Raw genomic sequence first — 459698 nt, 5'->3', positions numbered from 1 at the left:
GATCGAGCAGATCGAGCCGGCGGCCGGACAGCATGCGCTGCCAGGCACGAGGCTTTGCGGGTTTCGGAGCGACTGAGCGGGGCGCCATGACAGGGTTTTGGCTGCTTCGCTGAAAAAAGGAAAGCGGGTACGTGGGGCAGCTCAGCCGCCGAAACAACGGACCTCACTTAGTCCTCGATCGCGCGGGCCGACACGACGTAACGCAGCGGACCGTCGATCTTGCCGTCGAGCGGCCAGCAGGTGGCAAGAACCAACCATCGGCCGGCAGCGCCGGCATCGATGCCCGATGCGTCCCAACGGACCACACGCGCACCGTCGACGACGAAACGGAAACGCCCGCCGTCGGCGCGCAGGACAGCGATCTCGTCACCCACCCGCACATCGCCGAGAAAGGCGAAATGGGTATCGCGATGGGCCGCATAGACCGCCGTTCCCGCCTCGCCCGCCGGCGGCGTTCCGGGCACGTGACCCGGCCCGAAAGCGAGCGCCTGGCCGCTGTCGCCGGCAAGCACGATGGCATCCTGGCCAAGACGCGGCACACTGATCCGGGCGACCGGCCAGGTGTCGAGCCAGGGCCAGGGCTTGACCGGCTGGCCTTCGCGGATCGACCGGACGAAGGCGTGATCCAGCAGGACCTGGGCGGTCGCCGCCTTGATGTGGATCCAGGCCGCCTGGCCGCACAAGACGAGGCCGAGGGCCAGACAGGCGAATGCCGGGCCGACGCGCAGGAGGCGCCATAAGGCGCCTCCATCGAACGAGAGAGAGCGCGCCCTCATGCCGTCACCCTGCGGCGGCGGGGCAGGAGCAACTCCATGGCGCCCAGCATCAGACAGCCGGCCCCGGCGATCAGCCTCACTCCGGCATCCGTGGCCGTGCGCGGCAAGGTGACGGAATGCCCGGACGCCTGGCTCGTCCCCACGCTCCCGGCGGTCTCGGCCGGCATGCTGGTCGACCCGACGCCGGTCGCCCGCGCGGTCGCACCGAACAGCCGGTTGAAGTCCCAGCCAGCCGGCAGGTTCAAGGGCAGGTCGTGGCGGGTCAGCGGGGCGCCGATCGGGCGCGCCGGGGTCCGGTCGACGGCCACCAGGCTGGTCTGGCTGCTGACCAGGCTGTGGGCCAGGGCAAGCTGCAGGATGCGCGCGTCGGCGGTCTCTCCGGTGATGCGGCGCAAGGAACGCTCGGCCTCGACATCGGAGATCTTGCGCCGCGCCCAGAGCTTGGACAGGCCCCGGCCCTCGATCGCCTGGTCGACCGGCAGCGCGACGCGCCAGGGCTGCCCGCCGATCCGGCCCTCGATATGGACGGTGCCGCCGAGCGCCGCGACCTTCATCGCCAGCACCACCGGTTCGCCGGAATAGAGGTCCGGCATCGAGCCCGGCGTCATGTCGGCCGTGGTTGCCTCGATCCGCGCCGTCAGGTCGGTGACGACAGGACGCTCCAGCTTGCCGAACAGCTCGCGCATGCGGGTCTCGACCTCGTTGACGGAGCCGATATGGGTGTAGGTGCCACGCCCCATTTCGGCGCCGCGGGTCATCAGGAAATTGTTCGGCGCCGAACCGATGCCGACCATGAACAGGCGCGAGCGGCCGCGCTCCCGGGCGATGGTGTCGATCAGTTGCTGATCGTTGCCGATCGCCCCGTCGGTCAGGAACACGACCTGGCGGACGCGGCTCGCATCATCGGGGCGCGGATCCTCCAGTGCCGCGCGCAGGGCCGGAACCATCTCGGTGCCGCCACGCGCCTGCAGACCCGAGACGAAATTTCGCGCGATGCCGACATGCTCGGCATCGGCGGCCACTGTGTCGGGGAACAGCTTGGTCAAGGTGTCGTCGAACCGGATCACATTGAACCGGTCGCCGGCCTTCAGCCGCGCCAGGGCGTAGAGCAGGCTCTCCTTGGCCTGGCGCATCGAGGCGCCGCTCATCGATCCGGAATTGTCGATGACGAAGACGATCTCGCGCGAAAGTTCCGGCGTGGCGGCGTTTTGCGAGGGTGGCGTCAGGAAAGCCAGCAGGTAGTCTTCGCCGCCGATGCGCTCGCGGAACAACCGGGCCTGCGGCGCGTCGAAAGGCGCGGCTGTCCAGGTCAGCTCGAAGTCGCGATCGGCCGGCACCTCCCCGTCGGTCAGCATGACGAAGCGACCGGCGCCGTCCGGCCGGTCGACCACGGCATGATAGGCGCTCTTGACCTCGCCGAGCTGGAAGCCGGGCTGCAGGTTGACCCTGATCGAGACCGGATTGACGCGGTCGTAGCGCCGCGGGTCGAGCACGGGCGCCGCCATGGCGGCCTGGTTCGGCACCGGGTCGACGCCATCGGCACCACCAGCGGGATTGTAGCGCGCGCCCATCACCAGCGGCACCCGCAGCGAATAGACGCCCGTGCTCTGGCGCACCGGCGCCTGATATTCGATCTGGACCAGGACGGTCTCGCCGGGGCCGATATTGGCGACCGCGTTGGTGAAGAGATTGGGGCGCTGCTGTTCGACCAGTCCGGCCCGGCGGCCCTGGCTCCTGGCGGCCTCGTAGACGGCGCGCGCCTCGGCCCGCGGCTTGATCTCGCCAATGATGACGCGGTCGCCGACGATCATCTTCAGGTAGTCGACGGCACCATCCTCGGGCAGCGGAAAGACATAGACCGCTTCGACCCAGCGGTCGGTGGGATTGCGGAACACCTGGGTAATGCGCCCGCGCACGGTCGGGCCGCTGACGGCCAGATGGACATCCGTGCCGAGCCGCAGCGCCTCGGTAAAGCCCGGGGCCTGGGCGTTGCGCATGAGCAGGCCGCCCGACTGCATCGCGGACGGCGTCGGTGTCTCGCCAGCCCGGCCGAGCCCGACCAGGGCCAGCAGGCCGAACAGGGCCAGCAATGTCCTCAGTACAAGCTTCGAAAGCTGTTCGAGGCGCGCGGCGAGTGGAGAGGGACAGATAGCCCCGGCGGATGGCGGCCGGCGGATGGAGCGGCTCATGATCTCAAGGTCTCCTGTAGTCCACAAGGACAGGCGACCTTCCTTTTGTGCGCATGGGCCTCCGCACGGTTAGCGTCTAGATTCAGCCTTTCCGGCCGGCGGCCGCACAGCTCGCCTTGCCCGCCACCGACGCGTGTGGCAATGTGAGGATCTGTGCGGGAATGTGCGGAAAGTGGAACCCATGCCGGCGATCGAGAGCGAGCTGACGCGCGAGCATAGCCAGAGCGTCGCGACCATCGTGCGCGGCGAACTGGCGCGCCGGCGCATGTCGCGGCAGGCGCTGGCCGACAAGGCGCGCATCAGCATCTCGACGCTGGAAAAGGCGCTGGCCGGACGGCGCCCGTTCACGCTCGCCACCACCATCCGGCTGGAGGAGGCGCTGGGCCGCTCGCTCGGCAGCGACAGCGCGCCGGCCGGGCCGCCGCCAACGGCGCTCGCACCCGAATCGCTTGGCGCCTATTCGCGCGCCGCGGCCGCCTGGCTGACCGGCGAATATCTGACGGTCCGGCCATCGCTCGAATATCCCCAGGCGATCTTCGCCTACCGCACCGACATTGCCTGGGACGAGGCGGCCTCACATCTCGTCTTCCGCGAGAAGGCGCGGCTCGATGCCGCCTTCACCCAGAAGGGATCGGTGTCGCTGCCCAACCAATCCGGCCAGATCTATCTGATCACCAATGAATCCGGCCAGTTTCGCCTGGCAATCCTGAACCGGCCGACGATCGAGGGCGAACTCTACGGCCTTTTGACCACCTTGCAGGTCGGGCTGGGCGGCCACTTGACCCCCGCCAGCCTGCCGCTGGCGCTCATTCCGATGCGCCACGCCCCTGCCGTGGCGCCCGGACGAATCCAGCCGGGCGACGCGGCTTATCCAGCCTGCCGCGAACGTCTGGAGCGCATCACGCGGCAAGGCTTTGCGCGCTTCCTGCCGGTCGCCTAGGGTCCGAGCCCAAAAACAGGCCATCGATGAGCAGCGCCGTGACCGAGCCGAACGAGAAGCCCGCGCCGTCCCGGCGGATCGACCTCATTGACCTGGCGCGTGGCGTCACCCTGCTCGCCATGTTCGTGTTTCACTTCGCCTGGGACCTGTCGCTGTTCCGTTTGATCGATGTCGATATCGCAATGGAACCGGGCTGGCGCTGGTTCGCACGCTGCATTGCAGGCTCGTTTCTTGTCCTTGTCGGTATCAGCCTGGTGCTCGCCACCCGCGACGGCATCAACGGCAAGGCCTTCCTGCGCCGGCTCGCCATGGTCGCGGGCGCCGCCGCGCTCGTCACGCTCGGCACCTGGTTCGCCTTGCCGGACTCCTTCGTCTTCTTCGGCATCCTGCACCATATCGCGCTCGCCAGCGTGCTCGCCTTGCCGTTCCTGCGCCTGCCGCCGCTGGCGATCGCCGGCGCGATCATCACCTGCTTCGCCCTGCCCGAGCTCCTGACCAGCCCGATCCTGGACGCGCGCTGGCTCGGCTGGCTCGGCCTTGGCCGGCTGCCGCTACAGACCGCCGACTACGTGCCGGTATTGCCCTGGTTCGGCTGTGTGCTGGCCGGCGTGCTGGCGGCGCGCCTGGCGCTCGCCACCGGGCTTGCCGACAGCCTGTCCCGCTGGCGCGCCGTTTCCGTGCCGGCCCGCCTCATCGCCTGGGGCGGCCGCCACAGCTTACCGATCTATCTGCTGCACCAGCCGATTTTCTTCGCCATCCTGCTGGTGGCGGCCCGGATCGCGACCTTGCCTGCCGCCGACGCCCGGCCGTTCGTCGCGGCCTGCGAGCGCAGTTGCACGGGCTCCGGTCAATCCGCCGATCTTTGCCGGCGCGCCTGCGCCTGCACGGTGCAGGGTCTGAAACGCGACCAGCTCTGGGCCAAGGTCCTGGCCGACACGCTGACCGAGGACGAACGCGACCAGATGAGCGATATCGCGCAGGCCTGTTACGGCCGGCCCTAAGGGGTCGGTCCCGGCCAAATTGCATAGCTCCCGAATTCGCCGAGCCGCTAGGTTTCCCGGTCAGTCGGGTCGGCGCGACATCGACCAGCCAAACGCGCCGGACAAATGGGGCAGCGCATGATCGATCGGGACTATGACTATATCGTCGTCGGCGCGGGCTCGGCCGGCGCGGTGCTGGCGGCGCGGCTGAGCGAAGATCCCGCCATCCGGGTGCTGCTGGTCGAGGCCGGGCGCGATTTCCGCTCCGCCGACACGCCCGAGCATATCCGGATCCCGAACCCGATGCGGGCGATCGGCGACGACGACTACCGGTGGCCCCATCTGATGGCCCGCCGGACCGAGCGGCAGGAGCCGAAACTGCTCTGGCGCGGGCGCGCCATGGGCGGCAGCTCGACCATCAACGGCCAGATCGCCATTCGCGGCGTTCCCGACGATTTCGAACGCTGGCGCCTGGCCGGTTGCGCCGGATGGGGCTGGCCGGATGTGCTCTCCTATTTCAACAAGCTGGAAACCGACGTCAATTTCGGCGACGCGCCCTATCACGGCAGCAGTGGCCCGATCCCGGTCTATCGCGCACCGGTCGCCGATTGGGGCACCGTCGATGTCGCGCTGAAACAGGCCGCCGAAGGCCTGGGCTACGGCTGGTGCGAGGATCACAACGCGCCGGAGGGAACCGGCGTATCGCCCTATGCGATCAACAGCCGGGCGGGCGTCCGCGTCTCGACCAATGACGGCTATCTGGAACCGGCCCGCGGCCGCGCCAATCTGACCATTGTCGGCAATGCCCTGGTCTCCAGGCTCCAGGTCGAGGGTAACCGGCCGCATGCCAGCGGCGTCCATATGCGCGTCGACAACCAGGATTTCAGCCCGCGCGCGACACGCGGCGTGATCCTCTCGGCCGGCGCGATCCATTCGCCGGCCATTCTCCAGCGCTCCGGCATTGGCCCGGCCGCCCTGCTGACGTCGCTCGGGCTGCCGGTGATCGCCGACCTGCCGGTCGGCGAGAACCTGCTCGACCACCCGATGATGCCGCTCTTCCTGCAGCTGAAGGAGAATGCCCGCGTCGGCACGCTGATGCATCGCCACACCAATTGCTGCCTGCGCTATTCCTCGGGCCTCGGCGGGGCTGGCGAGAACGACATGATCGTCATCGCCGGCAACCTGGTTTCGCTCGGCGGCGGCGACACCGCCCGCGGCCGCCTGGTCGTCTCGGTCTACCAGGCCTTCAGCCAGGGCCGCGTGCGGATCACCACCACCGACCCGGCCGTCGACCCTGACGTCGACGAGCGCATGCTGTCGGACGAACGCGACCTGATCCGGATGCGCGACGGCGTCCGCCGGCTGCGCGCGCTTGGGCTGCACGCAAGCGTCGGCGCCATTGCATCGCGGGTCGAATATGGCTCGACCGGCCGTTCGATCGAGGCTGAGCTCGATCCGCAAGAGCTCGACGACTGGATGTTCGACGAATGCTCGGACGCCCAGCACGCCAGCGGCACCTGCCGCATGGGCGCCGCCGACGATCCGCGCTCGGTCGTCGATCCGGACTGCCGGGTAATCGGCTGCTCCGGCCTCAGCGTCATCGACGCCTCGATCATGCCGGAGGTGGTGCGTGCCAACACCCACCTGACCACCGTCATGATCGCCGAAAAAATGGCCGACAGGCTCCGCGCGGCCGGCTGATCTCGCCGTTCAGCCCATCGCCGCCACCTCCTCGTGGCGGAAACAGCCAACCAGATGGTCATTGGTCATGCCGACGGCCTGCATGAAGGCATAGATGATGGTTGGCCCGACAAAGGTGAAACCCTTGGCCTTCAGGTCCTTGGAGATCTTGCGGGCAACCTCGTTTTCGGTCGGCACCTGCGACCGGTCGGTCAGGCGGGGTTGCGCCGGCCGGCCGTCGACGAAATTCCACAGATAGTCGGAGAAGCCCTGCCCCTTGTCGAGCATGTCGAGATAGATGCCGGCCGACTTGACCGTGCCGACGATCTTGGCGCGGTTGCGGATGATGCCGGTGTCGGCCATCAACGCCTCGATTTTCTCCGGCCCGTAATGCACGATCAGCTCTGGCCGGAAGCCGTCGAACACCTTACGGAAATGCTCGCGCTTCCTGAGGATGGTGATCCAGGACAGGCCGGCCTGGAAGCCGTCGAGGATCAGCTTCTCGAACAGCGCGCGGTCATCGCGCTCGGGCACGCCCCAGTCGGTGTCGTGATAGGCGACATAAAACGGGTCGTAACCCGGCCACCAGCAGCGCGGCTTGCCATCGGCGTGATCGGTGATGAGCATCGGGCCTCTCAGCGAATTGCTTTAGACTTAAAATATTTTTCGCCACCGGGGTTGTTCGTGGAAATTCCGGCGTAATAATGCCTTCGCATCGGCCGCGACCACGGACAAGCCCGGGGCGGCGTACGGGTGGGGAGATTTTCATGAAGCGCGTTCTGTCGACGCTGGCTGCCGGCCTGGCCTTCGCCCTGGCCGCCACCGCGTCCCAAGCCCAGGAGCCGATCCGCATCGGCGTCATCGAGACCCTGTCCGGCCCCTCCGCCGTGCTCGGCCAGCATGCCCGCGACGGCTTCCAGCTGGCGATCCGCCAGCTCGGCGGCAAGATGGGCGGCCGCGAGGTCCAGGTCATCGTGGTCGACGACGAACAGAAGCCGGATGTCGCGATCCAGCGTGTCCAGGGCCTGATCGACCGCGACAAGGTCGACTTCGTCGTCGGCCCGATCTTCTCCAACGTGCTCCAGGCGATCCAGGCGCCGGTGGTCAATTCGCGCGCCTTCCTGATCAGCGCCAATGCCGGCCCGTCGAGCTATGCCGGCAAGGCCTGCCACGAGAACATGTTCGTCACCTCCTATCAGAACGACCAGGTGCATGAGGTGCTCGGCGCCTATGCCCAGGCCCGCAACATGCGCCGGGTGTTCCTGCTGGCGCCGAACTACCAGGCCGGCCGCGACGCCATGGCTGGCTTCAAGCGGCATTTCCGCGGCGAGATCGTCGACGAGGCGTTCACCCCGCTCGGCCATCTCGACTTCGCCGCCGAACTCGCACGCATCGGCTCGTCCAGGCCCGACGGCCTGTTCACCTTCATGCCGGGCGGCATGGGCGTGAACCTGGTCCGCCAGTACCGCCAGGCCGGCCTGGTCGACCGGACGCCGTTCCTGTCGGCTTTCACGGTCGATGAATCGACGCTGCCGGCCCAGCAGGATTCGGCCATCGGCATGATCGGCGGCATGACCTGGGCGCCGAACATGGACAATCCGCAGAACAAGAAATTCGTCGCGGATTTCGAAGCGGCCTTCGGTTATGTGCCGGGCTCCTATGCCATGCAGGCCTATGACTCGGCCATGCTGATCGACAGCGCGGTGCGTGCGGTCAACGGCAACCTGACCAATCGCGACGCGGTCCGCACCGCGCTGCGCAAGGCCGATTTCGTCTCGCTGCGCGGCAATTTCCGCTTCGCCAACAACCACTACCCGATCCAGGACTTCTACACCGTGCGCGCCGCCAAGCGGCCGGACGGCAAGTTCCAGACCGAGATCGTCGAGCGGGTGTTCACCAACTACACCGACGTCTACGCCCAGGACTGCCCGATGCGGTGGTGAGGAAATCGCGGCGCCGCCTTCTTGGTGGGGCCGCGTTCGGTTTGGGACCTGCATCGTTTGAGGGCGCTTACGTCATCCCCGGCCGAGCGAGCCCGACAGGGCGAGTGAGGGGAAGGGGATCCAGGGGTTGCAGGGCAATGCGTTGGCTCCTGGACCCCCTCCCCTCGGCTTCGCCTCGGCCGGGGGTGACGTCGGTGCATCGCCGAGAGGTGGCCTGAGTGCTTGGCATCACATGGGGACCAGCCCGAAACAGCCAATGAGCCCGACCTAGCCTATGTCCTCGACGCTTCTCATCATCCAGACATTGAACGGGCTGCAGCTCGGCGTGCTGCTGTTCCTGATCGCCGCCGGCCTGACCCTGGTGTTCGGCGTGATGGACTTCATCAACCTCGCGCACGGCGTCCAATACATGCTGGGCGCCTATCTCGCGGCCATGTTCGTCGCCTGGACCGGCAACTTCTTCATTGGCCTGGTGCTGGCGCTGATCTCGGCGCTGGCCTTCGGGCTGCTGCTCGAAGTGCTGGTCATGCGCCACCTCTATGACCGCGACCACCTGGAACAGGTGCTCGCCACCTTCGGGGTCATCCTGTTCCTCAACGAAGGCGTCAAGATCGTCTGGGGGGCGGCCCCGCTGCAGGTGCCGGTGCCGGACATGCTGTCGGGCGCGGTCGCCATTGCCGACGGCGTGCTCTATCCGATCTGGCGGCTCGCCATCATCCTGTCCGGCCTTGCGGTCGCGCTCGGGCTCTACCTGGTGGTGACCAAGACCCGTGTCGGCATGCTGATCCGCGCCGGCGCCACCAATGCGCCCATGGTCTCGGCGCTCGGTGTCGACATCCGCCGCCTGTTCATGATCGTGTTCGGCTTCGGCGCCATGCTGGCGGGCTTTGCCGGCTGCATGGCCGCGCCGGTCCTGTCGGTCGAGCCCGGCATGGGCGACAACCTCCTGATCCTGGCCTTCGTGGTCATCGTCATCGGCGGCATCGGCTCGATCCGCGGCGCGTTCATCGGCGCACTGATCGTCGGCCTGACCGATACGCTGCTGCGCTCGTTCTCGGTCGATCTCCTGCGCATGACCGGGCTGTCACCGTCGGACGCCCGCACCATCGGGCCGGCGATCGCGTCCATGTCGATCTACATCCTGATGGCTGCCGTGCTGTTCTTCCGGCCGACCGGCCTGTTCCCGGCGAAGGGCTGAGCCATGACCGATGTTTCGCCCCTCGCCTCGTCCACACCCGCTCCGGCACTCGGCTGGGATTGGAAGCGCCTGGCGATCCCGCTCGTCCTGTTCGCCGGCCTCGCGGTCATGCCGCTGATCTTTCCGGGCGACCGCTACACCCTGTCGCTGATCACCCGCGCCATGATCTTCGGCATCGCCGCCCTGTCTCTGGACCTGATCCTCGGCTACGGCGCTCTGATCTCGTTCGGCCATGCCGCCTTCATGGGGCTCGGCGGTTATGCCGCGGCGATCCTGATGTTCCACGGCACCGGCGAAGCGCTGGTCGCCTTTCCCGTGGCGATCGCCACCGGCGCCCTGTTCGCCCTGGTCACCGGCGCCATCTCGCTGAAGACCCGCGGCGTCTATTTCATCATGATCACGCTGGCCTTCGCCCAGATGGCCTTCTTCACCGCCACCTCGCTGTCGGCCTATGGCGGCGACGACGGCCTGCGCATGGCCCAGCGCAATGTCGTTGCCGGCGCGCGCCTGCTGCAGAACGACACCAACTTCTATTTCGTCGTGCTTGGCCTGCTGATCGCCTGCTACCTGCTGCTCCGGACCATTGTCGGCTCGCGTTTCGGCCGCATCCTGAAAGGCGCCAAGGAAAACGAGCGGCGCATGCGGGCGCTCGGCTTCGATCCGTTCCGCTACCGGCTGACCGCCTATGTCATCGCCGGTGGCATCTGCGCGCTGTCCGGCGCCCTGTTCGCCAATCTCGGCCTGTTCGTGGCGCCCGCCTACATGACCTGGCCGCGCTCCGGCGAGCTCATCGCCATGGTGGTCTTGGGTGGCACAGGCACGCTGCATGGCGCGATCATCGGGGCCATCGGCATCATCATCGTCGAGGAATGGCTGGCCGAGATCACCCAGCACTGGAAGGCGATCTTCGGGCCGCTGGTGGTGCTGGTCGCGATCTTCGCGCGCGGCGGCATTATCCGGTTGATCGACAGGGGGACCGGCCGATGAGCAGCCCGATCCTGTCGCTCAAGGGCCTGCGCAAGGCGTTCGGGGCGCTCGTCGTCACCGACGACGTGACGCTCGATATCGGCGCCAACGAGCTCCATGCGATCATCGGCCCGAACGGCGCCGGCAAGACCACGCTGATCGGCGAGATCACCGGTGAATTGTCGCTGGACGCCGGCAGCGTCACCTTTGCCGGCGAGGACATCACCCGGCTGCCGATCCATGCCCGGGCGCTCAAGGGCCTCACCCGCTCGTTCCAGATCACCCAGGTGCTGCCGGGCTTCTCGGTGCTCGACAATGTCGCGACCGCGGCGCAGGCCCATGCCGGCTCGTCGTTCCGTTTCTTCGGCCGGGTTTCGGCCGAACGCGCCCTGAACGACCAGGCCATGGCGGCGCTCGAGCAGGTTGGCATCGGCGCCAGGGCCGGGGCGCCGGCAGCCAGCCTGTCGCATGGCGAGAAGCGCCAGCTGGAACTGGCCATGGCGCTGGTCTCGCGGCCGAAACTGTTGCTGCTCGACGAGCCGATGGCCGGCATGGGGCGCGAGGAGACCGAACGCATGGTCGAGGTGCTGCTGGCACTCAAGGCCCGCTATCCGATCGTGCTGGTCGAGCACGACATGCATGCGGTGTTCCGTCTGGCCGACCGCATCTCGGTGCTGGTCTATGGCCGTCTCATCGCCTCGGGCACGCCCGAAACCGTCAGGGCCGACCCGGCGGTGCGCGAAGCCTATCTCGGCGAGGAGGAGTTCGCATGAACGAGCCTCTCGACGCCGAAAGCCGGCTCGCCCATCAGCCGCGCGATGCCCGCCCGGAGCTCCGGCTCTGGCTCCGGCTGCTCACCTGCACCAATCTGATCGAACGGGAGATCCGCCGCCGGCTGATGGACCGTTTCGCCATCACGCTGCCGCGCTTCGACCTGCTCGCTCAGCTCGACAAGTCGCCGGAGGGCCTGACGCTCGGCGAGATTTCGCGGCGCATGATGGTGACCAACGGCAACGTCACGGGCCTGGTCGACCGGATCGTCGAGCAGGGCCATGTCGAGCGCCGCCGCGACGCCACCGACCGGCGCGCCCAGCGCATCGTCATGACCGACAAGGGTCATGCCGACTTCTCGCGCATGGCGCGCGAGCACGGCGTCTGGATGACCGAACTTCTGGGCGACCTGCAACCGGGCGAACGCGAGGTGCTGATGAGCCTGCTCGGCCGCACCAAGGCCTCGGTCGCCCGCGCCCTGGCGCAACGCGTCGAAGCGGCGGAGTAGGCCATGCTCAGCGTCACCAATCTGGAAGCCGGTTATGGCGACGTGCAGGTGCTGTTCGGTGTGTCGCTCAGCGTCGCCAATGGCGAGGTGGTGACACTGCTCGGCCGCAACGGCATGGGCAAGACCACCACGATCCGCTCGATCTTCGGCCTGTTGAAGCCGCGCGGCGGCGCCATCGATGTCGACGGCCTGGCGCTGGCCGGGCGGCCGCCCTACCGGGTGGCGCAGGCCGGTCTCGGCCTGGTACCCGAGGGCCGGCAGATCTTTCCGAACCTCAATGTCGAGGAAAACCTGGTCGCCACATCGGCCAATCGTGAGAGCAAGGCCGCAGCCTGGACGCTCGAGCGGGTCTATGAGTTCTTCCCGCGCCTGAAGGAGCGCCGCCGCAACATGGGCAATCAGCTGTCCGGCGGCGAACAGCAGATGCTCGCCATCGGCCGGGCGCTGATGACCAATCCGAAACTTCTGGTGCTGGACGAGGCGACCGAGGGCCTGGCGCCGGTCATCCGCGCCGAGATCTGGTCCTGCCTCAAGCGTTTGAAGCAGGACGGCCAATCGATCCTGGTGATCGACAAGAATGTCGATGCTCTGGTCAAACTGGCCGACCGGCACCTGATCCTTGAAAAGGGCCGGATCGTCTGGGAAGGGTCGAGCGCCGCCTTCATCGCGAGCCCCGACCTGAAGGACCGCTACCTGCACGTCTGAACGCCGCATCGAGGACCTGTCATGACCACACCGCTCGCCGCCAAGATCGCCCGCGACTACGGAACGCCGGCCGTGGTCATCGACATGGACCGGGTGGAGCGCAACATCGCGCGTGTCCAGGCGGCCTGCGATGCAGCCGGTGTCCGCAACCGGCCCCATATCAAGACGCATAAGAGCCCGGAACTCGCGAGGCTGCAGGTCGCCGCCGGCGCCAAGGGCATTACCTGCCAGAAGATCGGCGAGGCCGAGGTGATGGCGGCGGCCGGCATCGACGACATTCTGATCAGCTACAACCTGATCGGTGACGAGAAGATGGCGCGCCTCGGCGCACTGCTCGGCAAGGCCGAGGTGACGGTTGCCGCCGACAATCCGGTTGTCATCGCCGGCCTGCCACAGGCCGGTGCCATTGCCGGCCGCGACCTCGGCGTGGTGATCGAGTGCGACACCGGGCGCAAGCGCGCCGGCGTCGAGACGCCTGGCGAGGCGATCGAACTCGCCAAGTTGATCGCAGCCTCGCCCGGCATCGCCTTCAAGGGCTTCATGTTCTACCCGACCGAAGACGGCTGGGCGGTGGCGCAGCGCTTTTTCGACGAGGCGCTGGCCGGTGTCCGCGCCGCCGGCCTGGAACCGACCATCGTCTCGACCGGCGGCTCGCCCAACATGCCGAATGTCGGCAAGCTGAAGGGCGCGACCGAGCACCGCCCGGGCACCTATATCTACAACGACCGCATGCAGGTGGCGGCGGGCGTTGCCACCTGGGACGACTGCGCGTTGCAGGTCTATTCGACCGTGGTGAGCAGGGCCGCCGCCGATCGTGGCATCCTGGATGCCGGCTCCAAGACGCTGACGGCGGACCCGGGCGGCGGGCTCGAAGGCTTCGGCCTGATCCTGGACCATCCGGAAGCCAAGATCGCGCGCTTCGCCGAAGAACATGGCATGCTGGACCTGACCCGCTGCAACGAGCGGCCGAAGGTCGGCGACGTCGTGCGTATCGTGCCCAACCATGTCTGCGTCGTGGTCAACATGGTCGACGAAGTGGTGATGGTGCGCGGCGACGAGATCGTCGGCATCCTGCCGGTCGCCGCCCGCGGCAAATTGAGATGACCAGCGCTTCGCGCCACAGTCCGTTCCCACCATTCAGGAGCCGCCAATGACCCCCGAAGACAAGCTTGCCAAGATGGGCCTCGAACTGCCGGCGGTGCCAGCGCCAGCGGGCAATTACGTGCCGTGGAAACGGGTCGGCGACATCGCCTATCTGGCTGGCCAGGGCCCGCGCAAGGCCGATGGCGCCTTCGCCACCGGCAAGGTCGGCGCCGACGTCACCGTCGAGACCGCTTATGAACATGCCAAGATGGTCGGCCTGCAGATCCTCGCTTCCGCCAAGGCGGCGGCGGGCGGTGATCTCGCCAAGGTCGAATTCGTCAAGGTGCTCGGCATGGTCAATGCCGTATCCGACTTCGGCGATCATCCGCGCGTCATCAACGGCTTTTCCGACCTGATCGTCGCCGTCCTCGGCGATCGCGGCCGGCACGCCCGCTCTGCGGTCGGCATGGGCTCGCTGCCGATGGGGATCACAGTCGAGGTCGAGGCGATCATCAAGATCCACGGCTGAAATGGTCGTGACGGCCGGCCTCACCGCCAGCCGTCCATTGCGGAGGATCCGGCCATGGCGCGCGCACCGGTCTATTACGCCGACTATCTGAAGCTTGACCGGCTGCTGACATCGCAGCAGCCGGAAAGCCTGAAAGAGGGCGTCGATGCCCATGACGAGATGCTGTTCATCATCGTCCACCAGGCCTACGAACTCTGGTTCAAGCAGATCCTGCATGAGCTCGACCGGGTCGAGCGGGATTTCGGCGCCGTGCCGGTCTCCGACGACGCCATGGCGCGGATCGTCCACGACCTCGAGCGCATCCACGAGATCCTCAAGCTGACGGTCGCCCAGCTCGACGTGCTGGAGACCATGACGCCGTTCGACTTCCTGGACTTCCGTGACCTCCTGATGCCGGCCTCGGGTTTCCAGTCGCTGCAGTTCCGCGCCATCGAGACCAGGCTGGGGCTGGCCGCCGAAACCCGCGTGCCGCTCGACGACAAGGCGATCGAGGAGCGGCTGTCACCGGCAGACCGAACGGCGCTGTCGGAGGCGCGCGAGCGGCCGACCGTCTTCGTCATGCTCGACCAGTGGCTCGCCCGCACGCCGTTCCTCGACTGGGGCGGCGCAAGCTTTCGCGACGCCTATCGCCAGGCGGTCGAGAAACACCTGGCCCGCGACGCCGACTTCATACGCGCCGATAGGGCGATGCCCGAGGAAAAGCGCGAACGCGAACTGAAGGCGATCGACAAGGCGATCGCCTCCTTTGCCGCCATCTTCGCGCCCGAGGGCGACGGCGGCGGCTGGCGCCTGTCGGGGCCCGCCGTCCAGGCCGCCCTGTTCATCACGCTCTACCGCGACAAGCCGGCAGTGCAACCGGCCTTCCGGCTGCTCGCCACGCTCATGGATATCGACGAGACCATGACGCTCTGGCGCTACCGCCACGCGCTGATGGTCGAACGGATGATCGGGGTCAAGATCGGCACCGGCGGCTCATCTGGTCACGCCTATCTGCGCACCACGGCCGAACGGCATCGCGTCTTTGCCGACCTGTTCCGGCTCTCCACCTTCCTGATCCCGCGCGCCGCCGTGCCGGACCTGCCGGCCAGTGTCCAGGCGCGCCTCGGCTTCGTCTATTCGACATGAGTGCGCTCGACCTCACCGCCCATTTCTCGCGGTTCCGCGCGGCCGCGCCCGAACGCGTCAACCTGGCGGCCCACAGCCATCACGACTGGCCGGATGTGACCTTCGCGGCGCAGGAAGCCTGCTGGCAGGACGCAGCGCGGCTTGCCGGCGACAAATGGGGCAAGGTGTTCGGCGAACTGATCCCGGCGGTGCAGGCAGCGCTCGCCCGGACGCTGCATTTGCCCGACCCGGCCACCATTGCCGTTGCGCCGAACACCCATGAGTTCCTGCGCCGCATCCTGTCCTGTTTCCCGGCCGACCGCCCCGTCCGGATCCTGACCAGCGATGCTGAATTCCACACGGCGCGCCGGCAAATGGCGCGGCTCGAAGAGGACCAGCTGATCGCGGTCGAGCGTGTACCGGCCGAGCCCTTCGACAGCTTCGCCGAACGTCTCGGCAATCGGCTCGCGAGCGGTGCGCACGACCTCGTCTTCGTCAGCCAGGTGTTCTTCACCTCGGGCGCCACCTCGGGCGATATCGCCCGCCTCGCGGCGACGGTGCGCTCCGCCGCGACGCTCGTCGTGATCGACGGTTATCACGGCTTCATGGCCCGCCCGACCGATCTCTCCGATGTCGCCGGCCGCGTCTTTTATCTCGCCGGCGGTTATAAATATGCCATGGCCGGCGAAGGCTGCTGTTTCCTGCATTGCCCGCCGGGTTATGGACTGCGGCCGCGCGACACCGGCTGGTTCGCCGATTTCGGCGCGCTGGCCGCGCCGCCCGGCAAATCGGTCGGCTACCCGGAAGATGGCGGCCGGTTCCTCGGCGCGACCTTCGATCCGAGTGGCCTCTACCGGCTCGATGCGGTGTTCGACTGGCTGGCGGCGACCGGCCTGACGGCCAGCATGGTGCACGATCACGCGCGCGCGCTGATGGCGCGTTTCCTCGACGCGGTCGAAGCCATGGGCGTCGCCGGCCTGACGCGTGGCGACCTGATCACGCCCTTCGGCCCGCAGGCCGAGCACGGCAATTTCCTCACCTTCCGCACCGAACGCGCCGGCGAGATCGAACAGCGGCTGGCGGCCCTACAGGTGCATAGCGACCATCGCGGCGACCGCCTGCGCTTCGGCTTCGGCATCTGCACCAGCGCTGACGATGTCGACCGGGCGATCGAACGGATCGGCCGGGCTTTCGCCTGAGGATTATTCGGCAACCACCGCGGTCGCCTCGATCTCGATCTTGGCGGCCTTTTCGACCAGCCTGACGACCTGCACCACCGCCATGGCCGGATAATGCTGGCCGAAGATCTCGCGATAGGCCTGGCCGAGCGGTCTGAGATGGGCGAGGTATTCCTCGACATCGGTGACATACCAGGTCAGCCGCACGACGTGGTGCGGGCTGGCGCCGCCCTCGGCGAGGATCGCCCGGATGTTCTCGAAGCACTGGCGCGCCTGGGCGGCGAAATCCGGTTTGAAATTGCCCATGACATCCCAGCCGACCACGCCGCCGGTGACGATGAGGCGGCCCTTGGCGCTCATGCCGTTGGCATAACCGCGCGGCTCCGGCCAGCCCTTGGGATTGAGCGTCACCGGGCGCTCGTCCTCGTCGGCAAGCGGAAACGGGATCACGGGGGTCGTCGGTTTGGTCATGTCTTTACTCCGCCGCCGTGCGGCTTGAGGCAGCATCGCGCGCGGCGATCTCGCGCAGCGCAAAGCGCTGCAGCTTGCCGGTTTCGGTACGTGGCAATTGGTCCACGAAAGCGATCACGCGCGGGTATTTGTAAGGCGCGATCTCGGCCTTGACGAAAGCCTGCAGTTCCTCGGCCAAGACCTTGTCCGCAGCAAAGCCGGGCTTCAGCACCACATAGGCCTTGACGATGGTACCGCGTTCCTCGTCCGGCTGGCCGACGACGCCGCATTCGGCAATGGCGGGATGGCTCAGCAGGCAGGATTCCACTTCAGGGCCGGCAATATTGTAGCCGGCCGAGACGATCATGTCGTCGCTGCGCGCCTGGTACCAGAAATAGCCGTCGGCATCGACGACATAGGTGTCGCCGGTCACGTTCCAGCCGTCGATGACATAGCGGCTCTGGCGCTCGTCGGAAAGATAGCGGCAGCCGGTCGGGCCGCGCACCGCAAGCCGGCCCGGCTGGCCCGGCCCCAGTTCCTCGCCGTCCATGCCGATCACCTTGGCCTCGTAGCCCGGCACCGGCAGGCCGGTGGCTCCGGGACGGATCTTGCCCTCGGGCGCGGATATGAAGATGTGCAGCATTTCGGTGGCGCCGATGCCGTCCATCAGTTCAAGGCCGGTCGCCTGTTTCCAGGCGTCGAAGGTCGCTTTCGGCAGGGCTTCGCCAGCCGAGACGCATTTCCTGAGCGAGTGCCAGTCGTGATCGCCGAGAGCCGGGATCATCGCCCGATAGGCTGTTGGAGCGGTGAAGCAAATGGTCGGCTTGAAGGCGGCAATGGCCGGCAGGAGTTCGCCGGGCGGGGCTCTTTCCAGGAGCACGGTCGAGGCGCCGACCCGGAACGGGAACAGCACGAGGCCGCCGAGCCCGAAGGTGAAGGCCAGTGGCGGCGATCCGATGAAGCGATCATCGGCACTGGGCTTCAGGACATTCCGGCCATAAGCATCGCAGATCGCGAGGAGATCGCGATGGCCATGCATGGTGCATTTCGGCGTGCCGGTGGTGCCCGAGGTGAAACCGAACAGGCAAATGTCGGTCGCCGCCGTGTCGACCGGGGTGAAGACGGGCGATGCGCCGGCCGCGCGGCTCGAGAGCTCGCCAAAGGTGACGATGCGCTCGAGCGGAGCCGCCTGCGCGGCAGCCTTGGCCAGCTCATCGGTCAGCCGGTCGTCGCACAGCGCCAGGCCGACCTCGGCCTTGTCGATGATGACGCTGAGCTCCTTGGCGCGCAGCAACGGCATGGTTGCGACCACGATGCCGCCGGCCTTGATGACGGCCAGATAGGCCGCGACCATCATCGGATTGTTCGGCGCGCGCAGCAGCACGCGGTTTCCCGCGATCAGGCCCAAATCCTGCACCAGGACATTGGCGATGCGGTTCACCTCGACCTGCAGGTCGGCATAGGTCCAGGCGAGGCCGCCGGGCGCCAGGATGGCGATGCGGTTGCCCTTGCCCGCCGCCACATGGCTGTCGACGAAATCCGCCACGCAGTTGATCCGGCCGGGATATTTCAACTCCGGCCGGTCGAACAGGAAAACCGGTTGAAGCGCGGCCGGCGGCAGGCCGCGGGCGGCGAAATCGTCGATATGCGCTGAAACTGCGGACATCATCGATCTCCCTATTCGGCAGCTTTGGCCAGATGCGCGCGGGCTTCGCGCTCGGCCAGATGAGCACGGGCGATGACGATCTTCTGGACTTCGGTCGCGCCCTCGTAGATGCGCAGCGCCCGGATATCGCGATAGAGCTCCTCGACCTTCTCGCCCTTCTTGACGCCGAGGCCGCCGAACACCTGGATCGCCCGGTCGATCACCTTCTGGGCGTTTTCGGTCGCCACCATCTTGGCGATGGCCGCCTCCTTGGTGATCCGCGCCTTGCCCTGGTCCTTGGCCCAGGCCGCGCGGAAGATCAGCAGGGCCGAGGCTTCGAGCTCGGCGACGGAATCGGCGAGCGCCGCCTGGGTGAGCTGGAGACCGGCGAGCGGCGCGCCGAAGATCTGCCGCTTCACCGCCCGTTCGGTCGCCTCGAACAGCGCCCGGTTGCCCATGCCGAGCGCGGCGGCAGCGACGGTCGAGCGGAACACGTCGAGGGTTGCCATGGCGATGCGAAAACCGTCGCCGGGCTTGCCGAGCAGGGCACCGGCCGGCACCAGGCAATTGTCGAATTTCAGCGTCGCCAGCGGATGCGGTGCGATCACCTCGATACGTTCCGCAATGGTCAGGCCAGGCGTATCCGCCGGCACGATGAAGGCGGACAGTCCGCGCGCGCCCGGCGCCTCGCCGGTGCGGGCGAAGACGACATAACGATCGGCAATGCCGCCGTTGGAAATCCAGGTCTTCAGGCCATCGAGCCGGTAGCCCTCGGGAACCCTGGTCGCCGTGGTCGAGAGCGCCGCGACGTCGGATCCGGCGTCCGGCTCGGACAGGGCGAAGGCGGCGATCGCCCGGCCGTCGCGCACCGAGGCACAGCACGCGGCCTTCTGTTCCGGCGTGCCGAACAGCGAGATCGGCCCGGTACCCAATCCCTGCATGGCGAAGGCGAAATCAGCGAGCCCGTCGACATAACCGAGCGTTGCCCGGGTGATGCACAGCGTGCGGACATCGAGCGCCTCGCGCAGGCCGCCCTGGTCACCCGGCACGCAAGCCTTCAGAAAGCCGGCCTCGCCCATGGCTGCGACGAGCCGGCGGCAGGAGCCGTCGACATCGTGGTGGTCGACCAGTGGCGGAATGGCCGTCTCGGCCCATGCGCCGAGGCGGGCGGCATAGGCCCGGTGCTCATCGTCGAAGAACGGCAGCGCGAGAAGATCAGGGGCCAGCATGGCTCAATTCCCCTCGAAGACCGGCTTCTGCTTGGCCGCGAAGGCATCGAAGGCGCGGCGGAAATCCTGCGTGTCCATGCAGATCGCCTGGGCCATGGCCTCGGCCTCGATCGCCTCGTCCACCGACATGGTCCATTCCATGTGCAGCATGCGCTTGGTGATGCCATTGGCAAAGGTCGGGCCGGCCGAAATCTCGTCGGCCAGCGCGGTCGCCTCGGCCAGCACGGCCTCGGGCGCGGCGAGCCGGTTGAAGAAACCCCAGGCAAGCCCTTCCTCGCCGCCCATCATGCGCCCGGTATAGAGCAGTTCGGAAGCCCGCCCCTGGCCGATCAGGCGCGGCAGGATGGCACAGGCGCCCATGTCGCAGCCGGCAAGCCCGACCTTGTTGAACAGGAAGGCCACCTTGGCTTTCGCTGTGCCGATCCGCAGGTCGGAGGCCATGGCCATGATGGCGCCGGCGCCGACGCAGATGCCGTCGATCGCCGCGATGATCGGCTGCGGACAGGCACGCATCGCCTTGACCAGTTCGCCGGTCATGCGGGTGAACTGCAGGAGCCCCGGCATGTCGCGCTCGGTCAGCGGGCCGATGATCTCGAACACGTCGCCACCGGCGCAGAAATTGCCACCGGCGCCGGTCACCACCACGGTCTTGATCTCGGTGTCGAAGGCCAGTGCCCGGAACAGGTCGCCGAGTTCGGCATAGCTCTCGAAAGTCAGCGGGTTCTTCCGGTCCGGCCGGTTCAGCGTGATGGTCGCAACCTTACCCTTCACCTCCCAGAGGAAATGTGTGGCTTTCCAGTCGGTCAGGCGCTGGCGATGCGGGATGGTGTGCATGGAGGTTTCCTCAAGCAATTTCGCCGCCGGCGACCGGCAGGGCGAGGCCGGTGACGGCGGCCGCTTCGTCGGAGGCAAGCCAGAGGACGGCATGGGCCACCTCTTCCGGCTTGATCAGGCGGCCTATGGGCATGGAGCGGGTCAGATCGGCGAGCGCCGCGTCCGGCGTGCGACCGGTCTTGGCGACGATGGTCTCGATCGAGCCGGCGACGAGATCGGTCTCGGTGAAGCCCGGGCAGACCGCGTTGATGGTGACACCCGAGGTCGCAACTTCCTTGGCGAGCGCGCGGGTCAGCCCGACGACGCCGTGCTTGGCCGCGCAATAGGCCGAGACATAGGGATAGCCGGTCAGGCCGGCGGTCGACGCGATCGTGATGATCCGGCCCTGGCCGCGCGCCAGCATGGCCGGCAGGACCAGCCGGATGCCGTCGAAGACGGAGGTCAGGTTCAGCGCTATCATGCGGTCGAAATGGCCGCGCTCCAGGCGCTTGGCGGGAACCGTCTCGGCATGGCCGGCATTGTTGACGAGGATGTCGATCGGACCGGTGGCCTCGGCCGCGCGGACAGCACGTTCGAGCGCCTCCGGATCGGTGACGTCGGCAATGATGAATTCAGCCGCATCGCCCGCCGCGACGGCCTCGGCGAGGCTCGCCTCGGTCCGGCCGAGCACGATGACATGGACGCCCGCCATCGACAGGCCTCGTGCGACCGCGCGGCCGATGCCGCGGCCGCCGCCGGTGACCAGCGCACGCTTGCCGGCCATCGGACGACCTTGGGACGAGTGACCAGCGGAGCTTGGAACGACCATCGCGACCTCCCGCCTGAATGTTTTAAGCTTCAAATAAATTTGAGCAAGAGGCATGCGGCGGCTTGTCCGAATTTATTTTAGGCTTAAAGTAATTTGCACCTTGCGGATGACCGTCGGCTCCCGCGTTCGGCGCGCCTGCAGGCAACGGGATCGAGGAGGCACCCCATGCGGATCGCGGTGATCGGCGGCGGACCCGGCGGGCTCTATTTCGCCTGCCTGATGAAGAAATGGCGCCCCTCGGTCGACATCACAGTGTTCGAGCGCAACAAGGCCGACGACACCTTCGGCTTCGGCGTGGTGTTCTCCGACGCCACCCTCGACATTTTCGAACGCTACGACGCCGACAGCTACCGGGCGATCACCGAACATTTCGCCTATTGGGACGACATCGCAATCCACTTCAAGGACACGGTCCACCGGGTCGGCGGCAACGGCTTCTGCGGCTGCTCGCGACAGACCCTGTTGATCCTGCTGCAGAACCGCGCGCGCGCCCTGGGTGTCGAGCTCCGGTTCGAGACCGAGGTGGATCCGGATCTGCGGGCCTTCAGGGATTACGACCTGGTCGTTGCCGCCGACGGCATCAATTCGCGCATCCGCGAGGCGAACCGCGACCATTTCAAGCCGGACGTCGACCTGCGCCCCAACAAGTTCACCTGGATGGGCTCGACCCGGCCGCTCGACGCCTTCACCTTCTTCTTCCGCGAGACCAGCCACGGCATCTTCATTGCCCATACCTATCAATATGAGCCGGGGCGTTCGACCTGGGTGATCGAGACCGATCCCGAGACCTTTGTCCGCGCCGGCCTGGACAAGCTCGACGAAGAGGCTTCGGCGCGTTTCCTGGAAGGCGTGTTCGCCGAGGAACTGGCGGGTCACGGCCTGACCACCAACCGCTCGCTCTGGCGGCAGTTCCCGATGATCCGCACCCAGCGCTGGGTGAAGGACAATGTGGTGCTGCTCGGCGACGCCAAGGGCACCGCGCATTTCTCCATCGGCGCCGGCACCAAACTCGCCATGGAGGATTCGATCGCGCTGTTCGACGCCTTCCGCGCCAAGGGCACGGTCAAGGCAGCACTGGCGTCCTACGAGACCGACCGGCGCGAGGAGGTCGAGCGCACCCAGCACGCCGCGGACGTGTCGCTGGTCTGGTTCGAACATGTCGACCGTTTCGCCACCATGGATCCGCGCCAGTTCGCCTTCGGGCTGATGACCCGCGCCAAGGCGATCACTTATGACAACCTGCGCCTGCGCGCCCCGGACTTCATCGCGACCACCGACCGGATGTTCGCCGAGGGCGTGGCGGGCGCCGATCTCGCGGCGCCGAGACCGCCGCTGTTCCAGCCCTTGAAGCTGCGCGAACTGACGGTCGAGAACCGCGCGGTGGTCTCGCCCATGTGCATGTATTCGGCGGTCGACGGCCTGCCGATCGACTGGCACATGGTGCATTACGGCGCCCGCGCGGTCGGCGGTGCCGGCCTTGTCTATACCGAGATGACCTGCGTCGCGCCGGATGCGCGCATCACGCCCGGCTGCACCGGCCTGTGGAACGACGCGCAAGAGGCGGCCTGGAGCCGCATCGTCGATTTCACCCACACCCATTCCCGCGCGAAGATCTGCCTGCAGCTCGGCCATGCCGGCCGCAAGGGCGCCACCAAGCTGATGTGGGACGGCATGGACCGGCCGCTGCCCGACGGCGCCTGGCCGATCGTTTCGGCGTCACCCCTGCCCTATTATCCGGACAGCCAGGTGCCGGCCGAACTCGATCAAGCCGGCATGGACCGGATCGTCGCGGAGTTCGCCGCGGCGACCGAGCGCGGCATCCGCTGCGGCTTCGACATGCTCGAGCTGCATGCCGCCCACGGCTACCTCCTCGCCTCGTTCCTGTCGCCGCTGACCAACCGGCGCACCGACGACCATGGCGGATCGGTCGAGAACCGCCTCAGGTTCCCGCTCCGGGTGTTCCGCGCCATGCGTGATCTCTGGCCGCGCGAAAAGCCCATGTCGGTGCGCATCTCGGCGACCGACTGGGCCGAGGGCGGCATTTCGGAAGCCGATTCGATCGCCATCGCCCGGGCTTTCACTGAGGCCGGCGTCGATCTCGTCGACGTCTCGACCGGTCAGACCTCGCCGGCCTGCCGGCCGGTCTATGGCCGGATGTTCCAGACCCCCTTCTCGGACGCCATTCGTAACGAGGCGCATGTCGCCACGATGTGCGTCGGCAACATCACGACAGCGGATCAGATGAACACCATCCTGGCAGCCGGCCGGGCCGATCTCGTGGCGCTCGGGCGGCCACACCTCGCCGACCCCTCCTTCATGCTGAAGGCGGCGGCCTGGTATGGCGTCGACGTCCATCAGCCCGAGCAATATCAGCCGGGCAAGGACCAGGCGATGCGCAATGCGGTGAAAGACCGCGCCGACTTCGAGGCCCTGAAGGTGGCGGCCAAACCGAAGCGTCACGCCCAGGGCAGCTTCGACCAAAAGGCGGCGGCCGAGTGATCAGGCGAGATCGGCGAGCTTGAACCGGACGGCGGCCAGCTCGGTCGCCAGAGGTACCAGCAGAGACGCGGCGGTCAGCGTCTCGACGCTGCGATAGCGATCCACACCGGGATCGCGATGCACCGTCGTCTCCAGTTTCTGCGCGTCGATCACCCAGAAATCGGTGATGCCGGCCTTGGCCATCAAGGCGGCTTTGCGGCCGAGGTCGAAGCCGAGGCTTGAGTCCGACACCTCGATGACCAGAAGCGCCCGGTCCGGGCCGAGCCGCTTGGCGTCGGTGTCGCGATAGATGACGAAATCGGGTTCGACATAGGTCGTCTCCGACAATTGCAGCGTCGGCTCGATGCCGACGTCCAAATCGTCCGGAACCAACCTGATCAGGAGCTTGGTCAACCGGTTTTGAACGCGCTGATGATGATTGTTCTTCGCGTTCATCGGGACGAACTCTCCCTCGATCAGTTCGAGCCGCTCGTCCGGGCTGATAATGCCGGTTTCGACCATGCGAAAGGCATCGTCGACCGTGAATGCGCGTCGCGGCAAGCCTTCGGCGCCCTGGGTGACCATCACGTTCATCACGTCACCTCCTTGAGCCCAATTCTAGCACCCGCCGGCGAAAACTGCATCGCCGATCGCGCCCGGCGTCACACCACCACGGGCTGCGCCTTCATGCCGGCAATGCCGAAAATGCGCCGGTAACGCTCGATCTCGTCCTTCGGGCCGGTCGCCTTCAAGGGATTGTCCGACAGTTTCACCGCCGGCCGGCCATTGGCTTCGACCACCTTGCAGACCACCGAGATCGGCGCCAGCGCATCGGCATCGCCGTTCGGCATGCAGCCCTTGAAGTCGTTGGTCAGATTGGTGCCCCAGCCGTAACCGATGCGCACGCGGCCCTTGAAATGGCGGGCGGTCTGTTCGATCGAGTCGATATCCATGCCGTCGGACAGGATGACCAGCTTCTTCGTGGGGTCGCGGCCCTTGGATGACCACCAGCGGATCAGCTCTTCGGTGCCTTCGGTCGGATCCTTGGAATCGGGGCGCGCACCGGTCCAGTCAGCGACCCAATCGGGCGCATGGACCAGGAAATGCTCGGTGCCGAAGCAGTCGGGCAGGATGATCCGCATGTTCTGGTCATAGATGCGCGCCCAGTCCTCCAGCACCCGGTAGGGTGCGGCGAGCAGCTCGGCATCGGTCTGGGCAAGGGCTGCATAGACCATCGGCAATTCATGAGCATTGGTGCCGATCGCTTCGAGGCCGAGATCCATGGCGAGTTTCATGTTGGAGGTGCCGGTGAAGACCTCCGGCCCGAGCGCATCGGCCAGCGCCTCCATCATCCATTGCTGCCAGAGATAGCCATGGCGGCGGCGGGTGCCGAAATCGGAGATCTTGAGACTGCCAACCTCGTCCTTCAGCACGCGCAGGCGCTTGATCTTGTCCCAGGCCTTGGCCTTGGCATTGGCATAGAGAATGTCGAGTTCGAGTTTCGACAACGTGCGCATGATGGCGCGGGCGCGCAGCTCGTTGACGATGGCGAGCGACTGCACCTCCCACATGGTGGTGGCGGCCCAATTGCCGGCGAAGCGCAATTCATACTGGCCGTCGCGCTTGGTCAGCTCGTAGTCCGGCAACCGGAAATCCTTGAGATAGGCGAGGTAGTCGGGCCCGAAAATGCGCTCACGGCCGTAGAACGTATTGCCGGCGAGCCAGATCAGCTCGCGCTGGGTGAACTTGAGATTGCGCGCATGGTCGAGCTGCTCGCGCAGTTCCCGTTCGTCGATGTCGTCGGCGAGCCGGACCGACTTGGTGCGGTTGTTCAGCGCAAAGGTCGCGGTCACGTCCGGATAGAAGCGCCGGATGAGCTGCTGCATCGAGAACTTGTAATAATCGGAATCGAGCAGCGACCGGATGATCGGGTCGAGTTTCCACGTGTGATTGTAGACGCGGGTGGCAATGTCGACCATGGGATGCTCAGGCGCGAGGACGAAAGGGCCGGGACCATAGCAAGGCCGGGTCCGCCATGAACACTGGTCCGTTGAGCCTGATATCGCAAGGCAGCCGCGTTCCTGCCGGACAGCTGGTGCGGTTTCGGCTCAGGCCGCGGCGCGGCTGGAACCCGCTCCGGCCAGCCTCGCAGGCAGGAAAGCCGCCGCTCAGATGCCCTGGACACGGGCGCCGGCGCGCCTGGCGAACCATTCGGAGACGACGAGGGCCGCGAGCGCGACGATGACGGCGATCACCGTCAGCCGGAGCGCTGCGGCATCGCCGCCGGGCGCCTGGGTATAGGTATAGATCGCCGCCGAGATCGTCTGGGTTTCGCCTGGAATGTTGGAGACGAAGGTAATAGTGGCGCCGAACTCGCCGAGCGCCTTGGCAAAACACAGCACGATGCCGGCGAGAATGCCGGGCAAGGCCAGGGGCAAGGTCACGGTGAAGAACACGCTGAACGGTCCGGCGCCAAGGGTCGACGCGGCCTGTTCGAGCTTGACGTCGGCGGCCTCGATAGAGAGCCGGATGGCCCGGACCAGCAAGGGAAACCCCATGACCGCGCAAGCGAGCGCCGCGCCGGTCCAGCGGAACGAGAAGACGATGCCGAAATTGTCCGCGAGGAACCCGCCGACCGGCCCGCGCCGGCCCATGGTCAGAAGCAGCATGTAGCCGGTGACGACCGGCGGCAGGACCAGCGGCAGATGGATCAGGCCGTCGAGGATCGCCTTGCCCCAGAACTGCTTGCGCGCCAGCAGCCACGCCAGTGCGATCCCGAATGGCAGCGCCGCCAGCGTGGCCCAGAAGGCGACGCGCAGCGACAGCTCGATCGCCACCCATTCCTCGGTCGTCAATGCGAACATGTCACGCGCCTCATGCTGGTCCGGTCCATGTTAGACGCAGCAGCGCCCGGCTGCGAGAGCGCCGACAGGGCTGTGGACGCCGGCCGTCCGGGCCGGCTTGCCTTTTGAACCGCCGCGACAAACGGCTAGCATCGCGCGATCAACCAAGCGGAAGCACATCATGACGGTCCTCAAAGGGCGCACGGCGCTGATCACCGACGCGGACAAGACCATCGGCAGGGCGATCGCCGAGGCGCTGGCGGCAAGCGGCGCCAATGTGCTGATCCAGGGCACCGATCCAGCGAGCGCCAAGGCGGCCGCGGCCGAGATCTCCACCCGCCACAGGGTGTTCGGCCAGGGTCTTGGCGCGAACCTCGCCGATGCCGGCTCGATCGCCAGCGCCGTCGCCGCCGCGGAGCGGCCGGTCGACATTCTCGTCCACACCTCCTGCCCGCAGCATCTGGCGCCGGTCGAAGAGTTTCCCGACGCGGCCTTCGAGCACATCCTGAATGTCGGCCTGACCTCCTATTTCCGCCTGGCCAAGGCGGTCCTGCCGGGCATGCGGGCGCGCGGCTGGGGCCGGCTTCTCGTCATGTCGTCGGTGCAGGGACTGGTCGCTTCCGTCGACAAGTCGGCCTATGTCGCGGCAAAGCACGGCCTCGTCGGCTTCTCCAAGGCACTGGCGCTGGAGACCGCCGGTTCGGGCGTCACCGCCAATGCCTTCTGTCCCGGCTGGACCGGCACCGAGGGCACCCGCGCCCAGGCCGCCACGATCGGCGCCAAGCTCGGCATTTCCGCCGATCAGGCGCTGCAGCAGATGCTGGTGGAGAAGCAGCCGTCGAAGCAGTTCATCAAGGTCGAAGCGCTCGGCGCGCTGGTGGTGTTTCTGTGCTCGCCGGCCGGCGATCCGATCACCGGGGTGGCGCTGCCGGTCGATGGCGGCTGGGTCGCGCAATAACCCGCCGGACAATCATCGCGCCCGCCAGACAATCGTTGCGCGCCTCAGCCAGTTTGGCATGATCGCGATATCGCGCCCCAGAAGGTCCCCTGCCTGATGATGATCAAGACAGTCCTCCGCGCCGCCGCGCTTGTTGCCGCAACGGCGCTCGCGACCTCCGCCTCGGCGCAGCAATGGCCATCCAAGCCGGTGACGATCGTCTCCGGTTTCACCGCCGGCTCCGGCCCCGATATCGTGCTGCGCCTGGTCCAGGAGCCGCTGGAGCGCGAACTCGGCGCCACCTTCGTCTTGGAGCAGCGCGGCGGCGCCGCCGGCAACATCGCCTCGGACTTCGTCGCCAAGGCCCGCCCGGACGGCTATACGCTGCTGCTCGGCACCTCCGGCACCCATGGCATCAATGCCGCCCTCTACCGGCGGCTCGCCTTCGACGTCGAGGCCGACTTCACCCCGATCACGCCGATCCTCAACGTCTCGAACGTGCTGGCGATCAATCCGCAGGTGATCGACGCCAAGACGATCGAGGAGTTCATCGCCAAGGTGAAGGCCAATCCGGGCAAGTTCAACTTCGCCTCCACCGGCAACGGCACCGGCACCCATCTCGCCTTTGCCGAATTTAATGCCCGCGCCGGCCTGGACATGGTCCACGTCGCCTATCGCGGCGGCCCGGAGGCCCTGCAGGCGGTGGTGACCGGCGAAGCCTGCTGCATCTTCAACCAGGTCCAGTCGGTGCTCGGCCAGTACCGTGCCGGCCGCGTCCGCCTGCTCGGCGTCACCACGCCGACCCGGGTCGAGGCCGTGCCCGACATTCCGACCATCGATGAGGCCGGCCTGAAGGGTTATGAGAGTTTCATCTGGTTCGGGCTGTTCGGGCCCAAGGGGCTGGATCCGGCAATTGCCGAGCGGATCAATGCGGCGATGAAGAAGGTGCTCGAGCTCCCGCAGATCCGCACGCGTCTCGCCGAACTCGGCAATACCCCACGCTGGGAGAGCCTCGCCCAGTTTCGCGATACCGTCCGTCGCGACCGGGCTGCCTGGGCCGACGTCGTCCGTCGCTCCGGCGCCTCGGTCGACTGACGGGGGCTCCGGCCGGACCCGCCATGCAGCGCCTTGCTCCCTTCCTCAGGCGGGCCGACCTCTGGGCCGGCCTGATGTTCATCGGCTGGGGCCTGTTCGTCCTGCTGGTCGGCGCGGATTATGCGCTCGGCCGCGCCGGTCGCATCGGGCCGGGTTATGTGCCGCGCCTGCTCGGCTTTCTGCTCTGCGGCATTGGCCTGCTGCTGGCATTGCGCTCGCCCTGGACCCATGACGAGGCCGAGGCGACGGTGGCCTGGCGGCCGTTGGTCCTGATCGTCGGCTCGGTGCTGGTCTTCGCGGCGCTATTGAACACCGCCGGCATGATCGTCGCGATCATCGCCAGCGTCGGCGTCGCCAATTTCGCCGCCCCCGACAATGGCTGGCGCACCGCGCTTGTCCTCGGCCTGGTCATGTCGGCCTTTTCCTGGGCCCTGTTCGTCAGGGCGCTCGGCCTGCCGATCCCGGTATTCATGCCATGACCGGCCCAAAGCTCATGATCGGCCGGACGCCATGACCGATGTCTTCGCCAATCTGATATTCGGTTTCGGCATCGCGCTCACGCCGGAGAACCTGCTGTTCTGCCTGATCGGCACGCTGCTCGGCACCCTGGTCGGCGTCTTGCCCGGGCTCGGGCCGGTGGCGACCATCGCCATGCTGCTGCCGATCACCTTCACGCTGCCGCCGATCGCCGCCCTGATCATGCTGGCCGGCCTCTATTACGGCGCCCAATATGGCGGCTCGACCACGGCGATCCTGGTCAACATCCCCGGTGAGAGCTCCTCCGTCGTCACCTGTATCGACGGCCATGAAATGGCCAAGCAGGGCCGCGCCGGCGCGGCCTTGACCATTGCCGCGCTCGGCTCGTTCTTCGCCGGCTGTGTCGCCACCCTGGTCATCGCGGCCTTTTCCGGCCCGCTCGTCAAGATCGCCGACACCTTCCGGTCGCCCGATTATTTCGCCCTGATGGTGTTCGGGCTGGTCGCGGCGGTGGTGCTGGCGCAAGGCTCGGTGGTCCGCGCCATCGCCATGGTCGGGCTCGGCCTGTTCCTCGGCGCGGTCGGCACCGACAATGCCTCCGGCCAGACGCGCTTCACCTTCGACATTCCGGCGCTCGCCGACGGCATTGGCTTCGTGCCGGTGGCCATGGGCCTGTTCGGCATTGCCGAGATCGTCCGCAACCTCGAAAAGCATGCCGGCCGGCCCGACCGCCAGCCGCTGACCAGCCTGTGGCCGACGGCCGAGGAGACCCGCCGTTCGATCCCGGCCGTGCTGCGCGGCACGGCGCTCGGCTCGCTGCTCGGCATCCTGCCGGGTGGCGGCGCGCTGGTCGCGGCCTTCGCCTCCTATGTGCTGGAAAAGAAGGTCGCCAAAGATCCCTCGCGCTTCGGCAAGGGCGCGGTCGAAGGCGTCGCCGGACCGGAGAGTGCCAACAATGCCGGTGCGCAGACCTCGTTCATCCCGCTGCTGGCGCTCGGCATTCCGCCCAATGCCGTGATGGCCCTGATGCTCGGCGCCATGACCATCCACGGCATCGTGCCCGGACCGAAGGTGATGATCGACCGGCCCGACCTGTTCTGGGGCATGATCGCCTCCATGCTGGTCGGCAATCTCATGCTGGTCATCATCAACCTGCCGCTGATCGGGCTGTGGGTGAAGCTCTTGACCATTCCCTATCGCTGGCTCTACGCCATCATCCTGGTGTTCTGCTGCATCGGCGTCTATTCGGTGACCAATTCGACCACCGATATCGTCATCATGGCGGTGTTCGGGGTGATCGGTTACGCGCTGCCGAAGATCGGCTGCGAGCCGGCGCCGCTCATTCTCGGCTTCATCCTGGCGCCCATGCTGGAGGAGAATTTTCGCCGCTCGCTGATCCTGTCGCGCGGCGACTGGATGGTGTTCGTCGAGCGGCCGATCTCGGCGGGGCTGCTGATCACCAGCCTGGCGCTGGTGACGGTGATGCTGCTGCCGGCGATCCGCCGGACGCGCGAGGTCGCCTTCCAGGAAGAGTGATCGGCCGGCTCACCGGTCCTCCGGCGCGACGAAATAGCCTGTTGGTTTCAACTCCTCGTCGTCATGGACCAGCAGCCGCTGCCAATGCGGCTCGGCATCTTCGACGAACAGCGCGCGGACCAGCGCCTGGGCCAGCCGGTTGGCACCCGGCGCTATGCCCGGCACGTCGCCGGCAAGGGCCCCGTGGCTCATGGTCACGCCCCAGTTGAACATGTGGATATGCGCGATGCCGGCCGGCGCGGCATCGCGCGGCAAAAGCTCGAAACCCGGGCCGAGATAGGGAAAGCGCGCGGGTTCCGGATCGGCCGCCGCCTTGGCCGTGCCGACGCGATCGCGCCAGAGCAGAACGTCGTCGCGAAACGACGCGCATTCCGGCCGCTGCAGCAGGTCGACGTCGAAGCCCGTGCCGAGGATCGCGGCATCGAAACGATGCCGGCCCTTGGGCGTGACGATGGTCACCCCCGCTGTGTCGGCCTCAATGTCGGTCCAGGTCTCGTCGAAACGAATGGTGAAGCCGGCATGCTGCTCGCAGCGCAGCACCGATTCGTAAGGCGGCGGCACCTGTTCGGCGAAAATATAGGTGTAGAAGCGCCAGCGCAGTTCGTCGTCGAGCGCGGTAAAGCCGTTCAGGAAGCCCGGGAAACCGGTCCATTTCGATTTGTTGATCTGCGGCAGCATGGGCCGGCGCAGGAACATCATCACCTTGGTCGCGCCCGCCTCCAGCGCCGTTCCGGCATTGTCGAAGGCCGAAGCGCCGCCGCCGAGGACCGCCACCGAACCGCCGGCGAAACGCTGGAAGTCGATGTCATCCATCGAGTGGAAGACCCGGCCATGGGCCAGCGCACGGTCCGGCAATGACGGGTAGGCCGGCAGGCGCGGTGCGCCCGAACCGTCGCGGCCGCTGGCCATCACCACCTTGCGGGCCCAGACCGTCTCGGCGCCCGCGGGGCCAGCCAAGCTTGCCCTGACCAATCCGCCGACGGGTTCGATCGCGGTCACCGCGACGCCGTTCTCGACGGGGATGCCGACGGTCTCGCGCACCCACAGGAGGTAAGCCAGCCAGTCGAGCCGGCCGGCCTTGTGCAGGGCCTCGAAGGCCGCTTCGCCGTGCTGCGCCTCGTACCAGGCGCGAAAGGTGAGGCTGGCCACACCGAGGTCGGGGCCGTTGACATGTTTCGGCGAGCGCAAGGTCAGCATGCGCGCATAGGTGCCCCAAGGCCCCTCGCCGCCCCGTGGCGCGCGGTCGACGATGCGGATATGACGGATACCGTCGCGCATCAGCGCGAAGCCCGCCGTCTGGCCGACCATGCCGCCACCGACCACCAGCACATCGAGCACGGGCCTGCCGTCCGGTCCGTCGACCGGCAAGACCCAGTTCGCCGCCGGGAAATTGAGCCGCGCGAGATCGCGCCGCGCCTCGCGCGTCAGCGCGTCGAGGCCGATCGCGCCGGCAGCCTTCGCCACATCCTGATCCATCTGCACTCCGGAACCCGACATCATGGCCGAGCTGTCCTGCTTCTACTCACTGTCGTCACCCTGGGCCTATCTGGCAGGTCCGAAACTCCAGGACATCGTCCGCCGGCACAAGGCTCGTCTGATCCTGAAGCCCTATGACTTCCAGGCCGTAGTGCCGAAGACCGGCGGCGTGCCGCTGCGCACCCGCCCGCAACCGCGGCGCGACTATCACCAGGTCGAGCTCGACCGCTGGCGGACCTATCTCGGCATGCCCCTGGTGCTCAAGCCGAAATTCTATCCGCAGGACAATCCCAAGCCGAACTGGAACAAACATACCGGCTGGATGGTCATCGCCGCGCAGGAACGCGGCCTCGACGCCTTCCTGCTGTCGCATGCGCTGCTGCGGGCGCTGTGGGCCGAGGAGCGCGATACCTCGGAAGCGGCGGTGCGCATCGCCATCGCCGAGGAGAACGGCTTCGACGGCAAGGCCCTGGTGGCCGAGGAACAGTCGGCCAAGGTCCAGGCGCTTTACCAGCACTATTCCGATGAAGCCGAACGACTCGGCGTCTTCGGCGCGCCGACCTTCGTGGTCGACGGCGAACTGTTCTGGGGCCAGGACCGGCTCGATTTCGTCGACCGGGCGCTGGCCCGGCTCGGCTGATCAGACGGCAACCGCCTCACGCTTGAGGCCGAAGTCCCGGCCCGGGATCGAGGCGAGCAGCGCCTGGGTATAGGGGTGCTGCGGGTCGCCGAAGACTTTGCCGATCGGGCCGGCCTCGACCACCTCGCCGCTCTTCATGACGGCGACGAGATCGCAGACCTGGGCCGCGACGCGCAGGTCATGGGTGATGAAGACGATCGAGAGCCCGAGCTTCTGGCGCAGTTCCGCCAGAAGCTTCAGCACCTGCGCCTGCACCGACACGTCGAGCGCCGACACCGGCTCGTCGGCGACCAGAACGTCCGGGCGCAATGCCAGCGCCCGGGCAAGTCCGATGCGTTGCCGCTGGCCGCCGGAAAACTCATGCGGGTAGCGGTCGGTCGATGACGGATCGAGCCCGACCAGCGCGAACAGTTCCTTGGCGCGGGCCAGCGCCTCGGCGCGCGGCGTGCCATGGACGATCGGCCCCTGAGCCACCAGTTCGCCGGCCTTGCGGCGCGGATTGAGCGAAGCGAAGGGGTCCTGGAACACCATCTGGATATGGCGCGTCTCGACCCGCATTTCCTCGCGCGAGAGGCAGGCGAGGTCGCGGCCGTTGAGCACGATCTTGCCGCTGTCGGGATCGATCAGCCGGACCAGACAGCGCGCCAGCGTCGATTTGCCCGAGCCGGATTCGCCGACGATGCCGAGCGTGCCGCCACGCGGCAGCGTCAGCGACACCTCTTTGACCGCATGGGTGACCCGGGCGCCGCGACCGAAGAAACCGCCATTGCGATAGGTCTTCGAGACATTCTCGATGGTCATGATCGGTTCGGCCGAAAAGGCGCGCGCCGGCGGGGCGGCGAGCGGCGGCACGGCGGCGATCAGTTGCTTGGTATAGGCATGCTGCGGCTGGTTGAGGATGGCATCGGTCGGCCCCTCCTCGACCAGCTTGCCGTGCTGCATCACCGCGACCCGGTCGGCGATCTCGGCGACCACGCCGAAATCATGGGTGATGAACAGCACCGCCGTGCCCTTGCGCCGCTGCAGGTCGCGGATCAGCTGCAGGATCTGCGCCTGGGTGGTGACGTCGAGGGCAGTGGTCGGCTCGTCGGCGATCAGCACTTTCGGGTCGAGCGCCAGGGCCATGGCGATCATGGCGCGCTGGCGCTGGCCGCCCGACAGTTCATGCGGAAAAGCGCGTGCCGCCTGTTTCGGATCGGGGATGCGCACCTCGTCGAGCAGGTCGAGCACGCGTGCCGCGATCTCGGCTTTCGACAGCTCGGTATGGACCTTGAACATCTCGCCGATCTGGTCGCCGATATTGCGCAAGGGATTGAGCGCGGTCATCGGTTCCTGGAAGATCATGGCGATGCCGGCGCCGCGCACCCGGCGCATCTCGGCCTCGCTGACATGGGCGAGGTCGCGGTCCTCGAACAGGATGCGGCCGCCGTCTATGGCGACCCCGCCGGGCAGGAGCCGCATCACCGCATTGGCGGTCATCGACTTGCCGGACCCGGATTCGCCGACGACGCAGAGGATCTCATTGGCCGAGACCGTCAGCGTCACGTCTTTCAGCGCATGCGACCGGTCGGCGCCGGCGGGCAGGCTGACGCTGACATTGTCCAGAGTGAGGATCGGGCTCATCGGCTCTTGAGCCTCGGGTTCAGCGCATCGTTCAGGCCCTGGCCGACCAGCGACACGGCAAGCACGGTGACCAGGATGGCGACGCCGGGAATGGCCGAGACGTACCACTGCACACGCAGGACGTCGCGGCCGAGCCCGATCAGATTGCCCCAGGAGGCGACATTGGGATCGGAGAGTTTCAGGAAGGCGAGCGAACTCTCCAGCAGGATGGCGACCGCCATGACGACGCTGGCATAAACGATGACCGGCGGCAGGGCGTTGGGCAGGATCTCGCCGAAGATCAGCTTGATGTCCTTCAGGCCGAGCGTCCGGCCGGCCTGGACGAATTCGCGGTTGCGCAACGACAGGAATTCGGCACGCGTCAGCCGCGCCGGGGCCGGCCAGGACACCACGCCAATGGCAATGGTGACCGTCGTGATGGTCGAGCCGAACACCGCCACCAGGACCAGCAGCAGCAGGAAATTCGGCAGCGTCTGGAAGGCTTCCGTCACCCGCATCAGGATGTTGTCGACATGGCCGCCATAATAGCCGGCGACCGACCCGATGACGACGCCGATGGCCACCGCGATACTGGTGGCGACCAGGCCGATGAGCAGGGAAATCCTTGCGCCGTGGAAGATCTGGGCGGCGATGTCGCGCCCGGAATTGTCGGTGCCGAGCAGGAAGCGCGGGTTTTCGAACGGCCAGACCAGGGGCCGGCCGGCAAGGCTCAGGGGATCGCGTGGATAAAGCCAGCCGGCGGTCGCCGCCATGACCAGGATGACGGTGAGCAGCAAGAGCCCGATGACGGCTGGCGGGCTGCGCAGATAGTGCTTCAGGAAATCCATCGGCTCAGCCCTCCGTCGAGATGCGCGGATCGAGCCGGGCATAGAGGATGTCGACGAAAAAATTGACCAGGATCACCAGCAGCGCGGAAACGAAGATGATGCCGAGCAAGGTGTTGAGGTCGCGCTGGATCACCGATTCATAAGCCAGGCGCCCGAGCCCGGGCAGCGAGAAGACGCTCTCCACCACCACCGAGCCGCCGAGCATGGTGCCGGCCTGCAGGCCGATCAGCGTGACCATCGGCAGGAGCGCGTTGCGCAGGACGTGGCGGACCACGACGCTGGTTTCATCCAGTCCCTTGGCGCGCGCGGTCCGGACGAAATCGAGATTGAGCACTTCGAGCATCGAGGCGCGCATGATGCGCAGATAGATGGCGAGGAAGATCAGACCCAGCGTCAGCGTCGGCAGCACCAGGTGCTTGGCGATATCGATGGTCCGCCAGATACCGGTCTGAGCGACCGTGATGTCTTCGAGGCCGCCGGCCGGCAGCCATTGCAGATAGACCGAAAAGACCACGATCGCCATCAGCCCGAACCAGAAGGATGGTGTGGCGTAGAAGATCAGGCCAAGGCTGGAAATGATGGTATCGGGCCATTTGTTGACGCCGCGGGCCGCGACGACACCGAGAATGAGGCCGAAAAAGAAGGCGAAGGACAAGGAGGCGGTCATCAGGAGGATGGTCGCCGGCAAGCGCTCGGCAATGACGGTCGCCACCGGCTTGCCGTAGATCGAGGAGAAGCCGAGGTCGAAGCGCACCAGCCGCCAGAGATAGTTGCCGAGCTGGGCGGTGACCGACAGGTCGAGCCCGTAGAACCGGCGCAGTTCCTTGGCGGTGGCCGCGTCGCCGCCGCCCATCTGCGCCATCATCGCATCGACGGTGTCGCCGGGGGCGAACTGCAGCAGCAAGAAGACCCCGATCAGGATCAGGATCAGGGTGGGGATCGAGGCGGCGAGCCGCCGCCCCGCGAGACCAAGGATACGCATCAGATCAAGCCGTTCGACACAGGGCCACCCAGGATCATTCGGCCAGCCAGAGATCGTGCCAGGTCGAGGATCCCCAGCGCGGCGTGTTGGAGTGATTGCGCGCCTTGGCGTTGATCACGGTGACGAAGATCTGCTCGATCGGCATCCAGATCGGCAATTCGCCATTGGCGCGCGTGACGAAGTCGCGATAGAGCGCCTTGCGCTTGACCGGATCCACCTCGGTCGCCGCATCGTCGATGATCTTGTCGATGGTCGCGTCGGTCCAGCCCCACTGGTTGGTCCAGGGCGCGCCCTTGGGCTGGCCCGAGCGATACCAGACCGTGGTCGAGACCGCCGGGTCGTTGCGATACTGGTGCCAGCCGGTGGCGATATCGAAAGCGTGGTCGTCATAGACCTGCTTGAGGAAACCGCCGCCGTCATTGCGGACGATCTCGACGCGAACGCCGATCTCCGACAGCGACTGCTGAATGAAGGTGGCCCAGAGCGAGACGTCCTCGCCCCAGGGGGCCGGCAGCAGGCGCAGCGAGAAGCGAGCGCCGCCAGCGCCGGCCCTGAAGCCGGCCTCGTCCAGGAGCTTTGCGGCCAGCGCCTTGTCGTAAGCATATTGCGGCGTGTCGGCGCCCGGATAGAAATCGGTCGAGACCGAGGGGATCGGGCCGGTGCCCAGCTTGGCGAAGTCGCCAAGGAAATTCTCGATGAAGAACGGCACGTTGATGGCGTGGGCGATCGCCTTGCGCACCCGGATGTCGGCCAGTTCCTTGCGGCGGAAGTTGAACTCCAGCGTGTTGGTGCGGGCATTGCCCTCATTGCCCTTGGTCGAGACGATGAAGCGCGGGTCCTTGCCGAGCCGGGCCATGTCGGAGATCGTCAGGCCGGAAAACGGGCTGTAGTGCAGCTGGCCGGCTTCGAGCTGGGCGGCGGCCGCCGCCCGGTCGGTGATGACGCGCCAGACGATACGGTCGAGATAGGGCGCGTTCGGACGCCAGTAATTGGGATTGCGGTCGGCAATGATGTGCTGGCCGCGCTCGTACTGGACAAATTTGAACGGGCCGGTGCCGACCGGGGCGAGATTGACCGGATTCTGCCTGATATCGCCATTCTCGTAGAGGTGCTTGGGCGAGACATAACCGAGATCGGGAAGCGCGCGCAGCAGCAGGTTGAGCGGCATCGGGCGCTCGTAACGGAACACCGCGGTCAGCGGATCCGGCGTGTCGACCGCGGTCAGGAACAGCTGCAGCGTCGACCCATAATTGAGGATCTTCTTCCACATGTTCATGGCGGTGAACTGAACGTCGGCCGAGGTGAACGGCTTGCCGTCGTGCCAGGTCACGCCCTGGCGCAGCTTAAAGGTGATGGTCTTGCCGTCAGGGGACGATTCCCAGCTCTCGGCGAGCACGCCGACCGTCTGGCCACGGGCGTCGAGATCGACCAGCGGCTCCTGGATCTTGCCGCCGACGATATAGACGCCGGTGGAGGCCTGAAGGCTCGGGTTCAGCATGCGCTGCTCGGCGCCATAGTGAACCGAGAAGACCCCACCCTTGCGCGGCGTCTCCTGCGCGAAGGAGCGCTCCGGAAACAGGACGCTGGAGGCAATGGCGGCGCTGGTCATCAGCGCGGCGCGGCGGGTGAAGTCCATGAACGGTCTCCTGGGAGCGGCGGTATCGGGGTCAACGATGCGAGACGGGCAAGAGCCCGTCAATCGAGGATTTGCTCAAGACGACATCATGCCGCAATGAGCGGCACGATGCCCTTTTTTGTCGGCGCGTCAGCCGGCGATGAAGCTGATGATCACGCCGTTGGCGGCCTCAGCCGGGATGCTGGCCGCGTCGCCATGGGCAACCGCGCCGGGCACGGCCTTCGCCTTGGCGAGATCGTCGGTGCCGAGCACGATCGCCACGGCGCTCTCCGATGTCGCGCCCTGGCGCACCGCTTCGGGGTAACGCTTGGCCAGCACCGCCTGGTCGTAGAACAGGAAGTCGGCGCGCTTGCCGCCCGAAGGTACCCGGTAGATGCCGTCGGCCTCGGCCGACACCGGCTCGTCGATCAGCCGGCTGAGATGGGCGGCGGCAGCCTTCGGATCGGCGCTCAGGATCTCGACCCGGGCAATACGGGTGGCACCATTGGCGTGCTTCTGCAGTTCGGGAATCCAGACCGTCTCGCGGGTCAGGTGCTGGCAGGCGAAAATGCGCATGCCGCCCGGTGCTTCGACGAGCGGCCAGCGGAACACGTTGAACCGGGCTTCGCCAGTGCCGCCACCGGGCAGTTCCACCGGCCGGCCGAAATGCACCGGCCCGAGCGGCTCGAGGCCCTGGCTCTTCAGCTCGGCGGCACCAGCGGCCGCATCATCGGTGGTAAAGGCGGTGCGCTCGATGCCCTCACGCTTGGCCAGGAAATCGCGGGTCGGCTTGTTCTGATCGGTCTCGGCGAGAATGCCGAGCAGCTCCAGATAGTCGTCGCCGAACATGATGGTGTAATTGCCCGAGCCCATTTGCGGCGAATGCGTGCCGCGCGGTGAGACGGTGAAACCGAGGCGCTTCCATTGCGCCGCCGAGGCGTCGAGATCGCGGACCGTGATGACCACGTGGTCGGCGCCGAGAATATGCTTGAGCGGCATGGTTCGCCCCTTCTTCCATGAACTGACGGGGCCAAGTTCAACCGAAGCCGCCCCAATGCGCAACGGAACCCGCCCGGCAAAGCCGCGCGATCACCACCGCGCCACAGACATAGCTTGCGGGAGTGTTTTATTTCAATAGTGGTCATAAAGATAGAACAAAAAGTCCAAAAAATTCTACAAAATAAAGAATTTGTAGAATATATATCCCGATAACGCATTTCCTGGGAATAGCATCTCTCGGCGCGCCCTGCCGGAACCGGCCATGCAGCCGGCGGCCTTGTGGCCCGCCCTGCCTGCGGCTTTCATGCATCATAGTCATAAGAGCGGAATAACTTCCATGCCTCAATCCTCGCCCGTCGCACCTTCCGTCAGTTGGCCGCCGTCGCTCTGGGCGGCAACCGCGCCTCCCGGGCCGGTGCTGGCTGCGCTCGAAGGCGATGTCAGGACGGATGTGGTGGTGATCGGCGCCGGTTTCACCGGCCTGTCGACGGCGATCCACTTGCGGGAAACGGGTGTCGAGGTGACGGTGGTCGAGGCCGCCGAACCCGGCTGGGGCGCCTCGGGGCGCAATAATGGCCAGGTGATCCCGACGCTGTCAGGCCATGACCCCTCGGCCATGGTGAAGCGCCACGGCGAGGCCGGCGAGCGGTTCAACGCTGTGCTGCGCGACAGCGCCCATTACCTGTTCGACGTCGTGCGCAAATACGAGATTCCAGCCGAGGCCGAGCAGGCCGGCTGGGTCCAGCCGGTGCATTCGCCGGGCCGCATGAAGATCGCCGAAAAACGGGTGCGCGAATGGTCCGAGATCGGCGCGCCGTTGGAGCTGCTCGACCGGGCCGCGACCGCAAAGATGCTGGGCTCGGAGGCCTGGTTCGGCGGCTTCTGGAACCGCACCGGTGGCCATGTCAATCCGCTGGCGCTGGCGCGCGGCCTTGCCGAGGTGGCGCTCAGGCTCGGCGCCACCATCTATGCCCGCTCGCCGGTTGCCACCATGGCCTATGCCAATGACCGCTGGACGGTGAGGACCGCCAAGGGCACGGTGACGGCGCGTGCCCTGGTGCTGGCCACCAATGCCTATACCGGTGAGTTCGAGCCGAACCTCGCACCCGAGATCGCCCAGGAGGTGATCCCGGTGCTGTCATGGCAAATGGCGACCCGGCCGATCAGCGACAATATCGCCAAGACCATCATCCCCGACCGCCAGGCCATGTCGGACACCCATCGCGAGCTCTATTTCGCCCGCTGGGACGCGCGCAACCGGCTGGTCACCGGCGGGGCCTCCATGATGCCGGGCCCGGGCGGCACCAATCTCCGCCCGCAGGTGGCCGAGCGGCTGAAGAAGCTCTGGCCGCAGATCGGCGATGTCGAATTCGATTTCGTCTGGTCCGGTTATGTCGGCATGACCCCGGACAACCTGCTCCAGCCGCAGGTGCCGGGCTTCCCGCGCGTCCACCGGCTCGGCCCGAACGGTTATGCCTGGGCCGGCTGCAACGGCCGGGCGGTTGCGCTGTCGATCTCGCTTGGCCGGGAGCTCGCCCGCGCCACCCAGGCGGTCGCGATCGACAAGCTCGGATTGCCCTTGTCGGAGCCGACGCCGCAGCCGTTCCAGGCGATCATCCGGCGCATCGCGCCCTTCGCGCTGCCGCTCTATCGTCACCTCGACGCCAAAGAGATCTAGGGGAGGTCTGCCATGACCGAGATCAGCAAACCGCAGGGCGAGGTCAAGGTGTTCGGCCCGGATGCCGCGCCGAGCTATTGGCAGCCGGTGCCGGCCAATGGCTTCGTCCAATGCATCCTGAACCCCCAGACCATCGAGAGCGCAGCCCGCTTCGCCATGGGCACGCAGACGGTGGCGCCCCACAGCCATATCCGCGAGCATACCCATGACCGGCATGAGGAGGTGATCCATGTCACCGCGGGCCGCGGTTTCGCGCGCATCGACGGCGTCGACCAGCCGATCGAGCCGGGCTCGACCGTGTTCATCGGCCTCGACCGCAAGCACGGCTTCGTCAATCCGGAGGCCGCACCGCTGACCTTCGTCTGGTTCATGATGCCGGGCGGCCTGGAAGATTTCTTCGCTCAGATCGGCCGGCCGCGGACGCCGGGCGAACACGCGCCCGCCCCTTTCCCGCGCCCCGACAATGTCGCCGAGATCGAGCGGCGCACGGTGTTCGGCTGGACCGACCCGTCGCACAATCCCGGAGCCAAGCCATGATTGTCCAGGGCATGATTGTTGAAGAACGCGACTATCGCATCAAGACCGGCAAGACCGCCGAATTCGTCGGCCTCTACGAAGAGCACGGCCTGCCGATCCAGCTCGAGCTGCTCGGCACCTTCCACGGCTATTTCATTTCCGAGGTCGGCGACCTCAACCATGTCGTGGCGCTCTGGTCCTACCAGAGCCTGGACGACCGCCAGGCGCGGCGCGACCGCATGCAGGCCGACCCGCGCTGGAAGGATTACCTGAAGCGCGTCGAGGGCCTGATCGAAACCCAGCAGAACCGCTTTCTCAGGCCGACACGCTTCTCGCCGATCAGGTGACCGGCGATCGCACAGTTGGCTCGCTAAATTTGCGCGATCAGGACTGCGTTCCGAATAACCACTTGTGGTCCATTGGGATGAGCCATGTACTGGCGGAAAGAACACCCTGACGGCTATTTCCTCTCGGCTGGCGAAGCGCCACCGCAGAGGGGCGTCGACGGACAGTGGAAAAGAGCAGCTTGGGGAACGCGTCACGGGCCGGCGATTGTGCATTGGTCATCCGGCACTCCGACCTTTGTGGAAAATGCGGTGATGCCAGACGGGCGTCTTATCGCCGCTTCGGGATACGCAATAGATGGGACGTGGCGGACGCCCGTTGGCGAGCAAGCGCAGGCTTGGGCACGCGTATGGAGCGGTGGCGATGTTCAATGGGTTTTAGGATCGCTCACCCTGACCGCAGATCAAGCGATCTTCGTGGCCGACCGGAAACCGTGGCCACCCACACTTCATTTCCCGTCCCGTTCGGCTGCGGTCATGGCAGCCGAATTGCTTGGTTCCGAGAATCTGTGCGCCCGGATGCGAGACACACCACTGGCCGTGGCTATGTATATTACTCTATATTGCTTCGAATGGATAAAGGTCGTCGCAGACGAAAGCGCCTGGTATACGATAGATGATGCAGGGCAACTTCTATCTGACATGCGCCAATATAATGAAACATATATAGATTTTCACAGTCTCTATAACTGCGATAAGGACGAAAATTTGGACGAGTTAGATCGAAACAAGAAACTATCGGTAGATTTGCTGCGCGACATCGGATGGCACATCGTCAGCTCGCCTCGATAGGCCCGTATACGATTTCTTGTCTCGCCCTTGGACGTTTCAATCGAAACTCACTCCACACACTTCTCGTAAAGTGGCCGGCTTGAGGTGCAGTCCATTTCGGCAAGCCGGCCAGCAGGGCTCATTTGAAGCCGGTCACGGCATGCGGCACATAGGCGCTTTCGAGCTCGGCGACCTCTTCCGGGCTGAGCTTGACCGCCAGCGCCGCCACGGCGTCATCCAGATGATGCGGCTTGGTGGCGCCGACGATCGGCGCGGTGATGCCGGGCTTCTGCAGCACCCAGGCAAGGGCTACCTGCGCACGTGGCACGCCGCGCGCCCTGGCGACCTTGGTCACCGCCTCGACCACCTTGCGGTCGGCCTCGGCGGTCGCGGCATAAAGCGTCTTGCCGAACTCGTCGGTCTCCGAGCGCGCGCTGCCCTCGTCCCAATCGCGGGTCAGCCGGCCGCGGGCGAGCGGGCTCCATGGAATGACGCCAATGCCCTCCTCGCGGCAGAGCGGCAGCATTTCACGCTCCTCCTCGCGATAGAGCAGGTTCACATAGTTCTGCATGGTGGCGAAACGGGTCCAGCCGTGACGGTCGGCGAGATAGAGCGCCTTGGCGAATTGCCACGCATACATCGAGGAGGCGCCGATATAGAGCGCCTTGCCGGCCTTCACCACGTCGTGCAGCGCTTCCAGCGTCTCCTCGATCGGCGTCGCGTGGTCGAAGCGGTGGATCTGGTAGAGGTCGACATGGTCGGTGCCGAGCCGGCGCAGGCTGGCGTCGATCTCGGTCATGATCGCCTTGCGCGACAGCCCGGCGCCGTTCGGGCCCGGGCGCATGCGGTTGAAAACCTTGGTCGCGATGACGACGTCCTCGCGCCTGGCAAAATCCTTCAGTGCGCGGCCGACGACCTCCTCGCTCGAGCCGTCGGAATAGACATTGGCCGTGTCGAAGAAGTTGAAGCCGAGCTCCAGCGCCTTCTTGATGAACGGCCGGCTGTCGGCCTCGTTCATCGACCAGGGATGGTTGCCCCGTTCGGGTGCGCCATAGCTCATGCAGCCGAGGCAGAGACGGGACACCTGAAGGCCGGTCCGGCCGAGTTTCACGTAATCCATGGCAGTGCTCCTGGTCCCAGCCCCGCATGAAATAGCCGATGTGGCGGTGCGCGGGAATGGCCGCAAGACGTCGGTCAGCGATGCTTCCCCGGCTGGCCTGCCCCGTCAGGATCGGCATGCGAGCGGCGGATGCGGCGGACCAGCCAGGCCACCGCCAGGATCACCACGGGAAGTGCCGCCGCGGTCGCGACCGTCGGGTCGATCGACGTCAGGCCGGCATCCTTGGCGCCCTTGAACAGATAACCGAGCAGGCCCAGCACATAATAGGAGACGGCCGCGACCGAGAGCCCTTCGACCGTCTGCTGCAGGCGCAGCTGCATGCGGCCACGATCGGCCATCGATTGCAGCAGCGCCTTGTTCTGCTGCTCCATCTCGATATCGACACGGGTGCGCAGGAGATTGGAGGCGCGGGCGAGCTTGGTGGACAGTTCGGCCTGGCGCTCGGCGACGGTCTGGCAGGTGCGCACCGCGGGTGCGAGCCGGCGGTCGAGAAAGCCGATCCAGGTCGAAAAGCCGTCCACCGGCATTTCGCCGATGACGCCGAGCCGGGCGCGCACCAGCGCGTCATAGGCGCGAGTCGCGCCGAACCGGAAACTCGATACCGCCGCCTCGGCTTCGAGCTCGGCCGCCTGGGCGACCAGGGTCTCGAGCAGCGCCGCATTGCTGTCGAGCCCGGTCGTGGTGGTCATGCGCAAGGCGACGCGCACCAGTTCCTGTTCGATCCGCCCGACGATCGGCGCCGCGCGCTGCGCCTCGGGCAAGCCGAGCAATGCGAAACAGCGATAGGTTTCGACCTCCAGGAGCCGCTGGACCAGAGCGCCGGCGAGCGAGGCATTGAGCGCCCGGTCGATCACCAGGATGCGGGTGGCGCCACGGGCATCCTGGCGGAAATCGGTGGCGATCAGCGCCGCGCCGTCATGCACGGCGGAGACGCAGAGCGAGGCAGGATCGAACAGGACGGTCCATTCGGGATCGAGACCATCGCCCTTGACCACGGCAAGGTCGATCGCGACCAGCAAGGGACCGGGCGCGCGGAGCGCGCCGCCGAGCGGAGAGGGTTCGGCGAGCGGCCAGGAAAACGGTTCGGGCGCGGTCTGCGCCATGTCCCAGCCATAGGTCGAAAACTCGCTGTGGCGCTCCCAGCGCAGGCGCGCCGCGGGGAGGCTCGCCCGATGGAAATTGGCGTCCGGCTCCGGCCCCGCGACGCCGGCGGCGGAGCACCAGGCCGCCAGCCTCGCCCGCTCCTCGGCGACCGGCAAGGCCTGCGTGGCAAAGGCCTGGTGCAGCAAGCGTCGCGGCGTGTCGATGCCCTGGAACGGCCGGGCGTGCAGTTCCTCCAGAACCTGATGGCGCAGCGGATGCGCTTCGATATCGGGCGATGCCAAGGTCACACGCACCATCATGGGTTGGCTTTGATCCGAGCCGGCAGGACTATCCCGCCAGCGTGACGATTGGCCTTCCGGTGCATGGCGGAGGGGTGACGGATCCCGGGGCCCCTCAGACATCCATCTTGGTGTAATCGGCGACCAGATGCAGCATCGCGCGCAGGCCGATGATCAGCCCCCGCTCGTCCACCCGGAACCGCGGCGAATGATTGGGCGGCGCCTGGCCTTGCGGCACGCCCGGGCCGGTGACGCCGACAAAGAAGAAAAAGCCCGGAGAAACATCGGCGAAGAACGGAAAATCCTCGCTGGCGCTGACCCGCTCGACCTGCACCGCCTTGCCGCCGGTGACGCGCGCCAGCGTCGGCGCCGAAGCCTGGGTCAGCGCGACATTGTTGATCAGGGGCGGATAACCGGTCGGGTCCCAGATCACCTCGGCCTTGCCGCGCATGCCCTCGGCCGTGTGCTCGGCGACCTCCTTGACCCGGCGCATGATGGTCAGCCGCTGCTCGGCGTTGAAGGTGCGCAACGTGCCCTCCATTTCGGCGCGGTCGGATATGATGTTGCGCCTGACGCCACCCTTGAACACGCCGACGGTGAGGACGGCCGGGTCGGTGAAGATATTGGTCTCGCGGCTGACCACGGTCTGCAGGCTCGACACGATGGCCGCGCCGATGACGATCGGGTCGACACCGCCCCAGGGAATGGCGCCGTGGGTCTGCCGGCCCGACACCCGGATCCGGAAACTGTCAGAGCTCGCCATGGTCGGGCCGGCCCGGTAACCGATCACGCCGACCGGCGCGGCGCTGGAGACGTGCAGGCCGAACACCACGTCGGGTTTCGGATTGGCCATGGCGCCCTGCTCGACCATGACACGCGCGCCACCCACTTCGAAATTCGTCAGACCTTCCTCGGCCGGCTGGAACAACAGCTTGATCGAGCCGCGCAGCTCGCCCTTCATGCCGGCCAGGACCTCCGCCACGGCCATCAGGATGGCGACGTGGCAGTCATGGCCGCAGGCATGCATGACGCCGACCTCCTCGCCGCCCGATTGGGCGCGCGCCTTGGAGGCGAAGGGCAGGTCGACCTCTTCGGTCACCGGCAGCGCATCCATGTCGGCGCGCAGCGCCACCACCGGACCGTCGCCGCCGCCACGCAACAGCGCCACGATGCCGGTCTTGGCGACGCCCTCGCGCACCTCGTAACCGAGGCTCTTGAGATGCTTGGCGACCAGGCCTGCGGTGCGCACCTCCTGATTGCCCAGTTCCGGATTGGCATGAATGTCGCGGCGCCAGGCGATCATCCGTTCTTCGATCGCGGCGGCGGCCTGGTCGAGCCGGGCGTGGATCGGCCGCGCCGGTGCTGGCTGCAGGCCTGGCGCCTGGGCCAGGGCCTGGCCAATGCTGCCCGTGGTGCCGGCGGCGAAGGCCGCGCAGCAGGCGCAGGCGCCGGCCAGGATGCCGCGGCGGCTGAGCTCGGCACCGGGTTCGACCGCTTCCGAGACGAAGCGCTGATGAGGGCGGGTCTGCTTCCAGAAGAAACGAGCCATGGCGGCCTCCGGGGCTGTCGGATCGGGACGCAAGGCTCGCGCAGCCGGCGGCACGGCGCATCCGGATTTTCCGCTAGAACGGCGAATTTAGAGAAGGTTCTACCCTAGTCGAGGCCGAAACCTTTCTTGGCCGCGGCCAGCTCGGCCTCGTCCCAATAACCGATCAGGATGCCCGACTTGAGCTGCGCCGCCGGGCTATAGGCTTCGATCCGGTTATCCGGCATGGTGATGCGGTTGTGGTCGGTCAGCGCCCAGCCGAGCAGCCAGTCCCTGAGCCTGGCACGTTCCGCCTGGAAATCCGGATCGTCGCCGAGATCGCGGAACTCGTCCGGATCGCTCGCGAGATCGTAGAGCATCGGCCGGAAACCCGGCGCGTGGATATATTTGAACCGGCCGTCGAACAGCATGAACAGACGGCATTCGGCAGGCTCCCGCCCGAGCGTGCGGCGCACGTCCTGCATGGAATAGTCATATTCGGAAATGACGAATTGCCGCCAGCCGGCGACCGGTTGCCCAAGCAGATGTGGCATCAGCGAGCGGCCCTCGACGATGTGGCGCGGCACCTGGCCGCCGAAATAGTCGATGAAGGTCGCCGCGAGATCGATCGCCTCGACCAGCACCTCGGACACGGTGCCACGGGTCGGGTCGGCCGCCGGCGCCGGATCGACCACGATCAGCGGCACCTTGACGCTCATCTCATGGAACAGGTCCTTCTCGCCGAGCCAGTGGTCGCCGAGATAGTCGCCATGATCGGCGGTGAAGACGATCATCGTCGACGCGCTCAAGCCCTCGTCGTCGAGAAAGCGGAACAACAGACCCAGTTGATCGTCGATCTGCTTGATCAGACCCATATAGGCCGGGATCACCCTTCTCCGGACGTCCTCGCGCGAGAAGTTGCGCGACACCCGCATGTCCATGAAGGCGCCATAGACCGGGTGCGGGTTCTGCTTCTCGCCGTCGGTCCGGATCGCCGGCTGAACGTCGTCTGCCGAATACATGTCGTGATAGGGCGCCGGGGCGATGTAAGGCCAGTGCGGCTTGATATAGGACAGATGCAGGCACCACGGCCGGCCATCGGCCTTTGCCTCGCGCATGAAGTCGATGGCGCGGCGGGTCATGTAGGGCGTCTCCGAGTGCTCGTCCGGCACCCGCGCCGGCTTGTCGCCATGGGCCAGCAGCCAGCCGTTCTGCTGTTCGCCATCCGGGCCCTCGCCGGAATTGGCCCAATCCTCCCAGGGGTTGCGCGCCGGATAGCCCTGGGCTTCGAGATAGCCGTCATAACGCGGCCGCTCGGCGCCCGGGCGCGTCGGGTGCAGGCCGTCGTCGCGCTCATAGGGCTCGAAACCGCACTGGGCCGCTTCGACGCCGATGACCGAGTCCGGATCGATGCCGAGCCGGGCCATGCCCTCGTCGTCGGCCTTCATGTGGGTCTTGCCGACCAGCACATTGCGCACGCCGAGGCGCTTCAGGTGCTCGCCGAGCGTCGGTTCGCCGACGCGCAGCGGGAAGTTGTTCCAGTTGGAACCGTGCGAGCGCATGTAGCGGCCGGTATAGAAGCTCATCCGCGACGGGCCGCAGACCGGCGATTGCACATAGGCACGGTTGAAGCGGACGCCGCGGCTGGCCAGGGCATCGATGTTTGGTGTCGACAGGCTCGGATGGCCCGCGCAGCTCAGGTAATCGAACCGGAGCTGGTCGCACATGATGAACAGGACGTTTTTCGGTTTCGGCGGCTGGGCTTTGGATGGATCAGATTGGGTCATCAGGTCAGCGCGGCTTCATCAGGTCGGTCATGGTCGGCCCCCAGACACGCATTTCCTCGGCCATCTGGCGCGCCATGGCCTGCGGCGTCGAGGGGGTCACCAGAAACCCGAGCCGGACGAGGCGATCGCGCACGGCGGGCTTGGCGAGTGCCGCGGCAACGATGCCGGCATAACGCTCGACCAGCGCCGGCGAGGTTCCCGCCGGCAGGAACAGGCCATTCCAGCCGTTCGACTCGAGCCCGCTGACGCCGCTCTCGGCAAAGGTCGGGACGTCGGCGAGCGAGGGATGCCGGGCCGTGCCGGAAGCCGCGACAATGGTGATCCGTTTCGCCTGGTGCAGTTCGGAAAAGTCGGCGGCGGCGCCGAAGCCCATGGCGAGCTGGCCGCCCATCAGGTCCTGGGCGATCGGCGCGCCGCCGCGATAGGGCACCACGGTGAGCTTCAGGCCGGTGGTCTCGGCGAGCCTGATGGCAAAGAGATGCGGCAGGCTGCCGGCCGCCGGCACACCGATATTGCTGCGCTCGGGGTTGGCGCGCAGCCAGGTGACCAGGTCGGCGAAACTGGTCTTGGCGGTCATCGCGCCGGTCGCCAGGGCGATCGGAAATTCGGTGGTCTTGGCCAGCGCCACGAAATCCTTCACCGGATCGTATTTCAGGCCGGGGAAGGAGAACGGCGCGAGCGACATGGTGACGATATTGGCAACCAGAATGGTGGTGCCGTCGGGCGCCGCCGCCTTGACCACCTCGCCGGCGATGGTGCCGGCGGCGCCCGTGCGGTTCTCGACCACCACACCGACACCCAATGCCTGCTGAAACTCCTCCGCCAGGATGCGCGCCAGCACGTCCTGCGAGCCGCCGGCGGCGAAACCCGAGATGATCCGGATCGGCGACTGCGCGCCGACAGGGCCGGCGGCGAGCGCGGCGGCGCCGGCCGCGGCGGCAAGCGCCGCGCGGCGCGTCGGACGGTCATGTTCGGTCATCGACGCCTATCCCAAGGGGTTTACCGCAGTCACGACCGGCAGCCTCCCTCACCTTGCCGCCGCAGGCAAGACCGGCCCCGAGACGTGGCAGGCAGGCCACGACGCCGACCATGAGGAGGTGTCCCGCCGATGGTCGGACGCCCCGGCGGTCACTCGACCTTGATCTTCGCCGCGACGATCAGCGCGCCCCATTTGGCGATCTCGCCGGAGAGATGCCGCGCCAGGTCCTGCGGTGTCGGCCGCGCCTCCAGCAGCAGCCCCATGTCGAGCGCCTTGGCCTGTAGCGACGGGTTGGCCAGCGCCACGGACAATGTCGCGATCAGTTTGTCGATCACCGGCTGCGGCGTCCCGGCCGGCGCGAACAAGGCGTTCCAGGTATAGGCCTCGTAGCCCGGCACGGCCTCGGCCAGAGCCGGCGTGTCCGGTGTCTGCGGCAGGCGGTTCGCCATTGACGTCGCGACCAGCCGCAGGCCGCCGCCGCGCGCCGCGGCAAGGCCGGTCGCCGCGCTATCGAACAAGAAGTCGATATGGCCGCCGAGCAGGTCGCTCAGCGCGGGGCCGTTGCCGCGGTAGGGCACGTGGATCAGTTGCAGCCCGGCCATGTGGTTGAGCAATTCCTGGGCGACATGCGGCGCGCTGCCATTGCCGGCCGAGCCATAGGTCAGCTTGCCGCGGTTGGCCCGGACATAGGCGATGAACTCGGCCGGCGTGGTCACCGGCGAACGGTTGTTGACCAGCAGCACCAGAGGCGCCCGTGCCAGCAGCGCCACCGGCATGAAATCGCGGGTGGTGTCATAGGGCAGCGAAGCATAGAGCCCGACATTGACCGCATGGGCGACGGTCGTCAGCAACAGCGTCTGGCCGTCCGGCGCCGCCTTCGCGACCGCATCCGTGCCGATCACCGTGCCGCCGCCGGCTTTGTTCTCGACATAGACACGCCCGTCCATCGACGGGTTCCAGGCTTCGACAAGGAGGCGCGCGAAGGCATCGGTCGGGCCTCCCGCCGCATAGGGCACGACGAGGCGCACCGGCCCCGCCGGATAGGGTTGCGAGGCAGCGGTCGTCACGATCGTCAGCATTGCGAACAGGGCTGTTGCGGCACGGATAAGAGAGCTCGTCATGTGGCGTTCCCCAGATTTTTGTTGTGTCGTCGGCCTGCCGGCACCTTCCCGATGCCAGCCGCCCTATCGTTTGGACGTATCGTCGCCGAGGACGACGACGCCGGCGCCGGCAAGCTCGGCGATCTCGCTTGCGCGGTAGCCGAGTTCACCGAGGATGCGGCCGGTATCCGCGCCGAACATCGGCGGTGGTTTGCCGACCTGGCGCGCCATGCCGTTGAACTGGATCGGATGCGCCACCGCCTTGCAGGGACCGAGCGCCGGGTGGTCGTAGTCGAGGACGATGCCGCGTGCCGCCGTGTGCGGATGGGCCAGCATGTCGGCCAAGGTATTGAGCGGCGCACAGGGGATGCCAGCTTGTCCGAGCCGTTCCATCCAGTGCGCGGCCGATGCGCGACCGATCACGTCCTGGACCACGGCGACGGTGTCGGCGCGATGGACGACCCGATCCGGATTGGTGGCGAAACGCGGATCCCGGCCGAGGTCAGGCCGTCCCGCCGCGGTGCAGAAAATCCGCCAGAACCGGTCATTGGCGATGCCGATGAAGACCGGCTTGTCGGCAGCCTCGAACACCTGATAGGGGCACAGGGCCTCGTGCGCCGAACCGGCGCGCCGCGGCAATTGCCCGCCATGCCAGTAACTTTGGGCGACATAGCCGAGATAGGCGACGGCCGTCTCGAACAGGGAGACTTCCAGATAGCCGCCGGAACCGGTTCTCTCACGCTGCAGCAGCGCCGCGAGAATGCCTTGGGTGGCGTTCAGGCCGGTGCTCTGGTCGACCGGCGACGCCGGCAGCTTGACCGGCCCGGCCCCAGGCTCGCCATTGATGTCCATCAGCCCGGTAAAGGCCTGCAGAACCGCGTCGTAGCCAGGAGCTTTGCGCAGCGGTCCGGTCTGACCGAAACCGGAGATGCTGCAATAGACGATCTTCGGATTGATCGCCCGAATGGCCTGATAGTCGAGGCCGAGTTTCTCGGCCGTGCCCGGCGCGAAACTCTCGACCAGCACCGAGGCGCGGGCCGCGAGATTCAGCACGATGTCGCGGCCGGCCGGCGCCTTCAAGTCGACGACAATGCTGCTCTTGTTGCGGTTGACGGCCAGGAACGCCGTCCCGAGCCCGTCGCGTTGCGGTGGCCAGCGCCGCGTCTCGTCACCCCCGTCGGGTGTCTCGATCTTGACCACCTCGGCGCCGAGATCGCCAAGGTTCTGGGTGCATAGCGGCCCGGCCAGCACCTTGCTGAGATCGAGCACGAATTCGCCGGCGAGCGGCCCTGAAGCCTGTGCTCCACCCGGATCCGGTACCATCGTCACGACGGCCGCCGGCGCAGCAGGTAGCGATGCATGCCGGTCAGCACCAGCTCGCGCTTCTGGTTGTGAATGGTCGTGTTCATGACCATCACGCCGGTCGTGCGCTGCGGGATCAGCTCGGCGATCTCCAGGGCGGGATAGAGCGTGTCGCCCATCACCACCATGCGGAGAAACTTGGAGGACTGTTCGAGGAAGGCGATGAGGGCATCGGACACTTCGTGCGGAAAGCGGCCGGCGCCGGCCGCCGTGAAGCAAGCCACCTGCAGACCGTGCGCCAGCAACCCGGGCAAGCCATGGGCGCGGCAGAACTCGACGTCGTAGTGGATCGGATGGTTGTCCGCCGAGACGGTCTGGAACGCCGCGAAATTCGCATCGGTCACGGTGCGGCTGGGCAGCAGATAGCGTTCGCCGATCTGAAAGTCCTCGAACCAGCGCTGGGGCGCGACGACATGGGCGGAAGCATCGAAGGTCGGATCGACGTGAGACATGATGAGGACGTGTCCAGGATCATTGAAGCGGCATATCGGGATCTGACCGACATTTATGAACTGGATCAATCGCTAAATGAGTTGCATATTTCGATATACGGAATATGCATTGAGCCATTCGACAGAGTGCTCGGAACCAACAGATGGTGAAAAAGCGTCCTGAGACCACGCCCCGCGCTGACGCTGCGGACGCCATGCCAGACCCGGACGACAGCGGCCCGCGCTCGTCCGGAACGCTGTTGCGCGGCCTGGAAATCCTGAGGTCTTTCGAACCGGGCCAGGGCAGTCTCAGCAATGGCGATATTGCGCGCGCCACGGGCTTGCCCAAGCCAACGGTGTCACGCCTGACGAAGGCGCTCTGGGAGGCTGGCTATCTCCAATATGATGCCGGCACGGCGCGCTACGAGCTGAGGCCGACGATCCTCGGCCTGGGCTTTGCGGTGCTGAGCAATATCCCGATCCTGCCCGCGGCCCACGAGCAGATGCGGCGCCTGGCCGTGCTCTCCGGCTGCACAGTGTCGCTCGCCTACCCGGACGACACCCAAATGATCTATGTCGACCGCTGCACCGGCGACGCGACGTCCTATTTCCTCGGCATCGGTTCACGTTTCGAGACTGCCCGGACCTCCGCGGGCCGGGCCTATGTCGCGGCGCTAAGCGACGACATGCGTGGCCACCTGCTCGACCGGATGGAGCGCCACTACGGATCGGAGTGGAGCGCCCTGCGGCCGCGGATCATGGATGCGGTCGATCAGGTGAAGACCCGTGGCTTCTGCCTGGTCGACGGCGAATGGCGCCGCAACGTCCGCTCGGTCGCGGCGCCGATCGTGGCGCGCGACCGCAAGGCGATCTATGTCCTGAACTGCAGCGGCGGCTCCTATTCGGTCAGCATCGAGCGCCTGGAGCAGGAACTCGGCCCCCGCGTCGTTCACATCTGCCAGGCCCTGATGCGTCGGCCGTGAAGACCCGCCCTGCTGCGCCGCATCAAGCCGGCCGGCCTATGGACAGCCGAAGGCCTATGCCGGCGACCTAATAGGCTCGGACCGGGTGGATGAACGGCCAGGGCGAAACCTCGCTGCCGCGCGGCACCACGACCTCGATCAGGCTCGGCCGGTCGGCGGCGATGGCGGCCTGAAGCACCGGCCTCAGTTCGGCCGGCGAATGGACACGGTAGCCGTCGAGCCGGAACGCCCTGGCGAGCGCGAGGAAATCCGGATTGACCAGGTCGGCGCCGATCAGCCGGTTGCCGAAGCGCTGTTCCTGGTCGCGCCGGACATTGCCATAAGCCTCGTTGTTGAACAGCACGGTGACCAGGCCAATGCCATATTGCACCGCGGTCGCCAGTTCCTGGACGCCGAACAGAAAGCCGCCGTCGCCGGTGATCGACACGACCGGCTTGTCGGGATGCGCCACCTTGACGCCGAGCGCGGTCTGGAAGCCGAAACCGAGCGTGCCCTGGAACCCGGTCGAGACATAGCTGCGGGGGTGCCGGACCGGATAGCCGAAATAGCTGGTGAAGCCGGCCTGGCAGAGCTCCTCGACCAGCAGGCCATCGGCCGGCAGGACATCACGGATGACGGCGAGATAGTCCATCTGGGGCTGTACGACGGCGGTCTCGGTCGCAGCCGCGGCCCGGGCCCTGGCGATCCGCTCGCGGTTGTCCGCGGCGCGATGGCCGGCAAGCGCCGCGACCAGCGCCGCCGCGCCATCCGCCGCATCGGCGACAATGCCGGCATGGGGCACCAGGCGGGCCATCTCGTCCGGGTCGATGTCGATGCGGATGATGTGCGGCGGCGGCGCCGGCCGGTCGATCACCTGCATCATGTTGGCCCAGCGCATGGTCGGCATTTCCAGCCGCGTACCGATGCCGATCAGCACGTCGCATTCGGGGTAGAGCTTGAAGGCGGCATAAGACGAAATGCCGTGCTCGCCGGTTTCGTCGACGACACCGCGCCCACCGCGGAAGGCGGCGACCGGCGCACCGATCGCCTGGGCGAGCCGGGCGACCTCGGCAGCCGCATGCTGGGCACCGCTGCCGGTCATGATGACCGGGAACCTGGCGGCGCGGATCAGCGCGGCCGCCCGTGCGATCTCGTCGGCAGCGGGCGGCGGATTGGCGTCGATGACGGCCGGCCTTGCCGCCGGCACTTCCTCGGCCCCGGCCATCACGTCCCAGGCCATTTCGAGAGCGACCGGGCCGGGCCTGCCCGACTGGGCCTGCCGGAAGGCCTCGGCGACCATGTCGGGCGCATCCGCCGCCCGCTCGATACGCGCGGCCCATTTGACCACCGACCGCAGCGTGCCGAGCTGGTCGGCGATCTCGTGCAGATGGCCGCGCCGCTTGCCGATGAAGGCCGAGGGTATCTGGCCGGTGAGGCAGACGACCGGCGTACAGCAGCCCCAGGCGGTGGCGAGCGCAGCAGTGGTGTTCAGGACCCCCGGCCCCGGCACGACCGAATAGACCCCGGGCTTGCCGGTCGAGCGGCCATAACCGAAGGCCATGTAGCCGCAGGCCTGTTCGTGGCGGGCACCGACGGTGCGGATCCGGTCGCCGGCCTGGGTCAGAGCGTCAAACAGCGGATACATCTGAGCGCCGGGCAGTCCGAAGACGGTGTCGACACCATTGGCGATCAGGCCCGAGACGATCGCTTCGCCCCCTGTCATGCGGCGTGTCATGCAATGCTCCTCGGCTGCCGGTCCGACATGGCCGTCAGGCGTCTCAAAAGCGGACAGTCAGAGCTGGATGTCATCCAGCGCCGAATCGAGCGGGGCAAAGGCGGTCATCTCGCGCTCCAGGTCGCGCAGCATGTCCTGCAGCAAAGCCAGTTTCTCGGCGCCGTAGCGCCGGGTGATCTCGGCATAGATCGCCTCCGAATGGGGGCCGACGATCTCGATCAGCGCGAGACCGGCCGGTGCGATCGAGATCAGGCTGCGCCGGAGGTCGCTCGCCGGCGTGCGCCGGATGATCAATTGGCGCGCCTCGAGATCCCTGAGAATCCGCGACAGGCTGGGCGCCAGCAGGAAGGTGGAACGCACGAGATCGTTGATCTCGACCTCGCCGACCGAGGACAGCGCGCGCAGCACGCGCCATTGTTGCTCGGTAATGTCATGACCGCGCAAGGTCACGCGGAAGTGGCGCATGACCGCCTCGCGCGAACGCAACAACGACATCGGAAGCGAGCGCGAGAAATCGCGCAGGCGCACTTTGGAAGCTGCGGGCGGAATGGTGCGTGCGTTCACTGCGACCTCATGCGAAATGGCAGCCGACCGTGCCGAACGGCCCGAAATCGGCCTGGAACGTATCGCCCTTACGCGCCTCGACTGGGCGAACGAAGGATCCGGACAGGACAATCTGTCCCGGTTCGAGACATCCCTGGTTCTGGTGCAACTTGCGGACCAGCCAGGCCACGCCATGAGCGGGATGATTGAGCACGCCGGCGGCAACGCCGGTTTCCTCCACCGCTGCATTCCTGGTCAGGATCGCGGAAACCCAGCGCAAATCGACATCATTGGGGCGAAACGGCCGGCCGCCGACCACGATGCCGGCATTGGCGGCGTTGTCGGCAATGGTGTCGGCGATCTTGCGGGTGGCCTTGGTGGCGGGATCGATGCGCTCGATCCGGGTGTCGAGAATTTCCAAGGATGGCACAACATAGTCGGTGGCGTTCATCACGTCGAACAGCGAGCAGTTCGGCCCGGCGAGCCTGGTCTTCATGACGAAAGCCAGCTCCACCTCGATGCGGGTGGCGATGAAACGCTCGGTCGGCACCTCGCCGCCATCGGCGAACAGCATGTCGTCGAGCAGGAAACCCGAATCCGGCTCGTCGATGGCGAGCGCCGCCTGCATGGCCTTGGAGGTCAGGCCGATCTTGTGGCCGATGACCGAGCGGCCGTCATTGATCTTCTTGTCCACCCAGGCCGCCTGGATGGCATAGGCGTCGGCCACGGTGATGTCGGGATATTGCTGCGACAGCTGGCGGATCTGGCTGCGCGAACGTTCGGCTTCATCGAGACTGGAGGCCGCCGACTTGATCTGGAAGGCGTCGAGCATGATCAGGCCTCGTCGATGACGGTGTTGGTGAGCGTGCCGATGCCTTCGGCCGTCACCGCGACGACGTCGCCGGGCTTCAGGTAGCGCGGCGGATCGAAGCGCGCGCCGGCGCCGGTCGGCGTGCCGGTCAGGATGACGTCGCCGGGCACCAGCGTCGTGAAGGTCGAGATATAGGCGAGGAGATAGCTGAACGAGAAGATCATCCTGCTGGTGCGGTCGTCCTGGCGCAGCTCGCCATTGACCCGCGTGGTCAGGCCGATATCGGCGATCTGCGCCGGATCGGCGAAAGGCACGATCCACGGGCCGATCGCGCCGGAGCTGTCGAAATTCTTGCCCTGGGTAACGTTGAACTTGGCATGACGCACCCAGTCGCGCAGCGTGCCCTCATTGGCGAGCGTCACGGCGGCGATGTGGGAGAGCGCGTCGCGCTCGGCGATGTGCCGGCCCGCCTTGCCGATGACGATGGTCACTTCGCCTTCGTAATCGAGCTTGTCGGAGGCCTTGGGGCGCACCAGCGGCTGGCCGTGACCGGTGAACGAACGGGCAAAACGCGGAAACAGGCTCGGAAACGGCGGCGCCTCCTGGCCGTCTTTGTATTCGGCATTGCGGTCGGGATAATTGACCCCGACGCAGATGATCTTTTCCGGGTTGGTGACCGGCGGCAGCAGGGTGACCGCCTCCAGCGCATGGTCGGCCACGTGGCGATGCGCGATATCGACCAGGCGGCGAAGCGCGCCCGCCTCGATCGCGTGGCGCAGGTCGCGATATTCGCCCGCCCGCTCGGTCAGATCGACGACCCCCTTGGCGGTGACCGCGCCGAAGCGGGCCCTGCCGTCAATGCTGAAACTGACGAGTTGCCCGCGTTCGGTCATGATCGTCTCCTTCAGCTCGCGATCACGACATTGGCGGCGAAAGCGGCATCGCGCGGCGTGGTGCCGTGGAACGGCGTGCCCTCCTCGAACCATGAGCGCGGTGCCGGCGAGCCCCAGAGCGTCTGGCGGCGCGGATCGCGCAACGACCAGCGGATCGGCTCGTGGTCCGGATCCATGGTGTGATAGTCGCTGGTATAGAGCTCCAGCCGATGGCCGTCGGGATCGCGGACATAGAGGAAAAAGGCATTGGAGATGCCGTGCCGGCCGGGACCCCGTTCCATATTGGGCAAGTAGCCCGTGGTCGCCATCACGTCGCAGAGATGGATGATGTCGAGGGCGGTCGGCGTCCAGTAGCAGAAATGGTGCAGCCGGGGGCCCGCGCCATTGGTGAAGGCGAGATCGTGGACATTGCCTTTGCGGTGCATCCAGCCGGCGGCGATCCGGCCGTTCGGCCCGTCCTCCTCGGCATATTCGGTCAGGCGGAAGCCAAGTGAGGCATAAAAATCGAGCGAGGCCTGGACCTCCGGCGCGAAGACATTGAAATGGTCGAGCCGCTGCGGCCGGACGCCGCGATAGCGGTCATATTGCTGCAGCAGGATCTCGCGCTTCTCCATGGTCGCGACGAATTCCAGCGGCATGCCGGCGGGATCGGTCACATGCAGCGTGCGGCCCTGATAGGGCGCCGTGACGAAGTCGTGCTTCAGGCCGAGCTTGGCGAAATGGGCGGCGGCCTTGTCGAGGTCGGCTTCGGTGCCGAGCTTGAAACCCATGCGGCGGCAGCTCGCACCGTCGGCCTGGCGCAGCACGAGCGAATGGTGCTGGCGTTCCTCGACGCCACGCAGATAGACCGCGCTGCCGTCCGCGTCCTCGACATGCAAGCCGATCGCACCTTCATAGAAGGCGCGGCTCTTGGCCAGGTCGGTGACGTCGAGCGCCACGTGGCTGGCGCGGACGATGTTGAAGGGCGGATCAAAGATATGGGTCGGCACGGGCATGACGTGTCCTCTTAAAGGTCTTCTCACGCCCCCAGGCGCGGCACCTTGTGGCTGCCCTTGGCAAGGCAGATGTTCTTGGTTTCCATGTAGAAATCGAAGGAGTAATCGCCGCCGTCGCGGCCGATGCCCGACGACTTCATGCCGCCGAACGGGGTCGGCAGATGGCGGACGTTTTCCGAGTTCAGCCAGATCATGCCAGCCTCCAGCTCGTCGGCGACACGCAGCGCGCGTTCCATGTCGCGGGTCCAGACATAACCGGTCAGGCCATAATTGACGTCGTTGGCGATGGCGATCGCCTCCTGCTCGTCCTTGAACGGCACGACGGTCAGATAGGGTCCGAAGATCTCCTCCTGGGCAACCCGCATGGCATTGGTCGCGCCGGTCACCAGGGTCGGCTCGACATAGAAGCCGCCGCCCGGGCCGGCGAACGGCTTGCCGCCGGCGGCAATGGTGGCACCGTCCTCGCGGGCGATGTCGAAATAGGAGCAGACCTTGGAATAATGCCGCTCGTGGATCAACGGGCCGATCTCGGTCGACGGGTCGAGCGGATGGCCGACCTTCAGCGCCCGGACCCGTTCGGCGATGCGGGCCGAGAACTCGGCGGCGATGCCCTCCTGGACCAGGAGACGGCTCGACGAGGTGCAGCGCTCGCCGTTCAGCGAATAGATCATGAAGATCGCGGCATCGAGCGCACGGTCCAGGTCGGCATCGTCGAAGACGATGACCGGGTTCTTGCCGCCGAGCTCGAAATGCACCCGCTTCAGCGTTGCCGAGCCCTGCGCCATGATCGCCGAGCCGGTCGAGCTCTCGCCGACGAAGCCGATCGCCTTGATCGCCGGGTGCTGGGTCAGCGCCTTGCCGGCATCCTCGCCAAATCCGTGAACGGTGTTGAGCACGCCCTCGGGCACACCGGCCTCGGCCAGCAGGCGCGGCAGCAGGTCGGCGGTCACCGGCGACCATTCCGCCGGCTTGTGGACGACCGTGCAGCCGGCGGCGAGCGCCGGCGCGATCTTCCAGGTCGACAGCATGAACGGCGTGTTCCATGGCGTGATGACACCGACCGGTCCGATCGGCACGCGGGTCGTGACGTTCCAGTGGTCCTTGGTCGGCAGGCTCAGGCCGTCGCGCGCCTGAGGCGCACGGTCGGCGAAGAAGCGGAAATTCTCGGCGCCGCGCACCGCCGCCTTGGCCATGAAGCGATGCGCCTGGCCGGTATCGACACATTCGAGCAGGGCGATGTCGTCGGCATGGGCCTCGATCACATCGGCGACCTTGTGGAGGATGGCCCGGCGCTTGTCGGGATCGAGGTTGCGCCAGGACTTGAAGGCCTTGGCGGCCGCCTGCGCCGCCTTGTCGATATCGGCGGCATCGCCACGGGCGACTTCGGCCAGCACGGAGCGGTCGATCGGCGAGGTCGTGGTGAAGGTCTTGCCGGAGTCGGAAGCGACCCGCTTGCCGGCAATGTGATGGCCGATGCCCTCGGCCTTCAGCCGGGCCAGCAGGGTTTCGGCACGCGCCCGGTGCGCGGCGAAGGCGGCCTTGGGATCGGCGACCGGAGCTGCCATGCGCGTTCCTCGCTTGAAATGTCTGAGATCAGGCGCTTTGCTTCAGCGCATCGTGAATGGAATTGCGCTTCCAGTTGAGCTCCGGATCGATTTCACGGATCTCGCAGGACAGGGCGACGGTGGTCTTTTCGAAGGCCGGATCGAGTGCCCTGGACAGCGCCTGGAAAACATGCGCGCCGGCGCGCTTCCTGGTCTCGAGATCGCGCCCGGTGCCGATCTTCAGCGTGGCATCGAGAAAGGCGTGCGCCGGGTTGCCGTCGGCAATGACGGCGTGGTCAGCCCGATGGGCGCGCACCCGGATGCCGCCGAGCGGGAAGACGCCGGTTTCGACCGCCGCCACCCGTACCGCCTCGATCAGTGCCTCGAAATCGACGAGGCCGTCGAGATTGGCCGAATATTCGATCACGACATGCGGCATGGCGCTCCTCCCGAGAGCAATCCCTTGTCGATATCATTAACGTGTTAAATTGTTTGCGACAAGCCCGCCGCAGGCGCATGAGACAAGCCCGCCGCAGGCGCATGAGGCAAGCCCGCCGCAGGCGCATGAGGCAAGCCCGCCGCAGGCGCATGAGGCAAGCCCGCCGCAGGCGCATGAGGCAAGCCCGCCGCAGGCGCATGAGGCAAGCCCGCCGCAGGCGCATGAGGCAAGCCCGCCGCAGGCGCATGAGGCAAGCCCGCCGCAGGCGCATGAGGCAAGCCCGCCGCAGGCGCATGAGGCAAGCCCGCCGCAGGCGCATGAGGCAAGCCCGCCGCAGGCGCATGAGGCAAGCCCGCCGCAGGCGCATGAGGCAAGCCCGCCGCAGGCGCATGAGGCAAGCCCGCCGCAGGCGCATGAGGCAAGCCCGCCGCAGGCGCATGAGGCAAGCCCGCCGCAGGCGCATGAGGCAAGCCCGCCGCAGGCGCATGCCCGTGCCGGCGTCAGCGCAGCAGGCCGGCCTCGCTGAGATAGCGGGCAACGCCAGGATGGATCATGTCCGGCCGCGGCGCCGCGGCAAAGGTGTTCTCGGCGCGGGTTTCCCTGGCCTGAGCGAGCCGCGTGGCGAGCCCGCGCTCGGCCGCGTGCAGCGCTTTGGCGAAACGGTAGGCGAGCGCCTCATCGAGATTGCCGCGCGCCAGGATGACGCTCCAGGATCCGACCGACGGCAAGGCCGCGGCGATGCCAGGATAGGCGCCGGCCGGCATGGCAAGCCGTTTCAGGAAAGCATGTTTGGCGACGATCCGGTCGATCTCCTGCGCGTCGGGCACGATGAAGCGCGCGGCTTTCGGCCCCTTGGCCACCGCCTCGAAACCGGGCCAGCCAATGCCGCCACCCCAGAGCGCCTGGGCCGCGCCATCGAGCACCATTGCCGGTCCGTCGCCGGCGCGATCGAGATAGACCGGGTCGAAATCCCGATCCGGATCGAGGCCGAGGCCGTCCAGGACATAACGCGCCAGCACGACCAGGCCTGAGCCACGGGCGCCGAAGACGACACGCTTGCCGACGAGATCGCGGATCGCGGCGACCGGCGTATCGCCGCGCGCGATGAACATGCCTGATGTCGGATACATGGCGGCGGCAACCTTCACGGCGGCCGCCGGCCGGCCGATTCCGGCCATGGCCTCATAGGCCACTTCGCCGGTGACCAGGCCGAGATCGATGCGCCCGGCTTCCAGCAGCGGCACGTTCTCGGTGCTGCCCCTGGTGTTGATCGTCTCGATGGCGAGACCCGCGTCCGCCTCGGCCACGGAGGCCTGCACCGCCGCCCCGAACAGCGGGAAGCCACCGCCCGGCGTCGCGGTGCCGAGCACCAGTTTCACCGGCGCCGTCTGGGCGCCGGCGCCGGCGGCCATCACGGCCGCCCCGAACGTGCCGAGAGTGAAGGCCCGGCGGGAGGTCGATCGGTCCTGCATGACGAAGCCTCTTCGGTTGAGCCCGGTCTTGGCTCAAAAGCCATAGAGCCTGGCCGGATTGTCGACGAGAATGGCATGGCGTTGGCTGACGTCCGGAACCCAATCGATGAGGGCGTCGAACAGTTCGGTATCGTTGGGCATGGCGATCTTGGCCGCCGGATGGGGCCAGTCCGTGCCCCAGAGGATCCGATCGGGCCTGGCGGCCACCAGCGCACGGGCGAAGGGCACGACGTCGGCATAGGGCGTTTCCGTCGCGCCGGTGATTCGATAGGGCCCGGTCAGTTTCACCCAGCAGCGGCCGCCGGCGACATGATCGACGAAACGCCGCCAGGCCGGATTGGCCAGCCCCTCGCGCGTCGGCATGTAGCCCATGTGCCCGATGACGCTGTCGACGGGCAGGCGCGTCAGTTTCGGCACCAGGTCCTCGAAGGCATGGACATGAACGAGGAATTCGACATGCCAGCCGAGGTCGGCGATGCGCTTGGCGACCGCCTCGAAATCGCTCCAGCGGTCGAAAGGCATGCCGCCCCTGTCGACCAGGTTGATCCGGATGCCGGTCGCCCCGGCCCTGGCGAAAGCCTTCAGTTCGGCGTCGGTGACGTCGCGGCCGACGGCCACCACCGCACGATAGCGCTGCGGGTCGGTTGCGACCACATCGAGGATCGCCTGGTTGTCGATGCCATAGACGCTCGGCTGGGTCAGCACGGCCCGCTCGATGCCGAGCACGGCATGGAGATGCTGATAGGCCGCCAGCAGCGCATCGGGCGGCGTATAACCGCGCCGCGGCGAATAGGCATAACGTTCGACCGGCCCGAAGACATGGGCGTGGGTATCGCAGGCCTGTCTCGGCGCAGCCCGTTTCGGCGGCCGCGGCGCCGGGTCATAACCGGCGCAGACGGGAATGTCGGCTTGGCTCATCACCTGGTCCATTGACGCTTTCGATTCACTGGGGCTCGACGCCGGCCGCCTTGATCACCGCGGCCCAGCGATCGACCTCGGCACGCACCAGGGTGCGCAGATAATCCGGCGTCTGTTCTTCCGGCTTCGGCGGCAGCGAGCCGATCTCCTGGATGCGCCGGCGCACGCCCTCGTCGGCAAGCGCTGCCATCAGCGCGCGCGACAGCACATCGAGCACCGGCTTGGGCGTGTCCTTCGGCGCGAAGACGGCGTTCCAGCCAGTGAACAGATATTGCGCCAGGCCGGCCTCGCGCGCGGTCGGCACGTCGGGCGTCACGGCCAGGCGCTCGGGCTGGGCGACCAGCAATCCGCGGATGGTGCCGGCCTGGATCTGCGGCACGACGGTTGGCGCCAGGTCGCACATGGCATCGATATGGCCGGCGACCAGGTCGTTCATCGCCGGCCCCGAGCCGCGATAGGGCGTGGCGAGCGTCTTCTCCTTGGTCAGATATTCCAGGAACAGGCAGCCGAGATGCGGGGTCGAGCCGACCCCGGCATGGCCTGACGTCACCTTGCCCGGATTGGCCCTGACATAGGCGAGGAACTCCTGGAAGGTGCGGGCCGGAAATTCACGGCGCACCACGACATAACCGGGTGTGCCGGCGATGACGCCGATCGGCTCCAACTCGCGCGGGTCATAGGGTATCGCCTTGTAGAGCGACGGCGCGGCGGCATGGCTGCCGAGGCTGCCGACGGTCAGCGTATAGCCGTCGGGCGCGGCCCGCGCGCCGCGGCCACCGCCGAGCGTACCACCTGCGCCGGCGGCATTTTCGATCACCACCGACTGGCCGAGCGTGCGGCCCATATGCTCGGCGACGATACGCGCCAGCACGTCGGTCGGACCGCCCGGCGCAAAGACCACGATCATGGTCACCGGACGGGACGGAAAGGTCTGGGTCCAGGCGGACCCGGCGGAGGCCAGAAGAACGACAAGGCCCGCGGCCAAGCGACGAAACGGCATATGTTCCCCCCGAAATGCAGATCCTGGCGGATGAACCGCCGCGATAAAGTCCCGTCCGCCGGCGGGATCCGCGCCCCGCCGGTCGGACCATGCCCGTCGCGGCGCACCCATGGCGCCGCCGCTCAGACGATCCTGATCGACAGGTCCGGCAGGCGTTCGATCTTGCAGAGAATGACATCGCCCTTGACCACCGGCCCGACATTCTCCGGCGTGCCGGAATAGATGATATCGCCGGCGAACAGTTCGTTGGCCGCCGAGAGCCTGGAGATCTGTTCGGCCACCGACCAGATCATATGTTTCAGCGTGGCGTTCTGCTTGACCTGGCCGTTGACGCTGAGCGAGATCGCGCCATCGGCGAAATGGCCGATCTCACTGGCCTGGTGAATCGGCCCGATCGGCGCGGAGCGGTCGAAGCTCTTGCCGATCTCCCACGGCTTCTTCTCGTCGCCCATGGCGCGCTGCAGGTCGCGCCGGGTCATGTCGAGGCCGACGGCATAACCGAAGACGTGGTCGAGCGCCTTGTCCATCGGAATGTCGCGGCCGCCGGATTTGAGCGCCGCCACCAGCTCGACCTCGTAGTGGTAGTTGCGGGTGAGCGTCGGATAGGGATGATCGACCAGACCGTTGGCTGGCACCAGCTGGATCGCGTCGGTCGGCTTCTGGAAGAAGAATGGTGGCTCGCGGTTCGGATCGGACCCCATCTCGCGGGCGTGCGCGGCGTAGTTGCGGCCGATGCAATAGATCCGCCGGACCGGGAAGACCTCGGCCGAACCGGCGATCGGTATGGTGGTGACCGCAACCGGGAAGACCGGCCGGGCGGCGGCAGCCCCTTGCGCGGCGGCCGGTGCGACCGCGCCCGGCCCGGCGGCGAGGCCGGCAGCGGCGACAGCGGAACCGGTGACGAATGTGCGGCGTGACGATGCCATGACACCTGCCTCCTCGGTGGCTTTGTCCGATGGCGGGCAGTCAATCACGACAATCGTTTGCGTTAAACCAATTCTTGAATTGGTGCAGCGCGCAACGATATTCTCGAATCCAAGGGCCATAGATTCCGCCACATGGTCTCACACCTGGCCATGGTTCGACCAATCTGATATTGGTTTAACGATTGCAGAATTGGGCGGCAGCCACGCGACCATGAGCCAAGCCACCGAACAGGGTACGCTCACCCAGTTGCGCGCCTATCTCGCGCAGAGCGAGATGGGGCCGCAGGGCCGACTGCCGCCCGAGCGAGATCTGGCCGCCGTGCTGGACGTCTCGCGCGCCGAACTGCGCAAGGCGCTGGCGGCGCTGGAGGCCGAAGGCCAGCTCTGGCGCCATGTCGGCAAGGGCACTTTCCTCGGCGAGCGGCCGCGCTCGGCCATGGACCATGTCGCGACGCTGGCGCGGATCACCAATCCGGTCGAGGTGATGCGGGCGCGGTTCGCCGTGGAACCGGAACTGGCGAGACTTGCCGCCCTTCATGCCAGCGCCGCCGATATCGACGAACTCGCAGGTTTCATCGCGGCCAGCCGCGCCGCCCATTCCTGGCGGCAATATGAACTCGCCGATGCCCGCTTCCACCGGCAGATCGCCGAAGCCGCCGGTAATGCCGTGCTGCTGGCAGTCTATGACCTGATCAGCGATGTCAGACGTGCCGTCACCTGGACCAGACTCAGGCCGCGGGTCGAGGGCCCTGCCCCGGACCACCATTCCTTTGCCGAGCATGACGCGCTGCTGGCGGCCATCGCGGCGCGGCAGCCACAGGAGGCGGCCAGGGCCATGCAGGCGCATCTGGCCAATGTCGAGCGGCAGTTGAGCGGCGGCTGAGCCATCGGCCGGCAGGCGTCAGGGCCAGCGCACCAGAGGCGGCATGGAGGACAGGATGCTCTCGACATTGCCGCCGGTCTTCAGCCCGAAAATGGTGCCGCGATCGTAGAGCAGGTTGAACTCGACATAGCGGCCACGCCGGACCAGTTGTTCCTGGCGGTCGGCTTCGGTCCAAGGCATCGCAAAATTCACCCTGACCAGTTCGGGATAGATTTTCAGGAAGGCGCTGCCGACATCCCGGGTGAAGGCGAAATCGGCGTCGCGGTCGCCGGAATCCAGATAGTCGAAAAAGATGCCGCCGGTGCCACGTGGCTCGTTGCGGTGCTTGAGGTGGAAATAGTCGTCGCACCAGGCCTTGTAGCGGGCATAGTCGGCCACCGGATGGGGGGCGCAGGCCGTTTCCAGTGCCGCATGGAAGGCCATCGTATCCGGATCCTGCTGGTTGCGCCGGCGGTCGAGCACCGGCGTCAGGTCGGCGCCGCCGCCAAACCAGGCGCGGGTGGTCGCCACCATGCGGGTGTTCATATGCACCGCCGGGACGTTCGGATTGCGCGGATGGGCGATCAGCGAAATGCCCGAGGCCCAGAATCGCGGGTCTTCCGAGGCGCCGGGAATCTGGCCGCGAAACTCCGGCGCGAATTCGCCGTGCACGGTCGAAACGTGAACGCCGACCTTTTCGAACACCCGGCCGGTCATCATGGCCATGACGCCACCGCCACCCGCCTTGCCCGAGTGGTCGGTGCGGTCCCATGGCTTCCTGACGAAACGGCCCGGCGCCAGGTCCGCCTCAGCGGCCTCCACCGGCAGGTCATCCTCGATGGCTTCGAAAGCCGCGGTAATGTCGTCGCGCAAGGCCTCGAACCAGGCTTTCGAGCGGGCCTTGCGGTCTTCGAGGTCGGCGGGCAAGGGCGAGGGATCAGGGCGTGCGTGGTTCATGCCGGGGGTCTAATCCCGGGGCGCCTGATCTTCAAGAGCGAGGGGAAGATCTCGCGGCCGGCGCACCTGCCCGCATGGGAGAGGCGCGCCGGAGAGGTTGCCTGGTGGCCTCAGTGCCGGTGCCCGCCGGCCGGGGCGGCAGCGCCCGCCGGGCCGCCGGCGCCGATGCCGCCGACGCGGAATTCGACCTCGATGGTCCCGGCCCTCTCGAAAGTCAGGACCGCCTTGAAGGTTTCGCCTTCGGCCAAGGCCCGATGCAGGCCAATGAACATCATGTGATAGCCGCCGGGGCGCAGCTCGACCGTCTTGCCCGGTTCGATGACGAGGCCCTCGGCGAGCTTGCGCATGCTCATGACGCCATTGGCGGTGCTCATCTCGTGGACCTCCAGGCGATCGGAGACGCTGGTGCTGCCGCCGATCAGCCGGTCCGGCGTCGTGCCTGTGTTGGTGACCCTGAGATAGCCGGCGCCGACGCGCACCGCGCCGGGCGTGGCGCGCGACCAGGGCGCCTCGATGCGCAGCCCCGCCCGCTCGAACACCGGTGCCGCCGGGCCGCCCGCCGCCGCCAGTACGCGCAAGGCCGGTGCCGGTTTGCGCAGGTCCGCCGCCGCACGCCCGGTGCTCGGCGTCTCGATCCAGCGCTCCTCGCCATTGGCGCAGGTCTGGATCACCGGGAAATAGAGCGTGGTACCGTCGGCGACCGCCGGATCGACCTGCCCGACGAAAACGAACTCGTCGAAGAATTCATTGGGCAGCGAGCCACCCGACCACAGGATTTCGCTGACGCCCTCACGGATCTCGCGGCCGTGCGAAGCATAGGCCTTGGCGTAAGGCTTGACCGTCGTGGCAACCGTCCAGCCCGGTTTCGGCACCGGCTTGACCGAGAAAACGCCCTCGGGGATCTGCACCCGGATGGCGGTCGTCGCCTCGCGGCCGCAGCCATGGGGCACGGCGAGAATTCCGCGATAGGCGGTGCCGGCCGCCACTTCGCGGCGCTCGAGCGTGACATGCGCCTCGGCAGCGGTAGCCAGGCCGAGCCAGCCGAGGCCGATCAACGCAAAGGCTCTCAGCGTGCCGGTGGAGACTAGAGAGATCGTCATGGAGTTATCCTCTTCAACGAAGCGGGACATTGATCGGCGGGCGAGCCTGGCGAGGCTTCGACCAGATGTGGCGAGCAAGTCGGAAACGGCAAGCCGGGCGACGGTGTTACCGCTGCAGCGGATCGGACGTCCGGCCGGTTCTGCGCATCGCATCGGTTGGTCTCCCGTGATTGAGGCCCGACGGGCCCGCGGGCAGGACGAGGCCCGCACTCTCAGAACTGGTAGCGCACCCCGCCATAGATGCTGCGGCCGGTGCCGGGATAAAAAGTGGCTGTGCTTGCGGCGTTGTATTGCACCACCGGGCCGAAATCGCTGACGTAGCGCTTGTCGGTCAGGTTGCGCAGGTCGAGGAACAGGCTGGCGCCATTGGCGAGCTTGGCGGTGGCCTGCAGGCCGAGCAGGGCATAACCGGCGACTTTGAAGGTGTTGCGATAATCGACAAAGGCGCCCTCGGGCACGATGTCGAGCGTCGGGGTGACGGTGAAGCCTGCCGGGTGGCTATAGGTCAGCGATGTGCGCAGCACATGCTGCGGCACCCCGGGAATGCGGTTGTTGCCATAGACCGGATCGTTGGCGAAGCGGAAATCCGAATAGTTCCAGATCTGGCGGAGCGTCAGCTTGTCGTCATTGCCGGTCAGGTTGCGCACCAGATCGACGCTGGCGCCGAACTCAATGCCCTGCAGAAGCGTGTGGGGGGCGTTGAAGGTCGAAGCCGGAATGTTGGAGCCGGTGTTGAACTGCAACATCTGATTGCGGACGTCGGAGCGATAGGCGGTGACGTCCCAGGAGAAACGGTCGTAGCGGCCGCGCGTGCCGATTTCGAAGGTCCAGGCGTTCTGCGCCTTCAGCGGCACGAAGGCACCGGGCGTACTGGTCTGCTGGGTCAGGTCGGTGAAATCGGGAACGTCGGCGCTGCGGGTGACATTGGTGAAGACCTGGACGTCCCTGACCGGTTCCCAGAGCAGGCCGACGCGCGGATTGACGCCGCCATAGGTAACGCTGTCGTTGTAGCGCAGCGGCATGGCGGTGTTCAGATTGGTGGTCGCTTCATAACGCCGTTCCGACGAGAAGGCCTTGGCGCCAAAGGTCAAGGCGAACTGCGGCAGGACAAAGAAGCGGTTCTCGAACCAGGTCTCGTAATTGGACGAGACCTGCCGGCCGTTGACGGTCATCGCCCCGCGTGTGCCGCCGACATTGAGGAACTGCTGGACCGCATTGTTGCCGGCGAAAATGCGCGCGCCGACCACCAGATCATTGCGGAAGCCGCCGAGATCGAACGAGCCGGTGAAGCGCGGCGAGATGCCATAGGTCCAGCCATCCTGGTCGAGCACCTGGAAGATCGGGTGGTTGAGGTGCTTGTGGACGGCCCAGCTGGTGATGTCGATCTGGCCGACGTCGAGCCGGATCGTGGTGACATTGGCAAGCCGCTGGACATAGGTGTTGCGCGCCTGGTTGCCCGACAGCGCGCCGGCATTGGCCATGCGCGGATTGTTGATGGCCTGGCCATAGGTCAGCGAGCCGGGCAATCTCACATCGGTATAGTAGGCGCCGAAATAGAACCGCGTCTCTACCCGGTCCGAAAAGCGATAGCCGATATTGGCGTTGAGATGGCCGAGATTCTGCTGTTCGTGCTGACGCCAGCCGTCGGAATGGGTGAAGGTGCCACTGACGGCAAAATCCCAGGGGCCGACCACCCGCGACATCTCGCCATGCGCCCGCACCGTGCCAAAACTGCCGCCGTCGATGCGGAAGCTGTTCGGCGCGGTTGCGGTATAGGCTGACGGCGTGACGAAATTGATCGCACCGCCAAGCGTCGAGGCGCCGAACGGCAAGGCATTGCCGCCGCGGAACACTTCGACCGCGCGCAGCGCCAAGGGGTCGATCTGGTAGAAATCACCGGAACCGTCGGCGAGGTTGGTCGGCACGCCGTCCTGGAGGATCTCGACGCCGCGGGTGTGGAAGGCCCGCGCGATGCCCGAGCCGCGGATCGACAGGCGCACCTCCTGGCTGTAGCGGTTCTGCACGAAGACGCCGGGCGTCTCGTTCAGCGCGTCCCGGATGGTGGTGGCATAGGTGTTCTTGTAGCTCTCGGCGTCGACGAAACCGACCGAGCCGGCCGTCTGGTTCAACTGCCGCCGCTGCTCGGTTATGCCGGGCACGGTGAGCGACCCTTCGGTACGGGCGGCGTCGACGTTGATGACCGGCAACTCGATGCTGCCGGCGGCGCTTTGCGCGAAAGCCTGGGGCGAATGGAAAAGGGCGATGGCGGCTATGGCCGCCCTGGAAGACCTGGACATGGGGTGAACTGTTCGGCGCTGGATCGGATCACGGGCGCTCGGGCGGCTAGCCGGACGAGCGCGACGAATGGGTGATCAGGCGACGACAGGTGGGGCGCGGGGCGGTCTGGAGCCGGTCCAGCCAATGAAGGCATAGGCCGGCAGGATCGGATCATAGGAACGTGCCGGCGCGCGGGCCGCGACCGGTTCGGCAACATCGGTCACCATCGCATCGGCGATCGCGACCGAGGCCGGCACGGCGGTAGCGCAGAGCACGCAATGCTGGAACTGATGAACCTGCTTGCCGCCATCAGGACCATCGCCCGGCACCAAGCTCATGCCGTCCATGGTGCAGATGATGACGAGCCCGGCCTGATTGGCCTCGAGCGCATGGGCCGTCCGGTTGATGGCGCCGAGGAAGCCGGTCGCCGCGATCACATAAGCCAGCACCGCAACAAGCATGTTGCGGCCGGCCCGACAGTGATCGCCCCGAAGAAAACCCATGTTCCGACGAGTAACGCCGCAGGCGCGGCGGTGTCAATTGCCGGGCGAGGCAATGCAAAGGCCATCGCCGCCGGCGCATTGTCGCAGCTATAATGGTCTTCCCCTGAGGTCCGAGACAGGAGCCGTCACCCATGCGCGCGAAACAGGGTACCGTCGTGTCGATCAAGCCGAAGCGGCCGCCGGCCGCCGGATCGGGTATCGCGCGCCTGTCGCCGCGCCTGCGTATCGTCTTCGGCGAGGCCATGCGGCTCGGACCGGGCAAGATCGACCTGCTGGAAGCGATCGGGCGAACCGGCTCGATCTCGGCGGCCGGCCGCGAGCTCGGCATGTCCTACCGGCGCGCCTGGGTTCTGGTCGATGCCGTCAACAAGATGTTCACCCGCGCCGTGGTCACCGCGGCGGCCGGCGGATCGCAGGGCGGCGGCGCCCAGCTGACCGAATTTGGCCTCGCGCTGGTGACCGCCTATCGCCGGGTCGAGGCAAGGACGCTTGCCGCGATCCAGGAGGAACTGGCGCCGTTCGATCGGGATATTGCCCAGGACTGATTCGGGCAGGCCATGCCGCTGGCGTCAGGCCAGGATATTGATCACGGGAACGGCCACGGCGGCATCCGCCCCGGCCTCGGCTTCGCCGGCCGCGCCGACCGCCTCGGTTCCAGCAGCGGTTTCGGCGATGCGCATGGTTTCGGCGAGTTTGTCGACCTCCGCCATCATGGCCTGCCTGGCATTCTCGGCCTCGCGCGCATCGGGATCGTTGGCATTGCGGGCCCGAAGCTTGCGCACGGCCTCTTCGATCAGCCGTTTGGCTTCGTCGGCCGCCTGCTTGAACTTGTCGAGAGCCTCGCGCTCGGTTTCGTTCGAGGCCGACTTCTGGGCCAGCTTCGCCGCCGCATCCTGATAGGCCTTGGCTGCCTGCTCGCGGATCGTCGTCTTGTCGCCGGTCGCATTGCCGGCGGCGTTTTTCTCCTGCTGGCCCTGGCCGACCTGGGCGCCCTCGGCCGCTTTCGCGGCTGCAGACTGGGTTTCGACGCCGGCCTTCGGATCGGTGGCGGCGGCCTGCGCGTCGCCGGTCTTCGCCGCTCCGGCCTCGGCGGGCGCGGACGGTGCTTCCGAAGCCGCGGCTCCACTGACTGGCGGCGCGGCGCCGGCCTGGACGGCGGCGCCATATTCCCTGGCAGCTTCCCGGATCTCCTGGGCGATCTGTTTGGCTTGCCGCGCGATCGTCTTCGGGTCGCCGCCCATCATGCGCAGCATCTGCAGCTTCTTGCGTGCCAGCTCCAGTTTCTGCTGGGCGGCGGCCTTGCGCTCGCCGACCGCCGACGTCCGGACCTGGTCGAGCTTGGCGAGCACGTCGCGCGCCGATTTCTGCGCTTCCGACAATGCCTTCGATGCGCCGAACAAGGACGATGTGCCGGCCTGCTTGTCGGCCTCCGCCGATCCCAGCAGCAGCACCGACGCAGGCTGGCCGGCCGTGGCCGCCTGGGTCGCCGCGGCCTTGGAGCCGGCGGCCGCAGCCGACGACGCCTGGCTGAACGTCGCGGTGTAAAAGCTCTTCGAAATGATGCTTGTCACGGCCTGCGGCCTTCCACACCGACAGGATGAGTCGGTTCATGCCGACCATCTGAGCGTGTGAGGATTGAGGATCGGTTAACCATGATCGACGTGGAACGAGCGGCAGCCATGCGGCAAGCCGGCGGTCAATCCGCCCGTGCCGCGTGGCCACCGATCAATTTCAGGCCCGGGACGCCGCGCTCGTCGATCCCCACCGCCTTGACCAGGGCGGTGACTTCGTCGCCGACATCGAGGCCGAGGTCGTCCATCGCCAGCCGCGTCGCATAGGCGATCAGCCGCTCACCGCCGACAAGTTCGATGGTGGCGAGCGCAAAGGGACCGTCATCGACCTCCATCTTGACGATCCGCCCGGCCAGCATGGTGCGCACGCTGATCTGGCCGGGCCGGCCGACCGCAAGGGTGACATTGGTGGCCCGGACCGTGACGCGCACCGGTGCCGATGTCGGCTCGATCAGGCCGGGCACGGTGATCTCGCCGGCCGGGTGGCCAAGCACCGTGACGCCGAAATCGCGCAACTGGCGCAGCACCGTTCCGGTGACGAAGGAGACGGCGTCGAAACGTGCGGCCGTGTCGGCGAGCGAGGTCGGCGTCAGCACGTCGATCGCAGCTCCAGCGCCAACGACCCGGCCGCGATCGAGCTTGATGACCTTCGAGGCGAGCCGGGCGACCTCTTCGACCGCATGGCTGACATAGACGATGGGAATGGCGAATTCGTCGCGCAGCCGTTCGATGAAGGGCAGGATTTCCAGCTTGCGCGCGGCGTCGAGGGAGGCGAGCGGCTCGTCCATCAGCAGCAGCCGCGGCGAGGTCAGCAGCGCCCGGCCGATCGCCACCCGCTGGCGCTCGCCGCCCGACAAGGTGCCCGGCCGGCGGTCGAGCAGGTGGCCGATGCCAAGCACCTCGACCACCGGTTCCAGGCCGATCCTGCGCTCCGCCCTGGCGGTGAACCAGCGGCCATAGGTGAGGTTCGACCTGACCGACAGATGCGGGAACAGCAAGGCGTCCTGGAACACCAGGCCGATGCGGCGGGCGTGCGGCGGCATGACCACACCCGCGGCCGTGTCGACCAGCACGGTGCCGTCGACGACGATGCGCCCGGCGGTCGGCCGTTCCAGGCCGGCGATCAGGCGGATGGCCGTCGACTTGCCGGAGCCCGAGGGGCCGAACAGGGCGGTGATGCCGCGGTCGCCCTCGAAGGCCGCCGCAAACTGGAAATCGGAACGGTCGAGCCGGCAATCGAAAGCGATCATGTGCCCGCCATTCCCATCCCGACCATATCGCCTAGTCCCTCACGATCGAGAAGCCCTCGGCCTCGAAGATCCTGATCGCGGCGGGAGAACGCAAGTAGGTCATGAAGGCGCCAGCATCGGGATGGGCGGAGGACGCCGTCAGGGCAAAGGGATAGAGCACCGGCGGATGGCTGCCGGCGGGAAAGGTGTCGACCACCTTCACCCGCGCTTCGGTCCTGGCATCGGTTGCATAGACGATGCCGAAACGGGCCTCGCCGCGGGCGACCAGCGCCAGCGCCGCCCGGACATTGTCGGCGCCGGCAATGCGCGGCTGAACCTCGTTCCAGACGCCGAGCGCGGTCAGCGCCGCCTGGGCATAACGCCCGACCGGCACGGCGCGCGGGTCGCCGGTGGCGAGGCGCGAATCGCCGATCGCGGCGGCGAGCGGAAAGCCCGGCTGGATCTTCAGGTCGGTCGCCAGGCTCGCCGGCGCGATCAGCACCAGCGTGTTGGCCAGCAGCGTCTGGCGGCTGCCGGGTCGGATCAGGTTGCGCTGCTGGACCCAGTCCATCCACTCCAGGTCGGCGGAGGCGAACAGGTCGGCCGGCGCGCCCTGCTCCATCTGCCGGGCCAGCGCCGAGGAGGCGGCATAAGAAAAGGTCGCGCGCTTGCCGGTCTCTTTCTGCCATTCCGCGGCGATACCGTTGAGCGCGGTCTGCAAGCTGGCGGCGGCAAAGACCAGGACCGGGCGCGTCTCCTGGGCTGACGCCGGACGGGCACCGGAGAGGGCAAAGACGGCAAGCAAGGCAAGGACGGCGCGGCGGCCAGGGACGAACGGCATGAAGGGCTCCATCGGTGATCCACGCTATAGCTATCGGAATATAGCGCTTTGGTCGAGCCGACAGCCGCGGTTCGTGCAAGCATCGGGCAAATGCCAAGAACGTCGCGCCACGCGGCCTGCGCAAGAACGATCAAATGAGCTTCGCCCAATGCCGATACCAACGGCATCGCGCTTCGCATGAGAGCTGCCATGACCCCCGTTGAAAAAGCCCTCTGGTTCATTGAAGGCCATTTCGCCGACAGCATCGAGCTCGACGACATCGCGGCGGTGGGCGGGGTTTCCCGCTTCTACCTGACCCGCGCTTTCGTCGCCGCGACAGGTCAGTCGGCCGTGCGTTATCTGCGCGGCCGCCGCCTGAGCGAGGCCGCCCGATCGCTTGCCGACGGTGCGCCCGACATCCTGGCGGTCGCCCTCGACGCCGGTTACGGCTCTCACGAAGCCTTCACACGGGCGTTTCGCGACCTGTTCGGGCTGACGCCCGAACAGGTGCGCAGCCAACGCCATCTCGTCAATGTGCCCCTGGTGGAGCCGATCAAAATGAACGAAGCCCTCCTCGCCCATCTCGAAACACCGCGCATCGAAGACGGCAAGGCCTTGCTGATCGCCGGCCTGAACGAGCGCTACAGCTGCGACAGCAGCAGAGCCATCCCGGCCCAGTGGCAACGCTTCGGGCCGCATTTCGGCCATGTCCCGGGACAGGTCGGGCAGGTCTCCTACGGCGTCTGCTACAACAGCGACGACGACGGCAATTTCGACTATCTGTGCGGCGTCGAGGTCAGCGACGTCTCAGGCCTGCCGCAGGACCTCGCCCGCCTCCGCGTGGCGGCCCAGCGTTATGCCGTCTTCGCCCATCGCGACCACATCTCGACCATCCGCCGCACCATGCACACGATCTGGAGCAAGTGGCTGCCGGAATCGGGCCACAACGCCACGGACGCTCCGCTGTTCGAACGTTATGGCGAGGAATTCGACCCACGCACCGGCAATGGCGGGCTGGAGATCTGGATCCCGATCAAGACCTGAACGCCCGCTCCGCCCGGGGGTCGGCCGGGCCACAAGGCCGGACGGCGACGCCGAGCCGCGGCGCCGTCCAGCCATGGCCCGGCGGCCCGGCCTCAGAGGCGGGCGGTCTCGAACCAGAACCGCGTGATATTTTCGGCCAGTTCCCGGTAGCCGTCGGACGAGCGCGGCTTCACCACATAGGCATTGGCGTTGCCGCGATAGCAGGCGTCGATATCCGCCCGCTGTTCGGACGAACTGAAGATGACGGTGGCCAGTCCGCAGGTCTCGTCGTCCTGTTTGATCGCCCGCAACACGTCATGGCCGTTCATGCCGGGCATGTTCAGGTCGAGCAGGATGAGGCCGGGATTGAACGTCTTGATCTGTGCGAGCGCCGCTTCGCCGCTCTCGGCATGTCGTATTTCCACGGGAGTCGAAACTCCCTTGAATGCGTTTTCGACGAAGAACACCTCGTCGGCATCGTCATCCACAATGAGAAGACGCCTCTTGTGAAGATCCATTACTGCTCCCGGCCGCCGAACGCACGGCCATCGATGTCATCGGCGGGGGAGTGTAAGCCTGAATCGCGCGCCTTGAGAATAGCCGGTGTCGAGCCAGATCTGGCCGTCGTGGCTCTCGACGATGCGCCGGCACAGCGCCAGGCCGAGCCCCATGCCGGGATAGCGGCTCTCGTCGCGATGCAGCCGCCGGAAGATCTCGAAGATGCGCTCGCTATATTGCGGATCGATGCCGAGGCCCTTGTCCTCGACTGAGATTTCCCATTGCTGGCCAGAGGCTTGCGCCGTGATCGTGACGACCGGCGGATCATCACGGCGGTATTTGAGGGCATTGGCGATGAGGTTCTGGAACAGCGTGACCAGCAGATCCGGATCGCCCCAGAGGACCGGCCGATCGATCAGATCGATCCTGGCGCCAGCCTCCTCGACCTGCGTGTCGAGCAGGGCTGTGGCCTCGGCAATGACGCGCTCCAGCGGTACCTCTTCCGATTTGACCGTCGCATAGGCGACCTGCGTATAGACCAGCAGGCTGCGGATCTGGCGCTGCATCCGCTCGACGCTGGCCATGATCCGCCTGGCATAACCGGTGGTCTCGGCATCCTGGTTTCCGACGCGGGCCTGCAGCAGGTCGGAGAACATGTTGATGTGGCGCAGGGGCGCCTGCAGGTCGTGCGAAACGATCGCCGAGAATTGCTGGAGCGCTTCGTTGGAATGACGCAGCTTGAGTTCCCGCAATTGCCGTTCGGTGTCATCGCGCACCACCGCCATGATGTTCGGCCGATCCGGGCCGACCTGCGCCATGAAACTGTAGGTGCTCTGGACCCAGATCCAGTGGCCGTCCTTGTGGCGCAGGCGATGGATGCTCGACGCCGAAGGATTGGCCGGGCCGATCGCCCGGTTGATCGCGAGAACCCGACCGAGGTCGTCGGGGTGGATCAGGTCGTCGGGCAATTTGGTCTGCATTTCCGCGACGCTGTAGCCGAGCAGTCTCAAGCAGGACGGTGAGGCGAAGGTGACCGGCCCCGAGGCCTTGCGCAGCAAGATGACATCGGTCGAGTTGTCGGCGAGCAGACGGTGGCGCTCCTCGCTGGCGGCCAGTTCGCCGGTGCGCCGGGCCACCCGCAATTCGAGATCCTGATTGGCGCGCTCGAGTGCCTTGGCCTGTTCCTGCAGCTGGACCGAGGCGCGGGAAAAGGCAGCGCCGATGCGGTTGATTTCGCTGATCGGCGTCTGCGGCGTGGCGGCCAGTTGGCCGGTGCCGACCGCGTCGGCCGCGCCGGCGAGCGCCGAGCTTGCCTGCGAAAACCGGTGGGCGAGAAAGGTGGCGGTGCCGACCGACAGGGTGAGCAGCGCGGCGGCGAGCGCGAACAACCGCCACAGCAACGAGCGCATGGGCGCTTCCAGCGCCTGGCGGTCGACCCCGGTCGTGACGAACCAGCCGGAAAGCTCCGAGCGGTTGTAATAGGCGGAGACGGCGACGCCCTCGGGATTGACGCCGCTCCAGGCGCCCTTGGCATCGCGGATCCGCTCATAACCCGGCAAGGCACGGCCGACCGATTCCTCATGCCGGGTGGACCGGGTGATGACCCGGCCGGCGCGGTCCGCGATCGAGGCATAATAGGGCGGCTCGACCCCGCGTTCCCCGAGAAAGCGCGCAAGATAGGCCGGACTGAGCGCGGTGGTCAGGAAATACAACACCTCGCCGTCGCGAATGACGGGTACGCTGATACCGACCGCGTACTGGCCTTCGGCCTGGCGCGTATAGAGGTCGGTGATGAAGGGCTGTTTCGCTTCCAGCACCTCCTGTTGCCGCGCGGTGATCGGCTCTTTGCCCAAGGGGGCGCCCAAGGGGCGCGCCGTATCGATGACGACCTGGTTGGTCCGATCGCGCATCCGGATCGCGATGCCCTGTTCGACGAACTGGCGCGCCTGCAGATCAAAGCGCCGGAAGTCGGCATTGTCGATCGCCGGCGACGTCGCCAGGGCCTGCAGCAGGGAAATGCGCGCGGCCAGGAGCCGGTCGAGATCGGCGACGAGATCTTCGTTGCGCTGATAGGCCACCGCCTCGAAACGCTGCCATTCGGACCAGGCATAGCGATAGGTGACATAGGCCGCGAAGATCAGCGGAGGTATGGCGAGCGCCGCCGCGAAGGCGGCAAGGTAGTGCGCCAAGGACCTCGCTTTGACCGGCCCTTGCATAGACGCCCCTTCTGGTCCGATTCGCGATTGAGCCACTCAGCGCTACGACAACTTGACAGCGCGTGCCAAGCGCCCTCCTCATATCGCCGCGTGAGTCGCGGCAGCAACCTCCGCGTGCGCGACGTGGTGGTTCCGGTGCGTCTTGAATGGACGCGCCCGGTCAGTGAAAAATTAACGGCGGCATTGTTTCATGTCGCCTCCAAATCATGCATTGGCCTTGCCGGAGACGGACATGCGGCAGCTCACCCGCCTGATGATTGTTGACGACGAGTTGCATGACATCGGCTTCATGATGCAATTTTTCGAAGAAGCGCTCAGCGAATGCAGCTTCGAAACCTTCGCTTCGGCCGAACAGGCGCTGGCGCGGCTGAACTTCGAGAACGAGGGCGGCGACAATCCGGCGCTGGCCGAGGATCCCGATATCATCATCCTGGATCTGGAGCTGGGCGCGATGAACGGCTTCGATTTCCTGAAAGCCCTGCGCAAGGACGAGACGCTCCGGCAGATCCCGGTCGTGGTGATTTCCGGCGCCGACACCAAGCAGGCGATCGACAAGGCCTATGAGGCCGGCGCCAATGCCATGTTCCGCAAGCCCTCGGCGCTGCAGGACTATCGCGCGATGATCGGCGCCATCGTCGACTACTGGAAGAAGACGGCCCGCCACGCCGCCTGACCACTCGGGGCCGAGACAACCTCCGACCTTTGGGGGACACGGCTTTCCTCCCGGCCAGGGTCAGGTGATGCTAGCCTCGGAGCAAGCCGAGGGAACCGATCATGGCTGCCGCATTCCATTTCGAGCTTTGCGACCTGCCGCGCGACGAGGCGCGGGCGCTCAGGTCCAAGGTCCGCAACTTCCTGAACGATGTTTCGGCCGGTTGGACGATCGCCGACCGGGCCCGGTCGTGGACCGCTTTCGACCGCGACTTCAGCCGGCAGGTCGGCCGGCACGGCTGGATCGGCATGACCTGGCCGGCCAATTACGGCGGCCACGAGCGCAGTGCGCTCGAGCGTTATGTCGTGCTGGAGGAAATGCTGGCCGCCGGTGCGCCGGTCGCGGCGCATTGGATCGCCGACCGCCAGAGCGGCCCCTTGATCCTGCGGGTCGGCACTGACGAGCAGAAGCGCGAATTCCTGCCACGCATCGCGCGCGGCGAGCTCGCCTTCTGCATCGGCTTGAGCGAGCCCGATTCCGGCTCGGACCTCGCCTCGCTCAGGTCCAAGGCGACCCGGATCAGCGGCGGCTGGCGGCTCGACGGCGCCAAGATCTGGACCACCAACGCCCATCAATCGGACTTCATGATCGGGTTGTTCCGCACGGCGCCGGCATCCGAGACGGCGCGCCATATCGGGCTGTCGCAGTTCCTGATCGATCTGAAGTCGTCCGGCATCGAGATCCGGCCGATCGCCGATCTGACCGGCGAAAGCCATTTCAACGAGGTGCGCTTCGACGCCGTCTTTGTTCCCGACAGCATGATGGTCGGCCGCGAAGGCGACGGCTGGGCGCAGGTCAATGCCGAGCTTGCCTTCGAGCGCAGCGGCCCGGACCGCTATCTCAGCGCCTATCCGCTGGTTCCGCCGATGCTCGATGCGATCGGCAAGACCGGCTTCGAAGCGCAAGCCGCCCGTGACGTCGGCCGGCTGGTGGCACGGCTCGCTACGCTCCGCGCCATGTCGATCTCGGTCGCCGGCATGTTGCAGGCCGGCGCGACGCCGCTGCAGGAAGCCGCGCTGATCAAGGATCTCGGCGTCGATCTCGAGCAGGATACGCCGCGCCTGGTCGAGGACCTGGTCGGCCTGCCGCCGGCCTTCGACGATCCGGGCGGGCTTGCCGCGGCGACCGCCTATGTCACCCAGGTCGCGCCGACCTTCTCGCTGCGCGGCGGCACCCGCGAAATCATGCGCGGGCTGACCGCCCGCGGCCTTGGCCTGAGGTGAACGCGATGGACCTGGCGGCACTGCTCGGCGATCAGCTGGAGCGACTGTTCCTCGACCATGTCGATCGCAACTGCCTGCATGCCGCCGAGAGCGGCATCTGGCCGGCGGCGCTCTGGTCGGCGGTCGAGGACTTCGGCTTGCGCACGGCGCTGGTTCCCGAAGCGGCCGGCGGCAGCGGGCTCGGCTGGTCGGAGGCCGGCGCGATCCTGCAACGCACCGGACGCTTCGCGGCGCCAATCCCGCTCGGCGAGACGATGATCGCGGCCGCCCTGCTGGCGCGCGCCGGCATCGCGATTCCCGAGGGCGTGCTCGTGTTCGCCGATGGCCGGGCCTTGAAAGTCGATGACGGCCTCATCGAGGGCCGGCTGCCGGCGGTTGCCTGGGCCCACGCGGCAAGTCATCTGGTGGTCGCCGCGGGCCCCGACGACGACACCCGGCTGTGCCTTCTCGACCTCCGCCACGCCGAGGCACATCCCTTGAGGTCGATCGGCCGGGACGCCCGCGACGACGTGGTGCTGAGGGGCGCGAAGCCCGTCGCGACCGCGCCGATCGAGGCCGCCGCCGCGGTCGGCATCCTGGAGCTCGGCGCGCTGATGCGCGCCAGCCAGATCGCCGGCGCGCTCCGGCGGGTGATGGAACTCGCCGTCGATTATGCCAATACCCGCCAGCAGTTCGGCCGGCCGATCGGCCGGTTCCAGGCGATCCAGCAATCCCTGGCGCAACTGGCGGCGGAAGTCGCTGCGGCGGAAGTCGCCTCGGCAGCCGGCTGGCGGGCGCGCGACAAGAGCGAGGCCGGTCTGGGCAAGGCCGGGTTCGAAGCCGCCGTCGCCCGGATCCGCTGCAGCGAGGCGGCGCGGCTCGGCTGCGCGATCGCCCATCAGGTGCATGGCGCGATCGGCGTCACCGACGAACACATGCTGCATTATTTCACCCGCCGCCTCTGGCTCTGGCGACTGGAATTCGGCGCCGAGACCTGGTGGGCGGAAGAGCTCGGCGCCACGGTCCTCGAAGCCGGCGGCGACAAGCTCTGGCCCCTCCTGACGCGAGACGATCCGGCATGACCTCCTTCCTCGACATCACCCGCGACGGCGCGATCGTCACCCTCACGATGAACCGGCCGGAGGAACGCAATGCCATCTCCGACGTCGAGAGCTGCGACGAATTCGTCGACGCCTGCCGGGACATCACCGCCGATACATCGATCGCGGCGGTGATCCTGACCGGCGCCGGGGCCTCGTTCAGTGCCGGCGGCAATCTCAAGAAAATGCGCGACCGCACCGGCTTCGCGCCGAAGGAAACACCGATCGCCACCCGCAACAGCTACCGGCGCAGCGTCCAGCGCATTCCGTTGGCGCTCTACGAGCTGGAGGTGCCGACCATCGCGGCGGTCAACGGCCATGCCATTGGCGTCGGCCTCGACCTCGCCTGCATGTGCGACATCCGCATCGCCTCCGACAAGGCGGTGTTCGCCGAGAGCTTCGTCAAGCTCGGCATCATTCCAGGCGATGGCGGGGCCTGGCTCCTGCCGCGCCTGGTCGGCATGTCGAAAGCCGCCGAGATGACCTTTACCGGCGACACCCTGTCGGCCGAGGAGGCCAAGGCCTGCGGGCTGGTGTCGAAGGTGGTGCCCCATGACACGCTGATGGATCAGGCCCGGGCCATGGCCGGCCGGATCGCCGCCAATCCGATCACCGCGGTGCGCTTCAGCAAACGGCTGATGCGCGAGGGCCAGCATGTCCGGCTCGATACGCTGCTCGAACTGTCGGCGGCGTTCCAGGCGATGGCCCACGAGACCGAGGACCATCGCGAGGCGGTCGATGCCTGGCTGGAGAAGCGCAAGCCGGTCTTCACAGGGCGCTGAGGCGCTCGCTGCCGGGCACCCGCCGTGCGGCCCCGGCTGCCGCGAGATCCCACCCTTGCGGCGCGAGGCCTTTCAGGCCTCGGACGGCGGATGTATGCGTCGCCGGTCCATCGGCCGGCACATGGCCCGTGCCACCAGGGAGACCGGACATGGGCAATGCCTTCGAAAGCCCATTCAAGAGCGCACTGCTGTCGGACCAGGTGACCAATCCGAACATCAGGGTCGGCCGCTGCGGCAACCCGGCCAGGCCGATCCGCAAGCGATTTGCCGACGGCGACATCACAATGCCCCTCGACATGGCCTGGTGGGACTGGCCGCTCGACCAGATCAAGGCGGCCATGGCACTCCTTTGCGCCGGCGACATAGCGGCCCTCCACGCCCGGTGGAAAGCAGCCCATCGCGGCGATCGGTAGGCCCGGCGGCGACGCCACGCCGCCGGCGCGGCGGATGGAGACCCGATTGAACAGGAATGGAACAGTGTTTGAACGTCAAAGCATCGCCGAGATGGCGGGCTATGTGCCCGGCGCCCAGCCGGACGGGCTGGTTGTCGCCAAGCTGAACACCAACGAGAACCCGTTCCCGCCCGCGCCGGCCGTGATGGCAGCCTTGCGCGACATCCCGGCCGATGCCTTGCGCCGTTATCCCGACCCGGTGGCGCGCGGCTTTCGGCAGGCCGCTGCCGCGCTGCACGGCGTGGCGCCGGAGCACATCATCGCGACCAATGGCGGCGATGAACTGCTGCGCCTGGCCTTTACGACCTTCCTGGATCCCGGTGGCACCGTCGGCATCGCCGAGCCGAGCTATTCGCTCTATCCCGTCCTCGCGGCCATCCAGGACTGCCGCCTGTGCCGCGCGCCACTCGCAGACGACTGGTCGCTGGCGAGCGGCAGCGCCGCGGTGTGGAACGCAGCCGGCGCCCGGCTGGCGATCCTGGTGAACCCGCACGCGCCGTCGGGGCGCCTGAGTTCGGCGGCCGAACTCGCCGCCGTCGCCGCCGCCTTCCGCGGGGTCCTGCTGATCGACGAGGCCTATGTCGATTTCGTCGATCCGGCGCGCGGCCACGACACCCTCGCACTGATCCGGGACCTTCCGAACGTCCTGCTGCTGCGCACCATGAGCAAGGGGTATTCGCTGGCCGGCCTGCGGTTCGCCTATGGCATCGGCGCGGCGCCGCTGATCGCGCCGATGCTGACCAAGACCAAGGATTCCTACAATGTCGACGCGATCTCGCAGAGGCTCGCCGAGACCGCGCTCCGCCACCATGGACATGCCGCCGAAGGCTGGGCGACGATCCGTGCCGAACGCGCACGCCTGGCGCGCGAACTGGGCGCACGCGGCTTCGACTGCGCCGCGTCGGAAACCAATTTCCTGCTGGCCACCGCTGCGCACGAAACGGCCGGCGGAGCCGAGGCGCTGTATCGCGGTCTTGCCGCCCGCGGCATCTTCGTCCGCTGGTTCGATCAGGATCGCCTGCGCCACCGCCTGCGCATCACCATCGGCACGCCTGACGAGAATGATGCACTGCTGGCGGCGGTCGATGCCCTGAGCCGGCAAGCCTGATACAGCGAGCGCGCGTCAGAGACCGGCCGCCGGGCGGTCCTCATGGGCCGCGCGGCTGTCGGCCGGCGCCTCGTCGCGCCGCTCGGTCATGGCATAGTCGCGCAGCACCGCGGCAACCCGCAGGCGGTAGTCGCGGAAGATGCCGCCGCGGCCGGCGGCCTGGGTGGCGCGATGTTTGATGTGGTTGCGCCAGCCGGCGACCGCGGCTTCGTCGCGCCAGAACGACAACGACAGGAGCTTGTCCGGATCGGTCAGGCTCTGGAAGCGCTCGACCGAGACGAAGCCGTCCATGCCGTGCAGGTCGTCGCGCAGCCGGGCGGCCAGCGTCATGTAGTCGGACTTGCGGCCCTCGGCCGGCGAAACCTCGAAAATGACCGCAATCATGGCGCTATCTCTGTCCCCTGGAGAAAGGCGATCGTAGCCCGGTAGAGGTCGCCGCGGCTCTCCTCCAGATGCATGAGATGGGTGCCCCTGGCGATCTTGATGTCGCGCTTTTCCGGCGTTCCGGTCAGCGCGGCCATCAGCCAGGCCGCATCCGCATCGGTGGTCAGGCTGTCCCATTCGCCGCGCAGGATGGCGGTCGGCGCGGTGATCAGGCCCGGGTCATAGCCGAGCCTGCCGGACCAGGCCGCCATGATATCCGCCGCCGGACCATTGGGAATGCGCACCGATGGCGGGGACCGCCCGGCGCTGTGCCGGTCGGAAGCCAGATAGGCTTCGGCCCAGAGCCTGAAATGGCGGTCGAGAAGAACCGGCGGATGGCCTGCCGGCACGTCCTCGACAAAGCGCTGATATTGCTGGGCGATGGTGACCAGGCGCAGCGGATCGAGCGGTGGCGTTTCGCGGACCGTCTCGCGCCGGACGATCGGGCCGAACAGAACCAGGCGATCGACGAGATCGGGGTGCGCGGCGGCGAACCGCCCCGCGGCGATCGTGCCCCAGGAATGCGCGATGATCGAAACCCTGGCGGCCCCGGTCTCGGCCAGCACGGCGCGGACGACCCGCTCGATCTGGCCGGCCGCCTCCGGCGCGCGGCCAAGGGGTTGGCCGGGCGGCCGCGCCATCTGCGGGTCGTCGGGATAGGCCTCGGAACCGCCGAAGCCGGCGAAATCGAAGGCCCAGACCGAAAATCCGACACAGGCCAGCACGTCGGCCCAGGAGACACGGTCGAACCGGAACATGATCGAACAGGCGGACGGGAAGGTCGCGCCGTGGACATAGAGCACCGGCCGCGCCCGGTCGACCGCGGCCAATGTCTGCTCGCGCATCAGCAGGGCCGGCTGCCAGCCCGTCGTGCCGGTTGCCGCCCTGCCCGGCAGGATCATGGTTCGCTCGCAAGCCGCTTCCATTGCGCCGTCTCCTTGTCGCCGGACCGAACGCGGAGGGCTTGAACATGTTCAAGCAAACCGCCTTCTACACGACCCGGATCCTGGACGGGATCGCGGCCCGATCGGTTCGGCGCGGACCGAAGCGTCGGCGGCTCCGGCCTCAGGCCCGCTTGACCGACCAGGGATAGGGGGCCGAGCCCGCGAGGATGCCGCTCAGGCTCTTGCGATAGGCCGTCTTGATGGTGAACTGGCCGAGCGGCACGGTCGCCACCTGGTCGAGTGCCAGACGCCCCAAGGTGCCGGCCGCCTTCTTCTGCGCGGCCTCGTCGGAGGCGAACAGCCATTCCTCGGCCAGGGCTTCAGCCTGCTGATTGGTCCACCAGCCGAACCAGCCGGCCTGGCCCGGGCCGCGCACCAGAGTGGAGAGCGCCGGATTGCTCCAGCCAAACGTGCTGCCGGTGGTGTGGAAGATGCTCCAGCCGCCCTTTTCCACGGGCTCGCGGCTGTTGCGCCGCTGGATCACGGTGCCCCAGTCGCTCTCGTTCAGGTCGACATTCATGCCGATCTTGCCGAGCACGTCGGCGGTCACCTGGCCGAGCGGCCCGATATCGGGGAAATCGGTCGGGTTGATGATCACCACCTTCTGGCCGGAATAGCCCGAGGCCTTCAGCGCCTCCCTGGCTGTCTCGATGCTTTGCGGCATCAGGTCTTCCTGCTCGCCGGCATAGTTCGGCGTGCCGCGGCCCCACAGGCTCCTGCAGGTCTGCCAGATCGTGGTGTCGTCGCCCTGGCTGGCCCGCATATATTCTTCCTGCCGCACCGCCATGCGCACGGCCTGGCGCACCTTCACGTTGTCGAAGGGCGGCTGCAGATGGTTGAGCCGCATGATCGAAGTGCGGCCGGTGAGGTCGATGACCTCGCGGACGATGTCGCGATTGCGCGCCAGCATCGGCTGCAGGTCGGCGAGCGGGCGCTCCCACCAGTCGACCTCGCCGCGCATCAAGGCGTTGGCGGCGGTCGCGGGATCCGGAATGATCTGCCATTCGATGCGCGGGAAATGCGTGATCTTGCCGCCGGAATTGCGGCTCGGCGGCTCGCGGCGCGGCACATAGCCATCGAATTTCTCATAGACCGACCGGACGCCGGAATTGTACTCGGCCGCCATGAAACGATAGGGGCCGGAGCCGACGACCTCGGTGATCTGCCTGTTGCCATCGGTTTTGGCCAGCCGTTCGGGCATCATGAAGCAAGCGCCGTCGGCTTTGGCGAGCGCGTTGAGCAGCAGCGGAAAGGCGCGGGTCAGCCGGATCTCGAAGGTCCGGTCGTCGACAATGGTGAAACCCTCGGTCGCCTTGCCGAGCAAGAGGCCAAAGGTGTCGCGCTGGCACCAACGGGCGATGCTGGTGGTGCAGTCGACCGCGCGCACCGGGCTGCCGTCATGGAACTTCAGCCCTTCGCGCAGCCGGATGCGCCATTTGCGGCCATTGTCGAGCACCTCGTGGCCCTCGGCCATTTGCGGCTGGGGTTTGTAGTTCGCGTCCTCGCCATACAGCGTGTCATAGACGTAATAGCCGTGATTGCCGGTCACCGTCGCGGTGGTCCAGATCGGGTCGAGCGAGGTGAGATTGGCCTGCGGCACGAAGCGCAGCGTCGTGGCTCGCGTGTCCTGACCGAGAGCAGGCGCGGCAAAAAGCGAGGCGGCGGCACCATTGAGAAGCGTACGACGATGCATCGGGGTCACTCCGGGATACGGCGGAACCCCAGTCGAGACGATCGATGACCCCGGCGTCAACCTTTCTCAGCTCATGAAGCATCGCCAGCGGCACGATCCCCGGGACCGGTCGTGAGACAGGCACCCGGCGCGACGCGCTTTCGCGCATCGCGCCGGGTGTCGTTCCGGTCAGATGCTGGTGGCGACGATCGGCGCGGTCGCGGCGGCGACCGCATTGCGCGCCTCGGCGGGGGCATGGTCATTGCCTCGGGGCGACGCCATCGAGCAGGAAGTCGAGGCCCCTCCTGAAAGCGCCGTTCCAATCGTCGTCCAACAGCAGACGAGAGCGTTCGATCGTCGGATAGCGTTCGCTGAGTTGTGTGAGGCGAAGCTGCCCGGCGGCCCTGTCGTCGGCCGAGAGATCGAAACTTCCCCGGGTTATCGTGGCGCCCATCACATAGTTCCAGACCGACCATATCGCGACGTTCAGATCTGCGTCTGCTACGCCGGCTCCGGATAAGGTCTTGCTCAGCAGTTCCAGGCGACTGAGCATGTTCGGGCCAAGCGCCCGGCGCGGCAACAGCGCTGCCGACCAAGGATGGCGCAGCATGCTGGCACGCCAGTCCTCGAGCATATGAACGACGTCTCCGCGCCAGTCGTGCGTTTCAACTGTTTGCGGCGGCCGGCGGTATTCGAGGACTGCGTCGAGCGCCAGATCAAAGACCTCCTCCTTGTTGTCGACGTGCCAATATAGGCTCATCGCACCCGAGCCGAGGCGATCGGCCAGCCGACGCATCGTCAATCCATCGACGCCTTGGGCGTCCAGCAGTTCCAACGCGGTCGCTACGATACGTTCCAGCGAGAGAGGCGGTTCACTGCGCGACGCCTGGACTGACGGTATCGCCACATCCATCCGTCGAGATCGCTTGCCCTGGGCGCCGCTACGTTTGGCTGCCATCCGTGTTCCTCGCTGTCAGAACGTCGATTTTGGCCGGCACCACGACAAATGTCGACCCTCACCGGTTGACTCGTACAGCGTACGATGCGACTAAATCGTACGCTGTACGAGTCGGTCGTAAGATGAAGTCGGGCAACGCTCAACCATGCCGGCCGCGAGGTTGTCGCAGTCCGCCGAGCCACGAAAAAATCATGTCACGGACACTCAAGCATCTGCCTATCGGAGGGCCAATCATCATGACCGTGGGAGTTCCCACTGCGACGACAGCCAATGAGAATGATCTCAAGCTGACCATCGTCAATCCACAGAACCTCTACGACCCGACGCCGAACGGCTACAGCACGGCGGTGATCGTGCCCGGCGAAGCCAAGGTGGCTTACATTTCAGGACAGGGCGGCCAGGACAGCACGGGAGGCTTGTCGCCCGACTTCGCTGTCCAGGTGAAGCAGGCCTACGCGAATTTGCGCAGCGCCCTCGATGCACTTGGTGCGAAGCCGGATCAGGTCGCCAAGCTCACGGTGTTCGTGGTCGATCACGACATGTCCAAGCTCGAGGTGCTGACCAGGAACGTCAAGGAAATGTTCGGCGAGACACTGCCGGCGCAGACCCTGGTTCCCGTCCCCAAGCTCGCCATCGACCCCATGCTCTTCGAGGTCGAAGCCGTCGTCATGCTGAAATAGCGGCGCCGACAGATCAGCTACGATCGCCAAGTGTGAGCATGACTACCCTCGGGTACTCATGGGGACCTGTAGGAGGAGGTGGGGCTGTTCGGATTGCCGGTGTCCCACTTCACCCGCGGACCGGGTTCGGCCGCCGCCTGGTGGCGGCAGCGGCGCCCCATCCCGACAACGTCGTCGGGCCTATGTGCAAGCAATGTCCGCTCTTGGCGCAAAGCGGACCCCAGACAACGGTGGTCAGAAATCTATAGGCGCGACAACCACATGGCAGTGCCCAGTTTCATTCTGTCCAGCGCGGCGATGAACGAACCGGCGAGCGCCGTGCGGCGCGTGATCAGATGCGACATGCGATCTCACCCCAGAGTGATGCCGAAGCGGCGGCGATCGTCGCGCGCCGACGGCTCTTGATCGCGACCGGGGCGAGCGAAGCCGCGGCGGGTTTGTGGCATCGCGGAGGTCTTGTCGGGTGGAGCTTGTGGCCCCGGATTACCGGAATATCGCGCGGCGTGGCGGCGGCCGGATTGAGCTAATCGAACCCCATGAAGCCCGGGCTGTCGCTCAACGCCGGCGCGGTCCTGAGCCTGCCGATATCAGGCACCGGCCGCGCGGTGCGCGGGTCGCCTGCAAGCAGCCTTTCGAGCGCCGCCGCCACCGCCAGCACCTTGGCATCGCCGCCGCGCGGGCCGACGATCTGCAGGCCGAAGGGCATGCCGTTGCGGTCGAGACCGACGGGCAGGGAAATCGCGGGATGGCCCACCACGGTGACTGCATAGGCATTGGCGAGCCAGTGGAAGTAGCTGCGCGTCGGCTGGCCGTCGATCTCGGCCGGATAGAGCTCGGACCAGGGCCGCGGACTGAGCGTGACCGCCGGCGTCAGGATGACGTCGTAGCGCTCGAAGAAGGTCTGCCAGCGCCGGTAGAGCACGGTCTGGTGCTTCATCGCCTGGGTCGCGTCGAGGGCCGAGTAACGCAAGCCCTCCTCGACATTGGCGCGGACATTGGGACCGACCAGTTCGGGCGTGTCGCGCACCCGCTCATACATGCTCGCCATGAACGACATGGAGCGCAGCACCTCGAAGGTCTTGTCGGTGCCCGAACAGTCAGGCGTCGTATCGTCGGCGCCGGCGAAGACGTGGCGGAACAGGCCGGTCTTCTCGGCGAAGACCTCGCGAATATGCCGCTCGGTCGGGGCAAAGCCGAAATCCGGGGTCAGCGCGACGCGCAGCGCCGAGAGATCGGCTGAACCCGGTATCGCGAAGTCTTCCGGCCGGCGCACGGTCCTGCCGTGGATGGTGGTGGAGAGCGGATCGGCGGCATCGTCGGAAGCCATGGTCGACAGCAACAGGCAGAGATCCGGCACGGTGCGGGCCATCGGGCCGGAGACGCTCAAGGGGTTCCAGCCGAGCAGCCGCCTTTCGCTCGGCACCACGCCGGGCGACGGCCTGAAGCCGACAATGCCGTTGAAGGCCGCCGGATTGCGCAACGAGCCGCCGGTATCCGAGCCGGTGGCGATCGGCACCATATTGGTCGCCAGCACCACGCCGGAGCCGCCTGACGAGCCGGCCGCCGAACGTGAGGGGTCGAAGGGATTGCCGGTCGCGCCATAGACGGCGTTGCGGGTATTGGCGCCGGCACCCCATTCCGGCGTGTTGGTCTTGCCGATGACGATCGCGCCGGCCTGGCGCACCGACCTGACGATCAGCTGGTCCTCGGTCGGCACATTGTCGCGGAACAGGACGCTGCCGAAGGTGGTGCGCAAGCCTGCGGTGTTTTCGAGATCCTTGACGCCGACGGGAAGCCCGTGAAGGGCGCCGAGCGCATCGCCTCTGACGGTCGCGGCATCGGCGGCCTTCGCCGTGGCGCGGGCGCGCTCGAAATCACGCGCCACCATGGCGTTGACGGCATGGTCGACCGCCTCGATCCGGCCGATGCAGCTTTCCAGCAGTTCGCTCGCCGAGAGCTGTTTCGCGCCGATCAGCGCACGGGCTTCCACCGCACTGAGGTCACAAGGTTCCATCTCGCCGTCCGCTCCTTCGATGCCGGGACGGGAGCCTAGATGTTTGATCCCGGGCTTTGATGGTGCAATCTCGATGCAGGAATCGAGGGACGCGCTATGGGCCAGGTTCTCCACGGGAGCGCCACGACGACTGAGGCGGTCCGTCGAGCGATACAACATAGTCAAGAGAGCCTGAGGGCTCTGTCTAAGCGCTACGGGATTAACCAGAAGACGGTCGCGAAGTGGAAGAAGCGGACCTCGGTGACCGATGTGCCGACCGGGCCGAAGAACCCGACTTCGACAGTGCTGACGATTGAGGAAGAGGCCGTGATCGTCGCCTTCCGGAAGCATACTTTGCTGCCGCTCGACGACTGCCTCTATGCGCTACAGCCGACGATCCCGACGCTGACGCGGTCATCCCTGCACCGCTGCCTGCAGCGTCACGGGATCAGCCGCCTGCCCGAGGTCGAAGGCGAGAAGCCGGCGAAGACGAAGTTCAAATCCTATCCGATCGGCTTCTTCCACATCGATATCGCCGAGGTGCAGACCGCTGAGGGCAAGCTGTACCTCTATGTCGCCATCGATCGCACGAGCAAATTCGCCGTCGTACAGATCGTCAGGAAGACGGGGCGGACCTCCGCGTCAGCCTTCCTCTCGGCCTTGATCGAGGCCGTCCCCTACAAGATCCATACCGTTCTCACCGACAACGGCATCCAGTTCACCTTCCCGCCACGGTATGCCGATGGTCCGACGGCGCGCTACGTGACGCACATGTTCGGCATGCGCTGCCAGGAGAACGGCATCGAGCACCGCCTCACCAAGGTGAAGCACCCTTGGACGAACGGCCAGGTCGAGCGCATGAACCGCACCATCAAAGAAGCCACCGTCAAGCGTTACCACTACGACAGCCACCGGCAGTTCGAAGCGCATCTCGCCGACTTCGTCAGCGCCTACAATTTCGGGCGGAGGCTGAAGACCCTCAAGGGCCTCACACCCTACGAATTCATCTGCAAACTCTGGACAACAGAGCCTCAACGATTCAGGCTCGATCCACTCCATCAAATGCCGGGACTAAACACCTAGAACGGGCCGTGACCGGTGACCACATCAGCCAATGCAAGGCGCGGCTGCCGCGGGTTTCATCGGTTTCGACAACGGCGAGCCAGACGCGGCCGGATGACGCGGACCCGGCATCAGTGCCTCGGCCGCAGCCTCACAGGACGCTCTCAATATCGGTCTTGGAAAAATCGTTGCCGACATAGAGCGACCGGCAGGCATGTTCCTTCGCCGTCTCGTAGGCGAAGCAGTCACCGAAGTTGAGGCCCGCCGGATGCACGCCCTTGCCCCAATGCTCGTAGGCTTCGGCGATCCGCCGCGCCGACGCCGGCGTCACGGTCACAACCTCAAGGCCGAGGCCATCGATCAGGCTCGTCATCTCCGCAGCGACGTTCCGCCGAGCCGAAACGACAAGGGCTTCCGCTACGGTCCCGGCCGAGATCAGGATGTCATTTTCGGTTTCGAGCGCGGCGATGCAGGCGTCGGCCTCCGGCTCGTCAAGGATGATCACCATGAGCGCTGACGTATCGACGGCGATCATTCGGGCAGGCCGTCATCACCATAAAGGAAATCCTGGCTCCGCGCCGCATTCGGCCTGGCACTCGCCTTCGCCGCGCCCGCCGCCCTCGCCGCTTCGAGCACCGCCCTGCGCGCCTTCGCGTCCAGCCTTATCCTGACAGGCACAAGGCGAACGGCCGCCTGACCGTGGCGGGTCAGAATGACCTCGTCGCCGGCCTCGGCGCGGCGCACCAGTTCGGTCAGTTGTCCTTTGGCCTCCGTGACCGACATCCGCATCGGACATGTCCTTCCGGACCATCATAAGGTCCACTTTCAAAAAAAAGGTCCTGATGATGGTCCATGTCAATGACGTGCCGGAGACGGGTAGCAAATCGATTGCAGCTGCGGGCCCTCAGCCGGCCTCGAACCCGCCTTCGGTCGGATGAGGGCGCGTGCCGCAGTCTGCCCTGCTGGGCTCTGGAGCCCGGCTAGTGGGCGCAGATGCGGAAGTCGCTGCCCTCCCAGCAGGCGCCGTCGCGGGCTGAGCGACGTGCCTCGCCCCAACGCGAGTTGATGCCGTCCAGCGTCAGGCCGCGCACCTCGGCGACACCAGGCGAAACGACCGAAACGGTGACCATCGAAATGCGCGGCAGCAGGTTGCCGTGCCGGCCGCGCGCCGAGAGGACGAAAGAGCCGTCGCGTCCATCAGCCTGGAAATCGCAGGTCCGATCGAGCACCACCTTGCCCTGCTGCTCGATCCGGCAGCTGACGTCGCGGGCCACGGCTGGCGCGGCGGCGGCAAGCGAGGCGAGCACGGCTGCGAGGGCGACAAGACCTGTGGAATGTTTCATGCGAAAGGCGTCCCTAAGCGATTGTGCGAGAGCCGCAGGCTACCATTCGGGACGGCCGGGGCAACCGAAGAGCCGCCCGGAAGTCGCCGGTCAGTTCACCGCGCTGGACCCAGCACCCCGATCGGCAGCGGCAAGGGCGGCGGCGACCGCTGCGCCGGTGTTGACGGCAACCACGACCGACATGCCCGGGCGCAACTGGTCGGCGAGGTCCTGATTGCCGTCGAGTTCGATCCGGACCGGAATGCGCTGCGCCACCTTGGTGAAATTGCCGGTGGCATTGTCCGGCTTCAGCACGCTGAATTCGGATCCGGTGGCCGGCGAGATGCGGATCACATGGCCATGCAGCGTGGCATGGTCGAGCGCATCGACGGTGAAGGTCGCGGGCAGGCCGACACGCAGGTTGGCGAGCTGAGCTTCCTTGAAATTGGCGATGACCCAGACGGTCGAGGGGGTCACCGAGGAGAGCTGGCTGCCGGCCGTGACATATTGGCCGACACGCACACCGACCTCGCCCAGCCGCCCGTCGACCGGCGCGGTGACGCGGGTATTGCCGAGATTGATCTCGGCCAGCGCGACCGCCGCCTCGGCACTCTTCACGCCGGCCGCGAGCGAGGGCTTGCCGGCATCGACCAAGGCGAGGTTCTGCTCGGCGAGCTCGACATTGGCGCGGCCTTGCGCGACGCCGGCTTCGGCCTGCATCAGCGCGACCCGCACCTGGTCGCCAATGGCGGCCGAGGAAATGCCCCGGCTGACCAGCGACCCCGTGCGCTCCTGGTCATGCTGGGCCTTTTGCAACGCGGCTTCGGCGCTCTGCAACTGCGCCTTGGCCAGGTCGAGGCTCGCCTGCCGGGCGAGCCGGTTCTGGTCGAAGCTCGCCAGCGCCGATTGCTGCTGCGCCAGCGCCGCCTCGGCCTGGGCCAGTTGCTGGCGATAGATCCGGTCGTCGATGCGGGCGATGAGGTCGCCCTTTCTGACCATCATATAGTCCTGCACGGCGACCTCGGTGACATAGCCGGGGATCTGCGGGCTGAGCACTGTCACCTGCCCCTTCACATAGGCGTTGTTGGTGCTCTGCACCGCCGACTGGAACGGCGGCAACTGCCAGGCGAACAGCACCATGAGGACGCCGGCGAGGCCGACGATCAAGGCAGGCAGAGCGGTCTTCAACCGCAGGGATTTGGCGATGGACATGTGAGGTTTCTCTAGTTCGTGGGCACCAGCGCCGTCCGCCGCGAGGCGCTGATGGCGTCGAGGATCAGGTGGAAGACGAGCGCGACGATGCCGGCGAGCGCCATCGCGAAAACCAGAAGGAAGAGGTCGTTATAGGCCAGCACATTGGCTTCCTGGGTCGCCAGCCGGCCGAGCGCCGCGACCCCTTGGGCGTCGCGCAGCGCGCCGTCCTGCAGCACCCTGGAATAGTTGGTGCCGTAGCTTTGGACGCGTTGGGCCACCACCGGATCGGTCAAGGTCAAGGCGCCGGACAGGATGTTGGAGTGGAATTTCTCGCGAATGGTGACGAAGGTGCCGAGCACGGCCGAGCCGAGCAGGCCGCCAATGGTCTGCGAGCCGAGGAACAGCGCGAGGAAGCTCAGGATATAGCTCGGGCCCCGCTGCAGGGCCTTGACCAGGCCGGCCACCATCGACGGCGCGAGGAAGATCGCGCCGGCAAAGGCCATCATCGCCTGGCTCAGATAGAATTGCTCGGGACGGGTGAGATTGGTCGCCTGCGCATCCATCCAGGCAGCGGCCGCGATCAGCACCAGTGCCGCCAGGTGCAACATCGGCACCCGCTTCGGCTGGACGACCAGGCTGGTGAAGGCATAACCGGCGACGGTCGCGATCACCACGACCCAGAACAGCGGAATCATCTGGTCGTTCTGCAGGCCGAGCGTGTTGAACAGCCCGACCGCACCCACCGCCTGTTCCGACAGGAGCACACGGAACAGCATCAGCGCGCCGGTAAAGGCCAGCATCTCACGCGAGGCGAGCCAGCGCAGATCAATGATCGGATTGGCACGATTGAGTTCGACGGCGGCCAGCAGGGCCATGGCGCCGATGCCGACGGCCAGCAGCACGCCAAGCCAGGGAGCTTCGAACCACCAATAGGCACGGCCGAGCGACAGCACCAGGATCAACGCGCCGGTGCCGATGGCAAGCAGGGGGAAGCTGACGAGATCGGCCCGGTCGAACACCTTCATGCGCGGCGGATGGGTCAGCGGCAGGACAAGGATGACGCAGAGGCTCATCAGCGCCAGGCCTGATTCCAGGAGGTAGAGGCCGTGCCATTCGCCGATCTCCAGCAGTTCCGGCGAGATGACCCGCGACAAGGGCACGGCCACCTGCGCGCCGAGCATGCCGAAACAGACGCCGATCGACAGGCGTTTGGCCTCGGGCGCCTTTTCCAGCATGTAGAAGAAGGCCAGCGTGCTGAGGGGAGCCGCGACGAAACCCATCACCGCACGCACGGCGACCGCCGAGCGTAGGTCGTTGCTGACGAGATGGGCGAAGGCCACCAGGACATAGACCAGCAGGCCGATCTCGGCGAAGCGCCTGAGCCCGAACTGGGTGCGCATCTTGTAGAGCAGCATCATGCCGGTGATGTTGGTCGCCATATAGCCGGCGACCAGCCAGTTGCTTTCGATCTGGGTCATGCCGAGCGCACCCTGGATGCCGGTCAGGTTGGCCGAAACCAGATTGAGGCCGAGCCCCTGGGTCAGGCCGAGCAAGAGCGAAGCCGCGGCATAGGCGGCAAAGACCAGTCGCGAGGCCGGCGGCGCAGCCGGCGGAACCGTGGCGGCGGATGCCGCCGCCGGTACGGCAACCGACGCCGCTTTCGCGCCGACGCGATCCTGCACTGCTGTGGTCATGACACGGGCTCGGGAACGGGCGCGGCGCCGGCGGAGGCAGCGGTCAGCGCGACCAGATTGCGCGACACCAGGCCGAGCACCCGGTCGGCGATAGCGAGGTCCTCGGGATCGATGTCGCGCAGCACGTCGTCGCGCATCTGCTCGATGATGTCGACGACCTTGTCGGCCACCGGCCGGCCCTTGTCGGTCAGTGCGATGTCCTTGGCGCGCCGGTCCAGCTCGGAAGGCTGGCGGGCGATATAGCCGATCTGCTCGAGGCTATCGAACAGCCGGACGGCGGTCGAATGCTCGACCTCCAGGAAGACGGTGAGTTCGGCCTGGCTCACCGGCCGGGTGGCGGCAGCCAGATTGAGCAGGATGCGCCCGCGCGCCAGCGTCAGGTCGAGCGCCTTCAGCCGCAGATCGAAGCAGGTGCGCATGCAGCGCGAGGCCAATGCGAGGTCCCGCATGAAATCCTTGTACGGGTCCATGCCGCTTCTCCCGAAATATATGCTTTTGCACAATATGTATTAGGCATATTGTAGCTAGCTACATATACTTCAAGACGCAGCCTGTCCAGCGCGTGGCGGGATGATCACGCGGATGTGTCGAGCAATGGGAGCGGTTGGCGGGAGGGCGACAGGCTGTGTCGGATAGAGGGCGCAAGGCCCGCGCCGTCGCCCAGCACATCGGAAGATCAACACGTCGTCTTGGCCGGACTTGTCTCGGCCATCCACGTCTTGACAGCGGGCCAAGTCGTGGATGCCCGGCACAAGGCCGCTGGCTCCGTCGACAGCGTGCGGCCGAGCAAACCTCAGCCGATCGGGAGTTCGCCGAAGAGGCGCAGATCGACCGCGCGCGGCTTGGCCGCATCCGCAGGGCTGGCGGCGACGAAGGAACTCTGCCCACCGGCCAGTTCCGCCGGCAGCAGCATGACCCGGACGAAGATATTGGTGCCGCCGCTGATATTGGTGCCGATGACGGTTTCATGGCCGGTCTCGAACCAGGCGCCGCCGGCGCCGACCCGGTCGAGCTGATCACCGACCTCGGCGCGCAGCAGGCCATGTTCGAGACGGCGGATGCCCGGGCCGCGATGGCGATGGGCGGGCGTCTGGGCGCCGGCCTGCGATTCGACACGGTCGGCCCGCAGGATATGCGGGCCGTCGTCGACAATGGCGATGCGTGAGAGCACCGGCGACAGGCCGGCCTCGAAACGCAGTGGCAGCGAGCTCGGCGCGATCTCGTAGAGCCAGGCATTGCCCGAGCTCGCGATCCCGCTGCCGGCCTCGGCAAAGACGCCGTCGCCGGTCTCGACCGATCGGGTCGTGCCGCCTGACGTGACCGAGGCCCCTCCTCGTTCGGCATAGACGAAAGCAAACGAGCGCTCGGACACGGCGCAGGTCGCGCCGGCGCCGAGGTCATAGACGGTCATGCGCCAATGCTGGCCACTCATCGCTCACTCCCGTTTTTGTGCCGCCGGTGTCAGCTCAGGCCTGTTTCGCCCGCATCATCACGGCGTTCAGGATCGGGCTGCCAGGCTCGAGGAATTCGTTGAGAATATCGAAATGACCCCAGCGCGGCAGGGCATGAACCTCGGGGTTCATGCCGCTGCGATGCAGGTGATGGGCATAACGATAGGTCTGGTCGATCCACTGCCAGGGCTCCAGCCCGCCGACCAACAGCGTGGCCGGGCATTTGGCGAAAACCGGCCGGCGCTCGACGTCGCGGCGGAGCGCGATCTCTTCCGTCAGGCGGACATCGGCATTGACGGTGGTGCGCATGACCGGACGGGGATCGTAGATGCCGCTGATCAGCACCGCGCCGACGATGAAGGAGGGATCGACACCCTGGGCCGCCCAGTCATGGGCCAGCACCTCGGCGGTCAGGTGGGCACCGGCCGAATGGCCGGAAATGCTGATGCGGCGGGGGTCGCCGCCGAAACCCGGCGCCTCGCGCCTGACCCAACCCACCGCGGCAACCGCCGAGCCGGCGACGCCGTCGAGGGTCGATGCCGGGCAGAGCTCGTAATTGGCGACCACGGTGGTGATGCCGGCGGCCACCAGTTGACGGGCGACGAAGACGAAATTCTGTTTGTCCTGGGCGCGCCAATATCCGCCATGGAAGAAGATATGGACCGGCGCCGGCCCCTTGCCGTCATCGGCCGCCGGATAGACGTCGACCCGATGCAAGGGATGCTCGCCATAGGCCAGGTCGGCCCGGCACGTCAGGGTGGCCCGCGCTTCGGCGCTCGCCGCCTGGCGGCTGGCCTGGGCATCCGCGTAATTCGGGAAGGCGGCCTGCGGATTGTACTGGAATTCATGCTCTGCGGCCGAGAGGGTCGACCAGAGCGGCTGATCCGAAGTCATGTTCCTGTCCGTCCAATGAATGCGTCTGATGGGATGCGCCCGGCCAACAGACCTTGGCAAGCGCGATGAGCGCGAAGCAGCGTGAGCTGGAACGCGGACCAGCCAGTCCGCTCGAGACCAATATGATCCAAAGGCAACCAATTGCCGATCATTCGGCCCACTCCGAGGCCCGGCCGCAGGGCTTTTGAACAATCAAAGCAAATGGTGTATCCATCACTTGCGGCGGTGGAACCAAATCAGACCAAGCATGCTCGAGACCTTGCGCAAATCCCCGGAAGAGCCCAGCACGCGGGTCAAGTCCGACTCCGACAGCCAGGCGATCTACCAAAGCCTCAGGGGCTCGATCGTCGAGGGCCGGCTGCGCTCCGGCACCCGCCTGCCGACCGAGCGGGCGCTGGCGAGCCGCTTCGGCGCGGCGCGCAACACGGTGCGCAAGACGATGAACCTGCTGGTCAGCGAAGGCCTGATCATCCGTCATGTCGGGCGCGGCACCTTCGTCGCGCGGGACGTGGCGAAAGCCGCCGAAACAGCCGTCGAGATACCCGAGTTCAGCCTGGGCGAACTGCTCGAGGCGCGCCTGATGTTCGAGCCGATGCTGGCCGAACTGGTCGCCGAACGGGCGAGCGACGCCGATCTCGCCGGCCTTTCCGCCTATCTCGAGGCGCTGCGCAATGCGACGACCTGGACCGAGTTCAAGGAGGCCAAATATGCCATGCACCTGGCCATCGTCCGGGCCTCGCGCAACAGCTTCCTGATCTCGATGTTCGAAGCCATCATCGCCTCGCGGCGCAAGTCCGGCTGGGGCCGGCCCGGCAGCCATGCCTTGCCGATCAGCGCAGTCAGGGAAGTCGCCGCGCGCGACAATGCCGCGATCGTCGAGGCGCTGCGCAGCCGCGACGCGGTCGCCGCCCGCGAGGCCATCCGCAGCTATCTCCTGCGCACCTTGATGTCGGTCAGCGACAGCTGAGCCCGGCCCGGACCAGCTCATCGCTGGTCCATTCGCCGCTGCAGACCGCGGCCGACCAGCATCAGCGCCAGCGCGGTGACCAGGATCGCCAGGCCCGGAAAGGCCGACATCCAGGGCGCCAGCAGGATGTAGTCCTTGCCCTGCTGCAGGATGGCGCCCCAGTCCGGTGTTGGCGGCTGCACGCCCAGGCCCAGAAAGCCGAGCGCCGACTGGATCTGCAGCACCAGCGGAAACAACACCATGCATTGCACCAGGATCAGCGGCAGCACATTGCGCGTGACGTGGCGAAACAAGATCCAGGGTTCCGACAGGCCAATGCTGCGCGCCGCCTCGACATAGGTCAGGCCGGCCTCCGCCATGGCGCCGGAGCGGGCGATGCGGAAGAACACCGGCACATAGACCACGGTCAGGGCAAAGACCAGGTTGACCGTCTTCGGCCCGAGAATGCCGGTCACCATGACGCCGAGAATGATCGGCGGGAAGCTCAGCACGACATCGATCAGGCGGCCGAGCAGCATGTCGAGGCGGCCGCCGACAAAACCGGACACGACGCCGAAACCGCCGCCGATCAAGGCCGCGGCGAACAGCGCGCTGGCGCAGATCGACAAGGTGATCCTGGCGCCATAGGCGACGCGGGCGAGAATATCGCGGCCGACATCGTCGGTGCCGAAGGGATGCAGCGCCGACGGCGCCTCCATCGCCTTGTCGACGCTGATGGCGGTCGGCGAATGGGCGGTGAACAGGCCGGGAAACATGACGACGAGCGCGACCAGCGCGAGCAGGATCAGGCCAAGGGCGAGATCCGGCTCGCGCCGCATGCGCCTGAGGGCGAGCGCCAGGCGACCAGGCTTCGCGGCGGAGATGGCGGTTCGGGACATGGCGGTTCGGGACATGGCAGCCTCGGTCATGACGGCACCTAGCTCAACCGGACGCGCGGATCGATGATCCGGTAGAGCAGGTCGACCGCCAGATTGACCAGCATGGCGATCACCACGACGACCAGCAGGCCGGCCTGCAAGACGGGATAGTCGCGGGTCTCGATCGAGGAGAGCAGCAGCCGGCCGAGCCCCGGCAAGGCGAACAGGCTTTCGATGATGACCGCGCCGCCGAGGATCTGGATCAGGATCAGGCCCATGAAGGTGATCAAGGGAATCGCGATATTGCGCAGCACATGCTTGAAGAAAACGATGCGGGTCGGCACGCCCTTGGCGATGGCGGTGCGGACATAGTCCTGGCCGAAGGCCGAGACGACGCTCTGGCGGACGAACTGGCTATAGGCAGCGGCCTGTAGCAGGGCCAGGCTGAGGATCGGCAAGGCCATGATCGACAGGTTTTCGGCAAGCGACTCGGCCGGCGACACATACATCAGTGGCGGCGACCAGTCGAAAGCGGCGGAGACGCCGACCAGCAGCATCAGGCCGATCCAGAACACCGGAGCGGCCAGCCCGAGCAGATTGAAGGTCTGGATCAGCCGATCGAGCCAGCGGCCTTCATAGATGCCGGCGACGACACCGAGCGGCACCCCGATCGAGGTCGCAACCACCAGCGTCACGAAGGCGAGCTGCAAGGTGACACCGAGCGCCGACCAGACCATGCCGAGAACCGGTTGGCCGCGGGTCCAGCTGGTGCCGAAATCGGCGGTGACGACACGCGCGAGCCAGCCCAGATATTGCTGCCAGACCGGCTGATCGAGGCCGAAGAATTCGCGCAGCGCCTTGGCCGCGACGGGATCGCTGGTCTGGCCGAGCATCTGGCCGACGACATCGCCCGGCACGCTGCGCACCAGAAGGAAGACGACGACAGACGCCAGGACTGCAGTGACGATCGAGGCAGCCAGCCTTTTTGCGAGATAAGCGCCCATCAGTCTCTTCGGTGGTTGAAACAGGCCTTGGGGAACAGGCCTGACGCGAAGCGGCGAACCGCTTCGCGTCAGGCTTCAAGATCAGGCGAGCCAGGCCCGGGCCAGGCCGTAATACCAGCCGGTCGGGTGCTGCACGTAATTGCGCACCTTGTCGTTGCGCACGACGACATGGTCGGCCGAGAACAGCATGATGGTGGGCACGCTGGTCGCCATTACCTGCTGGTAGCGGTGATAGATCTCCCGCCGCTTGGCCGGATCGTTTTCGACGCGGCCCTCGTCGAGCAGGCGGCTCGCCTCGTCGTTCTTCCAGTTGCGGAAATCCGCGCCTTCGGGCGCCTTGTGGAAGTGCCGGTAGAACAGCAGATTCGGGTCCGGAACGGTCGCCCAGTCGTTGAAGGTGAAGCCCATCTGCTTCGACTGGAAATTCTTGACCCAGACACCGAGCTCGACGCGCTGGATGGTCAGGCGGATGCCGACCTTGCCGAGCTGTTCGCGCAGCGTCACGGCGGCCGCGTCCATCCAGTCGTAACCGATGATCGAGGTCAGCGTCAGGTCGAAACCATTGGCGTGGCCGGCCTCGGCCAGGAGCTTCCTGGCCGCCTCGATGTCGAGCTTCTGGTTCGGCAACTTGTCGAGCGGCACGCCCCAGCTGTCCTGCATGCCGGCGACCATGGTGCCGATCACCTTGCCGAGCCCGCCGATGGATGCGCGCATGATCTCGTCCTTGTCGACGGCAAGCGCGATGGCGCGGCGCACCCGCTCGTCGTCGAGCGGCTTCAGCTCGGCGCCGAGGTCGATGGCCTTCTGGTTGAACGAGGGACTGCGCTCGACCACCAGGCCGGCGACACCCTCGACCTGACGAACGTCCTGCGGGCGGGTCAAGGTGGCGATATCGACACGCTTGTTGCGCAGGCCGACCAGGAGGCTCGCGCCATTCGGCACGAAGACGAAATTGATCCGGTCGAGATAGGGTACGCCCGGCTCCCAATAGTCGGGATTGCGCACCAGGGTGGCGTTGCTGTTCGGCTTGAACTCGGCGAGCTTGAACGGGCCGGTGCCGACGCTTGCCTGGTTGAGTTTGGTCTTGGCATCCGCGGCATCGAAATAGCCTGCCGGCACCACGCCGCCATATTTGTTGCCGAGCGTCATCGGCAAGGCCGCGTTGGGGGCGGATATGGTGATCTTGACGGTGGCGTCGTCGACCGCCTCGACCGACTGGACCATGCCGAAATCGCCGGCGCCCGGCGAACCGTTCTTCGGGTCGCGGATGTAGTTGTAGCTATAGGCGACGTCCTTGGCGGTCATCGCCTGGCCGGTATGGAACTTCACGCCCTTGCGCAGACGCACCGTGTAGACGAGCCGGTCGGCCGAGAGGTCGAAACCTTCGGCGAGCAGCGGCATGGCCTGTCCGTCCGGGCTTTCATAGAACAGCCCCTGATAGATCAGCACGGTCAGGCGGATGCGGGCATCGGCGGCCTGGTGAAACGGATCGAGGCCAGGCGGTTCGACCAGCAGGCCCATGTTGAGCGTGCCGCCGGTCTTCGCGCCGGTCGGTTTCGGGCCATAAAGATCGGTCGCGCCAGCCGGACCGACGAGGGCTGCAGCGGCGGCCGTGCCGCCCAGCGCCAGGACCGCACGCCGGTCCATCAGGCCAAGACAATCGGAAAGGGACATGGTTTTTCGCCTCCAGATGGGCCGTGGTGTTGGATCTGTGTGATCCCTGAGCGGCCCGCCCGGGATCGTCGTGACGTGAATGGCCTATTCGCGGAAGGCCACGACCAGTTCGATCTCGACCGCGGCATTGCGCGGCAGCTCGGCGACGCCAACCGCCGAGCGGGCATGGCGCCCGGCCTCGCCGAAGATCTCACCGAGCAGGTCGGAGGCCGCGTCGAGCACTTTCGGCTGGTCGTTGAAGCCGGGCGCCGAGGCGACAAAACCGGTCACCTTGAGCACCCGCTCGATGCGGTCGAGCGAGCCGAGCGCCTGTTTCAGGCAGGCCAGCCCCTGCAGGATGCAGATGCGCGCCTCGCCGCGCGCCTGATCGAGCGAGACCGCCGCGCCCGCCTTGCCGTGCAGCCGCACTTCGCCGTCGACCTTGGGCATCTGGCCGGCGACATAAGCGACGCCGCGATGCAGCGTCACCGGCACATAGTTGAACGAGGGCGCCGCGGCTTCGGGCAAGGTGATGCCGAGTTCGGCGAGGCGTTGGTCAATCATGGATGTGCTCGGCTTCCGGGGACAGGAGGGCGCGGACGAGGCCGTCGAGATCATGGCGGGCGACAAAACCGGTCGCGGCGGCGAGCCGGCCACCGTCGATCAGGGGAAACAGCAAGGCGGGCTCGATGCGGTCGAGGCTGATCCGGGCGCCCGGCGCCTGCCGTTGCACCGCGGCGATCAGATCGGGCAGGCTCGCCTCGAAACCTTTGAGATTATAGACCGGCTCGAGCGGCCCCGCATGGGCCAGCACGGCCAGAACCGCGTCGGCGACATCGGCGACATGCATCAGGTCGACCGGCCGGTCGTGAAAGGTGATGCGCGCCGCCTGACCGCCGCGGGCGGCGGCGAAGACGTCGGCAATGGCGCTCGCCGCGCCCTGGTACCAGAGGCCGGGACCCAGGATCAGCGGCAGCCTGAGCCCGACGATGTCGAGGCCGTGGCGGCGGGCATGAAAGACCGAGAGCGCCTCGGCCATCGCTTTGGTCAACCCATAGGTGGTGGTTGGCGCCGAACGGTCGTCCTCGTCGACAGGGCCGTCGGCATAGTCGGAGGCCGGCCCATAAACCACGGTCGAACTGGTCCAGACGAGGCGGCGGATGCCGGCCGCGCGCGCGGCGTCGATCAGCTTGCCGTGGCCTGCCACGTTGACCGCGAAGGCGGCGTCGGCCTCCGCTTCGCCGGAGCGCATCAGACCGAGCTTGCCGACCCCATGAGCGACGCAGGAGGCCACCAGGGACGGACGGGCCTCGGCGAAGGCCGCCGCGAGCCCGGCGCGGTCCTCGATCGAGCCCTGGATCTCGTCATAGCGGCCGGCGAGATCGGCGAGCCGGTCCTCCGCCATGGCCGGCCCGAACAGCACCGGGCGAAAGCCGGCGCCGGCCAGCGCGCGAACGACATGGGACCCGACGAAGCCGCGGCCGCCGGCGACCAGCACGGTCGGGGCCGTGTCCCGGCCCGTCCTGTCAGAGCGCGAGATCGTCACGGATACAGGCTTTCCAATGATCGGGAGAGATTTCGCGCAAGGCCGGCACGACCTTGGCGCAGTCGGCCAGGGCGAAGGGGCAGCGGGTGCGGAAGACGCAGCCGGACGGCGGCGCGCTCGGGCTCGGGATTTCGCCCGACAGCATGATCCGCTTGGCGGCGCGCGCCGCGCCCGGCGCCGCATGCATGAGCGCCGCGGTATAGGGATGGGCCGGCCGCGCGAACAGTTCGGTGCTCGGCGCGAGCTCCATGACGCGGCCGAGATAGAGCACCATGACCCGATCGGAAATGACCTCGACCACCGACAGGTCGTGGCTGATGAACATCAGCGTCAGCGACAGGTCGCGCTGCAGGTCCTGCAGCAGGTTGAGCACCTCCGCCTGGATCGACACGTCGAGTGCCGAGACCGGCTCGTCGGCGACGATGAAGCTCGGATTGGAGGCCAAGGCGCGAGCAATCGCCACGCGCTGGCGCTGGCCGCCGGAAAAGGCGCGCGGGTAGCGGCCGAGATGCTCGCGGGTCAGGCCAACCCGCTCGAGCAGCTTGCCGGCTTCGGCAAGTGCTTCCGCCTTGCCGAGGCCGCGATGCAGCCGGATCGGCTCGACCAGCGCATCGCCGACGGTCATGCGCTGGTTCAGGCTGGCGAAGGGATCCTGGAAGACCATCTGCATGTGCCGGCGGAAGCGCCTGAGCTCCCGTGGCGCCAAGGCCCCGATATCCTGGCCGGCATAGGTTACCGTGCCGGCGGCCGGTTCGAGCAGGCGCAGAACCAGGCGGCCAATGGTCGATTTGCCGGATCCGGATTCACCGACGACACCCAGCACCTTGCCCTTGTCGAGCGTGAAGGACACGTCCTGGACGGCGCGCACCGCCGGGCTCGCGCCGAAATGTTTGGTCAGCCCCTCGACCGCCAGCAAGGGCTGGTCCGGGTTCGGCTCGGTGGCCTGGGCAATAGCGGCGCTGGTCATGACGCGAGCTCGCGCCAGCGGAAGCAGCGTGCGACATGGTCGGCGCCGACCGTCTCGAGCACCGGCAAGGTCGCGGCGCATTCCGCCACCGCCAGGCTGCAGCGCGGATGGAAGCGGCAGCCGGCGGGCGGATCGAGCGGGTTCGGCAAGACACCGGGGATCGGCACCAGCCGCGCGCCGTGGCCGGCACCATGCGGCGTGCAGGCGAGCAGCGCCTTGGTATAGGGGTGGCGCGGATGGGCCAGCACGGCGCTCGCCGGCCCCTGCTCGACAATCTGGCTGGCATACATGACGGCGACCTGGTCGGCGATTTCTTCGACCAGTTTCAGGTCGTGGGTGACGAAGATCAGCGCCATGCCGCGCTCGCGCTGCAGGCGCTTCAACAGCATGATGATCTGCGCCTGGATGGTGACGTCGAGCGCCGTGGTCGGCTCGTCGGCGATCAGCAGGACCGGGTCGCAGGCGAGTGCGATGGCGATCATCACGCGCTGGCGCATGCCGCCCGAGAGCTGATGGGGAAAGGCGTCGACGCGCCGGTCCGGGTCGGTGATGCCGACGTCGCGCAACAGGTCGACCGCCATTTGCCGCGCCTTGCGCCGGTCGACCCGCTTGTGGATGCGGATCGGCTCGGCGATCTGGTCGCCGATCGGAAACACCGGATTGAGGCTCGACATCGGATCCTGGAAGATCATCGCGATGTCGCGGCCACGGATGCGCGCCATCTCGGCATCCGACACGCCGATGAGGTCGACCGGTTCGCCGTCGCGCGCCTGGAACCGGATGCTGCCGCCCTCGACCCGGCCGCGTGCACCTCCAGAAGATTGGCGGCCGAGCAGCCGCATGACGGTGAGGCCGGTGACCGATTTGCCCGAACCGGATTCGCCGACGATCGCCAATGTCTCGCCATGGGCGACCGACAGGGTCACGCCATTGACGGCTTTGACGATGCCGGCATCGGTATGGAACCAGGTCTTGAGATCGTCGATCTCGAGAACCGGCCGGCGACCGGCAGCGGCCTTGGGGCTGACGTCAGCGGAGAGCATGGCGCTCCACCGCATCCCAGTCGACCTCGATGCCGAGGCCCGGCGCGTCGGGCACCACGATGACGCCGTCGACGGGCTTCAGCGGGTTCTTCAGGATCGAGTCGCGCAAGGGGTTGGTGCCGAGATCATATTCGACCAGCGTCGGCCGCGGCACATTGTTGGTGTGCGGATAGACCGGCAGGGAGGCGACGAAATGGACGGCGGCGGCAAGCCCGACGCCGCTGCCCCAGACATGCGGCGACAGGCGCAGGTGATCCATCATGGCGAGCTGGGCGATCTGTTTGCCCTGCCAGAAGCCGCCGCAGAGCGACAGGTCCGGCTGGATCACGTCGACAGCGCGCCGGTCGATCAGCCGCTTGAAATCGAAGGCGGTGTAGAGCGCCTCGCCGGTGGCGATCGGCACCTGGCTCCAGCGCTGCAGGATCTCGTAACCGGAGACGTCCTGCGGGCTGAGCGGCTCCTCGACCCAGCCGATCTTGTAAGGCGCGAGCCGGGTGATGCTCTCGCGCGCCAGGTCCAGCGTATAGTTGGAATTGATGTCGACCATGATGTCGACATCCGGGCCCAGCATGCGCCGGGCGGTCGCCACGCGCTCTTCGTCGGAGGCCGGAGAGACGCCGATCTTGATCTTCACCGCGCGATGGCCGCCCTTGGCCATGGCCTCGATCTGCGGCTCGAAATCGCGGGCGCTGTTCTCGGTGAGGTAGCCGCCCGAGGCGTAGATATGAACCTTGTCGGCCTGCTTTCCGCCGATCAGGCGGTGGACCGGCTGTCCCAGCATCTTGCCGGCGGCATCCTTGGCCGCCATGTCGATGCCGGAAATGCACCAGGTCAGCGGACCCTGGACGCCAAAATGATAGTGGCGGGCGAGCATCAGCGAATAGGCGTGCTCGATGTCGAGCACATGGGTCCCGACAAGATAGCCCTTGAGCAGCGGCAGATAGGCGAGATTGACCTGCGGCATGCCCCAGGCCTCGCCAATGCCCTCGGTGCCGTCGGCGAGTTTCAGCCGGACCAATGTGGTGGCGCGCGCGGTCGCCAGCGACTTGGACATGCCATAGGCGCCGCCGCCAGGAAGCTGCGCCTGCAGCGGGACGAAAGAAATATCCTGGATCACCATGCGCGCCTCCACCGGCGTGCCGCCCATGTGGCGGCCAATGCCGGATCAATTGAGGCCAATAGTGAGCCAATTCAAAAACGAGCACAAGACCGTCAGGGCTATTTCCACCTATGCGCGGCGCCGCACGCAGGAGAAACCGTCCAGCTGAACCACGGTGGCGGATCAGGCCCAGGTGCCGGTGCGCTCGGTGGTCGGCGCGAAACTGTTGAACGACCAGCGCAGCGGCAAGGCCATGGGCCGGAACCAGCCGGCGGTGACGTGGAAGTGCCAGAGCCGTTCGGCACCGGCGATCCGGCCGATATCGTCGCCGGCCCAGACGATCTCGGTCCGGCCCTGCAATTGCAGCAGGTCGCCGCGGTCGAAATCGACGAAGAGCAAGGCGGCGCGCGGCTCGACCAACAGATTGCCCAGCGTGTTGAAATAGCGATTGCCGCTGAAATCGGGAATGGTCAGCCGGTCCGCGTCGATGTGGACGAAGCCCGGCCGGCCGCCGCGATGGGAGATATCGACGCCGCCGGCGGCATCGATACCGGGCCCGGAACTGCTCGCCACGAACAGGGTGTCGGCGCCCGCGATCATGGCGCGCGCCGCAGCCCCGAGTGTTGCCAGCCGTTCGACAGGCCCAGGTGCCGCGACGGCCTGCCTGAGATCGCGCGTCTGGATATATTGCGGGCAATTGCCGAAGCTCTGCCGGATGTCGACGGTCATGCCGGCCGCGTCGCTTGCCGTGATGACGCCGTTCGCCCGGTTGCGCCGGCGGGTTTCGAGATCGAGCCCGAGCAGGCCGGCGGCGGCGCCCGCGCCGATCAGGCCGGCCGCCGGATCTTGCGCATCCGGCACGGCAGCGATGTGCAAGGTTCGCGGATCCGGGCTTGCGACGAAACCGGGCGCGCCGGTCAGCATGGTGGCCATGGGCCAGCCCGCGGCGTTGAGCACGCCGAGGAACAGGTAGGGCAAGTGGCCGAAGAAGATGCGGTGCTGGTCCGGCATGAAGTCCCGAATACCGGCGCCGCGCGAGCCGACGCCGGCAAGCTCCTGGGCCTTCACTTCACCGGCATGAAAAGGCGAGATGTCCATGACATGCCTCACGCGACCTGGGGTAAAGGCGAACGCGGCATGGCCTTGAAATGCGGCAAGGCCTCGACGCGGGCAAGCCAGGCCCGCACCGCCGGATAGGGATCGAGTGGGATGCCGCCTTCGGGCGCATGGGCCACGTAGGAATAACAGGCGAGATCGGCGATGGTTGGATGATCGGCGGCAAGATAGGATCGGCCGGCCAGATGCCCGTCCATGAAAGCCAGCAGCCGCGCGGCGATCTCGGCCGCCCGGACCGGGTCGCCGGGCATGCCCCAGAGCAGCGCCATCCGGGCGGTCGCGGGGCCATACATCACTTCGCCTGCGGCGATCGACAGCCAGCGCTGCACCTGCGCGGCGGCAACCGGTTGTTTCGGCAGCCAGGCACTGTCAGGGGCATAGCGACCGGCCAGATAGACCATGATGGCGTTGCTGTCGGCGAGCGTCAGATCGCCATCCTGCAGCACCGGGATCTGGCCGAGCGGGTTGAGCGCGCGGAATTCCGCGGAGCGGCGCACATCGGCGGATGCCGTGACATAGCGATAGGGCAGACCGAAGGTCAGCAGGAGCAGCTCGACGCGGTGGGCGTGGCCGGACAGCGGCGTGCCATAAAGCGTGATGGTCGGTTCGGACATCGGGGCGGCTCCTCCAGGGGCTAACGAGGACCGCAGAATGACTGTTGCGTCTTTCGAATAGAATTCTAAAAAATGGAAAGTCAAAATTTCAGTTTTCGGAATGATCGATGGACCGTCTCGACGAGCTGACCGTCTTCGTCACCATTATCGACACCGGCAGCCTGATCGCGGCGGCGCGCCGGCTCAGGCGCTCGGCACCGGCGGTCACCAGGGCCCTGAACGGGCTGGAGGAACGCGCCGGCGTCCGGCTGGTCGAACGGACCACCCGGCGCCTGACGCCGACCGATGCCGGCCGCAACCTCGCCGACCATGCGCGGCGGCTGATCGGCGATTACGAGACGGCGATCGGCGGCGTCGCGGCCACCGAGGCGCGCGGCCTGCTCAGGGTCACCGCGCCGCGGGTGTTCGGCCGGCGGCATGTCGCGCCTGTCATCACCGACTTTCTCGACCAGCATCCGCTGGTCCAGGCCGAGCTCCTGCTGAACGACCGCAATGTCGACCTGATCGAAGAAGACGTGCATGTCGCGGTCAGGATCGGCCAGCTCGCCGATTCCAGCCTGGTGGTGCGGCGCGTCGGCGAGGTCCGGCGCACCCTGGTGGCCAGTCCCGACTATCTGGCACGGCGCGGCATGCCGCGACAGCCGGCCGATCTCAGCCGGCACGAAACGATCACCGGGCTGATCATGGCGCAGGAATGGCGTTTCGGAGCGACCAATCGGGGCCCGGTGGCGCGGCTGTCGCCCCGGTTTTCCGGCAATGACGTCGACGCCAACCTGATGGCGATCCGCACCGGGCGCGGCATTGGCCGGGTGCTGTCCTATCAGGTCGCCGAGGAGATCGCGGAGGGGTCGCTGATCCGCTTGCTGCCGGAGTTCGAGCCGCCGGCTCTGCCGGTCCACCTGGTGGTGCCGAGCAGCCGCAACATGGCGCCCAAGGTCCGCGCCTTCCTCGATCACGCCGCCGCGGCGCTGGAGCGGTTGAGCGTGATCCGGCCGGAGCGATCCACCGGCGGCGGCAAAAGTTGACGGTCGCCCGGCGCCATCAGGCCGCCTGATCGGGCGCGACGATGACAGGCGCATCCTCGGCCCAGCTCAGCGATACCGCGAGGCCGTTCGCCAGGGGAAAACCGATGCGCCAGGTCTGCTCCTCGACACGCAACGCACCGAGAGGCGTGGCGACGACGAGCTGGGTGCTGTTGCCGTGATAGGTGTAGTCGGCGATCGTCCCGCGGATGCGGTTCGGGCCCTCCGCATCGCCGAGGCCAACGGTGAGCTTTTCAGGTCTGAGGCTCACCGCGATTTTTGTGCCGGCGGCCTGGCCGGCCGGGTTGCTGGAAATGAGGGTGGTGCCGGCGGCGGCCAGGGCGATGCGACCATCACCCTCGCCACCCTTGATTTCGGCCTCGACGATATTGCTACGACCGACGAAGTTTGCGACGAACACGGTCCGCGGCCGCTCATAGACGTCGAGCGGCGTGCCGACCTGGACGATCCTGCCGTGATTGACCACGGCGATCAGGGTCGACATGGACAGAGCCTCGTCCTGGTCGTGAGTGACGTTGATGAAGGTTGCCCCGAGCCGGCGATGCAGGCTCTTCAGCTCCTCCTGCAACTGGCCGCGCAACTGCTTGTCGAGTGCGCTCAAGGGTTCGTCGAGCAGGATCAGCGGCGGCGAGAACACCAGGGCGCGGGCGAGCGCCACCCGCTGCTGCTGGCCGCCGGAAAGCTGCGCCGGCCTGCGCGCCGCATGCTGGCCGAGCTGGACGGTGTCGAGCGCGGCGGCGACCAGCCGGTCGATCTCGGCACGCGGCAGCCGGCGCACCTCCAGGGGAAAGGCGATGTTCTCGGCGACCGTCATGTGCGGGAACAAGGCATAACCCTGGAACACCACGCCCAGGTCGCGCTTTTCCGGCGGCAGGCCGCCGATCTCGCGTCCCTCCAGCCGGATCGAACCGGCGCTCGGCGTGACGAAGCCGGCAATGGCCATCAGCAGGGTCGTCTTGCCCGACCCGGAGGGCCCGAGCAAGGTGAGGAATTCGCCACGTGGAATGGCCAGCGACATGTCGTCGATGGCTGCGATGTCGCCATAGCGCTTCGACAGGCGATCGACGGCGAGGAAGGCTTGGCTCTGGTCGGTCACGATGGTTCTTTCGGACATGGATCCCAGCCTGGCGCCTCAGACCTTGCGGAGGGTCAGGCGGATGGCGACGGCGACGAGGGTGGCGAGGATCATCACGGCGGAGACGGCGGCGACCGCCGGATCGACACGTTCGGTCAGGCTGTTCCAGATGACGATCGGCAAGGTGACGACCTTGCGGCTGGTCAGGAACAGCACCGCGACCACTTCGTCCCATGAGGTGACGAAGGAAAAGGCCGCGCCGGACAGGATGCCGGGGGCGATGTTCGGCACGACGATGCGCCGCAGCACGGTGACAGGCGACGCGCCGAGGCTGCGAGCCGCCTGTTCCAGGCGCCGGTCGAAGCCGCTGAGCGATGTCGAGACGGTGATCAGCACAAGCGGAATGCAGATGACCGTATGGGCGACCACCACGCCCATCAGCGTGTCGAGCCAGTTGAGGTCGATCCAGGTCCGGTAAAAGGCCAATGCATGGACGATCGGCGGCACGATCAGCGGCGCCAGGATCATCACGCGCAGATAGCGGGTCAGCCGGGAGTTCAGCCGCCACAAGCCGATGGCGCAGAGCGTGCCGAGCAGGGTCGCCAGCACCGTGGTGAGGGTGGCGATCGCCAGGCTGGTCAGGATGCTCTGCGACCAGCGCAGATCGGTGACGAGCTTCGCATAGTGCTGGAACGAGATGCCGTTGGTCGGCATGGACAGATAGCGCTCCGGTGTCAGCGAGACCGGAAACACCACGGCGAGCGGCGCCAGCAGAAAGATCAGGCCGAGCCAACCGAAGCCGAGGACGACGAGCCGGCTCAGCCGTGGACGGGCGGCGGCCTCCATCACTCGTCCCCCTTGCCGACCAGGCTGTCCCAGTCGGCGAAGCGGCCGACCGCGAAGATCACCGCGAAGACAGTGAGCAGAAGCACCGAGGCGAGCATGGTGGCGGTGCCCCATTCCAGCGTCTCATGCACCTGCACGCTGATATATTCGGCGACCATCATCACCCGGCCGCCGCCAAGAATGGCGGGCGTCACATAGAAGCCGAGCGAGAACACGAAGGTGAGGATGAAGGACGAGAACAGGCCCGGCACGGTGAGCGGAAAGAACACCCGGCGAAACACGGTCAGGCCGTTGGCGCCGAGACTGCGGGCGGCGTTCAGCACGCGCGGATCGATGGTCCGCATGCCTGCATAGAGCGGCAGGATGCCGAAAGGCAGCATGTAGTGGACCATGCCGATGATGACGCCGGTCTCGTTGCGTACCAGGCTGAGCGGCGCGCCGATCAGACCGAGCGAGACCAGGGCATTGTTCAGGACGCCGTTGCCGCGCAGCACCGAGACCCAGGCGAAGGCGCGGATCAGCACCGACAGCCAGAGCGGCAGCAGCACCAGCACGAACATGATCGCGCGCATCCGTGGCGCGGCGAGCGTCAGCGCCGCCGCCATGACATAGGACACGACGAGGGTAATGGCGGTGGTGATGACGCAGATGCGCAGGGTCGTCCAGATCACCCGGCCAAGGACATCGGAGGTGAACAGCTGGCTGTAATTGGCCAACGCTCCCGGTTCCTCGGTGAAGCTCAGTCCAAGGATGCGCAGGAGCGGGAGGAGATAGAGCAGGACGATCATGAGCACGGCCGGAGCGATCATGACGAGCGCCAGGCGCGTGCGGTGGTCGAGGCTGCCAGTCATGCCCGATAGGCCGTCTTGCCGCCGACGATGGTGCGGCTGACCTTGATATGCGGGATGCGCTCGACGTCGACGCCGAAAATGTCCTCGTCGAGAATGACGAGATCACCGAGCTTGCCGACTTCGATGCTGCCTTTCAGGGCTTCTTCGCGGCCGGCATAGGCGCCGTCGAGCGTATAGGCCTTCACCGCGTCCCAGACGCTGATCGCCTCCGCGGCCCCGAGGCTTTGCCCGGTATCGGTCTTGCGTGCGACCAGGGCGTAGATGCCGCGCAAGGGATTGGGGTGGCAGATCGGCGCGTCGGAATGGGCCGGCGCTACCACGCCCAGCTCCTTCCAGGACCGGTGCGGCCACATGTCCTGCATCGCAGCCTCGCCGCGCACCCGGATATAGCCGTCGCCGAGATCGTAGAGGAAGGCGGCGGCCGATGACGGGATGACGTTCAACCGGCGCATGCGCTCGCGGATCGCGGGCGTGGCGTAACAGGTGTGCTCGACCCGCATGCGGCTGTCGGAGTTGGGATAGGCATGAAGCGCCGCCTCGAAGGCGTCGAGCACATAGTCGATGCCACGGTCGCCGATGCCGTCGGCGAAAACCGCAAGGCCGGCCGCCGTCGCATCCATCACGCGTTTGGCGAAGTCCTCGCTCGAATAGAGCAGCATGCCGGTATTGTGCTCGGGCTCGCCCAGCACCTTGGCGCCGACATAGGGCTCGTAATAGGCCGCGGTCCGCCCGGTGGTCGAGCAATCAGGGCACCATTCGACGCCAATGATGCGCACCCATTCGTCGCCGAGGCCGGACCGGATACCAGCGCGAATATAGGATTCGACCAGGCCGTTTTCCTTGCCGCTGACCATGATGCCGACCCTCAACGGCAACTCGCCGGCCGCCCGCATGTCCTGGTAGGCGCGGATGCCGTTCGACTGGGTCAGCGAATTGTGGATCGAGGTGATGCCATAGCTCAGGAACTCGGCGAAGACCTGCTTCAGACCCTTGGTGAAGTCGCCGACGGTGTAATCCTTGCTGATCTCGTCGACCACCACATAGGCGGCGTTCTCGCGCAGCAAGCCGGTCGGCCGGCCGGTCGCCGGATCGCGATCGATCCGGCCGAAGGGCGGATCCTCCACGGCCTCGGCAAGACCTGAGCGGACCAATGCGGCGTTGTTGACGACACCATTGTGATGGTCGGTGCGGTAGATGAAGACCGGGCGCCCGTTGCCGACCCGATCGAGCTCGTCGATGGTCGGGAAGCCGCCGAGCTTGTTGTCGTCATAACGAAAACCAACGAACCAGGCGTCCGGCGGCAGGTCGGGTGTCGCTGCCGCGATCTTCGCCAGCACGTCGTCCTTGGATCCGACCCTGGGCCAGGAAAAATCGGCCCAACGATGCACGCGCGCGCCATAGACGTCGGCATGGCAGTGGCTCTCGATGAAGCCCGGCAGCACGGTGCGTCCGCCGGCATCGATGATCTCGGTATCGGGGCCGGCGAAGGCCGCCACCTCGGCGGCACTGCCGACGGCAACAATACGGCCGCCGGAGATCGCCACCGCCTCGCAGAACGGCATGGCGGCATCGATCGTCGCGACCTTGGCGCGGGTGACGATGGTATCGGCGGGCCGGGTCATCAGCATGGCTTCATGAAAGCAGGACATGAACCGCCGGCCCGACCGGACCGGCGGCGGTTCGATTAAGCGGCGCTCAGGACGCCATGAGGTCGAGGAAGCGCTTGGTGACGGGGATGATGTTGGCGCCGTACCAATCGGCGTTCTGCAACACCATCAGCTTGCGGTTGTCAGGATGTCCCGGGTTCTTCTTGCCCAGGGCCTCGCCATAGGTGCCGTCGGCGGCCGGGTTGGCCGGGCCGTTGCCGAGCAGTTCCAAGAGCTTCACCTGCGCCTGCGGGTCCTGCATCGCGGCGAGGAACTGCATGGCGACCTTGCCCGCCGGATTGTTCTTCGGCACCGACATGACGCCCGGCTGCAGCATACCCTGGTTGAAGGTGTAGCGGAACCGGCCGCCCGATTCCTCCTGCAGCAGGTTGGCGCGGGTATGCCAGAGCTGGCCCATGGTGACCTCACCATCGCGGAACAGCTGCTGGCTGCTGGCACCGGTATCCCACAGCACCAGGTGATCCTTGATCGCGGCGATCTTCTTCAGAGCCCGGTCGACGTCGAGCGGATAGAGCTTGTCGAGCGGCACGCCGTCGGCGAGCAGCGCCGCTTCCAATGCGCCGGCCATGTATTTGTAGAGCACGCGCTTGCCGGGGAATGTCCTGACGTCCCAGAAGTCGGCCCAACTCTGCGGCGTCTTGCCGCCGAAGGCCCTGGAGTCGAAGGTCAGGACCGAACCATAGACGAAGACGGTGGCGCCCCAGCGGTAGTCCATGCCAGGCAGCGCCTTTGCCCGGTCGACCACGGCATAATCGATCTCGTCGACCACGCCGGCAGCACCGAGCGAAGCCTGGGTACCGACGCCGCCGTCGATGATGTCCCAGGTGACGTTGCGCGCCTGGACCATGGCGCGAACCCGGCCGGGCGACGGCCCGGTGCCGTCCATCACCACCTTGACGCCGGTCCTGGCAGTGAACGGTTCGCCCCAGACCTTCTGATAGGCCGCCTCGGCGTCACCACCCCACATGGCGAAGACGATCTCTTTCGCCGCAGTCTGCGCCTTGGCCGGGTCGATGCCGGCGCCGATGCCGGCGGCGGTGAACAAGGCGCCCAGTTGCAGCAACTGACGCCGGTCGATGGCGCCGGCCCTCGCCCGCTCCACCGCCACCTGCAACGCGTCGCCGAGATAGTCGATCCTGCCCGTCATCATTCCCTCCTGCCGAATGATCTTCGCCGGCGTCCGAATGCCCAGCGTGACCGCTCTATTTCTATCTGACATGTCAGTTTGCAATTGATTGCCGAAGCCGAAAGCCTTGTCAATCACAGGTATTTCGGCATTCCTGCCAGTGTCAGCGATGATGCGGTAATCACTGCACTTTTCAATCCGCCAATTGACATGTTAGTCATGCGAGGCGATGAGACGGTCGATGAGGCGCGGACCACCGCTGGCGCGCCGCGTCTTCGGGGAGATCCATGGCGAGCCTGACCACTGCCCCTCCGCGCCGGCGCGGGACCATGGCGAACCCCAAGACCATGGCGAACCCCAAGACCATGACGAACCCCAAGACCGTGACGAACCCAAAGACCATGGCGGCCGAGGCCTATGCCCGGCTCGAGGAGATGATCATCCTCGGCAAGCTGGTGCCGGCGACGCGCTTGTCCGAGCAGATGCTGGCGCAGGCGCTGGGGCTTGGCCGCACGCCAATCCGCGAAGCCTTGCAGAAGCTGCGCGAGAACCACCTGGTCGACATCCTGCCCCGCTCCGGCGTGTTCGTGACCAAGGTCGATTTTCGCAGCCAGCTGCTGGTCATGGAGGTGCGTCACGATCTCGAACGGCTGGTCGCCCGCAGGGCCGCCCGCCGCGCCAACACCGCCGAACGGCAGAAGTTCCTGCAGCTTGCTGCCGCCATGCGCCTTGCCGGCGAGACCCGCGACAAGCTGGCCTTGATGGCGGTGGATCGGCAGTTCAAGGAATTATCGCTACAGGCGGCCGCCAACAAATATCTGACCGCCGCGCTGGCGCCGATCCACGCCCATTCACGCCGCTTCTATTTCACCCATCTCGAAACGACGAACGTGCCGATCGCGCTGTCGCATGCCGAGGCGATCGAGGCGATCGGTCGCGGCGACGAGGCCGCGGCGGTGGCCGCGACCGAGGCCTTCCTGGAAGCGATGGAGGCCTTCACCAAGGCGGTCATCACCGCCGAACTGGCCGAGGTTTGAGGGGGCTGGCCGCGGGTGGCCTCAGGCCCCCGCGCCCCAGTTCGGGTCGTTCATGACGTCGTCCTGGTTCTCGCCGAGCGCCGGCGAGGCATGGGCGCCATAAAGCCGCTCGCCATTGATGACGATCGGCTGGCGCACGCTCGGCAAGGTGCCGGCCCGGGTCTCGGGCGCCGGCAGGTCGACACGCATGCCGCGGGCGACGACCTGCGGATCCCTGAACACTTCCGGCACGGTGTTGATCGGACCGACCGGCACGCCGGCCGCCTCGAGCTTCTCGATCAGGTCGGCCTTGGCGAACAGAACCGTGCGCGCGATCAGGAGCGGCATCAGCAGGTCGCGGTTGTTGACCCGCTGCTCGTTGTCGACGAAGCGCGGATCGGTGACCAGTTCCGGCACGCCGAGCACTTCGCAGGTCCGGCGATATTGGCCGTCATTGCCGGTCGCCAGGATGATGTGGCCATCGCTGACCGGCACCACCTGATAGGGCACCAGATTGGCGTGGGCATTGCCCATGCGCTTGGGATCGACGCCCGCGATCATGTGGTTCATCGAATGGTTCTGCAGCAGCGCCACCTGGGTATCGAGCAGTGCCATGTCGATATGGCTGCCCTGGCCGGTGGCGTCGCGCTGGCGCAGCGCCGCCAGGATGCCGACGGTGGAATAGACGCCGGTGAAGATGTCGGCATAGGCGACGCCGACCTTCTGCGGTTCGCCCTGCGGGTCGCCGGTCAGCGACATGATGCCGCCCATGCCCTGGATGATGAAGTCATAACCCGGGCGCGGCGCATAGGGCCCGGTCTGGCCGAAGCCGGTGATCGAGCAATAGACGATGCGCGGGTTGACCGCCTTGAGGCTCGGATAGTCGAGGCCATATTTGACCAGGCCACCAACCTTGAAGTTCTCGATCACCACGTCGGCATGTTTGGCGAAGCGCCGGATGGTCGCCTGGTCGTCGGCACTGTTGAAGTCGAGTGCGATCGAGCGTTTGCCGCGATTGGTCGAGTGATAATAGGCCGAGCCGTGATAACCGCCGTCCTTGTCCTCGACAAAGGGCGGCCCCCATTCGCGGGTGTCGTCGCCGACGCCCGCCCGTTCCACCTTGACCACATCGGCGCCGAGATCGGCGAGCAATTGCCCGCACCACGGACCGGCCAGCACGCGCGCCAGTTCGAGCACGCGCAGGCCGGCAAGAGGTTTCGTCGTCATTCCCGGCTTGCTCCCGATGCGGTTGGTTTTCGTTGCTGGCCCAGAAGAATGCTGGGCTCAGAAGAATACTGGGCTCAGAAGAATGCCTGCAGACCGGTGATCGCGCGACCGAGGATCAGCGCATGAACGTCATGCGTTCCCTCATAGGTGTTGACCGTCTCCAGGTTCTGGGCGTGGCGCATCACGTGATATTCGATCTGGATGCCGTTGCCGCCATGCATGTCGCGGGCCTGGCGGGCGATGTCGAGCGCCTTGCCGCAATTGTTGCGCTTGACGATCGAGATCATTTCCGGCGCCGCCCTGCCCTCGTCGAACAGCCGGCCGACGCGGAGCGACGCCTGCAGGCCGAGCGAGATCTCGGTCTGCATGTCGGCGAGCTTCTTCTGGAACAGCTGGGTCTGGGCCAGCGGCTTGTTGAACTGCTTGCGGTCCAGGCCATATTGGCGGGCCCGGTGGAAGCAGTCCTCGGCAGCCCCCAGCGCGCCCCAGGAAATGCCGTAGCGGGCGCGGTTGAGGCAGCCGAACGGCCCCTTCAGGCCGGAGACGTTGGGCAACAGGTTCTCTTCCGGCACGATGACGCCGTCCATCACCACTTCGCCGGTGATCGACGCGCGCAGCGACAGCTTGCCACCAACCTTCGGCGCGGTCAGGCCCTTCATGCCCTTTTCCAGCACGAAGCCGCGGATCTTGTTGTCGTGGGCCGCCGACTTCGCCCAGATGACGAAGACATCGGCGATCGGCGAGTTGGAGATCCACATCTTCGAGCCGGTCAGGCGGTAGCCGTCGGCGACCTGCTCGGCGCGGGTCTTCATGCCGGCCGGATCCGAACCGGCATCGGGTTCGGTCAGGCCGAAGCAGCCGACCCATTCGCCGGATGCGAGCTTCGGCAGATATTTCTTGCGCTGCTCTTCCGAGCCATAGGCATAGATCGGGTACATCACCAGCGAGGACTGCACGCTCATCATCGAGCGATAGCCGGAATCGACCCGCTCGATCTCGCGCGCCACCAGGCCGTAGCTGACATAATTGGCGCCGGCGCCACCATATTCTTCCGGCACTGTCGGCCCGAGGAAACCCATCTCGCCCATCTCGTTGAAGATCGAGCGGTCGGTCTTTTCCTCCAGATACATCTCGGAGACCCGCGGCATCAGCTTTTCCTGCGCATAAGCGCGGGCGGCGTCGCGGATCAGTCGCTCGTCCTCGGTCAACTGGTCGTTGAGCAGGAAGGCATCGTCCCAGGAGAACTCGGCGAGATCAGGACGGTCCTTGGCTTTCAGCTGAGCGGCCATGAAACATTCTCCTTGGTTGTGCGCTCCAGGCCGCGCCTTTGCGCACTTGCCATCGAGCCTGCGGTTCTTCCCATTCGGATGGCGCTCCATACAGCTGGACGGCGCCGGCGAAAAGCGACATGTTCGACAAAGATCATTCCAAACAGGAATGGATATGCTCCGACGCAGTTTCCTCCCCGGGGTCGGCAATCTCCTGGCCTTCGAGGCCGCAGCCCGCCATGGCAGCATATCGCGCGCGGCGGAAGAACTGCATCTGACGCAGAGCGCGGTATCGCGCCAGATCCTGCACCTGGAAGCGACCTTGGGGGTAGCGCTGTTTCACCGGGTGCGCCGGCGCATCGTGCTGACCGATGCCGGCCGCATCTATGCGAGCGACCTTCGCCAGGCGCTCACCGGCGTGTCGGATGCAACCCACAAGATGATGGCCTATGCCGGCGCCGGCGGCGTGCTCGACCTCGCCGTCCTGCCGACCTTCGCGGCCCGCTGGCTGATCCCCCGGCTGTCAGGCTTTCTCAGCGACAATCCTGACGTGATCGTCAATTGCACGGCGCGCGTCGCGCCCTTCGACTTCGGCCAGGAACCATTCGACGCCGCGATCCATGTCGGCCGGCCGGACTGGGCCGGCGCCGTCTGCGAGCACCTGATGATCGAGGAGAGCGTACCGGTGTGCAGCCCCGGCTATCGCGCCGCGCACACGATCGAAGCGCCTGGCGACCTCACCCGCACCAGCCTGTTGCAGCAGATGACCCGGCCGACCGCCTGGGCGGAATGGTTCGAGCAGGCCGGCGTCGAGGCGCCCCAGGCGCTGCGCGGCCATCGCTTCGAGCAATTTTCCATGGTTGCCGAGGCCGCGGTCGCCGGCCTCGGCGTGGCGCTGGTGCCGCATATCCTGGTCGAGGCGGATCTTGCCTCCGGCCGGCTCGACGTGCTGTTCCCGCAGACGCTGATCTCGACCAAGGCCTATTATTTCGTCTGCCCCGAGCACAAGGCCGAGGCACCGCTGGTCAGGGCGTTCCGCGACTGGATCGTCGGGCAAGCGAAAGAGGCCGGCACGAGTGAGCCCGCCAGCCTCCCTGTTTGAGACGGCCGGACAGCACGGCGCGGCCCTGCACAGGGATCGTGCCGCTGCCGCACCCTCGGACCCTCAGGGGGAAAGCCTCCGCGCTCTCCTGAGAGCCCTAAGGCCAACGTCTCGCCAGGGAAATTTCGCTCCACCTGCACCGGACCATGGCCCTTGTCTTTGCGGGTCACTTTTCTTGAAATGTCCGGCAAATTACCGTACACTATAGGGAGGAGAAAAAGGATGCGCCAGAACTCTACCCGTTCCACCCGGCTTGAAGCACGGGTATCGCCGGACGCCCTCGCCGTCCTCAAGCGTGCCGCCGAAATACAAGGGCGCAGCCTCAGTGACTTCGTCGTCGCCGCGGCCCAAGAGGCGGCGCAGAAGACGATTGCTGAGACACAGATCATCCGGCTTTCGGTTGATGACCAGCGCGCGCTTGCGCAAGCGCTGCTCAATCCGCCCGAACCCACCGCTGCTTTGCGCCGTGCCCGCGACGCCCATCATCGCCTGGTGCTGGAATCGCGGTGACGGCATCGTTCATTATCCGATCCCTCGCACCCGAGCACGATCGCTTGGCTTTCTCCTGCGGCGTCGATGCGCTTGACCGCTACCTGCAAAATCAGGCCAGCCAGGATGTGCGCCGTCACATCTCAAACTGCTTTGTCGCCTCTCCGGCAGAGGGTGCCATCATCGCCGGGTATTATACGCTCGCAGCCGCCAGCATTCCGGTGCTCGACCTCCCCGAGGCCGAGACCAAACGCCTGCCGCGCTATCCTGTGCTCCCGGCAGCCCTGATCGGCAGGCTCGCCGTCGATCGCCAATATCGCGGACGAGACCTCGGCGCGGCGCTTCTGTTCGATGCGATCCAGCGCGCGGTGCGGGCCGAGGCCGCGGTGTTCACGATGGTGGTCGATGCCAAGGATGAAAGCGCTGCGGCCTTCTACCGGCATTTTGGCTTCATGCCCTTCGCCAGCCGACCGATGAGCCTGTTCCTGCCCATCGCCACCGCAATGAAGCTTCTCGGCTGATCGGTCATCCAAAGGCGGTGCGAAGACCCCATGGCGACATTCACCCAATCCCAGCTGCAAGCCATCGCCGACGCGCTCGGCGACACGCGCGACGGCCTTAGCGGAAGCGAGATCGGCCACCTGCTTGCCAGCTCCAAAATCAATGACACGGATCCAGCCCTGACCAAGCGGCATCGTCTCTACAATGCGTTCGCCCATGATCAGAACACACGGCAAGATCGGATGCATGTGATCGCGTTTATCCGCAAGGCGATGAAGCCCGAGCGGTTCGCGCGGGAATCCGAACGGTTCGAGCCGATGCGGCTCAATCTTAACCGGGCCTTGGCCTTTGCTGGCCTCGCCATTGATGCAACCGGCCAGCTTGAAACCGTCGAACAAGCGAGAACATTGTCTGATGCCGCCCGGCGCGCGCGGGAGCTTCGCGCCGATCTGATCAGCCGTGGCGTCCATCCCGATGTGTTGCGGTTCTGCAAACAGGAACTGCTAGCGGACAATTATTTTCATGCTGTGCTGGAGGCAGTCAAAAGCGTCGCGGACAAAATCCGAGCCCGCACGGGCCTGACCGATGACGGCAGTGGGCTTGCTGATCGGGCCTTCGGCGGGCCGGCCCCGATGCTGGCCATCAACACGCTGAGTTCGGAGAGCGAACACAGTGAACAAAAGGGCTTTGTCAATCTTCTGAAAGGGATATTTGGCATGTTCCGCAATCCCACTGCCCATGCCGCCCGCATCCATTGGCAGATGTCCAAGGAGGATGCGGAAGATTTGTTTTCACTGGTGTCATTGATACATCGACGCATAGACGCGGCCACTATGCCTCCGCGCCCATAAAAACGGGATACACCACCAACTACTGCGAGATTTGTGATGAAAAAGACGATTGGTGGTGTGACTTACGATACGGACATCGCGACTGAAATCGCATCCGGAAGCCATCGACACGAATTGTCGCAGGCATGGTGGCGACTCTACCGCACGCCGAGTGGCGCGTATTTCGAGGTGGCAGCCGACCACGATGGTGTCGTCAATGAATTCCAGCCAGTGGCTGACGAGCGGGCTCGCAAATTTCTGGAGGTCAACGCCAACCACCTTGTGGAAGAGCATTTCGGTCCGATGAGGGAACCTAAGCGGGCGCGCTTTGCACGGCGCACGGTGAACGCCGCTATCAACGTTCTCGACAAGGACAACAAGTTCACCCACGCCGAAATCAGCTCGTTCCTCATCGATCTAGACCGGGAGATCTACGATGCCATCCGCGAAAAGGGGATCAGCATCAAGGCACGCCTGAATGATCTAAAGAAATTTGTGGACGATCATCCCGGCTACGTTGTCGACGGAGAGCTGTTCGCCGACATCATCGTCGAAAAGGCCGTTGCTTCCCTGCCGCCCGACGAGATACCGCGCCCCTGGTCAACGCCGGATGCTCCATCCCCTGTTATTGAGAGTTTCAAGCGCGCCCTGGAAAGCGACGGCTTCGTTGTTACAGATCGCGTGCTGCGCCGCTCATCGCCGGTCGACCTTGGATTGCCAGAGACGGAATCGGAATTGATCCGGCTGCTGTCGAAACACGGCTTCACGACCGCAAAGGGCCATCTCGAGCAAGCGTTCGAGAGTCATGCGAGAGGCCTCTGGGCATCTGCCAACAGCCAGATCAGATCATTTCTCGAAAGCCTATTCGATGAAATGGCGACGAGGATCGACCCAGCAGCGACGACGCGGAAACCAGGGCGCGAGCGTCGCGCGCATCTGGCCAATGTGACGTCACCAATCTTCGATCGGTCGTTGAATGAATGGGGTGACAATGGCGTCGGGTTTATCAATGGCCTGATGGCACGACTTCATCCGCACGGTTCTCACCCTGGACTATCCGACCAACAGGATAGCAGTTTTCGATTGCACGTCGTGTTGCTGACCGCCCATCTCGCCCTCAAGCGGTTCGACGCGAGACGGTAAACTGCAAGCCATCGCCGACGCGCTCGGCAACACAGGTGACGGCCTTGGCGGAAGCGAGATCGGCCATCTGTTTGCCAGCGTTGAAATCAACGATACCGATCCAACCTTGACCAAGCGAGCACAAGGCCAAGGCGCCGCGGGTCAAGGCCTTCCGCGACTGAATCGCCAGGGCAGCGAAAGAGGTCGGCACGCCGGGGAATGACGGCGTCTACGCCGCCTGAAATAGCTCACGGAGGAACCCTCGGAACTAGCCCGCTGCCCCACCGGCGCAAAAAGGAACGGCTCCCGCTTCATTCGAAACGGGAGCCGCTCTGGTCTATCCGGACGGCAAGAGCCGCCCTGTCAGATCACTGGTGGCCGAACATCGACTTGACCTCGAGGAAATCCTCGAAGCCATAGCGGCCCCATTCGCGGCCGTTGCCGGACTGCTTGTAGCCGCCGAAGGGCGCGGCCAGATCGCCGCCGGCGCCGTTGATATGGACCATGCCGGCACGGATGCGGCGGGCCACCTTGCGGGCGTGGTCGAGATCGCCCGAGGTGACGTAGCTCGACAGGCCGTAGACCGTATCGTTGGCGATCTCGATCGCCTCTTCTTCCGAGGAATAGGGCAGGATCGACAGCACCGGCCCGAAGATTTCCTCGCGCGCGATGGTCATCGAATTGGTCACATCGGCAAAGATGGTCGGGCGGATATAATAGCCCTTGTTGAGGCCCGACGGGCGGCCGGGACCGCCGGTGACCAGGCGGGCGCCCTCGGCGATGCCCTGCTCGATCAGCTTCTGGATCTTGGCGAACTGAACGTCGCTGGCGACCGGTCCAATGGTGGTGCCTTCGGCGCGGGGATCGCCGACCACCGTCTGCTCGGCGACGCCGCGGGCAATGGCGATCACCTCTTCCTGGCGGTCGGCCGGCACCAGCATGCGGGTCGGCGCGTTGCAGGACTGGCCGCTATTGCCGAAGCACGAGCGGGCGCCATGGGTGACGGCGCGGGCGAAGTCGGCATCGCCCAGGATGATGTTCGGCGACTTGCCGCCGAGCTCCTGCGCCACGCGCTTGACCGTGTCGGCGGCCGCCTTGGCGACCAGGATGCCGGCGCGGGTCGAGCCGGTGAACGACACCATGTCGATATCGGGATGGCTCGACAGGCGATGACCGACGGTGGCGCCGTCGCCATTGACCATGTTGTAGACGCCGGCAGGCACGCCAGCCTCATGCATGATCTCGGTGAAGACCAGGCCGGACACGGGCGCGATCTCGCTGGGCTTCAGCACCATGGTGCAGCCGGTGGCGAGCGCAGGGCCGACCTTGCAGCCGACCTGGTTCATCGGCCAGTTCCACGGAGTGATCAGGCCAACCACGCCGACCGGCTCGCGGGTCACCATGGTCTTGTTGATCATCTCGTCGAATTCATAGGTCTTCAGCACTTCCAGCGCCTGGACGAGATGGCCGAGACCGGCGCCGACATGGGCGGTTTTGGCCAGCGACATGGGCGCGCCCATTTCGCGCGAAATGGCTTCGGCCATGTCGCCGGAGCGCTTCTTATAGACCTCGACGACACGCTCGAGCAGCTCAATGCGCTCCTTGCGGCTGGTGCGCGAGAATGAGGCGAAGGCCTTCTTGGCGGCGGCGATCGCCTTGTCGGCGTCCTCAACCGTGCCCAGCGTGATCTTGGTGAAGGCCTCTTCGGTGGCCGGATCGAACACGTCGAGCGTCACGTTGCTGATCGGGGCAACCCAGGCGCCATCGATATAGAATTCGAGATTGTGCTGCGACATGGTGCGTTTCCTTGGGATGTCGAGGAAGTTTAAGGTCTTGGAAGCGTTAAGTCTCTTGGGAGCTTCAAGTCTCTTGGAAGCTCGGATTGCTCAAAATTTTATACAGCGGCAAAGCGATTGCAAATTCATTCGGCGCGAGGCCCACGCTCTAAAGATACGGCGGCGTGCAGGCGCTGACCACCTCGCACGGCTCACTGCCGACATTCCGAAACCGGTGAGGTGTCTGGCTGTCGAACAGATAGGCCTCGCCCGCCTTCAAGACACGGACCGACTGGCCGACGGTGATCTCGAGCAGGCCGGAAATGACCACGCCGCCCTCCTTCGAGGCATGGGCGAGCATGGCCTTTCCGGTATCGGCGCCGGGCTCGTAGATTTCGTGCAGGATCTGCAGGTTATGAGCCCTTGCATCGCCCACCTGCTTGAAGGTGATGCGCCCCTTCTTGCTTTTCATCGCACCGGGAATGATCGACGTCAGATCGATCAACTCCGCCTTCTCGAAGAAAACCTTGTCCTGCTGTGGCGCCTCGGCACTGAAGAAGTCGACAAAATTGACCGCGAGACCATCGAGGATCTTGCGCAGCGAAGCGACCGACGGGCTCGACTTGTTCTGCTCCACCGTGGCGATCAGCCCATGCGGTACGCCGGCCCGCGTCGCCAGCTCGCGTTGCGACAAGCCTGCCGCGGCCCGTAGCTCCCGCAGTCGCGCGCCGACGTCGAAATCCATAACCGTTTCCCTGAAGCCGGATGCACCGGGCACCCCATTGACCCGCAGCATAGTTGCCGTGCATTTTGCTGTCTGCTCAAAATTTTGAGCAGCAGCTAATCACGGCGACGACGCTCGCTTTTGACGCGTGAGGGAGATGACCATGAGCACAGCAGACCTTGCAACCCGCCAGAGCCAGGCCGTGCCGCGCGGCGTCGCGACCAAGGGCGTCTATGCGGTGCGCGCCGAGAACGCCACGCTGTGGGACGCCGACGGCAAGAGCTATATCGATTTCGCCGCCGGCATCGCGGTGGTCAATACCGGTCACCGCCACCCCGCGATCATCGAGGCGGTGAAAACCCAGCTCGACGCCTTCACCCATACCTGCTTCCACGTCGCGCCTTATGAGAGCTATATCGCGCTCGCCGAGCGCCTGAACGCCGCCACCCCCGGCACCCATGCCAAGAAGACCATGCTGGTCACCACCGGCGCGGAAGCGGTGGAGAACGCCATCAAGGCCGCCCGGCATTTCACCGGCCGCTCGGCGGTCGTCGCCTTCAACGGCGCCTTCCACGGCCGCACGATGATGGGCATGGCGCTCACCGGCAAGGTGTCGCCCTACAAGAAGGGCTTCGGGCCGTTCCCGGCCGAGGTGTTCCACGTCGCCTTCCCGAAGACCTATCACGGCATCGACACCGCCCAGGCGCTGGCCAATCTGAAGCAGCTGTTCCTGGCCGACGTCGATCCGGCCCGGGTCGCGGCCATCATCATCGAGCCGGTACAGGGCGAAGGCGGCTTCTATGTCGCGCCCGCCGAGTTCCTGAAGGAATTGCGCAAGGTCTGCGACGAGCACGGCATCCTGTTGATCCTGGACGAGATCCAGACCGGCATTGCGCGCACCGGCAAGATGTTCGCCGCCGAGCATGCCGGCGTCGTGCCCGACCTCGTCACCATGGCCAAGGGTCTTGGCGGCGGCTTCCCGCTCGCCGCCGTCACCGGCCGCGCCGAAATCATGGATGCGGCCCAGCCGGGCGGCCTTGGCGGCACCTATGGCGGCAACCCGGTGGGTGTCGCCGCGGCCCATGCCGTGCTCGACGTGATCGAAAAGGAAGACCTGTGCGCCAAGGCGGCGGCGCTCGGCGACATGATGATCGACCGGCTGAAGGAAATGGCCAAGCGCAATTCCTTCTCCTGCATCGGCGACGTGCGCGGCCTCGGCGCCATGGTGGCTTTCGAGCTGGTCAAGGATCGCGAGACCCGCGAGCCGGATGCGGCGCTGACCTCGGCGCTGATCGCCAAGGCCGAGGAGAGCGGCCTGATCCTCTTGTCCTGCGGACCGGACGCCAATGTCGTCCGTCTGCTCGCGCCCCTGACCACGCCGATCGAGCAGGCCAGGAAGGGCATGGACATCCTGGAAGCCTCGCTCGCCGCCGTCGTGAAGAACTGATCCCCCAGAGCTTCCGCGCCCAAAAATCAGGCCGCATCCGGTACCCCGGATGCGGCCTTTTCGTGCCGGATCGAATGCTGCGGGACGGGCGTCAGCCGCCGATGTCCTCGGCATGGACGAGCGACTTCTTGTAGGTCTCCGGGATCATCAGCACGACCAGGAAGACCACCGCCGAGACAACAGCCATATAGATCGCCGGGGCGATCTTCGAGCCCGATTGCAGGATCAGCCAGGTGCCGAGGAAAGGCGCCGTGCCGCCAAAAATCGTATAGGCGAGATTGTAGCTGATCGCCGCGGCACTGAAGCGGGTGCGGGTCGGGAACAGTTCCAAAAGCGCGATGCCGACCGGTCCCCAGAACAGGCCGCAGCCAATGGCAAGCAGGCTCTGGCCGGCGATGGCGGTGACCAGGCTGCCCTGCGCCGCCAGCAGATAGGCGGGAATGCAGACCGCGGCATTGATCGCAAGACCGATCAGCAGGATCGGCTTGCGGCCGAAACGATCGGACAGGGCGCCGCCGGCGATCATCGCCAGGAAGGCGACGAACAGCGCGACACTGTTGGAGATCAGCGCCGAATTGCTGTCGAGACGGACGGTGGCGATCAGATAGCTGACGAAATAGCCGGCCAGCGTATAGAAGCCGAGGCTCGAGAAGGCGGCCAGTGCGAAGGAGAAACCCATCGCCTTCTTCTGGTCGCGCACGGCATCGCTGATCGGCGTCGCGGCGACACGCTTGGCCGCCTGGGTCGCCTTGAAAGCCGGCGATTCATCGACCTGCCGGCGGATATAGAGACCGACCAGCGCGAGCGGCCCGCCGATCAGGAAGGGAATGCGCCAGCCCCAGGAGGCATAGGCATCGCCGGTCAGCACATTGGTCAGCAGCAGCACCAGAAGGGCAGCGGCGATCGGCGGCAGGTTGGCGAAGGAATAGGTGAAGGCGACATAGAGGCCGCGGCGCTCGCCGGGCGCATGCTCGGCGACGAAGGCATTGGAACCGACCGTCTCACCGGCGGCCGAGAGACCCTGGACCAGCCGGCAGACCACCAGCAGGATCGGCGCGAGAATGCCGACCTGGGCATAGGTCGGCAACAGGCCGATGGCGATGGTCGCCGCGCCCATCATCAAGATGACGAAGGACAGCACGCGGCGGCGGCCGATGCGGTCGCCGAGGCTGCCGAAAATGAAACCGCCGAGCGGGCGCATGACGAAGCCGACCGCATAGACGGCAAAAGTCGACAGCAGCGCCGCGGTCGGGTCGGAATTCGGGAAGAACAGCTTGGCGATGATCGCCGCCGAATAGGCGTAGACGACGAAATCGTACCATTCGACGAACTGGCCGAGCGCGGCCGACGTCAGGACCCGGCGCAGCGCGCTCTTGTCATGGACCTCGGGCACGGCGCCCGCCACGGCCGTTGCGCTTGACTGTGCACTCATAGGACGTCCTCCGAGACAGACCGGTTCAGAACCGGCATTCTTGACATGTTGAAATCCGGCCGGCCGGGATCGGCCGGCCGCTATTGCTTCTGCACCACGGCATAGCGCCGGTGCCGCAGGCTCGGCAGCAGCTCGCGAACGGCATTGAGCCGGCCGGCGGTGAGGGTTGCGATCGCCAGCCCTTCGCCGCCGACCGCGGTGGCCGCCGCCAGCCCGGAGGGATCGACGATCATGCTCAAGCCCACCGACAGGGGCGCCGGCTGGCAGGACGCCGCGACGTAGCAGGTGTTCTCGATGGCGCGCGCCTTCAAAAGGGTTTCCCAATGCAGCTCCTTCAAAGGACCTGCGACCCAGCCGGACGCGACCAGCAGCACATTGGCGCCGCGGTCGATCAGCAGGCGGGCCATTTCCGGGAAGCGGATGTCGTAACAATTGAGCAGGCCGAAGCGAAAGCCGGCGAGATCGAAGGTCGTCAGTTCACCGAAGCCCTGCTGCAGCGGCGCGTGCGCGTTCTTGTCGGACTCGCGATAGTGGAAGGCGTCGTACAGGTGGAGCTTCTCGTAGCGTCCGAGGCTCTCGCCCTTGGCGTCGGCGACGATCAGGCTATTGCGCGCCAGCGGCCCGCCGCTGTCGCCATACGTGCCGGCAACGATCGCTATGCCATGACGCCGGGCGATGGCGTGCACTTCGGCCTCGAAACGGCCGCCGTCGCTGCGGGCAATTTCGGCGATCCGTGCCGCGGGAGCCGTGAAGTCATACATCGAGGCTTCCGGAAACACGGCGATGGCCGCCCCCCGGGCGGCGGCGGCGCCCGCCAGCCGCTCAATGCCGGCGAGATTGGCCGAGACGTCGGCCGTGCCGGCAAACTGGGCGACCGCCACGGTGACCGCGGCGTCGGGCAGGCGTTCTGGCGTATCACTCATCGGGCATTCTCCGGGATGGCTGCACGTCCCGCGCGCCCGTTTGGGATCGGCTTGACCTCGGACACCAAGAGGCACGCGCGGCAGCGCGGGACCGCCACCGGAGATCCGGCGACACCCGTCGCTTGGGCTAATGGTTTGACAACAGAATTTTCGGCGAGTCTAAGATCAATCATGTCATGATTGATAATCCGTAGGCATCAATGTCCCACCTTCCCGACCTCGCCAGGCTTCGCTATTTCGTCGCCGTCGCCGAAGCGCTCAGCTTTCGCGAGGCCGCCGGCCGGCTCAACGTGGCGCAGCCGGCGGTCAGCCGCGCCGTGCAGCAATTGGAAGCGGAGATCGGTTTCAAGCTGTTCGAGCGCACGACACGCCGGGTGGCGCTGACGCCGGCCGGCGCCGTGCTGGCGCGCGACGCGAGCGAGGCGCTGCAGCAATTGCAACGCGCCGTCAGGGATGCCGGACAGGTCGCCGCGGGTGACGCCGGCGAACTCATCATCGGCTATTCGGCCCAGGCCACCCACGGGCCCATGGCGGAGATCATCATCCGCTTCCGCAGCGCCTATCCGAGCGCCCAGGTCAGCCTCTATTCCTTGTCCTCGCAGGAACAGCTGCCGGCGATCGACAACGGCACGATCGATCTCGGCTTTCTCCTGTCGGCCGCCTGCAAGCCGCCGCTGCGCCACGTGGTGGTGGCGCGCCAGCGCTTCGTCATGCTGGTGTCGCGGCAAAGCCCGCTGGCCGGCCGAGCTTCGATCAGCCTCGGCGAACTCGCCGCCACGCCCTTCGTCATCGGCACGCCGAAGCGCTGGTCGAGCTTCCGCGCACTGATCACCAATGTCTGCCTCGGCGCCGGCTTCGTGCCCGATATTGCCGAAGAGGCCGACGACGTGCCGGTGCTGTTGCAGCTCGTCTCGCTCGGCCGTGGCGTGACGCTCTATGGCTCGGCCATCGCGCCCATGCTGCAGCCCGACATCGTCGCCGTGCCGATCAGCGACCCGCATGCCAGTTTCGATATCAGCATCGCCTGGCACGAGGGCCGCCAGACGCGGCTGGCGAGGGAGTTCGCCGCCTTCGCCCAGGCGATGAGCGCGGCCTAGCTCATTCCGCCGCCTGCTTCGGCTCGCCGATGCGCTTCGGCTCGACAATGAAGCCGCCGGACTGGCGCGCCCAGAGCTCGGCATAAAGCCCGCCCCTGGCGATCAGCGCCTCATGCGTGCCCTCCTCGACGATGCGGCCCTGGTCGAGCACCACCAGCCGGTCCATGATCTGCAAGGTCGACAGGCGGTGGGCGATGGCGATCACCGTCTTGCCGGCCATCAGGTCGGCGAGATTGTCCTGGATCGCCGCCTCGACCTCGCTGTCGAGCGCCGCCGTCGCCTCGTCCAGCACCAGGATCGGCGCATCCTTCAAGATGACCCGGGCAATGGCGATGCGCTGGCGCTGGCCGCCGGAAAGCTTGACGCCACGCTCACCGACATAGGCGTCATAACCGGTGCGGCCATTGGCATCCTCCAGCCCCGCGATGAAGCGCGCGGCCTGGGCCTTCTCGGCGGCGGCGGCGACCATCGCCTCGGTGGCGCCGCGCCGGCCGTAGAGGATGTTGTCGCGGATCGACCGGTGCAAGAGCGAGGTGTCCTGGGTGACCACCGAGATGGCGCCGCGCAGGCTCTCCTGGGTGACACCGCGCACGTCCTGGCCGTCGATCGTGATGGTGCCCTGCTCGGCATCGTGGAAGCGCAGGAGCAGGCTCACCAGCGTCGACTTGCCGGCGCCCGAACGCCCGACCAGCCCGACCTTCTCGCCCGGACGGACGACCAGCGTCAGGTCGTCGATGACAGGCATGTCCTGCCGGCCGTAACCGAAACTGACCTCGTTGAAGCGGATCTCGCCCTCGGTCATCGCCAGCGGCTTGGCGTCCGGCTCGTCCTGCATGGTCAGCGGTTTCGAGATCGACAGCATGCTCTCCTGGACCATGCCGACATTCTCGAAAATGCCCTGGATCTCGAAGGCCACCCAGCCGGACATGGCAATGATCTGCGAGGTCAGCGGCAGCACCATGGCCAACGTTGCGATGTCGACCCGGCCGAGCTGCCAGAGATAGACCGCGACCGCGCCGGTGCCGGTCAGGAGAAGCGCGTTGAGAGCCGTCAGCAGGAAGATGAAAAGCGTGTTCATCCGCTGCTGCGCGAAGAAGGCGTCGGTCAGCTCCTGCATGCTGTCGCGGACATAACGGTCTTCGTCGTCGGACTTGGCGAACAGCTTGACGGTGAGGATGTTGGTATAGCTGTCGACCACCTTGCCGGTGACCGCCGAACGCTTGGCGGAGGCCTCGCGCGACAATTCGCGCTGGCGCGGAATAGTGAAGATCAGCAGCGCCAGATAGAAGCCGACCCAGATGATCATCGGCATGGCGAGACGCCAGTCCTGCATCAGCATCAATCCGACCGCGCCGAGGCCGTAGAAGATGATGTGCAGCACCGAGCGGATCAGCGCGACCAGGGTTTCCCTGACCGAGGGGCCGGCCTGCATGACCCGGTTGGCAATGCGGCCGGCAAAATCGTTCTGGAAAAAGCCGAGGGATTGCCGGGCTACGTGGAAATGGCTCTGCCAGCGGATCAGCGTGTTGAACGGCGGGACGATCGCCTGGTTGGAGATCAGCCGGTGCAGCAGCGTCACGGCCGGGCGGATCACCAGCATGACCACGAGCATCATGGCGAGCGTCGGCCAGGCGGTCTCGATCAGCGCCTCGCGCGGCGTATGGGCGAGCAGGCCGACCAACTGGCCAATGAAATAGGGCACCGATGTTTCCAAGAGCGCCAGCACCAGGCTGACCACGAAAAAGGCGGCGAAGACGCCCTTCGCCTGCTTGGTGAAATACCAATAGAACGCCAGGAGGCTGGCCGGCGGGTCTCCGGGCGGCGGCGCGGCGGTCGGGTCGATACGGCTTTCGAAATAGCGAAACATTGAAAAAAACCCGGTCGGAAATGCGTCGCGGCAGCGCGAAACACGCTGCGGAACGGCCGCGACTCGTTGAACGAAGAGGGATGGGCGGGGATTGTGACGCGGATAGGGTCAGGAGTCGATCGCACTGCGGCGCCTTGACCGCCAATGGCTTGCGCCCGACGATCCCGTCCCGGGGAGAAACGCCATGACAATGACCAGACGCCAGGCGCTCAGCGGCATGACCGCGGCCATGCTCGCTTCAGGACCATGGCTGGTGCGCCGCGCCCTGGCGCAAGACGCTCGGCCGCCGGTGATCTTCGTGCACGGCAATGGCGACCATGCCGCGCTCTGGCTGACGACGCTCTGGCGGTTCGAGAGCAATGGCTGGCCGCGCGACCGGCTGACCGCGTTCAACTTCACCGATCCGCTGTCGCGCAATGACGACGCCGTGCCCATGGCCGGCCGCTCGGGCACCGAGGACCAGCTGCGGGAACTGACCGCCGTGATCGCCGAGGTCAGGGCCCGCACCGGCGCGGCCAGGGTTGCCCTGGTCGGCAGTTCACGCGGCGGCTATGCCATCCGCAACGTCGTGGTCGAGGCCGGCGGCGGGGCCCAGGTGAGCCATGCGGTGCTGTGCGGCACACCCAATCGCGGGGTGTTCGACTGGGACGCCAATCCGGGCAGCGAATACAATGGCCGCGGACCCTTCCTGAAGCGGTTGAACGGCCGCGACAGCGATGTCGTGCCCGAGACCGCCTTCCTGACGCTGCGCAGCGCCGGCAACGACAAATTTGCCCAGCCGGACGGCCGCCTTCTGGGGCGGCCGGGCGTGCCGACCGGCATCACGACGGAGGGGCCGTCGTTGCGCGGCGCCAGCAATATCGCGCTCGGCCCGCTGGATCACCGCGAGGTGGCGTTCCACCCGCGCGCCTTTCGCGAAATCTACCGGTTCATCGCCGGCGCCGAACCGCAAACCATTGCCGTGGCGGCGCAAGCGCAGGTCACGCTCGACGGGCTGGTGACCGGCAATCCGGCCGGCGTGCCGTCGAACCGGCCGGTCGCCGGCGCCGGCGTCGAGATCTATCGGGTCGCCGCCGATACCGGCGAACGGCAGGGCCAGGCGCTGCTCAGCAAGACCTCCGGCGCCGATGGCCGCTGGGGGCCGCTCACGGTGGCGCCGACGGACTGCCTGGAATTTGTCCTGACGGTTGCCGATCATCCGGTCAGCCACACCTATCGGTCGCCCTTTCCGCGCTCCTCCGATGTCGTGCATCTGCGGCCGGCCCGGCCCTTCGCCGATGCCGACAAGGCCGCCGGCGCCATCGTCCAGATGACCCGCCCGCGCGGCTATTTCGGCATCCCGCGCGACGTCGTGCTGATCGACGGCAAGGAGCCGGCCGACGTGACGCGCGGCGTGCCGAACGATGCGGCGGCGACGCTCAGGCTCGCCACATCGGAGATCGGCCGGCCGGTGGTCGGCCTGTTCAACGAGGAGCGCATCGTGGCCCGCGCCTGGCCGGCTTCGGAGAACCGCATCGCGGTCGCCGAACTGACCTGGTGACGGTCCCGTTACAGGAACGTGTTGGCATCGACGAGACACTTCTCTGGGAGGCGAAGCGAACCGACCGGCTGCCGGCACATCTTCGACGTCATCCCCGGCCGAGCGAAGCGAGGGGAAGGGGATCCAGGGGCGGCTTGGGCGAACCGCGGCGCTGCAATATTCCCGACCCAAATGAAGCCGAGAGCGCGGGTGAAACGGCTCCTGGATCCCCTTCCCCTCCCTCGCTTCGCTCCGTCGGCCGGGGATGACGTAGAGGATGTGCTGGCAGTCGCTCTGCCCGTCGTCACGACCTCCCCTTTGCGCAACCTCGTTCAGTGAACGCCCTCGCTTGAGCTTCGATGGGCAACGAACCGAGCCGATGCAACGCATGATGTCATTCTCCGGACAGTGGTCGAGCGGGGAAGGCCGCCACTGCCATTGCCGGCCTGTTTGGAAGAACGCTCTTTTCTGAAAACCCCTTATTGATCAACGGGTAAAACCTGCTCTTCTGGACATCGGACGAACAGCTGGCGGCCCTGCGCGCGGCCGGCCTGACCGCTGACGAGGGATCTGCGATGCCACCCCGCGACACCTTCCATCGCTTCAAGGATCTGGCCCTGACGGGGCTTGCCTTCGCGCTGGTGCTTTATGCCGTCACCACCCGCCCGGAGGTCCCGGCCGGACCGCAAGTCACCACCGTGGCGGCGAGCGTGACCCGGTAGGCCCGGGTTGGCCACCCCGCCCCACACAACAGGAACTCAAGCCATGACGACCACCAGACACAAACCGGAAACCCTTGCCCTTCATGCGGGATGGCGCGCCGACAGCGCTACCGGCGCGGTCGCGGTGCCGATCTACCAGACCACCTCCTATCAGTTCCGCGACACCGAACATGCGGCCAACCTGTTCGCGCTGAAGGAGCTCGGCAATATCTATACCCGCATCGGCAACCCGACGACCGATGTGCTCGAACAGCGCGTCGCGGCGCTGGAAGGCGGTGTTGCGGCGCTGGCGCTGGCGTCCGGCCAGGCGGCGTCCGCCATCGCCATCCAGAACCTGGCGCGGGTCGGCGACAACATCGTCTCCTCCACCGATCTCTATGGCGGCACCTGGAACCTGTTCGCCAACACCTTGCGCGACCAGGGCATCGAAGTGCGCTTCGTCGATCCGGTCGATCCGGAAGCCTTCCGCAAGGCGACCGACGCGCGCACCCGCGCCTATTATGCCGAGACCCTGCCCAATCCGAAGCTGACCGTGTTCCCGATCGCCGAGGTCGCCGCCATCGGCCGCGAGTTCGGCATTCCCCTGATCGTCGACAATACCGCCGCGCCCTTGCTGGCCCGCCCTTTCGACCATGGTGCTGCCGTCGTGGTCTATTCCAGCACCAAATATCTCGGCGGCCACGGCACCTCGATCGGCGGCCTGATCGTCGATGGCGGCAATTTCGACTGGGAGAAATTCCCCGAGCGGCAGCCGGCACTCAACACGCCGGACCCGAGCTATCATGGTGCGGTCTGGACCGAAGCGGTGAAACCGCTCGGCCCGATCGCCTATATCATCAAGGCCCGCACCACCCTGCTGCGCGACCTCGGCGCGGCGCTGTCGCCGTTTAATGCCTTCCAGACCTTGCAAGGCATCGAGACGCTCGCCTTGCGCATCGAGCGCCATGTCCAGAACGCCGCCGCCGTCGCCGCGTGGCTGGCCAAGCGATCGGAAGTCGTCAGGGTCATTCACCCCTCGCAACAGACCGGCGCGGCGCGCGAGCGTGCCGACACCTATCTGAAGGGCGGTTATGGCGGGCTGGTCGGCTTCGAGCTCGCCGCCGGCAAGGATGCCGGGCGGCGCTTCATCGATGCCCTGCAGCTGTTCTACCACGTCGCCAATATCGGCGATGCGCGCAGCCTGGCCATTCACCCGGCGAGCACCACCCACTCGCAATTGTCGGCCGAGGAACAGCACGCCACCGGCGTGTCGGACAGCTATGTCCGCCTGTCGGTCGGCCTCGAACATATGGACGACATCCTGGCCGATCTCGACCAGGCCCTGGTTGCCGCCGGCGGCCTCGCCAAGGCCGCCTGAACCGTCAGCTCGCGGGCGAGGCCACCAAGTCCGGCTTCGTCCGCGCAGTTGGTTCTTCCACAGCGAGCGGTGCCGCCGACAGGCAAAGCTCGCGCACCGGACCGAGACCGAGTGGTCGGCGATGGGCGACGATGACAAATGTCGTCTCCGGCAATTCCCCGCGCAGCCATTGCATCAGGTTGCGTTCGGCGCCTTCGTCGAGCGCGCTGGTCGGCTCGTCGAGAAAGGCCCAGGCCGGACATTCGACCACGAGCCGGATCAAGGCGAGCCGCTGGCGCTCACCGCCGGAAAGACCGGCAAGCGCCGCGCCCGCTTCGGCATCAGCAATATCGACCAGACGCCCGAGCCCGACCGCCCGCAGCCACTCCGCAACCTGTTCGCGCGGCACCGTCTCGGCCGCCGCCGGATAGACCGTAGCCGCTGCGATGCCGCCAAGCGGGAAATAGGGCAGTTGCGGCAGGAAACTGGCAGCCTCGAGCGGACGCTCGATCCGGCCTTGGCCATGACGCCAGAGCCCGGCAATGGCGCGCAGCAGCGTGGTCTTGCCGAAGCCGGAGGGCGCCTGAAGCCAAATCGTCTCTCCTGGCCGGAGGACGACATCGTCAAGTGCCTGAATCGGGCGGCCGCCGGGCGACGAGAGCTGCAGACCGGCCAGCTTGAGCGTGCCGTCAGCGGAAGGCTCGATCCTGACATCGCTGGTGCCGGCCCTGGCCTCCATGGTCGCCGCGACAAAATGGTCGAGCCGCGCTGACGCCGAAGCCAGTTCGGCGAGATCGCGGTAGGAGAAGATGAACCAGGACAGGGTGGTCACCACGTTCTGGAAGGCCGAGCCGATCTGCATCAGCCCGCCAAAGGTCAGCTTGCCGGCCAGGAAGGCGGGCAGAGCCAGGAATAGCGGAATGCGCAACACCGTCTGCATGTAGGGCCGGGTGAACATGCCCAGGATCAATTCGCGCCGAATGAGCTGACGCCAATTGTCGGCTATGGCTTCGAAGCCATTCTTGAAGATGCGCCGCTCGGTCGCCTCGCCGCCGGCGAGCGCCACGGCTTCGCCGGTCTGGCGGAAGCGGGCCAGCCCGAAACGAAAATCCGCCTCGGTCTTTTGCTGCTCGACATTCAGTGCCAGCAACGGCTTACCAAGCCAATGGGTTATGCCACTGGAAATGGCGACATAGGCTGGTGCGGCCCAGACCATATAGCGCGGGATCGATATCTCGGCTCCGAACAGCGTAAAGGTCAATGCGAAGGTCGAAAGCGACCACAGAATGGCGACGAACGACACCAACGCCACGATATTGGTGATCAGTTCCAGCGCTTCGGTCGTCAGGCGAAAGACGAAGATGCGGCAATCCTCGGCAATGCGCTGGTCCGGATTGTCGAGCCCGAATTCGGTACGGGCGCGCAGGTGCCAGAACGCCTTGCCCGCCAGCCAGTGATCCAGCATGGCGTCGGTCAATGTCCGGCGCCAGCGGATCTGCAGGAGCTTGCGGATATAGGTCCCGCTCAGATTGAGGGCGGCGCTGATGGCGATCAGAATGAAGAACACGCCGATCTGGCGGATGGCCTCGTCGACATCCAGCTTCTGCAGGGCATTGAAGAAGTCGGCGGTCCAGCGGATCAGCCTGACTGAGATATGGACGCCGACAAGACCGAGGCCGAAGACAACAGCAAAATAGACGATCCCGAGCCGGCCTCCCGGTCGCCATGCGCAGAGGACGCAGAGGCGCCAGATCTGACCAAGGCTGGCAAGCATGGAAACCTCGCTGCAAGAGACCGTCGGGAACCGGCGCTAGGCGCCGGCAAAAGCCGAGCCTGGACCGCTGAGCACCAGGCCAAGCGCCGAGCCGTCGGCCGCTTCGGCATGGAATGCGATCGCGCCGTCCGATGCATCGCGACGCCAATGGGCGACCGCGTGATCTTTCAGGTGCAGGTGGAAGTCCGGCTGGATGATGTTGAGAAAACCCATGGCCGGCTTCACCTCGCCAATGATGCCGGTCCAGGTCTGTTCCAGCCCGGTGCAACGAAACAGCACGGTCACCGCTTCGCCGCCGGCGCGCGCGGCTTCGAGCAAATTCGCGCCCGGATCGTCGCCAGCCGGCGCGGGCCCCGGCTCCACGGCCGTCTGACGCGCTTTTTCGGGCAGGACCGTGCCGGCGCCGAGGCCCTCGATGGCCTTGTCGAAGGGCTCCAGGCCGTCAAGGCAGATCAGGCTGAAAGCGGTTTCGCCGGCCGCGTCCAGCAATTCGAGCCGCGGCAGCACGCGGTCCTTCATCCGGCCGGAGCGGTCGGCAACCACGCTGACGATCACGGCGAGATCGATCAGCGCGTCATGGGCCTCGCCCGACAGGCGGAGCGTGCCGGCCTCATGCCGGACCGCCGCGACCGGACCGATCCGCTCATGGGTGGCGCCGCCGGCCGAAGCCGCGAGCATGACCCGGCCCATGGCGCCAACCGTCGCGACAGCATCGGCGACGGTGCCGGGCAGGATTTCTCGAATGGGTTTGGTGGCGGTCATGCGGGGCCCTCGCGGATTGGCTGAAAGAAAAGCGGGGCGCCCGCATCGGGGCGCCCCAGTTTGCGTGGCGCGTGGCTCAAACGCGCCGCCGCCGATGCTGAGGTCAGAAGTCGGCGGTCGCAGAAAGCTTGAAGGTCCGGCCCGGCGCGACCTGCAGTTCGAGCGGGTTGGTCTGGGCCACCGCGGCGGATGCCGGCGTGTTGGTGTAATTGCCGTAGAGGTTCTGGAAATAGCGGGTGTCGAAGATGTTCTGGACACCGGCGCGCAGCGTCAGGTTGGCGGTCGGGCGCCAGTTGATGAAGCTGTCGAACACCGCATAGCCGCCGGGCTTGTAGATGTTCGGCGCGCTGGTGCGGCCGATCGGCGCGCCAAAGCTCGCCAGCACCTCGCCGTCGATATTCCACTCGCGCTTGAACCAGCGCAGCCCGACAGTGGCGGTCAGTGGCATGATCGCATCAAAGGCAACCTTGGCCGATGTCGGCGTCGCCCGCTGTTCGCCGAACTGATAGGACAGGCCGCCATTGAGGATCAGGTCGTCGGTGATCCGGTATTGGGCCGAGGCTTCGACACCGTAGATCGTCACCGCCGAGACATTGGTGTTGGTGAGGTCGATCGAACCGGGCGACGGCGGCTGGAAGGCCAGGATGAAGTCCTTGTAGGTCGTGTAGAAGGCCCCCACCGAGAACCAGCCGCGTTCGAACCGGCCGCGGAAACCAGCCTCGTAGGACCTGGCCGATTCAGGCCGAAGATTGGGATTGGGAACAAGGCTGCCGCCGCCGCCGGCGCCGCCCGGCAGGGACAGGTAGAGCTGCTGCGCCGTCGGCATCTTGAAGCCTTCGGCATAACGCGCATAGACCGAATAGATATCGGTCAGCTTGAACACCGAGCCGAGCTGCGGGATGAAACGGCTCGACGAAATCTGCCGCGGCTCGACGCCCGGCACCGGCCTGTAGTTGACATCAGGCCGGGGATCGATGGTGTAATTGGCCCAGCGAAGGCCCGGCGTGATGGTCCAGCGGCCGTCGAACAGCTGGATCTCGTCCTGGAGATAGAGATCCGCCCGCGTCGTATTGGCATTGGCGAAATTGAAACCCGAACCCCTGGTGACCGAAATGAGGTTGCCGGTGGTGGCGTTGATCACCGTGTCCTGGCGGAAATAGTCGGTCTTGGTGGTGTCGCCCTGGAAGCCATAGGTCAGGATGTGCTGGGCCGGGCCGAGGTTGAAGCGGGAGGTCAGCTGAACCTCGCCCTGCAGGAAGTTCTCCTGATAGTTCAGGATCGCATTGGTACGCCGCTGCTGGTTGGTGTTCAGGTTCAGCTGATAGCGGTTGCTGTCGAGCATGCGGCTCTGCGGCGAATAGGAGACGTTCCAGCGCACCGCGTCGATCCAGCCCCAGTGCGGGGTCCAGTCATGGGCAATGGCAAAGTTCTGCCGGCCCAGGACCTGGTTGCGCAGATATTGGCCGTTGCGGTGGGGGGCGCCGGACACCGAAACGGTCTGACCAAAGTCATAACGCTGGTCGACCGTCGTATTGCGGTTGAAGGCTTCCGCGACAAGGCGCACTTCGTGATTGTCCGCCGGCCGCCAGATCAGCTTGGCAAAGCCGTTCCAGGTGCTGGAATTGAGCGGATCGAGTTCGTTGCAGGCGAGCGCGCGGATCGCTGGGCAGCCCCAGATCCCGCCATTGGCCTGCGCCGTCGACAGGCTCGCGGCCTGGGCACTTCTCTGGCTGAGCACGAAGATGCCCTGCAGGACCGGGCTGAACTGGATGGCGGTCATGCCGGTCTTGACGAAGGCCTGGTCCAGGCTGTCGTAAGAGGTTTGCAGCCGCACCGCCCAGGGCCTGCCCTTGCCGCGCAGCAGGTCGTCGGGATCGAGGGTACGGAAAGCGACGATGCCGCCGAGCGCGTCGGCGCCCCACAGCACCGAACCCGGCCCGCGCATGATCTCGACCGATCTCATATAGGGCAGGTCGACGAGGTCACGGGTGCCGTCGGTGATGCGCTCCATGACGCGGGCGCCATCAACACGGATCTGCACGCGGTTGCCGGTGACGCCACGAATGGTGAAGCCGCCGAGATTGTGCCAGGGATCGGTGCCTGTCGTGACCCGGTCGACGCTGACACCCGGTTCGTAGCGGACCAGGTCCTGGATGTCGCGGGTGGCCCGGTCATCCATCTGCTGGCGCGAGATGACCGAGATATTGGCCGGCACATCGAACCGCTGACGCTCCTCGCGGGTGGCGGTGACCGTGATCTCGTCGGCCGAAGACACATTGGCTGCCCTCGCCGCCTCGGTCTCGGCGCGCGACGGCGCGGTCGCCTGAGCGAGAGCTGCCGCCGTCGCCAGTGCCAGAAACAAAATGGAAACCGACGCGCACAGCGTCGCAGTGCCGGATCGTGTCATCGCCCCGAAGCCCCTTGGCCAGATTGTGTGATGGCTGGCTGGCTTGAGGCGGACGGCGTTCAGCTGGCTGGCATGGCGGCGGGGTGGAAAGCATCAGCCCCGTCCAATGCCGGAGCTCTAGAAAAATTGAGTTTATCTGTCAACAATATGTCTCAATTCTGAGCATACGGACTATGCGAATTTGAGCATCAGCAGTTTGTAATGATTTTCATCTGATTTTTCCGCCACTTATCCAAGACGTGGCCGGCCTGCGAGGACGCGGCACAATTCCCCAGAGTCTACATGACATTCCCTGGCCGACCGTGGCCGCACAGGCCTCGCCAGGGCCCATCGACCGGTCCGTTGTCAGGACGGCGCATCGACCTGCGATACGGAAAAGCGGGACAGAATGCCGCAGGCCAAGGCCATTGGTCGTCCGCAGGACCGCGCGTCAGACAAAAAGACCATCGTGGAACCGGCGCTGCTGGCGTACTGTTCCGCGGTTTTCGACGGCATAAGCCAGATCCAGCCGTGCCGCGGCTCGCCCAACGGGCGCCCTCCCCGATTTGACCGATCCCATAGAGACAGCCATGACCGAGACCCGCATCGAAACCGATACGTTTGGCCCCATCGACGTTGCCGCCGACCGCTACTGGGGCGCGCAGACCCAACGATCCCTGCACTTCTTCGATATCGGATCCGAGAAGCAGCCGAAGCCGGTGATCAAGGCGCTCGGCATCATCAAGCGCGCCGCCGCGGAGGCCAACATGGCGCTCGGCCGGCTCGATCCGGCGATCGGGGCCGCCATCGTCGCGGTCGCCGACGAGGTTATTGCCGGCAAGCTCGACGAGCATTTCCCGCTGTCGGTCTGGCAGACCGGCTCCGGCACCCAGACCAACATGAACGCCAATGAGGTCATCTCGAACCGGGCGATCGAGACGCTCGGCGGGGTCATGGGCTCGAAAAAGCCGGTGCATCCGAACGACCACGTCAATATGAGCCAGTCGTCGAACGACACCTATCCGACCGCCATGCATGTCGCCGGCGCAATGGAGATCACCGGCGCGCTCTTGCCGGCGCTGAAGCACCTGCATCAGGCGCTCGACGGCAAAGCCAAGGCCTGGACGGATATCCTGAAGATCGGCCGGACCCACACCCAGGATGCGACGCCGTTGACGCTCGGCCAGGAGTTCTCCGGTTACGCCCGCCAGGTCGAGCTCGGCGTCGAGCGGCTGGAGCAATCGCTGCCCCGCCTGATGGAACTCGCCCAGGGCGGCACGGCGGTCGGCACCGGCCTCAATGCCCCGGTCGGTTTCGCCGAGGCGGTGGCCGATCGCATCGCCCAGCTCACCGGCCTCGCCTTCCGCACCGCGCCGAACAAGTTCGAGGCGCTCGCCGCCCATGACGCCATGGTGTTCAGCCACGGCGCGATGAACACGGTCGCCGCCTCGCTGTTCAAGATCGCCAACGACATCCGTTTCCTCGGCTCCGGCCCGCGGGCCGGCCTCGGCGAGCTCGCCTTGCCGGAAAACGAGCCGGGATCCTCGATCATGCCCGGCAAGGTCAACCCGACCCAGTGCGAAGCCCTGACGATGGTGGCGACCCAGGTGTTCGGCAACCAGACCACCATTGGGCTTGCCGGCTCGCAGGGCCATTTCGAGCTGAACGTGTTCAATCCGGTGATGGCCAATGCCTTCCTGCAGTCGGTCCGGCTCCTGTCAGATGCCGCCCGCTCGTTCGCCGACCACTGCATTGCCGGCCTCGAGCCGCGCCGCGACAACCTGAAGCTCGGCGTCGAGCGCTCGCTGATGCTGGTCACCGCGCTGGCGCCAAAGATCGGTTATGACGCCGCCGCCAAGATCGCCAAGACCGCCCACAAGAACGGCACCACCCTGCGCGAGGAGGCGGTCGGCGGCGGTTATGTCACCGATGCCGAATTCGACGCGCTGGTGCGGCCGGAAAAGATGATCGGCCCGTCCTGAACCGCGCCCGGCCGGGGCGCGACGACACCCGCATGCAAACGGGGCCGGTGGTGCGCCGGCCCCGTTTGGGTGTCTCCGGCCGGCCCAAGAGACAAGGCCCGCCGGACTGTTCGCATGGCGCCGCGGCAGCGATCTACGATTCCGACGATGGGCGACGGCCGCATGGCAAAATTTCAGCCGCTCATCCCACCGAGCAGGAGGCGGCTCCGCGCGTTTCGGTTTGCACGGGCGCGGCATCGCTGTCGGCCGCGGCTTGATAGGTGGTCAGGACATAACTGCCCCGGTAGGAGGCTTCCTCAATGGCTCTCGTCTCGATCACGATCCGAAGAAACCCATAACGCCCGGCCGGACGCTCCCAATAAAGTTCGAGCTTGAGCTCTTCGCGGCTCAGCCAGCTTTGCATGACCTGGCCTGCACCGAGGGTCAGTTTGCGGAAATCGGTCGGGGCGGACGGCTGAAGGAGCTGGAGTTCGCCACCGAATTCGAACAGCCCGCCGCCCGCCCCGTTCAGCCCGCTCGAAACCTCGAGCTTCAGGTCCCGGTCGTCAACCGTGCAACTCAGACCGCTCATCGCGCGGCTTTGCCCGCCACCGAGAAGCAGGACCACCAGAATGGCGAGGATGTGCATTGCGACCTCGGCGTTGCGGAACCGATGACGTCACCCGGACCGGCCAGCCGGCCGACGACCCGGAGAAAGATGACGACGATCTTGATAGCACAATGCCCAGGTCGCTCGACGAGCGCCGCCACCGATCAGGCTCGCAAGCGTCGAGATATCAAATGAGCCGGCAGTTCCCGGCCAGGACCGGAACCGATGCCACCGGACCGGCGGGGCTGCGGCCGGTCGGCTGGACCGGCGAGCCACCTGTTTTCAAACAGGTGAACCCACCGGCCCGGGCGCTCAATGGTCAGGGACGAACCGCGGTCACTTCGATCTCGACCAGCCAGCCCGGATTGACCAGGCCGGCAACCTGCATGACCGAACGCGACGGCAGGTTCGGCTGCGCCGGCGTGCCGAAGAACTGGGTGTAGCCCTCCATGAAGCCGGCGAAGTCCATGCGGTTTTCCTTGGTCGGGTCGCCGACCAGGAAGACCTGCATCTTGATGACGTCCTTCATCTGCAGGTTGAGCCGCTGCAGTGTCCGCTCGATCGCCTGCAGCACGGTCACGGTCTGGGCCTTGGTGTCGCCGAAGGCGGCCAGGCTGTTGCGCGGCGCCTGCTCGTTGGTCACCGTCGGCACCATGCCGCTGACATAGACCGTGGTGCGGCCGGCCGGCACCTCGACCGCCGCGGCGATCGGAAAGGTCGAGCCGGGCGTGCGATGGCGGGTGACATCCTGGGCACTGGCGACGCCGGCGGCGGCGATCAGCGAAGCGGCAAGCGTCAGAACGAAACTCGTCTTGCGGAACATGGATTACTCCTTTTCATGGAATCAAACGCGGGCATGGCCGTTTCAGGCCCATGCCCCATCGTGGTCGATAGACCGGCTGGGCCAGAAGCCCACCCGGCCCGGCCGCGCCTATTGGCGCGCGGCCTTGACGTCGTCGGCGCTGACCTGGTCGGTATAGCGGTTGCCGAAATTGCTCCTGATATAATTGACCACCGCGGCGACCTGGCCGTCGTTGAGCTGATTGGCGAAACCCGGCATCGCCTTTTGCCCGTTGACGACCAGATAGACCGGATAGCCCCCGGCCTCGAGCTTGGCATTGTTGGCCAGCGACGGATAGGCACCGGCGCCGATGGCGCCACGGCCTTCGGGCATGTGGCAGCCCGCGCAGACATAACGATAGATCGATTCGCCGTCCTGATAGGCGAAGCGGGCGGGGCTCGAGAACAGCGCCGAGGACTGCGACAGGGCGGCGGTTGCCCCGGCGACCAGCACGGCGGCGGTGAGGCCGATCTTCAGCGACGTTTGGAATGACGGGATCATGGTGAAACCCTCTGGAACCATTAGGGAAATGACGAAGGATCAGCGGGCCACGACACGCTTGTGCAAGCGCGAGATGGCATCCAGCGCGGAGAGCACCGAGCCTTCCTGCCAGGCCGGCAGGTAGGAAGCGTGCTCGCCGGCCAGCATGATCCGCCCGTCCATGGCGCAGAGATTGTTGTAGTGCTGCTTGCGCGCAGCATCGGTCCACACGGCGTAGCAGCCGAGCGTCGCCGGCTCACGGTGCCAGCCCACCGAAATGCCGTTCTCGAACTCCTTCTGATATTGCTGAGGATGGATCTGGGCGCCGAACTCGACCGCCTTCTTCAACCGCTCGGCCGGCGGCAGTGCGGTCCATTCATAGGCATTGGCGCCGAACGTATAGGCTGCGAGCAACACGCCCTTGCCGGTCCTGAAAAAGTTCGACGAGGGGTACTGGATCATCGCGATCGGCAGGTTGGTATAGCTGATGCCGCCGTAGATCTGCTCGTCCTCTTCCCAGAACCGGCGCTTGAACTGCAGGCCGATCTTGATCGACGCGGCATAGGGCGGCGCGTCGATCGCCGCTTTCATCGCCGAGCCGACATTGATGTCGATCTGCGACAACACCGAAAGCGGGATGGTGCACAGGCAATAGTCGGCGGTTGCCGTCTGCGGCCGGCCGCCCTTCTTGGCATCGACATAGGTGACGGTAACGCCGCGATTGTCCTGCTTGATGGTGGTGACCTTGGCGTTGAACTTGATCAGCCGGCCGACCTCGCGTTGGAACGCCTTGGCGATCATGTCCATGCCGCCGACCGGCTGGAAGATCGCCGACTGGAATTCATAGACACCGCCGGTCTGCATGCGGTTCCACAGCCTGGACTTCACCACGTCCTTGAAGCTGAACGGCTCGGAGTTGACGGGCTCGCCGCTCAGGCCGCCGCCCGGATCGCGGTCATAACCGCGGCGGTCGCTGGTCAGGCCGTTCTTGGCATATTTGTAATTCGCGTCGAGAGCACCCCATTGGCGCAGCGCCGCAAGCAGGACCTCCTTGTCCTCCTTGGTCACCGCCTCTTCCAGCTTGTCCTGGTTGACCGCCTTGGACAGCAGTTCGGTGACGCCGCCCTGGAAATCGGAATAGATGTGCCGGAAGCGCTGCGGCTTGCCGCCGAAAGCGTCCTTGTTGTGCATATAGGCGTTGTAATTGACCTGGACGAAGGGCTCCATGGCGACGCCGAGCCGCTTGCAATAATCCAGGATCGCGTGGTGATTGTAGGGGATGCGCCACGGGCCGGGATTGATGTAGTTGCCGCGCTCGAATTCGCATTTCTGCTCGATGCCGCCGAGCTCGGTGAACTTGTCGCCGCCGCGCAGCGTCCAGTTCCGGCCGCCGGCGCGCTCGTGATATTCGAGCACCTGGACCTTGTAGCCGGCCTTGCGCAGCTCCAGCGCGGCAACCAGCCCGGCGAGGCCGGCGCCGAGGATCAGCACGGAGGCGCCCTTGGGATCGCCGTCGAGCTTGATCGGCCCGGTATAGGTCGATTCAGCCGCATGCCCGAGGCTGGTCATCGCCTGGTACATCGCGGCGCCGCCGGCGGCAGTCCCGATCAGGTTCAGCAGGTTGCGCCTGCTCATCGGTGACATCTCTGATTCGGACATCGTTTCGCTCCCAGCTCTCATAAAGGGCCAAGGCCGGCGCGCCGTCTCGCGCGGCGCACCGATCCATCGACCGAGGTGACGATTAGAGATCAAAGCCCAGCGGCCGTCAGCCAGTTTGGTATGATTCTTTGTTATGCGCGACGTGAAGGAAGTTCATACCGGAGCAGCCGGATCGATTGAGCGGCCGGACGGCAAGCCGGATCGCCGCATCGCGCTTTATCCTGCCCTGCCGCCGCCGCAACTATTCAAGTCAAATCAAGCGCTTCCTGACATGCCGGCCAATGTGTTCCGCGGATCTGCCTCCTCCGCCGGCGACCATGAGGCATCGTGACGGTGCGCCGCGAGCGCGTCGGCTTGGTTCAGGATTTGCCGTATTGCTCGATGGCGGCGACAAGCGACCCGGGCAGTTCCACGTCGCCCGTATCAGGACTTCGGCCGGGAATATGAATTCCCTGGGCGGCGAGGCGCTCGATCTGCGACGCCAGCCGTGCCGAAAATCCGGGTGCGAAGACATCGGCTTTCAGCCCGACGATGAACAGTCCGACGCCTGGCGATCGGCTCCCAGCCGCGAAGGACGGGGCGTCACAGGACCAATTCGCGCCGGTCAGCCCTGCCGCGAGAATTTCGACCATCAGCGCGATATTGGCGCCCCGCGCGCCGCCGAAGGCGAGAAGCAGGCCCTTGACGGCCTCGCGCGCATCGGTGGTGGGCTGGCCGTTCCGGTCGACCGCCCAGCCTTCGGGAATCGCCTCGCCATTGTCCGCCGCGCACCTGACGTTGACGAAGGCTGTCGCGCTCGAGGCCTGATCGACAACCAAGGGACGCCCGTTCTCGACCGGAGCGGCAAAGGACAGGGGGTTGGTGCCATAGACCGGCGCGCGGCTCGCGCCCGCTGTCATCAAGGCCGGTCCATTGGAGGCGGCAAGCGCGACCAGTCCGGCATTGGCGAGGCGCCGCGTGTAATAGCCCAATTCGCCTGCCGTATAGCTGTTCTCCTGCGCAAAGACCGTCATGCCATAGAGGTCCGCGCGGGCGCGCAATTCGTCGAACGCCAGATCGAAACCGAGCTGGGCGATGCCGCCCTTGGCATCGACCCGGATGATCGCGGGAGTCGGAAAGCCGATATCGGGTTCAGCCCCGCCCGCGATACGACCTGCGACGAAGCCTTCGAGATAGTCGAGAAGATGCGCGAATCCGACCGCGCCGCGTCCGGAGAGTTCCGCCGCGACCGTCGCATCCGCCAATGATGCCGCGGCGGCATGGCTCGCCCCGGCACCCATCGCGGCGCGCCACGCCAGTTGCCGTGCACGCTCCTTGGAATATCGCATGGCCTGGTTCCGAACCCGCTGCTCAAACCACCCGGTTGTCCGGGTTCCGGCCGGCGGCGAGCGCGGCAAAACCGTCGATCAGCGTCCGGCCCATGGCGCGCCGGCTCTCGACCGTCGAGCTGCCGATATGTGGCAGCAGGAAAGCATTGCCGAGGTTGAGATAACGCGGGTCGAGCTTCGGTTCGTTGGTGAAGACATCGAGGCCCGCCGCCCTGACATGGCCGCTCTGCAAGGCGGCGATCAGCGCATCGTCGTCGATCACGGGGCCGCGGGCGATATTGACGACGATGGCGCCCGGCTTCATCGCCGCGATCCGCTCGGCATCGAGGAAACCGCGCGTCGCCTCCGTCAGCGGACAGGCAATCGCCAGCGCATCGATCGCGCCGAGAAACTCGACGGCATCGGCGTGGTGGACCGCGCCCTTGGCGAGGTCCGGCGGCAACGCCGAGCGGTTGTGGTAGCAGATCGTCATGCCGAAGGCCCGGGCGCGCTCGGCGATGCCGCGGCCGATCCGCCCCATGCCGAGAATGCCGAGGGTCTTGCCTGATAGCTCGACCCCGATCAGCTGGGTCGGCGTCCAGCCCTGCCAGGCACCGGAGCGGACCAGATCGATGCTCTCGGTGGCGCGCCGGGCCGCCCCCAGCAGCAGGAGCAACGCGGTCTCGGCCACTGCGTCGGTCAGCACGTCAGGCGTGTGCAGCACGGCGATGCCACGCTTGCGGGCGGCCGCCAGGTCAATATGGTCGAGCCCGACCGAATAGGTCGCGATCGCCTTGACCGAGGCCGGCAGGGCCTCGATGAGCGCGGCATCCGCCGGCGTCATGGCCAGCAGCAGCAGGGCGTCGCGGCCGTCCAGACGGGCGACGAGCTCGGCGACGGGACGCTGCCTGGCATCGGGCATGAAGTCGACGTCGAGCGCGCTGGCGAGGTCGCGTTCGACCGCTTCGGGCAATTGGCAGGCGACCAGGACGGAATAGGGTTTCATGATCGGTCTCGTGTTGATTTCAGCGCCGCCGGCGCAGGTGATCGGCGGTAATGGCGTCGAGGCTCGCCGTGCCGAGCAGCGCCATGGCAATGTCGATCTCGGCGGCCAGCAGCTTGATGGCATGGTCGACGCCAGCCTCGCCGGCGCTGGCCAGTCCCCACAGGAACGGGCGTCCGATGCTGCAGCCGACGGCGCCGAGCGCGCGGGCGGTGAGGATGTCGGTGCCGCGGCGCACGCCGCTGTCGACGATCAGCTGGGCCCTTTCGCCGACGGCTTCGGCAATGTCGGGCAGCGCGGTGATCGGTGCCGGCACGTGGTCGAGCTGGCGGCCGCCGTGATTGGACACGATCACCGCGTCGGCGCCGATGTCGACCGCCATGCGGGCATCGTCGGGATGCAGGATGCCCTTGATCGCCACCGGTCCCTTCCAGAGCCGTCGCAACCGCGCGATGTCGTCCCAGGTCACCGACGGATCGAACAGCGTGCTGACATGCTGGGCGATATTGGTGAAGCCCGAGGCATTGTCGGTCTTGAAATTGCCGAAGGTCGGCGGCGCGCGCATCACCCCCAACAGCCAGCCGGGCCGGCGCGCCAGATCCAGCATGTTCGACAGGCGCGGCTTCAACGGCATGGTGAAACCGTTGCGGACGTCGCGCTCGCGTCGGCCGGTGAGCGGCAGGTCGACGGTGATGCACAACACCCGGTAGCCGGCAGCGGCGGCGCGGGCGACCAGTTGATCGGTCAGGCCGCGGTCGCGCATGACATAGAGCTGGAACCAGAGGTCGGTGTCGGGCGCGGCCTCGGCGACCTGTTCGAGCGCGGCGACCGAATTGGTCGAGAGGCAGAACGGGATGCCCCGGTTGCCGGCGGCGCGCGCCGCGGCGATCTCGCCATGCGGCCAGAAGAAGCCGGTGAGCCCGGTCGGTGACAACATCAGGGGCAATTTGGCGGCGCGGCCGAGGAAGTCGGCGCCGAGATCGCGCCGGCTGACATCGACGCCGACCCGCGGCATCAGCTGCCAGTCGCCGAAGGCCGCCTGATTGTCGGCGAGCGTCGTCTCGTCGCCGGCCGCGCCATCGATGAAGTCGAACACCGCTTTCGGCAGCCGCCGCCGGGCGAGCACGCGCAGATCGGCGATGGACGCCGCCTTCGCCAGGGATCGGGCCGATGCACCCCACATGGCAGCGCTCCTCGGAACAGGTGGCTTCGGCGGATCGCCGCCCGAAGCCGGTCCTCCCGTTCTAGGGCCGGCACCTGCGCCGGGCGACCCGCCGAAATGCATTGCGCCTATCTGTCGGGACGAACTTGCGATCGGGACTTGCCGCTGGCCTTGTCGGCCGACATCGGCTAATCGGGCCGGCCGCTCTCCGGCCTCAGGATGCGTCCGCCTTGTCCGCCCGCCCGCAAGATATTTCGATCGGCGTCGATTTCGGCACCAGCAATACCGTCGTCGCCATCGCCACGCCGGATGGCCGGGCCGAGGTCATCAGTTTCGACCATGGCAGCCAGCGCCTCAGCGGCTTCGTCACCGCGTTGTGCTTCTGGGAAGAACGCAAGGGCACCGGCGTCCCGCGCCTTCGGATCGAAGGCGGTCCCTGGGCGATCGACCAGTTGCTCGCCGGCACGTCGGCCCATCGCTTCATCCAGTCGTTCAAGACCTTTGCGGCCAGCGCCAGCTTCCAGGAGACCCGGATCTTCCGCGCCCGCTACCGGTTCGAGGATCTGCTCTCGGCTTTCCTCGACACCCTCGTCAGCCACGGCAATGGCGGCCTCGACTTCCAGGGCGCCCGGCTGGTCATCGGCCGGCCGGTGAAATTCGCCGGCAGCCATCCCAATGACGGGCTGGCGATGGAGCGTTATGCCACCGCCTTCGGCAAGCTCGGCGCGGCGACGACCACCTATGTCTACGAGCCGGTCGGTGCCGCCTTCTTCTATGCCAGCAAGCTCGACCATGATGCGACCGTGCTGGTCGCCGATTTCGGCGGCGGCACCAGCGATTTCTCGGTCATGCGTTTCGAGCGTTCGGGCGGCGCCCTGCGCGCCGAACCGCTCGGTCATGCCGGCGTCGGCATTGCCGGCGACACCTTCGACTATCGCATCGTCGACCGGGTGGTCTCGCCCCGGCTCGGCAAGGGCTCGAGCTACCGTTCCTTCGACAAGCTGCTGACCATCCCGAGCCACTATTACGCCAACCTGGCGCGCTGGCATCAGCTCGCCATGATGAAGACCAACGGCGACCTCAAGGGCCTGCAGGATCTCGCCAAAGTGGCGCTCGAGCCGGGCCAGTTGCACAAGTTCATCGATGTCGTCGATTACGATCTCGGGCTGGCGCTCTACCGCGCCGTATCGGCCGCCAAGATGACGCTCTCGACCGCGGAAACCGCAGCCTTCCGTTTCGTCGAATATGACGTCGACATTCAGGCGACCATCACCCGGCGCGATTTCGAGGCCTGGATCGCGCCCGACGTGGCACGCATCGCCGAGACGGTCGACGAGGTGCTGGCGCGTTCGGGCGTCGGCGAGAGCGCGATCGAGCGGGTGTTCCTGACCGGCGGCACCTCCTTCGTGCCGGCGATCCGCAAGCTGTTCGTCCAGCGCTTCGGCGAGGAGCGACTGACCAATACCGACCAGTTCGAATCGATCGCCTATGGCCTGGCACTGATCGGCCAGGATCCGGATGCCGAACGCTGGGCAGTCAGGCGCGCGGCCTGAGCCTCGTCAGACGCTTGCCATCATCCTGCCGGCAATGACAGGAAGCGGCGCAGGACGTTGTCGAGAATGCGCGACACGTCGTTGTCGTCGCCGTTGTGGCTAAGGCTGCCGATGAAGGTGATCGAGCCGCTGGCGAAAAACGCGCCTTCGCCGGGCGGCGTGCCAAGCACCATATGCGCCTCCACGCCAGGACTGGTGGTCAGCGCCAGGGTGTGGGTCAGGATCTCCTCGGGCGCCAGCTGGAAGCTCGGGCCGTGGCCGGCCGAGCGCGCCACGACCACGGTTCCCGCGGGGGTGCCGAGCGGCTCGGAAACCTGGTCGAGCTCGAACCCGGCCGCGCCGCCGCCGAACAGGCCGTAATCGCCCAAGATGTCACCGCCGACACCCTCGAACAGCCAGGACATCGCCGGGTCGCGCGACTCGGCTGTCCGCCGGTAATAGGAGCCCTCATAAAGCCCCTGGATGGCGAAACCGATGCCAGCCAGCATTTGCGGCGGCCTGTCGTTGCGACGCCAGAGGCCGCCATAGGCGCCGTCGAGCTGCTGGTAATATTCGCCGACCCGGCAGGCCCAGGCGCGGATGCCGCTTTCGGCCCGCCGGATCTCGATCATATGGGGCAGGTCGCCGCGCCGGCCGATGCGCCAATAGAAACCGTTGCCGCCGAGATAGGCGAAATGGCCGCCGGCCTCGCGGTAGTCCTGCAGCGCGTTCAGCGAGCGCTCCGTGTGATATTCCGGGTGGCTGCCGGTGACGACGACCTGGTAGCCGGCGATCGCCGCGACGCCGTCATCGTCGAGATCCTCGTCGGTGACGATGTCGAAATCGTAGCCCTTGCGGTGCAGCCAGGCGACGAGATGGGTGTCGGCGGGAAAATGCCTGAGGCCCGAACCGCGTTGATCGTCGAAGGTCAGATAGCCCGGCCGCATGGTCATGATCGGGCGCAGCCGGGACGACAGCGAAACGCCCGATCCATCGGAATGGTAGTTATAGGTCGACAGCGCGAAGTCGGGCACCTCGTCGGAATTCCAGGGATAGGCGCCCCAGGCTGCAGCCCGCGCTTTCAAGCCGCCCTCGAAGTTGCCGCGCGCGTGATTGGCATAAGCGAGATAGGTGAAGGTCGAGGCCAGCACCGCGATCGGCTTTTTCGGTCCGTCGCGCGCCGGCAGGACGAAGAAGGGAATGGTGTCCCTGCCCTGCGCGTTCTGCACCTCGAGCGCGTAGATGCCGCTCTCGAGATCAGGCGGAATGGCGAAGCTGGCACCCGGCTCCCATTGGCAGTCGGCGAGGTCGTCGTCGTGGAAATGAATGGCGCCATAATGCGCCGGCGCATGGCGCCAGCAGAGTTCGCTGCCGTCCCAGTTCGAGCCCCTGACCGCCCGGGTCGGGACGTTGACCAGGACACCGTCGCCATGGCCAAGCCGCTCGGGAAATCTCTGCTCGTCGATCGCGCCTGAAAAGTCCCACAAGGCCAGGGCATCCTCAACCGGCACGCCCAAGGCGCCGCCGGTCTCGGCGAGCCGTGGTTCCAGGCCGCGCCGAAGCGCCGGACGCTCGATCTGGCCGTTGAAGCTCGCCGTCGGCTTGCCGGCCCAGATCGCCGCGAAGGCCACCTGCGTCCATTGGGACATGCCAACCTCACCGGCCAGTTGCAGCACCTGGCGGCGAACCTCCCGCATGCCGCGGCGCTGGTCGAGCCGGGCGAGCTCGACAACGACGGCGGAGCGGCCATGGCTGAAGCCGAGGCCGAGCGAATGCCAGGCGCCGATATCGAGCTCGAGCCCGGTGACCGTGCGGCTCTCCTCGCCCTGCCGGCGCAGCACGAGCACCAGGCGGCGGCCTTCGAGCGCGACCGCAAGGACCGACCGGCCGGCCTCATCCTGCAAGCTGGCGATCGCGCGCAGATCCGTGTCGAGCCGGGTCGGCCGGAGATTGAGGATGAGAACCATGGCGCCGGCATCGCCAAGCGCCGGCAAGGGAGCGCGCGCGCAGGACCCGATCGGCACGGACTGGGCCTTGCCGTCATGGCGGCCTTCGACGGCGCTCGGCACCGCGTCCATCCGCAGACCCGGGCCGGCCGGATTGGGATCACCACAGATCACCCGGACAAGACGGGCATCGAAGGGCAGGCCATCCGCCGAACTGATGTGGAAATTGATCGTGTCGCCGGGGCGCCCGCGCAGGGGGTCGCAATAGCCGATAATGGGGGGCAGCATGGGGTTTCCAAAACGTCGAGCGCCGGCGCAGGTCGCGCCGCGCGCTTAGTGAATGGCGAGATAGCGTTCGATCCGCGCGGGCGCCCGGCGCCCTTCTTCAGCGGTCAGGATGTCGACCACCGTGCCGTTTTCCATGACGATCACCCGGTCGGCGATCTGAAGGGCGAAAGCGAGGTTCTGTTCGACCAGGATGATCGAGATCGCCTCGTCGCGGAGCTCGGTCAGGACCCGGGCGACCGACTTGACCACGACCGGCGCGAGCCCCTGCGAGGGTTCGTCGAGCAGCAGCAGCCGGGGCGCCGGCGCCAGCCCGCGGCCGATCACCATCATCTGCTGCTGGCCGCCGGAGAGCTGGGCGCCGCGCCGCCGCGTCAATCCCTGCAATTCGGGAAACCAGCCGAGAAACCGCTCCAGCGTGTAGGGCGAGCCGGCGCGATAGCCGAGCATGATGTTTTCCTCGACCGTCAGCAGCGAGAACGCGTCGCGGGTTTCCGGCACATAACCAATGCCCTGGCGGGCGATCCGGTGCGGCTTCTGCCCGCTGATCAGGCGCCCGTCGAAACGAACCGAGCCCTGGCCTGGAACATTGAAGCCCATGATGGTGCGCAAGGTCGTGGTCTTGCCGGCGCCGTTGCGCCCGAGAATGGCGACCACTTCGCGCGGGCCGATCGAAAAACTGACGTCGAACAAGGCCTGGCTGCGGCCATAAAAGGCGTCGACGCCGGCGACCTCGAGCAGCGGGGTTTCAACCTCCAAAGTAGGCCTCCTGCACGGTCTTGTTGCCCTGGATCTCGGCGGGCGACCCGTGCGCGATCACGGCTCCGCGGTTCATCACCGAGATCTCGTCGGAAATCTCCATGACCACGCCCATGTTGTGCTCGATCATGACGATGGTGAATTCGCCCTTCAGCGCAGCGATCACGCGCTTCACCTTTTCGGTTTCCTGCCGGGACAATCCTGCGGTCGGCTCGTCGAGCAGGATGATCCGGGGCTCGGAGGCAAGCGTCACGGCGATTTCCAGAAGCCGCTGATCGCCATAGGACAGTTCCTTGGTCGGCACGTCGGCGAAAGACATGAGCCCGAGGCGGCGCAGATAGGTATCGGCATGGTCGCGCACGGCGGCGTCGCGATCGGCGCGGCGCCAGAACACCAGCGCGCCGCCGGCCAGCGCCCGATAGGACGCGACCCAGACATTCTCGCGCGCGGTCATGTCGAGATAGACGCTGGAGATCTGATAGGACCGCGACAGCCCCCGGCGGGCGATCTGGTGCGGCTTCAGCCCGGTGACGTCGGCACCTTCGAGCCGGACGGTGCCGGTATCCGGGGTCAGGTCCTTGGTCAGCAGGTTGAACAACGTCGTCTTGCCGGCGCCGTTGGGGCCGAGAATGCTGTGCAGCCGACCCTCGGCGAAGGCCATCGAGACGTTCTGCACCGCGACATTGCCGCCAAAGGCCTTGAGCAGGGCTTCGGCCGACAGAATGATCCGTTTCGCAGCGGCAGTCATGACCGGCTCCGTAGGCGCGTGACCCAATGGCGTGCCTTCTCGACGAGGTCGAGCACGCCGCCCGGCAGGAACAGCATGACGACGATCACGAACAGGCCGAGCAGCAGCGGCCAGCGTGCCCAGACGAGACTGAACAGGCCCTGGAGCCAGATGAAGATGGCCGCGCCGATGACCGGGCCGAGCATGGAGCGGGTGCCGCCGATCAGCACCATGAACACCACATAGGCCGACGCCACCCAGTGCACGGAGTCGATCGGCATGATCCGGTAGAGCATGCCGAACAGGGCGCCGGCGATGCCGGCGATCGCGCCGGCCATGACGAAGGCGATCAACTGCGCCGTATGCACGGGATAGCCGAGCGAAGCGGTGCGGCGCGGATTGAGCCGCGCAGCCGTCAGCACCATGCCGAGCGGACTGTCGACGACCCGGCGCAACGCGACCATTCCGGCCAGGAAGATGCAGGCCGACAGCCAATAGAAGGCCAGGTGATTGTCGAAGCTCAGCTGACCGATGACAGGCAGGTCGAGCGGCATGCGCTTGATGCCGGCGAGGCCATCCTCGCCGCCGGTCACCGAGTGCCAGGAATAGGAGATGTAATAGACCAGCTGGTTGAAGGCGAAGGTCAGCATCATGAAATAGATGCCGGTACGCCGGATGCTGAAGGCGCCGATGACCAGGGCGAGCAGGCCGGCTGCGAGTGCTGCCGCCAGCAGCATGACCGGCAGCGGCGCGAGGCCGCGCGCGGCAAGATAGCCGGCGGCATAACCCCCGACCCCGAAGAAGGCGGCCTGGCCGAAGGAGTAGAGGCCGGCCGTGCCGATCAGCAGATTGGTCGACATGGCGAAGAGGCCGAAAATGACGATCTCGGTGGCAATGTTCACCGGGATCGCGAAGGGCAGCAGCGCCACGGCGGCGACCAGCGCCAGGGTGGGAACAAGGCCGGATTGTCGGCGCGGCGCTTCGATCGCCGCGACGGCACTGCCGTCGGCGACCGCCACGGCGGATTCGGGTTCGGAAGCCATGGATCAGCGCTCGCCTAGGAGGCCTTGCGGCCGGATGAGGAGGATCGCGATCATCGCGACATAGATGATCACGGTGCTGGCGGAGGGCGCGATGACCGTCATCAGGCTTTGCACCACGCCGACCAGGACGCCGGCGACGATGGCGCCGTAGAGCGAACCGAGCCCGCCGATCACCAGCACGACGAAGGCAAGCGCCGTCATGTCGCCGCCCATGGTGGAGGTGGCACCCATCAAGGGCAAAGCCAGCGCGCCGGCAAGCCCGGCAAGGCCCGTGCCCAGCGCCATGCCGAAGGCCAGCAGCAGGTCGACATTGATGCCGAGCGCCTGGGCCATGTGGGGCTTGTCGATGCCGGCCCGGATGAAGGCGCCGAGCCTGGTCCGCTCGATCAGCAGCCAGACGGCGGAAATGACCAGCGCGGAAAAGACGCTGGCGAAGATGATGTAGCGCGGCACCAGGGTGAAGCCGAGATCGATGGCACCGGACAGGAGCGGCGGCGGCGCGGCGCTCAGCCCGATGGTGCCCCAGCCGATCAGCAGGCACTGTTCGATGACCAGCGCCACGCCGAACAGAATGATCAGTTGCGGCAGGTAGTCACCGTCCTTCACCCGGCGCAGGACAAGACGATCGAAGAACAGCCCGACCGCGGCACTGCCGATCGCGGCGAGCGTCAACGCCAGCAGGAAGGGCACGCCCGCCTTGATCGCCGAATAGCAGAGATAGGCGCCGAGCGCGTAGAAGGCGCCATGAGCGAAATTGGGGATGTTCAACAGCCCCTTGATGATCGACAGGCCGAACGCCATCAGCGCATAGATCATGCCGATGGCGATGCCGTTGACCAATTGGGCGAGAATGAGCCAGGTCATCAGAAGCTTCCCGTTGCGCTGCCAGGGTCGGCCTTGGATCAGAGCGGCGGCATCGCCTTGCAGGCATTGAGGGCTGCGGGCTGCGTCTGGGTGCTGGTGGCGACGATCTCGGCGAAGTCGGTGGCATCCTTCATCTCGGCCGCGGCCTTGCAGCGCACGACGAAATAGGGCCGCACCGTCTGGTGCGTCGCCGGATCGACCGACATGGGACCCAGCACGCCGTCCCAGCGCATGGTTTCGAGCGCCGTGACGACGGCGCCGACCTCGGCCGATTTGGCCTGTTCCATCGCCAGCAGCAGCGAGCGGACCGCATCATAACCATAGGCTGCGGCATAACCCGGCGCGCCCCGGTGGCGCTGCTGGTAAAGCTTCACGAACTCCTGGTTCGCCGGCGTATCGATGGCGGGATAGTAGTTCTGGCCGAGGATCATGCCGGCCCGCATCTCCGGGGCGAGTTCCGGCAGTTGATCCACTTCGAGGGTCCAGGGGCCGACGACCGCGATCCGGCCGGCACCAAAGCTGGAGAACTGGCGAATGGCGGTCACGGCGTCGGCGCCGGCGGTGTTGAGGAACAGGATATCCGGCCGGGCGGTCACCACCTTGGTGAGATAAGAGGTGAACTGGCGTTCGCCGAGCGGGTGATTGTCATTGCCGACCAGTTCGAAACCGAGTTCGGCCGCCACCACCTGGGTGTATTTCAGCAGGGCATGGCCGAAGACGTAGTCGGCGCTCAGGCTGTAGATCTTCTTCTTGTCGGGATGGGCCTTCCTGACATGTTCGAGGGTGGCGCGCACCGCGGTGTAGGGATGCGCCGACCATTGAAAGGTGTAGCGACCGCAACGCGAGCCGGTGAAATCCTCCGACCCTCCGGCGGCATATTGCAGGAGCTTCTCGCGCTGGGCGACTTCGGATTCGGCGAGGCCGACGGCGCTCGAATAGGCGCCGAGGAAGAAGCGCATGCCGTCGCTGCTGGCCGCCTCCTGGACCCGCCGGACGCCGACGGCGGGCTTGCCCTCGTCGTCACGGGTGATCAGCCTGACCGGCTGCCCCAGGACCTGCCCGCCGCGCGCCGCGACCGCCAGTGCCGCGCCCTGGCCGATCAGCTCGCCGGCAAAGGCGAATGTGCCGGTGCTCGGCGTGACCAGACCAATGGTGACCGGCCGGGCACCGCCGGACTGTCCCCAGGCCATCTGGAGTGGCGCCGCTGCCAGCAGCGAACCGGTGGATGCCAGCAGTGCTCTGCGTGAAATCGTCGACGACATGCCTCTTCCCCTCTTTTTGATCGTGTCGCCGGGTGCGACGGCGGGCGTGCCAAGGCGTGTCCGCCAAGCCCTGGGCTTGCGGCGCTGCCCTTGATGCGACATCCCTTTCGCCAGGCCCCGTTTGATTTTCTCTGGTCAGGCAAATACAATACGCACCGTTGCGTATGTCAATAAGGAAAATGATTGTGACCCAAGTCGCTTCCGTCAGGACCGGCCGGCCGCGCGACCAGGCGGTCAACCGCGCAATCCTCGATGCCGCCCGCGACCTGATCGCGGAGCAGGGTTATGGAAGCTTCTCGATCGAGGCGGTGGCGGCCCGGGCAGCAGTCGCCAAACAGTCGATCTACCGGCGCTGGGCATCCAAGGGCGCGCTCCTGATCGACCTCTACATGGACGGGCTGGAAAGCGCCCGTCCGCTGCCGGGCACCGGCTTCGGACCGGACTTCAAGGCGCTGATGAGCCAGACGGTCCAGCGCCAGCGGGACATGGCTTATGCCAATGTGCTGAAGGGCCTGATGATCGAGGCGCAGAGCGATGCCGATCTCAGGCAATTGTTCATCGCCAAGATCGTCGCGCCGCGCCGCGAAACGCTGCGCCGCGTCCTGCTTCAGGCGAAGGATAAGGGCGAGCTGCCGGCTGGCCTCGATGTCGAAATGATGCTCGACCTGACCTTCGGCGCGGTCTGGTTCAACATGATCGCGACGGTGGAGGGCATCCAGAGCGATTTCCCGGAACGGGCGCTCGGCGTCTTCGAAACCTTGATGGCTGCGCGAAGCGGCGCCTGACGCCCGACGGCTTCAACGAGCGGATGCTCGCCAAAGCATGACGGTTCGCGACGGAAACGCCCGCACTTTGCACACAGGTCGGCCGTCCTTCGAGGCTCGCTGCGCTCGCACCTCACCCCGAAGCGATCACGCTCTAACGGCCGCCTCCCAACGCGATATGGCCGATGCCCTTGCGGGCGACCTCGTCGATCGCCTCGTCGTAACCGGCATCGGCATAACGCATGACGCCGAGCGAGGTGTCATTGGTCAGCGACAGGTCGAGCCGCTCCTCGGCCTCCGGCGTGCCGTCGGCGATCAGGGTGACGCCGGCGCTGGTCATGTAGCCGGCATAACCGCCGCCGCCCGAATGGATGGCGACGAGATCGGCCTTGGACGAACAGAGCATCATGGCGTCGATGAGCGGCCAGTCGGCGATCGCATCCGAACCGTCCTTCATGTTCTCGGTCATGATGTTGGGATGGGCCATGGCGCCGGCATCGAGATGGTCGCGGGTGAAGGCGATGGGACCGGCGAGTTCGCCCGAGGCGACCAGCCTGTTGACGGCGAGCGCCAGCGCGGTGCGTTCGCCATGGCCGAGCCAGGCGATGCGTGCCGGCAGCCCCTCGAAAGGCACATGTTCACGTGCGAGCCTGATCCAGTTGGTGACGATCCGGTTGTCCGGGAACATCTCCAGGAGCAGGTCGTCGATGCGCGCGATGTCGGCGCTGTCATTCGATAGCGCGATCCAGCGGAATGGCCCGATGGCGCGGGCGAATAGCGGCCTGAGGAAAGCCTCGGTGAAGATCGGGATGTCGAAGGCCCTGCCGACGCCGCCCTCTTTCGCTTGGGTGCGGATCAGGTTGCCATTGTCGAAGACGATGGCGCCCTTGGCCTGGAAACCGAGCATGGCTTCGACATGCCTGACGATCGAGGCGCGGCTTTCGGCCATCAGCGCCTTCGGGTCGGAGGTGCGCATGGCGCGCGCCTCGGCGAGCGTCCGGGTCGCCGGCACATAGCCATAGACAAGGTCATGGGCCGAGGTCTGGTCGGTGACGACATCGGGCACGATGCCGCGCGCCAGGATGTCCGGATAGATCTCGGCGGCATTGCCTGAGAGACCGACCGACAGCGGCCGACGGGCGGCCACGGCTTCGGCGATCATCGCCAGCGCCTCGTCGAGGTTCGCCGCGCGGCGTTCGAGATAGCCGATATCCAGGCGCTTGGTGATCCGCTCCGGATCGACATCGACGACCAGCGTCGCGGCGCCGGCCATCCGGCCGGCCAGTGGCTGGGCGCCGCCCATGCCGCCGAGCCCGGCGGTCAGCACGAAGCGGCCCTTCAGGTCGCCGCCGAAATGACGCTCGGCAATGCGCATGAAGATCTCGTAGGTGCCCTGAATGACCCCCTGCGAGCCGATATATTGCCAGTCGCCGGCGGTCAGCCCGCCCCAGCAGATCAGCCCCTTGTCCTGCAGCGCGTAGAAGGTCTCGGCCTTGGCCCATTGGCCGACAATGTTGCAATTGGCCATGATCACGATCGGCGCTTCGCGGTGCGTCCGGACGATGCCGATCGGCTTGCCGGACTGGACCAGCAGCGTCTGGTCCTCGCCCATGGTCTTCAACGCGCGGACGATGGCGTCGTGCGAGGGCCAGTCGCGCGCGGCCCGGCCGAGTGCTGCGTAGACGATGAGATTGTCCGGATCCTCGCCGACCGCCAGCACGTTTTCCAGCAGGCGCAAGAGCCCCTCCTGGCGCCAGCCCTTGCAGCGCAGATCATTGCCCGAGGCGACCTGAAAATCGTCCCTCATGCGACATGGTCCAGGGCATAGTCGACCAGCGGAATGCCCAGCGCCTTCTCGACATAGGGGTAGACGCTCCGGTCGGTGGCGCTCGAGCTCAAGGGGATGCGGGTCTTGGCAATGTGCAGCACCAGGAGCTCCATGCCCTCCTTGATATGGCCCGCGGAGATCGGCCGGCCTTCGGTGTCGAGGGTGGCGATCACATCCGGGTAGGTCGAAGTGCGCGCGCCGGTCTCGTCCTCGGTCGCCATATATTCGTTCATGACGTGCAGCTTGCAGGCCTTGCCGCCGGCGCTCAGCGTGATCGTGCCAATGTCGAAGGCGTCATTGGTATAAACCAGGTTCTTGGCGCTGACCTTGCCCCGGAACAGGATCGAGCCCTGGGCCGTCTCGCAGATCGCGTCGATGACGGCAGCGCCGCCCTTCGGTTCGGCCTTGATGATCGCAGCCCCCAGTTCAAGCGCCCGCGAAATACCGCCGAGCGCTGCATTCTCACGCACATAGGAGGCGCGCAGCGGATTGCGGCAGGACGCGATGAAACCGCCGGCCATGTCGCCGGCGGTGCGCAGGATCGGCGAGACCTTGGCGGTCGCGCCGCGCACCACCAGCTCGATATATTGGTTGTTGGCGCGGTTGCCGCCGACCGCGGTCTGGATCACCTGTTCGGGCGAGCCGGCCATGCCGATCGAACCCATGTCGCCGGTCGGATGCGCCCTGATGTCGCCGACCGCATCGATCACCTTGGTGCCGAGGATCGCCCCCGGAAGCCAGGCGTTGAGTGTCGAGGACATGCCGTTCTGGCCGATCATCAGGCCGTAGATCGGCGCGCCCAGCGCCTCCTGCAACAGCTTCACCGCATTGACATAGTCGACGCCGAGCATCTGCCAGTCGGTATTGTCGCCGGGCGCGCCGATCGCCGCGGCGGTGGCGATCCAGGCATCGTCGGGCACCTCGTCCATGGCGACGAGTTCCGGCGCGCCGGCATTGACCGCGGCGGTGCCGAGCATGATGCCATGACGGACCCAGCCGCCGCCGCCGGCCGCGAAGATCGATCCGCCCTTCACCGCCGCATCGACATCGGCTGCCTTCAGAATGCGTCCCATGGCTCAGTGTTCCTCTCGTCTGACTGATTTGCGGCCGGCGACGTTCCTGCTAGGGATCGTCCCCGCCCCGTTTCGCTCAACCGGAGAAAGACCACCCGCGCCGGGCGCCGCTTGATGCGGACCAGGGTCTGGGGTGGGCCGTCCTGATGGCGCTGGAAATCCACTCGCTCGTCTATTTCGTCCGCACGCTGCAGTGCCGCTCGATGAAGCAGGCGGCGGCCGATCTCGGCGTGCGCACCTCGACCGTCAGCCGCGCCTTGAGCGTGCTGGAATATGAACTGGCGACCCGGCTGATCGTGCGCCGGCCGGATGGCATCGTCGCCTCCTTCGAAGGCGAACAGCTGCAGCGGACCGCGATCCTGATTCTGAACTGGACCGCCGGATTGCCCGCGATCGTCGGCGGCGAGACGCGTGCCGCAACCCCCGACGACGGCGTGCCCATCGGGCTCGCCACGCTTGCCATGCTGCTCGCCGCGCCGGTCTCGCTCAGGACCCTGTCGCATTTTGCGCTGGCCGCGGAAGAGCGCAGCATTTCCGGCGCCGCGCGCCGGCTCGCCATCACCCAGCCAACCCTTGGCCGGCGCATCGGCGACCTCGAACGCTTCCTCGGCGTCGCGCTGTTCGACCGCGGCCGCGCCGGGTCCAGCCCGACCGCCGCGGCGCTCCGGCTGCATGCCTCGGTCGCCGAGATCGAGGCGCTGGCCAGCGCCATCATGAGGCGCGCCGATATCGGCTTCCTGCACCAGGTGCGCGACATCCGGCTCGGCTCGGTGATGCCGGCCGGCGTCGACAGCAGCCTGGCCGTGCTGCTGGCCCGGATCATCGAGGACTATACCAAGCGCGACCGCAACCGCTTCGTCTCGGTCAGCACCGGGCCGGCGCAGCTCCTGATGGAACAGTTGCTCGCCGGCGCGCTCGACGCCGCAATCGTCGATATTCCGGAAGTGCCGGAACAGTTCATGCGGCTCGAGATCGCCCGCCGGCCGCTTCATGTCATGGCGCCGGCGGCGGCCTATCGGGATGGCGACGCCGCCGCCGATCTGATCGAACGGCTGCCGCTCGCCCTGCCGATGACCGGCACCGGCCTCAGGCGCGCCATCGACCAGTTGCTGGGGGCCGGCCTGCATGCGCCGCGCCGGACCATCGAATGCGGCTCGATCCCCGTGCTGATGCGCCTGGTGATCAATGGCACCTGCTGCACGATCATCCCCGAGGGCTCGCTGCCGCACACCGATCCCAGGGTCCGCGCCCTGCCGCTGCCCGGCGCCGGCCTGATCACCAGCCTGATCTGGACCCCGGCGAAACAGGCGAGCGCCCAGGTCCAGCTGATCCGCGAACTGGTTCAGGAACGGCCTTTCGCCTGACATGAGCGGCGCTCGACGCGGCGGGGTCGGAGCTGATCTCATCGGTCACCGCGCGATCTTGTGCTCGACCCGCGCGATCAGGCGCACCACCGGCCAGAGCAGGACCAGGTAGATCAGGGCGGCGAGCACGAGCGGCGAGGTGTTGTAGGTGAGCGAGCGGGCGAGATCGGCCGAATAGAGCAGTTCCGGCACCGCGACGATGCTGGCGAGCGAGGTCAGCTTCACCAGTTCCATCGTATTGGACAACAAGTCGGGCAGCACGTTGCGCACCGCCTGGGGCAAGGTCACGTGGATGAAGGTCTGCGCGGCGCTGAGCCCGGTCGAGCGGGCGGCCTCGATCTGGCCAGCGGGTACGCTTTCGACGCCGGCCCGGTAGATCTCGCCGTAATAGCTCGAGGCGTTGAGCAGGAAGGCGACGCAGATCGAGCCGGTCGGCCCGAGCCGGATGCCGGCGAAAGGCAGGCCGGAATGGATGAAGATCAACAGGACGAGTGGCGGAAAGGCGCGCCAGAAATCGATGAAGACGATCGCGGTCCAGCGGATCGCCCGGTATTTGCTGGTGGCGAGCAGCATGGTGCCGATGCCGCTCAGAAGCCCGATCGGGATGAGCAGCAGGCACAGCAGCAGCGTGGTGACGAGGCCCTTGAAGATCAGCGGCGCCACTTTCAGCATGATCTCGATGTTGAAGAATTCGCTGATGAAAATATCCATCAGGCGCGCCTCCAGCCATAACGGCGCTCGAGCCAGCGCGAGGCGACGACCAGCGGGAAGAACACCACGATGTAGAGCGCAGCCCCGATCATCAGCGGCGTGGCATTGCCGGAGAAGGCCTGAGCCGACATCGAGCGGCCGAGGATCTCGCTGACCCCGATGGCGCTGCCGAGCGCGGTGTTCTTGGTGATCGAAATGGTCTTGTTGGTGAGCGGCGGAATGGCCAGGCGCACCGCCTGCGGCAGCACCACCGAGCCAAGGGTCTGGCCGAAGGTCAGGCCGGTCGAGCGCGCCGCCATCCATTGCCCTGATGGAACCGAGGTGATGCCGGCCCAGAACACCTCCTCGGCGAAGGCCGCCAGCACGGCGGCGAGCGACAGCCAGAGCACGATGAAATTCGGCAGCACGATGCCGATATTGGGCAGGCCGAAATAGATCAGCAGGATCAGCACCAGCGGCGGCAAGGCGCGGAAGATGTCGACGAAGACGATGATGGCGAAGGTCAGGGGGCGCTTGCCGAGGGACCGCAGCACGGCAAGGCCAAGGCCAGCGGTTATGCCCGTGACGATCACCGCGATGCCGATCAGGACGGTGACCGCAACCCCGCCGAGGATCGCCGGGAAATAGCGCGCGGCAATCTCCGGATCGAAAAATGTCGCGAGGAACCTGTCCCAATCAGATGGCACGTCGATCGTCTCTCTTCGTCCTGGAGCGCCGCGATCCGGCACGGCCCATGGGCCGCCGCGCTAGTGTCGGACTTCCCGCAGAAAGCGCTGGGTGCGCTCCTGTTGCGGCTTGGCGAAAATGGCCTCGGCCGTGCCCTCTTCGACGACCAGGCCCTGGTCGAGAAACAGCACCCGGTCGGCGGCATCGCGGGCAAAGCGCATCTCGTGGCTGGCGATCACCATGGTCATGCCGGCGTCGCGCAGGTCGCGGACCACGGCCAGCACGCTGCCGACCAGTTCCGGGTCGAGCGCCGAGGTCGGCTCGTCCATCAGGATGATCTTCGGCTCGAGCGCCAGCGCGCGGGCAATCGCCACGCGCTGCTGCTGGCCGCCCGACAACTCGCTCGGATAGGCGCCGGCCTTTTCGGCCAGGCCGACCCGGTCGAGCTGGGCGAGCGCCAGGGCATCGGCCTCGGCGCGCGACTTGCCGACCACCTTGCGCAGGGCCAGCGTGACGTTGCCGAGCGCGGTCAGGTGCGGATAGAGGTTGAAGCTCTGGAACACCATGCCGACCTGCCGGCGCATCAGATTGACATTGGTGTGCGGCGACAGGAGGTCGACACCGTCGATCACGATGCTGCCACCGGTCGGCTCCTCCAGCCGGTTGCAGCAGCGCAACAGCGTGCTCTTGCCCGACCCCGACGGGCCGATCAGGAAGACCAGTTCGGTGGGGGCGACCACGAGGTCGACCCCCTTCAGCACCTCATTGGCTCCGAAGGCCTTGCGGACGCCGCGCGCCTCGAGCAACGGACCGAGGTCCGGGAGCGGCTGATCGTTCAGCATGGCGGGTCGAAGGGCCGGTCGTCATGACCGGTCATGCCGGGAACACCGACGCCCGGATAGATGGTGGTGGTGGCCGAACCCGGCACCGGATCGACGCCGAACCACTTCTTGTACATGGCGGCCAGCGTGCCGTCCTTCTTCATGCATTGCAGCGCGCCTTCGAGCGTCGCCCGCAGTTCGGTGCTGCCGTTGCGCAGCGGCATCGACCAGACGAGGCCGGTGCGCTCGAGCCATGAGTTCTTCAGCCGGGCATTGTTCTTGACCACCCAGGCGGTGACGGTGGCCGCCGAGACATTGGCATAGGCGCGCCCGGACAGGACTGCCTGCACCGCATCGGTGCTGGTGGCGAAGGCTTCCGCCGTCCAGCCGATCCTGGGCGCCAGGTCCTGCACCCATTTCTCGTAGATCGAGCCGCGCTGCACCGCGATGACCTGGCCCTTGAGCTGGGCAAGATCGGTGATATCGGGTTTGTCCCTGAGCGTCAGGAACCGGTAGTCGGCGTCGACGAAGCCCTCCATGAACAGCATCTGCTGTGAGCGCTCGGGTGTCACCGTCACCACCGCAGTGAGGAAATCATAGGTGCCGGCCTGCAGCGCCGGGATCAGCCCGGCGAACTGGGTGCCCTCGACCTGGATCGGCCGGCGGATCCGCCGCGAGATCTCCTCGACCACGTCAATATTGAAGCCTTCGAGGCCACCGGACAGTTTGGGCATGGCATGGGGGGCGAAAGTGGCATCGATCGCCGAGCGCAGCGGCGGCTGCTGGGCGTGGGCGGCGGTCATTCCGGCGACAAGGCCGGCGACCAGCGCAAGGCTCGATCTCAACATGGTCTTCTCCTCGAGGCTCCACGGTCCTGCCGGGCACTGAGATAATTCTAGTCTTTCTATAAATTTACAAAGCCGCAATTCCACCAGGCGATGCGAAAACTGCAACAGGCCATGCGTGTGACGCGTCAAGATGCGGGCCGGCGCTCGAGCCTTGCCGCCTGGCCACATGGTCCCGGTGCACCGACCAGCACGCCGGACATGTTGCGATGCAAACGAATAATCCAGAATTCCGCTGACTTTTCGAGACACGCTCGAGGCTCGCCACCGGATGCGATGATGCGCAACTGATGGGCACATTCCGATAGCGGCGCGCCGCCATCGAACGCGCCGCCGCGACATCAGCGCGTGACGCGACGAAGCCGCCGCTTGCATCGCTCGGGCCGATAGCGCTAGACAGCGCAGGGCATCAGTCTACTAAATTTATCATCTTTGAAAGAAGATGGTTTCTTGAGCAGGTGTTGCACAGATCATGATCTCCTTTCGCCCCGAAAGAGAGACGACTTTTCGCATGGCGATGACCCGCGCCGCCGGGTCGTCGCGCCGGGCCGGGACCAGAGCGCAGGGATCAGGGCGTGCTGACGAAGAAGGGCAAATATGGCCTCAAGGCCATGATTCATCTGGCGAACCGTCCGTCGGGCGAGACCGCATTGGTCGCCGATATCGCAACCGCCAATGCGATCCCCAAGAAATTCCTCGACGCCATCCTCGGCGAATTGCGCACCGCCGGATTTTTGCACAGCAAGAAGGGCCGGGGCGGCGGCTATCGCCTGTCGCGTCCGGCCGAAGACATCCTGGTCGGCGAGCTGATCCGGACGCTCGACGGCTCGCTGGCGCCGATCGCCTGCGCCAGCCGTTCGGCCTATCAGCGCTGCGACGATTGCCCGGATGAGAATGCCTGCGCCACCCGCCTGCTGATGGTCCAGGTCGGCGACGCGATCGCCGGCGTGGTCGACGCCCTGTCGCTCGCCGAGCTGCGCGACCTGGTGCGCGACCCGTTCGATTCCTTCGTCTATCACATCTGACGTCCGGAACGGTCCGCCTCCGGTCTGGTACCCCGGCCGCCAGCTGACTATGCTCGGACGGCTATGGATACCATGCTGTTCCGCGATATCGCCGATATCAGCTTCCGCCAGTTGCGGGTGCTGCATGTGCTGATGCTCGAGAAGAGCCTGACGCGGGCGGCGACCCTGCTCGGCACCACCCAGCCGGCGATCAGCAAGGTGCTGGCGAAGCTCCGGCTCGAATTCAACGATCCGCTGTTCGTCCGCGTCGGTGCCACCATGCAGCCGACACCCAAGGCCTTGCTGCTGGCCGAGCCGCTGCGCCAATTGCTGGCCCAGGCCGAAGCGCTGGGGCGGGCGCCGGTCAACTTCGATCCGACGTCCTCCTTCAGGCAATATCGGCTGCTGGTCAGCGATGTCGGCCAGCTGCGCTTCCTGCCGCCGCTGATGAATGCGCTGGTCACCGAGGGGCCGCATGTCCAGTTGGTCGCGCTGCCGCTCGATATCAGGCAGTTCCAGGCCCAGCTCGAGACCGGCGTGGCGGATATCGCGCTCGGCGCCTTTCCGCGCGCCACCCAAGGCTTGCGGCGCCAGCGGCTCTACAGCGAAGGCTATCTGAGCGTCGCGCGCGCCGACCATCCACGGCTTGCGCAATTGACCGGCCGGGCCGGCTTTCTCGCCGAGCGGCATATCATCGTCGCGGCCTCCTATACCGGGCACGGCGCCCATGTCATGGCCGAGCAAGCCCTGACCACCGAGATCCCGGCCGACCGGATCGTGCTGAGCGTGCCGAGCTTCGTCGGCGCCGCGCTTGCCGCCGCGCGCAGCCAGGCGATCGCCACGCTGCCGGGCCGGCTCGCGCAGGGGTTCGGACGCGAAATCGGTCTCGTCGCCTTCCGCCCGCCGCTCGTCTTGCCGAAGATCGAGATCGCTCAATATTGGCATGAGCGCTATCACCGCGACGCCGGCCACCAATGGTTGCGCGCCCTGGTACACCGGACCTTCGGCGGTCCTGCGCGCGCCGACTGACGGCCGAGATCATTCCGATCGGTTATGCAGATCATGCCGCCGGCGGCATGGCACCAGCTGGGCGCGGCGCGCTAGACTCACATCTTGAACGCGGCACCCGCGCGCGCCCCGAGGATATCGACGTGATCACCGACTATCAGCCGATCCCCCTGCCCGACTACCGGGAAATGCCCCTCGAGGAGATGCGGCGGCGCGCTGCCGAATTCTACGACATGGTCCGGCAGCGCCACACGGTGCGCGATTTCTCGCCGCGTCCGGTGCCGCGCGACCTGATCGACACCTGCCTGCGCGCCGCCGGCACGGCGCCGAACGGCGCCAATCACCAGCCCTGGCACTTCTGCGTCATCGGCGACCCGGGCGTGAAGCGGCGGATCCGCGAAGCGGCCGAAGAAGAGGAGGAGCGGTTTTATGCCGGCAAGGCCGGCGAGGAATGGCTCGCCGCGCTGAAGCCGCTCGGCACCGATCCGCACAAGCCGTTCCTGGAGACCGCGCCCTGGCTGATCTGCATCTTCGGCGCGCGCAAGAGCCCGAGCGCCGACGGCGTGTTGCGCAAGAACTACTACGTGCCGGAATCGGTCAACATCGCCACGGGCATCCTGTTGACCGCGCTGCATTATGCCGGCTTGACGACCCTCACCCACACGCCGAACCCGATGGGTTTCCTGAATGAGATCTGCGGCCGGCCGGAGACCGAGAAGCCCTATATCCTGATGGTCGTCGGCTATCCCGCCGATGACGCCACCATCCCCGCCCATGCGATCGAGAAGAAGCCGCTGAATGAGATCGCATCCTATCTGTGACGCCGCTCCCAAGCTGAACGAGGCGCGGCGCCGGACCTGACAGCCCAAGGGGGAACCGGCATGGAAAGCGCGACCGACCGCTACACGGATCTGATCGATGTCATGAGGCGGCGGCGCAGCGTGCGCCGCTTCGAGCCCGGCCAGACGGTCGATCGCGCCGTGCTGCTCAAGATCGCCGAGGCCGGGCGATGGGCACCGACCGGCGCCAACTCGCAATGTTTCGACATTGTCGTCGTCGACGACCCCAAGGTGCGCGACGCCGTGCTCGATGTGTTCATCGACCAGTCGAACCGGCTGATCGACCACGTCAAAGGTTTTCCGGCGGTCAAGAAGACCTATCTGGCCAATACCGTCGCCATCGTCATCGTGCTGGCCGACGAGCGCTGGAAACAGGCCTTTCCACAGGCCACCACCGCTGCCTGGGAACGCGAATATCACGAGAACAACGAGCGCATCCTGATCGCCTCGATCGGCGCGGCGGTGCAGAACATCCAGCTGGCGGTGACCGCCGTCGGGCTCACCTCGGCCTGGCTGTCGGGCGGCGGCGAGGACACCACCAACGAAGACCTGCGGCGGGTGCTGGGTTTCCCGGAGGGCCTGCGCGCCGTCGGCACGATCCCGATCGGCGTGCCGGAAAAGGACCTGGCGTCGCGCTACCGCCGGCCGCTCGACCAGGTCGTCCATTGGAACGGCTACGACCCGGAGAAATTCCGGCCCCAGGCCATGCTCGACTATTACGTCCAGGAGGTCAGGCAGTTCGCCATGTATCGCGGCGAAGAGGATGCCGGCCACTGGGAGGATGCCGACAAGCGGCTGGGTCCGTGGAAAGAGGCCTTCACCGGACCGCGGCCCAATCCTGGCGGCAAGATCGGCTGACCGGGTCTCGAACGGGCCGGCCCATGCCCACGTTCGACCTGGCCATCACGGCCGTTTGCCGATCAGCCTTCGGCGAACCAAAAAGAGCCCGACGACAGCGATCGAGCCGGCGACCAAGGTCGCCGCCAGGCCGGAGCTGAGGCTCGCCAGGAGCCTCAGGCCCAGGGCCTCGATGGCTGCGGTGATCCAGTCGAACAGCACCTGGCCGGCAAAGCCCGGCAGCGGAATGCCGAAGATGCCTGACGTCATGACCAGACGCGGGACGCCAGAAGCGGCCGCCGGCTGAGCAGGAAGTCCTCGACCGCTTCGGTCAAGCCGGTGCATTCGGCATCACCGATCTCGAGGCTGAGCGCCATCATGGCGCGGCGCGCCAGATAGATGCCGCGGTCGAGCATGTCGAAAAAGAACAATTCCTTCAGCCGCGGGTCCCCGGCCGCGGCATCAGCCGGGGTCAGCACCGGAACGGCGGAAAAATGCGCGGTGATCAGCGAGCCGATGCCGGTGAACTCGAGCGCCGCGCCGTGCTTGCGGCAGAGCCGGTTCAGCTGCGTGCGCAGATCGTCGCCACGCTGGTTGAGCGCCAGGACGGCGGATGGCGTGAAGATCTCGGTCATGCCGGCATGGCCGGCGGCCATGGTCAGCACGTTGTTGTTGAAGGTGCCGGCATGCTGCAAGGCGTTCGGCCGGCGTGGATCGTAAAGCGCCATCAGGTCCTCGCGCCCGCCAAAGGCGCCGAACGACATGCCGCCGCCGACATATTTGCCGAGCGTCGTCAGGTCCGGCAGGATGTCGAGCGCCTGCTGCAGCCCACCCGGCGACAACCGCGAGGTCATCACCTCGTCGAAGATCAGCAGGGCACCATGGCGGGTCGCGCCGGCGCGCAGCGCGCCGAGGAATGACCGGTCGCCGGCAATGCAGCCGCCGGAGCCGAGCATCGGCTCGACCAGGATGGCGGCGAGCTCCGGCCCATGGATCGCGAGCAGGCGTTCGGTCTCGGCGACATCGTTATAGCGGCCGATCACCAGATCGTAAGGCGCATTGAGCGGGCTGGCGCCGCCGCCGAAACTCAGCAGGCCGCCATGATAACCGCCCTTGAAGACCAGCACCTTGGAGCGGCCGGTCGCAACCACGGCGGTGGCAACCGCCATCAGGTTTGCCTCCGTGCCGGAATTGGTGAAGCGGACAAGCTCGACCGAGGGAAAGCGATCGCAGACCACCCGGGCAAGCTTCGCCTCCAGGAGGTTGTGCCCGGCGAGATTGATGCCGGCGTCGAGCGCCTTGTCGATCGCGGCGCGGATCACCGGATGCGAATGACCGAACAGCCCCGCGGTGTATTCGCCGAGGAAATCGACATAGTCATGGCCGTCGGCGTCGCGGACACGGCAGCCCCTGCCCTCGGCGATGACCAGCGGAAACGGCGCGTAGAACAGGACCGAGCGGGTATTGCCGCCCGGCATGACGGCGCAGGCCGCCTCATGCTGTTTCAGGCTTTCCGGGTTGCGCGCGACGAAGCGCTCGCGGACATCGGCGAGTGCCGCGTCGATATCGATATTGACTGTCGCCGATAGCGCCTGCTGGCTGGTCATGACGAGGCATCCCGGGTTTTCAGATGAAGGTCAGAAGACGTTTCGGATTGCCGATCAGGATGGCGTCGATCTCGGCCTGGCTGAAGCCGCGGGCGCGCATCATCGGCACGACATTGGTGTAGATGTGGCCATAGCCATGGCCGCCGAACTGGGTCAGCCGGGTCCGGTAGCAGATGTCGTGGCTGATCACGACGCGGGCGAGATGGCCCCGGTCGATCAGCGCGCGGATCAGCTTGAGCCGGCCGGCATCATTGGGCATGTCGATGTCGGAGAGCGGGTAATAGCTCTGCTCCTGGCCGAACAGGTCGAACTCCAGCACGCAGCCGCTGTCGGCGAGGCGCAGCAGCCGGCCTTCGTCGAAGATCGTCCGGTCGATGTGGCTGATCACCACCCGCTCGATGTCGCCGCCCTCGGCACGGATGAAATCGGCGACCTCCTGCGGCTGGTCGTGATGGCGGCCGGGATGGACATTGATGGCAGCCCCGGTTTCGGCCTGTGCCGCGAGCGCGCCGCGCATGACCCGCTTCTCGAGTGCCGTCCAGGGCGCCTGACAGCCGATCTCGCCAATGATGCCGGCGCGCACCGCGGTGCCCCAGGCGCCGCCAAAGACCTGCCCGATCATTTCCGCGGCGAAGCTCTCGGGCGTGCGCGTCTCGTTCGCCCGGTCCTGGTATTCGTCGACATAGTGGCCGCAGCCCATGACGATATGGCTGCCGGTGCGGCGCGCCACCTCGGCGAGGCCTTCCGGATCGGGCTTCAGACCGCCGCAGGTGAGCTCGACCACGGTGCGGCCACCGGCCGCGCGCATCTCGGCAATCTCGGCGACCGCCGTGTCGCGGCAGCGCAGCACCAGGTTGCCCGGCACTTTCAGGCGGCCGTAATTGATCCGGTAGCAATTGCAGAGGTCGATCTCCGGGCCCTGGTTGGGATCGTCGGCCATGACCTTGGTCCGGATGTCCCAGATCAGATGTTCATGCATCAAGGTCGGCCCGAGCTCGCCCGGATCGACCGGTCCGAGCACCGTCTGCGCCTTGCCACGAAGCTGGTCCCTTGTGACCCCGGCCATGTGTCTCTCCCTTTTGCGGAATGATCGGCGTTTCGCCGTCAGGCGGTCGGCGGCAGCCTGCGGAAATAGGCCGAGGACGCATCGCCCTGGTGGGCGGTGCCGTAGATCCGGCCGTCGGGAAAATATTCGGCATTGTGCTGGACGATCGAGGCCGCCTCGGCGCCGGCCTCGTCGGCGATGAAGGCGAGCGTCAGGTCGATGCCGGCCGAGACGCCGGCGGAGGTCCAGATATTGCCGTCGCGGACAAAACGCTCCTCCACGACGGTCACCTCGGGCAGAGCCCGCAGACCGGCCAGCAGCTTCCAATGGGTGGTCGCCCGTCGGCCTTTCAACAGCCCGGCCGCCTCCAGGATCAGCGCGCCGGTGCAGACCGACAGCACGTGGCGGCAGGATCTGGCCTGGGCCGCGACGAAGCCGACGAGCCGCGGGTTGCGCGCTTCTTCGAGGGCCGCGAAACCGCCGGGCACCAGCAGGTAGTCGAGCGCCGGGCAAGCTTCGAACGACAGGTCGGCCGCAATCTTCAGACCCTTGGCGCAGGCGGTCGCGCCGCCTGTCTCGCTCACCGTCAGGCATTCCGGTCCCTTGGCGTAACTCCGCCACATCGTCGCCATTTCCCAGGGGCCGACCAGGTCGAGTTCCTCGACGCCGGGATAGACAAGGAAACCGAAGCGCATGGCGTTCATCCCCAGTGGGACCTGATGGTCAATTGCTGAGCCGGCAGCCGGCCTCTTCGGCAGTCCGGAAGACCTGTTCGGCCGGCAGCGTCGCCAGCACCTCCTGCACGTCGAACGGGCCGGTCGAGGCCCGGGGAGACTTGACCCGCAAGATATACATCGGGTTCAGCACGCGGCCGTCCTGACGGATACGCACGTCTGCATTGTTGAAGTCGTTGACCGGCAGTTCCTTCATCTTGGCATTGACGGTGCGGGCCTCCACCGTGCCGGCCGCCTGGACTGCGCGCAGATAATGCAGCACGGCCGAATAGGTCGCGGCATGGACCATGTTGGGGATCTTGCCCGGCAGCCTGGCATTGAACCGCCGGGTCCAGGCGCGGGTTTCCTCGGTGCGGTCCCAGTAGAAGGATTCGCTGGCGACCAGACCTTCGGCCGCGGCGAGCCCGATGCCGACCACGTCGTTGGACAACAGGCTGAGGCCGGCGAGGCGCTGGCCGCCGGCGCCGCCAACGAGCCCGAATTCGCCGGCCTGCTTGATGGCGTTGATCAGGTCCTGGCCGGCGAGCGCCAGGGCGATGACGCCGGCGCGCGAACCCTGCGCCTGCAACAGGAAGGACGAGAAGTCGGCGGTCCCGAGCGGCGCCCGGACACTGCCGGCCACCCGGCCGCCGGCGGCCGCGACGACCCGGCCGGTGTCGCGCTCCAGGGCATGGCCGAAGGCATAGTCGGCGGTGATGAAGAACCACGATCCGACACCGACGCCGCGGCTCAGATAGACGCCGGTCGCGACCGCCTGGGCATGGGTGTCATAAGCCCATTGGGTCGAGACGGCCGAACATTCCTTGCCGGCGAAATCCGGATTGCCGGCGCCAACGACCAGGAAACTGCGCCCGGCCTGGCGCGCGGCATTGAGCACCGCGAAGGCGGTGGTCGAATTGCCGCCGCCGACGATCACCTCGGCACGGTCGACATCGAACCAGCGCCGGGCATTGGCCGAGGCGATGTCCGGCCGGTTCTGGTCATCGGCGGAGCGGATGACGATCGGCCGGCCGAGCACCTGGCCGCCGAAATCCGCCACGGCCAGTTCGGCCGCCAGCACCTGGCCGGGGCCGGTGACGTCGATATAGGGACCGCTCTGGTCGCCGCTGACCCCGATGATGAAGGGCTGCGGCGCCTGCGCCCGGGCTGTTGCGAACGGCACGATCGCGGCCGCCGCGGCAAGCAGAACCCCAATGCGACGCGAAAACCGGACAGCTCGTTCGACCCGATGCATCGGCCCCTCCCCTTTTTGATTGCCTCTCTTGTACATCGTACAATTAAGTCTTGTCCAGTGTACAGGACGGAGTTTCGGATGCACCCGGAGGTGTTGCCGCGGATGGCGATTTGCTGGTCGGCCTGATAAGCACGCGAGACGGGCGATCGGCAGCGCCCGCAAATGGCGGAGTGTCCTGATGGCCCCTGGTCGCGCCGGCGCGGCGACGGCGAGAACCCGTGCTAAGGCCGCGAAAGCGCGCCCTGACCCGCCGGGCCTCAGCCGCGAGCAAATCGTCGAGACCGCGCTCCGGTTGATTGACGAGGCCGGCCTCGACGGCTTCAGCCTGCGCGAGGTGGCTCGCCTGCTCGGCGTCTATCCGACCGCGCTCTATTGGCATTTGCCCGGCGGCCGCAACACGTTGCTGGCGGAGGCTGCGGCGGCAGCGCTCGGCGATGTCGCCCAGCCGTTCCGCACCGGCGACGACTGGGCCGAATGGATCCGCGGCCTGTTCCAGCGCTACCGCGACAATCTCAGGCGCCACCCCAATGTCGCGCCGCTGCTCGGCGCGCAGCTCGTCTCCAATGCCGGGGTCAATCCGCAACTGGTCGAGCAGGTTCTGGCGGCCCTGGAAGCCGCGGGTTTTGCCGGCGACAGACTTGTCGACGCCTATAACGCGGTCATCGCCGCCATGCTCGGTTATGTCACGCTCGAGCTCGCCCCCAAGCCGAGCGATGACCCGACCGGCTGGGCGAGCGCGTTCGAAGGCAAGATCCGTTCGCTGTCGCCCAGCGACTACCCGCGGCTGACCGGCAATCTCGACAGGCTCGCCAACCGCGCCTTCATCGTGCGCTGGCAAGGCGGCGTCGAGGTGCCGCTCACCTCAGGCTTCGATTTCTATGTCGAAGCCTTCATTGCCGGATTGCGTGCGCAGATCCCGGACTAGTCGTTCGGGCGCTTCCCGACCTCAGATCGGAACTTGGATCAGGAACGGCCCGGGACGCGCGAGGCTCGCCTTGAACAGATCGATCAGTTCCTCGAGCGTATCGGCGCGCGCGGCTTCCACGCCCATGCCCTCGGCAAGCTTGACCCAGTCGAGATCGGGCCGGCCGATGTCGAGCATGTCGAGCGCGATGCGGCCGGGATTGAGCGCGCCGACATTCCTCAGCTCGATATCGAGGCTCTGATAGGCGTTGTTGGCGAAGATGATGGTGGTGATGTTCAGGTTCTCGCGGGCATGGGTCCACAGTGCCTGCAACGTGTACATGCCGCTGCCGTCGGCCTGCAGCGCAACCACCCGGCGGTCGGGACAGGCCACCGCCGCGCCGGTGGCCATGGGCAGGCCAATGCCGATCGAACCGCCGGTCAAGGCCAGCCAGTCATGCGGCGGGCAGCCGGCGGTCTGGGCATAGGTGGTGCCGGCGGAGTTGATCGCCTCGTCGACGATGATGGCGTTTTCCGGCAGCAGCGCGCCGATGACGGCGCCAACCGTATCAGGCGTGATCGCACCGGTCGGCAGGGACGGCCGCCCGGCCTGCTGGATGACGGCGCCGCCGAGCGGCGCCTTGACCGCTTCGGCGAGCCGCGTCAGCGCGTCCTCGATATCGTCCTGCGGTTCGGCCAGCACATGCTCGGCGCAGCCCTCGGGCATGACCAGGCTCGGCGTGTCCGGATAGGCGAAGAAGGCGACCGGCGTCTTGGCGCCAACCAAGATGACATGGCGATAGCGCTCGAGCTGGGTCAGCGCCTGCTTGATCGGATAGAAGATCCGGCTGACCGGCGAGCGGCCGGCGCCGCGCTCGACCCGGCCGTTGGAGGTCGGCGCGATCAAATGGGCGCCGGTCGCCTGGCCGATGGCGCTGGCGATCTTCAGCGGGTTCGCCCGCAAGGCCCGGCCGCCGACCAAAAGCAGCACCGGCTCGCCGGAGCGCAGCGCCTCGACGGCCTCCAGCACGGCGCTGTCGGAAACCTTGGACCGGTCCGGGGCCTTGGCCACCGGGGCCGGGCCGTCGGCGAGGTTCCAGGCGGTATCGGCCGGCAGGATCAGGGTGGCGATCTGGCCTGGCGACGTCAGCGCGGCGGTGATCGCCTCGGCGCCGTCGCCGGCCACCGAACGGGCATCCATCGAGGTCTTGACCCAGCCCGACATCGGGCGAGCGACGCCTTCGACATCGGCGGTCAGCGGCGCGTCATATTGGCGGTGATGGGTGGCATGTTCGCCGACGATATTGACGATCGGCGTATTGGCCTTGCGGGCATTGTGCAGGTTGGCCAGCGCATTGCCGAGACCGGGGCCGAGATGCAGCAGCGTCGCAGCCGGCTTATCGGCCATCCGGCCATAACCATCGGCCGCGCCGGAGACGACGCCCTCGAACAGGGACAGCACGCAGCGCATGCCGCCGACGCGGTCGAGCGCGGCGACGAAATGCATCTCCGAGGTACCGGGGTTGGCGAAACAGGTATCGACCCCGCCCGCGATCAGCGTTCTCACCAGGCTCTCGGCGCCGTTCATGTCATCTCCTGCCGTCTGTTGTCGGTGCGCGCTCGCAAAGGCCGGGCTCGAACAGCCCGGCCCCCGCCGCGACTCACAAGGGGTCGCGAATGAGCGGCGAGGTGGAGCAATGAATGCCGCCGCCGCCGAGTGCAACCTTGTCATAGGCGACGACCCGGGTGGTGATGCCGGCTCGAGCGAATTTCTCCATGGTCCGCGGCGAGATGCCAACCGGCACGATGACATGGCCCGGGCGCACGGCAAGGCAGTTGATCACCCAGTTCTGATCATCGGGACAAACCTCGATCTGACGGATCTTCAACTCCTTCAGCTTCTCCAGGAACCAGAACGGCAGCAGCGTCGGGTTCACGAAGGCGGTGTCGCGGTCGATCATCACGAACATGCCGTCGATATGCAGGCGGTAGCCGGTGAGATGGACGCGCAGCAGCTCGACGCCTTGGGTGCGCAGCACCTCCTCGAGCTGGCGTGCGCCCTCCTCGTCGACCCGGCTCGACAGGCCGACAACCGCCACCTTGGGCGTGATGAAGGCAAAGCTGCCGCCTTCCATCAGCCCGGTGCCGGAAATGGTCCGGAGGATCGGCATGCCGAGCTTGGCCAGCGTCCGGCTGACCGGCAGTTCCTCGCCACGCCGGATCGGCGGCCCGAGGCGGGTGACGATGGCGCCGCCGTCGACGGCGATGACGCTGTCGCGGGTATAGACGGTCTTCATCTTGCCCGGCGCGCATTGGTCGACATAGACGACCTCGGCCCCCTCCTCGCGCAGCGCGGCCGAGAGAGCATCGTGCTGGGCCTGCTGGGCCGCCAGATCCGGGATCGTGTCACCACGCCAGTACCAGCCCTGCTCGGGATCGCCGAAGGCGCCGATGTCGGGCAGCCGCTTGTTGGCTTCGACAATGTTCAGTTCGGCGCCCGGACGGTGCATCAGCACCATGCGGATCTGGCCGACATCGTTGTTGCAGCCCCAGCGGCGGCCCCAGACGCCGACCTGTTCGGATTCGGTCTCGAAGGCCGGCTCGGCGCGCGAGGGGAAGGCCTTGATCAGCATGTTGTAGCGATATTCGGGTTCGGAAATGATCGACATGGATGTCTCTCCCTCAAGGGCGATATTCGGTGTGTGGCTGGTTATCGGGGGCTCACGGCGCGGCGGTCGGAATGGTCCATTCCAGGCCGCGGGCGGTTTCGACATATTCGGGCCAGCGGTAGTGAACCGGCGCCTGGAAATCCCCAGGCAGCAGCGGCGCCACCCATTTCGAGCCGCCGACGCCGCCGCCAGTGCGCTCGCGGAACTCGGCCTGGGCCTTGGCGAGCGACTGACCATCGGTCAAAAGGTCGAGAATGGTGGCGGCAATGACTTTGGCCGCGGTCAGCCACATCGGGTCGATGCAGGCAGGCACGCCGCCCATGGCGTAGCGGGTCCAGTCGGGATAGCGATAGCCGGGATTGGGCGCGCGCAAGGTCGGGCGGCCGACATAGAGGCGCACGGTCGGCGCATGCCACGTGTAGTCGACATAGTCGTCGGCTGCGAGATTGGTCTGCCAGGGCGGCAGTTGCTCGCGAAACGCCGTCTCGCCGTCCCAGGGGGCGGTGAGTTGCTGGATCTCCGGCGTGAACGGATCGGCCATCGGCGCAAGACCGAGGCCAGCCTGGATCTCGCGGCCGAAGGCCTTGGCCTCGTCGCCCCATTCGGGCGCGCCGATCGCCGCGAAATTGCGCCAGGCGACCTCGGCCATGGCGTGGTTGGCCAGGCCCGCCCGGGTGCGGGTGATCCAGGCGGCGGTCACCTTGCTGTGGGTCATGGCGGCGCAATGCTCGGCATTGCGGTCGAGCACCTCGAACACCCGCTCGCACATGTCGAGGGTGGGCGCGCGCAGCGAATACTGGATCTGGCCGAGGCCCGGCGCGATATTGTCGGCCGCCGCCTGGCCGGCATGCAGGATGAACTCGTTCAGGCTCCAGCTGCCATGGTGCGGCAGCATGGATTCCTTCATGTATTTCGACGAGGTGTACATCAGGCAGACGGCGTCGATGGCGCCCGGCGCGCGGGCCGCCGAATGGCTGTGGGTGACGCCGGTCACCGCCCCGGAATTCTGCCAGGTCTCCGGGTTCTCGCATTCGAAGGTGTAGATGCGGCTCCAGTAGGGCGCGCTGTGGGTGTCCCAGAAACAGCTGTTGGCGAGCCTCGGAAACGAGTGCGGGTGGAAGCTGATCGCCGCGTCCAGGTCGTCGTAATAGCCCTTGGCGGCATGGACCGGCTTCGAGCCGCACATCTTCTCGGCCGGCTCGCCGAGGAATTTCAGGCGGCCCTTGATGCCGCGCTGCTGCATCACCTGCTTGGCGGCGAGGAAACCGGTAAACGACCCCATGCCGAGCGCCGAATGGGGATCGGTATGGCCGGCGGCGTGGCGGTTCACGCCGACGCGCGGCTGGCGCCGCGGCACCGGATCCTGCGAGGTGCCGGGCACCGCGTCATATTCGGCATAACCGCCGATCGTCGGCCCCTCGCCGTTCGACCAGGTCGCGCAAAAGGCGGTCGGCATGCCGCCGGATCCGACCTCGACCTCGAAACCTTCGGCGCGCAGGCGTTCGACATACCAGGCCGCCGACTTGTACTCGCGCCAGGACGGCTCGTGGAAATCCCAGATGGTCATGTGGTCGCGGGACAGCCGCGGGCTGTTCTCGTCGATCCAGTCGAGGGCGAGAACCTTGTCGGGGCCGAAGGCGTCGCGTCGGGTCATGAAACTCGTTCCGTCTGGCGCGTGCGACCGCACGCATGTCTGGAAAGGGCGGGCGCGGAGCGTCCGCGTGGCTGGAAGAGGGGCGGACGCCTGGCGTCCTGATGTCGAGCGGCTCAGCGGGCGCGGCGCGCCCGGATCGCGATGTCGATGAACAGGAGGCCAAGCGTGATCAGCACCAGCACGGCGGCGACCGCCGCCATGGTCGGGTCGAGATGTTCGTTGATGCCGTCCCACATGCGGCGCGGCAGCGTGAAGACGCCGCGGCCGGCGATGAACAGCACGATCACCAGTTCGTCCCAGCTGTGAATGAAGGCGAAGATCACCCCGGAGATGACGCCCGGCAGGATGTTCGGAATGATCACCAGGCGCAGCGTCTGGGCCATGCTGGCGCCGAGATTGAGGGCTGCCTGTTCGAGCCTCGGGTCGAAACCGGCCAGCGCCGTCGACACGGTGATGACGACATAGGGAATGCCGGTCACCGCATGGGCGATGATCACGCCGGTATAGGTGTCGATCAGCCGGAGATCGATCCAGAACTGATAGATGCCGAGCGCATAGACGATGGTCGGCACCATGATCGGCATCAGCATGACCAGCCGGATGATGTTGCTGGCGCGGTTGCTCAGGCGCCAGCAGCCGATGGCGCAGAGCGTGCCGGCAACCGCCGCGATGGCGGTCGAGGCGACCGCGATGATCAGGCTGTGCAGGATGCTGGAGAGCCAGGCCTGGCTGGTGACGAGATTGCCGTAATATTGCAGCGACACGCCGTCCCGCGGCAGCGACAGATAGGGCCGGTCGGTCACCGACACCGCGAAGACGATCGATATCGGCAGGACCAGGAAGCAAATGATGGCCCAGGCCATCGAGCGGGTCATCAGCGAGGTCGAGCCGAAGCCGGAACTGGTCATGGCTCAGCCCGCCCCGAACAGTTTGCGCAGGTCGACGATGCGACTGAGCACCGCCAGCAAGCCGCCGATGACGATCAGCAGCGTGGCGGCCAGCATGGTGCCGACGCCCCAGCGGACGATCTCGAGGATCTGCACCTTGATATATTCGGCGATCATCAAGGTCTTGCCGCCGCCGAGAATGGCCGGCGTGACGAAGAAGCCGAGCGAGAAGATGAAGACCAGGATGCCGGCGCCGACGACGCCGGGCGTCGACAAAGGCAGGAACACCTTGCGGAAGGCGACGCCACGGGTGGCGCCGAGCCCGCGGGCGGCGGCGATGCAACGCTGATCGATGTCGCGCATATTGGCGTAGATCGGCAGGATGCCGAAGGGCAGCATGTAATGGACCATGCCGATCATCACGCCGGTCTCGTTCCAGATCAGGCTGAGCGGCGTGTCGATGAGGCCGGTCGAGATCAGCGTGTTGTTGATCAGGCCTTCGCGCCTGAGCAGCACGAACCAGGCGAAGGCGCGCACCAGCACCGAGATCCACAAGGGCACCAGCACGCCGAGGAACATCCAGCGCTGCACCCGCTCGCTCGAATGAACCAGCACGTAGGACACGACATAGGCCAGCACGAGGGTGATCAGCGTGGTGATGATGCTGATCCGCGCGGTGGTCATGAGCATGCGCTGGATCGAGGCGCTGGTCGCCAGCAGGGCGAAATTGTCGATGCCCGGCTGCGGCTCCGTGACGCTCATCCAGAGCACCCTGGAGATCGGGTAGAGATAGAACACCACCATCATGGCGAGAGCCGGCATGATCAGCAGCCAGTAGCGTCCGGTGGCGCTGAAATGCAGGCCGCGCGGCAGCGACGGCATCGGCCTAGCGGCAGGGGCGGTCATCGGTTTGATATCCAGGCATTCGGGCGTGGCGAGGCTTGATGGTGAGGCCTGGGCGGCGCGGCCCCGAAAGGACCACGCCGCCGGCGCGCCGGCTCAGGACGAGATGAAGTCGAGATAGGCCTGGAAGGTCTTCGAGTGGTTCTCGATGTACCAGGCGGCGTTGATCTTGGCCTGGACCGCCGCATTGGCGGGATCGGCCGGGTTCATCGCCCGCTGGGCTGCCGGCACCAGGGCCTGCGCCGCCGGGTTGGACGGACCGTTGCCCATGGCGGCCAGCAGCTTCACCTGGCCCTCGGGCTGCTGCATCGAGGCGATGGCGCGAAACGCCTCGGCGCCGGCCGGATTGCCCTTCGGCACGACCCAGAGGCCGGGCTGCAGCAGGCCGTCCTTGAAGGTGAAGGCGATGCGGTTATTGGTCTCGCCCTTCAGGATATTGGCGCGGGTGTGCCACAGCAGGCCCATGACGCATTCGCCGTCGCGCATCAGGCTCTGGCTCTCGGCGCCGCTGTTCCAGTACAGCACTTCCTTCTTGATCGTGGCGAGCTTGGCGAAGGCGCGTCGGGTGTCGAGCGGATAGAGTTTGTCGAGCGGCACGCCATCGGCGAGCAGGCACAGTTCGAGCATGGCCTGCGAGTCCTTGCGCATCATGCGCCGGCCCGGATATTTCTTCAGGTCGAAGAAATCGGCGAGCGTCGGCGTCTCCTTGACCTTGGCCGTGTCCCAGGCGAGCACCGACGAGAACATGTAGTTCACCACACCGTTCTCATAGGCGAATTCGGCCGGCACCTTGGTCTTGTCGACGATGCTGTAGTCGATCTTCTCAAGCGCATTGCGCGGCCCGAGCTCGGCGAGCGTGGTGATACCGCCATCGCAGATGTCCCAGGTGACGTTGCGCGACTGCACCATGGTCAGGATCTTGCCGTTCAGCGGGCCGCTGCCGTCGAGCACGATCCGGCCGCCCTGGGCTGCGAAAGGCTGCACATAGGCCTCATCGAAGGCCTTCATGGCGGCGCCGCCATAGTTGACCAGGACGACCTCCTTGCGCGCCTGGGCGAACGCGCTTGCCGAGCCGAGCACGGCCGGGGCCGTGATGAGGCCGGCACCGGCCTTGAGGAGGTTGCGCCTGGAGAGAGCGGAGATCGCGTTGTGTTTGGTCATGGCAAGGTTCCCGTCTGTTTGTCTTGGTTTTGATGCGATGCGTGATGTTCAGGCGTCGTCGACCAGCGTGCCGGCGCCGCGGTCCCAGCCAATGGTCACCGGCTGGCCGGCCGCCGGCGGCTCGCCGTATTTCCAGGTCGGGATCACCACCGCGATGGCGCCGAATTCCAGCGTGTCGACGACCAGGCGGAACTGCGACCCGAAATAGTTCCATTCCGAGACGATGCCCTTGAGGGCGTTGTCGTGCGGGCGACCACCGGTGGCGACCGTGATCTTCTCCGGCCGGAGCGCGATCACCACCTCCTGGCCGATCGGCGGGCGCTCGCCCGCGGCGCTCGCCTGGGCGATCCTGACGCCCTGGCGGGTCAGCACGAAGCCTTCCGCCGTGTGGGTTTCGACCGTGCCCCGGAGGAAATTGCTCTTGCCCAGGAAGTCGGCGACGAAGCTCGTTGCCGGCCGGTCATAGAGCGCGCCCGGCGCCCCCTGCTGGACCACCTTGCCGTCGCGCATGACGACGATCCGGTCCGACATGGACAGGGCTTCGTCCTGATCGTGGGTGACATAGATGAAGGTCAGGCCAACCCGTTTGTGCAGGCGCTTCAGTTCCTCCTGCAGCTCGGCCCTCAGCTTCTTGTCGAGGGCGCTCAAGGGTTCGTCGAGCAGCAGCAGGTGGGGCGTGAACACCATGGCGCGGGCGAGCGCCACACGCTGCTGCTGGCCACCGGAGAGCTGGCTTGGATAACGGTCGGCGCGCGAGGCCAATTGCACCAGGTCGAGCGCGGCATCGACCTTGTCCTTGATCTCGGCAACAGGCCTTTTGCGCACCTTCAAGGGGAAGGCGACATTGTCGTAGACCGACATGTGCGGGAACAGGGCGTAACCCTGGAACACCATGCCGAAATTGCGCCGCTCCGGCGGCAGGTGGGCGATGCTGCGCTGGTCGAGCAGGATGTCGCCGCGATCGGGTTGAACGAAGCCGGCGATCGACATCAGAAGCGTGGTCTTGCCCGAGCCGGATGGCCCGAGAAGGGTCAGAAACTCGCCGCGCTTGACCTCCAGGGATACGTTGTCGAGCGCGGTAAATCCTCCGTAGAACTTACTCAGGCTGTCGATATTTAAATCATGGCCAATCTGAACAGCCGACGTCACTCTATTTATACCCCGCTGTCGCCACTTTTAATTTGCCGCTATCTTGAAGCGCGCCCGCGGGACGCCCGCGAAACGCTCGATAGTCTTGTTCAATTTTGAAAAGTGTGACCGACGGCCTGGAGCGCAACAATCATCTAATTTGCACATGAATGGTGTTTTTTTTGAACGATTGGCGGGGCCGGGCGGAGCAAATATTGCCCGACGGCTTATGGCCGGGACCAACGCAAAGCGCCCGACCGCGACAGCCGAACCTCGAGGGTTCGGGTCGCGATCGGGCGCTTCCGGATAGTCCAGGTCGGCCGACGGGCGCCCGCCGGCCGCTGAGATCAGGAGGCGAGCGCGGCCTCGAGGATATCGAGCCCCTCGTCGACCACCGTGTCCTCCGCGGTCAGCGGCGTCAGAATGCGGATGGTATTGGCATTGGTGCCGCAGGACAGCAGGATCAAGCCGTTCTCATGGGCGAACTGAACGACACGCCGGGTCGCCTCGGCGTCGGGTTCGGCGCCGCCACGATCCCTAACGATGTCGAAAGCGACCATGGCGCCAAGTCCCCGGATGTCGGCGATCGGCATCAGGCCGTTGCGCATGCGCAGGCTTTCGAGCCGCGTCTTGAGCCGCGCGCCGAGCGCCACCGCCCGATCGAGCAGCTTCTCTTCGGCGAAGATGTCGAGCACCGCCAGCGCCGCGGCACAGGCCAGCGGATTGCCGGCATAGGTACCGCCGAGACCGCCCGGGTCGGCCGCGTCCATGATCGCCGCGCGGCCGATGACACCGGACAGGGGAAAGCCGCCGGCCAGGCTCTTGGCGACGCAGATCAGATCCGGCGTGACGTCGTAATGCTCCATGGCGAACATCTTGGCGGTGCGGCCGAACCCGGTCTGCACCTCGTCGGCCACCAGCACGATGCCGTTCTCGTCGCACAGCCGGCGCAGCGCCCGCATCAGTTCCGGCGGCGCCTGGTGGAATCCGCCCTCGCCCTGGACCGGCTCGATGATGATGGCGGCGACCCGGGACGGATCGACATCGGCCTTGAAGATATAGCCGAGATATTTGAGCGAATCCTCGACGCTGACGCCGAATTGCGGCACCGGGAACGGCACGTGCCAGACATCGGGCAGCGAGGGGCCAAGGCCTTTCTTGTAGGGCACCACCTTGCCGGTCATGGCCGAGGCCATGATGGTGCGGCCGTGGAAGGCGCCGGTGAAGGCGATGACGCCCGAGCGGCCGGTGGCGGCGCGGGCGATCTTGACGGCGTTTTCGGTCGCCTCGGCCCCGGTGGTGAAGAAGGCCGTCTTCAACGGTCCCTGGATCGGCGCCAGCGCGTTCAGCCGCTCGGCCAGCGCGATATAGGGTTCGTACATCAGCACCTGAAAACAGGTGTGGGTGAAGCGCTGCATCTGCTCGCTGACCGCCGCCAGGATCTTCGGGTGGCAATGGCCGGTATTGAGCACGGCGATGCCGCCGGCGAAATCGACATAGCGCTTGCCTTCGACGTCCCAGACCTCGGCATTGCGCGCGCGCTGGGCCGAGATCGGCGTGACATGGCTGACGCCGCGGATCACGGCATCCTGGCGACGGGACAGCAGTTCGGCATTGGTCGGCATGGGATATCCATTTCAGGCGATGGGCTTGAAACGCTAGGTGCCGCTTCGGCGCCGGACAATCAGCTTATTCGGCACGCATTGGTGCATCAGATGCACCGGTCGCCGCGCCGCCCTGGAGCGCCTCTTTCAGCCAGCGGCGCAACAGCACCAGCTCCGGATCGGCCCAGCGCCTGGCCGCCGCGACGAAATAATAGCCGCCGAGACTGACCGCATGGGGGCTGAGATCGACCAGCCGGCCCGAGGCGAGATCGTCCTCCACCAGCAGCGTATTGGCGAGCGCGACACCCTGCCCCTGGCGCGCCGCCTCGATGGTCAGGTGGGCATGCCAGAGGCGCGGCCCGCGCAGGATCGGCAGGTCGGTGACCCCGGCATATTCGAACCATTGCTCCCAATAGAGCGTCGAGGCTTCGTGAATCAGCGGCAGCTTGAGGAAGTCGGATGCCTGGGTGACCGCCGGAAACCGCGAGCGGAAGGCAGGGCTCGCCACCGCGTGGACACCGGGAGCTGCGATCAGCTCGGTCCTGACATTGGGATGGGTGATCAGCATGTTCATGTGAATCACCTCGGCATCGGCCTCGCCGCGGGCGAAATCCGGGCGCGACAGGGTCGGCTGCAGCAGGATGTCGTAATTCGGCAGGCGGCTCTGCAACAGCGGCAAGCGGGCGAGCAGACGCTGATTGGCGATGCCGGGAATGCACCAGATCGTCAGGCTGCGCCGGCTCGACGGGCGGATGTCCTCATTGGCCTGGCGCATGATGTCGAAGGCGCGGCTGATCTGGGCATGGAAGGCTTCGCCCGCGGTGGTCAGCAGCAGGCCCCGACCATGAGCCTCGACCAGCGCGACATTGAGATCGAGCTGAAGGTTGCGAATATGCCGGGAGACGACCGTCGGGCTGACCGCCAGCTCATCGCTTGCCGCCTTGATGCTGCCGGTGCGGCCGACGGCCTCGAAAGCTCTCAGCGCATTGAGCGATGGAAGGCGCATCGACCTGCGGGCTCCTGACAAGACGACCTCTGGCCGCATGACCTAGCCCGATTTTCGCGCGCCGGCCATGGCCTGCATGACCGCGCAGTCCCGGGACGGCTCGGCATGGCAGGACGCCGGCGCTTTTCGGCACCCCACCGCGTCATGAAATTGAGACATTGGATCTGCTAGCCAATGATTTTGATCGGTGGTTGGTGGATTTGATACCGCGCATGACGGCTGACAGGTCGATCGTCAGGGTGTTGTTCGTTCTCTCGGTTGCGCAGGTGATCGGCTGGGGAACGGTCGGCCTTCCCGCCATTGTCGGCCGGCACATGGCCGCCGACCTGCACATGGACCTGGCCGCGGTCTTCGGCGGCAGTTCGATCCTCTACGTGACCATGGGGTTATGCGCGCCGCTCCTGGCCAGGGCCTTCGCCCGGTTCGGAGCCCGCCTGGTGATGATGGCGGGGACGCTTGCCGCAGTGCCGGGCTTCGTCCTGTTGGCGCTGGCTCATGAGCCGATCGCCTATTTCAGCGCCTGGGCGATCCTTGGCGTGGCGGGCAGCGCGACCCTGTCCACGGCCGCCTATATCATGCTCAACGAGATCGCCGGCCAGAAGGCGAAGGGCGCGATTGGCGGCCTCATGCTGGTCACGGGATTGTCGAGCAGCATCTTCTGGCCGCTCACCTCGGTTCTTTCAGACATCGCCGGCTGGCGCGCAACCTGCCTCGTCTTTGCCGGCCTGATGGCTCTGGTCTGCCTGCCGTTCTACGCTTTCGGCTTGCCGCGCCGGGCAGCACCGGCAGGCAGCGGCGGGGCCGCGCCAAGCCCGGCTGCCGAGGCTGCCCGGCCGGTGAGACGCGGCACGTTCTACCTGATGGTCTCGGCGATCGCCTTGAACAGCTTCGTCACCTTCGGCTTTGCCGCCGTGATGATCGAACTTCTCAAGGCCGCGGGTCTCCCGCCGGTCGAGGCCATTGCCTTCGGCTCGGCCTTGGGCGTCATCCAGGTCAGCGCCCGCGCCATCGACTTCCTTGGCGGCGGACGCTGGGACGGGGTCACCACCGGACTGATGGCTGGATTGGCGCTTCCCGCCGCCATGGTGCTCTTGCTGGCGGGAGGCGGAGCCTATTGGTCGATCGCGGCCTTCATTATCCTCTATGGACTGGGCAGTGGCGCTCTCGCCGTCGCGCGCGCGACCATACCCTTGGTGTTCTACGACCAGGCGGCCTATGCGAAAGCTTCCTCGCACATCGCCTTGCCGCTGAACCTGATGTCCGCGCTCGCGCCACCGGTCCTCGTGGGTCTGCTGACGCGTTCCGGCACCCAGGCGCTGCTCGGCCTTGCCATCGCATGCTCATGCGGCGCCTGGCTCATCCTGTTTCTGCTCGCCCGCCGCCGCCCGGCATCCGACGCTGTTGCCACGGGCTGACAAGCCTTGCAGGCTAGGCGCTGATCGAAGCGCCGCGTCTTGACCGCGCTGCGCGACAGGAGAAGACGGTGTTGTTGCCACACTTTGAAACGGATCGTCTTCTGGTCTGGCCTCGCTCGATGCGGGATTTCGAGGCTTGCCTGGCCATGGATCGGGATCCGGCGGTGACGAAATATGTCGCGGGGCCCTGGAACGACGCCGCGCAGCACGAGCGCTTCCTGCGCGAGCGGATCGAGACGTCGTACGATGCCGGCCTGGGATATTGGTCGATCTTCGCCAGGCAGCAACCCGAGCAGTTTCTCGGGTGGATCCTCCTCGTCCCTTACGACGGGGTCGGGCCGGAGATCGAGATCGGCTGGCGGCTGAACCGGCACGCATGGGGCAAGGGTTATGCAACCGAGGCGGCCCGCCCGATCGTCGACCATGCGTTCCGAACGGTCGGGCTCGGCCGGATCGTCGCCGACATCGACCCGGGCAATTCGGCCTCGATCCACGTCGCCGAAAAGATCGGGTTGAAATTCACCGGTGACGGCAAACACGACGGCCTTGCCTGCAAATGCTACGCGCTGACGAGGGACGATTTCAGCGCAGCGGATGCGCAAGAGCCCGGACGATCGCCATCGTGATGACCGGGTGCCTGTTCGCCGCACCCCCGTACGGACGATAAAAAAGACCGCAGCATGGCGCGCTTGACCCTCCACCTGGTGGAGCCTGTAGGACGTCGCCATGACCGAAAAACTGCACACGATCGGCGAGCTTTCCAAGCTCAGCGGCCTGTCCGTCCGGCGGATCCGCTTCTATTCCGACAAGGGCCTGCTGCCGCCGGCGACCAGGACCTTCAGCAATTATCGGATCTATTCCGAAACCGACGTCGCACGGCTCGACCTGATCCGGACATTAAGAGATGCCGGCGTCAGCCTCGACATCATCCGGAAGATCCTGTCGCGGCGGCTTTCGCTGGCCGATGTCCTGACCATGCGGCTTCAGGCGCTGGAGGCCGAAATCGCCGCGCAGCGCCGTGTCGCCGCCGTGCTACGGGCGACGCTGCGTGCACCCCATCCCAGCCCATCCGACCTCAGGAGGTTATGGACCGTGACGACCCTTTCCAACGCCCAATTCCGCACCATGATCGAGCGCTTCTACGACCAGGTCGCCGAAGGCGCCCGCATGGACGACGACTGGAAACGGCAGATGATCGCCGCCGGCACGCCGGAACTGCCTGACGACCCGACATCCGAACAGATCGACGCCTGGACCGAGCTGACGGCGATCATCACCGACCAAAACTTCATCGCCGAGATGCGCACCGAGGCCGCCGGCTTCTGGAACGACGAATTCGATCCGGCAGCCTATGCCGAGGCGGCGAACCGGATCATGGCCAAGGTGCGGAAGGCGATCGAAGACGGCGTGCAGCCCTCGTCTTCGACCGGCCTCGCGATCGCGCGGGACTGGCTCGAAAGTTCGGCCAAGGCGATGAAGCGCGTGCCGGACGCGAGCTTCCTGGAATGGCACCGCGCGCAATATCGCAAGCACCATTCCCGCTCCACCCGCTATCAGGAACTGCTCGCCATCCTGCGGGGCGACGCCCGCAACCCATCCGGGGCGGAGTGGTCCTGGATCAACGAGGCCATGAAGCCGCTGCTGGCTGACGCGGTCTGACCGGTCGAACGGCGGGGAGCAGCGCCCTGCCGAAGGCCGGCCAAGCGCGCGCCCCGACGGCCTCAGGCCGCGCCGCGATCCATGCGATAGGCGCTGGGGTCGATATCGGTCGGCCGGCCGGACAGAAGGTCAGCCATCAACCGGCCAGAGCCGCAGGCCATGGTCCAGCCGAGCGTGCCGTGGCCGGTGTTCAGATGGAGATTGGCATAACGCGTGCCGCCGATGATCGGCGTGCCATCCGGCGTCATCGGCCTGAGGCCGGTCCAGAACTTGGCGCCCTCGATCTTGCCGCCGCGCGGGAACAGGTCGCCGACCGAATGTTCCAGCGTCGCACGCCGGCCGGCATGCAGCGTCAGGTCATAACCGCCGAGCTCAGCCGTGCCGCCGACCCGGATGCGGTCGCCGAGCCGGGTGATCGCGACCTTGTAGGTCTCGTCCATGACGGTCGAGACCGGCGCCGCCTCGGCCTCGGTGACCGGCAGGGTGAGCGAATAGCCCTTGACCGGATAGACCGGGATGCCAATGCCGAGCGGCCGCAACATCAGCGGCGAATAGCTGCCGAGCGCGAGGATGTAGTTGTCGCCCGTGATCAAACCCGCGCTGGTCTCGACGCCGGTAATGCGGGCGCCATCGGCGGCGAGCCGGTCGATGCGGATATCCTGGCGGAATGTGACGCCGAGCGCGGCGGCCTTGGCGGCCAGCGCCTGCGTGAACATGTGGCAGTCGCCGGTCTCGTCATGCGGCAGGCGCAGGCCACCGGCGAATTTTTCCTGGACCAGCCCGAGCGCCGGTTCAGCCGCCACGCAACCGGCGCGGTCCAGGAGCTCGTGGCCGACGCCGAACTCCTTGAGCACCGCGATATCACCACCGGTGCCGTCGAGATCCTTTTGCGTGCGGAACAGCTGCAGCGTGCCTTGGCTCCGGTGGTCATAGGTTATGCCGGTCTCGGCGCGCAGCGCCATCAGGCAGTCGCGGCTATATTCGGCGAGCGCGACCATGCGGCCCTTGTTGAGCCGATAGCGCGCCGCCGTGCAATTGCCGAGCATGCGCAGCATCCAGATCCACATGGCCGGATCGAGCTTCGGCCGGACCACCAGCGGCCCGTATTTCATGGTCAGCCATTTCACCGCCTTGGCCGGCACGCCGGGTCCGGCCCAGGGCGAGGAATAACCGGGCGAGACCTCGCCGGCATTGGCGAAGCTGGTTTCCAGCGCCACGCCGGGCTGCCGGTCGACGACCACCACCTCGTGGCCAGCCCGTGCCAGGTAATAGGCGCTGGTGACCCCGATCACGCCACTGCCGAGAATGACCGTCTTCATATCGTGTCTCTGATTGCCAGCCGATGCCCCTGATGCGCCGGACAATATGAGTTGAAGCGTCGAATGTGCTTGATATCGGCAACGGTTTGTTCGAATTCATTGACCTTGACGCAATGATATTCGACGATCCGGCAGATCATGTCACACGCCCTCGATGCCACCGATCACCGCATCATCCTGCTCCTGCGCGCCGACGGACGGATGACCAATGCCGACCTGGCCGCGGCCGTCGGGCTCTCGGCCTCGGCCTGTCTCCGGCGGGTCAAGATGCTGGAGACGAGCGGCATCATCAGCGGCTACACGGCGCTGATCGATCAGCGCCTGTCGGAGAACATGGCCGTGGTGATCGCCCATATCACGCTGGAGCGGCAGACCGAGGATTATCTCGCCCGGTTCGAGGCGGCGATCCGCAAATGCCCCGAGGTGCGCAAATGCGACCTGATGACCGGCGCGTCTGACTATCTCGTGCGGGTCGAGATCACCCATGCCGCTGACTATGAGCGGGTGCACAAGGATGTGCTGTCGCGCCTGCCGGGTGTCTCGCGCATCCAGTCGAGCTTCGCCATTCGCAGCGTGATCTGAAATCCGCGCTATCGGTCAGCCGAGCCGCACGACATGGCCTTCACGGGGATCGCCGCCATTGCCGTTGAGCGCGGCGATCACGGCCTGCGCCGCCGCGAAGCTCCCGGCCTCGACCAGCGTCAGCCAGGGATGAGCTTTGTCGGAGATCCGGGCGATAAAGCGTTGCTGCGCTGCGTTGAAGCGCTCGTTGACCACCGCCGGGCCCCAGTCGGCATTGCGCTTCTTGATCTGCACCGGGGCGAAATAGAATTGCGGCGCCGGCCCCGGCAGATCCTGGTCCCTGAGGAATTCGGTATTGGCGGCCGAACCGGCATAACAGTCATAGACCAGCGCTGGACCGAGATGATGGTGGATGCGGCTCCTGAGCGTTACGTCGCCGGAGAAATCGACATAGAGCGTCGGGACGGCGGTATCGAGCTTCGCGATGTCGTCGTAGCGGGCAACCGCATCGTAGCAGCCAAGGCTCTGCACGAAGCCTTCGTTGCGCGCCGAGGTCAGGCCCAGACGTTCGATGCCCCGGCCCTCACCGCTCGCCAGGCAGAAGGCCGTGCCATAGGCGGTCTTGCTCGAAGCGCTTGATATGACCAGGCGCCGGGCACCAAAAAAACCGCTGTCCTCGAGAAAATCGACCAGCATGAAGGAGGTGATGAACAAGGGCCGGATCAGCGCCTGGTAACTTTCCAAGGCCACGGCATGGACCGGGTCCTGGCTGCAGCGGCCATATTGATTATAGGCCGAGGTCAGCGCCTTGCGGTGCGCGCTGCCGTCATAAAAGCCGCGACTGGTGACCCGCTCGGCCTGCATGCGGACATGGCTGGCGATCGGGTAATAGCCGTAGAAGCGTTCGCCGACATCGACCCCCTCGACGCCGGAGGACAGCACCTCGGCGAACCCCCAGGCCGGCATGTGGCCCCAGTCCGCCCGGCCGGTCGGGAAGAACCCCCAATAGCCCATGGCATCACCAAAAGCGGCATAGGTGATGTTGTTGGTGGTCAGCGCCAGGCGGTCGATCTCGAGCACGACTTCCCCCGGGGCGGCGGCGGCGCTTTCTTCGCGCGTGGCGATCAGCGAGCGGCCGAGGTCCTGCTTGTCGGTCAACAGAAGCGTGACGGTCAGGCGGTCGGTCATGCTAGCCTCCAGGCGCTGGTTGCGGGTCGTGATGGAACCTAGCAATTCGCCGCTGCGCTTGAGTTCGGTTTCCAGATGTCGCGCCACCAAGAGCCAAAAGCCCTGCCGAAACCGCTGAAACGGCCGTCACAGGCGCGCGCCAAATTCACCGTGCAGGCGCTCTACGACGCCTTTGTTCGGATTTGGCGGCGCGATGGCCCAAAGGCTGCCAATACCAAGGCGGTGGCGGCCGAAGCCGGCTTCGCCGTCGGCACGGTCTATGACTATTTCCCGAACCGGGAGGCGCTGTTCTCAGGCTATGTCCGCCACAGCCTGGAACTCTTGCTCGCCCGCATCGACGCGCAGGTGATCGCCGCCGGTGGCCTTGCCTGGGACGAGCGCCTCGCCCGGCTCGTCCGCATCACCGCCTGCGTCGATCGCGACGCCGCCTATTTCGACGCGGCCATGCTGGCGCGGGAGCATGAGGTCGCCGAGCCGAAACATCATCGCCGGTTCTTCGACGAACTGACCGCCAAATGGACCGAGGCCGTCAGGTCCTGGTCCGATCTCACGCCGCAGCCGCCGGATCTGACCATCCGCGCGCTCTGCGTCGCCACCTGGGGGGCGCGGCGTTACGTGCTGCTGGTCGGCCCACCCGCCGAGGCGCTCGGCGACTGGGTCACCGAACTGGAGCGCGTCGCCCGGCAGGCCCTGCGAACACCACCCGATTAGAGGCGCTGGCCGCCGCTCGCGTCGATGCTCTGGCCGGTCACCCAGGCGCCATCGGCGGATGCAAGGAAACCGACGACGCCGGCAACGTCCTCGGGCTGGCCAACCCGGCCGAGCGCAATGGTGCGGGCGATTTCGACGCTGGTCGCGGGATCGCGCGCGCCCGGGTTCATGTCGGTGGCGGTCGCGCCCGGCAGCACCGCGTTGACGGTGATGCCGCGTGCGCCCAGTTCGACCGCGAGCAGGCGGGTCAGGGCTTCGAGGCCGGCCTTGGCCGGCGCATAGGCCGCCATTTCCGGATAGGCCGCGCGGGTGCCCATCGACGACAGGTTGATGATCCGGCCGCCGTCGCGCAGATGCGGCAGCAAGGTCCGGATCAGGAAGAACGGCGCCTTCAGGTTGACCGTCAGGATCCGGTCGAAATCGGCCTCGCTGACATCGGCGATCCGGGCCCGCCGGCCGATGCCGGCATTGTTGACCAGGATGTCGAACCCGGGGCCGCCGAAACGTGCGGTCAATTGGCGGCCGAAGGTTTCCGCGAGCCCGGCCGGACCGTCGGGACTGCCGAGGTCCGCCTGCACCGCGAAAGCCGAGCCGCCAGCCGCGGCAATGGCCGCCACCGTTGCCGCCGCTTCGGTTTCGCCAGACTTGTAGTGGACGGCCACCGCCACGCCGTCACGGGCAAGCCTGAGCGCAATGGCGCGTCCGATGCCGCGGCTCGCGCCGGTCACCAGCGCAACGGGTTTGATCGGGCGGGTCATGGGCTCAGCGTGACCAGGCCTGGCTCGCTTCGAGCGCCCGCGCGCGTTCGATCAGCGCCTTGCGGTCGATCTTGTTGGTGCCGGCCCAGGGCAGGTCGGCGAGGAACTCGACCCGCCGCGGATGCTGGTAGGCCGGCCCGTTGTCGATGGTGAAACGCTTGATCTCGTCGACCGCGATCGCGCCCTCGGTCCGCCGCACGATGAAAGCGACCGGCACCTGACCACGCTCCTCGTCGGGCAGCGGCACGACCGCCGCCTGCTGCACCTGCGGATGGCGTTCGAGCAGCTTCTCGACCTCGCCCGGATAGATGTTCTCGCCCGAGCAGACGAACATGTCGTCGGCTCGCCCGACGAAATAATAGAAGCCGTTCTCGTCGCGCCGGAATACGTCGCCGGAGCGATACCAGCCGGTCTCCAGGACCTTGGCGCTCTGCGCCGGCAGGTTGAGATAGCCTGGCGTCACCGCGGGATTGCGCATCAGCAGCACGCCCTCGTCGTCATTGGCACCGTCAACCAGGCGGACCTCGCCGCCAACCAGGGGATAACCGACCGCAAGCGGCGGCTGGGCAAGACCGTCAGGGTGCGGACCGAACACCGCCGGGCCGGCCTCGGTGGTGCCGAAGCCATTGGTCACCGGGATGCCGGGGAAGGCCGCGCGGATGCGCTCGATCAGGCCGAGCGTCAGCGGCGCCGAGCCGAGGCGGATGCGCTTGAGACGTGAGAAGTCGCGGCCGGCCAGCGCCTTTTCGTCCTTGACGACACGCGCCAGCATGGTCGGCACCGCCATCACATTGGTCACCTGATAGCGCTCCAACGCGTCGATATAGGAGGGTGTGTCGAAGCCCGGCAGGTAGACCACCGAACTGTTGGTGGCGAAGACGCTCTTCGACTGGAACAGGCCGTTCATGTGGAACAGGGGTTGCGCGATGATCGAGCGGTCGATCTCCGGCACGGTTGCCGCGGTCAGCGTCGCCAAGGCCCAGAGCTGGCCTGAATGGCTGAGCGGCACACCCTTGGGGCGGCCGGTGGAACCGGAGGTATAGAGGATCTGGCCGATCTCGTCGGGACCAGCCGGCACCGTTTCGAAGGCGCCGGGCACGACACGGGCGGCAAAGCCCTCCGGGCCGGCCTCGTCGAAATCGACCACCGGCACGGCAGCCGGCACGAGATGCCGGCGCGGCGCGTCGGTGAAGGCGAAAACGATGCGCGAATCCTCGAAGATGTAGTCGATGGTCTCGCGCGGCAGCTTGGTATTGACCGGCACGGCAACGAAGCCGGCGCGCATGATGCCGAAATAGCTGATGATATATTCGGCCCGGTTGAGCGCCAGGATCGCGACGGCGGCGCCGCGCGGCAGGCCGGCCTCGGTCAGCAGCCGGGCAACGCCATTGGCATGGGCATCGATTTGGCGGTGGGTCCATTGGCGCGGTGCGTGCTGATCCCCGAGGTCGATCACCGCGACCCGGTCGAGATCGCGTGAACGGTCGATGAGATCCCCGAGATTGATCCAGCGTGACATGGTGGCGAAGTCCTTGGCTGATGGGTCAGGCGTCGAGGGGCTCGGCGGCGCGCCGGACCGGGCTCTGGATCGGCCTGGCGATGTCGAAATGGCAGGCGACGGAACGGCCCGGACCGCGGCGTTCGAGACGCGGCGCACGTTCGCGGCAGACGGCCTGGGCCAGCGGGCAGCGCGTGTGGAAGGCGCAGCCCGTCGGCGGATCGAGCGGGCTCGGCAATTCGCCCTCGAGGATCTGGCGACGGCGCGTGCGGGCGAGCCTGGGGTCGCCGACCGGCGCGGCCTCGATCAAGGCGCGGGTATAGGGATGGGCCGGTGCCGCGAAGATTTCGGCCGCCGGCCCGCTCTCGACGATGCGGCCGAGATACATGACCAGGAGCCGGTCGGCGATGTGCTCGACCACCGAGAGGTCATGGGAGATGAACAGGTAGGAGACGCCGAACTCGCGCTGCAGATCCTGCAGGAGATTGATCACCTGGGCGCGCACCGACACGTCGAGCGCCGAGACCGGTTCGTCGCAGATCAGCACCTTGGGATTGAGCACGAGCGCGCGGGCAATGCCGATGCGCTGGCGCTGGCCGCCGGAGAATTCGTGCGGATAACGGCTCGCGGCATCCTTGGGCAGGCCGACCTTGGCCATGACGGTTTCGACCCGCTCGCGGATCTCGGCGCGCGGCCGGCCGGCGACGACCAGCGGCTGGGCAATGATCTTGCCGACCGGATGGCGCGGGTTGAGCGAGCTGTAGGGATCCTGGAAGATCATCTGTACGCGTGGCCGCAGAGGCTTCAGCGCGCCTGCGGTCAGCGTGGTGATGGCCGTACCCTCGACCGAGACCGTGCCGGCGGCGATCGGCACCAGCCGCATGATCGCCTTGCCGAGCGTCGACTTGCCGCAACCGGACTCGCCGACGAGGCCAACCGTCTCACCGGGATTGACCTCGAGGCTGACCTCGCTGACCGCCTGCACCAGGCCGCGCGCGCTCGGAAAGGCGACGCTCAGTTCACGCACCGACAAGAGCGACATGGCGCTGATCCTCCATCTCGGCCGCGAAGCAGGCGACGCCTCGGCCCTCCCCGTGATCGACGAGGCGCGGCTGTTCGGTCCTGCAGCGGTCCATCGCCAGTGAGCAACGATTGGCGAACGCACAGCCGGCCGGCAGCGCGTCGAGGCCCGGCACGCTGCCCGGGATCTCGACCAGCCGGCCGCGCTTCAGCCGCGTCGCCGAGGGTGTCGCGCCGATCAGGCCGCGCGTATAGGGATGCAGGGGCCGCTCGAAAATATCGTCGACCGGCGCTTCCTCGACCTTGCGGCCGGCATACATGACGATGACCCGGTCGGCGGTTTCGGCAACCACGCCGAGGTCGTGGGTGATGATGATGAGCGCCATGCCGGTGGCGGCCTGCAGGTCTTTCATCAGCCGCAGGATCTGCGCCTGGATGGTGACGTCGAGCGCCGTGGTCGGCTCGTCGGCGATCAGCACGTTCGGCCGACTGGCAATCGCCATGGCGATCATCACGCGCTGGCTCATGCCGCCGGAGAGCTGATGCGGATAGTCGTCGAGCCGCCGCTCCGGATCGGGGATGCCGACCTGGCGCAGGAGCTCGAGCGCCCGCACCGTCGCATCCGCGGCGCTCATCGATCGATGACGGCGGATCGCCTCGACGAGCTGGCGGCGCACCGACACGACAGGGTTGAGCGAGGTCATCGGGTCCTGGAAGACCATGGCGATCTCGCGGCCCCTGACGTCGCGCATCGCACGTTCGGACAGCTGCACCAGGTCGCGCCCGCCGAGCGCCACCGAGCCGCCCGCGATACGCGCCGGCGGCTCCGGCAGCAGCCGCATCAGGGCCAGCGCGGTCAGCGACTTGCCGCAGCCGGATTCACCAACCAGTGCCACGGTTTCGCCGGCATCGACAGCGAGCGAAAAGCCGTCGACCGCCTTCAGCCGGCCGCGCCGGGTGACCAGTTCGACCGCGAGGTCGGTAACCGCGAGAGCCGGTGCCATCACCGGTCCCTCAGCTTCGGATTGAGCGCGTCGTTGAGCCCGTCGCCGATCAGGTTCAGCGCCAGCACGGTGAGCATGATGGCAAGCCCGGGCACCGCGCAAATGTACCAGGAGGTGCGGATCAAGGTGCGGCCATCGCCGATCAGCCCGCCCCAGCTCGCCACATTGGGATCGCCCAGGCCAAGGAAGGAGATCGAGGATTCGAACAGGATGGCGCTGGCGATCACCAGCGACGACAGGATGATCACCGGCGGCAAGGCATTGGGCAGGATCTCGCCGACGATGATCCGCCAGTCGCTCATGCCCATGGCCCGGCAGGCCTGGATGAACTCGCGGTCGCGCAAGGACAGGAACTCGGCGCGGGTCAGCCGGGCGATCGGCGTCCACGTGACGATGCCGACAGCCAGGGTGATATTGCCGATGGACTGACCGAGGATCGAGACGATGGTCAGGATGAAGATGATGTTCGGCACCGTCTGGAACAGCTCGGCGAAGCGCATCAGCACCTCGTCCGCCCAGCCGCCGAAATAGGCCGCCGTCGCGCCGATGGCGACGCCGATGCAGGTGGCCGTCAGGCTGGCGAACAGGCCGATCATCAAGGTCGTGCGCGCGCCGTGGGCGACCATGGCGGCGATGTCGCGGCCGAGCGAATCCGTGCCGAGCGGAAAGCGCGGATTGAGGAAAGGCCAGATCTCCGGCCGGCCGACGATGCGCAGCGGATTGCGCGGAAACAGGCTTGGCGCAATCACGGCGAAGACGATGACGGCGAGGATGACGAGGAGGCCGACAAGGGCTGCGCGATTGCGGCCGAAACGCCTGACGAAATCGATGAAGGGAGCCATGATATCTGCTCGCTATCGGGCGCGAATGCGCGGATCGAGCTTGAAATAGGCGAGGTCGACCGCGGCATTGGCGAGCGCGACGATCAGCGAGGACAACACCATGACGCCGAGCACCACGGGGTAGTTGCGGCTCATTACGCTGTCGAGCATCAGGCTGCCGATGCCCGGCCAGCTGAACACCGCCTCGATGACGACGCTGCCGCCGACCACCGTGCCGAGCTGCAGGCCGAGCAAGGTCACCACCGGCAGGAGCGCGTTACGCAGGACATGCTTGATGACAACGCCGGCGCTCGACAGGCCCTTGGCGCGGGCGGTGCGGACGAACTCCAGGCGGAACACCTCGAGCATGGCGGCGCGCATGACGCGGGCATACATGGCGGCATAGAACAGCCCGAGCGACACCGCCGGCAGCAGCAGGTGGCGGCCGACATCCAGCGTGTCGGCCATGACACCGCCAGGGCCGCCAATGGTGCGCATGCCGCCGACCGGCAGCCAGCCGAGCTTCACCGCGAACAGCACGGTCATCATGATGCCGAGCCAGAAGGTCGGGGCGGCGAAAAAGAACACGGCGCCGAGCGAGATCAGGTTGTCCCAGACGGTGTTGACCTTGACCGCGGCGATGACACCGGCGGTGACGCCGACGATCAGCGCGATGGCGATGCTCGCCAGCATCAGGATCACGGTGGCCGGCAGGTGATGCAGGATCACATCCAGCACCGGTGCGTTCTGCCGGTAGGAGAAGCCGAAATCCAGCGTCAGCACCGACCAGATATATTTGCCGAGCTGGACGATCGCCGGCTGGTCCATGCCGTAGAGCACGCGCAACCGTTCGATCAGCACGGGATCGCTGACCTGCTGCTCGGCGGTCATCACGTCGAGGAAGCTGCCCGGCGCGAGCTGGATCAGCGCGAAGTTCAGGACGATGACGCCGAGCAGAAGCGGCACGATCTGGGCAAGACGCCGGAGCAGGATACGTTGCATGGCCTGTCTCCCGCCTCAGCGGTCGAGCCAGACATTGCCCCAGCTCTCGCCCATGAAATCGGCGAACTGGGAGTGGCCGCGGACATCGGCGCTGGCGACCGTCACCGACTCGATCTCGACCAGCGATGTCCAGGGCACGTCGGTGGCGATCACCACCTGCAATTCATGGGCGAGCGCCACACGTTTCTTCGGGTCGATCTCGACCGACAGCCTGGCGACGATGTCGTCGACCTTGGGGTTGGAATAGCCATTGGCGTTGCGGAACGCCGCCCCCTTGAGGATGCCGTCCGAGGTGGTGAACTGGGTCCATTGCGGCACCAGCTCGACCGCGCCGGAATTGTTCGACAGCGCGATATCGTAGTCGTAGTCGGTATAGATGCGCTTCAGCGAGGTCGCCCGGTCGGGGATTGCCAGATCGACCGTGATGTCGATGTCCTCGAGCGCCTGTTTGACATATTGGCCGAGCTTGACGTTCTCCTCGAACCAGCCGGCAGCCACGACATTGAGCTTGAATCGGCTGCCGTTCCGGACCGGGAAACCGGCGGCATCGAGCAGTTGCCCGGCCTTCCTGACGTCGAACGGATAGACCGGGACATCCTTGTTGAAGAACAGCTTGTTGCTGCTCGGGATCGGCCCGGCGGCCGGCTTGGCCAGGCCGAAAAAGATCGTCTCGGCGATGAAGCTGCGGTCGATGGCGTGGTTGATCGCGCGGCGCACCTCGGCGCGCTTGACGATGTCGCGGCGCGAATTGAACTCGATGGTCGAGACCCAGGCCGAATTGTCATAACCCTTGGTGGTGGAATCAAAACGCCCGGTGGCATCGAGGCGCTTGATGTCGGGAGCCGGCGTCGGGTTGAACACGCCGATGTCGAGCTGGCCGGCCTCGAAGGCCGCCGAGCGCGAGGCCGGATCGCGCCACCAGCGGATCACCAGCCGATCGAGATAGGGCAGTTGCGGGTCCCAGTAGCGTTCGTTGCGGCTGAACTCGACATGGCTGCCGCGAACCCATTCCTTGACCTTGAACGGACCGGTGCCGACCGGAGCGTTGTTGACCGGGTTGGTCAGGATGTCGCGGCCGTCATAAAGGTGCCTGGGGATGACGAGGCCCGACTTGCCGGCCAGGATCGACTTCAGGAAGAAGTCCGGAACGGCCGCGTCGAAGGCCAGGCGCACCGTGGTGGCGTCGACCGCCTCGGCGCCGACCAGCGCCTTCAGCGCCACGCCGGCCGAGATCGTCTTCCAGTAGTTCAATGCGTTGAACACCACGTCGTCGGCGGTGAACGGCTTGCCGTCATGCCAGGTGACATTGGGGCGCAGCTTGATGATGTAGCTCATGAAGTCTTCGGCCGCCGTGACCTCGAGCGCCAGCACCGGCTCGAAACCGAGATCGTTGTTCAGGCGCAACAGCCGCTCATGCACCTTGGTCGAGGTGAAATAGGGGCTGGAGCCGCCGCCCGGCGGCACGAACAGCGATTGCGGCTCGAAACCGCCCCAGGTGGCGGTCAAGGTGCCGCCGCGCTTCGGCGTGGCGCCGGCACCCTGGCCGAAGGCCAGGCTGTGACCGCCGATCACGGAGGCCAGGACGCCGCCGGCGGTGCCGGCGAGCAGATTGCGGCGGGAGAGGCTGGACATCGGGGCACCTTTCAACTCGGTCTGAACATGCGGCTTGCGGCCAGGCGCCGACGCGCCGGGCCGTCTTTCCCGTCAGGTCTTGTCCTGGGTCGCGTAGCTCGCCCGGCCGATGGCCAAGAGCGTGCCACGCTCGTCGAACACGTCGACATCGGAAACCCCGACGCTGCGGCCGTTGCGGCGTACCTTCGCGGTCACGATCAGCGCGGTGTTCACGGCGGGGCGGAGATAGTCGACGCGGAAATTAATGGTCGGCAGGCCGCGGCCGATCAGCATGATCAGGGCGAAATCGCCGACCGTGTCGATGACCGAAGCGATCGGGCCGCCATGCCATTGGCCGGTGCCGGCGCCGCGTTCCAGCTCGGGGCGGAACGGCGCGCGAATGGTGATCTCCTCGCGGGCCGCATCGGCCGAGACCACCTTCAGGCCCAGAAAGGCGCTGAACGGCGAGGCGTCGAGCTTGGCCTGCAGCTGTTCGATGGAGAGGGGGGAATTCGAACGGGCCGTGGTCACGGATACTGCCTCGGCGGTCATGGCGTCACCACGACCTTGCCGATGACCTCGCGGTCCTCGATGACGCGCAGTGCCTCCGCCGCCTGGTCGAGCGGATAGGTCTTGTCGACCAGGGCCTTCAGCTTGCCCGAACCAATGAGGTCGAAGAGTTCGCCGATATCCTTCGGCTCCCAGCCATTGGAGCCGAGGATCTGCAGCTCGAAGGTCCAGATGAAACGGATGTCCTCGGTCGGCGCGAAACCGGCGGTGGCGCCGCAGGTGAGCAGGCGGCCGCCGAGGCGCAGCGCGCGCAGCGATTTCACCCAGGTGTCGCCGCCGGTGAAATTGACCACGACGTCAACGCCACCGCTCTTGTCGTGGCGCCGCCGTTGTGGCTTGCCGTGGCGTTCGTGCACGACTTTGAGGAAATCCTCGTCGCGGTAGAGGATGATCTCGTCGGCGCCGAGCTCCAGCAGCCGGTCGGCTTTTTCCTGTGAGCCGGCGGCGGCGATGACATAGGCGCCGGCCAGCTTGGCGAGCTGCACGCAGCAGACACCGACACCGCCGCTGGCACCGAGGATCAGCACCTTCTCACCGGCCGAGACCTTGCCGATGGTGGTCATCATGCGCAACGCCGTGCCATAGGCGACCGGCAGTGCGGCTGCCTGTTCGAACGACACATTTTCGGGAATGCGGATCAGCTGATGGGCGCGCGCGCGGCAATATTCGGCGAGCCCGCCATTGACCGTCTCGCCCATCAGGCCGCCTTCGACCCGGTTGATCGGGTCGACCAGCACCCGGTCGCCGATGTTCCAGCCGGTGACGCCAGGGCCGATCTCGGCGATCTCGCCAACCACATCAAGGCCAATGATGACCGGCAGCGGGATCTTGATGCCCGGCATGCCGCGGCGGGTGAAGACATCGTGGTAGTTGAGGGAGCTCGCCCGGACCCGCAGCACCACGTCGCCCTCGCCGGCCGTCGGGGTCGGAAAATCCGGCTCCAGGCGAAGCTGGTCGAGGCCGCCATGTTCTCGCAAAACCACTGCACGCATATCGAGACGCTTTCCCTGTCATCGCTGCCGCCCCGGACCGGGCCGTCGCCGATGGCGCGGACAAGCGCTCCCCGTTCCGGAGCCCACGGGCTTCCGGTGCGGATCGTCGACTTGTCCTTGCGCATCGATCGACGAAGCCGAGGCCGCATCGGCCTTTCCGGAACGTCCAATAGAAGCCACCGCAGCGGCCGGAAAAGCCTGTCACCGGCCCTCTGCGGAGTGTCCTAAGTGTTCCGCCGAGGGTCCGCTATGTCAACCGGAATGTTCTTTTTGAAGAACGATACGATCGTAGTGAATTGAACTCCCAGCAGACTCAAGCAGAGAAGCCGAATCCTCGAATGATCAAAATTGGCCGATAACTTTGCAAAATTCACGAATTTGAGATGCCTATCGCTTCCCAACATGTCGATGAATCGACATTTCGATCAACATTGTCTCTCCGATCAGACATTTGAAGACCAAATCTCTCCGCAAGATCGTTCTTTAAAACGTACATTCTCTCGCGGCCGACACAACCGCCAGCCGTCGTTCGTGGCTCGCTCCGCGACGCCCGTCAGAGGCATGGTCAGGTCGATGCACGCGCCGCCAAGGCGAAGCCCAGATCGACCCGGCGCTCGACGGCAGGCGCGCCCTTCAGCCGGCCGACGATGATCTCGGCCGCGCGCCGCCCGATGGCCTCGCGGGGAATATCCAAACCGGTCAACGGCGGATCGAGAATCCGGCCGATCTCGTGATCGTCGAAACTGGCGATGGCGAGGTCGCCGGGAACCGCCAGGCCGCGCTTCATGGCCTCGATCGCCAGCGCCACCGCCAGGACGTCGCCGGCGCCGAGGATCGCGTCGAAGACCGGCCTCGCCGCCAGGATCCGGTCCATCAGCGCCGCGGCATCGGCGTAGCCGCCGGCCGCCTCGAAAACCGCGTCCGGGGCGGCGGCGAGGCCCGCCGCGGCAAGCGCCGAGCGGAAGCCGTCATGGCGGCGGCGCGCACGGCTGGAGCGGGCGAGCGGCAAGGTGACGAAGGCAATGTTGCGGCGGCCCCGGTCCAGGAGGTGGCGGGTCAGGACCGCCGTCGCATCATGGTTCGAAAAACTGACCACGGTATCGACGGGCGCATCGACGAGATCGCCGGTTTCGATGACGATCACGCCGGCCTGCCTGATCAGCCGCAGCAGACCGGCCTCATGGCTGGTTTCGTGCAGCACGAGCGCCGCCGGGCGCTGCCGCAACAGTTCGCGCACCACCCGCGTTTCCTCCGTGGACGAATAGGCGGCTTCCGCGACCGACAGAACGAAGCCGTGCCTGGACAATTCGCCCGACAGCCCACGCAGGATCGCGGTGTAAAGATTGTCGGTCAGCGACGGCACCACGGCCGCCACCACGTTCGAAGCCCGGCGCTTGAGCGCCGCCGCGATGCCGTCGGGGATATAGGCAATGTCGGCTGCCACCTGCTCGATGCGGCTGCGGGTTTCCGCCGCGACGCTGTCAGGGTCGCTGAACACGCGCGACACCGTCATGACCGAGACGCCGGCGCGCCGCGCGACCTCGGTCATGGTCGATTTCCGTGACACCCCGTCGCGACCTTGGTTGACATCGTCCATTTCACCGATATTCTCCTATGTGAACGTTAACATCAAGAGTCAAGACGGCAAACGCCAGCCTTTCCCACCGCTTTGACGGTATTTTCGGGCCAGGCACCACCGATCGGGACCGCGGAGGAAAATCGATGATCTCACGCCGTTGCCTCATGGCCGCGCTTGCCGCGACACCAGCGCTCGCCCGCCGCGCCAGGGCCGCCACCTGGCCGGAACGGCCGGTCAGGATCCTGATCCCCTTCGCACCGGGCGGTGCCGCCGATACGCTCGCCCGCATCCTGTCGGAGAGCTTCAAGGAGGAGGCGAACGGCCAGCCGCTGGTCGTCGAGAACCGGCCGGGCGCCGGCGGCACGCTGGCCGCGGCCAGCACCGCGCAGGCGGCCGGCGACGGCCATACCCTGCTGATGGGCGACATTGGCGCCAATGCGGTTGCCGGGGCGCTGTTTCCGACCTTGCCCTATGCCATCGACAAGGCCTTCGTGCATGTCATTCATCTCGCCAACCTGCCGATGGCGATGATCGCCCATCCCTCGGTCGGCGGCGGCACCCTGCAAGGATTGATCGCGGCGGCCAGAGAGAAGCCCGGCGGACTGAACTATGCCTCGGCTGGCCCGGGCGGCGCCTCGCATCTGATGATGGAACTGTTCAACCGGCTGGCCGGGGTGCAGATCCAGCACATCCCCTATCGCGGCGGCGGCCCGGTCCTGCAGGCCGTGCTGACCAACGAGGTCCAGGTCGCCTTCTCGACGGTGTCGACCACCCGGCCCTTCATCGAATCGGGCGGCGTGCGCGCCATTGGCGTCGGTGGGCGCAACGTCGTGCCGATGCTGCCGACGGTCCGGCCGGTGGCCGAGACCGTGGCCGGCTTCGAGGCCGAGACCTGGCATGGCATCCATGCCCCCGCGGCGGTGCCGCCCGACGTGGCGGCTCAAATCAACCGGGTGTTCAACGCCTTGCTCAGGCGCCCGGAGGTGCTTGCCCGGATGGAACAGCAATCGGCGATCGCGGTCGGCGGCAGCTCAGACGCCTATGCCGCTTTCGTGCGCGGCGAGATCGACAAATGGAGCCGGGTGGTGCGGGATGCCGGTATCAGGATGACCAATTGACCCCGTCGCAGCCGCTGGTCATCACGGCCGCGCTGACCGGTGGGGCCCCGCGCAAAGGCCCGGCCCATCCGGTGACGCCGGAGGCGGTAATGGCCGACGCCATCGCCGCCTGGCGGGCGGGTGCCGCCATCGTCCACCTTCATGCCCGCACCGCCGATGGCGGCACGACCATGGCGCCCGCGGCCTATCGCTCGATGGTCACGGCCATTCGCCATGGCGGATGCGAAGCCGTGATCGATCTCAGCGCCGGCGACGATGGCGGCAAGGCCGATCACGCGGCGCGGCTCGCGGTGATCGAGAGCGGCGGCGAACTGGTGACGCTGGCTTGCGGTCCGTTTAACCTCGGCGGGCGGCTCTACGACAACAGTCCGGGATTTGTCGATCGCATGGCGCAGGCCATTGCAGCGACGGCTTCAAAGCCGATCCTCGAGGTGTTCGACACCGGCCAGATGGCGACGCTCAACCGGCTTCTTGCCGAGGGCGCGCTGGTTCCGCCCGTCATGGTCGAATTCGTCATGGGCGTGCCGGGCGGCATGCCCGTCGACTTGAAGCTGCTGCCGGTCCTGATCGAGCGGTTGCCCGCGGGCGCGCTCTGGTCGATCTCGATCCAGACGCATGATCCTGTGGCCTTCCGGGCGATCCAGCGACAGGTGATCCTGCATGGTGGCCATGTCCGCACGGGCCTCGAGGATCACGTCTTCGATGCCAAGGGCGGTCCAGTCGCCGGCAACGCCGCACTGGTCGCCGAGGCCGTGGTTGTCGCCCGTAGCCTTGGACGAGAGATCGCAACAGCCGACCAGGCGCGGCGGTTGCTGGGCTTGCCCGCCTTGCCATCCGTCGACGTTCAGCCGCGGCATGGCTCCGGAGCCAATCGCGATCGCGGTGCTTGAGCCGGTTGCGACGACGGCCACCGCCGTCGCCTATCGGGACCGGGAGCTCGACATGTCCCGCGGGCTCAGCGCCAGCGACAGCAAGGCACCGACAATCGCCAGGCATGAGATCTGGATCAGGCCGGCGCTGACCCAGCCCGCCTTGTTGGCGATGAAGCCGATGAGGTAGCCGGCAAAGGCGCCCGAACCATAGAGGCTGGTGACGAAGATGCCGGTGGCGCGGCCGGCCTGATCCGGCACGACCGACTTCACGTGGTAGCCGGCGAGATTGACATAGATCGTGCCGCTGACGACGAAACCCCAGACGAAGGAGAGACAGGCCTGCGCGGCAAAGGCGGTGGCGCCCTGGAAGATGAAATAGCCGAGCGCTGCCGCCGACAGGAAGGCGAAACCGAGCACCAGGCGGGGCGAGAACCGGTCGCCGAGCCAACCGCCGATGAGGGAGGCCAGCACACCGAGCCCGTAAATGCTCATGACGCTGCCGGTATCGGCCGGCGAATAATGCAGCTGCTCGCGCAGGAAGGTCGGATACATGCCGAGATAGCCATAGATGATCAGGCCGCCGATCAGGCTGAGCAAGGTCAACAGCACGGTGTTGCGGTTGTTGAGGCCCGACGCGCCACCTTCGCCCGCCAGGCTCTGCCGATTGTTGACCACTTCGGTCAGCGACGGCCGGACCGCGATCCAGATCGCCGCCATGGCGACAAAACCGATCAGACCGAAACCGATGATCGGTCCGCGCCAAGTGCCTTGCGCGCTGAGCAGCACCGCCGCGGCGATCGGGCCAATGATGGCGCCGACGCCGAAGGACGCATTGATCGCGCCGACCGCAACGGCGCGGTAGCGGACGAAATAGCTGGTGGCGACCGCAATCAGCGCGGTCAGCTGCATGGCTTCGCCGATGCCGGTGGCGGCACGATAGACCAGCATGTCGGCCATGCCGCCGGCATAGGCCGTCAGAACGGTGCCGACCGAGAAGATGGCGATGCCGATCTGCAGCACGGCCTTGCGCGAATAGCGCGCCAGGAGATAGCCGGTGGGCCAGCCGGCGACCGCCATGCCCAAAGTGAAGATGGTCGACAACAGCCCGGTATCGGCGAGCGAGAAGCCGTATTCCTTGCGGACATCGGCGGCCAGCAGGGGGAAGATCTGCCGGTCCATGGCGTTGATGACATAAGACGCCAGCAGGATGCCGAACATCGCGAGCATGGCGAGCCGGGTGTCGGTTTCGGCGTGTGCGCGCCCTGGCGCTCCGGCCGTGGTTGCGTCGTTCATGATAGCCTACCTCAGCCGCTTGAACGGCCGTCCCTGGTCTCAGTGGGTTTTGCTGGGTTCATCCCGTTCGGGCGGCCGCGTCTTGAGGCGCGGTCCGCATCTTGATATCCGGCGCCGCCGGTCAGCCGGCGCGCGCGGCCCGGTACCAGTCGACGATCTCCTCGCCGGTCTGGAACAGCACGCCGGGCCTGAGCGCGATATGTTCCAGCGCCTCGCGGAAATAGCGCAGGCGATGCGGCGCGCCCATGATGTAGGGATGGACGACCAGCGCCATGACGCGGGCCGAGTCGCGGGCGTCGGCATAAAGCTGTTCGAACTGGTCGATCGCCCGGTCGCGATATTCTGAGGCCTTGTGGTGCTGGATCAGCATCATCGCGACGTCGTTGCATTCCTGGGTATAGGGCACGTTGACGATCGGCCCGGAGCGGGTCTTCAACTCGACCGGCTGGTCGTCCAGCACCCAGTCGCAGACATAGTCATAACCCTGTTCGACCAGGATATCGGGCGTCTCCCAGGTCTCGGTCAGGCCCGGCCCGAGCCAGCCGCGCGGCGGCCGGCCGGCATAGGCGCGGATCGCTTCGGTGGTCTTGGCGATATCCTCGCGCTCGTCGGCGACCTTCTGCATGTTCTTCTGGGTGAAGCCGTGGCCAACGAATTCCCAGCCACGGTCGCGGGCGGCCCGCGCGATCGGCTCATAGGTGCCGATGGCCGAGCCGTTGATCGCCAGAACGGCGCGGATGTTCAGCGTGTCGAACACCTCGAGCATGCGCCAGAAACCGACCCGGTTGCCATATTCGTGCCAGGCCCAATTGGGGATATCAGGGCTCGGCGAGCCGCCGGCCGGCGGCGTCAGCACGGTGCGCGGCATCGGCTCGCGGGCGTTCCATTCCTCGATATTGACGATGACCCAGACAGCGAGACGGGCATCGCCCGGGAGCTTCAGCGTCGGCCGCTCGGCAATGGCGGAATAGGCAATGCGTTCGGTCGGCAGCATGATCAGTCCTCCCGTTCGGTGATGGTGATGGCGAGCCGCCCGAGCCCGGCGATCACACCTTCCAGCCGGTCGCCCGGCAGCACCGGGCCGACACCGGCCGGTGTTCCCGTGAAGATCAGGTCACCGGCGACGAGCGCGTAGTGGCGCGACAGGTTCGCGACGATTTCGGCGACGTTCCAGATCATCTGGCCGATATCGCCGGTCTGGCGCGTCTCGCCGTTGACGCTGAGCGAGATGGCGCCGGCGGTGATGTGGCCGACGCTGTCGGCCGGATGAATCGGGCCGCAGGGCGCCGAACTGTCGAAAGACTTGCCGACCTCCCAGGGCAGGCGCAGATCGCGCGCCTCGCGCTGGCGGTCGCGACGGGTCAGGTCGATGCCGATGGCATAACCGAAGACATGGTCGAGCGCCCGCTCGACCGGGATGTTGCGACCGCCGCGTCCGATCGCCGCGACCAGTTCGATCTCGTGCTGGAAATCATCGGTGAAAGCCGGATAGGGCACGGCGCCGCCGTCCTCGACGATCGCGTCGGCCGGCTTCTGGAAGAAGAACGGCGGATCACGCTCGTCGCCCTCCTTCATCTCCCTGATGTGCTCGACATAATTGCGGCCGACGCAATAGAGCCGCCTGACCGCGAAGGCGGCCTCCGAACATGTCACCGAAACAAGCACCGGATCCGGGGCGACGATATACGCCTGCTGACTGGCTTGCACGATCCGATCCTCCCTTGACGAGTGTCCTATGGCCGCTTGAACGCGCAGCCGCCGGCTCATTGAGCGGGGAGAATGTGCGCACAGTTTCCTCCTGTCAACGACAAAGTGTGTACAATTATTCAGCGGCCATGATTACTCCCTCAGCAAAGGCCGACACTGGAAAGGCCCCTTCCCTTGACCGCCGCGCGCCTCCGGCTCAGAACGGCGGGAAACCAAGTGCACACAGATGGAGCAATCGAGGCTGATGGCCAAAGCCAGCCGCACAGACACCGGCCCGCGCGCCACCACTCGCTCCGGCAGCCTGGCCGAGCGCCTGCGCCAGGCCTTGCTCGACGGCCTGTTCGCGCCGGCGAGCCGCCTCAACGAAGTGCATCTGAGCCGGACCCTGTCGGTGTCGCGCACGCCCTTGCGCGCGGCGCTGCAGATGCTCGCCGGCGAGGGCCTGCTGCACTACACGCCGAACAAGGGTTTCACGGTTCCCGAGCAGTCGCTCTCCTCGATCGTCGACGCCTATGAAATGCGCGCTCTCGCCGAGGGCCTGGCCGCCCGTCTCGCCGCCGAACGAGGCCTGAGCGAGACGGCCCGGGCGGCGCTCGACGCTTCCTTGACCGCGGGCGATGCGGCGCTGGCCGACACTGCCGATCCATCAAAGCGCCGCGCGGCCTATGCCGATGCCAACGAGATCTTCCACGGCACCATTCACGAGGCCGCGGGATCGAGCCTGGTCAAGGACGTGGTGCGCCTCTGCCAGCGCGTGCCGCAGGCCTCCGCCCATAACATCGTCGCCTTCGACCTCGACGACATGCGCCAGCGCCACGCCCTGCATCACCGGATCTATGAGGCGATCATCTGCCGCGAGCCGCGCGAGGCCGAGGCGCTGATGCGCCAGCACGTGCTGTCGGTCAAACTCTCCATGGCGCGCGCCTTCGGCCGGCGCGGCCCGGCGGAGATGGCGACACCCGAGACCGAACGCGCCGCAGCCGATACGCTCGCCGCCGCCCTGCGCGAGCCCAGGGTCTGAGCGGCGGTGAGCGCCGGTTGCAGGGCAGCGAGGCCGGACGCGGGCCGGGCCATCAATGATCGACCGATGGCGAGACCTTGACGAGCAGGAGGCCGGCGAGCAGCACCGCCGTGGCGATCACATACAGAGCGAGGTTGGTGCTGTGCGTCGCGTCCCTGATCAGGCCAACCATGTAGGGGCTGACGAAGCCGGCGAGATTGCCGACCGAATTGATGATGGCAAGACCGCCGGCCGCCGCAAAGCCGCCGAGGAACGACGAAGGCAGCGACCAGAACAGGGCAAGCGCCGTGATCGTGCCCATGGTGGCGAAGGTCAGGCAGGTGATGGCGATGCCGGTATGGGTCGAGAAGGCGGCCGATCCGACAAGGCCGACGACGCCGAGGAGAATGGGCAGCGCGACATGCAGCCGGCGCTTGCCGGTCGCATCGGCCGAGCGCCCCATGGCGACCATGAACAGCGCGGCCGCGAGGTAGGGAATGGCGGTCACCAGGCCAACCATCGTGTCGGAGCCAAAACCCGAACCCTTGACGATCGTCGGCAGCCAGAAGGCGACCCCGTAGACGCCCATCTGGATGCCGAAATAGATCAGCGAGAGCAACCAGATACGCGGGTCGGTGGCCGCCGCCATGGCCGAATGAGAATCCTGGCGCTGCGCCTCGGCGGCGAGGTCCTGTTCGATGCAATCGATCTCGGGGCGGGTGAGCCATGCCGCCTGCGCCGGACGGTCGGTGAGCACGAAGAACAGAACGACGCCTAGCGCGCATGACGGCAAGGCCTCGACCACGAACAGCCATTGCCAGGCCGCGAAGCCCTGGACCCCTTGAAAGGTATCGAGAATGAGCCCGGAAAGCGGGCTGCCGATCAAGCCGGAGACCGGGATCGCCGCCATGAACATCGACACGATCCGGCCACGCCGCTCGGCCGGGTACCAGTAGGTCAGGTAGAGAATGATGCCGGGGAAGAAGCCGGCTTCGGCGACGCCGAGCAGGAACCGCAGGATGTAGAACATCGCCGGCGTGGTGACGAAGGCCATGGCGGCCGAAATCAGGCCCCAGCTGACCATGATGCGCGCGATCCAGCGGCGGGCGCCGACCCGGTGCATGACCAGATTGCTCGGCACCTCGAAGAAAAAATAGCCGAGAAAGAAGATGCCGGCGCCAAGGCCATAGACCGCCTCGCTGAACTGCAGGTCGGCCAGCATGTGCAGCTTCGCGAAACCGACATTGACGCGGTCGAGATAGGCGAAAAAATAGCAGACGAACAGGAAAGGCAGGATGCGGAGCGTGGCCTTGCGGTAGCCGCTCGATCGGACCGCGTCGACTTCGGACGTATCGGCGATCGCGATCGCACTGTGAAATGCCATGGTGGTCTCCTCCCGATGATTTGCCTTTTCTCAGTTTTTTGGCGCGGTCTCGGCCCCCACCGCGCGGGCGCGTCATTCGGCGACCGCTATCGGCAGCGCCTTGAGATTGTTGGTGATTGTTCGCCCCCGAGGCCGTTGCGACAGGGGCGGGCTGGCGGCCGAGCCGGCATCACGCGCGATGCTGGCCTCTTGCGGCGATATCGGCCTGCCGCGGCCCGACCTCGGCTGCCGGTTCAGCCTGTGGTCACGACAGCCCGCAGCCGGCTGGCGGCTGGCCGACCTCGTGGTTGGCGAGCAGTTCCAGCACGCGCACCATTGCCGAATGGTCCCAGGCGCCGCCACCGCGCGCGGCCGCAGCGTTGAACAGCTGCTGGCAGGTCGCGGTGTTCGGCAGCGTGATCTGAAGGGCTCGCGCGCCTTCGAGCGCCAGATTGAGATCCTTCTGATGGAGTTCGATCCGAAAGCCGGGGTCGAACTTCCGTTCGATCATCCGCTCACCGTGGAGTTCGAGAATCCGCGACGCCGCGAACCCGCCCATCAGCGCCTGGCGGACCCGAGCGGCATCGGCGCCCGCCTTGGACGCGAACAGAAGCGCCTCGCCGACGGCCTCGATCGTCAGGGCGACGATGATCTGGTTGGCGACCTTGGTGGTTTGCCCATCGCCATTGCCACCGACCAGGGTGACGTTCTTGCCGAGGCGCTCGAACAGCGGACGTACCGTGTCGAACGCGGCCTGCGGACCACCGACCATGATGGTGAGGCTTGCCGCCCTGGCGCCGACCTCGCCGCCGGATACCGGCGCATCGAGATAGTCGCAGCCGAGCCGATTGACCCGTGCTGCGAACCCCTTGGTCGCGAGCGGCGAGATCGAGCTCATATCGATCACGATCTTGCCCGGCGAAAGCCCGGCTGCGACGCCGTTCGGGCCGAACAGCGCCGTCTCGACATGGGGCGTGTCGGGCACCATGACGATCACCACATCGGCGCGACGGGCAGCGTCTTCCGCGCTTGCCGCCGGTTTCGCCCCGCGCTCCAGCAGGTCGGCCGGGAGCGCGGCAATATCGAAGGCCCAAAGCTCATGCCCGGCGTCGAGAAGATGGCCGGCCATGGGACGCCCCATGATGCCGAGCCCGATGAAGGCGATCTTCATGGGATCCCCCGCACCGTCTAGAGGCGAGCGCTGGGGCGCGTGCCGGACGCCATGCCGACCGCCACCACGATCTCGTCGGCCAGCGGCGCATCCGGAATGAAGATCGGGATGGTGTGATAATAGTTCTGGTTCTTGGCGTCGTCCTTGTGTGCCATCGGCAATTCCAGCGTCACGCCCGCCGGCGCGACCTTCTGGTTGCCGACCATCCAGGCCGATCCATTGATCGCGCGACGGCACGGATCGCCGAACAGGACGGTGTGGATCACGGCGTTGGCATGTTCGTACTCGCCGGCCAGACCAACGGCCGCCGCCTTGCCGAAAGCCTGCACCTGATCGCCGCCGCCCATGATGGCGACGGCCTGGCCTGCCAGGATCTCGCCAAGCTGCGGCGCGACCTCGGCCACTATCGGCTTGAGGTCCTGGACAAACCCCATGCCCGCCCAGGGGTTCTTGATCACCGCGGCGACGATGACATGCCTGAAGGGCCGGGCGAGCGGGCGCTGGTCGATCAGGATCTCTTCCTGAAACGCACAGATCTTGCGAATTGTCAGTGGCATGGCCGTCTCTCCCGTCGCTGCGTCTCATTTGTTGTCCTTGATAGTGGACAAATCGTCCACTCATGTCAACACATCTGGAAGACGCGATCTGGCCAGCGGTGGACGAAGCGCCTAGACTCTCCACGCCTGCCCGCGCTTTCGCCGGGCCAAGAGGTGCGGCAATGACCAACCAGCTGGGAATGCGGGCGAAGGAACTGCGGGACGCCCGGCGCTGGTCGTTGCGCGAGGCCGCCGAAAGGACCGGCGTCAGCAAGTCGATGCTGTCGAAGATCGAACGCGGCGTGACGTCGCCGACCGCCACGGTTCTCGGCCGCCTGGCCGAAGGCCTGGGCATCAGCATCTCGCAGCTGGTCGGCGGAGACCGGCAGCAGGGCGACGTCATTCTCGCGCCGCTTGGCGAGCAGCCGGTCTTTCGGGTGCCGACCACCGGATTTGAGCGACGGTCCCTGTCACCTCTCGCCCACAATGGCGGCAGCGTCGACTTCGTCGCCAACACCTTGCCACCGTTGCAGAGCTCGGGGACCTTTCCGCCTCACCGCCCCGGCGTCGAGGAAACGCTTGTTGTTGCCTCCGGGCGCCTAAGGCTCCATCTGGCCGACACGCAATACGACCTCGCCGCGGGCGATGCGGTCTTCTATCGCGCCCAGGTGCCGCATCGGTTCGACAATCCATCGGACCAGGACACGGCGGTTTTTTACATTGTCGTCAACAATGCCGGTCGTGGCTGACCCGCCTTCTTGCACTTAGTGGACAATGGACTCTATAGTGGACAATCGGTCTGGCGACCTCACGGCGATGCCAGGCTTAGGGTTGGCCAGAGGACAGCATGCAAATCCTCATCCTGGGCGCCGGTGGCATCGGCGGTTATTTTGGCGGGCGCCTGGCGGCGGCCAGCACCGATGTCACGTTCCTGGTCCGACGCCGCCGCGCCGTCGAACTGGCACGCGACGGGCTGGTGATCCGCAGCCCGTGCGGCGACCTGCGGATGCCGGTGAAAGCCGTCGAACGGGCCACGCGGCCGTTCGACCTCGTCGTGCTGGCCTGCAAGGCCTATGACCTCGAGGCGGCAGATGAAGCGGTTGCACCCGCTGTCGGTCCGAAGACGGTCATTCTTCCGCTCCTCAACGGCCTGCGCCACCTCGCCTTTCTCGATGCCCGGTTTGCCTCGTCGCAGGTTCTCGGCGGGCTTTGCCATATCGGCGTCACGGTCAACCAGGCTGGTGAAATCGAACATCTGAACGAGCTTCACGAGCTCACCCTCGGGGCGCGCGCAGAGGCGCAGGCAGGCGCCGCCGACGCGATCCATGCCGCCCTGGCGCGTGGCGGCGTTGGACCGCGGAACAGCGCGACGATCTCGCAGGACATGTGGGAGAAGTTCGTGTTTCTGGCGAGCTATGCCGGGATCACCTGCTGCATGCGCGCGCCCATCGGCGCCGTTGCCAGGACCGACGACGGCGCCGCCCTCACCATTGCGCTTCTGGAGGAATGCGCGGCGGTCGCCGGCGCCGCCGGCTTCCGGCCCCGCCCCGATTTCATGGCCCGCGCGCGGGCAAGCCTCACCGACAGATCGTCCAACGGCACCTCGTCCATGCTGCGCGACATATGGCGCGGCGCCCCGACCGAACACGACCATATCCTCGGCGACCTGCTTTCCAGAGCCGCGGAGTTCGGGCTCGCGACACCGATCCTCCGCATCGTCCGCGCCCATCTGCAAGCTTACGCGGCGACGCCGGCCATTTCACACGTGGCGCCGTCGTACAGCTGAACCTGCGAGCTGCCCATGTCCTTGCCGACCGCCGTTGCCATCCGCCATGTCGCCTTCGAGGACCTCGGAAGCCTCGCGCTTCCGATCGAGCGGGCCGGCTACAAGATCCACTATTACGACGTCGGCCTGCAGGATCTCTGGACGCTGGATCCGATCAAGACCGAGCTTCTGGTCGTGCTCGGTGGCCCGATCGGCGCCTATCAGGACGAGCAATACCCGTTTCTGAAGGACGAGATCGGAATTCTCCAGGAGCGGCTCGCGGCGGGCCGTCCGACCCTCGGCCTCGGCCTCGGCGCGCAGCTCATGGCACGGGCGCTGGGCGCACGGGTCTACCCGGCGCCGCAAAAGGAGATCGGCTGGTCACCCATCATGCTGAGCGAGGCCGGCCGGCCGAGCGCGATCCGTCACCTCGGCGATGCGCCCGTCCTGCATTGGCATGGCGACACTTTCGACCTGCCGCCGGAATGCGAGCTCATCGCATCGACCGGGATCTGCCGGAACCAGGGCTTCATGAAGGGGCCGAACATCCTGGGGCTGCAGTTCCATCCGGAGGCTGTGCATGCTGGTTTCGAACGGTGGCTGGTTGGCCACGCCAGCGAGTTGTCGCAGGCCGAGATCGACCCGAAGGCGCTCAGAGCTCAGGCAGCGCGACACGCGGCCGGCCTCCAGGTCCGTGCGCGCGACATGATGGACGAGTGGCTGCAGGGCCTCGGGTGAGACCGGCGTCTGCTGGTTGGACGATGGCAGGTTCAGGCCGTCGGTCGGTTCGTTTCAAACCTTGCCGGATATTGCGTCCGGTTGCGGCGCTCTGGGCCAGCTGACCGGAAACGCTAGTCGAGAAGAGCCAGCAAATATTGGCCATATGCGCTTTTCGACAGGGCCTGGCCAAGCTCGGCGAACTGATCCCTGGTGATATAGCCGAGCTGGTAGGCGATCTCCTCAGGGCAGGAAATGCGGAAGCCCTGGCGCTTCTCCAGGGCGCGGACGAATTCGCTGGCCTCGAGCAGGCTGTCCGGCGTCCCGGTGTCGAGCCAGGCAAAGCCGCGGCCAAGGCGCTCGACACGCAAATCGCCGCGCGCCAGATAGGCGCTGTTGATGTCGGTGATCTCCAGTTCGCCCCGCGCCGAAGGCCTGATCGACCGGGCGATATCGACGACTTCGGCGTCGTAGAAATAGAGCCCGGTGACCGCCCAGTTCGACTTCGGCTTGATCGGCTTTTCCTCGATCGACAAGGCCGTCCCGGCCGCATCGAACGCCACCACGCCATAACGTTCGGGATCGGTGACATGGTAGGCGAAAACCGTGGCGCCCGTCGTTCGCTTCGCGGCGTCGGTCAGGATGATCGGCAGGCCATGGCCGTAATAGATGTTGTCGCCAAGGATCAGGGCCGAGGGACTGTCCTTGACGAAATCGGCGCCGATGAGGAAAGCCTGCGCCAGGCCCTCCGGCCGCGGCTGCTCGGCATAGGACAGATCGAGGCCCCAGCGGTGGCCGTCGCCGAGCAGGCGCCTGAACGCCGGCAGATCCTGTGGCGTCGAAATGATCAGGATCTCGCGGATGCCGGCAAGCATGAGCGTGGTCAAGGGATAATAGACCATCGGCTTGTCGTAGACCGGCAGGAGCTGTTTCGACGACACCATGGTCATGGGGTGCAGGCGCGTGCCGCTGCCGCCGGCGAGAATGATACCCTTCAATTCACTGCTCCGATCGTCTGGCCAGCTGGTGTTCCCGCGAGGATTCGCGGCACGCAACGTGCGACCGCGTCAGGGACGTGCGGCAGGGAAATTCCGAAGAGTTCCGCGACCTTGCCGCAGTCCAGCCGCGAATTCAGCGGGCGGCGGGCCGGCCTCGGGTAGTCGCTGGTCGAAATGGCGCTGACCGGCACCGATGGCCCACCGTGGCGCGCCGAGACGGCGAAGATCTCGCGGGCAAAACCGCACCAGCTCATCGCGGGCGATGCGGCGAGATGGCAGACGCCGGCAAAAGCATCTTGCCAACCCTCGCGGCCAAGCCTCGCGGCGATCGTCAGGAGCGCGTCGGCAACGTCCGACCCATAACTCGGCATTCCCCATTGATCGTCGACAACCCGCAGCGCCGGCTGCTCCGCGCCGAGCCGGAGCATGGATTTCGCGAAGTTCGAACCGAAGGTCGAATAGAGCCATGAGGTGCGGATGATGAGGTGCCGGGCATTGACCCGCGCCACCGCCCGCTCGCCGGCGAGTTTCGACCGTCCATAGACATTCACGGGATTGACCGGATCGCCTTCGCGATAGGGTCTTTGGCTCGTGCCATCGAAGACGTAGTCGGTCGACAGATGCAGCACCGGCAGATCCAGCCGTGCCGCGGCCGCGGCCACGGCGGCGGCTCCGTCGCGGTTGACCGCGAAGGCAAGCCCGGCATTGGTCTCCGCGTCGTCGACCGCGGTATAGGCCGCGGGATTGATCACCAGATCGGGCGCCCGGCGCTCGAACAGGCCGGCCAGGTCGTCCGATCGCGTCAGATCCAGGTCCGGGCGCCCAAGCGTGACGATCTCGATGCCGGCATGGGCCGGCGCACGCTCGGTCAACGACCGCGCCACCTGCCCTTCCCTGCCGATCACCACGATACGCATGACATCAAGCCTTCAGCGCTGCACCAGGCCGAGCCGTTCGCCGGCATAGGCGTCACGCCGCAACGGCTCCCACCAGTCGCGCCGATCCAGATACCAGCGCACCGTCTTGGCAAGGCCGGTCTCGAAGGTCTCCTGGGCGCGCCAGCCCAGCTCGGCCTCGATCTTCGACGCGTCGATGGCATATCTGTGGTCGTGCCCGGGCCGGTCCTCGACAAAAGCGATCAGATCGGCATGCGGAAACCGCTTCGGCGTGAGCTCGTCCAGGATCGCGCAAACCTGCGTGACGACATCGATGTTCCGGCGCTCGCTGCGCCCCCCGATATTGTATCTCTCGCCGAGGCGGCCGCGCGTCAGGATCTGCACCAGGGCGCGCGCGTGATCGTCGACGTAGAGCCAGTCCCGCACGTTCAACCCCGCCCCGTAGACCGGCAGGGGCTTGGCCTCGATGGCATTCAAGATCGTCAGCGGGATGAGCTTTTCCGGGAAGTGATAGGGCCCGTAATTGTTCGAGCAATTCGACACGATCACCGGCAGGCCATAGGTGCGATGCCAGGCCATGGCCAAATGGTCGGATGCCGCCTTGCTGGCCGAATAGGGCGAGCTCGGGTCGTAAGGCATCGCCTCGGTGAACAGCCCGGCAGCACCCAGCGAGCCATAGACCTCGTCGGTCGAGACATGCAGAAAGCGGAACTGCGCGCGCTTGTCCGACGGCGCCTTGTCCAGAAACGCCCGCACGGCCTCGAGCAATGTGAACGTGCCGACAATATTGCTCTTGACGAAGGCGCCGGCCGCCGAGATCGACCGGTCGACATGGCTCTCGGCCGCCAGATGCATGACCGCGTCAGGTGCATAGCTGCGGAACAGCCGATCCAGGCCGTCGCGGTCGCAAATGTCGAGCCGCTCGAAGGCGTAGAGCGGATCGTCCGCAACCGGCTCCAGGGACGCAAGGTTCGCCGCATAGCTCAGGTTGTCGACATTGACGACGCCGATACCGAGATCCTTGATCAGGTGCCGACAGACCGCCGATCCGATGAAGCCGGCACCACCGGTGACGAGGACGCGCATTCCCGAAACCCCTCAAGGTCTGGCCGATGGACCGCTATAGCTGAACACATCGCCGAGTTCGGCAAGGCACGGATGGGTCCGGTCTCTGGCCGACAGGATTGGTTGATGATCCCCGGTCGGCCAGCCGATCCCGAGCGCCGGATCATCAAAGGCCAAACCCGCATCACAGTCCGGGGCGTAGTAGTCGGTTACCTTGTAACTGATCTCGGTATCGGTCTCGAGCGTGCAATAGCCATGGGCAAATCCCGCGGGAATCCATATCTGCAAGCCGTTTTCCGCCGAGATCTCGGCCGAGACATGTTTGCCATAGGTCGGCGATCCCGAGCGAATGTCGACCGCGACATCAAGGATGCGCCCGCGGGTGCAGCGCACCAGCTTGCCCTGGGCGTGCGGCGGCCGTTGAAAGTGCAGGCCGCGAATGACGCCCTTGTCACGCGACAAGGCATGATTGTCCTGAACGAAGGTGACGTCGGCAACGGCCGAGCGAAACAGGCGATCGACAAAGGCCTCGGAGAAATAGCCCCTGGCATCGGCCAGCCGCCGCGGCCTGATGACGCCCACATCCGGAATGGCCAGCCACTGAACCTCCATCGACGACCTCATTCCTGATGCCTGCGCCGCCAGCGTGGAACGGCAAGATGCGCGCGCGCTGTGGTATACCTCAAGCCCTGGCCTCAAACGTGCGCACGGATGAGGGCAACTCCGGGCCGGCCGAACGATGCCGGACTGCGAGAGCGGCCTCGAGAGCGTCGGCGATCGCGCCCTCGTTCAAGGTCGTGCGCGCCCAAGCGAGGGCGGCTTGCGACGTATCCTGCCACAATGCCTGATCGTCATAGAGCGCTTCGAGCTTCTTCAGGAAGTCGGCATCATCCTCGGCCACCAGGGTGTGCGCGAGAGCGGCGGGAAGCGGAATGCCCTCCGCGGCGATCGGGCTCATCAGGCAGGGCAGCCCATGCGCAAGCGACAGGAGCACCTTGCCCTTGATGCCGGCGCCGAAGCGCAGCGGCGCCACCATCAGCCGTTTCTGATCCAGATATCCGGCGATGTCCTTCACATAGCCGACAAGCTTCACATGAGGCGGCACGGGACGGAGCTCGAGCAGGTCGCTGTGGGACCCGACAATGTCGAACCCGCCGTGCCGGATCGCTTCCGCCGCGCCGGGCCAGATCGCCTGGCAGAAATGGTTCACCGCGTCGATGTTCGGGGCATGGCGGAAACTGCCGAGGAAACAAACCCCCTGGCGACGATCGAAGGCGATCTCCGGCTCGCGGCCCGCGACATCCCACAAGACGACGGCGACACGCGCGGCCGGCACATGTTTGGCCAGATAGTCGCGTTCCCAATCGGAATGGGTGATGGTGACATCGGCCGCGCGAACGCTGGCCAGTTCCTCCTCGCGCATCGTCTTGACCGCGAGTTCGTCGCCCGGCTCGGCTGCGGCCGCGTGAGAACGCTCGGTCCTGATGTGGTGAAGATCGGCGACGCTGAACAGCACCCGTGCGCCCGGATTGGCTGTCCTGGCCAGTTCCAGCACCTGCTTGGCGACATGGTAGCGATGGACATAGACGACATCGAACTGATTGCGCCGGGATTGCAGGAACTGGTCGATATTGTCGATGCCGTCATGGGCTTCGATGCCGCGGGCACGCAGCAGGCGGGCGCGCAGCTCCTCGGTCTTGGATCGCTGGGTCGCCAGGAATTCGACATGGTAGCCGAGCCGCCGGAAGGCACGCACGTGGCTGAAAACGGCCGCCGATCCCGCGTCTTCGTCAGGGGACGGAAAATGTTCGTCGAGAAACAGGGCGGCACGGGCCGCCCCGTCATCGCGGGCTTCGCCGACCTTGGGCAAGGCCTGGTTCCAGCGACCGAGGAATCGCGAGCGTCCGCGGCTCTTCGACGACAGGCCAACGAGCGGGCCGGCCAGCACGGCGTCGGACGCGCCTTGGACCAGGACCTTGCCGCCCGCCGCCCGCAAGGCGAAACTCAGGTTGGACATGGTATAATCGAACAACATGTCGGCGGCTTCGAAGCCGCCGTGTTCGGCAAATGTCTGGCGGTCGATCATCAACGCATTGAGCGCCACGTCATCGGCCTCCCGCAGGATCCGGAAGCGCATCAGCGCCGCGTCCATGCCCTGGCCGATGGGTGATTTGTTGCCGAGCGGATCGATCGACAGGCCGCTGGCGCGCAGCCGCCGATCGGCATCGATCAGTCGCGGAGCGACCAGGCTCGCCGGTCCCTCCCGCTCGAGCGTATCGAGCAGGATCTGCAAGGCATCCGGCCCGAGTTCACGCAGACCGGTCGCGAAGAACAGGGTCGTTCCGCGCGCTGTCCGCGCACCATCGGCGTAGGCCGCCATGATGCCGCCCGGCTTGGCGATCCGCACCACGCGCGCGCCGCCGCGCACCAGGAATGGCAGGAGCGTCGTTTCGACCGCGCCGGTATTGTCGACCAGAACGATCTCGAAGGCACAGCTCTTCGAGGTCTGAACGATCGATCGGATGAGCGCGTAATCGTCGCCCAGCCTGCCGCTCGAGGCGATGATGATCGAGACGCGCGGCGCGGCGTGAACCGGGACATGGATCGGTTTCAAGCCGGTCGCCAACTGCTCGGCGGAACGGCGGAGCCGGTCCGGCAAGGTCGACAGATCGATGTCGCCGAGCGCGGTGCTTCGGTTCAGCGTATCGAACTTGTCGATTGCCGTCAGGACCCGGGCCATCAGATTGGTCGATAGGCCGAGCAGGGGCTCCAATTGCTCAGGCGTCTCGGCCGCCGCGATGGTGGCGTCCACCTGCGCGTCGATCCATTGGGCAAAGGCTTCATCGAAGGCCGGGTCGGCCCGGTACAGATATTTCGGCGAGCCACCGATATCGAGACCGGTGTCGGCAAAACGCACGCTGATGCGATGGACCGGCATCGGGAACAGCGACGTGGGCAATTGAAGCCAAAAGCCATAACGGCCATCGCCGAGGCCGGCGCCGGCAAGGTCGGTTCGCATCTTGTCGGCGACAAACCGCGCGACACGCTGCTCGCCATCGTAAAGTTCGAGAATGAGGCGCCGCTCGGTGTCGCTGTCGTCGCGCGCCCAGCCCGAGATCCGTTCGGTCCCGACATAATCGAGATGACCTGTCAGCATGACGTGTCCAAGCTGGTTTCCCGGCGGCTCATGCGACAATCGACGCTGCCCGGCCCAGCCCGTTGATCGAGCCGGGAGAGGACCACGCCGCGACCCGGCCACCGGCGCGCGTGAGGCGCGACGATCAAGCCGTCACCTTTCGCGCATGCCGGCCGTCCACCGATCCAGGATCGGCCGGAGCAGATAGTTCATCACGGTCCGCTCACCGGTCGGAATGATGACATCGGCGACCATGCCGGCGCTGAGACGCCGCGATATCGACTCCGGGATGGTCGACTTGTCGACAATGACCTCGGCCGCAAAATAGGGGTCCTTCACGCCGTCATCCATGATCCGGTCGCGCGACAGGGCCCTGACCTCGCCGCGGACGATCTGGGTGCCGACATAGTGGAATGCCGGAAATTTCACCTCGGCATGCATGCCCTCGCTGACCCGGTCGGCATCGTTGGGTTGCACGCGTGCCCTGACGACCAGCACGTCGCCCGCGGGCACGACGTCGAGGATCGGATCGCCCGGCCGGACGACGCCGCCCGCCGTGAAGATCCTGAGCTGCTGAACGGTCCCGTCGATCGGCGCGCGGATGTCGGTGCGCCTTTGGCTGTCGGCGCTCAGCAGGATCTGCTGGCGGGTGTCGCTGAGCTGTCGGCGGACGTCGGCGAGCTGGCCCGAGGTTTCCTCGCGATGTGCGCGCATGACCTGTTGGCGGCGCAAATCGGATTCCGACAGGCGCTCCTTGAGCTTGGCGGTCTGAATGACACCGGTCGAGATGGTGCCGAGAAGCCGCAGCCGCTCGCGTTCCATCGGCGCGATACGGGTCGTGGGAACAAGCTGGCGCGCGAACAAGGGTCTCAGCTGCGCCAGTTCGGCGTCGACCTGTTCCAGCGTGGCGCGCGCCGTCTCCGTCTCCGAGGTGACCTGTTCCATCTCGCGGCGGGCCTGCTCCATCTGAGCCTCGGCAATCTGGACATTGCCGGAAAGCGCACGCCGGCGGCTCTCGAACAGCCGCCTCTGATCCTCGATCACCGGCTTCACGGCCGCGTCGTTCTGCCTGGCCAGGACATCCGGCGGGAACTCGAAGCTATCCTTGCCTTCGAACTCAGCCAGCAACCGCGCCTCCTGGGCACCGAAGATCGCGAGCTGATTGCCGAACAGGTCGCCCTGGGCCGAGACGCGCGTCGGGTCGAGCTTCAGCAGGACCTGCCCCGCCTTCACCCGGTCGCCATCGCGCACCAGGATGTCCTGGACGATGCCGCCTTCCAGATGCTGAACGGTCCTGCGATAGGACTCGCTCGCGACCACGCCATTGGCGATCGCCGCGCCGTCGAGCCGTGCGAAGCTCGCCCACAGCGCGAAGCTGCCGAACGCGCCGATCACAATGGCGTAACCGATGCGGACGGAGCGCCGCCAATCGGTCGATGGACGCATCTCCGCGTCGGCAGGGGTCTGTCCGAGATCAATGATGGACATGGTCGCCTTCCGTGACATCACGCAGCAGTCGAGCCCGACTGGCTGCTTGCGCTGTTCTGTTGGCCGATCTGCCGAACAGGCTGCCCCAGCGAGAGACGGCTCACGACCGCGTCTCGGGGGCCAAAAGCATGAACCGTACCGCTGTTCATCACCAGGACATGGTCGCAGTAGCTCAGCATGTTCAAACGATGCGTCACGAGAATGACGATCGCGCCGCGATCGCGCAGGATCTCCAGCGTCTCCGCCAGACCTTTCTCGCCGATCGCATCGAGATTGGAATTCGGCTCGTCGAGAACGACGAGCTGAGGATCGCCGTAGACGGCGCGCGCCAGCGCCACGCGCTGCCGCTGTCCTCCAGACAGGGTATGGCCATTCGGGCCGATCTTGGTGTTGAGCCCGTCCGGCAGTTTCGACACGATGTCCTGGATGCCGGCGATCTTCACCGCCTCGATGATCTTCCGGTCCGTCTCGCCGCCGAGCGGATCGAAGCGCGCAATGTTCTCCGCGAGCGTTCCGGGCAAGAGCACGACGTCCTGGGGAACATAGCCGATATGACGGCCGAGCTGGTCCTGATCCCAGTGGGTCAGGTCATGTCCGTCGAGCGTTATCGTGCCTTTCCTGACACTCCACGCGCCGACGAGGACCTTTGCCAATGACGATTTGCCGGCCCCACTCGATCCCACGACCGCGGTGATCGACCCCGGGTTCACGACAAACGAGACATCGGTCAGGATGATATTGTCCCGGTCCGACGGGGTCGCGACAATGCGCGACACCTGCAGCGGACCGTCCGGCACCGGCAGCGTGACCTTGACCCGGGACGGCCCCGCCTCACGGAGCAGGCGATCGATCCGGTCGATCGACATCTGGGCGCTCCAGAAGCTCCGCCAGTTGTTCGCGATGGCGTCGACCGGCTGGATCGCCCGACCGACGACCATGACGGCTGCAAAGACAACGCCAGGGCCAACCTGTTCGGCGAGGAACAGCAGGACCCCGACGCAGAGCATGATCGGCGTATAGAGGTGCCGGATATATTTGAGCAATGATGAGGGCAGCGTGGCCCGGTGGGTCGCGGCCTCCTGCCAGCCGAGCGCGCCGCGCACCTGATCGCGCCAGCGGCCGGTGAGCGAAGGCATCATGCCCATGGCACGCGATGCCTCCGACGAGGCCATCACCGACCGGGCAAATTCATTGGCACGGGTCGAGGCCGTCAGCGACCGCTTGATCTCGTGACGCGCCGCGCGTTGCGTCCAGAACGACAAGCCGACGACGACGACGCTCAAGGCCAGCAGCGCCGCGCCCATGACGGGGTGGAACAGGAAAACGGCCAGAATGATCAGCGGAACGAAACACAGGTCCATGAACTGGACCGGCAGGCTGCCGGAGACAAAGTCTCTGATAATGTTGAGATCCTGGATCACCATCGTCCGGGCGTCGGCGCTGAGGACCTTGGTTTGCCTGTTCACCGCGTCGAAAGCGCGCGTGCTGATGCTCTCGTCCAGCGAGTTTGCCATCTCGCCGAGGACGCGTGTGCGGATGTGCTCAAGCGCCGTCCAGATGACCGTCAGGGCAGCGACGATCATGGTCAGGAACAGCAAAGTCGACATGTTGCGACTCTGCATCACCCGTTCGAACACCTGGTACATGTAGATCGAAGGGATCAGAAAAAGAATCGTGATGATAGAGCTGAAGAAAAATAGCGCAGCAATCGCCGAGCGAAACTTTGGCAGTTCCTGCCTCAGGAAATGATCATCAGATAAAAAACTCAAGCGATCTGATCCTTAACTCACGAGCGGGATGCGACGTCGTGGCCAAGTGGGCTCTTATGATCGCGCCAAATGCGATCAAGAGCTACCACACGCCCCTGCCCCGATCAAACACCGGGTGCGTTTCGGGACTTCTGCCGGAAGAATGAGGCCAAGATTGGGGCGACGGTCTTAAAGAGTTGCCTGAAAATGTCCGCAGATTTGAACTGCAGGGCTCCGTCGCGGCAACCAAAACGGTGTGGATGCTGGATTCCTCGGGCCAGAAGCAAGCCGCGAAAGGCGCAGCATCATGGGTCGCAAGAAGGTCCCGGAATGCTGCCTTGCGGCTCGAAATTGCCGGGAGCCTGCGGTCGACGCGGCTTTTCCAACGATCGTCCTCGCCCATCCGGACGTCGCCGCGCCGGCGGTCGAAAGCCGACCCGGCCGACCGGCTGTCAACCCCTTTCGGAGGCCGATCCGGTGACCGGGATCGGCCTTCTCCGCCAGCCTTGGATGGACAACCTTCGCTGCAGTGCCATAATGCGGGCACTGGAAATGTTGTCCTGCGGTCGGGTCGGCCTTTACAAATCCGACACGCAGCGATGAGAAAAGCAGCAGGGTCGAATGGGCATAAAAACTCCACAGAGTTTTCAGCCAATCGTGTTTTTTGCCGTCACAAGCAAACCCTGACGCCCCTCGAACGGCCACTTCTGGCGTGTTCCCAAGGAATAGAGCTAATGGACCGACTGAATTCCCGTTGGCTTAGACAATACGAAGCCATCGACTTATTGCGAGAATTTCGCAACAAAGAAGTTCTTTATCTTCCCAACTCGGGGAATGCCGGCGACTCACTGATTTCGACTGCGACGATGCAATTCTTTCGCCGACTAAATATATCTTACCAGGCGATCACTCTCGACGCGAATGTCGACGGTAAAACCGTCATTCTCGGTGGCGGGGGGAATTTCATTCCGCTCTACGCGACGATCAAGAATGCGTTTCTGCGGTTCGCCGGCCGGGCCAAGAGAATAGTCCTTCTGCCGCACACCATCCGCGGCAACGAGGACGTCATCTCCGACCTTCCCGCCGATGTCCTGCTGATCTGCCGGGAGATCCCGAGCTACGATCACGTGATCAGCGTCAACCCGAAATGCGAGACCGCATTGGCGCATGACATGGCCTTTCACCTTGATCCCGACGAATTGCTGGTGAACGATCCGGATGCCGATGAATTCCAGAAGGTCTTCTTGACCAAGCTCGCAGATGCGGGCGTCACGCCGTCGGCATTTTCGAAACGGGCCGAAATGCGATTTTTCCGCACGGATGGCGAATCCACCGGCAAACATGGATCGAGCGACCTGGACATATCGTCGCTGTTCGAGTTCGGGGTCTGGCCGCGCAATTCGGAGAAGTCGTCCTGGTGCTTTCTGGAGGCGATCCGGATTTCGCAAGCCGTCGCCACGGATCGTCTGCATGTCGGCATCGGCTCGGCGATGCTGGGCAAGCCGTGCAAGCTCCACGACAACTCATACGGGAAAAACCGGGAGGTGTTCCGGCACAGCCTGCGCCGGTGGAGTTCGGTCTCTTTTGTTGAATGATTGGAGAGACTGATGTCTGTCCACTGCATCATGATTCTCGCCCACCGCGCGCCCCGGCTGTTCAAGCGGCTCAGCGATCGCCTGGCGAAAGATTTCACCGTCATCGCGCATCTGGATGCGTCCGCTGACCGTCAGGAATTCGCCGGCTCCGCCGATGTCTTCCTGCTGCCCCAGTCGCATCGCATCCGCTGGGGCTCCTACGCCATGATCGCGGCGGCGCTGGACATGCTCAAGCACGGCCTGACCATCGAGAAGGCGGAAACCTTCACGCTGATTTCCGGCGACACCTATCCGGTGTGCTCGCCGCGGAAGCTCGCCGAAATTCTCGATCAGCGAGTCGACTGCATCGATTCCGATCTCGTGGCGCCAAGCTCGGAAACCGCCCAGCGCATCAAGAACACCTATCTGCCCGACACCCAGATCGGCGAGCTTCGGCCGGGCATGCACTTCCTGCATCGTTATCTCGACAGCGACATCACCGGCCTGGTGGCCGATGCCGAGCGCTCCCGGTTGGCCCGACCGCAGTTTCTGGCCGACTACCGCTACGCCAAGGGCGCGCAATGGTGGTCGCTGACGCGCGGGACGGTCGAGAAGATCATGGCCCTCGTCGATGAGGATCCGAGGCTTGTCGAAGCCCTGCGCTTCTCGGCCATTCCCGACGAGGCCTTCTTTCAGACGGCGATCGCCAAGCTCGGGCTGCATGAGGCGATCCGGCCCAGCCTGGTCTTCGCCAAGTGGGATACGGTCCCGGCCCCGCACACCTTCGAACGGGTGGAAGACATCGAATTTCTGAAAGGCCAGAAGCGTCCGTTCGCCCGCAAATTCAGCGAAGCGTCGGACGGCTTGATTCAAAGGATTGAGGAGGAACTTTGGTAGTCAGACTTCTTCTCGTTTTCGCATTCGTTTTTTGCTTTTTTGCCGCCCCAAGGCCTGTCGCGGCCGAGCAGGGGCTGGTCGTCGGCGTCAACCGGGTGAACCTGAACGGGCTGCCGCGGGCCGAACGAGAGAAAATCATTCGGCAAATGGTCAGCAACGGCGTCCGGGTCGCGCGGCTGAACATCGTCCGGCCGACGGCCGACGGGATCGAGACGCTCCGGATCGCGCGCGAAAACGGGCTCGGCGTGATGCTGAACGTCGGCATCCTCGCGCCCGACTATATGCGCGCCGAGGCAACCCTTCGGCCGGCGGCGCGGCGGTTCACCGCGCGCCCGCGGCTTTCCGAAGTCGACCTTGCCAGGTTCGAAGAGCGCTTCTCCTGGCTTTGGCAGGAGATCGAGAAGACCGGCGTCTCGCTCGTCGCCATCGAGTTCAGCAATGAATTGAACTGGGCCGACTTCAACGGCGATCTCGCCGTCGGGGAACGCGGCACGGTCTATGACGGCGGGTCGATCGCCCGCATGCCCGGGCTTCAGGGCTTCGAACGCGGCCTCGACAACTATATCGCAATCCTCAAGGTCGCACGCCGGCTGCGCGACGCAAGCACGGTTTTCCGCACTGTCCCGATCATCTCCGCCGGCACCGCCGACATCCCCGCCGAATGGGCGGGTCGTTCGGGCGGCGATGCCGTCGAGGCGTCGGTCTTCCTCGCCGCACTCAGGCGCCGCGGGCTGTTCGACCTGATCGACGGCGTCGGTCTCCATCTCTATCCGGCCGGCGACAGGTGGCAATCGCAGGTCCGGCGGCAAATGGAGGTCTGCGGCGACGCAAGAGCCGCCCAGGCGCCGTGCTGGATTACCGAATGGGGTGTGCCCAACACCGATGCCACATGCCCGTCAAACGACCAGGCGCGGGCCGAACGTATCAGGGCGATCGAGGCGGAGTTTCTGGCCTATTCCAATTCGGGGCGCGTCAAGGCCCTGATTTATTACGACTGGGACAGCGACAGACGGTTCAGCATCTGGCGCTGCGATCAACTCACACCGTCGGGCAAGATCGTGCTGGACTAAGGCGGCAGGCGATCGAAGGGGCGCCTCACCGCGGCAATCCGACCCTGGCCTCGGCCCGGACAATGGCTGCGGCGGTTGAGGCGGTTGCCGGTTTGGCGTATCCCTGAGGTCAAAGATCCACACGTGTTAGGGATGGAAACTTGGACGGCGTAACCGAGACGACACGATGCGTTCTCCACGTGGGCTGCGGTGCTCCGGGCATCGAGCGCCTTCACCCGGTGTTCCGAGCCGCGGGCCGGTGGCAAGAGGTGCGCCTCGACGTCGATCCACGCGTCGCGCCCGATATCGTCTGCTCGACCACCGATATGCAGCGCGCCGTCCAGGACGCCAGCTTCGATGCCTTGTGGTCGTCGCACAATATCGAACACCTCTACGACCACGAGGTGACCCTGGCGTTCGCCGAATTCCGCCGCGTACTGAAGCGCTCCGGTTTCGCCCTGATCCGCTGCCCCGATCTGCAGGCGATCATCGAGGCCGCCCGCACGGATGGCCTCGAGTCCGTGGCCTATGTAGCGCCCGCAGGCCCCGTGACCCCGCTCGACATGCTCTACGGGTTCCGTCCGTCGATCGCGCGCGGCAACGAATTCATGGCGCACAAGACCGGCTTTACCGACCTCAGGCTCGGCCGGTTGCTGATCGAGGCAGGCTTCGCCGAAGTGAGAACCAAACGCGCCCTGTTCGACCTCTGGGCCGTCGCCATTGTCGATCCCGGCCGGACCGACAGCGTCCTGGCGCAGCTCTCCACCAGCGGGATCGAATTCGACGGGGCATGATCGCATTGGAGGCCGTGCATGTCCGCTAGCTCGCGCGCCTCCTTTTCAGGCATCAGCGGACAGGCAACCCTGGCGCCGGCCGACTTGCTCGCGCTGGTCCGGGACGCATTCAGGCGGGCGGATTACCGAACCGCCTGGCTCCTCAGCGACAAGCTGGCGCGGTCCGGCGGCGGAGCCGATCCGCTCCCCTTCGTGCTCCGCGCATCGGCGCTGGCGCGCCTGGGGCGGGCCGAGCTGAGCCAGCGCGATCTCGAGCGGGCCGCCTTCATCGATCCGTTCGACCGGCTCACCAATGACGCCATTGTGGCATCCGGCGAGCCGGCGCAACGCAACAAGGCCTTTCGCCGGTCGATCGACGCAGCCGATCGGGCGCCGCCCGGTGCCGTGCTCAACGGCCTGGCGCGGCTGGGCAAATCGATCCTCGTGCGATGCGACGCCGACGACAGCGGTTTCTCGATTTCCGGGCTCTCGCACCATCCGGTATCGGTTTCCCTCATCGGCCGGTCCGAACAGGCCGAGTTCGCGCTTGAACTGCAAGTCGATGAGCCGGCTCATGATCAACATTCGTTCTCGGGCGTGCAACATGTCCCGTGGCGTGGCGAACAGGCTGCCGTTTCGCTGAGTTGCGGCAACGACCTGGTCTTCGTCCATCCGCCGACGGTTCATCGCCCCAACACCGCGACCTTCCGGACCAGGCCCTCGGATGCGGCCCCGGGGCCATCCGATCCCGGACTGCTGGTGGTCGTCCCGGTCTATGATGATTTCGAGGCGACGCGCGCCTGCTTCGAGTCACTGCTGGCGAACCTGCCGGTCGCGGACCCGGTCCGGATCATCGCGGTCGACGACACGACCCCGGATCGGCGAATTGCCGATCTGCTCGACGACCTCGCCGGATCAGGCCGGATCGAACTGATCAGGAACGTCATCAATCTGGGCTTCGCGGCAAGCGTCAATCGGGCACTCGACGCCCGGCGGGCATCGGAAGACGTGCTGTTGCTCAACGCCGATACGATCGTTCCGCCGCGGGCGATCGCCAGGCTCCGTGACATCGCCGAGGCCAACGCCCGGATCGGCACCGTCACGCCGCTCTCGAACAATGGCGAGGATACCAGCGTCCCCTGCCGGTTCCGCTCGAGCCCGCTTGGATCGAATGCGGATGTCGCCCGACTGAACGAGCTCGCCTGGCAGGCCAATCGGCGCGCCACGATTACGATGCCGAACGGCGTCGGCTTTTGCATGCTGATCAGCGCGCGGCTGCTCGCCCATCAGCCGGAACTGCCGACCGCCTTCGGCCGGGGCTATTTCGAGGATGTCGCCTATTGCCTGGCGGCGCAGCGGCTCGGCTTCGACAATGTCTGCGCTGCCGGCGTCTATGTCGGCCATAGCGGCTCCCGCTCGTTCCTCGACGACAAGCGCTCGCTGGTGCGGCGCAATCTCGACCGGCTCAAGCAGCAGTTCCCGGATTACGAAGCCGCAACGGACCGGTTTTTCCGGACCGACCCGCTCGCCCGCTTCGCCGCGCGCCTGGAAGAGGCCTGGCTCCGCCAGCGCTCACCTTTCACGCTCGTCCTGTCGTCGGCCGAGCCGGATCGCCAGATCACCGCTCTGGTCACCGCTGGCCTCGGCCGGGCTGCCGCCGACGTGGTGTTTGCCCGGCTCGAGGCCTCGGCCGATGGCCCCCTCCTGTCCATCCGCGGCGCCGATCGGCACATGCCGCAGAACCTGGCCGTGCCGATCGCCAGCGATCACGCCGATCCCCTGGCGCGGCTGCTTTTCGAACGGGCCGCTTCGACCCTGGTCATCGATCCGCATCGCCTGCCGCCGGTCGCCATGGAGCTGATCCGGCGAACCGCCGGAGACAAGGCCGCCCTGTTCCTCAGCCATGCCAGCGACACGACACTGCCGGCAGCGTGGGCGGATCGGTTCAGCCGGCGCTACGTGACGACCGGGCGGCTGGCAGCCCATTTCCAGCGGATCGGTGTCGACGTCGCGCTGATCGGCGATCCGTCTCGCCACGCCCCCGCCCCGCGGCGCGTGGCCCGCACCGACATGCTGTACGTGCTGACCGAGCCGGCCGGCGAACCCGTCGAGAACCTGGTTCGGACGATCGGCGGCCGTCTCGCCGCCATGACGGGGGCCGCGCCCTTCACGATCGCCGTGCTTGCCGAACCAAGACCTGAGCGCGCAGACCAGCATGTCGCGTGGTCAGGTCCGATGGAACGCGCCGAGCTCCCCGATTGGCTCGCACTCGCCGGTCAAGGCCCTTGCCTCTTCGCATCGCGGCGATATGGCGTTTCCGACGAGCGCATCGACCTCTGGTCGGCGGCGGGAATACCCGTGGCGTATTTCGACCCGGACATCGAACAGCTTGGCAATGACGGATCACGGCTGGCGCTGCCCGCCGGCATGACCGACGGCGATGCCGCGGCAGCCTTGATCCGCTGGATGGCCGGCCTAGCCCATCCCACCGGCGCGCTGGGCCTCGTCCGGCGGCAACAGGCCGATCGTGTCGAGAACGGTGTTTGACAGAACATATTCCTGGAGCAGCCCGACATGGGCCGGCCAGATGACGCTCTCGAAATCATAATGCTTGCGAACCGTTTCGGCAGCCGCTGATCGCATCTGGGCGTAGCGCTGGGGATTGCCGAGCGCCTCGACGACGGCCGCAGCGATCTCGTCAATGCCGAAGAAGGGCACCAGGACGCCATTGACCCCGTCCTGGATGATTTCGGTCACCGGCGGCGTATCCGATCCGATGATCAGGCAGCCCAGCGCCATCGCCTCCAGCATCGACCAGGACAACACGAAAGGATAGGTCAGATAGACATGGGCGGACGAGACCTTCAGCAGCCGAAGGTATTTCTCGTAAGGCAGATGACCGAGGAAATGGACGCGGCTCAGATCGAGCTCGGCGCCGACTTCGGCAACCATCGCCTGGCGCCAGTTGGCATGCGCTTCCGGCTTGATCCCGTAGGAAATATTGTCCTGGCCGACAATGCAGATCCGGGCTTTCGGCCGTGCCCGCAGGATCGCCGGCAAGGCGCGCATGAAGATGTGAAAACCGCGATAGGGCTCGAGGCTGCGGGCAACGAAGGTGACGATCTCGTCGCCTGGCCTGACCGCCTCGCCATTGATCTGGGTGATGCCCTGCGCACCCAGCGTGGTCAGGCGCGCGACATCGAGCCCGTCATGGACAACATGGATCTTCGGGTGGAACTCCTTGGGGAATACGGTGCGCTGCCAATGGGTCGGCGCGATCGACAGGTCGGCATCGACGAGCGACAGCAGCGTCGCGGCATTGCGCAGCGAAATGCGCACCTCGCCGTCGACGCCGAACGAGGGGAATTCCTTGTCGAAACCGACATCGGCGCCGAACGGCCAATAATAGAATTCCGAGTAGGAGCAGATCGTCGCGCCCGGAAACAGCGAGCGCAGCGGCAGCGACTCGCCCCACCCCGGATGGACATAGATGAGCTTGGGGTGAAAGCCGGACACCTTGAGCGCATTGGCCGCATAGATCACCTGCTCGCCGCGCCGGGCCTCGATTTCGAAGCGGCGGGCGAATGCGTGAACCGAGCTGAGCTCGCGGCCCGAAAAATTGTACTTCTGCAATTCGACGCCGGGCATGCCCGGGGCCGCCGACATGCCGATCGCCTTGACCCGGATGTTCGGATAGGACGCGAATTTCTTGGCGATATGGCGGAACTGCGCAGGGAAATTGTTGTGAACGAACAGAATGTCGATGTCGTTCATGATGAGCCCGGGGTGCTGCGCACATAATCGTCAAATGAGAACAACGGACTGTCGTCAAGCCCGACCGGCTGATCGAGCGGGTCGACGACGCCATGCTCGTAGAGCTTCTGCCTGACACCGCCGACGGTGGCCGCGAACAGATTGTCGGCGCTCTTCAGCGTATCCCGGTTCAGCCAGCGGCGCGAAAAGGTGACGGCGGTCGCCAGTTCGAGCGGGCAGCAGGCATCGGATGTCAGCGCCATCAGGCGATGGGACGACAGGGCCAGCATTCCATCAAGGCTTATCGTGTGAAGCTGGCCAAACGGGCCCGGAGGCAGGTTGGCCAGCGGCACCAGGAGATCGGCTGCCATCAGCACCTTGGCCGCATTGCGCAATCGCGCGCCACTTCTGGCCAGCCGGTCGATCATCGAGAGGATCGCCGCGTAGGACTGGGTCGGTCCGCCCTTGTGGCCGAAAATGGCCTGGCGCAGCTTCGGGTCGGCTCCCTGTTCCGCCAGCGCCGGACAGATCTCGACGGCGTCGGCGGTCATCGCGGCGCCGTTTCTGAACGGCAGGCTGCGCAAGGCCAGCGGGGCATAGGGCGGCCGCCAGCGTCCATCCTCGGTCAGCAGCCGATGCGCGACAAGCTGCGCGTGCAATATGGCGACCGCACGCGGGCCGCTCTCATGCATTTCGATGGCGATCGGGCAGAAGTGCGAGAGCGCCAGGAATTCGGTATCGGCGACCGGCAGCACCCCGAGCCGATCGAGCCAGGGAAAACTGACAAGCCGGTGCCAGCTCGACAGCCCGGCATGCTTCAACGGAACGAAGCGCAACTCGTCGGACTGGCTGGCGGCGGTCGTCATGGCAGTTCGACGGCCGCCGCGCGCGGCTCGGACGCGGCCTCGAACGCTTTCTGAACATCGCGGCGGGCCGCCGTCAGCAGCGCGCTCATGCGAAACAGCGAGAGCCTGTGTCCGGCCACCAGCAAGGCCGCCTCGACGCCGTGTTCGACGATCAGCGCATGAAATGCCGGATCGTCGAGCCTGGCGGTCGCCACGATCAGAAGCTTGTCGAAGCTCGCCCGTTTGTCGTGCCCCAGATCCAGATCGATGGCCCATGGTTCGAGCATGCCGTTGTCGAACAGGGCGCGCGAGAACGAGGTCGTCTTCGGCAGCCCGCTTGCCACGTTGATCGCGATCTTCGCGCGCATGAGCGCGGCCGGCGTGAACTTGCCCTCGGCGGTCAGCAGGGGCGCACCAATATCGGTCGGAGTGTCCGAGATCGTGCGGTCGGCAAGCACCTGCCGTTGCTCGATGCTTTCGCGATTGGGCACCACCAATGGAAAGGCCTGAAAGACGAAAGGCAGGCACTCCTCGCGAAAGCTCGCGTCGCCCGGATAGCCCCGCCCGCCCGGAAGCAAGCTGCGGAAGACGACAAGCACCGGCTCGTCGCCATCGTCCAGGGCCCAGCAGACCGGGAACCAGCGCGCGAGATCCTGCGCCTCGGCCAGGACGATCGGAGCGAGCTGAGCCTCCCGGACAATCTTGTAGGCCTGGTGCGCGAAGATCCGGTGATGACCCCAGGTCGCATCGACTGGCGTCGGCGTCTCGTAAAGGTTGTGCAGAATCGACATCGATCAGCCTGCACCAAAGTCAGCAGTCATAGACTGTACCAATAAATGAAAGAGAGGTCCAAATGGACCCCTCTCCCAAGTTTGCGTTCGGGGAAAACGATACCCCGGATGATCAATGCGTGGTCTTGAAGACGATTTGCTCGACGTCGAAGATCTTGAGCGTATCGCCGTTGTTGAAGGTGATCTCGGTCGAGGAACCAGACACGACCAATCCGCCTTCTGCGATATCGCTCTCGAGATGATCGATGTAGATGGTATCGCTGCCCGAGCCACCGAAGATGGTGTCGTGACCGAGAATACCGCCTTCGGTGTTGCTGTAGAAGTTGTCGTTACCAGAGCCACCAAGCAGCGAATCATTGCCGCTGAAGCCCGTGATCACGTCAGCACCGGAACCGCCATCGATGACATTGTCGCCGCCGCCACCAATGAGAGTGTCGTCGCCGGCGCCGCCGAAGATGGTGTCGTTGCCCGAACCACCGAGCACCGAGTCGTTGCCGCTGCCGGCATCGACGCTGTTGTCGCCGCCGCCAGTGGTGATGCTGTCGTCGCCCGAGCCACCGCTGATGGTGTCATTGCCCGAACCGCCGAGCACCGAGTCATCGCCGCTTCCGGCCTCGACGCTGTTGTCGCCCGACCCCGTCTCGATGGAGTCGTTGCCCGAGCCGCCGCTGACGGTATCGTCGCCGGCGCCGCCGAGCAGCGTGTCATTGCCGCTGCCACCCGCGATCAGGTCGTCGCCGTCGCCGGTCGAGACCCAATCGTTTCCTGCACCGGCATCGACGGTGTCATTGCCTGAGCCGGAAATGACCGTATCGGCCCCGGCCCCAGTGTTGACCACGTTCTCGCCGTCACCGGCGACGATGTAGTCAGCGCTCGCGCCATGGCTGGTGATGACGTCATCGCCTGCACCGGTCGCCACAACCGTGGAGCCCGATACGGTGATGTTCGCTTCGACGTTATTGGTGGTTTCAAAGATGACGTACTTGTTGTCGCCGGTGATATTGACCGGCCCAGTCGGATCACCTTCGTAAAGAAGGAATTCCTCGTCATCCGACTGAGAGGGATCGCCGATGAAAAGGCTTTCCCCACGGCCAAGTTCGCCCGCCGTACTTCCGGCAGCAAATACGCCGCCGTCTTCCAGACCCTTCAGGATGGCATCAACATCAGCTTCAGAAAACGTCCCGGTTGAACTCAATTTTTCATTCAACTGGGGTTGGGTGTAGTCGTAAGTTGCCATATTGGCACTCCCTTTTTGACCAAGCGGTTACGCTCACCTGACCCTAATTGCCCCGCAGACGTGAGGCCCTAAATACCCGAACGCGCCCGGCAGAACCGGCCGCAATAGTCCCTGAGACGTCTCCCTGGTTTGCACCCCCTGTGACCAGCTTGGGCGGCGGAACCGCCACCGGCCGGATCGAGGGCACTTGCACACCTGATTGACCGATCGCCCGCAGCGCGAGGCGAAGGCCAACCAGAGGTTCGTTTCCGGTCGGACCCGAGAGCTCGATCGAGTTGCCGAGTCTCGATACGACCGGTGCGGCAAGAAACAGCGCGTCGACTGACAGCTGAAAGGCCGAAGCGGCTCGGCCGATCAACGAAAAGGTCAGCGTCGTCAGCGGCGCCGCGCGACCGCGGCTGCCGATGAAGGTGCCCGACGACGACACCGGAAAGTTGACCGGCAATTTGCTCCTGGCGGAGCCGGAGACCATGATGTCCAGGTCGGGAGCCAGACGGCCCAGGCGGATCTCGATGCCCTCGATCGACATCGGAACCTGCGGCCCGCAAATCCATTCACCGCTGCCGACCAGAATGTCGCCGCGCCGCGAAACATGAGCCAGGACCTGAAGATCGGCGATGGCGTCCGACGAAACGACGACGGGCGCCGCCGGCGGCCGGCGGTCGTCCGGCTGCGTGATGGCCGCGGTCATCCGTTCGATATGAACTTCGGCGTCCAGGCTGCCGCCGATCTGGCTCGGCACCACTTCCAGGGAGATCGTGGTGTCGCGCTGGGCCCGCACGACGGTCGCGGCACCTGGCTTGGCCAGCGTCTGCTCGGCCCGTTCGGTCAGGTCGATCAGCTCCGCGCCGGAGCCGCGCGGCACCGTCAGGACAAGACTGGGCGCAGCCCGGCCACCCTTCGAGGCAGCGTAGCGGACGATGACGATACCGCGCGGAATGCGCAGGTCGCGCCGCTCTCCCCCAGTATTTTGACTAGCACGCGAGACAAGCACTGACGCCCCCATCATTATTGTTGCGCCAAGATTGGCAATACATCGCCAATATCAAGGCGTATCAAAACATGACTACTTCGAGGATCGAAGGCAATTAATCTTTACGTGTATTTACTTTTTCCCCGCCTATTAATGAACGCGAGCCTTCGATTTGGTTACTACTTGAATCGAAAGCTCGCGTTATCAGTTTATTAAGCAATTATAGACTTCACGCCGCCGAAGCGACATTTGCGGCGAGCCGCTCGCGAATCCGCTGGAGTCCGGGACCGCTGTCGACCAGCTCGAAGCGCCGCAGGCGCGACGCAGCCGGTTCGGGCTCGCCGTAGAGCGCGGCATATTCGGCATAGTTGGCGAACATGCGCCGGTTGCCCTGGTCGACGAAGCTCTCGGTCGCCGCACCATTGGTCATGATGACCTGCGGCTCGTCGAACTCCAGATGGAAGTACTCGACCACGTCGAAGTCCCGGACCTGACGGATGGCATTGCCGTCAGCCAGCAGGCCTGCGGGAACCAGCGTGCTGTCGATCAGCACCGCATGCTCCGGGGAGACCATCAGGTCCCGCTCCGGGCCATGCCGGCCGAGCGCGCCGGCCGTGATGAGCACCGGGGTAATCTTGTCATTGGCTTCGAGGAAGCTGCGCGAATAGGCCCGCTTGCCGATCCACTTCACCTTGGCGCCGGCGCCGTCGACGGTGATCACCTCATCGCCGATCGCGATCGTTTCGACCGCGACCTCGCCGCTGGGAGTGCGGACAAGCGTGCCCCGCACCAGACAGGCAACCTCGATCCGGCTCGCCACCTGCTGCACGGTCGCGTCCTTGACGAGAATGGACCCGCTGCCGGTGGTGATCAGGACGTCCTCGCCGTCCTGCGAGATCGAATAGGACGTCAGATCCGACAGCTCGATCCGATCATTGTTCTGGAAGTCGAGAATCGTGTCGCCACCAAACTGACCACCAAAGACGAAGCGATCCCGGCCGGCGCCGCCTTCGAGGGCGTCGTCACCGCTGCCGCCGTTCAGGATATCCGCGCCGGAGCCACCGGACAGGAAGTCATCGCCGGCACCGCCGGAGAGCGTGTCGCGGCCAGCGCCGCCATGCAGTTCGTCGTCGCCGGCGCCACCCGAAAGCAGGTCGCGACCGGCATCCCCATAAAGCTCGTCGTCGCCTTCACCACCCGAAAGCGTGTCGCGGCCGGAACCGCCGTGAAGCTCGTCGTCGCCGGCATCGCCGTTGAGGGTGTCAGCCCCCGCACGACCGCGAATGGTATCGTCGCCTTCACCGCCGTTGATGATATCGACCCCCGGCGTGCCTATCAGGTCGTCGTCACCGCTCGTACCTATCGCCATTGCACAGACTCCTTATGTGCGATGCAAAAAATGGTATGGGCGCACCGATCTCGGTACCTGACAAAAGGCTAACAAACCCATCCAGTACTGTAAAGAGGAGTCATTGTGATCAATTATGTCCAGACTGCGACAACTTTAGTCAAATATGGGATGAGCCAAGTCTAGATTGTCTGTACGCGACAAATCCGCTCAATTTGATTGCCTAATATTTTGACTATCTTTCCATTTTACTTTCTCTGATGTCATAATTTCGTTACAAACAGCACGAATAGCCAGAACACATGATTGTTCGTTATTTGATATGAAATATTCTCTATTTCATTATGGGATTAACGTCTGATCTATCACTACTCTACCTGTAACAAGCCTATTTTATAGCCTTAATATTAATTTCCGGATCCCATTAGCTCAATTTTAAAGGCATAACTACTCGAGTTGCCTTAGGGTCTGGTGGTATTATTATGCTGCGCCGCACCCTGGTTATCAAAGCCAAAAAAGATCCCACCTGCGGAAGACGGCATAATTTTCTGCGCGTTTCCATGCGATCGCCCCGTTGGTGTTCCGGCTATTTGTCAGATCGGACAACCGGGGATTCCTGTTCCACGTTTGTCAGCATTGCGGAGCCAACCATTTCCGTGAGGGCCCGGTTTTCGGCTTGGCCGCGCAGGTGATGCGGCGCAAAAAAATCAGGTCCCGGTCAGACAGCCACATGACGACCTGATAAATAAGCCGGCTACGGATATGGATCCGGCGGAATTGCAGCTTGAAGCAAGACCGCTGATTTCGGCGCCAGGCGCTTCCAAGTGCCGGACTCCACCGGGGCGTCGGCGAGGCGCGCATTTTCGGGCGGATGACCCGAAGCTTGCGGCACGCTGACAGGCTTGACGGTCGGGTCCGCCGTGCCTGCCGCGCCCGGCCCTAAGGCCGGGCCTTGGGAAACCACTTGTCCATCTGCGCCAGGAACGGCGCACAACTCTTCGTCCACTCCGCTTCGGACGCCCGGGCGATGGCCCGCTCGGCCATCGGTGCAAGCCGCCCGGGGTCGCCAGCCAGGCCGCCGACGCGCTCGAGAAATGCCTCGACCACCGTCTCGTCCGGGCCATCGGGGATGACGAAACCGTCAACCCCGTCGTCGATCAGTTCGGCCACCGCGCCGACATCGGTCGCGACCGGAATGCAGCCGAAGCGCTGGGCCTCGATGATGGCAAGCGGCGCCCCCTCCCAGCGCGACGTCATGATCAGCATGTCGGCATCCCGATAGACGTCACAGAGCTTCTGCGGATCGTAGATCGGGTCCTCGACGGCGATGCCGAGCGCGCTGAAGGCGCTTTTCCAGCGTTGCCGGCCATTGGCATTGATGAGTTCCGAGCCGATCAGGCGCCAGGATATGGCGAGGCCGCGCTCCTGGCCGGCCTTGGCCAGCGCCAGCAGGCGCTCGACGCCCTTCTGCGCGTCGAGCCGGCCGGCAAACAGCGCCTTGACCGGCCGATCGGGCTTCAGCGCACGCCGGCGCCGGGCAAGTTCCGACTGGGCCTTGTAGTCGGGCGGCGTGTAGGCGCCGGCATTGGGAATGTGGATGACCTTTTCGTCGGGAACACCCATCCCGTGAAACCAGTCCTTCAGCGCCTGCGAGCAGGTCAGGATCATGTCATGGGCATGTTCGAAGCCGAGCGTCAGATAGGGGTGGCCGACCGAGCGGCCGAAATAGGTCTGATCGATGACATGGACATGGGAGACGGTCTTGACCCCGCGCCGGCGGATCGTGCCCAGGATCGCGTTGAGCGGCGCCACCTGGCAGTTGATGAGGACATCGAGCGAGCCGAGGAAACCAAGCACCTTCTTGGCGCGCGCCGCGTCGTCCCATTCCATCCTCAGCTCATGGCCCATGAACGGCCGCGACCCGCCCCAGAGATTGTAGCCGGGCTCATTGAAGAAATTGATGCTCTTGAAGACGCTCGCCTGGCCCTTGTAGGTCTTCACATTCGGCTTGCCGAAACAATAGAGATGGACGTCGCAACCCCAGTCCTTCAGGACCTTCGCGACCGCAAAGGCCACTCGCTCGACCCCGCCATAAGCGGCGATCGGCAGGGCGATGCCGACTTGCGGCCGGTCGGCCGAACGGATCATCGGCAAGAGGCTCTCGGCGCCGAGATGCGCCTCGATCAGCGCCGGCCGCTCCTTGACGGTCGGGTAATAGGCTTCGCGCCAGCTCCACCGCGGTTGATCGGCCAGCGACAGACCGAGATCGTCGGCGACTTCGATGGTGGCCAGCACGGCCAGCGGCAGCGGCAGGAAATATTTCGCCAGGAACTGCTCGGCGATGGGAACACGCACCGTCATCTCGATCACCGTCGGCGACGGGCGCCGCTCGGACAGCGAGCCGACCCAGTCACGCGACGGATCGGTGACGCATTGCTTGAGAATGGCCTGCGAACAGGCCCAGCCGTGGACCCGCCGCGGCATCTCGTGGGCCTCGCCGATCTCCTTGAACTCGATGGAGATTTCATCGGGCGAGGAGACGAAACGCAAGCAGAGGAAATTGGCCTGCGGCAGCGCTTTCTCGATGTTGTGGAACAATGTCCAGACCAGGCTCGTCCGCTTGAGCGCGTCGAGCAGTTCCTTGCGCAGCCAGATCACCGTCTGCGGCGTGCCGTAGCTGTCGGGTTCGAAGAGCCCGCGATACAACGAGGCGATCGCCAGGTCATGGGACATGACGGGATGGTCGACGGTCGGATCGGTGAAGGCCGCGGCTTGATCGGTGGGCGGCGAGATGCACAGGAATCGCGGCGATTCCTGGTGTTCGAGCGTCATCAGGGCGCTGGTCGAGAACAGGCCCGGATGTTTCTTGAACATGTATTGCTTGATGCCGGAAATGTCGCGGGCGGTGTCGCTCACCATGCTCTCGCCGCGCATCCGGTACTCGAACCCGAAATGCGGATTGTTGAGGCCGGTGAAGCCATGGTCGAGGCACTGGAGCCAGAACTCCCAGTCCTCGCAGCCCTGTTTCATCCCCTCGTCATAACGGACGCCCGCGTCGAAGACGGCGCGCGAGACCAGGCTGCCCGCCTCACAGATATTGTCGAACAGGCAATGCACCAGCTTGGAATAGGATCCGGTGTAATTGCCGTTCCATTCCGCGCCGAACTTGTCGACATTCGGGTAGATCCAGCCGACGCCGTTGTCGGGATCGAGCAGCGCCAGGCACGAGGCCAGCGTCGTCGGGCTGACCCGGTTGTCGGCGTCGAGGAAATAGATCGCCCGCAAGGACGGAAAATGGGTCAGGGCATGGTCGATGCCGTGATTGCGCGCGGAGCTCAGGCCGCCATTGACCTTGCGCAGGTAGACGACGTTGTCATAGGCCATCGCCAAGCTCGAGCCCATCACCGCCGTCTCGACGAAGGGACAGCCGTCATCGACGATGATCGTCACGATCGGAAAATCGGCCTGCTGCGCCTGGATCGACTGCACCGCCTCGGCCAGGAAAACCGAATGTTTGAAGACCGGGATGACGACGGCGATGACCGGCCCGGCGCCGCGCCTTTCCGGCAGCGCGTCAACCGTGCCGCTGATCATGGAATCCGGGATGTTCAGGCTGTCCAAAGTCGCACCTCTGGTTCCGTCTCGAAAAATCAGGCGAGCTCGACGCGCAGCCGCATGAACTTCGCCCAGGCGAAATCGGCCGACATCTGATCGGGCATGCGGGTCGCCAGCAGCAGCGACGCGCCTTCCGGGCCGATTGGCGGATCAAGCGGCAGCGTGATGCTCAGCTGCCGCCCCGGCCCGACGAAGGTCCAGTCCGAGATATGCAGCGACGACGACGCGAACTGCTCCGCGCCCACCATATGCATGTCGACGCGGTCGACCGGCGCGGACCCGACGACGCCCAGGCGGAAGCCGACGGTCTGCGCCGCCGGATTGTCGACCATGATGTCGGCCATGATCTTGATGGCGCCGGGCGGAATGCAATGTTCGCAGAATGCGATCGTCGGTTCGTCGCGGCGCGGATGCACAAGAACCGCGCCTTGCGCCTCGATCAGCCGTACCAGGTCGAAATCCTGATCTTCGGCGCCTTTCGGCCGTACCAGCCGCGGCGACTGCAGCTGTGACAGCGGAATGGCCTGCCGGTTGAGGCGCGGCGGTGGCGGCCGCGTTCCGCCGACCACCTCATCGGGCAGGAATGACAGCTCATCGTGTTTCAGCTCGACACCGGGAAGCGCGATGAAGACACGCAGCGCCAGGGAGCGCGCAACCGTCGGTTCGCCGGTGCTCGCCGACAGCTGGTAGAGCGGCAGCGGGTTGACCGGTCCAAGCGACAGCTTCGCCCGGCCGGCATCGCCGTCGCACCAGATCATCAGGTGTGCGCTTTTCGGCAGGCCGCCAAAGGTCCGCTGCAGGCCAAGCGTCATCCAGCCGCGCTGCAGGAAGGCCACCGGGATGCGCCAGGACCCGATCGACCTGTTCAACTCGGGAATGAAGATCTCGGCGACGAAATGGCCCGATGCCGCCGGGTCGGCCTCGGCCACGTGAACCGCGACCGCGCCCAGCGTCTTGGTCGAGACAGGCAGGTATTGGCGACGCTTCGAACGTGCCGAGGTCGGCTTGAACTCGCCCAGTGCAAGCGCCTGCTCCGGTTCGCAGACGAAGGCCTCTTCGAGCATCGGCACGACGCGTTCGGCGAGATAGCGCTCGACGCCCGAGAAACTCTCCTGCAAGGCGTCATGGTGCCGGCGCAGTTCCAAGAGATCGCGCGTCTGCTGTCCGATCAGCTTGGACTGCAGCAAGATGAACTGTTCGAGGCAGTGCGCGACCCCCAGCATCATCGATTCCCACGAGGGCAAATCCTCGAGGATCACGATGTCCGGAATGATCGCCGCCTTGGCTGCGACGAGGCGTTCCTGAATATGCTCCAGCGTCACCGCATCGGCCTCCGACCAGCCGACAAGAGCGACGCAAGGCGTGTTCAGGGCCGATTGGAGCGCGAACGGCTGCCGTTTCGAATCAATGAGCTCATGATCGGCATTGACGAAAATCGGGTCGAAAAGACTGTCAGCCCCGTTCGTGACGATCTGGTCGACACGTGCAGTCGTGATCACCGCCAGTCGCAACATGCTACCCCACTATCGATGCTGGCGCCGGGCCTGTTCGGGCCAGAAGCCGGTGCTGCGTTGTTCAGCATTTCTCGTGCCAGTCTCGGCGCCATCGACATCCCCCAGGGTTGGGCTTTCGACGAAAGACGACGATTGCGGGGGCGTTTCGGCACGCATGACGCCCCTCGGGGAACACGACCTATCATTCGCTCATTACATTTTTTTGCTCAGGCAAATGCGCTCCAAACCGTCTGGGACGGCGATATGAGGGCACGTGTCGGGTGATGGTTGGCGGAGGCGCCGCTGCGAAAGGAACTCGCGACAGGCGACGCCGAACATCGACCATCTCTGGACATCTTTCAAGCATTTCCAGTGCGACGTCGAAGACATGCGGCGAGATAGATGGAAACTCGCCTCATTCGCGTTCTATCAATTTGATAATATAGGATTTTCCCAAGATTAGAGAAAATCCATCTTGATCCAATACAACTCAATTGCGCCACTTTTGTGAGCAGCGCGCCGCCATATGCCTCAACGACGGGCAAGAGAGCGACTTGCGCGGCCGCAACCTCCGGTATTTGCTGGAATGTGCCGCGCCCTTCGCAGGTCGGAATGCGACCTGTTTCGGCGCATTTTCGCCTGCCGTCAGCGCGACGACCGTTCATGCCTGAAAGAACGCGATGACGCCGGACGCGGCTCAGCCGGTGAACAGGTTCTGTGCCATGAAGTCGACGAAGACCCTGAGCTTCGGCGACAGGTAGCGGCTCGACGGCCACAGCATCCGGAACGTGCCGGCATGGTGCAGGCAATCGTCGAGCACGGTGACAAGCGTGCCGTCGTCGAGCTGGCGACGAATCGCGAAGTCCGGCAGGCAGGCGATGCCGAGCCCCTGCTCGGCCATGGCGATCAGCGGCTCGATCGTGTTCACCACCGCTGTCGTCGGCAGGTCGATCTCGATGTCCTTGGCCCCGCGGCGCAGCGGCCAGCGCTCGAACTTGCCGGTGGTCGGGTAACGATGCAGCAGACAGGCGTGAGACCTGAGGTCGTCGGGTTTCCGCGGCACGCCGCGCGACGCGAAATAGCCGGGCGAACCGACGAGCTTGAGCCGGAAGGTGCCCAGGGCGCGGGTCATCAGGCGCAAATCGCTGACCTCGCCCGCGCGCACCACGGCATCGAAGCCTTCGTCGATGACGTCGACAAGCCGGTCGGTGAAGTCGAGATCGAGCTCGATCTCGGGATAGGCCCGCATGAAGGCGCTCAGCGCCGGCATCATCAGCATGCTGGCCAACGGCAGACTGACGCGCAGCCTGCCGCGCGGCGCGCCCTGCGTCTGCGCCAGCTCCAGCTCGGCCGCCTCGATCTCCAAGACGATGCGCCGGCAGCGATCGAGGAAACATGCGCCTTCCGGCGTCAGCGTGATCGTGCGCGTCGAGCGATGGAACAGCCGGACGCCGAGCCGTTGCTCCAGCCGCGCAACCGCCTTGCCGACGGCCGAGGACGATATGCCGAGCTGCCGTCCCGCCGCCGTGAAGCTGCGGGTTTCGGCGGCCTGAACGAAGGCGTTGAGCGAGCCGAGGCTGTCCATTCACGACATCTCTATTCCGGACAGATCTGTCCGATGTGTGAGGAACTGTAGCGCAATTCTCCCTAATTTCGAGACGCCTTATCGTGCCTGCCGTCGACGCCGCCGGAATGACATCGCCCCCCTGGGGCATGGCTTCCCCCCCGGCCCGCGGCGTTCAACTCCTTTGGCAGGCAGCTTTCATGACCTCAACGACCACGACCGACGGCGGCGCGAAGGCCTGCAAGAACCGGCACTGTTCGGCGGATCCAGCGCGGGCAAACCGCCTTCCCTTGGCCGGCTTGCTCGCCTTGGCGATGGCGAGCTTCATCACCGTGCTCACCGAGGCGCTGCCGGCAGGCCTGCTGCCGCAAATGAGCACCGGTCTTGGCCTATCGGAGGCGCTGATCGGCCAGCTTGTCACGGTCTACGCCCTTGGCACCCTGGTCTCGGCCATCCCGCTGACCGCGGCAACACGGGGCTGGCGGCGGCGCCCGCTGCTCATCATCGCGATCGGCGGCTTCGCGATCGTGAATACGGTGACCGCGGTATCGACCAGCTATGCCCTGACCCTTGGCGCCAGGTTCCTTGCCGGCGTGTTCGCCGGGCTCCTGTGGGCGCTCGTCGCCGGTTATGCCGGCCGCATGGTGCCGGACCATCTCAAGGGCCGCGCCATCGCGGTTGCCATGGTCGGCATCCCGCTCGCCCTGTCGCTCGGCATTCCCGCCGGCACCTTCCTCGGCGCTGCCGTCGGCTGGCGCGTCACCTTCGGCATCATGAGCGGCCTCACCCTCATCCTGATCGGCTGGGTTCTCACCACGGTTCCCGACTTTCCCGGCCAGGCGGCGGACAAGCGCCTGCCGATCGGCAAGGTGTTCAGGTTGCCGGGCATCCGCCCGGTGCTGTTCGTCACGCTGGCCTTCGTGCTCGCGCACAACATTCTCTACACCTATATCGCGCCCTTCCTGGTTCCGGCCGGCCTCACCGACAGGGTCGACATCGTCCTGCTGATCTTCGGCGTCGCGGCACTGGCCGCCATCTGGATCGTCGGGATCCTGATCGACCGCTGGCTGCGCGAACTGGTGCTGGTCAGCACTGCCCTGTTCGCATTCGCCGCGCTGGCGCTTGGCCTCGGCGGCGCGGCTCCGGCCGCCCTCTATGTCGCTGTCGGTGTCTGGGGTCTTGGTTACGGCGGCGCGGCAACGCTGTTCCAGACGGCCTCCGCCAAGACCGCGGGCGACGCCGCCGATGTCGCGCAATCGATGATCGTCACCGTCTGGAACATCGCGATCGCCGGCGGCGGGCTGATCGGCGGCATCCTCTTGGAAACCCTGGGTGTCCGGTCATTCCCCTGGGCGCTCGTCGCCCTGCTGGCCGCGACACTGATGGTCGCGTGGTCGGCGAGGACTCACGGGTTTCCGGGCGAAGATCCCGGATGACGATCCGGTCAGGATAGACGGCCTCGGGGGCGAAGGCGCCTCCCCGATCGGCCTGCCATGCGGCTTCGCCTATCGCCTCCGCATGGCCTCCGCCAAAGCCGCTCCGAAGGCACCGGCTCCATCCTGCCCGGTCGGCGTCGGCGAACGCTTATGGCCGCCGGCGCGCGCCTTGGCTTCGGGTTGCCGGGCCGGGACCCCGCCGTCATCCTTTCGCATCGTCAGCGAAATTCGCTTGCGCGGCACGTCGACCTCGATGACCCGCACCTGAACCACGTCGCCTGCCTTGACGATATCGGACGGGTCCTTCACGAAACGGTCGGCGATCTGGGAGACGTGAACCAGGCCATCCTGGTGCACGCCGACATCCACGAAGGCACCGAAGGCCGCGACGTTGGTCACCGTCCCTTCCAACACCATGCCGGGCCTCAGATCGCCTATTTCGTTCACGCCATCAGCGAAGGTCGCCGTCTTGAAGCCCGGGCGCGGATCGCGTCCCGGTTTTTCGAGCTCGGCGATAATGTCCTTGACCGTCGGCAGGCCGAAAGACTCGTCCACGAACTTCCGCGGGTCGAGCCCTTTGAGCGCGGCCTTGTCGCCGATCAGGGAGCGCACGTCGCGACCGCAGGCTGCGACGATGCGCCGAACCACGGGATAGGCTTCCGGATGGACCGCCGAGGCATCCAGCGGCTCCGTGCCATCAGGCACCCTCAGGAAACCGGCGCAGAGCTGGAAGGTTTTCTCGCCGAGGCGGGGCACTTTCATGATCTGTTTGCGCGAGGCGAAGGGACCATTGGCGTCACGGTGGGCAACCACCGCTTCCGCGATATGGGCGCCGAGGCCTGAGACCCGGGCAAGCAGCGGCGCCGAGGCCGTGTTCAAATCGACGCCGACGGCGTTCACGGCATCCTCGACGACGGCGTCGAGCGTCTTGGCGAGGCGGTACTGGTCGACATCGTGCTGGTACTGGCCGACGCCGATCGACTTCGGGTCGATCTTCACGAGTTCGGCCAGCGGATCCTGAAGCCGCCTGGCGATCGACACCGCGCCCCGGAGCGATACGTCGACATCAGGCATCTCGGCCGATGCGACCGCCGATGCCGAGTAGATCGAGGCCCCGGCCTCGCTGACGACGACCTTGATCGGTCGCGGCTCCGGCATGTTGCCGATGACATCAGCCGTCAGCCTGTCGGTCTCCCGGCTCGCCGTGCCGTTGCCGATGGCGACGAGCTGGACGCCGTGCTTGGCGATCAGCGAGCGCAGCGTGTGGATCGCCCCGTGAACATCATTCCTCGGCTGGAACGGGTAAACGGTGGCGGTTTCGAGCAGGCGGCCGGTGCCGTCGACCACGGCGACCTTGACGCCCGTCCGTATGCCGGGATCCAGGCCCATGGTCGCCCGGGCTCCGGCGGGCGCTGCCAGCAGAAGGTCCTTGAGGTTGCGTGCAAAGACCTTGATGGCCTCCTCTTCGGCGCGCTCGCGCGCGTCGTTCATGAGTTCGCCGGTCAGCTGGTTGGACAGTTTCACGCGCCATGCCCACCGGGCAGCCGCTGCGAGAAATTCGCCCGCCTTGCCTGCCTGCACGACCCCGTTGGTTTCCGCGACGATCGCCTCGGATCGCTTCACCAGCGAAGGGTCGTCGGCATCGACCTCGAGGTCGACGGTGATGACGCCCTCGTTGCGTGCCCTGAGCATCGCCAGGACACGATGGCTCGGTGCCTTGGACCAGGCCTCCGAATGGTCGAAATAGTCGGAAAACTTCGCGCCTTCCGCCTCCTTGCCGGCGACAACCTTCGCCCGCAACACGCCGGTCCGTCGCATATGCTCGCGCAGCTGGCCGACGGTGACGGCGTTTTCGGCAAAGGTCTCGGCGACGATGTCGCGAGCCCCGTCGAGAGCCGCCTTCACGTCCGGGACCTTTTCTCCGAGATAGGCCGCCGCGATCACCGCCGGGTCCACGTCCCGGTCGGCGAGGATGCGTTCCGCCAGCGGCCCGAGACCGTTCTCGCGGGCAATTTCCGCCCGGGTGCGACGCTTCGGCCGGAACGGCAGGTAGAGGTCCTCGAGTTCCGCCTTCGTCGCCACCTTGAGGAATTTGGCCTCCAGGTCCGGTGTCAGCTTGCCCTGTTCGGAAACCGACTTGATGACCGCCTCGCGGCGCGTCTCGAGGTCGCGCAGATAGGTCAGCCGCTCATCGAGCGTGCGCAGCTGGATGTCGTCGAGACCGCCTGTCGCCTCCTTGCGGTAGCGCGCGATGAACGGGACCGTCGCACCGTCGTCGAGCAGCGCGATCGTCGCCATCACCTGCTCGGCGCGGCAGGCGATCTCGGCGGCGATGATGGCGGGGATGGCTTGGCGCGACATACGATTCTCCTAAAACTTCGTCCCCCGGTGATGCCATGGCCGACAGGGCTGAGCCAATGGCCCGACCCGGCGGCCCCCTGGGCGCTGTGCGCTCCTGCGTCACCACGGCTGTGTCCGAAAGCCGGGGATCGAGTGCCCGGCCAGGGCATGGCGTCAGCTCGTTCAAGTGATGAGACGGCCTTGGCTGGGTCGCTAGGATTCGAACCTAGATAGCGGGTACCAAAAACCCGAGTCCTACCATTAGACGACGACCCAGTGGGCGAAGCAGGCTTCGCGGCGCGGACCATAGCGATGCCGGATCGATCGTTCAACGGCCTCTTGCGATTGTCTGTGGGCGAAGCGCGGCCAGGCCGCGGCGTGACCGGCGCAAAGACGGCAAATGTCGGAAATCCGACAGTCTTTCCCGGCTGTTCGAAAGGGTGGACGGCGCTCCCGAACCTGCACTAGCTTCCCAAGCGACAAGGCGCTGAAAACAGCGCTGCAAATGCCGTGGAGATACGCTCATGTTGGGCCTGATGCAGGACTGGCCGCTTCTGATCCATAAGGTCATCGACCATGCCGGGCGCTACCACGCGGGCCGCAAGGTCATTTCCCGCTCGGTCGAGGGGCCGATCGTCGAGACCACTTACGCCGACATCCGCACCAATGCGCTGAGGGTCGCCAAGCGCCTGACCAAGGACGGCGTCAAGCTCGGCGACCGCATCGGCACGGTCGCCTGGAACACCTGGCGGCACCTGGAAGCCTGGTATGGCATCACCGGCATCGGCGCGGTCTATCACACGCTCAACCCGCGGCTGTTCCCGGAACAGATCGCCTGGATCGCCAATCATGCCGGCGACCGCATGATCATGACCGACCTGACCTTCGTACCGCTGCTGGAGAAGCTGCAGGAGCACCTGCCGCTGGTCGAAAAATTCATCGTGCTGACCGATGCCGAGCACATGCCGCAGACCACGCTGCGCAATGCCGTGGCTTATGAGAGCTGGATCAGCGAGGTCGATGCCGATTTCACCTGGGCCGCGTTCGACGAGAACACCGCCGCCGGCATGTGCTACACCTCGGGCACCACGGGAAACCCCAAGGGGGTGGTCTATTCCCATCGGTCCAACGTGCTGCACTCGATGTGCGTCAACAATGCCGACATGTTCGGGCTCGCCTCGCGCGACGTGATGATGCCGGTCGTGCCGATGTTCCACGCCAATGGCTGGTCGCTCGCCTTCACCGCGCCGATGTCGGGCACCACCATGGTCATGCCCGGCCCGAAGATGGACGGCGCCAGCATCTACGAATTGCTCGACACCTATAAGGTAAGCCATTCCGCTGCGGTGCCGACGGTGTGGCTGATGCTGCTGCAGCAGCTCGAAGCCAATGACCAGAAGCTGCCGCACCTGAAGAAGGTGGTCATCGGCGGCTCGGCCTGTCCGCGCGCGGTGACCGAGAAGTTCCGCGACGTCTATGACGTCGAGGTGCTGCATGCCTGGGGCATGACCGAGATGAGCCCGCTCGGCACGGTCTGTTCGCTGAAACCCGAATACCAGGGGCTGACCGGCGACGCCTGGCTCGACGTCAAGGAGACAACCGGACATCCGCCGTTCGGCGTCGAGATGAAGATCGTCGACGACAGCGGCAAGGAACTCGCCCGCGACGGCCATGTCTTCGGCCGCCTCGTTGTCCGCGGCCCCGCGGTCGCGCGCGAATATTACCGTGGCGAGGGTGGCACCATCCTCGACGAGAACGGCTTCTTCGACACCGGCGACGTCTCGACCATCGACCCCTACGGCTATATGCGCATCGTCGACCGGTCGAAGGACGTGATCAAATCGGGCGGCGAATGGATCTCCTCGATCGACATCGAAAACATCGCGGTCGGCCACCCCGACGTCGCGGAAGCCGCGGTGATCGGCATCGTCCATCCGAAATGGGACGAGCGGCCGCTCCTGGTGATCGTGCCGAAAGCCGGCCGGTCGCCGACCCGCGATAGCCTGCTCGCCTATATGGAAGGCAAGATCGCCAAATGGTGGCTGCCCGATGACGTCGTGCTGGTCGACGAGATCCCGCACACCGCCACCGGGAAGATCCAGAAGACGACGCTGCGCGACCGGTTCAAGGACTACAGGCTGCCGACGGCCTGATCGAACGATCGGATCGCACGATCGGATCGAAACTTGCAGCTTCCCCCAGTGGCCGCCCGGCAATGGCTCTTATATGATCGCCCCCAGCGTGTAGCCGGAGAATGACATGACGGATGCCGTGCAAGGTCCCTGGGGTCAGCGGTCGACCGCCGGCGCCGTGGCCGCCGCCGAGACGGCGGCCTCCGGCCGTGTACCGATCATGCCCCGCGCACCGGGATCGCAAAGCGGCGAGCCGGTCCGGATCGGCTTCTCCGGCCTTGCCGGCGAACTGTTCGGCCTGCTGGTCAAGGGCTTCTTCCTGCAGCTGATCACGCTCGGCATCTACCGGTTCTGGCTGACCACCGATATCAGGCGTTTCTACTGGTCGCACACATCAGTCGGTACCGAGGCCTTCGCCTATACCGGCACCGGCATGCAATTGCTCAAAGGCTTCCTGTTCGCGCTCGCCATCCTGGTGCCGCTGCAGGCGGCCGGCTTCTTCCTGGCGCTCGGACTGCCCCAGGCCCAATGGGTGGTGTCGATCGGCCTGACCTTCATCCTGCTGTTCCTCGGCCAATATGCCGTCTACGCCAGCCGGCGCTATCGCCTGACCCGCAGCTCCTGGCGCGGTTTGAGGCTGCGCATGACCGGTTCGGCCTGGCGCTATGCCGCCAAGGGCTTCGGCTTGTTCGTGCTGGTCATTCTCAGCCTCGGCATCGCCTATCCCTGGGCCGCCGCTGTGCTCGAGCGGATCAAGATGCGCGAGACCTTCTATGGCGATGCACCAGGCGACTTCACGGGAACGCCTGGCGAATTGCTGCGCGGCCTCGCGGTGGTCTGGGCGATCGGCTTTGGACTGCCGCTCATCCTGATCGGCGCGACCGTCGCCTCGATCCCCTGGGATATCTGGGCCAATGTGCTCCGCGGTGTCCTTGCCGACCAATATATCCCCACCGGGTCGGAAGGCCTGGCGATCGGGGCGGTGATCACCGCCCTGTCCTCGTCGATCTTCATCCCGATCCTCCTGTACCCTGCCTTCCAGGCGGTCACTTTCCGCTGGCGAATGAACGGCACGCGCATCGGCGGCGCCGCGCTCGTGTCGGATTTCAGGATCGGCAGTGCCTACCGGGTCTATGCGCTCGGAGCGCTGGCGATGGCCGGACTTGGCATCGTTGCATCGATCTTCGTCGGCGTGGCCGCGGGTGGCCTGTTCTTCGCCAGCATGGCCGGCGGTGGTGGCCGGGCCGGCGGCGTCCTCATCCTAGTCCTGATCGTGTTTGGCTATCTCATCCTGCTCGGCGGCTTCTGGATCGCCAAGCAGTTGCTCATCGGCCTGCCGCTCTACCGGGCCAAGATGGCCTCGCTGTCGGTCACTAACCTGGCGTCCCTCGACAGCGTCCGTGCGCGCAATGTCGAGGCGTCGGCGATGGGTGAAGGCCTTGGCGACGCCGTCGATTTCGGCATTGGGCTCTGACCCATGCCAAGTGTGGCCGCAACCTATTACGATGGTCTGACGGCGAAACGGCATGCCGTCGAGGTCTCGCTGCATCCCGACGGGCTCGCCATCTTTTCCGCCGAGGGCCGGCTCGTGTCGAGCTGGCCCTATCAGTCGATCCGGCGGATCGAGGGCCATGCCGGCGCCGGCCTCGCGGTGACCTTGCTGCCGCAGCCCGGCTCGACGGCCGAGCCGCTGCTCGAAATTCCCGACATGGCCTTCGCCGCGGACCTTGCCGGGCGTGCGCCCTTGACCCTGACCAAGGGTCTGCGCGAGCGGCGCGAACGCCGCGCCGTGGTGTTCTGGGCGATCGCCGCGATCATTTCGCTGCTGGGCCTTGCCTTTTACGGCCTGCCGGCGATCGCCGGCCGGCTCGCGCCGCTGGTGCCGGCGGCGGCCGAAATTCGCCTCGGCGCGGCCATGGACCCGGAGATCCGCAAGACCTTCGGCGGTGACAACGGCATCCGCACCTGCATCGGCGCGGAAGGCCAGCAGGCACTGGCCAACCTGGTCGGACGGTTCGAGGAGGCCGCCGGCCTGCACGTGCCGCTCAAGGTGGTCGTCCTGAACCATCGGCTGGTCAATGCCTTCGCGCTGCCCGGCGGCTATGTCTACATGTTCAACGGCCTGCTGCAGAAGGCCCGCTCGCCCGACGAGTTCGCCGGCGTGCTGGCCCACGAAATCGGCCATGTGAAGCTGCGCCACGGCCTGCGCTCGGTGATCCAGGCCGGCGGCCTCGGTTTTCTGCTCGGCACGGTGTTCGGCGATTTCGCCGGCGGCACCGCCATCATCCTCGCCTCGCGTTCGCTGATGCAGAGCGCTTTTTCACGCGATTCGGAGCGGCAGGCCGATCATTTCGCCGTCGACCTCATGCTGAAAGCCGGCGGCGATCCGCTGGGGCTCGCCCGCTTCTTCATCAATGCCGGGGTCGCCGATCCCGGCGGCCTGTCCTGGATCGCCAGCCACCCGGCCAATGCCGAGCGCGAACAGGCGATCCGCGATGCCCTGACGGGCGCGGCCGCCAGCAGGCCCGCCCTGACGCCGGAACAATGGACAGCCTTGCGGGCGATCTGCCAGAAGACAGATTAGTCACTCGGATCGGACAGCATGCGCCGCCGCGCCTTTGTCGAGCCTACCTCGCGCCTCGCCGTCTGGAGCCTGCGCTTCGTCGTCCTGGGTCTGGCGGTCGCCGTGGTGGCCGTGCTGGCCGCGCGATCGGACTGGCTCGACGGGGGCCAGGCCGTGGTGGCGCTCGGCGCCGGCCTCGGCATCGTCGCCCTTGGCGTCGCCTCGGCGCTGATCGCGGGCACCGCCATCTGGTTTTCGGGCTATCGCGGCGGCCGTTATGCCGCCTTCGCCGTGGTGCTGGGCGCGGCGCTGCTGGCCTATCCGGCCGTGCTCGGCGTCATCGGGCTGCGCCAGCCCGCCATCAACGACATCACCACCGATCCGGAGAACCCGCCGGCCTTCGACATCGTCGCCTCGGCCCGGCCGCCCGGCGCCAATCCCTCGGCCTATCAGCCGGCGCTGGCGGCGCAGCAGCGCGAACTCTATCCGGAGATCCGTCCGCTCGACGTCGATCTCGCGCCAGACGAGGTCAACGAATTGCTGTCCGACCTGGTCGACGGCCAGAAATGGCGCGTCCTCGACCAGGTCGACTATCGCGGCGCGGCACGTGACGGACGGATCGAGATGGTCACCCGCTCGCTGATCATGGGCTTTCGCGACGACATCGTCATTCGCGTCCGCACCGTCAACGGCCGGGCCAGGATCGACATGCGCTCGGCCGCGCGCTACGGGCGGCAGGATTTCGGGGTCAATGCGCGCCGCGTCGTCGCGGCGCTCGACGAGATGCGCGCCGCCGCCCGGCGCGTCCAGAGATAACAAGGGATCGAGACGACCATGACGCTCAAGGCTGCGACCGTGCCGCTGCATGAGGATGAAGTGATCGAGGGCATCCGGCGCTGGGTCGTCACCGAGAGCCCGAGCCATGACGCCGGCGGGGTCGAAGCGGTGCTGGACGAGGTCGAGAAAGACTTCGAGGGCCTGCCTGTCACCATCGACCGCCGCGTCGGGACCGGCGGTTATGCCGGCGTGCTGAAAGTCTCCAGTGCCGAACCGTCGAACGAGAAGCCGATCCTGGTGCTGACCCATGTCGACACCGTGCATCCCAAGGGCACGCTGACCGGCCGCCTGCCGTTCCGGCGCGAGGGCGACAAGCTCTACGGCCCCGGCCTCTACGACATGAAGGGCGGGGCCTATCTGGCCGTCGCCGGCTACCGCGCGCTGATCCGCGCCGGTGTCGCGACCGCCCGTCCGATCACCTTCCTGTTCACCCCGGACGAGGAGGTCGGCAGCCCGACCTCGCGCGGCATCATCGAGGAAGAAGCGCGCAAGGCGGCCTATGTGCTGGTCACCGAGCCTGCCCGCGACGGCGGCCGGATCGTCACCGCCCGCAAGGGCGTCGCCCGTTTCGTCCTGACCACCCATGGCCGGCCGGCCCATGCCGGCGCACGGCATCAGGACGGCCGCAGCGCTATCAGAGAAATGGCCCATCAGATCCTGGCGGTCGAGGGCATGACCAATTATGCCCGCGGCATCACCACCACCGTCGGCCTGATCAAAGGCGGCTCGGCCGCCAATGTCACGCCCGAGACCTGCACGGCGGAGATCGACCTGCGCGTACCGGACCCGGAAATCGGCGCCGAAATGGTCGCCCGCATCCGCGGCCTTGCCGCGGTGACACCTGATGTCACCGTCCACGTCGAGGGCGACCTCAACCGGCCGCCTTACCCGAAGACCGCGCTGATCACCGAGATGCTGGCGCGCGCCCAAGGGGTTGCCCGCTCGATCGGCTTCGACCTCGAGGATTGCCCGATGACCGGCGGCGGCTCGGACGGCAATTTCACCGCCGCGCTCGGCGTGCCGACCCTGGACGGCCTCGGTATCGACGGGGCCGGCGCCCATACGCTGGACGAACATGGGCTGGTGTCGTCGATCGTGCCGCGCGCCCGCCTGCTTGCCGGGCTGATGGAAACGCTCCGCTAACCCGGTTGGCGCTAATTTGCCCTCGGGGATCACCATCATCCGGGGGCAAGACATGGCGGAGTTCTGCAGCAATTGCCGGCTGTTCCATGAATCGCGCAGCGCCAATGCCGGCCTCTGCCGGGCGCATCCGCCGCGCGCCCAGGCCGATGGCAGTGCGATCTGGCCGAGCGTCAACCGCAACGACTGGTGCGGCGAATACCGGCAGATCCCGCCGCCGGAAAATCCCGGCCTGCGCAAGATGGTGATCTGAGCAAAGAGGCAGGTCGGCGGACGGCCGGATCGCGCGTGACGACAGCGCAGCCGGAACCCGGTCGCTTCTGTTCGCCCAATCTGAGGTGAAGTTCTGTTCTGCGAGCGGCCCGACCAGTCAATCCCTCGGGATCGCTGGTCGGAGTGGCAGGATTTGAACCTGCGACCCCCACGTCCCGAACGTGGTGCGCTACCAGACTGCGCTACACTCCGCCTCGCGAACAGGCTGGGTGTATAGCGACGCCCGAAGAGGGACGCAACCCCATCCGACACGCTTCCCACACTCTCGACGGCAGGGCCCCTGCTCCGCTAAATCTGATCCATGAGTTCGACCCGCTTCGACGCCATAGCCTTCGCCGGCGGCGGCAACCGCTGCTACTGGCAAGGTGGCTTCTGGGAAGCCTTCAACGCGGTGCACCCGCAAGATCCCGGCATGGTTGTCGGGGTCTCGGCCGGCGCATTCCAGGCCTGCTTCTCGCTGATCGGCGAGGGCGAGCGGGTACGCCGCATCGTCCTGGAGGCCTGCGCCACGATCGAAAAGGAAGTGGTCTGGAGCGAACTGGCCAAGGGGCGCTCGCCGTTCATCGTCGGTAGCCTCTACCGCGACCTCTTGACCCAGACCTTCGGCGCGCTCGAACTGGCGGCGCTGAAAGCGGCGCCGGAAATCCTGATCCAGGTCACCCATCCGCCGCGCCTGATGCCGTCGATCGTCGCCGCCTATGCCGCGATCGGCGCCTATCAGGTCGAGAAGGCGTTGACCGGCGCGGCCTATTCGAAGGCTGGCCGGCATGTCGGCCTGACCCCCACCTGGATTTCCACCCATGCGGTCGAAACGCCCGAGGAACTCATCGAGGCCCTGATGGGCACGGCCTCGGTGCCGCCCTTCATGCCGATCGGCCAGGTCAATGGCCGGCCGGCGCTGGATGGCGGGCTGGTCGACAACCCGCCGGTCGAGAAGATCGGCACGGTGGAGCGGCATGGTGGCCGCACGCTGGTCTTGACGACGCGTGCCGGCAAGCCGCTTCCCGAGGCCGCCGGACGCACCGTGGTCAGGCCGAGCGTGCCGATCATCACCAGCCGTTTCGCGGTGACCGACGCCGAGGCGATCAAAGGGGCTTATGAACTCGGCCTGCGCGACGGCGAGGCCTTTGCCGCGTCGTTCCGCTGAGCCGGCCCGCGGCCGTGTCAGGCGGTGGGTTCAGGCTTTCGGCAAGCCGTCGAGCCAGCCGCCGAGCTCCATGATCGAGGCCAGCACGATATCGGCATGGTCGGCAAAGCCTTCCGGCACCAGCGGCCCGGAGGTGACGCCGACCGCGACGATGCCGGCGGCGCGGGCCGCATGCATGTCGTGCAGGCTGTCGCCGACCAGCGCGACCTCGTGCGGTTTCATCTGATAGGCATCGAGGAAAGCGGTGATCTGGCCGGCCCCCGGCTTGCGGCCATGGCCGGAATCCCAGCCGACGATATAGTCGAAATGGTGGTCGATCTTCAGTGCCGCGGTCTGGTGGCGGGCGCCGTTCTCCGAATCATTGGTGACCACGCCCAGCACATAGCCGCGGGCCTTCATGTCATCCATGACCGCCACGGGATCGCCGATCGGCGCCAGCGCCACGATGCCCTCCTGGATGAACAGGCGGTCCATCTCATTGGTCACGGCTGAGGAGAAGGGCACGCCGATCGCCTCGGCCCAAAGCGGGCCGTAGTCGCCGGAGGAACCGGCGACCAGCGGCGAGGTCGGGCGGAAGCGCAGCAGCGCCTCGTCGTAATGGCTCACCGCCATCAGCCGTTCGATCTTGGCGCGGTCGCCGCCGGCCATCTGGCTCATCACGCGAAACGCCGCCGGACCCCAGGTCTTGTCGAAATCGACGAAGGTGCCGTCTTTGTCGAATAGAATGGCGCGCAGGGTCATCACGTCTCTCGGGGCTTCGAAGGCAAAGATCGCAGGCCCTAGCTGCGCCGTGTGACATGACTGCGACCGGGCGTCCAGACGGGTCTCTTGCGCCATCCGGACTTGCCACCGGCGGCCTCGGGGCTTAAGCCCCGCGTCAAAGACGGAGCGGCGGCCATGCGCTACATCTCGACCCGGGGCGAAGCCCCGATCCTGAACTTTCCCGACGCCCTGCTGGCGGGCCTGGCGCGCGACGGCGGGCTTTATGTGCCGGAAACCTGGCCGGTGCTGTCGCCCGAGGCGATCGCCGAGCTCTCCGGCAAGCCTTACGCCGAGGTCGCCAAGATCGTGCTGGCGCCCTTCGTCGACGGCGCGATCGAGACCCAGGCCTTCCATACAATGATCGACGAGGCCTATGCGACGTTCCGCCATCCGGCGGTGACACCGCTGGTGCAATTGTCCTCGTCGGAATGGGTGCTGGAACTGTTCCACGGGCCGACGCTCGCCTTCAAGGACTGCGCCATGCAGCTCCTCGGCCGGCTGATGGACCATGTGCTGAAGGCCCGCGGCCAGCGCGCCACCATTGTCGGGGCGACCTCGGGCGATACCGGCGGCGCCGCGGTGGAGGCCTTCAAGGGGCTGGACCAGGTCGATGTGGTCATCCTGTTCCCGGACGGCCGCGTCTCCGACGTGCAGCGGCGGATGATGACCACGGTCGACGCGCCGAACGTCCATGCTCTGGCGATCGACGGCACTTTCGACGATTGCCAGGCGATCGTGAAAGGCATGTTCAACAACCACCGCTTCCGCGACGAGGTGAAGCTGTCGGGCGTCAATTCGATCAACTGGGCGCGCATCGTCGCCCAGGTGGTCTATTATTTCGTCGCGGGCGCGGCCCTCGGCGCGCCACGCGGCGCGGCGCGTTTCGTGGTGCCGACCGGCAATTTCGGCGACGTTTTCGCCGGCTACGTCGCCAAGCGCATGGGCCTGCCGATCAGCGAGCTGGTGGTCGCCACCAATGTCAACGACATCCTGGAGCGGACCATCCGCACCGGCCGCTATGAGGTGACCGGCGTGGTCGCCACCTCGTCGCCGTCGATGGATATCCAGGTCTCCTCCAATTTCGAGCGGCTGTTGTTCGATGCCCACGGCCGGGATGCCGCGACCGTGCGCCGGCTGATGGCTGGCCTTGCCCAGTCGAAGAGCTTCGGCATCGACAATGACGCGCTGGCCACCATCCGCGCCGAATTCTCGGCGGCGCGCGCCGACGAGACCGAGGTGCCGGCGACGATCAAGACCGTGCTCGCCGAGGCGGGCTATCTGATCGACCCGCACACCGCGGTTGCCGTCGCTTCGGCACGCAAGACCGCCCATGATCCGGCCATCCCGACCGTCGTGCTGTCGACCGCCCATCCGGCCAAGTTCCCCGATGCGGTGGAGGCGGCCTGCGGCGTCCGCCCGGCGCTGCCGGCCTGGCTCGGCAACCTGATGGAACGGCAGGAGCGGATGACCGTGCTGCCGGCCGACCAGGCGGCGGTCGAGAGCTATGTCCGCGACAAGACGCGGGTCACCGCCGCCAAGGCGAGCGGCTGAGCCGCCGCTGCCTAAATCTTGGTGTGAACAACTCCCATTTTCTGCATACGCCCGGCCCTCCCTTTCTGCTGCAATACGACGGCTGAAGCTGGGGAATGGGCATGCGAGCGCCAACGTGCGGGCAAGCACGCGGTTTTTTTGTTGCGGTCACGGTGCTGCTGGCAACCGCCGGCAGCGCCGATGCGCAGATCGTTCTGCCGGAAATTTCGGTGACGGATGCGCGTGGGCCAGCGGGAGCGGCGCCCTCGTCGGAACTTCAGGCGCCGGGTTCGGCCTCCGAAGGCGTCGTGACCGGTGTCGAGGCCAATGACCGCCCGGTAACCCGGCCGGCCGAGGTGCTGGAGGCGGTGCCCGGCCTGATCGTCACGCAGCACAGCGGCGAAGGCAAAGCCAACCAATATTTCCTGCGCGGCTTCAACCTCGACCATGGCACCGATATCGCCATCCATCTCGACGGCATGCCGATCAACATGCGCAGCCACGGTCACGGCCAGGGTTATGCCGATCTCAATTTCATGATCCCGGAGCTGCTTGGCGGCGTCTGGTATCGCAAGGGTCCTTATTTCGCCGAAGAAGGCGATTTCTCCTCCGCCGGCTCGGTGCGGCTGAACTATGTCGACCGGCTCGACAAGGCGCTGATCCAGACCACGCTCGGCAGTTTCGGTTACTGGCGCTCGCTCGCCGCGGCCTCCCGGCCGGTCGGCGACGGACACATCATCGGCGCCGCCGAGATGACCTTCTATAACGGCCCCTGGGATGTCGCCGATGCCTTGCGCAAATTCTCGGGCTTCCTGCGCTACAGCCAGGGCACCGACCGCGACGGCTTCGCGCTGACCGCCATGGCCTATCAGAACAACTGGACCTCGACCGATCAGGTGCCGCTGCGCGCGGTCCAGGCGGGCCTGATCAACCGCTACGGTTCGCTCGACCCGACCGATGGCGGCAATGCCAGCCGGTTCAGCCTGTCCGGTCGCTGGAGCCGGCTCGACGAGGCGAGCGCCTCGCGCATCGAATTCTACGGCATCCGTTCCTCGCTCAACCTCTGGAACAATTTCACCTATTTTCTCGACAATCCGGTCAATGGCGACCAGTTCCGCCAGACCGACCAGCGGACCCTGTTCGGTTTCAACGCCAGCCACAGCTTTTTCGGCCGGCTCGCCGGCTTGCCGATGGAGACCAAGATTGGCGCCCAGGGCCGTCATGACGATATCCGCGTCGGCCTGAGCCGGACCGAAGCGCGCGCGCCTCTGTCGGTGGTGCGCGACGACCGCGTGCGGGAATCAAGCCTTTCCGCCTTCATCGAAAACACCGTGCGCTGGACCCCCTGGCTGCGCACCACGCTCGGACTGCGCACCGACTGGTATGCCGCCTCGGTTGCCAGCGACATCGCGGTCAATTCCGGGGCGACGCAAGCCGCCGTGACCAGCCCGAAATTCGGCCTGGTGCTCGGTCCTTTCGCGCGTACCGAATTGTTCTTCAATGCCGGCCACGGCTTCCATTCGAACGACGCCCGCGGCACCACCATCCGCGTCGATCCCAATGACAGGGTCACGCCGGTCGACCGGGTACCCCTGCTGGTCAAGTCGAGAGGCGCCGAGGTTGGCCTGCGCACCCGCCCGATCGACGGGCTGGAGACGACGCTCGCCGTCTTCGTGCTGGATTTCGCCTCGGAGAACCTGTTTGTCGGCGATGCCGGTACCACCGAAGCGAGCCGGCCGAGCCGGCGCGTCGGCCTCGAATGGACCAATCACTGGAAGGCCACGCCCTGGCTCTCCCTCGATATCGATGTCGCCTATACCCGGACGCGCTTCACCAATGTCGACCCGGCCGGCCGCTATGTGCCGGGCGCGCCGGCGCTGGTCGCCTCCGCCGGCTTCACCCTTGGCCATGCGACCGGCTGGTTCGGCGGGGCACGGCTACGCTATTTCGGGCCGCGTCCCCTGATCGAGGACAACAGCGCGCGCTCGCCTTCGACCGCGCTGGTCAATGCCCGCATCGGCTACCGTTTCGACAATGGCATCCGGGTCCAGCTCGACGCCCTGAACCTGCTGAACACGCCGGCGAGCCAGATCGACTATTTCTACACTTCACGGCTGCCCGGCGAGCCGGCGACCGGCGTCGCCGACCGGCACCTCCATCCGGTCGAGCCGCGCGCCTTGAGGCTGACCGTGGCGGGGCAGTTTTGAGTGGCGAGTAGCGCGTAAACCCTCGCCCGCTTGCGGGAGAGGGTTCACGCGCCCCACTCGCCATTCGCTACTCGCCCGACTCACAGCCCCAGATAGGCCTTGCGCACGCCGTCATCGGCCAGCAGTTCCTCGCCGGTGCCCGACAGCGTCACACGGCCGTTTTCCAGCACATAGGCGCGGCTCGCCAGCTTCAGCGATACCGCAACGTTCTGCTCGACCAGCACGCAGGTGAGCCCGCCGGCGGCCAGATCGCGAATGGTGCGCAGCACCTCCTGGACAACAGCCGGAGCAAGACCGAGCGAGGGTTCGTCGAACATGACGAGTTCCGGCTCGCCCATCAGGCAGCGGCCAATGGCCAGCATCTGCTGCTCACCGCCCGACAGGGTGCCGGCGGCCTGGCCGTGGCGCTCCTTGAGCCGTGGAAACAGCGCATAGACACGGTCGAGGTTGCGCGCGCGATGCGGCTTGGCACGCGGGATCATCGCACCCATGGCGAGGTTCTCGGCGACCGACAGGCTCGGAAACACCTGGCGGCCTTCGGCGACCTGGCCAATGCCGAGATCGCAGACCTCGTGGCTCGGCAATCCCGTGATGTCCCGGTCCTTGAAGCGGATGGTGCCGGAGGCCGGCGGCAGCATGCCGGCAATGGTGCGGATGAGCGAGGTCTTGCCGGCGCCATTGGCGCCGACGATCGCCACGATGGCGCGATCCGGCACCTCCAGCGAGACGCCATCGAGTGCCTGGGCATCGCCGTAGAAGACGTCGACCTCATGAACCAGCAGCATCAGAGCGCCTCCGCCCCGAGATAGCTTTCCAGGACCTTGGGATGCCGCGTCACTTCCGCCGGCGTCCCCTGGGCAATGGTCGCCCCGTGGTGCAGCACATGGATGCGCTGGGCGAGAGTCATGACCGCACGCATGACGTGTTCGATCAGCACGATGGTGACGCCCGAGCGGTTGATGTCCTTCAGGATGGCGACGATGCGGTCGACCTCGGTCGGCCGCAAGCCGGCCATCACCTCGTCGAGCAGCAGCAGGCGCGGCGCGGTGGCCAGCGCGCGGGCGCATTCCAGCCGCTTGCGGTCGGGCAAGGTCAGGGATTTGGCCTTGGCGGCGCGCTTGTCGAACAGGTCGAGTTTGCGCAGCACGTCGTCGGCCGCGCGCCTGGCGGTCTCGACATCGGGCGCCCGCATCATTGCGCCAATGGTGGCGTTCTCGATGACCGTGAGTTCCGGGAAGGGCCGGACGATCTGGAAGGTGCGGGCGAGGCCGCGCCGGCAGAGCTCGTGCGGCGGCACGCCATCGGCCCGCTCGCCGGCGAAACGGATGGAACCACTGTCGGGCTTCATGACGCCGGCGATCAGATTGAACAGGGTGGTCTTGCCGGCGCCGTTCGGGCCGATCACCGCGAAGATCTCGCCCTCGTTCACCGTCATCGTAACGTTGTCGACGGCGGTCAGCCCGCGAAACCGCTTGGTGACCCCCTGGACTTCGAGCAGCGCGGTCACTGGCGCTCCTCCGGAATGCCGAGCTTCTTCTTCAGCCAGGGCCAGACGCCATTCGGCGAGAACCACATGATGGCCATCAGGGCTGCGCCATAGAACACCAGGTTGACACCCGGGATCGAACGTCCGGCGATCTTCTCGACCAGCGCGATCAGGGTCTGGCCGAGCGGGGTCAGAATGAAAGCGCCGAGGATCGGGCCGAACAACGTGCCGAGGCCGCCGATGATCGGCGCCAGGATCACCTCGATCGAGCGCGCCATGTCGAAGGTCTGGCTCGGGAAAAGATTGTTCTGGTAGAAGGCGTAGCAGACGCCGGCGACCGCCGTCATGGCGGCTGAAATGACCACCGCCGCCATCTTGGCGCGGAACACGTTGATGCCGAGCGCGCGGGCGGCTTCGGCATCCTCGCGCACCGCCAGCCAGGACAGGCCGAGCTTGGAACGGCGCAGCAAGGCGCAGATGATGAAGGCGAGCGCCATCATGGCGAGCGCGACATAATAGAACAGCAGCGGCCCGCCACGCAGGTTCCAGGCTGATCCGCCGCCCGCCGTGACCGGCATGAAGAAACCGGCGGCGCCGCCGACGAAGCTCCAGTTGTCGAAGCCGATGCGGGCGACCTCGGCGAAGGCGATGGTCAGCAGCGCGAAATAGACACCCTCGATGCCGAAGCGGAAGCCGAGCCAGCCGATCGCCATGCCGAAGACGACGGCGACCGCCATGGCCGGCAGGATGGCAATGGCTGGCGAGATGCCGAACTTGACCCACAGGATGGCGCCGACATAACCGCCGAGGCCGACATAAAGCGCGTGGCCAAGCGACAATTGTCCGCAGAAGCCCATCATGATGTTCCAGGCCTGGCCGACGGTGGCGAACCAGAAGATCAGGAAGAACACCGAGAGCAGATAGCGGTCGAGCACGGCGGGGGCGACGGCGAGGATCGCGACGAGACCAATGAGCAGGACCAGCGCGCGGCGCGGCGTCTCGTCGACCAGGCGGGCAAGCGTCGAGAAGGGGTTCAGGTTCATGCGCGCTTGCCCATCAGCCCTTGCGGGCGCAAAGCCAGGACCAGCACCAGCAGGCCGAAGGACACCATGCTCTTCATCGACGGCGCGATCACCACGGAAGCCAAGGCCTCGACGATGCCGATCAGCAGTCCGCCGACCAGCGCGCCGACCATCGAGCCCATGCCGCCGATGATGACGATGGTGAAGGCAAGCAGCGTCAGGCCCGGCGCGATCATCGGGGTGGCATCGGTCAGCGTCACCATCAGCGCGCCGGCGCAGCCGACACAGGCGAGCCCGAGGCCGAAGGTCAACGCATAGAGCTTTTTCACATCCAGGCCGACAACGGCGGCACCGACCAGATTGTCGGCGCAGGCGCGGATCGCGACACCGGTCGTGGTGAAGCGGAAGAAGCCGAACAGCAGGCCCGAGACGGCAAGGGCGGCGATTGCCGCATAGGCGCGGACCTTGTCGACGATGATCGGTCCGACGAACCAGCTGTCGAAGGAATAAGGCAGGTTGGCGTGGCGCGCGTCGGGCCCGAAGATCATCAGGAGACCGTTGACCAGCATGATGGCGAGACCGACCAGCAGGATGAACTGCTCATGGTCGGGACGGCCGACAAAGGGATTGATCAGGGTGCGCTGCAGGCCGTAGCCGAGCACGAAGAAGGCCGCGGCAATCAGGAACATGCTGATGAAAGGATCGAGGCCAAGCGCGTGAAACAGCACGAAGGCCGCATACATCGCCACCACGGCAAATTCGCCATGGGCGAAATTGACAACCCGGACCACGCCGAAGATGACCGACAGGCCAAGCGCCATCAGGCCATAGACGAGGCCTGTGAGGATGCCCTGGACGAGCACGTTTCCATAAAGCGACCAGAGCATGGGCTGGGGTTCGGGGGGACCAAGGGAAGATGACGATCAGGCTGCTAGGCCCAGGGAGTTAGCGCGCCGGACCGGCTTCGGCAACCCGCAGGCGCGGGTGAGGCCGGTGGAAATCCGCGACATTGGTGGTTCGCGCGCCAGGAACGGCTCGGGGCAGGCCCTGAGGGCCCGCCCCGTCCGGATCAGCTGCGACCCTGCCAGCTCGGCATCGGCAGCACCGGTTCGGCCAGCGCCACGTCCTTCGGCAGCACGACGGTCGGCACCCGCTTCTGGTTCTGCACCAAGGCCGAACCGATATTCGGGTTCTGCCCCTTGGCGTCGAACTGGATCGGACCGCCGATCATCACATGTTCGGCGAGGTTGGTTGCGCGCACTGCTTCCATCAGCTTGGCGCCCTCGGTGGTGCCGGCCCGCTTGAACGCATCGGCGGCGATCAGCAGGGCCTCGAAGGTGAAGCCGGCATTGAAGCTGTCGACCGCGAAGCGGTTGTTCGGGCTCGCCTTGGCGAAGGATTTCTCGAAGGCCTGCGACATTGCCGACTTCGGATTGACCCAGGGCAGGCCGAACAGGACGAAGTCCGACAGGGGCCCGAGCGCCTGGTAGAATTCTTCGTCGTAGAAGCCGGGCGAACCGGGCGAGATGATCGCCTTCGGCTCGAAGCGCTGGCGCACCATGTCGCGCACCAGCTTGATGGCGTCGGAGGCGCGCGTCACGCACATGATCAGGTCGGGATTGATCGAGCGGATGCGGGTTACCTCGACCGCCAGGTCCTGGGCGCGCGGATCATAGGCAATGGATTCGACCAGCTTGATCGGCAGGTTGACGCGCGGATAGATCGCGTCCATCGCGCCGCGCTGGGCGGTGCCGAACGTGTCGTTGGCGTGCAGGAAGACGGCGGTCTCCAGCTTGACGTTCTTGGCGTCCATCACGTCCTTGATCAGACGCAGGCCGTTGGTGACCAGCTGGCCGCCGGTCTGGAAATTGCGCACCAGATATTTGTAGCCCTGCTCGGTGATCTGCGGGGCAGCGGCGATATTGATGACGAAGGGCACCTGACGCTGCTCGGTGACCTGGGCGATCGCCAGCGTATGGCCGGAATCGAAGGCGCCGGTCAGCACGTGGCAACCATCATTGATGGCGCGCTCGGCCTGGGTGCGGGCGACGTCGGCATTCGACTCGGTGTCGATATGGACGAGCTCGACCTTGTAGCCGAGATCGGCGAGCACGGCGGGGGCCGCCAGCGCGCCGCGATGCATGCTCTGGCCGGCCTGGGCGAAGAAACCCGAACGCGGCAGCAGCACGCCGATCTTGAGGGTCTGCGCCTGCGCCTTGACGACCGCGGGCGCCGCCAGAACCGCGCCGGCCCCGGCCAGAACCGTGCGGCGGGTGAAAGTCAGTTTCGAGCTCATAGGTCTCATCCTCCCAATACAGCTGTCAGGCTTGGCATCTGTCAGGCTCGGCCTGCCGCACGCCGGTTCAGCCCCAAACCCTGCGTGCCGTTTCCATCATCACGTCGATCTTACGCCATTGCTCGGCTTCCGAAAGCGCGTTGCCGCCAATGCCGGAGGCGAAGCCGCATTGCGGCGACAGCGCCACCTGATCGAGATCGATATAGCGCGCCGCCTCGTCCAGTCGACGGCGAAGTTCATCCACCGTCTCGACCTTGCCGGTCTTGGTGGTGATCAGGCCGAGGACGGCGACCGTGCCCTTGGCGACGAAGCGCAGCGGCTCGAAGCCGCCTGCCCGCTCGGTGTCGTATTCCAAGAGCAGCCGGTCGTAGTTCAGGCCGCCGAACACCGCCTCGGCGATCGCATCATATTTGCCCTCGCGGTGCCACATGCTGGCGCGATTGCCCCGGCAGATATGCAGGCCGAACACCGCCCGGCCGGCAAGACCGGCGATCACCTGGTTGTCGGCTTCGATGGCGCGCCGCAGGTTGGCCAAGGGATCCTCGCCGTGCGCCGCCATGCGCTCGAGCGTCGCCGGGTCGACATAGCCGGTGAAGCTCGGCTCATCGATCTGGACATAGGCTGCGCCGGCGTCGACGAGGCCGGTCACCATGGCCTTCTGGATCGCCACGACATCGGCAAGAAAGCCATCGGCATCGGCATAATGCGGCGCCGAACCCTCGATGTCGCACATCTGGCAAACCCGGTCCGGCCCCATCAGGGTCACCTTGGCCGGCGTCTTGGTCGTCTTCCTGACGAATTCGAGCTCGGTGAGCGGAAAGCTCCGTTCAAGCTTCAGCCGCGATGTCGCCGGGGTCCGAAAGGACAGCACCGCATCGGCGCCCTTGGCGTTGTGGTGCTCGTCCTGGCCGAGATTGTCAGGGCTCTTCAGAAACTGCGCCCAGGAGCCGGACCACAGGTCCCAGCCGGAGACATCGGAAAAACTCACCTGCCAATTGAGCCGGCGAAACTCGCCGTCGGTAACGAAGGGCAGGCCATGGGCCTCCTGACGGGCGAGGCTCCCGGCAATCGCCTGGTCCTGCGCCGCGACGAGCTCATCCCTGGACAGCTGGCCCCTGGCGTGGCGCAGGAACGCCGCCTTCAGATCCTCCGGCCGCAGGAACGAGCCGACCTGGTCGACACGCGCCTGCCTGAGCGCCGCAATTGCCGTCATGTCCCCAGGCTCCCCGTAGCGTTCTTGTTCTTTGCCTTGCTCTTGGGGCGTAAGTCTCAGCAGAGCGGCCGGGATCAGGCAAGCGCGGTTTTGGCGGGGGAGACCGGCTGATAGCGGCGTCCGCCACCGGAGCGGTCAGACGGTCTTGTGCTCGAAGCGGCAGATGTCGTTGATGATACATTTCGGGCAGAGGGGCTTGGCCGCCTTGCAGACATAACGCCCGTGCAGGATCAGCCAGTGATGGGCATGCCGCCGATAGGCGTCGGGAACCACCTTCTCCAGCCCCAGCTCGACGGCGAGCGGGGTCTTGCCCGGGGCAAGCCCGGTGCGGTTGGCGACCCGGAACAGGTGGGTGTCGACGGCGATGGTGGGAATGCCGAAGGCGATGTTGAGCACGACATTGGCGGTCTTGCGCCCGACGCCCGGCAGGGTTTCAAGCGCTGCCCGATCGGCCGGCACCTCGCCGCCATAGTCGGCGATCAGCTTGTTCGACAGCGCAATGACGTTCTTGGCCTTGTTGCGGTAGAGGCCAATGGTCTTGATGAAGGAGATCAGTTTCTCCTCGCCGAGCGCAACCATCTTTTCCGGCGTGTCGGCAACCTGGAACAGCGGCCGGGTGGCCTTGTTGACGCCGACGTCGGTCGCCTGTGCCGACAGCGCCACGGCGACCAGCAAGGTATAGGCGTTGAGGCTTTCGAGCTCGCCCTTCGGTTCCGGTTCGACGGCATGGAAACGGAAGAAGATCGCCTGTACCTCGGCCGGTGTCAGGCCGTCGCGCTTCCGGCGCTTGGCCGCGGCCTTGGCCGCCGCCATGTTGGCAACGGCCTTGTTCGGGCGCTTGCGCGTTGCGAGCAACCCAGCGGGTTCGGAACTGTGAGTGGAACGCTTGGCCATGGCCGTCCTATAATGCGGCGCCATGACAACCGGCAACCCAACAACCGGCAACCCAACAACCGGCAACCCGATGTCAGGCAGCGCGGCCGGCCAGGGGCTCCCCGACGACGAGCCGCCGCTGTTCGCCGCGATCCTGACGCCGCATCGTTCGCTCGGCCGCACCGGCTTCATTGCCGTGATGATTGCGGTTGCCGGTCTCAACCTGGCGGCCGCCGCGGTGTTTTCGGTGGTTGGCGCCTGGCCGGTCTTGCCCTTCCTCGGCATCGACGTCGCGCTCGTCTATCTGGCGTTCCGGGCGAACTACCGCCACGCCCGCGCCTTCGAGGAGGTGGTCGTCACGCCGACCGAGATCCGCGTGCGCAAGGTGGCCTATCACGGCCGCTCGCGCGAGTGGCGCTTCAACACCGCCTGGACGCGGCTGACCGAGGTGGTCGACGACGGCGACGGGCGGGTCATGAGCCTGACACTCGATTCCGGCCGGCACAAACTCGACATCGCGACCTTCCTGCCGCCGATCGAGCGGGAAGGTTTCGGCAAGGCGCTGCGCCAGGCGCTGGCCGAGGCCAAACGCGGGCCAACCCGGACGACCTTTACGTGATGGCCCGGCGTCAGGGCCTGATATCCCATTCCACGAAGGATCCCAGTCATGTCGAGTTCGGTTGAACGGGTGAAGGCGGCCTTGGCGAGCCATGGCCATGACGGCGAATTGCGCCGGTTTCCCGACAGCACGCGCACTGCCGCCGACGCAGCCGCGGCAATCGGCTGCACGGTGGCGCAGATCGCCAAGTCGATCGTGCTCAGGACCGGCGACCAGCCCGTGCTGGTGGTCGCCTCCGGTATCAACCGGGTCGATCCCGCCAAGGTTGCAGCCCTGGTCGGCGGGCGGGTCAAGCGAGCCGACGCCGACTGGGTGCGTGCGGTCACCGGCTTTGCCATTGGCGGCGTCTCGCCGGTCGGCCATCTGACGCAGCCCTTGGTGCTGATCGATCAGGATCTGGGCGCACTCGACCCGATCTGGGCCGCAGCCGGAGCGCCCAACGAAGTGTTCCGCACCGGTTTTGCCGATCTCGTCAGGATCAGCGGCGGACGGGTCGAGGATATCAGGGAATGAAACCAACTCCGGAGCGCGGCTTCATCCGCGCTCCGGCTTCCGGTTCATCCGGTCAGCCGAGCCCGCCGACGCAGACATATTTGACGTCGAGATAGTCCTCGATGCCATATTTCGAGCCTTCCTTGCCCATGCCGGATTCCTTGACGCCGCCGAACGGCGCGACCTCGGTGGTGATCAGGCCCTCATTGATGCCGACCATGCCGTATTTGAGGTTCTCCGCCACGCGGAAGGCGCGTGCCAGGTCGCGGGTGTAGAAATAGGAGGCCAGGCCGAACTCGGTATCGTTGGCCATGCGGACCGCCTGATCCTCGGTGTCGAATTTGAAGACCGGCGACAGCGGCCCGAAGGTCTCGTCCCTGGCGACCAGCATGTCCGGCGTCATGCCGGTCAGCACGGTCGGTTCGAAGAACGACCCGCCGAGCCGGTGGCGATGGCCGCCGGTGACGATCTTGGCGCCTTTGCCGAGCGCGTCCTTGATGTGCTCCTCGACCTTTTCGACCGCCTTCTCGTCGATCAGCGGCCCCTGCTGCACGCCGGGCTCCAGGCCGTTGCCGACCTTGAGGGCCTCGGACGCCGCGGCGAGCTTGGCGACGAAGCTGTCATGAATGCCGGCCTGCACCAGGAAACGATTGGTGCAGACGCAGGTCTGGCCGGAATTGCGGTATTTGGCGATCAGCGCGCCTTCAACCGCACGATCGACATCGGCATCGTCGAAAACGATGAAGGGCGCATTGCCGCCGAGCTCCATCGACACCTTCTTCAGCGTCTTGGCGGACTGCTCGACCAGCTTCTTGCCGATCGGCGTCGAGCCGGTGAAGGTGATCTTGCGCACCGCCGGATTGTCCATCAGCTCGCCGCCAATGGCGCTGGCCGACCCGGTCAGCACGTTGACGACGCCGGCGGGGATGCCGGCCTGCTCGCACAGCTCGCCCCAGGCGAGGCCCGAATAGGGCGTCTGCGATGCCGGCTTGATGACGATGGTGCAGCCGGCGGCGAGCGCCGGACCGAGCTTGCGGGCGATCATCGAGGAGGGAAAGTTCCACGGCGTGATGGCGCCGACGACACCGACCGGCTCCTTGGTGACCAGGATCCGGCGGCCGGCCCAGGGCGAGGGAATGACGTCGCCATAGATGCGCTGCGCCTCTTCGGCGAACCAGCGGACATAGGCCGCGGAAAAATTGACCTCGCCCTTGGCTTCGGCCAGCGACTTGCCCTGCTCGCGGGTCAACAGCGTGCCGAGCGCATCGGCATTCTGCTCGATGATATTGGCCAGCCGATGCAGGATCTGGGCGCGATCCTTGGCGGTCCGGGCACGCCAGGCCGGCAGCGCCGCTTCCGCTGCGGCAATCGCGCGCGCGGTCTCGGCCTTGCCGCAGGCCGGCACGGTGCCGAGCGTTTCGCCGGTGGCTGGGTCGCGAACGGTCAAGGTCTTGTCGTCGTCGGCGCCGATCCACTGGCCGTCGACATAGGCCGCCTCATGCTGGAACGCGAGTGTCCTGGTCATTCCTGGTCTCCTTTTCAGTCATTCTTGCCCATTCCGCCGGTCACGCCCAGCCGTCCTGGACGTTTCGATGCCTCGGGGCTGCGATGTCGGCACGAGAACGCGCGGGCATGGATACTCTTGGTCGACGGCGACCACCGGTCACGACGGTGCGACCACCGGCCTAACCCGGCAACCGTTCACTTATGACTTTAACAGCCTTCGCGCGAGAACGGTTCCGTCATGGCGCACCCGCCGGGCCGCGCCGCGCGCTCGCCTCGGCCGGTCGGCCGATTGCGCCCCGGCCGAACCGAACGGCATCTTCCGGTCGATGCATCAAACAAAAGGCCAGGGAGACCGTCCCATGATCGACCACGTCTCGATATCAGTCCATGATCTCGACCGGGCTGCCGCATTTTATGATCGCGTGCTGGCGCCGCTCGGGCTGACACGCCTGGTCACGCGCGAGCGCTCGGTCGGTTTCGGCAAGCGCTATCCGGAGTTCTGGCTGAACCGCCGCGAGGCCTATGCCGCGCCGGCGGGCGATCCCGGCGCCCATGTCTGCCTGCGCGCGAGCGACGAAGCGGCGGTGCGCGCCTTCCATGCCGCAGCCATCAGCCATGGCGGCAGCGACTTCGGACTGCCCGGGCCGCGCCAGGCGGCAATGACAACCTATTTCGGTGCCTTCATCCTGGATGCCGACCGCAACAAGATCGAAGCGGTCACGTTTCCCGCAGCAACCTAGGGACGCTCGGCGGGATGACGGCATTGCCGGTCCGAGACGAAATAGAGCCGACAAGAGGAAACGGGTGGTTGCGGCGGCCGGCAGGCACCACATTGACCGCAAGAGAGACACCCGGAGCCCGTCATGCTCAACGTCGTTCAACTGGAAAAACACGGCATCCCGATCCGCCTCACCGAGGCGGCGGATGACTACGAGGTGGTGCGCCGCACGCTCGCCTTCATCACCGATCATTGGCGGCGCCAGCCAAGCGTCGAGGAAATGGCCGAACATGTCGGCCTGTCGTCAGGCCATTTGCATCATCTGTTCCGGCGCTGGGCCGGGCTGACGCCCAAGGACTTTCTGCAGGCGATCACGCTCGATGCCGCGCGCGCTCTGCTGCGCGACGAGGCGACCGTGCTCGATGCGGCCTATGAGGTCGGCTATTCCGGACCGGGCCGGCTGCACGATCTGTTCGTCACCCACGAAGCGATGACGCCAGGCGACTACAAGACCGGCGGCGCCGGCATCGCCATGGCCTATGGCTTCCACCCCTCGCCGTTCGGCCGCGCCGTGGTCATCGCCACCGACCGGGGGTTGGCCGGCCTCGGTTTCTGCGATGCCGGCGGCGAACCCTCGGCGCTTTCAGACATGACCAGCCGCTGGCCGCGCGCCAGCTTCCGCGAGGACCAGGGCGCCACCGCGCCCTTCGCCGAGCGGATCTTCGACCCGCAAGCCTGGGCCTCAGACCAGCCGCTCAGGGTGGTGCTGATCGGTTCCGATTTCGAGGTGCGCGTCTGGGAAACTTTGCTGCGCATACCCATGGGCAAGGCGACGACCTATTCGACCATTGCCGGCCATATCGGCAAGCCGAAAGCGGCTCGTGCCGTCGGCGCCGCTGTCGGCAAGAATCCGATCTCCTTCGTCGTGCCCTGCCACCGGGTGCTCGGCCGCTCCGGCGCGCTGACCGGTTATCATTGGGGGCTGACGCGCAAGCAGGCCATGCTCGGCTGGGAAGCCGGCAAGATGAGCTGAAGCCACGTGGGCCGGCACCGCTCCGGTCGCGCCGCAAAACACGCTATGCTGTTGTTATATCGGACTATCCTCACCCGCCCCGGTATCCAGGCCCGGTGAACATGCTCTAGAAGAGCAGCATGGACGCAACATTGCCCGCCGCTGTTCCGGCCCCTGCCGTCACCCATCGCCGTGTACTTGCCATCGCGGTGCCGATGATCTTCGCCCATGTGACGACGCCGCTGCTGGGCATCGTCAGCGCGACCGCCATCGGCCAGCTCGGCGAGGCGCGCCTGCTCGCCGCCGTGGCGCTTGGCGCGGTGGTGTTCGATTTCCTGTTCTGGGCCTTCGTCTTCCTGCGCATGAGCACGATCGGCCTGACCGCCCAGGCCCTCGGCGCCCATGACGACACCGAGCGGCGCGCGGTGATCGCCCGTGCCCTGGTCATGGCTCTGCTCTGCGGCGGCGCGCTGGTGCTGCTGCAGCGGCCGATCTCGTTCGCGGCATTCCAGCTGATGGGCGCCTCGACGGCGGTCAACGAGGTCGCCGAGCAATATTTCGCCGTGCGGATCTGGTCGGCGCCCGCCGTCTTCGTGAACTACGCCGTGCTCGGCTGGCTGATCGGCCAGGCGCGCACGGTGACCGGCCTGGTGCTGCAGGTCGCCATCAATCTGGTCAACATGGCTTTGACCCTGCTGCTCGTCACCGTGCTCGGGCTTGGCGTGACCGGAGCTGCGACGGCCAATGCGCTCGCCGAACTCTCCGGCGCCGTCGTCGGGCTTATCGTGGTGCTGAAACTGCTCGGCGGCCGCTTCGGCGTGGCGCGCTCCGTCGTGTTCGACAAGGCCAAGCTGATCCGCACCATCGCGATCAACCGCGACATCATGATCCGCACCGCGGCGCTGGTCACCGGCTTCGCCTTCTTCACCCGCCAGGGCGCGGTCGGCGGCGACACCGTGCTGGCCGCCAATGCCATCCTGATGAACCTGGTCGGCGTCGTCGCTTTCTTCCTCGACGGCTTTGCCACCGCCGCCGAGCAGCTCGGCGGCCAGGCGGTCGGGGCCAGGAACCAGACCGCCTTTCGCCGCGCGGTGGCGCTGTCGGCGATCTGGGCGGTCGCCTTCGGCACCGGCGCCTCGGCGCTGTTTTATCTCGGTGGCCCGCTCGCCATCGACGTCATCACCAGCGCCGAGGCGGTGCGCACCGAGGCCCGGCAGTACCTGGTCTTCGCGGCGCTGACACCGTTCACCGGGGTCATGGCCTTCCTGTTCGACGGCGTGTTCATCGGCGCGACCTGGACCACCGCCATGCGCAATTGCATGGTGGCGGCCTTCGCCACCTTCATCGCCGCCTGGTGGCTGCTGTCGGGCTATGGCAATACCGGCCTGTGGATCGCCTTCCTGGTGTTCCAGGCTTGCCGCGGGCTCTATCAGTGGCTCGCCTATCCCGGCATGGTTCGCCGGACCTTCGCAGCGGTGCCGCGCTAGCCGAGCCGCCAGTCGTCCGCCCGGCTGCCAATCACCGCCGCGATCGAGCCAAGCCCTTCGCGCTTCAGGTGCTGGACCAGCCCGGCCTTGATGTCTTCGACCAGGCTCAGGCCCTTGAACACCAGCGCCGAATAGAGCTGCACGACGGTCGCACCGGCCGCGATCTTGGCGAACGCATCCTCCGCCGAGGCGATGCCGCCGACGCCGACCAGGGGGAACTGGCCTTCGACCCGCCGATAGGTCTCGGCCAGCATGCGGGTCGAGCGATCGAACAGCGGCGCACCGGAGAGGCCGCCGGCTTCCTTGGCGGTGGCCTGATCGATCAGGCTCGCCGGCCGCTCGATCGTGGTGTTCGAGACAATCATGCCGTCGACCCGGCGCGTTCGACAGACCTCGACCATGTCGTCGAGCCCGGCGAGCGACAGATCCGGCGCGATCTTGACCAGTACCGGCTTGCCGGCTGCGACCCTGTCGCGGGCATCGAGCGAGCGGGCCAGCACCTCGTCGAGGAAAGAGGCCTGCTGCAGGTCGCGCAAGCCCGGCGTATTGGGCGAGGAGACATTGACCGACAGGTAGGACGCGTGCGGCGCGAGCTTTTCGACCAGCCGGCCGTAATCGGCGATCCGGTCGGCGGTGTCCTTGTTCGGGCCGATATTGACGCCGACGATGCCGGGGCGGCCCTGGCGGCGCCGGAGCCTTTCGGCCACCGCATCGACGCCGTCCGAATTCAGGCCATAACGGTTGATGACGGCCTGGTCCGGCACCAGCCGGAACAGCCGCGGTTTCGGATTGCCGACCTGCGGCTCCGGCGTGACGCCGCCGACCTCGACGAAACCGAAACCGAGCCGAAGACAGGCGTCCGGCACTTCAGCATGTTTGTCGAAACCCGCGGCCAGGCCCACCGGGTTGGAAAAGTCGAAACCGAAGGCCTGGACGGCCAGACGCCGGTCGTCGGCGCCGCAACGTGGCACCGGCAAGGTCTTCAGCGCCGTCACAGCCAGTTGGTGGCCGGTCTCCGGATCGGTGGCGAGCAGAAAGGGCTGGGCGAGGCGGGAGGCGAGCGAGAGCAGCGTCATGCGCTTCCTTTGGCATTGGCAGCCGGCCGAGAGCAAGACCCGCCCCGACGTTCGTCCCCGGCTTGGCCCACCACCAGATGGATTTCGACCAGCACCTATAGGGATCGAGCCTCAGAGCCGAACGAGTTTGGCCTCTTTCGGCCAGACCAGCGAACGCACCGCCTGGCCCAGGTCCTCGATCAGGTCCTCGGGATCCTCGAGCCCGACCGACAGGCGCAGCAGGCCGTCGGAAATGCCCATCTCGGCACGCTCGGCCGGTGTGAACCGGTCATGCGTGGTGGTCGGCGGATGGGTGATCAGGCTCTTGGCATCGCCGAGATTGTTGGAGATGCGGATGATCTGCAGCGCATTGGCAACCCGGAAGGCGCCCTGTTTGCCGCCCTCGACCTCGAAGGCGACGAGGGTCGAGCCACCGCGCATCTGGCGCTTGGCGAGCTCATATTGCGGATGGTCCGGCCGGCCGGGATAGATCACCCTGTTAACGCCCGGCAACTCCGCCAGGGCGTCGGCGACCTTGGCCGCATTGGCGGTCTGGCGCTCGACCCGCACGTGCAGGGTTTCCAGGCCCTTGAGCATGACCCAGGCATTGAACGGGCTCATCGCCGGGCCGGTCTGGCGCAGGTACTGGTAGATGTAGTCGGCGATGAACTGCTTCGACGCGAGGATGACGCCGCCCATGCAGCGGCCCTGGCCATCGACATGTTTGGTGGTCGAATAGATCACGCAGTCGGCACCGAGCTGTAGCGGGCTCTGCAGCAGCGGCGTGGCGAAAACGTTGTCGACCACCGTGCGGATGCCGGTCTTCTTGCCGATCGTACAGATCGCCGCGATGTCATAGACCTCGAGCGTCGGGTTGGTCGGGCTTTCCAGGAAGAACACCTTGGTGTTCGGTTTCACCGCGGCCTGCCACTGCGCCAGGTCGGCGCCGTCGACCAGCGTCGAGGTGACGCCGAAGCGCGGCAGCAGCGTCTCGATGATGAAGCGGTTGGAGCCGAACAGCGCCTTGGCCGCGACCACGTGGTCGCCGGCCGAAAGCTGGCCGAACAGCACGGCGTTGACCGCCGCCATGCCGGTGGCCGTCGCCTTGGCGGCTTCGGCGCCCTCCAGGAGCGCCATGCGCTCCTCGAACATGGACACGGTCGGATTGGAAAAGCGGGCGTAGATGAAACCCGGCTCGGTGCCCTTGAAGCGGGCCTCGGCCTCTTCGGCCGTGGCGTAGACATGGCCCTGGGTCAGGAACAGGGCCTCCGAGGTCTCGCCAAATTCCGAGCGCAACGTGCCGCCGTGAACCAGGCGGGTCGCGGGGCGGGCGGATGCAGGATCGAACGGCTTTTTCATCACGGCTTCCTTCGGCCTACCTGTGACAGCCCCCGGCCAGGGAGCCGCTAAGGGGACTTGTCCCCTTAAAAAACAAAACCCGGCCCAGCAAAAGCCAGGGCCGGGTTGATCCCGCACGCCCGGCCTTTTAGCGAAGTGTTTAACGTGGTCCGCAAGCCGACCGGCCAAATCTCCACGTGGTCAAGCGTGGTAAGCAGGGCGGATTGACGCGTCAAGTATTTTGTTCGTTTTGACGAACGATTCGTTCGTCGGGGATTTGGTGCATGGATCAGGACACGACGGCGGGCATCCTGCCGGCCCAGACCATCGAGGCGCTGGTGGCGTCCGGAGCGATCAGAATCGCCCGGCCGCTGGACGCTGATCAGGTCCAGCCGGCTTCGCTCGATCTGAGATTGGGCACGCGGGCTTATCGCATCCGGGCGAGCTTCCTGCCCGGCCCCAACACGACGGTGGTCGACCGCCTGCAGTCGCTGGCGCTGCACGAGATCGACCTGACCCGCGGCGCGGTGCTCGAGACCGGCTGTGTCTATCTGGTCGAACTGCTGGAGGCTGTCGCGCTGAAGGACGGCATATCGGCGACCGCCAATCCGAAGAGCTCGACCGGCCGGCTCGACGTCTTCACCCGCGTCATCCTCGACCGGGCCCAGGCCTTCGACACCATCCCCGCGGATTACGAAGGCCCGCTCTATCTCGAGGTGTCGCCGCAGACCTTCTCGGTGCTGGTGCGGACGGGATCGCGACTGTCGCAGATCCGCTTCCGGCGCGGCCACGCCGAACTGACGATCGACGAGATCCACGCGCTGCAGGCGACCGAGCGGCTGGTCGACACGGCGCAGCCGATCGTCGGCCCCGGTGGCATCGCGGTGTCGATCGACCTGATGGGCGAGGCCTGGGGCGGCCTGCTCGGTTATCGCGCCAAGCGCCATTCCAGCGTCATCGACGTCGATAAGAAGGCCGCGGCCGACGTGCTCGACTTCTGGGAACCGATCCAGGCGCGCGGCAAGGGCGAGATGATCCTCGACCCGGACGAGTTCTATATTCTCGCCTCCAAGGAAGCGGTGGTGGTGCCGCCGGCCTATGCCGCCGAAATGGTGCCGTTCGATCCGCTGGTCGGTGAGTTCCGCGCTCATTATGCCGGCTTTTTCGATCCTGGATTCGGTCATGCCGCGGCCGGCGGCCGCGGCGCCCGTGCCGTGCTCGAGGTGCGCTCGCGCGAGGTGCCGTTCATCCTGGAGCACGGCCAGATCGTCGCGCGCCTGGTCTATGAGCGAATGACCGCGACGCCGCGCAGCCTCTATGGCGAACTCGGCTCGAACTATCAGGCCCAGGGCCTGAAGCTGTCCAAGCACTTCCGCTGAGGCCGCGTCGGCGGCGATGCATCGGCGGCCGCCACCCGTGCCAAGGAGGATGCCGTGAAGTTCGTCACACACAACCCGACGGCCGGAATCTACCCGGCGACATCGGACTATGTTCATGCGCTCGAAGTCCAGGCGCCCCATCGCCTGCTGTTCGTCGCGGGCACCATGGGCCTCGACGCCGAGGGCGCCGCGGGCAAAACCCTCGACGAACAGCTCGAGCTGATCTGGTCGAATATCCGGACCATCCTGGCCAGCGCCGACATGGCGGTCGACAATATCGTGCGGCTGACCAGCTATCTGCGTGACCCTGATTATGCCGAGGCCAATGGCGCGGCGCGGGTCAAGGCGCTCGGCGGACGGCGCATTCCGACCACCGCGATCGTCGCGCAGACCCTGGTCAGCGACTGGCTGGTCGAGATCGAAGTGATCGCCGCCGCCTGATCGCCGCAGCCCGACCGCGGCGATCTCCCCTGACGGCAAGGTCGCCTGGCCCCGGGGTCAGGCTCCGGCCAGCTCGCGCTCGACCAGGCGCGCGAAAAAGCTCGCGCCGATCGGCAACAGGTCGTCGTTGAAATCGTAGCGGCCGTTATGCACCGACACGCGCCCGCGCTCCGCGCCGGCCTGGCCGAACAGCAGGAAGGCGCCCGGCGCCTCCTGCAGCATGTAGGAAAAATCCTCGCCGGCGGTCAGCGAAGGGAAATCGCCCCTGATCAATTCCGGACCAACGATGTCCGTGGCCGCAGCGGCCGCGACGGCCGCCTCTTCCGAGGTGTTGATGGTCGGCGGGTAGGAGCGCTTGTAGTCGAGCGTCACGCCGAGGCCGTGGGCCGCGGCCGTGCCCTCCACCACCTGGTGGAACAGGTCGTCCATGCGCTTGCGCGTCGCCGGTTTCAGCGTGCGGATGGTGCCGCGCAGCTCGACGGTCTCGGGAATGACGATATCGGACGTGCCGGCATGGATCTGCGCCACGCTCAGCACCGCCGTATCATGCGGGTCGACCCGCCTGCTGATCAGCGACTGCAGGGCGCCATAGAGCTGCATTGCGCCGGGCAGCGGATCGAGGCCGGCATGGGGCTGCGCGCCATGGCTGCTTTTGCCCCGCAGGATGATGCTGAAATAGTCGACCGCGGCCAGCACGGTCCCCTCGCGCACGGCGACCGTGCCGAGCGGCAGGTCGGGCAGATTGTGGATGCCGTAGACGGCATCGCAGGGGAAGCGCCGGAACAGGCCGTCCTTGACCATTTCGGCGGCGCCGGTGAGCCCTTCTTCGGCCGGCTGGAAAATGAAATTGACCGTGCCGGAAAAATTGCGCGTCTCGGCGAGATATTTCGCCGCGCCGAGCAGCATGGTGGTGTGGCCGTCATGGCCGCAGGCATGCATGACGCCGTCATGGGTGCTGCAGTGCTCGAAATCGTTCTGTTCCGACATCGGCAGGGCATCCATGTCGGCGCGCAAGCCGAGGCTGCGATTGCCGGGCCGGCCGCGCAGCACGCCGACCACGCCGGTGCGGCCGATGCCGCGATGGACCTCCAGGCCCCAGGCTTCCAGCTTTTCGGCGACGATGCCGCTGGTGCGCACCTCCTGGAAGCCGATCTCGGGATGGGCGTGGAAATCACGGCGCCATTCGGTCATCTCGGGCGTCAGCGCGGCAAGGGCATCAATGGTCGGCATGGGACGAGCTCCGGCAAATGTCGCGCGAAGTCTGGTCCGGCCGCCGCCGAAAGCCAATCCCCGGTGCGCGAATGCCACCTGCGCGAATGCCACCTGCGCGAATGCCACCTGCGCGATGCCACCAGGCGTGCCCTATTGCGGACGCGAGGACAGCGCCAGCCGCGCGCCGAAACCAATCAGCAGCATGGCAAAAGCCCATCGCTGCAGCGTTTGCGCCAGAGGATAACGCGACAGCCAGCGCCCGATGGCCGCACCGGCCAAGGCAAGGACGATATCGAAAGCCAGGCCGATACCGACCAGGATGGTTCCCAGCAGCAGGAACTGCCCGGCAACCGCGCCCTGGTCCGGCCGAATGAATTGCGGCAGCAGCACCGAGCAGAACAGCAGCGCCTTGGGATTGGTGATGTTGGTCAAGAGGCCCCGTCGCAAGGCGATCCGATAGGATGGCGCCGCCCGGCCGGCTCCGGGCCGGGCCTCCGGCGGCAGGAGGGACGACGCGCCGAGCATGGCGATGCCGAGCCAGATGAGATAGGCCGCGCCCGCGAGACGAACCACTTCGAAGGTCCAGGGCGAGGTCCTGAGCAGGGCTGCCAGCCCGAGCGCAGCCAGCGCCACGTGTGCGGCGCGCGCCAGCGCCAGTCCGGCGGCAGTCGCCAGCGCCTGCCCGCGGCCACGCAAGGCGCCGGTTTCCAGAAGCAGGACCATGTCGGGCCCGGGCACCAGATAAGCAATGGCGAGCGCCCCGACGAAAATCCCGAGATCGGCCATGACACCTCCGATATCCCGGTTCTCGGGTAAGGCGATGCTAGCCCCGGACGCGGCGGCAGGTCCTTGCGAGTTACGCCTCGAACAGGCACCAATTTGGCGTACTGTGCCAATCTCGACATCGAAGCCAGGTCGATCATGCCAAAATTGAAGCTGGACGCCATAGACCGGCGCATTCTCGCGGCGTTGCAGCGCGACGCCCGGCTGACCAATGTGCAACTCGCCGAAGAGATCGGCCTGTCGCCGTCGCCTTGCCTGCGCCGGGTGCGCCTGCTGGAGGAAGCCGGCGTGATCAGCGGCTATCACGCAACCCTGCATCGCGGCGAGCTCGGCCTCGGACTGACCGTGTTTGTCGGCATCAAGGTCGAGCGCCATCGCGACGAGACGGCCGCCGCCTTCCGCGAGGCGGTCAAGGCGCTGCCCGAGGTCATCTCCTGTCACCTGGTTTCGGGCGAGGCGGATTTCCTGCTGCAGGTGGTCGTCCCCGATCTCGCCGGTTATGAGCAATTCCTGATGGGCGCCCTGCTCAAGCTGCCCGGGGTGAGCGATATCCGCAGCAATTTCGCGATCCAGACGGTCAAGGCGGAGGGACCGCTGCCGCTTGACCATTTGCCGGAGCCTCATCTGCCGGGGCCTCATCTGCCGGGGCCTCATCTGCCGGGGCCTCCTGGGCCCAAGCTCCCCGCCGCGCGGCGCGGCTGAGCCGTTCAGCCCGGTATTCGCCCCACCGGCACGGGCACACGACGCCCGTCGATCTCGGTGATGGCGCAACGCAAACGGAAGACATCCGCCAGCAGCCGGTCGGTCAGCACGGTGGCAGGCGGCCCATCCGCGACGATCCGGCCGGCATCCATCACGACAATGCGGTCGGCAAAGCGCGCGGCAAGGGTCAGGTCGTGCAGGACGGCCACGACAATACCGCCGGCAACCCCAACCGCGCGCAGCAGCTCGAGCACGCCGAGCTGCTGTGCCGGATCGAGCGCCGCCGTCGGTTCGTCGGCCAGGATGACCTGCGTTTCGGTCGCCAGCACCCGCGCCAGCATGACGCGCGCCCGTTCGCCGCCGGACAATGCGGTGACCGGCCGGTCGGCGAAAGCGCCGAGATCGAGCCGGTCGAGCGCCCGCGCGACCGCTTGGGCATCGGCGGCGGTCGGCCGGCCGAACGGATCGCCGTGGGGCAGTCGGCCCAGTGCCACCGCATCGCGCACCGGCAGGGCCCAGGCAACCTCGGCGCGTTGCGGCAGGTAGGCGAGGCGCCGGGCACGCGCCTCGGCCGGCAGGCGGGCGAGGTCGGTGCCGCCGAGCCTGATCACGCCGTCCGACCGCGTGAGGCCGGCAATCGCCTTGAGCAGACTGGTCTTGCCGACGCCGTTCGGGCCGACAATGGCCAGGAAGGTGCCGGCCGGGACCACCAGCGACACGGCCTCGACGACCGCCTTGCGGCCGAGCCGGACACCGACATTTTCGAGCACGAGGCCGCTCATTGGCCGGCCTCCAGGCGCCGCTCGCCGAAGATCCGCCAGAGCAGGAAGGGCACGCCGATCAGCGCGGTGATCACCCCGGTCTTGATCTCGGTGGTGGCGGGAATGAGCCGCGCCAGAATGTCGGCGGCAGTCAGCAGGGCCGCGCCGGCGAGCGCCGCCGGCAACAGAATTCGCCCGGGATCGGCGTTTACGGCGCGCCGGACCAGATGTGGCGCGACCAGGCCAACGAAACCGATGGCGCCGGCGACCGACACCGCCGCCCCGACGCCCAGCGCCAGACCAAAGGTGACGGCGATACGGGCCCGGCCGAGATGGGCACCAAGGCTCGCCGCCACTTCCTCGCCGAATGTCAGCGCCCGATAGACCTTGGCCTGGGAGGCCAGCAGGACCGCGCCGGCGGCCATGAACGGGCCGGCGATCGCAATGTGGACGAAGGAGCGGTCTTCGAGCGAACCGAGCAGCCAGAAGGCGATTTCAAGGGCCGCGAAGGGATTGGGCGCGAGATTGAGCACGAGCGCGGTGCCGGCGCCGAACAGGCTGGCCAGCGCTATTCCCGCCAGCAGCAGAACGGTGAGGCTGGCATGCGGGCCGGCCACCAGCAGCAAGGCTGCGACGGAAACGAAGGCGCCGGTCATGCCGGCGACCGGCAGCCAGAACGACAGGGCCGACGCGCCGCCCAGCGCGAGCATCGCGGCCGAGGCGAAGGCAGCGGCCGAAGGCGCGCCGAACAGGGTCGGCTCGGCCAGGGGATTGCGCACCAGCCCCTGCAATGCCGCGCCGGCAAGACCCAGTGTGGCGCCGATCATCAGCGCCAGCAGGGTGCGCGGCAGACGGATCTCGGTGACGATGATCGCTGCCGTCGTGTCGCCACCGATGAGACCCGAGACCACGTCGACCGGCGACAGCGGCACCGGGCCCGCCAGAAGCGACAGGCCGGCGAGCACCAGGCAGATCGGGACGAGAATGGCTGTCACGCGCGGTTCCGGGGGCGGCCTGGGGTGCGTCCTCGATAGGGCTGGCCCCTAGACGCGCCGGAATGTCAGATAGCACGGGTTCCGGCCCTCGCGCAGGGCCTTGGCCTCATAGCGGGTGGATTCCCAGCCGACCCATGGCGTCGTCCAGTCGCGGGCCTTTTCGGCGGCGAAGGCGAAGGACGGCGAGCGCATCAGGCGCGCGAGCGTCCATTCGGCATAATGGTCGATATCGGTGGCGAAGCGGAATTCCCCGCCTGGCTTCAACAGGCGCGCGATCGCCGCGACCGTCGTGTCGGAGACGAAGCGGCGCTTGTGATGGCGGCTCTTCGGCCAGGGATCGGGATAGAGCAGATAGACCAGTTCGAGGGAGGCTTCCGGCAGCCAGGCCAGCACCTCGGCGCCGTCACCGGTGTAGAGGCGGACATTGCCGATCGCCTTGCGCTCGATCTCGGCCAACATCTTGGCCATGCCGTTGACGAAGGGCTCGACGCCGATGAAGCCGAGACGTGGAAAAGCCAGCGCCTCGCGGACCAGATGTTCGCCGCCGCCGAAACCGATCTCCAGCACGACGCCCTCGACCGGCGCGGCGAACAGGACCTCGGGCGTGGCGGGAGCGGCGAGATCGACCGCCAGACGTGGCAGCAGCGTGTCGATCAGGTCGGTCTGATGGGCGCGCAAGCCCTTGCCTTTGCGCCGCCCGAAGAACGAGCCCTGCCCCGCCAGTCGTTTCTCGTCGCTTGTCATCGGTGGTCCGGGCGTTCCTGGCCCGGATTTCTCACACCGGCCATCGCGGCGCGACCGCAACGGCGGCCGTAGCACGTGTGAGAAATCCGGGCTGGATATGACGAAGGGGGCCTGGAGGCCCCCTTCGCTCAAAACGGATGAGGCGTCGCCCGATCAGGCGAGCGCTTCCTTCAGCTTGGCCACCAGGTCGGTCTTCTCCCAGGAGAAGGAACCGTCGCGGCCGGGCTTGCGGCCGAAATGGCCATAGGCCGAGGTCTTGGCATAGATCGCCTTGTTGAGGCCGAGATGCTCGCGGATGCCGCGCGGCGACAGGTCGAGAACCTCGCCCAGCACCTTCTCGAGCCGCGCCTCGTCAACGCCGTTCCGGCCGGTGCCGTGCAGGTCGACATAGATCGACAGCGGCTTGGCCACGCCGATGGCGTAGGACAGCTGAATGGTGCAGCGGTCGGCAATCTTGGCGGCGACGACGTTCTTGGCGAGATAGCGCGCGGCATAGGCGGCCGAGCGGTCGACCTTGGTCGGATCCTTGCCGGAGAAGGCACCGCCGCCATGGGGCGCGGCGCCACCATAGGTGTCGACGATGATCTTGCGGCCGGTCAGGCCGGCGTCGCCATCCGGGCCGCCGATGACAAACTTGCCGGTCGGATTGACGTGCCAGACGGTGTCCTTGGTGATCCAGCCTTCCGGCAGGGTCGCCCGGATATAGGGCTCGACGATCTTGCGCACGTCGGCCGAGGTCAGCGTCTCGTCGAGATGCTGGGTCGACAGGACGATCTGCGTGACGCCGACCGGCTTGCCGTCCTCATATTGCACGGTGACCTGGCTCTTGGCGTCCGGGCCGAGCTTGGCGGCCGGTCCCTCACCCTTCTTGCGGGCAATGGTCAGGTCTTCGAGGATCTTGTGGGCGTAGTAGATCGGCGCCGGCAGCAGTTCCGGCGTCTCGCGGCTGGCGTAACCGAACATGATGCCCTGGTCGCCGGCACCGACGTCCTTGTTGCCGGTCTCATCGACGCCTTGGGCGATGTCGGCGGACTGGGGATGCAGCAGGACGTCGATCTTGGCCTTCTTCCAGTGGAAGCCCTCCTGCTCGTAGCCGATGCTCTTGATCGCCTTGCGCGCGGCCGATTTGACCTTCGACTTGATTTGCTTCTCGGTCAGGTTGGTGCGCACTTCGCCGGCGATGACGACCCGGTTGGTGGTGGCGAGCGTCTCGGCGGCCACACGGACCTGGGACGCCGGCAGACCAGCCTTGGCGGCTTCCTTGAAGAACAGATCGACGATCTCGTCGGAGATGCGATCGCAAACCTTGTCCGGATGACCTTCGGACACGGACTCCGACGTGAAGAGATAGGAACTGCGGGACACTAAACGTCCTCCAGAGGCAATGTCCCGCGCAAGCGGGACGAGGCGCCGTCGCATCGGTGGCGCCGTGAACCGGGATCCTTCGATCGCACCGCCGATGAAGCGCGACCGCTCGGGCAATGCACATGGCATCACGTCCCGAGCGGGCGAGGTTCTGGCAATAGCTTGTCCGACGGTCAAGCCCGAAAACGTCAAAAAGGCCGTTTCGTTCGCAAAAAAGAACGGAAGATGCGTTCCGAGCCTTCCGGCGAAGGCTGCCGCCTCGGGTTTTGAGCCGTCATTCAGCCCGTCATTGCGCGACCTGGTCCTCGCCGGCGATCGCATTGATCAGGTCGACGACCTTGCGGCGAACCTTGGCATCCTTGATTCGGATGAAGGCGCGGTTGAGGGCAAGGCCTTCGCTGGTCGACAGGAAATCGGCGACATAGGAGGCACCGCCGGTGACTTCCTGGAAGCCGCCGTCCGGGCCAGGCTCGCCGGAAGGCGCACCCTCGAAGAAGAACGACACCGGAACCGACAGGATCGCCGAGATCTGCTGCAGGCGACTGGCTCCGATTCGATTGGTCCCCTTCTCGTATTTCTGAACCTGCTGGAATGTCAGGCTGAGCCGCTCGCCGAGCTTCTCCTGACTCATCCCAAGCATCATGCGACGCATGCGAACGCGGCTGCCGACATGCTTGTCGATCGGGTTCGGTGCCTTCTTGATCATACGATGTACTCCGTACCCCCATCACCCATGCTGGACACGCCGCCGATCCCCGGCGTGGATTTTATGCACGCGGACCTGATGCGAGAGGGATGATGATACCACTTGCCCCAGTGGTGACCAATCACAACCTCCACTATCCACAATCGCGTTATGGCCAATTATCCGTGGCCGTACAAGGCGCCCAGAAACATCTCGTACAGACACCAATCGATCAAATTCTCCCGGTTCTGCCCCGCCGCCGCAGCACAACCAGCAATAACCCGATCCAGGCGACCCAGAGCGGCACGTGGCCGGCACGCGCAAACACCGTCCGCGGCAAGGCGGCCGGCAATTCGGCGTCAAGGGCATCGCGGGTCCCGAGCGGCAGCGACCTCGTGATCCGGCCGAGCGGATCGATCACCGCCGATATGCCGTTATTGGCGGCCCGCACCACCGGCAAGCCTTCCTCGATGGCGCGAACCACCGTCTGGTGCAGGTGCTGGTAGGGCCCGGGGGTGAAGCCGAACCAGGCGTCATTGGTGACATTGAGCAGCCAGCCGGGCCGACGGTCGGGCGCCGTCACCTCGCCGGGAAAGATGATCTCGTAACAGATGAGAATGCCGACCGGCGGGGCACCGGGCAGATTGATCGTGTGGCGACGGTCGCCTGCCGAAAAGCCGCCCTGCACGCGCGTGATCGCCTCCAGCCCCATGGCCTCCAGCCGGTCGTGGAACGGCAGGTATTCGCCGAACGGGACCAGATGGACCTTGTCATAGGTATTGGTGATCGCACCTTGATGGTCGATGACATAAGCCGAGTTGAACACACGGGGCAGGCGCCGGCCGGGCAGCGGGGTGTCGGCGCGGGCGGCGCCGGTGATCAGCGTCGTGCCCTCGGGGATCAGATTGGCGATGCGGGTCAGCGCCTCGGGATCGTACATCAGGAAAAACGGAAAGGCCGATTCCGGCCAGATCAGATGCGTGACATCCTTGATGCCCATGCGCTCCGGCGAGGATGCCTTGTCCGAAAGCTCGGCATAACGCGTGAGAATCCAGTCGCGCGCCTCGGCGCGGAAACGGTCATCCTGGGGGATGCCCGGCTGGACGATGCGCAGCTTGACGCCGTCCACCATGGTGACCGGGGTCGTCGAGACGCGCCAGCCGCCATAAAGCGCCAGGCACATCAGCGCCAGCACCGCACCGGCCGGCACGGCGACCCGCCGCGAGCCCTCGTCCGGATCGTCGCCGAGCATGCACGGGCTGGCAAAGACCAGGACCGCAACCAGGGTCAGGCCGTGGATCCCGACGAGTGCGGCCGCCTGGGCAAGCCAGAGATACTGGGTCAGCGCCGAGCCATAGGGGTTCCATGGAAAGCCCGTCAGCACCGTGCCGCGCAGATATTCGGCGGCGCCGAGACCAAGACCGAGCGCCAGGATGCGCCCGGCGCCCGGCCGCCAGATCAGCCGCGCGAAGGCGGTGCCAAGCGCCGTGAACAGTGCGAGCCCGGCCGGCAGCGCCATGACGGCCGCCGGCATGAGCCAGGCAAAACGATCGGCCTCGACCAGAAAGGCCGAGCCGATCCACCACAGGCCGGCAAGATGATAACCGAAGCCGAACCACCAGCCGGTGCGGCCGGCGGCCAACAGGGTGCGCCAGCGGCCGCCCGCCGCCGAGGCGCCGTCGAGCAGCCAGACGAGCACCGGAAAGCTGATCGCCAGGACCGGAAAGATCCCGAACGGCGGCATGGCCAGCGCGCCGAGCGCACCGGCGCCGAAGGCCAGCGCCGCGCGCTGCCAGCCCCAGGCCAGAATGATCGCGCGGGCGGCGTGCTGGATCATCCGGGCGAGCGGCCTGGCGACGACGGTCGCGATTCGGCAAGGCTTGACGACATGCCACCCGTGTCGACCAGTGCGGCGCGGCGGTCAAGCACCGCGCCCAAGCTAGGTCGTGCACTCTTAATGGATGGCGTCACGATGGGGCCAAAATGGTCGAGGGCCGAGAAACACTGGTAATTTGGAGAAGTGCGCAGCCCGATGTCGTCCATCGGGCAAGCGCTTCGACGCGGCCATCGACCATTTTCGCCCCACCGCGAAGCGGCGCGGTCCTTTTGGCCGGCTGGTGCGTCGACTTACCCCGGCAAACCAATTGGTTTGCCTTGAGCAAGCCGAGAGGCTTGCGCCGGCAAGCCTCCTGCCATCCGGCCAAAAATCCTCGCGTCGTGACGCCATCCATGATGAGTGCACGACCTAGTGCCCCTCACGGAGCACCTCCGGATCAGGTGGCTCTCTCGCCGCCCCGCGGCTCGGCGGCCGGCGTCGGCGTCGGCTCACTGGCCGGCAGTTGGGCGGTCGGCGACGGGGAGGCCGGCAATTGGGTCGCCTGGGCCGGCAGCCGGTCGAGCGCCGGCACCGGAAGCTCCGCGAGCGCCGCCGGAGCCTCGACCAGCGGTGCCACTTCTTCCTCTTCGTCCTTGCGCCGGGTCAACCGTGCCGGCTTGGCGATCAGGCCGCGGCCGCGGGTGATCTTGACGCGCTTGACCCTGCGCGGGTCGGCATCGACCACCTCGAACTCGAAGTCGCCGCGTCCGGCCACCACTTCACCACGAACCGGCACATGGCCAGCAAGCACGGTCAGGTAGCCGCCGAGCGTATCGACCTCGTCGCTGACCTCCTCGCCGGGATCGAAATCCGGGCCGAGGCTGTCGCGAACCTCCTCGAGGGTTGCCCGCGCATCGGCGATATAGGCGCCGTCGGCGATGACCGCGATGGTCTTGCCGTCGTCGACGTCATGTTCGTCCTCGATGTCGCCGACAATGCTCTCGACAATATCCTCCATGGCGATCAGCCCGTCGGTGCCGCCATATTCGTCGACCACCAGGGCCAGCTGGATGCGGGTCGCCTGCATGCGGGCAAGCAGATCGATCGCCGGCATCGAGGGCGGCACGAACAGGATCGGCCTGATCAGCCGGCTCGACGACAGCGCCACGGCAAGGTCGACGGCGCCGAGATCGAGGGCCCCGGATTTGGCTTCCGCCTTGGCTTCGCCGCGGGTTCCGGAGCGGCGCTTGCGCGAGGCCTTCTTCGCCTCGTTGAACAGGTGGGTCACCAGGTCCTTGATGTGAACCATGCCGACCGGGTCGTCCAGCGTGTCGTCGAACACCACCAGGCGGGTATGGCCGGCGTCCTCGAAAGCCTGCATCAGGGCGCCGAGCGACATGTCCTTCTGGACCGCGACGATATCGGCGCGCGGCTGGGCCAGATCGCCAACCCCGCTCTCGCGCAGTTCCAGGATGTTCTTGAGCATCGAGCGCTCTTCCGGCGTGAAGCCGGCGGAGGCGGGCGCATTTTCCTCGAGCACTTCTTCGAGGTTGCGGCGGATCGAGGCGTTCTGCCTGAGGCCGAGCCGATGGCGCAGGCGGTCGATCCAGCGCTCATGGCGTTCCGCGGACTTGTCGGTCTCGGCGGGCGCGGTATTTGGCAGTGTTGGGCTTGCGGCTTCCGCCGCGGTGGTTCGGTATCGACTGTCGCTAGGGTCAGGCATGGGGTCCATCGGGCATGATGCGCCCGGTCGCGTGGGGGTCCTTGATGCCAAGGCTGGCAAGGACTTCGGTCTCGATGCGTTCCATCGTCACGGCTTCGGCTTCAGTCTCGTGATCATAACCCAAAAGATGCAACAGCCCATGGATCGTCAAGTGGGTCAGGTGGTCGCTGACCGCAATATCCTCGTCGGCGGCTTCCTTGACCAGCGTTTCATAAGCAATGATCACGTCGCCGAGCATCGGGCCGTGGGTCGCCGGGAAGGACAGCACATTGGTCGGCTTGTCCTTGGCGCGATAGTCCCGATTGAGCCTTTTCACCTCGGCGTCATCGGCCAGCGCCACCGACAATTCGGCATCCGGGGGCGGCTTGACCTCCGGATGCGCGACGGCAGCGGCCACCGCCCGATGTACCGTCTCTTCGGCATCGGCCAGGCCCTTCCACAGGTCGGAAAGCAGCGCGATGTCGGTCTGGACCGGGGCTTCCTGAAGCGGGTCGTAGCTCATTCCTGGCGCATGCGCTGCGGCATATGAGGCGCCTTGTGCTCGCCGGCACGGGTTGCCGCTTCATAAGCCTTGACGATCCGGCCGACCAGTTCGTGACGGACCACGTCGTCCTCGGTGAAATAGGCCTGGGCAATGCCCGGAACGCCATCGAGCAGGTCGAGCGCCTCGGTCAGGCCGGATTTCATGCCGGGCGGCAAGTCCACTTGCGTCGGGTCGCCGGTGATGATCATGCGCGAATTCTCGCCAAGCCGGGTCAGAAACATCTTCATCTGCATCGAGGTGGTGTTTTGAGCCTCGTCCAGGATCACCACGGCATTGGTCAGGGTGCGGCCGCGCATGAAGGCGAGCGGCGCGATCTCGATCATGGTCGACTGAATGCCGCGTTCGACCCGCGGCGCGTCCATCAGATCGTAGAGCGCATCATAGATCGGCCGGAGATAGGGGTCGACCTTCTCCTTCATATCGCCAGGCAGGAAGCCGAGCCGCTCGCCGGCTTCGACCGCCGGCCGGGTCAGGATCAGCCGATCGACCAGCCCCTTGTCGAGCAGGGCAACCGCCTGGGCGACCGCCAGCCAGGTCTTGCCGGTACCGGCCGGGCCGATGCCGAAGACCATTTCATTGCGCTTCAAGGCCCGGATATAGGCATCCTGCGCCGGCGTGCGGGCGCGCACCGTGCGCTTGCGCGTGACGATTTCCTCGTGACCGATCCTCGGTTCGCCATCCGCCTCGAACAGCGAGCCCTGGGAGGTGGTCATGCGGATCGCGCCGTCGACGTCACCGAGCGTGATGTCGTGACCGGCCTTGAGCCGTCCATAAAGGTTCTCGAGCACGCTTTTCGCCTGCTCGCCCAGTTCGGGCGGGCCTGCCAGGGTGACGTGATTGCCGCGCGCGGTGGCCTGGATCCTCAGGCGCTTCTCGAGGAAGGCGAGATTCTGATCGTATTGGCCGAACAGGCGGCTGGCGAGACGGTTGTCGTCGAAAGCCAGCGTGATTTCAGCTTCATCTTGGGAGTCGTGCGTCGAAAGCCAGGGAATGTTTTGGCCGCTATCCGGCCCGAAGCCACCCGCACCAGGATTTTTCAAACCATCGATCCTTCCTTTGAAAGGTTCACTCCGCCGCCTGCACTGCCTTCATATGGAGAGCATTTTCGAGAACGCCATTAAGCGAGTTTGTCTGCGTGCCGATGATTCGGACAGCTGCGATTGTCCCGGCAAGTGACGACGGTGCGATGACCTGCACCGGCGACAGGTAAGGCGAGCGTCCGACCATCTGGCCGGGATTGCGGCCGGGCTTCTCGAAGAGAACGTCGATGACCTGGCCAACCAGGCTGTCCTGGAAGGCCCGCTGCTGCGCGGTGACCAGGGCCTGCAGGGCATGAAGCCGCTCGGTCATCAGCGCATCAGGCAGCTGGCCCTCGATGGTCGCGGCCGGCGTGCCCGGCCTTGGCGAATATTTGAACGAATAGGCCGCGGCGAAACCGACCCGGCGGATCAAATCCATGGTGTCGGCAAAATCGGCATCGGTCTCGCCGGGAAAACCGACGATGAAATCGGACGACAGCGCCACGTCGGAGCGGGCGGCGCGCACCTTGTCGATGATGCGGAAATAGTCGTCGCGGGTATGCTTGCGGTTCATCGCGGCGAGCATGCGGTCCGAACCGGACTGCACCGGCAGATGCAGATAAGGCATCAGTTCGGGCAGATCGCGATGCGCCGCGATCAGGTCGTCGGTCATCTCGCTGGGATGGCTGGTGGTATAGCGCAGCCGCGCGATGCCAGGCACCTCGACCAGCCGGCGCAACAGCCGCGGCAAGGTCCATTCCGAGCCGTCGGGGCTCTCGCCGTGATAGGCGTTGACGTTCTGGCCGAGCAGCGAGACCTCACGCACGCCGGCCAGCGCCAGCTTCTCGACCTCGGCGATCACCTGCGCCACGGGCCTAGATGTTTGATCCCGGGCTTTGATGGTGCAATCTCGATGCAGGAATCGAGGGACGCGCTATGGGCCAGGTTCTCCACGGGAGCGCCACGACGACTGAGGCGGTCCGTCGAGCGATACAACATAGTCAAGAGAGCCTGAGGGCTCTGTCTAAGCGCTACGGGATTAACCAGAAGACGGTCGCGAAGTGGAAGAAGCGGACCTCGGTGACCGATGTGCCGACCGGGCCGAAGAACCCGACTTCGACAGTGCTGACGATTGAGGAAGAGGCCGTGATCGTCGCCTTCCGGAAGCATACTTTGCTGCCGCTCGACGACTGCCTCTATGCGCTACAGCCGACGATCCCGACGCTGACGCGGTCATCCCTGCACCGCTGCCTGCAGCGTCACGGGATCAGCCGCCTGCCCGAGGTCGAAGGCGAGAAGCCGGCGAAGACGAAGTTCAAATCCTATCCGATCGGCTTCTTCCACATCGATATCGCCGAGGTGCAGACCGCTGAGGGCAAGCTGTACCTCTATGTCGCCATCGATCGCACGAGCAAATTCGCCGTCGTACAGATCGTCAGGAAGACGGGGCGGACCTCCGCGTCAGCCTTCCTCTCGGCCTTGATCGAGGCCGTCCCCTACAAGATCCATACCGTTCTCACCGACAACGGCATCCAGTTCACCTTCCCGCCACGGTATGCCGATGGTCCGACGGCGCGCTACGTGACGCACATGTTCGGCATGCGCTGCCAGGAGAACGGCATCGAGCACCGCCTCACCAAGGTGAAGCACCCTTGGACGAACGGCCAGGTCGAGCGCATGAACCGCACCATCAAAGAAGCCACCGTCAAGCGTTACCACTACGACAGCCACCGGCAGTTCGAAGCGCATCTCGCCGACTTCGTCAGCGCCTACAATTTCGGGCGGAGGCTGAAGACCCTCAAGGGCCTCACACCCTACGAATTCATCTGCAAACTCTGGACAACAGAGCCTCAACGATTCAGGCTCGATCCACTCCATCAAATGCCGGGACTAAACACCTAGAGACCTCGGCGCCGCGCGTATAGGGCACCACGCAGAAGGTGCAGAACTTGTCGCAGCCTTCCTGAACGGTGACGAAGGCCGAAATGCCGCGAGCCCGGGTCTTCGCATGGGCCGCGTCGGGCAGATGGCGGAACTTGTCCTCGACCGGGAATTCGGTATCGACCACGCCGGGTTTGACGGCGGCACGCGCCACCAGGTCCGGCAAGCGGTGATAGCTCTGCGGCCCGACCACCAGGTCGACGGTGCGGGCGCGGCGAACGATCTCCTCGCCTTCGGCCTGGGCGACGCAGCCGGCAACGCCGATCAGCACCTGGCGGCCCTGGACCTTGGCCTCCTCCTTGAGTGCGCGCATGCGGCCGAGTTCGGAATAGACCTTTTCGGCGGCCTTTTCGCGGATATGGCAGGTGTTGAGCAGGATGAGGTCGGCCTCCTCCGGGCTCGCCACCTCGCGATAGCCCTCGGCACCCATGACATCGGCCATGCGTTGGCTGTCATAGACATTCATCTGGCAGCCGTAAGATTTGACGAAGACGGTCTTCGGGCCAGCCGGCCGAATGGCGTCCTCGGTCATCTCACGAACAGGGCTTGGCGTCGTCTCGCTCATCACATGCTCTTCGATCAAGAGCGGCGATATAGCGGATTTCCGGCTCGACCGGGAGTGCTTCCTTGCGCTCCCGGTCGCGGGCCTGCCGGCGCCCGCGGCCGAGGAGGCCGCGGTCGTTCAATCGACGTCCGCCATTCAATAGATCTGGGCGGTCGGCCGGACCACGATCTCGTTGACGTCGACATCGCCGGGCTCGGCAATGGCATAAGCCACCGCGCGCGCGATGGCGTCGGCGGGCAAGAGGTCGCGGCGGTAGTCCTCGATCGCCGCCCGCCGCAGTTCCGGATCCGAGATCGTGTTGGCGAGCTCGGACCGGGTTGCCCCTGGCGCCACCAGCGTGACGCGCACCGCCGGCCCGACCTCCTGGCGCAGCCCCTCGGAGATAGCCCTGACCGCATATTTGGTGCCGGAATAGATCGCCGCGGTCGACACGATGCGCCGATCGGCAATCGAGCTGATGTTGACGAAATGGCCGGAACCCTGGGCGGTGAAGACCGGCAGGGCGGCCGCGATGCCATGCAGCACGCCCTTCAGATTGACGTCGATCATCCGATCCCATTCGTCGACCTTGAGATCGCCGATCAGCGACAGCGGCATCAGGCCGGCATTGTTGACCAGCACATCAAGGCGGCCGAAACGCTCGAGCGCGAAGCCGATGAAGGCTTTCATGTTGGCACGAGACGTCACGTCGAGTGCGGTGAACGCCGCGCCACCGTCGGCGGCGGCGATTTCGGCGCCAAGCCTTTCCAGGCGATCGGTGCGACGGGCACCCAGCACCACGCGGGCACCCTGGGCGGCGAGCCGCCGGGCAATGGCCTCGCCGATGCCGCTGGAGGCGCCGGTCACGGCCACGACTTTTCCGTTCATGTCCTGCATGAGATCAGTCCAGGCTTTTTGAGGGGGAACGAGGTCCGGTCGAGGCCGCGCTTCGGCCTACCACGTCATTCGCGGCGGAATTCGTCGCCGCCGACGCTCAGCACGCCATTGCTGATGATGCCTGACGCGGTAAAGCCGGAATCGTCGACGAAATGGAGCTGCGGCCCCCTCACCTCATAGCGGCCGCGATAGGCGCTGCGGCGCTGGCCGCGCGCCTCGTCGTAGCGGCCGTCGGCCAAGAGCTCGAGGCGGATGAAGCCATTGGCAGTCACCCACATGCCAACGACCGTCTGGCCGGTGGGCGCCGCGCTGCGTGTGGCCGCAGGAGCCGGGACAGTCTCAGCGATCGCCAGTTCAGGACCGGCCGACATCAAGCTGGCGACGCTCGCCGCGAACATGGAGTTGAATCGGGTGGATGTGCTGGTCATCGGGAACCTCCTTGGCGCGGCGGGATGCCGCCGACGCCCGGACGCTAGGCGTTGACGAAGAAGGACACGAGCGCATAGATGTCAGGTAAAGAATGAGCCTGGATCATCCATGAGCTTTGATGGACGGCTGCTCAGCGGCATTGGCGTCCTGGCGGCGGTGGTCGAAGCCGGCAGCTTCGTGCGCGCCGCCGACACGCTCGGCCTCACCCAGTCAGGCGTCAGCCGGGCCATCGCCCGGCTCGAGCAGCGCATCGGCATCCGCCTGCTGCACCGCACCGCCCGCGCGGTCTCGCTGACCGACGAAGGCCGCCGCTTCTATGACGAGGTTGCGCCACTGCTGCAGGGCATCGAGAGCGCCGCGACGATCGCGGCAGGTGCCGGGGCGGAGGTGCGCGGCCGGCTGCGCGTCAATGTCGACCCGCCGTTCGGGCACTACCTGCTGACACCTCGGCTGCCGGAATTCCTCACCCGCTATCCCGAACTCTCGGTCGACCTGTTCGTGCGCGATCATCTTGGCGACTTCGTCGGCGAAGGCTTCGATATCGCGATCCGTTTCGGCGAGCCGGAGCCGTCGGGCCTCACCTGCCGCCTGTTGATGCGAGCCAAGGTCCTGACCTGTGCCGCACCTGACTACGTCGCACGCAATGGCAAGCCGGAGCACCCGCGCGAGCTCGTCGACCATGACTGCCTGCTGATCCGCGATCCGACCACCGGCCGGCCGTTCGGCTGGGAATTGCGCCGGGGCGAGGATATCGTTCCGGTGGCGGTGCGCGGACGCCTGATGGTCAATGACAGCGAGAGCCTGATCGCCTCCTGCCTCGGCGGCCAGGGCATCGCCCAGCCGCTCGACTTCATGGTGCGGGACAAGCTGGCCGACGGGCGTCTGGTGCAGCTGCTGCCCGACTGGTCCGACGAGACCTTTCCAGCCTACCTGTTCCACCGCGCGCAGGGGCTGCCGACCGCCAAATTGCGCGCTTTCATCGATTTCGTGACGCGGATCGTCTGAGCCGATCCGGCAGCGCGGCAGGCCGCCCTCACCTCAGCCGCGGGTTCAGGGCGTCCCTCAGCCAGTCGCCGAGCAGATTGACCGACAGCACCAGCGCGGCGAGCGCAATGCCGGGGAAGATCACCACCCACCATTCGCCGGAGAACAGGAATTCATTGCCGATTTGGATCAGCGTGCCGAGCGACGGCGTGGTCGGCGGCAGGCCAACGCCGAGAAACGACAGCGTCGCCTCGGTGATGACCGCCAGCGCCAGGTTGATGGTGGCAATGACCAGGACCGGCCCGGTGACATTGGGCAGCACGTGGCGGAACAGGATGGTCGGTTTCGACAGGCCGATCAGCCGGGCCGCCTGGACATATTCCTTGTTGCGCTCGACCAGCGTCGAGCCGCGCACGGTGCGGGCATATTGCACCCAGAACGACAGGCCGATGGAGATCACCAGAACCCAGAAGATCAGCACGTCGGAGCGCCGGCCGCCGACCAGGGCGTGCATGGTGCCGTCGATGAGGAGCGCGGTGAGGATCGCCGGGAAGGTCAGCTGCACGTCGGCGATGCGCATGATGACGCTGTCGGCGGTGCCGCCGAAATAGCCGGCGATCAACCCCAGAACGATGCCGATGGTGGCCGCCAGCAGCACGCCGAGAAAACCGATGACGATCGACACCCGCATGCCGAACAGCACGGAGGAGAAGACGCAGCGGCCCTGCTGATCGGTGCCCAGCGGAAACCGCCATTCGCCGTCGGCCGCCCAGAATGGCGGCTTGGAGCCGTCGAGCAGGCTGAGCGTTTCCGGGTTGAACGGGTCGTTGGGGGCGATCCAGGGCGCCAGCAGCGCGGTGACGATCAGCAGCAACGCGATAAAGGCTGCCAGCATGGTCACCCAGGAGCGGGTGAACGAGTGGAAAATGTCGGAATCGAAAAAGCGCGCGGCGAGCGACCGCTTGGCCGGAACGCGCGGCTGACCGTTCAGCGACTTGGCGTCTTCAGGAATGACGGACATGGGCCAGCCTCACGACGCCCGCCCGGCGATCCGGATACGCGGATCGACGGCGACATAAAGGAGATCGACGATCAGGTTGATCAGCACGAACAGGGTCGCGACCAGCAGGAGATAGGCCGACATGATGGGGATATCGACGTTCTGCACGGCCTGCAGGAACATCAGCCCCATGCCCGGCCATTGGAACACCGTCTCGGTGATGATGGCGAAGGCGATGATCGAACCGATCTGCAGGCCGGTAATGGTGATGACCGGGATCAGCGTGTTCTTCAGCGCGTGGCCGAAATTCACCGCCCGGTTGGTCAGGCCGCGGGCGCGGGCGAACTTGATATAGTCGGTGCGCAGCACTTCCATCATCTCGGAGCGCACCAGGCGCATGATCAGCGTCATCTGGAACAGGCCGAGCGTGATCGCCGGCAGCACCAGCGAGCTCCAGCCCTGGACGGTCAGGAAGCCGGTGGTCCACCAGCCGAGATCGACGACCCCCTGGCGGCCGAAGGATTTCAGCACGCCAAGCGTCACCGGGAAGATGAAGATGAGCAGGATGCCGATCAGGAAGGTCGGCAAGGAAATGCCGATCAGCGACACGGTCTGAAACAGTTTCGACAGCCAGGAATGCGGCCTCAAGCCCGAATAGACACCCATGGGAATGCCGGCGAACAGGGCGAACAGGGCCGAGACCAGCGCCAATTCCATGGTCGCGGGGAACCGCTCGCCGATCAGCTTGGAGACCTTCTGCTTGTTCTGGTAGCTGGTGCCGAAGTCGAATTTTGCGGCGTTCCAGACGAAGCGGACGAATTGCACCGGTATCGGATCGTCGAGCCCGAGCTGGCGGCGAATCTCGGCGCGCTGCTCGACCGTCGTATCCTGGCCGACCATCTGGTTGACGGGATCGCCGACGAAACGGAACAGCGAGAAGGCGATCAGCGAAACGGTCAGCAGGACGACGACGGCCTGTGCGAGCCGGCGCAGGATGAAGGCGAGCATAACATCCCTCTAAGTCATGGGGAGCGGCTGATGCCGCTCCCCTTGAAGGTCCAGACTGGCCGGGCGAGGGAACGTCCGGCCGGACGGGATCAGCGCTTGGTCACCCAGTGGAACAGGAACTGGTTGTCGGCGCGCTGCGCGAGCTCGACATTCTTGGCGACACCCCAGGCCAGCGTCTGCTGGTGCAGCGGGATGTGGCTGACCTCGTCGGTGATGATCCGATAGGCCTCGGCGATCAGCGCGGTGCGCTTGGCGATGTCCGCCTCGACCAGGATCTGGTCGGTGAGGGCATCGACGCGCGGGTTGCAATAGCCGCCGAGATTGGTGGCGCCTGCGCCGCCCGAACCGGTGTCGTCGCGGCAGCGGACCAGGTTCTGCAGCACGTTCCAGGAATCGAACGAGCCGGGGGTCCAGCCGAGCAGGTAGAACGAGGTGTTGTAACCACCCGACGCCAGGACCTTGGCGAAGAACTGCGCGCGCGGCACGGCCTGAAGATTGATCTTCACGCCGATGCGGGCGAGCATCGCCACCACGGCCTGACAGATCGCGCCGTCATTGACATAGCGATCGTTCGGGCAATCGAGGGTCACCTCGAAGCGGGTATTGTCGGCGCCGCGCGGATAGCCGGCTTCGTCGAGCAACCGGTTGGCGCCGGCCAGATCGACGGCTGGACGCTGGAACTCGCCGGCGCGTTCGAACAGCAGCGGCGAGATCAAGAGCGGCGTCGGCGCCGCGGCGCCACGCATCACCTGGCGGCGGATCGCCTCGATATCGATGGCCTGGTAGAAGGCGCGGCGCACGCGCACATCCTTGAAGGGGTTCTTGCCCTTCACCGACGAGCCGGTGAGCTCGTCACGCCGCTGATCGAGCTGCATGAAGATGGTGCGCAGTTCCGGGGCTTCCATGACCCGGGCATTGGGGCTCGCGTTGATGCGCGGAATGTCCTGCAGCGGCACGGGATCGATGACGTCGACCTCGCCGGAGAGCAGCGCCGCCACACGGGTCGGCGCCGAGGTGATCGGCGTGAAGATCACCTCCTGCAGGTTATGCTCGACCTTGCCCCACCAGGCCGGGTTCTTCACGAACAGCGTGCGTACGCCGATCTGGTGCTGGGTGATCCTGAACGGGCCGGTGCCATTGGCGTTCAGCACGGCATAGCCGGGCGTGGTCGCGGCCGGCGCGCTCGGAGCCACGGCGTTGTTCGCCTCGGCCCACTTCTTCGACATGATGTACCAGGTGTCCCACTCGTAGTGCAGGATCGGGTTCGGCGACTTCAGCTTGAAATCGACGGTATAGGGGTCGACCGCCACCACCTGGATGCCGGCATCGATGCGCGAGCGCAGGTCCGACGTGTCGGCCCGGACGCGGTTGGCCGAGAACACCACGTCTTCCGAGGTGAGATCCTCGCCGTTGTGGAACTTCACGCCGCGGCGCAAATGGAAGCGCCAGGTCAGGCCGTTGTCGAGAATTTCCCAACGCTCGGCCAGACCCGGAATGATCTTCAGGTCGCGGTCGCGCTTGGTGAGGCCCTCATAGACATTGCCCTGCAGGGCAAGCGTGGTGGTCTCGTTGATGCCGTAGGGATCGAGCGTGTTCAGGTTGCCTTGGAACGCATAGCGCAGCGTCTGGGCGTTCGCACTGGCGGCCCCCAACGCAAGGGCCAAAGCGCCGGCGAAAAGCGCAAGCTTCAGTTTCATCATGTCTCCCCTCTGTCGAGGTATCCCGCGGCCACGCTTTGTTGAATTGAGAGATTTCCCTGGCCGGCCGGGCGCTACCTTAGACAGGACATCGCCAGTCGGGGAAGAGGGCTTGTGCGCAAAGCCTAGCCTTGCTCACACATCGGGCAAAATCGGGAAATTCTGCTCAAAACAGGCTCGAATTGAGTCATTTCATACGGTTTTTCGGCGCGCGCGCGCCGATCGTTCAGCGGCTCTCGCCGGTGGTAGAAGAAAATTCTCGCCCCGCCGCCCAATCGTCGGCCCATTTGTGCAGGGGCAGGACCAGGGTCAGCAAGGCGGCGCCGTCGGCACTGAGCCGGTAACCGTCGTCGCCGTGATCGACGATGCCGGCCGCACGCAGCTCCTTCAGGCGTCCGTTCAGGACGCTCGGATTGGTCTCGGCCGCGGCCTGCAGCGCCCGAAAGGTCATCGGCCGTTCGGCCAGCGACAGCTCCCAGAGCAGTCTCAACGCCATGCGCCGGCCCAGGAGATCGAGCAGGACCATGATCGGGCGTCCGGAACGCGAACCACGTACGGCCCGCCCGGGATACGGCGTCATGTGCTACACTTTCCATAGCGCGTGAAATGATCTATTGCTATTCAATCCATAGCACGGAGCCGACCGATGTCACGCATGTCGCCCGCCGAGCCGCCCTATCCAGACGATGTCCAGGCGCGGTTGAGCCGGATCATGCCACCGGGCGTGCCACCGCTCCGTCTGTTCACCACGCTGGCGCGCGACCCGCGGCTGTTCGAGCGGTTCATGAGCGCCGGCCTCATCGACCACGGCAACCTGACCCTGCGCCAGCGTGAGATCGTCATCGACCGGGTCACCGCGATCAGCGGCTCGGAATATGAGTGGGGCGTGCATGTCGCCCTGTTCGCCGCGCGCGCCGGGCTGTCGGAGGCCCAGACCCGCGCCACCGTCCGCTCCGGTCCCGACGATCCGGTCTGGAGCGACGAGGACCGCCTGCTGATCGGCGTCGTCGACGCGCTGCACCGGGACTGCGACATCGATGACGCCACCTGGCAGGAGCTCAAGGCGCGTTTTGCCGACGAGGCGATCCTGGAGATCCTGATGCTGGCCGGCTTCTATCGCATGGTGAGCTATCTCACCAATGCGCTACGCCTGGCGCCCGAGGCTTTCGCGCCGCGGTTTCCGGCCTGAGCCGACAGCTGGAGGTCGACGCTATTGGGGGTCGAGCGGGGTGGTGCCGGACGGCGTGCCATCGGCGGCCAAAGTGATCTTCTGAACCCGCGCTTCGGCGTCGCGCAGCAGCGCCTCGCAGCGCTTCTTCAAGGCTTCGCCACGCTCATAGATGGCGATCGAATCCTCCAGCGGCACATTGCCGCCTTCGAGCTTCTGGACGATGGATTCAAGCTCTGCCAGCGCCTTCTCGAACGGAAGCGCCGCCACGTCGGCATGTTTCTCGGCCATGGAATGCCCTCCGGTCGCAGGTGGTGATGCGTCACGAAAAAACGGTCTTGGGGAATCGAAGCGCTTCCCTCTTAGCGCATCCGCGCGCCTTCGTGCATCCGCCGACGAAAAGCCCGCGGCCAGCGGGCAGGAGCCGGCCGCGCCGCTAGCGCTGTTCGGCCGCGATGCGCAGGCCAAGACCGACGAGCAGGACACCGGTCACCGCTTCGACGGTGCGGCGGACCCCCGGAAGACGCAGGACGTCGCCGAGCCTCGCGACCAGCGCCGCATAAAGGGCAAGCCAGAGGAAGGTCATCAGCGCGAAGACAAGACCGAGAAACAGCAGCGCCGAGAAGGTCTCGCCGCCGGCCGGGACGAATTGCGGCAACAGGCTGGAGAAGAAGACCGCCATCTTCGGATTGCCGAGATCACTGACCAGGCCTTGCCGGCATGCGGCCGAGGGCGTGATCCGGCGCTGCGGTGGCTGTCGGGGGCCGCCCTGTCCGGGCGCAAGCGGCGACGGTCGGAAGGCCTCGCGCAGCGCCTGGATACCGAGCCAGACGAGATAGGCGGCACCGGCATATTTGACCGCCAGAAACAGCGGCTCGGAAGCAACCAGGACGGCCACCATGCCGGCGCTGGCGGCCAGCGCCCAGACCACCTGGCCGGCGGCAATACCAAGCGCCGTCGACACGCCGGCGGCGCGACCGCCGAACAGGGTGTTGCGCAGGGCGACCGCGGTATCCGGCCCGGGCACGACAATGACGACGATCGAGACCAGCATGAAGGACAGAAGATCGGGCATGTGGTGCGCCCCCTGTTGGCGAGCCGTGCCCTTGGCGCGGCCATGCGTTGCCGACGGCTTCAGCCGCGCATCAGCGCCATGACATGGGCCGCGACCGAGCGGCCGAGCCCCTCGAGGTCATAGCCACCCTCCAGCATGGAAACGATGCGGCCGCCGGCGGTCTGGTCGGCAATCGCCATGATCTCCCTGGTCGCCCAGCCGAAATCCGCCTCGGTCAGATTGAGATTGGCCAGCGGGTCGCGCTGATGGGCGTCGAAGCCGGCCGAAATGATCACCAGATCCGGGCTGAAGCCGCGCATGCGCGGCAAGATCGCCTGCTCGAAAGCCTGGCGGAATTCATCGCCACCATCGCCGGCCGACAGCGGCGCGTTGACGACCTGGTCATAGGCGCCGGTCTCGCGGGCAGCACCCGTGCCGGGATAGAGCGGCATTTCATGGGTCGACAGATACATCACGCTCGGATCGGACCAGAAAATGTCCTGGGTACCATTGCCGTGATGGACGTCGAAATCGACAATGGCGACCCGCTCGACGCCGTAAACCGCGCGGGCGTGGCGCGCCGCGATGGCGGCATTGTTGAACAGGCAGAAGCCCATGGCCGTGGTGGTCTCGGCGTGGTGGCCCGGCGGGCGGGTCGCGACGAAAGCGTTCGACACCTTGCCGGCCATCACCTCGTCAACCGCGAAGACGCCGCCGCCGGCGGCGCGCAGCGCCGCCTCGTAGGAGCCCGGCGACAAGGTCGTGTCGGCGTCGAGATGAACAAAATCCACCAGCGGCGTGGCATTTTCGATGCGCTCGATGAATTCGGGCGGATGAACGCGGGTGATCGCCTCGACGGTCGCCAGCGGCGCCTCGTCCCGCGCGAGATCGGCGAACCGCTCGTGCTCCAGCACATGGGTGATCATCCTGAGACGATCGGGACGCTCGGGATGGCCATAGGGGGTGAGGTGGTCAAGGCATTTGGGATGCGACAGCACGAGCGTGGTCAATTGAAGCCATTCCTTCCCTGCCTCGGCCGGCCATTTGGCGGCGCCTGGAACGTTACAAGGTCCTTGGCGGCCCCAAGTTCCCTGCTGGTCTGGTTCGGCGGCCCGCTGGACGATCCTTGCCGACCATGAATATCCCATGGTTCCGATCTTGGCACCCCAATGCCACGACCGTGATTGCAAAGACGGTGATTATTCGCGAAACCGCGCGACATGGCTATTCCGCAAGGCCCGACCCTATGTCAGGCTCGCCGCAGTTCAGCCCGTCCCGCAGGGGATTGTCATGATCCGTGCCCTGATCCTCGCCGCCGCAGTGACCCTGGCCATGACGGCCTCGGCCGATCCCCAGGCACGGCCCGGCAGCGAGGAGGTCGACCTGCAACTGGTGCTGGCGGTCGATATTTCCTATTCGATGGATCCGGAAGAGCAACGCCTGCAGCGCGACGGCTACCTCCAGGCGATCGTCGCGCCGGAGGTCATGGATGCGATCAAGCGCGGCTTGATCGGCAAGATCGCCGTCACCTATCTGGAATGGGCCGGCGCTTTCGACCAGCAGGTGGTGGTCGGCTGGCGGATCATCGACGGTCCGGCAAGTGCTCAGGCTTTCGCTGCCGAACTGCAGTCCAAGCCGATCCGGCGCGCCTTCCGCACCTCCATTTCCGGCGCGATCAATGCGAGCGCGGCGCTGTTCGACACCTCGGGCCTGCGCTCGCAGCGGCGGGTCATCGACGTCTCCGGCGACGGCGCCAACAACAATGGCCCGCTGGTCGAGCCGGCGCGCGATGCGGCGCTGTCGCGCGGCATCACCATCAACGGCCTGCCGATCATGCTGAAGCGGCCGGACGCGCGCACCATGGATCTGGACAATCTCGACGCCTATTACCACGACTGCGTCATCGGCGGTCCCGGTGCCTTCGTCATCCCGATCAAGGATCCGGACGAATTCGTTCCGGCCACCCGGCGCAAGCTGATCCTGGAGGTCGCCGGCCTGCCGCCGCAATGGATCCTGCCAACCGGCGCGACGATCGCGCCGGCGCAAAGCGAGCGGATCGATTGCCTGATCGGCGAACGCATGTGGCGCGAGCGCTGGGATCGCAACTAGAATACCGACGCCGCGCACCGCGCAGCCCATGCCCGCCGGAGACGGACACAGATGTCGCTCGAACTCTACCTCGCCTATCTGCTCGCCTGCCTGGTGATCGTGCTGGTGCCCGGACCGACGGTCACGCTGATCATCGCCAACGGCCTGAAGCACGGCACCCGCGCGGGGCTCGCCAATGTCGCCGGCACCCAGCTCGGCCTCGCCATCATGATCGCGGTCGCCGGCATCGGCCTGAATTCGGTCATCGCCGCCATGGGTCACTGGTTCGAATGGGTCCGGCTCGCCGGCGCCGCCTATCTCATCTGGCTCGGCTGGAAGATGATCCGCAGCGCCAGGACCGACGGCGCGACGGGTGCCGCGCCGGCGGCGCCGCGCGGCGGCTTCTTCCTGCAGGGCCTGCTGGTCGCCCTCTCCAATCCGAAGACCCTGGTGTTCTTCGGCGCCTTCTTTCCGCAATTCATCGATCCGGCGCGGCCGCACGGCCTGCAGATCGCGATCATGGGCCTCACCGCCATGGCCTGTGCGGCGGTGTCCGACAGCGCCTATGCGATCATCTGCGGACGGACCAGCCGCAGCCTGTCGCAGGCGAGCATCCGGCTCATGTCGCGGATCAGCGGCGGCTTCCTGATCGGCGGCGGCGTCTGGCTCGCGGTGTCGCGGACGCGCTGAGAGATTTCGCTGGGCTGTCCCGCATGCCGTCCTCTTGCGTCGGCTGCGGCTTCGGGCTTGTCTTCGCCCCCGAATTGAGGAGGACACAATGGATTTCGGCCTTTCGAACAAGAAAGCCCTGGTGCTGGCGTCGAGCCGGGGCCTGGGCCTGGGCATCGCCGAGGCGCTTGCCGCCGAAGGCGTGACCGTCATGCTGGTCGGCCGCACCGCCGACCGCATCAAGGCCAATGCCGAGCAGATCACCGCGCGCGGCAAGGGCAAGGCCTATGGCATTGCCGCCGATCTCGGTGCGCCCGGCGCGGTGGCGGAGATCGTGGCGATCGCCGAGAAGACCCTCGGCCAGATCGACATTCTGGTGAACAATACCGGCGGCCCGCCGGCCAAGCCGGCGACCGAGGTCGCCGATGATGAATGGCTCAAATATTTCAAGACCATGGTGGAACCGGTCTTCGCCATGACCGCGGCGCTTCTGCCCGGCATGCGCCAGCGCAAATGGGGCCGCGTCCTGACCGTCGCCTCGTCAGGCGTCGAGCAGCCGATCCCCAATCTCGCCCTGTCCAATGCCTTGCGCGCGTCGATCGTCGGCTGGTCGAAGACCCTGTCGGCCGAAGTCGCCAAGGACGGCGTGACGGTCAACATGATCCTGCCAGGCCGCATCGCCACCGACCGCATCAAGGAGCTCGATGCGGCGAATTCCCAACGCTCGGGCAAGTCGCTGGCCGATATCGAGGCGGCCTCGATCGCCACCATTCCCGCCGGCCGGCTCGGCTCGGCCGAGGAGTTCGGCTCGACCGCGGCCTTCCTCTGCTCGGAGCAGGCGGGCTACATCACGGGGTCGAAGATCCGCGTCGACGGCGGAGCCACCCGCAACGTCTGACGTCACGTCGGCGCGTGGGGCAAGACGCCGGGCGTGAAGCATTCGATATCGTTGTCACAGGCGAAACAGGAGGCTTGGCCATGTCGTTTTCTCCCACGCCCGACCCGGTGCTCGGCGACAAGCTCGCCTGCGACGCCATCGAAATGGTGATCGTGCCGCGCACCCACGATCTCGGCGGCTTCACCGTGCGGCGCGCGCTGCCCTTCGCCAAGCGCCGCATGGTCGGGCCGTTCATCTTCTTCGACCATATGGGGCCGGCGGTGTTCCGCGACGGCAACGGCATCGATGTCCGGCCGCACCCCCATATCGGACTTGCCACCGTCACCTATCTGTTCGCCGGCCAGATCCAGCATCGGGACAGTCTCGGCACCTATGTGCCGATCAATCCGGGCGAGGTGAACCTGATGACCGCCGGGCGCGGCATCGTGCATTCCGAACGCACCGATCCGGCGCTGAAAGCCAAGGGCCACGAGCTGCATGGCATCCAGAGCTGGCTCGCCCTGCCGCGCGATCAGGAAGAAGGCGCACCCGGTTTCGACCATGTCGACCGCGCGGCACTGCCGGTGATCGAAGCCGAAGGCAAGTCGATCCGCGTCGTGCTCGGCTCGCTCTATGGCAAGACCGCACCGGTGCCGACCACCTGGGACACGGTTTATGCCGACATCGTGCTGGAACCGGGCGCCAAGCTGCCGATCGATCCGGAGATCGAGGAACGCGCGATCTATGTCGTCTCCGGCGAGATCGACGTGCAGGGCGATATTTTCGGCGAGGGCAAGATGCTGGTGCTGCGCCCGGCCGACCGCATCACGCTGACCGCGGTCTCGGCCGCGCGGCTGATCCTGTGCGGCGGCGCGGTCATGGATGGCCCCCGCTTCATCTGGTGGAACTTCGTCTCATCCTCGAAGGAACGTATTGAGCAGGCCAAGGACAATTGGCGCCAGCGGCGTTTCGACGTCGTGCCGGGCGACGAGCAGGACTACATTCCGCTGCCGGACTAGACGTTCGCGCGGGTCGGCTTCTTCGTCCCGAAGCCGAAAATCTGGGCTTGCTCATGATTTAGCCATGCCTGCGCCAATCGGTCGCCCTGGCTCCATTGCATTGCACGCCTTAAGTCGGTGGTGTAACCCTCGACCCTTGGCGTGGGGTATCGTCCGCGCTGTGTTGGATCATCCTCGTCCTCGCATGGTTGCCGCGGCAAACGGCTTCCGACCCTTCCGGGCCATGCGCCAGCCGGTGAAATCGTGACAGATCGCCCAGCAACGCCTCTCCTCGACACCATCCGGATCCCCGAAGATCTGCGCAAGATCCCCGAATATCAGGTGAAGCAGGTCGCCGACGAATTGCGGGCGGAGACCATCGCGGCGGTTTCGGTCACCGGCGGCCATCTCGGCGCCGGTCTCGGCGTGGTCGAGCTGACCACTGCGTTGCATTATGTTTTCGACACCCCGCGTGACCGGGTGATCTGGGATGTCGGCCACCAGGCCTACCCGCACAAGATTCTGACCGGCCGGCGCGACCGTATCCGCACGCTGCGCCAGGCCAATGGCCTGTCGGGTTTCACCAAGCGGGCCGAAAGCGAATTCGACCCGTTCGGCGCCGCCCATTCGTCGACCTCGATCTCGGCCGGCCTCGGCATGGCGGTGGCGCGCGACCTGAAGGGCGCCAAGAACCACGTCATCGCGGTCATCGGCGACGGCGCCATGTCGGCCGGCATGGCCTATGAAGCGATGAACAATGCCGGCGCCCGCGGCGAGCGGCTGATCGTCATCCTGAACGACAACGACATGTCGATCGCCCCGCCGGTTGGCGCCATGTCGGCCTATCTGGCAAGGCTCGCCTCGGGCAAGACCTATCTGAAGCTGCGCGATATCGGCAAGCAACTGTCGAAGCGGCTCGGGGCCACCCTCGACCGCACGGTCACCCGCGCCGTCGAGCATGCCCGCGGCTTCGTCACCGGCGGCACTCTGTTCGAAGAGCTCGGCTTCTATTACGTCGGACCGATCGACGGGCACAATCTCGACCACCTGCTGCCGGTGCTCAAGAATGTCCGCGACGCCGATTTCGGCCCGATCCTGGTTCATGTCGTGACCCAGAAGGGCAAGGGTTATGCGCCGGCGGAAGAGACCGCCGACAAGCTTCACGCGGTGGCCAAGTTCGACGTGATCACCGGCACCCAGGTGAAGGCCAAGGCCAATGCGCCGTCCTACACGAAGGTGTTCGGCGAAAGCCTGATCAAGGAAGCCGCGAAGGACGACAAGATCATCGCGATCACCGCGGCCATGCCGACCGGCACCGGCCTCGACCTGTTCGAAAAGGCGTTTCCCGCCCGCACCTTCGACGTCGGCATCGCCGAACAGCATGCCGTGACTTTCGCCGCCGGACTTGCCAGCGAAGGCTTCAAGCCGTTCTGCGCGATCTATTCCACCTTCCTGCAGCGCGCCTATGACCAGGTCGTCCACGACGTGGCGATCCAGGGCTTGCCGGTGCGCTTCCCGATCGACCGCGCCGGCCTGGTCGGCGCCGACGGGCCGACCCATGCCGGCGCTTTCGACGTCGCCTATCTCGGCTGCCTGCCCGGCTTCGTGGTGATGGCGGCCAGCGACGAAGCCGAGCTGGTCCATATGGTGGCGACCGCGGCGGCTTATGACGAAGGCCCGATCGCGTTCCGCTATCCGCGCGGCGAGGGCGTGGGCGTCGACATGCCGGCGCACGGCGTGCCGCTCGAGATCGGCAAGGGCCGCATCGTCAAGGAGGGCACGCGGGTGGCGCTGCTGTCGTTCGGCACCCGGCTTGCCGAATGCCTGAGGGCAGCCGAAGAGCTCGGCGCGCTGGGTCTGTCCACGACGGTTGCCGATGCCCGCTTCGCCAAGCCGCTCGATGTCGACCTGGTGACCCGGCTCGCCCGCGATCACGAGGTGCTTGTCACCGTCGAGGAAGGTTCGATCGGCGGTTTCGGCTCCTATGTGCTGCATGCGCTGGCCGATGCCGGCCTGCTCGACGGCGGCTGCAAGGTGCGCCCGATGGTGCTGCCTGACGTCTATCTCGACCACGACAAGCCGGAAGCCATGTATGCCCGCGCCGGCCTCGACGCCCGCGGCATCGTGACCAAGGTGTTCGAGGCGCTCGGCCGCGACGCGCTTGATGTCCAGGCGGTGCCGGGCGCACTCAGCGCGTGAACGCCGCCGGCAAGCTGACCCCCGGCGAGGCGACAGGAGCTGCGCCGGCGACACCGGTGCACCAGGGTGCCAAACGCCGCGCCGATATCCTGCTGGTCGAGCGTGGCCTGTTCGAGAGCCGTGCCAAGGCGCAAGCCGCGATCGCCGCGGGCCTCGTCAGCGCCGACGGCCGGCCGGTCAAGAAGGCGTCCGACGAGATCGGCCTCACCGCCGCGCTGTCGGCCACCGCCGAGCACCCCTGGGTGTCGCGCGGCGGCGTCAAGCTTGCCCATGGGCTCGACGTTTTCGGCATCAGCCCGGAAGGCCGGGTCTGCCTCGACATCGGCGCCTCCACCGGCGGCTTCACCCAGGTGTTGCTGGAGCGTGGCGCAGCCCAAGTCACCGCGGTCGATACCGGGCGCGACCAGTTGCACAAGAGCCTGCGCGGCCGGCCTGATGTGACGGCGCTGGAGGCGACTGATATCCGCAATCTGGAGCCGCTCGATCCGATGCCGGATCTCGGCGTGGTCGATGTCAGTTTCATTTCGCTGACCCTGGTCCTGCCCGCCATCACGGCCCTGCTGGCGCCGTCAGCCGACCTGGTCGCGCTGATCAAGCCGCAATTCGAGGTTGGCCGTGGGCTGGTCGGCAAGAACGGCCTGGTGCGTGATGCCGCCGCGCGCGACGGTGCCGTCGAGAAGATCAAGACCGCCACCGCGGCGCTGGGCTGGACGGTCACAAGGGTGATCGACAGCCCGATCGCCGGCGGCGAAGGCAACCGGGAATTCCTCATGCATGCGTTGCGGGGCTCAAGGCCATGACCGAGCGGCTGACCATTTCGCATGTCGGCCACCGTGGCGATGGCGTTGCCGGCCACCGGTTCGTGCCGTTCACGCTGGCCGGCGAAGTGGTGGAAGTCGAAGGTCGTGATGAACGCGCCCTGCCCTCGGCCATCCTGGTGCCGAGCGCCGAGCGGATCCAGCCGGAATGCCGCTATTTCGGCAGCTGCGGCGGCTGCGCGCTGCAACATTGGGCGCCTGCCTCCTATCTCGCCTGGAAGCGCGACCTGGTGGCGGCGGCGCTGCGCCCGCACGGGCTGCAGGCCGATATCGCCGAGACCATCGACGCCCATGGCGCGGGCCGCCGACGGGTGACCTTTCACGCCCGGCGCGGCCAGGGAACGAACCTCGTCGTCGGCTTTGCCGCGGCGCGCAGCCACGCGCTCATCGCGATCGACGCCTGCCCGATCCTCGACCCGAAGCTCGACCGCGCTCTCGCCGCCGCCCGCGCCGTGGCCCGGGTGCTCGAATCCGCCACCAAACCGCTCGACATCCAGATCACCGCCACCGACAGTGGCCTCGACATGGAACTGCGCGGCGCCGGCAAGCTCAGCGAGCGCCAGCGCCTCGAACTCCTGGCCGCCGGCAATGCCCAGGGCCTGGCACGCCTGACCAATCACGGCGACCTGGTGATGCAGCGCGAGCCACCGTCGATCCAGATCGACGCGATCCGGGTGCAATTGCCGCCAGGCGTCTTCCTCCAGGCGACCACCAAGGGCGAAGAGGTGCTGTCGCGCCTGGTGCTCGACGGCGTCGGCAAGGCCAAGAAGGCCGCCGACCTGTTCTGCGGTGTCGGCCCCTTCGCACTCCGGCTGGCGACCCAGACCCGCGTCCATGCCGTCGACGCCGACGGGCAAGCGATCGCGGCGCTCGCCGCGGCGGTGCGCGGCGCTTCAGGCCTGAAACCGATCGTCGCCGAGACACGTGACCTGTTCCGCCGGCCGATGATGGCCGCCGACCTGAAGGGCCTGGACGCGGTGGTGTTCGATCCGCCGCGCGCCGGCGCCGAGACCCAGGCGAAGATCCTGGCCAAGGCCGATATCGGCCGCATCGTCGCGGTCTCCTGCAATCCCGCCACTTTCGCGCGCGATGCGGCGACCCTGATCGCCGGCGGCTGGAAACTCGAGACCGTCACGCCGGTCGACCAGTTCCGCTGGTCGGCCCATGTCGAGCTGGTCGCGACCTTTTCGCGTTAAGGCCCGGTCGCCGGGGCGGGAAGCGCGATGCCGCGCTGCACGGCGGGGCGTCCGGCGATGTCGGCATGCCAACGGGCGAGGTTTCCATATTCGTCGAAGCGGAAGCCGCAGATGTCGGCGATATGGGTCCAGCCGAAGGTGGCGATATCGGCGATCGAATAGTCGTCGCCGGCGAGATAGCGCCGGTCCGAGAGCCGCGCGTCGAGCGTTGCGAAGGCTTCAGCGGTCAGCCGGCGGTAGCGCGCGATCGCTATGGGCATCGGCGTCTTCTCGAACAGCTCGAAATGCACACGCTGGCCAAGGATCGGCCCGACGCTTGCGGCATGGAACTGCAGCCATTGGATCGCCTCCCAGCGGACCTTCTTCCCGGCTGGCAGCAGCCGCCCGGTCTTGTCGGCGAGGTAGAGCAGGATCGCCGCGGATTCAAACAGCGTGATGCCGGTGTCCGGGTCGGTGATGACGGGGATGCGGCCATGGGGGTTGAGCGCCAGGAAAGCGGGCTGGCGATGGTCGCCCGCGTCGATCCTGACGTGATGAATCGTGTAAGCTAGGCCCAGTTCCTCGAGCGCGATGGTTGCCTTGAAACCGTTGGGCGAAGTGTCGGTATAGAGCTGGATCATGACATCGCCTCGCTGGTGCGCGTGGCGAGCGCCGGTTCGCCGGGTTCGACCGGTTCGGAGGGCTGGTCGCTCAGCGTGAAGACGAGCAGTCCGGCCAGCATCGACAGGCTGAAGGCACCGATCCAGAGCCAGCCATAAGATCCGCCGGCGTCGAACAACAGCCCGCCGGCCAGCGCGCCGCCAAGCGCATGGCCACTCGAAATGAGGCCCATGGCGAGACCGAGCCGCCTGACGCCGAAATGGCTCGCCGCCAGGCCGACCGTGACCGGTATGGTCGAATAATCGACCAGGCCGAACAGCACGGCAAAGACATAGAGCAGCCGGATGTCCGGGGCGACATAGGCGAGCAGGATGAAGCTCGCGGCGCGCGCCAGATAGATCGCGGCAAGCAGCGTCGGCCGGTGCAGGCGATCGGACAGGAAGCCGGCGAGCACCATGCCGCCCAGGTTGACCGCGGAGAGCACGCCATAGGCGGTGGCGCTCGGCAGCGGCGGAAAGCCGCAGAACGCGGCATAGGGCAAGAGATGCGTCTCGATCACCCCCGTGGTGGTGAAGCCGCAGATCAGAAAGCTCCAGAACAGCACGTGGAAGGCTGGCACCCGCAAGAGCGCGGCAATACCGTCGAGCAGGGAGCCGTCCGGCTGCGAAGGCGCGCCGGGCGCGGACGACGGGCGCGGTCTCGGCAACAGGATGAGGGCACAGGCCGCCAGAACCAGCGCGAGGACGGCGAGTGCGCCGAAGCCGTAGCGCCAGCTTGCCGTCTGCATCAGGATCGCAACCGCCGGCACGACGAGCAACTGCCCGGCTGTCGCGCCCGACGTGCCGATGCCGGTCGCCAGCCCACGGCCGGCCTCGAAGCTCTTGGCGATGGCTGCCGCGACGATATTGGTGCCGACCGCGGTGAAGCCGGCCGCGGCAAACAGGCCGAAGCCGATCGCGAAGATCGCAAGCGATGACGTCAGCGAGACCAGGCCGGCGCCAATGGCAATGGCGACAAGCCCGCCCGACACGAGCAGGCGCGGGCCGCTCTGGTCGATGATCCTGCCGGCAAAAGGCGCCGCGCAGGCCATGACCAGCAAGGCCAGTGCGCCAACACCCGACAGCAGCGAGCGCGACCAGCCGAGCTCGGTTTCGATCACCGGCATCGCCAGCCCGAGCACCGCCCGCACGGAAAACGAAACGGCCAGGGCGGCGAAACCGACAACCACCAGAAGCCAGGGACCCGCGACCGTCGATTCACCCCGAGGGATCGGGCGAGAGCTTGAGTTTGGACTTGGCTGCATTGATCCGTCTCGCTATCTTGCAGGAGAATTGCTAAACTCTCTCCGGCGCATGAATAGCGCTTTAGCTCCGCTGCGATAAACGATCCATTCTGCTTTCAAAGTATAGGCAGGCTAAATTCTTATGGGCTCCGTCCTGCCATTGCTGGCGCTCCGCGCCTTTGCCGAAACCGGCCGGCACGGCAGCATCAAGCTCGCCGCCGACGCGATGGGCGTCACATCGGGCGCGGTCAGCCAGCAGATCCGCCAGTTGGAGGAACGCGTCGGCGTCGCGCTGTTCAGCCGGACGCGTTACGGCATGCTGCTCACCGAGGCCGGAGCCAAGATCCACCCGCCATTGCTGAGGGCCTTCGATCAGATCGCCCTGACGCTTGGCGCGCTCGAGACCATCAAGGCTCGCCAGACGCTGACCGTCACCACGGCTCCGTCCTTTGCCGCGTCTTGGCTGGTGCCGCGGCTCGGCCGGTTCAGCGACGAGCACCCGGAATTCGAAGTTCGTGTCGAGGCGACCAACCAACTGGTCAACCTCCGCGACGGCCGGGTCGATGTCGCGATCCGGCACGGACTCGGCCATTATCCCGGCCTCAACGCGATACCGCTGATGGCGCCTGAGCTGGTCCCGGTCGGCAGTGCGCGCCTGCTCGCCGGCGGGCCGCCGATCCATGACCCGGTGGATTGCCTGGCCTATCCGCTATTGCAGGACCGCGATCGCGCCGACTGGCCGCTGTGGCTGAAAGCGCTCGGTGTCGAAGGCGATCCGAGGGCCGAGCGCGGCCCGAGCTTCGACGATGATTTCCTGCTGATCCGCGCCGCCGAGGCCGGACAGGGCCTGGCGCTGGTCCGCGACATCTATGCCCATGACGAAATCGCCGCGGGCCGTCTCGTCCTGGCGCTCGACCGGTCCTGGCCGACCCAGTTCGCCTATTACATCGTCAGCTTGCCCGAGGTCGCCAATCGGCCTGTGGTCGCGGCCTTCAGCAACTGGCTGTTGCGCGAGGCACAAAAGCCGGACGGGTCGGGCGGCATTTAGGCCGATGGATCAGCGCGGCGCAGCGGCACGAACCAGCCGGTCGCGAATGGCCTCGCCGAGGCCCTCGTGCGGGATCGGCATGACCGCGATGCGGCCGGCGCCGGCGCTGTCGAGCTGGCGCAGATGACCGAAGAGATTGGCGGCCGCCTCGGCGAGATCGCCTGACGGCGACAGGTTCAGCATGACGGTCGCACCATCGGGAACCCGGGCGCCGAAGGCGAGCAAGGCTTCGCCCGGCTCGACCACCTGAGCGTCGAGCCTGACGCCGGCCTTCGGCGCGTAATGCGACGCGAGCATGCCCGGCGCGATGGTCTTTTCTTGACGGTGGACCGCCAGCGGCCGACCGATGACGGCCTCGATCGCAGCGCGCGACACACCGCCCGGACGGAGCAGGACGGTGACACCGTCGAGACAGGCGACAATGGTCGATTCCACCCCCACCTCGGTCGGACCGGCATCGACCACCGCATCGATCCGGCCGTCGAGATCGGCCAGCACATGATCGGCGTCGGTCGGGCTGACATGGCCTGACAGGTTGGCCGAAGGACCGGCAATCGGCCGGCCGGCGGCCTGGAGCAGCGCATGAGCCACCGGATGGTCGGGCACCCGAAGCCCCACCGTATCGAGGCCGGCGCGCGCCAGGTCGGAAATCGGACAGCCGGCCGCGACCGGCACGACCAGTGTCAAAGGTCCCGGCCAGAATGCCCTGGCGAGGTCTTCGGCGTGCTGGTCGAAACGGCCGAGCGCCAGGGCATCGGCAATTTCGGCAACATGCGCAATCAGCGGATTGAAGCTCGGTCGGCCCTTGGCTTCGTAGATGCCGGCGACCGCGCGGCCGTCGGTTGCATCGGCACCGAGGCCATAGACCGTCTCGGTCGGGAAGGCGACGAGGCCGCCGGCGCGCAACAGCCGGCCAGCTTCGGCAAGGCCGGTGGCATCGGGGCTGAGACGGCGGGTCGGGCGAGCGATCATGGCGCGGCGCTTAGCACGACCCGCGGCCAAGACCAAAATGCCGCAATCGGATTCTCTCGTCCGGTGGATGCATTCCGTTGACGTAAACGTCAGACACTCCTATCCCTCGTTCGGCCAGCCTCGCCATCGTGCCGTTGCACGACCGTGGGTGCTCCGCCATGGTGCGGGCATTCTCTCGGCCGGAGGCGTCTGGACCTTGGATCGGCCGTGCGGAGGAGCACCATGACTTATCGCGCGCCCGTCACCGATATCGCCAGCACGCTGAAACATGTCGCCGGCCTGGACCAGGCCCTGGCCGATGGCCTCTATGGCGAACTGACCGCGGATCTGGTCGACGCGGTGCTGGAAGAGGCCGGCAAATTCGCCGCCGAGCGGATCGCGCCGCTCAACACCGTCGGCGACAAGCTCGGCACGCCGTTCAAGGACGGCAAGGTGACCATGCCGCCGGGCTGGAAAGAGACTTATTCCGACTGGGCGGCGGCCGGCTGGAACGGCCTAATGGCCGATGCCGAATTCGGCGGCCAGGCCCTGCCCTGCGTCATCAATGCCGCTTGCCTGGAAATGTGGAACGCCGCCTGCAGTTCCTTCGGCCTCGGCCCGCTCTTGACGCAAGGCGCCATCGAGGCGATCGCGGCACATGCTTCCGATCAGCTCAAGACCATCTATCTGCCGAAGATGATCTCGGGCGAATGGACCGGCACGATGAACCTGACCGAACCCTCGGCGGGTTCGGACCTGGCGGCGCTGCGCACCAAGGCCGAACGGGCCGGCGACGGCACCTACCGGATCACCGGCAACAAGATCTTCATTACCTATGGCGAGCACGACCTGACCGAAAACATCGTGCATCTCGTGCTGGCGCGGCTGCCCGATGCGCCCGCCGGCACCAAGGGCATCTCGCTGTTCATCGTGCCGAAATTCCTGGTCAATGCCGACGGTTCGATCGGCCAACGCAACGACGTGCGCTGCCATTCGATCGAGCACAAGCTCGGCGTCCACGGTTCGCCGACCTGCACCATGGTCTATGGCGATGACGGCGGCGCCATCGGCTATCTGGTCGGCGAGGAGAATCGCGGCCTCGCGGCGATGTTCACCATGATGAACAATGCCCGGCTCGCGGTCGCCCTGCAGGGCGTGGCGATCGCCGAGCGGGCGACCCAGCAGGCCATGGCCTATGCCGCCGAACGGCGCCAAGGCCGCGCGCCCGGTTATGCCGGCGAGGGCATGAGCCCGATCATCCTGCACCCGGATGTCAAGCGCATGCTCTTGACCATGCGCGGCTATACCCAGGGCGCACGCGCCATCTGCTACATGCTGGCGGCCGAGATCGACCGGGCTCATCTCGGCAAGACCGAGGCCGAACGCCAGGCCGGCCAGGCCCGCGCCTCGCTGCTGACCCCGATCGCCAAGGCGTTTTCGACCGATATCGGCAACGAGGTGGCATCCCTCGGCGTGCAGGTCCATGGCGGCATGGGCTTCGTCGAGGAGACCGGCGCTGCCCAGCACATGCGCGACGCGCGCATCTTCGCGATCTACGAGGGCACCAACGGCATCCAGGCGATCGACCTGGTCACCCGCAAGGTCGCGCTCGAAGGCGGCGCTCTGGTCGCCGGCGAAATCAGCCGGATGCGTGTGGTGGCCGCCAAGGTGGCCGGCACCAATTCGGCCGATTTCGGCCGTACGGCGGCAAGGCTGACCGAGGCGATCGACAGCCTGGAGCGGGCAACCGGCCATCTGCTGGCGGCGCTGAAATCCAATCCGGCCGATGCGCTGGCCGGCGCCACACCCTATGCACGGCTGTTCGGGCTGGCGCTCGGCGGCACGGCGCTCGCCGAAAAGGCGCTGGCCCAGCGCGACAATGGCGCCGCGGAAGCGCTTGGCGCCGAGGCCACCGGCACCGCCCGGTTCTTCGCCGAGAACCTGGCGACCGCAGCGCCCGGCCTGGAGGTCAGCGTCACCTCCGGCGCCGACAGCATCAATGCAATTCAGCTGCAGCTCGCCGGCTGACCGATCAAGACGAAGCGCGGCCGAACCCGCCGCAGTGCCTGCCCCAAGGATCGCGCGAAGGACCGTTTGAAATGACCGACCACATCAGCATCACCAGGCATGACAAGGGTGTCGTGCTGGTTCGCATGAACCGGCTCGACAAGAAGAACGCGCTGACCGGCGACATGTACGACACGATGCGTGAGGTGATCGAGAACGCTGCCGCCCAGGGCACCCGCGCGGTGGTGTTCGCCGGCGGACCGGGCGTCTTCACCTCGGGCAATGACATCGGCGATTTCATCGCCCGTTCGGGCGGCGGCTCGGATGCGTCGCCGGCCTTCCAGTTCATCAAGGCCCTGGCGACCGTCGAAGTGCCGATGATCGCGGCGATCGATGGCATCGCGGTTGGGGTCGGCACCACCATGGTGCTGCATATGGACCTGGCCTATGCGAGCCCGCGAGCGCTGTTCCGCATGCCCTTCGTCGATCTCGGCCTGGTGCCGGAGGCCGCCTCGTCGCTGCTGCTGCCGCAGCTTGCCGGCCTGAAGAAGGCGACCGAATACCTGATGCTCGGCGAAGGCTTCGGCGCGGCGGAAGCCGTGCGCATCGGCATGATCAACGCCGAGCTGCCCGAAGCAGACGTCGAGGCCAAGGCGCTGGAGGCTGCAACCAAGCTCGCCTCCAAGCCGCCCCAGGCGCTGGCCCATACCCGCCGCCTGCTGCGCGGAGGTGCCGCGGCGCTGCGCGAGCGCATGGACGAGGAGGGCCGGCTGTTCAGCCAGCAATTGGCCTCGGACGAGGCCAAGCAGGCGTTCATGGCCTTCATGACCCGCAAATGAGCCAATAGGCGCAAGACCGGGCCGCGGCGCGCGTTAGAAACTTTCGTCAGCAAGGGAGGACATCATGACCCTCAAGGGCAAGACGCTTTTCATCACCGGCGCGTCGCGCGGCATCGGCCTCGCCATCGCGTTGCGGGCAGCGCGGGACGGCGCCAATATCGTGGTCGCCGCCAAGACCGAGACGGCCCATCCGAAACTGCCGGGCACGATCTATTCAGCTGCGGAAGAGCTCGAGGCCGCCGGCGGCGATGCGCTGCCCCTGGTGGTCGATGTCCGCGACGAGGAGAGCGTCGCGAGCGCCATGGCCAAGACCGTCGAGCGTTTCGGCGGCCTCGACATCGTCGTCAACAATGCCTCCGCGATCAATCTCGCGCCGGTCGAAAAGCTCGACATGAAGCGCTTTGACCTGATGCACCAGGTCAATGCCCGCGGCACCTATCTCGTCTCGAAATACGCCATTCCGCATTTGAAGACGAGCGCGGCAGCCGGCCGCAACCCGCATATCCTGGCGCTGTCGCCGCCGCTCGACATGAACGTCAAATGGTTCGCCGGATCGACCGGCTATTCGATGGCCAAGTTCGGCATGAGCCTGGTCATCCTCGGCCTGTCGGGCGAATTGAAGGGCGAGGTCGGCGTCAACGCGCTGTGGCCGCGCACCACCATCGCGACGTCGGCGGTCAAGAACCTGCTCGGCGGCGACAACCTGATGAGCATGAGCCGCTCGCCGGAGATTCTCGCCGACGCGGCCCATGTCATCTTCAACAAGCCGGCCAATTTCACCGGCCACTTCCTGATCGACGACACCTTCCTCGCCGGCGAAGGCGTCACAGATTTCGATCATTACCGTGTCGACCCGAGCCAGTCGCTGGCCCCCGACTTCTTCGTGCCGGAGGCGATCAAGCCGCCGGCGAGTGCCAGCTACGGCCCCTTGACGGCGAAACCCGCCAATCCCTGACGCCGGCGCCTTTACAAGTGGCGCGTTCGGGACCGTCATGGCCGGCGGATCCCGACGGAGGAACGCGTCATGAGCAAGACTGTGACAAGCATCGTCCTGGCCGCGGCGATGGCGCTGGTTCCGCCGGCCCTTGCCCAGGACCTCGCCCGCCCCAATCCGGTCCTGCGTGAGATCATCGAGGGGATGCCGCGCGGCGAGAAGCAGGAGGTCCACGTCATGACGGCGCACTTCCTGCCCGGCCAGAGCACGGTGTTCCACACCCACCGCTTTCCGGTCACCGTCTATATCATGGAGGGCAATTTCACCCTGGAACTGGAGGGCCGGCCGACCATAGTCGTCCGGGCCGGCCAGTCCTTCGTGGAGCCACCGCATGTCAAGATGACCGGCCATAACCGCAGCGCGACCGAGCCGCTGCGGTTGGTTGTCTTTTATGTCGGCGACCCTGGAACGCCGTTCCTCGATCCGGCCCACTGAGACGGGCGGAACATCGCCCTCAGGCGTCGAGCATCTCGGTCGACTTGATCTCGATGCCGAAGCCGCCGAGACCGACATAGTGACGGTTCCTGAAGGCGAGCAGCGAGATCGTGTGGACCCCGAGGTCGCGCAGGATCTGGGCGCCGAGACCGATCTCGCGCCACTGTTCGTCGCGCATCTTGGCCGAGCCGTGGCTCTCGTGAACATCGGGCTGCGGCGCGGAAGCCGCCAGCGACTGACTGGGCACGCCGGCCGTACCGTCGCGCAGGTAGATCAGCACGCCGCCTTTTTCGGCAAGCCGCTTCACCGCGCAATCGATCACCGGGTTCTTGCCGAAGACGTCGCGCAGCACGGTCTCGCGGTGCAGGCGGACCAGCGTCGGACCATTGTCCTCGACCTCGCCGAACACGATGGCGAGGTGCTCGACCTTGTCGTAAGGCGTGCGATAGGCGATGCCCCGCGCCGGCCCGTAAGGCGTCTCGATCGGGAATTCGCCGGCCCGCTCGACCAGCCGGTCGCGCGCCTGGCGGTATTTGATCAGGTCGGCGACCGAGACGGTCACGAGGCCGTGCTTCTCGGCGAAGGCCGCCACCTGCGGTCCGCGGGTGACCGTGCCGTCGTCATTGACCAGTTCACAGATGACGCCGACCGGCGGCAAGCCGGCGAGCTTGCAGAGATCCACCGCCGCCTCGGTATGGCCGGAGCGCATCAGCACTCCGCCATCCTTGGCGATCAGCGGGAAGATGTGGCCGGGGCGGACGAAATCGACCGCGCCGGCATTGGGATTGGCCAGCCCGCGCACCGTTGCGGTGCGGTCGTCGGCGGAAATGCCGGTTGTGGTGCCGTGACGATAGTCGACCGACACGGTGAAAGCGGTGCCGTGCGGGCTGTCGTTCGACGACACCATCGGATCGAGCCGGAGACGGCGTGCCTCCTCGACCGACAAGGGCGTGCAGACGATGCCCGAGGTGTGGCGGACGATGAAGGCCATCTGCTCCGGCGTGCAGAGCGACGCCGCGACGATCAGGTCGCCTTCGTTCTCGCGGTCGTCGTCATCGGTGACCACGACGATCTGGCCCTTGGCGAAGGCATCAAGGGCCGCCTTCACGCGCTCGGTGGCTTCCAGCATGGCTCTTTCCTCATCGCGTGGCCCTTTCAGGCCAATGAAATCATTGGGGGTGACGGCGCCGCCGGTCAGTCCGGCAATGCGCTCGGCCGTGTCGCGCGACATCCAGGGCGCCTCGCCATTGCACAGCGCGGTGATCGTGCCCGGCGAGACGCCGAGGCTTTTCGCGAAAGCAAGCCGGGTGATGCCGGCACGGGTGAGCCAGATGTCGAGCTTCATGAGGAGAAGATGGGCGTCGCAGGACTTTCAGTCAAACTGAAAATCAAAAATACCAGACCTGCATTTCAGCGAGGGTGAATATCACCCGTTCTGGCCGCGATGGCGCAGATAGTGGTCGGCGATGACGCAGGCAACCATCGCCTCGCCGACCGGCACGGCGCGAATGCCGACACAGGGGTCATGGCGGCCCTTGGTCAGGATGTCGGCCTCGGCGCCATGTTTGTCGATGGTCAGGCGGGGATTGAGGATCGACGAGGTCGGCTTGACCGCGAAGCGCGCGACGATCGGCTGGCCGGTCGAAATGCCGCCCAGGATGCCGCCGGCATTGTTGGCGAGGAACAGCGGCTTGCCGTCATTGCCCATGCGCATCTCGTCGGCGTTTTCTTCACCCGAGAGCGAGGCGGCGGCGAAACCCGCGCCGATCTCGACGCCCTTCACGGCATTGATGCCCATCAGGGCCGCGGCGATCTCGGCATCGAGCTTGGCATAGATCGGCGCGCCCAGGCCTGCCGGCACGCCTTCGGCGACGATTTCCAGCACGGCGCCGATCGACGAACCGGATTTGCGGATGCCGTCGAGATAGCTCTCGTAAAAGGCCGCCTTGTCCTTGTCCGGGCAGAAGAACGGGTTGTTGCCGATCTCGTCCCAGTCCCACTTGTCCCGGTCGATGGCATGCGGCCCCATCTGGACCAGCGCGCCACGGACGTCGAGGCCGGGCACGATCTTGCGCGCAATGGCGCCGGCGGCAACCCGCGCCGCGGTTTCGCGGGCCGACGAGCGACCGCCGCCGCGATAGTCGCGGATGCCGTATTTCATTTCATAGGTGAAATCGGCATGACCCGGACGGAACTTGTCCTTGATCTCGGAATAGTCCTTCGAGCGCTGGTCGGTGTTCTCGATCAACAGCGCGATCGGCGTGCCGGTGGTCACCTGGACACCGTCGTCATCGATCATCACGCCGGACAGGATCTTGACCTCGTCGGGCTCGCGGCGCTGGGTGGTGAAGCGCGACTGGCCCGGCCGGCGACGATCGAGATCGGCCTGGATGTCCTCCGCCGTGATCGGGATCCGCGGCGGGCAGCCATCGACCACGCAGCCAAGCGCCACCCCGTGGCTCTCGCCGAAGGTGGTGACGCGGAACAGGTGGCCGAAAGTGTTGTGCGACATGGCGGTTGGTTAGGCGCAAGCCCAGACAGGGTCAAGTGCCGGGTCAAGCGGGACGCGGCATCGGGCTTCATATCGACCGGCGATCCTGGCACCTCCGCTTCCGGCACCTGGGGCCAGCGCCGACGGCCGCGCGACCGAGTTCGCAGCCCACGCCCGGCGGCTCTGTCCTATTGCCGCGATGCGGAACGCGGTGACGAATGGTGATGCCCGATCATCCATCGGCCATCACGCCTGACGATGAGCATGGTGAAGCGCGACGGGCGCGGAACGTCTTTTTCCGCCGCTCGCGCAAAATTATAGAAGCCCGTGCCCAGGACCGCGTCCTCGCCCAGAACTATGGTGCGCCTTTCGACAATTGCGTTCTTGCGGCCGCTGCCCGGAAGATCCTGGAAATACGTCCGGATCTCCTCCGTTCCCTCCGAGATCATCGGACTTGTCGTGCCAAGGAGAATGGCATCCGGAGCATAGAGACCCACCAGCGCGTCACGATCATTGGCGCTGTAGGTCGCCACCCACCGGTCGATCACCGCATTGGCCTCCTCGGCGGGCCCGGCGCCGGCGGCCCCTCCGGCCAGGGCGAACGACAGGCACAAGGCATGGACAAACAGCTTCATGACCACCTCCTTCGTTTGAGACGTGGCCCAATGTACACCGAAGCGGCGGTCCGATGCCAAGCCGAGCTGAAAGCGCCGGCTGAACGAGAATCAGACGGGAATGGTGGTCTCCAGCCGGCCGCCGACCCTCAGCGGCGCGACCCTGGTCGCCAGGCCGTTGGCGCCGAGATCGACCAGGATGCCCGACAAGGTGGCAGGGCCGCTGGCCGGCTCGAACTTGCCGCCCGGGGTCTTCTCACGCATGCGGCGCAACGGCTCGGCCTTGTCCATGCCGATCACCGAATCGTAGTCGCCGCACATGCCGACATCGGTCATGAAGGCGGTGCCGCCCGGCAGGACCCGGTGGTCGGCGGTCGGCACATGGGTATGGGTGCCGACGACCAGCGAGGCGCGGCCGTCGAAGATGTGGCCGAAGGCCTGTTTCTCGCTGGTCGCCTCGGCGTGAATATCGATGACGACGGCATCGGCGACCCGGCCGAGAGGGGCTGCCTCGATCTCGCGCTCGACCGCCGCGAAGGGGTCGTCCATGGCATCCATGAACACCCGGCCCATGGCATTGACGACGAGCACATGCGCGCCCTTGCGGGTTTCGATCAGGGCGGCGCCGCGCCCCGGCGTGCCGGCGGGATAGTTGACCGGTCGCACCAGCCGCGGCGCCCGGTCGATGAAGACCAGCGCCTCGCGCTGGTCCCAGGAATGATTGCCGAGCGTCACGCAGTCGCCGCCGGCGTCCAGCAGTTCCTGGTAGATCGCCTCGGTGATGCCGAAGCCGTGGGCGGCGTTCTCGCCATTGATGACGACGCAGTCGATCTTCAGATCGGCGACGAGGCCGGGCAGCTTTTCGGTGACGACGACCCGGCCCGACTTGCCGACAACGTCGCCGAGGAACAAGAGGCGCATCACGGGGCCCTGAATCCGGTCTCGGTCAAAATGGCGTCGAGCCCGCGATCATGCGGCTCGGCTGGCACCACTTCGACTTCCTGGATGGAAAATGCAACCCCGATGGCCAGCCGGCGGCCGGTCTCGTCGAGCCGCGCCAGCGCCTTGTCGTAATGGCCCTTGCCATAACCGATACGGTGAAAGGCGCGATCGAAGGCGGAAAGCGGCGTCAGCAGGATGTCGGGTTCGACCTCCGGCGCGTCCAGGCCCGGGCCATAGGTGCCGAAACCCATCGGCACAAGGGGGGCGCCGCGCTCCAGCACCCGGAAGGTCATCGGCGCGGTCCTGTTGTCGAAGGCCGGCAGGGCAAGCCGCGCGCCGGCAATGCGAAGCCGGTCCATCAGCGGCCTGACGTCGATTTCCGACTGGATCGGCAGGAAGCCCGAAACAATTTTGCCGGCAACGGCAATCCGGTCGAGCGGGAAAAGCTCCGCGATCGCCAGCGCCGCCTCGATGCGCGCCTCGGGAGAGAGAGCGTCGCGGCGGCCGAGCGCCGCCTCGCGCAAGGCGGATTTGGACAAATGCAGCATCGGCCCGCGACGCGAGGATCCAAGAGAACAAGTAGAGCCGCTTCGCCGTTGAACGCTCGATCCCGGGAACCTACCTAAGTAGGTGGGCGCCATATATCCCAGTCCAGGGACCGGGTCAGGGACAGCTCCCGTTGAGATCGATAAGGCCCCGGGGAATTGTGGTCCTGACGGGCGTCGCAGCTCTGTCACGAAGATAGGCGCTCGCGGCGTGAAGCGGAAGGGCCTTGAGGCGCTATTCAGCACTGCCATCCCGCCCCGTCTGTTGACCGCGCGGCAAAGCCCGGCCCTAGTAAAAGCCAGCCACGTCCCGCAGCCGAGCCGAACTCGCCAGACCGAAACAGCCATGCCGCTTCCCGAGCCCTTCGCCGCCGCCCCGCCGCTCCCGCCGGCCTTGATCGAACGCTTCGCCGGGATCGTCGGCCAGCGTTATGCCGTGACCGATCCGGACGATCAGGCGCCCTATCTGAAGGACTGGCGCGAGCTTTATGTCGCGCGCACGCCGCTGGTGCTCAGGCCCGGCTCGACCGACGAGGTCTCGGCGATCCTGAAACTTGCCAATGAGACCGGCACCAGGCTTGTGCCGCAAGGCGGCGGCACCGGCCTCGTCGGCGGCCACCTGCCCTATGAGGACGGCGGCGAGATCATCGTCTCGCTCAACCGGATGAAGGCGATCCGCGCGGTCGACCCGGCCGGCAATACGCTGATCGTCGAGGCGGGCGTGACGCTGCAGGAAGCGCAGGACGCAGCCGCAGCCGTCAACCGCCTGTTCCCGCTCAATATCGGCTCGAAGGGCTCCTGCACGATCGGCGGCAATCTGGCGACCAATGCCGGCGGCACTCAAGCCGTCGCCTATGGGCTGGCCCGCGACCTGGTGCTCGGTCTCGAAGTCGTGCTCGCCGACGGGCGGATCTGGCATGGCCTGCGCACGCTGAAGAAAGACAATACCGGCTACGACCTGAAACACCTGTTCGTCGGCGCGGAAGGCACGCTCGGCATCATCACGGCGGCGGCGCTGAAACTGTCGCCCGCGCCGCGCGCGATCGAGGCCGCCTGGGTCGGCGTCGCGTCACCCACGGCTGCGCTCGAACTGCTGACGCGAGCCCAGGAGCGCGCCGGGCCGGCGGTCAGCGGCTTCGAGCTGATGCCACGCAACCTGTTCGAATTCGTGCTGAAACATATGCCGGGCACACGCGATCCCTTGGCCGCCCCCGCGCCCTGGTACTGCCTGGTCGAGCTGTCTTCGGCCGCCGCCGCGGGCCTGCGCGACACGCTGGAGGACGTGCTGGCGGCCGGCTACGAGGACGGCCTCGTCGAGGATGCGGCGATCGCCGAAAGCGTCGACCAGCGCAATTCATTCTGGCGCTGGCGCGAGGGCATGAGCGAGATGCAGAAGCCGGAAGGCGGCTCGATCAAGCACGACGTTTCGGTGCCGGTGGCATCGGCGCCGGCCTTCATCGCGGAGGCGACGGCAGCCTGCGAGAAACTGATCCCCGGCTGCCGCGTGGTGCCTTTCGGCCATCTCGGCGACGGCAATATTCACTTTAACATCAGCCAGCCCGTCGGTGCCGACAAAGCGGCGTTCCTCGGCCAGTGGGAGGCCGTGAACAAACTCGTGCACGGCATCGTCGCTCAATTCGGCGGCTCGATCTCGGCCGAGCACGGCATTGGCCGGATGAAGCGCTACCTGCTGCCCGGTGTGAAGGATCCGGTGGAGCTGGAGCTGATGCGCAGCCTGAAGGCCCTGCTCGATCCGAACGGCATCCTGAACCCGGGCAAGGTGTTGTAGGCGGAGGTCTGGGACCGCCGCGCCGTGATCATGACCGGTTGATCTTGGTGCAAACACGTCGTGGATATCAGGGACAAGCCCGGAGAGGATGATGTGTCGACCTCACGGTGAGCTGGGCCACGGCGCGGGTCCTGCGCCCATCTCCAGGGAGCAACCCTCGTCCTGGCCGGACTTGTCCCGGCCATCCACGACTTGATTATCGCGACCGGATGAATGCGTGGATGCCCGGGACAAGCCCGGGCAAGACGAAGTGGCGCGAGCACGACGACGTGGTGCCAGGCCGCCATCGCCCCGCTCTCCCCGTCCTGGCCGGGCTTGTCCCGGCCACCCACGACTTCAGCCCAATTGCTTACACAGAACCCGCGAAAAGCGTCGCCGCTCCGATCCGGTCAAAGAGCCATAATCACTGTGCAGCGGGACTAGAACAGGCTGCCCTGCCCTTCATCCCCAGGCGGCGCCTTAGGCTTGGCGGCGGGCTTCGGCGCCTTCGCCGGTCGCGGGGCGGCGTCCTCGTCACCCGCCTCGTCCTGGACCTCTGGCCCGTCATTGGTCACCTTGTTGACCGCCGTGCCGATGCGGCGAAGCTCCAGCTCGCCTTGCAAGGGTGCTTTCAGCAGCGCCTCGGCCCGGTCCGGCGAGGTTGCCGGGTCGAGCCACTCGTCCCACGACGTCGGATCGAGGATGATCGGCTGGCGCGGATGGATCGTCTGCAAGGACCCGCTCGCCTCGGTGGTCATCAGCGCCGCGGTATCGATCTCCGACCCGTCGGGCGAAGCCCAGGTTTCCCACAGGGCCGGAAAGGCAAAGGGGGCGCCGTCGGCCCGGCGGATCAGATAGGGCGTCGAAACCCGGCCGTCGCGGCGCCATTCGTAGAAGCCATCGACCGGCATCAGCCCGCGCCGGCGCTGGAAGGCGGCGCGGAACGACGGTTTTTCGCGCGCGGTCTCGGCGCGGATATTGATGACCAGCGGAAATTCGTTGGGTTCCTTGACCCAGCCCGGCAGAAAACCCCAGCGCATCAGCACGAAACGCCGGCGTCCCTCGATGATGGTGACCACCGGCACCGGCTGGGTCGGCGCGATATTGAAGCGCGGCGGGAAATTCGGCTGGTCGACATAACCGAACTGCTCCCTGAGCAATTCCGGCATGGTGGTAATGGCGAAGCGGCCGCACATGGCTCAGGCCGATCCGACGGCCAGGCGCGCCCGCCGCGCACGACGCTCGCCGGTTCCGCTGGCATTGCTGACGATTTTGGCGTTCGAGAGCTTCGCCCCAGGCATCGGCTTAAACCTTCCTTCACCATGGTCGTGGCTGATAGAGGAGCCCAGAAGGACACACATTAGCCGATGCTTGCAGCCGATCTCCAGGACGCGCACCTCATGCCGACGCCCGAGCGTCTGCGCGCGGCCAATATCCACCCCGAGACGAAGCTGGCAACCGACTACCTGAACCATTTCAACGAAGCGATCATGCTGCTCGAGCTGATCCCGTCCATGCCCGACTGCATGGACGACGTGATCGGCTGGACGCCACTGACCTACGAACAGCATTTCCTGCAGTCGAGCTATCGCGACAAGGAGCTGGTGCTGCAGGTCTATCAGCACGCGCCGGCCGCCGTGCTCCGCCGCTTCCACGCCGTCATCGACCAGATGGACCAGTTGATGACGGCGGCCATCGACAGTCTGAAGGCCGTCGGCGCCGGCCCCGCCGCCGCGATCATCGCCGAGGAGGCGGGCTTCATCCTGAAGCCGCTCGCCGCGCGCGCGGTGGGCGTGATGAACGCCGTCGTCGACGAGGATGAGGACCAGATGGCGCCGGCCTCGGCCCAGGATGCCATCGACGCCCTGATGACGCGCTGATAGCGTCCGGCCGCCCAACTCCTTCGGATGGCCATGACCGATCGCTCCTATCCGCCCCGCCCCATCCTGGCCGTCTCGACGGCGGTGATTCGCGGCGACCGGATGCTGGTCGCGCAGCGCGCCAACCCGCCGGGACGCGGGCTCTACAGCCTGCCCGGCGGCCTGGTCGAAATCGGCGAGACGCTGGCCGAAGCGGCCGCCCGCGAATTGATGGAGGAGGTCTCGGTGCTGGCCGCGCCGGTCGGCCTGTGCAGCGCCCGCGACATCATCACGCGCGATGCCGACGGCCGGGTGGAACGGCACTTCGTCGTGGTCAGCTACGCCGCACGCTGGCTCTCCGGTGAAGGCGAGCCTTCGCCCGAAGCGTCCGACATCCGCTGGGTCAGCCTTGCCGAGATCGGCCGCCTGGCCACCACCGACGGGCTCGCGGATGTGGCGCGCGCGGCCTTTGCGCTCGCCGCCGCCGGCGGCCTCGCCGCGCCGGCCTGACCGTCAACCCTGTCGCGCGCCCGATGTTGCGGTGCCTGCCCGGCTGGCGCATATCTTCAAGATGATCCGCCGCGCGCTTTTCGCCCTGATGCTCGGTCTCGCCTTGCCGACGGCGGCTGCGGCGCAGCGCGCGGCAACGCCACCGCCGCCGCCTCCGGCCGTGCCCGAGGCGTTGCTCCAGGCGCCCTATGAGCCGCAATTGCTGCGGCTGGCCGAGATCATGGGGGCGCTGCACTACCTGCGCACCCTTTGCACCGCGCCGGATACCGGCGCCTGGCGCCGCGAGATGCAGGCCTTGCTCGACGCCGAGGCCGGCAGCGGCGAGCGGCGCGAACGGCTGACGCTCCGATTCAACCGCGGTTATGCCGGGTTCGAGCAGACCCATCGCAGTTGCACACCGGCGGCCCAGGTCGCGACCAGGCGTTATCTGGACGAGGGTCAGCGCATCGTCGCCGATATCACCAGCAGGTTCGTGAATTAGAGTGTTTCCCGCTCGACTTGGACAAAACGGTCGAAGTTGAGCGGGAAACATGCGGTGCTGCGTGTCATTTTGGGATCACAGAAGATTAATTCACGGATGTTAACCTTCCGGTGAGAATTGGCTGCCCTTGGCGACAGCCCATGCTAGTGTCCCGTCATGGGGCAAATCAGGCCCGCCGGTCCCCCATCAGGACATGACGATGCAGTTTGCTCCCGCGATATCCGCACGTGCAGCCGAAGCCGAAGACCAGCGGCAGGCGGCGATGAGCTATGTGTCGGAGGCCTTCGCCGAGGCACGGCTCGACGGTCTCGACGTCGACTGCATCGCACAGGCCGCCGTCTTCGCCTCTTTCGTCGAGATGGTGGCGACCTATGGCGAAGAAGCTGCCGCCGTCTTCGCCGAGCGATTGGCCGAGCGCGTGCGCGCCGGCGAGTTCACGGTGGACCGCTCAGCGCACTGACCGGTCAAGCGGCTGCGGGGGCTGGCCTGTTGAACCCACGGACTGTCGCAATCCTTGGTGCCGTCGTTTCGATCACCGTGCTCGGCGTCGCGGTCGGCCAGATCATGCCGACCGACCGGGCGCGCCTGCCGGCCGAGGTCCAGCAGCCGCGACTGTCCAGCACCAGCACGCCGCTCAGATCGACGATTCGCGATGTGACGCCGCGTGCCGGCGATCCTGAACCCCGGACACCTGCTCCGGCCACGACCGCCACGCCGGCGCCCGCGCCGCCGGCGCAGCGCCGCACGCCGCCACCGGTTTCCGTCGAATTGCTGCCCGACAATGAAGATCTGCGCGAACGCGTCGGCCATACCCGCGAGAAGCTCATCCTCGCGGCCCGCTCCGGCAATATCGAACGCCTGGCGGTGGTATTCCAGATGAACGAAACCACGCCGGTGTTCAGCCGCGGCAGCGAACGCGACCCGGTCGCCTTCTGGAAACAGGCCTCGGGCGATGGCGAAGGCCACGAGATCCTGGCCATCCTGCTGAACATTCTCGATCTGCCGGCGGCGGTGATCAACAAGGGCACGCCGCAGGAAATGACGGTCTGGCCCTATCTTGCCCATGTGCCGCTTGACCGGCTGACGCCGCAACAATCGGTCGACCTCTACCGGCTGATGACGGCCCAGGACGTGCGCGATATGCGGGTGCTGAACGCCTGGGTGTTCTGGCGGCTCGGCATCGGCCCTGATGGCACGCTGCACTATTTCCTGGCCGGGGAGTGATCGGGCCGGCCTGTGCCGACCCCCTGGCTTGAACCCATCACCCCGCCCCTTAGACTTTGCCGACGCTCGATTCGCGCGCAAACGAGGGAGGATGCCGATGGCTGGGACGTTCGTATTGTCGAAGGGAGCAAGTGGTCAGTTCCACTTCGTGCTCAAGGCCGGCAATGGTCAGACCATTCTGAGCAGTGAGCACTATACCACCAAGGCCGCCGCCGAGAACGGCATCGCCTCGGTCAGGACCAACGCTCCCCTGGACGCGCGCTATGAGCGCAAGGACGCCAAGAGCGGCCAGCCGATGTTCAACCTGAAGGCTGCCAACAGCCAGGTGATCGGCACCAGTGAAACCTATTCCTCGGTCGCCGCCCGCGATGCAGGGATCGACAGCGTGAAGGCCAACGCGCCGAAGGCGACGCTCGACGACAAGACCTGATGGTCGGCGCCGGGCGGCCTCGGCCGCTCAGGCGCCAGTCCGCCGGAACGCCAGGACGCTCCACGTCACGGCGCGGCGGCTGAGCATGTCGCCGCGGCTGCCGCGATGGATATCGGTGAGCCGATTCGCGACGGCAAGCGCCGCGGTCTCATCCGCCGAAACGTCGAACATGCGCCGGCCCGGTGGCACCGGCCCGTGGCGCAGCGTCATGAACACCAGACCGTGCGGCGCCATCACGCTTGCCAGCGCCGCCATCGCGGCCTCCCGTTCGGCCGCATCGAGATGCATCCACACCGCGGTCAGGAAGGCGAGGTCGTAGCGCTCGGCCCGCGCCCGGACACGGGCAAGCTCGGGCAAGCCGTCGTCCAGCCATTCGATCCTGGGATCCGGGTGCAGCCTGCGGGCCTCGGCAAGGAGTTCGGCTGTCGGTTCGACCGCCAGCACCCGGTGGCCGCGCGCCGCCAGCGCCGCCGCGTCGCGGCCGGTCCCAGCCCCGATATCGATGGCACGGACGGGCTCGGCGGGGAGAAGATGCAGAATGTCGTGATGCACCTGGTCGAAGGTAATGCTCTCATATTGCGCGGTCAGCGCCGCCGCGTTCTCGGCATAACCATCGGTCGAGCGCCGCTGGCCGCTCACCGCGGCCCGCCGGCGTCCTGGAACCGCACGGCCTCGCCACCTGACGGCGTCACCAGGTCGCCCTCCCACATCACCCGCCGGCCGCGAATGACCGTGCCGACCGGCCAGCCGGTGACCTCAAGGCCGTCATAAGGCGTCCACTGGCTCTTCGAGGCGATCCAGGAATTGCCGATCCTGGCCTTCCGCTTCAGATCGACAATGGTCAGGTCGGCATCATAACCGGCGGCGATCCGGCCCTTGCCGGCGATCGCGAAGATGCGCGACGGGCCGTGGCTCGACAGATCGACAAACCGTTCCAGCGTCAGCCGCCCGGCATTCACGTGGTCGAGCATGATCGGCACCAGGGTCTGCACGCCGGTCATGCCGGAAGGCGAAGCCGGATAGGTCTTGGCCTTCTCTTCCAGCGTGTGCGGCGCATGGTCGGAGCCGAGCACGTCGACAATGCCCTGGCCGATGCCATGCCAGATACGGTCGCGGTGGCGGGCTTCGCGCACCGGCGGGTTCATCTGGGCGAGCGTACCGAGCCGCTCGTAGCAGTCGGGCGCCACCAGGGTCAGGTGATGGGGTGTCGCCTCGCAGGTCGCGACATCCTTGTGGCCCCGGAGAAAGTCGATTTCCTCGGCCGTCGAAATATGCAGCACGTGGATCTTGGCGTTGAAGCGCTTGGCGATGCCGACCAGCCGTTCGGTGCAGGTCAGCGCCGCGATCTCGTCGCGCCAGACCGGATGGGAGCGCGCGTCGCCCTCGATGCGCAGGTCCTTGCGGTCGCGCAGCCGGTATTCATCCTCGGAATGGAAGGCGGCGCGCCGGCGGGTGTGCTGGAGGATCGAGGCGACACCCTCGTCGTCCTCGACCAGCAGCGAGCCGGTGGACGATCCCATGAACACCTTGATGCCGGCGGCCCCCGGCAGGCGCTCCAGCTCGGCCACCTCGCCGGCATTGCCATGGGTGGCACCGACCCAGAAGGCGAAATCGCAATGCATCCGCTGGGCCGCGCGCGCGACCTTGTCGGCGAGCGCCGCTTCGGTGGTGGTCTGCGGATCGGTATTGGGCATTTCGAATACCGCGGTGACGCCGCCCATGACGGCGGCGCGCGAACCGGTCTCGAGGTCTTCCTTGTGGCTCGGTCCCGGTTCACGGAAATGCACTTGGCTGTCGATGACGCCGGGCAGGATATGCAGGCCGGTGCAGTCGACCAGCTCGCCGGCAGAGGCCCGCGACAGGTCGCCGATCGCGGCGATCCGGCCGCCGGTCACGCCGATATCGCGCTCACCGCGGCCATCCTGATTGACCACCGTGCCGCTGCGGTAGATCACGTCGAAGGTCTGGGACATGGCTGCTATCTCCGGCATGGTGACGACGGCACCCTTGGAGCGGCGTGCCGACACGCTTATGTCGGAGATCGAACAAGGTGCCAAGTCGTGCGAAACGCTCGCGCGCAACTGGCCGTGCGGGAGCCTCAGGAATGCATTCGGCCTTTCTGCCCGACCGGGGCGTGGTGAAGCTGACCGGCGACGACGCCGTGAAACTGCTGCAAGGATTGGTGACCTGCGACGTCGACACGGTCGGCGAGGGCAGCGCCGGCTTCGGCGCCCTTTTGACGCCGCAAGGCAAGATCGTCGCCGACTTCTTCATCATCAGGGCGCCGGCGGCCGCGGCCGGCGGACTGATCCTCGACGCGCCGCGGGCGCTGACCGGCGACCTGGTCAAGAAGCTCAATTTCTACAAGCTGCGCGCCAAGGTGACGATCGAAGACCGGTCCGACAGCCTCGATGTCACCGCCGTCTGGGGGACCGATGTGGCGCCCGGCGACGGCACGCTCGCCGCCCGCGATCCGCGCCACCCCAAGCTCGGCTGGCGGGTCATCGGGCCCTGGCCGTCCGGCGGCGAAGCCAATGCCGCAGCCTATCACGCCCATCGCATCGCGCTCGGCATTCCCGAAGGCGGCAAGGATTTCGCTTATGGCGACGCCTTCCCGCATGAGGTCGACATGGACCAGTTGTCGGGCGTCGCCTTCGACAAGGGCTGTTTCATCGGCCAGGAGGTGGTCAGCCGCATGCAGCATCGCGGCACCGCGCGCACCCGTGTCGTGCCGGTCAGGTTCGACGGGCCCGCACCCGAGGCCGGCCTCGAGGTGACCGCCGGCGACAAGCTGATCGGCCATATGGGCTCGGCAACCGAAGGCCGCGGCCTCGCCAAGCTGCGGCTCGACCGAATCGAGGATGCGCTTGCCGCGGGCCTGGCCATCACCGCCGGCGGCATCGTGCTGACCCCGGTCAAGCCGGACTGGGCGCGCTTCGCCTGGCCGGGCGAGACGGCACTGGCCTAAGATCTACAAGAAGCTCTGCGGGTCGACATCGATTTCGAGCCGGACATTGCCGCGCGGCGCCTCGACCGAGGAGAGCCAGGCGCGCAGCCAGCCGGACATGTCGAAGGCCCGTGCTGAACGCGCCAGCAGGCGGACGCGGTGGCGACCACGCACCAGGGCGAGAGGCGCCTCGGCCGGGCCCAGGAGCCGTACATCCGTGCCGACAGGCGCCGCCCGCATGATGGTGCGGGCATAACCGAAGGCGTCGGCCTGGGCCTCGGCCGAGACGACCAGCGCCGCCAGCCGGCCATAGGGCGGCAGTTGCGCCTCTTCGCGCATGGCGATCTCGGCGGCGTAGAAGGCCTCGCGGTCGCCCTTGACGATGGCGTCGATGATCGGATGGGCCGGCTGGTGGGTCTGGATCAGCGCGCGCGAACCGTCCTTGGCCCGGCCGGCCCGGCCGACCACCTGCTGCAACAGTTGGAACGTCCGCTCGCCGGCCCGCGGGTCGCCATTGGACAGGCCAAGATCGGCATCGATGACGCCGACCAAAGCCAGATGCGGGAAATTGTGGCCCTTGGCGACCAGTTGCGTGCCGATGACGATGTCGGCCTCGCCCTTGGCGACGGCCTCGATCTCCTGGCGGATCCGCTCGATGCCGCCGGCCATGTCGGAGGAGAGCACCAGAAGGCGGGCTTCCGGGAACAGCGTGGCGCATTCTTCCGCCAGCCGTTCGACGCCGGGCCCGCAGGCAACAAAACTGTCGACCGCCTCGCATTTGGGGCAATGCTCCAGCGGCGGCATGGAGAAACCGCAATGGTGGCAGACCAGCCGCCGGCGGAAGCGATGGTCGACCAGCCAGGCGGTGCAGTTCGGGCATTGCACACGCTCGCCGCAGGCCCGGCAAAGCGTCAGCGGCGCATAGCCGCGCCGGTTGAGGAAGAGAAGCGACTGTTCCTTGGCGGCAAGGGTGTCGCGGACCGCCAGCTCGAGCGCCGGCGAGATCCAGCGTCCATGCGGCGCACCTCTGGTCTTCAGGTCGACGGTCGCGATCTTGGGCATTTCGCGCCCGCCGAAACGTTCGGGCAGGATCAGCCGCCGATAGCGACCCTTGTCGGCATTGACCCTGGATTCGACCGAAGGCGTTGCCGAGGCGAGCACCACCGGCGCATCGTGCAAGCGGGCACGCACCACCGCCATGTCGCGGGCATGGTAGTGGACGCCGTCATCCTGCTTGTAGGCCTGCTCGTGTTCCTCATCGACGACGACCAGGCCAAGCGCCTTGAACGGCAGGAACAGCGCCGAGCGCGCGCCGATGACCACCTTGACCTCGCCGGCCGCGACCCCGGTCCAGACCCGGGCGCGCCTGGTCGCACCGATACCGGAATGCCAGGCCGCCGGCCGGTGGCCGAAGCGCTGGGCGAAACGGTCGAGAAACTGGGTGGTGAGCGCGATTTCCGGCACCAGGATGAGCGTCTGCTTGTCCTGCCTGAGCGCCTCGGCCACCGCCTCGAAATAGACCTCGGTCTTGCCCGAGCCGGTGACGCCGTCGAGCAGGAAGACCTGGAAACCGCCGGCCGCCACGGCGTCCTCGATGGCCAGCGCCGCGTCTTTCTGGGCGGTGTTGAGGCTGGCCACCGCATAGGCCGGATCGAGCGGCAGGGCGACAGCCTCGGGGGCGAGCGTGATCGCTTCCAGCGCGCCGTCGTCGACCAGGCCATCGATGACGCCGACCGAGACGCCGGCCTCGCGCGCCGCCTCGCTTTTGCCCCGCGCCAGCCCATCGGCCATCAGGGCCAGGACCTTGGCGCGCGACGGCGTCGGCCGGCTCGCCGGCTGGCCGGTGGCGCGCACGCCGATGCGCGGCCGGGGCGGCGCAAGGGCGTCGGGATCGCGCATCGCCATGCGCAGCACCATGCCGCGCGGCGCGAGCGTATAGTCGGCGATCCAGTCGACCAGGCGACGGATCTCATGCGGCACCGGCGGAACGTCATGGCGGGCCGCGATGTCCTTCAGCCGGTTGTGCGATACCCCGCCGGGCTCGTCGCGCAGACGCCAGACCGCGCCGACCGCCGTGCGGTTGCCGAGCGGCACGGCCACGAGATCGCCGGGCCCGACTGCAAGATCCGCGGGGATGCGGTAGCTGTAGGGGCGATCGACGGCGACGGGAATCAGGACATCGGCATAGCGCGGCGCGGACATGGCAAAGGCCTAGCCCGGATTCCGCGCACGGGCTATCCCGCGCCGCCGCGCGAGCGAATGGCTGCTGCCCGGAACCAGCGTTTCCAGTTTGGAATGATTCGCTACTTGGCGAAAAACGTCAGCACTTCTGCCACTTGCGGGACTCTTTCGAACGCCTCTAAATTCATATCAAGTCGTTGAAATCATGAGGTTTTCACGCTAGACAATGGGTGCCCTCGACGCTCCGCGGCATTTCTCGCGCGAGGCAGGGGCGGAGACACGCAGTGATCGTTTGCCATTGCAATGTGTTCAGCGACCACGACGTGAGAGCGTGTCTCGGTGACGGCCCGGAATGTCCGCGTGCGGTGGGCGAGGTCTATAGCTGCCTCGGCTGCAGCCCGAATTGCGGGCGTTGCGCGCGCACCATCCTGGCGATCATGCGCGAAGCCGGTGTCGACCAGGGCTGCACGACCTGCCCGGTCGGCCAATGCGCGCATCACGAGGCGCCGCACCTCGTCGCGGCCGAATAGGCCCTTTCCCTCCGAACCTCCTGACGGTCCACCTACCCGCTCCGCTTCGGGCCACGCCTGTGCCGTCGTCGGCGATGCGCTGACACGCGTCAGCGGCCGTGCTCAGTCTTGCGCTCTTGTCTGGAATAATTATAAACTGGCTCGGCAATCAGGCATGGCTGGCGCAATCAGCACAAGGACGAGGCTCATGAAGGGCGACAAGAAGGTCATCGAATATCTGAACAAGGGCCTGCGCAGCGAGCTGACCGCCGTCAGTCAGTACTGGCTGCACTACCGCATGCTCGACAATTGGGGCTTCAAGGAGCTGGCCAAGACCTGGCGCAAGGAATCCATCGAGGAGATGGTCCATGCCGACAAGTTCATCGACCGGATCCTGTTTCTCGAGGGCCATCCGAACCTGCAGGTGCTCGATCCGCTGGAGATCGGCCAGGACATCAAGGAGGTCATCGGCTGCGACCTGAAGGCCGAGATCGGTGCCCGCAAGCTCTACCAGGAGGCCGCCGCCTATTGCGAGACGGTCAAGGACTACCCTTCGCGCGACCTGTTCATCGCGCTGATGACCGATGAGGAAGGCCATATCGACTTCCTGGAGACCCAGCTCGACGTGATCAAGACGGTCGGCATCCAGCTCTATGCCCAGAAACATATCGGCGAACTCGATCACTGATCGGCCGGCGTTCACCGGGCATGAACCGGTCCGTGGCATGGTCAACGCATGTCCGACTTCGATGCGCCCGCTGATCTTTTGATGCCCGGCGCCGCGGCCGATACGGTCGCGGCGGTCGGGCGCTGGCTGCGTTATCTCGGCACCGAAAAACGCCTGTCGCCGAAGACGCTGGAAGCCTATGGCCGCGATGCCAGGGTGTTCCTGGGCTTCCTGTCCGGCCATCTCGGCGAAACGGTGTCGCTGACGGCGCTCGGCGCCATCGCGCCGCGCGACGTGCGCGCCTTCATGGCGAAACGCCGCGCCGACAAGCTCGATCCAGCCTCGATCAGCCGGGCACTCGCCGCGATCCGCTCGTTCACCCGCTTCCTGGAGCGTGACGGCGAAGGCCGGATGGCCGCCTTTGCCGCGATCCGCTCGCCCAAGGTCGCGCGCCGGCTGCCGCGGCCGCTGGCCATGCCGGCCGCGCGCCGGGTCGCTTCCGCCGCCGCCCGCGACCATGACGATGCCGCGCCCTGGGTGATCGCACGCGACGCTGCCGTGCTCGGCCTGCTCTACGGCTCGGGCCTGCGCATCTCGGAAGCGCTCGGGCTGAAGCAGGGCGACGCGCCGCCGCCCGGCGCCAACGGCCAGGTGACGGTCACCGGCAAGGGCGAGAAGGTGCGCCAGGTGCCGGTCATCGCCAAGGTCGCCGATGCCATCGCGGACTATCGGAAAATCTGTCCGTGGAGCCTCGGCGCTGATGACCCGCTGTTCGTCGGGGTCAAGGGCGGCCCGCTGTCGCCGCGGATCATCCAGCTGACCATGGAGCGGCTGCGCGGCGCTCTCGGCCTGCCCGACAGCGCGACGCCGCATGCGCTGCGCCATTCCTTCGCCACCCACCTGCTCGGCCGGGGCGGCGACCTGCGCTCGATCCAGGAACTGCTCGGCCACGCCTCGCTGTCGACGACCCAGATCTATACCGAGGTCGATACCGCGGCACTGCTCAAGGTCTATGAGAGCGCCCACCCGCGGGCGTGACGGGCAAGGACGCGGCAAGGCCCATGCGCCGCTGCGGCGCCGCTGGACATCAACCAGGGCCGGTTCGGTTCAGGGCTAACCGGCAATCGCTTCCTCCAGGATATCGAGGGCGCGATGCATCTCGGCCTCGGTGACGATCAGCGGCGGCGTCAGGGTCAGCACATTGCCCATGGTCGTCTTGAACGACAGTCCGCGATCGAGCGCCCGGTACATCACCTGCTCGGCGAGATCGAAGGCCGGCTCCTTGGTCGTCCGGCTCTTGACCAGTTCAATGCCGAGGAGCAGGCCGCGGCCGCGCACGTCGCCAATGGCCGGCAGACGCCGCTTCATGTCGTGCAGGCGTGCCAGGGCGACCGCTCCGACACGGGCGGCGTTCTCGACCAGCCCTTCCTCCTCGATGATCTCGATCGTGGTGAGCGCGGCGCGCGCCGTCACCGGGTTCTTCTCGTGGGTGTAATGGCCGAAGGCGTAGGCGCCGCCGACGTCGAGTTCGGGCCGCGCGATGACGGCGGCGATCGGCAGGATGCCGCCGCCGAGCCCCTTGCCGAGCACCAGGATGTCGGGCACGACGCCGTCGTGCTCGCAGGCGAACATGCGGCCGGTCTTGCCGAGGCCGGTCGGGATCTCGTCGAAGATCAGCAGCACGCCGTGCCGGTCGCAGGCTTCGCGGACCGCACGCCAATAACCCGGCGGCGGCAGATAGGGCACCGCGCGCGCCGGCTCGGCGATCACCGCCGCGACGTCGCCCTCACGCGACAGCACATAGTCCACCATGGTCGCGCAGGCCATGTGGCAGCGGTCGAGATCAGGCTGTCCGTCGCCGTCGACGGGATGGCCGTAAGGGCAGCGATAGCAGCCGAACGGCGCCACGTGCTGCGCACCGGCGAGGAGCGGCGCCGCCGGACCGGACCGGAACAGCGCCTCGCCCGACAGGCTCGCCGCCCCGAAGCCCGCGCCATGGAAGGCATCCCAGAACGACAGGGTCTTGAACCGCCCGGTGGCGGCGCGCGCCACCTTGACGGCAACCTCGACGGCATCCGATCCGCCGGTCGTGAACAGCACCTTCGAGAGGTTGCCGGGTGCGATGGCCGCAAGCTTTTCCGCCAGCAGCACGGCCGGCTCGCAGGCGTAGCGCCGCGGCGCGAAGGGCAGGTCGTCCATCTGCTTTGTGATGGCCGCCTTCAATCGCGGATGGCCATAACCGATGTGATGGACGTTGTTGCCGTGAAAATCCATGTAGCGCCGGCCGGCGACGTCCTGAATGTACAGTCCCTCCGCCTTGGCGATCGCATTCAGGCACGGGGTCGACACCGATTGGTGCAGGAAATGGCGCGCATCCTCGGCCAGGACCCGTTGCGTCGGAGCATCGAGAGACCGCGCCTGCCAGGCGCGGCGCCGGTCGGTCAGATTGGTGTCGCTTTCCGATTGCGCGACCGAAGCCGAACCGGAACCGTGGCGGGGGAGCATCAGCGTCGCCTCCAGACCTGAAGGCGCGCAAGCAGCGTCCTTTCGACCAGAATGTGCAGCCCGCGCACCAGGATGGCGGTGAACAGAATGCAGGTCGCCATTGCCGCCGCGGCTGCGATGGCGCCGGCCTCGTCCATATGCACGATCGCAACGGAGGCGAGCTTGCTGTCGCCGCCATAGAGAAAGATGACCGCCGAGACCGTGGTCAGCGCGTTGACGAACATGAAGACCGCGATGTCGAGGATCGCCGGCATCGAGATCGGCACCATGACGCGCCGGAACGTCACCCAGAACGGCACCTTCAGCGCCGCCGACACCGCCTCGAATTCCGGATCGATCTGCTTCAGGGCCGTGGTCGCGGTGATATGGCCGGTCGTATAAAAATGCGCGATGCAGTTGATCACCAGGATCGTCAGCGTGCCGTAGAGCACGTTGAGCGGGTTCCACGACGCGTTGAAAAAGAACACATAACCCAGGCCCAGGACCAGGCCGGGAACCGCCATCGGAAGCAGCGCCAGGAAACTGGCGACCTGCCGGCCGATCGGCGCGACTTTCAGCTTCTCGACCACATAGGCGCCGGTGAACACCAGGACCGTGCCGATCACCGCCACCGCCGCCGACATGACGACCGAATTGAAATAGGGCTGCCAGCCGGTCGGCTCGAAATTGGCGAAGTCGTAATTCGCCGTCGTGAGCGACAGGTTGTAGGGCCAGTAGCGGATGAACGACGCCCAGACCGCGACGCCATAAAGCGCCAGCACCAGCCCGCCGACAACGAGGCAGTAGAGCGTCAGCAGGGCGTCGCGACCGAAACGGCGGCGCGGCTCGAAGGGCACCGCGCGCGCCGAGAGCAAGGCCACTTGCCGCTTCTGCGCGGCCCGCTCGACCAGAAAGGCGATCACCGCCGGGATCAGCAGGATCATGCCGACGACCGCGCCCATCTCGAAATCCTGCTGGCCGACGACCTGCTTGTAGGCGTCGGTGGCGAGCACCGCGAAATTGCCGCCGATCACCTTGGCGATGCCGAAATCGGTGACCGAGAGGGTGAACACCACGAACAGGGCCGAGATCAGCCCATAGCGGGCGCCGGGCAAGGTCACCGTGCGAAACACCCGGGCACGCGAGGTGCCGAGTGCCTCGGCGGCCTCATAGAGCCGCCCGTCGGCGATCGACAAGGCGGTCACCATGATCAGGACGCTATAAGGCAGGCAATAGAACACCTGGCCGGCGACGATACCGATCGGTCCGTAGATCGAGCCGCCGACGAGCCACCCCTTCAAAAGGCCCTGGTTGCCGAACACATAGATCAGCGCCAGAGCCGAGAGCAGCGACGGCGCGAAGATCGGCAGGAGCGCCAGCGCGTAGAACAGCGGCTTCAGCCGCATGCAGCTGCGGGTCAGCGCATAGGCATAGACAAACCCCAACGGCACGACGATCACGGTGGTCAACGCGGCGATCATGACGCTGTTCAACAGCGAAACGAACAGGGTCGGCGTCGAGACATAGCGCAGGTAATTCGCCAGCCCGATGAAGCCGCCATCGGCGTTCTGAAAGCTCTTGGACAGCAGCGCCCATAACGGCAGCGCGATGATGAGCGCCAGGATCGCGCAGAGACCCCAGACCAGCACCGTTGCGACCAGGCTCTCGCGCCCCTGTGTCGCTCTATGCCGGGCCGGAGCACCGGCACGCAATGTCGCGGTAGCGGCGCTCATGCCCGAGCTCCCCTGTCCTCGCGGGGAAACACCCGCAAGGACTCCGGCGGGAAGGCGACGAAGCGTGTCTGGCCCGCGGCGATCTCGAGATCGCGCATGGCATTGGTGGAGAAATCGGCCGAGATCGGAATGCCGGGCGACGCCAGCGGTGCCAGTTCGGCGCGGCAGAACGCACCGAGAAAAGCCAGCCGTCCGACCCTTGCCTCGAACCGGTTCGGCGTTGCCGCATCGATGCTGCGGGTGCGGACATCCTCGGGGCGCATCGCCAGGCGCACCGCCGTGCCGGGGCGATAGTCCTGGCAGTGCGCCACGTCGAGTTCGAGCTCGCCGACCTTGACCTTGCCCGGCCCCGTCACGATTGCGTCGAGGAAGGTCATGTGGCCAACAAAATCGGCGACGAAAGCGGTCGCGGGATGGCTGTAGATCTCGAAGGGCGTGCCGATCTGCTCGATGACGCCCTGGTTCATCACCACGATGCGGTCGGCCATGGTCAGCGCCTCCTCCTGGTCGTGGGTCACCATGATGGTGGTGACCCCGAGCTGGCGCTGGATGCCGCGGATCTCGTCGCGCAGGCGCATCCTCACCCGGGCATCGAGCGCGGAGAGCGGCTCGTCGAGCAGGAGCAGGCTCGGCACGGTGGCCAGCGCCCGGGCAAGCGCGACACGCTGCTGCTGGCCGCCGGAGAGCTGCACCGGATATTTGAGCCCCTGCTCGGGCAGGCCGACGAGCGCCAGGAGTTCGGCGACCCGTGCTGCGATCTGGGCCTTTGGCTGCCGCCGGTTGACCAGCCCGTAGCCGATATTGTCGGCAATGGTCAGATTGGGAAACAGCGCATAGGACTGGAAGACGATGCCGAAGTCGCGCTCCGAAGGCGGAGCCTCAGACACGTCGCGGCCCGCCAGAGTGATCGAGCCGGCATTCTGCCGTTCGAGCCCGGCAATGGCGCGCAGCAGGGTCGTCTTGCCGCAACCGGAGGGCCCGAGAAAACAGACGAACTCGCCGCGCGCAACGTCGAGATCGACGGTGTCGAGCGCGGTGAAGCTGCCGAAGCGCTTGACCAGCCCACGAATGCTGAGAAAGGGCGCTGTCGACGTTGCCAAGGGATCATCACGAAGCATAGGCGCACCTCACGCTCGTCGTGTCACCGGACGGACGAGCCGCGAGGCGCGGCCCGCCCAACCGCTTCTTTGCTCAGTTGCGCGCCGCCGCCTTGGCCTCGTAACGGCGCGACCACTCGGCGAGGACGCGCGTGCGGTTCGAGGCCATCCAGCCGAAATCATTGGCGAACATGCGGGCTTCCGCATTGGCCGGATAATTCGCCGGCGCGCTGGTGATGCCGGGATAGGCTACCACCGCATAAGATCGCGCATAGAGCTCATTGGCACCCTTGGTCGCGACCCAGTCCATGATGCGGCGCGCCGCATCCGTCTGCGCCTGGGGACGGCCACGGACGATCGCCGCGGCCTCCATGTCCCAGCCGGTGCCTTCGGCGGGAACCACGACCTCGATCGGCGCGCCCTGCGTGCGTTCACGCGCGCCGCGCATGTCGAGCGAGATGCCGGCGATACGCTCGCCACGCGCCGCCTGGACACAGGGCGCCGAGCCGGAATGGGTGTAGGTCGCGACGTTCTCGTGCAACTGGTCCATGAAGCGCCAGCCGGCCTCTTCACCCATCAGCTGCAGCCACATGGCGACCATCAGATAGCCGGTGCCGGACGAGGCCGGATGCGGCATGACGATCTGGCCGCGCAGGGCGGGCACGGTGAGATCGCGCCAGGTCGCCGGCACCGCCACATTGGCTTTGCGCGCCTCGACCGTGTTGAAGCAAATGACACCGAGGAAGGCATCCATGCCGGTCCAGGTGACCGGCACGGCCTGATCGCGGAACGCCGGCTTCAAGGCCTCGACGCCGCGCGGCGTATAGGCTTCGAGCAGATTGGCCTGTTCGAACATCAAGAGGCTCGAAGCCGCCAGCCCCATGACCATGTCGGCCTGCGGCCGTTCGCGCTCGGCCAGAAAGCGCGCCGTGATGACGCCGGTCGAGTCGCGCAACCAGGCGACGTCGACACCCGGCACCGCCGCCTCGATCGCCTGCTTGAACGGCGCGAGCTGTTCGTTCTCGAGCGCGGTGTAGATGGTGACACGGGTCTTCTGGGCCGCCGCCGGCGCCGCGGTTCCAAACACCATGGCGAGCACGAAGCCCACCGCCAATAGAGCTTTCATAGACGTTCCCCTCCCGAGAATTAAGTTCTGCCGCTCATGCACGTCCCCTTCCCGCCCCCGCTTCTCGTGACAATTCGAGCGGGATGTGACGGGCAGATGTCAGACCGGCCAGGGCAGTGAATAGGTCCGGACGTGGGTGAAGCCCTTCATCGCCTCGACCACCCCCTCCTTTTCGCCGAGCCCTGAATCCTTGATGCCGCCGAAGGGCGACATTTCGGTGCGGTAGCCTGGAACTTCCCATACATTAACCGTGCCAACCTCGAGCTCGGTGACGAAACGCGTGATGTGGTCGAGCCGGTTGGTGCAGACGCCGGATGACAGCCCGTAGGCGGTCGAATTGGAGATCCTGATGACCTCGCCGATGTCGTCGGGGCACCGGATCATCGGGATGACCGGACCGAAGGTCTCCTCGCGGACGAGCTCGCAATCATAGGGAACGTGGTCGACCACGGTCGGCGGATACAAAGCCCCCTGCCGGTCATTGCCGTGCAAGAGCCTGGCGCCCTTCGCCACGGCGTCGATGACGCGTGCCTCGAACAGTTTGGCGGAACGCTCGTTGATCACCGTTCCGACATCGACCTCGGGATCGGCCGGATTGCCACATTTCAGCTTCTTCGCCTTGTCCAGCACCAGGGCCGAGAATGCGTCGGCGACGCTCTCGACCACCAGGATGCGTTTCACCGCGGTGCAGCGCTGGCCGGAATTCTTGGTCGCCCCCTGGACGGCGAGCTCGGCCGCCTTGTCGAGGTCGGCATCCTCCATGACGATCAGCGGATCATTGCCGCCGAGTTCGAGCACGACACGGCGATAGCCGGCCTTGTCGGCAATATATTTGCCGACGCGCACCGAGCCGGTGAAAGTGATCAGATCGGCGTCCGGATCGGTGATCATGGCATCGCCCATGGTCGAGGGATTGCCGGTGACGACCGACAGCATCTCGGGCGGCAGGCCAGCCTCGTAGAGGACATCGGCCAGTGCCAGCGCGGTCAGCGGGGTCAGTTCGGTCGGCTTGAGGACGAGGCGGTTGTTGGTGGCGATCGCCGGGGCGAGCTTGTGGCTCACCATGTTGAGCGGATGATTGAACGGCGTGATCGCCGAGATAACCCCGAGCAGCGGCGTGCGCATGGTGAAGATACGTCGCGCCTTGCCGTTCGGACTGATGTCGCAGGCGAAAGCCTCGCCATCGTCCTTGATGGTGAGCTGGCCGGCGAAGGACCACACGTCATAGGCCCGCGAGGCCTCATAAAGCGCGTCCTTCCAGCACAGGCCGGTTTCGGCGCTAATCAGGCGGGCGAACTCCTCCTTGCGGTCGCGCAGCAGCTCGGCCGTGCGTTGCAGGATGCGCTGGCGCTCGAAGCGGGAGAGTGCGGAACGGAAAGCCCGGGCCTTGGCGAAGGCTTCACGCACGTGTTCGGGGCGGGCCGCCGGCACGGTGCCGACGATCTCGCCGCTATAGGGATTGCGCACCTCGATGGTCTCGCCGGTGTCGGCCAGCCGGCCGGCGATGCGCATCGTCTCGTGACGGGGCTCGAGCTTGACGGGAGCGTTCATGACGGCCTCTCAAGCAGTGACGCGGTTGAGCGCGACGTCGAACACGTCGAAATTGCGCAATGTGGACCCGGCCGACGGCTCGACCTTGCGGTTGGCGATCATCGGCACGGTCTGCTCGGTCAGGCCGCCATGGGAGCGCAGCGGTTCGGTCAGTCCGGAGAGATCGTGCCGCTCGCGCGAGGTGCCGATGACCTTGTGCCGTCCGGAGATCACCACGAGGTCGCCGATGCGATCGGCCGGCAGTTCGAAGGTCCGGCACGCCTCGTCAGAGGCAACCACGAGATCGACACCCGCGAGACCGGCGATGCGGCCGATCAGGTCCGGTACGTCGACATCGCCGTGGATGTAGACCGTGGCAAACGAGCCGAGCGCACCGTGATGGACGACATAGGGATCGGTGATCGGCAGAATGACCCGCGCGGCCCCGGCGCCGAGCCAGGCATCGAGGTGCTCCTGCAGATAGATGACGTCGGGCGTGCCGTCGGCCAGGTGCTTGTCGTTCATGCCGTGGTCGGCGGTCAGCACGACGACCGCGCCGGCGGCATCGAGGGCGCCGACATAGCGGTCCATCATGGCATAGAAGCCATTGGCGAAGTCCGAGCCGGGACCGGCCTTGTGCTGCACATAGTCGGTGGTCGACAGGTACATGACGTCAGGGCGGAAGCTCGTCATCAGCTTGACGCCGGCCGCCATGACGAATTCGGACAGGTCGGACGAATAGACGTCCGGCACCGGCATGCCGACCAGCCCGAGGACATCGGTGATGCCGTTGTCGGCAAGCGTCACCTTGTCGGCCTTCTCCGAGGAGAAACCGACGGCCCGGCCGGTCGCCATGTCGAGATCCTTGGCGAGCAGCGCGCGCAGCTTGTCCTTGGCGGTGACGACGGCGACCTTGGCGCCGGCGTCGTGAAAGGCCTTCATGATGGTTGGCGCGCGGAGGAAACGCGCCTCGTTCATCATCACCTCGACGCCCGCGTCGCGGTCGTAGAAATAATTGCCCGCGATGCCATGCACCGCCGGTGGCCGGCCGGTGATGATCGACATGTTGTTCGGATTGGTGAAGCTCGGGATCACCGATTTCGCGGTGAGGTGCGCACCGTTACGCATGAGCCGGTCGAAATTCGGTGCGAGACCCGCGGCGATCGCCGCCTCGATATAGCCGGGCTCCGAGCCGTCGATGCAGACGACCACGGTCGGCGTGCGCGGGAACCGGTAGGTGCGGCCATTGCAGTCGACGGTCACGGGAGTTTGCATGTTCATGACGGTCTCCTCACGCGGCCTTGTGGGCGGCGACCGATGCGACGCCGAGTTCGTGCAGAACCTCGCGAATGGCGTCCAGGGCGAGCCGCATATGGCTTCGGTCGAGCCGCCCGATGCAGCCGATGCGGAAAGAGTCGGCCACCGTCAGCTTGCCGGGATAGATCACGAAACCGCGGTCTTTCAGCTTGTCGTAGAAGGTCTGGAAGACGAAGCGGCGATCGGCCGGCATCCGGAAGGTGACGATGATCGGCGCCTGCAGCGCGTCGGGCAGCAAGGTCTCGAAGCCCATGGCGCGCATGCCGTCGATCAGTTCCTGACAGTTGCCGGCGTAGCGGCCGCCGCGACCCGGCTGTCCGCCTTCGGCAAAAAACTCGGTCAGCGCCTGGTGGAAGGCGACGATGACATGGATCGGCGGCGTGAAGCGGTATTGTCCGGTCTTTTCGAGAACCCTCGACTGGTCGAGCAGATCGAGCGTCAAGGTCGTCGCATTGCCGTCGGTCGCCACCAGCGCGGCCCGGCGGCAGATCACGAAGCCCAGCCCCGGCACGCCCTCGATGCATTTGTTGGAGGAGGCCGCGACGGCATCGGCATGGGCCGCGGGCGCATCGAGCGGCAGGGCTCCGAAGGCCGACATCGAATCGACCAGATAGCCCTTGGCGTATTTTGCCGCGAGCGCGCCGATCTCGTGCACCGGGTTGAGGATGCCCGAAGTGGTCTCGCAATGAACCACGAAGATATGGGTGATGCCGGGATCGGCCTTCAGCACCTGTTCGATGCGATCGAGATCCGGTGGCGTGTCCTCGGCCGTCTCGCAGACGACCGTGCGCCGCTTGGCGATCTCCAGGATGCGCCGCGCACGCTGGCCATAAGCGCCGTTGATGACGAGCAGGCAGCAGCCGCCGGCCGGCACGAAACTCGTCAGCATGGCTTCGACCGCAAAGGTGCCCGAGCCCTGCACCGGCACCGTGACATAGTCCGCGCCGCCGTTGACGATGGCCGGCAGCCGCTCCAGAACCTCCCGGTTGATCCGGAGGAACGCCGCGTCGCGGGAGCCCCAGTCATGGACCATGGCGGCCTTGACGCTCTTCGACGTCGTGAGCGGCCCAGGCGTCAGCAGCAACGGGTCGCCCGTCTCGGATCTGGCCACCGTCATCTCGTCCGGCATTTCCATCCTCCTGCGCTTCGCTTTGATTTCGAAGAACGGTAATGACGGGGCGGCCCGATTGACTAGTCTATCGTTTGAATGGACACTATTGATCCTGTCTATGATAGTACGATGAACCTGACGCAGCTTCGTGCCTTTCACCTGGTCGCCGCAGCCGGCAGCTTCACGCTGGCGGCGCGCACCGCGGGCGTCTCGCAGCCGACCTTGTCGAGCCAGGTGCGGGCGCTCGAACAGGCTTATGGCGTCAACCTGTTCGACCGGAAAGGACGCGGCGCGCGGCTGACGCCCATGGGCCAGTCATTGCACCGCGTCACGGCGCAGCTCTTCGTGCTGGAGGAGGAAGCCCGTATCCTGCTTGCCGGCACCAAATGGGCGGTGCGCGGGCACCTGCGCGTCGCCGCCGACAGCGCCTATCACGTCATGCCGGTTCTGGCCGCCATGCGCGACCGGCATCGGGGTTTGAGTTTTCAGCTGCGCATCGGCAATTCGGTCGATGTCCTGAACCTGCTGCTCGGCTTCGAGGTCGATGTCGCGGTCACCGCTCATCCGGTCTCCGATCCGCGCCTGGTGGCAAACCCGTTGCGCCGCGACCGGCTGGTCGTCTTCGTGCCCAAGGACCACCCCTGGGCCGACCGCGGCGTCCTGGCCATCGAGGATCTGGCCGGCAGCGATCTCGTCGTCCGCGAACGCGGATCGATCACCCGCGAGGTGTTCGAGGCACGGCTGGCCCAGGCCGGTGTCCGGCCGAAGGCATTGTTCGAGGTGCAGACCCGCGAAGCCGTGCGCGAGGCGGTCGCGTCGAATTTCGGCATAGGCGTGGTGTTCCTGAGCGAGTTCGGCGTCGATCCGCGGTTTCGCGCCCTGTTCGTCGAAGGGCCGGGACTGGATGTCGCGGAATATGCGGTCACCCTGATCGAGCGCCGCCCGCTGTCGCTGGTCTCGCTGTTCTTCGATACCGCCGCGGCGCTCGCGGCCGATAATCACTGGCTCGACGAGCCGCGGCCGCCACCGCGGATCGCCCGCGAACCATAGATGATCTCGATAGGTGCCATAGTGGAGCTCAGCTTGTTGCTATGAAACGCCAGCCATAGCCTCGGCACTCGACGCGACCGGAACGCGTCAGATGGCAGGAGGCGGCGGCATGGCGTCAGGTCCAACCGAACTGGCGATGACGCTGGTCGGCAGTGTCGCCCTGCTGCTCTGGGGCGTCAGGCAGGTGCGTGTCGGCGTCACCGGAGCCTTCGGGACCGAGCTTCGCCGCTTGCTCGCTGCAGCCTCGCGCCGCCGTTGGCGCGCCTTCCTGATGGGGGGCTTCGTCAGCGGGCTCTTGCAGTCGGCGACCGCGACCGCGCTGCTGGTCGGCGCCTTCGCCGGCCAGAAGCTGGTCGCCCTGCCGCTCGCCTTGACCATGATGCTCGGCGCCGATGTCGGATCGACGCTCGCAGCCCAACTTCTCGCCTTCGACGTCAAGGCGCTGTGGGCGGTCCTGGTCGCGACCGGCGTCGGCCTTGCGATGGCAACCGACGCCGGCCGGACGCGTGGGCTGGCGCGGATCGCCTTTGGCATCGGCGTGATGCTGCTGTCGCTACGCGAGATCAGCGCGGCCGCCACGGTGCTGCAGCATTCCGAGCTGTTTCGCGGCGCGCTGGAAGCGCTGGCCAGTGCCCCGACGCTCGCCGTCGTGGTGATGGCGCTGGCCACCTGGGCGGTGCATTCGAGCCTCGCGATGATCCTGTTCACCATGTCGCTGGCCCATTCCGGCGCGGTGCCGCCGACGCTTGCCCTCGCCCTGGTGCTCGGCGCCAACCTGGGTGGCGCAGCGGCGCCGTTCCTCGCGCTGTCGGGATCGCCGGCGGCGGCGCGGCGGGTGCCGCTCGGCAATCTCCTGATGCGCGGCCTGGCGGTCGCGGCGGTGCTGCCTTGGCTCGGCCCTCTCTCGACCCTGACGGAATGGCTCGGCGGCGGCGACCCGGCACGGCTGGTGGCCAATGCGCACACGCTGTTCAACGTTGTTGTCGCCGGCGTTTTCCTGCCGCTGTGCGGGCCGGTCGCCAGCCTCATCGAACGCATCCTGCCCGAGCCGCCGGCCGATAACGACCCGGGGGTCGCCCGTCACCTCGATCCGAACCTGGTGATGTCGCCGCCGGAGGCGCTGGCCTGCGCCATGCGCGAGGCGCTCGAACTCGGCAATCACGTCAGTGCCATGGTGCGCCGCATCCCGGAGGCGATGACCGCAAGCGACGTCAGGGTGGTGCGCGAGATCGAGAAACTCGACGACATTGCCGACCGGCTGTTCGAGAGCCTGAAACTCTATCTGGTCAAGGCGTCGCGCGCCGAGATGACCGAAGAGGAGGGCCGGCGCGCGATGGAGATCGTCAGCTTCGCCACCCATCTCGAGCATATCGGCGATATCATCGACAAGAACCTGATGGAGCTCGCCGCCAAGCGCGCCCGCAAGGGCCTGGCCTTCTCGCAGGAAGGGCGTGATGAGCTTCTGTCGCTGCACGCCATCGTCATGGCCAATATGGCGCTGGCGATGAACGTCTTCGCCACCCGCGACGTCGACATGGCCCGACGCCTGGTCGCCGAGAAATCGGCCATCCGGGTGGCCGAGCGCCATGCCACCAAGAGCCACTATGCCCGGCTGCGGGCGGGACGGCTCGAATCGATGGAAACCAGCGCGATCCATCTCGATGTGGTGCGCGATCTGAAACGCATTCACGGACACCTGGCCTCGACCGCCTATCCGATCCTCGAGGCGGCCGGCGAGCTCTCCGACTCGCGCCTCAAGGCGCAGGACGAGAAACCGCCGGTACCGGCCGTCAGCGGCGCCCGAGCGCCCGCCTGATCGCCCCCGAGGCTCAGGCGCGGCCGGCAGCGCCTTCCATCTGGGCGGCGCGTTCGCGCTGGATGCGGCGGAACCGCATGAGCAGCTTGAAGGCGCGGCCGGAACGGCCGCCGCGAACCAGCCGGGTATAGGCCTGCAAACGCCTCTTCACCGGGTCGATATGACCGTGAGCCCAGATCACCCAGCGGTTCCAGGTGTCGTAGAGCCTGACGAACAGCGGGATCTGCAGGAGCTTCGGCTTGCAGGCCTCGAACAGGAAGGCCTCGAGGCCGACGCCGACCACCTTGGCGAGCAGGAAGACGCCGCAGCCGAGAATGACGTGGCCATGGGCGATCAGCGACAGGCCGGCCAGCTTGAACGGGATCAGCAGCAGCACCGGAATGACGAAGACGCCGAGCGTCGCATAGGGCGGCAGCCGCGTGAGCCCGTCATGAATGGCCTGCTTGAGCGCGGCGAAAGGCAAGGCGGCGATGACCCGCCGGATCGCCGGGCCGATGCGCTCCCACAGCCAGGTCTCGACCAGGATGATGATCGCGGCAATGACGATGAACGGGCGGAGAAGGCGGCGCATGAACGCTCCACGGCGAGGCGACCGCACTATTCCGCATGGTCAATGTGGCTGGACGACGGCGCGCAAATGGTCCGGCCACGCCGACTGTTTCAGCCTGGAGACCAGACCCCGCCGGTCGACAGGAGGTGGTCGACACGCCCCTCTTTCAGCGCGCGCAAGGCTTCCTCCGGCCGGTTGATGATCGGCTCCTCGTGGACATTGAACGAGGTGTTGATCAGGGCGGGTATGCCGGTCATCCGCTCATAGGCGTGCAGCACGTCGTAATAGACCGGGTTCTGCTCGCGATGGATGATCTGTGGCCGCGCGGTGCCGTCGACATGGACGCAGGCCGGGATGCGGTCGCGCCATTCCGGCTTCACGTCGCAGGTCACCGTCATGAAATTGGCGGTGTGGATGAGCGATTCCGGCAAAAGGAACAGGTCGCGCGCCCGTTCGGCCCGAACCACCGGCGCGAAGGGCATGAAGTCGGTGCGGTCGAGCCGCTTGTTCAGCCAGTCATTGATCGAGCGGTCGACGGCACTCGCCATGATCGAGCGGGCGCCGAGCGCGCGCGGCCCATATTCCATGCGGCCGAGATAAGTGCCGACGATCTGGCCGGCGGTGATCAGGGCGGCGGCCTCCTCGATCGGATCGACGACCGGCCGGCGGGTCGCGCCACCGCCGGTGAAACAGGCCTCCACGGCGTCTTCATAGTCGCGGCCGCGATAGACCGTGGTGAGCCGTTCGCGCTGCTTCAGCCAGGTCTCGAGGCCGTCGCGGGCGAGCAGATATTCCAGCACGCCGCCATCGGCCTCGCCCTGGTCGGACATGGCCGGATAGACGAAGACCTCGTCGAGATCGAAACGCTCGGCGATCCGCTGGGTCAGCTTCACATTGGCGAAAACGCCGCCCGACAGTCCGAGGTGGCTGACCGGGTGGCGCTTCAGGAGCTTGCCGAGCGCCTCGAGGCAAACGGTTTCAAGGGTCTGCTGGACGCTTGCCGCCATGTCCTCGCGAGAGGCTTTGCCGGCGAGCGACCTGACCAGCATGCGCACTCGCCAGCGCGGCAGGCGGCAATGAATCTGGCCGTCGTCGGAGACCTGGTAGAGCGCGGTCAGCCGCTCGGCATGTACCGGCTTGCCGTAGGCCGCGAGCCCGAGAACCTTGCCCTCGTGGCGCAGTGCCTTGAAGCCGAGCGCTTCGGTGACATAGGCGTAGAGCTTGCCGAGGCTGTCGCCCGGCCGCTGCGGCACCGGCTTTTTCAGGGTATCGGCCTCGCCGCCGAACAGGTCGGCCAGCTTGCCGTCCTTCAGCAGCCGCGCCGAATAGAAGATGTCGTCGCCGCCGCCGTCGGAGGTATAGATCAGCGCCTCGTCCACCGGCATGTGGCTGAGCGTCGCCAGCGCATGGGCCTTGTGGTGGTTGTAGAAGAACGGCGTGGCGCCCGTCGGCAGGCCATGGTTGCGGCTGAAGCGCTCGACATCGACGATTTCGGCGAGCGACGCCGCCTTGCCGGCACGCAAGGGCGCGATCGGATCGACCTTGCGCCGCGGCAGCAGCCCGCCGAACGGATGGAAGGCCCGGTGCACCTCGCCGGCCGGATAACGCATGCGCGGATAGCAGACGACGTCGATCGCTTCCGCCGTCAGGCCAGCCTGGCCCAGGCATTCCGCCATGGCCTCGGCCGGAAAACGGTAGCCGTCGGTCTTGATCCGGGTAGCCCGTTCCAGCGCGACCGAAGCGATGACCTTGTAGTCGTCGTAAAGCGCCGCGCAGGCATCATGCGATTGGTAGAAGCCTAGAATGATCACGCGGCAATCCGTTTCCCGACGGCGAAGGCGTCGACCATGGCTGGGCACCGGTCCGCCGCGGCCTCGCGCACGGCGGCGAACCGGAATGGCGATCCGCTCAACGAGCAGGCCTCGAGAGACGCAAGGCTCAATACACCCGGGCTTTGGGCTCGATATATTGGATGTCGTTGGTCATCGTATAGGTGTGGACCGGCCGATAATCGATGGTCACCGACCTGGCGTTGTCGTCGGCGAAAGCCAGGGTGTGCTTCATCCAGTCCTTGTCGTTGCGCTCGGCGAAATCCTCGCGGGCATGCGCGCCCCGGCTTTCCTGGCGGTTCGCGGCCGAGTCCATGGTGACCACGGCCTGGCTGATCAGGTTGTCGAACTCGAGGGTCTCGATCAGGTCGGAATTCCAGATCAGCGAGCGATCGGTCGTCTTGATGTCGCTCGACCCCTGCCAGACCTCGTGGATCAGCTTCTGGCCCTCTTCGAGCACCTCGCCGGTGCGGAACACCGCGCAGTTCGACTGCATGATGCCCTGCATCTTGGCGCGCAGCTGGGCGGTCGGCGTGCCGCCCGAGGCGTTGCGGAACTTGTCGAGCCGCGACAGGGCAAGCTCGGAGGCTTCCTTCGGCAGATCCTGGTGCTTTTCGCCGGCAACCACCGTCTCGGCGGCGCGCAGGCCGGCGGCCCGGCCGAACACCACGAGGTCGATCAGCGAATTGGAGCCGAGCCGGTTGGCGCCGTGCACCGAGACGCAGGCCGCCTCGCCGATCGCCATCAGGCCGGGGACGATGGCATCCGGGTCGCCGCCCTTCTTGGTATAGACCTCGCCGTGATAGTTCGTCGGTATGCCGCCCATGTTGTAGTGGACCGTCGGGATGACCGGGATCGGCTCCTTGGTCACATCGACGCCGGCGAAGATCTTGGCGCTTTCCGAAATGCCCGGCAGGCGCTCGTGCAGGATCTTCGGGTCGAGATGGTCGAGATGCAGGTAGATGTGGTCCTTGTTCTTGCCCACCCCCCTGCCCTCGCGGATCTCCATGGTCATCGAACGCGAGACGACGTCGCGTGAGGCCAGGTCCTTGGCGGAGGGCGCATAACGCTCCATGAAGCGCTCGCCCTCGGAATTGGTCAGGTAGCCGCCCTCGCCGCGCGACCCCTCGGTGATCAGGCAGCCGGAACCATAGATGCCGGTCGGATGGAACTGGACGAATTCCATGTCCTGCAGCGGCAGGCCGGCGCGCAGCACCATGGCATTGCCGTCGCCGGTGCAGGTATGGGCCGAGGTCGCCGAGAAATAGGCGCGGCCGTAACCGCCGGTCGCCATGATGGTCTGGCGGCCGCGGAAGCGATGCAGCGTGCCGTCATCCATCTTCAGCGCGACCACGCCGAGGCAGCGGCCGTCCTCGGACATCATCAGGTCGATGGCGAAATATTCGATGAAGAACTCGGCATTGTTGCGCAACGCCTGGCCGTAAAGCGTGTGCAGGATGGCATGGCCGGTGCGGTCGGCGGCGGCGCAGGTGCGCTGCGCGGTGCCCTTGCCGTAATGGGTGGTCATGCCGCCGAACGGCCGCTGGTAGATCTTGCCGGCCTCGGTGCGCGAGAACGGCACGCCCCAATGCTCGAGCTCATAGACCGCCGCCGGCGCATTGCGCACGAGATATTCGATGGCGTCCTGGTCGCCCAGCCAGTCGGAACCCTTGACCGTATCGTACATGTGCCAGCGCCAGTCGTCCTCGCCCATATTGCCGAGCGAGGCCGAAATGCCGCCCTGGGCCGCCACCGTGTGCGAGCGGGTCGGGAACACCTTGGAGATGCAGGCGGTCTTCAGACCGGCTTGGGCGCAGCCGACGACGGCGCGCAGGCCGGCACCGCCGGCGCCGACGATGACGACGTCATAGGTGTGGTCGGTGATGTCGTAGGCGCGGCCATTGACGGCGGGTCCGGCGGCTTGAGCCATGGCACGGTGCTCCTGGTAGGCGGCTGTCGCGGCGCGGTCGAGGCGCCGGATATCGATCGGGTCGGCTCGGGCGTCAGACGCCGAACGACAGTTTCAGGATCGCGAAGATCGAGGCGAGCGCCACGATCACCGAGAAGAAGGTGTTGAGCAGCAAGAGCACGATGCGCGTGCCCTCGGCCGGGACATAGTCCTCGATGATCATCTGCATGCCCAAACGCATGTGATAGGTCGCCGAGATGACGAAGAGCAGCAGCGGAATGGCCACGATCGGCGAACCGAGCGTCGCCTTGACCGCCGAATAATTGCTGCCGGCGGTCGAGATGATCAGGCCGACCACGAACAGCGACAGCGGGATGTTGGCGACGGCGGTCACCCGCTGCATCCAGAAATGCTCGGTGCCGGACCTGGCCGAGCCAAGGCCGCGGACGCTGCCGAGCGGGGTGCGCATGGAGGATTTCGGTTCCGACATGATGTTTCCTCAGACCCCGCCGCGCACGGCATAGGCGACGATCCAGGTCAGGATCGTCAGCGCCACCGAGCCGATGACATTGGCGCGCACCAGCCATTCGCGCTCCTGCGGCCCGAAACCGCGGCCGGTGTCCCAGATGAAATGCCTGATACCGCCGAGCATGTGGTGGAACAGCGCCCAGGTATAACCGAACAGCACGAGCCGGCCGATGAACGAGCCGGCGAACCACTGGAAGGTGGCATAGGCGCTCGGGCCGGAAGCCGCCGCCACCAGCCACCAGACCATCAGCAGGGTGCCGAAGAACAGCGCCGCGCCGGTAATGCGGTGGACGATGGACATCATCATCGTCAGCATCGGCCGGTAAATCTGCAGGTGCGGGGATAGCGGGCGGACGGTTGTCGGCTTCACATCGGCCATTGTCGGCAGGTCCTCATGGCTGGCCGGATGGGACCGGCCGCCGGAAATCACGCGTCTGTTTACGAAACCCCGGGGCCCGACGCAACGGAGGCGGTGTCCGACGAAGGGGGTAGAACTGTTTTCAATTAGTCAAAGCGCCCCTGCGGCACAATGACTTGCGGGCTTTTCCGCCGCCCGCTAATGGCTCGGGCCCATGGCCGATACGCTGTCCCGCTACCATGCACTCGTCGAAGCCGGTGAGATTTCCTTCGACGCAGCGCAGGCAGCGGTGGCGAAGCGGCTCAACCGACTGAACGAAGAACTCGCCGATTTCCGCCTGTCCCGGCGCAAATCCTCGGCGCTGGCCTGGCTGTTCTCCCGCGGCGAGAAGCGCGAACCGGTCACCGGCCTCTACATCTGGGGCGAGGTCGGCCGCGGCAAGACCATGCTGATGGACCTGTTCATGGCGGCAAGCCCGGTGCGCCGCAAGCGCCGCGCCCATTTCCATGAATTCATGGCCGATGTGCACGAACGGATCCACGCCTATCGCCAGAAGCTGAAGAGCGGCGAGGTCAAGGGCGACGATCCGATCGCGCCGGTGGCGATGGAGCTTGCCGAGGAGGCCTGGCTGCTCTGTTTCGACGAGTTCTCGGTGACCGACATCGCCGACGCCATGATCCTCGGGCGGCTGTTCACGAAACTGTTCGAGGAAGGCGTTGTGGTGGTCGCCACCTCCAACGTGGTGCCCGACCAGCTCTACAAGGACGGTCTCAACCGGGCCCTGTTCCTGCCCTTCATCAAGCTGCTGCAGGAGCGGATGGCGGTGGTGAAGCTCGAATCACGCACCGATTTCCGCCTGGAAAAGCTTGCCGGGCGGCCGGTCTGGACCGTGCCGCTGGGGGCCGGCGGCGACCAGGCCATGGACGAGGCCTGGGCGCGACTGACCGGCGGCGCCGAGGGCGAGCCGAGCGAACTGATCGTCAAGGGCCGCCATGTCGCGGTGCCGCGCCAGGCCCGCGGCCTCGCCCGTTTCAGTTTCGCCGAGCTCTGCGAAAGACCGCTCGGGGCGTCGGACTATCTGGCGATCGCGCACGCCTATCACACCGTGCTGATCGACCGCATCCCGGTGATGCGCGGGCTCGGCATGCGCAACGAGGCCAAGCGCTTCATCACCCTGATCGACGCGCTCTACGACAACAGCGTCAAGCTGGTGGCGAGCGCCGGCGCCGAACCGACCGGCCTCTATCTGTCCGACGAAGGCGTCGAAGTCTTCGAATTCAACCGGACCGCCTCGCGGCTGATCGAGATGCGGTCGGAGGACTATCTGGCCGCGCCGCATGAACGCCGCGTCGAGCCCTCCGCCGATACCGGCGGCATCGTGGAGACCTGACGGCAGGGCCGACGGCTTCCCCGGACGCGGCGGGAAAAGCCGGCTAGTTGTTTGATCCCGGGCTTTGATGGTGCAATCTCGATGCAGGAATCGAGGGACGCGCTATGGGCCAGGTTCTCCACGGGAGCGCCACGACGACTGAGGCGGTCCGTCGAGCGATACAACATAGTCAAGAGAGCCTGAGGGCTCTGTCTAAGCGCTACGGGATTAACCAGAAGACGGTCGCGAAGTGGAAGAAGCGGACCTCGGTGACCGATGTGCCGACCGGGCCGAAGAACCCGACTTCGACAGTGCTGACGATTGAGGAAGAGGCCGTGATCGTCGCCTTCCGGAAGCATACTTTGCTGCCGCTCGACGACTGCCTCTATGCGCTACAGCCGACGATCCCGACGCTGACGCGGTCATCCCTGCACCGCTGCCTGCAGCGTCACGGGATCAGCCGCCTGCCCGAGGTCGAAGGCGAGAAGCCGGCGAAGACGAAGTTCAAATCCTATCCGATCGGCTTCTTCCACATCGATATCGCCGAGGTGCAGACCGCTGAGGGCAAGCTGTACCTCTATGTCGCCATCGATCGCACGAGCAAATTCGCCGTCGTACAGATCGTCAGGAAGACGGGGCGGACCTCCGCGTCAGCCTTCCTCTCGGCCTTGATCGAGGCCGTCCCCTACAAGATCCATACCGTTCTCACCGACAACGGCATCCAGTTCACCTTCCCGCCACGGTATGCCGATGGTCCGACGGCGCGCTACGTGACGCACATGTTCGGCATGCGCTGCCAGGAGAACGGCATCGAGCACCGCCTCACCAAGGTGAAGCACCCTTGGACTAACGGCCAGGTCGAGCGCATGAACCGCACCATCAAAGAAGCCACCGTCAAGCGTTACCACTACGACAGCCACCGGCAGTTCGAAGCGCATCTCGCCGACTTCGTCAGCGCCTACAATTTCGGGCGGAGGCTGAAGACCCTCAAGGGCCTCACACCCTACGAATTCATCTGCAAACTCTGGACAACAGAGCCTCAACGATTCAGGCTCGATCCACTCCATCAAATGCCGGGACTAAACAGCTAGTCTTGCCGGCGGTTGATCACCAAACCGCCTGCCAGAGGTCCAGACGATGGTCATCGCATTGATCCGATATTCCAGGGCGGTCCATGGCGCGCCGCGCTGAAACCTACCGGCCGCCGGCCGCCCCGCCCCTGGAAGACCGGGTCCAGGCGCGCCTCGTCGCGATTGCCGCCGAGCATATCCGCCGCTTCGGGCCGGAGCGCGTCACGGTGGTGGCGGTCGCCCGGGAGGCCGGCATGAGCCACGCCAATGTCTATCGCTTCTTCCCGTCCAAGGCCGGCCTGGTGGAAGCGGTGGTGGTCGCCTGGACCCGTTCGGTCGAGATGGCGCTCGGCGACATCGCCAACGCGCCGGACCCGGCCGACGACAAGCTGGAACGGTTTCTGACCGCCTGGGCCAAGGCGCAACGCGACGGCCTCGATCGCGACCCGGCGATCTATGGCGCCTATGCGACCTTCTGGGAGGGTCGGCGCGACACCATCACCGCCCATCGCGCGCGGCTGCGCTCGTTCCTCTCGGCGATCGTCGACGAAGGGCTGGAACCGGGCCCGTTCCGGATCAGGGACGAGGAAAAGGCGGTCGCCTTCGTCGCCGACGCCATGCAACGCTTCATTCACCCGGCCCTGGTGATGGAAACCCGCGACCTCACCCGCGCGCAGGTCGAGGCCCGGCTTTCGGTGATGGCGCGTGTCGTCATCCGCACGCTGGTCTCCGGCGGCGTCTGAGATCGGCCGGCGGAGGCCGGCTGCTAAGCAATTCCCACGATATTCATGTCATTTTGGCTGCCATAGGTTCACCTGACGTCCGGACGTCGCGTGCCCTGCCACGCCGTGCCGGACGATCGGGGGGAACCGTCATGTGCGAGACCTGCGTCACGATGCGGCGGACGCGCCGGCATGTGTTGGTTCACGGCGCGCTCGGGATCATGGCCACGCTCGGCGGCCTGGGGGCCATCGGAACGGCCGCGGCCTCCGACACCCCTCCGACCCATCTCGGCCCCGACCAGGCTCTGGAGCAGCTGAAGGCGGGCAACCGGCGTTTCGTCGCCGATCCGCAGGCCTGTGTCTCCGACATGGCCAAGCGCCGGCGCGAGCTGGTCGCCGGCCAGGCGCCATGGGCAACCCTGGTCAGTTGCGCCGATAGCCGGGTGCCGCCCGAACTGGTCTTCGGTGGCTTGAGCCTTGGCGAGCTGTTCGTCATCCGCAATGCCGGCAACACGGTCGATACGGTGGCCATGGGCACGCTGGAATATGGTGCGGCGGTGCTGAAATCGCCCTTGATCGTGGTGCTCGGCCATGAGCGCTGCGGCGCGGTGGCGGCGGCCTGTGACGTCGTCGCCAAGAATGCCACCTTCCCCGGCGCCATCGGGCCGATGATCGAGCCGATCGTGCCGGCGGCGATCGCCGCGCGCGGACGCGACGGCGATTTCGTCGACAATACCGTCCGCGAGAATGTCCGCAGGACCGTCGCCCGGCTGAAGCTCGCCGGGCCGCTTATCGCCGACATGGCCAAGACAGGCAAACTGCGGGTCGTCGGGGCCCGTTACGACCTGAAGAGCGGCGAAGTGGAATTCTTCGCCTGACCATGGCAGCGTCGGGATATCGGGAAAATCAGCGACCCTGCGCCGCGGCCGGCGCGTCGGCTGGCGATCTCTGACAATTTACAAATTTTGAAATTTGTAATAGTCGGATCAGCGCAACCCAAGCGCGGGAGGACCGGCGTCACGGTTTTTTGAGCACCAGGAGGCGTCCCGGGCGTCCATCGGGCGGCAGCCGTTGCATCGCACCAAATCATTGCCACGTTTGGCCTTTCTCATCGCCTTCGCGGCTTGCCGCAAACCCCTTGGCCGGCCGTCCAGGCCACCATAAATCATCCTGAAGCACAGCTTGAAACCGGGCCGCGATTGTGGATATCGAAGCGGCTATGCGGGACCTCCCGCCCCGGTAACCAGCCCCACCGAAAGACCTCCCCATGGCGCGCAAGAAAATCGCACTGATCGGCTCCGGCCAGATCGGCGGCACCCTGGCACTTCTCGCCGGCATCAAGGAACTTGGCGACATCGTCATGTTCGACATTGCCGAAGGCACGGCCAAGGGCAAGGCGCTCGACATCGCGCAGGCCTCCGCCGTCGAGGGCTTCGATGCGAAGCTGTCCGGCACCGGCACCTATGAGGCGATCGAAGGCGCCGATGTCTGCATCGTCACGGCCGGCGTGCCGCGCAAGCCCGGCATGAGCCGCGACGACCTCCTTGGCATCAATCTCAAGGTCATGGAGCAGGTTGGCGCCGGCATCAAGAAATACGCCCCCAACGCCTTCGTCGTCTGCATCACCAATCCGCTCGACGCCATGGTCTGGGCGCTGCAGAAGTTCTCCGGCCTGCCGGCGGACAAGGTGGTCGGCATGGCCGGCGTGCTCGATTCCTCGCGCTTCGCGCTGTTCCTGGCCGAAGCCACCGGCGTCTCGATCGAGGACATCCATGCCTGGACGCTCGGCGGCCATGGCGACGACATGGTGCCGATGGTGCGCCACTCGACGGTTGGCGGCGTGCCGCTGAACCAGGTGGTCAAGTCCGGCTGGCTCAACCAGGACAAGCTCGACGCCATCGTCGAGCGCACCCGCAAGGGCGGCGGCGAGATCGTCGCGCTGCTCGGCAATGGCTCGGCCTTCTATGCGCCGGCCGCTTCCGCCATCGCGATGGCCGAGAGCTATCTGAAGGACAAGAAGCGCGTCCTGCCGGCGGCGGCCTATCTCACCGGCCAATATGGCGTGAAGGACATGTATGTCGGCGTGCCCGTGCTGATCGGTTCGACCGGCGTCGAAAAGATCATCGAGTTCGACCTCGACAAGTCCGAGCAGGACATGTTCGCCAAGTCGGTCGCTTCGGTGAAGGGCCTGGTCGACGCCTGCAAGACCATCGCCCCTGATCTCGCAAAGTAATCGGCGGCCTCAACAACGCGCGAAGGCGGCGGCCCCGGACGGCCGCCGTCTCCAGCCCCTCGAAACCTGAAGCGGCCAGACCGCCAAGCGAGAGATGCGATGAACATCCATGAATACCAGGCGAAAGCGCTTCTGAAGGAGTTCGGGGCGCCGGTCTCCAACGGCATTGCCATCTTCAAGCCGTCGGAAGCCAAGGATGCGGCAAAGAAGCTCGGCGGCCCGCTCTGGGTGGTGAAGTCCCAGATCCACGCCGGCGGCCGCGGCAAGGGCAAGTTCAAGGAAAAGGCGGCTGGTGAAAAGGGCGGCGTCAGGCTCGCCAAGTCGATCGACGAGGTGGCCGAGTTCGCCAAGCAGATGCTCGGCTCGACGCTCGTCACGATCCAGACCGGCCCGGCCGGCAAGCAGGTCAACCGCCTCTATGTCGAGGACGGTTCCGACATCGCCAAGGAATTCTACCTCTCCATGCTGGTCGATCGCGAGACCGGCCGCACCGCTTTCGTCGTATCGACCGAGGGCGGCATGGATATCGAGGAGGTCGCGCATGCGACCCCTGAAAAGATCAAGACCTTCTCGGTCGACCCGGCCACCGGCTTCATGCCGCATCACGGCCGCACCATCGCCAAGACGCTCGGCCTGACCGGCGACCTCGCCAAACAGGCCGAAGCGGTTGCCGCCATCCTCTACAAGGCCTTCGTCGCCAAGGACATGGCGATGCTGGAGATCAATCCGCTCATCGTCACCAAGGACAACAAGATCAAGGTGCTCGACGCCAAGGTGTCGTTCGATTCGAACGCGCTGTACCGGCATCCCGACGTGGTCGCGCTGCGCGACGAGACGGAAGAGGACGCCAAGGAGATCGAGGCGTCGAAATATGACCTGGCCTATATCGCGCTCGACGGCACGATCGGCTGCATGGTCAACGGCGCGGGTCTGGCCATGGCCACCCTCGACATCATCAAGCTCTATGGCGAGGAGCCGGCGAACTTCCTGGATGTCGGCGGCGGCGCCAGCGAGGAGAAGGTCACCGCGGCGTTCAAGATCATCACCGCCGATCCGCAGGTGAAGGGCATCCTGGTCAATATCTTCGGCGGCATCATGAAATGCGACGTCATCGCGCGCGGCGTCATCGCCGCGGTGAAGACGGTTGGCCTGGAAGTGCCGCTGGTGGTGCGGCTCGAAGGCACCAATGTCGAGGAAGGCAAGCAGATCATCCGGTCCTCCGGCCTCAACGTCATCCCGGCCGACGACCTTGATGACGCCGCCCAGAAGATCGTCGCCGCGGTGAATGGCCAAGGCGCCAAGGGCCAAGGCGCCAAGGACAAGGGCGCGTCCGGCAAGAAGGCCGCCGCCAAGGCCCCGGCGGCCAAGGCTCCGGTGGCCAAGGCTCCTGCGGCCAAGGCCCCCGTCGCGAAGGCTTCGGCCGGCAAGCCCGCCGGCAAGGCAACCGCGGCGAAAGGCGGGTCGCAGACGGTGGCCAATAGCCCCGGCAAGTCGGCCGCCAAGACCTCCGTCGTGGTCCCGAAGGTTGCCGGACCGGCAAGCTCGACAAAGTCGGCGGTCAAGGGTGCCACCCCGGCCAAGGGCGCGGCGAAAGCCGCTGCCGCGGCCAAGACCGTGTCGACCAAATCGGGCAGCGCGTCGCCGAAGAAGAAATCGGCCGCCAAAGCCAAGAAGTAAGGCGATGACCACGCGAACCGGCAGGCGAAGGAGACTGGCATGATCACGACGCTGCTCGCCCTCGCCGGCCTCGCCCTGTTCGCGTGGGGCATCGTCATCTTCGTGGCTTTCGGCCTTGCCGGCAAAATCTTCACGAGGCTGCAGGCGACCAGTGCCTATACGGCGGTCACACAGAGCAAGACGCTCAAGACCGGCGAGGCTGCCATCAGCGGCGCGATCGACACGATACCCTATGCCATCGTGCGCCGGATGGTGCGCAACGTGGTGCCGGATGGACCAGATGTCACCGGCGCCGTGGTCAGCGGCGCCATAGCCGGCCGCCGCAGCGACGGCGGCAAGCTCGCCGGTCTCGGCCTGGTCGTGTTCGCCGCGGCGTTCTTCGTCGGCCCCTGGCTGCAAAATCTCATCGCGCGTGGCTGAGCGTCACCGCAAAGGAGCAATGAATGTCCATTCTCATCACTAAGAAGACGAAGGTCATCACCCAGGGCTTCACCGGCAAGAATGGCACGTTCCATTCCGAGCAGGCGATCGCCTATGGCACCAAGATGGTCGGCGGCGTTGCTCCGGGCAAAGGCGGCCAGATCCATCTCAATCTGCCGGTGTTCGATACGGTGGCCGAGGCGCGCGACAAGACCGGCGCCGACGCTTCGGTGGTCTATGTGCCGCCGCCGGGCGCCGCGGATGCCATCTGCGAGGCGATCGATGCCGAGATCCCGCTGATCATCTGCATCACCGAGGGCATTCCGGTGCAGGACATGATCAAGGTCAAGCGCGCGCTGGAAGGCTCGAAATCGCGGCTGATCGGCCCGAACTGCCCGGGTGTCGTCACCGCCGGCGAATCGAAGATCGGCATCATGCCGGCCAATATCTTCAAGAAGGGCAATGTCGGCATCGTCTCGCGCTCGGGCACGCTGACCTATGAAGCGGTGTTCCAGACCACCCAGGAAGGCCTCGGCCAGACCACCGCGGTCGGCATCGGCGGCGATCCGGTCAAGGGCACCGAATTCATCGACATGCTGGAAATGTTCCTGGCCGATCCGAAGACCGAGTCGATCGTGATGATCGGCGAGATCGGCGGCTCGGCGGAGGAAGATGCCGCCCAGTTCATCCGGGACGAGGCCAAGCGCGGCCGCAAGAAGCCGATGGTCGGCTTCATCGCCGGCCGCACCGCGCCTCCCGGCCGCCGCATGGGCCATGCCGGTGCGATCATCTCGGGCGGCAAGGGCGGCGCCGACGACAAGATCGCCGCCATGGAGGCCGCCGGCATCCGCGTCTCGCCGTCACCGGCGAGGCTCGGCAAGACGCTGGTCGACCTTCTGAAGAAAAAGCGCTGAGGCGCTCCGAACGAACAAGAAATCGGCCAGCTTCCGGCCGATTTCCACCACCGAAGAAGACGCCATAAGGCGTTCGATTGAAGTGCGGACCGACCACGCCGCCCGCGATCCAGAACGCTGCAGGAACCGATCATGGCACGCCAAGACGAGACCATCGCGCTCACCTCATTCCTCTATGGCGGCAACGCCGCCTATATCGAGGACCTCTACGCCCGCTACGAAGCAAACCCCGCCTCCGTCGATGCGGAATGGCAGGCTTTCTTCAAGTCGCTGGGCGACGATGCCGGCGATGTCGCCAAGAATGCCGAAGGCCCGTCCTGGGCCAAGCCGAACTGGCCGATCGCTGCCAATGGCGAGCTGATCTCGGCGCTCGACGGCAATTGGGCGGCGATCGAAAAGGTCATCGGCGACAAGCTGAAGGCGCGGGCCGCCGATACGGCCGCGCCGAAGGGCGCGCCGGTCGCCGAGACCGACATCCAGCAGGCGACGCGCGATTCAGTGCGCGCACTGATGCTGATCCGCGCCTATCGCGCCCGCGGCCATCTGCACGCCAATCTCGATCCGCTCGGCCTCGATCCGCCGAAGACCCATGAGGAGCTCGACCCGCGCTCCTATGGCTTCACCGAAGCCGACTACGACCGCAAGATCTTCATCGACAAGGTGCTGGGTCTGGAATTCGCGTCCTTGCGCGAAATGGTCGGCATTCTCGAGCGCACCTATTGCCAGACGCTCGGCGTCGAGTTCATGCACATTACCGATCCGGCCCAGAAGGCCTGGATCCAGGAACGCATCGAAGGTCCGGACAAGGAAATCGCCTTCACCAAGGAGGGCAAGCGCGCCATTCTGCAGAAGCTGGTGGAGGCCGAGGGCTTCGAGAAGTTCCTCGACCTGCGCTACACCGGCACCAAGCGCTTTGGCCTCGACGGCGGCGAATCGATGATCCCGGCGCTCGAGCAGATCATCAAGCGCGGCGGCAATCTCGGCGTGAAGGAGATCGTGATCGGCATGGCCCATCGCGGCCGCCTGAACACGCTGACCCAGGTGATGGCGAAGCCCCATCGCGCATTGTTCCACGAGTTCAAGGGCGGTTCCTACGCGCCGGACGACGTGGAAGGCTCGGGCGACGTGAAATACCACCTCGGCGCCTCGTCCGACCGCGAATTCGACGGCAACAAGGTGCATCTGTCGCTGACCCCCAATCCGTCGCATCTGGAAATCGTCAACCCGGTGGTGCTCGGCAAGGTGCGCGCCAAGCAGGACCAGCACGGCTGCCCGCCGGAGGACCGCACCGCGGTGATGCCGCTGCTGATCCACGGCGACGCCTCGTTCGCCGGCCAGGGCGTGGTGGCCGAATGTTTCGGCCTGTCCGGCCTGAAGGGCCACCGCACCGGCGGCTCGATCCATTTCATCATCAACAACCAGATCGGCTTCACCACCTATCCACGCTACAGCCGGTCCTCGCCCTATCCGTCCGACGTCGCGAAGATGGTCGAAGCGCCGATCTTCCACGTCAACGGCGACGATCCGGAAGCGGTCGTCTTCGCCGCCAAGGTGGCGACCGAGTTCCGGCAGAAGTTCCAGAAGCCTGTCGTCATCGACATGTGGTGCTACCGCCGCTTCGGCCACAACGAGGGTGACGAGCCGGCCTTCACCCAGCCGCTGATGTACAAGAAGATCAGAGGCCTGAAGTCGTCGCTCGACCTCTACGGCGCCAAGCTGGTGGGCGAAGGCGTGGTGACGGAGGCCGAATTCGACGCGATGAAGGCCGACTGGCGCACGCGGCTCGACGGCGAATACGAAGCCGGCCAGTCCTACAAGCCGAACAAGGCCGATTGGCTCGACGGCCGCTGGCAAGGTCTCAAGGCACCGGGTTCCACCGACGACGATCCGCGCCGCGGCGCGAGCGGCGTCGACCACGCCCGCCTCGTCGAGATCGGCAAGGCGATCACCAAGATCCCCGAGAAGTTCACTGCGCACCGGACGATCCAGCGGTTCATGGACAACCGCCGCAAGATGATCGAAACCGGCGAGGGCATCGACTGGGCGACCGGCGAGGCGCTGGCCTTCGGCACTCTGGTGGCCGACGGCCACCGCGTCCGGCTGTCCGGCCAGGACAGCGAACGCGGCACCTTCTCGCAGCGCCATTCGGTGCTGATCGACCAGGAGACCGAGGCTCGCTACACGCCGCTGAACAATATCGGCGGCGGCCAGGCCAAATACGAGGTCATCAATTCGATGCTCTCGGAAGAGGCCGTGCTCGGCTACGAATACGGCTACACGCTCGCCGAACCGAATGCGCTGGTCGCCTGGGAAGGCCAGTTCGGCGATTTCGCCAATGGCGCGCAGGTCGTCTTCGACCAGTTCATCTCATCGGCCGAACGCAAGTGGCTGCGCCTCTCCGGGCTCGTCTGCCTCTTGCCGCACGGCTATGAGGGCCAGGGCCCCGAGCATTCCTCGGCCCGGCTCGAGCGCTTCCTGCAAATGTGCGCCGAAGACAATATGCAGGTGGCGAACTGCTCGACGCCGGCGAACTATTTCCACATCCTGCGCCGGCAGCTGAAGCGCGACATCCGCAAGCCCTTGATCCTGATGACGCCGAAATCGCTGCTGCGCCACAAGCGCGCGGTGTCGAAACTCTCCGAGTTCGAGACCGGCACCTCGTTCCACCGCGTGCTGTGGGACGACGCGGAGGTTCTGCCGAACCAGGAGATCAAGCTTGTCGAGGACAAGAAGATCCGCCGCGTCGTGCTGTGCTCGGGCAAGGTCTATTACGATCTCTACGAAGACCGCATCAAGCGCGGCATCGACGACGTCTATCTGATGCGCGTCGAGCAGCTCTATCCGTTCCCCCTGAAGGCGCTGGCCCACGAGATCGGCCGCTTCAAGAACGCGGATGTGATCTGGTGCCAGGAGGAGCCGAAGAACATGGGCTCCTGGAGCTTCGTCGAGCCCTATCTGGAATGGGTGCTCGGTACCGCCGGCTCCAAATCCAAGCGCGCCCGCTATGTCGGTCGCCCGGCCTCGGCGGCCACCGCCACCGGCCTGATGTCGCGCCACGCAGCCCAGCTCCAGGCCTTCCTGGACGAGGCCTTTTCCTGATCCCGCCCGGCCATCGGGCCGGGTCTGAACATTCTCGTTGAGGACGATATTCCATGGCCACCGAAATCCGCGTTCCAACGCTCGGCGAATCGGTCACCGAAGCGACCGTCGCCAAGTGGTTCAAGAAGCCCGGCGAAGCCGTGAAGCAGGACGAACCACTGGTCGAGCTGGAAACCGACAAGGTGACCCTCGAGGTCAATGCGCCGGCCTCGGGCACTCTGACCGAAATCGTCGCCGATTCCGGCACCACCGTCGGCGTCCAGGCCCTGCTCGGCCAGATCGCCGAGGGTGCCGCGGCGGCGGCGCCCGCGCCCAAGGCCGCCGCCCCTGCCCCGGCCGCCACCGCCGCTCCTGCGCCAGCTCCCGCCGCTGCGCCCCATCCGGCCCGCAGCGTCGACAACGGCCCGGCGGTCGCGCGCATCGCCGCCGAAAGCGGTGTCAGCCCGTCGGCCGCCACCGCCACCGGCAAGGACGGCCGGGTGACCAAGGGCGACATGCTGGCGGCGATCGCCGCCGGCGTCTCGGCGCCCGCCCCGGCCAGCCCGGTGCCGGCCGCCGCGCGTCCCGCTTCACCGGCCGCCGATGCGCCGCGCGAAGAGCGCGTGCGCATGACCAAGCTGCGCCAGACCATCGCGCGCCGGCTGAAGGAAGCCCAGAACAACGCCGCCATGCTGACCACGTTCAACGAGGTCGACATGTCGCAGCTGATGGCGCTGCGCAGCCAGTACAAGGACCTGTTCGAGAAGAAGCACGGCACCAAGCTCGGCTTCATGGGCTTCTTCGTGCGCGCCTGCGTGCAGGCGCTGAAGGACATCCCGGCGGTCAATGCCGAGATCGACGGCACCGACATCATCTACAAGAACTTCTGCCACATCGGCGTGGCCGTCGGCACCGACAAGGGCCTGGTGGTTCCGGTGGTGCGCGACGCCGACCAGATGGGCATCGCCCAGATCGAGAAGACCATTGCCGATTTCGGCCGGCGGGCCCGCGACGGCCAGTTGAAGATCGACGAGATGCAGGGCGGCACCTTCACCATCTCGAATGGCGGGGTCTACGGCTCGCTGATGTCGACGCCGATCCTCAACGCGCCGCAATCCGGCATCCTGGGCATGCACAAGATCCAGGAACGGCCGGTGGTGGTCGCCGGCAAGATCGAGATCCGGCCGATGATGTATCTGGCGGTGTCCTATGACCACCGTATCGTCGACGGCAAGGAGGCGGTGACCTTCCTCGTCCGTATCAAGGAAAGCCTGGAAGATCCGGCGCGCCTGGTGATGGATCTCTAAGCCGGCAACCAGCGGAGACGACGTCATGGCCGAGAGCCCATCCTTCGCGCCGATCGAGGTCTACCTCACGGTTTCGGGTGGGCTCGAGGCGATCGCCTTCTACGAAAAGGCGTTTGGCGCGACCCCGGCGTTTCAGCAAATGGCGGAGGACGGCAAGCGCCTGCTCCACGCCACGCTCAGCGTCTTCGGCGCGCAGATCATGCTGTCCGATCACTTCCCGGAACATGGCAACGACGTCGCGGCGCCGCCGATGCTCGGCGGCACCACCGTCACGGTTCACGTCAACCTGAACAGCCCGGCCGAGGTCGATGCGGCGATGGCACGCGCCGCGCGTGCCGGCGCGACCGTCACCATGCCGGCCTCCGATACGTTCTGGGACATGCGTTACGGCCGGCTCAAGGATCCGTTCGGCCATTCCTGGTCGCTCGGCGCGCCGCTGCCGTCCAAGACGGAAGGACGGTTCGAGTGAGAGCCCTTGTTGTTGCCGCCGTGGCGATGGCCGGTCTCTCGGCCTGCGCCATTCCGCCCTATGACGATTTCCGCGCCGGACCAGGCGCCTGCCTGGTGGTCGGCTCGTCCGGCTTCATGTTCGACCGCAATTGCACGCGCTTCGAACTGGCCTGGCTGCCCGGCGCCCAGCGGCTGACGGTCGGCCAGCGCGGGCCCGACGACATCGAAATCCTGGAGGTGTCGGGCCGGCATCGGCTGATCACGGTCAGGCGTATTCGCGAGGGCTATTATTGCGCGCTCGCCCGCGACTATCCGCGCCCGCGCGTGACCCGCGATTGCCGCACCACCGATCCGGTCCATCCGCCCATCTCGGTGCGTGGCTAGACGCCCGGCGCGACGCCCTGGTTCTTTTCATCCCGATCTTCGAAAGCGAGCAGCTGATGTCCAAGGGAGTCGTCATCGTCACCGGCGCCGGCAGGGGCATCGGCCGCTCCTGCGCCATCATGGCGGCCGCGCGCGGCCATGCCGTGGTGGTCAATTATGCGTCCAACGCAGCGGCTGCCGATGAGGTGGTCGCGGCCATTACCGGTGCCGGCGGGCAGGCTGTCGCGGTCAAGGGCGACGTTGCCGTCGAACAGGACGTGCTGGCGATTTTCGCCGCGGCCGACAAGCTCGGGACATTGGCCGGCCTGATCAACAATGCCGGCGTCGTCGACCAGAAATCGCGGGTCGACCAATTCTCCGCCGCGCGGCTGACCCGCATGATGGCGATCAACGTGGTCGGCTCGATCCTGTGCGCCCGCGAGGCGGTACGCCGGATGTCGACCGCCCATGGCGGCAAGGGCGGCACCATCGTCAACATGGGCTCGGTCGCCTCGGTGCTCGGCTCACCCAATGAATTCGTCGACTATGCCGCCTCCAAGGGCGCGATCGACAGCTTCACCATTGGCCTTGCCAAGGAGGTCGCGGCCGAAGGCATCCGCGTCAACGCGGTGCGCCCGGGCCTGATCGATACCGAGATCCATGCCAGCGCCGGCGTGCCCGACCGGGTCGAGCGGTTTCGCGATCTGATCCCGATGAAGCGCGGCGGCTCCGCCGACGAGGTCGCCGCCGCCGTGCTCTGGCTGATGTCGGACGAGGCCTCCTACACGACCGGAACCACCATCACGGTGTCGGGCGGACGCTGACGGCGCCGCCTCACCCCCCACCCGGAGACTGACATTCATGTCCTACGACCTCATCGTCATCGGCACCGGCCCCGGCGGCTATGTCTGCGCCATCCGCGCCGCCCAGCTCGGCCTCAAGGTCGCGGTGGTCGAGAAGCGCAAGACCCATGGCGGCACCTGCCTGAATATCGGCTGCATTCCGTCGAAGGCACTGCTGCATGCCTCGGAACTGTTCAATGAAGCCGGTCACGGTTTCGCGGCCTTCGGCATCGAGGTGCCGAAGCCGAAACTGAACCTGAAGCAGATGATGACGCACAAGCAGGAGACGGTCGACGCCAACGTCAACGGCGTCGCCTTCCTGTTCAAGAAGAACAAGATCGAGAGCTTCACCGGCACCGGCACGATCCTGGGCGCCGGCAAGGTTCAGGTGACCGCCGATGACGGCAAGACCCAGGTTCTGGAGACCAAGAACATCGTCATCGCCACCGGGTCCGAAGTGACCCCGCTGCCCGGCGTCGCCATCGACGAAAAGCAGATCGTCTCGTCGGAAGGCGCGCTCGAGCTCGACAAGGTACCGGGCAAGCTGGTGGTAATCGGCGCGGGCGTGATCGGCCTCGAGCTCGGCTCGGTCTGGCGGCGTCTCGGCAGCGAGGTTCATGTCGTCGAATATCTCGATCGTGTGCTGCCCGGCACCGATGCGGAAGTCGCCAAGCAGTTCCAGCGCCTGATGGGCAAGCAGGGCATCACCTTCCAGCTCGCCTCCAAGGTGACCGGCGCCAAGGCCTCGAAGAAGGGCGTGTCGCTCACCGTCGAGCCGGCGGCCGGCGGCAACGCCCAGACCATCGAGGCCGATGTCGTGCTGGTGGCGATCGGCCGGCGGCCGTTCACCGAAAATCTCGGCCTCGAGGCGGCCGGCGTCGCGCTCGAGCGCGGCCGGGTCGTCATCGACAACCATTTTGCCAGCAATGTGCCGGGCATCTATGCCATCGGCGACGTGGTGCGTGGCCCCATGCTCGCCCACAAGGCCGAGGACGAGGGCATCGCGGTCGCCGAAATCCTCGCCGGCAAGGCCGGCCATGTGAACTATGACTGCATTCCGGGCGTCGTCTACACTTGGCCGGAGGTCGCGACCGTCGGCCAGTCGGAAGAGGATCTGAAGGCGGCCGGCATCAGCTACAATGTCGGCAAGTTCCCGTTCACCGCCAATGGCCGCGCACGGGCGAACCGCTCGACCGATGGTTTCGTCAAGGTGCTCGCCGATGCCGCGACCGATAAGGTGCTGGGCGTCCATATCCTGGGCGCGGGTGCCGGCGAGATGATCCACGAGGCCGTCGTGCTGATGGAGTTCGGCGGATCTTCCGAAGACCTCGCGCGTTCGACCCATGCCCATCCGACCATGTCGGAGGCGGTCAAGGAGGCGGCTCTCGCCGTCGACAAGCGCGCCATCCATACCTGACGGCTGCCGAGCCCAAAATGCAAAGGCCCCGGTCTCAGGACCGGGGCTTTTTTGTCGGCGGATCCATCGGACGCCAAGAACCCCGGCTCGCGCCAGGGTTCCAGGCATATCAGGAGTTTGAAGGGCGATCCGGTTCTGCGATCAGTCGCAGACGCGAACGCGGCGCAGAGCCGGGCCATAGGGGGTGTCGACCCAGCGGCGAGCGGTATAGCAGTCGCCGTAGTCGTAGACCGGCGCGGCATAGGCGCGGGATCCGGCAATGGCGAGGGCAGCACCGCCAACCACCGCACCGGCGGCGACGGCGCCCCAGGGGAAGTAGCGGGCCTCTGCCTTCGGCGCGGCGGCGACGGACAGGGTGACGGCGGCGACGGCGGCGAGAGCGAGGGTCTTGAAGCGGGTCATGGTCGGTCTCCTTGAGAGGTTGCGGAGCGTCCAGCCGCTCCGGTTATCCATGGGTCGCGGTGGCTCCAAAAAAGGTTCGACACGCCATCGAATATTTCAGCCCGATCCCGATGGAGCGATTTGTGCCGCGTTTGGCGGTTCGTCGATATCGGGGGGCACAACGAAAAGCGGCGGGTTGCCCCGCCGCTTCTTGTCTTGGTCCAGAACGAACCTGGACCTGAGGGAACCCGGTCCGCGGCGAAGATGTCAGCGCTGACCACGCTCGCAGATCGGACCCAAGTAGCGATGATAATAGACCACGCAGCCCTCGGCGGTGGCAGCCGTCACGCCGGACCCGCGGGCGCGGCTCGGCGGGATGTTGACCTGGCTGATGGTCGGCTCCAGCGCCAGGAAGCCGGCGTTGCCGTCACCGCCGCCACCACCGCCGCCACCGCCGCCGCGAGCTTCGGCCAGGCCGGAGAAGGAGGCGGCGAGTGCAAGCGCGAGCGCGCCGGCGAGGAGAGTCGAATTGGAACGCGATTTCAACATGTTGGTATCTCCGTTTCAGGGGCGGTCACCGTCGCGGAATGGCGAAGCGGTCCGATGAACATGGGTGGTGGTGGCCGGCAAAAGGGTTCACCGAAAAATCTCGTCCTTGGCGATTCTCGGACGAATTCTTGCCGCCCGAACCGGAAGGTGCCGATGACGGTTGGGGCGAACCAACGTCGATCGCGTGCCGTGTGCCAGCACTCCTGGCCGCGGCCCGAACCGGGGCCGGCCGTGCACAGGCCGCAACAAGAAAGGCGGCGGATCGCTCCGCCGCCCATCTCAGTCTGGCTGCCTGCATTCAGCGGCGGCCGACACGCTCGCAGCGATAGGCAATGCCGTGAACATTGTAGTGGCACGCCATTTCGGTGGCGGCTGGCGCCAGCGCGGGACCGCGACCACGACCGTTCTGATTTGACACGGCGCTGATGCCATCGACGACAAAGCCGGCATTGCCGTCTCCGCCGCTGCCGCCGCCCGCGCCGCCGCCACCACCGCCGCCATTCTGCGCCTGCGCGATGCCGGAAAAAGCGATGCCGAGCCCGACCGCGAACGCGCCGGCCAGGGCCATCGATGTGAAACGAGACTTCGACATGGTGTGTTCCCTTCCTGATTGAGGCGTAACCGGGCTGGATCGCCGGGCAGGGCCATGACCATTGGTCGCTCCTGGCTCGGAACTGGTTCATCGCCGGCAGCGGGAGATCGGTCCCCACGCGACCGAAGCCGGCTCAGCATTGGCCCGACAGCCGGTGATCGCGATGGCGGGGCCGTATCGCGGATGGCCGCGCCGGCAAGGACGGGACTGACACGGCAAGCCGCAAGCTTCGGCGCGGCGCGGCCCCGTCGTGGCGCGCAAGCCACCGGCTATTCGCCGCCGGTTCATCCAGTTCCATGGGATTTTCGTAAAACTATCGAGGCCAGCAACGTGAAAGCAGACATGCATCAGCAAAGCAATCTCAAGGCGACGGAAAGCCGAACGGCCCCGTAGCGGCGCCTGACCTTTCCTCCCAGCAACGAATGCCGGGCGTCGCCGAACCCAGACAGGGAGTTCGTCATGTCCAAGTCTCGTCTTACGTCATTCGCACTCGCCAGCGCGCTTGCTCTGGCGCTCGGTGTCGGTGTCAGCGTCGGCGCCAGCCTTCTGTTCTCCAGCTACTCAGATGCCGTAGCCGCCGGCGGCGGCAGCGGCGGTGGTGGCAGCGGCGGTGGTGGTGGCGGCGGTGGTAGCGGCGGCGGCGGTAGTGGCGGCGGTGGTGGTAGCGGCGGCGGCGGAAGCGGCGGCGGCGGCGGAAGCGGCGGCGGTGGTAGCGGCGGCGGCGGTAGCGGCGGCGGTGGTAGCGGCGGCGGTGGTAGCGGCGGCGGCGGAAGCGGCGGCGGCGGAAGCGGCGGCGGTGGTAGCGGCGGCGGCGGAAGCGGCGGCGGCGGTGGTAGCGGCGGCGGCGGTAGTGGCGGCGGTGGTAGCGGCGGCGGCGGCGGTGGTAGCGGCGGCGGTGGTAGCGGCGGCGGAAGCGGCGGCGGCGGAAGCGGCGGCGGCGGAAGCGGCGGCGGCGGAAGCGGCGGCGGCGGTGGCAGCGGCGGCGGAAGCGGCGGCGGCGGCGGCGGCGGCGGAAGCGGCGGCGGTGGTAGCGGCGGCGGCGGAAGCGGCGGCGGTGGTAGCGGCGGCGGCGGCGGTGGTAGCGGCGGCGGCGGCGGAAGCGGCGGTGGCGGCAGCGGCGGCGGTGGCAGCGGCGGCGGCGGCAGCGGCGGTGGCGGCAGCGGCGGCGGTGGCAGCGGCGGCGGCGGCGGCGGTGGCAGCGGCGGCGGTGGCAGCGGCGGCGGCGGCGGCGGTGGCAGCGGCGGTGGCGGCAGCAGCGGTGGCGGCAGCAGCGGCGGTGGCAGCAGCGGTGGCGGCAGCGGTGGCGGCAGCAGCGGTGGCGGCAGCAGCGGCGGTGGCAGCAGCGGCGGCGGCAGCAGCGGTGGCGGCAGCAGCGGCGGCGGCAGCAGCGGTGGCGGCAGCAGCGGTGGCGGCAGCAGCGGCGGCGGCAGCAGCGGTGGCGGCAGCAGCGGTGGCGGCAGCAGCGGTGGCGGCAGCAGCGGTGGCGGCAGCAGCGGCGGCGGCAGCAGCGGTGGCGGCAGCAGCAGCGGTGGCGGCAGCAGCGGTGGCGGCAGCAGCGGCGGCGGCAGCAGCGGTGGCGGCGCAGGCCCGGGCGGCGGTGCCGCGGGTGGCGGCGGTGGCGGTGGTGGTGGTGGCGGCGGTGATGGTGCGGGCGCAGGCGGCGGCAATGCCGGCTTCCTCGTGCCGGACCTGCCTCGCTACATCAACTGCCAGTACAACGTCCACGGCGTCGCCTATGGGTGCCAGCGCGCGCCGCGTCGTTGATCGGACAGTGCGGCCATGATCAGGGCGGCGGGGAAACCCGCCGCCTTTTCTCGATCTCCTTGCCGAGGTCCGCCTCAAGAACGACCACGATCGCCATGCCTGCCGTGAGGTCGGCGAGTGCGGTCGGCGCCGACATCAATCCGACCGACCCACGAGGGCGAGCCGCGGCGCGATCCGCCGCCCACCTATTTCACCGATCCGCGTCAGACGCGGCGGACCCCCCAGAACACCGAAAACGGCGACCTGATGAAGTCTGTGAGATCGTCCCGATAGGCCGCCGGCTGATAATATTGGCAAGCGGGAATGAAGGGCACGGAGCTAAAGGCCTCGCGCTGGATATCGTCGCTGATCTCTCTGCGCTCGGCTTCCGAACGGGCCTCCAGCCAGCGTCCGCGCAAGACCTCGCGATCCGCGGATGTCGGCCAGCCGACCCAGCCGGCGCGACCATTCGCCGACAGCGGATTGCTGAGCGGCGTGGCGATCGGCAATCCGCTCCACTGCACGGGAAAACAGCTCCAGCCTCCCTGGCCGACCGGCTCCTGCTTGTTTCGCCGCGCGATCATCGTGGCGAGGTCCATCGTCTCGGCGCGAACGTTGAGACCAATCCGCTTGAACACGTCCCCGGCGACCTGGGAAATGGCGCTCAACGGCGCGACATCGCTCGGCTCCATCAAAACCACCGGCTCGCCGGCGTAACCGGACTCGGCGACCATTTGCCTGGCGCGAGCGAGATTGCGCGGGCTGGTCAGGGCCTCCATTCCGACCGTCGTCGCCGAGGGAGAGCCCAGCGGAAAATAGCCGACACCGCTCCGGCCGAGCTCCTTCTGGTCACCGACAATGGCTTGGACGAAATCGGTCTGGTCGATAGCCGGGAGCAAGGCCCGGCGCAGCTTCTCATTGTTGAAGGGCGCTTGCAGCTGATTGAAGATCAGCATGTAGACCGTGCCCATCGGATCGAAATTGTCGACCTTGACGCCGCGCGCCCGTTTCAACGATGGAACGAGATCGAGCAGCGGCTGCTCCACCCAATCCACCTCACCGGTTCTGAGCGCCGCGGCGGCCGTGGCGGGATCCGGCTGGATCGACCAGAGCACGCGATCGAAATGGGCGACCTTGCCGCCGGCATAACAATCGGCGGCTTCCTGCCGGGGAGCGTATGTCTCGAAGCGCGCATATTCCGCCTTCACACCGGACACCCATTGATCCGCCAGGAACCGATAGGGACCGCTGCCGGTGAATTCCGTGATCGCCCGGTTCGATGGGGTCGCCGCCATCCGCTCGGGCATCATGAAGCAGGCCGACGTGCCGGCGAGCGCATAGAGCAGCGGCGGGAACGGCCGCTTCAGCCGCAGTTGAAAGCGGCGGTCGTCCAGCGCGCTGATCTCGTTCAACCGCGCCCACAACAACTGGCCGAACGGGTTGCGCTCGGCCCAGCGCTTGATCGACATCACGCAATCGGCCGCTCTGACCGGCGTATTGTCGTGAAACATCAGCCCGTCGCGCAAGGTGAACGTCCAGGTCAGCTCATCGCTGGACAATTCGCTGCCGGCGCACATCTGCGGACGGGGTGTCAGGGACTTGTCCACGCCGTACAGCGTGTCCCAGATCATGAAGCCGTTGATCGTCGCCATCGTCGCCGTGCTCCACACCGGATCCGGGTGGGCGAGGTTGGCCTGCGGCACGAAACGCAATGTCCGGGCCGCGGCGGGCTGCACCAGAGCCGGCCGCGACAAGAGCGACATGGCGCCGCCGGCGGCCGCGCCCACGAGAAGGTCCCTGCGCTTCATTCCTGGCTCCCTCGGTTGGACGCCCTGCCGTTCAGCCGGCGTCGAGCGGATGGATCGGACGGGTGACCCGCCGAAAATCGAACTTGCCGTAGTCGAGGCTGGCGAAGCCGGTGCCGTTGCATTCGAGCACCGCCTTGGCGATGGCGCCGAAGGTCGGCCGGTACTGGATCTTCGACTTGATGATCAGATAGCGTTCGGCTGTCGGCTCGATGCCGACGAAACGGAACATCGCCAGGTCGAGCGGTTCGCAACGGCCTTCGCTGACGACCAGCTTCATGCGGCCAGTATCGAGAACGACGGTTCGGCCGAGATTGATCACCGAGCCGGTGAAGACCGGGCCGCGCACCGTGAACTGCCCATCCGAGATGACGCGAACGATCCCGGTCAGCAGCAGCGGCCCGGACGAACCGCCGATGGCCGAGAAGTCGGTCTTGCCGCCGACGGCCAGCTCGACGGTCGCGCCGACGCCAGCCTCGATCATCAGCGCGACGGCCTCGGGGTCGGCGATCGGACCGGCGGCGATGCCGTCGAGACCTTGGTTCAACGCCTCGGCGATCACATCCATCGAATCCTGCGTGCCGCCGGAGTTGCAGTTGTCGGCATGGTCGACGAGCAGCACGGGCCCGTCCGCGATCCTGGCGGCACGGCCGATCGTCGATGCCAGCGGTTCGAAGGCGACCTGGAAATCATCCCTGCGGGCCCAGGCCGCCTTGCGGATCCGATCGCAGATCGCTTGCGCCAGATCCACATCGTCATTGGTCATCGCGATCACCGACATGCCGGTATCGGGGCAGTCCGCCAGCGGAAATCCGCCGAAGACGCTGACCGCCAGCGCGCCGGCCTCTTCAGCCTGCCTGGCCATCGCCATCAGCTCGGCCATGGCGCCGTCATCGGTCGCCATGCGCAGCATGTTCGGCATCATCCGGCAATGCGCATAAGCGAGCTTCGGGCGGATCTCGCCACGCATCGATGCAAGCAGCGTTTCGGCGGCGCGGCGGCCGGTTTCGACGATGTCGATATGCGGGTAGGTCTTGTAGCCGACCAGCGTCGTGCAGTTCTCGATCGTTCCGGCCGAGATGTTGCCGTGCAGATCCAGTGCGACCGCGATCGGCAGGTCGGGCGCGATGGCACGCACCCGCGCCAGCAATTCTCCCTCGCCGTCGCCAAGATGGCTCGTCACCATGGCGCCGTGCAGCTCCAGGAACACCGCGTCACAGCCCTGCCGGACCGCGCGACAGAGCGCCTCCGCCATGGCTTCAAAGGCCTCGGCATCAACCGCGCGGGACGGCTGCGCATTGCCCGCCACCGCCATGACCACCTCGGCCCCGGCCTGTTCGGCGGCGGCGAGCATGCCGGTCATCGACCGGCGCCCGGCCCTGACCCATTGATAGGCCTCGTCGCCGAAGCGCGGTCCCTGCGGGCCGAAATGCTTGAGCCCGGTGGATAGCGGCGAGAATGTATTGGTCTCGTGGGCGATGACCGCGGCGACGATTTTCATGAGCCAGGTCCTGCATGGGCCAAGGCGGCCGAGGCCTGAGCGGTGCCATCTTTTGCGCTGCGCTCGGCGCGCGGGACCGCGACGGCCGCACCCCGATCAACGGAGAGACCGACGCAGGCCCCGACATCGGGCGCACCGCCATAACCATTGATCGCCGGAAGCTCGACGAGCACGACTGTTCGCTGTGGTGTCCGCACCAGGCAATGCAGCACGTTGCCGACATAGGATCGTTCGATCACGGTGCCGGAGAGCCGCGCGGACCCTGGATCCGACAGGCGAATGCGATGCGGCCTGACGGCCACGTGCACGGCCTGGCCCACGCCGATCGCAGCGGTTGTGCGAACCGGCTCCTCACCGCCTTCCCAGGCCACGGTGATCGCCTCGCCTTGGGCGATGCCGGCCGTGCCGGGGAAGAAATTGCTGCGGCCGAAGAAATCGGCGACGAAATGGCTGACCGGGCTTTCGAACAGCGCTTCCGGGGTGCCGCGCTGCACGATGCGCCCGCGCTCGAAGATCGCGATACTGTCCGACATGGTCAGCGCTTCCTCCTGATCGTGCGTCACGTAGAGGAACGACACGCCGAGGTCGCGGTGCAGGCTGCGCAGCTCCCATTGCAGCTCGGAGCGAAGTTTGCGGTCGAGCGCGCTGAGCGGCTCGTCGAGCAGCAGGACTTTGGGCTTGTAGACGAGCGCACGGGCAAGCGCGACGCGTTGCTGCTGGCCGCCGGAGAGCGCGCGCGGCTTGCGCTCGGCATAGGGCAGCAGTTGCACGCGATCGAGCGCCGCCTTGACCCTCTCCTCGCGCTCGGCCCGGCCGACGCCACGCGCTTCCAGCGGAAAGGCTACGTTCTCAGCCACGCTCATATGCGGAAACAGCGCATAACCCTGGAACACGACGCCGAAGCCGCGGCGTTCCGGCGGCTCCCGGGCGATGTCGGTGCCACCGATGCGAATCGAACCGGAATCGACCCTGACGAAACCGGCTATGGCCATCAGCGTGGTGGTCTTGCCCGAACCCGACGGACCAAGCAGGGTCAGGAACTCTCCCGCGGCCACCTTGAAGCCGACCTTGTCGAGGGCTGCCACCGAACCATAACGCTTGCTGAGCTCGACAACTTCCAGATCATCCCGATCAGACATGGGTTCAGCATCAGACATGGGTTCAGCCCTTTTCGCCGTCACGGCCGAACAGCTGCACGAGCAGCAATCCGGCGACGGTCACGACGATCATCAGCGTCGCCGCGGCAGCAATGGCCGGATCGACATTCTCATTGATGCCGTCCCAGATGGCGCGCGGCAGCAGATAGACGTTCCGGCTGGTGATGAAGAGAAGCACCACCACCTCGTCCCAGGACGCGATGAAGGCGAAGACCGCGCCGGACAGCACGCCCGGCAAGGCGGCGGGGAACAATACGCGCCGCAGCACCATGCCGGTGCCGGCGCCCAGTGAACGCGCCGCCTGCTCGAGCCTGGCGTCGAAGGCCGCGAGTGCCGATGAGACGGTGACGAAGACCAGCGGAATGCCGCTGACGCCGTGGGCCAGGATGACACCGGCATAGGTGTCGATGAGCCCGAGCGGAATGAACACCCGGTACCAGGCCAAGCCGGCGACGACGCCCGGCACGATCATCGGCAGCAGAAGCAACAGCCGCAGGCGGCCGGCGATCTCTGGCACGAGGTTCCGGCAACCGATGGCGGCGAGCGTCCCGATGACCACCGAACAGGCCGTCGAAGCGATGGCGACGGCAAGGCTGCGCACCATGCTGTCGCGCCAGACCGGCTCGCTCAACAGTGTCCGCCAGTGATCGAAGGACACGGTCTCCTGCGGCAGCGCGAGCCAGGTGGTGTCGGTCAACGACACCGGCACGACGATCAAGGCCGGCAGCACCAGAAAGGCCAGCACGCCAATGGCCAGGATGCGGCTTGTCTGAAACCACGCGGACGGTGAAACGGTCATTTCACACCGAACAGTTTTTCGGCCGGCACCAGCCGCGAGACGATGGCGAGCGACAGGATCACCAGGACCAGAAGGCTGGTGGCCAAGGCCGTCGCGATGCCCCAGTTCAGCGTCTCGCTGATGCCGAATTCGATATATTGCGCGACCATCACCACCTTGCCGCCGCCGAGCAGCGCCGGCGTCACAAGGAAACCAAGCGAGAGAATGAAGACCAGGATGGTCGCGCCGACGATGCCGGGAACCGACAGCGGCAGGAAGACACGCAGGAAGGTCCGGACCGGTCCGGCGCCGCAGGCGCGCGCGGCTGCCCCCAGCCGGCCGTCGATGCCGAGCATGGTCGAGAGCATCGGCAGCACCGCATAGGGCACCATGTAGTGCACCATGCCGATGAGCACGCCGATCTCGTTGCGCAGGAGTGCGAGCGGCTTGTCGATCACGCCGAGCGCCATCAGGGCCGAATTGACCATGCCCTCGCGCTGCAGCAGCACGACCCAGGCGAAGGCGCGGACCAGAACCGACAGCCAGAACGGCATCAACACCGCCAAGAGAAGCCATTTGCGGAGGTTCGGCGGTGAATGGGCGATCACATAGGCGACGAGATAGCCGAGCAGGATGGTGATCAGCGTCGTCGTTGCCGCCATGCGCAACGTCGTCGCAGCGATCGAGCGGAACAACGGCTCGGTCACCAGCTCGATATAGTTGCCGAAGCCCGCGACAGGTTCGACGAAGGACAGCCTGAGCACGTTCGCGACCGGCAAGGCGAAGCACAGGGCGATTGCGATCAGTGCCGGCAGGACCAGCGCCCAGGACGTGGCGAAGCGGTTCTCACCCATGGGCCACCGGGACCCGTTCACGAGCGGCGCCCTGGCGGTCGAACACGACCTTGCCCGCGACAATAGTCATCTCGGCGCGCGCCACGCCGATGGCCTCGTCCGGGCAGGACAGCAGATCCGTGTCGACCACCGTCACATCGGCGAGCCGGCCAGGCGCAAGACTGCCGAGGACATCGCCAAGTCCCGCCGCGATGGCCGGATTGACCGTATAGGTGCGCAGGGCGTCGACCCGCCCGAGCGCCTGGTCGGCGGCGATGACCGCGCCGGACGCGGTCCGGCGCGTGACGAGCGCCGCAATGGTGGTGAAGGGGTTGCGCCCGCAGACCGGTGCATCGCTATGGGCGCAGACGAGCGCGCCGCGCGCCATCATCGAGCGATGCGGCCAGAGCCAGGCCATGTCGCTGACCGGCCGCTGGCGCAGGTAGCTGTCGCCGAGATCATGCAGGAAGGCGGCTGCCGAGGAGACCGTGGCGCCGGTCCTGGCAAAGCGCTCCTGGGTCGCCGGCGGCATGCAGCAGCAATGCTCGACGCGCGGGCGTGGTCCAGCGACACCGGCCGCGTCGCTCGCCTCGATGGCGTCGAGCGCCAGGTCGATGCCGCGGTCACCATTGCCGGTGAGGCAGAATTGCAAGCCGGCGGCACGCACGGCGCGCGCCCGGTCGGCCATGTCGGCGGCGGCATAATTGACGAAGCCGCGGGTCTCTCCGGTGTCGCCAGCCATCGGACGATAGGGCTGATAATAGGCTGCCGTCCGCCCACCCGTGCTGCCGTCGAAACCGAATTCGACGCCGAGCATCCGCAGATGCTCATCGCCCGAGCCAAAGCGCTCGCCGGATGCCAGCAGGCGATCCAGCAATTGCTCGTCACGGCCATCGGCCATGATGGCGACCCGTAGCGGCAGCGCCCCGTCGGTGTGAAGCCGGCGGTAGGCCGTGATGGCGTCGGCGGCGGTCAGGGCATTGTGGATACCGGTAATGCCGTTTGCCGCAATGTCGGCCATGACGGCGGGAAAGCCGGCGAGGAAATCGTCGACGCCTTGGCCGCTATTGCCGATACGGACGAAATGCTGGGTCAGTCGGCCGCGCACCACGCCGCTCGCCAGTCCCGCGGCGTCGGTGTCGACCTGGTCGGAGCCGTCGTGACCGGCGGCCGGGTCGATGCCGGCGGCGGCGAAGGCCGCGGTGTTGGCCACGCCGACATGGGCGTCCCGCCTGAGCAGGAAGACCGGGCGGCCGGGAGCCGCCGCATCGAGCATCGCCCGGTCCGGGTGACGGCCGCCGAGCGCATTCTCGTCATAACGATAACCGAGGAACCAGCGCCCACGGGGGGCGGTTTGATCAAAACGGCTGATCTGGCCGAGCAGCGTGTCGAGATCGCCATGGAGGTCCGCGAGATTCTGCCAGCGGCCATGTTTCGCCGCTTCGCCGTCGGGGTGACAATGGCTGTCGACCAGGCCCGGCAAGGCGAAACAGCCCTTGAGATCGACAGCCTGGCGGGCGCGCGCCGCATAGGGGGCGAGCTCCGCATCGGAGCCGACGGCGAGGATGCGACCGCCGGCCACGGCGATCGCCTGGGCGAACGGACGTGCATCGTCGAAGGTCGCGATGCGGCCGCCATGCAGGACGAGGTCGACGGAGCGCGACATCAGCCGGTAATGACCTTGATGTAATCGTTGTAGACACGATCCTGATTTTCGGCGTGCCAATCGGCATCGGCCAGGATCTGCACGGCCATGTTGGCGTCGTCGGTCGGATTGTCGGGTTTCAGATCCGCCGGGACCAGGGCGGAAGCGGCCGGATTGGCCGGCCCGTTGCCCATCAGGCGCAGCAGCTCGACCTGGGATTCCGGCGACTGGGTCGCGGCGATGAAATCGAACGCAACCTTGCCGGCCGGATTGCCCTTCGGCACCAGCCAGCCGGCCGGGATCAGCACGCCTTGGTTCCAGGTGAAATCGATGCGGCTGCCGCGCTCGCGGCGAAGCACCACCGAGCGGGTGTGCCAGATCATGCCCATCGAGGCCTCGCCCTGGCGCATGAGCTGCTGGCTTTCGGCGCCCGACTTCCAGAACACCGTATTGGCCTTGATCTCGCGGATCTTGTCGAGTGCGCGACGCTCGTCGATCGGATAGATTTGGGCCCAATCCGCGGCGACGCCATCGGCCATCAGCGCCCCCTCGAGCGCGCCGAGAATGCGGTCCGGCAAGGTTCGAGTGCCGGGGAAATCCTTGACGTTCCAGAAATCGGCCCAGGTCTTCGGCGGATTGTCGCCGTAACGGCGGCGGTCATAGGTCAGCACGAAGCTGTACAGGAAGTGCGATACGCCCCACTCGTTGTAGAAGCCAGGCCGGACCTTGGCCTTGTCGACACGCGACCAGTCGATCGGTTCGAGATAGCCCCGGCGGCCGAGATTGAGGGCGGCAGCCAGATTGGCGTCGCAGACGTCCCAGACGACATTGCGGCTTTCGACCATGGTCCTGATCTTGCCGAAGCTTGGGCCGCCACCGTCGAATTCGACCTTGATGCCCGACTGACGCTCGAACGGAATGCCCCAGGCCGTCGGCTGATGGCGCAGGGCATCGCCGCCCCAATTGCAGACGACCAGGCGCCGGGTCTGCGCGACCGCCGGTCCGGCGCTGACCAGCCCCATCGCCGCGAGCACGCCAAGAAGCTGGCGTCGCTGGACCGGCCGGTTCGCGGTACGATCCAGGGCCGACTCAATCGCGTCGCGGAGAAAACTCGTGTCGTTCATCACCAGGCTCGCAAGCGTGAATTTTCACAACGATAACCTTTTGTCGATTTTGCGCAATAGCTCTAGCCTTTGATTATGAACGAACCCGACGACGCGCCGCTTAATCCGCGCCTGACCCTGGCGCAGCTCGACGCCTTGCGCGCCGTCGTCTCGACCCGTGGGGTGAGCGAGGCGGCACGGCTGCTGAATGTCTCGCAGCCAGCCGTCAGCAAGCTGCTCCGGCAGGCCGAGCGGAGCCTTGGCCTGACGCTGCTTCAACGGGACGGCAACCGCGTCACCCTGACGCGCGAGGCCGAGCTGCTGCAATGGGAGGTGGAGAGGCTGTTCGGCACCTATGACTCGATCCAGCGGCTCGCAGCCTCGCTACGGGGCGAGACCGACCTGACGATTTCAGTCGCAGCCATTCCGACGCAGGCAACGCGCTTCGCCATTCCGGCCATCAAGGCTTTCCGCACCGAGCACCCCGATGTCAGGATCAAGCTCGATGTCGTTGCCAACCAGCCGATCATCGACGCGGTCACCTCCGGTCGCGCGGAATTCGGCCTGGTCCATTCGATCGCCGTCACGCCGGAGCTGAAGACAGAGGATCTCGGCGAGCAGCGGGTCCTTTGCATCGCGGCGCGCGATCATCGCTTCGCGGCGCTCGCATCGATCGGCCGGGGCGATTTCATTGGCGAAACCTTCGTCTCCTATGGCCCGAATACGACATTCGGGCGCTGGCTGAGCGCCGCCTTCACGCGCGCCGGCAACGACATCAAGGTGGATGTCGAAATTACCGCCTCGCCGACCTTGATCGAGGCCGTTGAAGCGGGGGTTGGCGTCGGCCTGATCGAAGAGGCGGCGTTGAATGTCCGCTCGCGCGATCATCTGACGGTTCGACCGCTCAGCGCCCCCTTGGCGTTTCGCTCGCGGATCCTGCGCATGCCCGGAAGGGCACTGTCGCGTCCGGCCGAGCTGCTGCTCGAAGAGTATCGGAAGATCGTCGGGGCCGGCATGTGGCGGCAGGATGTGCCATGAGACCAGACAGATGAGACCGGACAGATGAGACCGGACAGCCCCCGTCGACGGGCAGGCGGCCCAGGCACCTCGAGCCGCCATCGGTCGTCGCCCGGGCTTCTCGCACCGCCCGCCTGAGACGCCAAGAACCCCGGCGCGAGCCAGGGTTCCAGGCATTTCAGGAGATCGAAGCAGGCAGGCGGTCCGGCGATTACTCGCAGACACGGACACGGCGCAGCGCCGGGCCATAAGGCGTATCGACCCAGCGACGGACCGTATAGCAGTCGCCGTAGCCATAGACCGGCTCGGCATGGGCGCGCGACCCGGCGATGGCGAGGGCGGCGCCGCCGACGATCGCACCGGCGGCAACGGCGCCCCAGGGGAAGTAGCGTGCTTCCGCCTTCGGGGCGGTGGCGAGCGACAGGGTGGTTGCGGCGACGGCCGCGATGGCAAGGGTCTTGAAGCGGGTCATGGCGGGTCTCCGTGAAGGCTGCCGGCTGGCTCGATTGCCCCGGTTATTCATGGGTCGTGCCACGGCGCGAAAAGGTTCGAGCCCGTGCCAAATCTTTTGCACGGGCTCGAATTTTGACCTCAACGGCAATACGGGTGCCGGTTATTTGCCGAGCTTCGGATCCACCGTGGCCTGCTGCGGCGGCGCCACCGGAGACGGCGCCTGGGCCGTCTCGGGCGCCGGCGTCGGCGCGACCGCCATCGGCGCCGGCGCTTCGACCGGCGGAGGATTCTGTGCCGCGTTGAGCGCTGGCACCGGATCGGCAAGACCCGCGCCGAGCTGCGGGTCCGGTGTCGCGCCGCGTCGTGCCGTCTCGCGCAGGATCTGGCGGAGCGCCGTCGGATCGAGATTGGGCGAGCGCTCGAGGATCAGCGCCGCGATGCCGCTGACATGGGCCGCGGCAACCGAAGTTCCGGACGAAATCTGATAGCCGCCTTGGGGCGCTGGCAGCAGCACCTCGACACCGGGCGCCGCGACCGCCACATGCGCGCCACGCGTCGCCGCGTCGAAGATATGGCCACCCTGGTCGACCGCCGTCACGGCGATCACATTGGGGTCGGCAGCCGGGAACGAGACCGGTGCATTCGGCCCCTCATTGCCCATGGCGGCGATCATCGCGATGCGGCGCTCGGCGGCGATCTGGATGGCGCGGGTCATCATCGGGTCGCGCGGACCGGCAAAGCTCATATTGATGACGCGGGCACCCTCGCGGATCGACCATTCCATCGCCTTGAGAATGTGAAAGCTCGTGCCGGAGGCACCGGCCGCCTGGCCGGGCGCGAAAGCGCGGGCGGCAAGAATATCGGCGCGCGGCGACACGCCGGTCAGCTGGGCATGGGCAATGATCGCGCCTGCCATGCCGGTGCCGTGCTCGTGGGCCTGGAACGGCCCGCCGACGGCATCGAAACGCTTGGTGATCCGGCCGACGATTTCCGGGTGGTTCTGATCGATGCCGGAATCGATCACCGCGATCGACACCCGCTCGCCGCGTGACAGAAGATGGGCTTCCGGCAGCCGCAGCGTATCGACGACATATTGCAGCGACGCGCCGCCGGCCGCCGTGGTCGTCGAACTCTGCAGCCGATAGACATAGTTCGGCCGCTCGAACAGATAGTTCGGCTGGACATAGGCGACGCGCGCATCACGCGTCATGGCGCGGATGGCGGCCGGGACATCCTGCCTGTTCGGCACCCGGTAGCGATGCACCGAAGTGCCGAGCAGCTCGGAGCGCTCCTCGCCGAGCAGCCTCAGATTGAAGCGCCGCACCACCTGCTGGATCTCGGCCGCCGGCGCGTTGGGGCGCATCACGAACAGCACTTCGCCAGCCATGTAGCGCCGCTCGGTCGGCGGCGGCAGGCCCGGCGGGCTATCGACGATCACTTCGCGGTCGCCGGCGCGCGCCGCCTGGATCAAGGCAATGGCTGCGGGAACGCCGATTGCCGCGGCCGCCGCCGCGGCGGCGAAACCGGCGCCACCGCCGCCGCCAAATCCACCAGCTCCGGGCGGCAAGCCACCGCCGCCTCCCCCACCACCGCCGCCGGGCGGCAGGTTGCCGCCGGGCGGCAGGTTGCCGCCGGTGCGGCCACCAACGCTGATATTCGGGCCGCGGCCGGGAATGCGGCCCGGCACGTCGAGACGGCCGCCGGGGCGCCCGGGAATCTCGGTGACCCGACCACCACGGCCGGGGATCTCGGTCACCCGGCCACCACGACCGGGGATCTCGGTCACCCGCCCACCACGGCCGGGGATCTCGGTCATCCGGCCGCCACGGCCGGGGATCTCGGTCATCCGGCCACCACGGCCGGGGATCTCCGTCATCCGGCCACCACGGCCGGGAATCTCGCCGAACCGGCCCTGGCCACGTCCGATCGCCATGTCGGGATTGCGGCCGAAGCGTTCCATGCCGCCCGGCATCCGCTGGCCCTGAATCCCGCGCATGTTCGGAATCCGGTTGGGCATGTTCATATTGGGGACACGGCTCGGCCGGCTGATGCTCGGCCGGCGGTCGAGGTTGCCAATACCGGGAATTCCGATGCCGCCAAGGCCGCCAATGCCGAACTGCGCTTCGGCCGGGCGTGAATCGAGCACGACCAGGCTGGTTGTGCCAAGGAACAGCGCGACGAGCCCGGCAAGAGCCTTCACGCCGCCGCGCGTCGCCTTTGTCCGATCAGGGCCTTGGACCGTCATGGCTGCGTCCTCTCAACCAACATTCGGATCGTGCCAATAGGCTGCGAATGTTTCTGTTTGAATGCGCAGATGTCTTTGATGCGATACAGCGACAAGCGACCGATTGTCACACACATGACGACAGTATCACACTGGCGATTACATCGAGGGGCCGGCGAAGCGCACCACGTCGGCGCGTCCCCGGAGGGTCGCCAGGGCCTGGTCGACCTGGGCCTGCGGCATGCCACGCGCGCCAACCCGGACCCGGTAGAAACCGCCCGGGCGCGGGCCATCGACGATCGTGCCACGCACCTGTTCGAGAAGCTTGGTCATCTCGGCGGCGCTCGCCTGGGCGGTGAAGCCGATCAGCACGAAGGTGCCGTCGGACTGGCCCGACGCGGCGGTCTCATGCGAAGCGGTCTGGAAATTCGCGCCGCCGCCAATGAAACCCGAGCCGATCACACCGGCCTGAACCACCAGGGCAATGGCGGCTGCGCCGGCGGCATAGGCGAGCGTGCGCGGCGCCAACTGGCTGAGCTTCGCGCCGAACCAATCGGCAAAGCCAGCCTTGGCGCGGGCGGTGACATGAGCAAGCCTGGCGGGTTCGGCCTCGACGCGCTTCATCAACGCGTCGAGCACCCGCGGCGAGGGCGTCGGCATCCGGTCGATCAGGGTAAGCGTTGCGTCCTGATCTTCCCGGACGATCTCGAGTTCGTCGCGCAGCGAAGGGTCGATGGCGAGCGCCGCCTCGACGCGCGCCTTGTCGGCGGCGTCGAGCTTGCCCGAAACATACCAGGGCAGCAGCTCGGAAAGGGCTCGCCGTTCGGATGCATTCATGGGATCGCGCGTCGTCATGGCCAACCTCGATCGACTCCGGCGCTTTGCATAAGCTCCTGGAGTCTTTTGCGCGCATAGAACATGCGCGTCTTGACGGTGTTTTCCGGTATCCCGACGATCTCGGCCACTTCGGAGATGGATTTCTCCTGGTAGTAGACGAGATCGACGATCTCCCGGTGCTCATTCGAAAGGGCTTCGATGCAGCGACGGATCGCCTGCGCCTTGTCCACTTTCTGAGCCACCGTTTCGGGCGTGTCCGCCTCGTCGGCTATGGCGCCGGCCTGCTCCTCGTCGAGGGACGCTTCGGTCGGCCGTCGCAAACTCGACAAAGCCTTGAAACGTGCCATTCCGAGGATCCAGGTCGAGACGCTGGAGCGCCCCTCGAACCTGTCAGCCTGCCGCCATACGTCGAGGAACACTTCGCCAATAAGATCCTCGGCATGCCCCTCGTCCTTGATGAACCGGAGAATGAACCGGAACACGCGGACGTGGTGGCGGGCATAGAGGGCCCTGAAGGCAAGACGATCGCCCTTGGCAACCCGGTTTATGAGGTCCTGGTCGCTGTCAGACTGCATCGTCGGTCCCGAGCCGGTGGGCTCGCATGATCAGTCGCGGCGAGGCATGAAAAGGTTCAAAGGCCATGTTGAAGAATCTACCCATCCCGATCAGCGAAGGCCACGTGTAACATGACCGAACGGAGGGCGAGGTCAACCGCAAGACCGGCAAGACGATCCGGACAGGATTGCCGGCGTGGAATGCTCAGGTCGGGATCAGCGCCCAATAGTCCAGATCGAGGATAACGGCGGGATCGTAATCCTCGCCCACGCGCAACGGATAGGCAGCGCAGGGCTGGTCCTTGGTGGCGATGGTACGGATGCGCAGCGCGCCGACATCGTCGCGGCCCGGCAGTTCCTGCACGTCGGTTATTTCCGACCAGGCGAACACGGTATTGCCGGCAAACAGCGGCGCGACGTGGCGGCCGCCATTGATCGCCGCCACGTGGAAGGCATTGGCCAGGCCGTTGAACGACAGCGCCCGGGCGATCGAAATGACGTGACCGCCATAGATCAGCCGGCGGCCGAACCGGCCCTGGCCTTCGGTGAACTGATTGAAATGCACCTTCGCGGTATTCTGGTAGAGCCGGGTGGCCATCATATGCTCGGCCTCTTCGACCGTCATGCCATCGGCATGGTCGATCTTCTCGCCGATGGCATAGTCGCGGAAGCGGTGGCGCTGGCCGGCGAGCCCGGTGTCATAGGCTTCGGGATCGATGATCGGACAGGCATCGCCGATGGCATCCGGATCCAGCGCCTTGGGCAGCGCCGGAATGAGTTCGGTCGGCACCGGCGCATCCTCGGCGCGCTTGCGCACCATGACCCAGCGCACATAGTCGACCACCTCGACGCCATGCTGGTTGGTGCCGATGGAGCGGACATAGACGACGCCGGTCTTGCGGTTGGAATTCTCCTTCAGTCCGATCACCTCGGACACGGTGGACAAGGTGTCGCCGGGGTAGACCGGGCTCAGGAACCGGCAGCCGGCATAACCGAGATTGGCCACCGCGTTCAGCGACACATCCGGCACGGTCTTGCCGAACACGATGTGGAAAACCAGGAGGTCATCGAGCGGGCTGCGCGGATAGCCGATCGCGCGGGCGAAGGCGTCGGACGACTGGACGGCGAAGCGCGAGCCATAAAGCGCGGTATGAAGGGCGACATCGCCCGAGGTCACCGTGCGCGGCGTGGCGTGACGCAGCTTGTCGCCAAGGCGGAAGTCCTCGAAGAAGCGGCCCGGATTGGTCTTTGGCATGACTGGTTCCCCACAACTCCTCCCGGTTATGCCGTGGTGCGTCGCAAAATCCAACCGGACGAACGGCGGGTGACGCCGCCTCGCCATCCCATGTCGGCGTGTTCACAAACCCTCAAGCCTTAGGTAATGATCGCGCCGCCGCGGCCGGGACGTGTGATATCACGCCTGGCTCCCCCAGATCGGCCGACGTGCGAGAAGGTGCCCATGGCTGCGACGTCAATCCCCGGCCGGCCGAAACTGATCCTGGCCTCCGGTTCGCCGCGCCGCCTGGCGCTGCTGCAGCAGGCCGGCATCGAACCGGACAAGCTGGTCCCGGCCGAAATCGACGAAACGCCGGTGCCGCGGGAAAGCCCGCGCAAGCTGGCGCTGCGCCTGGCACGCGACAAGGCCTCGGAAGCGACGCGGCGGATCCGCGACGACGAGGACTGGCAAGGCGCGGTTCTGCTCGCGGCCGACACGGTGGTCTGCGTCGGCCGGCGCATCCTGCCCAAGGCCGAGACGGTGGACGAGGCCGCCGCCTGCATCCGGTTGCTGTCTGGCCGCTCGCACCGCGTCTATACCGGCCTGTGCCTGGTCGACCAGCATGAGCGCACCCGTGCGCGGCTGGTCGAGACACGCGTCCGGTTCAAGCGGCTCGGCCGCGACGAGATCGATGCCTATCTGGCCTCGGGCGAATGGCGCGGCAAGGCCGGCGGTTATGCTATCCAGGGGATTGCCGGCGCCTTTGTGGTGTCGCTGATCGGCTCCTATACCAATGTTGTCGGCCTGCCGCTGACGGAAGCGGTCGGCCTGATCGCCGGCACCGGTTATCCCGTGACGTTCGGCTGGATCAACCAGACTTGAGGACGTTCAGGTGAACCCGGTGAACGACAATGACCTTCCCGTCGACCCGCAGCGCCCCTGCCCGATCTGCGGCAAGCCGGCGCTGGTCAAGTTCAAGCCGTTCTGCTCGAAGCGCTGCGCCGATGTCGATCTGCACCGGTGGCTGAGCGGCAGCTACGTCATCCCCGCGACCGAAGACGACGACGAGGACGGCGACAGCACGCCGGCGCCCGGCGGCGACGAGGATGAGCGCTGAGCGATGGGCGCGCGGCTGGCCGCGAGCGGCAGCGGCCGGCCGATTGATCGGGGAGTTTGCGCTGGATGGACGGAACCGTCGCGCTGCGGGCGTTTCGCGCCGACGACGAAGGCCAGGTCGATCGCCTGGCGGTCGCGGCGTTCCAGCAATATAGCGGGCTGTTCTCGGACTGGCCGGCCATGGCGGCGGGACTGGCCTGTTCGGCCGAACTGGCGACCAAAGCCGAGATCATCATTGCCGAGACCGGCGGGCGGATCGCCGGATCCGTCGGCTATTGCGGCCCGGACCGGCCGAAAGCCGTCTATTTCGACCAGGCCTGGCCGATCATCCGCATGCTGGTGGTCGACCCGGCTATGCGCGGCAAGGGTCTCGGCCGGCTCCTGAGCGAGGCCTGCATGGTCAAGGCACGACGCGACCGGTCGACGGTGATCGCCCTGCACACCAGCCCGATCATGACGGTTGCCCTGCCGATGTATCAAAGAATGGGCTTCGAATGGCTGCGCGACGTGCCGCCGATCCATGGCGTGCCCTATGCAGTTTACCTCAAGCAACTCGCTTGACGCCTTTCCTGCCCTCGTCTACGGTCCGCGCCTGTTTTCTGCAGGAGACGCGCGTGTCGCGAGCTATCCTTATTGTATCCGGGGCGCCATCGACGGACGTGTGAAACTCACACGGCAGCCGAACGGTGGCGCTCAATCCAAGGTCCCTTACGGGGCCTTTTTTGTTGCCTTCAACACGACAACCAGACCAACGAAAGCCTTAGAGGATCACCCCCATGTCCCGCGAGATGACCGGCGCTGAAATGGTCGTGCAAGCCCTGATCGATCAGGGTGTCGACACGCTCTTTGGCTATCCCGGCGGCGCCGTCCTGCCGATCTATGATGCGATCTTCCAGCAGAACGACGTCAAGCACATCCTGGTTCGTCACGAACAGGGCGCGGTTCATGCGGCGGAAGGTTATGCCCGCTCGTCAGGCAAGGTCGGCGCGGTGCTGGTCACCTCGGGGCCGGGCGCCACCAATGCGGTGACCGGCCTGACCGACGCCTTGATGGATTCGATCCCGCTGGTCTGCTTCACCGGCCAGGTGGCAACCCATCTGATCGGCTCGGACGCCTTCCAGGAGGCCGATACCGTCGGCATCACCCGCCACTGCACCAAGCACAACTACCTGGTCCGGTCGATCGAGGAACTGCCGCGCATCCTGCACGAGGCCTTCTACGTCGCCCAGAACGGCCGGCCCGGCCCGGTGGTCGTCGACATCCCCAAGGACATCCAGTTCAAGACCGGCAAATATGAGCGGCCGCGCGACAACCAGCACAAGACCTATCGGCCGCAGATCAAAGGCGATCTCGGCAAGATCCGCTCCGCCGTCGAGATGATCGCCAAGGCCAAGCGGCCGGTCTTCTATACCGGCGGCGGCGTGATCAATGCCGGGCCGCATGCGGCCGCCCTGCTGCGCGAACTGGTGCGCGCCACCGGCTATCCCGTCACCTCGACGCTGATGGGGCTCGGCGCCTATCCGGCGAACGACAAGCAGTGGCTCGGCATGCTCGGCATGCACGGCACCTACGAGGCCAACCTTGCCATGCATGGCTGCGACCTGATGGTGAATATCGGCGCCCGTTTCGACGACCGCATCACCGGCCGGCTCGACGCCTTCTCGCCGGGGTCGAAGAAGATCCATATCGATATCGATCCCTCGTCGATCAACAAGAACGTCAAGGTCGATCTCGGCATCGTCGGCGATTGCGGCCATGTGCTGGAAGACATGGTGCGGCTGTGGAAAGAGGTCGGCGGCCAGGTCGACAAGCCGGCGCTGAAGGACTGGTGGGGCCAGATCGATGGTTGGCGTGAGCGGAAATCGCTGTCTTATCGGAACTCCGACACGATCATCAAACCGCAATATGCGCTTGAGCGGCTCTATGCGCTGACCAAGCACCGCAACCCCTATTTCACCACCGAGGTCGGCCAGCACCAGATGTGGGCCGCGCAATATCTGCATTTCAACGAACCGAACCACTGGATGACCTCGGGTGGCCTCGGCACCATGGGTTATGGCCTGCCGGCCGCGGTCGGCGCCCAGCTGGCCCATCCGAAAGACCTGGTGGTCTGCGTTGCCGGCGAAGCATCAGTACTGATGAACATGCAGGAGATGTCGACCGCGGCGCAGTATCGCCTGCCGGTGAAGATCTTCATCCTGAACAACGAATATATGGGCATGGTGCGCCAGTGGCAGGAGCTACTGCATGGCGGACGTTATTCGGAGAGCTATTCGGAAGCGCTGCCGGATTTCGTCAAGCTCGCCGAGGCCTATCACGCCAAGGGCATCCGCTGCGACGATCCGAAGAAGCTCGACGCCGCCATCCAGGAGATGCTCGATCATCCCGGCGCCGTCATCTTCGACTGCCGGGTGGCCAAGGACGAGAACTGCTTCCCGATGATCCCGTCGGGCAAGGCGCATAACGAGATGATCCTCGGCGATACGGACGAGGATATCGGCAGCGTCATCGACGCCAAGGGCAGGCAACTGGTGTGAGAGCAATTCGCCGGCAGCGTCAGGCGGGTCGATCCGATCCGCCTGAGCCCGGCGCAACCCGACACTGATGGGCCTGCCGCCGGTTCCCCGGAACAGCGACAGGCTCAAGGCGCCTGCCCCTCCTCATTCCGCTAGAAACGGCAAATCATGGCCCAATCGCAATCCCCCTACTTCCTGACCGACGTCGTCGACGCCACGCGCCGCCACACCCTGGCCGTGCTGGTCGACAACGAGCCCGGCGTGCTTGCCCGCATCGCCGGCATGTTCTCCGGCCGCGGCTACAATATCGAGAGCCTGACCGTCTCGGAGACCGAGCACGAGGCCCATGTCTCGCGTATCACCATCGTCACGACCGGCAGCGAGAAGGTGATCGAGCAGATCAAGGCCCAGCTCGACCGCCTGGTTCCGGTGCATCGCGTGGTCGACCTGACCGTCCAGGGCGAAACGCTCGAGCGCGAACTGGTGCTGATCAAGGTGCGCGGCAAGGGCGACAGCCGGGTCGAGGCGCTTCGGCTCGCCGGCGCCTTCGGTGCGCATACGCTCGACGCGACCCTCAATTCCTTCGTGTTCGAGCTGACCGGCACGACCGAGGAGGTCGAGCGCTTCATCCGCCTGATGGGCACGGTCGGGCTGGTCGAGGTGTCGCGCACCGGCATCGCCGCCATGAGCCGCGGTCCGGACGGCATGCAGGATGCGGCCTTGCCCGAAGGTGCCCAGGGTCGTTGAATGCGCCCCCTTTCACAGTCCCTCTGAGAAGGCGTCCATGCCGACCCACCTCTCCGTCAACGTCAACGCGATCGCGCAATTGCGCAACCGGCGCAACCTGCCCTGGCCGAGCGTCGTCGGCCTGTCGCGCATCGCCATGCAGGCCGGCGCCTATGGCATCACCGTGCATCCGAGGCCGGACGAGCGCCATATCCGCCGCACCGACGTGTTCGACCTCTCCGACATGTTGCGCAAGGAGTTCCCGGCGGCCGAGTTCAACATCGAGGGCTATCCGAGCGAGGATTTCCTCGAGCTCTGCGAAAAGGCCAAGCCGGCCCAGGTGACGCTGGTGCCCGACGACCCGGCGCAGGCGACCTCGGACCATGGCTGGGACGTGGCCAAGGACAGCGCCCTGCTGACGCGTGTCTGTTCCCGCCTCAAGGCGCGCGGCTTTCGCGTGTCGCTGTTCCTCGACGCCGACCCGGCCCTGGTCGCCGGCGCCAAGGCGGTCGGCGCCGATCGCATCGAGCTCTATACCGGCCCCTATGGCAGTGCCTTCGCCGAGCATGAGGCGGCCGCCGAACGCGAGAAGCTGAAGCGGACGGCGCAAGCCGCCGAAGCGGTCGGGCTCGGCGTCAATGCCGGGCACGACCTGACCCTCGACAATCTGCCGCCGCTGATCGCCGCGATCCCGTCGATCGCCGAGGTCTCGATCGGCCACGGCCTGGTCGCCGAGGCGCTCATCCGCGGCATGACCGAAACGGTGAAGCTCTACCGTCGCGCCTGCGGCGACAAGGGATGAACCTATGCAGGGGATTAACCTATGCAGGCCTGGCCTTGTGCCGGGAATGATCTTGCGCCAAGAAGCGGCGCGCCATTCATGATCTGATCGTCGCGCTGCCGCGCAAGGACGGATTGTTTCGTGACCCAAGGATCGGGACCTGAGCCCGAAGACCAAGAAGGAAGCCTGGATATGCGTGTCTATTACGATCGCGACGCCGATCTCAACCTGATCAAGTCGAAGAAGGTTTGCATTGTCGGCTATGGCAGCCAGGGCCACGCCCATGCGCTCAACCTGCGCGATTCCGGCGTCAAGGACGTCGCCATCGCATTGAAGGCCGGTTCGGCGACGCGCGCCAAGGCCGAAGCGGCCGGCTTCCAGGTGATGACGCCGGCCGAAGCCGCCAAGTGGGCCGACATCATGATGATGCTGACGCCCGACGAGCTGCAGGCCGACATCTATCGCGACGATCTGCACGGCAATATGAAGCCGGGCGCGGCGATCATGTTCGCCCACGGCCTGAACATCCATTTCAACCTGATCGAGGCCCGCAAGGATCTCGACGTGCTGATGGTCGCGCCGAAGGGCCCGGGCCACACGGTGCGCTCGGAATACCAGCGCGGCGGCGGCGTGCCGACCCTGATCGCGATCCATCAGGACGCCTCGGGCAATGCCCATGACCTTGGCCTGTCCTATGCCTCGGCCAATGGCGGCGGCCGCGCCGGCATCATCGAGACGACCTTCAAGGAAGAGTGCGAGACCGATCTGTTCGGCGAGCAGGTGGTGCTCTGCGGCGGCCTGGTCGAGCTGATCAAGGCTGGCTACGAGACGCTGACCGAGGCCGGTTATGCTCCGGAAATGGCCTATTTCGAGTGCCTCCATGAGGTCAAGCTGATCGTCGACCTCATCTATGAGGGCGGCATCGCCAACATGAACTACTCGATCTCCAACACCGCCGAGTACGGGGAATATGTCACCGGACCGCGCATCATCACCGCCGAGACCAAGGCCGAGATGAAGCGCGTGCTGACCGACATTCAGTCCGGCAAGTTCACCCGCGACTGGATGCTCGAGAACAAGGTCAACCAGACCTCGTTCAAGGCGACCCGTGCGCGCATGGCCGCTCATCCGATCGAAGAGGTCGGCGCCAAGCTGCGCGACATGATGCCCTGGATCAAGGCCAAGGCGCTGGTCGACAAGACCAAGAACTGAGCGCTATCGTCATTCGGTTTTCGGGGCGGCGCAGGCCGCCCCGAAGTCCCGATCTCGACCGGACGGACCTGATCGTCGCGGCATGCGGTGGTGCTCGGCACTGGCGCGCATCTATGAGTTGACCTGCGGTAATATCCAGCTATTGAACAGTATCGGAGTACCAGTCTGGGGATGACTGGAACTTGAGGATGTTCATGTCGCAGTCGAGCCTCCGCGTCGTCTCGGGCCTGCCCTTCGTCAGGGAAAAGCTGACCCAGCTCTACGTCGCCCGCGTGCGCGGCGACATGGCCGCGTTCGCGGCGGGCTTTGCGGTCGACGGCGTCTTCCACCTGCTCGGCGATCCTCGGCTGGTGCCGGAAGCAGGCCCTCGCTGCGGCCGCGCGGCGATCCAGGCGGTGCTCGAAAGCCTGTTCCGCAACTATCAATATATTGACGGGCTGCTGGTCGACATGATCGTCGATCTGAATGCGGCGGTGGTCCGCCGTCATGTGACGCTGCGCAGCCCCGCCACCGGCGCCATCGCCGAATTCGAGGTGGCCGAGCACCTGCGCCTCAGAGATGGCGAGATCGTCGAACTGGTCCAGTTCATGGACACCGCGTCGATGGCGGTGCTGGCCGGAAGGATCTGACATGCGGATCGCGTCGGCCGGCCCTCGCATCGACCCGGCCGCCCAGCGCGCCGCGCTGCGCGAGGCGATCGGCGCCTTCTACACGGCACGCCAGGCTGGCGACGTCGCAAGCTTCGCCCATTATTTCGCGCCCGATGCCCGCCTGTTCGTGCTCGGCAATCCCGTGCTCAATCCGGGATCGGGAATGCGGCTCGGCCGCCCCGATATCGTCAGCTACCTCCGCCACATCCACGCCACCAACGACTATCTCGACTTCACCCTGGTCAGCGTGGTCGCCGAGGGCGACACGATCGCGGTCTGGTGGCGCGCCCGCATCAAGGCGCGCTCCAACAACGGCGAAGGGACATTCGACAATCTTGATCAGATGCGCATCCGCAACGGCCAGATCATCGAGCTGGCGCAGTTTTTCGACACCGGCGCTTTTGCGATCATGAAGGGCCGGATCCCGCTGCCCTGAGCCCCTTGCCGTGAGCCCTTATTTCATGAGCCGGCTGACGGCCGGCTCATGAAAAAGGGGCGGCTTGCGCCGCCCCTCGATCGAAGCCGGGACAATGGGTGTTCGGCTCAGAAGCGAATGCGCGAGCGGATCGCATCCTTGGCCGTCTGGTTGAGCGAAGTTCCGGCCATGCGGCGCTCGAAGTCCTCCCAGTTGAGGAAGCGGCCCTTGGCGCGTTCGGCCAGGATCGCCTGGGCGCGCGCCGCGCCGATCTGCGGCAGGCCATCGAGTTCAGCCTGGGTCGCCGTGTTCAGGTTGACCGCGCCAGCCTGGGTCTGAGCCGGGCGGGCAGCGGTCGCCGCGCCGCCGGTGGCCGCCGGCGCAGCCGCCGCAGGCGCGGCGGGCCGGGCCGGTTGAGCGGTTGTCGGAGCGGTCGTCGGAGCGGTGGGCGCGGTGGCGGCGGGACGCGCCGGCTGCGTGGTGGCAGGCGCGGTGGCGGCCGGTGCTGCCGGACGGGCGGGCTGGGCCGTGGCCGGTGCAGCAGGCTGCTGGTTCTGGTTGGCCGCCGGCCGGCGCGTGCCAGGCGCGGTGGTGTCAGGCGCGCTTGCGCCTGGTGTTGCAGGGACCGTTGGCGCGGGCTGGGCCTGTGCCAGAGCCTGGCCGACCAGAAGGGTGGAGACCGCGGCAGCGGTGAGAAAGCGCGACAGGATCATGACGAACCCATTCGATAGCCCGGCGCTTGTCTCCCTTAAGCTCGATCGCGGCGGCCGGGCGTGCCGCGATGAAGCAATGCCGTATCGGATCGATCCGGCAAGATCATCAAGCCCCTGCACAATGACGCGCCCGTGAGCGGTTTGCATCTTTTTTGCGGCTGGGGATGAACGCCGGCTGAATTTGCGCTTTTTCGGCTTTTTCAGCCGGTTCCGAGGCTGTTCGACGCCGGAACCTGATGGCTCGCTTCAACGATCGGAATTGGCACCGGCCAGGGGCCGTGGCTAAGCTGCCGCAGCGGAGCCAGCCTCATGAACATTCTCTCCATCCAGTCCTGGGTCGCCTATGGCCATGTCGGCAATGCCTCGGCGATGTTTCCGATGCAGCGCCTCGGGCACGAGGTCTGGGGCATCCACACCGTGCAGTTCTCCAACCATACCGGCTACGGCGCCTGGAAGGGCCGGGTGTTCGACGCGCCGATGATCGAGGAACTGGTCGACGGCATCGCCGAGCGCGGCGTGCTGGCGCGCTGCGACGGCGTGCTCTCGGGCTATATGGGCTCGGCCGATATCGGCACCGGCATCCTGAGCGCGGTCGGCCGGGTACGCGCCGCCAATACCAAGGCGCTCTATTGCTGCGACCCGGTCATCGGCGATGTCGGCCGCGGCGTGTTCGTCCGGCCGGGCATTCCCGAATTCATGCGCGACCAGGCCTTGCCGGCAGCCGATATCGTCACGCCGAACCAGTTCGAGCTGGAATATCTCGCCGGTCGGACAGTCATGACGCTCGCCGATGCGATTGCCGCCGTCGACGTCGTCCATGCCAAGGGACCGGCGATCGTCCTGGTCACCAGCCTGGTCACCGAGGATACCCCTGATGATGCCATCGACCTGCTCGCTTCCGGACCGGCCGGACGGTTCCGCGTCCGCACGCCGAAGCTCGGCCTGTCGATCAATGGCGCGGGCGACGCGATCGCCGCCCTGTTCTTCGTGCACGCGGCGACCTCCGATGATATCGCCTTTGCCCTGTCGCGCGCCGCTTCCTCGACTTATGGGTTGTTGAAGCGGACCGACGAAGCCGGCTCGCGCGAGATTCTGACCGTCGCGGCGCAGGACGAGTTCGTCAACCCGAGCCGCCTGTTCACACCCGAACAACTCAGCTGAGGCTCCGATGGCCCGTCGCTACCACACGCTCGACGTGTTCACCCACAAGGCGCTGACCGGCAACCCGCTGGCCGTCGTGCATGATGCCGAAGGCCTCGACACCGAGGCCATGCTGGCGATCGCGCGCGAGTTCAACCTGTCGGAAACGGTGTTCGTCCTGCCGGTCGCGACAGCCCGGCACCGCGCCGATATCCGCATCTTCACGCCCGGCGGGGAACTGCCCTTCGCCGGCCACCCGACGGTCGGCACGGCGATCATCCTGGCGAGCCTCGACGGCCTGGCGCCGGGCGCCGAGACGGCCTTCCTCATCGGCGAAAAGGCCGGGCCGGTTGCCTGCCGCGTGAGCCACCACGACGACGGACGCTTCGAGGCCACGTTCGACGCGCCGCGTCTGCCGGTGGCGCTCGACCGCACCCCCGATACCACACAGCTCGCCGGCATATTGGGCCTGGACGCCCGCGACATCGGCTTTGCCGCCCATGTGCCGAGCCGCTTCGGCGCGCCGGTCTCGTTCTGTCATGTGCCGGTGCGCTCGCGCGCGGCGATCGACGCCATCCGCGTCGACACCCGCTGGTTCGCCGAAACCTTTGCCGCCATCCGCGAGGACCACCCGGCGATCTTCGCCTATACGCCCGACACGGTCGATCCCAGGGCTGCCTTCTATGCCCGCATGTTCGCGCCTGGGCTCGGCATCGCCGAAGATCCGGCGACCGGCTCGGCGGCGGCCGCCTTCGCCGGCGTGCTGGCCCGCTTCGAGCGGCTGACCGACGGCCGGCATGCCTTTCCGATCGAGCAGGGTTTCGCCATGGGCCGGCCGAGCCGGATCGAGCTTGGGCTGAGCACGCGCGCCGGCGCGGTCACCCGCGTCAGCATTGGCGGCGGCGCGGTGATCACGGGTGAAGGCCGGCTGCTGTTTTGAACGGCGGATCAAGAAAAACCCGCCGGACAAGGTCCGGCGGGTTTGTTGATTTGGCTGAATTCGGATCAGTAGACGCGACGGCAGCGGCGATAGCCGTAATCGTCGATCCAGCAACGGCGCCGCGGCGTCGTCTCGGCGCCGATCACGGCACCGGCAACACCACCGACAGCTGCACCCGCAAGCGCGCCACCACCCGTGCCGGTGGCCAGGCCGCCGATCAGAGCACCCGCGCCCGCGCCAATGGCGGCGCCGCCGGCGGCACGCTCTTCGCGCTCGGTGCAAGCGCCGAGCGTCAGTGCCAAAGCTCCGACGAGAACCAATTTCTTCAACATTGCTAACCCTCCTAAGTGCCCCTACCCGTCTAGACCATAGGTGATCCGACGAGGCCTTGCCAAGTCTTGCCCCGGCTGACCGTAGTGCAAGCCTAACCGGGTGTTGCATCTGCGCACGGGTGCGGCTCGTTGTGAGCCCGCCGCCCGCGCGCTAGACAAGGCCCCGTCGAGGGCCATGCCGTGACCGCACCATTCCGATTCATCCGCACCCTGGAGACCGAGGTCTCCCCAGCCCGATGGACCTACGCCGAAACGCATGCCGAGGCGATTCGTTCCGCCTGGCGGCGATGGACTGCCGACCAGCCGGCCATGTTCAATGGGCGGGTTCTGCTTCTGGTCGAAGGCGCCGCCGAGGGTGATCTGTTTCGGGGCCGTTACATCGCCGTCGATTTCGCCGAATTCCTGCATTTCATGCGCCTGGGCCAAGCCGACGGGTCGACCCGCAACGCCTTTGCCCTCGCCGGACTGACCAGCGCCGACGATTGCCTGCTGATGGGCGTGATGGCGGCCCACACGGCCAATGCCGGCAAGATCTACTTTCCCGGCGGCACGCCCGATCTCAGCGACGTGGTCGACGGCCGGGTCGATCTCGAGGGCAGCCTCCGGCGCGAATTGACCGAGGAGACCGGCCTCGGCCTCGATGAAGTGACCATCGAGGCGGGCTTCTGGCTCTACGAGGACGACAAGCGCCTGGCTTTCCTGAAGGTGGTGCGCTCGGGCCTCGACGCCGAACCCTTGCGGGCCTTGATCCTCGATCGCATAGGTCGCGACGAAAAACCCGAACTGGCCGACATTCACGTGGTGCGGAGCCGGGCCGATCTGCGTCCCGATCTTATGCCGGCTTTCCAGTTGGCCTATGCCGAATGGTGGCTGGCCCGGCGCGGCGCCGGACGGACCGGCTGATCCCGGCTCAATGGCCGAGCGCCAGGCGCAACGCCAGCCGCGGCGGCAGCCCGGCGGCCATGATCTTCGCCGCGGCCGCGGCGTGATCATAGGCCAGGCGATGCTGCGTCAGACTGTGCTCGCCAAGGTCGAGGATCGAATAGGCCGCGGCGGGATTGCCATCGCGCGGCTGGCCGACCGAGCCGATCACCACCTGGTATCGCGGCCCCGGGTCGAGCCGGATCGGGGTGCCCGCGGCCGGAACCAGGCCCTGGCAGCGGCCATCCGCCTCGAGCCGGAACACCACGGGCATATGGGTGTGACCTGAAAAGACCTGGGCTGCATCGGTCGCCGCCAGGCTGAGCTCTGCGCCGCGATCCGAGGTGATATAGGGCCAATCGCCCGGCTCATCGGCACCGGCATGGACATAAAGCCGCTCACCGTCGCGATGGGTCAGGGGCAAGCCGGCCAGGAAGCTCCGATGCGCGTCGGAGAGCTGCCCGCATGTCCAGACCACCGCGGCCATGGCGTCATGGTTCATGGTCGGAGCAAGCCGCTCGATCGCCTGGTCATGATTGCCCTTGACCACCACCGCGCCGCGCGCCGCCAGTGCTGCGACCGTCTCGGTGCAGAAGGCCGGATCGGCGCCATATCCGACAATGTCGCCCAGTACCACGAAACGGTCCGGCGCCTGGCTCCGCGCATGGGCAAGGCAGGTTTCGAGCGCTTCCCGGTTGCCGTGAATGTCCGACAGGAAGGCGATCCGCACCGGCTGTCCTCCGGCGGCAGGATCGGACGGTGCCGCCAGACTGCATGTCACAGGACCTTCCGTGCCACGGCAAGCCCGAATTTCAGTCAGCCGATTCGCGGCGTGCCGAGATCGGGATCAGTCAAGAGAATGATCGGGATCGCGGAAGACCGCGATCGGGATCACGGAAGACCGCGATCGGGATCACGGAAGACCGCGATCGGGATCACGGATAGCCGTAGCGCGACTTCACCGTGCGCAGCGCCGAACGCGCCTCGCCGTCGCGGCCACCGGCGCAGGCCTGCTCCGGCCCGCGCAGATCGGCGATGACCCGGCCATGGACCTCGCGGTTGACGTGGCCGGTCTGCAGGTCATTGTCCATCACGGCCCGGAAGCGAGCGATCTCGCCGGAACAGCCCGCACCTTCAGGCAGGCGGAAGTCGGAGCGCGTGACATATTGTGGCGCCGCCGCCGGTTGAGCCGCCGGGGCCTCTGCCGCGGTGTTGCAGCCGGCCAGGACCAGGGCACCGCAAAGTGCGAGCGCGGAACGGAAAAGCGTCATGACAGCCTCTTGCCGGTGGAATCGGGCACCGACTATTTAGGCCGACATGACGCCTTGGTGGAAGCGGTGATCGCGTCGGATCAGAGCGGCTTCAGGCCGCGCTCGATCTCGGCCCGGCGCGGCTCCAGGAAGGGCGGCAGCGCCAGCTTTTCGCCGAGCACGGCCATTGGCTCGTCGACATCGAAACCCGGACCGTCGGTGGCGATCTCGAACAGGATGCCGTTGGGTTCGCGGAAATACAGGCTCTCGAAATAATAGCGGTCGACCGGACCGGAATTCGGCACACGCATGTCCTTGAGACGGTCGACCCAGGCCCGGTATTGGGTGGCGTCGGGCGTCCGGAACGCGACGTGATGGACCGAGCCGGCACCCTGGCGCGCCTGCGGCAGGCCGGGCTCGACAGCCACGTGATATTCCGCCGCCGGGCCGCCCTCGCCCATCTCGAAGACATGCACCTCCGGTCCGGTCTCGCCGAGGCGATAGCTGCGCGCCCGGCCCATGCCGAGCACACGGGTCAGCACCAGTTCGGTCGGCCCGAGATCAGGCACGCTCGCGATGATCGGGCCAAGGCCACGGATCTGCCGCTCGGCCGGAACCGAGCTTGCGTCCCAGGCATGGGCCTCGCCGGCGCCGCCATCGTCGATCAGCGCCAGGCGCTGACCTTCCGGATCCTCGAAATCAAGGGTCAGGCGGCCGTCGCGGACGACCGGCTCCTGGTGCCTGACGCCATGCCTGGCGAAATGCCCGGCCCACCAGCGAATGGTGTCCGCGCCGGCGACACGCAGCGAGGTGCGGATGATCGAATTGGTGCCGCGGCGCTCGGGCGCGACCGGCCATTCGAAAAAGGTGACGTCCGAGCCGGGGCTGGCGAGACCGTCGCCATAGAACAGATGATAGGCCGAGACGTCGTCCTGGTTCACGGTGCGCTTGACCAGGCGCATGCCGAGCAGGCCCGAATAGAAGGCGTGGTTGGCCGGAGCATCGGCCGAGACGGCGGTGAGGTGATGGATGCCGGTGAGTTGCATGATGGATCCGTTCCAAGTGCTGGAGAACGGGACAGCGGCGCTCAAAGCCAAGCCGTCATCCCGATGGCCGTCGATCGGCCCTCGCTTCGTTGGACCAGAGATCGGAGCGGGCTTGCCCCGCTGCAAGGGCTCGAGCCGGCCGGCGCGCGGCGACCCGTGCAAGCGCCGTTTGCATTGCCGCCCGGAGCCGGTCCCCGCTCATTCGTGGCCGGAGCGCTCCACCGGGGGCGTGCCGTGGGTGTGGAACGAGGCAACCGTCTGCAAGCCCCAGGCCTGGCCCTTGCGGCGCTCGGCCTCGGTCCAGACGATCGGCTTCCAATCAGGCGCCAGCATCAGCCGCGCGCCGGCATTGGCGATCTCGACGCGGTTGCCGCCGGGCTCATAGACATAAAGGAAGAAGGTCTGCTGCACCGCGTGCTTGTGTGGGCCGGTCTCGATGAACACGCCATGCTCGAGGAAGACATCCGCGGCGCGAAGCACGTCCTCGCGGCTGTCGACGGCATAGGTCACATGGTGAAACCGGCCGGCGACGCCGGCATGGTCGGCGGTGAAGGCGATGTCGTAGGTCTTGTTGGTGGCGGTCAGCCAGGCGCCGGCCTCGGTGCCGTCGTCGAGCACGATCTGTTCGGTCGTGCGCATGCCGAGGCCCCGTTCGAGAAAACGCCTGGTCGCGGCGACGTCGAGCACCAGCAGGTTGAGGTGGTCGATGCGCCGGGCATTGACGCCGCGCGCCGGATAGCGCTGCGCCTGGTTCTTCAGCGCCGGGCGCAAATGGTCCGGCGCGTCATACCAGCGGGTGTCGTAATAGAGCTCGAACACATGTCCGTCGGGCCCGCGCGCACGAAAGGCCGCGCCGTGGCCGAGATCGCCCTCGGTCCAGCCGAGCCCGGCGCCCATGGCGGTCAATTCGGCGACGCGCCGGTCGAGCGCCTGCCGGCTGAAGGTCCGGAAGGCGACATGGCCGACGCCCGAGGTCGCGGCTTCCGTCAGCTTCAGCGTGTGGAATTCATAATCGTCCCAGCCGCGCAGGTAGACGCTGGCGCCGTCGCGCCCGCTCTCCTGCATGCCCATGACGTCGACGAAGAAAGCGAGGCTCTCGTCGGGTCTCGGGGTGAACATCTCGACATGGCCGAGATGGGCGAGATCCCGGCAAGGTTCGGCTTCGACCATCCCGACCTCCATCTGGCGCCTGTCCCGTCTGTTCACGCCTGGTCACGCGGCGATATCCGGCCGCCGGACAGCCATCAGTCACCGGCGCGACGGGCCAAATCAAATCCGTTGTTCGGCAGCATTGGTCGAAATCATGCATGAGCGAGGATCCGAAATGCCGTCAAACTTCTCATTTGCCTGCGGCCCGGCGGACAGGCGTCAATGCGGCTGATGACTGTCAGCGCCTCTCGTCCGGTTCACCGGCCACAACCGAGCCTCGCGGACCAAACCTAAAGTCGTAGACAGTTGTGCGATAATCGCTCTATCGTCTGAATACCGCACTTGACCGAGGCATGGCGCGACGACGATCATCAAGAAAACGCCGAGAACTGCGCCAGGGAGGACATATCATGCTGAACAGACGCCAGACGCTTGCCGGTCTCAGCGCCGCCGCTGTCACCGGATTCGGCACCAGGGCCGAGGCGCAGGAGGTCACCAAGATCGGCCTCATCCTGCCGATGACCGGGCAGTCGGCATCGACCGGCCGGCAGATCGAGGCCGCCGCCAAGCTCTATATCGCGCAGAAGGGCGCGACCGTCGCCGGCCGCCGGATCGAGCTCCTGGTGCGCGACGATACCGGCGCCGCCGACATCACCCGCCGCATCGCCCAGGAGCTGATCGTCAACGAGAAGGTGGCGGTTCTCGCCGGTTTCGGACTGACGCCGCTCGCCTTTGCGGCTGCCCCGCTCGCCACCCAGTCGAAGACGCCCATGGTCGTCATGGCCGCGGCGACCTCGGCGATCACCGAGCAGTCGCCGTTCATCGTGCGCACCAGCTTCACGCTGCCCCAGGCGACCCAGCCGATCGCCGACTGGGCCAGCCAGAACGGCATCAAGAAGGTGATCAGCCTGGTCACCGATTATGCCCCGGGCATCGACGCCGAAAGGGCGTTCAAGGAACGCTTCACCAAGGCCGGCGGCGAGCTGCTCGCCGAGCTGCGCGTGCCGCTGCGCAATCCGGACTTCGCGCCGTTCCTGCAGCGCGTCGCCGATGCCAAGCCGGACGCGCTGTTCGTCTTCGTGCCCTCGGGCATTGGCGGCCAGTTCGTCAAGCAGTTCATCGAGCGCGGCCTCGACAAGGCCGGCGTCAGGCTGATCGGCACCGGCGACGTGACCGACGACGATCTGCTCAACGACATGGGCGACGCGATCCTCGGCGTGGTCACCAGCCACCACTATTCGGCCGCCCACCCCTCGCCCGAGAACAAGGCTTTCGTGCAGGCCTTCCGTGCCGCCAATCCGAACATGCGGCCGAACTTCATGGCGATCGGCGGTTATGACGGCATGCATCTGATCTATGAGGCCTTGAAGAAGGCCGGCGGGGCCGCCGACGGCACGGCTTTGCTCGGTGCGATGCAGGGCATGAGCTGGGTCAGTCCGCGCGGACCGGTCACCATCGAGGCGCGCACCCGCGACATCACCCAGAACATCTATGTCCGGCGCGTCGAGAAGGTCGACGGCCAGCTCTACAATGTCGAGTTCGCAACCTTCGAGGCCGTGCCGGATCCGATCAAGGGTCGCTGAGCCATCATCGCCGCGACCGGGGCGGTCCTGCCGCCCCGGCCCGTTCCCGGGTTCCGCCACCGAGACGCGCCGACATGCTCACCATCCTGTTCGACGGCATCGCCTATGGCATGCTCCTGTTCGTCCTGGCCTGCGGCCTGGCCGTGACATTGGGGCTGATGAACTTCGTCAACCTGGCGCACGGCGCCTTCGCCATGGCCGGCGGTTATGTCACCGTCGTGCTGATGCAGCGCTATGGCGTGCCGTTTCTCGCCTGCCTGCCGCTGGCCTTCCTGGCGGCGGCGGCGCTGGGCGCGGTCGCCGAGCGCCTGCTCTACCGGCACATGTATGGCCGTAGCCACCTCGACCAGGTGCTGTTCTCGATCGGACTGGTGTTCATGGCGGTCGCGGCGGCCGACTATGTCATGGGCTCGTCGCCGCAGAACGTCCGGCTGCCCTCCTATCTGCTCGGCCGCTACGAGGTCTTCGGCATCGGCATCGGCGTCTACCGGCTGTTCCTGATCGGGGTGTGCGGCGCGCTGACCATCGCCTTGCAACTGATCCTGGCCAGGACCCGTTTCGGCTCGCGGCTGCGCGCCGCCGTCGATGATCCCAGGGTCGCGCGCGGCATGGGCATCGACGTCAATGCCATCTTCGCCGTGACCTTTGCCTTCGGATCGGGATTGGCCGGTCTCGGCGGCGCGCTCGGCGCGGAGATCCTCGGCCTCGATCCGACCTTCCCGCTGAAATTCATGCTCTATTTCCTGATCGTGGTGACGGTTGGCGGCACGTCGTCGATGACCGGGCCGTTCGTCGCCGCCCTCTTGCTCGGCTTCGCCGACGTCGCCGGCAAATATTACATCCCGCAGGCCGGGGCCTTCATCATCTATGCCGTGATGATCGCCGTGCTGATGCTCAGGCCGAACGGGCTGTTCGCCCGCGGCGTGACCCGATGAGCCGGCCATGCTGAAACTCTTCGGCCGCCGCTCCGACACGCCGGTTACTCCGGCCGGCTTCCTGAACAGCCAGGCGGCCTGGACGGCGCCGGAAATCCTGTTCTGGCTGCTGGCGCTCGCCATGCTGGCGATCGCGCCCAATCGCGCGGCCCTGCTCAACGAAATCGCGATCCTTGGCCTGTTCGCCCTGTCGATCGACCTGATCCTCGGCTATGCCGGCATCGTTTCGCTCGGCCAGGCCGCCTTTTTCGGCTTCGGCGCCTATGTCGCCGGCCTGTTGGCCAAGACGGTGGTTGCCGAGCCGGTCACCGGGCTCGTCGTCGCCATGCTGGCCGCCGGCCTGCTTGGCTTCGCCACCAGTTTCCTGATCATCCGCGGCACCGACCTGACCCGCCTGATGGTGACGCTCGGCGTCGCCCTGCTGCTCTATGAAGTGGCCAACAAGCTGGAATGGGTCACCGGCGGAACCGACGGCCTGCTCGGCATCGTGATGGGGCCGATCCTCGGCCTGTTCGCCTTCGACTTCCTCGGGCGGACCGCCTACCTCTACAGCCTGACCGTGCTGTTCGTCCTGTTCCTGCTGGCGCGCCGGATCGTGCATTCGCCGTTCGGCCTGTCGCTCAGGGCGGTCAAGGACAACCGGCTGCGCGCCGCTTCGATCGGCATTTCACCGGCCCGGCGACTGGTGATGGTCTATACGCTGTCGGCTGCCTATGCCGGCGCTGCCGGCGCGCTGCTGGCACAGACCACCGCCTTCGTCTCCCTGGAGGTTCTCGACTTCGGCAAATCGGCCGACGGTCTCCTGGTGCTGGTCATCGGCGGTTCCGGCTATCTCTATGGCGGGCTGATCGGCGCCGTCGCCTTCAAGCTGATGAAGGACTTCCTGTCCGGCATCACGCCGGCCTATTGGCTGTTCTGGATGGGCCTCTTCCTGGTCATCCTGGTGCTGATCGGCCGCGACCGGATCAGCCATCGGTTGAAGCTGCTGGCCCAGCGGGTGAAGCCATGACGCCGGCGCTGGAGACCCGCAACCTGGTGCGCCGGTTCGGCGGTCTGGTCGCCACCAACGACGTGTCGCTGTCGATTGCCCCGGGTACCCGCCATGCGCTGATCGGGCCGAACGGCGCCGGCAAGACCACGTTGATCAACCTGGTCACCGGCGTGCTGGTGCCGAGCTCGGGCTCGATCCGGCTGGAGGGCACCGATATCACCAGGCTGGCCCAGCACAAGCGGGTGGCGCGCGGGCTGGCCCGCACCTTCCAGATCAACCAGCTGTTCAACGACCTGACGCCGCTCGAGACGATCGGGCTGGCGATCTCCGAATATCAAGGCACCGGTGGCGAATGGTGGCGGCTCACCGGCTCCAAGCAGGCGGTGCTCGACGAGGCCGCCGACCTGCTCGAGACCTTCAAGCTCGCCGACGTCATGTATGCGCGCACCATGACGCTGCCTTACGGCAAGCGGCGGCTCCTGGAAATCGCCACGGCGCTCGCCTGCCGCCCACGCGTGCTGCTGCTCGACGAACCGGCCGCCGGCGTGCCGGAGGGCGAACGCCACGAGATCATCGATATCGTGGCCAGCCTGCCGCGCGAGGTCACCGTGGTCTTGATCGAACACGACATGGACCTGGTCTTCCGCTTCGCCGAACGCATTACCGTGCTGGTCCAGGGCGCGGTGTTCACCGAGGGCACGGTCGAAGAGATCCAGGCCGACCCGCGGGTGCGCGAGGTCTATCTCGGCGAGGCTTCGGAATGACCGAATTGCTCGTCCTCGACAATGTCGTGTCCGGTTATGGCGAGGCGATCGTCCTGAACCGCTTGTCGCTGCGCCTCGACCAGGGCCAGTCGCTCGCCCTGCTTGGCCGCAACGGCACCGGCAAGACCACGCTGATCGAAACCATCGCGGGCTTGACCACCTTCAGGAGCGGCACGATCCGGCTTGCCGGCCGTGATATCGCGGCAGTGCGGCCGGAACGACGCGCCGCGCTCGGGCTCGGCTGGGTGCCGCAGGAGCGCGGCATCTTCAAATCCCTGACGGTGGAAGAAAACCTCACCGCGGTCGCGATCGCAGGCGCCTGGACGCCCGACCGGGCCTTCGCCATGTTTCCACGGCTGAAGGAGCGCCGCGGCAATCTCGGCAATCAATTGTCCGGCGGCGAACAGCAGATGCTGGCGGTCGCCCGTTCGCTGGTGCTCAACCCCAAGCTGCTGCTGCTCGACGAGCCCCTGGAAGGCCTCGCTCCGATCATTGTCGACGAGCTGCTTGGCGCCATCAGGCGTATCGTCCGCGAGGAAGGCATGGCGGCCATCGTGGTGGAGCAGAAAGCGCGTAAGATCCTGCCGCTGACCGACAAGGCCGCCATTCTCGACCGCGGCGCGGTCGTGTGGGACGGCGACAGCGAGGCGCTGCTGGCCGATGCCGCAGCGCTTGACCGCCATCTCGGCGTTGCCGATCGTGGCGCAGGCAAACCGCTGGACAAAGCGCAATTCGAGGGAGATCCGTCATGACCAGCACCGTCGCCATCCCGGGCAAGACCGGGCCGTTCCGCGCCGACCAGGTCGGTTCGCTGCTGCGCTCGCAACCCTTGAAGGAGGCCCGCGCGGCAAAAGCCGCCGGCAAGATCGACGCCGCCGGCCTGAAGGCTGTCGAAGACAGCGAGATCAAAAAGCTGATCGCCAAACAGGAAGCGGTCGGCCTCAGCGGCATCACCGACGGTGAATATCGCCGCTCCTGGTGGCATTACGACTTCCTCTGGCAGCTCGATGGCGTCGAACGCATCGAGCTCGACCACGGCATCCAGTTCGCCGGCGTCGAGACCAAGGCGGAAGCGCCGCGGGTCGTCGGCAAGATCGGCTTCACCACCCATCCTTTCGTCGAGCACTTCAAGTTTCTGAAGGCGAACACGAAAGAGACGCCGAAGATGACCATTCCGTCGCCGTCCATGCTGCATTATCGCGGCGGCCGGAAGCTCATCAACATGGGTCTCTACCCCAATATGGACGACTATTACCGGGATCTCGGCCAGGCTTATAAGGGCGCGGTCCATGCCTTCTACGATGCCGGCTGCCGCTACCTGCAGCTCGACGACGTCAGCTTCGCCTATCTCTGCGATCCCGAGCAGAAGAAGATGCTGGCCGATCGCGGCGACGACCCCGATCATCAAGGCGTCATCTATGCCGGCATGGTCGAGGAAGCGATCAAGGACCGGCCGCGGGACATGACGATTACCATGCATCTGTGCCGTGGCAATTTCCGCTCGACCTTCGTCGCCTCCGGCGGCTACGAGCCGATCGCCGAACTCCTGTTCAACGCCATGCCGGTCGACGCCTATTTCATGGAATGGGACACGGAGCGCGCCGGTGGCTTCGAGCCGTTGCGCTTCCTGCCCAAGGGCAAGGCCGTCGTGCTCGGTCTGGTCACCTCGAAGAGCGGCGTCCTGGAAAAGAAGGACGATATCCGGCGGCGGATCGAGGAAGCCTCGCGTTATGCCCCGATCGAACAGCTCTGCCTGTCGGCCCAGTGCGGCTTCGCCTCGACGGAGGAAGGCAATGTGCTGGCCGAGGACGAGCAGTGGAAGAAGCTGGAAATGATCGTCGACGTGGCGCGCGAAACCTGGGGCTGAACGCCTCTGGAATATCGCGCGCCGCCATATGAAAACGGGCGCCGTTCTGCGCCCGTTGGTTCATGCCGGGATCGGCTCGCGCTTTTTGGCCGCGGCCAGCACCGCCATGCGGGCGGCCACCGAAGGCGGATCGGTCGACAGCGCCAGCGCTTCGGACGGCGGCAGCGTCTCGACGTGGTGGCAGGCCACCGTCGCGCCATCGGGGAAGGTGCGCGCCGCGGGCGACTCGGTCTTGCAGAGATCGGTCGCATAGGGGCAGCGGGTGTGGAAGGTGCAGCCAGGCGGCGGCTTCACCGGGCTCGGCACGTCGCCGGTCAGCAGCGAGCGCTGGTCGCGCGCGCCTGGACGCGGCACCGGCGCCGCCGCCAGCAGCGCGCGGGTATAGGGATGTTTCGGTGCCGAATAGAGCACCGCCTTGTCGGCGATCTCGACGATGCGGCCGAGATACATGACGGCCACCCGATCGGCGATGTGGCGCACCACCGCCAGGTCGTGGGCGATAAACAGGTAGCTCATGCCGAAGCGGGCCTGCAGGTCCTGCAGCAGATTGACCACCTGAGCCTGAATCGACACGTCGAGCGCCGAGACCGGCTCGTCGCAGACGATCAGGTCGGGCTGGGTGGCGAGTGCCCGGGCAACCCCGATGCGCTGGCGCTGGCCGCCGGAAAACTCGTGCGGGAAGCGCTCGGCATAGGCCGCCGCCAGGCCGACAATCGCCAGCAGTTCCTTGACCTTGGCGTCAACGGTCTGCTTGTCGGCCATGCCGTGCAGCAGCAGCGGTTCGGCCAGGATGTCGCCAATGGTCATGCGCGGATTGAGCGAGGCGAACGGGTCCTGGAAGACGATCTGCATGCGCCGGCGCAGCGTCCTGAGCTCGCGCTTCGACAGGCTGGAGATCTCCACCCCGTCAATGGTCACCCGCCCGCCGGTCGGATCGAGCAGGCGCAGCACCAGCCGGCCGGTGGTCGACTTGCCGCAGCCGCTTTCGCCGACCAGCGCCAGCGTTTCGCCCCGGTTGAGCGTGAACGACACGCCGTCGACCGCTTTCACCGCGCCGGTCTTGCGCGAGAAGAAGCCGCCGCCGAGCGGAAAATGCTTGGTGAGATTTTCGACGATCAGCAGGGGCGCCGTCATGCCGCGACCTCATCAATGGGGGCTTTCCAGCAGGCGACCTGATGGCCGGCTCCCAGATCGCGCAGCGGTGGCATTTCGTTCAGGCAGCGATCGGTCGCCAGCGTGCAGCGCGGCGCGAAGCGGCAGCCGACCGGCATGGTCTCCGGCGTCGGCACCATGCCCTCGATGGTCTGCAGGCGGTCCTGGTCGGCATCGAGCCTCGGCACCGAACCGAGCAGGCCGAGCGTATAGGGATGCTGGGCATCGTCGAACAGCGCCGCCACCGGCGCCCGCTCGACCACCTTGCCGGCATACATGACGACGACGTCATCGGCCATTTCGGCGACCACGCCGAGATCGTGGGTGATCAGGATGATCGCCGTGCCGAGACGCCCCTTCAGGTCGCGCATCAGATCGAGGATCTGCGCCTGGATGGTCACGTCGAGTGCGGTGGTCGGCTCGTCGGCGATCAGCACCTGCGGCTCGCAGGCGAGCGCAATGGCGATCATCACGCGCTGGCGCATGCCACCCGACATTTCGTGCGGGAAGGCGTCGACCCGGGTTTCCGGGCTGGGGATGCGGACCAGGCGGAGCATTTCGATCGCATGGGCCCGCGCCGCTTTCGCCGACAGGCCGCGATGCTTGATCAGGCCTTCGACGATCTGGTCGCCAACCCGGTAGACCGGATTGAGCGAGGTCATCGGCTCCTGGAAGATCATGGCGATCTTGGCGCCGCGGATCTCCTCCATCTCGGCGCGGGTCTTGGTCAGCAGGTCCTCGCCCTCGAACAGGATCTGGCCGCCGGCGCGAATGCCCGGCGGTTCCGGCACGAGGCCCATGATCGACAGCGAGGTGACGCTCTTGCCGCAGCCGCTCTCGCCGACGACCGCCAGCGTCCGGCCGCGCTCGACCGAAAAGCTGACGCCGTCGACCGCGCGGAAGAAGCCGCGCTCGGTGCGGAAATGCGTCGCGAGATCACGGACGTCGAGCACGACGTCCGTGGCCGGATTGACGGCGCCAGCTGTGCTGCCGCCTGTCACGATGGTCTGGGCCGTCGCCACGAAATCAGGCCCCCTTGCCCGGCGGGAACATCAGCGGCGAGATCTTCAGATGATCACGCTTGGCCCAGTCGAGCGCCTTGACGCCACGTTCGGCGTTGCGCTGGGCTTCCTCGAGTTTTGCCGCTGCGCCTTCGTGATCCATGGTCAACACCTTGCCGCCATCGACCACCTTCACGCCGTCGACGAAGACCGTGCGGATCGCCCGTTCGGCCGCGGCATAGATCATCGAGCGGACCGGGTCGCGCACCGGACGCATCGCCGGATGGGTAACGTCGACCAGCACGATATCGGCCTTGGCGCCGACCGCAATGCGGCCGATGTCCTTGCGGCCGAGCGCCTTGGCGCCGCCAAGCGTCGCGGCGTTGAACACATCGGATGAGCGCAGGTCATAACAATCCTCGCCGACGACACGCGACATGATCGCGACGTGGCGCATCTCCTCGATCATGTTGTGCGGATAGGTGTCCGTGCCGATCGCCATGTTGATGCCGCGGCGGACATATTCGCCGAAGGTCTGCAGCGTGATGCCGCGGCGCTGGAACACGGTCGGGCAATGGGCGACCGTCGTGTTGGTGTCGACCAGATCCTGCAGGTCGTCGCGGCGCGGCCAGTGGGTCGAGGTGTGGTGGTCGAGGAAGATGCCGTGGCCGATCAGCGAGCGGTCGGACAGCACGCCGAGCGAGCCGAGCCATTCGATCGGCGTCATGCCGTGGCGGCGGGTGATCTCGTGGAATTCGACCACCGACTGGGCGGCGTGGATCTGGAAGGGCAGCTTGCGGCGCTTGGCCTCCTGGAAGCTTTCCTTGATCAGGCCGGGCGTGCAGGTATCGATCTGGCTCGGCGAGACCATGCCGGACATGCGCCCCGAGGGGTGCTTGGCCGCGGCGTCGAGCACGGCCATGGCGGCGGCCATCGGCTTGGCGCCCTCGTCCTTGTCCCACTCGTATTCGACGACATAGCCGTTCTTGGTGAACCAGCGGCCAGAGCGGTACATCGGCGACAAGACGCCGCGCAAACCGGAAGCGGCGAAGTGGTCGAGCCAGCCATCCCAGGCAACCGACATGTCGACCAGGGTGGTGACGCCCGAGAGCAGCAGTTCGGAATAGGCGACGGTGGCCGAAGCGGGGATGGCGCTCGGATCGGGCGCGCCGCCGGCATCGGCCCGGAACAGCGGCATGAACTCGTAGAGCGACGACTGGTAGAGCTTGGTCGAGCCGAGCTCGTCGTTCCAGCCCTTGGTCATCGGCTCGGAGCCGGGATGGGAATGGACGTTGACCAGGCCCGGCATGACCAGCAGGCCCGAACCGTCGATCGTGGTGGTCGCCTTGCCGGCAAAACCCGGACCGACATGAATGATCTTGTCGCCCTCAAAGGCGACGTCGGCGTCGCGCAGGTAGGTGTGCTTGCGGCCGTCATAAGCGACGACCCAGGCGGCAGACTTCACGAGCGTGACGGACATGACGGTCTCTTCTGTTGGCAGGCTTTGGCTTTGCAGCCCTTCGAGATGCACGGTCTTGCAACGGTCGAGAGGCCGCCGGGCGTGGTGACGCCCGGCGGCCGAAGTTGCCTGGGATCAGCGCACGAAGCGCAGATCGAGACCCTTGTAGAAACCCGAGCCGTAGATGTTGTGGGCCTTGAACGGCGCCAGCCGGTTGGTCGCCGCGATCTTCATCGGCTCGTGATAGAGCGGGATCCACACCGCCGCCTCGTGAACCTGGCGCAGCACCTGGCCATAGGCCGCCGCGCGATCGGCATCGGCGATAGCCGCCGACCCGGTCTGCAGCAGCCGGTCGGTATCGGCGTTGCGCCAGTTCATCCGGTTCGGCGTCGGGATATTGGTCGAGCGAAAATAGAGGTTCAGCGCGTCGCCGGCGGTGATGTAGGGATAGGACATGCCGAACAGGTCGAATTCCTGCGTGCCCATCTTGCCCCAGGCAACGGTCGCATCGAACAGCTGAATGCGCAGGTCGACGCCGATCTTGCGCAGGTCGCCCTGCACCGTCTCCATCAGCTTCTGCCAGGTCGAGCCGGTGAAGCCGTAAACCAGCGGCGACAGGCGCTGGCCGTTCTTCGAGCGGAAGCCGTCGGCGCCGCGCACCCAGCCGGCAGCGTCGAGGATGCGATTGGCCTCGGCGACATTGGTGCGGATCAGGATGGGATCATTGCGCTTGTCCCAGTCGGTCGCGGCCTGGTGGATGTAGGAATAGGCCGGCTCGGTCTCGCCGAAGTTCAGGTCGCGCGAGATCGCTTCCTGGTCGACGGCCATGACGATGGCACGCCGCACGGCCGGATCGTCGACGCCGGCCTTGTCGACCTTGAAGCCGATGAAATAGGTCCAGAAGGCGGCCGGGTTCTCGACCACGCGCAGGTTCCGGTTGGCGCGGATCTGGGCAAGGCCGGAATAGGGCACATATTGGGTTGCCTGGCTCTGGCCGGTCAGCACCGCGGCAAGCCGGGTGTTTTCCTCGGGCACGATGCGCCAGACGATTTCCTGGATATGCGCCGGGCCCCGGTTCTCGTAGATCGGCGGGCCCCAGCGATAGGCGTCGTGGCGACGCATGCGCATATCGTTGCGCGGACGCCAGTCAACCCAGCAATAGGGACCGGTGCCGTTGAAGCCGCGCACGCCATAGTCGGCGCCGAGCGCCTCGACATTGGCCTTGTCGATGACGACGGCGAAGCTCTGGGTCAGCTGGTAGAGCAGTTCGGAGAACGGCGCCTTCAGGCGGTACTCGACCGTCGTCGCGTCGATGGCGACGATGTCGTCGACCGGGCCGGCGCGCCAGCTGACCGGCGAGCGGGTGGCCGGATCGATCCAGCGCTTGATCGAATAGACGACGTCGGCGGCCGTCAACTTCTTGCCGTCGCAGAACTGCACGTCGCTGCGCAGCTTGAAGGTATAGACCTTGCCGTCGGCCGAAACGCTCCAGCTTTCGGCGAGGCCCGGCTTGATCGAGACCATGTCATGGTCGAGCGACACCAGCGTGTCGGCCAGCATGAACAGCACTTCGGAGGCTGAACGGGCGGTCGAGCGATGCGGGTCGTAACGGTCGCTGTCGACCTCGCGCACGATGGTCAGGCTGTTCTGCTGCTGCGCAACGGCAGGCGCGGCGATCGTCAGGGCGCCGGCGACGGCCGTTGCCCAGAGAGTCAATCGTCGGGTGGTCATCGTGTCTCTCCTCTGAAACCGGAATTTTCTCTGCTTGGGGTCAGCCGTTCCTGAGCCTGGGATCGAGCAGGTCGCGCAGCGCATCGCCCAGCACATTGGCGCAGAGCACCAGGACGACGATCACCAGGCTCGGGATCACGGCGATATGCGGCGCCAGGAACAGCTCGTTGCGGCCGGCCGAGGCCATGGTGCCAAGCTCCGCCATCGGCGGTTGAGCACCAAGACCGAGGAAGGACAGCGCCGAACCGAGCAGGATCACCTGGCCGAAGCGCAACGTGAGATAGACGAACACCGAGGAGATGCAGTTGAGCGCCAGATAGCGCGTCAGCAGCGTCGCGTCGGACAATCCGATGGAACGACCGGCTTCGATGAAATCCTGCCCCATGACCACCAGCGCCGAGCCGCGCGTGACGCGGGCAACCGTCGGAATGGTGGCGACCGACAGCGCGACGACCACCGCGGTCATGCCGGGACCGACGGCGGCGGCGAAAGCCAGGCCGAGCAGGATCGCCGGGAAGGACAGGAGGATGTCGGACAATTGCATCAGCCAGCCGTCCAGGCGCTTGTAGAAGGCCGCGAACAGGCCGACGAGCAAGCCGATGGAACCGCCGATGATGGTGGAGGTGAGCCCCATGAACAGCGTCGCCTGAGTGCCGAAGAGGATGCGCGACAAGAGGCAGCGGCCGAGGCCGTCGGTGCCGAGCAGGAACTTCCATTGGCCACGCGCTTCCCAGACCGGCGGCAGCATGCGCAGGCGCGTATTGGTCAGGTAGGGGTCGTTGGGGGCAAGCCAGGGCGCCAGCAGCGCGGCGGCCACGATCAGCGCCAGGATGATGGCCGCGGCCAGCGCAAGCCGGTCACGAAACAGCCGGCGCAAAGCCGAATTGCGGCGCGGCGCAGTGGTGGAAACGACGGGAGCCACTGCGGTCATCGCTTACCAACCCTCGGATCGAGCACGCCATAGAGCAGATCGACGATCAGGTTGATCACGATGAAGGAGACCGCGAGGACCAGGATCGAGCCCTGGGCCATCGGCAGGTCACGCGACAGGATCGCGCCGACCGCCAGCCGCCCGACGCCGGGCCAGGAGAAGATCGTTTCGGTGACGACGGCACCGCCGAGCAGGAAGCCCGCCTGCAGGCCGATCAGGGTGACCACCGGGATCAATGCGTTGCGCAGCACGTGGTGAATGATGACCACCCGTTCCGTCAGGCCCTTGGCGCGGGCCGTGCGCACATAATCGGCGTTCAACACCTCCAATGCGGCGGTGCGCGTCATGCGCGCCACCGGACCGATGAAGGTCAGGCCGAGGGTGAGCGCCGGCAGCGCGATATGCGACAGGCCCTGGAGCGTCCACAGCGGTCCTTCGCGGCCGAGGAACGGGAACAGTTCCCAGTGATAGCCGAGCCACATGATCAGCATCAGGCCAATGAAGAAGACCGGCGTCGAGACGCCGGTGACCGAAATAGCGATGATCAGCCGATCGAGGAGCTTGCCGCGATAGACCGCGGCCACGGTGCCGAGCGCGATGCCGATCGGCACCGACCAGATGAGGCAGGCGACGACCAGTTCGGCGGTCGGGCCGATGGCATCGGCGAGCTCGGAGATGACCGGCGTGTTGTTGATCATGGAATAGCCGAGATCGCCTTGCAGCACGCGCCCGATATAGAGCCCGAACTGCACCACGAGCGGCCGGTTGAGGCCCATTTCCTGGCGGATCTGTTCGAGCACTTCGGGGGTCGCCTGCGGTCCGCCGATGACCATGGCGACATCGCCGGGCACCAGTTGCAGCAGCATGAAACCGAGCAAAAGCACGCCGAACAGGACCGGGACCGACAGAATGACCCGCTGGAGGATGTGGGCACCCATGGACGTCAAGCTCTCCACTCGCCGGTTGCGTCATGCACGCAGGCGCCGCCGAGAAGGGTCAGGTCGCAGCGTGTCTCGCCCAGGATCTGTTCGGGCGTCGCCGCGAGCAGGTCACGGGAAAACACGGCGATGTCCGCGGCCTGGCCGGGACGCAAGGTGCCGCGATGGTCCTCGCACTTGTTCACATAGGCGCCGAACTCGGTATAGGCCTGAATGACCCGCTCGATCGAGATCTTTTCCGTTGCCCCGACGACGGTCCCGCGCGACGTCTTGCGGGTCAGCATCTGATAGATGTTCGGATAGATATTGGCATCGCATACCGGCGCGTCGGTCGAAGCCGCCGGCTTGAAGCCCATGTCGATCCAGGTCTTCATGGGGTAGCTGGTTTCCGGCCGCTGGTCGGGCATGACCGACCGGTAGAGATCGCCGAAATCATACAGAAAGACCGGCTGCGGCACCGGCTCGATGCCGGCGCGGCGCATGCGGCGCATCTGTTCCGGCGTGTTGAAGCCGCAATGCTCGATGCGGTGACGCCGGTCGGCGTCGGGATATTTGGCCAGCGCCTTCTCCATCGAGACCAGCGTCTGTTCGATGGCCGCGTCGCCAATGGCATGGACGGCGAGCTGGTAGCCCTTGGCGTGGACCTCTATGGTCGCCTCTTCCATCTCCTTGTCGGTGAGGCAGAAGATGCCGTGGGTTTCCTCCTCGCCGGCATAGACCTCGGACATGGCCGCGGTCTTGCCGCCGGCCGAACCGTCGGTGAAGATCTTCACCGGCCCGACCCGCAGCATGTCGTCGCCGGCGCCGGTGATAAGGCCTTCGGCGTAACATTGGTCGAGAATGCCGTCGGGGCTCGCCAGCAGGCACTGGGTGACCCGGATCGGCTGGCGGCCGGTGCGCACGGCATTGCGATAGGCCGGAATCTCGCGGTATTTCGAGCGGATGCCAACGGCGGCATCCATCGTGCTGGTGATGCCGAACGAGTTCATATAGCGCGCGCCACGCTCGATCGCGGCCACCAGGTCCTCGTCGCTCGGATCCGGCAGCACGGCCTTGACCGGCGCCCGGCCGTTCTCGGCCATCAGGCCGGTCAGTTCGCCATTGACCTGCTCGATCGCGCCGCCGGCCGGCACCGGCGTCGACCTGGTGACGCCGGCGAGCTTCAGCGCCAGCGAGTTGACCACCGCGAGATGGCCGCAGGCGCGGACCAGATAGACCGGATTGTCGGGTGCCGCGGCATCGAGCTCGGTCCGGTGCGGATGGCGCTTCACATCCAGCTCGAACTGGTCGTAGCCGCGCGCCATGATCCATTCGCCGGGCTTCTTGCGCGCCGCCTCAGCCCTGATCAGGCCAAGCAGATCGTCGAGCGTGCGGGCATTGTGCGGCCGCGCGTCGATTTCGGCCATGCCGAGCCCGAGCGGCAAGAGATGGGCGTGAGCTTCGAACAGGCCAGGGGTGGCGAGACGGCCGCGGAGCTCGACGACGCGGGTCTTCGGGCCGATCAGCGGCTCCATGTCGGACGACGAGCCGACGGCCAGGACCTTGCCGGACCACAGCGCCACGGCCTCGGCCACCGGCGCGCCATAGGCCACGAAAACCCGGCCGCCACGCAGCACCACGTCGGCCTTGGGAAGAATCGGCATCAGCAACTCCACGGATAGGGCGCGCACAGTGTCATGTGCAGATTTTCGGCAGCAAGGGGGGCTGGCGCCGGTCTCCCCCTCGTATTGCACGAGGCGGGACCGAAATCCGGTACTCCAATTTCCACCCCTCAAGAAATAAAACGATCGTATTGAAGCTCGATACAAAACAGTTCTTCCCTGACGCGTCAAGGTGGCGCCACGGACCATCCCCAGTGTGGCGTGCGTCGCTGCGACCAGCCGGCGCGAGACGATTGCTCGCCTCAGCCGGCCTTCAGGACGGCCTTTGAGGTTTCTGCCGGATTTCGCCTCGCCGTCAGCGCAGCCAACGCCAACGGGCGTAGCCAAATCCGGTCGAAACTCACCCTGCCCGCCTTGGCTGTCACCGTGTTCCGTCAGCACTGGGAACGTGAGGCGCGGAGTTTTTGCTCGATGTCGTTTTCAGTCCTGAAGCCCGCCCGCCTGGCACTGGCGGCGTGAGGTCGCCGGTCCCTGTCCGGGGAAGCCATGTCGCTACGCGACAGATCTCTCAAGGCTGGTTCGACGGCCGCAAGCGCGCCATGCAGTAGGCGTCGGCAAAAACGCCATTTCGAAATGTCGCGGCCTTGTGCGTACCCTCGATTTCAAACCCGAATTTTTTGTAGAGAGCAATGGCTCTTTCGTTGTCGGTAAATACGGTCATCTCAATTCGGTGTATATTCAACCAATTGTCCGAAGTATCGATGATGGCGGCGAGCAGGCGAGACCCTATGCCATTTCCCGCAAAATCTTCGTGCACGGCGATCCAAAATTCGGCGGCGTGCGCACGCCGTCCGTAAAAGGGGCGCAGGGCCGCCGCACCCACAACCCGACTGTTCAATTCTGCCGAAAGATGCAGGTCACGCGGAGACCGGGGCTCCGACCATTTCTTGACCGCTTCGAACGATTCGTAAGGCAGCGCGAGCGTTCCGGAGCGGAAAGCCGGCTGATTGTAGATTTCGAATAGCTCCGGCGCATCCTCGGCGCGCATGGCCCGAATCTTCAGATCCATTTCATTCCCCAGATTTCATTGCAGACGTTTTCGCTTCGCGAGAGCAACGCGCCTCGCCGTTCGGCACGGCGGCATACTCCAGGCGGAATTCTGCCTAGGACCACACGAAATCGAGCGTTTCGCGAAACGCGAAGCGCTCGACATGGCGCGTGACGACATCGCGCAGACCGGAAAGCTTGTCGGCGTCCTCGGCCGCCAGGTCGATCGTCAAGGCCTCGGCGTCGGCGGCGAGCCGCGTTTCGCCGAGGGGCAGCATGATCCGGCCGGCCGTTGTCGTGAATCCGGTCTCGAATTTATGTGCCCAGTGCTTGCATAGCTGTTGAAGGATGCGGCTGGCATTGGGGGTGCTGATCACAGCGCGGCTTTGGAGCATGAAAGCTTCCTCAGTTATCGTGAGACGATTCCCGACATGAACGGCAGTCCGCGTCCGCGGGCCCCGACAACACCTGGTCACCCCGCGACACCGATGCGGAAGGCCATATCGTCGTGGCGTTTGGCGGCGATGTTGCGGACCTTGGACAGGTCGGCCGGCAGGATGGAGAAGCAGGCATCGCCGAACCATTCGAGTGAGGCCTCGGCATTCGGACGCAGGCTCTCCAGGAACGGACCATAGTCGAGCGTGCCCTCGAGCAGGCTCGTCATGCCGTCGCGCCGCCCGGACGCGGCATAGACGTTGGCGGGCTCGAAGACGGCGAGGTCGGACCGATCCCGCACGTTCTTGAGGTGATAGTAGTCGATATGATCAGCGAGGCGGTCATGGGCGGCCAGCAGATCGTCGCCGCCTTCCCAGACATGGAGCGCGTCGAAGTTGACCTTGAGGGCCGGGTGGTCGACCTCTTCGAGCAGGCGCAGGAGCGAAGCGGTGTTGTCGGCCAGGGTGCCGGGATGCGTCTCCACCAGGAGCCGCAGGCCGTGGTTGGCGAGATAGCCGGCCGCCATCCGCAGGCCGCTCACGACATGCGCGCGCTCCTCGGGCGAGGTCACGGCACTCCCCTTCGTGCCGGCGAAAGTGCGCAGCCGCGGAGCCCGCCAGTTGCGCGCCAGCCGGCAGAAGTCCGCCATGCGCTCGGTCAGGCTATCGCGCGGCGCGTCCAGCGGCAGGTAGTCGCTCAGCATGGGCACGCGCAGGCCATGGGCGGCGAGCCACTCGGCGTGATAGCCGCCGCTGAGATTGCGCGCGTGGACGCCCCAGAGCTCGATGCCGTCGAAGCCACTGCCGCGGGCGAACCGCGCGATCTCGCCGATCGACAGGAGGTGATGCCGGAAGCTGATGGTGCAGAGCGAGATTCTCATGCGGAGAGCCTTTCGTGGGCGCGCCCCGCTTGGCGGAGGCTCGGGCTCATGGTTCGCCAGGCCTCGAAGGCTGCGGCGAGCTGCCGCTTGATCGAGAACTCCGCCGCGTCGAGCTCGTCGAGCTTCTTGAGAACCGGAGCGACCAGTGCCGCATCCCCGGTCTTGGCGAGCTTCAAGATGGCGTAGTGCAAGGCCGTCAGGCCGTTCACCAGCATCTCGATCTCGTCGCAGATGCGTTGAAATTCGCTATCCGGCCAGCGCAGGGCCCGCCAGAAGAAGGCGAAGCCGTGCTCGTAGGCCCATTTGCGAATGGTGATGACAGGCAGTTCGCGCAGCGCCTCGCCGACATCGCCAAGGGCAAGGCCGCCCTGTCCCTCGGCATGGGCCGTGACGATGGCACGCGCCGCATCGATCAGGGGATTGGCGTTGGGGCGGAAACAGGCCGTGAAGAAGGCGGCGAGATCCGCGTCAACAGGCGCATGGGCGATCGAGGGATCGAACCGGTAGCCGCCGGCGACGCTGGGCTGGCGGATCGCGTTCAGCAGCTTGTCGCGCTCGATCAAACCTTCCCAACGGAAGTCGGGGTCGAGCACCTGCCAGACGGCGGGATCTTCGGTGAGTTCCAGCAACAGATAGTGCGGGAAAGGGTTCTGGTTAAACTTGTTCTCGCGCTCCGGCAGATGGAACATGTCGAGCATCACCATCACGCATTCGTCCGGCGTGCGGCGCTCGAGGATTTCGAGGAGGGTTGCGACGTTCTCGTCCTTGGAGCGGGAATGGTCGTACCAGGCCGAAAGCGGCACGCCGTAGAGCCGCTCGAACCAGTAGCGGAACGACTCGTGGTCCATGGCGTCCGAGTGGTAGGCGAGCCGGAATCCGTCGGTGATCGCAAACTCGGCATCCCAGATCAGGAAGTAGAAGGGGCGATGGTCTATGCCGCGCGTCTTCAGCCCGGCGCAGACGCAGCTGACGAAGCAATGGATCTTCAGATCGTAGGGCATTTCGCCATGGACGCCTTCCGACGGCGTCTCGGGCCCGGTGGCCTCGGCCGCCGGCTGCTCCCGTTCTGCGTCCGGCGCGAGGATCGCCGCGAGATCGGCGACGGTGGAAAGATCCTGGCGGCTGAACGCCTCTTCCGATACGGGCAGACCAAGGTTCATCTCCAGCGCCAGGATCAGCTGAAGGAGCTGGACGGAATCGATGTAGAGGTCCTCGTTCAGTCGTGCCTGCGGGCCGAAGAGGTCGAGATGGGGATGACGCATCTCCTCGCGCAGGACAGTGCCGACGGCCTCGATGATGCCCTCGCGGGTCATGCCACGACCTCCGCCAGCAATCCGTTGCGATAACGCTCGGCGACCTCGCGGCGTGAGATCTTGCCGTTGGCCTGGCGCGGGATCGCCCTCACCTGCACCGCCTCGCCGGGCACCTGATGACCGGCGAGCCAGCGGCGGCACCAATCCTGCAGCGCGCGCGGCGGCACCGGCGCCTCGGCGCTGAACAGGAGCGTCACCCGCTCGCCCGCGAAGGGATCGGACCGGGCGAAGGCCACGGCGTCGGTGACGCCGGGCATCGCCATCACGACGTCCTCCACCTCGCCGGGATAGACGTTGAGGCCCGACACGTTGATCGTGTCGTCCATGCGCGAGACGAAGATCAGCATGCCGTCGGGGCGCGCATAGCCGAGATCGGCCGTACGAACCTGCCCGGCTTCACTCTCGACGACGATTTCGGCCGGCCGTTCGGCGCTCTCCCCGGCCAGGACGCGATGGTGAGGCAGGGAACGGCCAATGGCGTCGGGCTGACGCAGGTCCGGGTTCACCGCGATGCAGCCGACCTCCGAGCAGCCATATTGCTGGAAGAAGTGGACGACGCGGCTGCGGATGGCGTCGAACCAGGGTCCGGGCAGGAGTGTGCCGGAGGTCATCGCGGCGTGCATGCGCTCGCCTTCGGGGAGCAGCCGGGCGAGCGTGTGCAGCATGGCCGGCGAGGTATAGAGCAGCGGACGATCGATCTCGCGCAGGCGCCGGAGCAAATATTTCGGATTGGTGTGGTCCAGCACCACCGGCGGCTGGCTGCGACGCAGGCCGACGAACAGCCCGCAGATCAGCCCGTAGGAATGGGTGATCGGGCAGGCTATGACGGGCGTCATCCCCTCCGGCTCGGTGAAGGCCGAGACATAGCTTTCGACCTCGCGTTCCACGGCGCTCCAATTGCGCGCGATGCATTTGGGATCGCCCGTGGTGCCGGAGCTCATCTGGAGCAGCTGCCCTTCACCGGGAACCGGAGGGGCGGCTCCCGTCAGGATCTCGCCGTCAAGATCGTCCAGGAACAGACGGTGGCAGCCGGCGCGCTCGGCGAGCCGTCGCGCGCCATCATCGGGCAGCGCCGGATGGATCGGCAGGAGCGTCACGCCGAGCTGGCGCGCCGCGAGAATGAAGGCAAGGCATTCAGTGGTGTCGCGCAAGCGCGCGGCGACGCGCTCGCCTCTGCCGCCCTGCAGGCGAGCTCGCGTCCCGACACGCCGGATGGCGGCATCCATCTCCGCCGCAGTCATCATCTGCTCGTCGATCTCGATCATGACGTCTCCCGAAGGCTGTTCAGGGGGAAGGAAGGCGTTGGCCACGAGGCGGCTGCACCGCGCCTCGTCCAGTCCGAGCTTTCGCGACAGAAGCGCCTCGACCCGCAGTTGAGGCGCATCGATGCGAAGCCGGGCCAGCCGGTTTTCCAGGCCGTGCTCCGTCGCATGGCGCAGCAGGCGGCGGCCGAGCCGGCGCCAGAAGTCCGTCTCGTCCAGCCCATGCAGCCGATGCAGGAGGTGGGTGGTCTCGGAAAGGCTGAAGACGAACAGGCTGTCGGTCACCAGCTCGGCCAACACGGAGGCCGAACGCATGGCGTGGAAACGATCGTCCACCGGGCCGCCATGGGCGGGGTCGATGGCGGCGAAATCCGGCACCCGCGCGGGGTCGGATACGAAGTCCGGCGCGTATTCGGCACTTTCGTGGAAGTCGCGGAGGATCACCCGCTCCGGCCATCCGCCGCGATGGACGAGGATCATGTTCTGGCCATGCGCCTCGAGAGCGACGCCATGGGCCACCAGGAGGTGCCAGACCGGCAGCACCGCGACCTCCACGAGGCGGTCGAGCCAGGCCTGGAGCCCGTGGCGCGTGAGCCAGGGGGAGACGAAGGCTGCGCCGTCCGCCTCCCGCATCATCAGCGCGTTGAAGGGGACCGCAGCCTCGCCCGGGGCCAGTCTCGGCGCCTCGCGCCAGAGCGCGCCGAGTTGTCCCGCCAGCGGCCCGGCAGGGTCGACGAGCGCGGACGCATATTCACGCAGGATGTCCATCCGGCAGCGGCCGCGCAACAGCGGGTCGCCCGCGACAAGCCCCGCCAGCCATTCCGAAAGCGCCGGCCCCGTCAGCACGAAATGCGGGTCGAGGTTTCGCAGGCTCGACGTGCTGACGAGGCTCATGGCGAGCTTCACGCTGCTGGCGTGCGGGTCATCGAGATTGTGCAGCGTGCGCAGGGACTGGCTGGCAAAGTAGCGCGCGCCGGCGGCGCCGAGCGCGACGGCACGACGCTCGGCCAGCCAGGGCCGCAGCGGCCCCTCCCGGAGACGCTGCATCTGCCAGGGATGGACGGGCAGGAGAGCGTGGGTCTCGAAGGAAAGGCCTGCTTCGCCGAGGCGGCGCGCCAGGAGGTCCCGTTCCTCGCCGAGCTCCGCCCGCCAGAATTCGACCTCGCCGCTCGGCAGCGAGACCGAGATCGCGTCCCGGCGGACGGCCAGCCATTGCAGCCGAAACGGCTTGGCGCATTCCGGCCCATAGCGGCGGTGATCCGCCAGGCTGAAGCCGGTACGCGCCTTGAAACAGGGATGGTAGGGATGGCCTTCCCAGAGCGCGGAGTCGAGCTGGGCAAAGGGAAGAGCGCGGCGGTCCGGCGGAACAAGGGTCTTCGCGTTCCAACGGCAGAGTTCGACCGTCTGCCGGAGCTCCGCCAGCAATTGCGCCCTGCGCTCCGGCGTGGCGGGAAGGGCCTTCGCGAAGCCGGTGAGATCGGCGGCGCGCCAGGATCCGTCCGGCTCCGCCATCTCGATCGTCGAAGGTTCGAGGCGGAGGCGGCCGAAGGGACCAGTCGCACCGGTGGCACGGAAGCGGCGCGTCCCGATGCGCCATTCCAACGGCCCGGGACCATCTGCGCACGCGGCGTCGAGATCGGCCATGCCCTCGAAGAGGGCCGCCTCCGCCAGTTGCCGCAGGACGCGTTCCTCCGGCCGGTGCACGGTTTCAAGAGGCAAGGGCACGGTTGGCCTCGCCGCAAGCCCGCGCCCGGACGTCGAGCGGATTCGGCATGTCCATGTAGTTGTCGGTTCCGTCGCCCGAGGCCAACTCGTCGCGATCCGACAGGCGGACGCGCAAATTGGCCTTGGTGCAGATCGTCGGCCCGTCCAGAATCGAGCGAGCGAAGGCCCGGCCCGCGCCCGTCATGCGGCCCGCCATCGCCTCCAGCCGGCGGGCCAGGTCGTCGATGAGGATCTCTTCCCGGACCAGCCCGTCATGGCCCATGCGAGACACCACGGAGAAGATCTGGTTGACCACGAGATAATAGGCGAGGCGGCGGCGGATCTCGCCGTCCGCGAAGTAGAGCGAGGCGAGGTTGGCCGTCTCGGGGGCCTCACGCAGAAGCTGAGGCCGGGCGGCCTCGGAGAGGTAGAAGCCCTGGTTGTCGCGGTAGAACCCCCGGCGCGGCCAACCGTCGGCGACGTCGAGCAGCGCGTTCTGCTGATGCGCCTCGAGCGCGATGCCGTACTCGTCATAAAGCGAGACGAGCGGCTCGAGCATGCAGTCGAGATAGAGGCCGAACCATATCCGCGCGGCGCGCGAAACCGCGTCCGCATTGCCGGGGCAGACACGGCGCAGGAGCGTCTCGAGCCGGGAACGCCTGCCCGGAACGGGCTCGGCGGTCAGCGCCGCGACGGTTGCGACGCCGCGCTCGGCGCCGTCGCGGAAGGGATTCTCGCGCAGCACCGTCTCAAAGCCACTTTCCTCGCGGCCGGGACAGCGCAGTGTGAGATAGGCCGGGTCAAAGAGGATCCGGAAGGCCGGATGGCGCGATCCGAAGCGGCTGCGCCCGAGCAGCCGCGCCATTGCAACGCCCGCCTCGAGTTCGGCGATCCGGTTCACGCGCAGCGAATTCGTGATGGTGACGGGAAGGGAGAATTTCGCCATCCAGGGACTGTCCGGCGCATAGACGGTCCGCAGTGACGAGGTGGCGGTGAAGCGGGGGCCCGCCGCGCCGAGGCGCCGAACGAGGCCCGCATCCACCATCGCCGCGACATGCGGTTCCAGCATCAGCGCGTCGGCCTGGAGCGGATGCATCGGGAGAGCGATCTCGCCGGGATGCAGCGGCAGCCGCGTGGCGTCGGATCCGAGGAGCTCCTGCGCGATCTCGAGCGCCGAACGGGGCACTGCCGAGCCGTGGCGGACGATGCCGGCATCGACGGCGAACACGGCGAGCTGGAACGCGCCCTCCTCTTCGGGAGCGTAGACGCGCGCTTGCCAGGCAGTGAGGCCCTGCCGGCTCTTGGGCGTCGGGTGCAGCCAATGGCCGAAAACGAGGGAGCGCTCGGCACCAATGAAGCTCGTATCCTCGCCTGTCTCCCGCGCGGCGAGATCGAGTTGGCGAGCCGTCTCGCGATAGCTGTCGAGAATTCGCCCCAGCAGTTCCAGCTCGTGCTCGCGCGCGCCGTCGCCGCCGCCGGCGTCCACCCGGGCATAGGCCTCGCCGAGGAGTTCCTGAATCGCCCGCATCGGCGCGAGGCGGCGCCAGCGCGGTTCGTGGAGATGGCGGGTCCACAGACGACCGAAGCCGTGCGGGCCGCACAACGAAGGAGACAGGATCTCGGCGCGGATCACAGCGCGCTGCCTGCGCAGGTTCCATTCCACGCAAGCTGCGGGAGGGCCGTCCGGCAAGGCGTGATGGACCCGGATGCCGGGATCGATCTCACGCAGATAGCCGTTGGCGAAACTGCGGAAGGCTGCCGCCTCGGCAACCTGTTGGGACGATGGTGGCATGACGACCGAACCTCGTTCGCACTTTGGTCGCGGCCGGATTTGCCGCGAGACGCTGCAGCTAGAGCAAAGAGGCCTGCCCCGTGGCCCGTCCGCGGCGGGCCAATGTTGCGCCGGCGCGCCTCAACGGCATGGACCGGACGAGCGGCGGAAGCGCTCTGCGACCAGCGGAGCCGGCCCGTCCGCGCGCCATATCGAGACGCCATCCTTCAGGGAAAAAATGCATGAACGCCTTCCAACTCGCAATTTGGAATCGTACAGTTTAGATTTGATATAAAGTACTGATATTACTCATATTTTTGCGTATTCGAGGCCGCTTGTCAATCGTTGGAGATCCGGCCGAGCGGTCCTTTATCCCGCCAGATTGACCCGGCAGCGACCCGTTGACCGGGGCGTGATCAACAGATCGTGCGATCATGTCGGCCATTGCCGGGCACTCCTGTCCTCATCCAGCCCGTCGACGATGATCTGCAAGGTGCCGGCCGAGCACGGCTCCACCCGGGCGACAATGCCGTAGACGTCGGCGAGCAATCGTGGCGTCAGCACGGCCTGCGGCGCTCCCTCGGCAACGAGTGCGCCGCGACCGAGCACGGCCACCCGATCAGCCCAACGCGCCGCGAGCGCGAGATCGTGCAGGACCGCGACCACGATGACCCCGCCATCGGCGAGATCGCGGACGATCCGCATCACCTGCACCTGATGGCGGAGATCAAGCGCGCTCGTCGGCTCGTCCAGCAGCAGGATGACCGGTTCCCGTATGATGGCCTGAGCAAGGCTGACGAGCTGGCGTTGCCCGCCCGAGAGAGCATCGAGTGGCTCGAGCGCCAACTCTCCGATGCTGAGCCGCTCCAGGACGGCCATGGCCTGCCGCCGTGTCTCCACCCGCGACCGGGCGGAACCGTCGAACGCACTGACCGCGAGCGCCGCGATCACCGCTTCCAAGACGTTCAGCCGTGCGTCGGCCGGAAGGCTCTGGGGCATGAAGCCGACATAGCGCGCCCGCTCGCGCCTGACGGCACCGGCAAGTTCGACCAGGCCGATCCGTATCGAGCCGGTGACGGGCAAGAGGCCTGCGAGACCGCGCAGCAAGGTCGACTTGCCGGCGGCGTTCGGACCGACAATGGCGGTCACGCTGCCCGGCGCGATCGGCGCGAGACTGAAGCCCTCGACGACCGGCCGTCCGGGATAGCCGACGCTCAGATCGCCGATCACGAGTGCTTCCGGAGCGTTCGTCATCTGCGCCGCTGCCGCATGATGCCGACGCTCAGATCGCCGATCACGAGTGCTTCCGGAGCGTTCGTCATCTGCGCCGCTGCCGCATGATCAGGATGAAGAAGACCGGCAGTCCGACCAGCGATGTGACGATCCCCACCGGCAGCAGCGCGCCGGTGACGACCAGCTTGCTGGCGACCGAGGCAAACGACATGACCACGGCACCCGTCAACGCTGCAGTCGGCAGGAAGAAGCGGTGGTCCTCGCCGATCAGCATGCGGGCAATATGAGGCCCGACGAGCCCGACGAAACCGATTGTGCCGACGAAGGCGACGGCCGTCGCGGCGAGCAGGCTCGACCGCAGCAGCGACAGGAAGCGCAGGCGCGCAACGTCGATGCCGTAGCTCGCCGCCCGGTCGTTGCCCAGGCGCAGCGCGTTCAGGCTGCTGGAAGCGGCGAACGAGCAGGGAACGATGATTGCAACCACCGAGGCCAGGATCGCGATCGCCGTCCAATCGGCACGCGCGAGGCTGCCCATCGTCCAGAAGGCGAGTTCCTGGAGCGCTTCCGCCGATCCAAGGAACTGCACCAGGGCGAGCAGCGCGTTGAAGGCAAAGACGAGCCCGACCCCGAAGAGCACCAGCAGATAGGGCCCGCCCTCGCTCCGGCGCGCCAACGCCTGGAGCAGGAGCACCGATCCGAAGGCGAACAGAAAGGCGTTGCCCGCCACGGCGAGGCCGGCAGGCAGATAGGGCAGGCTCAAGCCGAGCACGATCGTCGGCGCCGCGCCAACGGACGCGGCCGCCGAGACGCCGAGGGTGAAGGGGCTGGCGAGCGGATTGTCGAGGATGGTCTGCATCTCTGCGCCGGCGAGCGAGAGCGCGATCCCGACGAGGATCGCCATCACGGCGATCGGCAGGCGGACGTGCCAGACGATAACCTCGGCCGCGCGGCCAGCCTCGGGAGCCCCGGTCAGGGCGGCCCAGGTCTGGCTGAACGGCAGCCCGGAAGGACCGGTCGTCAGGTCGAGGAAGAGGCCCATGACGGCAGCAGCCAACAGGGCGACGACAATGAGTACCCGTTTGCGGAGCTGGGCCGCATAGAGCGTCAGCAGACGCTCGCCGGCTTCGGAAAGCGCGATGTGCGACGGCGGCGGGCTCACAGCTACCCCGCCATGACGGGTAGCACCGCCGAGAATTGTCCGGGCCGCGTCATGCGCTGGTTCCGTCATGCGTGCGCGCCGCGCGCGCAGACTGCGGCGGCGCGCAATCCCGAGGGGCGAGACCCGTGGGGGCAGCACGTGCGGCAGCCCTGCGGATCGAATTCGACATCGGGAAGCGCCGCATGGGTCCCGGTCATTTGCGGCTCACCCAGTAGGCCCCGTCGAGCGGGAACGGCTGGAACCGGCTGTGGAAGTCGGCGAGCAGGCCGTCGGGGTCGAGATCTGCGAAAAGCGCGGGATGCAGCCATTTCGCGAAGGCCTGAACCGCGGCGACATTAAAGGGCGAATTGTAAAAGTGATGCCAGATGGCGTGCGCCCGCCCTTCCCTGATGGCGGGGAGGTCGGCAATGCCCGGCCGGGCGAGCGAGGCGGCAAGGCGCGTACGGGCCGCCGCCTCGGTGACACCAGCGCCCAAGGCCAGCCACGATGCCTCGTCACGCAGGCCGCTGCCGATCGCAGTGCCGATATAGACGTCAGGCGGATTGGCGATGAGCCATTCGAGGCTGACCACGCCGGCCTCGCCGGGCAGGATGGCGTCGGCCACGTTGACGCCGCCGGCGGCGGTGACGAAGCGCCCCATCATGCCGCGGGTCATGGTCTCGCAGCAGCCTCTGCCGAGACCCACGCGGCTCTCGACGAAGACGCGGGTCAGGGTCGGTTTTTCGCGCGCGAGGCGCTCGGTGACGGTCGCGAGGGCCGCGCGCCAGGCCGACAGGAATTCGGCAGCCCGGGCCTCCTGGCCGAGAACCTTGCCGAGCAGTTCGAGCGAACGCGGCGTGTTGACGAGCGGATCGCTGCGGAAATCGATGAAGACGATGACGACGCCGGCGGCCTCGAGGGCGCGGATCACCTCCGTCGACCGTGTTCCCGGTCCATGACCGCCGAGGCCGAAGATCGCCACCTGGGGCCGGGCGGCGATGGCCTGCTCGACGCTGAAGCTGTCGCGCGCGCTGCGGCCGATGCGCTGGACCTTGTCGATATCAGGAAAGCGGGCGCGGTAACGGGCATAGTTGGCCGGGTCGATGTCCTCGTAGTCGCCCAACATCCCGACGAGACGGCCGATCGGGTTCTCCCGGTCGAGGATCGCGAGCGTGGGGATGTAGCGCCCCTCGCCGATGATGATGCGCTCGACCCGATCAGGGATCTGAAGCCGCCGCCCCGCGAGGTCGACGACCTCCGCCGCCGAAGCCACTGCCGGCACGGCGGCGAGCAACAGCACCGCAGCAACGCGGCGAAGGCAGCTCATGGCCATACCGACGAGCCGACGGTTCGAAACGGACGTGTCGGTCTCGATGCGATCAAGCGGATTTCTGGTGAGCATCGTCATCGGCCAGGATTCCGGAACTGAACAGGAGTTCGAAACGAAGCAAGAATTCGAAGCTGAAGGAGGGCGCCGGACTGTTGGAAGCAACGGCCCGGCAACACGCGAACCGGCAGGTCAGAAGTCGAAGGTTGTCGAGACCATGAATGTGCGCGGGGCGCCCACGCTCAAGAAGCCTCTGGAGGCCGTGGCCCAATAGGACGTGTTCAAGACGTTCTCGACGGCAACCCTGATGGTCACGTCCTTGCCCGCCGGCCTTTGGAAGACGTAGCGCAGGCCGGCGTCGAAACGGGTCCAGGCCGGGATCGATTGCGTATTGGCCTGGTCGTAGAATTGTTTGCCCGAATAGATGACGCGGCCGGTCAGGGTGAGGCCCGGCGCCAGCCATGACGGCACATCGTATTCGCCGTAGAGGTTGACCGCGACGGCGGGGACACCGGGAGCGGTGTTTCCGTTGAACCGGCCCCCCAGCGTATTGGCCAGTTCCGCATTGATGAACGTCACGCCGCCCAGCAGCCGCACGCCGGGCATGGGCTCGCCGAACACAACGAGTTCGGCGCCGCGGTTGCGCTGCAGGCCGCTGACGGAAAACAGGTTGGTGGCAGGATCGGTGAAGGCGTTCGGCTGCCGGATCTCGAACAGCGAAGCCGTGAACGCGACCGTGCCGAGATCGTATTTGACGCCGATCTCCGTCTGCTTGTTGACGGTGGGGGCGAAGACCGTATTGGCATTGGCTGCCGTCGGCGGAGCGGTCGGTCCTTCGGTGAGAGCCTCGACATAGTTGCCGTAAATCGAGAGACGCTCGAACGGACGGAACACGACGGCGACGGCGGGGGTAAACTTGCCCTCCTGGTAGCTGGTCGCCAACGCGCCGAGCGTCGGCCCCGGACGGGTGACATAGCTCCGCAGATCGATCGACTGATAACGCCCGCCCAGCGTCAGCTGGAGGCGGTCTCCGCCCAGGGACAAGGTGTCTGAGATCGCCACGCTGCGCGCGGTGAGCTGCGTGAACAGAGGCAGTTGATTGGAGCGAGGCAACGCCATCGTCGGGAACGAGCCCCGCGGCAGGTAGATCGGATTGTAGATGTTGGTGACCCAGCTCGGCAGGGCGATCGGATTGAAACCGCCGCGGAAGTTCCGGTTGTCCGCCTGGACGGCCGAGACGTTCAACTGATGACCGATAAAGCCGGTTTCGAACTGGGCGCGCAAACCCACCTCTCCGGTCAATCCCTGAATTTCCTGGGGCTGAATGGCCAGCGTATTGGTCGCCTGCCCGGTCGCGCTCGTGATCCGATAAGATGACTGGAGGAAGTCCTCGTAGTAGCGGCTGACGCCGCCCGCGGCGTAGACCGTCACCTGCGGCAGGAGGTCGTACTCGACCCGGCCCGCGGCCATGTTGTACCGGCTGTCGATGTATTCGAGCGGGCTCGCTGTGTTGAGGCTGTTGTTCGGCGCTCTGGGAATAGGGATATTCGGCGCAATTGAATTGAACAGCGACGTCGGCGCCCGGACATCCTGCCTGGTATGGGTCAGATCCAGCGACGCGCGGAACCGCTCGCCGCGATAGTCGAGGCCCAGCGCGACGACGCCGACTTCGATGGCATTGTTGTCCAACGGCGTCGCGCCGCCGCGATAGGAGGTGTTCAGGCGCACACCCCACTCGTTGGACGGGCCGAAGCGGCGGCCGAGGTCAATATGCGTTCCGAATTGCCCCCGGCTGGCGAACGATGTCGTGACCCGCGTCAGCGGCTCGTCGGTGGCGCGCTTGGGGACAAGGTTGATCGTGCCGCCGATACGAGCGAGGCCGCCGCTGAGAAAGGCACTGGGCCCTTTCAGGATTTCGACGCGCTCGATCCCTTCGGTGAAGCTGCGGCGCGGATTGGCGATGTAGAACAAGCTGTCGAAGGCGGTGTCGAGAGCAACGACCGAGAAGCCGCGAATGAAAAACGCATCGCGCTCGCTGAACGGCGAAACGTCGTTGCGCACCGACGGGTCATTCTGCACGACGTCGGCAATCGTCCTGGCCTGCTGGTCTGCAATCAGTTTTCCCGTGTAACCCGTCACGTTGAACGGCGTCGTCAGGAACGAGCGATTGCCCAGCATGCCGAGGCGCGCGCCCGTTCCGACCTGGCCGCCCGCATAGGGCGCCGGCGGCTGCCCGATCGTGCCTGTCGGCGGCAGTGAAGGCGCGGTCTGGGCCTGCACCTCGATGGGAGGAAGCTCCACGGGGGCAGAAGAAGACGATGTTTGTGCAAGCACGTTGTCGCTGAGCGACAGAAGCAGAATGGCCGCAATCGGATAAGTCTTTCGGGAACGTGCTGGGGCCATGGCGATCTCCTGTCGGCACGGCCTACTATCATGGCGCTTGACCTAGAAACAATCATGCAAACCGAACTAATTGGCAAATATCATGGATTATTTTGCCCCTGCGACAACGTTTCACTTTATAATTATTATACTTTCAGAGTGGCAGCATCGATCTTATATCTTCACTGTTTTCAAGAATTCTAAACTGTACTCGCCAACCGCCGATAGATTGTATTATTATTGGCAAAATGTGGTTTTTGGAACGACTATAACTTAACGAAGACAGTCTGAAGCGGTCACTCCGCTGGCCCAGCCGCCTGTGCGTTCCAAAGCAATCGCGCAGTTGCAAAACGTCGAATGAGCGGTGGCCGATGGCGCGCCGGACAGCCCACGAGCTGGACAGGATTTTTGACCAGCCGGGATCGCAGGCCGCCGTGCCTGACCGCAGCACGGCAATTGGCATCGCTCACAGGCAGGCATAGAGTTCCACGCACGCATTCCGCGATCCGGCCTCTCCGTCCACAACCCGTCGAGACTGCACAAAGCCATGCGTCATCATGTCCGATCGGCCCTCGGCCTCGCCGCCGGCCTCGTCGTCGGCAGCTTCGCGCCCGCCTTCGCCCAGACCGCCCCGACATTTCCGAACGCCGCCGACAGCGATCCGAACCGGCTCGGCATCATGCGCGGCTTTCCACCGCCGGCCGACCGGACCGTCCGTTTCGACAACGGCAGCGGCTATCGCTTCCCGGCGCTCCGCTGGGCCTTCAGCAATATGCGGCAACTGGTGCCGACGTCGGCGGTCTGGCGCGGCGACGGCCCGCTCGTCGCCCTGCCGCGCGACGAGCGCGATCTTGGCGGCATCCGCCTGACCACCATGGACGGCAAGGCGATGACCTTCGCCGAGGCGCTGGCCGGAACCTATGCGGACGGCATCCTGGTCCTGCACCGCGGCAAGGTCGTCTATGAGCGCTATTTCGGCGCGCTCGAGGCCCACCGGCCGCATATCGGAATGTCGCTGACCAAATCTTTTGTCGGCACGCTGGCCGCGACGCTTGCCGCGCAAGGCAAGCTCGACCCTGCGGCGCTGGTCACCCGCTATGTCCCGGAGCTTGCCAGCACCGCCTATGCCGATGCCACGGTGCGCCAGGTCATGGATATGACCATCGGCGTCCGATATTCCGAAAACTATGCCGATCCCAATGCCGAGGTGTGGAACTATGCCCGCGCCGGCGGCATGCTGCCGGCCGGCCCGACCTATCAAGGACCCAGGTCGTTCTATGACTTCCTCACCCAATTGCGGAAGGAGGGCGAGCACGGCCAGGCCTTCGCCTACAAGACGGTCAATGCCGAGGTGCTCGCCTGGATCATCAGGCGGGTCGGCGATCAATCAATGGCCGATCTCTTGTCCGGCATGATCTGGTCGAAGCTCGGGGCGGAAAGCGACGCCTTCTTCATGGTCGACAGCATCGGCACCGAATCAGGCGGCGGCGGCCTCAACACGACGCTGCGCGACCTCGCCCGCTTCGGCGAAATGATGCGCAATCGCGGCCGTTTCAACGGCCAGCAGATCATTCCGGCCGCCGTGGTCGAGGATATCGAGCGCGGCGCCGACCGGGCTCATTTCGCCACCGCCGGCTATGCCACGCTGCCGGGCTGGTCGTATCGCAACATGTGGTGGGTCAGCCACAATGAGCATGGCGCCTATATGGCGCGCGGTATTCACGGGCAGAGCATCTATGTCGATCCGCGCGCCGAAATGGTGATCGTGCGTTTTGCCTCACACCCCGCAGCGGCCAATCCGGTCAATGATCCGATCACCCTGCCAGCCTATATGGCGGTCGCCAAAGCACTCATCCAACCCTAATGTGGCGGTTCATCCCGATTGCGCCGAATGCCCTGATCGCAACCGGGCTCACGCTGTTCAGGAGGACGTTCGAGCGCATTGCAAGGCCTTCATTCCGGCGGCTGAACAAAAGGTTTCAGCCGGATTTCAGTCCGGTCGCTTTGCCACGGTAAAGCCACGTCCGGGCGAAATCCTGCAGAAACCGACCCCGCCTAATTCATGTTGACTAGGCGCCCCGCCTTGGGATGGGACGCGAGAGTGGAGATTCCTCGTCGATGTCGTTTTTCCCCCTGATGCCCGCCCGTTTCGCCCTGGCGGTCGCCTGTGTCGCGCTGCTGCCGATATCCGGCGCCGACGCCCAGCAACGCCAGCGACCCGCGGCGCGCTCGCCCGAGGTCACCTTCCACAATCGCTCCGACACCGTCATGCAGAACCTGTTCGTGACGCCGACCGACGAGGCGTCCTGGGGTGAAGACCGCCTCGGCAGCGACACGGTCAATGCCGGCAGGCGCCACCGCTTCCGGCTGAGCACGGCACAGCAGTGCCGCTTCGACGTGCGTGCGGTTTATTCCGAAGGACGCGAGGAGACGCGCTTCGGCGTCGATCTCTGCCAGCGCCCCGAGGTGAGCCTCGACGGCCGCACCGAAACGACCGCCCAGGACCTGCAGCGCGCCGGCCCGGTCGCCTTGTTCGTGGTGCGCAACCGCACCGGCAATACCCTGCAGACGCTCAAGCTGACTTCGCCCAGCGGCGATGACAGCGATGACATCCTGGGTGCCGCCGTGCTGGCCGACGGGGCGAGCTATACCGGCCGCTTCGTCCGCCAGGACGGCTGCACCTACGACCTGACCGCCACATTCGAGGAACGCGACGAGCAGACCATCCCGCGCCGCAACCTGTGCACGACCCGTGAAGTCGTGTTTCAGGGCAGTGACCGGAACACCGCTCCGAGCGGCACGCCAGGCGCGCCCGGCGCCGCGCAGGAGCAGCTGCAGGTCGAGATCTTCAACCGCGGCGGCATCACCATCCAGACGTTGAATGTCCGTGAGGCGCGGGCCAATTCCTGGGGGCGCGACCGGCTGGGCAGCGAAGTGATCGCCGCGCGCAATTCGTTCACCTTGCGCATGCCGCGCGGACGCGGCTGTCAATATGACGTGCGCATCACCTTCGACAACAACAGGGAAGAGGTGCGCTCGAACGTCAATCTGTGCGAGACGCGCGAACTCGCCTTCACCGGGCCTGCGCTTGCGCCAGGCCGCGGCACGCGCAAGACCGCGCCGAGCCAGGGCGAGGCGACGCCACGCCTGTCGCAGGTCGCGATCCTCAACGAGGGCACCAACCCGATCGAATCCCTGTTCATTTCCTCGTCAAAGGTCAGCACCTGGGGCGAGGACCGCCTTGGCGCCAGCCGGATCGCACCGGGCGACCGGTTTTCGACACAGGTCGAACGTGACGACCAGTGCAATTACGACTTCCGCATCGTCTATCAGGGCGGCCGCGAGGAGCGGCGCATGCGGCAGAACATCTGTGACCGCCGCGAGGTGGCATTCGGCGGGCCCAATGCCTTCCGGATCGACGGCGGCGGCCCCGAGGGCGGCCGGCGCCTGGTGTTCGTCAACCAGGGCCGCACCGATGTGCGCGAGCTCTATCTGACCCCGGTCACCGACACCCATTGGGGTGACGACCGGCTCGGCTCGGAAACCCTGCCGCGGCGCTTCCGGCTGGAATTGCGGGTGCCGAACGAGGGTGGCTGCCGCTGGGACGTGAAGCTCGTCTATGAAGGCGGCCAGACGCTCGAACAGCGCGACCAGGATCTCTGTGCCAAGGCCGAGCTTTCGGTCGGCCGGCCGCCGCGGATCGGCAATCTCGCCTCCACCGGCACCGGCTTCTATGTCTCGACATCAGGCCATGTGCTGACCAACCAGCACGTCGTCGACGGCTGCGGCACCGTGGCGATCTCGCGGCCGGACGGCAAGCGCACGACGCTGCGCATGATCGCGCAGGACGAAGGCGCCGATCTCGCCCTGCTGCAGGAGGAAGGCGCCACCACGCCGGCCCTGTCGCTGCGCGCCGGCAGCCAGACGCCGATCCGCGCCGGCGAACGGGTCGTGCTGGTCGGCTATCCCGCCCGCTCGCAGCTTGGTGGCGTCAATGTCACCGAGGGGCTGATCAGCGGCCTGCGCGGCGCGCTCGGCGACCAGAGCCGGTTCCAGTACAGCGCGCCGACCCAACCCGGCAATTCCGGCGGGCCGGTGCTAGACGAGTTCGGCCATGTCGTCGGCGTGGTGGTGTCGCAGATCGACAAGATCTCCGGCGAGCGGACGGCGCAGAACATCAATTTCGGCATCAAGCTCGACCTGGTCCGCACCTTCCTCGAGGCCAACCGGGTGACCCCGACCGAAGACACCGCCAGCCAGACCCTGCGGGCTGCCGACATCCTTCAGAACGCCAACCAGTCGGTTCTGCCGCTCGACTGCCTGGAGTGACGATTTAGGATCGAGATTGCACGACCACGCGGGGCGGCTCGGATCAAACGGGCCGCCCCGCCGCTTTTTGAGGCGGCGGGGTCGGTCGAAGGCGGCATTGCCCCGCCGGGTGGCATGGTCTCGCAATGCGCCGACAGGGCCGGATCGCCGGCCAGGCGCATGATCTCGACACGCGAGAGATGGTTTGGGTCATCCTGCAGGTGCGGGCGCTAAAGCGGAAAGAGCGGCGCCGGCAGGATCATCAGCGTCTTCACGGCCAGCGCCTGCCGCGCAAGCGCGCCGCGATGAACACGGCCACGATCGCCACGATGATCCCGACGGTCCCGTCGATCAGCCAATGATGGTCGAGATAGACGCTCGCGATCACCATCAGCACCAGATAGATCACGTGGATCGGCCGGGTGAGCCAGGTCGCCGAGCGCCAGGCGGTCAGGAGGCCGAGCGCCGGGAAGACGCAATGCAATGACGGCATGGCGCCGAAAGAATTCGGATTGCGGCTGTAAAACCCCTCGAAATAGTGGATGCCCAGCAACTGGTCGACGCGCAGCAGGGCCGCGGCACTCGGTGCGGCCGTGGGATCGATCACGCAGCCATGGGCACGAATATACCAGGGCGGCGCCGCCGGAATGGCCATCCAGATGGCAAAGCCGATGACATGGGCAATCGCGAAGGCCCAGAGATAGTGGTGCATCCGCTCGCGGTCTTTGACGAACAGAAAGATCGAATAGAGCGCCGCGATATAGATGAACAAGGCATAAGGCAGCGCGAACAGCACGTCGAAGAACGGCGCGTGGTGGACGTTGAAGAAGTCCGGCAGCGTGGTGTCGGGGCCGACGCCGAACAGTTTCAGTTCCAGCGCCCGCATCTCGCAGCCCCAGACCCGGCCGGGGCGCACGAAGACCGGCGTGACGAAGCGCATCAGGTCATAAGCGAGCGCCACCAGCAGCGCCGGAAAGGCGGCGGCGACCAGAAGTTTGGTCTTCTCGACCGCAAATCCCAGGCCGGCAAAGGCCAGCGCCGCCAGCACGTGCTCGGGCCGGAGCGCTCCGATCGAAGCCATGAAGGCCGCGTGCAGCGCCGGGATCAGCGGCACGAACCAGAACCGGCCCCACAGGCCGTAGATATGCCGCCAGGCAGTGACCATCAGGCGCGACCGCCGCCGGCATCGATGACATGGCGCGCCACCCGCAGCGCATCGGCGGCGGCGAGCGCGCTCAAGAGCGCGATCAGCGCGACGCCACCGAGCGCCAGCCAGGGTACCAGGCTGCCCAGAAACAACGACAGCACCAGCAGGATCATGCGATCGCCGCGGCGCATCCACAGCGGCGGCAAGGCAACCTTGAGACCCTCGCAGCGCGCCCGGACGTAAGACACGGTATAGGCGGCGAGCAGCGCCAGCGCCGGCAGCACGGCCAGCCAGCCGCTGTTCGAATAGAGAATGGTCAGGCCAAGAAGCGGGGCCGCGTCGGAGACCCGGTCGACGGTCGAATCGAGCAGGGCGCCGAACCGCGTGGCGGTACCCGTCAACCGCGCCAGCGGCCCGTCGAGCAGGTCGAAGGCGCCGCTGACCAGCAGCAGCACGCCGGCCCAGCCGAGCAGGCCATTGGCGGCCGCGATGCCGGAGGCAACCGCGGGCAGCAGCGACATCAGCGTCAGCGTATTCGGCGTCACGCCGGTGCGCGCCAGCCGGCTGGCGATCCGGCTGAGGCCCGCGGTGAACGACGCGCTGCGGCCGATATCCTGGACGGAAACGCCCTGCTCGAGACTGCCGAGCAGGCGCGCGGCCCAATTGCGCATCATGAACTTGCCTCCCCGTTCCGTCGACCAGGTGCTATCTAGCGTCTCCCTGCCCGAAAAATCAGCCCAGGTGAAGATGCGCGACGACCGGAATAGCAGACGAGCGGCAAGACCATGACGCTCGCCAACACGTTCATGCGGTTCCGCCGGATGTCGCCGCTCAGGCTGGTGCGCGACATCGCGCGGGCGCGCCGGCTGATGCTGAGCGAGCCCGGCCGGCGCCCGCCGGCGCCGCGGCCGGAGCGCCTGGTGGTGTCGCTGACCACCGTTCCGGAGCGCATGGACCGGCTCCAGCCGGTGTTGCGCAGCCTGATCGACCAGACCGTACCGGCCGATCGCATCATCGTCTGGCGCCCGGCCGTGTCGCGCCGCTCGGGTCTCGCCTATCCCGACCCCGGCCCGCTGCCCGACGGCGTCGAGGTGCTCGCCTCGACCGACGAGGGCCCGGCGACCAAACTCCTGCCGGCGCTCGTCGCCGAGCCCGGGGCGGCGGTGGTGGTGGTCGACGACGACGTCATCTATCCCGTCGATTTTCTCGAGCAATTGCTCGCCGGCCACCGGGCGCATCCGAAGGCCGCCATCGGCTGGCGCGGCTGGCGCATCGTCGACGGCGTCCATGCCAAGCGCTTTCCCCATATTTTCGCGACCGGCGTCGCGGCGCCGACCCCGGTCGACATCCTGCTCGGCACCTGGGGTTACCTGGTGCCTCCAGGCGCCTTCGACGCGAGTGTCCATGCCTTTGACGGCCATCCGCCCGCGGTCCGTTTCGTCGATGATGTCTGGTTTTCCGGCCACCTCGCCAAACGCGGCATTGCGCGCCTGGTGATCCCGGCCAAGGGCCTGCCGATCGAGACCCGGGCCTCGAGCCTGGCGGCGCTCACCGACGGCCCGAACAAGTCCGGCGGCAATGACCGCACGGCCATCGAGATCTTCGCCAAATGGTGGTGAAACTCCTCGGCATGGCCGTGGTGGCCGCTTCGCCCGGGCCGTGCTAAGAGCCCAGCCGATGTCGACAACCACCACCAAACCCCTTCGCGTCGCCCTGACGGTCGACATGGAACCCGATTGCCCGCCCTTCCTGTGGACCTGGCGGGGCGTGACCGAGGGCGCGCCGCGGCTGCTCGACCTGTTCGAGCGGCAGGCGATCCCGGTGACCTGGTTCACCACGGGCGATACGGCAAGGCTTCATCCGCAATCGGTCGAGGCGATCGTCAAGGCCGGCCATGAGCTCGGCTGCCACGGCATCAGCCACCAGCGCTTCGACTGGATGTCGCGCGAGAGCGCCGCCCACGAGATCGTCGAATCGACCCGGCGCCTGCGCGAGTTTGCTCCGGTCACCTCGTTCCGCGCGCCCTATCTGCGCTTTCCCGGCCATTATCTCGATCTGCTGGAGGCCGAAGGCTTCGCCCTCGATTCCTCGCAGGCCAAGTACAAACGCGACGTGCCCGGCGTCGAAAATGCCCGCAACCTGGTGCGCGTGCCGGCCTCGATCACCTCCAGCGCGCTGCGCATCCCGAAAATCATCCGCGAATTCTTCCTCGGCCGGCTGGCCGATCCGGTGGTGCTTTTCGTCCACCCCTGGGAGTTCGTCGATTTCACCCGGACGACGCTGCGCTACGACTGCCGCTTCCGCACCGGCCAGCCGGCGCTCGATGCGCTCGGTTCGGTGATCGGCTTCTTCAAGGCGCGCGGCGCCGAATTCACCACCATGCGCGACCTCGGCGTCGCCGGGGCGACCGCAGATCAGGCCGCAGCCGGCAATACGGCCGCCAAGGCGGGCGCGATGACGGACGCCAGGCGGTGACCAGTTCGGACACGCCGCAGCGGCGCAATCCCCTCGCCTCGCCGCGCTTCTGGTGGATCGTCGGCTGGCTGGTGCTGGCGGGCTTCCTTGTCGTCGCCGCCATGACGCTGCCCTGGACCGACGTGATCGCCGCACTTAAGGGCGCGCGCTGGGAATGGGCCCTGATCAGCTTCGTGATCGTCGTCGCCGGCTGGCCGCTGTGGATCGTCGAATGGTGGTTGCTGGCACCCGCCGCCCACCGGCCGAGCCTGCCGCGCATGGCGCAGGTCACCGCCTTGACCGGCACGGCCAATAATTCGGTGCCGATCGCCGGCGTGGTCGCCGCCGTCGGCTTCCTGATGGTGCGTGGCGGCCTGCCGGCCAGCGCCGCCATGTCGCTTTATGCGGTCGATCAGTTGCTGACCGGCATCGTCAAGGTCGGCACCCTGGCGCTGGCCGCGACGCTGCTGCCGCTGCCGGACTGGATGCGGACGGCCATGCTGACGCTTGCCGGCGTCATCGCCGCCTTCGTGCTGGTCATGCTGGTTGCCGCCCGCAGCGGCAATCTGGTGCGGACCGTCAGCCGGACATTCGGCCCGAAAGCGGCAAAGATCGCCAAGCTCGCCGCGGATTTCCTCGATCACCTGGAGCCGCTCAGGCAGCCGCTGCTCGGCCTTGCCGTGATGCTGCTGGCGATCGCCAAAAAAGCTGTGGAAATCGCGGCGGTGGTTGCGGTTCAGGTCGCGGTCGGCATCGAACCGTCATTCTCGGCCGCAGTCCTGGTGGTCGCCGCACTCGGGCTTGCGACGCTGGCGCCGGTTTCACCCGGCAATCTCGGGGTCTACGAGGCCGCGGTCATCTTCTGCTATCAATATCTCGGCGTTCCCCTGCCGCTGGCGGTGGCGGCGGCGGTGCTGCAGCACGCCGTTTTCTTCGCCTCGTCCTTTGTCGGCATCGGCTATCTCGCGCTGACGCTGCCGCGCGGCGATTCAGCGGCCAGAACCTCGTGAACCGGGTCCGGCCGCCCGGTCAGACGGCCGCATCCCGGATCGCCGCGCGATATTCGGCGAGATAACGCGGCCCGACGCTGGTCCAGTCGACACCCTCTGGGCTTGCCTCGGCGCCTTGCGCCAGGCGTCCGCGCAGGGCCGGATCGACGATCAGGCTCCTGATCTGGCGGCTCAGTTCGGCATCGTCGCCGGCCAGCAGCGAATCCCCGTCATGTCTTAGAAAATCGCGCGCGCCGGAGGCCTTCAGCGTAACCACCGGCAGGCCGGCGGCGCGCGCCTCCAGCGCCGCGATGCCGAAGGCTTCCAGCCGCGACGCCAGCGCGAACACGTCGGAACGGTGCAGGATGTCGCGGATTTCGGGTCGCCCGCGGCTCCCCAGAAAGCGGATCTGGCCCGACAATCCGCGGCGCTCGACGATACGTTCCAGGGCCGGCCGCTCGCCGCCGTCGCCGATCACGGTCAGTTCGGCGGCGCCCGCGGCCAAGCCGGTCATGGCATCGGCGAAGGCAGCGATCAGCGCACGGGCGCGCTTGCGCTTTTCCAGGCGCATGACGGTGACGAAGGCGACCGGCCGGGTCGCCGCACGATCCGGCCTGATGGCACCGGCCGGCCGGCGCCACCAGGCCAGATCGATACCGTTCGGAATGACCGCGATGTCATGGTCTCCGACCAGCGGGCGCATGGCCTCGGCAGTGACCGAGGAGACGCCGACATAGCGGACCGGCCAGCCTGAATAGCCGAGCGTCCGGTCGAGCAGCTTCAAGGGCAGGTCGTAATAGCGCAGCACCGAATGGAAGGTCGCGACCGCCGGAATGCGGTGTGCCGCCGCGAAACGCAGGGCGTCGTGGGCAATCGGCGTGATGATGCCGAAATGGGCGTGGATCACGTCATAGCCGCCGGCCCGGATCGACCCGTGCAGGGCCTTGAACACGCCCGGCGTCACCGCGATGCCGGCGCCGATCAGGCGTGGCCCCGGCAAGCGGATGACCTTGATGCCGTCGACCGCGTCGGGTCCGGGAACGCCGGTGATCACCTCGACCAGGTGGCCTTCGGCCATCAGTTCCAGCGCCAGGTCGCGCGTCTGCAGTTCGATGCCGCCGAGGCGCGGCAGGAACCAGTCGCCGACGAGCGCGATCTTCATGGCTCGCCGGTGGTCCGGCGGGATCGTCGATGTCACCTGCCCGCTCATGCGTATCCGTGTCCGGTGAACCAGGTCCAGGCGTCGCGCATGGCGATCTCGGCCGGGCGCGGCCGATAACCGAGATCGCGGGCGGCCAGCGCGCTCGACAAATGATGCGGCAAGGCGACGATCGCCGCACTGGCCGAATTCAGCGCCGGCTCGCGGCCGCTGACCGCCCCGATGAGATCGCCGGCCCGGCCGGCGGCCGCCACGAGCCAGGCCGGTGCTGTCGCGATCCGCGGCGTCCGCCCGGCGGCCCGGCGGATCAGCCGAAAGGCCTCGGCATAACTCAAGGCTTCGCCGCTAAGGACATAGCGGCTGCCGGACACGGCGCGTTCGGCCGCGGCGAGCACACCGTCGGCGACATCGGCGGCGTGACAGAAATCATTGCCGCCAGGCGGCGCCAGCGCGAATGGCGCGCGGGCAACCTCCAGGATCAGGCGTCCCGAGGAGGGTTTCCAGTCCCAGGGGCCGAGGAGAAAACCCGGATGGACGATCACCGCGTCGAGCCCCAGCGCAACCTCCGCCAGTACTGCGTCCTCCGCCTCGCGCTTGGAGATCGAATAGGCGGTGGCCGGCTCGCGGCCGCTGGAGCGGGTCTCATCGCCAGGCGCGGCCCGGCTGCCCCAGGCCAGCGTGTCGACGGTTGAAACGAAAACCAGACGGACGCCCGCGGCCCGGCAAGCGGCGGCAAGACGCGCCGTCGGCACGACATTGTCCACACGAAAAGCCTCCAGATCCCGCCGGCCGATGGCGACGCGCGCGCCGGCGTGGATGACACAGCGCGCGCCGGCCACCAGCGGTTCCAGCGCATCGCCGGCCAGGTCGGCGCGAATTATGCGCACCGCCAGCCCGTCGAGCGGCCTTGTCGCACTCTTGTCACGCAGCAGGGCTGTGGCCTGGAGGCCACGGCCGAGCGCCCGACGCACCAAAGTGTTGCCCAGAAGGCCGGTAGCTCCAGTGACGATCAGCACGCTAACTCTTTTAATGACAGGACAATGAAGTATAAGGAGGCCGCGCGGTCGGTGGTTTTCGGCCAGAGCGCCTGGAGATTTTTCGTGTCACGACCCGTCATTCGAGTTGCCATCGTTGGCGTCGGCAATTGCGCTTCATCCTTCGTTCAAGGGCTCAACTTTTACAAGGACGCCAAGCTCGGTGAGTCGATCCCGGGATTGATGAACGTCGAAGTGGGCCCCTACCACATCCGCGACATCGAGGTCGTGGCGGCCTTCGACATCGACGCGCGCAAGGTCGGGCAGGACCTCAGCGACGCCATCGCGGCAGAACCGAACAACACCTTCAAATTCGCCCGCGTGCCGGAGACCGGCGTCATCGTGCAGCGCGGACCGACGCTCGACGGCGTCGGCATGCATCTGCTCGAAATCGTGCACGAGTCGTCGCAGCCGCCGGTGGACGTGGCCGCCGCGCTGAAGGCGGCCGGCGCCGAGGTGATCATTTCCTACCTGCCGGTCGGATCGCAGAAGGCCAGCGAATATTATGCCGAGCAGGCGCTTGCCGCCGGCTGCGGCCTGATCAATTGCGTGCCGGTGTTCATCGCCTCCGACCCGGTCTGGAGCAAGCGTTTCACCGACAAGGGCCTGCCGATCGTCGGCGACGACATCAAGAGCCAGGTCGGCGCGACCATCCTGCATCGCGTGCTGGCCAGGCTCTACGAGGATCGCGGCGTCAAGATCGAGCGCACCTACCAGCTGAATTTCGGCGGCAATACCGATTTCCTCAACATGCTGGAACGCGACCGGTTGAAGTCGAAGAAGATTTCCAAGACGCAGGCGGTCAACAGCCAGATCGACGTGCCGCTGGCGGCCGACCGCATCCATATCGGGCCGAGCGATTTCGTGCCGTTCCTGGATGACCGGAAGATCGCCTATATCCGGCTCGAAGGCACCGGCTTCGGCGGCGTGCCGCTGAACGCCGAGGTCAAGCTCGAGGTCTGGGATTCGCCGAATTCCGCCGGGGTCGTCATCGATGCGGTACGTTGCGCCAAGATCGCGCTCGACCGCAAGATGGGCGGACCGATCATCGGGCCGTCGAGCTATTTCATGAAATCGCCGCCCAAGCAGTTCACCGACCCGGAAGCCCGGGACCTGACGGTCTCGTTCATCGCGGGGACCTGACCGCCAGGCGCGCTTCCGGTTCGCTGGCAAGCGGCCGGAGTGAGCCGGGCTCGCGCGTGAGGGGCCATGCGCCGCCATATCGGACGGTAACGGCATGCTGGTGGCACGCAGGATTGCCAAAGCCCATGATGGCCGGCCCGTCGTCCTCGGGGTCGACCTGGCGCTTCGGCGCGGCGAGGTGGTCGGACTGCTCGGCCCGAACGGCGCCGGCAAGACCACGACGTTTGGCATGATCGCCGGCCTGGTGGTGCCCGATTCCGGCATCGTGACGCTTGATGGCGTCGACATGACGCGGTTTCCGCTGTTCACCCGCGCAAGGCTGGGGCTGGGTTATCTGCCCCAGGAGCCGTCGATCTTTCGCGGCAGCAGCGTCGACGACAATATCCTGATCGTGCTTGAATCGCTCATCGCCGACCGGCCGGCTCGGATCGCGCGGCTCGACGCGCTTCTGGACGAATTCGGTCTCACCGATATCAGGCGGTCGCGCGCCGGGTCGCTGTCGGGAGGCGAACGGCGGCGGCTGGAGATCGCCCGGACGCTGGCCAGCGATCCGGCCTTCATCCTGCTCGACGAGCCGTTTGCCGGCGTCGATCCGATCGCGGTCACCGAGATGCGCCTGGTGGTCCGCCGGCTGACCGCCCGTGGCATCGGCGTGCTGGTCACCGATCACAATGTGCGCGAGACGCTGAGCCTGGTCGATCGCGCCTATATTATCGACGGCGGGCGGATTCTGGCTGCCGGCCCGGTCGACAGGATCGTCCGGGATCCGCGTGTCCAGGACGCCTATCTCGGCGAAGGTTTTGCGCTCTGACACGGCAGCGCAACGAAAGCGCCTTGGTCGCAACACAGTCCCTTAATCAAACTTGTGTGTAATCCCTCTGTCTTTCCCCGGGGTTCCACATGCAATTGCTTGACGGAATTACCCTTGCCGTAACACTCGCCTGTGGCCTGCTGGCCGTGCGCGTGCTGTCGGGCATCGGCTGACGGCTGCCCGGACGTCCCCACTGACCGGTTCAGCATGGGCCCGCCATGCGAGCGGCGGCTGAACCGCACCAAGCCGGTCAAGCGACCGGGCTCGTGCAAGGTCGCTCGAGATTTGCCATTTCGCGCGCGAGGGCGGCCCGGCGACCTGATTGCCGCAACGGTGCGCGCTTCTCGCTGCGACGTTCCGCGACCTCGATCGTGTCCTGGGCAATGGATATCGTGAGGCTCCGGTTTGGCAGGCCACTTTGGTCCATGCGGGCAATCCTGAAACCGCAGGCGCGCTTTGCAAGACGCTTTCGACGGCGTTCAGCCACGACCACGATGATGTTCTGGCTGGATATGTCGATGGTTTGTCGGCGAGCTCAACCAAATGACCTCCATTCTTGGGCGAACATCGAGCTGAATGGGGAATGGGAACAACAATGGACGGAAACCTGAAATCGTCTGATCCTCTATCGATAACCATTGCGCCGTACTCGGGGCGGCCCATCAGAGTTTCCTCCGGCGATTTCATCCGCATCACGGACCGACAAGGTCAGCAGGTCTCCGATCTCTGGGCCTTTGTGGTCGGGGATACCTTGGATTGGCTGAGCACGTCCCAGACGCGGGATATCAATGAAAGCCTGTTTCCCGCTGTCGGACAGAGCTTCTACAGCGACAAGGGCCGCCCTCTGCTCACCCTCGTCGAAGACGGATCCCCTGGCCCCCATGACATGCTGTTCCCGGCGTGCAACAGCGCCTTGTTCGAACGTGTCGGGCGACCCGGCCATCCAAACTGCAGGGACAATCTGCTGCTTGCGATGCAGGAAGAAGGCATATCGCTTCCCTTCGTTCCCGATCCTGTCGACTTCTTCCAGAACTCCCTGCCATCGGCGGATGGCAGGCTGAACGTTTTTGCGTCGATCAACCCGCCCGGCGGTTTTGTCGTGTTGCGCACGGAATGTGATCTTCTGCTGGTCGTTACCGCCTGTTCCGTCGACTTCCACCCCACCAACGGGGATCGTTGTACCGAGATCGACGTCACGGTTTCTCCGAGCCACGGTCACCGATAGGCGCGGACCTCAAGACGAGGCGATTTTCCGGTGAAAAATGGGGACTGAGGTACGTGTCACCGTAATGGCAGGACGGAAAAGCGCAGCTGACGTAACCTTCTCCCACGGGGAGAAGGTGGCGCCGTCAGGCGCCGGATGAGGGGACGTCCATCTGCGGATCGGGCGGCATGCTGCGCGAGCATCGGTGCGAATTCTGGACGCGACGACCCCTCACCGCCCGCCGACGCTGCGCAACCCGAAACGTCCCACACAGGCACCCTCCCATTGGGAGAGGGTTGATTCACCTGCGTTTTTTCGAGCGGTGTGTGTGTCAACGGCGGGGGCGACGTCGCTCTCAGAGCGCGTCGCTGGCCTCACCACTCATACCTGAGCCCGGCATTGGCCCTGACCGCCTGATGGCGTGTGCCGAGCTCGCCTTCGAGCGTGGACGAGAGCCTGAAGCCGCCGGCGAGCCTGAGCTCGGCGCCGACCGAGGCAAGCGCGGTGTGCATCGACGGCCGGGCGCCGAACACGGTGAAGCCGGAATTGCTCAGGGTCTGGAACTGCGCGTCGATCGAGCGCTCGGTATTGGCCTGAAAAGCCCAGGCAAGACGGCCATAGGTGATCAGGTCGACGGTGTCGGAGACCCGCACCTGGCCGTCGAGGCGCAGACCGAGTTCGGTGCGCACCGTCGCCATGCTCTTCGACGCGAAGCTCAGACCGAAGGCGCCGCCGGCCGGGCTCGACGTCTCGCTGTAGCCGGGCGCGGAATAGCCAATGGCCTCGAGCGCGGCATAGGGCGTCCAGCCAAACGCGCGCTGGCCGAACCGCCAGCCGGTCTCCAGCCGGCCGCCATAGGTCTGTGCCGTGACCCGCGACGAATAGATCTCGGGACCCGCGATATTGACGTTGCGTTTGATGTCGAAGCCGTTCCAGCCATAAGCGACCGCCGCCGAGACGTAAGCATTGCCGAAGCGGGTCGAGCCGTAGAGGCCGATCTGGAACAGGTCGCCGGTGCCGCCACCGCGGCCGCCGAGGCCGTAGCTGGTGCCGCCGCCGGCCAGCGCGAATCCAACAAGCGTATCGGCCGAAAGGCGCTTGTCGGCGCCGGCGGCCACGCCGTAGAGGCCGCCCGAGGTGGCCGCGGAGCCGGTGGCTGCATCGCCCTGGGTACGGCCCGACTGACCGAAGGCCTTGGTCCAGAGGCTCCAGCCCTGTTCCACCCTTGCCGCCGGTGTCACTCGGCCCGCATTCAGATCGGCCATCTGGATCAGCGACGGTCCGGCGCCCGAGGCGCTGGCGCCGCGGCTGCCGACCATCGGGTCGAGCATCAGGTTGAGGAACAGGCTCGACGCATTCAAGGCGGCGGTCTGCGTGCCGGTCGCCGCCTCGCCGGAGAGCGTCGCCAGGCTCGCCGCCATCTGGGTCGGGGATTGCAGGTAGACAGCCATGAAGGCCGTCGGATTGGCCCCATGCGCGGCCGCCCGGTCGATGCCGCCGGCGACATTGGCCAGATTGGTCGGCGTGCCCGCCGGCAGGAGCGGCGCGAGCGCGTTGGCTTGCAGCGTCAGCACGGCGTCGGTCGCGCCATAGCTCAGCACGGTGGTGATCGCCGGGCCGAACGTGCCGGTGACGGCGACCGGGTTGAAGCTCCCCGAGAGCCCGCCGGCAGCCGACAGAAGCGTGTATTGCGTGCCGAAGGAAAAGCCCGAGCCGACCGCCACCAGTTGCAGTCCGCCGGCAAGGCTCGCGCTGCCCGTGACATTGACCCGGTCGGCGGCCGCGGCCGACACTTCGATGACGGTGGTGCTGCCGGCGGCGAGCGTCGCATTGCCGCTGACGGTGATCGTGCCGATCGAATTGCCCGGCGACAGCGTGCCGTTCAGGATGAGATTGCCGACCGCACCGTGGCCGCCGAGCAGCGCGCCGGACTGCACGGTGACGCCAGAGGTGATCGAGCCGTCGACGATGAGCCCGCCGGCACCGACCAGGGTCGGGCCGCCATAGGTGCTCGTTCCCGACAGCGTCAGCGTGCCGGCGCCGGTCTTGGTGAGGCCGCCGGTGCCCGTGATGGCGCCGGAAAAAGGCGTGCTGCTGTTGTCGCCGCCCGCCGTCAGCGTCGCCGCGCCGAGCGTGACACTGCCGGCACCGGTGAGCGAGCCGATGGTCTGGTTGAAGCCGGCGAGACCCAGGGTGGCGCCCGACGCGACGGTGACGGCGCTAGAGGCTAAGAACGCATTGGCGGAGCCGGCCCGCAAGGTGCCGGCATCGACCAGGGTCGCGCCGAAATAGCCGTTGGCACCAGACAGCGTCAGCGTGCCGGCGCCGGTCTTGGTGAGGCCGCCGGTGCCCGTGATGGCGCCGGAGAAGGCCGTGCTGCTGTTGTCGCCGCCCGCCGTCAGCGTCGCCGCGCCGAGCGTCACGCTGCCGACGCCGGCGAGCGAGCCGATAGTCTGGTTGAAGCCGTTGAGATCGAGGATTGCTCCCGACGCGACGGTGACGGCGCTGGAGGCTGAGAATGCATTGGCGGCGCCAGCCCGCAAGGTGCCGGCATCGACCAGGGTCGCGCCGAAATAGCCGTTGGCGCCCGACAGCGTCAGCGCGCCGGTGCCGGTCTTGGTGAGGCCGCCGGTGCCCGTGATGGCACCGGAAAAGGGCGTGCTGCTGTTGTCGCCGCCCGCCGTCAGCGTCGCCGTGCCGAGCGTCACGGTGCCGGCGCCGGCGAGCGAGCCGATGGTCTGGTTGAAGCCGTTGAGATCGAGGATGGCTCCCGACGCGACCGTGAAGGCGCTGGCGGCCGAGAACGCATTGGCGGCGCCGGCCCGCAAGGTGCCGGCATCGACCAGGGTCGCGCCGAAATAACCGTTGGCGCCCGACAGCGTCAGCGTGCCGGCGCCGGTCTTGGTGAGGCCGCCGGTGCCGGTGATGGTACCGGAAAAAGGCGTGCTGCTGTTGTCGCCGCCCACCGTCAGCGTCGCCGCGCCGAGCGTTACGCTGCCGGCGCCGGCGAGCGAGCCGATGGTCTGGTTGAAGCCGTTGAGATCGAGGATTGCTCCCGACGCGACCGTGAAGGCGCTGGAGGCCGAGAACACATTGGCGGCGCCGGCCTGCCAGGTGCCGACATAGACCAGGGTCGCGCCGAGATAGCTGCTGGCGCCCGACAGCGTCAGCGTGCCCGCCCCCACCTTGATGAGTCCGCCGGGACCGGTGATCGTGCCCGCCATCGTCGCGCTGTTGCCGGCGGTGTCGATGGCGCCGCCTTGGGCGGTCAGCACCATCGGCGTGGTGATGGTGCCGAGGCCGGCGGCGGCGAGGACAAGCGTACCGCCGGTGAATGTGGCGGTGCCGTCGAAACAACCGAAGGCGCCGGCGCTCTTGGCATGGAAGGCAGCGCCCATGCCGAGCATGCCGCTGCCATTGCCGCACATGCCGAGGCCGCCGGGGTCGGCGCCGGTGGCGTAGCTGCCGATGGCCGTGAGCATGCCGGTGCCGGCGGCGATGGTGAAGGCGGTCACGTTATCGGCGTCGCCGTTGCTCACATAGAGGGTCGCGCCGTCAGGACTGATCGTGATGCCGTTGGCCCGCGGCCCGCTGGCGACCGAGCCGAGCAGCGCGAAGATGTGCGCATTGTAAATGCTGACGGTGCCGGCAGCCCGATTGGCGACGTAGAAGTAATTGCCGTCCGGGCTGACGACCACCCCGTCCGGGCCGTTGCCCGCCGGGACCGTCGCGAGCACCGTATTGCTGAACGTGTCGATGACCGACACGGTGTTGCTGGTGAAATTCGTCACGTAGAGGCGCGGGCCGGCTGGATTCAACGCGGCGAATAACGGCTGGGTGCCGACGGCGATGGTTTTGGTCACCGTGTTCATCGTGAGGTCGATGGCGCTGATCGTATTGCCGACTTGGTTCACGGCATAGGCGTGTCCGCCATCGGCACTGATGACGACGCCGCGCGGGCTGTTGCCGACGCCGATGGTGGCCGTGTTGGTCAATTGGCCGGTGGCCGGGTCGATGCTGTACACCCCCAGGCTGTTGCTGTTCCAGCTGACGACGACCAGGCGCGAGCCGTCGGCGCTGATGCTGAGGCCGGACGGGGCGGCACCGGTGGCGATGGTCTGGACCACCGTCTGGGTCGCCGTGTCGATGACGCTGATGCTGTTCTGGTTGGTCACATAGGCGAAGGCCTGGTCGGGGCGAACCCAGGCATTCCCCGAGGAGGATCCCGTGCCGACCGTCGCCGTCGCGGTCAGGCTGCCGTCGGCATTGGTGGTGAAGGCCGACGTCGTGCCGTCGATGATGTTCGGCGCGTAGAGCAGCAAGCCGGCCTCTGCCCTGGCCCTGTCGCTCGTGCCGGCGGCCAAGGCCGCGGTGACGAACAGCGCCGCCGCGGCCTGGCGCAACGCGCGCGGCGCCTGACCGTGCAGATCAAGATGGTTACGCATGAATCCCCCGCGCCCCGCCCTAGCCCTTACCGATAGAGGGCGGTCTGCCGCTGCGGAAGGGACGGCCGGGCGGGAATGCAGCCGCACCGCGGAGAATCCACGACTGGTGCTTGTATTTTTCGGCCGGTGCGACTTCTGGGCCACAACCGGGCCGGTCTTAGCGCGCCGGTCTTGGCGCGCCGGTCTTGGCGCGCCGGTGCGAGGGCGCTTATCGCGCGTCGCCGAGGCGAGCCGGCCGAGGTTTCCGGGCCCATGCCGCCGGGTGGCGCCGGGCGCATTCGTTTTCGGTGGCGGCCACGTCGTGCTGTCTTTGCTTCAGGCGCAGGTCGTCGCGACGGGATGGGTCAGCAACGAGGCTTTCCTGGCGGGCTACGGGCTGGCCCAGGCGGTACCGGGGCCGCTCTTCACCTTCGCCGCTTATCTCGGGACGGTGATGGGACCGCAGCCGAACGGCGCGGCCGGCGCGGCCATCGCGCTCGTCACCCTGCTGCCGGGCATGCTGCTGGTCTATGGCATGCTGCCGTTCTGGGACGCGCTGCGCACCCGCCCCACCGCCCAGGCCGCCATGCGCGGCGCCAACGCCGCCGTCGTCGGCATTCTCGGCGCAGCCCTCCACGATCCGGTCTGGACCAGTGCCGTCCTGTCGCCCCGCGATTTCGCCCTGGCGCTCACCGGCTTCCTGTTCCTGACCGTCTGGAAGATGCCGCCCTGGATCGTGGTCGTGCTGCTGGCCGGTGCCGGCACCCTGTCGCGGCTCGTCTGAAGATCGTCGGGCGGCGGATGCGGGCTGCTCCATTGTCCGGGACCGACCGGCGCGGATGAAGCCCGTTCGCGGAAGGCCTTGGCCAGGCCGGCACGCGCTCTATCCTGGACAAGGTCGATCCAGCGATCGGGTGCTCGACATGGCGCCCGGGCTATCTCGGAGGTGAACGAAGTGTTTCCCGCAAGTTCCATGCCCGACCGAGACTGGTGGGCCGCGCTCTGGCCGGATCCTGAGGCGACGCTGCGACGCCTGGGGGTGCGGCCCGACATGAGCGTGCTCGATCTCTGCTGCGGCGACGGCTATTTCACCGCGCCGCTCGCCAAGATCGTCGGCGGGCGGATCGACGCCCTGGATTTGGATCCCGCGATGATCGAGCGGGCCAAGGCTGAAGCGGCCCGCCAGGGTGTCTCGATCCGGCGCTGGATCTGCGCTGACGCGCGGGATGTCGCTGGGCTCGTCGCCGAGCCGGTGGATTATGTCCTGATGGCCAATACTTTTCATGGCGTACCGGATCAACCCGGCCTCGCGCAGGCAGTCAAGGCCGTGCTCAAACCGAGCGGCCTCTTCGTCGTGGTCAATTGGCATCCGCAGGCCCGGGAGCAAACAACGGTATTGGGCCAGCCGCGCGGCCCGAAAACCGCAATGCGGATGTCACCCGAAACCCTCGGGGCCGTCATCGAACCCGTCGGGTTTCGGGCGGTCCGGCTGGTCGATCTGCCACCCTATCATTATGGCGCCGTCTTCGAGCGCCCGGCATGAGACGCTGACTATCGCTCGGACCGTGTGGCCTTCACGAAGCTGGCCAGGATCATGGTCCAGCCGCCGTCGGATTCGAATATCGTGCGCGCCGCCTCGGCGGCATCGCCCATATTCTCCAGGCGGCGATGCTCCAGGTCGACCCGCGTGCCGCCCTTGCCGTCGGGCGTGAACCTGACTTCGACCTCGGTCAGCAGGTCTGGATCAAAGCGCCAATCCGGCCGAATGCGCCAGGCCAGCAGGAGGCGCGATGGCGGCTCCCAGGCGAGAACGTCGCCCCAAGGGCATTCCGCGCCGTCCTCTCCGATCTCGTACCAACGCCCGCCGACCCTCGGTTCGATGACGGCTGACGCCATCGGCGTCGCCCCGATCTTGTGGGATCGTGGCCACCACCGGCCGAACGAGGCCGTGAAGATTTCGAAGGCCTTGTCAGGCGACGCTTCAACGGTCACCGAGCGTCGAACCGCGGCTGGTATGATCGCAATGCTCATGGTTTCTCCTCCGTGTTCCCGTCGACCGCCATCTTGAAATTGTTCAGCGCCGTGTCCCACATCCGATCAAGCCAGGCGCGCATCTGGCCGAGGCCGTGAGGATCGAGGTGATAGATATTCCGGGTGCCGTTCGGCTCCGACGTCACCAGGCGCGCATCACGCAGGACCTTGAGGTGCTGCGAGACCGCCGATTGCGTCACCGGAAGGCAGCGGGTGATCTCGGCGACCGATCGCGGCCGCGCGACGACCAGTTCGAAGATCGCCCTGCGCGTGGTGTCCGACAGCGCGACCATGGCGGCAATATCATTAGTCATTACTAATGATAAGCACATACTAATGATCTAGTCAATCGCTTGAAGGGCGCGTTGCCGCAGGTGCGAGCCGGCCCGCTATCGACCGGGAATCGGGACCCTTTGCGTGCGGCTTCCGCTTGGCGACCGCGAACTCGACGCGGCGATGCCGGCTTGCGGTGTCATGTTCGCAAGCCGACCAGACGTCAGACGCGCTGCGTCACACGCGACCACGGATGTCCGGTCAGACGACCCGGTAGATATTCCAGCGGGAAGACCCGGAGACGACATGGGGCTCGAGGTCCTTGCCCCATTGCTTATGGGCGTCGTTCTTGCCGATCGCTTCAAAGAAGGTTTCGAGCTGAGCGAGATTTTCCACGGTGTGATTGACCTCGACCGTTGCTTCACGCGCACCGATCGAACCGGTCAGGATCTTGATGTCCATCTTGTCGATGCCGGCCGTTGAACCGATGTCGCGCTCCCAGCGGTGAAGCATGTCGATGACCGTCTGCTTCTGTCCGAATTTGGCGTCGATCTGCCACCTTGCGATCAGCATGGGTCGCCTCCCTCAACGATTGTGAGACCTCAAAATTCTCAAGCCGGCCCGCGAATGGACGGACCGGACCGAGGTATACGCGGTCGGGGGCCTTGCGGTTCATCCGCTGTTGACGCGCCCGGGACATGCCGCCCGCCGGAGCCGGCAACTACCTATGCTGCCAGACCTTCACAGCCGATATCAGCAGGATGGCCGCGAGCGCCGGTAGCAATACGCCGCTGGGCACCACCCCAAGCAACCGGCCGCCGATGAAGGTCCCGACGATCGAGCCAACCGCCATGATGAGCAGGAACACCCGGTTCCTGCCTAGCACGGCGAAGCTCTGATCCCGGCTGTATCGCGCAAACCCGACCAGCATCGTCGGGAGGCTCACTGCCAGCGACAGGCTGCCGGCGAGCTTGATGTCGATGCCGAACAACAGCACCAGCGTTGGAATCAGAAGTTCCCCTCCTGCCACCCCGAGCAGAGAGGCCACCACGCCGATGACGAAGCCCGCAAAGACGCCCGCGACAGCCTGTGTCACGCCGCTGAAAGGTGGGGTGACCGCCGCCGCCTCATGGCCAAACCACAACACGAAGGCGATCATGACCAACAACGCTGCGATCACCCGGTAGAGCGTTTCCGAACCGAGCCGGGTGGCCCAGCCGGCCCCGAGCCACGCGCCGGCCAGCGTACCGGCCAATAGGTTGATGATGACAGGCCAATGTGCGGCGATGTCAGAGAACGGGACGGTTCCGGCTCTGAACGGGAGGGCGGAAGCCACGACGACGAGGCTCATTGCTTTGTTTAGAATGACCGCTTCCAGGGCAGCGAACCGGAACATCCCGATCAGCAGCGGCAGGCGAAACTCGGCTCCCCCGAGCCCGATCAGGCCACCAAGCGCGCCAATGACGGCTCCCCCACCAAAGGCTGCCGGGCGGCTGCGAGTCGTGTCGGCAGGGGCTGAGGCATCCATGGTCGTTATATTCATGTGGATAGAGCGCTAGTCAATATTGATCGCGCAATGCGGCAATCCGTGCCCGGATAAGGCGACCAACTCTTCCATTGATGGGTTTCCATTTGCGCCTCATGGACCGGCCAGCCCTATCAAGAGCTGGAGGCCGTCGCGGAGTGGTTGGCCTCCTCGTGGCGGACGGTTGCGAAATCCCTCACCGGGCGGCCTGGCCTGTCAGGACCCCTGCGTTGTCGTTCGGAAGCCGCCACCCCTTGATCAGGCCGTAGATCGCCGGGATCACGATCAGCGTCAGCACGGTCGACGACACCATGCCGCCGATCATCGGCACGGCGATGCGCTGCATGACTTCCGAGCCGGCGCCGGTGCTCCACATGATCGGAAGCAGCCCGGCAATGATGGCGACGACGGTCATCATCTTGGGCCGCAACCGCTCGACCGCGCCGAGCATGATGGCCTCGTGCAGGTCCGCGCGCGTGAAGCTACGTCCCGCCGCCAGCCGTCTCGCCCTCACCTCCTCCAGCGCATGGTTGAGATAGATCAGCATGACGACGCCGGTCTCGGCCGCGACCCCTGCGAGCGCAATGAAACCGACAATGACGGCAACCGAGAGGTTGAAGCCCAGCGCCCACATCAGCCACACGCCGCCGACCACCGCGAAGGGCAAGGACAGCATGACGATCAGCGTTTCGGCGAGCGAGCGGAAGTTCAGGTAGAGCAGCAGGAAGATGATCATCAGCGTGACCGGCACGACCACCTTGAGACGCGCCGCCGCCCGTTCCAGATATTCGTATTGCCCGCTCCACAGGACATAGGCACCGGCCGGGAACTGGATGCCGGCCTGCACGGCGGCTTGTGCATTGGCGACATAGCCGCCGAGATCGCGGTCGCGGATATCGACATAGACATAGACCGCGAGCTGGCCGTTCTCGGTGCGGATCGAGGTCGGGCCGCGCGACAGCGACACGCTGGCGACCTCGCCGAGCGGCACGGCGCCGCCCGCCGGCATGGGCACCAGCACGTCGCGGGCGATCGCCTGGGGATCGCTGCGCAGGTCGCGCGGGTAGCGCACATTGACGCCGTAGCGCTGGCGGCCTTCGACCGTGGTCGTCACGGTCTGTCCGCCGAGCGCGGTCGCCACCACGTCCTGAACATCCTGGATCATCATGCCGTAACGGGCAAGCGACGCCCGGTCGGGCACGATGTCGAGGTAATAGCCGCCGATGACGCGCTCGGCATAGGCTGACGACGTGCCCGGCACCGCCTTCAGGACCCGCTCGATCTGACGCGCGAGCGCGTCGATCTCAGTCAGGTCGGTGCCGATGACCTTGACGCCGACCGGCGTCCGGATGCCGGTGGAGAGCATGTCGATGCGGGCCTTGATCGGCATGGTCCAGACATTGGACACGCCGGGGAATTGCAGCGACCGGTCCATCTCGGCGATCAGGCCGTCGAGGGTCAGCCCTGCCCGCCATTCCGGCTTCGGCTTGAGATTGATGATGGTCTCGAACATCTCGGTCGGGGCCGGATCGGTGGCGGTCGAGGCGCGCCCGGCCTTGCCATAGACCGACGCCACTTCCGGGAACGACCGGATGATCCGGTCCTGGGTCTGCAGCAGTTCGGCGGCCTTGGTGATCGACAGGCCGGGCAGCGTCGTCGGCATGTAGAGCAGCGTGCCCTCGTCGAGATTGGGCATGAACTCCGAGCCGAGCTGGCGGGCCGGCCAGGCGGTCGCCGCCAGCACGGCGAGCGACAGCACGATGACCAGCGTCCTGGCCTTGAGCACGCCCCTGATCAGCGGCCGGTAAAGCCAGATCAGCACGCGGTTCATCGGGTTGCGGTGCTCCGGCATGATCTTGCCGCGCACGAAGATGATCATCAGCGCCGGCACCAGGGTGATGGAGAGAAGTGCCGCCGCCGCCATGGCGAAGGTCTTGGTGAAGGCGAGCGGGCTGAACAGCCGCCCCTCCTGCGCTTCCAGCGTGAAGATCGGCACGAAGGACACCGTGATCACCAGGAGCGAGAAGAACAGCGCCGGGCCGACCTCGCAGGCCGCCCTGATCAGAACATCGACGCGCGAGCTTCCGGGTTCGGCCCGCTCCAGATGTTTGTGAGCGTTCTCGATCATGACGATGGCCGCATCGACCATGGCGCCGATGGCAATGGCGATGCCGCCGAGGCTCATGATGTTGGAGCCGAGACCGAGCAGCTTCATGGCGCCGAAGGCCATGAGCACGCCGACGGGCAGCATCAGGATCGCAACCAAGGCGCTGCGCACATGCATGAGGAACAGAATGCAGACCAGCGCCACCACCACGCTTTCCTCGAACAGCGTGGTCTTGAGCGTCTCGATCGCGGCATTGATCAGGGTCGAGCGATCATAGACCGGCACGATCGCAAGCGACGCCGGCAGGCTGCTGGCAAGTTCGGCGAAACGCCGCTTCACATTGTTGATAACGTCGAGCGCATTGACGCCGAAGCGCTGCAGGACGATGCCACTGGCCACCTCGCCCTCGCCGTTGAGTTCGGTGATGCCGCGCCGTTCGTCCGGGCCGAGTTCCACCCGCGCCACGTCGCCGAGGCGCACCGGCGTGCCGCCGGCCGTCTTGAGCACGACCTCGCCGAGATCCTCGACGCCTCGCAGATAGCCGCGGCCCCTGATGACATGTTCGAACTCGGAGAGTTCCACCGTCCGCCCGCCGACATCGGCATTGCTGGCACGGATGGCCTCGCGAACCCGCTGCATGGTGATGCCGAGATCGCGCATGCGCTGCGGATCCAGCACGACGTTATATTGCCGGACGAAGCCGCCGACGCTGGCGACCTCGGCGACCCCTTCGGCCCGGGCGAGCCCGAACCGGAGGTTCCAGTCCTGGATGCTGCGCGTCTCGGCGAGGTTCAGCTCCCCGGAGGTCAGCGCATATTGATAGACCCAGCCAACCCCGGTCGCGTCGGGCCCGAGCGTCGGCGTGACGCCGGTGGGCAGCCGCCCCGCCGCCGCGTTGAGGAATTCGAGCACGCGCGAGCGCGCCCAATAGATGTCGGTGCCGTCCTCGAAGATGACATAGACGAAGGACAGGCCGAAAAACGAGAAGCCGCGCACCACCTTGGAGCGCGGCACCGTCAGCATGGCCGTGGTCAAGGGATAGGTGACCTGATCCTCGACCACTTGGGGGCCCTGGCCTGAATATTCGGTGTAGACGATCACCTGGGTATCGGAGAGATCGGGGATGGCGTCGAGCGGCAGATGGCGCAGGGCGTAAAGGCCGCCCGCCACCGCGAAGACGGTGCCGATCATGACCAGCATCAGATTGCGCGCCGACCAGGCGATGATGCGGGCGATCATGGCCGGGCTCCCGCCTCGGTGAAGCCTCGGAGCGCAGCTCTCAGATTGCTCTCCGCGTCGATCAGGAAAGTGGCCGCGATCACCACCGGTTCATCGACCGCGACACCCCCGCGGATCTCGACATAGCCGCCGCCACGCGCGCCAAGCTTCACCTCGCGCGGCTCGAAACGGCCGTCACCCCGGTCGACGAAGACAACCTGGCGGCTGCCGCTGTCGATCACCGCGCTTTCCGGAATGGCCGGCACCGGCTGCTGGCTGCCGATATCGACCTCGGCGTCGACATACATCTCGGGCAGCAGGGCGGCATCGGCATTCGGCAGTTCGATCCGCAGCCTCACCGTGCGGGTCTCGCGGTTGATCTGCGGATAGATGACGGCGATCCTGCCGTCGAAGGCGCGGCCGGGATGACCGCGCGCCCTGACGGTCACCGGCAGACCGGTCCTGAGACTGCCGAGATCGCGCTCGGCGACATCGATCAGCGTCCAGACCAGCGAGATGTCGGCGAGCCGGAACAGCACGTCGCCGGGCTGTACGCGGGTTCCCTCGATGGCGTTTCGTTCGAGCACGATGCCGTCGCGCGGCGCCGCCCAGGCAATGGTCAGCGGCGCGACGCGCGTCCGCTCGATGGTCGTGATGACCGCTTCGGGAACATCGAGGTTCATCAGCCTCTGGCGCGAGCCGCGCCCGGGACCCGGTGTCGCACGGATATCGGAACGGACCTCGCCCGGCATCGGCATCTGGGCGGCATAGTCCGCCGCCGCCGCCGAGATCGCCGGACTGTAGATCTCCATCAGCGGCTGGCCCTTGCGCACCCGGCTGCCGGTCGTCACGTCCTCGACCTTCTGGACCCAGCCCTCGGTGCGCAACGAGATGACCGCGATCCGGCGTTCGTCGAGCTGGATCGTGCCCGGCGCACGGATGACCGTGCGGATGACCCGCAAGGCGGCCGGTTCGGTCTTGACGCCGGTGCGCTGGATCCGTCCGGGCGTCAGCCGGATCGCGCCGCCATCGCCGTCGTCGTCGCCTTCATGGACGGCGATATAATCCATGCCCATGGAGTCCTTCTTCGGCACCGGCGAGGTGTCGGGCAAGCCCATTGGATTGCGGTAATAGAGCACCCTGCGGCTGGCTGCCCTCGCTGCGGGCGCGGGCTCTGTCGCCGGCACGTCCGCGGCCGGTTCGAAGCTGAGATCTTGCCCGGCGCGCACAGGCCTGAACTCACGCCCATCCGCGGTCTTTTTCGGCGTCAGCGAATAGAATGGCCGGCCGTCGGGATCCTGGTAATAGATTACCGTGCGACCGACCTCGGCCGCCGCGGGCGTGATGATGCCGGAGGTTTGAGCAGGCCAGAGGTTCGGCCAGGCCGACACGAACCCGCCGGCCCCCGCCACCCCGAGGGTGGCGAAGGCGGCAACGACCCAAGGGGCGCGGCTCATCGCTCGGCCCGGATGATCAGTTTGTTCTCGACCGTGCCGGTCTCGCCCTGGACCTTGGCGCCGAGCGACAAGAGCCAGCCGCCGGCCATGCTGACATTGGCCCTGAACCGGTAGGTTCCGGGTTCTCCGCCCGGCACCGGCGTGACCGGGGTCGCCATCTCCTGCATGCCATCAGGCGCCATGTCGAGGCGGGTCGCGAAGATCACCGCATCGGGCACCGGCCGGCCGGTCGTCTTGTTGATCAGCCGGACCGAGATGACGGTATTGGGCCCGGTCCTGACAGTCGGTTCAACCAGCTGAAACTCGTAATCCTTCACATCGGCATGGGCGAGATTGGCCGTGCCGGTCAGGGTAAGGCCAATGAGCGCCGCCGCAAGGGCGCGCCTGTGCTTGAACGTCATCATGGTGAGATATCCTCAAAAGCTTGGTCGGCCGTCGGAGACGGCATGGGCCGTCGCCGCGCGGCGCGAGCCGAACGGCGTCGAGCCGGCGCGTTACGCCGGCAGGCCCAAGCTTCGAGGAGGTCGTGGCGGCGGCGGGTAGCCGAGCCCGTCTTTGTTGAGGTCGCTGCGGGGAACACCGGCTTCGGACAGATGCCAGGTTGGGAGCGAGACGCTCAGCGCCGTCGGCATGCCCTGAACGACCTTGGCCATGCAAAGGCCGATCAGCGGGCATTTCCGGCAGTCGTTCGGCAAGGGCGACGGCGGACAACAGGGCATGTCCTCCGCCATTCCGATCATCGTGTCGGACTGCATCGCAACGGCAGCCGCAGGCGTGCCGATCGGCGCGAGAGTAAGTCCCACGACGACAAAGGCCGCCAGCAGCCGGCGAAAGATGCAAAGTTTACTCACGCTGGGAATCTCTCACAGGC

At 66.4% G+C, this 459698-nt stretch carries 419 protein-coding genes, 2 tRNA genes, 1 other RNA gene, 5 pseudogenes and 1 riboswitch (1 of these 428 running past the window's edge); of the genes and pseudogenes, 164 read left to right on the top strand and 263 right to left on the bottom strand.

Annotation, left to right across the window (positions count from 1 at the left end; genetic code table 11):
• From E8M01_RS20745 to E8M01_RS20735, 3 genes are all read right to left on the bottom strand, one after another.
• Positions 1–88, bottom strand: partial view of an HD domain-containing protein gene (locus E8M01_RS20745; RefSeq protein WP_136961884.1) — the 5' portion only. It extends 542 nt beyond the left edge of the window; the window shows 88 of its 630 coding nt (coding positions 1–88); its start codon is at positions 86–88; its stop codon lies off the left edge, out of view.
• A 79-nt stretch (positions 89–167) separates the two neighbouring features.
• Complete coding sequence (locus E8M01_RS20740; protein WP_136961883.1) at positions 168–776, bottom strand: class GN sortase; 609 nt, start codon at positions 774–776, stop codon at positions 168–170.
• The gene (locus E8M01_RS20735) at positions 773–2965 is read right to left on the bottom strand and encodes a marine proteobacterial sortase target protein (RefSeq protein ID WP_136961882.1); all 2193 of its coding nucleotides are present in this window, start codon (positions 2963–2965) and stop codon (positions 773–775) included. The genes E8M01_RS20740 and E8M01_RS20735 overlap by 4 nt, the downstream gene beginning before the upstream one ends.
• A gap of 181 nt (positions 2966–3146) precedes the next feature.
• On the opposite strand from E8M01_RS20735, the gene E8M01_RS20730 reads away from it, so the two are divergent.
• The 3 genes from E8M01_RS20730 to E8M01_RS20720 all read left to right on the top strand — a co-directional run bounded on the left by E8M01_RS20730 (position 3147) and on the right by E8M01_RS20720 (position 6586).
• On the top strand, positions 3147–3905 hold the full coding sequence (locus E8M01_RS20730) for a helix-turn-helix domain-containing protein (protein WP_136961881.1): 759 nt from the start codon (positions 3147–3149) through the stop codon (positions 3903–3905).
• A 38-nt stretch (positions 3906–3943) separates the two neighbouring features.
• The gene (locus tag E8M01_RS20725) at positions 3944–4906 is read left to right on the top strand and encodes an acetyltransferase domain-containing protein (RefSeq protein WP_170181997.1); all 963 of its coding nucleotides are present in this window, start codon (positions 3944–3946) and stop codon (positions 4904–4906) included.
• Positions 4907–5023: 117 nt separating this feature from the next.
• Entirely contained in the window at positions 5024–6586 is a 1563-nt protein-coding gene (locus E8M01_RS20720) for a GMC family oxidoreductase (RefSeq protein WP_136961879.1), read from the top strand.
• A 9-nt stretch (positions 6587–6595) separates the two neighbouring features.
• Here E8M01_RS20720 and E8M01_RS20715 read toward each other — a convergent pair whose 3' ends face one another.
• The gene (locus E8M01_RS20715) at positions 6596–7192 is read right to left on the bottom strand and encodes a DNA-3-methyladenine glycosylase I (RefSeq protein ID WP_136961878.1); all 597 of its coding nucleotides are present in this window, start codon (positions 7190–7192) and stop codon (positions 6596–6598) included.
• 140 nt (positions 7193–7332) lie between these two features.
• Between E8M01_RS20715 and E8M01_RS20710 the strand changes: the two genes are divergently transcribed.
• The 10 genes from E8M01_RS20710 to E8M01_RS20665 all read left to right on the top strand — a co-directional run bounded on the left by E8M01_RS20710 (position 7333) and on the right by E8M01_RS20665 (position 16571).
• Entirely contained in the window at positions 7333–8508 is a 1176-nt protein-coding gene (locus E8M01_RS20710; RefSeq protein WP_136961877.1) for an ABC transporter substrate-binding protein, read from the top strand.
• 274 nt (positions 8509–8782) lie between these two features.
• A complete protein-coding gene (locus tag E8M01_RS20705; RefSeq protein ID WP_136961876.1) occupies positions 8783–9706 on the top strand; it encodes a branched-chain amino acid ABC transporter permease in 924 nt (307 codons plus the stop codon).
• A 3-nt stretch (positions 9707–9709) separates the two neighbouring features.
• A complete protein-coding gene (locus tag E8M01_RS20700) occupies positions 9710–10693 on the top strand; it encodes a branched-chain amino acid ABC transporter permease (RefSeq protein WP_136961875.1) in 984 nt (327 codons plus the stop codon).
• Positions 10690–11445: an ABC transporter ATP-binding protein gene (locus tag E8M01_RS20695; protein ID WP_136961874.1), complete on the top strand. Its 756-nt coding sequence runs from the start codon at positions 10690–10692 to the stop codon at positions 11443–11445. Before E8M01_RS20700 ends, E8M01_RS20695 begins: the two co-directional genes overlap by 4 nt.
• Complete coding sequence (locus tag E8M01_RS20690; RefSeq protein WP_136961873.1) at positions 11442–11951, top strand: MarR family winged helix-turn-helix transcriptional regulator; 510 nt, start codon at positions 11442–11444, stop codon at positions 11949–11951. The genes E8M01_RS20695 and E8M01_RS20690 overlap by 4 nt, the downstream gene beginning before the upstream one ends.
• Before the next feature lie 3 nt (positions 11952–11954).
• Positions 11955–12656: an ABC transporter ATP-binding protein gene (locus E8M01_RS20685; RefSeq protein WP_136961872.1), complete on the top strand. Its 702-nt coding sequence runs from the start codon at positions 11955–11957 to the stop codon at positions 12654–12656.
• A gap of 21 nt (positions 12657–12677) precedes the next feature.
• Positions 12678–13760, top strand: a complete 1083-nt coding sequence (locus E8M01_RS20680) for a D-TA family PLP-dependent enzyme (RefSeq protein WP_136961871.1) — start codon at positions 12678–12680, stop codon at positions 13758–13760.
• 46 nt (positions 13761–13806) lie between these two features.
• Complete coding sequence (locus E8M01_RS20675) at positions 13807–14268, top strand: RidA family protein (RefSeq protein WP_136961870.1); 462 nt, start codon at positions 13807–13809, stop codon at positions 14266–14268.
• Between the two features lie 54 nt (positions 14269–14322).
• Positions 14323–15393 (top strand): tryptophan 2,3-dioxygenase family protein, encoded by a 1071-nt coding sequence (locus E8M01_RS20670; protein ID WP_136961869.1) that lies wholly within the window; start codon positions 14323–14325, stop codon positions 15391–15393.
• Complete coding sequence (locus E8M01_RS20665; RefSeq protein ID WP_136961868.1) at positions 15390–16571, top strand: aminotransferase class V-fold PLP-dependent enzyme; 1182 nt, start codon at positions 15390–15392, stop codon at positions 16569–16571. Before E8M01_RS20670 ends, E8M01_RS20665 begins: the two co-directional genes overlap by 4 nt.
• A gap of 3 nt (positions 16572–16574) precedes the next feature.
• Here the strand turns inward: E8M01_RS20665 and E8M01_RS20660 are convergent, their stop codons facing one another.
• Genes E8M01_RS20660 through E8M01_RS20640 form a run of 5 tightly spaced genes read right to left on the bottom strand, consistent with a single transcriptional unit; the run spans position 16575 to position 21471 of the window.
• Entirely contained in the window at positions 16575–17021 is a 447-nt protein-coding gene (locus tag E8M01_RS20660) for a RidA family protein (protein WP_136961867.1), read from the bottom strand.
• Positions 17022–17025: 4 nt separating this feature from the next.
• Positions 17026–18666, bottom strand: a complete 1641-nt coding sequence (locus tag E8M01_RS20655; RefSeq protein ID WP_136961866.1) for an AMP-binding protein — start codon at positions 18664–18666, stop codon at positions 17026–17028.
• Positions 18667–18677: 11 nt separating this feature from the next.
• Positions 18678–19874 carry an acyl-CoA dehydrogenase family protein gene (locus tag E8M01_RS20650; protein ID WP_136961865.1) on the bottom strand — a complete coding sequence of 399 codons (1197 nt, stop codon included), beginning with the start codon at positions 19872–19874 and terminating at the stop codon, positions 18678–18680.
• Positions 19875–19877: 3 nt separating this feature from the next.
• Positions 19878–20708 carry an enoyl-CoA hydratase family protein gene (locus tag E8M01_RS20645; protein WP_136961864.1) on the bottom strand — a complete coding sequence of 277 codons (831 nt, stop codon included), beginning with the start codon at positions 20706–20708 and terminating at the stop codon, positions 19878–19880.
• 10 nt (positions 20709–20718) lie between these two features.
• Positions 20719–21471 carry an SDR family NAD(P)-dependent oxidoreductase gene (locus E8M01_RS20640; RefSeq protein WP_211596660.1) on the bottom strand — a complete coding sequence of 251 codons (753 nt, stop codon included), beginning with the start codon at positions 21469–21471 and terminating at the stop codon, positions 20719–20721.
• 210 nt (positions 21472–21681) lie between these two features.
• Here E8M01_RS20640 and E8M01_RS20635 point away from each other — a divergent pair, with 210 nt between their 5' ends.
• Positions 21682–24015: a bifunctional salicylyl-CoA 5-hydroxylase/oxidoreductase gene (locus tag E8M01_RS20635; protein ID WP_136961862.1), complete on the top strand. Its 2334-nt coding sequence runs from the start codon at positions 21682–21684 to the stop codon at positions 24013–24015.
• On the opposite strand, the gene E8M01_RS20630 is transcribed toward E8M01_RS20635, so the two are convergent.
• The 3 genes from E8M01_RS20630 to modB form a co-directional block, all read right to left on the bottom strand.
• On the bottom strand, positions 24016–24588 hold the full coding sequence (locus tag E8M01_RS20630; protein WP_136961861.1) for a Uma2 family endonuclease: 573 nt from the start codon (positions 24586–24588) through the stop codon (positions 24016–24018).
• Between the two features lie 68 nt (positions 24589–24656).
• Positions 24657–25973 (bottom strand): nicotinate phosphoribosyltransferase, encoded by a 1317-nt coding sequence (pncB, locus tag E8M01_RS20625; RefSeq protein ID WP_136961860.1) that lies wholly within the window; start codon positions 25971–25973, stop codon positions 24657–24659.
• Positions 25974–26162: 189 nt separating this feature from the next.
• A complete protein-coding gene (modB, locus tag E8M01_RS20620) occupies positions 26163–26858 on the bottom strand; it encodes a molybdate ABC transporter permease subunit (RefSeq protein WP_136961859.1) in 696 nt (231 codons plus the stop codon).
• Between the two features lie 160 nt (positions 26859–27018).
• Here modB and E8M01_RS20615 point away from each other — a divergent pair, with 160 nt between their 5' ends.
• From E8M01_RS20615 to E8M01_RS20600, 4 genes are all read left to right on the top strand, one after another.
• Positions 27019–27795 carry an SDR family oxidoreductase gene (locus E8M01_RS20615; RefSeq protein ID WP_136961858.1) on the top strand — a complete coding sequence of 259 codons (777 nt, stop codon included), beginning with the start codon at positions 27019–27021 and terminating at the stop codon, positions 27793–27795.
• Positions 27796–27891: 96 nt separating this feature from the next.
• Positions 27892–28869 carry a Bug family tripartite tricarboxylate transporter substrate binding protein gene (locus E8M01_RS20610; protein ID WP_136961857.1) on the top strand — a complete coding sequence of 326 codons (978 nt, stop codon included), beginning with the start codon at positions 27892–27894 and terminating at the stop codon, positions 28867–28869.
• Positions 28870–28892: 23 nt separating this feature from the next.
• Positions 28893–29348, top strand: coding sequence for a tripartite tricarboxylate transporter TctB family protein (locus E8M01_RS20605; protein WP_136961856.1), 456 nt, complete (start codon positions 28893–28895; stop codon positions 29346–29348).
• A gap of 31 nt (positions 29349–29379) precedes the next feature.
• Positions 29380–30882, top strand: a complete 1503-nt coding sequence (locus E8M01_RS20600; protein WP_136961855.1) for a tripartite tricarboxylate transporter permease — start codon at positions 29380–29382, stop codon at positions 30880–30882.
• Between the two features lie 9 nt (positions 30883–30891).
• Here E8M01_RS20600 and E8M01_RS20595 read toward each other — a convergent pair whose 3' ends face one another.
• Positions 30892–32358 carry an NAD(P)-binding domain-containing protein gene (locus E8M01_RS20595; protein WP_170181996.1) on the bottom strand — a complete coding sequence of 489 codons (1467 nt, stop codon included), beginning with the start codon at positions 32356–32358 and terminating at the stop codon, positions 30892–30894.
• A gap of 22 nt (positions 32359–32380) precedes the next feature.
• Here E8M01_RS20595 and E8M01_RS20590 point away from each other — a divergent pair, with 22 nt between their 5' ends.
• Positions 32381–32998, top strand: coding sequence for a 2-hydroxychromene-2-carboxylate isomerase (locus E8M01_RS20590; RefSeq protein WP_136961853.1), 618 nt, complete (start codon positions 32381–32383; stop codon positions 32996–32998).
• On the opposite strand, the gene E8M01_RS20585 is transcribed toward E8M01_RS20590, so the two are convergent.
• From E8M01_RS20585 to E8M01_RS20565, 5 genes are all read right to left on the bottom strand, one after another.
• Positions 32999–34621 (bottom strand): ABC transporter ATP-binding protein, encoded by a 1623-nt coding sequence (locus E8M01_RS20585; protein ID WP_136961852.1) that lies wholly within the window; start codon positions 34619–34621, stop codon positions 32999–33001.
• The gene (locus E8M01_RS20580) at positions 34618–35448 is read right to left on the bottom strand and encodes an ABC transporter permease (protein WP_136961851.1); all 831 of its coding nucleotides are present in this window, start codon (positions 35446–35448) and stop codon (positions 34618–34620) included. The genes E8M01_RS20585 and E8M01_RS20580 overlap by 4 nt, the downstream gene beginning before the upstream one ends.
• A 4-nt stretch (positions 35449–35452) precedes the next feature.
• A complete protein-coding gene (locus tag E8M01_RS20575; RefSeq protein ID WP_136961850.1) occupies positions 35453–36430 on the bottom strand; it encodes an ABC transporter permease in 978 nt (325 codons plus the stop codon).
• A 34-nt stretch (positions 36431–36464) separates the two neighbouring features.
• On the bottom strand, positions 36465–38066 hold the full coding sequence (locus tag E8M01_RS20570) for an ABC transporter substrate-binding protein (protein WP_136961849.1): 1602 nt from the start codon (positions 38064–38066) through the stop codon (positions 36465–36467).
• A 129-nt stretch (positions 38067–38195) separates the two neighbouring features.
• Positions 38196–39044, bottom strand: a complete 849-nt coding sequence (locus E8M01_RS20565; protein WP_136961848.1) for a VOC family protein — start codon at positions 39042–39044, stop codon at positions 38196–38198.
• A 337-nt stretch (positions 39045–39381) separates the two neighbouring features.
• Between E8M01_RS20565 and E8M01_RS20560 the strand changes: the two genes are divergently transcribed.
• From E8M01_RS20560 to E8M01_RS20545, 4 genes are all read left to right on the top strand, one after another.
• A complete protein-coding gene (locus E8M01_RS20560) occupies positions 39382–40722 on the top strand; it encodes an NAD(P)/FAD-dependent oxidoreductase (protein ID WP_136961847.1) in 1341 nt (446 codons plus the stop codon).
• A gap of 12 nt (positions 40723–40734) precedes the next feature.
• Positions 40735–41259: a cupin domain-containing protein gene (locus tag E8M01_RS20555; protein ID WP_136961846.1), complete on the top strand. Its 525-nt coding sequence runs from the start codon at positions 40735–40737 to the stop codon at positions 41257–41259.
• An 11-nt stretch (positions 41260–41270) separates the two neighbouring features.
• Complete coding sequence (locus tag E8M01_RS20550) at positions 41271–41585, top strand: NIPSNAP family protein (protein WP_136961845.1); 315 nt, start codon at positions 41271–41273, stop codon at positions 41583–41585.
• Between the two features lie 84 nt (positions 41586–41669).
• Complete coding sequence (locus tag E8M01_RS20545; RefSeq protein WP_136961844.1) at positions 41670–42374, top strand: hypothetical protein; 705 nt, start codon at positions 41670–41672, stop codon at positions 42372–42374.
• A 118-nt stretch (positions 42375–42492) separates the two neighbouring features.
• Here E8M01_RS20545 and E8M01_RS20540 read toward each other — a convergent pair whose 3' ends face one another.
• The 8 genes from E8M01_RS20540 to E8M01_RS20505 all read right to left on the bottom strand — a co-directional run bounded on the left by E8M01_RS20540 (position 42493) and on the right by E8M01_RS20505 (position 52060).
• Complete coding sequence (locus E8M01_RS20540) at positions 42493–43473, bottom strand: aldo/keto reductase (protein WP_136961843.1); 981 nt, start codon at positions 43471–43473, stop codon at positions 42493–42495.
• Positions 43474–43547: 74 nt separating this feature from the next.
• The gene (locus E8M01_RS20535; protein WP_425467745.1) at positions 43548–44873 is read right to left on the bottom strand and encodes a DUF3422 family protein; all 1326 of its coding nucleotides are present in this window, start codon (positions 44871–44873) and stop codon (positions 43548–43550) included.
• Between the two features lie 97 nt (positions 44874–44970).
• Positions 44971–46404 (bottom strand): amidohydrolase, encoded by a 1434-nt coding sequence (locus E8M01_RS20530; RefSeq protein ID WP_136961841.1) that lies wholly within the window; start codon positions 46402–46404, stop codon positions 44971–44973.
• A gap of 104 nt (positions 46405–46508) precedes the next feature.
• Positions 46509–48167 (bottom strand): alkaline phosphatase family protein, encoded by a 1659-nt coding sequence (locus E8M01_RS20525; RefSeq protein ID WP_136961840.1) that lies wholly within the window; start codon positions 48165–48167, stop codon positions 46509–46511.
• A 4-nt stretch (positions 48168–48171) separates the two neighbouring features.
• Complete coding sequence (locus E8M01_RS20520) at positions 48172–49146, bottom strand: tripartite tricarboxylate transporter substrate-binding protein (protein ID WP_136961839.1); 975 nt, start codon at positions 49144–49146, stop codon at positions 48172–48174.
• Positions 49147–49295: 149 nt separating this feature from the next.
• Complete coding sequence (locus tag E8M01_RS20515; protein WP_136961838.1) at positions 49296–50267, bottom strand: tripartite tricarboxylate transporter substrate binding protein; 972 nt, start codon at positions 50265–50267, stop codon at positions 49296–49298.
• Between the two features lie 63 nt (positions 50268–50330).
• Positions 50331–51569: a CaiB/BaiF CoA transferase family protein gene (locus E8M01_RS20510; protein WP_136964736.1), complete on the bottom strand. Its 1239-nt coding sequence runs from the start codon at positions 51567–51569 to the stop codon at positions 50331–50333.
• Between the two features lie 2 nt (positions 51570–51571).
• The gene (locus tag E8M01_RS20505; protein ID WP_136961837.1) at positions 51572–52060 is read right to left on the bottom strand and encodes a MaoC family dehydratase; all 489 of its coding nucleotides are present in this window, start codon (positions 52058–52060) and stop codon (positions 51572–51574) included.
• A 194-nt stretch (positions 52061–52254) separates the two neighbouring features.
• On the opposite strand from E8M01_RS20505, the gene E8M01_RS20500 reads away from it, so the two are divergent.
• Positions 52255–53022: an IclR family transcriptional regulator gene (locus E8M01_RS20500; protein ID WP_170181995.1), complete on the top strand. Its 768-nt coding sequence runs from the start codon at positions 52255–52257 to the stop codon at positions 53020–53022.
• Between the two features lie 67 nt (positions 53023–53089).
• On the opposite strand, the gene E8M01_RS20495 is transcribed toward E8M01_RS20500, so the two are convergent.
• The 11 genes from E8M01_RS20495 to E8M01_RS20440 form a co-directional block, all read right to left on the bottom strand.
• Positions 53090–54736: a thiamine pyrophosphate-dependent enzyme gene (locus tag E8M01_RS20495; protein WP_136961835.1), complete on the bottom strand. Its 1647-nt coding sequence runs from the start codon at positions 54734–54736 to the stop codon at positions 53090–53092.
• Between the two features lie 57 nt (positions 54737–54793).
• Positions 54794–55318 carry a homoprotocatechuate degradation operon regulator HpaR gene (gene hpaR, locus E8M01_RS20490; RefSeq protein ID WP_425467744.1) on the bottom strand — a complete coding sequence of 175 codons (525 nt, stop codon included), beginning with the start codon at positions 55316–55318 and terminating at the stop codon, positions 54794–54796.
• A complete protein-coding gene (gene hpaH / locus E8M01_RS20485) occupies positions 55308–56111 on the bottom strand; it encodes a 2-oxo-hept-4-ene-1,7-dioate hydratase (protein WP_136961834.1) in 804 nt (267 codons plus the stop codon). The genes hpaR and hpaH overlap by 11 nt, the downstream gene beginning before the upstream one ends.
• 2 nt (positions 56112–56113) lie before the next feature.
• On the bottom strand, positions 56114–56983 hold the full coding sequence (locus E8M01_RS20480) for a fumarylacetoacetate hydrolase family protein (RefSeq protein WP_136961833.1): 870 nt from the start codon (positions 56981–56983) through the stop codon (positions 56114–56116).
• Between the two features lie 11 nt (positions 56984–56994).
• On the bottom strand, positions 56995–57978 hold the full coding sequence (gene hpaD / locus E8M01_RS20475) for a 3,4-dihydroxyphenylacetate 2,3-dioxygenase (RefSeq protein ID WP_136961832.1): 984 nt from the start codon (positions 57976–57978) through the stop codon (positions 56995–56997).
• A 23-nt stretch (positions 57979–58001) separates the two neighbouring features.
• Entirely contained in the window at positions 58002–59543 is a 1542-nt protein-coding gene (gene hpaE / locus E8M01_RS20470) for a 5-carboxymethyl-2-hydroxymuconate semialdehyde dehydrogenase (RefSeq protein ID WP_136961831.1), read from the bottom strand.
• Positions 59544–59571: 28 nt separating this feature from the next.
• Positions 59572–59961 (bottom strand): 5-carboxymethyl-2-hydroxymuconate Delta-isomerase, encoded by a 390-nt coding sequence (locus tag E8M01_RS20465; protein ID WP_136961830.1) that lies wholly within the window; start codon positions 59959–59961, stop codon positions 59572–59574.
• Positions 59962–60461: 500 nt separating this feature from the next.
• Positions 60462–61433 (bottom strand): TAXI family TRAP transporter solute-binding subunit, encoded by a 972-nt coding sequence (locus tag E8M01_RS20455; protein WP_136961828.1) that lies wholly within the window; start codon positions 61431–61433, stop codon positions 60462–60464.
• 33 nt (positions 61434–61466) lie between these two features.
• Positions 61467–62351 carry an amidohydrolase family protein gene (locus tag E8M01_RS20450; RefSeq protein ID WP_170181994.1) on the bottom strand — a complete coding sequence of 295 codons (885 nt, stop codon included), beginning with the start codon at positions 62349–62351 and terminating at the stop codon, positions 61467–61469.
• A 25-nt stretch (positions 62352–62376) separates the two neighbouring features.
• Positions 62377–63351 carry a tripartite tricarboxylate transporter substrate-binding protein gene (locus tag E8M01_RS20445; RefSeq protein ID WP_136961826.1) on the bottom strand — a complete coding sequence of 325 codons (975 nt, stop codon included), beginning with the start codon at positions 63349–63351 and terminating at the stop codon, positions 62377–62379.
• Between the two features lie 122 nt (positions 63352–63473).
• On the bottom strand, positions 63474–64277 hold the full coding sequence (locus tag E8M01_RS20440) for a fumarylacetoacetate hydrolase family protein (protein ID WP_136961825.1): 804 nt from the start codon (positions 64275–64277) through the stop codon (positions 63474–63476).
• A gap of 211 nt (positions 64278–64488) precedes the next feature.
• Between E8M01_RS20440 and E8M01_RS20435 the strand changes: the two genes are divergently transcribed.
• Positions 64489–65160 carry a FadR/GntR family transcriptional regulator gene (locus E8M01_RS20435; protein ID WP_136961824.1) on the top strand — a complete coding sequence of 224 codons (672 nt, stop codon included), beginning with the start codon at positions 64489–64491 and terminating at the stop codon, positions 65158–65160.
• Between the two features lie 18 nt (positions 65161–65178).
• Here E8M01_RS20435 and hemF read toward each other — a convergent pair whose 3' ends face one another.
• From hemF to E8M01_RS20415, 4 genes are all read right to left on the bottom strand, one after another.
• Positions 65179–66096, bottom strand: coding sequence for an oxygen-dependent coproporphyrinogen oxidase (hemF, locus tag E8M01_RS20430; RefSeq protein ID WP_136961823.1), 918 nt, complete (start codon positions 66094–66096; stop codon positions 65179–65181).
• 110 nt (positions 66097–66206) lie between these two features.
• On the bottom strand, positions 66207–67196 hold the full coding sequence (locus E8M01_RS20425; protein ID WP_136961822.1) for a DUF1775 domain-containing protein: 990 nt from the start codon (positions 67194–67196) through the stop codon (positions 66207–66209).
• A 212-nt stretch (positions 67197–67408) separates the two neighbouring features.
• Positions 67409–69493 (bottom strand): TonB-dependent receptor family protein, encoded by a 2085-nt coding sequence (locus tag E8M01_RS20420; RefSeq protein ID WP_136961821.1) that lies wholly within the window; start codon positions 69491–69493, stop codon positions 67409–67411.
• Between the two features lie 75 nt (positions 69494–69568).
• A complete protein-coding gene (locus tag E8M01_RS20415; protein WP_170181993.1) occupies positions 69569–69934 on the bottom strand; it encodes a DUF2946 family protein in 366 nt (121 codons plus the stop codon).
• Positions 69935–70107: 173 nt separating this feature from the next.
• Here E8M01_RS20415 and E8M01_RS20410 point away from each other — a divergent pair, with 173 nt between their 5' ends.
• Positions 70108–70521 carry a winged helix-turn-helix domain-containing protein gene (locus E8M01_RS20410; protein WP_136961819.1) on the top strand — a complete coding sequence of 138 codons (414 nt, stop codon included), beginning with the start codon at positions 70108–70110 and terminating at the stop codon, positions 70519–70521.
• Between the two features lie 24 nt (positions 70522–70545).
• Here the strand turns inward: E8M01_RS20410 and E8M01_RS20405 are convergent, their stop codons facing one another.
• From E8M01_RS20405 to modA, 3 genes are all read right to left on the bottom strand, one after another.
• Complete coding sequence (locus E8M01_RS20405; RefSeq protein ID WP_136961818.1) at positions 70546–71547, bottom strand: hypothetical protein; 1002 nt, start codon at positions 71545–71547, stop codon at positions 70546–70548.
• A 125-nt stretch (positions 71548–71672) separates the two neighbouring features.
• Positions 71673–72797 (bottom strand): molybdenum ABC transporter ATP-binding protein, encoded by a 1125-nt coding sequence (modC, locus tag E8M01_RS20400; RefSeq protein ID WP_136961817.1) that lies wholly within the window; start codon positions 72795–72797, stop codon positions 71673–71675.
• A gap of 31 nt (positions 72798–72828) precedes the next feature.
• The gene (gene modA / locus E8M01_RS20395; protein WP_136961816.1) at positions 72829–73617 is read right to left on the bottom strand and encodes a molybdate ABC transporter substrate-binding protein; all 789 of its coding nucleotides are present in this window, start codon (positions 73615–73617) and stop codon (positions 72829–72831) included.
• Between the two features lie 189 nt (positions 73618–73806).
• On the opposite strand from modA, the gene E8M01_RS20390 reads away from it, so the two are divergent.
• A complete protein-coding gene (locus E8M01_RS20390) occupies positions 73807–74640 on the top strand; it encodes an AraC family transcriptional regulator (RefSeq protein ID WP_136961815.1) in 834 nt (277 codons plus the stop codon).
• Between the two features lie 92 nt (positions 74641–74732).
• On the opposite strand, the gene E8M01_RS20385 is transcribed toward E8M01_RS20390, so the two are convergent.
• Complete coding sequence (locus E8M01_RS20385) at positions 74733–75137, bottom strand: response regulator (protein WP_136961814.1); 405 nt, start codon at positions 75135–75137, stop codon at positions 74733–74735.
• A 36-nt stretch (positions 75138–75173) separates the two neighbouring features.
• Positions 75174–77306 (bottom strand): sensor histidine kinase, encoded by a 2133-nt coding sequence (locus tag E8M01_RS20380; RefSeq protein WP_170181992.1) that lies wholly within the window; start codon positions 77304–77306, stop codon positions 75174–75176.
• Positions 77307–77565: 259 nt separating this feature from the next.
• Here E8M01_RS20380 and E8M01_RS20375 point away from each other — a divergent pair, with 259 nt between their 5' ends.
• From E8M01_RS20375 to E8M01_RS20350, 6 genes and pseudogenes are all read left to right on the top strand, one after another.
• Entirely contained in the window at positions 77566–78006 is a 441-nt protein-coding gene (locus tag E8M01_RS20375) for a response regulator (protein WP_170181991.1), read from the top strand.
• A gap of 101 nt (positions 78007–78107) precedes the next feature.
• Positions 78108–79268 carry an acyl-CoA dehydrogenase family protein gene (locus E8M01_RS20370; RefSeq protein WP_136961811.1) on the top strand — a complete coding sequence of 387 codons (1161 nt, stop codon included), beginning with the start codon at positions 78108–78110 and terminating at the stop codon, positions 79266–79268.
• Positions 79269–79273: 5 nt separating this feature from the next.
• The gene (locus E8M01_RS20365; protein WP_136961810.1) at positions 79274–80329 is read left to right on the top strand and encodes an acyl-CoA dehydrogenase family protein; all 1056 of its coding nucleotides are present in this window, start codon (positions 79274–79276) and stop codon (positions 80327–80329) included.
• Positions 80326–81129, top strand: coding sequence for a crotonase/enoyl-CoA hydratase family protein (locus tag E8M01_RS20360; protein ID WP_136961809.1), 804 nt, complete (start codon positions 80326–80328; stop codon positions 81127–81129). The genes E8M01_RS20365 and E8M01_RS20360 overlap by 4 nt, the downstream gene beginning before the upstream one ends.
• A gap of 233 nt (positions 81130–81362) precedes the next feature.
• Positions 81363–81542: pseudogene (locus E8M01_RS20355) on the top strand (type B chloramphenicol O-acetyltransferase); the annotation flags it as partial.
• Positions 81543–81606: 64 nt separating this feature from the next.
• Entirely contained in the window at positions 81607–82689 is a 1083-nt protein-coding gene (locus E8M01_RS20350; RefSeq protein WP_215908778.1) for a pyridoxal phosphate-dependent aminotransferase, read from the top strand.
• Between the two features lie 15 nt (positions 82690–82704).
• Here the strand turns inward: E8M01_RS20350 and E8M01_RS20345 are convergent, their stop codons facing one another.
• From E8M01_RS20345 to E8M01_RS20330, 4 genes are all read right to left on the bottom strand, one after another.
• Entirely contained in the window at positions 82705–83073 is a 369-nt protein-coding gene (locus tag E8M01_RS20345; RefSeq protein ID WP_136961806.1) for an antibiotic biosynthesis monooxygenase family protein, read from the bottom strand.
• Positions 83070–84014, bottom strand: coding sequence for an alpha/beta fold hydrolase (locus E8M01_RS20340; protein ID WP_170181990.1), 945 nt, complete (start codon positions 84012–84014; stop codon positions 83070–83072). The genes E8M01_RS20345 and E8M01_RS20340 overlap by 4 nt, the downstream gene beginning before the upstream one ends.
• 163 nt (positions 84015–84177) lie before the next feature.
• Positions 84178–85749, bottom strand: coding sequence for an ABC transporter substrate-binding protein (locus E8M01_RS20335; RefSeq protein ID WP_136961804.1), 1572 nt, complete (start codon positions 85747–85749; stop codon positions 84178–84180).
• 238 nt (positions 85750–85987) lie between these two features.
• Positions 85988–86686: a TetR/AcrR family transcriptional regulator gene (locus E8M01_RS20330; protein ID WP_136961803.1), complete on the bottom strand. Its 699-nt coding sequence runs from the start codon at positions 86684–86686 to the stop codon at positions 85988–85990.
• Between the two features lie 191 nt (positions 86687–86877).
• Here E8M01_RS20330 and E8M01_RS20325 point away from each other — a divergent pair, with 191 nt between their 5' ends.
• On the top strand, positions 86878–87366 hold the full coding sequence (locus E8M01_RS20325; RefSeq protein ID WP_136961802.1) for a RidA family protein: 489 nt from the start codon (positions 86878–86880) through the stop codon (positions 87364–87366).
• A gap of 523 nt (positions 87367–87889) precedes the next feature.
• On the opposite strand, the gene E8M01_RS20320 is transcribed toward E8M01_RS20325, so the two are convergent.
• On the bottom strand, positions 87890–89380 hold the full coding sequence (locus E8M01_RS20320) for an amidase (RefSeq protein ID WP_136961801.1): 1491 nt from the start codon (positions 89378–89380) through the stop codon (positions 87890–87892).
• Between the two features lie 96 nt (positions 89381–89476).
• On the opposite strand from E8M01_RS20320, the gene E8M01_RS20315 reads away from it, so the two are divergent.
• Entirely contained in the window at positions 89477–90442 is a 966-nt protein-coding gene (locus tag E8M01_RS20315) for an IS481 family transposase (RefSeq protein WP_136958885.1), read from the top strand.
• Positions 90443–90572: 130 nt separating this feature from the next.
• Here the strand turns inward: E8M01_RS20315 and E8M01_RS20310 are convergent, their stop codons facing one another.
• From E8M01_RS20310 to E8M01_RS20275, 8 genes are all read right to left on the bottom strand, one after another.
• The gene (locus E8M01_RS20310; protein ID WP_136961800.1) at positions 90573–90956 is read right to left on the bottom strand and encodes a type II toxin-antitoxin system VapC family toxin; all 384 of its coding nucleotides are present in this window, start codon (positions 90954–90956) and stop codon (positions 90573–90575) included.
• Positions 90953–91210 (bottom strand): type II toxin-antitoxin system Phd/YefM family antitoxin, encoded by a 258-nt coding sequence (locus E8M01_RS20305; protein ID WP_136961799.1) that lies wholly within the window; start codon positions 91208–91210, stop codon positions 90953–90955. Before E8M01_RS20305 ends, E8M01_RS20310 begins: the two co-directional genes overlap by 4 nt.
• Positions 91211–91401: 191 nt before the next feature.
• Entirely contained in the window at positions 91402–91764 is a 363-nt protein-coding gene (locus E8M01_RS20300) for a hypothetical protein (RefSeq protein ID WP_136961798.1), read from the bottom strand.
• Between the two features lie 90 nt (positions 91765–91854).
• Complete coding sequence (locus tag E8M01_RS20295; protein ID WP_136961797.1) at positions 91855–92955, bottom strand: HlyD family secretion protein; 1101 nt, start codon at positions 92953–92955, stop codon at positions 91855–91857.
• Positions 92956–92966: 11 nt separating this feature from the next.
• The gene (locus E8M01_RS20290) at positions 92967–94631 is read right to left on the bottom strand and encodes an efflux MFS transporter permease (protein ID WP_136961796.1); all 1665 of its coding nucleotides are present in this window, start codon (positions 94629–94631) and stop codon (positions 92967–92969) included.
• The gene (locus E8M01_RS20285) at positions 94628–95101 is read right to left on the bottom strand and encodes a MarR family winged helix-turn-helix transcriptional regulator (RefSeq protein ID WP_136961795.1); all 474 of its coding nucleotides are present in this window, start codon (positions 95099–95101) and stop codon (positions 94628–94630) included. The genes E8M01_RS20290 and E8M01_RS20285 overlap by 4 nt, the downstream gene beginning before the upstream one ends.
• A 323-nt stretch (positions 95102–95424) precedes the next feature.
• Entirely contained in the window at positions 95425–96063 is a 639-nt protein-coding gene (locus E8M01_RS20280) for a hypothetical protein (RefSeq protein ID WP_136961794.1), read from the bottom strand.
• Positions 96064–96097: 34 nt separating this feature from the next.
• Positions 96098–96976: an alpha/beta hydrolase gene (locus tag E8M01_RS20275; protein WP_136961793.1), complete on the bottom strand. Its 879-nt coding sequence runs from the start codon at positions 96974–96976 to the stop codon at positions 96098–96100.
• A gap of 247 nt (positions 96977–97223) precedes the next feature.
• Between E8M01_RS20275 and E8M01_RS20270 the strand changes: the two genes are divergently transcribed.
• Positions 97224–97943, top strand: coding sequence for a FadR/GntR family transcriptional regulator (locus E8M01_RS20270; RefSeq protein ID WP_136961792.1), 720 nt, complete (start codon positions 97224–97226; stop codon positions 97941–97943).
• A gap of 17 nt (positions 97944–97960) precedes the next feature.
• On the opposite strand, the gene E8M01_RS20265 is transcribed toward E8M01_RS20270, so the two are convergent.
• The 10 genes from E8M01_RS20265 to E8M01_RS20220 all read right to left on the bottom strand — a co-directional run bounded on the left by E8M01_RS20265 (position 97961) and on the right by E8M01_RS20220 (position 107842).
• Positions 97961–98836 (bottom strand): ABC transporter permease, encoded by an 876-nt coding sequence (locus E8M01_RS20265; RefSeq protein WP_246088369.1) that lies wholly within the window; start codon positions 98834–98836, stop codon positions 97961–97963.
• Positions 98837–98859: 23 nt separating this feature from the next.
• On the bottom strand, positions 98860–99804 hold the full coding sequence (locus E8M01_RS20260; RefSeq protein ID WP_136961791.1) for an ABC transporter permease: 945 nt from the start codon (positions 99802–99804) through the stop codon (positions 98860–98862).
• 81 nt (positions 99805–99885) lie between these two features.
• Positions 99886–101478 carry an ABC transporter substrate-binding protein gene (locus E8M01_RS20255; RefSeq protein WP_215908777.1) on the bottom strand — a complete coding sequence of 531 codons (1593 nt, stop codon included), beginning with the start codon at positions 101476–101478 and terminating at the stop codon, positions 99886–99888.
• Between the two features lie 84 nt (positions 101479–101562).
• Entirely contained in the window at positions 101563–102021 is a 459-nt protein-coding gene (locus E8M01_RS20250) for a RidA family protein (RefSeq protein WP_136961790.1), read from the bottom strand.
• The gene (locus E8M01_RS20245) at positions 102014–103003 is read right to left on the bottom strand and encodes an NAD-dependent epimerase/dehydratase family protein (protein ID WP_170181989.1); all 990 of its coding nucleotides are present in this window, start codon (positions 103001–103003) and stop codon (positions 102014–102016) included. The genes E8M01_RS20250 and E8M01_RS20245 overlap by 8 nt, the downstream gene beginning before the upstream one ends.
• Positions 102984–103970, bottom strand: coding sequence for an ABC transporter ATP-binding protein (locus E8M01_RS20240; RefSeq protein ID WP_136961788.1), 987 nt, complete (start codon positions 103968–103970; stop codon positions 102984–102986). The genes E8M01_RS20245 and E8M01_RS20240 overlap by 20 nt, the downstream gene beginning before the upstream one ends.
• Positions 103967–105013: an ABC transporter ATP-binding protein gene (locus tag E8M01_RS20235; protein ID WP_136961787.1), complete on the bottom strand. Its 1047-nt coding sequence runs from the start codon at positions 105011–105013 to the stop codon at positions 103967–103969. The genes E8M01_RS20240 and E8M01_RS20235 overlap by 4 nt, the downstream gene beginning before the upstream one ends.
• Positions 105000–106133: a mandelate racemase/muconate lactonizing enzyme family protein gene (locus E8M01_RS20230; protein WP_136961786.1), complete on the bottom strand. Its 1134-nt coding sequence runs from the start codon at positions 106131–106133 to the stop codon at positions 105000–105002. Before E8M01_RS20230 ends, E8M01_RS20235 begins: the two co-directional genes overlap by 14 nt.
• 162 nt (positions 106134–106295) lie before the next feature.
• Positions 106296–107210 (bottom strand): pyridoxamine 5'-phosphate oxidase family protein, encoded by a 915-nt coding sequence (locus E8M01_RS20225; RefSeq protein ID WP_136961785.1) that lies wholly within the window; start codon positions 107208–107210, stop codon positions 106296–106298.
• 8 nt (positions 107211–107218) lie between these two features.
• On the bottom strand, positions 107219–107842 hold the full coding sequence (locus tag E8M01_RS20220; RefSeq protein WP_136961784.1) for a glutathione S-transferase family protein: 624 nt from the start codon (positions 107840–107842) through the stop codon (positions 107219–107221).
• A 107-nt stretch (positions 107843–107949) separates the two neighbouring features.
• Between E8M01_RS20220 and E8M01_RS20215 the strand changes: the two genes are divergently transcribed.
• Positions 107950–108867 (top strand): LysR family transcriptional regulator, encoded by a 918-nt coding sequence (locus E8M01_RS20215; RefSeq protein ID WP_136961783.1) that lies wholly within the window; start codon positions 107950–107952, stop codon positions 108865–108867.
• Between the two features lie 16 nt (positions 108868–108883).
• On the opposite strand, the gene E8M01_RS20210 is transcribed toward E8M01_RS20215, so the two are convergent.
• Genes E8M01_RS20210 through E8M01_RS20190 form a run of 5 tightly spaced genes read right to left on the bottom strand, consistent with a single transcriptional unit; the run spans position 108884 to position 114471 of the window.
• Complete coding sequence (locus E8M01_RS20210; protein ID WP_136961782.1) at positions 108884–109999, bottom strand: ABC transporter ATP-binding protein; 1116 nt, start codon at positions 109997–109999, stop codon at positions 108884–108886.
• 18 nt (positions 110000–110017) lie between these two features.
• The gene (locus tag E8M01_RS20205; protein WP_136961781.1) at positions 110018–110806 is read right to left on the bottom strand and encodes an ABC transporter permease; all 789 of its coding nucleotides are present in this window, start codon (positions 110804–110806) and stop codon (positions 110018–110020) included.
• Positions 110806–111657, bottom strand: coding sequence for an ABC transporter permease (locus E8M01_RS20200; protein ID WP_136961780.1), 852 nt, complete (start codon positions 111655–111657; stop codon positions 110806–110808). Before E8M01_RS20200 ends, E8M01_RS20205 begins: the two co-directional genes overlap by 1 nt.
• Entirely contained in the window at positions 111654–113306 is a 1653-nt protein-coding gene (locus E8M01_RS20195) for an amidohydrolase (protein WP_215908776.1), read from the bottom strand. The genes E8M01_RS20200 and E8M01_RS20195 overlap by 4 nt, the downstream gene beginning before the upstream one ends.
• Before the next feature lie 46 nt (positions 113307–113352).
• Positions 113353–114471: an ABC transporter substrate-binding protein gene (locus E8M01_RS20190; RefSeq protein WP_170181988.1), complete on the bottom strand. Its 1119-nt coding sequence runs from the start codon at positions 114469–114471 to the stop codon at positions 113353–113355.
• Between the two features lie 308 nt (positions 114472–114779).
• On the opposite strand from E8M01_RS20190, the gene E8M01_RS20185 reads away from it, so the two are divergent.
• Positions 114780–115487 carry a GntR family transcriptional regulator gene (locus tag E8M01_RS20185; RefSeq protein ID WP_170181987.1) on the top strand — a complete coding sequence of 236 codons (708 nt, stop codon included), beginning with the start codon at positions 114780–114782 and terminating at the stop codon, positions 115485–115487.
• A gap of 21 nt (positions 115488–115508) precedes the next feature.
• Here the strand turns inward: E8M01_RS20185 and E8M01_RS20180 are convergent, their stop codons facing one another.
• Both E8M01_RS20180 and E8M01_RS20175 read right to left on the bottom strand, forming a co-directional pair.
• Positions 115509–116693 carry a CaiB/BaiF CoA transferase family protein gene (locus E8M01_RS20180; RefSeq protein WP_136961777.1) on the bottom strand — a complete coding sequence of 395 codons (1185 nt, stop codon included), beginning with the start codon at positions 116691–116693 and terminating at the stop codon, positions 115509–115511.
• Between the two features lie 74 nt (positions 116694–116767).
• The gene (locus tag E8M01_RS20175) at positions 116768–117982 is read right to left on the bottom strand and encodes an acyl-CoA dehydrogenase (RefSeq protein ID WP_136961776.1); all 1215 of its coding nucleotides are present in this window, start codon (positions 117980–117982) and stop codon (positions 116768–116770) included.
• 154 nt (positions 117983–118136) lie between these two features.
• On the opposite strand from E8M01_RS20175, the gene gcvA reads away from it, so the two are divergent.
• From gcvA to E8M01_RS20150, 5 genes are all read left to right on the top strand, one after another.
• Positions 118137–119063, top strand: a complete 927-nt coding sequence (gcvA, locus tag E8M01_RS20170; RefSeq protein ID WP_136961775.1) for a transcriptional regulator GcvA — start codon at positions 118137–118139, stop codon at positions 119061–119063.
• Positions 119064–119285: 222 nt separating this feature from the next.
• Positions 119286–119573 carry a type II toxin-antitoxin system TacA family antitoxin gene (locus tag E8M01_RS20165; RefSeq protein ID WP_136961774.1) on the top strand — a complete coding sequence of 96 codons (288 nt, stop codon included), beginning with the start codon at positions 119286–119288 and terminating at the stop codon, positions 119571–119573.
• Positions 119570–120073: a GNAT family N-acetyltransferase gene (locus tag E8M01_RS20160; RefSeq protein WP_136961773.1), complete on the top strand. Its 504-nt coding sequence runs from the start codon at positions 119570–119572 to the stop codon at positions 120071–120073. The genes E8M01_RS20165 and E8M01_RS20160 overlap by 4 nt, the downstream gene beginning before the upstream one ends.
• Before the next feature lie 30 nt (positions 120074–120103).
• Positions 120104–120904: a TIGR02391 family protein gene (locus tag E8M01_RS20155; protein WP_136961772.1), complete on the top strand. Its 801-nt coding sequence runs from the start codon at positions 120104–120106 to the stop codon at positions 120902–120904.
• 36 nt (positions 120905–120940) lie between these two features.
• On the top strand, positions 120941–122026 hold the full coding sequence (locus E8M01_RS20150) for a hypothetical protein (RefSeq protein ID WP_136961771.1): 1086 nt from the start codon (positions 120941–120943) through the stop codon (positions 122024–122026).
• Between the two features lie 347 nt (positions 122027–122373).
• Here E8M01_RS20150 and E8M01_RS20145 read toward each other — a convergent pair whose 3' ends face one another.
• Both E8M01_RS20145 and E8M01_RS20140 read right to left on the bottom strand, forming a co-directional pair.
• Entirely contained in the window at positions 122374–123801 is a 1428-nt protein-coding gene (locus E8M01_RS20145; RefSeq protein WP_136961770.1) for an aldehyde dehydrogenase family protein, read from the bottom strand.
• 148 nt (positions 123802–123949) lie between these two features.
• Positions 123950–124525, bottom strand: a complete 576-nt coding sequence (locus tag E8M01_RS20140; RefSeq protein WP_136961769.1) for a cupin domain-containing protein — start codon at positions 124523–124525, stop codon at positions 123950–123952.
• 142 nt (positions 124526–124667) lie between these two features.
• Here E8M01_RS20140 and gabT (E8M01_RS20135) point away from each other — a divergent pair, with 142 nt between their 5' ends.
• Positions 124668–125951 (top strand): 4-aminobutyrate--2-oxoglutarate transaminase, encoded by a 1284-nt coding sequence (gene gabT / locus E8M01_RS20135; protein WP_215908774.1) that lies wholly within the window; start codon positions 124668–124670, stop codon positions 125949–125951.
• A 91-nt stretch (positions 125952–126042) separates the two neighbouring features.
• Here gabT (E8M01_RS20135) and E8M01_RS20130 read toward each other — a convergent pair whose 3' ends face one another.
• Positions 126043–127383 carry an MFS transporter gene (locus E8M01_RS20130; protein ID WP_136961767.1) on the bottom strand — a complete coding sequence of 447 codons (1341 nt, stop codon included), beginning with the start codon at positions 127381–127383 and terminating at the stop codon, positions 126043–126045.
• 80 nt (positions 127384–127463) lie between these two features.
• Positions 127464–128306, bottom strand: coding sequence for a nitrilase-related carbon-nitrogen hydrolase (locus E8M01_RS20125; RefSeq protein WP_136961766.1), 843 nt, complete (start codon positions 128304–128306; stop codon positions 127464–127466).
• A gap of 200 nt (positions 128307–128506) precedes the next feature.
• Here E8M01_RS20125 and E8M01_RS20120 point away from each other — a divergent pair, with 200 nt between their 5' ends.
• Positions 128507–129403 (top strand): LysR family transcriptional regulator, encoded by an 897-nt coding sequence (locus tag E8M01_RS20120; RefSeq protein WP_136961765.1) that lies wholly within the window; start codon positions 128507–128509, stop codon positions 129401–129403.
• A 1-nt stretch (position 129404) separates the two neighbouring features.
• Here the strand turns inward: E8M01_RS20120 and E8M01_RS20115 are convergent, their stop codons facing one another.
• Positions 129405–131270: an ABC transporter ATP-binding protein gene (locus tag E8M01_RS20115; protein ID WP_136961764.1), complete on the bottom strand. Its 1866-nt coding sequence runs from the start codon at positions 131268–131270 to the stop codon at positions 129405–129407.
• A 184-nt stretch (positions 131271–131454) separates the two neighbouring features.
• Here E8M01_RS20115 and E8M01_RS20110 point away from each other — a divergent pair, with 184 nt between their 5' ends.
• The 3 genes from E8M01_RS20110 (at position 131455) to E8M01_RS20105 (ending at position 134868) form a co-directional block, all read left to right on the top strand.
• Positions 131455–132810 carry a hydrolase gene (locus tag E8M01_RS20110; RefSeq protein ID WP_136961763.1) on the top strand — a complete coding sequence of 452 codons (1356 nt, stop codon included), beginning with the start codon at positions 131455–131457 and terminating at the stop codon, positions 132808–132810.
• Positions 132811–133364: 554 nt separating this feature from the next.
• A complete protein-coding gene (locus E8M01_RS35115; protein ID WP_170181986.1) occupies positions 133365–133511 on the top strand; it encodes a hypothetical protein in 147 nt (48 codons plus the stop codon).
• 43 nt (positions 133512–133554) lie between these two features.
• Positions 133555–134868, top strand: a complete 1314-nt coding sequence (locus E8M01_RS20105) for an O-acetylhomoserine aminocarboxypropyltransferase/cysteine synthase family protein (RefSeq protein WP_136961762.1) — start codon at positions 133555–133557, stop codon at positions 134866–134868.
• 4 nt (positions 134869–134872) lie between these two features.
• Here the strand turns inward: E8M01_RS20105 and E8M01_RS20100 are convergent, their stop codons facing one another.
• The 3 genes from E8M01_RS20100 to E8M01_RS20090 all read right to left on the bottom strand — a co-directional run bounded on the left by E8M01_RS20100 (position 134873) and on the right by E8M01_RS20090 (position 139745).
• Positions 134873–136621 carry an ABC transporter ATP-binding protein/permease gene (locus E8M01_RS20100; RefSeq protein WP_136961761.1) on the bottom strand — a complete coding sequence of 583 codons (1749 nt, stop codon included), beginning with the start codon at positions 136619–136621 and terminating at the stop codon, positions 134873–134875.
• A gap of 36 nt (positions 136622–136657) precedes the next feature.
• Positions 136658–137383: a ChuX/HutX family heme-like substrate-binding protein gene (locus E8M01_RS20095; protein ID WP_136961760.1), complete on the bottom strand. Its 726-nt coding sequence runs from the start codon at positions 137381–137383 to the stop codon at positions 136658–136660.
• A gap of 103 nt (positions 137384–137486) precedes the next feature.
• The gene (locus tag E8M01_RS20090) at positions 137487–139745 is read right to left on the bottom strand and encodes a TonB-dependent receptor (RefSeq protein WP_170181985.1); all 2259 of its coding nucleotides are present in this window, start codon (positions 139743–139745) and stop codon (positions 137487–137489) included.
• Positions 139746–140359: 614 nt separating this feature from the next.
• Between E8M01_RS20090 and fumC the strand changes: the two genes are divergently transcribed.
• Positions 140360–141751 carry a class II fumarate hydratase gene (gene fumC / locus E8M01_RS20085; protein WP_136961758.1) on the top strand — a complete coding sequence of 464 codons (1392 nt, stop codon included), beginning with the start codon at positions 140360–140362 and terminating at the stop codon, positions 141749–141751.
• 181 nt (positions 141752–141932) lie between these two features.
• Here fumC and E8M01_RS20080 read toward each other — a convergent pair whose 3' ends face one another.
• The 4 genes from E8M01_RS20080 to E8M01_RS20065 form a co-directional block, all read right to left on the bottom strand.
• Complete coding sequence (locus tag E8M01_RS20080) at positions 141933–142379, bottom strand: hypothetical protein (RefSeq protein ID WP_136961757.1); 447 nt, start codon at positions 142377–142379, stop codon at positions 141933–141935.
• A 280-nt stretch (positions 142380–142659) separates the two neighbouring features.
• Entirely contained in the window at positions 142660–143163 is a 504-nt protein-coding gene (locus E8M01_RS20075; protein WP_136961756.1) for a RidA family protein, read from the bottom strand.
• A 108-nt stretch (positions 143164–143271) separates the two neighbouring features.
• Positions 143272–143682 carry a c-type cytochrome gene (locus tag E8M01_RS20070; RefSeq protein WP_136961755.1) on the bottom strand — a complete coding sequence of 137 codons (411 nt, stop codon included), beginning with the start codon at positions 143680–143682 and terminating at the stop codon, positions 143272–143274.
• Between the two features lie 39 nt (positions 143683–143721).
• Positions 143722–145296 carry a flavin monoamine oxidase family protein gene (locus E8M01_RS20065; RefSeq protein WP_136961754.1) on the bottom strand — a complete coding sequence of 525 codons (1575 nt, stop codon included), beginning with the start codon at positions 145294–145296 and terminating at the stop codon, positions 143722–143724.
• Between the two features lie 157 nt (positions 145297–145453).
• Here E8M01_RS20065 and E8M01_RS20060 point away from each other — a divergent pair, with 157 nt between their 5' ends.
• Entirely contained in the window at positions 145454–145651 is a 198-nt protein-coding gene (locus E8M01_RS20060; RefSeq protein ID WP_136961753.1) for a hypothetical protein, read from the top strand.
• A gap of 28 nt (positions 145652–145679) precedes the next feature.
• Here the strand turns inward: E8M01_RS20060 and E8M01_RS20055 are convergent, their stop codons facing one another.
• The 3 genes from E8M01_RS20055 to E8M01_RS20045 are packed head-to-tail and all read right to left on the bottom strand — an operon-like array spanning position 145680 to position 148813.
• A complete protein-coding gene (locus tag E8M01_RS20055) occupies positions 145680–146648 on the bottom strand; it encodes an Ldh family oxidoreductase (RefSeq protein WP_136961752.1) in 969 nt (322 codons plus the stop codon).
• A 22-nt stretch (positions 146649–146670) separates the two neighbouring features.
• Complete coding sequence (locus E8M01_RS20050) at positions 146671–147633, bottom strand: 2-hydroxyacid dehydrogenase (RefSeq protein ID WP_136961751.1); 963 nt, start codon at positions 147631–147633, stop codon at positions 146671–146673.
• Between the two features lie 19 nt (positions 147634–147652).
• A complete protein-coding gene (locus E8M01_RS20045) occupies positions 147653–148813 on the bottom strand; it encodes an alpha-hydroxy acid oxidase (RefSeq protein WP_170181984.1) in 1161 nt (386 codons plus the stop codon).
• Between the two features lie 209 nt (positions 148814–149022).
• On the opposite strand from E8M01_RS20045, the gene E8M01_RS20040 reads away from it, so the two are divergent.
• Positions 149023–150345, top strand: a complete 1323-nt coding sequence (locus E8M01_RS20040; RefSeq protein ID WP_136961749.1) for an Hsp70 family protein — start codon at positions 149023–149025, stop codon at positions 150343–150345.
• Positions 150346–150365: 20 nt separating this feature from the next.
• On the opposite strand, the gene E8M01_RS20035 is transcribed toward E8M01_RS20040, so the two are convergent.
• Genes E8M01_RS20035 through E8M01_RS20010 form a run of 6 tightly spaced genes read right to left on the bottom strand, consistent with a single transcriptional unit; the run spans position 150366 to position 157210 of the window.
• Complete coding sequence (locus E8M01_RS20035) at positions 150366–152558, bottom strand: N,N-dimethylformamidase beta subunit family domain-containing protein (RefSeq protein WP_136961748.1); 2193 nt, start codon at positions 152556–152558, stop codon at positions 150366–150368.
• Positions 152559–152603: 45 nt separating this feature from the next.
• The gene (locus tag E8M01_RS20030) at positions 152604–153314 is read right to left on the bottom strand and encodes an ABC transporter ATP-binding protein (RefSeq protein ID WP_136961747.1); all 711 of its coding nucleotides are present in this window, start codon (positions 153312–153314) and stop codon (positions 152604–152606) included.
• A complete protein-coding gene (locus E8M01_RS20025) occupies positions 153304–154062 on the bottom strand; it encodes an ABC transporter ATP-binding protein (RefSeq protein WP_136961746.1) in 759 nt (252 codons plus the stop codon). The genes E8M01_RS20030 and E8M01_RS20025 overlap by 11 nt, the downstream gene beginning before the upstream one ends.
• Positions 154059–155084, bottom strand: a complete 1026-nt coding sequence (locus E8M01_RS20020) for a branched-chain amino acid ABC transporter permease (protein WP_136961745.1) — start codon at positions 155082–155084, stop codon at positions 154059–154061. The genes E8M01_RS20025 and E8M01_RS20020 overlap by 4 nt, the downstream gene beginning before the upstream one ends.
• A 3-nt stretch (positions 155085–155087) precedes the next feature.
• Positions 155088–155948 (bottom strand): branched-chain amino acid ABC transporter permease, encoded by an 861-nt coding sequence (locus tag E8M01_RS20015; protein ID WP_136961744.1) that lies wholly within the window; start codon positions 155946–155948, stop codon positions 155088–155090.
• 38 nt (positions 155949–155986) lie between these two features.
• A complete protein-coding gene (locus E8M01_RS20010) occupies positions 155987–157210 on the bottom strand; it encodes an ABC transporter substrate-binding protein (RefSeq protein WP_136961743.1) in 1224 nt (407 codons plus the stop codon).
• Between the two features lie 185 nt (positions 157211–157395).
• Here E8M01_RS20010 and E8M01_RS20005 point away from each other — a divergent pair, with 185 nt between their 5' ends.
• Entirely contained in the window at positions 157396–157995 is a 600-nt protein-coding gene (locus tag E8M01_RS20005; protein WP_170181983.1) for a TetR/AcrR family transcriptional regulator, read from the top strand.
• 133 nt (positions 157996–158128) lie between these two features.
• Here the strand turns inward: E8M01_RS20005 and E8M01_RS20000 are convergent, their stop codons facing one another.
• Together E8M01_RS20000 and E8M01_RS19995 are read right to left on the bottom strand one after the other, a co-directional pair.
• Positions 158129–159781: a thiourocanate hydratase gene (locus tag E8M01_RS20000; protein WP_136961741.1), complete on the bottom strand. Its 1653-nt coding sequence runs from the start codon at positions 159779–159781 to the stop codon at positions 158129–158131.
• A complete protein-coding gene (locus E8M01_RS19995; RefSeq protein WP_136961740.1) occupies positions 159778–160875 on the bottom strand; it encodes a thiohydantoin desulfurase in 1098 nt (365 codons plus the stop codon). The genes E8M01_RS20000 and E8M01_RS19995 overlap by 4 nt, the downstream gene beginning before the upstream one ends.
• Before the next feature lie 146 nt (positions 160876–161021).
• Between E8M01_RS19995 and E8M01_RS19990 the strand changes: the two genes are divergently transcribed.
• Positions 161022–162239 carry a LysR family transcriptional regulator gene (locus E8M01_RS19990; protein ID WP_136961739.1) on the top strand — a complete coding sequence of 406 codons (1218 nt, stop codon included), beginning with the start codon at positions 161022–161024 and terminating at the stop codon, positions 162237–162239.
• Positions 162240–162284: 45 nt separating this feature from the next.
• On the opposite strand, the gene E8M01_RS19985 is transcribed toward E8M01_RS19990, so the two are convergent.
• From E8M01_RS19985 to E8M01_RS19970, 4 genes are read right to left on the bottom strand one after another with little or no spacing between them, the layout of a single operon-like run.
• On the bottom strand, positions 162285–162950 hold the full coding sequence (locus tag E8M01_RS19985; protein WP_136961738.1) for an amino acid ABC transporter permease: 666 nt from the start codon (positions 162948–162950) through the stop codon (positions 162285–162287).
• Positions 162950–163636 carry an amino acid ABC transporter permease gene (locus E8M01_RS19980; RefSeq protein ID WP_136961737.1) on the bottom strand — a complete coding sequence of 229 codons (687 nt, stop codon included), beginning with the start codon at positions 163634–163636 and terminating at the stop codon, positions 162950–162952. Before E8M01_RS19980 ends, E8M01_RS19985 begins: the two co-directional genes overlap by 1 nt.
• Positions 163637–163696: 60 nt before the next feature.
• Positions 163697–164458, bottom strand: coding sequence for an amino acid ABC transporter ATP-binding protein (locus tag E8M01_RS19975; RefSeq protein WP_136961736.1), 762 nt, complete (start codon positions 164456–164458; stop codon positions 163697–163699).
• Complete coding sequence (locus tag E8M01_RS19970; RefSeq protein WP_215908773.1) at positions 164452–165285, bottom strand: transporter substrate-binding domain-containing protein; 834 nt, start codon at positions 165283–165285, stop codon at positions 164452–164454. Before E8M01_RS19970 ends, E8M01_RS19975 begins: the two co-directional genes overlap by 7 nt.
• A gap of 572 nt (positions 165286–165857) precedes the next feature.
• On the opposite strand from E8M01_RS19970, the gene E8M01_RS19965 reads away from it, so the two are divergent.
• From E8M01_RS19965 to E8M01_RS19950, 4 genes are all read left to right on the top strand, one after another.
• Entirely contained in the window at positions 165858–166307 is a 450-nt protein-coding gene (locus E8M01_RS19965) for an RrF2 family transcriptional regulator (RefSeq protein WP_136961735.1), read from the top strand.
• Positions 166308–166379: 72 nt separating this feature from the next.
• Positions 166380–167315: a LysR family transcriptional regulator gene (locus E8M01_RS19960; RefSeq protein WP_170181982.1), complete on the top strand. Its 936-nt coding sequence runs from the start codon at positions 166380–166382 to the stop codon at positions 167313–167315.
• Between the two features lie 122 nt (positions 167316–167437).
• Complete coding sequence (locus tag E8M01_RS19955) at positions 167438–168115, top strand: nitroreductase family protein (RefSeq protein ID WP_425467671.1); 678 nt, start codon at positions 167438–167440, stop codon at positions 168113–168115.
• A 60-nt stretch (positions 168116–168175) separates the two neighbouring features.
• Complete coding sequence (locus E8M01_RS19950) at positions 168176–168991, top strand: nitroreductase family protein (protein WP_136961732.1); 816 nt, start codon at positions 168176–168178, stop codon at positions 168989–168991.
• A gap of 45 nt (positions 168992–169036) precedes the next feature.
• Here the strand turns inward: E8M01_RS19950 and E8M01_RS19945 are convergent, their stop codons facing one another.
• The 5 genes from E8M01_RS19945 to E8M01_RS19925 are packed head-to-tail and all read right to left on the bottom strand — an operon-like array spanning position 169037 to position 173590.
• A complete protein-coding gene (locus E8M01_RS19945; RefSeq protein ID WP_136961731.1) occupies positions 169037–169240 on the bottom strand; it encodes a hypothetical protein in 204 nt (67 codons plus the stop codon).
• A complete protein-coding gene (locus E8M01_RS19940; protein ID WP_136961730.1) occupies positions 169237–170577 on the bottom strand; it encodes an aspartate aminotransferase family protein in 1341 nt (446 codons plus the stop codon). The genes E8M01_RS19945 and E8M01_RS19940 overlap by 4 nt, the downstream gene beginning before the upstream one ends.
• A 19-nt stretch (positions 170578–170596) precedes the next feature.
• Positions 170597–171643 (bottom strand): phosphotriesterase family protein, encoded by a 1047-nt coding sequence (locus E8M01_RS19935; protein WP_136961729.1) that lies wholly within the window; start codon positions 171641–171643, stop codon positions 170597–170599.
• A 38-nt stretch (positions 171644–171681) separates the two neighbouring features.
• Entirely contained in the window at positions 171682–172317 is a 636-nt protein-coding gene (locus E8M01_RS19930) for a DJ-1/PfpI family protein (protein WP_136961728.1), read from the bottom strand.
• Between the two features lie 28 nt (positions 172318–172345).
• Positions 172346–173590, bottom strand: coding sequence for an ABC transporter substrate-binding protein (locus E8M01_RS19925; RefSeq protein WP_136961727.1), 1245 nt, complete (start codon positions 173588–173590; stop codon positions 172346–172348).
• Between the two features lie 178 nt (positions 173591–173768).
• On the opposite strand from E8M01_RS19925, the gene E8M01_RS19920 reads away from it, so the two are divergent.
• Positions 173769–174515 (top strand): TetR/AcrR family transcriptional regulator, encoded by a 747-nt coding sequence (locus E8M01_RS19920; protein WP_136961726.1) that lies wholly within the window; start codon positions 173769–173771, stop codon positions 174513–174515.
• A gap of 21 nt (positions 174516–174536) precedes the next feature.
• Here E8M01_RS19920 and E8M01_RS19915 read toward each other — a convergent pair whose 3' ends face one another.
• From E8M01_RS19915 to E8M01_RS19875, 9 genes are all read right to left on the bottom strand, one after another.
• Positions 174537–176081 (bottom strand): acetolactate synthase large subunit, encoded by a 1545-nt coding sequence (locus tag E8M01_RS19915; RefSeq protein WP_136961725.1) that lies wholly within the window; start codon positions 176079–176081, stop codon positions 174537–174539.
• A gap of 73 nt (positions 176082–176154) precedes the next feature.
• Positions 176155–177162: a dimethylarginine dimethylaminohydrolase family protein gene (locus E8M01_RS19910; protein WP_136961724.1), complete on the bottom strand. Its 1008-nt coding sequence runs from the start codon at positions 177160–177162 to the stop codon at positions 176155–176157.
• A gap of 52 nt (positions 177163–177214) precedes the next feature.
• Entirely contained in the window at positions 177215–178816 is a 1602-nt protein-coding gene (locus E8M01_RS19905) for a zinc-binding metallopeptidase family protein (protein ID WP_136961723.1), read from the bottom strand.
• Positions 178817–178929: 113 nt separating this feature from the next.
• Positions 178930–179724 carry an ABC transporter permease gene (locus tag E8M01_RS19900; RefSeq protein ID WP_136961722.1) on the bottom strand — a complete coding sequence of 265 codons (795 nt, stop codon included), beginning with the start codon at positions 179722–179724 and terminating at the stop codon, positions 178930–178932.
• A 3-nt stretch (positions 179725–179727) separates the two neighbouring features.
• The gene (locus tag E8M01_RS19895; protein ID WP_215908772.1) at positions 179728–180609 is read right to left on the bottom strand and encodes an ABC transporter permease; all 882 of its coding nucleotides are present in this window, start codon (positions 180607–180609) and stop codon (positions 179728–179730) included.
• Positions 180610–180702: 93 nt separating this feature from the next.
• A complete protein-coding gene (locus E8M01_RS19890; protein ID WP_136961721.1) occupies positions 180703–181767 on the bottom strand; it encodes an ABC transporter substrate-binding protein in 1065 nt (354 codons plus the stop codon).
• Between the two features lie 48 nt (positions 181768–181815).
• Positions 181816–182916, bottom strand: a complete 1101-nt coding sequence (locus E8M01_RS19885; RefSeq protein ID WP_136961720.1) for an ABC transporter ATP-binding protein — start codon at positions 182914–182916, stop codon at positions 181816–181818.
• A 326-nt stretch (positions 182917–183242) separates the two neighbouring features.
• Positions 183243–184520 carry a 4-aminobutyrate--2-oxoglutarate transaminase gene (gene gabT / locus E8M01_RS19880; protein ID WP_136961719.1) on the bottom strand — a complete coding sequence of 426 codons (1278 nt, stop codon included), beginning with the start codon at positions 184518–184520 and terminating at the stop codon, positions 183243–183245.
• Positions 184521–184584: 64 nt separating this feature from the next.
• Positions 184585–185505: a LysR substrate-binding domain-containing protein gene (locus tag E8M01_RS19875; protein ID WP_136961718.1), complete on the bottom strand. Its 921-nt coding sequence runs from the start codon at positions 185503–185505 to the stop codon at positions 184585–184587.
• A 212-nt stretch (positions 185506–185717) separates the two neighbouring features.
• On the opposite strand from E8M01_RS19875, the gene E8M01_RS19870 reads away from it, so the two are divergent.
• The 3 genes from E8M01_RS19870 to E8M01_RS19860 all read left to right on the top strand — a co-directional run bounded on the left by E8M01_RS19870 (position 185718) and on the right by E8M01_RS19860 (position 188579).
• The gene (locus E8M01_RS19870; RefSeq protein ID WP_136961717.1) at positions 185718–186920 is read left to right on the top strand and encodes an MFS transporter; all 1203 of its coding nucleotides are present in this window, start codon (positions 185718–185720) and stop codon (positions 186918–186920) included.
• A gap of 68 nt (positions 186921–186988) precedes the next feature.
• Positions 186989–187546, top strand: coding sequence for a GNAT family N-acetyltransferase (locus E8M01_RS19865; RefSeq protein WP_246088368.1), 558 nt, complete (start codon positions 186989–186991; stop codon positions 187544–187546).
• Between the two features lie 100 nt (positions 187547–187646).
• Positions 187647–188579 (top strand): helix-turn-helix domain-containing protein, encoded by a 933-nt coding sequence (locus E8M01_RS19860; protein ID WP_136961716.1) that lies wholly within the window; start codon positions 187647–187649, stop codon positions 188577–188579.
• Between the two features lie 62 nt (positions 188580–188641).
• Here E8M01_RS19860 and E8M01_RS19855 read toward each other — a convergent pair whose 3' ends face one another.
• A complete protein-coding gene (locus tag E8M01_RS19855) occupies positions 188642–189898 on the bottom strand; it encodes a D-amino acid dehydrogenase (RefSeq protein ID WP_136961715.1) in 1257 nt (418 codons plus the stop codon).
• Between the two features lie 138 nt (positions 189899–190036).
• Between E8M01_RS19855 and E8M01_RS19850 the strand changes: the two genes are divergently transcribed.
• Positions 190037–190480, top strand: a complete 444-nt coding sequence (locus E8M01_RS19850; RefSeq protein ID WP_136961714.1) for an Lrp/AsnC family transcriptional regulator — start codon at positions 190037–190039, stop codon at positions 190478–190480.
• A 15-nt stretch (positions 190481–190495) separates the two neighbouring features.
• On the opposite strand, the gene E8M01_RS19845 is transcribed toward E8M01_RS19850, so the two are convergent.
• Complete coding sequence (locus tag E8M01_RS19845) at positions 190496–191608, bottom strand: DUF2855 family protein (protein WP_136961713.1); 1113 nt, start codon at positions 191606–191608, stop codon at positions 190496–190498.
• Between the two features lie 75 nt (positions 191609–191683).
• On the opposite strand from E8M01_RS19845, the gene E8M01_RS19840 reads away from it, so the two are divergent.
• Positions 191684–192319 carry a TetR/AcrR family transcriptional regulator gene (locus tag E8M01_RS19840; RefSeq protein ID WP_136961712.1) on the top strand — a complete coding sequence of 212 codons (636 nt, stop codon included), beginning with the start codon at positions 191684–191686 and terminating at the stop codon, positions 192317–192319.
• Here E8M01_RS19840 and E8M01_RS19835 read toward each other — a convergent pair.
• The 10 genes from E8M01_RS19835 to E8M01_RS19790 form a co-directional block, all read right to left on the bottom strand.
• Positions 192316–193077: an SDR family oxidoreductase gene (locus E8M01_RS19835; RefSeq protein ID WP_136961711.1), complete on the bottom strand. Its 762-nt coding sequence runs from the start codon at positions 193075–193077 to the stop codon at positions 192316–192318. The two genes, E8M01_RS19840 and E8M01_RS19835, sit on opposite strands and share 4 nt — an antisense overlap.
• Before the next feature lie 4 nt (positions 193078–193081).
• Entirely contained in the window at positions 193082–194596 is a 1515-nt protein-coding gene (locus tag E8M01_RS19830; RefSeq protein ID WP_136961710.1) for a class I adenylate-forming enzyme family protein, read from the bottom strand.
• A 25-nt stretch (positions 194597–194621) separates the two neighbouring features.
• Positions 194622–195617 carry an ABC transporter ATP-binding protein gene (locus E8M01_RS19825; RefSeq protein WP_136961709.1) on the bottom strand — a complete coding sequence of 332 codons (996 nt, stop codon included), beginning with the start codon at positions 195615–195617 and terminating at the stop codon, positions 194622–194624.
• Positions 195595–196599, bottom strand: coding sequence for an ABC transporter ATP-binding protein (locus E8M01_RS19820; protein WP_136961708.1), 1005 nt, complete (start codon positions 196597–196599; stop codon positions 195595–195597). The genes E8M01_RS19825 and E8M01_RS19820 overlap by 23 nt, the downstream gene beginning before the upstream one ends.
• Positions 196599–197441, bottom strand: coding sequence for an ABC transporter permease (locus E8M01_RS19815; RefSeq protein ID WP_136961707.1), 843 nt, complete (start codon positions 197439–197441; stop codon positions 196599–196601). The genes E8M01_RS19820 and E8M01_RS19815 overlap by 1 nt, the downstream gene beginning before the upstream one ends.
• Positions 197442–197453: 12 nt before the next feature.
• Positions 197454–198422, bottom strand: a complete 969-nt coding sequence (locus tag E8M01_RS19810; RefSeq protein ID WP_136961706.1) for an ABC transporter permease — start codon at positions 198420–198422, stop codon at positions 197454–197456.
• A gap of 15 nt (positions 198423–198437) precedes the next feature.
• Positions 198438–200054 carry an ABC transporter substrate-binding protein gene (locus E8M01_RS19805; protein WP_136961705.1) on the bottom strand — a complete coding sequence of 539 codons (1617 nt, stop codon included), beginning with the start codon at positions 200052–200054 and terminating at the stop codon, positions 198438–198440.
• Between the two features lie 72 nt (positions 200055–200126).
• Positions 200127–200564, bottom strand: coding sequence for a PaaI family thioesterase (locus E8M01_RS19800; RefSeq protein ID WP_246088367.1), 438 nt, complete (start codon positions 200562–200564; stop codon positions 200127–200129).
• Between the two features lie 17 nt (positions 200565–200581).
• The gene (locus tag E8M01_RS19795; protein WP_136961703.1) at positions 200582–201595 is read right to left on the bottom strand and encodes a quinone oxidoreductase family protein; all 1014 of its coding nucleotides are present in this window, start codon (positions 201593–201595) and stop codon (positions 200582–200584) included.
• Positions 201596–202160: 565 nt separating this feature from the next.
• Complete coding sequence (locus tag E8M01_RS19790) at positions 202161–203144, bottom strand: LacI family DNA-binding transcriptional regulator (RefSeq protein ID WP_170181981.1); 984 nt, start codon at positions 203142–203144, stop codon at positions 202161–202163.
• Positions 203145–203317: 173 nt separating this feature from the next.
• Here E8M01_RS19790 and E8M01_RS19785 point away from each other — a divergent pair, with 173 nt between their 5' ends.
• Together E8M01_RS19785 and E8M01_RS19780 are read left to right on the top strand one after the other, a co-directional pair.
• Positions 203318–204292: a Bug family tripartite tricarboxylate transporter substrate binding protein gene (locus E8M01_RS19785; RefSeq protein ID WP_136961701.1), complete on the top strand. Its 975-nt coding sequence runs from the start codon at positions 203318–203320 to the stop codon at positions 204290–204292.
• Complete coding sequence (locus tag E8M01_RS19780) at positions 204289–205182, top strand: beta-keto acid cleavage family enzyme (protein ID WP_170181980.1); 894 nt, start codon at positions 204289–204291, stop codon at positions 205180–205182. Before E8M01_RS19785 ends, E8M01_RS19780 begins: the two co-directional genes overlap by 4 nt.
• Before the next feature lie 30 nt (positions 205183–205212).
• Here the strand turns inward: E8M01_RS19780 and E8M01_RS19775 are convergent, their stop codons facing one another.
• The 3 genes from E8M01_RS19775 to E8M01_RS19765 form a co-directional block, all read right to left on the bottom strand.
• Positions 205213–206457 carry an MFS transporter gene (locus tag E8M01_RS19775; RefSeq protein WP_136961699.1) on the bottom strand — a complete coding sequence of 415 codons (1245 nt, stop codon included), beginning with the start codon at positions 206455–206457 and terminating at the stop codon, positions 205213–205215.
• A 121-nt stretch (positions 206458–206578) separates the two neighbouring features.
• The gene (locus E8M01_RS19770; protein WP_136961698.1) at positions 206579–207451 is read right to left on the bottom strand and encodes a polysaccharide deacetylase family protein; all 873 of its coding nucleotides are present in this window, start codon (positions 207449–207451) and stop codon (positions 206579–206581) included.
• Positions 207452–207453: 2 nt separating this feature from the next.
• The gene (locus E8M01_RS19765; protein WP_246088366.1) at positions 207454–208164 is read right to left on the bottom strand and encodes a fumarylacetoacetate hydrolase family protein; all 711 of its coding nucleotides are present in this window, start codon (positions 208162–208164) and stop codon (positions 207454–207456) included.
• Positions 208165–208408: 244 nt separating this feature from the next.
• Here E8M01_RS19765 and E8M01_RS19760 point away from each other — a divergent pair, with 244 nt between their 5' ends.
• Positions 208409–209185, top strand: coding sequence for a GntR family transcriptional regulator (locus E8M01_RS19760; RefSeq protein ID WP_170181979.1), 777 nt, complete (start codon positions 208409–208411; stop codon positions 209183–209185).
• Positions 209186–209237: 52 nt separating this feature from the next.
• On the opposite strand, the gene E8M01_RS19755 is transcribed toward E8M01_RS19760, so the two are convergent.
• The 3 genes from E8M01_RS19755 to E8M01_RS19745 form a co-directional block, all read right to left on the bottom strand.
• Positions 209238–210548: an MFS transporter gene (locus tag E8M01_RS19755; protein WP_136961695.1), complete on the bottom strand. Its 1311-nt coding sequence runs from the start codon at positions 210546–210548 to the stop codon at positions 209238–209240.
• Between the two features lie 244 nt (positions 210549–210792).
• Positions 210793–211698 carry a 2-hydroxy-3-oxopropionate reductase gene (locus E8M01_RS19750; RefSeq protein WP_136961694.1) on the bottom strand — a complete coding sequence of 302 codons (906 nt, stop codon included), beginning with the start codon at positions 211696–211698 and terminating at the stop codon, positions 210793–210795.
• Between the two features lie 17 nt (positions 211699–211715).
• Positions 211716–212255 (bottom strand): amino acid synthesis family protein, encoded by a 540-nt coding sequence (locus tag E8M01_RS19745; protein WP_136961693.1) that lies wholly within the window; start codon positions 212253–212255, stop codon positions 211716–211718.
• Positions 212256–212317: 62 nt separating this feature from the next.
• On the opposite strand from E8M01_RS19745, the gene E8M01_RS19740 reads away from it, so the two are divergent.
• From E8M01_RS19740 to E8M01_RS19730, 3 genes are all read left to right on the top strand, one after another.
• Positions 212318–212983 (top strand): helix-turn-helix domain-containing protein, encoded by a 666-nt coding sequence (locus tag E8M01_RS19740; protein ID WP_246088365.1) that lies wholly within the window; start codon positions 212318–212320, stop codon positions 212981–212983.
• 98 nt (positions 212984–213081) lie between these two features.
• Positions 213082–214020 carry a ketopantoate reductase family protein gene (locus E8M01_RS19735; protein WP_136961692.1) on the top strand — a complete coding sequence of 313 codons (939 nt, stop codon included), beginning with the start codon at positions 213082–213084 and terminating at the stop codon, positions 214018–214020.
• A gap of 15 nt (positions 214021–214035) precedes the next feature.
• The gene (locus tag E8M01_RS19730; protein WP_136961691.1) at positions 214036–214737 is read left to right on the top strand and encodes a glutamine amidotransferase; all 702 of its coding nucleotides are present in this window, start codon (positions 214036–214038) and stop codon (positions 214735–214737) included.
• A gap of 113 nt (positions 214738–214850) precedes the next feature.
• On the opposite strand, the gene rfbA is transcribed toward E8M01_RS19730, so the two are convergent.
• From rfbA to E8M01_RS19695, 7 genes are all read right to left on the bottom strand, one after another.
• Complete coding sequence (rfbA, locus tag E8M01_RS19725; RefSeq protein ID WP_136961690.1) at positions 214851–215714, bottom strand: glucose-1-phosphate thymidylyltransferase RfbA; 864 nt, start codon at positions 215712–215714, stop codon at positions 214851–214853.
• Positions 215711–216631, bottom strand: a complete 921-nt coding sequence (gene rfbD / locus E8M01_RS19720) for a dTDP-4-dehydrorhamnose reductase (protein ID WP_136961689.1) — start codon at positions 216629–216631, stop codon at positions 215711–215713. The genes rfbA and rfbD overlap by 4 nt, the downstream gene beginning before the upstream one ends.
• A 12-nt stretch (positions 216632–216643) precedes the next feature.
• Positions 216644–217696, bottom strand: coding sequence for a dTDP-glucose 4,6-dehydratase (gene rfbB, locus E8M01_RS19715; protein ID WP_136961688.1), 1053 nt, complete (start codon positions 217694–217696; stop codon positions 216644–216646).
• Between the two features lie 12 nt (positions 217697–217708).
• Positions 217709–218287 carry a dTDP-4-dehydrorhamnose 3,5-epimerase gene (gene rfbC / locus E8M01_RS19710; protein WP_136964727.1) on the bottom strand — a complete coding sequence of 193 codons (579 nt, stop codon included), beginning with the start codon at positions 218285–218287 and terminating at the stop codon, positions 217709–217711.
• 70 nt (positions 218288–218357) lie between these two features.
• Positions 218358–220832 carry a glycosyltransferase gene (locus E8M01_RS19705; RefSeq protein WP_136961687.1) on the bottom strand — a complete coding sequence of 825 codons (2475 nt, stop codon included), beginning with the start codon at positions 220830–220832 and terminating at the stop codon, positions 218358–218360.
• Between the two features lie 132 nt (positions 220833–220964).
• Positions 220965–222299 carry an HlyD family type I secretion periplasmic adaptor subunit gene (locus E8M01_RS19700; RefSeq protein ID WP_170181978.1) on the bottom strand — a complete coding sequence of 445 codons (1335 nt, stop codon included), beginning with the start codon at positions 222297–222299 and terminating at the stop codon, positions 220965–220967.
• A gap of 17 nt (positions 222300–222316) precedes the next feature.
• A complete protein-coding gene (locus E8M01_RS19695) occupies positions 222317–224068 on the bottom strand; it encodes a type I secretion system permease/ATPase (protein ID WP_136961685.1) in 1752 nt (583 codons plus the stop codon).
• 713 nt (positions 224069–224781) lie between these two features.
• On the opposite strand from E8M01_RS19695, the gene E8M01_RS35110 reads away from it, so the two are divergent.
• The 5 genes from E8M01_RS35110 to E8M01_RS19670 all read left to right on the top strand — a co-directional run bounded on the left by E8M01_RS35110 (position 224782) and on the right by E8M01_RS19670 (position 230887).
• Positions 224782–225642: a polysaccharide pyruvyl transferase family protein gene (locus E8M01_RS35110; RefSeq protein WP_170181977.1), complete on the top strand. Its 861-nt coding sequence runs from the start codon at positions 224782–224784 to the stop codon at positions 225640–225642.
• A 12-nt stretch (positions 225643–225654) separates the two neighbouring features.
• Entirely contained in the window at positions 225655–226518 is an 864-nt protein-coding gene (locus E8M01_RS19685; protein ID WP_136961683.1) for a beta-1,6-N-acetylglucosaminyltransferase, read from the top strand.
• Between the two features lie 146 nt (positions 226519–226664).
• Positions 226665–227588: a hypothetical protein gene (locus E8M01_RS19680; protein ID WP_136961682.1), complete on the top strand. Its 924-nt coding sequence runs from the start codon at positions 226665–226667 to the stop codon at positions 227586–227588.
• A gap of 179 nt (positions 227589–227767) precedes the next feature.
• Positions 227768–228361: a class I SAM-dependent methyltransferase gene (locus E8M01_RS19675; RefSeq protein ID WP_342778714.1), complete on the top strand. Its 594-nt coding sequence runs from the start codon at positions 227768–227770 to the stop codon at positions 228359–228361.
• 18 nt (positions 228362–228379) lie between these two features.
• Complete coding sequence (locus tag E8M01_RS19670; protein ID WP_136961680.1) at positions 228380–230887, top strand: glycosyltransferase family 2 protein; 2508 nt, start codon at positions 228380–228382, stop codon at positions 230885–230887.
• Here E8M01_RS19670 and E8M01_RS19665 read toward each other — a convergent pair.
• The 8 genes from E8M01_RS19665 to E8M01_RS19630 form a co-directional block, all read right to left on the bottom strand.
• Positions 230816–232114: a glycosyltransferase gene (locus E8M01_RS19665; RefSeq protein WP_246088364.1), complete on the bottom strand. Its 1299-nt coding sequence runs from the start codon at positions 232112–232114 to the stop codon at positions 230816–230818. The genes E8M01_RS19670 and E8M01_RS19665 overlap by 72 nt on opposite strands.
• Positions 232111–232959: a SapC family protein gene (locus E8M01_RS19660; protein WP_170181976.1), complete on the bottom strand. Its 849-nt coding sequence runs from the start codon at positions 232957–232959 to the stop codon at positions 232111–232113. The genes E8M01_RS19665 and E8M01_RS19660 overlap by 4 nt, the downstream gene beginning before the upstream one ends.
• Positions 232956–233729 carry a SapC family protein gene (locus E8M01_RS19655; RefSeq protein ID WP_136961678.1) on the bottom strand — a complete coding sequence of 258 codons (774 nt, stop codon included), beginning with the start codon at positions 233727–233729 and terminating at the stop codon, positions 232956–232958. Before E8M01_RS19655 ends, E8M01_RS19660 begins: the two co-directional genes overlap by 4 nt.
• A gap of 112 nt (positions 233730–233841) precedes the next feature.
• Positions 233842–234966, bottom strand: a complete 1125-nt coding sequence (locus tag E8M01_RS19650; protein ID WP_136961677.1) for a calcium-binding protein — start codon at positions 234964–234966, stop codon at positions 233842–233844.
• A gap of 43 nt (positions 234967–235009) precedes the next feature.
• On the bottom strand, positions 235010–235960 hold the full coding sequence (locus E8M01_RS19645) for a hypothetical protein (RefSeq protein ID WP_136961676.1): 951 nt from the start codon (positions 235958–235960) through the stop codon (positions 235010–235012).
• 208 nt (positions 235961–236168) lie between these two features.
• Entirely contained in the window at positions 236169–237308 is a 1140-nt protein-coding gene (locus E8M01_RS19640) for a Hint domain-containing protein (RefSeq protein ID WP_136961675.1), read from the bottom strand.
• Between the two features lie 918 nt (positions 237309–238226).
• A complete protein-coding gene (locus tag E8M01_RS19635; protein ID WP_136961674.1) occupies positions 238227–240908 on the bottom strand; it encodes a glycosyltransferase in 2682 nt (893 codons plus the stop codon).
• Positions 240909–240937: 29 nt separating this feature from the next.
• The gene (locus E8M01_RS19630) at positions 240938–242224 is read right to left on the bottom strand and encodes a DUF6212 domain-containing protein (RefSeq protein ID WP_136961673.1); all 1287 of its coding nucleotides are present in this window, start codon (positions 242222–242224) and stop codon (positions 240938–240940) included.
• On the opposite strand from E8M01_RS19630, the gene E8M01_RS19625 reads away from it, so the two are divergent.
• On the top strand, positions 242210–242680 hold the full coding sequence (locus E8M01_RS19625) for a hypothetical protein (RefSeq protein WP_136961672.1): 471 nt from the start codon (positions 242210–242212) through the stop codon (positions 242678–242680). The genes E8M01_RS19630 and E8M01_RS19625 overlap by 15 nt on opposite strands.
• 412 nt (positions 242681–243092) lie before the next feature.
• Here E8M01_RS19625 and E8M01_RS19620 read toward each other — a convergent pair whose 3' ends face one another.
• Positions 243093–243980 (bottom strand): LysR family transcriptional regulator, encoded by an 888-nt coding sequence (locus E8M01_RS19620; RefSeq protein WP_136961671.1) that lies wholly within the window; start codon positions 243978–243980, stop codon positions 243093–243095.
• A gap of 179 nt (positions 243981–244159) precedes the next feature.
• Here E8M01_RS19620 and E8M01_RS19615 point away from each other — a divergent pair, with 179 nt between their 5' ends.
• Entirely contained in the window at positions 244160–245395 is a 1236-nt protein-coding gene (locus tag E8M01_RS19615) for an MFS transporter (RefSeq protein ID WP_136961670.1), read from the top strand.
• Positions 245396–245464: 69 nt separating this feature from the next.
• On the opposite strand, the gene E8M01_RS19610 is transcribed toward E8M01_RS19615, so the two are convergent.
• On the bottom strand, positions 245465–247756 hold the full coding sequence (locus E8M01_RS19610; RefSeq protein WP_136961669.1) for a Tex family protein: 2292 nt from the start codon (positions 247754–247756) through the stop codon (positions 245465–245467).
• A gap of 181 nt (positions 247757–247937) precedes the next feature.
• A tRNA-Gln gene (locus E8M01_RS19605) sits at positions 247938–248011 on the bottom strand.
• Between the two features lie 248 nt (positions 248012–248259).
• On the opposite strand from E8M01_RS19605, the gene E8M01_RS19600 reads away from it, so the two are divergent.
• The 6 genes from E8M01_RS19600 (at position 248260) to E8M01_RS19575 (ending at position 254660) form a co-directional block, all read left to right on the top strand.
• A complete protein-coding gene (locus E8M01_RS19600) occupies positions 248260–249888 on the top strand; it encodes a long-chain-fatty-acid--CoA ligase (protein WP_136961668.1) in 1629 nt (542 codons plus the stop codon).
• A 106-nt stretch (positions 249889–249994) separates the two neighbouring features.
• Positions 249995–251341 (top strand): DUF898 family protein, encoded by a 1347-nt coding sequence (locus E8M01_RS19595; RefSeq protein ID WP_136961667.1) that lies wholly within the window; start codon positions 249995–249997, stop codon positions 251339–251341.
• A gap of 3 nt (positions 251342–251344) precedes the next feature.
• A complete protein-coding gene (locus tag E8M01_RS19590; protein ID WP_136961666.1) occupies positions 251345–252451 on the top strand; it encodes a M48 family metallopeptidase in 1107 nt (368 codons plus the stop codon).
• 18 nt (positions 252452–252469) lie between these two features.
• Entirely contained in the window at positions 252470–253246 is a 777-nt protein-coding gene (locus E8M01_RS19585; RefSeq protein ID WP_136961665.1) for a DUF1499 domain-containing protein, read from the top strand.
• Between the two features lie 18 nt (positions 253247–253264).
• Complete coding sequence (locus E8M01_RS19580; RefSeq protein ID WP_136961664.1) at positions 253265–254410, top strand: M20 family metallopeptidase; 1146 nt, start codon at positions 253265–253267, stop codon at positions 254408–254410.
• Between the two features lie 52 nt (positions 254411–254462).
• Positions 254463–254660 carry a hypothetical protein gene (locus tag E8M01_RS19575; RefSeq protein WP_136961663.1) on the top strand — a complete coding sequence of 66 codons (198 nt, stop codon included), beginning with the start codon at positions 254463–254465 and terminating at the stop codon, positions 254658–254660.
• 135 nt (positions 254661–254795) lie between these two features.
• Here the strand turns inward: E8M01_RS19575 and E8M01_RS19570 are convergent.
• Positions 254796–254872 (bottom strand) — tRNA-Pro (locus E8M01_RS19570).
• 109 nt (positions 254873–254981) lie between these two features.
• On the opposite strand from E8M01_RS19570, the gene E8M01_RS19565 reads away from it, so the two are divergent.
• Positions 254982–255827: a patatin-like phospholipase family protein gene (locus E8M01_RS19565; protein ID WP_136961662.1), complete on the top strand. Its 846-nt coding sequence runs from the start codon at positions 254982–254984 to the stop codon at positions 255825–255827.
• 30 nt (positions 255828–255857) lie between these two features.
• On the opposite strand, the gene E8M01_RS19560 is transcribed toward E8M01_RS19565, so the two are convergent.
• The gene (locus E8M01_RS19560; protein WP_136961661.1) at positions 255858–256568 is read right to left on the bottom strand and encodes an HAD family hydrolase; all 711 of its coding nucleotides are present in this window, start codon (positions 256566–256568) and stop codon (positions 255858–255860) included.
• Between the two features lie 156 nt (positions 256569–256724).
• Here E8M01_RS19560 and thrC point away from each other — a divergent pair, with 156 nt between their 5' ends.
• Positions 256725–258140, top strand: a complete 1416-nt coding sequence (gene thrC / locus E8M01_RS19555) for a threonine synthase (protein ID WP_136961660.1) — start codon at positions 256725–256727, stop codon at positions 258138–258140.
• A 101-nt stretch (positions 258141–258241) separates the two neighbouring features.
• Positions 258242–260326, top strand: a complete 2085-nt coding sequence (locus tag E8M01_RS19550) for a TonB-dependent receptor (protein WP_246088363.1) — start codon at positions 258242–258244, stop codon at positions 260324–260326.
• A gap of 80 nt (positions 260327–260406) precedes the next feature.
• Here the strand turns inward: E8M01_RS19550 and E8M01_RS19545 are convergent, their stop codons facing one another.
• The 7 genes from E8M01_RS19545 to nth all read right to left on the bottom strand — a co-directional run bounded on the left by E8M01_RS19545 (position 260407) and on the right by nth (position 267237).
• Positions 260407–261111 carry an ABC transporter ATP-binding protein gene (locus tag E8M01_RS19545; protein ID WP_136961658.1) on the bottom strand — a complete coding sequence of 235 codons (705 nt, stop codon included), beginning with the start codon at positions 261109–261111 and terminating at the stop codon, positions 260407–260409.
• Entirely contained in the window at positions 261111–261833 is a 723-nt protein-coding gene (locus tag E8M01_RS19540; protein WP_136961657.1) for an ABC transporter ATP-binding protein, read from the bottom strand. The genes E8M01_RS19545 and E8M01_RS19540 overlap by 1 nt, the downstream gene beginning before the upstream one ends.
• Positions 261830–262855: a branched-chain amino acid ABC transporter permease gene (locus E8M01_RS19535; RefSeq protein ID WP_136961656.1), complete on the bottom strand. Its 1026-nt coding sequence runs from the start codon at positions 262853–262855 to the stop codon at positions 261830–261832. Before E8M01_RS19535 ends, E8M01_RS19540 begins: the two co-directional genes overlap by 4 nt.
• Positions 262852–263721 (bottom strand): branched-chain amino acid ABC transporter permease, encoded by an 870-nt coding sequence (locus tag E8M01_RS19530; protein ID WP_136961655.1) that lies wholly within the window; start codon positions 263719–263721, stop codon positions 262852–262854. Before E8M01_RS19530 ends, E8M01_RS19535 begins: the two co-directional genes overlap by 4 nt.
• A 182-nt stretch (positions 263722–263903) precedes the next feature.
• A complete protein-coding gene (locus tag E8M01_RS19525; protein ID WP_215908770.1) occupies positions 263904–265130 on the bottom strand; it encodes an ABC transporter substrate-binding protein in 1227 nt (408 codons plus the stop codon).
• 67 nt (positions 265131–265197) lie between these two features.
• Positions 265198–266343 carry a uroporphyrinogen decarboxylase/cobalamine-independent methonine synthase family protein gene (locus tag E8M01_RS19520; RefSeq protein WP_136961653.1) on the bottom strand — a complete coding sequence of 382 codons (1146 nt, stop codon included), beginning with the start codon at positions 266341–266343 and terminating at the stop codon, positions 265198–265200.
• A gap of 135 nt (positions 266344–266478) precedes the next feature.
• Positions 266479–267237, bottom strand: coding sequence for an endonuclease III (gene nth, locus E8M01_RS19515; RefSeq protein ID WP_136961652.1), 759 nt, complete (start codon positions 267235–267237; stop codon positions 266479–266481).
• A 70-nt stretch (positions 267238–267307) separates the two neighbouring features.
• Between nth and E8M01_RS19510 the strand changes: the two genes are divergently transcribed.
• Both E8M01_RS19510 and E8M01_RS19505 read left to right on the top strand, forming a co-directional pair.
• Entirely contained in the window at positions 267308–267835 is a 528-nt protein-coding gene (locus tag E8M01_RS19510) for a DUF2244 domain-containing protein (RefSeq protein WP_170181975.1), read from the top strand.
• A 48-nt stretch (positions 267836–267883) separates the two neighbouring features.
• On the top strand, positions 267884–268348 hold the full coding sequence (locus tag E8M01_RS19505; RefSeq protein WP_136961650.1) for a YbaK/EbsC family protein: 465 nt from the start codon (positions 267884–267886) through the stop codon (positions 268346–268348).
• Between the two features lie 52 nt (positions 268349–268400).
• Here E8M01_RS19505 and E8M01_RS19500 read toward each other — a convergent pair whose 3' ends face one another.
• Positions 268401–269852, bottom strand: a complete 1452-nt coding sequence (locus E8M01_RS19500) for an NAD-dependent succinate-semialdehyde dehydrogenase (RefSeq protein ID WP_136961649.1) — start codon at positions 269850–269852, stop codon at positions 268401–268403.
• Positions 269853–270192: 340 nt separating this feature from the next.
• Between E8M01_RS19500 and E8M01_RS19495 the strand changes: the two genes are divergently transcribed.
• The 3 genes from E8M01_RS19495 to E8M01_RS19485 all read left to right on the top strand — a co-directional run bounded on the left by E8M01_RS19495 (position 270193) and on the right by E8M01_RS19485 (position 273050).
• On the top strand, positions 270193–270573 hold the full coding sequence (locus E8M01_RS19495) for a VOC family protein (protein ID WP_136961648.1): 381 nt from the start codon (positions 270193–270195) through the stop codon (positions 270571–270573).
• 123 nt (positions 270574–270696) lie between these two features.
• Positions 270697–271584 (top strand): bifunctional helix-turn-helix domain-containing protein/methylated-DNA--[protein]-cysteine S-methyltransferase, encoded by an 888-nt coding sequence (locus tag E8M01_RS19490; RefSeq protein ID WP_136961647.1) that lies wholly within the window; start codon positions 270697–270699, stop codon positions 271582–271584.
• A 119-nt stretch (positions 271585–271703) separates the two neighbouring features.
• A complete protein-coding gene (locus E8M01_RS19485) occupies positions 271704–273050 on the top strand; it encodes an MATE family efflux transporter (protein ID WP_136961646.1) in 1347 nt (448 codons plus the stop codon).
• Here the strand turns inward: E8M01_RS19485 and E8M01_RS19480 are convergent.
• On the bottom strand, positions 273047–274120 hold the full coding sequence (locus tag E8M01_RS19480; protein WP_425467743.1) for a quinone-dependent dihydroorotate dehydrogenase: 1074 nt from the start codon (positions 274118–274120) through the stop codon (positions 273047–273049). The two genes, E8M01_RS19485 and E8M01_RS19480, sit on opposite strands and share 4 nt — an antisense overlap.
• 117 nt (positions 274121–274237) lie before the next feature.
• Complete coding sequence (locus E8M01_RS19475; protein ID WP_136961644.1) at positions 274238–275464, bottom strand: O-succinylhomoserine sulfhydrylase; 1227 nt, start codon at positions 275462–275464, stop codon at positions 274238–274240.
• Between the two features lie 107 nt (positions 275465–275571).
• Positions 275572–275650: riboswitch (SAM riboswitch) on the bottom strand.
• 77 nt (positions 275651–275727) lie between these two features.
• Here E8M01_RS19475 and E8M01_RS19470 point away from each other — a divergent pair.
• Both E8M01_RS19470 and E8M01_RS19465 read left to right on the top strand, forming a co-directional pair.
• A complete protein-coding gene (locus E8M01_RS19470) occupies positions 275728–276822 on the top strand; it encodes a 2'-deoxycytidine 5'-triphosphate deaminase (protein ID WP_136961643.1) in 1095 nt (364 codons plus the stop codon).
• Between the two features lie 54 nt (positions 276823–276876).
• The gene (locus tag E8M01_RS19465) at positions 276877–277263 is read left to right on the top strand and encodes a RidA family protein (RefSeq protein WP_136961642.1); all 387 of its coding nucleotides are present in this window, start codon (positions 276877–276879) and stop codon (positions 277261–277263) included.
• Positions 277264–277320: 57 nt separating this feature from the next.
• On the opposite strand, the gene E8M01_RS19460 is transcribed toward E8M01_RS19465, so the two are convergent.
• Positions 277321–278493, bottom strand: coding sequence for a M20 aminoacylase family protein (locus E8M01_RS19460; protein ID WP_136961641.1), 1173 nt, complete (start codon positions 278491–278493; stop codon positions 277321–277323).
• A gap of 132 nt (positions 278494–278625) precedes the next feature.
• On the bottom strand, positions 278626–279261 hold the full coding sequence (locus tag E8M01_RS19455; RefSeq protein ID WP_136961640.1) for a LysE family translocator: 636 nt from the start codon (positions 279259–279261) through the stop codon (positions 278626–278628).
• Positions 279262–279396: 135 nt separating this feature from the next.
• Between E8M01_RS19455 and E8M01_RS19450 the strand changes: the two genes are divergently transcribed.
• Positions 279397–279960, top strand: a complete 564-nt coding sequence (locus E8M01_RS19450) for an Lrp/AsnC family transcriptional regulator (RefSeq protein WP_136961639.1) — start codon at positions 279397–279399, stop codon at positions 279958–279960.
• A 5-nt stretch (positions 279961–279965) separates the two neighbouring features.
• Here E8M01_RS19450 and E8M01_RS19445 read toward each other — a convergent pair whose 3' ends face one another.
• The 10 genes and pseudogenes from E8M01_RS19445 to E8M01_RS19400 form a co-directional block, all read right to left on the bottom strand.
• Positions 279966–280742, bottom strand: coding sequence for an ABC transporter ATP-binding protein (locus E8M01_RS19445; RefSeq protein ID WP_136961638.1), 777 nt, complete (start codon positions 280740–280742; stop codon positions 279966–279968).
• Positions 280739–281716, bottom strand: coding sequence for a FecCD family ABC transporter permease (locus tag E8M01_RS19440; RefSeq protein ID WP_136961637.1), 978 nt, complete (start codon positions 281714–281716; stop codon positions 280739–280741). Before E8M01_RS19440 ends, E8M01_RS19445 begins: the two co-directional genes overlap by 4 nt.
• Before the next feature lie 48 nt (positions 281717–281764).
• The gene (trmB, locus tag E8M01_RS19435; RefSeq protein ID WP_136961636.1) at positions 281765–282460 is read right to left on the bottom strand and encodes a tRNA (guanosine(46)-N7)-methyltransferase TrmB; all 696 of its coding nucleotides are present in this window, start codon (positions 282458–282460) and stop codon (positions 281765–281767) included.
• 153 nt (positions 282461–282613) lie between these two features.
• The gene (gene metK / locus E8M01_RS19430; protein ID WP_136961635.1) at positions 282614–283825 is read right to left on the bottom strand and encodes a methionine adenosyltransferase; all 1212 of its coding nucleotides are present in this window, start codon (positions 283823–283825) and stop codon (positions 282614–282616) included.
• A 286-nt stretch (positions 283826–284111) separates the two neighbouring features.
• On the bottom strand, positions 284112–284531 hold the full coding sequence (locus E8M01_RS19425; protein WP_136961634.1) for a helix-turn-helix domain-containing protein: 420 nt from the start codon (positions 284529–284531) through the stop codon (positions 284112–284114).
• Between the two features lie 211 nt (positions 284532–284742).
• Positions 284743–286347 (bottom strand): apolipoprotein N-acyltransferase, encoded by a 1605-nt coding sequence (lnt, locus tag E8M01_RS19420; RefSeq protein ID WP_136961633.1) that lies wholly within the window; start codon positions 286345–286347, stop codon positions 284743–284745.
• Positions 286348–286783: 436 nt separating this feature from the next.
• The gene (locus E8M01_RS19415; RefSeq protein ID WP_246088362.1) at positions 286784–288049 is read right to left on the bottom strand and encodes a hemolysin family protein; all 1266 of its coding nucleotides are present in this window, start codon (positions 288047–288049) and stop codon (positions 286784–286786) included.
• The gene (ybeY, locus tag E8M01_RS19410; RefSeq protein ID WP_136961631.1) at positions 288042–288551 is read right to left on the bottom strand and encodes an rRNA maturation RNase YbeY; all 510 of its coding nucleotides are present in this window, start codon (positions 288549–288551) and stop codon (positions 288042–288044) included. Before ybeY ends, E8M01_RS19415 begins: the two co-directional genes overlap by 8 nt.
• Positions 288548–289633, bottom strand: coding sequence for a PhoH family protein (locus E8M01_RS19405; protein WP_136961630.1), 1086 nt, complete (start codon positions 289631–289633; stop codon positions 288548–288550). Before E8M01_RS19405 ends, ybeY begins: the two co-directional genes overlap by 4 nt.
• A gap of 25 nt (positions 289634–289658) precedes the next feature.
• Positions 289659–290498: pseudogene (locus E8M01_RS19400) on the bottom strand (MiaB/RimO family radical SAM methylthiotransferase); the annotation flags it as partial.
• Positions 290499–290548: 50 nt separating this feature from the next.
• Between E8M01_RS19400 and E8M01_RS19395 the strand changes: the two are divergent.
• Positions 290549–291514, top strand: coding sequence for an IS481 family transposase (locus E8M01_RS19395; protein ID WP_136958885.1), 966 nt, complete (start codon positions 290549–290551; stop codon positions 291512–291514).
• Here E8M01_RS19395 and E8M01_RS19390 read toward each other — a convergent pair.
• The 3 genes and pseudogenes from E8M01_RS19390 to E8M01_RS19380 form a co-directional block, all read right to left on the bottom strand.
• Positions 291510–292118, bottom strand: a pseudogene (locus E8M01_RS19390) (tRNA (N6-isopentenyl adenosine(37)-C2)-methylthiotransferase MiaB); the annotation flags it as partial. The gene E8M01_RS19395 and the pseudogene E8M01_RS19390 overlap by 5 nt on opposite strands.
• A 135-nt stretch (positions 292119–292253) precedes the next feature.
• The gene (locus E8M01_RS19385; RefSeq protein ID WP_136961627.1) at positions 292254–292994 is read right to left on the bottom strand and encodes an SDR family oxidoreductase; all 741 of its coding nucleotides are present in this window, start codon (positions 292992–292994) and stop codon (positions 292254–292256) included.
• A gap of 65 nt (positions 292995–293059) precedes the next feature.
• Positions 293060–293422 carry an Atu4866 domain-containing protein gene (locus E8M01_RS19380; protein ID WP_136961626.1) on the bottom strand — a complete coding sequence of 121 codons (363 nt, stop codon included), beginning with the start codon at positions 293420–293422 and terminating at the stop codon, positions 293060–293062.
• A gap of 109 nt (positions 293423–293531) precedes the next feature.
• Here E8M01_RS19380 and E8M01_RS19375 point away from each other — a divergent pair, with 109 nt between their 5' ends.
• Positions 293532–294428 (top strand): LysR family transcriptional regulator, encoded by an 897-nt coding sequence (locus E8M01_RS19375; protein ID WP_136961625.1) that lies wholly within the window; start codon positions 293532–293534, stop codon positions 294426–294428.
• Positions 294429–294456: 28 nt separating this feature from the next.
• Here the strand turns inward: E8M01_RS19375 and E8M01_RS19370 are convergent, their stop codons facing one another.
• The 4 genes from E8M01_RS19370 to E8M01_RS19355 all read right to left on the bottom strand — a co-directional run bounded on the left by E8M01_RS19370 (position 294457) and on the right by E8M01_RS19355 (position 298638).
• Positions 294457–295428, bottom strand: a complete 972-nt coding sequence (locus E8M01_RS19370) for an ABC transporter permease (RefSeq protein WP_136961624.1) — start codon at positions 295426–295428, stop codon at positions 294457–294459.
• Between the two features lie 9 nt (positions 295429–295437).
• Entirely contained in the window at positions 295438–296415 is a 978-nt protein-coding gene (locus E8M01_RS19365; protein WP_136961623.1) for an ABC transporter permease, read from the bottom strand.
• Positions 296416–296504: 89 nt separating this feature from the next.
• Entirely contained in the window at positions 296505–298112 is a 1608-nt protein-coding gene (locus E8M01_RS19360) for an ABC transporter substrate-binding protein (RefSeq protein ID WP_170181974.1), read from the bottom strand.
• 226 nt (positions 298113–298338) lie between these two features.
• Positions 298339–298638 (bottom strand): winged helix-turn-helix transcriptional regulator, encoded by a 300-nt coding sequence (locus E8M01_RS19355; RefSeq protein WP_246088361.1) that lies wholly within the window; start codon positions 298636–298638, stop codon positions 298339–298341.
• Positions 298639–298758: 120 nt separating this feature from the next.
• On the opposite strand from E8M01_RS19355, the gene E8M01_RS19350 reads away from it, so the two are divergent.
• Complete coding sequence (locus tag E8M01_RS19350; RefSeq protein WP_136961620.1) at positions 298759–299301, top strand: carboxymuconolactone decarboxylase family protein; 543 nt, start codon at positions 298759–298761, stop codon at positions 299299–299301.
• A gap of 21 nt (positions 299302–299322) precedes the next feature.
• On the opposite strand, the gene E8M01_RS19345 is transcribed toward E8M01_RS19350, so the two are convergent.
• The 3 genes from E8M01_RS19345 to E8M01_RS19335 all read right to left on the bottom strand — a co-directional run bounded on the left by E8M01_RS19345 (position 299323) and on the right by E8M01_RS19335 (position 301344).
• The gene (locus tag E8M01_RS19345) at positions 299323–299571 is read right to left on the bottom strand and encodes an exodeoxyribonuclease VII small subunit (protein ID WP_136961619.1); all 249 of its coding nucleotides are present in this window, start codon (positions 299569–299571) and stop codon (positions 299323–299325) included.
• Between the two features lie 145 nt (positions 299572–299716).
• On the bottom strand, positions 299717–300355 hold the full coding sequence (locus E8M01_RS19340) for a LysE family translocator (RefSeq protein WP_136961618.1): 639 nt from the start codon (positions 300353–300355) through the stop codon (positions 299717–299719).
• Positions 300356–300414: 59 nt separating this feature from the next.
• On the bottom strand, positions 300415–301344 hold the full coding sequence (locus tag E8M01_RS19335) for a histone deacetylase family protein (protein ID WP_136961617.1): 930 nt from the start codon (positions 301342–301344) through the stop codon (positions 300415–300417).
• Positions 301345–301624: 280 nt separating this feature from the next.
• Between E8M01_RS19335 and E8M01_RS19330 the strand changes: the two genes are divergently transcribed.
• From E8M01_RS19330 to E8M01_RS19300, 7 genes are all read left to right on the top strand, one after another.
• Positions 301625–302443, top strand: coding sequence for a DUF1194 domain-containing protein (locus tag E8M01_RS19330; RefSeq protein WP_136961616.1), 819 nt, complete (start codon positions 301625–301627; stop codon positions 302441–302443).
• A gap of 51 nt (positions 302444–302494) precedes the next feature.
• The gene (locus E8M01_RS19325; RefSeq protein ID WP_136961615.1) at positions 302495–303112 is read left to right on the top strand and encodes a LysE family translocator; all 618 of its coding nucleotides are present in this window, start codon (positions 302495–302497) and stop codon (positions 303110–303112) included.
• Positions 303113–303200: 88 nt separating this feature from the next.
• A complete protein-coding gene (locus E8M01_RS19320) occupies positions 303201–303989 on the top strand; it encodes an SDR family oxidoreductase (protein ID WP_136961614.1) in 789 nt (262 codons plus the stop codon).
• An 80-nt stretch (positions 303990–304069) separates the two neighbouring features.
• Positions 304070–304987, top strand: coding sequence for a pirin family protein (locus tag E8M01_RS19315; protein ID WP_136961613.1), 918 nt, complete (start codon positions 304070–304072; stop codon positions 304985–304987).
• Positions 304988–305230: 243 nt separating this feature from the next.
• Positions 305231–307165 (top strand): 1-deoxy-D-xylulose-5-phosphate synthase, encoded by a 1935-nt coding sequence (gene dxs, locus E8M01_RS19310; RefSeq protein ID WP_136961612.1) that lies wholly within the window; start codon positions 305231–305233, stop codon positions 307163–307165.
• Positions 307166–307221: 56 nt separating this feature from the next.
• The gene (locus tag E8M01_RS19305) at positions 307222–307965 is read left to right on the top strand and encodes a TlyA family RNA methyltransferase (RefSeq protein ID WP_136964725.1); all 744 of its coding nucleotides are present in this window, start codon (positions 307222–307224) and stop codon (positions 307963–307965) included.
• Entirely contained in the window at positions 307962–309179 is a 1218-nt protein-coding gene (locus E8M01_RS19300; RefSeq protein WP_136961611.1) for a class I SAM-dependent RNA methyltransferase, read from the top strand. Before E8M01_RS19305 ends, E8M01_RS19300 begins: the two co-directional genes overlap by 4 nt.
• Here E8M01_RS19300 and E8M01_RS19295 read toward each other — a convergent pair.
• Both E8M01_RS19295 and E8M01_RS19290 read right to left on the bottom strand, forming a co-directional pair.
• Positions 309176–309799 carry a glutathione S-transferase family protein gene (locus tag E8M01_RS19295; RefSeq protein ID WP_136961610.1) on the bottom strand — a complete coding sequence of 208 codons (624 nt, stop codon included), beginning with the start codon at positions 309797–309799 and terminating at the stop codon, positions 309176–309178. The two genes, E8M01_RS19300 and E8M01_RS19295, sit on opposite strands and share 4 nt — an antisense overlap.
• Positions 309796–311082: an MFS transporter gene (locus tag E8M01_RS19290; RefSeq protein ID WP_136961609.1), complete on the bottom strand. Its 1287-nt coding sequence runs from the start codon at positions 311080–311082 to the stop codon at positions 309796–309798. The genes E8M01_RS19295 and E8M01_RS19290 overlap by 4 nt, the downstream gene beginning before the upstream one ends.
• Before the next feature lie 121 nt (positions 311083–311203).
• Between E8M01_RS19290 and E8M01_RS19285 the strand changes: the two genes are divergently transcribed.
• Positions 311204–312109 carry a LysR substrate-binding domain-containing protein gene (locus tag E8M01_RS19285; RefSeq protein ID WP_136961608.1) on the top strand — a complete coding sequence of 302 codons (906 nt, stop codon included), beginning with the start codon at positions 311204–311206 and terminating at the stop codon, positions 312107–312109.
• A 9-nt stretch (positions 312110–312118) separates the two neighbouring features.
• Here the strand turns inward: E8M01_RS19285 and E8M01_RS19280 are convergent, their stop codons facing one another.
• The gene (locus E8M01_RS19280; protein ID WP_136961607.1) at positions 312119–313081 is read right to left on the bottom strand and encodes an L-threonylcarbamoyladenylate synthase; all 963 of its coding nucleotides are present in this window, start codon (positions 313079–313081) and stop codon (positions 312119–312121) included.
• A 222-nt stretch (positions 313082–313303) separates the two neighbouring features.
• On the opposite strand from E8M01_RS19280, the gene E8M01_RS19275 reads away from it, so the two are divergent.
• The 4 genes from E8M01_RS19275 (at position 313304) to E8M01_RS19260 (ending at position 317335) form a co-directional block, all read left to right on the top strand.
• On the top strand, positions 313304–315088 hold the full coding sequence (locus tag E8M01_RS19275; RefSeq protein WP_136961606.1) for an acyl-CoA dehydrogenase family protein: 1785 nt from the start codon (positions 313304–313306) through the stop codon (positions 315086–315088).
• Between the two features lie 71 nt (positions 315089–315159).
• Complete coding sequence (locus E8M01_RS19270; protein ID WP_136961605.1) at positions 315160–315906, top strand: enoyl-CoA hydratase-related protein; 747 nt, start codon at positions 315160–315162, stop codon at positions 315904–315906.
• A gap of 64 nt (positions 315907–315970) precedes the next feature.
• Positions 315971–316861 carry an SDR family oxidoreductase gene (locus E8M01_RS19265; RefSeq protein WP_136961604.1) on the top strand — a complete coding sequence of 297 codons (891 nt, stop codon included), beginning with the start codon at positions 315971–315973 and terminating at the stop codon, positions 316859–316861.
• A 69-nt stretch (positions 316862–316930) separates the two neighbouring features.
• Entirely contained in the window at positions 316931–317335 is a 405-nt protein-coding gene (locus E8M01_RS19260; RefSeq protein WP_136961603.1) for a cupin domain-containing protein, read from the top strand.
• A gap of 19 nt (positions 317336–317354) precedes the next feature.
• Here the strand turns inward: E8M01_RS19260 and ribB are convergent, their stop codons facing one another.
• The 6 genes from ribB to ssrS form a co-directional block, all read right to left on the bottom strand.
• Complete coding sequence (gene ribB, locus E8M01_RS19255; RefSeq protein ID WP_136961602.1) at positions 317355–318680, bottom strand: 3,4-dihydroxy-2-butanone-4-phosphate synthase; 1326 nt, start codon at positions 318678–318680, stop codon at positions 317355–317357.
• Positions 318681–318761: 81 nt separating this feature from the next.
• Positions 318762–319847 (bottom strand): chorismate synthase, encoded by a 1086-nt coding sequence (gene aroC, locus E8M01_RS19250; RefSeq protein ID WP_136961601.1) that lies wholly within the window; start codon positions 319845–319847, stop codon positions 318762–318764.
• Between the two features lie 167 nt (positions 319848–320014).
• Entirely contained in the window at positions 320015–320461 is a 447-nt protein-coding gene (locus E8M01_RS19245; RefSeq protein WP_136961600.1) for an SgcJ/EcaC family oxidoreductase, read from the bottom strand.
• Positions 320462–320551: 90 nt separating this feature from the next.
• Entirely contained in the window at positions 320552–321361 is an 810-nt protein-coding gene (locus E8M01_RS19240) for a TIGR00282 family metallophosphoesterase (RefSeq protein WP_136961599.1), read from the bottom strand.
• Positions 321361–321930: a 5-formyltetrahydrofolate cyclo-ligase gene (locus E8M01_RS19235; protein ID WP_136961598.1), complete on the bottom strand. Its 570-nt coding sequence runs from the start codon at positions 321928–321930 to the stop codon at positions 321361–321363. Before E8M01_RS19235 ends, E8M01_RS19240 begins: the two co-directional genes overlap by 1 nt.
• Before the next feature lie 30 nt (positions 321931–321960).
• A non-coding RNA gene (ssrS, locus tag E8M01_RS19230) (6S RNA) lies at positions 321961–322116 on the bottom strand.
• 157 nt (positions 322117–322273) lie between these two features.
• Here ssrS and E8M01_RS19225 point away from each other — a divergent pair.
• Positions 322274–323716 carry an FAD-binding oxidoreductase gene (locus E8M01_RS19225; protein ID WP_136964724.1) on the top strand — a complete coding sequence of 481 codons (1443 nt, stop codon included), beginning with the start codon at positions 322274–322276 and terminating at the stop codon, positions 323714–323716.
• A 419-nt stretch (positions 323717–324135) separates the two neighbouring features.
• Here E8M01_RS19225 and E8M01_RS19220 read toward each other — a convergent pair whose 3' ends face one another.
• Positions 324136–324891 (bottom strand): SOS response-associated peptidase, encoded by a 756-nt coding sequence (locus E8M01_RS19220; RefSeq protein ID WP_136961597.1) that lies wholly within the window; start codon positions 324889–324891, stop codon positions 324136–324138.
• A 171-nt stretch (positions 324892–325062) separates the two neighbouring features.
• Here E8M01_RS19220 and E8M01_RS19215 point away from each other — a divergent pair, with 171 nt between their 5' ends.
• The 6 genes from E8M01_RS19215 to E8M01_RS19190 all read left to right on the top strand — a co-directional run bounded on the left by E8M01_RS19215 (position 325063) and on the right by E8M01_RS19190 (position 328199).
• On the top strand, positions 325063–325575 hold the full coding sequence (locus E8M01_RS19215) for a hypothetical protein (protein WP_170181973.1): 513 nt from the start codon (positions 325063–325065) through the stop codon (positions 325573–325575).
• A gap of 33 nt (positions 325576–325608) precedes the next feature.
• Positions 325609–326064 (top strand): NUDIX hydrolase, encoded by a 456-nt coding sequence (locus E8M01_RS19210; protein WP_342778617.1) that lies wholly within the window; start codon positions 325609–325611, stop codon positions 326062–326064.
• Positions 326065–326125: 61 nt separating this feature from the next.
• A complete protein-coding gene (locus E8M01_RS19205) occupies positions 326126–326545 on the top strand; it encodes a TIGR02301 family protein (protein ID WP_211596742.1) in 420 nt (139 codons plus the stop codon).
• 199 nt (positions 326546–326744) lie between these two features.
• Positions 326745–327005, top strand: coding sequence for a hypothetical protein (locus tag E8M01_RS19200; protein WP_211596658.1), 261 nt, complete (start codon positions 326745–326747; stop codon positions 327003–327005).
• Between the two features lie 29 nt (positions 327006–327034).
• Complete coding sequence (locus E8M01_RS19195; protein WP_136961593.1) at positions 327035–327769, top strand: hypothetical protein; 735 nt, start codon at positions 327035–327037, stop codon at positions 327767–327769.
• A gap of 97 nt (positions 327770–327866) precedes the next feature.
• Positions 327867–328199 carry a YegP family protein gene (locus tag E8M01_RS19190; RefSeq protein WP_136961592.1) on the top strand — a complete coding sequence of 111 codons (333 nt, stop codon included), beginning with the start codon at positions 327867–327869 and terminating at the stop codon, positions 328197–328199.
• Positions 328200–328226: 27 nt separating this feature from the next.
• On the opposite strand, the gene E8M01_RS19185 is transcribed toward E8M01_RS19190, so the two are convergent.
• Together E8M01_RS19185 and E8M01_RS19180 are read right to left on the bottom strand one after the other, a co-directional pair.
• Positions 328227–328838 carry a class I SAM-dependent methyltransferase gene (locus E8M01_RS19185; protein ID WP_215908769.1) on the bottom strand — a complete coding sequence of 204 codons (612 nt, stop codon included), beginning with the start codon at positions 328836–328838 and terminating at the stop codon, positions 328227–328229.
• Entirely contained in the window at positions 328835–330172 is a 1338-nt protein-coding gene (locus tag E8M01_RS19180) for a dihydroorotase (RefSeq protein ID WP_136961591.1), read from the bottom strand. Before E8M01_RS19180 ends, E8M01_RS19185 begins: the two co-directional genes overlap by 4 nt.
• Before the next feature lie 131 nt (positions 330173–330303).
• Here E8M01_RS19180 and ygfZ point away from each other — a divergent pair, with 131 nt between their 5' ends.
• Positions 330304–331167: a CAF17-like 4Fe-4S cluster assembly/insertion protein YgfZ gene (gene ygfZ / locus E8M01_RS19175; RefSeq protein ID WP_136961590.1), complete on the top strand. Its 864-nt coding sequence runs from the start codon at positions 330304–330306 to the stop codon at positions 331165–331167.
• A gap of 3 nt (positions 331168–331170) precedes the next feature.
• On the opposite strand, the gene E8M01_RS19170 is transcribed toward ygfZ, so the two are convergent.
• Positions 331171–333348, bottom strand: coding sequence for a primosomal protein N' (locus tag E8M01_RS19170; protein WP_136961589.1), 2178 nt, complete (start codon positions 333346–333348; stop codon positions 331171–331173).
• A gap of 302 nt (positions 333349–333650) precedes the next feature.
• On the opposite strand from E8M01_RS19170, the gene E8M01_RS36005 reads away from it, so the two are divergent.
• The 3 genes from E8M01_RS36005 (at position 333651) to E8M01_RS19155 (ending at position 335541) form a co-directional block, all read left to right on the top strand.
• Positions 333651–333857, top strand: a complete 207-nt coding sequence (locus E8M01_RS36005; RefSeq protein ID WP_425467667.1) for a (2Fe-2S)-binding protein — start codon at positions 333651–333653, stop codon at positions 333855–333857.
• Positions 333858–334044: 187 nt separating this feature from the next.
• The gene (gene bfr, locus E8M01_RS19160; protein WP_136961588.1) at positions 334045–334524 is read left to right on the top strand and encodes a bacterioferritin; all 480 of its coding nucleotides are present in this window, start codon (positions 334045–334047) and stop codon (positions 334522–334524) included.
• Between the two features lie 48 nt (positions 334525–334572).
• The gene (locus tag E8M01_RS19155) at positions 334573–335541 is read left to right on the top strand and encodes a tyrosine recombinase XerC (RefSeq protein WP_136961587.1); all 969 of its coding nucleotides are present in this window, start codon (positions 334573–334575) and stop codon (positions 335539–335541) included.
• A 75-nt stretch (positions 335542–335616) separates the two neighbouring features.
• Here E8M01_RS19155 and pbfA read toward each other — a convergent pair whose 3' ends face one another.
• The 7 genes from pbfA to E8M01_RS19120 all read right to left on the bottom strand — a co-directional run bounded on the left by pbfA (position 335617) and on the right by E8M01_RS19120 (position 345060).
• Complete coding sequence (gene pbfA / locus E8M01_RS19150) at positions 335617–337008, bottom strand: (R)-1-hydroxy-2-aminoethylphosphonate ammonia-lyase (RefSeq protein WP_136961586.1); 1392 nt, start codon at positions 337006–337008, stop codon at positions 335617–335619.
• Complete coding sequence (locus E8M01_RS19145; protein WP_136961585.1) at positions 337008–338720, bottom strand: putative 2-aminoethylphosphonate ABC transporter permease subunit; 1713 nt, start codon at positions 338718–338720, stop codon at positions 337008–337010. Before E8M01_RS19145 ends, pbfA begins: the two co-directional genes overlap by 1 nt.
• The gene (locus E8M01_RS19140; RefSeq protein ID WP_136961584.1) at positions 338717–339838 is read right to left on the bottom strand and encodes a putative 2-aminoethylphosphonate ABC transporter ATP-binding protein; all 1122 of its coding nucleotides are present in this window, start codon (positions 339836–339838) and stop codon (positions 338717–338719) included. The genes E8M01_RS19145 and E8M01_RS19140 overlap by 4 nt, the downstream gene beginning before the upstream one ends.
• A 73-nt stretch (positions 339839–339911) precedes the next feature.
• Positions 339912–340943: a putative 2-aminoethylphosphonate ABC transporter substrate-binding protein gene (locus tag E8M01_RS19135; protein ID WP_136961583.1), complete on the bottom strand. Its 1032-nt coding sequence runs from the start codon at positions 340941–340943 to the stop codon at positions 339912–339914.
• Between the two features lie 99 nt (positions 340944–341042).
• Entirely contained in the window at positions 341043–342494 is a 1452-nt protein-coding gene (gene phnY, locus E8M01_RS19130; protein WP_136961582.1) for a phosphonoacetaldehyde dehydrogenase, read from the bottom strand.
• A 9-nt stretch (positions 342495–342503) separates the two neighbouring features.
• Positions 342504–343754, bottom strand: a complete 1251-nt coding sequence (phnA, locus tag E8M01_RS19125) for a phosphonoacetate hydrolase (protein ID WP_136961581.1) — start codon at positions 343752–343754, stop codon at positions 342504–342506.
• A 10-nt stretch (positions 343755–343764) separates the two neighbouring features.
• Complete coding sequence (locus tag E8M01_RS19120; RefSeq protein ID WP_246088359.1) at positions 343765–345060, bottom strand: 2-aminoethylphosphonate--pyruvate transaminase; 1296 nt, start codon at positions 345058–345060, stop codon at positions 343765–343767.
• On the opposite strand from E8M01_RS19120, the gene E8M01_RS19115 reads away from it, so the two are divergent.
• Together E8M01_RS19115 and E8M01_RS19110 are read left to right on the top strand one after the other, a co-directional pair.
• The gene (locus E8M01_RS19115; RefSeq protein ID WP_170181972.1) at positions 345031–345951 is read left to right on the top strand and encodes a LysR substrate-binding domain-containing protein; all 921 of its coding nucleotides are present in this window, start codon (positions 345031–345033) and stop codon (positions 345949–345951) included. The genes E8M01_RS19120 and E8M01_RS19115 overlap by 30 nt on opposite strands.
• A gap of 109 nt (positions 345952–346060) precedes the next feature.
• Positions 346061–347767 carry a Na/Pi cotransporter family protein gene (locus tag E8M01_RS19110; protein WP_170181971.1) on the top strand — a complete coding sequence of 569 codons (1707 nt, stop codon included), beginning with the start codon at positions 346061–346063 and terminating at the stop codon, positions 347765–347767.
• 13 nt (positions 347768–347780) lie between these two features.
• Here the strand turns inward: E8M01_RS19110 and E8M01_RS19105 are convergent, their stop codons facing one another.
• The 5 genes from E8M01_RS19105 to sdhC form a co-directional block, all read right to left on the bottom strand.
• Complete coding sequence (locus E8M01_RS19105; protein WP_136961577.1) at positions 347781–348338, bottom strand: hypothetical protein; 558 nt, start codon at positions 348336–348338, stop codon at positions 347781–347783.
• An 89-nt stretch (positions 348339–348427) separates the two neighbouring features.
• Positions 348428–350128 carry a carbamoyltransferase C-terminal domain-containing protein gene (locus E8M01_RS19100; protein ID WP_136961576.1) on the bottom strand — a complete coding sequence of 567 codons (1701 nt, stop codon included), beginning with the start codon at positions 350126–350128 and terminating at the stop codon, positions 348428–348430.
• Positions 350129–350255: 127 nt separating this feature from the next.
• Positions 350256–352076, bottom strand: a complete 1821-nt coding sequence (gene sdhA, locus E8M01_RS19095; protein ID WP_136961575.1) for a succinate dehydrogenase flavoprotein subunit — start codon at positions 352074–352076, stop codon at positions 350256–350258.
• Positions 352077–352149: 73 nt separating this feature from the next.
• Positions 352150–352545, bottom strand: a complete 396-nt coding sequence (gene sdhD / locus E8M01_RS19090; protein WP_136961574.1) for a succinate dehydrogenase, hydrophobic membrane anchor protein — start codon at positions 352543–352545, stop codon at positions 352150–352152.
• Positions 352546–352554: 9 nt separating this feature from the next.
• Positions 352555–352962 (bottom strand): succinate dehydrogenase, cytochrome b556 subunit, encoded by a 408-nt coding sequence (sdhC, locus tag E8M01_RS19085; RefSeq protein ID WP_136961573.1) that lies wholly within the window; start codon positions 352960–352962, stop codon positions 352555–352557.
• A gap of 193 nt (positions 352963–353155) precedes the next feature.
• Here sdhC and zapE point away from each other — a divergent pair, with 193 nt between their 5' ends.
• The 14 genes and pseudogenes from zapE (at position 353156) to lpdA (ending at position 368803) form a co-directional block, all read left to right on the top strand.
• The gene (gene zapE / locus E8M01_RS19080; RefSeq protein ID WP_136961572.1) at positions 353156–354331 is read left to right on the top strand and encodes a cell division protein ZapE; all 1176 of its coding nucleotides are present in this window, start codon (positions 353156–353158) and stop codon (positions 354329–354331) included.
• Positions 354332–354435: 104 nt separating this feature from the next.
• Positions 354436–355401, top strand: coding sequence for an IS481 family transposase (locus E8M01_RS19075; protein WP_136959355.1), 966 nt, complete (start codon positions 354436–354438; stop codon positions 355399–355401).
• An 83-nt stretch (positions 355402–355484) separates the two neighbouring features.
• Positions 355485–356123: a TetR/AcrR family transcriptional regulator gene (locus E8M01_RS19070; RefSeq protein ID WP_136961571.1), complete on the top strand. Its 639-nt coding sequence runs from the start codon at positions 355485–355487 to the stop codon at positions 356121–356123.
• Positions 356124–356254: 131 nt separating this feature from the next.
• Positions 356255–356980 (top strand): carbonic anhydrase, encoded by a 726-nt coding sequence (locus tag E8M01_RS19065; RefSeq protein ID WP_136961570.1) that lies wholly within the window; start codon positions 356255–356257, stop codon positions 356978–356980.
• A gap of 389 nt (positions 356981–357369) precedes the next feature.
• Positions 357370–358335 carry a malate dehydrogenase gene (gene mdh / locus E8M01_RS19060; protein WP_136961569.1) on the top strand — a complete coding sequence of 322 codons (966 nt, stop codon included), beginning with the start codon at positions 357370–357372 and terminating at the stop codon, positions 358333–358335.
• Between the two features lie 99 nt (positions 358336–358434).
• A pseudogene (gene sucC, locus E8M01_RS19055) lies at positions 358435–359625 on the top strand (ADP-forming succinate--CoA ligase subunit beta); the annotation flags it as partial.
• Positions 359626–360051: 426 nt separating this feature from the next.
• Positions 360052–360432: a hypothetical protein gene (locus E8M01_RS19050; protein WP_136961568.1), complete on the top strand. Its 381-nt coding sequence runs from the start codon at positions 360052–360054 to the stop codon at positions 360430–360432.
• 23 nt (positions 360433–360455) lie between these two features.
• Positions 360456–361346 carry a succinate--CoA ligase subunit alpha gene (gene sucD / locus E8M01_RS19045; protein ID WP_136961567.1) on the top strand — a complete coding sequence of 297 codons (891 nt, stop codon included), beginning with the start codon at positions 360456–360458 and terminating at the stop codon, positions 361344–361346.
• 132 nt (positions 361347–361478) lie between these two features.
• Complete coding sequence (locus tag E8M01_RS19040; RefSeq protein WP_136961566.1) at positions 361479–364445, top strand: 2-oxoglutarate dehydrogenase E1 component; 2967 nt, start codon at positions 361479–361481, stop codon at positions 364443–364445.
• Between the two features lie 53 nt (positions 364446–364498).
• A complete protein-coding gene (odhB, locus tag E8M01_RS19035; RefSeq protein ID WP_136961565.1) occupies positions 364499–365731 on the top strand; it encodes a 2-oxoglutarate dehydrogenase complex dihydrolipoyllysine-residue succinyltransferase in 1233 nt (410 codons plus the stop codon).
• A 25-nt stretch (positions 365732–365756) separates the two neighbouring features.
• The gene (locus E8M01_RS19030; protein WP_136961564.1) at positions 365757–366200 is read left to right on the top strand and encodes a VOC family protein; all 444 of its coding nucleotides are present in this window, start codon (positions 365757–365759) and stop codon (positions 366198–366200) included.
• A complete protein-coding gene (locus E8M01_RS19025) occupies positions 366197–366565 on the top strand; it encodes a hypothetical protein (RefSeq protein ID WP_136961563.1) in 369 nt (122 codons plus the stop codon). Before E8M01_RS19030 ends, E8M01_RS19025 begins: the two co-directional genes overlap by 4 nt.
• Before the next feature lie 56 nt (positions 366566–366621).
• Positions 366622–367368 carry an SDR family oxidoreductase gene (locus tag E8M01_RS19020; RefSeq protein ID WP_136961562.1) on the top strand — a complete coding sequence of 249 codons (747 nt, stop codon included), beginning with the start codon at positions 366622–366624 and terminating at the stop codon, positions 367366–367368.
• Between the two features lie 37 nt (positions 367369–367405).
• Positions 367406–368803 carry a dihydrolipoyl dehydrogenase gene (lpdA, locus tag E8M01_RS19015; protein ID WP_136961561.1) on the top strand — a complete coding sequence of 466 codons (1398 nt, stop codon included), beginning with the start codon at positions 367406–367408 and terminating at the stop codon, positions 368801–368803.
• A gap of 141 nt (positions 368804–368944) precedes the next feature.
• On the opposite strand, the gene E8M01_RS19010 is transcribed toward lpdA, so the two are convergent.
• The 11 genes from E8M01_RS19010 to E8M01_RS18960 form a co-directional block, all read right to left on the bottom strand.
• Positions 368945–369205: a hypothetical protein gene (locus E8M01_RS19010; protein ID WP_136961560.1), complete on the bottom strand. Its 261-nt coding sequence runs from the start codon at positions 369203–369205 to the stop codon at positions 368945–368947.
• Between the two features lie 246 nt (positions 369206–369451).
• The gene (locus E8M01_RS19005) at positions 369452–369733 is read right to left on the bottom strand and encodes a hypothetical protein (protein WP_136961559.1); all 282 of its coding nucleotides are present in this window, start codon (positions 369731–369733) and stop codon (positions 369452–369454) included.
• Between the two features lie 298 nt (positions 369734–370031).
• Positions 370032–370325: a hypothetical protein gene (locus E8M01_RS19000; RefSeq protein WP_136961558.1), complete on the bottom strand. Its 294-nt coding sequence runs from the start codon at positions 370323–370325 to the stop codon at positions 370032–370034.
• Between the two features lie 561 nt (positions 370326–370886).
• On the bottom strand, positions 370887–372050 hold the full coding sequence (locus tag E8M01_RS35105) for a hypothetical protein (RefSeq protein WP_170181691.1): 1164 nt from the start codon (positions 372048–372050) through the stop codon (positions 370887–370889).
• Between the two features lie 242 nt (positions 372051–372292).
• Complete coding sequence (locus tag E8M01_RS18990) at positions 372293–373876, bottom strand: ABC transporter substrate-binding protein (protein WP_136961557.1); 1584 nt, start codon at positions 373874–373876, stop codon at positions 372293–372295.
• Between the two features lie 31 nt (positions 373877–373907).
• A complete protein-coding gene (locus E8M01_RS18985) occupies positions 373908–375374 on the bottom strand; it encodes a M81 family metallopeptidase (protein ID WP_136961556.1) in 1467 nt (488 codons plus the stop codon).
• The gene (locus E8M01_RS18980; protein WP_170181970.1) at positions 375371–376513 is read right to left on the bottom strand and encodes an ABC transporter ATP-binding protein; all 1143 of its coding nucleotides are present in this window, start codon (positions 376511–376513) and stop codon (positions 375371–375373) included. Before E8M01_RS18980 ends, E8M01_RS18985 begins: the two co-directional genes overlap by 4 nt.
• A gap of 22 nt (positions 376514–376535) precedes the next feature.
• Complete coding sequence (locus tag E8M01_RS18975; protein ID WP_136961554.1) at positions 376536–377330, bottom strand: ABC transporter permease; 795 nt, start codon at positions 377328–377330, stop codon at positions 376536–376538.
• Positions 377327–378163, bottom strand: coding sequence for an ABC transporter permease (locus E8M01_RS18970; RefSeq protein WP_136961553.1), 837 nt, complete (start codon positions 378161–378163; stop codon positions 377327–377329). The genes E8M01_RS18975 and E8M01_RS18970 overlap by 4 nt, the downstream gene beginning before the upstream one ends.
• Positions 378156–379808, bottom strand: coding sequence for an amidohydrolase (locus tag E8M01_RS18965; protein ID WP_136961552.1), 1653 nt, complete (start codon positions 379806–379808; stop codon positions 378156–378158). The genes E8M01_RS18970 and E8M01_RS18965 overlap by 8 nt, the downstream gene beginning before the upstream one ends.
• Positions 379808–380911 carry an ABC transporter substrate-binding protein gene (locus tag E8M01_RS18960; RefSeq protein ID WP_136961551.1) on the bottom strand — a complete coding sequence of 368 codons (1104 nt, stop codon included), beginning with the start codon at positions 380909–380911 and terminating at the stop codon, positions 379808–379810. The genes E8M01_RS18965 and E8M01_RS18960 overlap by 1 nt, the downstream gene beginning before the upstream one ends.
• 75 nt (positions 380912–380986) lie before the next feature.
• Here E8M01_RS18960 and E8M01_RS18955 point away from each other — a divergent pair, with 75 nt between their 5' ends.
• Positions 380987–381928 (top strand): LysR family transcriptional regulator, encoded by a 942-nt coding sequence (locus E8M01_RS18955; RefSeq protein ID WP_136961550.1) that lies wholly within the window; start codon positions 380987–380989, stop codon positions 381926–381928.
• Between the two features lie 190 nt (positions 381929–382118).
• Here E8M01_RS18955 and E8M01_RS18950 read toward each other — a convergent pair whose 3' ends face one another.
• The 5 genes from E8M01_RS18950 to E8M01_RS18925 all read right to left on the bottom strand — a co-directional run bounded on the left by E8M01_RS18950 (position 382119) and on the right by E8M01_RS18925 (position 387230).
• Entirely contained in the window at positions 382119–382379 is a 261-nt protein-coding gene (locus tag E8M01_RS18950; protein ID WP_136961549.1) for a hypothetical protein, read from the bottom strand.
• Between the two features lie 141 nt (positions 382380–382520).
• Positions 382521–384605, bottom strand: coding sequence for a S8 family peptidase (locus tag E8M01_RS35100; protein WP_170181969.1), 2085 nt, complete (start codon positions 384603–384605; stop codon positions 382521–382523).
• Between the two features lie 138 nt (positions 384606–384743).
• Complete coding sequence (locus tag E8M01_RS18935; RefSeq protein ID WP_136961546.1) at positions 384744–385439, bottom strand: hypothetical protein; 696 nt, start codon at positions 385437–385439, stop codon at positions 384744–384746.
• A complete protein-coding gene (locus E8M01_RS18930) occupies positions 385436–385996 on the bottom strand; it encodes a sigma-70 family RNA polymerase sigma factor (protein WP_136961545.1) in 561 nt (186 codons plus the stop codon). Before E8M01_RS18930 ends, E8M01_RS18935 begins: the two co-directional genes overlap by 4 nt.
• Positions 385997–386180: 184 nt before the next feature.
• Positions 386181–387230 (bottom strand): MaoC family dehydratase, encoded by a 1050-nt coding sequence (locus tag E8M01_RS18925; RefSeq protein ID WP_136961544.1) that lies wholly within the window; start codon positions 387228–387230, stop codon positions 386181–386183.
• 219 nt (positions 387231–387449) lie between these two features.
• On the opposite strand from E8M01_RS18925, the gene E8M01_RS18920 reads away from it, so the two are divergent.
• From E8M01_RS18920 to E8M01_RS18880, 9 genes are all read left to right on the top strand, one after another.
• Positions 387450–388073, top strand: coding sequence for a Maf-like protein (locus E8M01_RS18920; RefSeq protein WP_136964721.1), 624 nt, complete (start codon positions 387450–387452; stop codon positions 388071–388073).
• A gap of 10 nt (positions 388074–388083) precedes the next feature.
• On the top strand, positions 388084–388308 hold the full coding sequence (gene yacG / locus E8M01_RS18915; RefSeq protein ID WP_246088358.1) for a DNA gyrase inhibitor YacG: 225 nt from the start codon (positions 388084–388086) through the stop codon (positions 388306–388308).
• 65 nt (positions 388309–388373) lie between these two features.
• Positions 388374–388868 carry a GNAT family N-acetyltransferase gene (locus tag E8M01_RS18910; protein WP_136961543.1) on the top strand — a complete coding sequence of 165 codons (495 nt, stop codon included), beginning with the start codon at positions 388374–388376 and terminating at the stop codon, positions 388866–388868.
• A 215-nt stretch (positions 388869–389083) separates the two neighbouring features.
• Positions 389084–390844, top strand: coding sequence for an acetolactate synthase 3 large subunit (locus E8M01_RS18905; protein WP_136961542.1), 1761 nt, complete (start codon positions 389084–389086; stop codon positions 390842–390844).
• 147 nt (positions 390845–390991) lie between these two features.
• Positions 390992–391570: an acetolactate synthase small subunit gene (ilvN, locus tag E8M01_RS18900; protein WP_136961541.1), complete on the top strand. Its 579-nt coding sequence runs from the start codon at positions 390992–390994 to the stop codon at positions 391568–391570.
• A gap of 37 nt (positions 391571–391607) precedes the next feature.
• Positions 391608–392351, top strand: coding sequence for a pyridoxine 5'-phosphate synthase (locus tag E8M01_RS18895; RefSeq protein ID WP_136961540.1), 744 nt, complete (start codon positions 391608–391610; stop codon positions 392349–392351).
• A gap of 171 nt (positions 392352–392522) precedes the next feature.
• Positions 392523–393542 carry a ketol-acid reductoisomerase gene (ilvC, locus tag E8M01_RS18890; protein ID WP_136961539.1) on the top strand — a complete coding sequence of 340 codons (1020 nt, stop codon included), beginning with the start codon at positions 392523–392525 and terminating at the stop codon, positions 393540–393542.
• A gap of 194 nt (positions 393543–393736) precedes the next feature.
• On the top strand, positions 393737–394171 hold the full coding sequence (locus E8M01_RS18885) for a nuclear transport factor 2 family protein (protein ID WP_170181968.1): 435 nt from the start codon (positions 393737–393739) through the stop codon (positions 394169–394171).
• A gap of 1 nt (position 394172) precedes the next feature.
• Positions 394173–394628 carry a nuclear transport factor 2 family protein gene (locus tag E8M01_RS18880; protein WP_170181967.1) on the top strand — a complete coding sequence of 152 codons (456 nt, stop codon included), beginning with the start codon at positions 394173–394175 and terminating at the stop codon, positions 394626–394628.
• 107 nt (positions 394629–394735) lie between these two features.
• Here E8M01_RS18880 and E8M01_RS18875 read toward each other — a convergent pair whose 3' ends face one another.
• Positions 394736–395320, bottom strand: coding sequence for a ComEA family DNA-binding protein (locus E8M01_RS18875; RefSeq protein WP_136961536.1), 585 nt, complete (start codon positions 395318–395320; stop codon positions 394736–394738).
• A 309-nt stretch (positions 395321–395629) separates the two neighbouring features.
• Between E8M01_RS18875 and pdxY the strand changes: the two genes are divergently transcribed.
• Positions 395630–396481, top strand: coding sequence for a pyridoxal kinase PdxY (gene pdxY, locus E8M01_RS18870; protein ID WP_136961535.1), 852 nt, complete (start codon positions 395630–395632; stop codon positions 396479–396481).
• A 7-nt stretch (positions 396482–396488) separates the two neighbouring features.
• Complete coding sequence (locus E8M01_RS18865; RefSeq protein WP_136961534.1) at positions 396489–397400, top strand: PhzF family phenazine biosynthesis protein; 912 nt, start codon at positions 396489–396491, stop codon at positions 397398–397400.
• 65 nt (positions 397401–397465) lie between these two features.
• On the opposite strand, the gene E8M01_RS18860 is transcribed toward E8M01_RS18865, so the two are convergent.
• On the bottom strand, positions 397466–397732 hold the full coding sequence (locus E8M01_RS18860; protein WP_170181966.1) for a glycine zipper domain-containing protein: 267 nt from the start codon (positions 397730–397732) through the stop codon (positions 397466–397468).
• A 180-nt stretch (positions 397733–397912) separates the two neighbouring features.
• On the opposite strand from E8M01_RS18860, the gene E8M01_RS18855 reads away from it, so the two are divergent.
• A complete protein-coding gene (locus E8M01_RS18855; RefSeq protein WP_136961533.1) occupies positions 397913–398635 on the top strand; it encodes an NUDIX hydrolase in 723 nt (240 codons plus the stop codon).
• Between the two features lie 7 nt (positions 398636–398642).
• Here the strand turns inward: E8M01_RS18855 and E8M01_RS18850 are convergent, their stop codons facing one another.
• The 4 genes from E8M01_RS18850 to E8M01_RS18835 form a co-directional block, all read right to left on the bottom strand.
• Positions 398643–399383 (bottom strand): metallophosphoesterase family protein, encoded by a 741-nt coding sequence (locus E8M01_RS18850; protein ID WP_136961532.1) that lies wholly within the window; start codon positions 399381–399383, stop codon positions 398643–398645.
• Positions 399384–399588: 205 nt separating this feature from the next.
• The gene (locus E8M01_RS18845; protein WP_136961531.1) at positions 399589–399924 is read right to left on the bottom strand and encodes a hypothetical protein; all 336 of its coding nucleotides are present in this window, start codon (positions 399922–399924) and stop codon (positions 399589–399591) included.
• Between the two features lie 80 nt (positions 399925–400004).
• Positions 400005–400949 (bottom strand): ring-cleaving dioxygenase, encoded by a 945-nt coding sequence (locus tag E8M01_RS18840; protein WP_136961530.1) that lies wholly within the window; start codon positions 400947–400949, stop codon positions 400005–400007.
• Between the two features lie 198 nt (positions 400950–401147).
• Complete coding sequence (locus tag E8M01_RS18835) at positions 401148–402119, bottom strand: catechol 2,3-dioxygenase (RefSeq protein WP_136961529.1); 972 nt, start codon at positions 402117–402119, stop codon at positions 401148–401150.
• A gap of 389 nt (positions 402120–402508) precedes the next feature.
• On the opposite strand from E8M01_RS18835, the gene E8M01_RS18830 reads away from it, so the two are divergent.
• From E8M01_RS18830 to E8M01_RS18805, 6 genes are all read left to right on the top strand, one after another.
• The gene (locus E8M01_RS18830; RefSeq protein ID WP_136961528.1) at positions 402509–403681 is read left to right on the top strand and encodes an ABC transporter substrate-binding protein; all 1173 of its coding nucleotides are present in this window, start codon (positions 402509–402511) and stop codon (positions 403679–403681) included.
• 74 nt (positions 403682–403755) lie between these two features.
• Positions 403756–404616, top strand: coding sequence for a branched-chain amino acid ABC transporter permease (locus E8M01_RS18825; RefSeq protein ID WP_136961527.1), 861 nt, complete (start codon positions 403756–403758; stop codon positions 404614–404616).
• Between the two features lie 7 nt (positions 404617–404623).
• Positions 404624–405625, top strand: a complete 1002-nt coding sequence (locus E8M01_RS18820) for a branched-chain amino acid ABC transporter permease (RefSeq protein WP_136961526.1) — start codon at positions 404624–404626, stop codon at positions 405623–405625.
• Entirely contained in the window at positions 405622–406371 is a 750-nt protein-coding gene (locus tag E8M01_RS18815) for an ABC transporter ATP-binding protein (RefSeq protein WP_136961525.1), read from the top strand. Before E8M01_RS18820 ends, E8M01_RS18815 begins: the two co-directional genes overlap by 4 nt.
• Positions 406368–407123: an ABC transporter ATP-binding protein gene (locus E8M01_RS18810; protein ID WP_136961524.1), complete on the top strand. Its 756-nt coding sequence runs from the start codon at positions 406368–406370 to the stop codon at positions 407121–407123. Before E8M01_RS18815 ends, E8M01_RS18810 begins: the two co-directional genes overlap by 4 nt.
• On the top strand, positions 407120–408238 hold the full coding sequence (locus E8M01_RS18805; RefSeq protein ID WP_136961523.1) for a 5-methyltetrahydropteroyltriglutamate--homocysteine S-methyltransferase: 1119 nt from the start codon (positions 407120–407122) through the stop codon (positions 408236–408238). Before E8M01_RS18810 ends, E8M01_RS18805 begins: the two co-directional genes overlap by 4 nt.
• A gap of 60 nt (positions 408239–408298) precedes the next feature.
• Here the strand turns inward: E8M01_RS18805 and E8M01_RS18800 are convergent, their stop codons facing one another.
• From E8M01_RS18800 to E8M01_RS18720, 17 genes are all read right to left on the bottom strand, one after another.
• Entirely contained in the window at positions 408299–409372 is a 1074-nt protein-coding gene (locus E8M01_RS18800; protein WP_136961522.1) for an ABC transporter ATP-binding protein, read from the bottom strand.
• Complete coding sequence (locus E8M01_RS18795; RefSeq protein ID WP_246088357.1) at positions 409369–410412, bottom strand: ABC transporter ATP-binding protein; 1044 nt, start codon at positions 410410–410412, stop codon at positions 409369–409371. Before E8M01_RS18795 ends, E8M01_RS18800 begins: the two co-directional genes overlap by 4 nt.
• A 4-nt stretch (positions 410413–410416) precedes the next feature.
• Positions 410417–411871 carry an amidohydrolase family protein gene (locus E8M01_RS18790; protein ID WP_136961521.1) on the bottom strand — a complete coding sequence of 485 codons (1455 nt, stop codon included), beginning with the start codon at positions 411869–411871 and terminating at the stop codon, positions 410417–410419.
• A 114-nt stretch (positions 411872–411985) separates the two neighbouring features.
• Positions 411986–413581 (bottom strand): ABC transporter substrate-binding protein, encoded by a 1596-nt coding sequence (locus E8M01_RS18785; protein WP_136961520.1) that lies wholly within the window; start codon positions 413579–413581, stop codon positions 411986–411988.
• A 40-nt stretch (positions 413582–413621) separates the two neighbouring features.
• Positions 413622–414512: an ABC transporter permease gene (locus E8M01_RS18780; protein WP_136961519.1), complete on the bottom strand. Its 891-nt coding sequence runs from the start codon at positions 414510–414512 to the stop codon at positions 413622–413624.
• The gene (locus E8M01_RS18775; protein ID WP_136961518.1) at positions 414509–415450 is read right to left on the bottom strand and encodes an ABC transporter permease; all 942 of its coding nucleotides are present in this window, start codon (positions 415448–415450) and stop codon (positions 414509–414511) included. Before E8M01_RS18775 ends, E8M01_RS18780 begins: the two co-directional genes overlap by 4 nt.
• Before the next feature lie 5 nt (positions 415451–415455).
• On the bottom strand, positions 415456–417093 hold the full coding sequence (locus E8M01_RS18770) for an amidohydrolase (RefSeq protein WP_136961517.1): 1638 nt from the start codon (positions 417091–417093) through the stop codon (positions 415456–415458).
• A gap of 526 nt (positions 417094–417619) precedes the next feature.
• The gene (locus E8M01_RS18765; RefSeq protein ID WP_136961516.1) at positions 417620–418120 is read right to left on the bottom strand and encodes a GNAT family N-acetyltransferase; all 501 of its coding nucleotides are present in this window, start codon (positions 418118–418120) and stop codon (positions 417620–417622) included.
• 94 nt (positions 418121–418214) lie between these two features.
• On the bottom strand, positions 418215–418493 hold the full coding sequence (locus E8M01_RS18760; protein WP_136961515.1) for a DUF2218 domain-containing protein: 279 nt from the start codon (positions 418491–418493) through the stop codon (positions 418215–418217).
• 77 nt (positions 418494–418570) lie between these two features.
• Positions 418571–419413 carry a sugar phosphate isomerase/epimerase family protein gene (locus E8M01_RS18755; RefSeq protein WP_136961514.1) on the bottom strand — a complete coding sequence of 281 codons (843 nt, stop codon included), beginning with the start codon at positions 419411–419413 and terminating at the stop codon, positions 418571–418573.
• Positions 419410–420726: a DUF6005 family protein gene (locus tag E8M01_RS18750; protein ID WP_136964717.1), complete on the bottom strand. Its 1317-nt coding sequence runs from the start codon at positions 420724–420726 to the stop codon at positions 419410–419412. The genes E8M01_RS18755 and E8M01_RS18750 overlap by 4 nt, the downstream gene beginning before the upstream one ends.
• Entirely contained in the window at positions 420723–423713 is a 2991-nt protein-coding gene (locus E8M01_RS18745) for an IucA/IucC family protein (RefSeq protein ID WP_136961513.1), read from the bottom strand. The genes E8M01_RS18750 and E8M01_RS18745 overlap by 4 nt, the downstream gene beginning before the upstream one ends.
• Positions 423697–425484: an IucA/IucC family protein gene (locus E8M01_RS18740; protein WP_136961512.1), complete on the bottom strand. Its 1788-nt coding sequence runs from the start codon at positions 425482–425484 to the stop codon at positions 423697–423699. Before E8M01_RS18740 ends, E8M01_RS18745 begins: the two co-directional genes overlap by 17 nt.
• A gap of 411 nt (positions 425485–425895) precedes the next feature.
• On the bottom strand, positions 425896–426717 hold the full coding sequence (locus E8M01_RS18735) for an ABC transporter ATP-binding protein (protein WP_136961511.1): 822 nt from the start codon (positions 426715–426717) through the stop codon (positions 425896–425898).
• A gap of 64 nt (positions 426718–426781) precedes the next feature.
• Positions 426782–427993: a FecCD family ABC transporter permease gene (locus E8M01_RS18730; RefSeq protein WP_246088356.1), complete on the bottom strand. Its 1212-nt coding sequence runs from the start codon at positions 427991–427993 to the stop codon at positions 426782–426784.
• Positions 427994–428048: 55 nt separating this feature from the next.
• A complete protein-coding gene (locus tag E8M01_RS18725; RefSeq protein ID WP_246088355.1) occupies positions 428049–429242 on the bottom strand; it encodes an ABC transporter substrate-binding protein in 1194 nt (397 codons plus the stop codon).
• A gap of 111 nt (positions 429243–429353) precedes the next feature.
• On the bottom strand, positions 429354–431564 hold the full coding sequence (locus tag E8M01_RS18720) for a TonB-dependent receptor (protein ID WP_136961510.1): 2211 nt from the start codon (positions 431562–431564) through the stop codon (positions 429354–429356).
• A 526-nt stretch (positions 431565–432090) separates the two neighbouring features.
• Between E8M01_RS18720 and E8M01_RS18715 the strand changes: the two genes are divergently transcribed.
• Positions 432091–433407, top strand: a complete 1317-nt coding sequence (locus E8M01_RS18715; protein WP_136961509.1) for a serine hydrolase domain-containing protein — start codon at positions 432091–432093, stop codon at positions 433405–433407.
• 254 nt (positions 433408–433661) lie between these two features.
• Positions 433662–435872, top strand: coding sequence for a S1C family serine protease (locus E8M01_RS18710; protein WP_170181965.1), 2211 nt, complete (start codon positions 433662–433664; stop codon positions 435870–435872).
• 250 nt (positions 435873–436122) lie between these two features.
• Here E8M01_RS18710 and E8M01_RS18705 read toward each other — a convergent pair whose 3' ends face one another.
• Positions 436123–437016: a phosphatase PAP2 family protein gene (locus E8M01_RS18705; protein ID WP_136961507.1), complete on the bottom strand. Its 894-nt coding sequence runs from the start codon at positions 437014–437016 to the stop codon at positions 436123–436125.
• Complete coding sequence (locus tag E8M01_RS18700; RefSeq protein ID WP_136961506.1) at positions 437016–437672, bottom strand: CDP-alcohol phosphatidyltransferase family protein; 657 nt, start codon at positions 437670–437672, stop codon at positions 437016–437018. Before E8M01_RS18700 ends, E8M01_RS18705 begins: the two co-directional genes overlap by 1 nt.
• A gap of 111 nt (positions 437673–437783) precedes the next feature.
• Between E8M01_RS18700 and E8M01_RS18695 the strand changes: the two genes are divergently transcribed.
• The 3 genes from E8M01_RS18695 to E8M01_RS18685 are packed head-to-tail and all read left to right on the top strand — an operon-like array spanning position 437784 to position 440462.
• The gene (locus E8M01_RS18695; RefSeq protein WP_136961505.1) at positions 437784–438617 is read left to right on the top strand and encodes a hypothetical protein; all 834 of its coding nucleotides are present in this window, start codon (positions 437784–437786) and stop codon (positions 438615–438617) included.
• A 58-nt stretch (positions 438618–438675) separates the two neighbouring features.
• On the top strand, positions 438676–439473 hold the full coding sequence (locus E8M01_RS18690) for a polysaccharide deacetylase family protein (protein WP_136961504.1): 798 nt from the start codon (positions 438676–438678) through the stop codon (positions 439471–439473).
• On the top strand, positions 439470–440462 hold the full coding sequence (locus E8M01_RS18685; RefSeq protein WP_170181964.1) for a lysylphosphatidylglycerol synthase transmembrane domain-containing protein: 993 nt from the start codon (positions 439470–439472) through the stop codon (positions 440460–440462). The genes E8M01_RS18690 and E8M01_RS18685 overlap by 4 nt, the downstream gene beginning before the upstream one ends.
• Positions 440463–440481: 19 nt before the next feature.
• Here the strand turns inward: E8M01_RS18685 and E8M01_RS18680 are convergent, their stop codons facing one another.
• Both E8M01_RS18680 and E8M01_RS18675 read right to left on the bottom strand, forming a co-directional pair.
• Positions 440482–441639, bottom strand: a complete 1158-nt coding sequence (locus E8M01_RS18680; protein WP_170181963.1) for a glycosyltransferase family 4 protein — start codon at positions 441637–441639, stop codon at positions 440482–440484.
• Between the two features lie 8 nt (positions 441640–441647).
• Positions 441648–442616 (bottom strand): NAD-dependent epimerase/dehydratase family protein, encoded by a 969-nt coding sequence (locus tag E8M01_RS18675; protein WP_170181962.1) that lies wholly within the window; start codon positions 442614–442616, stop codon positions 441648–441650.
• Between the two features lie 84 nt (positions 442617–442700).
• On the opposite strand from E8M01_RS18675, the gene E8M01_RS18670 reads away from it, so the two are divergent.
• The 3 genes from E8M01_RS18670 to E8M01_RS18660 all read left to right on the top strand — a co-directional run bounded on the left by E8M01_RS18670 (position 442701) and on the right by E8M01_RS18660 (position 445813).
• Positions 442701–443777, top strand: coding sequence for an inositol-3-phosphate synthase (locus E8M01_RS18670; RefSeq protein WP_170181961.1), 1077 nt, complete (start codon positions 442701–442703; stop codon positions 443775–443777).
• 94 nt (positions 443778–443871) lie between these two features.
• A complete protein-coding gene (gene lptB / locus E8M01_RS18665) occupies positions 443872–444588 on the top strand; it encodes an LPS export ABC transporter ATP-binding protein (protein WP_136961499.1) in 717 nt (238 codons plus the stop codon).
• Positions 444589–445183: 595 nt separating this feature from the next.
• On the top strand, positions 445184–445813 hold the full coding sequence (locus E8M01_RS18660) for a DUF1989 domain-containing protein (RefSeq protein ID WP_136961498.1): 630 nt from the start codon (positions 445184–445186) through the stop codon (positions 445811–445813).
• A gap of 353 nt (positions 445814–446166) precedes the next feature.
• On the opposite strand, the gene E8M01_RS18655 is transcribed toward E8M01_RS18660, so the two are convergent.
• A complete protein-coding gene (locus E8M01_RS18655) occupies positions 446167–450381 on the bottom strand; it encodes an autotransporter domain-containing protein (protein ID WP_136961497.1) in 4215 nt (1404 codons plus the stop codon).
• 127 nt (positions 450382–450508) lie between these two features.
• Between E8M01_RS18655 and E8M01_RS18650 the strand changes: the two are divergent.
• Positions 450509–451000 (top strand): annotated as a pseudogene (locus tag E8M01_RS18650) (chromate transporter); the annotation flags it as partial.
• A 189-nt stretch (positions 451001–451189) separates the two neighbouring features.
• A complete protein-coding gene (locus E8M01_RS18645; RefSeq protein WP_136964714.1) occupies positions 451190–451759 on the top strand; it encodes a class I SAM-dependent methyltransferase in 570 nt (189 codons plus the stop codon).
• Positions 451760–451767: 8 nt separating this feature from the next.
• Here the strand turns inward: E8M01_RS18645 and E8M01_RS18640 are convergent, their stop codons facing one another.
• The 7 genes from E8M01_RS18640 to E8M01_RS18610 form a co-directional block, all read right to left on the bottom strand.
• Positions 451768–452247: an SRPBCC family protein gene (locus tag E8M01_RS18640; protein WP_136961496.1), complete on the bottom strand. Its 480-nt coding sequence runs from the start codon at positions 452245–452247 to the stop codon at positions 451768–451770.
• The gene (locus E8M01_RS18635) at positions 452244–452561 is read right to left on the bottom strand and encodes an ArsR/SmtB family transcription factor (protein WP_136961495.1); all 318 of its coding nucleotides are present in this window, start codon (positions 452559–452561) and stop codon (positions 452244–452246) included. Before E8M01_RS18635 ends, E8M01_RS18640 begins: the two co-directional genes overlap by 4 nt.
• A gap of 220 nt (positions 452562–452781) precedes the next feature.
• Positions 452782–453093, bottom strand: a complete 312-nt coding sequence (locus E8M01_RS18630) for a hypothetical protein (protein ID WP_136961494.1) — start codon at positions 453091–453093, stop codon at positions 452782–452784.
• Between the two features lie 148 nt (positions 453094–453241).
• Complete coding sequence (locus E8M01_RS18625) at positions 453242–454048, bottom strand: sulfite exporter TauE/SafE family protein (RefSeq protein WP_136961493.1); 807 nt, start codon at positions 454046–454048, stop codon at positions 453242–453244.
• 193 nt (positions 454049–454241) lie between these two features.
• A complete protein-coding gene (locus tag E8M01_RS18620; protein WP_136961492.1) occupies positions 454242–457391 on the bottom strand; it encodes an efflux RND transporter permease subunit in 3150 nt (1049 codons plus the stop codon).
• The gene (locus E8M01_RS18615) at positions 457388–458827 is read right to left on the bottom strand and encodes an efflux RND transporter periplasmic adaptor subunit (protein WP_136961491.1); all 1440 of its coding nucleotides are present in this window, start codon (positions 458825–458827) and stop codon (positions 457388–457390) included. The genes E8M01_RS18620 and E8M01_RS18615 overlap by 4 nt, the downstream gene beginning before the upstream one ends.
• On the bottom strand, positions 458824–459231 hold the full coding sequence (locus E8M01_RS18610; protein WP_136961490.1) for a FixH family protein: 408 nt from the start codon (positions 459229–459231) through the stop codon (positions 458824–458826). The genes E8M01_RS18615 and E8M01_RS18610 overlap by 4 nt, the downstream gene beginning before the upstream one ends.
• Between the last annotated feature and the right edge of the window lie 467 nt (positions 459232–459698).

This window comes from Phreatobacter stygius, assembly GCF_005144885.1.
Lineage (GTDB): Bacteria > Pseudomonadota > Alphaproteobacteria > Rhizobiales > Phreatobacteraceae > Phreatobacter > Phreatobacter stygius.
This window is presented reverse-complemented; position numbering and strand designations above follow the sequence as displayed.

Bases quoted from the DNA above. Each gene is read 5' to 3' on its own strand.
- E8M01_RS20015 (WP_136961744.1), bottom strand. From the start codon at position 155,948: ATGACCTGGCTCATTCTCGCCCAATTGGTCAACGGCATCGCCATCGGC.
- E8M01_RS18750 (WP_136964717.1), bottom strand. From the start codon at position 420,726: ATGACCCGCGAGGGCATCATCGAGGCCGTCGGCACTGTCCTGCGCGAG.
- E8M01_RS19375 (WP_136961625.1), top strand. From the start codon at position 293,532: ATGAGCTTTGATGGACGGCTGCTCAGCGGCATTGGCGTCCTGGCGGCG.
- E8M01_RS20330 (WP_136961803.1), bottom strand. From the start codon at position 86,686: ATGGCAGCCAAACGTAGCGGCGCCCAGGGCAAGCGATCTCGACGGATG.
- E8M01_RS18760 (WP_136961515.1), bottom strand. From the start codon at position 418,493: ATGCTCCAAAGCCGCGCTGTGATCAGCACCCCCAATGCCAGCCGCATC.
- E8M01_RS20655 (WP_136961866.1), bottom strand. From the start codon at position 18,666: ATGTCCGCAGTTTCAGCGCATATCGACGATTTCGCCGCCCGCGGCCTG.
- E8M01_RS20580 (WP_136961851.1), bottom strand. From the start codon at position 35,448: ATGGATTTCCTGAAGCACTATCTGCGCAGCCCGCCAGCCGTCATCGGG.
- E8M01_RS19990 (WP_136961739.1), top strand. From the start codon at position 161,022: ATGGCGCTGGAAATCCACTCGCTCGTCTATTTCGTCCGCACGCTGCAG.
- E8M01_RS20310 (WP_136961800.1), bottom strand. From the start codon at position 90,956: ATGATCGCCGTCGATACGTCAGCGCTCATGGTGATCATCCTTGACGAG.
- E8M01_RS20680 (WP_136961871.1), top strand. From the start codon at position 12,678: ATGACCACACCGCTCGCCGCCAAGATCGCCCGCGACTACGGAACGCCG.
- E8M01_RS20695 (WP_136961874.1), top strand. From the start codon at position 10,690: ATGAGCAGCCCGATCCTGTCGCTCAAGGGCCTGCGCAAGGCGTTCGGG.
- E8M01_RS19960 (WP_170181982.1), top strand. From the start codon at position 166,380: ATGCTGTTCCGCGATATCGCCGATATCAGCTTCCGCCAGTTGCGGGTG.
- E8M01_RS19895 (WP_215908772.1), bottom strand. From the start codon at position 180,609: ATGACCGCCCCTGCCGCTAGGCCGATGCCGTCGCTGCCGCGCGGCCTG.
- E8M01_RS20145 (WP_136961770.1), bottom strand. From the start codon at position 123,801: ATGTCGCAGCACAATCTCGAATTCTATATCGATGGCGCCTGGGTTGCC.
- E8M01_RS19525 (WP_215908770.1), bottom strand. From the start codon at position 265,130: ATGAGCTCGAAACTGACTTTCACCCGCCGCACGGTTCTGGCCGGGGCC.
- E8M01_RS18905 (WP_136961542.1), top strand. From the start codon at position 389,084: ATGTCCCGCGAGATGACCGGCGCTGAAATGGTCGTGCAAGCCCTGATC.
- E8M01_RS19785 (WP_136961701.1), top strand. From the start codon at position 203,318: ATGATCTCACGCCGTTGCCTCATGGCCGCGCTTGCCGCGACACCAGCG.
- E8M01_RS19145 (WP_136961585.1), bottom strand. From the start codon at position 338,720: ATGAGCGCCGCTACCGCGACATTGCGTGCCGGTGCTCCGGCCCGGCAT.
- E8M01_RS35110 (WP_170181977.1), top strand. From the start codon at position 224,782: ATGGACCGACTGAATTCCCGTTGGCTTAGACAATACGAAGCCATCGAC.
- E8M01_RS18865 (WP_136961534.1), top strand. From the start codon at position 396,489: ATGGCCCGTCGCTACCACACGCTCGACGTGTTCACCCACAAGGCGCTG.
- hpaD (WP_136961832.1), bottom strand. From the start codon at position 57,978: ATGCCCGTGCCGACCCATATCTTTGATCCGCCCTTCAACATCGTCCGC.
- E8M01_RS20445 (WP_136961826.1), bottom strand. From the start codon at position 63,351: ATGCCGTTTCGTCGCTTGGCCGCGGGCCTTGTCGTTCTTCTGGCCTCC.
- E8M01_RS18615 (WP_136961491.1), bottom strand. From the start codon at position 458,827: ATGAGCCGCGCCCCTTGGGTCGTTGCCGCCTTCGCCACCCTCGGGGTG.
- E8M01_RS19520 (WP_136961653.1), bottom strand. From the start codon at position 266,343: ATGACGGCAATTGCGGCGCTCAGGCAGGCGCGTGTCGACCAGGTCGGC.
- E8M01_RS18725 (WP_246088355.1), bottom strand. From the start codon at position 429,242: ATGACGATGCTCACCAGAAATCCGCTTGATCGCATCGAGACCGACACG.
- E8M01_RS20205 (WP_136961781.1), bottom strand. From the start codon at position 110,806: ATGGAGGCCGCCGCCCGTCCACGGCTGAGCCGGCTCGTCGTCCTCGGC.
- E8M01_RS19620 (WP_136961671.1), bottom strand. From the start codon at position 243,980: ATGGACAGCCTCGGCTCGCTCAACGCCTTCGTTCAGGCCGCCGAAACC.
- E8M01_RS19215 (WP_170181973.1), top strand. From the start codon at position 325,063: ATGCTTGCAGCCGATCTCCAGGACGCGCACCTCATGCCGACGCCCGAG.
- E8M01_RS19590 (WP_136961666.1), top strand. From the start codon at position 251,345: ATGCCAAGTGTGGCCGCAACCTATTACGATGGTCTGACGGCGAAACGG.
- bfr (WP_136961588.1), top strand. From the start codon at position 334,045: ATGAAGGGCGACAAGAAGGTCATCGAATATCTGAACAAGGGCCTGCGC.
- E8M01_RS19065 (WP_136961570.1), top strand. From the start codon at position 356,255: ATGTGCGAGACCTGCGTCACGATGCGGCGGACGCGCCGGCATGTGTTG.
- E8M01_RS18620 (WP_136961492.1), bottom strand. From the start codon at position 457,391: ATGATCGCCCGCATCATCGCCTGGTCGGCGCGCAATCTGATGCTGGTC.
- E8M01_RS18640 (WP_136961496.1), bottom strand. From the start codon at position 452,247: ATGAGCATTGCGATCATACCAGCCGCGGTTCGACGCTCGGTGACCGTT.
- E8M01_RS19595 (WP_136961667.1), top strand. From the start codon at position 249,995: ATGACGGATGCCGTGCAAGGTCCCTGGGGTCAGCGGTCGACCGCCGGC.
- E8M01_RS20050 (WP_136961751.1), bottom strand. From the start codon at position 147,633: ATGAAACCCTATTCCGTCCTGGTCGCCTGCCAATTGCCCGAAGCGGTC.
- ilvN (WP_136961541.1), top strand. From the start codon at position 390,992: ATGGCCCAATCGCAATCCCCCTACTTCCTGACCGACGTCGTCGACGCC.
- E8M01_RS19180 (WP_136961591.1), bottom strand. From the start codon at position 330,172: ATGTCCCAGACCTTCGACGTGATCTACCGCAGCGGCACGGTGGTCAAT.
- E8M01_RS18880 (WP_170181967.1), top strand. From the start codon at position 394,173: ATGCGGATCGCGTCGGCCGGCCCTCGCATCGACCCGGCCGCCCAGCGC.
- E8M01_RS20000 (WP_136961741.1), bottom strand. From the start codon at position 159,781: ATGAGGGACGATTTTCAGGTCGCCTCGGGCAATGATCTGCGCTGCAAG.
- E8M01_RS19265 (WP_136961604.1), top strand. From the start codon at position 315,971: ATGACCCTCAAGGGCAAGACGCTTTTCATCACCGGCGCGTCGCGCGGC.
- E8M01_RS20420 (WP_136961821.1), bottom strand. From the start codon at position 69,493: ATGTCCAGGTCTTCCAGGGCGGCCATAGCCGCCATCGCCCTTTTCCAT.
- E8M01_RS19600 (WP_136961668.1), top strand. From the start codon at position 248,260: ATGTTGGGCCTGATGCAGGACTGGCCGCTTCTGATCCATAAGGTCATC.
- E8M01_RS19330 (WP_136961616.1), top strand. From the start codon at position 301,625: ATGATCCGTGCCCTGATCCTCGCCGCCGCAGTGACCCTGGCCATGACG.
- E8M01_RS19445 (WP_136961638.1), bottom strand. From the start codon at position 280,742: ATGAGCGGCCTCGTGCTCGAAAATGTCGGTGTCCGGCTCGGCCGCAAG.
- E8M01_RS20715 (WP_136961878.1), bottom strand. From the start codon at position 7,192: ATGCTCATCACCGATCACGCCGATGGCAAGCCGCGCTGCTGGTGGCCG.
- E8M01_RS18980 (WP_170181970.1), bottom strand. From the start codon at position 376,513: ATGTCTGATCGGGATGATCTGGAAGTTGTCGAGCTCAGCAAGCGTTAT.
- E8M01_RS19155 (WP_136961587.1), top strand. From the start codon at position 334,573: ATGTCCGACTTCGATGCGCCCGCTGATCTTTTGATGCCCGGCGCCGCG.
- E8M01_RS20195 (WP_215908776.1), bottom strand. From the start codon at position 113,306: ATGTCCTGCTTTCATGAAGCCATGCTGATGACCCGGCCCGCCGATACC.
- E8M01_RS19730 (WP_136961691.1), top strand. From the start codon at position 214,036: ATGTCCTTGCCGACCGCCGTTGCCATCCGCCATGTCGCCTTCGAGGAC.
- E8M01_RS20650 (WP_136961865.1), bottom strand. From the start codon at position 19,874: ATGCTGGCCCCTGATCTTCTCGCGCTGCCGTTCTTCGACGATGAGCAC.
- E8M01_RS20110 (WP_136961763.1), top strand. From the start codon at position 131,455: ATGACAATGACCAGACGCCAGGCGCTCAGCGGCATGACCGCGGCCATG.
- E8M01_RS20710 (WP_136961877.1), top strand. From the start codon at position 7,333: ATGAAGCGCGTTCTGTCGACGCTGGCTGCCGGCCTGGCCTTCGCCCTG.
- E8M01_RS19070 (WP_136961571.1), top strand. From the start codon at position 355,485: ATGGCGCGCCGCGCTGAAACCTACCGGCCGCCGGCCGCCCCGCCCCTG.
- E8M01_RS18710 (WP_170181965.1), top strand. From the start codon at position 433,662: ATGTCGTTTTTCCCCCTGATGCCCGCCCGTTTCGCCCTGGCGGTCGCC.
- E8M01_RS19890 (WP_136961721.1), bottom strand. From the start codon at position 181,767: ATGACCAAACACAACGCGATCTCCGCTCTCTCCAGGCGCAACCTCCTC.
- E8M01_RS20555 (WP_136961846.1), top strand. From the start codon at position 40,735: ATGACCGAGATCAGCAAACCGCAGGGCGAGGTCAAGGTGTTCGGCCCG.
- E8M01_RS19860 (WP_136961716.1), top strand. From the start codon at position 187,647: ATGACCGAAAAACTGCACACGATCGGCGAGCTTTCCAAGCTCAGCGGC.
- modB (WP_136961859.1), bottom strand. From the start codon at position 26,858: ATGTTCGCATTGACGACCGAGGAATGGGTGGCGATCGAGCTGTCGCTG.
- E8M01_RS18820 (WP_136961526.1), top strand. From the start codon at position 404,624: ATGCTGAAACTCTTCGGCCGCCGCTCCGACACGCCGGTTACTCCGGCC.
- E8M01_RS20290 (WP_136961796.1), bottom strand. From the start codon at position 94,631: ATGACCACAGCAGTGCAGGATCGCGTCGGCGCGAAAGCGGCGTCGGTT.
- E8M01_RS20280 (WP_136961794.1), bottom strand. From the start codon at position 96,063: ATGAGTGGCCAGCATTGGCGCATGACCGTCTATGACCTCGGCGCCGGC.
- E8M01_RS19105 (WP_136961577.1), bottom strand. From the start codon at position 348,338: ATGCGCCGCCTTCTCCGCCCGTTCATCGTCATTGCCGCGATCATCATC.
- E8M01_RS20720 (WP_136961879.1), top strand. From the start codon at position 5,024: ATGATCGATCGGGACTATGACTATATCGTCGTCGGCGCGGGCTCGGCC.
- E8M01_RS19855 (WP_136961715.1), bottom strand. From the start codon at position 189,898: ATGAAGACGGTCATTCTCGGCAGTGGCGTGATCGGGGTCACCAGCGCC.
- E8M01_RS19650 (WP_136961677.1), bottom strand. From the start codon at position 234,966: ATGGCAACTTACGACTACACCCAACCCCAGTTGAATGAAAAATTGAGT.
- E8M01_RS19900 (WP_136961722.1), bottom strand. From the start codon at position 179,724: ATGACCAGTTCCGGCTTCGGCTCGACCTCGCTGATGACCCGCTCGATG.
- E8M01_RS20605 (WP_136961856.1), top strand. From the start codon at position 28,893: ATGCAGCGCCTTGCTCCCTTCCTCAGGCGGGCCGACCTCTGGGCCGGC.
- E8M01_RS20255 (WP_215908777.1), bottom strand. From the start codon at position 101,478: ATGTCCCTTTCCGATTGTCTTGGCCTGATGGACCGGCGTGCGGTCCTG.
- E8M01_RS20285 (WP_136961795.1), bottom strand. From the start codon at position 95,101: ATGGACCCGTACAAGGATTTCATGCGGGACCTCGCATTGGCCTCGCGC.
- E8M01_RS19010 (WP_136961560.1), bottom strand. From the start codon at position 369,205: ATGACCCGCTTCAAGACCCTCGCTCTCGCCGCCGTCGCCGCCGTCACC.
- E8M01_RS20455 (WP_136961828.1), bottom strand. From the start codon at position 61,433: ATGCAGGACCGATCGACCTCCCGCCGGGCCTTCACTCTCGGCACGTTC.
- E8M01_RS19845 (WP_136961713.1), bottom strand. From the start codon at position 191,608: ATGACCGACCGCCTGACCGTCACGCTTCTGTTGACCGACAAGCAGGAC.
- E8M01_RS20275 (WP_136961793.1), bottom strand. From the start codon at position 96,976: ATGACTTCGGATCAGCCGCTCTGGTCGACCCTCTCGGCCGCAGAGCAT.
- E8M01_RS18755 (WP_136961514.1), bottom strand. From the start codon at position 419,413: ATGAGAATCTCGCTCTGCACCATCAGCTTCCGGCATCACCTCCTGTCG.
- E8M01_RS19280 (WP_136961607.1), bottom strand. From the start codon at position 313,081: ATGATCGCTCGCCCGACCCGCCGTCTCAGCCCCGATGCCACCGGCCTT.
- E8M01_RS20615 (WP_136961858.1), top strand. From the start codon at position 27,019: ATGACGGTCCTCAAAGGGCGCACGGCGCTGATCACCGACGCGGACAAG.
- E8M01_RS19490 (WP_136961647.1), top strand. From the start codon at position 270,697: ATGCTCAACGTCGTTCAACTGGAAAAACACGGCATCCCGATCCGCCTC.
- E8M01_RS19795 (WP_136961703.1), bottom strand. From the start codon at position 201,595: ATGCGTGCAGTGGTTTTGCGAGAACATGGCGGCCTCGACCAGCTTCGC.
- E8M01_RS20150 (WP_136961771.1), top strand. From the start codon at position 120,941: ATGAAAAAGACGATTGGTGGTGTGACTTACGATACGGACATCGCGACT.
- E8M01_RS20340 (WP_170181990.1), bottom strand. From the start codon at position 84,014: ATGATCCTGCCGGGCAGGGCGGCAACCGGCACGACGGGCTGGCAGCCG.
- E8M01_RS18700 (WP_136961506.1), bottom strand. From the start codon at position 437,672: ATGATGCGCAATTGGGCCGCGCGCCTGCTCGGCAGTCTCGAGCAGGGC.
- E8M01_RS19395 (WP_136958885.1), top strand. From the start codon at position 290,549: ATGGGCCAGGTTCTCCACGGGAGCGCCACGACGACTGAGGCGGTCCGT.
- E8M01_RS20325 (WP_136961802.1), top strand. From the start codon at position 86,878: ATGTCACGGACACTCAAGCATCTGCCTATCGGAGGGCCAATCATCATG.
- E8M01_RS19560 (WP_136961661.1), bottom strand. From the start codon at position 256,568: ATGACCCTGCGCGCCATTCTATTCGACAAAGACGGCACCTTCGTCGAT.
- E8M01_RS20495 (WP_136961835.1), bottom strand. From the start codon at position 54,736: ATGACACGCCGCATGACAGGGGGCGAAGCGATCGTCTCGGGCCTGATC.
- phnA (WP_136961581.1), bottom strand. From the start codon at position 343,754: ATGAACATGCAAACTCCCGTGACCGTCGACTGCAATGGCCGCACCTAC.
- E8M01_RS19910 (WP_136961724.1), bottom strand. From the start codon at position 177,162: ATGTCGATCATTTCCGAACCCGAATATCGCTACAACATGCTGATCAAG.
- E8M01_RS19240 (WP_136961599.1), bottom strand. From the start codon at position 321,361: ATGCGCCTCTTGTTCCTCGGCGACGTTGTCGGCAAGTCGGGCCGGGTC.
- E8M01_RS19470 (WP_136961643.1), top strand. From the start codon at position 275,728: ATGGATCAGGACACGACGGCGGGCATCCTGCCGGCCCAGACCATCGAG.
- E8M01_RS20505 (WP_136961837.1), bottom strand. From the start codon at position 52,060: ATGTCTCACGTCGATCCGACCTTCGATGCTTCCGCCCATGTCGTCGCG.
- E8M01_RS18950 (WP_136961549.1), bottom strand. From the start codon at position 382,379: ATGACCCGCTTCAAGACCCTTGCCATCGCGGCCGTCGCCGCAACCACC.
- E8M01_RS19685 (WP_136961683.1), top strand. From the start codon at position 225,655: ATGTCTGTCCACTGCATCATGATTCTCGCCCACCGCGCGCCCCGGCTG.
- modC (WP_136961817.1), bottom strand. From the start codon at position 72,797: ATGATCGCTTTCGATTGCCGGCTCGACCGTTCCGATTTCCAGTTTGCG.
- E8M01_RS20665 (WP_136961868.1), top strand. From the start codon at position 15,390: ATGAGTGCGCTCGACCTCACCGCCCATTTCTCGCGGTTCCGCGCGGCC.
- E8M01_RS20595 (WP_170181996.1), bottom strand. From the start codon at position 32,358: ATGGATCAGGATGTGGCGAAGGCTGCCGGCGCGATCGGCCTCGACGCG.
- E8M01_RS19815 (WP_136961707.1), bottom strand. From the start codon at position 197,441: ATGGCTCCCTTCATCGATTTCGTCAGGCGTTTCGGCCGCAATCGCGCA.
- E8M01_RS19825 (WP_136961709.1), bottom strand. From the start codon at position 195,617: ATGTCGCTCTTGTCGGTGCGTGAACTGAGCGTCGCCTTTCCGAGCGCG.
- E8M01_RS19920 (WP_136961726.1), top strand. From the start codon at position 173,769: ATGGCCCCTGGTCGCGCCGGCGCGGCGACGGCGAGAACCCGTGCTAAG.
- E8M01_RS19790 (WP_170181981.1), bottom strand. From the start codon at position 203,144: ATGACCGAGGTCGCGCGGCGCGCCGGCGTCTCGGTCATGACGGTGTCG.
- E8M01_RS18955 (WP_136961550.1), top strand. From the start codon at position 380,987: ATGAACGAACCCGACGACGCGCCGCTTAATCCGCGCCTGACCCTGGCG.
- E8M01_RS19210 (WP_342778617.1), top strand. From the start codon at position 325,609: ATGACCGATCGCTCCTATCCGCCCCGCCCCATCCTGGCCGTCTCGACG.
- E8M01_RS20265 (WP_246088369.1), bottom strand. From the start codon at position 98,836: ATGTCCCGAACCGCCATGTCCCGAACCGCCATCTCCGCCGCGAAGCCT.
- E8M01_RS19235 (WP_136961598.1), bottom strand. From the start codon at position 321,930: ATGCTGCATTTGTCCAAATCCGCCTTGCGCGAGGCGGCGCTCGGCCGC.
- E8M01_RS18985 (WP_136961556.1), bottom strand. From the start codon at position 375,374: ATGAAAATCGTCGCCGCGGTCATCGCCCACGAGACCAATACATTCTCG.
- E8M01_RS20010 (WP_136961743.1), bottom strand. From the start codon at position 157,210: ATGTCGTCGACGATTTCACGCAGAGCACTGCTGGCATCCACCGGTTCG.
- E8M01_RS18910 (WP_136961543.1), top strand. From the start codon at position 388,374: ATGGACGGAACCGTCGCGCTGCGGGCGTTTCGCGCCGACGACGAAGGC.
- E8M01_RS18645 (WP_136964714.1), top strand. From the start codon at position 451,190: ATGCCCGACCGAGACTGGTGGGCCGCGCTCTGGCCGGATCCTGAGGCG.
- E8M01_RS19115 (WP_170181972.1), top strand. From the start codon at position 345,031: ATGAACCTGACGCAGCTTCGTGCCTTTCACCTGGTCGCCGCAGCCGGC.
- E8M01_RS18825 (WP_136961527.1), top strand. From the start codon at position 403,756: ATGCTCACCATCCTGTTCGACGGCATCGCCTATGGCATGCTCCTGTTC.
- E8M01_RS18835 (WP_136961529.1), bottom strand. From the start codon at position 402,119: ATGGTCGAAGCCGAACCTTGCCGGGATCTCGCCCATCTCGGCCATGTC.
- E8M01_RS19535 (WP_136961656.1), bottom strand. From the start codon at position 262,855: ATGAACCTGAACCCCTTCTCGACGCTTGCCCGCCTGGTCGACGAGACG.
- E8M01_RS20415 (WP_170181993.1), bottom strand. From the start codon at position 69,934: ATGCTTGTTGCGGTGCTGGCTTATGTGATCGCGGCGACCGGCTTCCTC.
- E8M01_RS19340 (WP_136961618.1), bottom strand. From the start codon at position 300,355: ATGCCCGATCTTCTGTCCTTCATGCTGGTCTCGATCGTCGTCATTGTC.
- E8M01_RS18875 (WP_136961536.1), bottom strand. From the start codon at position 395,320: ATGATCCTGTCGCGCTTTCTCACCGCTGCCGCGGTCTCCACCCTTCTG.
- E8M01_RS20075 (WP_136961756.1), bottom strand. From the start codon at position 143,163: ATGTTCCGCAAGACGAGTTTCGTTCTGACGCTTGCCGCTTCGCTGATC.
- E8M01_RS19325 (WP_136961615.1), top strand. From the start codon at position 302,495: ATGTCGCTCGAACTCTACCTCGCCTATCTGCTCGCCTGCCTGGTGATC.
- E8M01_RS19615 (WP_136961670.1), top strand. From the start codon at position 244,160: ATGACCTCAACGACCACGACCGACGGCGGCGCGAAGGCCTGCAAGAAC.
- E8M01_RS20525 (WP_136961840.1), bottom strand. From the start codon at position 48,167: ATGACCCAATCTGATCCATCCAAAGCCCAGCCGCCGAAACCGAAAAAC.
- ilvC (WP_136961539.1), top strand. From the start codon at position 392,523: ATGCGTGTCTATTACGATCGCGACGCCGATCTCAACCTGATCAAGTCG.
- E8M01_RS19270 (WP_136961605.1), top strand. From the start codon at position 315,160: ATGACCGACCACATCAGCATCACCAGGCATGACAAGGGTGTCGTGCTG.
- E8M01_RS19275 (WP_136961606.1), top strand. From the start codon at position 313,304: ATGACTTATCGCGCGCCCGTCACCGATATCGCCAGCACGCTGAAACAT.
- E8M01_RS19580 (WP_136961664.1), top strand. From the start codon at position 253,265: ATGACGCTCAAGGCTGCGACCGTGCCGCTGCATGAGGATGAAGTGATC.
- E8M01_RS19705 (WP_136961687.1), bottom strand. From the start codon at position 220,832: ATGCTGACAGGTCATCTCGATTATGTCGGGACCGAACGGATCTCGGGC.
- E8M01_RS18720 (WP_136961510.1), bottom strand. From the start codon at position 431,564: ATGGCCCCAGCACGTTCCCGAAAGACTTATCCGATTGCGGCCATTCTG.
- E8M01_RS20705 (WP_136961876.1), top strand. From the start codon at position 8,783: ATGTCCTCGACGCTTCTCATCATCCAGACATTGAACGGGCTGCAGCTC.
- E8M01_RS19850 (WP_136961714.1), top strand. From the start codon at position 190,037: ATGTCACACGCCCTCGATGCCACCGATCACCGCATCATCCTGCTCCTG.
- E8M01_RS19875 (WP_136961718.1), bottom strand. From the start codon at position 185,505: ATGCGCCTTCCATCGCTCAATGCGCTGAGAGCTTTCGAGGCCGTCGGC.
- hpaH (WP_136961834.1), bottom strand. From the start codon at position 56,111: ATGCTCGACGCCTTCCAGATCAAGTCGGCGGCCTCCAGTCTCGATGAA.
- E8M01_RS20425 (WP_136961822.1), bottom strand. From the start codon at position 67,196: ATGACGATCTCTCTAGTCTCCACCGGCACGCTGAGAGCCTTTGCGTTG.
- E8M01_RS18895 (WP_136961540.1), top strand. From the start codon at position 391,608: ATGCCGACCCACCTCTCCGTCAACGTCAACGCGATCGCGCAATTGCGC.
- gabT (WP_136961719.1), bottom strand. From the start codon at position 184,520: ATGCCGACCAATGCCGAACTGCTGTCCCGTCGCCAGGATGCCGTGATC.
- E8M01_RS18990 (WP_136961557.1), bottom strand. From the start codon at position 373,876: ATGAAGCGCAGGGACCTTCTCGTGGGCGCGGCCGCCGGCGGCGCCATG.
- E8M01_RS18785 (WP_136961520.1), bottom strand. From the start codon at position 413,581: ATGACCACCCGACGATTGACTCTCTGGGCAACGGCCGTCGCCGGCGCC.
- E8M01_RS20320 (WP_136961801.1), bottom strand. From the start codon at position 89,380: ATGGAACCTTGTGACCTCAGTGCGGTGGAAGCCCGTGCGCTGATCGGC.
- sdhC (WP_136961573.1), bottom strand. From the start codon at position 352,962: ATGGCCGATGTGAAGCCGACAACCGTCCGCCCGCTATCCCCGCACCTG.
- E8M01_RS18735 (WP_136961511.1), bottom strand. From the start codon at position 426,717: ATGACGAACGCTCCGGAAGCACTCGTGATCGGCGATCTGAGCGTCGGC.
- E8M01_RS20545 (WP_136961844.1), top strand. From the start codon at position 41,670: ATGTACTGGCGGAAAGAACACCCTGACGGCTATTTCCTCTCGGCTGGC.
- E8M01_RS20530 (WP_136961841.1), bottom strand. From the start codon at position 46,404: ATGGCTCGTTTCTTCTGGAAGCAGACCCGCCCTCATCAGCGCTTCGTC.
- E8M01_RS19740 (WP_246088365.1), top strand. From the start codon at position 212,318: ATGTCAACACATCTGGAAGACGCGATCTGGCCAGCGGTGGACGAAGCG.
- E8M01_RS19220 (WP_136961597.1), bottom strand. From the start codon at position 324,891: ATGTGCGGCCGCTTCGCCATTACCACCATGCCGGAATTGCTCAGGGAG.
- E8M01_RS19350 (WP_136961620.1), top strand. From the start codon at position 298,759: ATGTCACGCATGTCGCCCGCCGAGCCGCCCTATCCAGACGATGTCCAG.
- E8M01_RS19365 (WP_136961623.1), bottom strand. From the start codon at position 296,415: ATGCTCGCCTTCATCCTGCGCCGGCTCGCACAGGCCGTCGTCGTCCTG.
- E8M01_RS19925 (WP_136961727.1), bottom strand. From the start codon at position 173,590: ATGCATCGGGTCGAACGAGCTGTCCGGTTTTCGCGTCGCATTGGGGTT.
- E8M01_RS18975 (WP_136961554.1), bottom strand. From the start codon at position 377,330: ATGACCGTTTCACCGTCCGCGTGGTTTCAGACAAGCCGCATCCTGGCC.
- E8M01_RS20215 (WP_136961783.1), top strand. From the start codon at position 107,950: ATGGACCGTCTCGACGAGCTGACCGTCTTCGTCACCATTATCGACACC.
- E8M01_RS19835 (WP_136961711.1), bottom strand. From the start codon at position 193,077: ATGACCCGCCCGATCAAACCCGTTGCGCTGGTGACCGGCGCGAGCCGC.
- E8M01_RS19950 (WP_136961732.1), top strand. From the start codon at position 168,176: ATGGAAAGCGCGACCGACCGCTACACGGATCTGATCGATGTCATGAGG.
- sdhA (WP_136961575.1), bottom strand. From the start codon at position 352,076: ATGGCTCAAGCCGCCGGACCCGCCGTCAATGGCCGCGCCTACGACATC.
- E8M01_RS18740 (WP_136961512.1), bottom strand. From the start codon at position 425,484: ATGCCACCATCGTCCCAACAGGTTGCCGAGGCGGCAGCCTTCCGCAGT.
- E8M01_RS19755 (WP_136961695.1), bottom strand. From the start codon at position 210,548: ATGGCATTTCACAGTGCGATCGCGATCGCCGATACGTCCGAAGTCGAC.
- E8M01_RS19565 (WP_136961662.1), top strand. From the start codon at position 254,982: ATGAGTTCGACCCGCTTCGACGCCATAGCCTTCGCCGGCGGCGGCAAC.
- E8M01_RS20200 (WP_136961780.1), bottom strand. From the start codon at position 111,657: ATGACTGGCAGCCTCGACCACCGCACGCGCCTGGCGCTCGTCATGATC.
- E8M01_RS18965 (WP_136961552.1), bottom strand. From the start codon at position 379,808: ATGTCGCGCTCCGTCGACCTCGTCCTGCATGGCGGCCGCATCGCGACC.
- E8M01_RS19805 (WP_136961705.1), bottom strand. From the start codon at position 200,054: ATGTCCAGCCTCTCCCGCCGCAATCTGCTCGCCGGCACCGCCGGCGGC.
- E8M01_RS20735 (WP_136961882.1), bottom strand. From the start codon at position 2,965: ATGAGCCGCTCCATCCGCCGGCCGCCATCCGCCGGGGCTATCTGTCCC.
- E8M01_RS19700 (WP_170181978.1), bottom strand. From the start codon at position 222,299: ATGTCCATCATTGATCTCGGACAGACCCCTGCCGACGCGGAGATGCGT.
- E8M01_RS20210 (WP_136961782.1), bottom strand. From the start codon at position 109,999: ATGTCCGAAAGAACCATCGTGACCGACCAGAGCCAAGCCTTCCTCGCC.
- E8M01_RS18830 (WP_136961528.1), top strand. From the start codon at position 402,509: ATGCTGAACAGACGCCAGACGCTTGCCGGTCTCAGCGCCGCCGCTGTC.
- E8M01_RS18635 (WP_136961495.1), bottom strand. From the start codon at position 452,561: ATGACTAATGATATTGCCGCCATGGTCGCGCTGTCGGACACCACGCGC.
- E8M01_RS20035 (WP_136961748.1), bottom strand. From the start codon at position 152,558: ATGCTGCCCCCCATTATCGGCTATTGCGACCCCCTGCGCGGGCGCCCC.
- E8M01_RS18705 (WP_136961507.1), bottom strand. From the start codon at position 437,016: ATGGTCACTGCCTGGCGGCATATCTACGGCCTGTGGGGCCGGTTCTGG.
- E8M01_RS20440 (WP_136961825.1), bottom strand. From the start codon at position 64,277: ATGGCATCGTCACGCCGCACATTCGTCACCGGTTCCGCTGTCGCCGCT.
- E8M01_RS19905 (WP_136961723.1), bottom strand. From the start codon at position 178,816: ATGACCCGACGCGACGCCTTCGGCCCCGACAAGGTTCTCGCCCTCGAC.
- E8M01_RS20260 (WP_136961791.1), bottom strand. From the start codon at position 99,804: ATGGGCGCTTATCTCGCAAAAAGGCTGGCTGCCTCGATCGTCACTGCA.
- E8M01_RS19655 (WP_136961678.1), bottom strand. From the start codon at position 233,729: ATGTCGATTCTGCACAACCTTTACGAGACGCCGACGCCAGTCGATGCG.
- E8M01_RS20740 (WP_136961883.1), bottom strand. From the start codon at position 776: ATGAGGGCGCGCTCTCTCTCGTTCGATGGAGGCGCCTTATGGCGCCTC.
- E8M01_RS20590 (WP_136961853.1), top strand. From the start codon at position 32,381: ATGGCCGAGCTGTCCTGCTTCTACTCACTGTCGTCACCCTGGGCCTAT.
- E8M01_RS20670 (WP_136961869.1), top strand. From the start codon at position 14,323: ATGGCGCGCGCACCGGTCTATTACGCCGACTATCTGAAGCTTGACCGG.
- E8M01_RS18925 (WP_136961544.1), bottom strand. From the start codon at position 387,230: ATGCCAAAGACCAATCCGGGCCGCTTCTTCGAGGACTTCCGCCTTGGC.
- E8M01_RS20560 (WP_136961847.1), top strand. From the start codon at position 39,382: ATGCCTCAATCCTCGCCCGTCGCACCTTCCGTCAGTTGGCCGCCGTCG.
- E8M01_RS19475 (WP_136961644.1), bottom strand. From the start codon at position 275,464: ATGAAAAAGCCGTTCGATCCTGCATCCGCCCGCCCCGCGACCCGCCTG.
- E8M01_RS20105 (WP_136961762.1), top strand. From the start codon at position 133,555: ATGACGACCACCAGACACAAACCGGAAACCCTTGCCCTTCATGCGGGA.
- E8M01_RS19485 (WP_136961646.1), top strand. From the start codon at position 271,704: ATGGACGCAACATTGCCCGCCGCTGTTCCGGCCCCTGCCGTCACCCAT.
- E8M01_RS20185 (WP_170181987.1), top strand. From the start codon at position 114,780: ATGGCGAACCCCAAGACCATGGCGAACCCCAAGACCATGACGAACCCC.
- E8M01_RS19760 (WP_170181979.1), top strand. From the start codon at position 208,409: ATGGCCAAAGCCAGCCGCACAGACACCGGCCCGCGCGCCACCACTCGC.
- E8M01_RS18610 (WP_136961490.1), bottom strand. From the start codon at position 459,231: ATGATGACGTTCAAGCACAGGCGCGCCCTTGCGGCGGCGCTCATTGGC.
- E8M01_RS20675 (WP_136961870.1), top strand. From the start codon at position 13,807: ATGACCCCCGAAGACAAGCTTGCCAAGATGGGCCTCGAACTGCCGGCG.
- E8M01_RS19170 (WP_136961589.1), bottom strand. From the start codon at position 333,348: ATGTCCGCGCCGCGCTATGCCGATGTCCTGATTCCCGTCGCCGTCGAT.
- fumC (WP_136961758.1), top strand. From the start codon at position 140,360: ATGACCGAGACCCGCATCGAAACCGATACGTTTGGCCCCATCGACGTT.
- E8M01_RS20645 (WP_136961864.1), bottom strand. From the start codon at position 20,708: ATGCACACCATCCCGCATCGCCAGCGCCTGACCGACTGGAAAGCCACA.
- E8M01_RS18790 (WP_136961521.1), bottom strand. From the start codon at position 411,871: ATGTCCGTCACGCTCGTGAAGTCTGCCGCCTGGGTCGTCGCTTATGAC.
- ygfZ (WP_136961590.1), top strand. From the start codon at position 330,304: ATGCATTCGGCCTTTCTGCCCGACCGGGGCGTGGTGAAGCTGACCGGC.
- E8M01_RS18970 (WP_136961553.1), bottom strand. From the start codon at position 378,163: ATGGGTGAGAACCGCTTCGCCACGTCCTGGGCGCTGGTCCTGCCGGCA.
- gcvA (WP_136961775.1), top strand. From the start codon at position 118,137: ATGCTCCGACGCAGTTTCCTCCCCGGGGTCGGCAATCTCCTGGCCTTC.
- E8M01_RS19840 (WP_136961712.1), top strand. From the start codon at position 191,684: ATGTCGCGCCACCAAGAGCCAAAAGCCCTGCCGAAACCGCTGAAACGG.
- E8M01_RS18715 (WP_136961509.1), top strand. From the start codon at position 432,091: ATGCGTCATCATGTCCGATCGGCCCTCGGCCTCGCCGCCGGCCTCGTC.
- ribB (WP_136961602.1), bottom strand. From the start codon at position 318,680: ATGAAGCTCGACATCTGGCTCACCCGTGCCGGCATCACCCGGCTTGCT.
- E8M01_RS18695 (WP_136961505.1), top strand. From the start codon at position 437,784: ATGACGCTCGCCAACACGTTCATGCGGTTCCGCCGGATGTCGCCGCTC.
- E8M01_RS20565 (WP_136961848.1), bottom strand. From the start codon at position 39,044: ATGCCGCTCAAGCATATTCTCGGCGCCGACCACGTGGTCATCACGGTC.
- trmB (WP_136961636.1), bottom strand. From the start codon at position 282,460: ATGACAAGCGACGAGAAACGACTGGCGGGGCAGGGCTCGTTCTTCGGG.
- E8M01_RS20500 (WP_170181995.1), top strand. From the start codon at position 52,255: ATGCCAGACCCGGACGACAGCGGCCCGCGCTCGTCCGGAACGCTGTTG.
- E8M01_RS19930 (WP_136961728.1), bottom strand. From the start codon at position 172,317: ATGCGCTTCGGTTTCCTTGTCTATCCCGGCGTCGAGGAACTCGACCTG.
- E8M01_RS20635 (WP_136961862.1), top strand. From the start codon at position 21,682: ATGCGGATCGCGGTGATCGGCGGCGGACCCGGCGGGCTCTATTTCGCC.
- ybeY (WP_136961631.1), bottom strand. From the start codon at position 288,551: ATGAGCTACGACCCGCTTCAGGAAGCCCCGGTCCAGACCGACATCGCG.
- E8M01_RS19975 (WP_136961736.1), bottom strand. From the start codon at position 164,458: ATGCTGAACGATCAGCCGCTCCCGGACCTCGGTCCGTTGCTCGAGGCG.
- E8M01_RS19295 (WP_136961610.1), bottom strand. From the start codon at position 309,799: ATGATCCAGCTCTATACCGACACTTCGCCCAACGGTTTCAAGGCAACC.
- E8M01_RS19345 (WP_136961619.1), bottom strand. From the start codon at position 299,571: ATGGCCGAGAAACATGCCGACGTGGCGGCGCTTCCGTTCGAGAAGGCG.
- E8M01_RS18810 (WP_136961524.1), top strand. From the start codon at position 406,368: ATGACCGAATTGCTCGTCCTCGACAATGTCGTGTCCGGTTATGGCGAG.
- E8M01_RS20230 (WP_136961786.1), bottom strand. From the start codon at position 106,133: ATGGTGATCCAGGATATTTCTTTCGTCCCGCTGCAGGCGCAGCTTCCT.
- E8M01_RS19510 (WP_170181975.1), top strand. From the start codon at position 267,308: ATGTCAGGCAGCGCGGCCGGCCAGGGGCTCCCCGACGACGAGCCGCCG.
- E8M01_RS19750 (WP_136961694.1), bottom strand. From the start codon at position 211,698: ATGAAGATCGCCTTCATCGGGCTCGGCATCATGGGGCGTCCCATGGCC.
- E8M01_RS19680 (WP_136961682.1), top strand. From the start codon at position 226,665: ATGGTCAGCAACGGCGTCCGGGTCGCGCGGCTGAACATCGTCCGGCCG.
- E8M01_RS20055 (WP_136961752.1), bottom strand. From the start codon at position 146,648: ATGCGATATTCCAAGGAGCGTGCACGGCAACTGGCGTGGCGCGCCGCG.
- E8M01_RS19360 (WP_170181974.1), bottom strand. From the start codon at position 298,112: ATGAAACTGAAGCTTGCGCTTTTCGCCGGCGCTTTGGCCCTTGCGTTG.
- E8M01_RS20700 (WP_136961875.1), top strand. From the start codon at position 9,710: ATGACCGATGTTTCGCCCCTCGCCTCGTCCACACCCGCTCCGGCACTC.
- E8M01_RS19030 (WP_136961564.1), top strand. From the start codon at position 365,757: ATGGCCGAGAGCCCATCCTTCGCGCCGATCGAGGTCTACCTCACGGTT.
- E8M01_RS20115 (WP_136961764.1), bottom strand. From the start codon at position 131,270: ATGTTTCGCTATTTCGAAAGCCGTATCGACCCGACCGCCGCGCCGCCG.
- E8M01_RS19970 (WP_215908773.1), bottom strand. From the start codon at position 165,285: ATGTTGAGATCGAGCCTTGCGCTGGTCGCCGGCCTTGTCGCCGGAATG.
- E8M01_RS20220 (WP_136961784.1), bottom strand. From the start codon at position 107,842: ATGTCCGAACCGACCATCACGCTTTATGGCACGCCGCTGTCCGGCCAC.
- E8M01_RS19985 (WP_136961738.1), bottom strand. From the start codon at position 162,950: ATGGATATTTTCATCAGCGAATTCTTCAACATCGAGATCATGCTGAAA.
- E8M01_RS20365 (WP_136961810.1), top strand. From the start codon at position 79,274: ATGGACCTGGCGGCACTGCTCGGCGATCAGCTGGAGCGACTGTTCCTC.
- E8M01_RS20515 (WP_136961838.1), bottom strand. From the start codon at position 50,267: ATGACGAGCTCTCTTATCCGTGCCGCAACAGCCCTGTTCGCAATGCTG.
- E8M01_RS19640 (WP_136961675.1), bottom strand. From the start codon at position 237,308: ATGGCGATAGGTACGAGCGGTGACGACGACCTGATAGGCACGCCGGGG.
- E8M01_RS20070 (WP_136961755.1), bottom strand. From the start codon at position 143,682: ATGATCCCGTCATTCCAAACGTCGCTGAAGATCGGCCTCACCGCCGCC.
- E8M01_RS19935 (WP_136961729.1), bottom strand. From the start codon at position 171,643: ATGGCCGGGGTCACAAGGGACCAGCTTCGTGGCAAGGCGCAGACGGTG.
- E8M01_RS19190 (WP_136961592.1), top strand. From the start codon at position 327,867: ATGGCTGGGACGTTCGTATTGTCGAAGGGAGCAAGTGGTCAGTTCCAC.
- sdhD (WP_136961574.1), bottom strand. From the start codon at position 352,545: ATGTCGGAACCGAAATCCTCCATGCGCACCCCGCTCGGCAGCGTCCGC.
- pdxY (WP_136961535.1), top strand. From the start codon at position 395,630: ATGAACATTCTCTCCATCCAGTCCTGGGTCGCCTATGGCCATGTCGGC.
- E8M01_RS19315 (WP_136961613.1), top strand. From the start codon at position 304,070: ATGTCGTTTTCTCCCACGCCCGACCCGGTGCTCGGCGACAAGCTCGCC.
- E8M01_RS18800 (WP_136961522.1), bottom strand. From the start codon at position 409,372: ATGACGGCGCCCCTGCTGATCGTCGAAAATCTCACCAAGCATTTTCCG.
- lpdA (WP_136961561.1), top strand. From the start codon at position 367,406: ATGTCCTACGACCTCATCGTCATCGGCACCGGCCCCGGCGGCTATGTC.
- E8M01_RS19505 (WP_136961650.1), top strand. From the start codon at position 267,884: ATGTCGAGTTCGGTTGAACGGGTGAAGGCGGCCTTGGCGAGCCATGGC.
- E8M01_RS19075 (WP_136959355.1), top strand. From the start codon at position 354,436: ATGGGCCAGGTTCTCCACGGGAGCGCCACGACGACTGAGGCGGTCCGT.
- E8M01_RS18775 (WP_136961518.1), bottom strand. From the start codon at position 415,450: ATGGGTGCCCACATCCTCCAGCGGGTCATTCTGTCGGTCCCGGTCCTG.
- E8M01_RS19225 (WP_136964724.1), top strand. From the start codon at position 322,274: ATGCCGCTTCCCGAGCCCTTCGCCGCCGCCCCGCCGCTCCCGCCGGCC.
- nth (WP_136961652.1), bottom strand. From the start codon at position 267,237: ATGGCCAAGCGTTCCACTCACAGTTCCGAACCCGCTGGGTTGCTCGCA.
- E8M01_RS19775 (WP_136961699.1), bottom strand. From the start codon at position 206,457: ATGAACGACGCAACCACGGCCGGAGCGCCAGGGCGCGCACACGCCGAA.
- E8M01_RS19810 (WP_136961706.1), bottom strand. From the start codon at position 198,422: ATGCAACGTATCCTGCTCCGGCGTCTTGCCCAGATCGTGCCGCTTCTG.
- E8M01_RS20175 (WP_136961776.1), bottom strand. From the start codon at position 117,982: ATGGCCGCTCAGCTGAAAGCCAAGGACCGTCCTGATCTCGCCGAGTTC.
- E8M01_RS20435 (WP_136961824.1), top strand. From the start codon at position 64,489: ATGAGCCAAGCCACCGAACAGGGTACGCTCACCCAGTTGCGCGCCTAT.
- E8M01_RS20345 (WP_136961806.1), bottom strand. From the start codon at position 83,073: ATGATTGCGGTCATTTTCGAGGTTTCGCCGGCCGAGGGCCGCAAGTCC.
- E8M01_RS18660 (WP_136961498.1), top strand. From the start codon at position 445,184: ATGGACGGAAACCTGAAATCGTCTGATCCTCTATCGATAACCATTGCG.
- E8M01_RS20020 (WP_136961745.1), bottom strand. From the start codon at position 155,084: ATGGCTTCCGAACCCGAATCCGCCGTGGCGGTCGCCGACGGCAGTGCC.
- E8M01_RS19300 (WP_136961611.1), top strand. From the start codon at position 307,962: ATGACCGAGCGGCTGACCATTTCGCATGTCGGCCACCGTGGCGATGGC.
- zapE (WP_136961572.1), top strand. From the start codon at position 353,156: ATGGCCGATACGCTGTCCCGCTACCATGCACTCGTCGAAGCCGGTGAG.
- E8M01_RS19385 (WP_136961627.1), bottom strand. From the start codon at position 292,994: ATGCAGGACATGAACGGAAAAGTCGTGGCCGTGACCGGCGCCTCCAGC.
- E8M01_RS20480 (WP_136961833.1), bottom strand. From the start codon at position 56,983: ATGACCGAACGCGGGCAACTCGTCAGTTTCAGCATTGACGGCAGGGCC.
- rfbB (WP_136961688.1), bottom strand. From the start codon at position 217,696: ATGCGCGTCCTCGTCACCGGTGGTGCCGGCTTCATCGGATCGGCGGTC.
- modA (WP_136961816.1), bottom strand. From the start codon at position 73,617: ATGCCGTTCGTCCCTGGCCGCCGCGCCGTCCTTGCCTTGCTTGCCGTC.
- E8M01_RS19770 (WP_136961698.1), bottom strand. From the start codon at position 207,451: ATGCTGCCGACCGAACGCATTGCCTATTCCGCCATTGCCGAGCGGCCG.
- E8M01_RS20335 (WP_136961804.1), bottom strand. From the start codon at position 85,749: ATGCATCGTCGTACGCTTCTCAATGGTGCCGCCGCCTCGCTTTTTGCC.
- E8M01_RS19500 (WP_136961649.1), bottom strand. From the start codon at position 269,852: ATGACCAGGACACTCGCGTTCCAGCATGAGGCGGCCTATGTCGACGGC.
- E8M01_RS20225 (WP_136961785.1), bottom strand. From the start codon at position 107,210: ATGGACATCTCGCCTTTTCATGCCGGTGAAGTGAAGGCCCAGGAGCTT.
- E8M01_RS35100 (WP_170181969.1), bottom strand. From the start codon at position 384,605: ATGACGGTCCAAGGCCCTGATCGGACAAAGGCGACGCGCGGCGGCGTG.
- E8M01_RS20600 (WP_136961855.1), top strand. From the start codon at position 29,380: ATGACCGATGTCTTCGCCAATCTGATATTCGGTTTCGGCATCGCGCTC.
- E8M01_RS20300 (WP_136961798.1), bottom strand. From the start codon at position 91,764: ATGAAACATTCCACAGGTCTTGTCGCCCTCGCAGCCGTGCTCGCCTCG.
- hpaE (WP_136961831.1), bottom strand. From the start codon at position 59,543: ATGGCAGCTCCGGTCGCCGATCCCAAGGCCGCCTTCGCCGCGCACCGG.
- E8M01_RS20630 (WP_136961861.1), bottom strand. From the start codon at position 24,588: ATGAACGTGATGGTCACCCAGGGCGCCGAAGGCTTGCCGCGACGCGCA.
- E8M01_RS20390 (WP_136961815.1), top strand. From the start codon at position 73,807: ATGACCCCCGTTGAAAAAGCCCTCTGGTTCATTGAAGGCCATTTCGCC.
- E8M01_RS19670 (WP_136961680.1), top strand. From the start codon at position 228,380: ATGTCCGCTAGCTCGCGCGCCTCCTTTTCAGGCATCAGCGGACAGGCA.
- E8M01_RS19205 (WP_211596742.1), top strand. From the start codon at position 326,126: ATGATCCGCCGCGCGCTTTTCGCCCTGATGCTCGGTCTCGCCTTGCCG.
- E8M01_RS19005 (WP_136961559.1), bottom strand. From the start codon at position 369,733: ATGTTGAAATCGCGTTCCAATTCGACTCTCCTCGCCGGCGCGCTCGCG.
- E8M01_RS18885 (WP_170181968.1), top strand. From the start codon at position 393,737: ATGTCGCAGTCGAGCCTCCGCGTCGTCTCGGGCCTGCCCTTCGTCAGG.
- E8M01_RS19585 (WP_136961665.1), top strand. From the start codon at position 252,470: ATGCGCCGCCGCGCCTTTGTCGAGCCTACCTCGCGCCTCGCCGTCTGG.
- E8M01_RS20385 (WP_136961814.1), bottom strand. From the start codon at position 75,137: ATGGATCTTCACAAGAGGCGTCTTCTCATTGTGGATGACGATGCCGAC.
- E8M01_RS20410 (WP_136961819.1), top strand. From the start codon at position 70,108: ATGCGCGCGAAACAGGGTACCGTCGTGTCGATCAAGCCGAAGCGGCCG.
- E8M01_RS20370 (WP_136961811.1), top strand. From the start codon at position 78,108: ATGGCTGCCGCATTCCATTTCGAGCTTTGCGACCTGCCGCGCGACGAG.
- E8M01_RS20190 (WP_170181988.1), bottom strand. From the start codon at position 114,471: ATGACGGGCAGGATCGACTATCTCGGCGACGCGTTGCAGGTGGCGGTG.
- E8M01_RS19425 (WP_136961634.1), bottom strand. From the start codon at position 284,531: ATGATCAAGAAGGCACCGAACCCGATCGACAAGCATGTCGGCAGCCGC.
- pbfA (WP_136961586.1), bottom strand. From the start codon at position 337,008: ATGCTCCCCCGCCACGGTTCCGGTTCGGCTTCGGTCGCGCAATCGGAA.
- rfbD (WP_136961689.1), bottom strand. From the start codon at position 216,631: ATGCGTATCGTGGTGATCGGCAGGGAAGGGCAGGTGGCGCGGTCGTTG.
- E8M01_RS20510 (WP_136964736.1), bottom strand. From the start codon at position 51,569: ATGGTACCGGATCCGGGTGGAGCACAGGCTTCAGGGCCGCTCGCCGGC.
- E8M01_RS18960 (WP_136961551.1), bottom strand. From the start codon at position 380,911: ATGAACGACACGAGTTTTCTCCGCGACGCGATTGAGTCGGCCCTGGAT.
- E8M01_RS19495 (WP_136961648.1), top strand. From the start codon at position 270,193: ATGATCGACCACGTCTCGATATCAGTCCATGATCTCGACCGGGCTGCC.
- E8M01_RS18780 (WP_136961519.1), bottom strand. From the start codon at position 414,512: ATGACCGCAGTGGCTCCCGTCGTTTCCACCACTGCGCCGCGCCGCAAT.
- E8M01_RS20685 (WP_136961872.1), top strand. From the start codon at position 11,955: ATGCTCAGCGTCACCAATCTGGAAGCCGGTTATGGCGACGTGCAGGTG.
- E8M01_RS20550 (WP_136961845.1), top strand. From the start codon at position 41,271: ATGATTGTTGAAGAACGCGACTATCGCATCAAGACCGGCAAGACCGCC.
- E8M01_RS18770 (WP_136961517.1), bottom strand. From the start codon at position 417,093: ATGCCGATTCTTCCCAAGGCCGACGTGGTGCTGCGTGGCGGCCGGGTT.
- E8M01_RS20375 (WP_170181991.1), top strand. From the start codon at position 77,566: ATGCGGCAGCTCACCCGCCTGATGATTGTTGACGACGAGTTGCATGAC.
- E8M01_RS19260 (WP_136961603.1), top strand. From the start codon at position 316,931: ATGAGCAAGACTGTGACAAGCATCGTCCTGGCCGCGGCGATGGCGCTG.
- E8M01_RS35115 (WP_170181986.1), top strand. From the start codon at position 133,365: ATGCCACCCCGCGACACCTTCCATCGCTTCAAGGATCTGGCCCTGACG.
- sucD (WP_136961567.1), top strand. From the start codon at position 360,456: ATGTCCATTCTCATCACTAAGAAGACGAAGGTCATCACCCAGGGCTTC.
- lnt (WP_136961633.1), bottom strand. From the start codon at position 286,347: ATGATCCAGCACGCCGCCCGCGCGATCATTCTGGCCTGGGGCTGGCAG.
- pncB (WP_136961860.1), bottom strand. From the start codon at position 25,973: ATGGTCGACATTGCCACCCGCGTCTACAATCACACGTGGAAACTCGAC.
- E8M01_RS20100 (WP_136961761.1), bottom strand. From the start codon at position 136,621: ATGCTTGCCAGCCTTGGTCAGATCTGGCGCCTCTGCGTCCTCTGCGCA.
- E8M01_RS19110 (WP_170181971.1), top strand. From the start codon at position 346,061: ATGGCGTCAGGTCCAACCGAACTGGCGATGACGCTGGTCGGCAGTGTC.
- gabT (WP_215908774.1), top strand. From the start codon at position 124,668: ATGAGCACAGCAGACCTTGCAACCCGCCAGAGCCAGGCCGTGCCGCGC.
- E8M01_RS19745 (WP_136961693.1), bottom strand. From the start codon at position 212,255: ATGCCACTGACAATTCGCAAGATCTGTGCGTTTCAGGAAGAGATCCTG.
- E8M01_RS19610 (WP_136961669.1), bottom strand. From the start codon at position 247,756: ATGTCGCGCCAAGCCATCCCCGCCATCATCGCCGCCGAGATCGCCTGC.
- E8M01_RS19995 (WP_136961740.1), bottom strand. From the start codon at position 160,875: ATGGGACGCATTCTGAAGGCAGCCGATGTCGATGCGGCGGTGAAGGGC.
- E8M01_RS19285 (WP_136961608.1), top strand. From the start codon at position 311,204: ATGGGCTCCGTCCTGCCATTGCTGGCGCTCCGCGCCTTTGCCGAAACC.
- E8M01_RS19140 (WP_136961584.1), bottom strand. From the start codon at position 339,838: ATGCTTCGTGATGATCCCTTGGCAACGTCGACAGCGCCCTTTCTCAGC.
- E8M01_RS18765 (WP_136961516.1), bottom strand. From the start codon at position 418,120: ATGGATCTGAAGATTCGGGCCATGCGCGCCGAGGATGCGCCGGAGCTA.
- E8M01_RS19450 (WP_136961639.1), top strand. From the start codon at position 279,397: ATGCCAAAATTGAAGCTGGACGCCATAGACCGGCGCATTCTCGCGGCG.
- E8M01_RS20660 (WP_136961867.1), bottom strand. From the start codon at position 17,021: ATGACCAAACCGACGACCCCCGTGATCCCGTTTCCGCTTGCCGACGAG.
- E8M01_RS20095 (WP_136961760.1), bottom strand. From the start codon at position 137,383: ATGACCGCCACCAAACCCATTCGAGAAATCCTGCCCGGCACCGTCGCC.
- E8M01_RS19915 (WP_136961725.1), bottom strand. From the start codon at position 176,081: ATGAACGGCGCCGAGAGCCTGGTGAGAACGCTGATCGCGGGCGGGGTC.
- E8M01_RS19530 (WP_136961655.1), bottom strand. From the start codon at position 263,721: ATGCTCTGGTCGCTTTATGGAAACGTGCTCGTCCAGGGCATCCTCACA.
- hemF (WP_136961823.1), bottom strand. From the start codon at position 66,096: ATGAACCACGCACGCCCTGATCCCTCGCCCTTGCCCGCCGACCTCGAA.
- phnY (WP_136961582.1), bottom strand. From the start codon at position 342,494: ATGAACGCTCCCGTCAAGCTCGAGCCCCGTCACGAGACGATGCGCATC.
- E8M01_RS20240 (WP_136961788.1), bottom strand. From the start codon at position 103,970: ATGACCAGCGCCGCTATTGCCCAGGCCACCGAGCCGAACCCGGACCAG.
- E8M01_RS19625 (WP_136961672.1), top strand. From the start codon at position 242,210: ATGCTCCAGCGTCACCGCATCGGCCTCCGACCAGCCGACAAGAGCGAC.
- E8M01_RS19245 (WP_136961600.1), bottom strand. From the start codon at position 320,461: ATGAAGCTGTTTGTCCATGCCTTGTGCCTGTCGTTCGCCCTGGCCGGA.
- E8M01_RS19415 (WP_246088362.1), bottom strand. From the start codon at position 288,049: ATGCCTGACCCTAGCGACAGTCGATACCGAACCACCGCGGCGGAAGCC.
- E8M01_RS20130 (WP_136961767.1), bottom strand. From the start codon at position 127,383: ATGAGTGCACAGTCAAGCGCAACGGCCGTGGCGGGCGCCGTGCCCGAG.
- E8M01_RS19000 (WP_136961558.1), bottom strand. From the start codon at position 370,325: ATGTCGAAGTCTCGTTTCACATCGATGGCCCTGGCCGGCGCGTTCGCG.
- rfbC (WP_136964727.1), bottom strand. From the start codon at position 218,287: ATGGAGGTTCAGTGGCTGGCCATTCCGGATGTGGGCGTCATCAGGCCG.
- E8M01_RS20155 (WP_136961772.1), top strand. From the start codon at position 120,104: ATGGCGACATTCACCCAATCCCAGCTGCAAGCCATCGCCGACGCGCTC.
- E8M01_RS20640 (WP_211596660.1), bottom strand. From the start codon at position 21,471: ATGGCCGGCAAGCGTGCGCTGGTCACCGGCGGCGGCCGCGGCATCGGC.
- E8M01_RS20235 (WP_136961787.1), bottom strand. From the start codon at position 105,013: ATGCTCTCCGCTGACGTCAGCCCCAAGGCCGCTGCCGGTCGCCGGCCG.
- E8M01_RS19665 (WP_246088364.1), bottom strand. From the start codon at position 232,114: ATGAACGACATCGACATTCTGTTCGTTCACAACAATTTCCCTGCGCAG.
- mdh (WP_136961569.1), top strand. From the start codon at position 357,370: ATGGCGCGCAAGAAAATCGCACTGATCGGCTCCGGCCAGATCGGCGGC.
- E8M01_RS20270 (WP_136961792.1), top strand. From the start codon at position 97,224: ATGCTCGAGACCTTGCGCAAATCCCCGGAAGAGCCCAGCACGCGGGTC.
- E8M01_RS18935 (WP_136961546.1), bottom strand. From the start codon at position 385,439: ATGACGACGCGCGATCCCATGAATGCATCCGAACGGCGAGCCCTTTCC.
- E8M01_RS20610 (WP_136961857.1), top strand. From the start codon at position 27,892: ATGATGATCAAGACAGTCCTCCGCGCCGCCGCGCTTGTTGCCGCAACG.
- E8M01_RS20305 (WP_136961799.1), bottom strand. From the start codon at position 91,210: ATGCGGATGTCGGTCACGGAGGCCAAAGGACAACTGACCGAACTGGTG.
- E8M01_RS20165 (WP_136961774.1), top strand. From the start codon at position 119,286: ATGCGCCAGAACTCTACCCGTTCCACCCGGCTTGAAGCACGGGTATCG.
- E8M01_RS19355 (WP_246088361.1), bottom strand. From the start codon at position 298,638: ATGGTCCTGCTCGATCTCCTGGGCCGGCGCATGGCGTTGAGACTGCTC.
- E8M01_RS19735 (WP_136961692.1), top strand. From the start codon at position 213,082: ATGCAAATCCTCATCCTGGGCGCCGGTGGCATCGGCGGTTATTTTGGC.
- E8M01_RS19040 (WP_136961566.1), top strand. From the start codon at position 361,479: ATGGCACGCCAAGACGAGACCATCGCGCTCACCTCATTCCTCTATGGC.
- E8M01_RS19455 (WP_136961640.1), bottom strand. From the start codon at position 279,261: ATGGCCGATCTCGGGATTTTCGTCGGGGCGCTCGCCATTGCTTATCTG.
- E8M01_RS19820 (WP_136961708.1), bottom strand. From the start codon at position 196,599: ATGGCACCGGCTCTCGCGGTTACCGACCTCGCGGTCGAACTGGTCACC.
- aroC (WP_136961601.1), bottom strand. From the start codon at position 319,847: ATGTCGCACAACACTTTCGGCCACCTGTTCCGCGTCACCACCTTCGGC.
- E8M01_RS18625 (WP_136961493.1), bottom strand. From the start codon at position 454,048: ATGGATGCCTCAGCCCCTGCCGACACGACTCGCAGCCGCCCGGCAGCC.
- E8M01_RS18930 (WP_136961545.1), bottom strand. From the start codon at position 385,996: ATGCAGTCTGACAGCGACCAGGACCTCATAAACCGGGTTGCCAAGGGC.
- thrC (WP_136961660.1), top strand. From the start codon at position 256,725: ATGCGCTACATCTCGACCCGGGGCGAAGCCCCGATCCTGAACTTTCCC.
- E8M01_RS20125 (WP_136961766.1), bottom strand. From the start codon at position 128,306: ATGAGTGATACGCCAGAACGCCTGCCCGACGCCGCGGTCACCGTGGCG.
- E8M01_RS20295 (WP_136961797.1), bottom strand. From the start codon at position 92,955: ATGTCCATCGCCAAATCCCTGCGGTTGAAGACCGCTCTGCCTGCCTTG.
- E8M01_RS20360 (WP_136961809.1), top strand. From the start codon at position 80,326: ATGACCTCCTTCCTCGACATCACCCGCGACGGCGCGATCGTCACCCTC.
- E8M01_RS19660 (WP_170181976.1), bottom strand. From the start codon at position 232,959: ATGACGACCGCCGCCAGCCAGTCCGACGAGTTGCGCTTCGTTCCGTTG.
- E8M01_RS18840 (WP_136961530.1), bottom strand. From the start codon at position 400,949: ATGCAACTCACCGGCATCCATCACCTCACCGCCGTCTCGGCCGATGCT.
- E8M01_RS20065 (WP_136961754.1), bottom strand. From the start codon at position 145,296: ATGAGCAGGCGCAACCTGCTGAACCTGATCGGGACTGCCGCCGGCGGC.
- E8M01_RS20540 (WP_136961843.1), bottom strand. From the start codon at position 43,473: ATGGATTACGTGAAACTCGGCCGGACCGGCCTTCAGGTGTCCCGTCTC.
- E8M01_RS20045 (WP_170181984.1), bottom strand. From the start codon at position 148,813: ATGTGGGGTGCATCGGCCCGATCCCTGGCGAAGGCGGCGTCCATCGCC.
- E8M01_RS19380 (WP_136961626.1), bottom strand. From the start codon at position 293,422: ATGACCAGCACATCCACCCGATTCAACTCCATGTTCGCGGCGAGCGTC.
- E8M01_RS18690 (WP_136961504.1), top strand. From the start codon at position 438,676: ATGTCGACAACCACCACCAAACCCCTTCGCGTCGCCCTGACGGTCGAC.
- E8M01_RS18815 (WP_136961525.1), top strand. From the start codon at position 405,622: ATGACGCCGGCGCTGGAGACCCGCAACCTGGTGCGCCGGTTCGGCGGT.
- E8M01_RS20450 (WP_170181994.1), bottom strand. From the start codon at position 62,351: ATGAGCCAAGCCGACATTCCCGTCTGCGCCGGTTATGACCCGGCGCCG.
- E8M01_RS20315 (WP_136958885.1), top strand. From the start codon at position 89,477: ATGGGCCAGGTTCTCCACGGGAGCGCCACGACGACTGAGGCGGTCCGT.
- E8M01_RS20140 (WP_136961769.1), bottom strand. From the start codon at position 124,525: ATGGATTTCGACGTCGGCGCGCGACTGCGGGAGCTACGGGCCGCGGCA.
- E8M01_RS20535 (WP_425467745.1), bottom strand. From the start codon at position 44,873: ATGGTGCGTGTGACCTTGGCATCGCCCGATATCGAAGCGCATCCGCTG.
- E8M01_RS19550 (WP_246088363.1), top strand. From the start codon at position 258,242: ATGCGAGCGCCAACGTGCGGGCAAGCACGCGGTTTTTTTGTTGCGGTC.
- E8M01_RS20585 (WP_136961852.1), bottom strand. From the start codon at position 34,621: ATGAGCCCGATCCTCACTCTGGACAATGTCAGCGTCAGCCTGCCCGCC.
- E8M01_RS20025 (WP_136961746.1), bottom strand. From the start codon at position 154,062: ATGACTGCCGCTGCGAAACGGATCATTCTGTCGGCCGAAGCCCTGCTC.
- E8M01_RS19050 (WP_136961568.1), top strand. From the start codon at position 360,052: ATGATCACGACGCTGCTCGCCCTCGCCGGCCTCGCCCTGTTCGCGTGG.
- E8M01_RS19290 (WP_136961609.1), bottom strand. From the start codon at position 311,082: ATGCAGCCAAGTCCAAACTCAAGCTCTCGCCCGATCCCTCGGGGTGAA.
- E8M01_RS20575 (WP_136961850.1), bottom strand. From the start codon at position 36,430: ATGCGTATCCTTGGTCTCGCGGGGCGGCGGCTCGCCGCCTCGATCCCC.
- E8M01_RS19020 (WP_136961562.1), top strand. From the start codon at position 366,622: ATGTCCAAGGGAGTCGTCATCGTCACCGGCGCCGGCAGGGGCATCGGC.
- E8M01_RS18860 (WP_170181966.1), bottom strand. From the start codon at position 397,732: ATGTTGAAGAAATTGGTTCTCGTCGGAGCTTTGGCACTGACGCTCGGC.
- E8M01_RS19575 (WP_136961663.1), top strand. From the start codon at position 254,463: ATGGCGGAGTTCTGCAGCAATTGCCGGCTGTTCCATGAATCGCGCAGC.
- E8M01_RS20690 (WP_136961873.1), top strand. From the start codon at position 11,442: ATGAACGAGCCTCTCGACGCCGAAAGCCGGCTCGCCCATCAGCCGCGC.
- E8M01_RS20080 (WP_136961757.1), bottom strand. From the start codon at position 142,379: ATGCACATCCTCGCCATTCTGGTGGTCCTGCTTCTCGGTGGCGGGCAA.
- E8M01_RS19320 (WP_136961614.1), top strand. From the start codon at position 303,201: ATGGATTTCGGCCTTTCGAACAAGAAAGCCCTGGTGCTGGCGTCGAGC.
- E8M01_RS20060 (WP_136961753.1), top strand. From the start codon at position 145,454: ATGCGCGACGTGAAGGAAGTTCATACCGGAGCAGCCGGATCGATTGAG.
- E8M01_RS18630 (WP_136961494.1), bottom strand. From the start codon at position 453,093: ATGCTGATCGCAAGGTGGCAGATCGACGCCAAATTCGGACAGAAGCAG.
- E8M01_RS20570 (WP_136961849.1), bottom strand. From the start codon at position 38,066: ATGGACTTCACCCGCCGCGCCGCGCTGATGACCAGCGCCGCCATTGCC.
- E8M01_RS19945 (WP_136961731.1), bottom strand. From the start codon at position 169,240: ATGACGTCAGGCATCTTCGGCATTCCGCTGCCGGGCTTTGCCGGCCAG.
- E8M01_RS20250 (WP_136961790.1), bottom strand. From the start codon at position 102,021: ATGATTGACCAACGCCTCGCCGAACTCGGCATCACCTTGCCCGAAGCC.
- E8M01_RS20465 (WP_136961830.1), bottom strand. From the start codon at position 59,961: ATGCCGCATGTCGTGATCGAATATTCGGCCAATCTCGACGGCCTCGTC.
- E8M01_RS18805 (WP_136961523.1), top strand. From the start codon at position 407,120: ATGACCAGCACCGTCGCCATCCCGGGCAAGACCGGGCCGTTCCGCGCC.
- E8M01_RS20120 (WP_136961765.1), top strand. From the start codon at position 128,507: ATGTCCCACCTTCCCGACCTCGCCAGGCTTCGCTATTTCGTCGCCGTC.
- E8M01_RS20730 (WP_136961881.1), top strand. From the start codon at position 3,147: ATGCCGGCGATCGAGAGCGAGCTGACGCGCGAGCATAGCCAGAGCGTC.
- E8M01_RS19870 (WP_136961717.1), top strand. From the start codon at position 185,718: ATGACGGCTGACAGGTCGATCGTCAGGGTGTTGTTCGTTCTCTCGGTT.
- odhB (WP_136961565.1), top strand. From the start codon at position 364,499: ATGGCCACCGAAATCCGCGTTCCAACGCTCGGCGAATCGGTCACCGAA.
- E8M01_RS19830 (WP_136961710.1), bottom strand. From the start codon at position 194,596: ATGTCACGCTGGATCAATCTCGGGGATCTCATCGACCGTTCACGCGAT.
- E8M01_RS19940 (WP_136961730.1), bottom strand. From the start codon at position 170,577: ATGACCAGCCAGCAGGCGCTATCGGCGACAGTCAATATCGATATCGAC.
- E8M01_RS19545 (WP_136961658.1), bottom strand. From the start codon at position 261,111: ATGCTGCTGGTTCATGAGGTCGACGTCTTCTACGGCGATGCCCAGGCA.
- E8M01_RS19370 (WP_136961624.1), bottom strand. From the start codon at position 295,428: ATGTCCGTCATTCCTGAAGACGCCAAGTCGCTGAACGGTCAGCCGCGC.
- E8M01_RS20520 (WP_136961839.1), bottom strand. From the start codon at position 49,146: ATGACCGAACATGACCGTCCGACGCGCCGCGCGGCGCTTGCCGCCGCG.
- E8M01_RS18845 (WP_136961531.1), bottom strand. From the start codon at position 399,924: ATGACGCTTTTCCGTTCCGCGCTCGCACTTTGCGGTGCCCTGGTCCTG.
- E8M01_RS19200 (WP_211596658.1), top strand. From the start codon at position 326,745: ATGCAGTTTGCTCCCGCGATATCCGCACGTGCAGCCGAAGCCGAAGAC.
- E8M01_RS19460 (WP_136961641.1), bottom strand. From the start codon at position 278,493: ATGCCGACCATTGATGCCCTTGCCGCGCTGACGCCCGAGATGACCGAA.
- E8M01_RS20180 (WP_136961777.1), bottom strand. From the start codon at position 116,693: ATGACGACGAAACCTCTTGCCGGCCTGCGCGTGCTCGAACTGGCGCGC.
- lptB (WP_136961499.1), top strand. From the start codon at position 443,872: ATGCTGGTGGCACGCAGGATTGCCAAAGCCCATGATGGCCGGCCCGTC.
- E8M01_RS19135 (WP_136961583.1), bottom strand. From the start codon at position 340,943: ATGAAAGCTCTATTGGCGGTGGGCTTCGTGCTCGCCATGGTGTTTGGA.